At 64.8% G+C, this 453,364-nt stretch carries 413 protein-coding genes, 4 tRNA genes, 4 rRNA genes, 4 pseudogenes and 1 riboswitch (1 of these 426 cut by a window edge); of the genes and pseudogenes, 221 read left to right on the forward strand and 204 right to left on the reverse strand.

Annotated features, from left to right (window positions below; translation table 11 throughout):
- Positions 1–26 precede the first annotated feature (26 nt).
- Entirely contained in the window at positions 27–1,007 is a 981-nt protein-coding gene (locus tag SFA35_RS00805; protein ID WP_320574166.1) for a CobW-like GTP-binding protein, read from the forward strand.
- A gap of 13 nt (positions 1,008–1,020) precedes the next feature.
- Here SFA35_RS00805 and SFA35_RS00810 read toward each other — a convergent pair whose 3' ends face one another.
- Both SFA35_RS00810 and SFA35_RS00815 read right to left on the reverse strand, forming a co-directional pair.
- Positions 1,021–1,413: a DUF3301 domain-containing protein gene (locus tag SFA35_RS00810; RefSeq protein ID WP_320574168.1), complete on the reverse strand. Its 393-nt coding sequence runs from the start codon at positions 1,411–1,413 to the stop codon at positions 1,021–1,023.
- Between the two features lie 99 nt (positions 1,414–1,512).
- Positions 1,513–1,998 (reverse strand): acyl-CoA thioesterase, encoded by a 486-nt coding sequence (locus tag SFA35_RS00815; RefSeq protein WP_320574171.1) that lies wholly within the window; start codon positions 1,996–1,998, stop codon positions 1,513–1,515.
- Between the two features lie 231 nt (positions 1,999–2,229).
- On the opposite strand from SFA35_RS00815, the gene SFA35_RS00820 reads away from it, so the two are divergent.
- Positions 2,230–3,981, forward strand: coding sequence for a cation:proton antiporter (locus tag SFA35_RS00820; protein WP_320574172.1), 1,752 nt, complete (start codon positions 2,230–2,232; stop codon positions 3,979–3,981).
- Between the two features lie 10 nt (positions 3,982–3,991).
- On the opposite strand, the gene SFA35_RS00825 is transcribed toward SFA35_RS00820, so the two are convergent.
- From SFA35_RS00825 to uvrD, 3 genes are all read right to left on the reverse strand, one after another.
- Entirely contained in the window at positions 3,992–4,399 is a 408-nt protein-coding gene (locus SFA35_RS00825) for an SMI1/KNR4 family protein (RefSeq protein WP_296260677.1), read from the reverse strand.
- 107 nt (positions 4,400–4,506) lie between these two features.
- Positions 4,507–5,373, reverse strand: coding sequence for a Tim44 domain-containing protein (locus SFA35_RS00830; RefSeq protein ID WP_320574179.1), 867 nt, complete (start codon positions 5,371–5,373; stop codon positions 4,507–4,509).
- 196 nt (positions 5,374–5,569) lie between these two features.
- The gene (gene uvrD, locus SFA35_RS00835) at positions 5,570–7,750 is read right to left on the reverse strand and encodes a DNA helicase II (RefSeq protein WP_320574181.1); all 2,181 of its coding nucleotides are present in this window, start codon (positions 7,748–7,750) and stop codon (positions 5,570–5,572) included.
- A 236-nt stretch (positions 7,751–7,986) separates the two neighbouring features.
- Here uvrD and SFA35_RS00840 point away from each other — a divergent pair, with 236 nt between their 5' ends.
- The 3 genes from SFA35_RS00840 to SFA35_RS00850 all read left to right on the forward strand — a co-directional run bounded on the left by SFA35_RS00840 (position 7,987) and on the right by SFA35_RS00850 (position 12,129).
- Entirely contained in the window at positions 7,987–10,785 is a 2,799-nt protein-coding gene (locus SFA35_RS00840; RefSeq protein WP_320579236.1) for a putative bifunctional diguanylate cyclase/phosphodiesterase, read from the forward strand.
- Positions 10,786–10,924: 139 nt separating this feature from the next.
- Complete coding sequence (gene hexR, locus SFA35_RS00845) at positions 10,925–11,791, forward strand: transcriptional regulator HexR (protein WP_320574183.1); 867 nt, start codon at positions 10,925–10,927, stop codon at positions 11,789–11,791.
- Between the two features lie 128 nt (positions 11,792–11,919).
- Positions 11,920–12,129, forward strand: a complete 210-nt coding sequence (locus tag SFA35_RS00850; protein WP_320574185.1) for a PA3496 family putative envelope integrity protein — start codon at positions 11,920–11,922, stop codon at positions 12,127–12,129.
- On the opposite strand, the gene SFA35_RS00855 is transcribed toward SFA35_RS00850, so the two are convergent.
- Positions 12,071–13,033, reverse strand: coding sequence for a LysR family transcriptional regulator (locus tag SFA35_RS00855; protein ID WP_320574188.1), 963 nt, complete (start codon positions 13,031–13,033; stop codon positions 12,071–12,073). The genes SFA35_RS00850 and SFA35_RS00855 overlap by 59 nt on opposite strands.
- 171 nt (positions 13,034–13,204) lie before the next feature.
- Here SFA35_RS00855 and SFA35_RS00860 point away from each other — a divergent pair, with 171 nt between their 5' ends.
- Both SFA35_RS00860 and oadA read left to right on the forward strand, forming a co-directional pair.
- Positions 13,205–14,620 carry an acetyl-CoA carboxylase biotin carboxylase subunit gene (locus SFA35_RS00860; RefSeq protein ID WP_320574190.1) on the forward strand — a complete coding sequence of 472 codons (1,416 nt, stop codon included), beginning with the start codon at positions 13,205–13,207 and terminating at the stop codon, positions 14,618–14,620.
- Positions 14,621–14,631: 11 nt separating this feature from the next.
- Positions 14,632–16,440: a sodium-extruding oxaloacetate decarboxylase subunit alpha gene (gene oadA / locus SFA35_RS00865; RefSeq protein ID WP_320574192.1), complete on the forward strand. Its 1,809-nt coding sequence runs from the start codon at positions 14,632–14,634 to the stop codon at positions 16,438–16,440.
- Positions 16,441–16,516: 76 nt separating this feature from the next.
- On the opposite strand, the gene SFA35_RS00870 is transcribed toward oadA, so the two are convergent.
- From SFA35_RS00870 to SFA35_RS00885, 4 genes are read right to left on the reverse strand one after another with little or no spacing between them, the layout of a single operon-like run.
- The gene (locus tag SFA35_RS00870) at positions 16,517–19,480 is read right to left on the reverse strand and encodes an autotransporter domain-containing protein (protein WP_320574194.1); all 2,964 of its coding nucleotides are present in this window, start codon (positions 19,478–19,480) and stop codon (positions 16,517–16,519) included.
- A 58-nt stretch (positions 19,481–19,538) separates the two neighbouring features.
- Positions 19,539–20,216, reverse strand: a complete 678-nt coding sequence (locus SFA35_RS00875; RefSeq protein ID WP_320574196.1) for a GNAT family protein — start codon at positions 20,214–20,216, stop codon at positions 19,539–19,541.
- Complete coding sequence (locus tag SFA35_RS00880) at positions 20,216–20,677, reverse strand: GNAT family N-acetyltransferase (protein ID WP_320574198.1); 462 nt, start codon at positions 20,675–20,677, stop codon at positions 20,216–20,218. The genes SFA35_RS00875 and SFA35_RS00880 overlap by 1 nt, the downstream gene beginning before the upstream one ends.
- 13 nt (positions 20,678–20,690) lie before the next feature.
- The gene (locus SFA35_RS00885; protein ID WP_320574200.1) at positions 20,691–21,320 is read right to left on the reverse strand and encodes an FMN-binding negative transcriptional regulator; all 630 of its coding nucleotides are present in this window, start codon (positions 21,318–21,320) and stop codon (positions 20,691–20,693) included.
- A 92-nt stretch (positions 21,321–21,412) separates the two neighbouring features.
- Between SFA35_RS00885 and SFA35_RS00890 the strand changes: the two genes are divergently transcribed.
- Entirely contained in the window at positions 21,413–22,945 is a 1,533-nt protein-coding gene (locus SFA35_RS00890) for a PLP-dependent aminotransferase family protein (protein ID WP_320574202.1), read from the forward strand.
- 80 nt (positions 22,946–23,025) lie between these two features.
- On the forward strand, positions 23,026–23,937 hold the full coding sequence (locus tag SFA35_RS00895) for a bestrophin family protein (protein WP_320574204.1): 912 nt from the start codon (positions 23,026–23,028) through the stop codon (positions 23,935–23,937).
- Here SFA35_RS00895 and SFA35_RS00900 read toward each other — a convergent pair.
- The 5 genes from SFA35_RS00900 to aspA all read right to left on the reverse strand — a co-directional run bounded on the left by SFA35_RS00900 (position 23,921) and on the right by aspA (position 30,051).
- Complete coding sequence (locus tag SFA35_RS00900; protein ID WP_320574206.1) at positions 23,921–25,030, reverse strand: polyamine ABC transporter substrate-binding protein; 1,110 nt, start codon at positions 25,028–25,030, stop codon at positions 23,921–23,923. The genes SFA35_RS00895 and SFA35_RS00900 overlap by 17 nt on opposite strands.
- Complete coding sequence (locus SFA35_RS00905) at positions 25,027–26,073, reverse strand: histone deacetylase family protein (RefSeq protein ID WP_320574208.1); 1,047 nt, start codon at positions 26,071–26,073, stop codon at positions 25,027–25,029. The genes SFA35_RS00900 and SFA35_RS00905 overlap by 4 nt, the downstream gene beginning before the upstream one ends.
- Positions 26,074–26,438: 365 nt before the next feature.
- Positions 26,439–27,431 carry an AraC family transcriptional regulator gene (locus SFA35_RS00910; RefSeq protein ID WP_320574213.1) on the reverse strand — a complete coding sequence of 331 codons (993 nt, stop codon included), beginning with the start codon at positions 27,429–27,431 and terminating at the stop codon, positions 26,439–26,441.
- A 40-nt stretch (positions 27,432–27,471) separates the two neighbouring features.
- On the reverse strand, positions 27,472–28,446 hold the full coding sequence (locus SFA35_RS00915) for an asparaginase (RefSeq protein WP_320574215.1): 975 nt from the start codon (positions 28,444–28,446) through the stop codon (positions 27,472–27,474).
- A gap of 180 nt (positions 28,447–28,626) precedes the next feature.
- Positions 28,627–30,051 (reverse strand): aspartate ammonia-lyase, encoded by a 1,425-nt coding sequence (gene aspA, locus SFA35_RS00920; protein WP_320574217.1) that lies wholly within the window; start codon positions 30,049–30,051, stop codon positions 28,627–28,629.
- 177 nt (positions 30,052–30,228) lie between these two features.
- On the opposite strand from aspA, the gene SFA35_RS00925 reads away from it, so the two are divergent.
- The 5 genes from SFA35_RS00925 to SFA35_RS00945 all read left to right on the forward strand — a co-directional run bounded on the left by SFA35_RS00925 (position 30,229) and on the right by SFA35_RS00945 (position 33,883).
- On the forward strand, positions 30,229–31,137 hold the full coding sequence (locus SFA35_RS00925; protein ID WP_320574219.1) for a LysR substrate-binding domain-containing protein: 909 nt from the start codon (positions 30,229–30,231) through the stop codon (positions 31,135–31,137).
- A 202-nt stretch (positions 31,138–31,339) separates the two neighbouring features.
- Entirely contained in the window at positions 31,340–31,831 is a 492-nt protein-coding gene (purE, locus tag SFA35_RS00930; protein ID WP_213877996.1) for a 5-(carboxyamino)imidazole ribonucleotide mutase, read from the forward strand.
- A 9-nt stretch (positions 31,832–31,840) separates the two neighbouring features.
- Positions 31,841–32,923 carry a 5-(carboxyamino)imidazole ribonucleotide synthase gene (locus tag SFA35_RS00935; RefSeq protein WP_320574223.1) on the forward strand — a complete coding sequence of 361 codons (1,083 nt, stop codon included), beginning with the start codon at positions 31,841–31,843 and terminating at the stop codon, positions 32,921–32,923.
- Positions 32,924–33,020: 97 nt separating this feature from the next.
- The gene (locus tag SFA35_RS00940) at positions 33,021–33,272 is read left to right on the forward strand and encodes a GlsB/YeaQ/YmgE family stress response membrane protein (RefSeq protein ID WP_320574225.1); all 252 of its coding nucleotides are present in this window, start codon (positions 33,021–33,023) and stop codon (positions 33,270–33,272) included.
- Positions 33,273–33,349: 77 nt separating this feature from the next.
- The gene (locus tag SFA35_RS00945; RefSeq protein ID WP_320579239.1) at positions 33,350–33,883 is read left to right on the forward strand and encodes a DUF3299 domain-containing protein; all 534 of its coding nucleotides are present in this window, start codon (positions 33,350–33,352) and stop codon (positions 33,881–33,883) included.
- A gap of 64 nt (positions 33,884–33,947) precedes the next feature.
- On the opposite strand, the gene SFA35_RS00950 is transcribed toward SFA35_RS00945, so the two are convergent.
- Positions 33,948–34,859, reverse strand: a complete 912-nt coding sequence (locus tag SFA35_RS00950; RefSeq protein WP_320574227.1) for a D-hexose-6-phosphate mutarotase — start codon at positions 34,857–34,859, stop codon at positions 33,948–33,950.
- Positions 34,860–34,938: 79 nt separating this feature from the next.
- Complete coding sequence (locus tag SFA35_RS00955) at positions 34,939–35,340, reverse strand: acyl-CoA thioesterase (protein ID WP_320574229.1); 402 nt, start codon at positions 35,338–35,340, stop codon at positions 34,939–34,941.
- A 248-nt stretch (positions 35,341–35,588) separates the two neighbouring features.
- Here SFA35_RS00955 and SFA35_RS00960 point away from each other — a divergent pair, with 248 nt between their 5' ends.
- From SFA35_RS00960 to SFA35_RS00995, 8 genes are all read left to right on the forward strand, one after another.
- A complete protein-coding gene (locus SFA35_RS00960) occupies positions 35,589–36,878 on the forward strand; it encodes an MFS transporter (RefSeq protein WP_320574231.1) in 1,290 nt (429 codons plus the stop codon).
- Positions 36,879–36,973: 95 nt separating this feature from the next.
- Positions 36,974–37,948 (forward strand): phosphate ABC transporter substrate-binding protein PstS family protein, encoded by a 975-nt coding sequence (locus SFA35_RS00965; protein ID WP_320574233.1) that lies wholly within the window; start codon positions 36,974–36,976, stop codon positions 37,946–37,948.
- Between the two features lie 45 nt (positions 37,949–37,993).
- Positions 37,994–40,279, forward strand: a complete 2,286-nt coding sequence (locus SFA35_RS00970) for an ABC transporter permease subunit (protein WP_320574235.1) — start codon at positions 37,994–37,996, stop codon at positions 40,277–40,279.
- 14 nt (positions 40,280–40,293) lie between these two features.
- On the forward strand, positions 40,294–41,961 hold the full coding sequence (pstA, locus tag SFA35_RS00975; protein WP_320579240.1) for a phosphate ABC transporter permease PstA: 1,668 nt from the start codon (positions 40,294–40,296) through the stop codon (positions 41,959–41,961).
- A 42-nt stretch (positions 41,962–42,003) separates the two neighbouring features.
- Complete coding sequence (pstB, locus tag SFA35_RS00980; protein ID WP_320574237.1) at positions 42,004–42,834, forward strand: phosphate ABC transporter ATP-binding protein PstB; 831 nt, start codon at positions 42,004–42,006, stop codon at positions 42,832–42,834.
- A 137-nt stretch (positions 42,835–42,971) separates the two neighbouring features.
- Positions 42,972–43,730: a phosphate signaling complex protein PhoU gene (phoU, locus tag SFA35_RS00985; RefSeq protein WP_320574239.1), complete on the forward strand. Its 759-nt coding sequence runs from the start codon at positions 42,972–42,974 to the stop codon at positions 43,728–43,730.
- A 143-nt stretch (positions 43,731–43,873) separates the two neighbouring features.
- Positions 43,874–44,779: a response regulator gene (locus SFA35_RS00990; protein WP_320574241.1), complete on the forward strand. Its 906-nt coding sequence runs from the start codon at positions 43,874–43,876 to the stop codon at positions 44,777–44,779.
- A 52-nt stretch (positions 44,780–44,831) separates the two neighbouring features.
- Entirely contained in the window at positions 44,832–45,725 is an 894-nt protein-coding gene (locus SFA35_RS00995; RefSeq protein WP_320579242.1) for a M23 family metallopeptidase, read from the forward strand.
- Here SFA35_RS00995 and SFA35_RS01000 read toward each other — a convergent pair whose 3' ends face one another.
- The 3 genes from SFA35_RS01000 to phoB form a co-directional block, all read right to left on the reverse strand.
- Positions 45,726–47,066 (reverse strand): hemolysin family protein, encoded by a 1,341-nt coding sequence (locus tag SFA35_RS01000; RefSeq protein ID WP_320574244.1) that lies wholly within the window; start codon positions 47,064–47,066, stop codon positions 45,726–45,728.
- 100 nt (positions 47,067–47,166) lie between these two features.
- Positions 47,167–48,516, reverse strand: a complete 1,350-nt coding sequence (gene phoR, locus SFA35_RS01005; RefSeq protein WP_414058454.1) for a phosphate regulon sensor histidine kinase PhoR — start codon at positions 48,514–48,516, stop codon at positions 47,167–47,169.
- A 48-nt stretch (positions 48,517–48,564) separates the two neighbouring features.
- Positions 48,565–49,254, reverse strand: a complete 690-nt coding sequence (gene phoB, locus SFA35_RS01010; RefSeq protein ID WP_320574249.1) for a phosphate regulon transcriptional regulator PhoB — start codon at positions 49,252–49,254, stop codon at positions 48,565–48,567.
- Between the two features lie 159 nt (positions 49,255–49,413).
- Here phoB and SFA35_RS01015 point away from each other — a divergent pair, with 159 nt between their 5' ends.
- Entirely contained in the window at positions 49,414–49,788 is a 375-nt protein-coding gene (locus SFA35_RS01015) for a hypothetical protein (protein ID WP_320574252.1), read from the forward strand.
- A 42-nt stretch (positions 49,789–49,830) separates the two neighbouring features.
- On the opposite strand, the gene ubiA is transcribed toward SFA35_RS01015, so the two are convergent.
- Complete coding sequence (gene ubiA, locus SFA35_RS01020) at positions 49,831–50,721, reverse strand: 4-hydroxybenzoate octaprenyltransferase (RefSeq protein ID WP_320574254.1); 891 nt, start codon at positions 50,719–50,721, stop codon at positions 49,831–49,833.
- Positions 50,721–51,278 (reverse strand): chorismate--pyruvate lyase family protein, encoded by a 558-nt coding sequence (locus tag SFA35_RS01025; protein ID WP_414058456.1) that lies wholly within the window; start codon positions 51,276–51,278, stop codon positions 50,721–50,723. The genes ubiA and SFA35_RS01025 overlap by 1 nt, the downstream gene beginning before the upstream one ends.
- Before the next feature lie 194 nt (positions 51,279–51,472).
- On the opposite strand from SFA35_RS01025, the gene SFA35_RS01030 reads away from it, so the two are divergent.
- The 4 genes from SFA35_RS01030 to SFA35_RS01045 all read left to right on the forward strand — a co-directional run bounded on the left by SFA35_RS01030 (position 51,473) and on the right by SFA35_RS01045 (position 53,781).
- Positions 51,473–51,640, forward strand: a complete 168-nt coding sequence (locus SFA35_RS01030) for a rubredoxin (protein WP_002555879.1) — start codon at positions 51,473–51,475, stop codon at positions 51,638–51,640.
- Positions 51,641–51,677: 37 nt separating this feature from the next.
- On the forward strand, positions 51,678–52,832 hold the full coding sequence (locus SFA35_RS01035; protein WP_320574256.1) for an NAD(P)/FAD-dependent oxidoreductase: 1,155 nt from the start codon (positions 51,678–51,680) through the stop codon (positions 52,830–52,832).
- Positions 52,833–53,035: 203 nt separating this feature from the next.
- Positions 53,036–53,308, forward strand: a complete 273-nt coding sequence (locus SFA35_RS01040) for an HU family DNA-binding protein (RefSeq protein ID WP_213877959.1) — start codon at positions 53,036–53,038, stop codon at positions 53,306–53,308.
- A gap of 92 nt (positions 53,309–53,400) precedes the next feature.
- The gene (locus tag SFA35_RS01045) at positions 53,401–53,781 is read left to right on the forward strand and encodes a helicase (protein ID WP_320574258.1); all 381 of its coding nucleotides are present in this window, start codon (positions 53,401–53,403) and stop codon (positions 53,779–53,781) included.
- On the opposite strand, the gene SFA35_RS01050 is transcribed toward SFA35_RS01045, so the two are convergent.
- The 10 genes from SFA35_RS01050 to SFA35_RS01095 all read right to left on the reverse strand — a co-directional run bounded on the left by SFA35_RS01050 (position 53,778) and on the right by SFA35_RS01095 (position 63,623).
- Positions 53,778–55,739 carry a DUF4105 domain-containing protein gene (locus SFA35_RS01050; protein ID WP_320574260.1) on the reverse strand — a complete coding sequence of 654 codons (1,962 nt, stop codon included), beginning with the start codon at positions 55,737–55,739 and terminating at the stop codon, positions 53,778–53,780. The two genes, SFA35_RS01045 and SFA35_RS01050, sit on opposite strands and share 4 nt — an antisense overlap.
- A complete protein-coding gene (locus SFA35_RS01055; RefSeq protein ID WP_320574262.1) occupies positions 55,736–56,056 on the reverse strand; it encodes a DUF2388 domain-containing protein in 321 nt (106 codons plus the stop codon). The genes SFA35_RS01050 and SFA35_RS01055 overlap by 4 nt, the downstream gene beginning before the upstream one ends.
- Positions 56,057–56,099: 43 nt before the next feature.
- Positions 56,100–56,390, reverse strand: a complete 291-nt coding sequence (locus SFA35_RS01060) for a DUF2388 domain-containing protein (protein ID WP_320574264.1) — start codon at positions 56,388–56,390, stop codon at positions 56,100–56,102.
- 111 nt (positions 56,391–56,501) lie between these two features.
- Complete coding sequence (locus tag SFA35_RS01065) at positions 56,502–56,819, reverse strand: DUF2388 domain-containing protein (protein WP_320574266.1); 318 nt, start codon at positions 56,817–56,819, stop codon at positions 56,502–56,504.
- Between the two features lie 310 nt (positions 56,820–57,129).
- Complete coding sequence (locus SFA35_RS01070; RefSeq protein WP_320574268.1) at positions 57,130–57,345, reverse strand: DUF1127 domain-containing protein; 216 nt, start codon at positions 57,343–57,345, stop codon at positions 57,130–57,132.
- Between the two features lie 332 nt (positions 57,346–57,677).
- Positions 57,678–59,171, reverse strand: a complete 1,494-nt coding sequence (locus SFA35_RS01075) for an acetyl-CoA hydrolase/transferase family protein (RefSeq protein WP_320574270.1) — start codon at positions 59,169–59,171, stop codon at positions 57,678–57,680.
- Positions 59,172–59,396: 225 nt separating this feature from the next.
- Positions 59,397–60,845 (reverse strand): NAD(P)(+) transhydrogenase (Re/Si-specific) subunit beta, encoded by a 1,449-nt coding sequence (locus SFA35_RS01080; protein WP_320574272.1) that lies wholly within the window; start codon positions 60,843–60,845, stop codon positions 59,397–59,399.
- Positions 60,842–61,168 (reverse strand): NAD(P) transhydrogenase subunit alpha, encoded by a 327-nt coding sequence (locus tag SFA35_RS01085; RefSeq protein ID WP_320574275.1) that lies wholly within the window; start codon positions 61,166–61,168, stop codon positions 60,842–60,844. Before SFA35_RS01085 ends, SFA35_RS01080 begins: the two co-directional genes overlap by 4 nt.
- Positions 61,169–61,179: 11 nt before the next feature.
- Positions 61,180–62,301, reverse strand: coding sequence for a Re/Si-specific NAD(P)(+) transhydrogenase subunit alpha (locus SFA35_RS01090; RefSeq protein ID WP_320574277.1), 1,122 nt, complete (start codon positions 62,299–62,301; stop codon positions 61,180–61,182).
- Positions 62,302–62,696: 395 nt separating this feature from the next.
- On the reverse strand, positions 62,697–63,623 hold the full coding sequence (locus tag SFA35_RS01095) for a LysR family transcriptional regulator (protein WP_320574278.1): 927 nt from the start codon (positions 63,621–63,623) through the stop codon (positions 62,697–62,699).
- 155 nt (positions 63,624–63,778) lie between these two features.
- Between SFA35_RS01095 and SFA35_RS01100 the strand changes: the two genes are divergently transcribed.
- The 8 genes from SFA35_RS01100 (at position 63,779) to rrf (SFA35_RS01135) (ending at position 72,242) form a co-directional block, all read left to right on the forward strand.
- Complete coding sequence (locus SFA35_RS01100; RefSeq protein WP_320574281.1) at positions 63,779–64,960, forward strand: acyl-CoA dehydrogenase; 1,182 nt, start codon at positions 63,779–63,781, stop codon at positions 64,958–64,960.
- Between the two features lie 31 nt (positions 64,961–64,991).
- Positions 64,992–66,212: a CaiB/BaiF CoA-transferase family protein gene (locus tag SFA35_RS01105; protein WP_320574283.1), complete on the forward strand. Its 1,221-nt coding sequence runs from the start codon at positions 64,992–64,994 to the stop codon at positions 66,210–66,212.
- A gap of 564 nt (positions 66,213–66,776) precedes the next feature.
- Positions 66,777–68,313, forward strand: a 16S ribosomal RNA gene (locus SFA35_RS01110).
- Positions 68,314–68,435: 122 nt separating this feature from the next.
- Positions 68,436–68,512: transfer RNA gene (locus SFA35_RS01115), tRNA-Ile, on the forward strand.
- Positions 68,513–68,542: 30 nt separating this feature from the next.
- Positions 68,543–68,618: transfer RNA gene (locus SFA35_RS01120), tRNA-Ala, on the forward strand.
- Between the two features lie 252 nt (positions 68,619–68,870).
- Positions 68,871–71,761 (forward strand): 23S ribosomal RNA (locus SFA35_RS01125).
- A gap of 140 nt (positions 71,762–71,901) precedes the next feature.
- Positions 71,902–72,017 (forward strand): 5S ribosomal RNA (rrf, locus tag SFA35_RS01130).
- 109 nt (positions 72,018–72,126) lie between these two features.
- Positions 72,127–72,242, forward strand: a 5S ribosomal RNA gene (gene rrf, locus SFA35_RS01135).
- Together the 16S, 23S and 5S rRNA genes with 2 tRNA genes alongside form the textbook arrangement of a ribosomal RNA operon.
- 47 nt (positions 72,243–72,289) lie before the next feature.
- Here rrf (SFA35_RS01135) and SFA35_RS01140 read toward each other — a convergent pair.
- The 4 genes from SFA35_RS01140 to SFA35_RS01155 form a co-directional block, all read right to left on the reverse strand.
- Positions 72,290–76,210, reverse strand: a complete 3,921-nt coding sequence (locus tag SFA35_RS01140) for an amino acid adenylation domain-containing protein (protein WP_320574285.1) — start codon at positions 76,208–76,210, stop codon at positions 72,290–72,292.
- Positions 76,207–77,154, reverse strand: coding sequence for a diiron oxygenase (locus SFA35_RS01145; RefSeq protein ID WP_320574287.1), 948 nt, complete (start codon positions 77,152–77,154; stop codon positions 76,207–76,209). The genes SFA35_RS01140 and SFA35_RS01145 overlap by 4 nt, the downstream gene beginning before the upstream one ends.
- Positions 77,151–77,954, reverse strand: a complete 804-nt coding sequence (locus SFA35_RS01150) for a DUF3050 domain-containing protein (protein ID WP_320574289.1) — start codon at positions 77,952–77,954, stop codon at positions 77,151–77,153. Before SFA35_RS01150 ends, SFA35_RS01145 begins: the two co-directional genes overlap by 4 nt.
- Positions 77,955–78,543: 589 nt before the next feature.
- Positions 78,544–79,236, reverse strand: a complete 693-nt coding sequence (locus SFA35_RS01155) for a GntR family transcriptional regulator (protein ID WP_320574291.1) — start codon at positions 79,234–79,236, stop codon at positions 78,544–78,546.
- Positions 79,237–79,556: 320 nt separating this feature from the next.
- On the opposite strand from SFA35_RS01155, the gene lapG reads away from it, so the two are divergent.
- On the forward strand, positions 79,557–80,195 hold the full coding sequence (gene lapG, locus SFA35_RS01160) for a cysteine protease LapG (protein WP_320578785.1): 639 nt from the start codon (positions 79,557–79,559) through the stop codon (positions 80,193–80,195).
- Between the two features lie 13 nt (positions 80,196–80,208).
- Positions 80,209–82,155, forward strand: coding sequence for a cyclic di-GMP receptor LapD (gene lapD / locus SFA35_RS01165; protein ID WP_320574293.1), 1,947 nt, complete (start codon positions 80,209–80,211; stop codon positions 82,153–82,155).
- Between the two features lie 130 nt (positions 82,156–82,285).
- On the opposite strand, the gene SFA35_RS01170 is transcribed toward lapD, so the two are convergent.
- Both SFA35_RS01170 and SFA35_RS01175 read right to left on the reverse strand, forming a co-directional pair.
- Positions 82,286–82,624 (reverse strand): tryptophan synthase subunit beta, encoded by a 339-nt coding sequence (locus SFA35_RS01170; protein ID WP_320574296.1) that lies wholly within the window; start codon positions 82,622–82,624, stop codon positions 82,286–82,288.
- A gap of 75 nt (positions 82,625–82,699) precedes the next feature.
- Positions 82,700–89,626: a retention module-containing protein gene (locus tag SFA35_RS01175; RefSeq protein ID WP_320574298.1), complete on the reverse strand. Its 6,927-nt coding sequence runs from the start codon at positions 89,624–89,626 to the stop codon at positions 82,700–82,702.
- 885 nt (positions 89,627–90,511) lie between these two features.
- On the opposite strand from SFA35_RS01175, the gene SFA35_RS01180 reads away from it, so the two are divergent.
- From SFA35_RS01180 to SFA35_RS01225, 10 genes are all read left to right on the forward strand, one after another.
- A complete protein-coding gene (locus SFA35_RS01180; RefSeq protein ID WP_320574300.1) occupies positions 90,512–92,665 on the forward strand; it encodes a type I secretion system permease/ATPase in 2,154 nt (717 codons plus the stop codon).
- The gene (locus tag SFA35_RS01185; RefSeq protein ID WP_320574302.1) at positions 92,655–94,007 is read left to right on the forward strand and encodes an HlyD family type I secretion periplasmic adaptor subunit; all 1,353 of its coding nucleotides are present in this window, start codon (positions 92,655–92,657) and stop codon (positions 94,005–94,007) included. Before SFA35_RS01180 ends, SFA35_RS01185 begins: the two co-directional genes overlap by 11 nt.
- Positions 94,008–94,178: 171 nt before the next feature.
- The gene (locus tag SFA35_RS01190) at positions 94,179–94,430 is read left to right on the forward strand and encodes a helix-turn-helix domain-containing protein (RefSeq protein ID WP_320574304.1); all 252 of its coding nucleotides are present in this window, start codon (positions 94,179–94,181) and stop codon (positions 94,428–94,430) included.
- A 5-nt stretch (positions 94,431–94,435) separates the two neighbouring features.
- A complete protein-coding gene (locus SFA35_RS01195) occupies positions 94,436–95,632 on the forward strand; it encodes a type II toxin-antitoxin system HipA family toxin (protein ID WP_320574306.1) in 1,197 nt (398 codons plus the stop codon).
- 154 nt (positions 95,633–95,786) lie between these two features.
- Positions 95,787–96,797 (forward strand): Gfo/Idh/MocA family oxidoreductase, encoded by a 1,011-nt coding sequence (locus SFA35_RS01200; RefSeq protein ID WP_320574308.1) that lies wholly within the window; start codon positions 95,787–95,789, stop codon positions 96,795–96,797.
- A 98-nt stretch (positions 96,798–96,895) separates the two neighbouring features.
- Entirely contained in the window at positions 96,896–97,351 is a 456-nt protein-coding gene (locus SFA35_RS01205) for a MarR family winged helix-turn-helix transcriptional regulator (RefSeq protein WP_320578787.1), read from the forward strand.
- The gene (locus SFA35_RS01210; RefSeq protein ID WP_320574310.1) at positions 97,344–99,446 is read left to right on the forward strand and encodes an FUSC family protein; all 2,103 of its coding nucleotides are present in this window, start codon (positions 97,344–97,346) and stop codon (positions 99,444–99,446) included. Before SFA35_RS01205 ends, SFA35_RS01210 begins: the two co-directional genes overlap by 8 nt.
- Complete coding sequence (locus SFA35_RS01215) at positions 99,443–99,652, forward strand: DUF1656 domain-containing protein (RefSeq protein ID WP_320574312.1); 210 nt, start codon at positions 99,443–99,445, stop codon at positions 99,650–99,652. The genes SFA35_RS01210 and SFA35_RS01215 overlap by 4 nt, the downstream gene beginning before the upstream one ends.
- Positions 99,649–100,575, forward strand: coding sequence for an HlyD family secretion protein (locus SFA35_RS01220; protein WP_320574314.1), 927 nt, complete (start codon positions 99,649–99,651; stop codon positions 100,573–100,575). The genes SFA35_RS01215 and SFA35_RS01220 overlap by 4 nt, the downstream gene beginning before the upstream one ends.
- On the forward strand, positions 100,572–101,999 hold the full coding sequence (locus SFA35_RS01225; RefSeq protein ID WP_320574316.1) for an efflux transporter outer membrane subunit: 1,428 nt from the start codon (positions 100,572–100,574) through the stop codon (positions 101,997–101,999). Before SFA35_RS01220 ends, SFA35_RS01225 begins: the two co-directional genes overlap by 4 nt.
- Before the next feature lie 151 nt (positions 102,000–102,150).
- On the opposite strand, the gene SFA35_RS01230 is transcribed toward SFA35_RS01225, so the two are convergent.
- The 7 genes from SFA35_RS01230 to SFA35_RS01260 form a co-directional block, all read right to left on the reverse strand.
- Positions 102,151–104,244 carry a flagellar biosynthesis protein FlhA gene (locus SFA35_RS01230; protein ID WP_320574318.1) on the reverse strand — a complete coding sequence of 698 codons (2,094 nt, stop codon included), beginning with the start codon at positions 104,242–104,244 and terminating at the stop codon, positions 102,151–102,153.
- Positions 104,241–105,377, reverse strand: coding sequence for a flagellar type III secretion system protein FlhB (locus tag SFA35_RS01235; protein WP_320574320.1), 1,137 nt, complete (start codon positions 105,375–105,377; stop codon positions 104,241–104,243). Before SFA35_RS01235 ends, SFA35_RS01230 begins: the two co-directional genes overlap by 4 nt.
- Entirely contained in the window at positions 105,370–106,170 is an 801-nt protein-coding gene (gene fliR / locus SFA35_RS01240; RefSeq protein ID WP_320574322.1) for a flagellar biosynthetic protein FliR, read from the reverse strand. Before fliR ends, SFA35_RS01235 begins: the two co-directional genes overlap by 8 nt.
- Before the next feature lie 3 nt (positions 106,171–106,173).
- On the reverse strand, positions 106,174–106,446 hold the full coding sequence (locus tag SFA35_RS01245; RefSeq protein WP_320574324.1) for a flagellar biosynthetic protein FliQ: 273 nt from the start codon (positions 106,444–106,446) through the stop codon (positions 106,174–106,176).
- An 8-nt stretch (positions 106,447–106,454) separates the two neighbouring features.
- On the reverse strand, positions 106,455–107,201 hold the full coding sequence (gene fliP, locus SFA35_RS01250; protein ID WP_320574326.1) for a flagellar type III secretion system pore protein FliP: 747 nt from the start codon (positions 107,199–107,201) through the stop codon (positions 106,455–106,457).
- On the reverse strand, positions 107,198–107,527 hold the full coding sequence (fliN, locus tag SFA35_RS01255; RefSeq protein ID WP_320578789.1) for a flagellar motor switch protein FliN: 330 nt from the start codon (positions 107,525–107,527) through the stop codon (positions 107,198–107,200). The genes fliP and fliN overlap by 4 nt, the downstream gene beginning before the upstream one ends.
- Positions 107,528–107,592: 65 nt before the next feature.
- Complete coding sequence (locus SFA35_RS01260) at positions 107,593–108,435, reverse strand: FliM/FliN family flagellar motor switch protein (RefSeq protein WP_320574329.1); 843 nt, start codon at positions 108,433–108,435, stop codon at positions 107,593–107,595.
- 232 nt (positions 108,436–108,667) lie between these two features.
- Between SFA35_RS01260 and SFA35_RS01265 the strand changes: the two genes are divergently transcribed.
- The 9 genes from SFA35_RS01265 to flgN all read left to right on the forward strand — a co-directional run bounded on the left by SFA35_RS01265 (position 108,668) and on the right by flgN (position 116,320).
- Positions 108,668–110,056, forward strand: a complete 1,389-nt coding sequence (locus tag SFA35_RS01265) for a sigma-54 dependent transcriptional regulator (protein ID WP_320574331.1) — start codon at positions 108,668–108,670, stop codon at positions 110,054–110,056.
- Positions 110,053–110,376 carry a flagellar hook-basal body complex protein FliE gene (locus SFA35_RS01270; protein ID WP_320574333.1) on the forward strand — a complete coding sequence of 108 codons (324 nt, stop codon included), beginning with the start codon at positions 110,053–110,055 and terminating at the stop codon, positions 110,374–110,376. The genes SFA35_RS01265 and SFA35_RS01270 overlap by 4 nt, the downstream gene beginning before the upstream one ends.
- A 32-nt stretch (positions 110,377–110,408) precedes the next feature.
- Positions 110,409–112,013, forward strand: coding sequence for a flagellar basal-body MS-ring/collar protein FliF (fliF, locus tag SFA35_RS01275; protein WP_320574335.1), 1,605 nt, complete (start codon positions 110,409–110,411; stop codon positions 112,011–112,013).
- A 73-nt stretch (positions 112,014–112,086) separates the two neighbouring features.
- On the forward strand, positions 112,087–113,040 hold the full coding sequence (locus SFA35_RS01280) for a FliG C-terminal domain-containing protein (protein ID WP_320578791.1): 954 nt from the start codon (positions 112,087–112,089) through the stop codon (positions 113,038–113,040).
- Complete coding sequence (gene fliH / locus SFA35_RS01285; protein ID WP_320574337.1) at positions 113,037–113,750, forward strand: flagellar assembly protein FliH; 714 nt, start codon at positions 113,037–113,039, stop codon at positions 113,748–113,750. Before SFA35_RS01280 ends, fliH begins: the two co-directional genes overlap by 4 nt.
- Before the next feature lie 3 nt (positions 113,751–113,753).
- Complete coding sequence (gene fliI / locus SFA35_RS01290; RefSeq protein WP_320574339.1) at positions 113,754–115,082, forward strand: flagellar protein export ATPase FliI; 1,329 nt, start codon at positions 113,754–113,756, stop codon at positions 115,080–115,082.
- Positions 115,079–115,510, forward strand: a complete 432-nt coding sequence (locus tag SFA35_RS01295; protein WP_320574342.1) for a flagellar export protein FliJ — start codon at positions 115,079–115,081, stop codon at positions 115,508–115,510. Before fliI ends, SFA35_RS01295 begins: the two co-directional genes overlap by 4 nt.
- 91 nt (positions 115,511–115,601) lie before the next feature.
- Positions 115,602–115,886 (forward strand): flagellar biosynthesis anti-sigma factor FlgM, encoded by a 285-nt coding sequence (locus SFA35_RS01300; protein WP_320574343.1) that lies wholly within the window; start codon positions 115,602–115,604, stop codon positions 115,884–115,886.
- Complete coding sequence (gene flgN / locus SFA35_RS01305) at positions 115,883–116,320, forward strand: flagellar export chaperone FlgN (RefSeq protein ID WP_320574345.1); 438 nt, start codon at positions 115,883–115,885, stop codon at positions 116,318–116,320. The genes SFA35_RS01300 and flgN overlap by 4 nt, the downstream gene beginning before the upstream one ends.
- A gap of 30 nt (positions 116,321–116,350) precedes the next feature.
- Here the strand turns inward: flgN and SFA35_RS01310 are convergent, their stop codons facing one another.
- Entirely contained in the window at positions 116,351–116,551 is a 201-nt protein-coding gene (locus SFA35_RS01310; RefSeq protein ID WP_320574347.1) for a hypothetical protein, read from the reverse strand.
- Here SFA35_RS01310 and fliD point away from each other — a divergent pair.
- The 8 genes from fliD to SFA35_RS01350 are packed head-to-tail and all read left to right on the forward strand — an operon-like array spanning position 116,529 to position 122,583.
- Entirely contained in the window at positions 116,529–117,824 is a 1,296-nt protein-coding gene (gene fliD, locus SFA35_RS01315) for a flagellar filament capping protein FliD (protein ID WP_320574349.1), read from the forward strand. The two genes, SFA35_RS01310 and fliD, sit on opposite strands and share 23 nt — an antisense overlap.
- Before the next feature lie 27 nt (positions 117,825–117,851).
- Positions 117,852–118,229 (forward strand): flagellar export chaperone FliS, encoded by a 378-nt coding sequence (fliS, locus tag SFA35_RS01320; protein WP_320574351.1) that lies wholly within the window; start codon positions 117,852–117,854, stop codon positions 118,227–118,229.
- Positions 118,216–118,527, forward strand: coding sequence for a hypothetical protein (locus SFA35_RS01325; RefSeq protein WP_320574353.1), 312 nt, complete (start codon positions 118,216–118,218; stop codon positions 118,525–118,527). The genes fliS and SFA35_RS01325 overlap by 14 nt, the downstream gene beginning before the upstream one ends.
- Before the next feature lie 3 nt (positions 118,528–118,530).
- Positions 118,531–119,571, forward strand: coding sequence for a flagellar hook-length control protein FliK (locus SFA35_RS01330; protein ID WP_320574355.1), 1,041 nt, complete (start codon positions 118,531–118,533; stop codon positions 119,569–119,571).
- A 40-nt stretch (positions 119,572–119,611) separates the two neighbouring features.
- A complete protein-coding gene (gene fliL, locus SFA35_RS01335) occupies positions 119,612–120,070 on the forward strand; it encodes a flagellar basal body-associated FliL family protein (protein WP_320574358.1) in 459 nt (152 codons plus the stop codon).
- Positions 120,071–120,076: 6 nt separating this feature from the next.
- Positions 120,077–120,802 (forward strand): FliA/WhiG family RNA polymerase sigma factor, encoded by a 726-nt coding sequence (locus SFA35_RS01340; RefSeq protein ID WP_320574360.1) that lies wholly within the window; start codon positions 120,077–120,079, stop codon positions 120,800–120,802.
- A 21-nt stretch (positions 120,803–120,823) separates the two neighbouring features.
- Entirely contained in the window at positions 120,824–121,696 is an 873-nt protein-coding gene (gene motA, locus SFA35_RS01345; protein WP_320574362.1) for a flagellar motor stator protein MotA, read from the forward strand.
- Positions 121,693–122,583: an OmpA family protein gene (locus tag SFA35_RS01350; RefSeq protein WP_320574364.1), complete on the forward strand. Its 891-nt coding sequence runs from the start codon at positions 121,693–121,695 to the stop codon at positions 122,581–122,583. The genes motA and SFA35_RS01350 overlap by 4 nt, the downstream gene beginning before the upstream one ends.
- Before the next feature lie 12 nt (positions 122,584–122,595).
- Here SFA35_RS01350 and SFA35_RS01355 read toward each other — a convergent pair whose 3' ends face one another.
- Positions 122,596–123,030 carry a winged helix-turn-helix domain-containing protein gene (locus SFA35_RS01355; protein WP_414058459.1) on the reverse strand — a complete coding sequence of 145 codons (435 nt, stop codon included), beginning with the start codon at positions 123,028–123,030 and terminating at the stop codon, positions 122,596–122,598.
- Between the two features lie 177 nt (positions 123,031–123,207).
- Positions 123,208–124,086 carry a flagellin gene (locus SFA35_RS01360; RefSeq protein ID WP_320574366.1) on the reverse strand — a complete coding sequence of 293 codons (879 nt, stop codon included), beginning with the start codon at positions 124,084–124,086 and terminating at the stop codon, positions 123,208–123,210.
- 307 nt (positions 124,087–124,393) lie between these two features.
- On the opposite strand from SFA35_RS01360, the gene SFA35_RS01365 reads away from it, so the two are divergent.
- From SFA35_RS01365 to SFA35_RS01390, 6 genes are read left to right on the forward strand one after another with little or no spacing between them, the layout of a single operon-like run.
- A complete protein-coding gene (locus SFA35_RS01365) occupies positions 124,394–125,569 on the forward strand; it encodes a DegT/DnrJ/EryC1/StrS family aminotransferase (protein WP_320574367.1) in 1,176 nt (391 codons plus the stop codon).
- 6 nt (positions 125,570–125,575) lie between these two features.
- Positions 125,576–125,797, forward strand: a complete 222-nt coding sequence (locus SFA35_RS01370) for an acyl carrier protein (protein WP_320574369.1) — start codon at positions 125,576–125,578, stop codon at positions 125,795–125,797.
- Positions 125,798–125,799: 2 nt separating this feature from the next.
- Positions 125,800–126,822 carry a ketoacyl-ACP synthase III gene (locus tag SFA35_RS01375; protein WP_320574372.1) on the forward strand — a complete coding sequence of 341 codons (1,023 nt, stop codon included), beginning with the start codon at positions 125,800–125,802 and terminating at the stop codon, positions 126,820–126,822.
- Complete coding sequence (locus tag SFA35_RS01380; RefSeq protein WP_320574374.1) at positions 126,819–127,589, forward strand: SDR family oxidoreductase; 771 nt, start codon at positions 126,819–126,821, stop codon at positions 127,587–127,589. The genes SFA35_RS01375 and SFA35_RS01380 overlap by 4 nt, the downstream gene beginning before the upstream one ends.
- 13 nt (positions 127,590–127,602) lie before the next feature.
- Positions 127,603–128,259 carry an acetyltransferase gene (locus SFA35_RS01385; RefSeq protein ID WP_320574376.1) on the forward strand — a complete coding sequence of 219 codons (657 nt, stop codon included), beginning with the start codon at positions 127,603–127,605 and terminating at the stop codon, positions 128,257–128,259.
- A complete protein-coding gene (locus SFA35_RS01390; RefSeq protein ID WP_320574378.1) occupies positions 128,256–131,723 on the forward strand; it encodes a glycosyltransferase in 3,468 nt (1,155 codons plus the stop codon). Before SFA35_RS01385 ends, SFA35_RS01390 begins: the two co-directional genes overlap by 4 nt.
- A gap of 3 nt (positions 131,724–131,726) precedes the next feature.
- Here the strand turns inward: SFA35_RS01390 and flgA are convergent, their stop codons facing one another.
- Positions 131,727–132,251 (reverse strand): flagellar basal body P-ring formation chaperone FlgA, encoded by a 525-nt coding sequence (gene flgA / locus SFA35_RS01395; protein ID WP_320574380.1) that lies wholly within the window; start codon positions 132,249–132,251, stop codon positions 131,727–131,729.
- A 103-nt stretch (positions 132,252–132,354) separates the two neighbouring features.
- On the opposite strand from flgA, the gene flgB reads away from it, so the two are divergent.
- From flgB to SFA35_RS01460, 13 genes are all read left to right on the forward strand, one after another.
- Positions 132,355–132,693, forward strand: coding sequence for a flagellar basal body rod protein FlgB (gene flgB, locus SFA35_RS01400; RefSeq protein WP_320574382.1), 339 nt, complete (start codon positions 132,355–132,357; stop codon positions 132,691–132,693).
- Positions 132,694–132,697: 4 nt separating this feature from the next.
- On the forward strand, positions 132,698–133,126 hold the full coding sequence (gene flgC, locus SFA35_RS01405; RefSeq protein ID WP_320574385.1) for a flagellar basal body rod protein FlgC: 429 nt from the start codon (positions 132,698–132,700) through the stop codon (positions 133,124–133,126).
- The gene (locus SFA35_RS01410; protein ID WP_320574387.1) at positions 133,126–133,851 is read left to right on the forward strand and encodes a flagellar hook capping FlgD N-terminal domain-containing protein; all 726 of its coding nucleotides are present in this window, start codon (positions 133,126–133,128) and stop codon (positions 133,849–133,851) included. The genes flgC and SFA35_RS01410 overlap by 1 nt, the downstream gene beginning before the upstream one ends.
- Positions 133,848–135,035 carry a flagellar hook protein FlgE gene (flgE, locus tag SFA35_RS01415; RefSeq protein WP_320574389.1) on the forward strand — a complete coding sequence of 396 codons (1,188 nt, stop codon included), beginning with the start codon at positions 133,848–133,850 and terminating at the stop codon, positions 135,033–135,035. Before SFA35_RS01410 ends, flgE begins: the two co-directional genes overlap by 4 nt.
- A 10-nt stretch (positions 135,036–135,045) precedes the next feature.
- Positions 135,046–135,774 (forward strand): flagellar basal body rod protein FlgF, encoded by a 729-nt coding sequence (locus SFA35_RS01420; RefSeq protein ID WP_320574391.1) that lies wholly within the window; start codon positions 135,046–135,048, stop codon positions 135,772–135,774.
- A 22-nt stretch (positions 135,775–135,796) separates the two neighbouring features.
- Complete coding sequence (gene flgG, locus SFA35_RS01425) at positions 135,797–136,582, forward strand: flagellar basal-body rod protein FlgG (RefSeq protein WP_320574394.1); 786 nt, start codon at positions 135,797–135,799, stop codon at positions 136,580–136,582.
- An 8-nt stretch (positions 136,583–136,590) separates the two neighbouring features.
- Complete coding sequence (flgH, locus tag SFA35_RS01430) at positions 136,591–137,253, forward strand: flagellar basal body L-ring protein FlgH (RefSeq protein WP_320574397.1); 663 nt, start codon at positions 136,591–136,593, stop codon at positions 137,251–137,253.
- A gap of 36 nt (positions 137,254–137,289) precedes the next feature.
- The gene (locus SFA35_RS01435) at positions 137,290–138,387 is read left to right on the forward strand and encodes a flagellar basal body P-ring protein FlgI (RefSeq protein ID WP_320574404.1); all 1,098 of its coding nucleotides are present in this window, start codon (positions 137,290–137,292) and stop codon (positions 138,385–138,387) included.
- A gap of 2 nt (positions 138,388–138,389) precedes the next feature.
- Positions 138,390–139,304 (forward strand): lytic transglycosylase domain-containing protein, encoded by a 915-nt coding sequence (locus SFA35_RS01440; RefSeq protein ID WP_320574406.1) that lies wholly within the window; start codon positions 138,390–138,392, stop codon positions 139,302–139,304.
- Positions 139,301–140,659, forward strand: a complete 1,359-nt coding sequence (gene flgK / locus SFA35_RS01445; protein ID WP_320574408.1) for a flagellar hook-associated protein FlgK — start codon at positions 139,301–139,303, stop codon at positions 140,657–140,659. Before SFA35_RS01440 ends, flgK begins: the two co-directional genes overlap by 4 nt.
- Positions 140,660–140,678: 19 nt before the next feature.
- Entirely contained in the window at positions 140,679–141,593 is a 915-nt protein-coding gene (gene flgL, locus SFA35_RS01450; protein ID WP_320574410.1) for a flagellar hook-associated protein FlgL, read from the forward strand.
- Positions 141,594–141,600: 7 nt separating this feature from the next.
- The gene (locus SFA35_RS01455; protein ID WP_320574412.1) at positions 141,601–142,626 is read left to right on the forward strand and encodes a hypothetical protein; all 1,026 of its coding nucleotides are present in this window, start codon (positions 141,601–141,603) and stop codon (positions 142,624–142,626) included.
- A gap of 109 nt (positions 142,627–142,735) precedes the next feature.
- The gene (locus tag SFA35_RS01460; protein WP_320574414.1) at positions 142,736–143,281 is read left to right on the forward strand and encodes an NADH:ubiquinone oxidoreductase subunit N; all 546 of its coding nucleotides are present in this window, start codon (positions 142,736–142,738) and stop codon (positions 143,279–143,281) included.
- Between the two features lie 48 nt (positions 143,282–143,329).
- On the opposite strand, the gene nfsB is transcribed toward SFA35_RS01460, so the two are convergent.
- Positions 143,330–143,986, reverse strand: a complete 657-nt coding sequence (nfsB, locus tag SFA35_RS01465) for an oxygen-insensitive NAD(P)H nitroreductase (RefSeq protein ID WP_320574417.1) — start codon at positions 143,984–143,986, stop codon at positions 143,330–143,332.
- Between the two features lie 28 nt (positions 143,987–144,014).
- Positions 144,015–145,019, reverse strand: a complete 1,005-nt coding sequence (locus SFA35_RS01470; protein WP_320574419.1) for a zinc-binding alcohol dehydrogenase family protein — start codon at positions 145,017–145,019, stop codon at positions 144,015–144,017.
- Positions 145,020–145,124: 105 nt separating this feature from the next.
- Between SFA35_RS01470 and SFA35_RS01475 the strand changes: the two genes are divergently transcribed.
- Positions 145,125–146,033: a LysR family transcriptional regulator gene (locus tag SFA35_RS01475; RefSeq protein ID WP_320574422.1), complete on the forward strand. Its 909-nt coding sequence runs from the start codon at positions 145,125–145,127 to the stop codon at positions 146,031–146,033.
- Here SFA35_RS01475 and SFA35_RS01480 read toward each other — a convergent pair.
- Together SFA35_RS01480 and SFA35_RS01485 are read right to left on the reverse strand one after the other, a co-directional pair.
- Complete coding sequence (locus SFA35_RS01480) at positions 146,020–147,513, reverse strand: GTPase family protein (protein ID WP_320574423.1); 1,494 nt, start codon at positions 147,511–147,513, stop codon at positions 146,020–146,022. The genes SFA35_RS01475 and SFA35_RS01480 overlap by 14 nt on opposite strands.
- On the reverse strand, positions 147,497–148,600 hold the full coding sequence (locus SFA35_RS01485) for a YcjF family protein (RefSeq protein ID WP_320574424.1): 1,104 nt from the start codon (positions 148,598–148,600) through the stop codon (positions 147,497–147,499). The genes SFA35_RS01480 and SFA35_RS01485 overlap by 17 nt, the downstream gene beginning before the upstream one ends.
- Positions 148,601–149,374: 774 nt before the next feature.
- Between SFA35_RS01485 and argC the strand changes: the two genes are divergently transcribed.
- A complete protein-coding gene (argC, locus tag SFA35_RS01490; RefSeq protein ID WP_320574426.1) occupies positions 149,375–150,316 on the forward strand; it encodes an N-acetyl-gamma-glutamyl-phosphate reductase in 942 nt (313 codons plus the stop codon).
- Between the two features lie 80 nt (positions 150,317–150,396).
- On the forward strand, positions 150,397–150,741 hold the full coding sequence (locus SFA35_RS01495) for a helix-turn-helix domain-containing protein (RefSeq protein ID WP_320574428.1): 345 nt from the start codon (positions 150,397–150,399) through the stop codon (positions 150,739–150,741).
- A 362-nt stretch (positions 150,742–151,103) separates the two neighbouring features.
- Here the strand turns inward: SFA35_RS01495 and SFA35_RS01500 are convergent, their stop codons facing one another.
- The 7 genes from SFA35_RS01500 to SFA35_RS01530 all read right to left on the reverse strand — a co-directional run bounded on the left by SFA35_RS01500 (position 151,104) and on the right by SFA35_RS01530 (position 157,911).
- Complete coding sequence (locus tag SFA35_RS01500; protein WP_320574431.1) at positions 151,104–151,412, reverse strand: putative quinol monooxygenase; 309 nt, start codon at positions 151,410–151,412, stop codon at positions 151,104–151,106.
- A 70-nt stretch (positions 151,413–151,482) separates the two neighbouring features.
- On the reverse strand, positions 151,483–153,240 hold the full coding sequence (locus SFA35_RS01505) for an ABC transporter permease subunit (protein ID WP_320574433.1): 1,758 nt from the start codon (positions 153,238–153,240) through the stop codon (positions 151,483–151,485).
- Positions 153,241–153,259: 19 nt separating this feature from the next.
- Complete coding sequence (locus SFA35_RS01510; protein WP_320574435.1) at positions 153,260–154,594, reverse strand: LLM class flavin-dependent oxidoreductase; 1,335 nt, start codon at positions 154,592–154,594, stop codon at positions 153,260–153,262.
- A 48-nt stretch (positions 154,595–154,642) separates the two neighbouring features.
- Positions 154,643–155,713, reverse strand: a complete 1,071-nt coding sequence (locus SFA35_RS01515) for an ABC transporter substrate-binding protein (protein WP_320574437.1) — start codon at positions 155,711–155,713, stop codon at positions 154,643–154,645.
- 40 nt (positions 155,714–155,753) lie between these two features.
- Complete coding sequence (locus SFA35_RS01520; RefSeq protein WP_320574439.1) at positions 155,754–156,863, reverse strand: ABC transporter ATP-binding protein; 1,110 nt, start codon at positions 156,861–156,863, stop codon at positions 155,754–155,756.
- A gap of 319 nt (positions 156,864–157,182) precedes the next feature.
- Complete coding sequence (locus SFA35_RS01525; RefSeq protein WP_320574440.1) at positions 157,183–157,554, reverse strand: hypothetical protein; 372 nt, start codon at positions 157,552–157,554, stop codon at positions 157,183–157,185.
- Positions 157,555–157,834: 280 nt separating this feature from the next.
- A tRNA-Arg gene (locus SFA35_RS01530) sits at positions 157,835–157,911 on the reverse strand.
- A gap of 259 nt (positions 157,912–158,170) precedes the next feature.
- On the opposite strand from SFA35_RS01530, the gene gabD reads away from it, so the two are divergent.
- The 3 genes from gabD (at position 158,171) to SFA35_RS01545 (ending at position 162,355) form a co-directional block, all read left to right on the forward strand.
- Positions 158,171–159,613, forward strand: a complete 1,443-nt coding sequence (gene gabD, locus SFA35_RS01535; protein ID WP_320574442.1) for an NADP-dependent succinate-semialdehyde dehydrogenase — start codon at positions 158,171–158,173, stop codon at positions 159,611–159,613.
- 125 nt (positions 159,614–159,738) lie between these two features.
- Complete coding sequence (gene gabT / locus SFA35_RS01540) at positions 159,739–161,022, forward strand: 4-aminobutyrate--2-oxoglutarate transaminase (RefSeq protein WP_320574445.1); 1,284 nt, start codon at positions 159,739–159,741, stop codon at positions 161,020–161,022.
- A gap of 118 nt (positions 161,023–161,140) precedes the next feature.
- A complete protein-coding gene (locus SFA35_RS01545; RefSeq protein ID WP_320574447.1) occupies positions 161,141–162,355 on the forward strand; it encodes an HDOD domain-containing protein in 1,215 nt (404 codons plus the stop codon).
- Positions 162,356–162,369: 14 nt separating this feature from the next.
- On the opposite strand, the gene SFA35_RS01550 is transcribed toward SFA35_RS01545, so the two are convergent.
- Complete coding sequence (locus SFA35_RS01550; protein ID WP_320578792.1) at positions 162,370–163,353, reverse strand: sensor domain-containing diguanylate cyclase; 984 nt, start codon at positions 163,351–163,353, stop codon at positions 162,370–162,372.
- A gap of 161 nt (positions 163,354–163,514) precedes the next feature.
- Positions 163,515–164,696, reverse strand: a complete 1,182-nt coding sequence (gene desA / locus SFA35_RS01555) for a delta-9 fatty acid desaturase DesA (RefSeq protein WP_320574450.1) — start codon at positions 164,694–164,696, stop codon at positions 163,515–163,517.
- A 529-nt stretch (positions 164,697–165,225) separates the two neighbouring features.
- On the opposite strand from desA, the gene oscA reads away from it, so the two are divergent.
- The 5 genes from oscA (at position 165,226) to SFA35_RS01580 (ending at position 169,237) form a co-directional block, all read left to right on the forward strand.
- A complete protein-coding gene (oscA, locus tag SFA35_RS01560) occupies positions 165,226–165,408 on the forward strand; it encodes a sulfur starvation response protein OscA (protein ID WP_007941032.1) in 183 nt (60 codons plus the stop codon).
- A gap of 55 nt (positions 165,409–165,463) precedes the next feature.
- Positions 165,464–166,477, forward strand: coding sequence for a sulfate ABC transporter substrate-binding protein (locus SFA35_RS01565; RefSeq protein WP_320574480.1), 1,014 nt, complete (start codon positions 165,464–165,466; stop codon positions 166,475–166,477).
- A 79-nt stretch (positions 166,478–166,556) separates the two neighbouring features.
- Positions 166,557–167,375: a sulfate ABC transporter permease subunit CysT gene (gene cysT / locus SFA35_RS01570; protein WP_320574482.1), complete on the forward strand. Its 819-nt coding sequence runs from the start codon at positions 166,557–166,559 to the stop codon at positions 167,373–167,375.
- Between the two features lie 14 nt (positions 167,376–167,389).
- Positions 167,390–168,262, forward strand: a complete 873-nt coding sequence (cysW, locus tag SFA35_RS01575; RefSeq protein WP_320574484.1) for a sulfate ABC transporter permease subunit CysW — start codon at positions 167,390–167,392, stop codon at positions 168,260–168,262.
- Positions 168,263–168,265: 3 nt separating this feature from the next.
- Positions 168,266–169,237, forward strand: coding sequence for a sulfate ABC transporter ATP-binding protein (locus tag SFA35_RS01580; protein ID WP_320574486.1), 972 nt, complete (start codon positions 168,266–168,268; stop codon positions 169,235–169,237).
- Here the strand turns inward: SFA35_RS01580 and SFA35_RS01585 are convergent.
- Complete coding sequence (locus tag SFA35_RS01585) at positions 169,234–169,731, reverse strand: DUF962 domain-containing protein (protein WP_320574488.1); 498 nt, start codon at positions 169,729–169,731, stop codon at positions 169,234–169,236. The two genes, SFA35_RS01580 and SFA35_RS01585, sit on opposite strands and share 4 nt — an antisense overlap.
- A 185-nt stretch (positions 169,732–169,916) precedes the next feature.
- Here SFA35_RS01585 and SFA35_RS01590 point away from each other — a divergent pair, with 185 nt between their 5' ends.
- On the forward strand, positions 169,917–170,597 hold the full coding sequence (locus tag SFA35_RS01590) for a response regulator (RefSeq protein WP_320574491.1): 681 nt from the start codon (positions 169,917–169,919) through the stop codon (positions 170,595–170,597).
- Here the strand turns inward: SFA35_RS01590 and SFA35_RS01595 are convergent.
- Positions 170,575–171,582, reverse strand: coding sequence for an AraC family transcriptional regulator (locus SFA35_RS01595; RefSeq protein WP_320574493.1), 1,008 nt, complete (start codon positions 171,580–171,582; stop codon positions 170,575–170,577). The two genes, SFA35_RS01590 and SFA35_RS01595, sit on opposite strands and share 23 nt — an antisense overlap.
- A 244-nt stretch (positions 171,583–171,826) precedes the next feature.
- Between SFA35_RS01595 and SFA35_RS01600 the strand changes: the two genes are divergently transcribed.
- The 3 genes from SFA35_RS01600 to SFA35_RS01610 all read left to right on the forward strand — a co-directional run bounded on the left by SFA35_RS01600 (position 171,827) and on the right by SFA35_RS01610 (position 174,329).
- The gene (locus SFA35_RS01600) at positions 171,827–172,408 is read left to right on the forward strand and encodes an alpha/beta hydrolase (protein ID WP_320574495.1); all 582 of its coding nucleotides are present in this window, start codon (positions 171,827–171,829) and stop codon (positions 172,406–172,408) included.
- A gap of 77 nt (positions 172,409–172,485) precedes the next feature.
- Entirely contained in the window at positions 172,486–173,430 is a 945-nt protein-coding gene (locus tag SFA35_RS01605; RefSeq protein ID WP_320574497.1) for a sigma 54-interacting transcriptional regulator, read from the forward strand.
- Between the two features lie 116 nt (positions 173,431–173,546).
- Positions 173,547–174,329, forward strand: coding sequence for a MetQ/NlpA family ABC transporter substrate-binding protein (locus tag SFA35_RS01610; protein ID WP_320574499.1), 783 nt, complete (start codon positions 173,547–173,549; stop codon positions 174,327–174,329).
- Between the two features lie 93 nt (positions 174,330–174,422).
- Here the strand turns inward: SFA35_RS01610 and SFA35_RS01615 are convergent, their stop codons facing one another.
- Positions 174,423–174,593 carry a hypothetical protein gene (locus SFA35_RS01615; protein WP_320574501.1) on the reverse strand — a complete coding sequence of 57 codons (171 nt, stop codon included), beginning with the start codon at positions 174,591–174,593 and terminating at the stop codon, positions 174,423–174,425.
- Between the two features lie 11 nt (positions 174,594–174,604).
- On the reverse strand, positions 174,605–174,802 hold the full coding sequence (locus tag SFA35_RS01620) for a hypothetical protein (protein ID WP_320574502.1): 198 nt from the start codon (positions 174,800–174,802) through the stop codon (positions 174,605–174,607).
- Between the two features lie 145 nt (positions 174,803–174,947).
- On the opposite strand from SFA35_RS01620, the gene SFA35_RS01625 reads away from it, so the two are divergent.
- The 4 genes from SFA35_RS01625 (at position 174,948) to SFA35_RS01640 (ending at position 182,485) form a co-directional block, all read left to right on the forward strand.
- Positions 174,948–176,033 carry an efflux RND transporter periplasmic adaptor subunit gene (locus SFA35_RS01625; RefSeq protein ID WP_320574503.1) on the forward strand — a complete coding sequence of 362 codons (1,086 nt, stop codon included), beginning with the start codon at positions 174,948–174,950 and terminating at the stop codon, positions 176,031–176,033.
- Complete coding sequence (locus SFA35_RS01630) at positions 176,030–177,091, forward strand: efflux RND transporter periplasmic adaptor subunit (protein ID WP_320574505.1); 1,062 nt, start codon at positions 176,030–176,032, stop codon at positions 177,089–177,091. The genes SFA35_RS01625 and SFA35_RS01630 overlap by 4 nt, the downstream gene beginning before the upstream one ends.
- On the forward strand, positions 177,091–180,141 hold the full coding sequence (locus SFA35_RS01635) for an efflux RND transporter permease subunit (protein WP_320574507.1): 3,051 nt from the start codon (positions 177,091–177,093) through the stop codon (positions 180,139–180,141). The genes SFA35_RS01630 and SFA35_RS01635 overlap by 1 nt, the downstream gene beginning before the upstream one ends.
- Positions 180,142–180,235: 94 nt before the next feature.
- Positions 180,236–182,485 (forward strand): glycoside hydrolase, encoded by a 2,250-nt coding sequence (locus SFA35_RS01640; protein ID WP_320574509.1) that lies wholly within the window; start codon positions 180,236–180,238, stop codon positions 182,483–182,485.
- Here the strand turns inward: SFA35_RS01640 and SFA35_RS01645 are convergent.
- The 11 genes from SFA35_RS01645 to SFA35_RS01695 form a co-directional block, all read right to left on the reverse strand.
- On the reverse strand, positions 182,459–183,085 hold the full coding sequence (locus SFA35_RS01645) for a class I SAM-dependent methyltransferase (protein ID WP_320574512.1): 627 nt from the start codon (positions 183,083–183,085) through the stop codon (positions 182,459–182,461). The genes SFA35_RS01640 and SFA35_RS01645 overlap by 27 nt on opposite strands.
- An 80-nt stretch (positions 183,086–183,165) precedes the next feature.
- A complete protein-coding gene (locus SFA35_RS01650; protein WP_320574514.1) occupies positions 183,166–183,810 on the reverse strand; it encodes a methionine ABC transporter permease in 645 nt (214 codons plus the stop codon).
- Positions 183,800–184,933, reverse strand: a complete 1,134-nt coding sequence (locus tag SFA35_RS01655) for a methionine ABC transporter ATP-binding protein (protein ID WP_320574517.1) — start codon at positions 184,931–184,933, stop codon at positions 183,800–183,802. The genes SFA35_RS01650 and SFA35_RS01655 overlap by 11 nt, the downstream gene beginning before the upstream one ends.
- Before the next feature lie 4 nt (positions 184,934–184,937).
- Positions 184,938–185,732: a MetQ/NlpA family ABC transporter substrate-binding protein gene (locus SFA35_RS01660; RefSeq protein WP_320574519.1), complete on the reverse strand. Its 795-nt coding sequence runs from the start codon at positions 185,730–185,732 to the stop codon at positions 184,938–184,940.
- Positions 185,729–187,093: an LLM class flavin-dependent oxidoreductase gene (locus SFA35_RS01665; RefSeq protein WP_320574520.1), complete on the reverse strand. Its 1,365-nt coding sequence runs from the start codon at positions 187,091–187,093 to the stop codon at positions 185,729–185,731. Before SFA35_RS01665 ends, SFA35_RS01660 begins: the two co-directional genes overlap by 4 nt.
- Complete coding sequence (locus tag SFA35_RS01670; RefSeq protein ID WP_320574522.1) at positions 187,093–188,298, reverse strand: SfnB family sulfur acquisition oxidoreductase; 1,206 nt, start codon at positions 188,296–188,298, stop codon at positions 187,093–187,095. The genes SFA35_RS01665 and SFA35_RS01670 overlap by 1 nt, the downstream gene beginning before the upstream one ends.
- Positions 188,299–188,309: 11 nt before the next feature.
- The gene (locus tag SFA35_RS01675; RefSeq protein ID WP_320574525.1) at positions 188,310–189,578 is read right to left on the reverse strand and encodes an SfnB family sulfur acquisition oxidoreductase; all 1,269 of its coding nucleotides are present in this window, start codon (positions 189,576–189,578) and stop codon (positions 188,310–188,312) included.
- A gap of 232 nt (positions 189,579–189,810) precedes the next feature.
- Positions 189,811–190,560 (reverse strand): L-cystine ABC transporter ATP-binding protein TcyN, encoded by a 750-nt coding sequence (tcyN, locus tag SFA35_RS01680; protein WP_320574526.1) that lies wholly within the window; start codon positions 190,558–190,560, stop codon positions 189,811–189,813.
- Between the two features lie 6 nt (positions 190,561–190,566).
- Positions 190,567–191,232 carry a cystine ABC transporter permease gene (tcyL, locus tag SFA35_RS01685; protein ID WP_320574528.1) on the reverse strand — a complete coding sequence of 222 codons (666 nt, stop codon included), beginning with the start codon at positions 191,230–191,232 and terminating at the stop codon, positions 190,567–190,569.
- The gene (tcyJ, locus tag SFA35_RS01690; RefSeq protein ID WP_320574530.1) at positions 191,229–192,026 is read right to left on the reverse strand and encodes a cystine ABC transporter substrate-binding protein; all 798 of its coding nucleotides are present in this window, start codon (positions 192,024–192,026) and stop codon (positions 191,229–191,231) included. The genes tcyL and tcyJ overlap by 4 nt, the downstream gene beginning before the upstream one ends.
- Before the next feature lie 103 nt (positions 192,027–192,129).
- Positions 192,130–193,146, reverse strand: a complete 1,017-nt coding sequence (locus tag SFA35_RS01695; protein WP_320574532.1) for a D-cysteine desulfhydrase — start codon at positions 193,144–193,146, stop codon at positions 192,130–192,132.
- Between the two features lie 211 nt (positions 193,147–193,357).
- Between SFA35_RS01695 and epsC the strand changes: the two genes are divergently transcribed.
- The 3 genes from epsC (at position 193,358) to mgrA (ending at position 197,510) form a co-directional block, all read left to right on the forward strand.
- Positions 193,358–194,281, forward strand: a complete 924-nt coding sequence (gene epsC, locus SFA35_RS01700; protein ID WP_414058518.1) for a serine O-acetyltransferase EpsC — start codon at positions 193,358–193,360, stop codon at positions 194,279–194,281.
- Positions 194,282–194,420: 139 nt separating this feature from the next.
- Positions 194,421–196,382, forward strand: coding sequence for a choline transporter BetT (betT, locus tag SFA35_RS01705; protein ID WP_320578795.1), 1,962 nt, complete (start codon positions 194,421–194,423; stop codon positions 196,380–196,382).
- A 90-nt stretch (positions 196,383–196,472) separates the two neighbouring features.
- The gene (gene mgrA / locus SFA35_RS01710; protein WP_320574537.1) at positions 196,473–197,510 is read left to right on the forward strand and encodes an L-glyceraldehyde 3-phosphate reductase; all 1,038 of its coding nucleotides are present in this window, start codon (positions 196,473–196,475) and stop codon (positions 197,508–197,510) included.
- A gap of 127 nt (positions 197,511–197,637) precedes the next feature.
- On the opposite strand, the gene tauD is transcribed toward mgrA, so the two are convergent.
- The 4 genes from tauD to tauA are packed head-to-tail and all read right to left on the reverse strand — an operon-like array spanning position 197,638 to position 201,175.
- Positions 197,638–198,471 (reverse strand): taurine dioxygenase, encoded by an 834-nt coding sequence (gene tauD, locus SFA35_RS01715; RefSeq protein ID WP_320574538.1) that lies wholly within the window; start codon positions 198,469–198,471, stop codon positions 197,638–197,640.
- Positions 198,472–198,531: 60 nt separating this feature from the next.
- Positions 198,532–199,365 carry a taurine ABC transporter permease TauC gene (gene tauC, locus SFA35_RS01720; protein ID WP_320574541.1) on the reverse strand — a complete coding sequence of 278 codons (834 nt, stop codon included), beginning with the start codon at positions 199,363–199,365 and terminating at the stop codon, positions 198,532–198,534.
- Positions 199,362–200,153, reverse strand: a complete 792-nt coding sequence (gene tauB / locus SFA35_RS01725; RefSeq protein ID WP_320574543.1) for a taurine ABC transporter ATP-binding subunit — start codon at positions 200,151–200,153, stop codon at positions 199,362–199,364. Before tauB ends, tauC begins: the two co-directional genes overlap by 4 nt.
- A 5-nt stretch (positions 200,154–200,158) precedes the next feature.
- Complete coding sequence (tauA, locus tag SFA35_RS01730; RefSeq protein ID WP_320574545.1) at positions 200,159–201,175, reverse strand: taurine ABC transporter substrate-binding protein; 1,017 nt, start codon at positions 201,173–201,175, stop codon at positions 200,159–200,161.
- A 396-nt stretch (positions 201,176–201,571) separates the two neighbouring features.
- Here tauA and SFA35_RS01735 point away from each other — a divergent pair, with 396 nt between their 5' ends.
- From SFA35_RS01735 to SFA35_RS01765, 7 genes are all read left to right on the forward strand, one after another.
- Positions 201,572–202,978: an OprD family porin gene (locus SFA35_RS01735; RefSeq protein ID WP_320574547.1), complete on the forward strand. Its 1,407-nt coding sequence runs from the start codon at positions 201,572–201,574 to the stop codon at positions 202,976–202,978.
- 157 nt (positions 202,979–203,135) lie between these two features.
- Entirely contained in the window at positions 203,136–203,774 is a 639-nt protein-coding gene (locus tag SFA35_RS01740) for a peroxiredoxin (RefSeq protein WP_320574549.1), read from the forward strand.
- A gap of 42 nt (positions 203,775–203,816) precedes the next feature.
- Positions 203,817–204,785 (forward strand): sulfonate ABC transporter substrate-binding protein, encoded by a 969-nt coding sequence (locus tag SFA35_RS01745; protein ID WP_320574551.1) that lies wholly within the window; start codon positions 203,817–203,819, stop codon positions 204,783–204,785.
- Positions 204,786–204,850: 65 nt separating this feature from the next.
- Positions 204,851–205,999: an FMNH2-dependent alkanesulfonate monooxygenase gene (gene ssuD / locus SFA35_RS01750; protein WP_320574554.1), complete on the forward strand. Its 1,149-nt coding sequence runs from the start codon at positions 204,851–204,853 to the stop codon at positions 205,997–205,999.
- A 10-nt stretch (positions 206,000–206,009) separates the two neighbouring features.
- Positions 206,010–206,834: an aliphatic sulfonate ABC transporter permease SsuC gene (gene ssuC, locus SFA35_RS01755; protein WP_320574556.1), complete on the forward strand. Its 825-nt coding sequence runs from the start codon at positions 206,010–206,012 to the stop codon at positions 206,832–206,834.
- Complete coding sequence (gene ssuB / locus SFA35_RS01760; protein ID WP_320574558.1) at positions 206,831–207,643, forward strand: aliphatic sulfonates ABC transporter ATP-binding protein; 813 nt, start codon at positions 206,831–206,833, stop codon at positions 207,641–207,643. Before ssuC ends, ssuB begins: the two co-directional genes overlap by 4 nt.
- A gap of 23 nt (positions 207,644–207,666) precedes the next feature.
- Positions 207,667–207,882 (forward strand): TOBE domain-containing protein, encoded by a 216-nt coding sequence (locus tag SFA35_RS01765; protein WP_213878386.1) that lies wholly within the window; start codon positions 207,667–207,669, stop codon positions 207,880–207,882.
- Between the two features lie 40 nt (positions 207,883–207,922).
- Here SFA35_RS01765 and SFA35_RS01770 read toward each other — a convergent pair whose 3' ends face one another.
- Positions 207,923–208,558: a TetR/AcrR family transcriptional regulator gene (locus SFA35_RS01770; RefSeq protein ID WP_320574563.1), complete on the reverse strand. Its 636-nt coding sequence runs from the start codon at positions 208,556–208,558 to the stop codon at positions 207,923–207,925.
- Positions 208,559–208,639: 81 nt separating this feature from the next.
- Positions 208,640–210,016 carry a glutamine synthetase family protein gene (locus SFA35_RS01775; protein ID WP_320574565.1) on the reverse strand — a complete coding sequence of 459 codons (1,377 nt, stop codon included), beginning with the start codon at positions 210,014–210,016 and terminating at the stop codon, positions 208,640–208,642.
- A 746-nt stretch (positions 210,017–210,762) separates the two neighbouring features.
- On the opposite strand from SFA35_RS01775, the gene SFA35_RS01780 reads away from it, so the two are divergent.
- The 7 genes from SFA35_RS01780 to SFA35_RS01810 all read left to right on the forward strand — a co-directional run bounded on the left by SFA35_RS01780 (position 210,763) and on the right by SFA35_RS01810 (position 218,991).
- Positions 210,763–212,121: a glutamine synthetase family protein gene (locus SFA35_RS01780; protein ID WP_320574567.1), complete on the forward strand. Its 1,359-nt coding sequence runs from the start codon at positions 210,763–210,765 to the stop codon at positions 212,119–212,121.
- A 49-nt stretch (positions 212,122–212,170) separates the two neighbouring features.
- A complete protein-coding gene (locus tag SFA35_RS01785) occupies positions 212,171–213,535 on the forward strand; it encodes an aspartate aminotransferase family protein (RefSeq protein ID WP_320574570.1) in 1,365 nt (454 codons plus the stop codon).
- A 103-nt stretch (positions 213,536–213,638) separates the two neighbouring features.
- Positions 213,639–214,736: an extracellular solute-binding protein gene (locus SFA35_RS01790; protein ID WP_320574572.1), complete on the forward strand. Its 1,098-nt coding sequence runs from the start codon at positions 213,639–213,641 to the stop codon at positions 214,734–214,736.
- Positions 214,737–214,895: 159 nt separating this feature from the next.
- Positions 214,896–215,990 carry a polyamine ABC transporter substrate-binding protein gene (locus SFA35_RS01795; protein ID WP_320574574.1) on the forward strand — a complete coding sequence of 365 codons (1,095 nt, stop codon included), beginning with the start codon at positions 214,896–214,898 and terminating at the stop codon, positions 215,988–215,990.
- 63 nt (positions 215,991–216,053) lie between these two features.
- Positions 216,054–217,196 (forward strand): polyamine ABC transporter ATP-binding protein, encoded by a 1,143-nt coding sequence (gene potA / locus SFA35_RS01800; protein ID WP_320574576.1) that lies wholly within the window; start codon positions 216,054–216,056, stop codon positions 217,194–217,196.
- 26 nt (positions 217,197–217,222) lie between these two features.
- Positions 217,223–218,104 (forward strand): ABC transporter permease subunit, encoded by an 882-nt coding sequence (locus tag SFA35_RS01805; protein ID WP_320578797.1) that lies wholly within the window; start codon positions 217,223–217,225, stop codon positions 218,102–218,104.
- Entirely contained in the window at positions 218,101–218,991 is an 891-nt protein-coding gene (locus SFA35_RS01810) for an ABC transporter permease subunit (protein WP_320574578.1), read from the forward strand. Before SFA35_RS01805 ends, SFA35_RS01810 begins: the two co-directional genes overlap by 4 nt.
- A gap of 98 nt (positions 218,992–219,089) precedes the next feature.
- Here the strand turns inward: SFA35_RS01810 and SFA35_RS01815 are convergent, their stop codons facing one another.
- Positions 219,090–219,671 (reverse strand): DUF6436 domain-containing protein, encoded by a 582-nt coding sequence (locus SFA35_RS01815; RefSeq protein WP_320574580.1) that lies wholly within the window; start codon positions 219,669–219,671, stop codon positions 219,090–219,092.
- Positions 219,672–219,778: 107 nt separating this feature from the next.
- Here SFA35_RS01815 and SFA35_RS01820 point away from each other — a divergent pair, with 107 nt between their 5' ends.
- A complete protein-coding gene (locus SFA35_RS01820) occupies positions 219,779–220,708 on the forward strand; it encodes an alpha/beta hydrolase (protein ID WP_320574582.1) in 930 nt (309 codons plus the stop codon).
- 60 nt (positions 220,709–220,768) lie between these two features.
- Here the strand turns inward: SFA35_RS01820 and SFA35_RS01825 are convergent, their stop codons facing one another.
- Positions 220,769–221,512, reverse strand: coding sequence for a hypothetical protein (locus SFA35_RS01825; protein ID WP_320574584.1), 744 nt, complete (start codon positions 221,510–221,512; stop codon positions 220,769–220,771).
- Positions 221,513–221,622: 110 nt separating this feature from the next.
- Here SFA35_RS01825 and SFA35_RS01830 point away from each other — a divergent pair, with 110 nt between their 5' ends.
- The gene (locus SFA35_RS01830; RefSeq protein ID WP_320574587.1) at positions 221,623–222,258 is read left to right on the forward strand and encodes a 2OG-Fe(II) oxygenase; all 636 of its coding nucleotides are present in this window, start codon (positions 221,623–221,625) and stop codon (positions 222,256–222,258) included.
- A gap of 77 nt (positions 222,259–222,335) precedes the next feature.
- On the opposite strand, the gene serA is transcribed toward SFA35_RS01830, so the two are convergent.
- On the reverse strand, positions 222,336–223,565 hold the full coding sequence (serA, locus tag SFA35_RS01835; RefSeq protein WP_320574589.1) for a phosphoglycerate dehydrogenase: 1,230 nt from the start codon (positions 223,563–223,565) through the stop codon (positions 222,336–222,338).
- Positions 223,566–223,736: 171 nt separating this feature from the next.
- Here serA and SFA35_RS01840 point away from each other — a divergent pair, with 171 nt between their 5' ends.
- The gene (locus tag SFA35_RS01840) at positions 223,737–225,131 is read left to right on the forward strand and encodes an FAD-binding oxidoreductase (RefSeq protein ID WP_320574591.1); all 1,395 of its coding nucleotides are present in this window, start codon (positions 223,737–223,739) and stop codon (positions 225,129–225,131) included.
- A 29-nt stretch (positions 225,132–225,160) separates the two neighbouring features.
- Positions 225,161–225,826 carry a fumarylacetoacetate hydrolase family protein gene (locus tag SFA35_RS01845; RefSeq protein ID WP_320574593.1) on the forward strand — a complete coding sequence of 222 codons (666 nt, stop codon included), beginning with the start codon at positions 225,161–225,163 and terminating at the stop codon, positions 225,824–225,826.
- Positions 225,827–225,884: 58 nt separating this feature from the next.
- Here the strand turns inward: SFA35_RS01845 and rpiA are convergent, their stop codons facing one another.
- A complete protein-coding gene (rpiA, locus tag SFA35_RS01850) occupies positions 225,885–226,556 on the reverse strand; it encodes a ribose-5-phosphate isomerase RpiA (RefSeq protein WP_320574595.1) in 672 nt (223 codons plus the stop codon).
- A 127-nt stretch (positions 226,557–226,683) separates the two neighbouring features.
- Here rpiA and ilvA point away from each other — a divergent pair, with 127 nt between their 5' ends.
- Together ilvA and SFA35_RS01860 are read left to right on the forward strand one after the other, a co-directional pair.
- Positions 226,684–228,198, forward strand: coding sequence for a threonine ammonia-lyase, biosynthetic (gene ilvA / locus SFA35_RS01855; protein ID WP_320578799.1), 1,515 nt, complete (start codon positions 226,684–226,686; stop codon positions 228,196–228,198).
- 36 nt (positions 228,199–228,234) lie between these two features.
- Positions 228,235–228,672, forward strand: a complete 438-nt coding sequence (locus SFA35_RS01860) for a DUF2269 family protein (protein ID WP_320574597.1) — start codon at positions 228,235–228,237, stop codon at positions 228,670–228,672.
- A 67-nt stretch (positions 228,673–228,739) separates the two neighbouring features.
- On the opposite strand, the gene SFA35_RS01865 is transcribed toward SFA35_RS01860, so the two are convergent.
- Positions 228,740–229,393, reverse strand: coding sequence for an HAD family hydrolase (locus SFA35_RS01865; RefSeq protein WP_320574599.1), 654 nt, complete (start codon positions 229,391–229,393; stop codon positions 228,740–228,742).
- A 140-nt stretch (positions 229,394–229,533) separates the two neighbouring features.
- Between SFA35_RS01865 and SFA35_RS01870 the strand changes: the two genes are divergently transcribed.
- On the forward strand, positions 229,534–230,013 hold the full coding sequence (locus SFA35_RS01870; RefSeq protein ID WP_320574601.1) for an RNA pyrophosphohydrolase: 480 nt from the start codon (positions 229,534–229,536) through the stop codon (positions 230,011–230,013).
- Positions 230,014–230,035: 22 nt separating this feature from the next.
- Positions 230,036–232,315, forward strand: a complete 2,280-nt coding sequence (ptsP, locus tag SFA35_RS01875; RefSeq protein WP_320574603.1) for a phosphoenolpyruvate--protein phosphotransferase — start codon at positions 230,036–230,038, stop codon at positions 232,313–232,315.
- A gap of 72 nt (positions 232,316–232,387) precedes the next feature.
- Here ptsP and SFA35_RS01880 read toward each other — a convergent pair whose 3' ends face one another.
- Positions 232,388–233,140, reverse strand: a complete 753-nt coding sequence (locus SFA35_RS01880) for an NRDE family protein (protein WP_320574606.1) — start codon at positions 233,138–233,140, stop codon at positions 232,388–232,390.
- A gap of 134 nt (positions 233,141–233,274) precedes the next feature.
- Here SFA35_RS01880 and lgt point away from each other — a divergent pair, with 134 nt between their 5' ends.
- Entirely contained in the window at positions 233,275–234,084 is an 810-nt protein-coding gene (gene lgt, locus SFA35_RS01885; RefSeq protein WP_320574607.1) for a prolipoprotein diacylglyceryl transferase, read from the forward strand.
- Positions 234,085–234,101: 17 nt separating this feature from the next.
- The gene (locus tag SFA35_RS01890; protein ID WP_320574610.1) at positions 234,102–235,073 is read left to right on the forward strand and encodes a thymidylate synthase; all 972 of its coding nucleotides are present in this window, start codon (positions 234,102–234,104) and stop codon (positions 235,071–235,073) included.
- 3 nt (positions 235,074–235,076) lie between these two features.
- On the opposite strand, the gene SFA35_RS01895 is transcribed toward SFA35_RS01890, so the two are convergent.
- The 3 genes from SFA35_RS01895 to cadR form a co-directional block, all read right to left on the reverse strand.
- A complete protein-coding gene (locus SFA35_RS01895) occupies positions 235,077–235,325 on the reverse strand; it encodes a hypothetical protein (RefSeq protein WP_320574612.1) in 249 nt (82 codons plus the stop codon).
- On the reverse strand, positions 235,322–235,615 hold the full coding sequence (locus SFA35_RS01900) for a helix-turn-helix transcriptional regulator (protein ID WP_320574614.1): 294 nt from the start codon (positions 235,613–235,615) through the stop codon (positions 235,322–235,324). Before SFA35_RS01900 ends, SFA35_RS01895 begins: the two co-directional genes overlap by 4 nt.
- 69 nt (positions 235,616–235,684) lie before the next feature.
- Positions 235,685–236,134: a Cd(II)/Pb(II)-responsive transcriptional regulator gene (cadR, locus tag SFA35_RS01905; RefSeq protein WP_320574616.1), complete on the reverse strand. Its 450-nt coding sequence runs from the start codon at positions 236,132–236,134 to the stop codon at positions 235,685–235,687.
- 103 nt (positions 236,135–236,237) lie between these two features.
- On the opposite strand from cadR, the gene SFA35_RS01910 reads away from it, so the two are divergent.
- The 7 genes from SFA35_RS01910 to SFA35_RS01940 all read left to right on the forward strand — a co-directional run bounded on the left by SFA35_RS01910 (position 236,238) and on the right by SFA35_RS01940 (position 244,984).
- On the forward strand, positions 236,238–238,445 hold the full coding sequence (locus SFA35_RS01910; protein ID WP_320574618.1) for a heavy metal translocating P-type ATPase: 2,208 nt from the start codon (positions 236,238–236,240) through the stop codon (positions 238,443–238,445).
- 9 nt (positions 238,446–238,454) lie between these two features.
- Complete coding sequence (locus SFA35_RS01915) at positions 238,455–239,321, forward strand: LysR family transcriptional regulator (protein WP_320574620.1); 867 nt, start codon at positions 238,455–238,457, stop codon at positions 239,319–239,321.
- Between the two features lie 107 nt (positions 239,322–239,428).
- A complete protein-coding gene (locus SFA35_RS01920) occupies positions 239,429–240,505 on the forward strand; it encodes a putative 2-aminoethylphosphonate ABC transporter ATP-binding protein (RefSeq protein ID WP_320574622.1) in 1,077 nt (358 codons plus the stop codon).
- A gap of 1 nt (position 240,506) precedes the next feature.
- The gene (locus tag SFA35_RS01925; protein ID WP_320574628.1) at positions 240,507–242,234 is read left to right on the forward strand and encodes a putative 2-aminoethylphosphonate ABC transporter permease subunit; all 1,728 of its coding nucleotides are present in this window, start codon (positions 240,507–240,509) and stop codon (positions 242,232–242,234) included.
- Between the two features lie 36 nt (positions 242,235–242,270).
- Positions 242,271–243,293, forward strand: coding sequence for a putative 2-aminoethylphosphonate ABC transporter substrate-binding protein (locus SFA35_RS01930; protein ID WP_320574630.1), 1,023 nt, complete (start codon positions 242,271–242,273; stop codon positions 243,291–243,293).
- Between the two features lie 15 nt (positions 243,294–243,308).
- Complete coding sequence (locus SFA35_RS01935) at positions 243,309–244,439, forward strand: TIGR03364 family FAD-dependent oxidoreductase (protein WP_320574632.1); 1,131 nt, start codon at positions 243,309–243,311, stop codon at positions 244,437–244,439.
- Entirely contained in the window at positions 244,436–244,984 is a 549-nt protein-coding gene (locus tag SFA35_RS01940) for a phosphonate degradation HD-domain oxygenase (RefSeq protein WP_320574634.1), read from the forward strand. Before SFA35_RS01935 ends, SFA35_RS01940 begins: the two co-directional genes overlap by 4 nt.
- A 51-nt stretch (positions 244,985–245,035) precedes the next feature.
- Here SFA35_RS01940 and SFA35_RS01945 read toward each other — a convergent pair whose 3' ends face one another.
- Positions 245,036–246,394, reverse strand: coding sequence for a GTPase/DUF3482 domain-containing protein (locus SFA35_RS01945; protein WP_320574636.1), 1,359 nt, complete (start codon positions 246,392–246,394; stop codon positions 245,036–245,038).
- Positions 246,387–247,754 carry a DUF2868 domain-containing protein gene (locus SFA35_RS01950; RefSeq protein WP_320574639.1) on the reverse strand — a complete coding sequence of 456 codons (1,368 nt, stop codon included), beginning with the start codon at positions 247,752–247,754 and terminating at the stop codon, positions 246,387–246,389. The genes SFA35_RS01945 and SFA35_RS01950 overlap by 8 nt, the downstream gene beginning before the upstream one ends.
- Positions 247,755–247,831: 77 nt before the next feature.
- Here SFA35_RS01950 and SFA35_RS01955 point away from each other — a divergent pair, with 77 nt between their 5' ends.
- Positions 247,832–248,350, forward strand: a complete 519-nt coding sequence (locus tag SFA35_RS01955; protein ID WP_320574641.1) for a dihydrofolate reductase — start codon at positions 247,832–247,834, stop codon at positions 248,348–248,350.
- 83 nt (positions 248,351–248,433) lie between these two features.
- Positions 248,434–249,492 carry a haloacid dehalogenase-like hydrolase gene (locus SFA35_RS01960; protein WP_320574643.1) on the forward strand — a complete coding sequence of 353 codons (1,059 nt, stop codon included), beginning with the start codon at positions 248,434–248,436 and terminating at the stop codon, positions 249,490–249,492.
- A 320-nt stretch (positions 249,493–249,812) separates the two neighbouring features.
- Here SFA35_RS01960 and ilvD read toward each other — a convergent pair whose 3' ends face one another.
- On the reverse strand, positions 249,813–251,654 hold the full coding sequence (gene ilvD / locus SFA35_RS01965) for a dihydroxy-acid dehydratase (protein ID WP_320574645.1): 1,842 nt from the start codon (positions 251,652–251,654) through the stop codon (positions 249,813–249,815).
- A gap of 524 nt (positions 251,655–252,178) precedes the next feature.
- Here ilvD and SFA35_RS01970 point away from each other — a divergent pair.
- On the forward strand, positions 252,179–252,976 hold the full coding sequence (locus SFA35_RS01970; RefSeq protein ID WP_320574647.1) for a magnesium transporter: 798 nt from the start codon (positions 252,179–252,181) through the stop codon (positions 252,974–252,976).
- Positions 252,977–253,001: 25 nt separating this feature from the next.
- Here SFA35_RS01970 and SFA35_RS01975 read toward each other — a convergent pair whose 3' ends face one another.
- A complete protein-coding gene (locus SFA35_RS01975) occupies positions 253,002–254,198 on the reverse strand; it encodes a class I SAM-dependent rRNA methyltransferase (protein WP_320574649.1) in 1,197 nt (398 codons plus the stop codon).
- A 289-nt stretch (positions 254,199–254,487) separates the two neighbouring features.
- Here SFA35_RS01975 and SFA35_RS01980 point away from each other — a divergent pair, with 289 nt between their 5' ends.
- The 3 genes from SFA35_RS01980 to SFA35_RS01990 all read left to right on the forward strand — a co-directional run bounded on the left by SFA35_RS01980 (position 254,488) and on the right by SFA35_RS01990 (position 256,607).
- Entirely contained in the window at positions 254,488–255,300 is an 813-nt protein-coding gene (locus SFA35_RS01980; RefSeq protein ID WP_320578801.1) for an HDOD domain-containing protein, read from the forward strand.
- Positions 255,301–255,331: 31 nt separating this feature from the next.
- Entirely contained in the window at positions 255,332–256,144 is an 813-nt protein-coding gene (gene mutM / locus SFA35_RS01985) for a bifunctional DNA-formamidopyrimidine glycosylase/DNA-(apurinic or apyrimidinic site) lyase (protein WP_320574651.1), read from the forward strand.
- Positions 256,145–256,253: 109 nt separating this feature from the next.
- Positions 256,254–256,607: a multidrug transporter gene (locus SFA35_RS01990; RefSeq protein WP_320574653.1), complete on the forward strand. Its 354-nt coding sequence runs from the start codon at positions 256,254–256,256 to the stop codon at positions 256,605–256,607.
- A gap of 9 nt (positions 256,608–256,616) precedes the next feature.
- On the opposite strand, the gene SFA35_RS01995 is transcribed toward SFA35_RS01990, so the two are convergent.
- A complete protein-coding gene (locus SFA35_RS01995; protein ID WP_320574655.1) occupies positions 256,617–256,868 on the reverse strand; it encodes a YfhL family 4Fe-4S dicluster ferredoxin in 252 nt (83 codons plus the stop codon).
- Between the two features lie 131 nt (positions 256,869–256,999).
- Positions 257,000–257,479, reverse strand: a complete 480-nt coding sequence (gene coaD, locus SFA35_RS02000) for a pantetheine-phosphate adenylyltransferase (RefSeq protein ID WP_320574658.1) — start codon at positions 257,477–257,479, stop codon at positions 257,000–257,002.
- Positions 257,480–257,758: 279 nt separating this feature from the next.
- On the opposite strand from coaD, the gene SFA35_RS02005 reads away from it, so the two are divergent.
- Together SFA35_RS02005 and SFA35_RS02010 are read left to right on the forward strand one after the other, a co-directional pair.
- Entirely contained in the window at positions 257,759–258,430 is a 672-nt protein-coding gene (locus SFA35_RS02005) for a TetR/AcrR family transcriptional regulator (protein WP_320574660.1), read from the forward strand.
- A 35-nt stretch (positions 258,431–258,465) separates the two neighbouring features.
- On the forward strand, positions 258,466–259,320 hold the full coding sequence (locus SFA35_RS02010; RefSeq protein WP_320574662.1) for a sulfurtransferase: 855 nt from the start codon (positions 258,466–258,468) through the stop codon (positions 259,318–259,320).
- Positions 259,321–259,377: 57 nt separating this feature from the next.
- Here the strand turns inward: SFA35_RS02010 and SFA35_RS02015 are convergent, their stop codons facing one another.
- Genes SFA35_RS02015 through SFA35_RS02030 form a run of 4 tightly spaced genes read right to left on the reverse strand, consistent with a single transcriptional unit; the run spans position 259,378 to position 263,791 of the window.
- On the reverse strand, positions 259,378–260,367 hold the full coding sequence (locus SFA35_RS02015) for a hydrolase (protein WP_414058519.1): 990 nt from the start codon (positions 260,365–260,367) through the stop codon (positions 259,378–259,380).
- A 7-nt stretch (positions 260,368–260,374) separates the two neighbouring features.
- Positions 260,375–260,968, reverse strand: coding sequence for a 16S rRNA (guanine(966)-N(2))-methyltransferase RsmD (rsmD, locus tag SFA35_RS02020; protein ID WP_320574666.1), 594 nt, complete (start codon positions 260,966–260,968; stop codon positions 260,375–260,377).
- Entirely contained in the window at positions 260,968–262,431 is a 1,464-nt protein-coding gene (locus SFA35_RS02025) for a M16 family metallopeptidase (protein ID WP_414058520.1), read from the reverse strand. The genes rsmD and SFA35_RS02025 overlap by 1 nt, the downstream gene beginning before the upstream one ends.
- Positions 262,432–262,435: 4 nt before the next feature.
- Positions 262,436–263,791, reverse strand: coding sequence for a pitrilysin family protein (locus tag SFA35_RS02030; protein ID WP_320574669.1), 1,356 nt, complete (start codon positions 263,789–263,791; stop codon positions 262,436–262,438).
- Here SFA35_RS02030 and SFA35_RS02035 point away from each other — a divergent pair.
- The 5 genes from SFA35_RS02035 to rpoH all read left to right on the forward strand — a co-directional run bounded on the left by SFA35_RS02035 (position 263,790) and on the right by rpoH (position 268,047).
- Complete coding sequence (locus SFA35_RS02035; protein WP_320574670.1) at positions 263,790–264,077, forward strand: hypothetical protein; 288 nt, start codon at positions 263,790–263,792, stop codon at positions 264,075–264,077. The two genes, SFA35_RS02030 and SFA35_RS02035, sit on opposite strands and share 2 nt — an antisense overlap.
- On the forward strand, positions 264,031–265,371 hold the full coding sequence (gene ftsY / locus SFA35_RS02040) for a signal recognition particle-docking protein FtsY (RefSeq protein WP_320574672.1): 1,341 nt from the start codon (positions 264,031–264,033) through the stop codon (positions 265,369–265,371). The genes SFA35_RS02035 and ftsY overlap by 47 nt, the downstream gene beginning before the upstream one ends.
- Positions 265,368–266,039 (forward strand): cell division ATP-binding protein FtsE, encoded by a 672-nt coding sequence (ftsE, locus tag SFA35_RS02045; RefSeq protein WP_320574674.1) that lies wholly within the window; start codon positions 265,368–265,370, stop codon positions 266,037–266,039. The genes ftsY and ftsE overlap by 4 nt, the downstream gene beginning before the upstream one ends.
- Complete coding sequence (gene ftsX, locus SFA35_RS02050; RefSeq protein ID WP_320574677.1) at positions 266,036–267,061, forward strand: permease-like cell division protein FtsX; 1,026 nt, start codon at positions 266,036–266,038, stop codon at positions 267,059–267,061. Before ftsE ends, ftsX begins: the two co-directional genes overlap by 4 nt.
- Before the next feature lie 131 nt (positions 267,062–267,192).
- Positions 267,193–268,047, forward strand: coding sequence for an RNA polymerase sigma factor RpoH (gene rpoH / locus SFA35_RS02055; RefSeq protein WP_320574679.1), 855 nt, complete (start codon positions 267,193–267,195; stop codon positions 268,045–268,047).
- A gap of 61 nt (positions 268,048–268,108) precedes the next feature.
- Here rpoH and mtgA read toward each other — a convergent pair whose 3' ends face one another.
- Positions 268,109–268,864 carry a monofunctional biosynthetic peptidoglycan transglycosylase gene (mtgA, locus tag SFA35_RS02060; protein ID WP_320574682.1) on the reverse strand — a complete coding sequence of 252 codons (756 nt, stop codon included), beginning with the start codon at positions 268,862–268,864 and terminating at the stop codon, positions 268,109–268,111.
- A 39-nt stretch (positions 268,865–268,903) separates the two neighbouring features.
- Here mtgA and SFA35_RS02065 point away from each other — a divergent pair, with 39 nt between their 5' ends.
- From SFA35_RS02065 to trmB, 4 genes are all read left to right on the forward strand, one after another.
- The gene (locus SFA35_RS02065; RefSeq protein ID WP_320574684.1) at positions 268,904–269,278 is read left to right on the forward strand and encodes a DUF423 domain-containing protein; all 375 of its coding nucleotides are present in this window, start codon (positions 268,904–268,906) and stop codon (positions 269,276–269,278) included.
- 91 nt (positions 269,279–269,369) lie between these two features.
- Complete coding sequence (thiS, locus tag SFA35_RS02070; protein WP_320574687.1) at positions 269,370–269,570, forward strand: sulfur carrier protein ThiS; 201 nt, start codon at positions 269,370–269,372, stop codon at positions 269,568–269,570.
- A gap of 67 nt (positions 269,571–269,637) precedes the next feature.
- The gene (locus SFA35_RS02075) at positions 269,638–270,432 is read left to right on the forward strand and encodes a thiazole synthase (RefSeq protein WP_320574689.1); all 795 of its coding nucleotides are present in this window, start codon (positions 269,638–269,640) and stop codon (positions 270,430–270,432) included.
- A 9-nt stretch (positions 270,433–270,441) separates the two neighbouring features.
- Positions 270,442–271,167: a tRNA (guanosine(46)-N7)-methyltransferase TrmB gene (trmB, locus tag SFA35_RS02080; RefSeq protein WP_320574691.1), complete on the forward strand. Its 726-nt coding sequence runs from the start codon at positions 270,442–270,444 to the stop codon at positions 271,165–271,167.
- Between the two features lie 20 nt (positions 271,168–271,187).
- Here trmB and SFA35_RS02085 read toward each other — a convergent pair whose 3' ends face one another.
- From SFA35_RS02085 to SFA35_RS02120, 8 genes are all read right to left on the reverse strand, one after another.
- Entirely contained in the window at positions 271,188–271,511 is a 324-nt protein-coding gene (locus SFA35_RS02085; protein ID WP_320574693.1) for a DUF3392 family protein, read from the reverse strand.
- Between the two features lie 23 nt (positions 271,512–271,534).
- Positions 271,535–272,737, reverse strand: a complete 1,203-nt coding sequence (hemW, locus tag SFA35_RS02090) for a radical SAM family heme chaperone HemW (protein WP_320574695.1) — start codon at positions 272,735–272,737, stop codon at positions 271,535–271,537.
- Positions 272,734–273,327, reverse strand: coding sequence for an RdgB/HAM1 family non-canonical purine NTP pyrophosphatase (rdgB, locus tag SFA35_RS02095; protein ID WP_320574697.1), 594 nt, complete (start codon positions 273,325–273,327; stop codon positions 272,734–272,736). The genes hemW and rdgB overlap by 4 nt, the downstream gene beginning before the upstream one ends.
- Before the next feature lie 18 nt (positions 273,328–273,345).
- A complete protein-coding gene (gene metW / locus SFA35_RS02100) occupies positions 273,346–273,966 on the reverse strand; it encodes a methionine biosynthesis protein MetW (RefSeq protein ID WP_320574699.1) in 621 nt (206 codons plus the stop codon).
- A 7-nt stretch (positions 273,967–273,973) separates the two neighbouring features.
- Positions 273,974–275,113, reverse strand: a complete 1,140-nt coding sequence (gene metX, locus SFA35_RS02105; protein WP_320574701.1) for a homoserine O-succinyltransferase MetX — start codon at positions 275,111–275,113, stop codon at positions 273,974–273,976.
- Between the two features lie 121 nt (positions 275,114–275,234).
- Positions 275,235–275,825 (reverse strand): YggT family protein, encoded by a 591-nt coding sequence (locus SFA35_RS02110; RefSeq protein ID WP_320574703.1) that lies wholly within the window; start codon positions 275,823–275,825, stop codon positions 275,235–275,237.
- 10 nt (positions 275,826–275,835) lie between these two features.
- The gene (gene proC / locus SFA35_RS02115; protein ID WP_320574705.1) at positions 275,836–276,654 is read right to left on the reverse strand and encodes a pyrroline-5-carboxylate reductase; all 819 of its coding nucleotides are present in this window, start codon (positions 276,652–276,654) and stop codon (positions 275,836–275,838) included.
- Positions 276,655–276,709: 55 nt separating this feature from the next.
- Positions 276,710–277,396 carry a YggS family pyridoxal phosphate-dependent enzyme gene (locus SFA35_RS02120; protein ID WP_320574707.1) on the reverse strand — a complete coding sequence of 229 codons (687 nt, stop codon included), beginning with the start codon at positions 277,394–277,396 and terminating at the stop codon, positions 276,710–276,712.
- A gap of 65 nt (positions 277,397–277,461) precedes the next feature.
- Between SFA35_RS02120 and SFA35_RS02125 the strand changes: the two genes are divergently transcribed.
- Positions 277,462–278,496: a type IV pilus twitching motility protein PilT gene (locus SFA35_RS02125; protein ID WP_320574709.1), complete on the forward strand. Its 1,035-nt coding sequence runs from the start codon at positions 277,462–277,464 to the stop codon at positions 278,494–278,496.
- A gap of 50 nt (positions 278,497–278,546) precedes the next feature.
- Here the strand turns inward: SFA35_RS02125 and SFA35_RS02130 are convergent, their stop codons facing one another.
- Positions 278,547–279,278 (reverse strand): C40 family peptidase, encoded by a 732-nt coding sequence (locus SFA35_RS02130; RefSeq protein ID WP_320574712.1) that lies wholly within the window; start codon positions 279,276–279,278, stop codon positions 278,547–278,549.
- Positions 279,279–279,526: 248 nt separating this feature from the next.
- Between SFA35_RS02130 and SFA35_RS02135 the strand changes: the two genes are divergently transcribed.
- Complete coding sequence (locus SFA35_RS02135) at positions 279,527–279,943, forward strand: TM2 domain-containing protein (RefSeq protein ID WP_320574714.1); 417 nt, start codon at positions 279,527–279,529, stop codon at positions 279,941–279,943.
- An 87-nt stretch (positions 279,944–280,030) separates the two neighbouring features.
- Here SFA35_RS02135 and SFA35_RS02140 read toward each other — a convergent pair whose 3' ends face one another.
- From SFA35_RS02140 to gshB, 7 genes are all read right to left on the reverse strand, one after another.
- Positions 280,031–281,302 carry a dihydroorotase gene (locus SFA35_RS02140; RefSeq protein ID WP_320574716.1) on the reverse strand — a complete coding sequence of 424 codons (1,272 nt, stop codon included), beginning with the start codon at positions 281,300–281,302 and terminating at the stop codon, positions 280,031–280,033.
- On the reverse strand, positions 281,299–282,303 hold the full coding sequence (locus tag SFA35_RS02145) for an aspartate carbamoyltransferase catalytic subunit (RefSeq protein WP_320574719.1): 1,005 nt from the start codon (positions 282,301–282,303) through the stop codon (positions 281,299–281,301). The genes SFA35_RS02140 and SFA35_RS02145 overlap by 4 nt, the downstream gene beginning before the upstream one ends.
- Positions 282,304–282,335: 32 nt before the next feature.
- Positions 282,336–282,869: a bifunctional pyr operon transcriptional regulator/uracil phosphoribosyltransferase PyrR gene (pyrR, locus tag SFA35_RS02150; RefSeq protein ID WP_320574721.1), complete on the reverse strand. Its 534-nt coding sequence runs from the start codon at positions 282,867–282,869 to the stop codon at positions 282,336–282,338.
- A 103-nt stretch (positions 282,870–282,972) separates the two neighbouring features.
- On the reverse strand, positions 282,973–283,410 hold the full coding sequence (gene ruvX, locus SFA35_RS02155) for a Holliday junction resolvase RuvX (protein WP_320574722.1): 438 nt from the start codon (positions 283,408–283,410) through the stop codon (positions 282,973–282,975).
- Positions 283,410–283,979, reverse strand: coding sequence for a YqgE/AlgH family protein (locus tag SFA35_RS02160; RefSeq protein ID WP_320574728.1), 570 nt, complete (start codon positions 283,977–283,979; stop codon positions 283,410–283,412). The genes ruvX and SFA35_RS02160 overlap by 1 nt, the downstream gene beginning before the upstream one ends.
- Positions 283,980–284,061: 82 nt before the next feature.
- Positions 284,062–284,967, reverse strand: a complete 906-nt coding sequence (locus tag SFA35_RS02165; RefSeq protein WP_320574730.1) for an energy transducer TonB — start codon at positions 284,965–284,967, stop codon at positions 284,062–284,064.
- Positions 284,968–284,981: 14 nt separating this feature from the next.
- Positions 284,982–285,932 (reverse strand): glutathione synthase, encoded by a 951-nt coding sequence (gene gshB, locus SFA35_RS02170; protein ID WP_320574732.1) that lies wholly within the window; start codon positions 285,930–285,932, stop codon positions 284,982–284,984.
- Between the two features lie 234 nt (positions 285,933–286,166).
- On the opposite strand from gshB, the gene pilG reads away from it, so the two are divergent.
- The 7 genes from pilG to trhA all read left to right on the forward strand — a co-directional run bounded on the left by pilG (position 286,167) and on the right by trhA (position 296,058).
- Positions 286,167–286,571 carry a twitching motility response regulator PilG gene (gene pilG / locus SFA35_RS02175; RefSeq protein ID WP_320574734.1) on the forward strand — a complete coding sequence of 135 codons (405 nt, stop codon included), beginning with the start codon at positions 286,167–286,169 and terminating at the stop codon, positions 286,569–286,571.
- Positions 286,572–286,650: 79 nt separating this feature from the next.
- The gene (gene pilH, locus SFA35_RS02180; RefSeq protein ID WP_320574736.1) at positions 286,651–287,016 is read left to right on the forward strand and encodes a twitching motility response regulator PilH; all 366 of its coding nucleotides are present in this window, start codon (positions 286,651–286,653) and stop codon (positions 287,014–287,016) included.
- 14 nt (positions 287,017–287,030) lie between these two features.
- Positions 287,031–287,582 carry a chemotaxis protein CheW gene (locus SFA35_RS02185; protein ID WP_320574739.1) on the forward strand — a complete coding sequence of 184 codons (552 nt, stop codon included), beginning with the start codon at positions 287,031–287,033 and terminating at the stop codon, positions 287,580–287,582.
- Positions 287,583–287,600: 18 nt separating this feature from the next.
- Positions 287,601–289,649, forward strand: a complete 2,049-nt coding sequence (locus SFA35_RS02190) for a methyl-accepting chemotaxis protein (protein WP_320574741.1) — start codon at positions 287,601–287,603, stop codon at positions 289,647–289,649.
- Positions 289,650–289,691: 42 nt separating this feature from the next.
- Positions 289,692–294,623: an Hpt domain-containing protein gene (locus tag SFA35_RS02195; RefSeq protein WP_320578803.1), complete on the forward strand. Its 4,932-nt coding sequence runs from the start codon at positions 289,692–289,694 to the stop codon at positions 294,621–294,623.
- A 1-nt stretch (position 294,624) separates the two neighbouring features.
- Complete coding sequence (locus tag SFA35_RS02200) at positions 294,625–295,059, forward strand: chemotaxis protein CheW (RefSeq protein ID WP_320578805.1); 435 nt, start codon at positions 294,625–294,627, stop codon at positions 295,057–295,059.
- Between the two features lie 381 nt (positions 295,060–295,440).
- Positions 295,441–296,058: a PAQR family membrane homeostasis protein TrhA gene (trhA, locus tag SFA35_RS02205; RefSeq protein ID WP_320574743.1), complete on the forward strand. Its 618-nt coding sequence runs from the start codon at positions 295,441–295,443 to the stop codon at positions 296,056–296,058.
- Positions 296,059–296,220: 162 nt separating this feature from the next.
- Here the strand turns inward: trhA and SFA35_RS02210 are convergent, their stop codons facing one another.
- The gene (locus SFA35_RS02210; protein WP_320574745.1) at positions 296,221–296,940 is read right to left on the reverse strand and encodes a 16S rRNA (uracil(1498)-N(3))-methyltransferase; all 720 of its coding nucleotides are present in this window, start codon (positions 296,938–296,940) and stop codon (positions 296,221–296,223) included.
- Between the two features lie 10 nt (positions 296,941–296,950).
- A complete protein-coding gene (locus SFA35_RS02215) occupies positions 296,951–298,357 on the reverse strand; it encodes an adenosylmethionine--8-amino-7-oxononanoate transaminase (RefSeq protein ID WP_320574748.1) in 1,407 nt (468 codons plus the stop codon).
- 205 nt (positions 298,358–298,562) lie between these two features.
- On the opposite strand from SFA35_RS02215, the gene SFA35_RS02220 reads away from it, so the two are divergent.
- Positions 298,563–300,317 carry a flavin monoamine oxidase family protein gene (locus tag SFA35_RS02220; RefSeq protein WP_320574751.1) on the forward strand — a complete coding sequence of 585 codons (1,755 nt, stop codon included), beginning with the start codon at positions 298,563–298,565 and terminating at the stop codon, positions 300,315–300,317.
- 57 nt (positions 300,318–300,374) lie between these two features.
- On the opposite strand, the gene SFA35_RS02225 is transcribed toward SFA35_RS02220, so the two are convergent.
- The 3 genes from SFA35_RS02225 to SFA35_RS02235 form a co-directional block, all read right to left on the reverse strand.
- A complete protein-coding gene (locus SFA35_RS02225) occupies positions 300,375–300,758 on the reverse strand; it encodes a hypothetical protein (protein ID WP_320574753.1) in 384 nt (127 codons plus the stop codon).
- A gap of 227 nt (positions 300,759–300,985) precedes the next feature.
- Entirely contained in the window at positions 300,986–301,366 is a 381-nt protein-coding gene (locus tag SFA35_RS02230; protein ID WP_320574755.1) for a hypothetical protein, read from the reverse strand.
- On the reverse strand, positions 301,363–302,766 hold the full coding sequence (locus SFA35_RS02235) for a PAAR domain-containing protein (protein WP_320574757.1): 1,404 nt from the start codon (positions 302,764–302,766) through the stop codon (positions 301,363–301,365). Before SFA35_RS02235 ends, SFA35_RS02230 begins: the two co-directional genes overlap by 4 nt.
- A gap of 354 nt (positions 302,767–303,120) precedes the next feature.
- On the opposite strand from SFA35_RS02235, the gene SFA35_RS02240 reads away from it, so the two are divergent.
- Both SFA35_RS02240 and SFA35_RS02245 read left to right on the forward strand, forming a co-directional pair.
- Positions 303,121–303,672, forward strand: coding sequence for a cytochrome b (locus SFA35_RS02240; protein WP_320574760.1), 552 nt, complete (start codon positions 303,121–303,123; stop codon positions 303,670–303,672).
- A gap of 29 nt (positions 303,673–303,701) precedes the next feature.
- A complete protein-coding gene (locus tag SFA35_RS02245; RefSeq protein ID WP_320574762.1) occupies positions 303,702–304,298 on the forward strand; it encodes a YceI family protein in 597 nt (198 codons plus the stop codon).
- 73 nt (positions 304,299–304,371) lie between these two features.
- Here the strand turns inward: SFA35_RS02245 and SFA35_RS02250 are convergent, their stop codons facing one another.
- The 5 genes from SFA35_RS02250 to ahcY form a co-directional block, all read right to left on the reverse strand.
- Complete coding sequence (locus tag SFA35_RS02250) at positions 304,372–306,291, reverse strand: DEAD/DEAH box helicase (RefSeq protein ID WP_320574767.1); 1,920 nt, start codon at positions 306,289–306,291, stop codon at positions 304,372–304,374.
- Between the two features lie 198 nt (positions 306,292–306,489).
- Positions 306,490–307,305: a substrate-binding periplasmic protein gene (locus SFA35_RS02255; RefSeq protein WP_320574769.1), complete on the reverse strand. Its 816-nt coding sequence runs from the start codon at positions 307,303–307,305 to the stop codon at positions 306,490–306,492.
- 54 nt (positions 307,306–307,359) lie between these two features.
- Positions 307,360–308,448, reverse strand: coding sequence for a hypothetical protein (locus SFA35_RS02260; RefSeq protein WP_320574771.1), 1,089 nt, complete (start codon positions 308,446–308,448; stop codon positions 307,360–307,362).
- Between the two features lie 86 nt (positions 308,449–308,534).
- Positions 308,535–309,380, reverse strand: coding sequence for a methylenetetrahydrofolate reductase [NAD(P)H] (gene metF / locus SFA35_RS02265; protein ID WP_320574773.1), 846 nt, complete (start codon positions 309,378–309,380; stop codon positions 308,535–308,537).
- Positions 309,381–309,510: 130 nt separating this feature from the next.
- Positions 309,511–310,920 (reverse strand): adenosylhomocysteinase, encoded by a 1,410-nt coding sequence (gene ahcY, locus SFA35_RS02270; protein ID WP_320574775.1) that lies wholly within the window; start codon positions 310,918–310,920, stop codon positions 309,511–309,513.
- Between the two features lie 22 nt (positions 310,921–310,942).
- Positions 310,943–311,049: riboswitch (S-adenosyl-L-homocysteine riboswitch) on the reverse strand.
- Positions 311,050–311,234: 185 nt separating this feature from the next.
- On the opposite strand from ahcY, the gene SFA35_RS02275 reads away from it, so the two are divergent.
- From SFA35_RS02275 to SFA35_RS02285, 3 genes are all read left to right on the forward strand, one after another.
- Positions 311,235–311,633 (forward strand): acyl-CoA thioesterase, encoded by a 399-nt coding sequence (locus SFA35_RS02275; protein WP_320574777.1) that lies wholly within the window; start codon positions 311,235–311,237, stop codon positions 311,631–311,633.
- Between the two features lie 234 nt (positions 311,634–311,867).
- The gene (locus SFA35_RS02280) at positions 311,868–312,098 is read left to right on the forward strand and encodes a PAAR domain-containing protein (RefSeq protein WP_320574780.1); all 231 of its coding nucleotides are present in this window, start codon (positions 311,868–311,870) and stop codon (positions 312,096–312,098) included.
- Positions 312,099–312,103: 5 nt separating this feature from the next.
- Positions 312,104–312,475, forward strand: coding sequence for a hypothetical protein (locus SFA35_RS02285; protein ID WP_320574782.1), 372 nt, complete (start codon positions 312,104–312,106; stop codon positions 312,473–312,475).
- 48 nt (positions 312,476–312,523) lie between these two features.
- On the opposite strand, the gene otnI is transcribed toward SFA35_RS02285, so the two are convergent.
- The 7 genes from otnI to SFA35_RS02320 all read right to left on the reverse strand — a co-directional run bounded on the left by otnI (position 312,524) and on the right by SFA35_RS02320 (position 319,946).
- On the reverse strand, positions 312,524–313,297 hold the full coding sequence (otnI, locus tag SFA35_RS02290; RefSeq protein WP_320574784.1) for a 2-oxo-tetronate isomerase: 774 nt from the start codon (positions 313,295–313,297) through the stop codon (positions 312,524–312,526).
- Positions 313,298–313,331: 34 nt separating this feature from the next.
- Positions 313,332–314,789, reverse strand: a complete 1,458-nt coding sequence (locus SFA35_RS02295) for an SLC13 family permease (protein WP_320574786.1) — start codon at positions 314,787–314,789, stop codon at positions 313,332–313,334.
- 63 nt (positions 314,790–314,852) lie between these two features.
- The gene (locus SFA35_RS02300) at positions 314,853–315,491 is read right to left on the reverse strand and encodes an aldolase (RefSeq protein ID WP_320574788.1); all 639 of its coding nucleotides are present in this window, start codon (positions 315,489–315,491) and stop codon (positions 314,853–314,855) included.
- Complete coding sequence (otnK, locus tag SFA35_RS02305; RefSeq protein ID WP_320574789.1) at positions 315,491–316,774, reverse strand: 3-oxo-tetronate kinase; 1,284 nt, start codon at positions 316,772–316,774, stop codon at positions 315,491–315,493. Before otnK ends, SFA35_RS02300 begins: the two co-directional genes overlap by 1 nt.
- 10 nt (positions 316,775–316,784) lie before the next feature.
- Positions 316,785–317,687: an L-threonate dehydrogenase gene (ltnD, locus tag SFA35_RS02310; protein ID WP_320574790.1), complete on the reverse strand. Its 903-nt coding sequence runs from the start codon at positions 317,685–317,687 to the stop codon at positions 316,785–316,787.
- A gap of 149 nt (positions 317,688–317,836) precedes the next feature.
- Complete coding sequence (locus SFA35_RS02315) at positions 317,837–318,649, reverse strand: DeoR/GlpR family DNA-binding transcription regulator (protein ID WP_320574792.1); 813 nt, start codon at positions 318,647–318,649, stop codon at positions 317,837–317,839.
- Positions 318,650–318,782: 133 nt separating this feature from the next.
- Positions 318,783–319,946 carry an MFS transporter gene (locus SFA35_RS02320; RefSeq protein WP_320574794.1) on the reverse strand — a complete coding sequence of 388 codons (1,164 nt, stop codon included), beginning with the start codon at positions 319,944–319,946 and terminating at the stop codon, positions 318,783–318,785.
- Positions 319,947–320,189: 243 nt separating this feature from the next.
- Here SFA35_RS02320 and SFA35_RS02325 point away from each other — a divergent pair, with 243 nt between their 5' ends.
- The gene (locus tag SFA35_RS02325) at positions 320,190–320,576 is read left to right on the forward strand and encodes an MAPEG family protein (protein ID WP_320574796.1); all 387 of its coding nucleotides are present in this window, start codon (positions 320,190–320,192) and stop codon (positions 320,574–320,576) included.
- On the opposite strand, the gene SFA35_RS02330 is transcribed toward SFA35_RS02325, so the two are convergent.
- Entirely contained in the window at positions 320,573–320,968 is a 396-nt protein-coding gene (locus SFA35_RS02330; protein WP_320574798.1) for a DUF1090 domain-containing protein, read from the reverse strand. The two genes, SFA35_RS02325 and SFA35_RS02330, sit on opposite strands and share 4 nt — an antisense overlap.
- A 54-nt stretch (positions 320,969–321,022) precedes the next feature.
- Positions 321,023–322,711 carry an NAD-dependent DNA ligase LigB gene (gene ligB / locus SFA35_RS02335; RefSeq protein ID WP_320574800.1) on the reverse strand — a complete coding sequence of 563 codons (1,689 nt, stop codon included), beginning with the start codon at positions 322,709–322,711 and terminating at the stop codon, positions 321,023–321,025.
- A gap of 154 nt (positions 322,712–322,865) precedes the next feature.
- Here ligB and SFA35_RS02340 point away from each other — a divergent pair, with 154 nt between their 5' ends.
- Entirely contained in the window at positions 322,866–323,666 is an 801-nt protein-coding gene (locus SFA35_RS02340; RefSeq protein ID WP_320574803.1) for a phosphate/phosphite/phosphonate ABC transporter substrate-binding protein, read from the forward strand.
- 20 nt (positions 323,667–323,686) lie between these two features.
- Complete coding sequence (locus SFA35_RS02345) at positions 323,687–324,700, forward strand: ABC transporter substrate-binding protein (protein ID WP_320574805.1); 1,014 nt, start codon at positions 323,687–323,689, stop codon at positions 324,698–324,700.
- Positions 324,701–324,749: 49 nt separating this feature from the next.
- Here SFA35_RS02345 and metK read toward each other — a convergent pair whose 3' ends face one another.
- Together metK and SFA35_RS02355 are read right to left on the reverse strand one after the other, a co-directional pair.
- Entirely contained in the window at positions 324,750–325,940 is a 1,191-nt protein-coding gene (metK, locus tag SFA35_RS02350) for a methionine adenosyltransferase (RefSeq protein WP_320574809.1), read from the reverse strand.
- 18 nt (positions 325,941–325,958) lie between these two features.
- Entirely contained in the window at positions 325,959–326,954 is a 996-nt protein-coding gene (locus tag SFA35_RS02355; RefSeq protein ID WP_320574811.1) for a metalloregulator ArsR/SmtB family transcription factor, read from the reverse strand.
- 187 nt (positions 326,955–327,141) lie between these two features.
- On the opposite strand from SFA35_RS02355, the gene tkt reads away from it, so the two are divergent.
- From tkt to fba, 7 genes are all read left to right on the forward strand, one after another.
- Complete coding sequence (tkt, locus tag SFA35_RS02360; RefSeq protein ID WP_320574813.1) at positions 327,142–329,139, forward strand: transketolase; 1,998 nt, start codon at positions 327,142–327,144, stop codon at positions 329,137–329,139.
- A 94-nt stretch (positions 329,140–329,233) separates the two neighbouring features.
- A complete protein-coding gene (gene epd, locus SFA35_RS02365; RefSeq protein WP_320574815.1) occupies positions 329,234–330,295 on the forward strand; it encodes an erythrose-4-phosphate dehydrogenase in 1,062 nt (353 codons plus the stop codon).
- Positions 330,296–330,308: 13 nt separating this feature from the next.
- Positions 330,309–331,472, forward strand: a complete 1,164-nt coding sequence (locus tag SFA35_RS02370) for a phosphoglycerate kinase (protein ID WP_320574818.1) — start codon at positions 330,309–330,311, stop codon at positions 331,470–331,472.
- 5 nt (positions 331,473–331,477) lie between these two features.
- Positions 331,478–331,708: a hypothetical protein gene (locus SFA35_RS02375; protein ID WP_320574821.1), complete on the forward strand. Its 231-nt coding sequence runs from the start codon at positions 331,478–331,480 to the stop codon at positions 331,706–331,708.
- Between the two features lie 86 nt (positions 331,709–331,794).
- A complete protein-coding gene (locus SFA35_RS02380; protein WP_320574822.1) occupies positions 331,795–332,001 on the forward strand; it encodes a hypothetical protein in 207 nt (68 codons plus the stop codon).
- A 50-nt stretch (positions 332,002–332,051) separates the two neighbouring features.
- Positions 332,052–332,411, forward strand: a complete 360-nt coding sequence (locus SFA35_RS02385) for an MliC family protein (protein WP_320574824.1) — start codon at positions 332,052–332,054, stop codon at positions 332,409–332,411.
- A 101-nt stretch (positions 332,412–332,512) separates the two neighbouring features.
- Complete coding sequence (gene fba / locus SFA35_RS02390; protein ID WP_320574826.1) at positions 332,513–333,577, forward strand: class II fructose-bisphosphate aldolase; 1,065 nt, start codon at positions 332,513–332,515, stop codon at positions 333,575–333,577.
- A 62-nt stretch (positions 333,578–333,639) separates the two neighbouring features.
- Here fba and SFA35_RS02395 read toward each other — a convergent pair whose 3' ends face one another.
- Positions 333,640–334,308 (reverse strand): polysaccharide lyase family 7 protein, encoded by a 669-nt coding sequence (locus SFA35_RS02395; RefSeq protein WP_320574828.1) that lies wholly within the window; start codon positions 334,306–334,308, stop codon positions 333,640–333,642.
- Between the two features lie 287 nt (positions 334,309–334,595).
- Here SFA35_RS02395 and SFA35_RS02400 point away from each other — a divergent pair, with 287 nt between their 5' ends.
- The 4 genes from SFA35_RS02400 to SFA35_RS02415 all read left to right on the forward strand — a co-directional run bounded on the left by SFA35_RS02400 (position 334,596) and on the right by SFA35_RS02415 (position 338,398).
- On the forward strand, positions 334,596–336,716 hold the full coding sequence (locus SFA35_RS02400; RefSeq protein ID WP_320574830.1) for a putative bifunctional diguanylate cyclase/phosphodiesterase: 2,121 nt from the start codon (positions 334,596–334,598) through the stop codon (positions 336,714–336,716).
- Between the two features lie 49 nt (positions 336,717–336,765).
- A complete protein-coding gene (locus tag SFA35_RS02405; RefSeq protein WP_320578806.1) occupies positions 336,766–337,260 on the forward strand; it encodes a M48 family metallopeptidase in 495 nt (164 codons plus the stop codon).
- Positions 337,261–337,273: 13 nt separating this feature from the next.
- Entirely contained in the window at positions 337,274–337,570 is a 297-nt protein-coding gene (locus SFA35_RS02410) for a winged helix-turn-helix domain-containing protein (protein ID WP_320574832.1), read from the forward strand.
- Positions 337,571–337,657: 87 nt separating this feature from the next.
- Positions 337,658–338,398 carry a substrate-binding periplasmic protein gene (locus SFA35_RS02415; RefSeq protein ID WP_320574834.1) on the forward strand — a complete coding sequence of 247 codons (741 nt, stop codon included), beginning with the start codon at positions 337,658–337,660 and terminating at the stop codon, positions 338,396–338,398.
- A 2-nt stretch (positions 338,399–338,400) separates the two neighbouring features.
- Here SFA35_RS02415 and yccS read toward each other — a convergent pair whose 3' ends face one another.
- From yccS to SFA35_RS02475, 13 genes and pseudogenes are all read right to left on the reverse strand, one after another.
- Entirely contained in the window at positions 338,401–340,596 is a 2,196-nt protein-coding gene (gene yccS, locus SFA35_RS02420) for a YccS family putative transporter (protein ID WP_320574836.1), read from the reverse strand.
- A gap of 150 nt (positions 340,597–340,746) precedes the next feature.
- Positions 340,747–341,925 (reverse strand): NAD(P)/FAD-dependent oxidoreductase, encoded by a 1,179-nt coding sequence (locus SFA35_RS02425; protein ID WP_320574838.1) that lies wholly within the window; start codon positions 341,923–341,925, stop codon positions 340,747–340,749.
- A gap of 11 nt (positions 341,926–341,936) precedes the next feature.
- Positions 341,937–343,274, reverse strand: coding sequence for an ATP-dependent RNA helicase DbpA (gene dbpA / locus SFA35_RS02430; RefSeq protein WP_320578809.1), 1,338 nt, complete (start codon positions 343,272–343,274; stop codon positions 341,937–341,939).
- 104 nt (positions 343,275–343,378) lie between these two features.
- Positions 343,379–344,806 carry a multidrug transporter subunit MdtD gene (gene mdtD / locus SFA35_RS02435; RefSeq protein WP_320574840.1) on the reverse strand — a complete coding sequence of 476 codons (1,428 nt, stop codon included), beginning with the start codon at positions 344,804–344,806 and terminating at the stop codon, positions 343,379–343,381.
- 131 nt (positions 344,807–344,937) lie between these two features.
- Positions 344,938–346,257 carry a TldD/PmbA family protein gene (locus SFA35_RS02440; protein ID WP_320574842.1) on the reverse strand — a complete coding sequence of 440 codons (1,320 nt, stop codon included), beginning with the start codon at positions 346,255–346,257 and terminating at the stop codon, positions 344,938–344,940.
- A complete protein-coding gene (locus tag SFA35_RS02445) occupies positions 346,257–347,699 on the reverse strand; it encodes a TldD/PmbA family protein (RefSeq protein ID WP_320574844.1) in 1,443 nt (480 codons plus the stop codon). Before SFA35_RS02445 ends, SFA35_RS02440 begins: the two co-directional genes overlap by 1 nt.
- Before the next feature lie 206 nt (positions 347,700–347,905).
- Positions 347,906–348,034 (reverse strand): annotated as a pseudogene (locus SFA35_RS26595) (hypothetical protein); the annotation flags it as partial.
- A gap of 106 nt (positions 348,035–348,140) precedes the next feature.
- Positions 348,141–349,841 carry a choline dehydrogenase gene (gene betA / locus SFA35_RS02450; RefSeq protein WP_320574846.1) on the reverse strand — a complete coding sequence of 567 codons (1,701 nt, stop codon included), beginning with the start codon at positions 349,839–349,841 and terminating at the stop codon, positions 348,141–348,143.
- 87 nt (positions 349,842–349,928) lie between these two features.
- The gene (gene betB, locus SFA35_RS02455; RefSeq protein ID WP_320574848.1) at positions 349,929–351,398 is read right to left on the reverse strand and encodes a betaine-aldehyde dehydrogenase; all 1,470 of its coding nucleotides are present in this window, start codon (positions 351,396–351,398) and stop codon (positions 349,929–349,931) included.
- A 49-nt stretch (positions 351,399–351,447) separates the two neighbouring features.
- A complete protein-coding gene (gene betI, locus SFA35_RS02460; RefSeq protein WP_320574850.1) occupies positions 351,448–352,041 on the reverse strand; it encodes a transcriptional regulator BetI in 594 nt (197 codons plus the stop codon).
- 224 nt (positions 352,042–352,265) lie between these two features.
- Complete coding sequence (gene choV, locus SFA35_RS02465; protein WP_320574852.1) at positions 352,266–353,444, reverse strand: choline ABC transporter ATP-binding protein; 1,179 nt, start codon at positions 353,442–353,444, stop codon at positions 352,266–352,268.
- Positions 353,441–354,286 carry a choline ABC transporter permease subunit gene (gene choW / locus SFA35_RS02470; protein WP_320574854.1) on the reverse strand — a complete coding sequence of 282 codons (846 nt, stop codon included), beginning with the start codon at positions 354,284–354,286 and terminating at the stop codon, positions 353,441–353,443. Before choW ends, choV begins: the two co-directional genes overlap by 4 nt.
- A gap of 66 nt (positions 354,287–354,352) precedes the next feature.
- The gene (locus tag SFA35_RS02475) at positions 354,353–355,300 is read right to left on the reverse strand and encodes a choline ABC transporter substrate-binding protein (protein WP_320574856.1); all 948 of its coding nucleotides are present in this window, start codon (positions 355,298–355,300) and stop codon (positions 354,353–354,355) included.
- A 389-nt stretch (positions 355,301–355,689) separates the two neighbouring features.
- Here SFA35_RS02475 and SFA35_RS02480 point away from each other — a divergent pair, with 389 nt between their 5' ends.
- Together SFA35_RS02480 and SFA35_RS02485 are read left to right on the forward strand one after the other, a co-directional pair.
- On the forward strand, positions 355,690–357,066 hold the full coding sequence (locus SFA35_RS02480; RefSeq protein WP_320574857.1) for an L-serine ammonia-lyase: 1,377 nt from the start codon (positions 355,690–355,692) through the stop codon (positions 357,064–357,066).
- 404 nt (positions 357,067–357,470) lie between these two features.
- Entirely contained in the window at positions 357,471–358,574 is a 1,104-nt protein-coding gene (locus tag SFA35_RS02485) for a GlxA family transcriptional regulator (RefSeq protein WP_320574858.1), read from the forward strand.
- A gap of 208 nt (positions 358,575–358,782) precedes the next feature.
- Here SFA35_RS02485 and SFA35_RS02490 read toward each other — a convergent pair whose 3' ends face one another.
- The 4 genes from SFA35_RS02490 to SFA35_RS02505 all read right to left on the reverse strand — a co-directional run bounded on the left by SFA35_RS02490 (position 358,783) and on the right by SFA35_RS02505 (position 361,500).
- The gene (locus SFA35_RS02490) at positions 358,783–359,043 is read right to left on the reverse strand and encodes a hypothetical protein (protein ID WP_320574860.1); all 261 of its coding nucleotides are present in this window, start codon (positions 359,041–359,043) and stop codon (positions 358,783–358,785) included.
- Positions 359,044–359,172: 129 nt separating this feature from the next.
- Entirely contained in the window at positions 359,173–359,634 is a 462-nt protein-coding gene (locus SFA35_RS02495) for a thioesterase family protein (RefSeq protein WP_320574862.1), read from the reverse strand.
- On the reverse strand, positions 359,631–360,596 hold the full coding sequence (locus SFA35_RS02500; RefSeq protein ID WP_320574864.1) for an L-carnitine dehydrogenase: 966 nt from the start codon (positions 360,594–360,596) through the stop codon (positions 359,631–359,633). Before SFA35_RS02500 ends, SFA35_RS02495 begins: the two co-directional genes overlap by 4 nt.
- A gap of 19 nt (positions 360,597–360,615) precedes the next feature.
- A complete protein-coding gene (locus SFA35_RS02505; protein ID WP_320574866.1) occupies positions 360,616–361,500 on the reverse strand; it encodes a 3-keto-5-aminohexanoate cleavage protein in 885 nt (294 codons plus the stop codon).
- A 165-nt stretch (positions 361,501–361,665) separates the two neighbouring features.
- Between SFA35_RS02505 and SFA35_RS02510 the strand changes: the two genes are divergently transcribed.
- Positions 361,666–362,637: a GlxA family transcriptional regulator gene (locus tag SFA35_RS02510; RefSeq protein ID WP_320574868.1), complete on the forward strand. Its 972-nt coding sequence runs from the start codon at positions 361,666–361,668 to the stop codon at positions 362,635–362,637.
- Here SFA35_RS02510 and SFA35_RS02515 read toward each other — a convergent pair.
- From SFA35_RS02515 to SFA35_RS02525, 3 genes are all read right to left on the reverse strand, one after another.
- The gene (locus SFA35_RS02515) at positions 362,627–363,043 is read right to left on the reverse strand and encodes a DUF3010 family protein (protein WP_320578811.1); all 417 of its coding nucleotides are present in this window, start codon (positions 363,041–363,043) and stop codon (positions 362,627–362,629) included. The genes SFA35_RS02510 and SFA35_RS02515 overlap by 11 nt on opposite strands.
- A 17-nt stretch (positions 363,044–363,060) precedes the next feature.
- A complete protein-coding gene (locus tag SFA35_RS02520; protein ID WP_320574875.1) occupies positions 363,061–363,486 on the reverse strand; it encodes a lysozyme inhibitor LprI family protein in 426 nt (141 codons plus the stop codon).
- A gap of 97 nt (positions 363,487–363,583) precedes the next feature.
- A complete protein-coding gene (locus tag SFA35_RS02525) occupies positions 363,584–364,435 on the reverse strand; it encodes an ETX/MTX2 family pore-forming toxin (RefSeq protein WP_320574877.1) in 852 nt (283 codons plus the stop codon).
- Positions 364,436–364,683: 248 nt separating this feature from the next.
- Between SFA35_RS02525 and SFA35_RS02530 the strand changes: the two genes are divergently transcribed.
- The 6 genes from SFA35_RS02530 to SFA35_RS02555 all read left to right on the forward strand — a co-directional run bounded on the left by SFA35_RS02530 (position 364,684) and on the right by SFA35_RS02555 (position 372,429).
- On the forward strand, positions 364,684–365,661 hold the full coding sequence (locus SFA35_RS02530) for a dipeptidase (protein ID WP_320574879.1): 978 nt from the start codon (positions 364,684–364,686) through the stop codon (positions 365,659–365,661).
- Positions 365,662–365,734: 73 nt separating this feature from the next.
- Positions 365,735–366,265 (forward strand): DUF5943 domain-containing protein, encoded by a 531-nt coding sequence (locus SFA35_RS02535; protein ID WP_320574881.1) that lies wholly within the window; start codon positions 365,735–365,737, stop codon positions 366,263–366,265.
- 15 nt (positions 366,266–366,280) lie between these two features.
- Positions 366,281–368,341 (forward strand): dimethylglycine demethylation protein DgcA, encoded by a 2,061-nt coding sequence (dgcA, locus tag SFA35_RS02540; protein ID WP_320574884.1) that lies wholly within the window; start codon positions 366,281–366,283, stop codon positions 368,339–368,341.
- A gap of 142 nt (positions 368,342–368,483) precedes the next feature.
- Positions 368,484–370,430 (forward strand): dimethylglycine demethylation protein DgcB, encoded by a 1,947-nt coding sequence (dgcB, locus tag SFA35_RS02545; RefSeq protein WP_320574886.1) that lies wholly within the window; start codon positions 368,484–368,486, stop codon positions 370,428–370,430.
- Positions 370,430–371,650: an electron transfer flavoprotein subunit alpha/FixB family protein gene (locus SFA35_RS02550; protein WP_320574888.1), complete on the forward strand. Its 1,221-nt coding sequence runs from the start codon at positions 370,430–370,432 to the stop codon at positions 371,648–371,650. Before dgcB ends, SFA35_RS02550 begins: the two co-directional genes overlap by 1 nt.
- Positions 371,651–371,658: 8 nt before the next feature.
- Positions 371,659–372,429: an electron transfer flavoprotein subunit beta gene (locus SFA35_RS02555; RefSeq protein ID WP_320574890.1), complete on the forward strand. Its 771-nt coding sequence runs from the start codon at positions 371,659–371,661 to the stop codon at positions 372,427–372,429.
- A 496-nt stretch (positions 372,430–372,925) separates the two neighbouring features.
- Here SFA35_RS02555 and gbcA read toward each other — a convergent pair whose 3' ends face one another.
- Complete coding sequence (gene gbcA / locus SFA35_RS02560; protein ID WP_320574892.1) at positions 372,926–374,221, reverse strand: glycine-betaine demethylase subunit GbcA; 1,296 nt, start codon at positions 374,219–374,221, stop codon at positions 372,926–372,928.
- Between the two features lie 283 nt (positions 374,222–374,504).
- Here gbcA and gbcB point away from each other — a divergent pair, with 283 nt between their 5' ends.
- Positions 374,505–375,605 (forward strand): glycine-betaine demethylase subunit GbcB, encoded by a 1,101-nt coding sequence (gene gbcB / locus SFA35_RS02565; protein WP_320574894.1) that lies wholly within the window; start codon positions 374,505–374,507, stop codon positions 375,603–375,605.
- 64 nt (positions 375,606–375,669) lie between these two features.
- On the opposite strand, the gene SFA35_RS26600 is transcribed toward gbcB, so the two are convergent.
- The gene (locus SFA35_RS26600) at positions 375,670–376,542 is read right to left on the reverse strand and encodes a methyl-accepting chemotaxis protein (protein ID WP_414058521.1); all 873 of its coding nucleotides are present in this window, start codon (positions 376,540–376,542) and stop codon (positions 375,670–375,672) included.
- 30 nt (positions 376,543–376,572) lie between these two features.
- A pseudogene (locus SFA35_RS26605) lies at positions 376,573–377,295 on the reverse strand (MCP four helix bundle domain-containing protein); the annotation flags it as partial.
- Between the two features lie 229 nt (positions 377,296–377,524).
- On the opposite strand from SFA35_RS26605, the gene SFA35_RS02575 reads away from it, so the two are divergent.
- The 4 genes and pseudogenes from SFA35_RS02575 to SFA35_RS26615 all read left to right on the forward strand — a co-directional run bounded on the left by SFA35_RS02575 (position 377,525) and on the right by SFA35_RS26615 (position 380,153).
- Entirely contained in the window at positions 377,525–377,749 is a 225-nt protein-coding gene (locus SFA35_RS02575) for a hypothetical protein (protein WP_320574914.1), read from the forward strand.
- The gene (locus SFA35_RS02580) at positions 377,746–378,042 is read left to right on the forward strand and encodes a cell division protein ZapA (RefSeq protein WP_320574917.1); all 297 of its coding nucleotides are present in this window, start codon (positions 377,746–377,748) and stop codon (positions 378,040–378,042) included. Before SFA35_RS02575 ends, SFA35_RS02580 begins: the two co-directional genes overlap by 4 nt.
- A gap of 272 nt (positions 378,043–378,314) precedes the next feature.
- Positions 378,315–379,241: pseudogene (locus SFA35_RS26610) on the forward strand (cache domain-containing protein); the annotation flags it as partial.
- A gap of 207 nt (positions 379,242–379,448) precedes the next feature.
- Positions 379,449–380,153 (forward strand): methyl-accepting chemotaxis protein, encoded by a 705-nt coding sequence (locus tag SFA35_RS26615; protein ID WP_414058522.1) that lies wholly within the window; start codon positions 379,449–379,451, stop codon positions 380,151–380,153.
- A gap of 94 nt (positions 380,154–380,247) precedes the next feature.
- Here the strand turns inward: SFA35_RS26615 and SFA35_RS02590 are convergent, their stop codons facing one another.
- A complete protein-coding gene (locus tag SFA35_RS02590) occupies positions 380,248–381,288 on the reverse strand; it encodes a low specificity L-threonine aldolase (protein ID WP_320574922.1) in 1,041 nt (346 codons plus the stop codon).
- A 70-nt stretch (positions 381,289–381,358) separates the two neighbouring features.
- Between SFA35_RS02590 and SFA35_RS02595 the strand changes: the two genes are divergently transcribed.
- The 9 genes from SFA35_RS02595 to SFA35_RS02635 all read left to right on the forward strand — a co-directional run bounded on the left by SFA35_RS02595 (position 381,359) and on the right by SFA35_RS02635 (position 393,735).
- A complete protein-coding gene (locus SFA35_RS02595; protein ID WP_320574923.1) occupies positions 381,359–382,093 on the forward strand; it encodes a TraX family protein in 735 nt (244 codons plus the stop codon).
- A 191-nt stretch (positions 382,094–382,284) separates the two neighbouring features.
- Positions 382,285–383,538, forward strand: a complete 1,254-nt coding sequence (glyA, locus tag SFA35_RS02600) for a serine hydroxymethyltransferase (protein WP_320574926.1) — start codon at positions 382,285–382,287, stop codon at positions 383,536–383,538.
- A 16-nt stretch (positions 383,539–383,554) separates the two neighbouring features.
- Entirely contained in the window at positions 383,555–384,805 is a 1,251-nt protein-coding gene (locus SFA35_RS02605) for a sarcosine oxidase subunit beta family protein (protein WP_320574928.1), read from the forward strand.
- 23 nt (positions 384,806–384,828) lie between these two features.
- Positions 384,829–385,131 carry a sarcosine oxidase subunit delta gene (locus tag SFA35_RS02610; RefSeq protein WP_320574930.1) on the forward strand — a complete coding sequence of 101 codons (303 nt, stop codon included), beginning with the start codon at positions 384,829–384,831 and terminating at the stop codon, positions 385,129–385,131.
- Positions 385,128–388,145 carry a sarcosine oxidase subunit alpha gene (locus SFA35_RS02615; RefSeq protein ID WP_320574932.1) on the forward strand — a complete coding sequence of 1,006 codons (3,018 nt, stop codon included), beginning with the start codon at positions 385,128–385,130 and terminating at the stop codon, positions 388,143–388,145. The genes SFA35_RS02610 and SFA35_RS02615 overlap by 4 nt, the downstream gene beginning before the upstream one ends.
- Before the next feature lie 53 nt (positions 388,146–388,198).
- Positions 388,199–388,831 (forward strand): sarcosine oxidase subunit gamma, encoded by a 633-nt coding sequence (locus SFA35_RS02620; protein ID WP_320574934.1) that lies wholly within the window; start codon positions 388,199–388,201, stop codon positions 388,829–388,831.
- On the forward strand, positions 388,828–389,685 hold the full coding sequence (purU, locus tag SFA35_RS02625; RefSeq protein WP_320574936.1) for a formyltetrahydrofolate deformylase: 858 nt from the start codon (positions 388,828–388,830) through the stop codon (positions 389,683–389,685). Before SFA35_RS02620 ends, purU begins: the two co-directional genes overlap by 4 nt.
- Before the next feature lie 84 nt (positions 389,686–389,769).
- Positions 389,770–390,969: a formaldehyde dehydrogenase, glutathione-independent gene (fdhA, locus tag SFA35_RS02630; protein ID WP_320574938.1), complete on the forward strand. Its 1,200-nt coding sequence runs from the start codon at positions 389,770–389,772 to the stop codon at positions 390,967–390,969.
- A 345-nt stretch (positions 390,970–391,314) separates the two neighbouring features.
- The gene (locus tag SFA35_RS02635; RefSeq protein WP_320574940.1) at positions 391,315–393,735 is read left to right on the forward strand and encodes a glucose/quinate/shikimate family membrane-bound PQQ-dependent dehydrogenase; all 2,421 of its coding nucleotides are present in this window, start codon (positions 391,315–391,317) and stop codon (positions 393,733–393,735) included.
- Positions 393,736–393,814: 79 nt separating this feature from the next.
- Here the strand turns inward: SFA35_RS02635 and SFA35_RS02640 are convergent, their stop codons facing one another.
- The 3 genes from SFA35_RS02640 to SFA35_RS02650 are packed head-to-tail and all read right to left on the reverse strand — an operon-like array spanning position 393,815 to position 395,638.
- Positions 393,815–394,486 (reverse strand): anti-sigma factor domain-containing protein, encoded by a 672-nt coding sequence (locus tag SFA35_RS02640; RefSeq protein WP_320574942.1) that lies wholly within the window; start codon positions 394,484–394,486, stop codon positions 393,815–393,817.
- Entirely contained in the window at positions 394,483–395,034 is a 552-nt protein-coding gene (locus SFA35_RS02645) for a sigma-70 family RNA polymerase sigma factor (RefSeq protein ID WP_320574944.1), read from the reverse strand. The genes SFA35_RS02640 and SFA35_RS02645 overlap by 4 nt, the downstream gene beginning before the upstream one ends.
- A gap of 10 nt (positions 395,035–395,044) precedes the next feature.
- A complete protein-coding gene (locus tag SFA35_RS02650) occupies positions 395,045–395,638 on the reverse strand; it encodes a fasciclin domain-containing protein (protein ID WP_320574946.1) in 594 nt (197 codons plus the stop codon).
- 186 nt (positions 395,639–395,824) lie between these two features.
- Here SFA35_RS02650 and SFA35_RS02655 point away from each other — a divergent pair, with 186 nt between their 5' ends.
- The gene (locus tag SFA35_RS02655; RefSeq protein ID WP_320574948.1) at positions 395,825–396,388 is read left to right on the forward strand and encodes a DUF2780 domain-containing protein; all 564 of its coding nucleotides are present in this window, start codon (positions 395,825–395,827) and stop codon (positions 396,386–396,388) included.
- Between the two features lie 36 nt (positions 396,389–396,424).
- Here the strand turns inward: SFA35_RS02655 and SFA35_RS02660 are convergent, their stop codons facing one another.
- The 7 genes from SFA35_RS02660 to SFA35_RS02690 form a co-directional block, all read right to left on the reverse strand.
- On the reverse strand, positions 396,425–397,336 hold the full coding sequence (locus SFA35_RS02660; RefSeq protein WP_320574950.1) for an acyltransferase: 912 nt from the start codon (positions 397,334–397,336) through the stop codon (positions 396,425–396,427).
- 128 nt (positions 397,337–397,464) lie between these two features.
- On the reverse strand, positions 397,465–398,094 hold the full coding sequence (locus SFA35_RS02665) for a glutathione S-transferase (protein WP_320574952.1): 630 nt from the start codon (positions 398,092–398,094) through the stop codon (positions 397,465–397,467).
- Between the two features lie 44 nt (positions 398,095–398,138).
- Positions 398,139–400,574: a TonB-dependent siderophore receptor gene (locus SFA35_RS02670; protein ID WP_320574954.1), complete on the reverse strand. Its 2,436-nt coding sequence runs from the start codon at positions 400,572–400,574 to the stop codon at positions 398,139–398,141.
- Positions 400,575–400,723: 149 nt separating this feature from the next.
- On the reverse strand, positions 400,724–401,683 hold the full coding sequence (locus SFA35_RS02675) for a FecR domain-containing protein (protein ID WP_320574957.1): 960 nt from the start codon (positions 401,681–401,683) through the stop codon (positions 400,724–400,726).
- The gene (locus SFA35_RS02680) at positions 401,680–402,213 is read right to left on the reverse strand and encodes an RNA polymerase sigma factor (protein WP_320578813.1); all 534 of its coding nucleotides are present in this window, start codon (positions 402,211–402,213) and stop codon (positions 401,680–401,682) included. The genes SFA35_RS02675 and SFA35_RS02680 overlap by 4 nt, the downstream gene beginning before the upstream one ends.
- 118 nt (positions 402,214–402,331) lie before the next feature.
- Complete coding sequence (locus tag SFA35_RS02685; RefSeq protein ID WP_320574960.1) at positions 402,332–403,039, reverse strand: 3'-5' exonuclease; 708 nt, start codon at positions 403,037–403,039, stop codon at positions 402,332–402,334.
- Entirely contained in the window at positions 403,036–404,973 is a 1,938-nt protein-coding gene (locus tag SFA35_RS02690) for a DUF294 nucleotidyltransferase-like domain-containing protein (RefSeq protein ID WP_320574962.1), read from the reverse strand. Before SFA35_RS02690 ends, SFA35_RS02685 begins: the two co-directional genes overlap by 4 nt.
- A gap of 196 nt (positions 404,974–405,169) precedes the next feature.
- Here SFA35_RS02690 and SFA35_RS02695 point away from each other — a divergent pair, with 196 nt between their 5' ends.
- Positions 405,170–405,613, forward strand: coding sequence for a response regulator (locus SFA35_RS02695; RefSeq protein WP_320574964.1), 444 nt, complete (start codon positions 405,170–405,172; stop codon positions 405,611–405,613).
- Positions 405,614–405,703: 90 nt separating this feature from the next.
- On the opposite strand, the gene SFA35_RS02700 is transcribed toward SFA35_RS02695, so the two are convergent.
- Complete coding sequence (locus tag SFA35_RS02700; RefSeq protein ID WP_320574967.1) at positions 405,704–407,881, reverse strand: malate synthase G; 2,178 nt, start codon at positions 407,879–407,881, stop codon at positions 405,704–405,706.
- 274 nt (positions 407,882–408,155) lie between these two features.
- On the opposite strand from SFA35_RS02700, the gene SFA35_RS02705 reads away from it, so the two are divergent.
- Positions 408,156–408,674: a glycine cleavage system protein R gene (locus SFA35_RS02705; protein ID WP_320574969.1), complete on the forward strand. Its 519-nt coding sequence runs from the start codon at positions 408,156–408,158 to the stop codon at positions 408,672–408,674.
- A 360-nt stretch (positions 408,675–409,034) separates the two neighbouring features.
- On the opposite strand, the gene rarD is transcribed toward SFA35_RS02705, so the two are convergent.
- The 4 genes from rarD to SFA35_RS02725 form a co-directional block, all read right to left on the reverse strand.
- The gene (gene rarD / locus SFA35_RS02710) at positions 409,035–409,925 is read right to left on the reverse strand and encodes an EamA family transporter RarD (RefSeq protein ID WP_320574971.1); all 891 of its coding nucleotides are present in this window, start codon (positions 409,923–409,925) and stop codon (positions 409,035–409,037) included.
- A 33-nt stretch (positions 409,926–409,958) separates the two neighbouring features.
- Positions 409,959–410,933 (reverse strand): serine/threonine protein kinase, encoded by a 975-nt coding sequence (locus tag SFA35_RS02715; RefSeq protein WP_320574973.1) that lies wholly within the window; start codon positions 410,931–410,933, stop codon positions 409,959–409,961.
- Positions 410,934–411,018: 85 nt separating this feature from the next.
- Positions 411,019–411,783 carry a TOBE domain-containing protein gene (locus SFA35_RS02720; RefSeq protein WP_320574976.1) on the reverse strand — a complete coding sequence of 255 codons (765 nt, stop codon included), beginning with the start codon at positions 411,781–411,783 and terminating at the stop codon, positions 411,019–411,021.
- 57 nt (positions 411,784–411,840) lie between these two features.
- Complete coding sequence (locus SFA35_RS02725) at positions 411,841–412,578, reverse strand: ComF family protein (RefSeq protein WP_320574978.1); 738 nt, start codon at positions 412,576–412,578, stop codon at positions 411,841–411,843.
- 90 nt (positions 412,579–412,668) lie between these two features.
- Between SFA35_RS02725 and bioB the strand changes: the two genes are divergently transcribed.
- The 10 genes from bioB (at position 412,669) to SFA35_RS02775 (ending at position 423,447) form a co-directional block, all read left to right on the forward strand.
- Complete coding sequence (bioB, locus tag SFA35_RS02730) at positions 412,669–413,727, forward strand: biotin synthase BioB (protein WP_320574980.1); 1,059 nt, start codon at positions 412,669–412,671, stop codon at positions 413,725–413,727.
- Between the two features lie 6 nt (positions 413,728–413,733).
- Positions 413,734–414,906 carry an 8-amino-7-oxononanoate synthase gene (gene bioF / locus SFA35_RS02735; protein ID WP_320574982.1) on the forward strand — a complete coding sequence of 391 codons (1,173 nt, stop codon included), beginning with the start codon at positions 413,734–413,736 and terminating at the stop codon, positions 414,904–414,906.
- On the forward strand, positions 414,899–415,624 hold the full coding sequence (locus SFA35_RS02740; RefSeq protein ID WP_320574984.1) for an alpha/beta fold hydrolase: 726 nt from the start codon (positions 414,899–414,901) through the stop codon (positions 415,622–415,624). Before bioF ends, SFA35_RS02740 begins: the two co-directional genes overlap by 8 nt.
- The gene (bioC, locus tag SFA35_RS02745; RefSeq protein ID WP_320574986.1) at positions 415,617–416,444 is read left to right on the forward strand and encodes a malonyl-ACP O-methyltransferase BioC; all 828 of its coding nucleotides are present in this window, start codon (positions 415,617–415,619) and stop codon (positions 416,442–416,444) included. The genes SFA35_RS02740 and bioC overlap by 8 nt, the downstream gene beginning before the upstream one ends.
- Positions 416,445–417,125 carry a dethiobiotin synthase gene (gene bioD, locus SFA35_RS02750; RefSeq protein WP_320574988.1) on the forward strand — a complete coding sequence of 227 codons (681 nt, stop codon included), beginning with the start codon at positions 416,445–416,447 and terminating at the stop codon, positions 417,123–417,125. It abuts the gene before it with no gap.
- Between the two features lie 90 nt (positions 417,126–417,215).
- Entirely contained in the window at positions 417,216–417,491 is a 276-nt protein-coding gene (locus tag SFA35_RS02755) for a pyrroloquinoline quinone biosynthesis protein PqqE (RefSeq protein WP_320574991.1), read from the forward strand.
- Between the two features lie 326 nt (positions 417,492–417,817).
- A complete protein-coding gene (locus SFA35_RS02760; protein WP_320574993.1) occupies positions 417,818–419,623 on the forward strand; it encodes a phenylacyl-CoA dehydrogenase in 1,806 nt (601 codons plus the stop codon).
- Between the two features lie 178 nt (positions 419,624–419,801).
- Positions 419,802–421,088 carry a GGDEF domain-containing protein gene (locus SFA35_RS02765; protein WP_320574995.1) on the forward strand — a complete coding sequence of 429 codons (1,287 nt, stop codon included), beginning with the start codon at positions 419,802–419,804 and terminating at the stop codon, positions 421,086–421,088.
- 99 nt (positions 421,089–421,187) lie between these two features.
- A complete protein-coding gene (locus SFA35_RS02770) occupies positions 421,188–422,966 on the forward strand; it encodes an acyl-CoA dehydrogenase C-terminal domain-containing protein (protein ID WP_320574997.1) in 1,779 nt (592 codons plus the stop codon).
- A 322-nt stretch (positions 422,967–423,288) separates the two neighbouring features.
- Positions 423,289–423,447: a YqaE/Pmp3 family membrane protein gene (locus SFA35_RS02775; RefSeq protein ID WP_320574999.1), complete on the forward strand. Its 159-nt coding sequence runs from the start codon at positions 423,289–423,291 to the stop codon at positions 423,445–423,447.
- Between the two features lie 61 nt (positions 423,448–423,508).
- On the opposite strand, the gene SFA35_RS02780 is transcribed toward SFA35_RS02775, so the two are convergent.
- The 15 genes from SFA35_RS02780 to SFA35_RS02850 all read right to left on the reverse strand — a co-directional run bounded on the left by SFA35_RS02780 (position 423,509) and on the right by SFA35_RS02850 (position 440,246).
- Entirely contained in the window at positions 423,509–425,335 is a 1,827-nt protein-coding gene (locus SFA35_RS02780) for a S9 family peptidase (RefSeq protein WP_320575001.1), read from the reverse strand.
- Positions 425,301–426,476 carry a pyrroloquinoline quinone biosynthesis protein PqqE gene (gene pqqE / locus SFA35_RS02785; RefSeq protein ID WP_414058470.1) on the reverse strand — a complete coding sequence of 392 codons (1,176 nt, stop codon included), beginning with the start codon at positions 426,474–426,476 and terminating at the stop codon, positions 425,301–425,303. The genes SFA35_RS02780 and pqqE overlap by 35 nt, the downstream gene beginning before the upstream one ends.
- On the reverse strand, positions 426,448–426,735 hold the full coding sequence (gene pqqD, locus SFA35_RS02790; protein WP_320575003.1) for a pyrroloquinoline quinone biosynthesis peptide chaperone PqqD: 288 nt from the start codon (positions 426,733–426,735) through the stop codon (positions 426,448–426,450). Before pqqD ends, pqqE begins: the two co-directional genes overlap by 29 nt.
- The gene (gene pqqC, locus SFA35_RS02795; protein WP_320575005.1) at positions 426,732–427,481 is read right to left on the reverse strand and encodes a pyrroloquinoline-quinone synthase PqqC; all 750 of its coding nucleotides are present in this window, start codon (positions 427,479–427,481) and stop codon (positions 426,732–426,734) included. Before pqqC ends, pqqD begins: the two co-directional genes overlap by 4 nt.
- A gap of 8 nt (positions 427,482–427,489) precedes the next feature.
- Positions 427,490–428,401 carry a pyrroloquinoline quinone biosynthesis protein PqqB gene (gene pqqB / locus SFA35_RS02800; protein WP_320575007.1) on the reverse strand — a complete coding sequence of 304 codons (912 nt, stop codon included), beginning with the start codon at positions 428,399–428,401 and terminating at the stop codon, positions 427,490–427,492.
- An 85-nt stretch (positions 428,402–428,486) separates the two neighbouring features.
- Positions 428,487–428,558 (reverse strand): pyrroloquinoline quinone precursor peptide PqqA, encoded by a 72-nt coding sequence (pqqA, locus tag SFA35_RS02805; RefSeq protein WP_008365141.1) that lies wholly within the window; start codon positions 428,556–428,558, stop codon positions 428,487–428,489.
- A gap of 171 nt (positions 428,559–428,729) precedes the next feature.
- Positions 428,730–431,129, reverse strand: coding sequence for a pyrroloquinoline quinone biosynthesis protein PqqF (gene pqqF / locus SFA35_RS02810; RefSeq protein ID WP_320575009.1), 2,400 nt, complete (start codon positions 431,127–431,129; stop codon positions 428,730–428,732).
- A gap of 107 nt (positions 431,130–431,236) precedes the next feature.
- Positions 431,237–432,646: an undecaprenyl-phosphate glucose phosphotransferase gene (locus tag SFA35_RS02815; protein WP_320575011.1), complete on the reverse strand. Its 1,410-nt coding sequence runs from the start codon at positions 432,644–432,646 to the stop codon at positions 431,237–431,239.
- A gap of 247 nt (positions 432,647–432,893) precedes the next feature.
- Positions 432,894–433,412: a transcription/translation regulatory transformer protein RfaH gene (rfaH, locus tag SFA35_RS02820; protein WP_320575013.1), complete on the reverse strand. Its 519-nt coding sequence runs from the start codon at positions 433,410–433,412 to the stop codon at positions 432,894–432,896.
- A 156-nt stretch (positions 433,413–433,568) separates the two neighbouring features.
- Positions 433,569–435,248 carry a Wzz/FepE/Etk N-terminal domain-containing protein gene (locus SFA35_RS02825; protein ID WP_320575015.1) on the reverse strand — a complete coding sequence of 560 codons (1,680 nt, stop codon included), beginning with the start codon at positions 435,246–435,248 and terminating at the stop codon, positions 433,569–433,571.
- Positions 435,245–435,712 carry a low molecular weight protein-tyrosine-phosphatase gene (locus SFA35_RS02830; protein ID WP_320575018.1) on the reverse strand — a complete coding sequence of 156 codons (468 nt, stop codon included), beginning with the start codon at positions 435,710–435,712 and terminating at the stop codon, positions 435,245–435,247. The genes SFA35_RS02825 and SFA35_RS02830 overlap by 4 nt, the downstream gene beginning before the upstream one ends.
- A 777-nt stretch (positions 435,713–436,489) precedes the next feature.
- Positions 436,490–437,272, reverse strand: a complete 783-nt coding sequence (locus tag SFA35_RS02835) for a carbon-nitrogen hydrolase family protein (RefSeq protein WP_320575020.1) — start codon at positions 437,270–437,272, stop codon at positions 436,490–436,492.
- A 20-nt stretch (positions 437,273–437,292) separates the two neighbouring features.
- Entirely contained in the window at positions 437,293–438,975 is a 1,683-nt protein-coding gene (locus SFA35_RS02840; protein ID WP_320575022.1) for a flavin monoamine oxidase family protein, read from the reverse strand.
- Positions 438,976–439,114: 139 nt separating this feature from the next.
- Complete coding sequence (locus SFA35_RS02845) at positions 439,115–439,576, reverse strand: Lrp/AsnC family transcriptional regulator (RefSeq protein WP_320575024.1); 462 nt, start codon at positions 439,574–439,576, stop codon at positions 439,115–439,117.
- A 394-nt stretch (positions 439,577–439,970) separates the two neighbouring features.
- Positions 439,971–440,246 carry a DUF3077 domain-containing protein gene (locus SFA35_RS02850; protein WP_320575026.1) on the reverse strand — a complete coding sequence of 92 codons (276 nt, stop codon included), beginning with the start codon at positions 440,244–440,246 and terminating at the stop codon, positions 439,971–439,973.
- Positions 440,247–440,518: 272 nt separating this feature from the next.
- On the opposite strand from SFA35_RS02850, the gene SFA35_RS02855 reads away from it, so the two are divergent.
- The gene (locus tag SFA35_RS02855; protein ID WP_320575028.1) at positions 440,519–440,791 is read left to right on the forward strand and encodes a DUF2442 domain-containing protein; all 273 of its coding nucleotides are present in this window, start codon (positions 440,519–440,521) and stop codon (positions 440,789–440,791) included.
- On the opposite strand, the gene SFA35_RS02860 is transcribed toward SFA35_RS02855, so the two are convergent.
- From SFA35_RS02860 to rpsU, 8 genes and pseudogenes are all read right to left on the reverse strand, one after another.
- Entirely contained in the window at positions 440,788–441,624 is an 837-nt protein-coding gene (locus SFA35_RS02860) for an SDR family NAD(P)-dependent oxidoreductase (RefSeq protein ID WP_320575030.1), read from the reverse strand. The two genes, SFA35_RS02855 and SFA35_RS02860, sit on opposite strands and share 4 nt — an antisense overlap.
- A 114-nt stretch (positions 441,625–441,738) precedes the next feature.
- On the reverse strand, positions 441,739–443,004 hold the full coding sequence (locus tag SFA35_RS02865; protein ID WP_320575032.1) for a type II toxin-antitoxin system HipA family toxin: 1,266 nt from the start codon (positions 443,002–443,004) through the stop codon (positions 441,739–441,741).
- The gene (locus SFA35_RS02870; RefSeq protein WP_320578819.1) at positions 442,997–443,311 is read right to left on the reverse strand and encodes a helix-turn-helix transcriptional regulator; all 315 of its coding nucleotides are present in this window, start codon (positions 443,309–443,311) and stop codon (positions 442,997–442,999) included. Before SFA35_RS02870 ends, SFA35_RS02865 begins: the two co-directional genes overlap by 8 nt.
- A gap of 280 nt (positions 443,312–443,591) precedes the next feature.
- Positions 443,592–443,668 (reverse strand) — tRNA-Ile (locus tag SFA35_RS02875).
- A 14-nt stretch (positions 443,669–443,682) separates the two neighbouring features.
- Positions 443,683–446,634 (reverse strand): annotated as a pseudogene (locus SFA35_RS02880) (EAL domain-containing protein); the annotation flags it as partial.
- Positions 446,635–446,858: 224 nt separating this feature from the next.
- Positions 446,859–448,709 carry an RNA polymerase sigma factor RpoD gene (gene rpoD, locus SFA35_RS02885; RefSeq protein ID WP_320575034.1) on the reverse strand — a complete coding sequence of 617 codons (1,851 nt, stop codon included), beginning with the start codon at positions 448,707–448,709 and terminating at the stop codon, positions 446,859–446,861.
- Between the two features lie 67 nt (positions 448,710–448,776).
- Positions 448,777–450,750: a DNA primase gene (dnaG, locus tag SFA35_RS02890; protein WP_320575036.1), complete on the reverse strand. Its 1,974-nt coding sequence runs from the start codon at positions 450,748–450,750 to the stop codon at positions 448,777–448,779.
- A gap of 270 nt (positions 450,751–451,020) precedes the next feature.
- A complete protein-coding gene (gene rpsU, locus SFA35_RS02895; protein WP_002551877.1) occupies positions 451,021–451,236 on the reverse strand; it encodes a 30S ribosomal protein S21 in 216 nt (71 codons plus the stop codon).
- Between the two features lie 200 nt (positions 451,237–451,436).
- Between rpsU and tsaD the strand changes: the two genes are divergently transcribed.
- Positions 451,437–452,462 (forward strand): tRNA (adenosine(37)-N6)-threonylcarbamoyltransferase complex transferase subunit TsaD, encoded by a 1,026-nt coding sequence (gene tsaD, locus SFA35_RS02900; protein WP_320575039.1) that lies wholly within the window; start codon positions 451,437–451,439, stop codon positions 452,460–452,462.
- A 16-nt stretch (positions 452,463–452,478) separates the two neighbouring features.
- Here the strand turns inward: tsaD and plsY are convergent, their stop codons facing one another.
- Positions 452,479–453,048, reverse strand: coding sequence for a glycerol-3-phosphate 1-O-acyltransferase PlsY (gene plsY / locus SFA35_RS02905; RefSeq protein ID WP_320575041.1), 570 nt, complete (start codon positions 453,046–453,048; stop codon positions 452,479–452,481).
- 73 nt (positions 453,049–453,121) lie between these two features.
- On the opposite strand from plsY, the gene folB reads away from it, so the two are divergent.
- A protein-coding gene (folB, locus tag SFA35_RS02910) for a dihydroneopterin aldolase (protein WP_320575043.1) crosses the window boundary here: on the forward strand, positions 453,122–453,364 show its 5' portion. It continues 111 nt past the right edge of the window; 243 of the gene's 354 nt are visible here — the first part of the coding sequence; it begins with the start codon at positions 453,122–453,124; the stop codon falls past the right edge of the window.

Below are 453,364 nucleotides of genomic sequence, written 5' to 3' on the forward strand. Positions count from 1 at the left end.
AACCTACTCCTGACGACTTTCAGACCATGCTGCAAAATATTTTGACTCATGTGATCGCAGGCCCCTTGGGCGCTGGCAAGACCACGTTGATCCGGCACCTGTTGGGGCAACGGCCGCCCACCGAGCGCTGGGCGGTGCTGATCAACGAGTTCGGCCCGATAGGCCTGGACGCTGCTTTGCTGGCAAGCGACGACGATGGTATCGCACTCGGCGAGGTCGCTGGTGGTTGCCTGTGCTGCGTCAACGGCGCGCCTTTTCAGGTGGGGCTGGCGCGGCTGCTGCGCAAGGCGCGGCCTGATCGATTGTTCATCGAGCCCTCAGGGCTGGGTCATCCCGTACAGTTGTTGCAGCAACTCGGTGAGCCGCCCTGGCAAGGCGTGCTCGATGTGCAGCCGCTGGTGATGGTGCTGGATGCTGCAAGCATGGCTAAAGGCTATCACTTGCCAGATAGCCAGCAGGCTGCGCTGGAACAGGCCGGGTTATTGGTGATGAACAAGAGTGCTCAGCTCGAAGATTCATGCCGCTTGGCGCTGGCAGCGGACCTGGCCGATTCGCCAACCCTGGACTGGCGTGATGCCGACCAGCTGGCGCTGGCCGACCTGCCGCAGACTGCAACGATTGGCCAGGCATCGGGCCGCCTGACCTTGGATGAGCGCCGACACCCTTCGACAGCGCCGGCACTGTCCACCCTATGGCGCAGTGCCGACGAGCCAGTGTGTCAGATCAATGCCCAGGCCGAAGGCTGGAGTATCGGCTGGCGCTGGCATGCGAGCGTGCAGTTCGAGCGCGCGGCGCTTGAGGCGTGGTTGCGGCAGCTGGCGTTTCGACGGGCCAAGCTGGTGGTGCGCAGTCCAGACGGCTGGCATTCGCTGAACGCCGTGGATAACACCCTCTTGCAGTGGCGCAGCAGCGAGTGGAGACGGGATTCGCGTCTGGAGTTGATCTTCGCCACGCCGCAGGATCAAGCCGCGCTGCACACCGCGTTGAGCTGCCTGAGAGTCGCATGAGCAGCGGCACAGATCATGGCCGCCAGCGCTTGTGCTCCTGGCGCCATTGGCTCATCTCGATAATTTCTGCCGAAGGCGGGGCTGTCTTTATTTCGAACGGGTAAGGCGCCAGTTCGATGATGGCGGCGTGGGCGCCAAACTGCGTGATGGTGCCCGGGTGACGCTGCTCGCCGGTGACGGTGAACTCGAAGTCGTAGACCCGCGCCAGGCGCTTGCGGCCCTGAGCGTCACGGGCCAGGCGCAGCCGCTTGAACGCCACATTTTCGTCGAGCAGTTCCAGGTCAAGCTTGGCGCAGTGCTGCTTGACCTTGTCCAGCGCCTTTTCGCGCAAGCCATGGTTGTGCCAAAGCCACGCGCAAATCGTGGCCAGTACCATCAGCACGAACATATTTCCGAGGGTCAACATCGAGGGGCGCTCCGGCAGAATGCGCTCAGCTTAACCGCCCGCACGGGCTGCCGTACAGGTGACTTTGCGACCGTTGCAGTATGGCCTGGGACGGGCGGATCAGGGCGCTTCGTTGCGCATTTCCTGATACCGTTTTTCCAGCTCCTGACGAATCTGCCGGCGTTGCTGAGCCTGGATGAAGCGGCGCTTGTCTTCACTGGTTTCGGGCTGCAAGGGCGGCACCTGGGCCGGTTTGCGCTGGTCGTCGACCGCCACCATGGTGAAGAAGCAGCTGTTGGTGTGGCGCACCGAGCGCTGCTGGATATTTTCCGTGACCACCTTGATGCCTACCTCCATCGAGGTGTTGCCGGTGTAGTTGACCGAGGCCAGGAAGGTGACCAACTCGCCGACGTGAATCGGCTCGCGAAAGATCACCTGGTCCACCGACAAGGTCACCACGTAGCGGCCGGCATAGCGGCTGGCGCAGGCATAGGCCACTTCATCGAGGTACTTGAGCAGGGTGCCACCATGCACATTGCCGGAGAAGTTGGCCATGTCGGGCGTCATCAGGACGGTCATCGATAACTGGGCGTTTCCGGGTTCCATATCAGGCTCACGATCGGTTTGCGTGGAATTAAGCCGCGCCGAATGCTGGCGCTTTGGCATATTTACAGGACTCGGTAGAGCGGACGAGCGGCAGCGCCGCCAGGTCACTCGTGATCCTCCAGCCTGCAGGCTGAACTGTTTCCATATATTGCACCGACCCTTGCCGCGCTGTCTCGGGTGCTAACCTCGCAGATTCCAGGGGAAGACATTTCCGGTGACAGGGAGCCTGCCATGCATGCCATAGCTTTCATTCAGGATCTGGCAGTAATCATGCTGATCGCAGGCGTCGTCACCGTAGTATTCCACCGTCTCAAGCAACCGGTGGTGCTGGGCTACATCGTTGCGGGACTGATCATAGGTCCGCATACGCCGCCCTTCAGCCTGATTCACGACGAAGACACCATCCGTACCCTGGCCGAACTGGGGGTCATCTTCCTGATGTTCTGTCTGGGGCTGGAGTTCAGCCTCGGCAAGCTGTTCAAGGTGGGCGCCACGGCGTTCATTGCGGCGTTTCTGGAAATAGGCCTGATGATCTGGCTGGGCTACGCGATCGGCCAATGGTTTGGTTGGAGCAACATGGATGCGATGTTCCTTGGCGCCATCCTGGCCATCTCGTCGACCACCATCATCGTCAAGGCGCTCACCGACCTGAAAATGAAAGACCAACGCTTCGCGCAGCTGATCTTTGGCGTGCTGATCGTCGAAGACATCCTGGGAATCGGCATCATCGCGCTGCTGTCCGGGCTGGCGGTCAGCGGGTCGGTCAGCTCCGGTGAAGTGGCGTCGACCCTGGGCAAGCTCTCGCTGTTCATGGTCGTGGCGCTGGTGGTGGGTATCGTTCTGGTGCCCAAGGTGCTGGCCTACGTGGCACGCTTCCAGAGTGACGAGGTGCTGCTGGTGACGGTGCTGGGGCTGTGCTTCGGCTTTTGCCTGCTGGTGGTCAAACTGGAGTACAGCATGGTGCTGGGCGCCTTCCTGATCGGCGCAATCATGGCCGAGGCTCGCCAGCTGCAGCAGATAGAGCGCCTGGTGGCACCGCTGCGCGACATGTTCAGCGCAATATTCTTCGTTGCCATCGGCCTGTTGATCGACCCCCAGGTGCTCGTTGAATACGCCTGGCCCATTGCGGTGATCTCGGCGGCGGTCATTGTTGGCAAGATCGTCTCCTGCGGGCTGGGCGCATTCCTGGCGGGCAACGATGGACGTACTTCGCTGCGCGTCGGGATGGGCTTGTCCCAGATCGGCGAATTCTCGTTCATCATCGCCGCACTGGGCATCAGCCTGCAGGTGACCAGCCATTTCCTTTACCCGGTGGCGGTGGCCGTGTCGGTCCTGACGACCCTGACCACGCCGTACCTGATTCGCGCCGCCGACCCGTTCGCGCTGATGCTCTCCCGGGCCATGCCGCGCCGAGTCGCGCGGGTACTGCGCATGTACGGTGAGTGGCTGCGCAGCATTCAGCCGCAGGGTCAGAGTGCGGCGCTGGCAACAATGATCCGGCGCATCGTGCTGCAGGTCGGGGTCAACCTGGCGCTGGTCGTGGCGATCTTTGTCAGCGGGGCGTATTTCGTCGAGAGCCTGGGCGCCTGGTTGTACGACTGGGTGGGGGTGGAAAGCCGGCAGAAGGCGCTGGTGTGGGGCGGCGCGCTGTTGCTATCGCTGCCGTTCCTTATCGCGGCCTATTGCAAGCTCAAGGCGCTTTCTCTGTTGCTGGCAGAGCTGGGGGTCAAGGCAGAGATGGCTGGGCGCCATACCCAGCGGGTACGGCGCGTGGTGGCCGAGGTGATTCCCTTGCTGTCGTTGCTGCTGATTTTCCTGCTGCTGGCGGCGCTGTCGGCGAGCATCCTGCCGACGCTGGAATTGCTGGTAATCATCGGCGCGCTGGCTGCCGGGGTGGCAGCCCTGTTGTGGCGATGGTTCATCCGGGTTCATACGCGCATGCAGCTGGCGCTGTTGGAAACCCTGGAGCGGCCCGACCACTGACCGCTGGCGATCAGCTTTCCAGCCAGACGTCCCGCGCCCAGTGCCACACCGACTCCCAGCTGTCTTCGGTGACCAGCTCTTCTTCGCCGGACCACAGCACCACGGTGCCGTCTTCCTCGACGCAGTAGTAGTCCTCGCCGTCCTGGCAGATAGGAATCAACTCGCGAGGCACACCAATGTCCCAGGCGGTAGCGGCGACCTCCGGCAAGTAGGTATGCGACTGCGGGTCAGTCACGGTGACCGGTTCCAGGCTGCCGTAGACCACGTCGCTGACGGTGAGCAGAAACTCCTTGAAGACGAAAGGGATGTTGATGAACAGCTGTTCTTCAATTTCCACCAACTGGTCTTCGTCCGGTAATTCCAGGGGCACGGGCACCGGCTCGTTGGCTTCTCGGAGTTGCTCGATGACTTCTTCCACGATTGTTTCCTCTGACAAGATTACGCGTAGCGCTTTATACCTTAGCTGCAAAGGCAGGAATGCAAAACCCCGGAGCAAGTCCGGGGTTTTTGTGCAACGCGTCAGGCTCAGCCGTTCTGGCGGATACCGGCGACCAGCCAAGGCTGGTTCTCGCCTTGTGGACGTTCCATGTTCCAGCTTTCGCTGAAGGCCTCGCCCTTGTCGAACCGCGAGGTCTTGGAGACGCCGCTGAAGGTCAGGGTGGCGATGGTCTTGTCGGCCCGATCATCGACGCCGTCGAGCACCACCGACAGGTCGTCGATGTAGGTCGACTGGAAGCCGTCACCCAGGTCAGCACGTTCCTGCTTGAGGAACTGCAGCATTTGCGGGGTGACGAACTCGGCGATCTTGTCCATCTCGTTGGCGTCCCAATGCTGCTGCAGCGACTGGAAATGGTTGCGCGCAGCGGCCAGGAAGCTCTGTTCGTTGAACCACGCCGGAGCGTTGAGCGCCGGACGAGCGGAAGCCAGTGGCGCAGCCGAGCCACCGAAGATCGAAGCCTGTTGTGCCTGCGGATTGATTTCACGCTGATACGGCGCGCCGGCACCGGCGGCAGCGGTAGAGGCGAATTCCGGCGACTTGCGGCGACGGGCGGCAATGAAGCGGAAGATCATGAAGGCAATGATGCCGAGGATGATGATGTCGAGGAAACCGCCCCCGGAGAAGCCACCGCCCATGAACATCGAAGCCAGCAGACCACCGGCGGCGATGCCGGCCAATGGGCCCAGCCAGCGCGATGCGCCACCAGCGGCCGCCGGAGCAGCGGCGCCTGCGGCCGCAGGGCCGGCGCTTGGCGAGGTAGGGGCAGCCTGGCGGGTCTGGTGAGTCGGCGCCGCGCCGAAGCTCTTGCCGCCGCCGAAGCGCTTGGCCTGGGCGTCGAGGCTCATCGTCAGACCGATGATCAGCGCCAGGGCGATGCTGAGAAAACGTTGCATAAGGAAGTCCTTGGTGATTGCACGCAGGCCATGTTGCACAGGAGTACCGTGCATGACCAGCGACAGAGTGTTTCTAGCCGTTACATGGACTACAGAAATATCAGAAATTTCCTACAAATTAGCGGTGAGGCGTCCAAGCGCCCGGCTTGGTCGCGCCACTCGAGAGGCGATCACAGCCTCAAGACAGGCCAAACCCCTACAACGCCTCCAGCTTGGCATACCCCAGCATCAACCACTTGCTGCCCTCGGCGAAGTTGACCTGCACCCTGGCCTGGGCGCCGGAGCCTTCGAAGTTGAGGATCACGCCCTCGCCGAACACCGAATGCTGTACGCGCTGGCCGAGGCTGAAGGCGGTCTGCGGGATGGCGGCGCCACCGAACAGGCTGGAGGTCTGCTGCTGCGGGCTGCTGAAAGGACGGCTGACGCTGTTGGACAGCCGCACTTCCTGGACCAGCCCGGGAGGAATTTCACGGACAAAGCGCGACACCTTGTTGTAGGTCTCGCTGCCGTACAGTCGCCGCGTTTCAGCGTAGGACATCACCAATTGCTGCATGGCCCGGGTGATGCCGACATAGGCCAGGCGTCGTTCCTCTTCCAGTCGGCCAGGCTCTTCCAGGCTCATCTTGTGCGGGAACAGCCCTTCTTCCATACCCACCAGGAACACATAAGGGAATTCCAGGCCCTTGGCGCTGTGCAGTGTCATCAGCTGGATGCTGTCTTCATGCTCATCGGCCTGGGCGTCCCCGGCTTCCAGCGAGGCGTGGCCAAGGAAGGCGGCCAGCGGCGTCAGCTCGTCGTCCTCCGGAGCGGTCTCGAAGTTGCGCGCGGCGCTGACCAGTTCCTCGAGGTTTTCCACCCGAGCCTGGCCTTTCTCGCCTTTTTCTTCCTGGTGATAGGTGATCAACCCGGAATGTTCGATGACCAGCTGGGTCATGCTGTGCAGCGGCAGCTCGGCGGTGCGCGTGGCGAGGTCTTCAATCAGCGCGGTGAAGGCGCCGATGGCGTTGCCGGCGCGGCCGGTCAGGCCCTTGTTGGTCACCAGCTGCTGCATGGCTTCCCACATCGACAACCTGGCGTGGCGGGCGTGCTCGCGGATAGCCTCGACGGTTTTTTCGCCGATGCCGCGCGGTGGCACATTGATTACCCGCTCGAGCGCGGCATCGTTGCCGCGGCCATCGAGCAGGCGCAGGTAGGCCATGGCGTTCTTGATTTCCGCGCGCTCGAAGAAGCGCTGGCCACCGTAGATGCGGTACGGGATGCGTTCACGCAGCAAGGCTTCTTCCAGCACCCGCGACTGGGCGTTGGAGCGGTAGAGGATGGCGATGTCGCTGCGTGCCAGGCCGGTCTTGAGCGCGCTTTCGATGGTTTCCACCACGTACCGCGCTTCGTCGTGTTCGTTGAATGCGGCGTACAGGCTCAGCGGTTCACCGTCGCCGTCTTCGGTCCAGAGTTCCTTGCCCAGGCGCCCGCTGTTGTTGGCGATCAAGGCGTTGGCTGCTTTCAGGATGCCGGCGGTGGAGCGGTAGTTCTGCTCCAGGCGGATCATCTGCGAATCGGGGAAATCGGCAGAGTACTGGTGAATGTTTTCGATTTTCGCCCCACGCCAACCGTAGATCGACTGATCGTCGTCGCCCACCACCATGAGGCTGTCGCCGCCCTTGGCGAGCAGCCGCAGCCACGCGTACTGCACGGCGTTGGTGTCCTGGAATTCGTCCACCAGCACGTGGCGGAAACGCCGCTGGTAGTGCTCCAGCAGACCCTGGTTGTTGCGCCACAGGTCCAGCGCGCGCAGCAGCAGCTCGGAAAAGTCGATGACCCCGGCGCGGTCGCAGGCCGCCTCGTAGGCTTCGTAGATCGAACGCATGGTCGCCAGGAACAGATCGCCACCGGGCTGGATATTCTGCGGGCGCAGGCCCTCGTCCTTCTGCCCGTTGATGAACCACTGGGCCTGGCGTACGGGCCAGCGCTGCTCGTCGAGACCCAGCTCGCGCATCACCCGCTTGACCAGGCGCTGCTGGTCGTCGCTGTCCAGGATCTGGAAATTCTGCTTGAGCCCGGCCTCCTGCCAGTGCGCCCGCAGCAAGCGATGCGCCAGGCCGTGGAAGGTGCCCACCCACATGCCGGCCGGGTTGATGCCCATCAGCTGCTCGATACGCTGGCGCATCTCGGCGGCCGCCTTGTTGGTGAAGGTCACCGACAGCACCGAGTGTGGCGAGGCGTTTTCGACCTGGATCAGCCAGGCAATCCGGTGCACCAGCACCCGGGTCTTGCCCGAGCCGGCACCGGCCAGCACCAGTTGGCGCCCGAGCGGGGCCGCTACGGCCTGCCGTTGGGCATCGTTGAGGGAGTTCAGCAGAAGGGAGAGGTCATCGCGCATTCCGGCATTTTAGGGTGCGCAATGACTTGGGAGCAAACGCCGCATTCAATCGGTCAATAATAAATGGCCACTTTGGTCCCATGCCCTGCTTGTGTATGCTCCTTGCAAGGCTTAGCAGCAGACAATACAGACTACCGCCAATGATTCGCCAAACCCGCGTGCCAGACACATCTGAACCATTCGCCGGTGCGAGCGGCAGCGCCTTTATCGGGCAATTGGCGCTCGAACGCACGCGCATGCTCTATCAAGGGTCACTGCTGCCGACGCTGTTCATGCTGGTCAATGGCCTGCTCTGCGCCTGGTTGCTGGCCGCCCCTCGGCATTATCTGGTGGTCAGCGCCTGGCTGGTCTGGTTGATGGCCTTGACCGCGCTGCGAGTCATCCAGGTGGCAGCGTTCGATTCGGCGCAGCCTGAACGCCAGGCCAACCCGCTGTGGTTGCGCACCTTCATGCTGGGCTCGGCCACCAGCGGCCTGACCCTGGGCTGTGCGGCCATCGCCCTGGTGCCGGCAGACAATTTCGCCCAACAGGCCTGGGTCTTCGGCCTGTTGGGCGCGGCAACCCTCTCGGCCAGCGTGGCTTACGCGGTCAGCCTGCCGGGTTTTCTCAGTTTCGCACTGCCGTGCCTGGTCCCGCCGATCGTCTACTCCTTCATTTATATCGACGACCCCAGCCAGCATGGCTGGGGCTGGCTTGGGCTGATCCTGCTGGTGGCATTGTTCGTGGTCGCCTGGCAGGTACACCGGCTGATCGAGCGCAGCCTGCTGCGACGGTTCCACAACCAGGAGCTGATCACCCACCTGCAGGCGGCGCAGAGCCGCAGTGAGCTGTTGAATCAGGAGCTGGCCGAGGAGATCGATCAACGCCGCTTGGTGGAAGCGGCCTTGCGCGAGGCACAGGTCAGCCTGGAGCGGCGGGTGGCCGAGCGCAGCGCTGACCTCGACGCCGCCAACCAGGCGCTGGGCAAGAGCGAGGAGCGGCTGGCCATGGCGCTGGACGCCAGTGCCCTTGGCCTGTGGGACTGGAACCTGGTGAGCGATGAGGTGCACCACAGCCACCTCAAGGAGCTGCTGGGGGTCGAGCCGGAGCACCCGGCAACCATGCTCGAACACCTGTTGCCGCTGCTGCACCCCGAGGACCTGCCGGTGCTCAAGCAGGCCCTGCGCGGCCACTTGCGCGGGCGTACCGAGGATTATCGGGTGCAGTACCGCATTCGCCATCGCGACGGCCACTGGGTCTGGCTGGAAGACCGCGGTCGCGCGGTCGAGCATGCGCCCTCCGGGCGGGTCACGCGCATGGCCGGCACGCGCCGCGACATCAGTGCCAGCAAGGTCCTCGAGGAGCAGCAGCGGCTGGCCGCCACGGTGTTCGATGCAGCCAGCGAGGGCATCGCCGTGCTCGATGGCAGCTACCGGATGCTGGCGGTGAACCAGGCCTTTACCCGGGTCACCGGGTTTCCCGCCGAGGACGTCATCGGCAAATATGTAGCAGAACTACCCAGCAGCCACGACGCCCGCCGCCACCTCACGCAAATCCAGAAGGCCCTGGCCCAGCAGGGCACCTGGCAGGGCGAACTGATGGAAACCCGCAAGGACGGCCAGCTCTACCCGCAGTGGCTGCAGCTCAATACCGTGCGCGACAACCAGGGCAAGACCATCAATATCGTGGCCTATTTCGCCGACCTGTCCGAGCGCCGCGAATCCGAGGAGCGCATGCGCTACCTCAGCCACTTCGACGAGCTGACGGGGCTGGCCAACCGCACGCTGTTCCGCGAGCGTCTGCGCGAGGCCCACCAACGGGTACGCCAGGGCGGCCGCAGCCTGGCCCTGCTGCACATTGACCTGGACCGTTTCAAGATCATCAACGCCAGCTTCGGCCACGAGAGTGCCGACCAGGTGCTGCGTGAGGTGGCCCGGCGCATCGGCAGCGCCTTGCCCGAGGCAGTGGCCATTGCGCGGCTGTCCGGTGACGAGTTCGGTGTGCTGTTCGACGCCTACGCCAGCCTGTCGAGTCTGGCCCGGGTTACCGATCGCCTGCTGGGCAAACTGCGGGCGCCGCACTGGATCGATGACGAAGAGGTGGTGGTCAGCGCATCGGTAGGCATCAGCCTGCTGCCGGAGAATGCCCGCGAGGTGCCGGAACTGCTCAGCCAGGCCAACATGGCCATGCGCCAGGCCAAACACCTGGGCGGCAATATCTTCGAATTCTTCACCGAGAGCCTGCGCGCCACCAATGTCGAGCGGCTGCAGCTGGAAAACCAGCTGCGCAAGGCTATCGAGGAGGACCAGCTGGAGGTTTTCTACCAGCCCAAGCTCAACCTGCGCCTGCAACGTCTGGACGCCGCCGAGGCGCTGGTACGCTGGCGCCATCCGGTGCGCGGGCTGATCGGCCCCGGCGAGTTCATTGCCCTGGCCGAGGAGACCGGGCTGATCAATCAGATCGGCGAAAAGGTCTTGCGCCAGGCCTGCTGGCAGGTGCGCGAGTGGCAACGCATCGGTCTGCCCGACGTGCGCGTGTCGGTCAACCTGTCGGTGTATCAGCTACGCCAGGGCAAGCTGCTCAGCATGGTCCGCCAGGTGCTCGAAGACACCGGGCTGCCTGGCCCGCTGCTGGAGCTGGAGCTGACCGAGACGCGGCTGTTCGACAGCGTCGAACACGTCATCTCGATCTTCCGCCAGTTGCAGACACTGGGCGTGAAAATGACCATCGACGATTTCGGCACCGGCTATTCTTCCCTGAGCTACCTCAAGCGCTTCCCGGTGGATTACGTGAAGATCGACCAGGCGTTCATTCGCGGCCTGGAGGAAGGCGAGCAGGACGCGGCGATCATTCAGGCGATCATTTCCATGGCCCACCAGCTCAAGCTGCAAGTAGTTGCCGAGGGCGTGGAGACCCAGGCCCAATTGAGCTTCCTGCGCGAGCACGGTTGCGACGAAGTGCAGGGCTACCTGATCAGTGAGCCGCTGTCGGCGCAGGCACTGGCGGCGATGCTGGTCAGCGAGCAGCAAGGGGAGCCGCTGGGGGCCTGGCAGTGAAAGTGACGGGAGTCCGGCATTTTGTCCGGTCTGCGTCAGCACTTTGACTGTGCGAAAACAAGGTCATGTAGTATAACTACAAGAATGTTTCCCCCGGTCCGCTGCTGCCGGTCCGTCAAATAATAACTGAGTCCTGCCCTTGAACCTCTTGCAACACATTGCCCAGTCGCGCCATCTCTTGCGCAAGTCGGAACTCAAGGTCGCAGACCACGTGCTGCTCGACCCGGCGGCGGTCATGCACAGCTCCATGGCGGACCTGGCGCATCATGTCGGCATCAGTGAGCCGACCATCGTGCGCTTCTGCCGGGCGATTGGTTGCACCGGTTTTCAGGACCTCAAGCTCAAGCTGGCGCAGAGCCTGGCAGCCGGCGCGAGCTTCGGTCAGTTCGCCATCCACGAAGACGACTCGGTGGCTGACTACAGCCTGAAGATCTTCGACACCACCTTGCACACCCTGATCGAAGTGCGCGAGAAGCTCGACCCCGAAGCCCTGCAGCGCGCGGTGACCGCCATGGCGGCAGCGCAGCGCGTGGAGTTCTACGGTTTCGGTGCCTCGGGCGCGGTGGCGGCCGATGCCCAGCACAAGTTCTTCCGCCTGCTGCTGACTGCGGCTGCCTATTCCGACCCGCACATGCAGGCGATGTCGGCGGTGACCCTCAAGCCTACCGACGTGGCGATCTGCATTTCCCAATCCGGGCGCTCCAAGGACCTGCTGATTACCGCCAACCTGGTGCGTGAGAGCGGCGCCTCGCTGATCACTCTGTGCCCGAGCCAGACGCCCCTGGCCGAGCTGTCCACCGTCAACCTGGCGATCGACGTGCACGAGGACACCGAAATCTACACGCCGTTGACCTCGCGCATCGCTCACCTGGTGGTGATCGACGTGCTGGCCATGGGCGTGGCCATGGCCCGTGGGCCGACCCTGGTCAATCACCTCAAGAGCGTCAAACGCAGCCTGCGCAGCCTGCGGCTGTCGCCCAAGTCGCACAAGGCGCTGGACGACTAGATTCGAGGTCGCTTGGAGCCCTCGTACACCAGAGCCTGCCAGCACCACAAAACTTCACCAAGCTGCCCTCAAACCGTCATCCGCGACCGCCACTCTAGGCTCTCCGAACTCGAACTGGGAGACAGGGCATGGCTCGTAATCACGAAGACGCGCAGCAACCGTCCAGCAGCAAGACCCGGCGTCAACAGGAAGACCAGCGTCGCATGGAATTTCGCCGGGCCATCGAAAGCCACAGCGAGCAGCGCCGCCTGCTCAGCGAAATCGCCGACTATCCCGACCTCAACTACTGGCAGGAAGCCCCTTCGGCAGACCATCAAAACGCCCAGCAAGCACGCTGATCTGCGCCCGTTCGGCGCGGATGAAGGCCTGGAAGGCCAGCGCCACCGGTGACTGGCGCCGGGCCTTGGCCTGCACCACGCACCAGCTGCGATACAACGGCAGTTCTTCAACGGCCAGCTCCTTGAGCGCTCCGGTGGCCAACTCCAGGTTGACCGCATGCCGGGTCAGCAGGGCCACCCCCAGGCCGGCGATCACGCACTCGCGCTGGGCGTCGGCCGACGCCACTTCCAGCGTCTGGCTGAAGTGCACGCGTTTCTCCTTGAAGTACTCCTCGCACGCCATGCGCGTTCCCGAGCCCTGTTCGCGCACCAGCAAGGTCCAGGGTTCCAGGTCCTGCAGGCGCAGCTGGGCCAATTGGCTGAGGGGATGCTCGGGGGTGGCCACGGCGACGATGGGGTTGTTGAGAAACGGCATGAAGTCCAGGCCCATGTCCTGGGGCACCATTGACATCACCGTCAGGTCATCGCGGTTGTCGGCCAGGCGGCGGATTGCCTGAGCGCGGTTGACCACGCTCAGCTGCAGGTTGACCTCCGGGTGCTGGCGCTTGAAGGCTGCGAACAGGTGCGGCACGAAATACTTGGCGCTGGACTCCACTGCCAGCTTCAGCTGGCCTTGCAGCGAGCCCTGCAGGTCCGCCAGCTGCATGTCGAGGTTTTCCAGGCGCCCGAAGATGTCCCGGCTGGCGCGCTGCAATGCCTGGGCCGCCTCCGTGAGGTAGAGCTTCTTGCCGACATAATCGAACAACGGCTGGCCCACCAGCTCTTCCAACTGGCGAATCTGCAGGCTCACCGCTGGCTGAGTCAGGGACATTTCCTCGGCTGCCCGGCTGTAGGAACGCAGATCGCAGACTTCGTTGAAGACCTGCAACTGGCGCAGAGTCATTCGCATGAGAGACTTTCGCACGCTGTCACACCCCCGGGTTCGCCGCATGATCGCGGCACGTTCGTGCAACTATAAGCTTTAGCTTATGGCACCCCCAACAAATATTGATTTTTGTTAATCACTGGGCACGACTATGGTGACAAGGCAACCGGCTCAGCCCGGTTCGATTGATTCGGTCGAGGAACGTCCAAAGTGATAAAAAAGATCCTGATCGCCAACCGTGGCGAGATCGCCGTAAGAATCGTGCGAGCCTGCGCGGAAATGGGCATCCGGTCGGTGGCTATCTACTCCGAAGCCGACCGCCACGCCTTGCACGTCAAACGTGCCGACGAAGCTCACAGCATTGGTGCCGAGCCCTTGGCCGGCTACCTGAACCCGCGCAAACTGGTCAATCTGGCCGTGGAGACCGGCTGTGATGCGTTGCATCCAGGCTACGGCTTTCTGTCGGAAAATGCCGAGCTGGCGGAGATCTGCGCGCAACGCGGGGTGAAATTCATCGGCCCCTCGGCTGATGTCATCCGCCGCATGGGCGACAAGACCGAGGCCCGGCGCAGCATGATCCAGGCCGGCGTGCCAGTCACCCCCGGCACCGAAGGCAATGTCGCCGACATTCACGAGGCGCTGGTCGAGGGTGATCGCATCGGCTACCCGGTGATGCTCAAGGCCACCTCCGGCGGTGGCGGCCGCGGCATCCGCCGCTGCAACAGCCGCGAGGAGCTGGAACAAGCCTTTCCCCGGGTCATCTCCGAAGCGACCAAGGCCTTCGGCTCGGCCGAGGTGTTCCTCGAGAAGTGCATCGTCAACCCCAAGCACATCGAGGCCCAGGTGCTGGGTGACAGTTTCGGCAACGTGGTGCACCTGTTCGAGCGCGACTGCTCGATCCAGCGGCGCAACCAGAAGCTTATCGAGATCGCCCCCAGCCCACAGCTGACCCCCGAACAGCGCGCCTACATCGGCGACCTGTCGGTGCGCGCGGCCAGGGCGGTGGGCTACGAGAATGCCGGCACCGTGGAGTTCCTGCTTGCCGAGGGCGAGGTGTACTTCATGGAGATGAACACCCGGGTGCAGGTCGAGCACACCATCACCGAAGAAATCACCGGTATCGATATCGTCCGCGAGCAGATCCGCATCGCCTCGGGCCTGCCGCTGTCGGTCAAGCAGGAAGACATCGTCCACCGCGGCTTTGCCCTGCAGTTTCGCATCAATGCCGAAGACCCGAAGAACAACTTCCTGCCCAGCTTCGGCAAAATCACCCGTTATTACGCGCCCGGCGGTCCAGGCGTGCGCACCGACACGGCGATCTACACCGGCTACACCATCCCGCCGTACTACGACTCCATGTGCCTCAAGCTGGTGGTCTGGGCGTTGACCTGGGAAGAAGCCATGGACCGCGGCCTGCGCGCCCTCGACGACATGCGCCTGCAAGGGGTCAAGACCACGGCCGCGTACTACCAGGAAATCCTGCGCAATCCGGAATTTCGCAGCGGCCAGTTCAATACCAGCTTCGTCGAGAGCCATCCGCAGCTGACCAACTACTCGATCAAGCGCAAACCCGAAGAGCTGGCCCTGGCCATTGCCGCCGCTATTGCCGCCCACGCCGGCTTGTAAGGAATACGACCATGAAGAAGATTTTTGTAACCGACACAATCCTGCGCGACGCCCACCAGTCCCTGCTGGCCACCCGCATGCGCACCGAGGACATGCTGCCGATCTGCGACAAGCTCGACAAGGTCGGCTACTGGTCGCTGGAAGTCTGGGGCGGCGCAACCTTCGACGCCTGCGTGCGCTTTCTCAAGGAAGACCCCTGGGAGCGCCTGCGCCAGCTGCGCGCAGCACTGCCCAACACACGCCTGCAGATGCTCCTGCGCGGGCAGAACCTGCTCGGCTACCGGCACTACAGCGATGACGTGGTCCGTGCCTTCGTGGCCAAGGCGGCGAGCAACGGCATCGACGTGTTCCGCATCTTCGATGCGATGAACGACGTGCGTAACCTGCGCGTAGCCATCGAGGCGGTGAAAGCGGCCGGCAAGCACGCCCAGGGCACCATCGCCTACACCACCAGCCCGGTGCACACCATCGAGGCCTTCGTGGAGCAGGCCCGGCAGATGGAGGCCATGGGTTGCGACTCGGTGGCCATCAAGGACATGGCCGGCCTGCTCACGCCGTTCGCCACGGGCGAGCTGGTCAAGGCGCTCAAGGCCGAACAGTCGCTGCCGGTGTTCATCCACTCCCACGACACCGCCGGCCTGGCCGCCATGTGCCAGCTCAAGGCCGTGGAAAACGGCGTCGACCACATCGACACGGCCATCTCCAGCTTCGCCTGGGGCACTAGCCACCCGGGCACCGAGTCGATGGTCGCGGCGCTCAAGGGCAGCCCCTACGACACCGGCCTGAGCCTGGAACTGCTGCAGGAGATCGGCCTGTACTTCTATGCCGTGCGCAAGAAGTACCACCAGTTCGAAAGCGAATTCACCTCGGTGGACACCCGCGTGCAGGTCAACCAGGTGCCTGGTGGGATGATTTCCAACCTGGCCAATCAGCTCAAGGAGCAGGGCGCCCTGAGCCGCATGGGCGAGGTGCTGGCGGAGATCCCGCGGGTGCGTGAAGACCTCGGCTTCCCGCCGCTGGTCACGCCGACCTCGCAGATCGTCGGCACCCAGGCTTTCTTCAACGTGCTGGCCGGCGAGCGCTACAAGACCATCACCAACGAGGTGAAGCTGTACCTGCAAGGCGGCTACGGCCAGGCCCCGGGAGCGGTCAACGAGCAGCTGCGCCGCCAGGCCATCGGCAGCGAAGAGGTGATCGACGTACGTCCGGCCGACCTCCTCAAGCCGGAGATGGTCAAGCTGCGCGCGGAGATCGGCACGCTGGCGAAGACCGAGGAGGACGTGCTGACCTACGCCATGTTCCCGGACATCGGACGCAAGTTCCTGGAAGAGCGCGCGGCGGGCACCCTGGCCCCTGAAGTGCTGCTGCCGATTCCACAGCCGGGCGCGGCGGCCAAGGCGGGCGGCGAGGGCGTGCCGACCGAGTTCATCATCGATGTGCATGGCGAGAGTTACCGAGTGGACATCACCGGGGTCGGGGTCAAGGCCGAGGGCAAGCGCCACTTCTATCTGTCCATCGACGGCATGCCGGAAGAGGTGGTGTTCGAACCGCTCAACGAGTTCGTCGCCGCCAGTGGCGGCAACAAACGCAACCAGGCCAGCGCGCCGGGTCATGTCAGCACGACAATGCCGGGCAATATCGTCGACGTGCTGGTCAAGGAAGGCGATGTGATCAAGGCCGGGCAGGCGGTGTTGATCACCGAAGCCATGAAGATGGAGACCGAGGTGCAGGCAGCCATCGCCGGCAAGGTGGTCGCGATCCATGTGGCCAAGGGCGACCGGGTCAACCCCGGGGAGATTCTGGTGGAGATCGAAGGCTGATCGGCTTTGCCCCGCAACGCATGACCTCGGGAGGCTTTGGCCTCCCTTTTTTTGCGCATCAGGTCCTGCAGGCTTATCAGAAACGCAACCGATACTCCCCGACCACGGCATGGTTGCGGCTGTTGCTGCCGATCTCGCCGTCATACCCCAGGCCCAGGCTTTGCCGCGCGGTCAGGCCCAGGTCCAGCCCGGCCTCGATCATCAGGCTGTCGCGATCGAGCGCCGAGCCTTGCACATTGAACGCACTGCCGCCCTCGATGAAAGCCTGGCGCGTGCGGGTGTCGACATCACCGTAGGCGTGCCGCCAGCCGAGGCTGGCGCGCGGGGTCAGGCTCATGCCGTTGGCCAATTGCCGCAGCTGCGCCAGGCGCAGGCCGAAGGTGCTGGTGAAGTTGTCCTGGGTCTGGCTGTCGACGTCCAGCGCGGCGGCGCCGCCTTTTTCGCGATAGCCGTCGCGCTGGTTGCGCTGGTAGCCAAGGTTGGCGAACGGCTCGGCGCTCAGGCGCCCGCTGCCCATGGCGTAGCCCAGCTCGGCGAAGGCCTGCTGGCTGTTGCCGTGGTAGTCGCCTCGCGGGGTGTCGCTGAAACCGTTGAAGGCCACGCTGCGTTTGCTGCTGCCGTCGTTGCCGCTGTAGGCGGCGCCCAGGCGCAGGGCCAGCGGGCCGGCCTGATGCAGGGCGTAGGCGCCCAGGTGCCAGCTGTCGACCTGGCCGCTCATGCCGCTGGCGTCCAGCTCGGTGCGCGAATATCCCCCCAGCACGCCCAGGCGCCAGTCCGGGGTCAACGCCCAGTCCAGGCCCAACACACTGCCGCGGGTGCGTTGTTGCAACGAGCTGCCGCCGTTTTCGCCGTCCAGCTTGCCGTAGCTGCCCAGGCCTTGCAGCCACAGGCGGCCCAGAGCGTTGGGGTCGTTGAGGTTGCGCGCCGCAGCCGGTACGCCGGTGGCGGCCAGTTGCGGGGTGTCCTGGTCGGCCATGCCCACCAGCATGCCGGCACCGCTGCCCAGCTGGCGCATGGCCGCGAGCATGCTGCTGCCGACTTGAGCGGTGCCGGCCTGGGTCGCGGAGCCGAGGCTGGCGTTGCTGCTGGCCGCCAGCTGTTGCAAAGCGCCCCCGGCGCTGGCCGTGCTGGTATTGAGCAGTGCGTTGTACAGCGTACTGCCGCTGCCCAGGCGGGTCAGGCTGCGGGCGGCACTGGCCGCGCTGGTGCTGGTGGCGAGGTCGGCGAAGGCGACGTCGTTGCGCTTGTAGTCCAGGTTGACCTGGGTGGCGCTGTAGCTCAGGGAAGGGGTGAGGAAGGCGTAGTCACTGGTGACCTGGCCAAAGGTGCCGCTCACCGCCCCGGCCTGTAACACCGTGTAGCGGTTCTGCCAGGGGTACTGGCCGGGGCTGGGCTGGACCTCCAGGGTCGCACCGTTCAACGCTGCGGTGCCGCCCACCACCACCGGCGCACTGCTGCCATCGGCATTGACGCCATACGCCAGGGTCGCGCCGCTGCCCAGGGTCAGGTTGCCCGTGACCTTTGCAGTGCCCAGGGTGCTGTTGGTCAGCATCGTGCCGTTGACCACCAGGTTGCCGACTGTGCCACCGCCTGCGTACACCCCGCCGTTGTCCACCGTGAGGGTACCGGCGATGCCGCCAAGGTTGTTCAGCCGTGCGCCGCCCAGCACTTCGCCACCGCTGCCGAAATCCCCCGCGCCGGTCAGGGTCCAGCTGCCACTGGCGACTTTCAGCCATTCGAAATTCTGGCTGGCGCCGAAGCTGCCCCCGGCAGCATCGTCGAGAATCAACTGGTCATAGCCGCTGCCGCCGTCCACCAGACCGACGAAGCGGCTGGCGCTGCGCAGCGTCAGGCTGTCGTCGCCGCCGCCCAGGTCCAGTGCCAGGCCATTGCTGCCGCTGATCAGGCCGCCGTTGATGACGCTGTCGGCGAAGTCGCCCTTGAGTTGCACGCCGAAGCCGTTGCGGCCCTCGATGGTGCCGTAGTTCTCCAGGTGGGTGGCCGCCACGCCACCGCCGGAGCTGCCATCGTCGACCAGCATGGCATTGTCGGCGCCGCTGACCAGCGCGCCGGCGGCGTTGTACACATAGCCACCGCCGATGGCGATGCCCTCGCTGTGGTTGGTGAAGCCGTTCTTGTCGACGCCGCCGGCCCCGGTGCCGCGGATGGTGCCGTAGTTCTCGATGTGGGCAACCAGGTCGATGTCCACGCCGTCGCCATCGCCGTTGGCCTTGAGGCCGCTGTAGTCGCCGCTGATGAGCCCGTGGTTGACCACGCTGCCGTTGCCGTCGGAACCGAAGCCCGAGCCGTTGCGGCCGATGACAGTGCCGTCGTTGTACAGGGTGGCGTCGTTGTCGGCGGTGATGCCATGGCGGCCGCCGCTGATCAGGCCATGGTTGTAGATCGTCACATTGCTCGCCGAGTCGACGTCGACACCGTCGAACTTGTCGCTGTCGGTGTGCGAGTCACCTGTGGATATCTCGCCCCAGTTGTACAGGGCGGCGTTGGCGCCGGTCTTGATGCCGTCGCTGGCGTCGCCGTGGATCAGCCCGCCCAGGCGGTTGTAGACCGTGGTCGTGGTGCCGCCGCGCAGGGCGTCGAGGTCCAGGCCCTGGCCGGTGGCCGAGTGGATAGTGCCACTGTTGTCGATGACCACGCTGCCGCTGGGCAGCAGGCTGTTGATGCGCAGGGCATCGTCATAGCCTTCGATCAAGGCGCCGCTGCGGTTGCTGATCAGGTAGTTGCGGCCTTGTGTGACCGAGCCGTTGCTGTCGATGGCACGGCCACCGCTGGAGCGGATCTGCCCGCTGTTGTCGATCACCACGCCGACGCCGCTGGTGGCGTCCTTCAAGGTGACGGCCTTGCCGGCGTTGCTCAGGGTGCCGCTGGCGGTGACGGTCAGCGAGTCGCTGCCGGTGAGGTTCAACGCGGTGCCGCTGGCGCCGCTGATGATCACCGCCTGAGCGACGGCGCTCGGCAGGTAGCCGGCGGCCGTGATCAGTGCGACGACGAAGGCGAGACGATGACGAGCGAATGGCATTAGGACAGCCCTGTCTAAGTGGGCCATCCTGTATAGCGTCTACTTCTTACAGAATTATTTAATGCTTGATACGAAATTGCTCGAGGCTCTTCACCTGGCCGTTCGCGGCCTGGTTTTTCGGGTCCAGCCAGGCTTCGAAGGCCAGGGCGATGGCCGGCCACTCGCTGTCCAGGATGGAGAACCAGGCGGTGTCGCGGTTATGCCCCTTGACCACCATGTGCTGGCGGAAAACCCCCTCGGGGCTGAAGCCGAAACGCACTGCCGCGCGCTTGGAGCGTTCGTTGGCGTCGTTGCACTTCCACTCCACGCGCCGGTAACCCTGGGCGAAGGCCATTTTCGCCAGCAGGTAGATCGCTTCGGTGCCTTTGGGCGTGCGCTGCATCACTGCGCCAAAGGCGACGTGGCCGATTTCGATACGCCCGTGCTGGGCGACGATGGACATCAGGCTGAGGATGCCCTGGGCCTGCCCGGTGGCCAGGTCGATCACGCAGAAACCCAGCGGGTCGGCGCTGGTGGCGTAGCCGTCGAGCCAGATGTCGAACTTCTCGCGGTCGGTAAACGGACCGTAGGGCAGGTAGTCCCACAGGCTGTGGTCGGCGTCGGGGCCTTGCAGCACTTCCCAGAGGTCTTCGCTGTGGCGCGCGGGCTCGAGTTTCTCCAGGCGCATATAGCGGCCGGTGAGGGTGTCACGGGCCGGTGGGTTAGCGGTGTGCCAATCTACGACTTCGGTACTCATTAGAGCTCCTGCAGGGTCTGGCGAAATTGAATGAAGCCGGGGCGCTCGGCTATGCGTTGGTACAGCTCGATGGCCGTGGCGTTGGTTTCATGGGTCAGCCAGTGCACCTTGGCGCAGCCGGCCTGACGCGCGGTGGCGTACACGTGTTCGATCAACCGTCGACCGAGACCTTGCCCGCGCTGCCCTTCGGCTACCAGCAGATCCTGCAGGTAGCACGAGTTCTCCACCGTCCAACACGAACGATGATAGATGTAATGGACCATGCCTACTGCCTCGCCGTTCCGCCAGGCCAACGCCGCGTTGATCGGTTCAGCAGGCTCCAGCATACGCTGCCAGGTCACCGCGCTGACAGCATCGGCTATTTCGGTCTTGTAGAACGCTTGATACGCCTTCCACAGGGGCAGCCAGGCAGCGTGATCGGCGGCGCTGACCGGACGGATTTCAATGACGGTCGAATTCATGGCGGTGTGTCCTTCAAAGGTCGTTCATGAGGGTGGCGAGGGCCTGGTCGCGCGGGTCGGCACTTTGCGCCAGGCCCCCGCGCACGCCGTTGATGTCCGCCTGGGCGCGGTTTTGGCTGAGCTTGCGCTTGCCCTCCAGGCGCTCGATAGGCAGGCGCAGGCCGACGATGGCCTTGAGCATGCCGGCGATGTAGTCGGCGGGCGCATCGCTCACGGCCCAAGGTTGGGCGCGACCGCTCTCGTGGTGTTCGGTGAGGGCGCTGACTACTGCCAGCAGGCGCTCGGGGTCGTCGAATATCTCGGCCTGACCGTGGGCGTGCACCGCCACGTAGTTCCAGGTCGGCACCACCTTGCCGTGTTCGGCCTTGGCCGGGTAGAACGCAGGGCTGACGTAGGCATCGGCACCGGGGAAGATCACCAGCGCTGGCGCACCGGCAGCCAGGTCGTGCCATTGCGCATTGGCCCGGGCCAGGTGGCCGACCAGGGTGCCGCAGGGGCCGGCGTCGGGCTCGAGCAGCAGGGGCAGGTGGCTGGCGTTGAGGCCACTGGCACCCTGGCTGACCAGAATGGCCAGGCGAGTCTGCTGGATGACCTGGTGTAGGCGGGGCAGGTCGTCATCGATGAAAGCGCGTGGGTTGTACATGGGCATGGGTCCTCGGGCGATGCGGCCATGCTAGGCTGTGGATTGGTCCGTTGTAAGATCCACTTTTACCTGTTTACTGAGGTCCAATCGCCGTGCCGACCCCATCAAACCTGGGCTTCGACCCCTCCGGCATCCTGCTGGACCGCCGCCTGGGGTTGAGCCAGCAGCTGTATCAGCAACTGCGCACGCGGATGCTTGCCGGCCAGATCGGCCGCGGCACCCGCCTGCCGGCCAGCCGCGACCTGGCGCAAGTACTGGGCATCTCGCGCAATAGCGTGGTGCGCGCCTACGAACAGCTGTACGCCGAAGGATTTATCCACAGCCGGGTGGGCGCCGGGACATTCGTCGATCTGCCAGAAAATCTATCCACAAAACTGTCCACAGGGTTTGCCACCCCCTTATCAACAAGGTTATCCACAAATCGCGCCGAAACAACTGGTGATACAGTCAGTCCTGTATGGACGAACAGCGCCCTTGATCGGCTAAAAAACAACCATTTGCCGCTGCCTCGAAGCGGTCCGCCGAAAGCGTTTCGGGTAGGCATTCATGCTTTCGATCTGTTCCCTTTCGACATCTGGAGCAAGCTGCAGGCGGCGTTCTGGCGCAAGCCCGACCTGGGGCAGCTGGGTTATGGCGAGGCCGAAGGGGACCCGCGCCTGCGCGAGCTGATCGCCGCCTACCTGCGCAGTTCACGAGGCTTGTCCTGCAGCGCTGAACAAATAGTGATCACCACCGGCGCGCAGCAGGCGATTGGCCTTTGTGCACAGCTGCTGCTGGAGCCCGGCGACAGCGTGGCAGTGGAAAACCCTGGCTACCGCGCCGCCGGCCATGCCTTCGCCAACGCCGGTGCGCGGCTGCGTGGGGTGGCTGTGGATAACGACGGCCTGGTGTGCAGCGAACTCGAACAGATCACCGATTGCCGGATAGCCTACGTCACCCCGGCGCATCAATACCCTACCGGGGTGACCATGAGCCTGGCGCGCCGGCTGCAGCTGCTGGCCTGGGCGCAGCGCTGCCAGGGCTGGGTCATCGAGGACGACTACGACGGCGAATATCGCTACAACGGTGCGCCGCTGGCGCCCTTGGCCGCGCTCGACCGGCAAGGCCGGGTGATCTACGTCGGCACCTTCGGCAAGGTGGCCTTTCCGGCGTTGCGCCTGGGCTACCTCGTGTTGCCGCAGCCGCTGGTGGAGCCGTTTCGCCGTCGCCGGGCGGTGGCGGTACGCAGCTCGGAGGTCGGCACCCAGGCGGTGATGGCCGAGTTCATCGCCCAGGGGCATTTCCAGCGGCACATCCGGCGCATGCGCCGCGCCGCCTTGAGCCGTCGCGATGCCTTGCTGGAGCACTGGCCGATGGACATCCCTGGCTGCGCGGCGATGCCCCGGGTTGACGCCGGCCTGCATGTGAAAATCGATGTCGACAGCCATGTGCGGGAGGCGCAGCTGGTGCAGTTGGCAGCGGAGGTGGACGTCGAGCTCAACCCGCTGAGCGACTATTGGCTGGCCGCGACGCCCTCTGCGCCAGCGCCCGGCAGCGGACTGGTACTGGGTTTCGCCGCCGTCGATGAGCGCGCGATCGAACAAGCGGCCAAACGTCTGCAACGGGCCTGGCAGAGCGGTCTTTGAGGCATTCTGAAACATATTCATGGGCGAACCAATGTTGCGAAGTGTATTCGAACCCAGGTGTCCTCCCCAGAGTGAGCCCTATGCAGAATGCAATCCTTCGCAAGTATCGGTTCCTGCTCAAGACGGTGACCTACGTTGGCTGGTCGCTGTTCTGGCTGTTGATCTGGGACATTATCGTCACCGTCGACTTCATGCTGTTTCTCGAGCGCAAGCTGACCCTGCCGTCGATGCCGCTGACGCTGCTGGGCTCGGCGCTGGTGGTGCTGACCAGCTTTCGCAACTCCAGCGCCTACAACCGCTGGTGGGAGGCCCGGACCTTGTGGGGTGCTCTGGTCAACAACTCACGCAGCTTCGCTCGCCAGGTGCTGACCCTGGTGCAGGACGGCGACACCTTGAACCCGGCCAAGGCGGTGCTGCTGAGGCGCCACGTGGCGTTCGTCAAATGCCTCTCGGCACACCTGAAGAAGGAGGATTGCGCCCCCGGCGTGGTCGAGCTGATCGGCGAGGAGGCCTTTGCCCGGCGCCATGACACCAACAACTTTCCCAACGACCTGCTCAACGGTTCGGCCGCATTGCTCAGCCGCGAGTATCAGGCCGGGCGACTGGACAGCATCCGTCTCGCCCGCCTGGAGTCGACCCTGGTGGAAATCTCCAACTGCCAGGGCGGCATGGAGCGGATCGCCAACACACCGTTGCCCTATCCCTATGTGTCGTTTCCGCGACTGTTCATCACCTTGTTCTGCATCATCGTGCCCATCGGCCTGGTCGAGGACCTGGGCTGGTTCACGCCACTGGCCTCCACCGTGGTCGGCTTCATGCTGCTGGCCATCGAAAAAATCGGCACCGACCTGCAGAGCCCGTTCCTGGCCAGCGAGCACGAGATCCAGATGGTGGCCCTGTGCGAGAACATCGAGAAGAACCTGGATTCGATGTTGCGCGATGCCGAGGTGACTTCAAGGGAGATGGCGCCTTGCCTCAAGTCCCCGACTTGATTTTGGTCCACGCCCGGGTCCGTGCCCGTTCGCCATCGCGATCGAGCGGCTTCAACGTATAGAGGTGGGCCATGGCCTCTTCGGTCGGGTACAGGTTGGGGTTGTTGCGGATCGCCGGGTCGACCTTGTCGGTGGCGTCCTTGTTCGGGTTGGGGTAGCCGACGAAGTCGCTGATTGGTGCGATCACTTCAGGCTGCAGCAGATAGTTGATGAAGGCATGGGCGTCTGCGGTATTGGCCGCGCCTTTGGGGATGGCCAGCATATCGAACCAGATCGGCGCGCCTTCCTTGGGCAGGCGCATGTCCACCACCACGCCGTTCCTGGCTTCCTTGGCGCGGTTCGCGGCCTGCGAGAAGCTGCCCGAATAGCCGACGGCTACGCAGATGTCGCCATTGGCGATGTCGGCCATGTATTTCGAGGAGTGGAAATAGGTGATGTAGGGGCGAATCTTGAGAAGCAGGGCCTCGGCCTTGCGATAGTCCTCGGCCTTGTTGCTGTTGGGCGACAGGCCGAGGTATTGCAGGGCCAGCGGCAGAATCTCCGACGGTGAGTCGAGCAGCGCCACGCCGCAACCCTTGAGCTTGCTGATGTTCTCGGGTTTGAAGATCAGGTCCCAGCTGTCCACTGGCGCGTTGTCACCCAGCGCGGCCTTGACCTTGTCCGGGTTGAAGCCGATCAGGATGGTGCCGTACATGTAGGGCACGGCGTATTGGTTGCCTGGGTCGTTGGCCTCCAGCAGCTTCATCAGCTTGGGGTCCAGGTGGCTGTAGTTGGGCAGCTTGCTGCGGTCCAGCGGCTGGAACACCCCGGCTTCGATCTGCTTGGCGAGGAACACGTTGGAAGGCACCACCACGTCATAGCCGGAGTTGCCGGTCAGCAGCTTGGCTTCGAGCGCCTCGTTGGTATCGAAGATGTCGTAGATCAGCTTGACGTTATCGGCCTTCTGGAAATCCACCAGGGTCTGCGGGGTGATGTAGTCGAACCAGTTGTAGACCCGCAGGGTGCGCTGCTCGTCCGCCTGCACGGCGCTGGCGAACAGGCTGGCGCAGAGTGCAGCGCAAGATAACGAAGACAACAGTCGCTTGATGTTCATGGATGAAGCTCCTTGAGTGCGCGTTCGAAACCTTCGAGTACGTTCACCGCGTTGACGCCGATTTCTTCCACGGCATAGCCGCCTTCCATCACGAACAGCGTCGGCAAGCCCAGCGCGGCGATGCGTGCGCCCATTTTCAGGTAGTCGGGGCTGTCGAGCTTGAACTGCGAGATGGGGTCGAGCATGAAGGTGTCGACGCCCAGCGAGATCACCAGCACTTGCGCGTCACTGGCCGTGATGCGCTGGCAGGCTTGCTCCAGGGCCTGGCTCCAGACCTCCCAGGCGCTGCCGGCAGCCAGCGGGTAGTTGTAATTGAAGCCCTCTCCAGCGCCTTCGCCGGTTTCGTCGGCGTAGCCGAGGAAGAACGGAAACTCGAACTCCGGATGACCGTGGATCGAGGCGAACAGCACGTCGCTGCGCGAATAGAAGATCGCCTGGGTCCCGTTGCCGTGGTGGTAGTCGACGTCGAGGATGGCCACCCGCGAGCGACCCTGGTCGAGAAAAGCTTGAGCGGCGATCGCGGCATTGTTGAGGTAGCAATAGCCGCCCATGACATCGCTGGCGGCGTGATGCCCAGGCGGCCGGCAGAGGGCGAAGGCGCTGTGGGCGCCGGCCTCGATTGCAGCCTGGGCGCTGAGGGCGACCTGCGCGGCACTGTAGGCCGCTTGCCAGGTACCGGCGGTGATCGGTGCACCACCATCGAAACTGTAATAGCCGAGTTCGCCGAGCAGGTGGGTCGGCTTGATCGCGCGCAGGCTCCGTGCCGGCCAGGTGAAGGGCAGGATATCGCCCTCGCCCCCGCTGGCCTGCCAGCGGGCCCAGGCGCCCTGGAAGAAGTCGAGGTATTCAGTGCTGTGCACCCGCTCGATGGGCTGGCGGCCGTGGTCCTGCGGTTCACGAACCTCGCCCAGGGCGCGACTGCGCACCCGTTGCACCACGTGGTCGGCGCGCGATGGCATCTCGAAACAGGGCATCAGGCGCCCATCGATCAGCTCGCAACGGCCGTGGTGCAGGTGATGATCGTCGGAATAGAAGGTCAGCATGTTGTTGTTCTCCGCAGGCTCTCTGTCCGTCCATTCTTGGCGGGCGGGGTCATTTGGAAAACGATGGGCATGGCCAAAAGGGGATCTATGTGGCCATTGCATGTGACCGTATTTTGCCTCCTGGTGGTGCAGGAGACGGATGGCATTGCGCGATCCTGGTGTGGAAGGGGCAAGGCCGGTGTGATCTTTCGGGCGCCTGGCGGGATGTCCAATATGGCCACCACCGGCCGCCCGCGCGGCCTATCGCGGGCTTCGCACGCTCCTAAGTCTGTTTCGATTTGATGCGGCTGGCCCGAAAAAACGTAGGAGCGCGCGAAGCCCGCGATAGGCCGCTATGCCGAAGCGAATAGAACCCGGGGCTGCGCTCAACTGCGAAAATGACTCGGCGCCACGCCGCTCCAGCGGATGAAGGCGTGGCGCAAGCTGGCGGTTTCGCTGAAGCCCAGCTGCTCGGCGATCTGGTAGATCGGTAGGCGATCCTCGGCCAGCAGCTGCTTGGCGCGCTCGAAGCGCAGCTCGTCGAGCAGCTCCTGATAGCTGCTGCCGACATCGTGCAGGTGGCGGCGCAGGGTGCGGGCCGAGCATTTCATCTGCCGGGCCAGGCCTTCGAGCCCCGGCGGCTGCGACAACTGCCGGGCGAGCGCCTGGCGGATGCGCGCCAGCCAGGCCTGGCGACCGGTGAACTCGGTGTTCTGCCGCCGGCAGCGTTCGGCCATGGCGCGGTGGGTCACGCCGTCGGCCAGCGGCAGCGGGCGTTCCAGCCAGTGTCGCTCGAAGGCAAAGCCGTGGTGGTCGCCGCCGAACTGCACCGGGCAGGCGAACGTGGCCTGGTAGTGGCTGCGGTAGCCCGGCTCGGCGTGGGCGAAGCGCGCCGCGTGCAACGGCAAAGGCTGCCCGAGCAGGTCGTCGCAGATGACCTTGAGCGAGGCCATGCACAGTTCGGCGTTGAATATCGCCAATGCCGAGCGGTCGCGATAGTTGCTGGCGGTCAGCCAGACGTGCTCGTGGTCCTGTTCCAGGCGCAGATCGAAAAGTGTTCCCAGCAGTGCCGGGTAGCGCAGGGCCAGCGCCAGGGCGTCACCGAAGGTGGCACTGGAGAGCAGGGCGTAGCCGAGCATGCCATAGGCCGAAACATGCATGCGCCGGCCCAGTTCCAGGCCGATCTCGCGGCGCAGGGCCAGCGCATTGGCGCACACCTGCATCTCCTGGCTGGTGGTGATGCGCGGGTCTGCGCGGCTCAAGTCCGCGGCGTTGATGCCACTGCCGGCGAGCAGGGCCTCACTGGACAGACCTTCGGCGGCGAAGGTATTGAGGACCAGGGAGACCGCGTTCAATGTGGTCAGATGTGAATGCAGCATGCTCGAATTCCACTGGGCTATGGGAGCATGCGAGCAAGCCTCAGGCCAATTCGCCACACAGGTCGAGTTCCACCAGGCGGCGCACCTCGGTATGGCTCAAGCCGGCGCCGAGCAGGGCATGCAACTTGCCGAACGCAGCTTCGCGGGTCATTCCGCCGCCAGACAGCACGCCGACGGTGCGCAGGCGGCTGCCAGCTTCATAGATATCCAGCTCGACGCCGCCTTCGTGGCATTGGGTAACGGCGACCACGACGATGTCGCGGGCCTGGGCCGATTGCAGCGCGGCGAGGAATGTCGGGTCGTCACAGGGGCCGGTGCCGCTGCCGAAACACTCCAGCACCAGGCCCTGCACACCGCTGTCGAGCATGGCCTGCAGCGGCCGAGCGCCGAAGCCTGGCACCAGCGGCAGCACGGCGACGCAGGCCGGCTGCAGGGCGCGCCGATAATGCAGTTCGGCTGGGGCTTCGACGCTGGGCTGGCCGTTGCCGTTGCGCCGCAGGCGGGCGAAGGGGTGGCGGCCGAAGCTGCGCACCTTGGCGCAGCGGGTCGGCGCCAGCAGCTCGCCGTGGAAGTACAGCTGCACGCCCGCCTGCAGCCCGCCGGCCAGCGCCCGCAGCGCTCCGTCGAGGTTTTCCCAGGCGTCGCTGTTGGCCACCCCGGCCGGCAGCATGGAGCCGGTAAACAGCACCGGGACGTTGACCCCCAGCAGTTGGAAGGCCATGGCGGCGGCGCTGTAGGCCAGGGTGTCGGTGCCGTGCAGCACCAGCACGCCGCTGCAGCCTTCGTCGTCCACCGCCTCGACGATGGCCGCGCGCAAGCGCTGCCAGTAGGCCGGGGTCATGTTGGCGCTGTCGATCAAAGGCGCCATCTCGCGCAGGCTCCACGCAAGCCCGGCATAGGTCGGCAGCTGCTCGCGCATGCGCGCCTCGAAACCCGCCGCCGGGGCCAGGCCATTGGCGCTGGCCTGCATGCCGATGGTGCCGCCGGTGTAGAGCACCTTGATGTGCGAACTCATGTGAATCTCCTGCAATCGGCCGGCGATGTCCGGGCGAACGTGGCCTGAATGAAAACGAGACTATACAAAAAACCGCGAGATAAAAAAAAAGGGCTCGGAAAGTGACTTCCGAGCCCTCAAAAGGTGAGAGGTGTCTAGTCCCTCGACCTGGTGAGCGTGTTGCCGGCGGTGCCTCGAAGGTCAGGCCTTGAGCGGCACCAGACGCGGCGCAATCATGTTTTCCGGACGCAGGATGTCATCGAGCATGGCGTCGTCGAGCAGGCGTTCCTCGCGCACCAATTCCAGTACGCCACGCCCGGTTTGCAGGGCGACGCGGGCAATCCGGGTGGCATTTTCATAGCCGATGTAGGGGTTCAGCGCAGTGACCAGGCCGATGGAGTGCTCCACCAGCTCGCGGCAGCGCTGCTCGTTGGCGGTGATGCCGACGATGCAGTGCTCGCGCAGCATGTCCATGGCCCGTTGCAGCAGGCGGATCGAGTCGAAGATTTTGTAGGCGATCAGCGGCTCCATGACGTTGAGCTGCAGCTGCCCGCCTTCGGCGGCGATGGTCAGCGCCAGGTCGTTGCCGATGATTTCAAAGGCGACCATGTTGACCGCCTCCGGAATCACCGGGTTGACCTTGCCGGGCATGATCGAGCTGCCGGGCTGGCGGGCCGGCAGGTTGATCTCGTTGATGCCGGTGCGCGGGCCGCTGGACAGCAGGCGCAGGTCGTTGCAGATCTTCGACAGCTTGACCGCGGTACGCTTGAGCATGCCGGAGAACAGCACGAAGGCGCCCATGTCCGAGGTCGCCTCGATCAGGTCAGCGGCGGGTACCAGCGGCTGGCCGCTGATGGTGGCCAGGCGCTCGACGGCCAGGTGCTGGTAGCGCGGGTCGGCGTTGATACCGGTACCGATCGCGGTGCCGCCCAGGTTGACCTCGGTCAGCAGCTCCGGCGCCAAGCTGCGCAGGCGGTTGAGATCTTCGGTCAGGGTGGTGGCGAAGGCGCGGAACTCCTGGCCCAGGGTCATGGGCACGGCGTCCTGCAGCTGGGTGCGGCCCATCTTCAGGACGTGGCTGAACTCCTCGCCCTTGGCGGCGAAGGCCTGGATCAGGCTGTCGAGGCTGGCCAGCAGCGCGTCGTGGCCCAGCAGCAGGCCGAGGCGAATGGCGGTAGGGTAGGCGTCGTTGGTCGACTGCGCCATGTTCACGTCGTTGTTCGGGTGCAGGTACTGGTATTCACCTTTCTGATGACCCATGGCTTCGAGGGCGATGTTGGCGATCACCTCGTTGGCATTCATGTTGGTCGAGGTGCCAGCACCGCCCTGGATCATGTCCACCACGAATTCGTCGTGGAAGTCGCCGCGAATCAATCGTGCACAGGCTTCGCTGATGGCCGCATGCTTGGCAGCGCCGAGGTGGCCCAGCTCGCGGTTGGCATCGGCGGCGGCCTGCTTGACCATGGCCAGGGCCACGACCAGTTTGGGGTAGTGCGAAATCGGTACGCCGGAGAGGTGGAAGTTGTTCACCGCTCGCAGGGTTTGGATGCCGTAGTAGGCGTGGGCGGGGACTTCGAGTACGCCAAGCAGGTCTTTTTCGATGCGTGATGATGCAGCGGAGGACATGATAAGGGGCTTCTCATGGTGGGCCCGGCATGCGCCGGAATGCCGCAGATAGTAGGGCTTCACGCCGATGGACGGCCAATGCTGTTGCTTGCTGGGGTATGCAGAATCGGCATAATGACGGCTGTGACCTGTTTGCTGGATCGGGCGTGTCCTACCCAGCCCCCAAAGGCTTCAACCATGAATCTTGAAAGCAAATGGCTGGAGGACTTCAGTGCCCTGGCCGCCACCCGCAGTTTCTCCCAGGCGGCCGAGCGCCGCTTCGTCACCCAGCCGGCCTTCAGCCGGCGCATCCGCAGCCTGGAAGCGGCGCTGGGGCTGACCCTGGTCAACCGCTCGCGCACGCCCATCGAGCTGACCGAAGCGGGCCAGCTGTTCCTGGTCACCGCACGCACGGTGGTCGATCAGCTGGGTGAGGTGCTGCGCCATCTGCACCATCTGGAAGGCGGGCAGGGCGAGGTCATGCAGGTGGCCGCCGCCCACTCGCTGGCGCTGGGCTTCTTCCCCGGCTGGATCGCTCAGCTGCGCAACGACGGCCTGCCCATCGCCACGCGGCTGGTGGCGACCAACGTTGGCGAGGCGGTACACGCCCTGCGCGAAGGCGGCTGCGACCTGATGCTGGCGTTCTACGATCCGGATTCGGCGATGCAGATGGACGCCGAGATCTTTCCATCCTTGCACCTGGGGCATACCGAGATGCTCCCGGTGTGCGCCGCGCACCCCGACGGCACGCCGCTGTTCGACCTCGACGCCGAAAGCAGCGTGCCGCTGCTGGCCTACAGCGCCGGGGCCTTTCTCGGTCGTTCGGTCAGCCAGCTGCTGCGCCAGCGCAGCCTGCGCTATACCACGGTGTATGAAACCGCCATGGCCGATAGCCTCAAGAGCATGGCCCTGGAGGGGCTGGGCATCGCCTGGGTGCCGCGGCTCAGCGCCAAGGCCGAGCTGGCCCGTGGCGAGCTGGTGATCTGCGGCGGCCCGCAGTGGTTCGTGCCACTGGAAATCCGCGTGTACCGCTGTGCGTTGGTGCGCAAGGCCAACGTGCGCCTGCTGTGGCGCAAGTTGACCGGAGCCCCGAGCCCGTCGGCCTGACCTGGAAGTCAATAAATCCGGGGCTTGCGCGGATTTGTCCGAAGCTTATCGGCGGTGCATTGCGCGCCGCGCTTTGCGTTATACTGCGCGGCCTTTGGCCAGTCTTGTCCGGCCTTAATTCGCATAACGAGCCATGCCGCCTGCGCGCCTGGCTCGTTATTTTTTGACGCGCCTGCGGGCGCCCGAGAGAAGAGGCACGACGATGAGTGCATTGGTTGGCGTGATCATGGGCTCCAAGTCCGATTGGTCCACCCTTAGCCACACCGCCGACACCCTGGAAAAGCTTGGTATCCCGTACGAAGTGAAAGTGGTTTCCGCTCACCGTACCCCCGACCTGCTGTTCCAGTATGCCGAGGAAGCCGAAGCGCGCGGCCTCGAAGTGATCATCGCCGGTGCCGGCGGCGCGGCGCACCTGCCTGGCATGTGCGCGGCCAAGACGCACCTGCCGGTGCTCGGAGTGCCGGTGCAGTCGTCGATGCTCTCGGGGGTCGACTCGCTGCTGTCGATCGTGCAGATGCCGGCGGGTATCCCGGTGGCCACGCTGGCCATCGGCAAGGCTGGGGCGATCAACGCCGCCTTGCTTTCGGCGAGCATCCTGGGGGCCAAGCACCCGCAGTTCCATGCCGTGCTCAAGCAGTTCCGCGCCGACCAGACAGACAGCGTGCTGGACAATCCAGACCCGCGCCAGGCCTGAGGAGCTTTCATGAAAATCGGTGTCATCGGTGGCGGCCAACTGGGCCGCATGCTGGCCTTGGCGGGAACTCCGCTGGGCATGAACTTCGCTTTCCTCGACCCGGCGCCGGACGCCTGCGCGGCCGCCCTGGGCGAGCACCTGCGGGCCGACTACGGCGATCAGGCGCACCTGCGTCAGTTGGCTGAAGAAGTCGACCTGGTAACCTTCGAGTTCGAAAGCGTACCCGCCGAGACGGTGGCCTTTCTTTCGCAGTTCGTGCCGGTATACCCCAGCGCCGAGGCGCTGCGCATCGCTCGCGACCGCTGGTTCGAAAAGAGCATGTTCAAGGACCTCGGCGTGCCCACGCCCACCTTCGCCGACATCCAGTCCCAGGCGGACCTGGACGCGGCGGTGGCCAGCATCGGCCTGCCGGCGGTGCTGAAAACCCGCACCCTGGGTTACGACGGCAAGGGCCAGAAGGTGCTGCGCAGCGCTGCCGATGTGGCCGGCACCTTTGCCGAGCTGGGCAGCGTGCCCTGCCTGCTGGAGGGCTTCGTGCCCTTCACCGGGGAAGTGTCGCTGATCGCCGTGCGTGCCCGAGACGGGGAAACCCGCTTCTACCCGCTGGTGCACAACACCCACGACAGCGGCATCCTGCGCCTGTCGATCGCCAGCACCGCGCACCCGCTGCAGGCGCTGGCCGAAGACTACGCCTCGCGCGTGCTCAAGCAGCTTGACTATGTCGGCGTGCTGGCTTTCGAATTCTTCGAAGTGGACGGTGGCCTCAAGGCCAACGAGATCGCCCCGCGCGTGCACAACTCCGGGCACTGGACCATCGAGGGTGCCGAGTGCAGCCAGTTCGAGAACCACCTGCGCGCGGTAGCGGGCCTGCCGCTGGGGTCGACTGCCAAGGTCGGCGAGAGCGCCATGCTCAACTTCATCGGCGAGGTGCCGGCGGTGGCCGATGTGATCGCGGTGGATGACTGCCATCTGCACCACTACGGCAAGGCCTTCAAGGTCGGGCGCAAGGTCGGCCACGCCACCGTGCGCAGCGCCGACATGGCCAGCCTCGAGCGCCAGGTGGCCAAGGTCCAGGCGCTGATCAAGGCCTGATGGAACCAATGACGGCCGTCGAACCTCTGAATGCTGTGTGCCAGAGCACTCCCGATGGGTGTGCTAAGGTTTGGGAACTTATCAGAGGGAATTCGGCATGGGCATCATTGGAACCATTTTCATCGGCTTGATCGTCGGCTTGCTGGCTCGTTTCCTCAAGCCGGGTGACGACAGCATGGGCTGGATCATGACCATCGTGCTCGGCATCGCCGGCTCCATCGCTGCCACCTATGGTGGCCAGGCGCTGGGCATTTACCAGGCGGGCGAGGGTGCTGGCTTCCTCGGTGCGCTGGTAGGCGCGATCGTGCTGCTGGTGATCTACAGCCTGATCACCAAGCGCTCGTCCTGATCGCTTGAAAGCGGCCCTGCACGTTGCGCACGTGCAGGGCTACAATGCTCGACTTCCTTGCTGTCGAGCCGCTCACGATGCGTTGCGCGTTACTGCTTACCCTCCTTCTTTGCAGCAGCCTGGCACAAGCCCAGTTGCCCGAGACCGACTGGCTCGAGCTGATGCCCACGTCCGACCAGAAAGCCCTGGAGGACATGCCGGAAATCGATCACAACTCCCCCGAAGCCAAAGGCACCTTTACAAACAAGGGTGGGCTCAAGCAGGCCAAGGGTTTGCCGGCGGTGATGTACTCGACCAAGACCGTACCGGCCATGAACGGCCGCGATGTGCGCCTGGGCGGTTACCCGGTGCCGTTGGAAACTGACGCCAAGGGCCGCAGCACGCTGTTCTTCCTGGTGCCATACCCCGGCGCATGCATCCACGTGCCGCCCCCGCCGCCCAACCAGATGGTGCTGGTGCGGTATCCCAAAGGCCTGAAGCTGGGCGATATCTACAACCCGCTGTGGGTCACCGGGCATCTGAAGATCGAAAAGGTCAGCAATGACCTGGCCGATGCGGCATATGCGCTGGATGCGGCGAGTGTGCGAGAGGTAAAGGAAGAGGATCTGTAAGACAGGTCGAAAGGCTCGGGGCTCAGCTCCCGAGCTTTTCACGTCCCGAGCTTCTCAAGTGGTGTTACAGCGCTTCGCTGTCGATGGTCACTGACATCGTGTGGCGCTCACCCGGCGCCAGGGTCACTACGTCGTCCAGCACGTTGGCTGTCTCGATGCACAGCATGCGCTGCCAGCCGTCGTCGGCCATGTCGGCCAGGGCCGCTGCACGCTCGGTCCAGGGATTCCAGACGATGGTGTTGTTCGAGCCGCTGCTGACCAGGCGAATGCGCCGCTTCCAGTTCTGGTCGACGATGCTCAGCTCGCTCGGCGTATTCAGGTAGATGCGATCGGTTTCGCGCTCGAACTTGATGTCGCCGCTCTGGTTCAACTGGTCCCAGTCTGGCGTGGTGGTGTCGTGGTAGCTCAGGCCGGCGAAGCCCTGGGCGCTGACCTGGTGGATATCGCTCACGGCGAAGTAACTGTGCAGCGCCTGGGACAGGCTGACTGGGTGATCGTCGAGGTTCTGGCTGGTCAGGCTGATATGCAGTTGCTGGTCCAGCACGATGGTCATGGTCACCGAGACCTTGTGCGGCCAGCCGGGCAGGGTGCCCTCTTCGGCTTGCGGCACGTCGAACGACAGGCTCACCCGACCTTCGCTCTGATCTTCAATGCCCAGCAACCGCCAGTTGATCGCACGGACCAGGCCGTGGGGGCCGGCCTCGTCGCGGTTGCCAGTGCGCATAGCCTGCACCGGCTCCGGGTTGCGCTTGAACACGCCGAACCACGGCCAGCACACCGGAACGCCTGCGCGTGCCGCCTTGCCGGTAATGAAGTTGGCGTGTTCGTTGAGCCAGATCAGCGGGGTTTCGCTATCGCGCTGGTAGCTGAGCACCTGGGCGCCTTGCTGGGTCACCAGCAGCTCATCCTTGCCGACGGTGACGCGCCAGCAGTTCAGCTCACCCAGTTTGACCGATTCGACTTGAGAGTTGGACATGCGCTGCTCGCTTCTGAACGTTGATCATGGTGGGAAGTTGACCGCGCGCCCGCCGCACAGTTTCTGCACCCGCCGGCTTTCAGCGGCGCGGCGGCACCGAGCGGGTGCGCCCGCTGCCGTCGATGGCAACGAAGACGAAGGCGGCCTCGGTGACTTTACGCCATTCGCTGGACAGCGGGTCGTCGCTCCACACCTCGACCATCATCTGGATCGAGCTGCGGCCGATCTCCAGGGTCTGGGTATAGAACGACAGTTGCGCGCCGACCGGCACCGGCACCAGAAAAGCCATGCGGTCGATGGCCACGGTGGCCACGCGTCCGCCGGCGACCTTGCTGGCCATGGCGGTGCCGGCAAGGTCCATCTGCGCCACCAGCCAGCCGCCGAAAATATCGCCGAAGCCGTTGGTTTCGCGGGGCAATGCAGTGATCTGCAGGGCCAGGTCGCCCTGTGGGATAGGGTCTTCTTGCTCGAGTTCAATCATGCCGGGGGTGCCTCTGGCCCGTGACGCCAGGTCGGTGGGCGCACTGTCGGAAATGTCCTTGGATTCCCGAGTATATAGAGGGCAATCGTTGCATACGACCATTGAGTCGCGAAAATGACCCCCGATCGGCGCGAACACTGTGCTTTTTCGAGCAATTTGCTATCTTGCCGGACCTGCCAAGCCGCACGCAGCGGTATTGCGCCCTTCCCGGGGCCGCTCGCTGCCGATTCATGTGAGAGAAACGTGCAATGACCTCTGTGCATTCGGGTGCCGCGCCCTCGTCGCGTCCGCTGACCCGCAACGATTACAAGACCTTGTCGCTGTCGGCTTTGGGCGGCGCGCTGGAGTTCTACGACTTCGTCATCTTCGTATTCTTCGCTGCCGTGGTCGGCAAGCTGTTCTTCCCGGCCGACATGCCTGAATGGCTGCGCCTGATGCAGACCTTCGGCATCTTCGCCGCCGGCTACCTGGCGCGGCCGCTGGGCGGCATCGTCATCGCCCACTTCGGCGACATGCTGGGACGCAAGAAAATGTTCACCCTGAGCATTTTCATGATGGCCGTGCCGACGCTGATCATGGGCCTGCTGCCGACCTACGCGCAGATCGGCCTGTGGGCCCCGCTGCTGCTGTTGCTGATGCGGGTCATCCAGGGCGCCGCCATCGGTGGTGAAGTGCCTGGCGCCTGGGTGTTCGTCTCCGAGCACGTGCCCGAGCGGCACATCGGCTATGCCTGCGGGACGCTGACCTGCGGCCTGACCACCGGCATTCTGTTCGGCTCGCTGATGGCCACGCTGATCAACAGCATCTATACCCCGGCCGAGGTCGCCGACTTCGCCTGGCGCATCCCCTTCCTCATGGGCGGGGTGTTCGGCCTGGCCTCGGTGTACCTGCGCCGCTGGCTGCACGAAACGCCGATCTTCGCCGAACTGCAGCAGCGCAAGGCACTGGCAGCGGAAATTCCCCTGCGCACCATCCTGCGCGAGCACCGCGGCGCCATCGTGCTGTCGATGCTGCTGACCTGGATGCTCTCGGCAGGCGTGGTGGTGGTGATCCTGATGACCCCGACCCTGCTGCAGACCCTCTACGGTTTCAGCCCGGCCACCGCGCTGCAGGCCAACAGCCTGGCCATCGTCTTCCTGAGCCTGGGCTGCATCGGCGCCGGTTCGCTGGCCGACCGCTTCGGCGCCGGGTGGGTGTTCAGCCTCGGCAGCGTGGCCCTGCTGGTCAGCTCGTGGGCCCTGTACCACAGCCTGCATGAACACCCCGAGTGGCTGTTCCCTTTATATGGCCTGACCGGCCTGTGCGTCGGCGTGATCGGTGCGGTGCCCTATGTGATGGTCAAGGCCTTCCCGCCCCGAGTGCGCTTCACCGGGCTGTCGTTCTCCTACAACCTGGCCTATGCGATCTTTGGCGGCCTGACGCCGATGGCGGTCACCGCCCTGCTCAAGAACAATCCGATGGGGGCTTCGTGGTACGTGGCGGGCATCTGTCTGATGGGCCTGGCGTTGGGCTTGTACCTGCGGGTGCGTCGGCGCTGAACCGTCACATGGCTGTCATATTCCTTACATAGAGTGTTCATCCGAATTGTGCCTTCTGGCCGCAATAGACTCGACACCCGATGCCAGGAGCATGCATGAAGTTCAAGCGTTTGATCGCAGCCATGTCCCTGCTGCTGGCCGGGGCGGGCGTTGGCCCGGCAATGGCCGCCGTCGACCCGGCGATGGTCGCCTACAGCAAGACTACTGGCGTGTCGGGCAACCTGTCCAGTGTCGGCTCCGACACCCTGGCCAACCTGATGACGCTCTGGGCCGAGGCTTTCAAGCGCCAGTACCCCAACGTCAACATCCAGATCCAGGCGGCCGGCTCGGCCACCGCCCCGCCGGCCCTGACCGAAGGCACCTCCAACCTGGGGCCGATGAGCCGCAGGATGAAGGACACCGAACTGTCGACATTCGAGCAGCGCTACGGCTACAAGCCCACCGCCATCCCGGTGGCCGTGGACGCCCTGGCGGTGTTCGTGCACAAGGACAACCCCATCGAGCACCTGTCCATCGAGCAGCTTGACGCAATCTTCTCCGTCACCCGCCTGTGCGGCGCGCGCAACGACGTCAAGACCTGGGGCGACCTGGGTGTCGAAGGCGACCTGGCCAGTCAGCCGGTCCAGCTGTTCGGGCGCAACTCGGTGTCGGGCACCTACGGCTATTTCAAGGAAGAAGCACTGTGCAAGGGCGACTACAAGCCCAACGTCAACGAGCAGCCCGGCTCGGCCTCGGTGGTGCAGTCGATCAGCAATTCGCTCAATGGCATCGGCTATTCGGGCATCGGCTACAAGACCGCCAGCGTCAAGACCGTGCCGTTGGCGAAGAAGGGCGGCAGCGGTGAATACATCGAGGACACCGAGCATAACGCCCTGAGCGGCAAGTACCCGCTGGCCCGCTACCTGTACATCTACGTGAACAAGGCGCCCAATACCCCGCTGGCGCCACTGGAGGCCGAGTTCGTCAAGCTGGTACTGTCTCGCGAAGGTCAGGAAGTGGTGACCAAGGACAATTACATCCCGCTGCCGGCAGAGGTGGTGGGCAAGGTCAGGGCTGATCTGGGCCTGTAAAGGTGCAGTCTTTTTTCTGTCATACGGGATCGCTAGTTTGTGCGCATGAACGACCTCTCACAGCTGCCTGAGTCAAGCCATCCGGCGCCGCGGCGGATCGACTTCAACACGCCGTACCTGCAACGCAAGCGGCGGCTGCGCGCACTCAAGGACCGTCTGACCCGCTGGACCGTGCTGGTGGGCGGCTTCGCCGTGCTGGCGGCGATCACCCTGATCTTCTTCTTTCTCGGCTATGTAGTGCTGCCGCTCTTCAAGGGCGCCAGCCTCAGCGCCGAACCTGCCCTGCAGCCGGCGTGGCTGCAACAGGCGGGCCAGCCGCTGCTGCTGGCGATCGAGGAGCAGAACCAGGTCGGCCTGCGCCTCTCCGACCAGGGCCAGGCGACCTTCTTCAGCCTCGACGACGGGGCTGCCCTGTTGCAGGTCAAGCTGCCGTTGCCGGCAGGCGTCAGCGTAGCCTCGGTGGGGCGCGACCAGCCGGCCAGCGCGCTGTTTATCGTCGGCCTGTCCAATGGCCAGGCCCTGGTGCTGCGCCACAGCTACAAGATCAGCTACCCGGCAGGGCACAAGACCATCACCCCACAGCTCGACTACCCCTACGGCCGCGAGCCGCTGCTGCTGGACCCCCAAGGCCGCCCGCTGGAGCATGTCAGCCTGGGTGCGGCGGACGAGCAGCTGATCGTCGCCGGTTCTACCGGGCCGCAGTTGCACGTCCTGGCCCTGGGCCACGCCGCCGACCCGCTCGGCAACGACAGCCGCCTGACCCAGACCCGCATCGCATTGCCGCAGATGACCGAGCGGGTCAAGGCGATCTTCATCGACCCGCGCCAGCAGTGGCTGTACGTGGTCAACGGCCGCGCCCAGGCCGACGTCTTCAGCCTGCGCGACCGCAGCCTCAACGGCCGCTACCGGCTGAGCGAGGACGCCAGCACCGAGATCACCGCCAGCGCCCAGCTGGTGGGTGGCATTTCGCTGATCTTCGGCGACTCCAAGGGCGGCCTGACACAATGGTTCATGGCCCGCGACGGCGACGGCGAGCTGCGCCTCAAGCCGATCCGCAGTTTCCGCCTGGGCCAGGCGGCAATCACCGAGATTACCGCCGAGCAGCGCCGCAAGGGCTTTCTGGCGCTGGACGCCGACGGTTGGCTGGGGGTGTTCCACAGCACCGCGCATCGCACCCTGCTGGTCGAGCCGGTGGCCCATGGCCCGGCGCTGTTCGGCCTGTCGCCACGGGCCAACCGCGTGCTGGTGGAGGCGGGCGGCCAGTTGCGGCCGATGGCCCTGGACAACCCGCACCCGGAGGTGTCCTGGAGCGCGCTGTGGCAGAAAACCTGGTACGAGAGCTACGACGCGCCCGGCTATGTCTGGCAGTCGACGGCCGCCAATTCCGATTTCGAACCCAAGCTGAGCCTCGCGCCGCTGACCTTCGGCACGCTCAAGGCGGCGTTCTACGCCATGCTGCTGGCCGCGCCGCTGGCGGTCGCCGCTGCCATCTACACCGCTTATTTCATGGCCCCGGGCATGCGCCGCAAGGTCAAGCCGGTGATCGAGCTGATGGAGGCCATGCCCACGGTGATCCTCGGCTTCTTCGCCGGCCTGCTCCTGGCGCCTTACGTGGAAGGCCACTTGCCGGGCATTTTCAGCCTGCTGCTGCTCATCCCGCTGGGCATCCTGACGGCGGGCTTCGGCTGGAGCCGCCTGCCGGAACGCTGGCGCCTGCGCGTGCCCGACGGCGCCGAGGCGGCGATCCTGCTGCCGGTGATCCTGCTGGTCGGGGCCTTGGCCCTGGCCGTCAGCCCGTACCTGGAAAGCTGGTGGTTCGGCGGCGACATGCGCCTGTGGCTCAGCCATGACCTGGGCATCGGCTACGACCAGCGCAACGCCCTGGTGGTGGGCCTGGCCATGGGTTTCGCAGTGATCCCGAACATCTTCTCGATTGCCGAGGACGCCGTGTTCAGCGTGCCGCGCAGCCTGACCCTGGGCTCCCTGGCGCTGGGCGCCACGGCCTGGCAGACCCTGACCCGGGTGGTGATCCTGACCGCCAGCCCGGGCATCTTCTCGGCGCTGATGATCGGCCTCGGGCGGGCGGTGGGTGAGACCATGATCGTGTTGATGGCCACCGGCAACACGCCGATCATGGACATGAACCTGTTCGAAGGCCTGCGCACCCTGGCGGCCAACGTGGCGGTGGAGATGCCGGAGTCGGAAGTCGGCGGCAGCCACTATCGCGTGCTGTTCCTCTCGGCGCTGGTGCTGCTGTTGTTCACTTTCGTCATGAACACCGCCGCCGAGCTGATCCGCCAGCGCCTGCGCAACCGGTATTCATCGCTGTGAGTGCGGCCCCGGTGGTGAGGCGCAATGCCCTGACCCGCTGGTGTCGTAGCGGCGCGCCTGGTATCTGGCTGAGCGCCGGCGCGGTGGCGATCGCAGTCATCATGACCATCGGCCTGCTGGCGGTGATCGCCGTGCGCGGCCTGGGGCATTTCTGGCCGGCGGACCTGGTCCAGGGGGTCTACACCGTGCCCGGCCAGCCTGGCCAGGCGCTGATCGGCGAGGTGGTCGAACAGGAACAGGTGCCGCGCGAGCGCCTCAAGAGCCTCGGCCTGCCGGTGGCGGCGGGGGGCGGCGAGTTCATGACCCGCGAGCTGATCAAGGTCGGCAACCGCGAGCTCAACGGCAACGATTTCGTATGGATCGTCGGCGAATGGTTCAAGCCCCAGGCCGCCCCGACCCTGCTCACGGTACAGCGCCGGGAGTGGGGCAACTTCTACGGCACCCTGGTCGACCTCAAGGAGGGCGGGCAGGTGATCGCCAGCGGGCAGCAGGCCTGGCCGCTGCTGCAGGCGCGTATCGACCGCGTGCAGGGGCTGGCGGCGCAGTTGCAGGAGCTGGAGAAAAAGGACATCGGCCGTATCAACGCCGGCCTCGAGCGCCTGCGCCTGCAGGGGCGCAAGCTGCAACTGGCCGGTCGTCTGGACGCCACCGCCCAGGCCGACCTCGACGCCAGGGCCGGTGAGCTCAAGGGCCAATACCAGGCCATCGAGGCGCAATTGGCCGACCTCCACGCCCAGATCGACCGCGACAGCCTGACCGTGCGGGATGCCAGCGGCCGCGACAGCGAGATCGCCCTGGGCAAGGTGGTGCATGCCTACCCGCCCAACGCCATGGGCGTGTGGACCAAGCTGGTGCGCTATTTCCAGAACATCTGGGAGTTCCTCAGCGAGGACCCCCGCGAAGCCAATACCGAAGGCGGCATCTTCCCGGCCATTTTCGGCACGGTAATGATGACCCTGATCATGGCCATGATCGTCACCCCGTTCGGCGTGCTGGCGGCGGTCTACCTGCGTGAATACGCGCGCCAGGGGCTGGTCACGCGGCTGATCCGCATCGCCGTGAACAACCTCGCCGGGGTGCCGTCGATCGTCTACGGCGTGTTCGGCCTGGGCTTCTTCGTCTACGTGCTGGGCGGCTCGCTCGACCGGCTGTTCTTCGCCGAGTCGCTGCCGGCTCCGACCTTCGGCACCCCGGGGCTGCTCTGGGCTTCATTGACCTTGGCGCTGCTTGCCGTGCCGGTGGTGATCGTCGCCACCGAGGAAGGCCTGGCGCGCATTCCGCTGTCGCTGCGCGAAGGCTCCCTGGCCCTCGGCGCGACCCAGGCCGAGACGCTGTGGAAGATCGTCCTGCCGATGGCCAGCCCGGCCATGCTCACCGGCATGATCCTGGCCGTGGCCCGCGCCGCTGGCGAGGTCGCACCGCTGATGCTGGTGGGCGTGGTGAAGATGGCGCCGTCGCTGCCGGTGGACGGCAACTATCCTTACCTGCACCTGGACCAGAAGATCATGCACCTGGGCTTTCACATCTACGATGTCGGCTTCCAGAGCCCCAACGTCGAGGCCGCGCGGCCGCTGGTGTATGCCACCGCCTTGTTGCTGGTGCTGGTGATCGCCCTGCTCAACCTGTCGGCGGTGGCCTTGCGCAATCACCTGCGCGAAAAGTACCAGACCCTGGAGATTTGATGTCCATTGCCCTGACCTGCATTCGCTCCCAAGGAGGCCGCCATGCCCTATGACACCCGCTCGCGCGGCAGCCTCTTCGGGCTTGGCCGCCACAAGCCCGGGCGCCGCGTGGACGAGGAATCCGTGGCCATCGAAGTGCCCGGCCTGAACCTGTTCTACGGCGACAAGCAGGCCCTGTTCGACGTCGCGCTGAACATTCCCAAGCAGCGCGTGACGGCTTTCATCGGGCCGTCGGGCTGCGGCAAGTCGACCCTGCTGCGTACCCTCAACCGCATGAACGACCTGGTCGACGGTTGCCGCGTCGAGGGTGCCATCAACCTGTACGGGCGCAACATCTACGCCCGCGGCGAGGACGTGGCCGAGCTGCGGCGCCGGGTCGGCATGGTGTTCCAGAAGCCCAACCCGTTCCCCAAGACCGTCTACGAGAACGTGGTGTACGGGCTGCGCATCCAGGGCATCAACAAGAAGCGCGTGCTCGACGAGGCGGTGGAGTGGGCGCTGCGTGGCGCGGCCCTGTGGGACGAGGTCAAGGACCGCCTGCACGAGTCGGCGCTGGGCCTCTCCGGCGGCCAGCAGCAGCGCCTGGTGATCGCCCGCACCATCGCCGTGGAGCCCGAAGTGCTGCTGCTCGACGAGCCGTGCTCGGCGCTGGACCCGATTTCCACGCTGAAGGTGGAGGAGCTGATCTACGAACTGAAATCCAGATACACCATTGTGATCGTCACGCACAACATGCAGCAGGCGGCGCGGGTCTCCGATTACACGGCGTTCCTGCATCTGGGCAAGCTGGTGGAGTACGGCAATACCGACACCTTGTTCACCAACCCGACGCTCAAGCAGACCGAGGACTACATCACCGGGCGCTACGGCTAGGTCGGCAGCTGTCAGCTACAAGCTTCACGCTGCAAGCCAGGGGGTTTGCGGTGAGTTTGGGGATCAACACACATCAACTTGCAGCTTGTCGCTCGAAGCTAGTAGCTCGAACCTCAAAGCTGTCGCGGAGCGACCAAATGATTGATAAAGACAGCCTGACCCATCACATTTCCCAGCAATTCAACGCCGAGCTGGAGGAGGTGCGCAGCCACCTGCTGGCCATGGGCGGCCTGGTCGAGAAGCAGGTCAACGACGCGGTGACCGCGCTGATCGAGGCCGACTCGGGCCTGGCCCAGCAAGTGCGCGACGTCGATGACGAGATCAACCAGATGGAGCGCAACATCGACGAGGAGTGCCTGCGCATCCTCGCCCGCCGCCAGCCTGCCGCCTCGGACCTGCGCCTGATCATCAGCATCTCCAAATCGGTGATCGACCTGGAGCGCATCGGCGACGAGTCGACCAAGATCGCGCGCCGCGCCATCCAGCTGTGCGAAGAGGGTGAGTCGCCGCGCGGCTACGTCGAGGTGCGCCACATCGGCGACCAGGTGCGCAGCATGGTCCGCGACGCGCTGGACGCCTTTGCCCGCTTTGACGCCGACCTGGCGCTGTCGGTGGCGCAGTACGACAAGACCATCGACCGCGAGTACAAGACCGCCCTGCGCGAACTGGTCACCTACATGATGGAAGACCCGCGTTCCATCTCCCGCGTGCTCAACGTTATCTGGGTGCTGCGTTCGCTGGAGCGCATCGGCGACCACGCGCGCAACATTTCCGAACTGGTGATTTACCTGGTGCGCGGCACCGACGTCCGTCACCTGGGCCTCAAACGCATGAAAGAAGAAGTGCAGGGCATCGCCAATAGCGCTAATGTTCTGTCGCAGGCGGACGATAAATAAGACTGCCCCGAGAAAGAATGCCCGGCTCAGGCCGGGCATTTGCGTTTTTACGGGGGCACGAATCGTGATACCCGCGCCTGATACGCAGCTGCGAGGGGTAACAGTCCCGGCGTGAGTGTGGTCGGGAATCTCAGGAGTGGTCGATGAGCAAGATCAGTGTACTGGTGGTGGATGATGCGCCCTTCATTCGCGACCTGGTGAAAAAAGGGCTGCGCAACGGCTTCGCGGGCATGCAGATCGAAGATGCGGTCAACGGTCGCAAGGCCCAGGCGCTGATGATGCGCGAGACCTTCGACCTGATCCTGTGCGACTGGGAAATGCCGGAGATGTCCGGTATCGAGCTGTTGAGCTGGACGCGCCAGCAGGAAAGCATGAAGCACCTGCCGTTCATCATGGTCACCAGCCGCGGTGACAAGGAGAACGTGGTGCAGGCGATCCAGGCCGGGGTCTCGGATTTCATCGGCAAGCCGTTCACCAATGAACAGCTGCTGACCAAGGTCAAGAAGGCGCTGCACAAGGTCGGCAAGCTGGAAGCGGCGCTGGCCGGTGCTCCGGTGCGCGCGCAGACGGGCCTGGCCAACGAGTCGCTGAGTGCGCTGACCGGCGGCAAGCCGCAGACGGCCTCGGCCGGCCCGGCAGCCTCGGCCCCGGCGCCAGTGCGTGCCGCCGCGCCGGCGCCCAGCGCGCCGAGCAGCGCCAGTGCCGCCCCAGGTGGCCGTGGCCAGGGCCAGCTGCGCCTGTCCAGCGGCTCGCAGGCCTGCGTGATCAAGGCGCTGAGCCTCAAGGAAGCGCTTCTGGTGGTCAAGCGGGGCGAAGTGCTGCCGCAGATCCTGGAAGGCGCCGTGCTCGACCTGGAGCAGGGCGAGAACGCCGAAACGGCCCGCCTCAACGGTTACCTGCACGCCATCGCTGCCTTCGAAGCCAAGCCCGATAGCGACTGGTTGCAGCTGACGTTCAAGTTTGTCGACCAGGACGCGCAGAAGCTCGACTACATCTCCCGCCTGATCGCGCGTGGCACGGTGCAGAAGCATTTTGTGCCGGGTGCCTGAATCTCTGAACCGGCCCGCAGCCTCTCGGGGGCCAAGCCGGTTTCCGCTCACCCTGACCCTGCTGCTGGCGGCGCTGCCAGCGGTGTCCCAGGCCTCCACCATCTACAAGTTCACCGACGCCAACGGCGTGGTCAACTACACCGACCGCCAGACCCCGGGCGCGCAGGTGCTGGTGTTCCGTGATCGTATGGTCGAGCACCTGGAGCAGCAGGTGCACCTGGACATCAACCGCACCCCGGCCAGCACCACTTTCACTGCGCGCAACGAGCTGTATGCCCCAGTGGAGATCGAGCTCAAGCTGGGCGGGTTGGGCAATGTCCAGGGGCAGCCGGCGGCCACGGTGCACAGCGTGGTACCGCCGCGCGCCAGCGTCACCCTGGCCTTGCTGGCAGCGCGGCAGCCTGGCCAGCCGATCCGCTTCACCCAGCAGTTCCGTTATGCCTTGGGCGACCCCAGCCGCCAGCCCAGCGCCTACGCCTACCCGTTGCCCTGGCTGGGCGGGCCGTTTCGCGTGAGCCAGGGGCCCAATGGCAAGTACAGCCACACCGGCGCCAAGTCGCGTTACGCCATCGACATCGCCATGCCGCGCGGCACACCGATCGTCGCGGCGCGCAGCGGCATCGTGGTCAAGGTGGAGAATGGCCAGCCCGAGGGCGGCGCCGAGGCGTCCGGCAATTTCGTGCGGGTGCTGCACGACGACGGCACCATGGGCGTCTACCTGCACCTCACCCAGGGCAGCGTGAGCGTCCGGGAGGGGCAATCCGTGACGGTGGGCACGCCATTGGCGCGTTCGGGCAACACCGGCAACAGCAACGGCCCGCATCTGCACTTCGTGGTGCAGCGCAACGTCGGGCTGGCATTGGAGTCGATTCCCTACGGGTTCGACCAGCCGCTGGCCGGGCTGCCTGCCCCCATGCTGGGGCAGAGCGGCCCGGCCAGACCCTGATCAGTCGATCTTGAGGACCTTGGTCAGGACGATCTTGGGGCCCTTCATTTTCTTGATGATGATGCGCAGGCCTTCGACTTCCAGCACTTCTTCCTCTTCCGGCACGCGCTTGAGGGTGTCGTACACCAGCCCGGCCAGGGTCTCGGCCTCGACGTGGTCAAGGTCCACGCCCAGCAGGCGCTCGACCTTGAACAACGGCGTGTCGCCGCGCACCAGCAGCTTGCCCGGCTGGTAGGCGAGGATGCCGCGCTCGGCCTTGCGGTGTTCGTCCTGGATATCGCCCACCAGCACTTCGAGCACGTCTTCCATGGTCAGGTAGCCGATGATCTTGCCGTCGGCTTCCTCGACCAGGGCAAAGTGCGCGCCGCCCTTGCGAAACTGCTCCAGCAGGCGCGACAGCGGCATGTGCCGCGACACACGCTCCAGCGGGCGCGTCAGCTCGGCGAGGTTGAACGACTCGGGCAGGTGGTCGAGGTCGGCCAGTTCCAGCAGCAGGTCCTTGATGTGCAGCAGGCCGACGAACTCACCGCGCTCGGCGTCGTACACCGGGTAGCGGCTGAATTTGTGGCGGCGAAACTTGGCCAGGATTTCCTTGAGCGGCGCGTTGAAGTCCAGGGTCACCAGGTCTTCGCGCGAGTTGGCCCAGTCGACCACTTCCAGTTCGCCCATTTCCACCGCCGAAGCCAGCACGCGCATGCCTTGATCGCTCGGGTCCTGGCCACGGCTGGAGTGCAGGATCAGCTTGAGCTCGTCGCGGCTGTAGTGGTGCTCGTGGTGCGGGCCGGGCTCGCCCTGGCCGGCGATGCGCAGGATGGCGTTGGCGCTGCCGTTGAGCAGCCAGATGGCCGGGTACATGGACCAGTAGAACAGGTACAGCGGCACCGCCGTCCACAGCGACAGCAGTTCCGGCTTGCGGATGGCCCACGACTTGGGCGCCAGCTCGCCGACCACGATGTGCAGGTACGAGATGACGAAAAAGGCGCTGAAGAACGACACGCCCTTGATCACCTCTGGCGATTTGACTCCCAGGGTTTCCAGCAGCGGCGCCAGCAGGTGGGCGAAGGCCGGTTCACCGACCCAGCCCAGGCCCAGCGAGGCCAGGGTGATACCCAGCTGGCAGGCCGACAGGTAGGCGTCCAGCTCGCTGTGCACGGTGCGCAGGATGCGGCCGCTCCAGCCGCTTTTCTTGGCGATTGCTTCGACCCGCGTCGAGCGCAGCTTGACCATGGCGAACTCGGCAGCAACGAAGAAGCCGTTGAGCAGGACCAGGATCAGAGCAAACAGAATCATGCCGAAGTCGGCGAAGAACGACGCGAGGGTATAGCCAGGGGAAGGGTCCATGATGGAGTTTTACGGGTTCCAATGTAGAAGGGTGAGGAGGACAAGGTTGCCTGAACGTCAGGCATGAACCCTGCAATGTAGCGATTGTGTAGAGACTTGCCTAGTGTCCGCTGTGATCTTGACCGGCTGATGACGCCATTGCGGCCGACCGGGGCGTCGCCAGTTGAGCCGGGGCGAAGTGGCAGGTGAAGGTGCTGCCGTGGCCGGGCACGCTGCTGATCTCCAGGCGCCCGCGGTGGCGCATCAGCACATGCTTGGTGATGGCCAGGCCCAGGCCGGTGCCGCCGGTGTTGGAGGCGCGGCTGGAGTCGACGCGGTAGAAACGCTCGGTCAGGCGCGGCAGATGCTTGGGGTCGATGCCGGGGCCGGAGTCCTGCACGCTCATGTGTGCACCCTCGCTGTCAGTCCACCAGCGCACCTGGATCCGGCCCTCGGCCTGAGTGTATTTGACGGCATTGAACACCAGGTTGGAGAACGCGCTGCGCAGTTCCGACTCGCTGCCCTTGAGGCGTACGCCAGGCTGGGCGTCGAGGCTGATGCGGTGCTGCTGGCCGGCCGAAAGGGCCTGGGCGTCGCTGACGATGGTGGTCAAAAGCCGATCCACCGCCACTGGCTGGTTGTCCGAGGGATAGTCGGTGGCTTCCAGCTTGGCCAGCAGCAGCAGGTCGTTGAGCAGGGTCTGCATGCGGCTGCCCTGCTGCGACATCTGGGTCAGCGCCCGCACCCAGCGCGGGTTCACTTCCTCGACGTTGTCCAGCAGGGTCTCCAGGTAGCCGGTGATCACCGTCAGTGGCGTGCGCAGCTCATGGGAAACGTTGGCGACGAAGTCCTTGCGCATCTGTTCGAGCTGGTGGATGCGCGTGACGTCGCGCACCAGCATCAGGTGTTCGTTGTTGCCATAGCGGGTGATGTGCAGCTGCAGGCGCACCCGGTCATTGGTCGGCGAGGGGATTTCCAGCGGTTCGAGGTAATGCTCCTGCTCGAAGTACTCCTTGAACTTGGGGTGGCGCACCAGGTTGGTCACCGGCTGGCCGCCGTCCTGGGGCGACTTGAGACCCATCAGGGTTTCTGCGGCGCGGTTCCACCACTCCAGGTTGCCATCGGCGTCGAGCATGATCACCGCGTCCTTGAGGGCGGCGGTGGACTCCTGGATACGGTCGATGACCGCCTGCATGCGGCCACGACGGCGCTGGTCGCGGCGTTGCAGGTGGTAGATGCTGTCGAACACTTCGCCCCACAGGCCACGGCCGTCGGGCGGCGGTTCGTCGAGCTTGTGGTCGCGCAGCCAGTCGTGCAGGTTAAGCAGTTGCTTGAGGGTCCAGGCCAGGTACAGCCCCAGGCCGATGGCCAGGCAGGCACCGTAGCTGCCGCTGATCAGCCCCGCCAGCAGGCAGGCAGCTACCAACAGCAGCAGATGGCGTATCAGGATGCCACGCCAGTTTCGGTTCAATTGCAACGCGTCCTTTCGAAATCAAGCGGCCCGGGTGGCAGCACCGTTTCAGCTCTTGGTCGAGAAGCGGTAACCGGTGCCGCGTACGGTTTGCACCAGGTTCTCGTAGGCATCGCCCAGCGCCTTGCGCAGGCGGCGGATGTGCACGTCGACGGTGCGCTCCTCGACGTAGACATTGCCACCCCAGACCTGATCGAGCAACTGGCCACGGGTGTAGGCGCGTTCCTGGTGGGTCATGAAGAATTGCAGCAGGCGGTATTCGGTGGGGCCCATCTCGGCGGGGCGGCCGTCGATGGTGACGCGGTGGCTGATGGGGTCGAGCAGCAGGCCACCGACTTCGATCGGCGCCTCGCCATCGCTTGGCCCGGCGCGGCGCAGCACGGCCTTGAGCCGCGCCACCAGTTCGCGCGGCGAGAACGGCTTGGTGATGTAGTCGTCGGCGCCCACCTCCAGACCCTGGATCTTGTTGTCTTCCTCGCCCTTGGCGGTGAGCATGATGATCGGAATGTCGCCGGTCAGCTCGTCGCGCTTGAGGCGCCGTGCCAGCTCGATGCCCGAGGTGCCGGGCAGCATCCAGTCGAGCAGGATCAGGTCCGGCTTGCGGTCGACGATGATGGCATGGGCCTGCTGCGAGTTTTCCGCCTCCAGGCAGTCATAGCCGGCCATTTCCAACGCGACGGCGATCATCTCGCGAATAGGCGCTTCGTCGTCCACGATCAGAATGTTCCTGCCCACCATGCTCCGCTCCTGAGAATCGAGTGTGTTGCCGAGATTCGAGTGTCTGCGCCGCATTAGATAACGGAAATATTGCAGTCGTGTGACAACCGGCCTGCAGCCTACCAAGATCCAGGCCCTGAGCTAAGCTTTTGCCTTCACCCATAACAACAGGAATATCCAATGACTCGCCACACGCTGACCTGGATGACCCTCGCTGCTGCCTTCGCATTACCCAGCCTGGCGCTTGCCGACGGCCCTGCGACGACGAAAGATGGAGTCATGGTGGATCACAAGGGCATGGCCCTCTATACCTTCGACAAGGACCCCAACGGCAAGTCGAACTGCAACACCAGCTGCGCCGACAATTGGCCGCCGCTGATGGCCATGTCCAGCGACAAGGCCAGCGGCATGTGGACCATCATCAAGCGCGACGACGGCATGATGCAGTGGGCCTATATGGACAAGCCCGTGTACACCTTTGCCAAGGACACCGCGCCCGGGGACAAGAAGGGTGACGGGATGAAGGATGTCTGGCACGTGCTCAAGCCGATGTAACGGCGCCACGGCTCGGGGCGTCGGCCCCGGGCTTTTCCAGAATCAGCGCAGTCCGTAGTCCAGGACAATGCCGGCAAAGATCAGCAGCCCCGCCCAATGGTTATGCAGGAATGCCCGGAAGCAGGCCATGCGCTCGCGCTGGCGGGTGTGCCAGGACTCCCACACGAAACAGCCCGCCGCACCCAGCAGGCCCAGGTGGAACCAGCCGCCCAGGCCGAATCGCTCGCCTGCCAGCAGCAGGCACACCAGCGCCAGACCTTGCAGGATGCCGATGATCAGGCGGTCGTTGCGGCCGAACAGCACTGCGGTGGATTTGACCCCGATGCGCAGATCGTCGTCACGGTCGACCATGGCGTAGTAGGTGTCGTAACCCACTGTCCACAGCAGGTTGGCCAGGTACAGCAGCCAGGCGGCGGCAGGCACGTGGCCGATTTCGGCGGTGAACGCCATCGGCATGCCCCAGGAGAACGCCGCACCCAGCACCACCTGCGGCAGATGGGTGTAGCGCTTCATGAACGGGTAGCTGGCCGCCAGCACCAGGCCGCCCAGCGACAGCCCGATGGTGGCGGCGTTGGTGCACAGTACCAGGGCGAAGCTGGCCGCCAGCAGCACGGCGAAGAACACCAGTGCTTCGCGGGTGCTGATCCGCCCGCTGACCAGGGGGCGTTGCTCGGTGCGCTTGACGTGGCCGTCGACCTTGCGGTCGGCGATGTCGTTGATCACGCAACCGGCGGCGCGCATCAGGATCACCCCCAGCACGAAGATCGCTACATTGGCCAGGCTCGGTCGCCCGCTGCCGGCGATCCACAGCGCCCACAAGGTCGGCCAGAGCAGCAGATAGACGCCGATGGGCTTGTCCATGCGCGACAACTGCACGAAATCCCAGGCCCTGGGGTGCAGGCGGTTGAGGGATTTGAGCGCGTGTTGCAGCATCAGGGCTTGGCCGGCGGGAACATCAGGGCACCCCAGAACCCGGTAAGGAACACTTCGGCCACCAGCACGTGGGTGTCGTCGCGGTCAAAGCGCGAGCGGCGCGCCCACAGGCCCTCGGTTTGCTGGCCTTCCGGCAGCCATTGTGCCGGGTATTGGCAGATCTCGATGGGACGGCGCACGAAGGCCTCGTCGTCGAACAGCAGGTCGCCAAGCGAGCGTCGGCCGAGGCTCTGCAACGCCAGGCCGGCGTTTTCGACGACATGCCGGGCGGTGACGGTGCGGGCGAACACCCAGGGAGTGCCAGCGCCACACAGCATTACTTCGCGGACCCAGCCAGTGGCGCCGGCGTCCAGCTGCAGGACCTCGCATTCGTCTGGGCGAAGTATCTCGAAACCTTCTTCGAGAACATCGATGCTGAACTGGCCACCCGCCAATTCGGTCAACCGGCGTGTCAGCGAACCCTCGTCGAATAACCAGTCACGGGCGCCGCGGTGCACTGTGGTGTCGTTCTGTTCGAGCCACAAGGGCGTAGACGTTTCGAAGAATTCTGCTGGCACGATATCAAGAAGCCAAGTGGCCAAAGGAGTGCAGAGCTTAACATGGTTGTTCGGGGGTTTTGAGCGCTTGCCTGCTAGCGCAGAGACAAAGCGGCTTGCATCCTGCCCGCACGATCAGTACAAAACGCCCTGAGTCGGTCGACGCGCCTGTATCCATGAGCGGCCGCCAGCCTGATATGTCGAGGAGATGAGTAATGAAGAAGTGGCAATGCATCGTCTGCGGTCTGATCTACAACGAAGCCGATGGCTGGCCGGATGACGGTATCGCCCCGGGCACGCTGTGGCAGGACGTGCCGGAAGACTGGCTGTGCCCTGACTGCGGCGTCGGCAAGATGGATTTCGAAATGATCGAAATCGGTTGATCGGCCCGTTTGTGTCCGCCCCTGACTGGAAATACCCATGACTCTACCTGTCGTCATCATTGGTACCGGCCTCGCCGGGTATAACCTGGCCCGCGAATTTCGCAAGCTCGACAGCGCGACGCCGCTGCTGCTGATCACGGCGGATGACGGCCGCTCCTATTCCAAGCCGATGCTGTCCACCGGATTTGCCCGAAGCAAGGACGCCGACGGCCTGAGCATGGCCGAGCCGGGGGCGATGGCCGAGCAGCTGGACGCGGAGATCCGCACCCACACGCGCATCAGCGGCATTGATCCTGGCCATCGGCGGCTGTGGATCGGCGAGGAGGCGGTACCCTACCGCGACCTGATCCTGGCCTGGGGCGCCGAAACACTCCAGGTGCCGGTCGAGGGCCTGGCGGCTGATGCTCTGTTTCCGGTCAATGACCTGCAGGACTACGCGCGTTTTCGCGCAGCCGCCCATGGCAAGCGCCGGGTGCTGGTGCTGGGTGCCGGGCTGATCGGCTGCGAATTGGCCAATGACCTGCTGCTGGGCGGCTATGAGGTGGACCTGGTGGCCCCCTGCGAACAGGTGATGCCGACGCTGCTGCCGGCTCCGGCGGCGGCGGCCGTGCAGGCTGGCCTGGAGGGCCTGGGCGCCTGCTTTCACCTGGGCCCGGTGGTCACCCGTATGGAGCGCAGCGCCGAGCAGTGGCTGGCGCATCTGTCCGACGGCACCCACCTGACGTGCGACCTGGTAGTGTCGGCAATCGGCCTGCGCCCACGCACGGCGCTGGCGTCGGCGGCAGGCCTGGAGGTCAACCGCGGGGTGGTGGTCGATCGCCAGCTGCGCACCTCCCACAGCCACATCTACGCCCTGGGCGACTGCGCCGAGGTCGATGGCCTCAACCTGTTGTACGTGATGCCGCTGATGACCTGTGCCCGCGCGCTGGCGCAGACGTTGGCCGGCCAGCCGACCGCAGTCAGCTATGGTGCGATGCCGATCACTGTGAAGACCCCGGTGTGCCCCCTGGTGGTGTCGCCCCCGCCCCACGGGCGCTATGGTCAGTGGTCATTCGAAGGCGCTGGTGCCGATATCAAGGCTCTGTGCCATGACGCCGAAGGCCACCTCCTGGGCTACGCCCTGACCGGCAGCGCAGTGAGCGAGAAATTGGCGCTGAACCGCCAGCTGCCGGGCCTGTTGGCGCCCTTATAAGGCGGGGGTTGGCACGATCGGCGGGCCTTCTGTCGCAATCCCCCTTGCCCGCAGCCAACAAAGGCCTCGTCGCCACTGGCGCGGCCTCGGCGGGCGTGCCATTCTCACGCTGTCTGCCGCGGGTTAGAGCCTGCGCAGCTGTTAGCGCTGCTGGGAAAAGCAGCCCGGACATAAAAACAATAAACCGTCAAAGAGGTTCTCATATGCGTAAACCAGAACTCGCAGCCGCTATCGCCGAGAAAGCGGATCTGACCAAGGACCAGGCCAATCGCGTGCTCAACGCCGTTCTCGAAGAGATCACCGGCGCGCTGCACCGCAAGGACAGCGTCACCCTGGTAGGCTTCGGCACCTTTCTGCAGCGCCACCGCGGCGCCCGTACCGGTAAAAACCCGCAGACCGGCGAGCCGGTAAAAATCAAGGCGAGCAACACCGTGGCATTCAAGCCTGGGAAGTTTCTCAAGGACAGTGTGAACTGATCGACTTGCACCACCTGTATTGCCGAAAGGGGCGCGCCGGAGCTGGCAGCGCCCTTTTCTTTTTGTCCGTTCCATCCACTCGAGGCGTTTGAATGAAGTTTCGCTTATTGCTGTGGGCCCTGGGCTGGCTGATGGCTCGAGCCAGCCGCAACAACCCGGCGTTTCAGCAGCAACTGGTCGACCGCGACCTGACATTCCAGCTGCAGACCCTGGACGGCAAGGTCGCTCGCCATTTCATCGTCAAGGATCAGCGTGTGCGCAGCCGCAGCGGCACGGTGGCCCAGCCGGCGTTCGCGATTGCCTTCAGGGATGCGGCATTCGGCTTTGCCACCTTGCAGGCGAAAAACAAGCAACTGGCCTTCATGCAGGGCATCCAGGACAAGACCGTGCAGATCAAGGGCAACCCGGCCCTGGTCATCTGGTTTCAAGGCCTGATGAAGTATCTGCAACCGCGCAAGCCGAAGAAACCCTAAGGCAGCACCAGGCCGCCGGCCGCCTTGTGCAATTCGCGCAGGTGGTCGCCGAGCTGCTTGATGTTTTCCTCGTTGGCGGCGATTTCTCGGGCTCGGTCCGGGGTCAGCAAGGCACGGACCTCCTTGTCCAGTTCGGCGCTGAGCTTGAGCAGGGTCTCCTGGCGCTGGCTGCTTTGCGACTCCAGGCGTTGCCACTCGTTGGCCTGGGGCAGGCCGTAGCCGCTGCCGTCGAGCAGTTCGGCGGGCCGGCTGAGGAAGCCGCTGTTGGCCAGCATGGCCTGCAGGGTCTTGTTGGCATTGGCCATGCCGCTGCCGTCCTGATCACGGCCGCCCAGGTACTTCTGCTTGACCTCTTCCTGAGCCAGCAGCAACTGCCGGCGGTAGCTGGCCTGTTCGAGCAGCAGCAAGGCGGCGCTGGCCCGCAGGTCGGCCGCGGCGAACCAGGGCCGGCGGCTCTCGGAGGCTTGCTCGAGCCAGTCCTCCACGGTCTTCTGCTTGACGGGCAGGCGCTTCTTGACGATCTCGAACATCGCCTGGTAGCGATCACGGTAGGAGTCGAAGTGATAGCCGCGGCGCAGCGCCTCGCGCGGGTCGTCGAGCACGCTGCCATCAGCCAGCCCGCGGGCTTCGAGCACCTGCAGCAGGCCATTGGGAACGATGCTGTCGAGGCCTTCCAGGCGCGGGTCATGGGTGCCGGCGCGCAGCAGCTTGAGGGTCTCGACCGCGCAATTGTTGGACACGAAGTAGTAGTTGCCGTCGTAGCTCCAGTGCATCTCGGCGGCATGGATTACCAGTGACTCGATCTGCTCGCGGGTCAGCTTCAGCGGCACCGAGGCCAGGCTGCGCATCTCGGTCTTGGTGTATTCGTCGATCACCTGGCCCAGCGGCAGCACGAACAGCCGCGAAGGGTAGGCGCCATTGAGGCCGCCCCAGGTCGACAGCTGCACGTCGTTGACGAAGGCCCGGTAGGACAGCACCAGGCTCTGGTCCAGGTCCAGCCGGCAGTCGGGGCCGCGCGGGCGTCCGGGGGCGCAGATGACCAGGCGCAACATCGAGTGGCCCCAGCGGCTGACCCAGTTCTGATTGGCTTCGGCCAGCAGGTAGTCGACTTCGTAGACCCGCTCGGGGTCGATCTTGCCCAGCGGGGTGCGCCCGAAGTCGTTGCCGGCGTTGACGAAGGGCAGCTCGTGCGGGCACTGCTGCGGGTTGGGCGGCGCCCAGCCGAAGTGCGCCTTGTAGTAGGCGTAGAGTTCGGGCCGGCGGCACGGGTAGGCCGGGTCGAGCAGGAAATACTCCATGTTCACCGCGACGAATTCCAGCGGGCTGCTGACCTCGTAGATATCCGGGCTGCGCACCACCTGGCGGTTCTGCGTCTCGCGCTCGCCGCGCTGGCCGACGCGCTGCGGCCAGCCGGCGAGATCGAGCAGGCGCGGGTCGTCGCTCAGGGTGAACTGCCGTCCGGCCTGGCCTCGGCAGCGTTCGGGCAGCCCGACCGGGCCGGTGTTGCCGGCCTGGCGGGTGCAGCGGTTGATCAGCCGACGGTCCTCTTCGGGCCACAGGCGCGCGCGGTCATAGATATGGGTGAGCTCATGCAGCACCGTGGCCAGCATCTCCTCGCGCACCGTGCCGTGGGGGCGCTGGGTCTGGGTGGTGGCGGCGCTGCCGTCGGTGAGGCTGTCGAGCAATTTGCGGTTGAGCTCCAGGCTCGACACCGGGGCCGCTTCGCCATAGGCGTTGTCGGGCATCTTCGTCGACCAGCTGACATCGATCTGCCGGTCAAGGCGCTGGACGAAGCTGGGCGGCAGGCGCGTCATGGCTTCGTCCAGCAGGGTCTGGCTGGCCTGGCGCTGCGCAGGGCTCAGGCCCTCGTCCTGCAGGTGCAGGCGCAGGTCGGCCAGGGCCGGGCTGGCGATCACTACCAGGGCAAGGGTCGCCAGCCAGGCGCGCAGCGGCTTCACAGCGCGAGAATGGCTTCGGCGAGGTCCTGGTCGCTGGCGTTGCGGGCTTCGGGCAGGCGTGCGCGCAAGGTATTGAAGGCAGCGTCGAGTTGCGCACCGTGGATGTCGCCGTTGCTGGCGACATAGCTGGCAGCGTCGTCGCGCGCCTGGCGTACGACCTTGGAGTCGCGCACCGAGGTGGTGGTGTCGGAGGTGAAGTCGATCGAACGGCCGAACGCGCGCACGATGATGTTACTGGTCTGCACCAGGGTGTGCGCCTGGGCCACGTCGGTCAGCACGAGCAGGCCGAGGGCGGCGGCGATCAGCGGGGTACGCATTGCTTGTCTCCAGAAAATACTTGATACGATGTTGAGCGGGGAATTATTGGACGAGAATTGCCTGTGCCAGTTCAAGGTCGCTGGCCGCCAGGCCGGGTTGCGCGCTGCGCAGATGGACCAGCGCCGACTCCAGGCGAGCGCCACGCAGTCTACCGTCACTGGCGACGAAAGCGGCAGCATCGTCCTGCGCGGCAAGCAGCAGCTTGCGATCGAATGGCGCGGTGGTCACCTTGCTGGTCACGTAGCCGCTGGCGACGAGGCCCTGGGTGGTGGTGTCGAAGGCCAGCGCGGGGCCGGCCCAGGCAATCACTAACAGCAATGACAGATAACGCATGCGACTCCTGAGCGTTGAAACCTGCGGCCAACTTAGCGGATGCCGCCGACTCGGACCATAGCCCGTCGCCAGATGTAACAACTTTAATCTGCCACCACCCTGGGCCAGACCTCAAATGGCCAGGATGGCCTCGGCCAATTCGCCATCGGTGGCCTTGCTTTGCGGCATCTGCGCACGCAGGTAGGCCAGCGCGCTTTCCAGTTTGACGCCGCGGATGTCGCCGTTGCTGGCGACGAAGCTGGCCGCGTCATCCTTGGCCTGCAGCACGATCTTGTTGTCGTGCAGAGAGGAGGAGACACGCGAAGTGGCTCGGCTGGAGGCGTCCACAGCATCGACGATAGCGTTGGTGGTGACGACGAAGCTCGAAGCATGGGCATTCGAGGCCAGGGCAAGCAGCAGCGCGGTGCCAAACAGGCGGGATCGGCGCATGGTAACTCCGGAGGCAAAAGGGAGGAGGCGATGGTACAGCGCGCACGGCGCGCTTGTCCGTACAGGGCAGCCGACTTCAGACAATGTCATCTCGGGAAGTTTCCCGGCAGCGCGACTGTACTGCGACATAAATTAAAAATGAAAACTGTACAGGTCTACTCAGGCGGCGGCGTAAAGGTGTGGCATTGCCTGCGGCTCTCGAAAGATCGACAACAAAAAACCCGTCAGCGTTGCCGCGACGGGTTTTTTGGGTCTGGAGCGCAAGGTGCTGGCATTACGGCCATTCAGCCTGGGAGCCAGCAGGCCTCCATCAACGCCAGAACGGCTTGCTCAGCTCTTCGAAACGCTGGGATTCGCTGATACCGGCATCGGCCAGCAGACGAGCATCCAGACGGGCCAGCTGATGGCGGCTGGACAGGCGGCGCTGCCAAAGCATCAGGTTGGCCAGCATGCGCAGTGGCAGCGAGGCTTTCGAGGAAGAGGAGCTATCTTGAAACAGCGAGTCGGAACTGAGGGTACGTTCCATGGTGTACGTCCTTCCGCTTGTGGCGGGAATAGTGAGTTGCAAGTGAGAAAAGTGTTTTGTCTGGTGCTAATGATCCGCTCCTGACGGGCTTTTCCCTATACACAGTTCACTTGTATTGCGCTGCTCCAGTTAAGTATTTTGCAGTACTGTTTGACCTCATATTGAGCAAACTGTACGGGTCTGCACGTTTATGGTGCATTTTTGCTTTTTTGCGCCAGTGTGTGATGGGGAATGGCGGCTTTTAAACCAGTACAGCAGTACAGTTTTTTCACTTTGGCGGTTTTGACGCGCGTCGCCCCGCCAACTGTATTGCAGGGTTCTGTAAAAATGCCTTAGCCGGCCAGCATCCGCCCGGTGTCTTCCAGGTTGCTGTGCCACTGCAATGCATCGCGCAGCACGTGGGGGGTGTGGCCACCCTTGGCGCACGCTGCGTCGAGGTAAGCCTGCAGCGCTGCGCGATAGTCCGGGTGGACGCAGTGGGCGATGATCGTACGGGCCCGCTCACGGGGTGCGAGGCCGCGCAGATCGGCCAGGCCCTGCTCGGTGACGAGGATATCGACGTCATGCTCGGTGTGGTCGACATGGCTGACCATCGGCACCACGCTGGAGATCGCGCCGCCTTTGGCGATCGACTTGCTGACGAAGATGGCAAGGTGGGCGTTGCGGGCGAAGTCGCCAGAGCCGCCGATGCCATTCATCATCCGCGTACCGCACACATGGGTGGAGTTGACGTTGCCGTAGATGTCGAACTCCAGCGCCGTATTGATGGCGATGATCCCCAGCCGGCGAATGACCTCGGGGTGGTTGGAAATCTCTTGGGGGCGCAACACCAGCCGCGATTTGTAGCGGCTGAAGTCGTTGAACACGTTGCCGTATTTTTGTGCCGAGAGGGTGATGGAGCTTGCAGAGGCGAAGCTTAGCTTGCCGCTGTCGAACAGGTCGAAGGTCGAGTCCTGCAACACCTCCGAGTACATGGTCAGGTCGTCGAACGGCGAGTCGAGCAGGCCATGCATCACCGCGTTGGCGATGCTGCCGATACCCGCCTGCAACGGCATCAGGTTGTTCTGCAGGCGGCCGGCGGTGACCTCGCCCTTGAAGAAATCCACCAGATGGCGGGCTATGGCCTGGGTGTCGCCGTCCGGTGGCAGTACAGTTGAAGGTGAGTCGGGCTGGTCGCTGATGACGATGCCGACTATTTTGGCCGGGTCGATCTGCACGGCGCTGTTGCCGATGCGGGTATCGGCCTTGAGCACTGGTATCGGCAGGCGGGTGGGGCGATAGCTGGGGATGTACACATCGTGCAGGCCCTCTAGCTCGAGGGGTTGGGCAAGGTTGATCTCGACGATGACCTGGCTGGCGAGGATGGCGAAGCTGGCCGAGTTGCCCACCGAACTGCTCAGCACCAGGTGGCCCTGCTCGGTGATGGCCACGCACTCGATCACGGCCAGGTCGACGGCCTTGATCTGGCGGTTGAGCGGTTGCTCGACCGTGTCGGAGAGGTGCTGGTCGATGAACATCACCTGACCGTCGTTGATCGCCCGGCGCAGGGTGCTGTCGACCTGAAAGGGCATGCGCCGGGCCAGCACGCCGGCTTCGGTCAGTTGCTTGTCCAGGTCGTTGCCCAGACTGGCGCCGGTCATCAGGCTGATCTGCAAGGGGGTGATGCGCGCGCGGGCGGCCAGCGCCTGAGGCACCGCCTTGGCTTCGCCGGCGCGGGTGAAGCCGCTCATGCCAACGGTCATGCCGTCTTCGATCAACGCTGCGGCTTCGGCCGCGCTCATGATCTTGCTGTGCAGGGAGGCCAGGCGGATACGGTCGTGGTACATGGTGTTTTCTCGGTCATGGTGAGCCAGCAGGGGAGTCTAGAGACTCCGCACGGGGCCCGGCCCAAGACCAAGGTCGAATCGGCGGGGGGTGTGGGGTAAAACTGTTTTGCAGGATGGGCAAAAGTGAGGGGTTGAAAGTACGAAGGGGTGCAGCCCCGATCTTGATCCTGAAATCAATAGATCGGGGGCTACGCCCCCTCACACATTCTGCCCTGGCGGCGGGGCTTACTCGACGGCCTTGACCATGTCCTCGATGACCTTCTTCGCGTCACCGAAGACCATCATGGTCTTGTCCAGGTAGAACAGTTCGTTGTCCAGCCCGGCATAGCCGCTGGCCATGGAGCGCTTGTTGACGATGATGGTCTTGGCCTTGAAGGCTTCCAGGATCGGCATGCCGGCAATCGGCGACTTGGGATCGTTCTTCGCGGCCGGGTTGACCACGTCGTTGGCGCCCAGCACCAGCACCACGTCGGCCTGGCCGAACTCGGAGTTGATGTCGTCCATTTCGAACACCTGGTCGTACGGCACTTCGGCCTCGGCCAGCAATACGTTCATGTGCCCCGGCATGCGCCCGGCCACCGGGTGGATCGCGTACTTCACGGTCACGCCGGCGTGGGTCAGCTTCTCGGTCAGCTCCTTCAGGGCATGCTGGGCACGCGCCACCGCCAGGCCATAGCCGGGGACGATGATCACGGTGTCGGCGTTGGTCAGCAGGAAGGTCGCGTCGTCGGCCGACCCGGATTTCACCGGGCGAGCCTCCTTGGCGCCCGCCGGGCCGGCGTCAGCTACGGCGCCGAAGCCGCCGCCGATGACGTTGAAGAACGAGCGGTTCATCGCCTTGCACATGATGTACGAGAGGATCGCGCCCGAGGAGCCTACCAGCGAGCCGGCAATGATCAGCATCGAGTTGTTCAGCGAGAAACCGATACCGGCCGCTGCCCAGCCGGAGTAGCTGTTGAGCATCGACACCACCACCGGCATGTCGGCGCCACCGATCGGGATGATCAGCAACACGCCGAGCACGAAGGCCAGGGCCAGCATGATGCCGAAGGCTTCGTAGCTGCCGGTGAACATGAACACCAGGCCGCAGGCCAGCGCGCCGAGGCCGATCAACAGGTTCAGCTTGTGCTGGCCGGTGAACTGTACCGGCGCACCTTGGAACAGGCGGAACTTGTACTTGCCCGACAGCTTGCCGAAAGCGATCACCGAACCGGAGAAGGTGATGGCACCGATCGCCGCACCGAGGAACAACTCCAGGCGGTTGCCGGTGGGGATGGCGTCGCCCAGTTGCGCGACGATACCCAATGATTGCGGCTCGACCACGGCGGCAATGGCAATGAACACCGCCGCCAGGCCGATCATGCTGTGCATGAACGCCACCAGTTCGGGCATCTTGGTCATCTCGACGCGCTTGGCCATGATCGAGCCCACGGTGCCACCGACCAGCAGGCCGACGATCACGTAGCCGATCCCGGCGGTTGCACCGCCAGCGCCCAGCGACAATGCCGCCAGTTTGTAGATCAGGCCGATGGTGGTGAGCACGGCCAGGGTCATGCCGACCATGCCGAACAGGTTGCCGCGCCGCGACGTGGTCGGATGCGACAGGCCCTTGAGCGCCTGGATGAAACACACCGAGGCGATCAGGTAGAGCAGGGTTACCAGGTTCATGCTCATTGTTTGGCAGCCTCGTCCTTCGCTTTCGGAGCTTTTTTCTTGAACATTTCCAGCATGCGCCGGGTGACCAGGAAGCCACCGAACACATTGACGGCGGCCAGGGCCACGGCCAGGGTGCCCATGACCTTGCCCAGCGGCGTCACGGTCAGGGCGGCGGCCAGCATGGCACCGACGATGACGATGGCGGAAATGGCGTTGGTCACGGCCATCAGCGGGGTGTGCAGGGCCGGGGTGACGTTCCACACCACGTGGTAGCCAACGTAGATGGCCAGCACGAAGATGATCAGGTTGTAGATGCCGTGAGAGATCAGCATGTCTTCCATTGTTGTTATCCTCAGCCGTTCTTGCGCACGACCTGGTGGTCGCGGCACATCAGGCAGGCAGCGACGATGTCGTCTTCAAGGTTGATCTGGAACTGGCCGTCCTTGTCGAACACCAGCTTCATGAAGTCCAGCAGGTTGCGTGCATACAGCGCCGAGGCGTCGGCACCCACCTGGGCCGGCAGGTTGGTCGGGCCGACGATGGTCACGCCATTGCTGACGACGACCTGGTCAGCCACGGTCAGCGGGCAATTGCCGCCCTGCAGCGCTGCCAGGTCGATGACCACCGAGCCGGGCTTCATCTGCGCAACCGTGTCGGCGCTGAGCAGCGTCGGCGCCTTGCGGCCGGGAATCAGCGCGGTGGTGATGACGATGTCGGCCTGCCTGGCACGTTCATGTACCGCCTGGGCCTGGCGCTGCATCCAGCTGGCCGGCATGGGGCGCGCGTAGCCGCCGACCCCGACTGCGCATTCGCGCTCTTCGTCAGTCTCGTAGGGCACGTCGATGAACTTGGCGCCGAGCGACTCGATCTGCTCCTTCACCGCCGGGCGTACGTCCGAGGCCTCGATCACCGCGCCCAGGCGCTTGGCCGTGGCGATGGCCTGCAGCCCGGCCACGCCGGCACCCAGGATCAGCACGCGTGCAGCCTTCACGGTACCTGCGGCGGTCATCAGCATGGGCATGAAGCGCGGATAGTGGTGGGCCGCCAGCAACACCGCCTTGTAGCCGGCGATGTTGGCCTGCGACGACAGCACGTCCAGGCTTTGGGCCCTTGAGGTGCGCGGCGCGGCTTCGAGGGCGAATGCAGTGATGCCGCACTCGGCCATGCGAGCGATGACTTCATTGTTGAAGGGGTTGAGCATGCCGACCAGCACCGTGCCGGGTTTGATCAAGCTCAGCTCGTTGTCATAGGGTGCGTTGACCTTCAGAACCAGCTCGGCCCCGAATGCATCGCTGGCGCTCCCGATGGTTGCGCCCGCCGCTTCATAGGCACTGTCGGTAACGCTGGCAAGAACGCCGGCGCCACTCTGGACCGTAACCTTGTGCCCCTGGCCGATCAATTTCTTGATGGTTTCCGGGGTGGCGGCAACCCGTGTCTCGCCCGTTTGTGTTTCGAGAGGAACACCAATGTGCACGTCAATTCTCCTGCGTGATCTTGTTGAATTAACCAGCGAGCTGCGGATGGTTCGCTGGGGCGCCGATCAGCACGACACCGCCTGAATGCAGGCGGGGCGCGGCATTTTGCAGGCCTTTTGCCGAGGGGTTCAAGAAGATATGATGCGTGACGGATAATTAACTACAAGTCACCCTGTGACCGTTTGCCGCACAGGACGCCGCGAAAGCCTTGTGGATAAAGGCTTTGCGCCAGGTTTCGAGGCTTTTTACTCTGTCGCAAATATTATTCTGCACATGAGCTTGAAATGGCCTGTAGCGCCCGGCCACAGGGGCCTGTAGCGAATTTTGCACAGTCGCCGTACAGTTTATCGATATGCGCCATTTAGTTATATCTGTAGGCAAATTGATTTCCTGACTACGAAGTCAGGACTGTTTGGGCGGCTTGATCCTGAGCGTTGTAGTCGGCCGCTTGGGCCAACAGCCAATGACGAAAAGCCGACAATGAGGCCGATTCGAGCTTGCGCTCGGGCAGCATCAGGTAATACGCCTTGTCGCTCGGCAACGCATGGCCGTTGGCGATCACCAAGCGACCTTGGGCCAGCGGATCGCTGATCAGGAAAGGCGGAATCAGCGCCACGCCCATATCGTGCATCGCAGCTTGGGCCAGCATGGAGAATAGCTCCAGGCGCGGCCCTGTCATGTCCCGTGGCACATTCAGGCCCAGCGAGCCGAACCATTGCCGCCAGGCATAGGGGCGCGTGCTCTGCTGCAGCAGCGGCAACATGGCCAGCGCTGTTGCGTCGAGCCTGTCGTGGCCGGCCAGCAGTGCCGGGCTGCAAACCGGTACCGGGCGCTCTTCCATCAGGCGAAAGGCCTGAGTGCCGGACCAGTCGGCGTCGCCGAAGTAGATGGCGGCATCGAAGGTGGTGTCGGCGAACAGGAACGGCCGGGTACGGTTGGTCAGGTTGACCGTGACCTCGGGATGCTCGGTCTGGAAGTGCTTGAGCCTGGGCAGCAGCCATTGGGTGCCGAAGGTGGGTACCACCGCCAGTTCCAGAGTGTTGGTGCCTTGCTGGCCCATCACCGAAAGCGTGTCGCGCTCGACCGCATCCAGCTGCGCGGCGACCCGGCGGCTGTAGGACAGGCCAGCTTCGGTGAGCTTTACCCCGCGCCGGGAGCGGCGAAACAGCTCGACATTGAGAAATTCTTCAAGGCTGGCGATTTGCCGACACACTGCACCCTGGGTCAGCGACAGCTCAAGCGCCGCCTTGGTAAAGCTCTCGTGGCGGGCCGCCGCTTCGAAGCAGACCAGCCCGGTGGTACTGGGTATCTTGCGGCGCATGTACAAACCCCTCACTCGTGGTTGGCTACAGGCGGCGTGATGCCTGTTACGGAGTGAGAAACTAGCACAACAGCGTGCGAAATCCTCGTTTGTCGGTTCACCCTCGGGCGCCTAGGATGAAGTCATTGTCCTGTCATGACTCGAGGAATTGCCCCATGGGTGCCAAAGCCAGCTTCAACTGGATCGACCCGCTCCTGCTCGACCAGCAGCTCACTGAAGAGGAGCGCATGGTGCGTGACAGCGCTCAGCAGTTCGCCGACGACAAGCTGGCACCGCGGGTGCTCGAAGCCTTTCGTCATGAGCGCACCGACCCAGCCATCTTCCGCGAGATGGGCGAAGTTGGCCTGCTCGGCGCGACCATTCCCGAGCAATACGGCGGCAGTGGCCTCAACTACGTTTGCTATGGCCTGATCGCCCGCGAGGTGGAGCGCGTCGACTCCGGCTACCGCTCGATGATGAGCGTGCAGTCTTCCCTGGTCATGGTGCCGATCAACGAATTCGGCAGCGAGGCGCAGAAGCAGAAGTACCTGCCGAAGCTGGCCAGCGGCGAATGGATCGGCTGCTTCGGCTTGACCGAGCCGAACCATGGCTCCGACCCCGGCAACATGATCACCCGAGCGCGCAAGGTCGACGGCGGCTATCGCCTTAGCGGCAGCAAGATGTGGATCACCAACAGCCCGATCGCCGACGTCTTCGTGGTGTGGGGCAAGGACGACGCCGGCGACATCCGCGGCTTCGTGCTCGAGAAAGGTTGGCAGGGCCTCAGTGCACCGGCTATCCATGGCAAGGTCGGTCTGCGCGCGTCAATTACCGGCGAAATCGTCATGGACAACGTGTTCGTTCCCGAGGAGAACATCTTTCCTCAAGTGCGCGGGCTCAAGGGGCCGTTCACCTGCCTGAATTCGGCACGCTATGGCATCTCCTGGGGCGCCTTGGGTGCTGCCGAGTTCTGCTGGCACACGGCGCGCCAGTACACCCTCGACCGTCAGCAGTTCGGCCGGCCTCTGGCCGCCAACCAGCTGATTCAGAAAAAACTCGCCGACATGCAGACCGAAATCACCTTGGCCTTGCAGGGGTGTCTGCGCTTGGGGCGAATGAAGGACGAAGGCACGGCGGCGGTGGAGATCACTTCCATCATGAAGCGCAACTCGTGCGGCAAGTCGCTGGACATCGCGCGCATGGCCCGGGACATGCTCGGCGGCAATGGTATCTCCGACGAGTTCGGCATTGCCCGGCACCTGGTCAATCTCGAGGTGGTGAACACCTATGAGGGCACCCATGACGTGCACGCGCTGATCCTTGGTCGCGCGCAGACCGGTATCCAGGCGTTCTATTGAGCAGTCCCTCTATATAGAGAAGGAGTGAGGCATGGGGGCGTTGTCGCATCTACGGGTGCTGGACCTCTCGCGGGTGTTGGCCGGGCCATGGGCGGGACAGATGCTCGCCGACCTTGGGGCCGACGTGATAAAGGTCGAGCGGCCGGGCAAGGGCGATGATACCCGCGCCTGGGGGCCACCTTTCCTGCGTGGTGCCGACGGGCGCGATACCAGCGAGGCGGCCTATTACCTGTCGGCCAACCGCAACAAGCGTTCAGTGACCATTGACTTTACCCAGCCGCGCGGGCAGCAACTGGTTCGCGAGCTGGCCGCGCAGTCGGACATCCTCCTGGAAAACTTCAAGGTAGGTGGGCTGGCGGCCTATGGGCTGGACTATGGGGCGCTCAAGGAAAGCAACCCGCGGCTGATCTACTGCTCGATCACTGGCTTCGGCCAGACGGGTCCCTATGCCAAGCGGGCGGGTTACGACTTCATGATCCAGGGTCTGGGTGGCTTGATGAGCCTGACCGGGCGCGCGGACTGCGAAGAGGGCGCCGGGCCGGTCAAGGTGGGTGTGGCCTTGACCGACATCCTCACCGGGCTGCACGCCAGCGTGGCGATCCTTGCGGCAGTCACGGATCGCGAGCGCAGCGGCCTGGGCCAGCACATTGATATGGCGCTGCTGGATGTACAGGTCGCCTGCCTGGCCAACCAGGCAATGAATTATCTGACCACGGGCGTCGCGCCCCAGCGCCTGGGCAACGCTCACCCCAATATCGTGCCGTATCAGGACTTTCCCACGGCCGACGGCGACTTCATTCTCACCGTGGGCAACGACACCCAGTTCCGCCGCTTCGCTGAAGTAGCGGGGCAGCCGCAATGGGCGGACGACCCGCGCTTTTGCAGCAACAGTTTGCGCGTGGCGAATCGGCAGGCGCTGATTCCACTGATTCGCCAGGCCACCGTGTTCAAGACCACCGCTCAATGGGTCACGCAACTGGAAGCGGTTGGAGTGCCCTGTGGGCCGATCAATGATCTGGCCCAGGTGTTCGCCGATCCGCAGGTGCAGGCGCGGCAGCTGGCGGTGCAGCTGCCACATGCCCTTGCCGGCAGCGTGGCGCAGGTGGCTAGCCCCCTGCGCCTCTCGCGAACGCCAGTGGAGTATCGCCTGGCGCCGCCTTTGCTCGGTGAGCACACCGGGGATGTGCTGCGCCAGGTGCTGGGGTTGACGGACGTGCAGGTGCTGGAGCTGCAAACGGCTGGGGTGCTGTAAGGCTTCGCTGCGTCTCTCTATATAGAGGGGAGTGGGCTGAGTAGAGTTATTTTGGGATTTCTTGAAAATAGCGGTTGACGCCACCTGAGATCTCTCTATAATTCGCCCCACTTCCGGCGCAGACGAAACGGAAAACTCCTTGAGATTCAATGAGTTAACCGAAGTAAGCAGCGAGGTGGTGCTTCGATGCGGGCTTGGGTCTGGCGATCGAAAGCGGTGAAAAAAGGTGGTTGACAGCGGTTTGAAACGCTGTAGAATTCGCCTCCCGCTGACGAGAGATCGAAGCGAGTCAAGTGTTTGGTTCTTAACGAGATTGTCGTTAAAAACTTCAAAATAAACGCTTGACAGACTCTGAGGAAAGCGTAGAATGCGCGCCTCGGTTGAGACGAAAGAATCAACCAACCGCTCTTTAACAACTGAATCAAGCAATTCGTGTGGGTGCTTGTGAGATAAGACTGATCGTCACTAGATTATCAGCATCACAAGTTACTCCGCGAGAAATCAAAGATGTAACCAACGATTGCTGAGCCAAGTTTAGGGTTTTCTCAAAACCCATGCAGTATTGAACTGAAGAGTTTGATCATGGCTCAGATTGAACGCTGGCGGCAGGCCTAACACATGCAAGTCGAGCGGATGAGAAGAGCTTGCTCTTCGATTCAGCGGCGGACGGGTGAGTAATGCCTAGGAATCTGCCTGGTAGTGGGGGACAACGTTTCGAAAGGAACGCTAATACCGCATACGTCCTACGGGAGAAAGCAGGGGACCTTCGGGCCTTGCGCTATCAGATGAGCCTAGGTCGGATTAGCTAGTTGGTGGGGTAATGGCTCACCAAGGCGACGATCCGTAACTGGTCTGAGAGGATGATCAGTCACACTGGAACTGAGACACGGTCCAGACTCCTACGGGAGGCAGCAGTGGGGAATATTGGACAATGGGCGAAAGCCTGATCCAGCCATGCCGCGTGTGTGAAGAAGGTCTTCGGATTGTAAAGCACTTTAAGTTGGGAGGAAGGGTTGTTTCCTAATACGAAGCAATTTTGACGTTACCGACAGAATAAGCACCGGCTAACTCTGTGCCAGCAGCCGCGGTAATACAGAGGGTGCAAGCGTTAATCGGAATTACTGGGCGTAAAGCGCGCGTAGGTGGTTTGTTAAGTTGAATGTGAAATCCCCGGGCTCAACCTGGGAACTGCATCCAAAACTGGCAAGCTAGAGTAGGGTAGAGGGTGGTGGAATTTCCTGTGTAGCGGTGAAATGCGTAGATATAGGAAGGAACACCAGTGGCGAAGGCGACCACCTGGACTCATACTGACACTGAGGTGCGAAAGCGTGGGGAGCAAACAGGATTAGATACCCTGGTAGTCCACGCCGTAAACGATGTCAACTAGCCGTTGGGAGTCTTGAACTCTTAGTGGCGCAGCTAACGCATTAAGTTGACCGCCTGGGGAGTACGGCCGCAAGGTTAAAACTCAAATGAATTGACGGGGGCCCGCACAAGCGGTGGAGCATGTGGTTTAATTCGAAGCAACGCGAAGAACCTTACCAGGCCTTGACATCCAATGAACTTTCCAGAGATGGATTGGTGCCTTCGGGAACATTGAGACAGGTGCTGCATGGCTGTCGTCAGCTCGTGTCGTGAGATGTTGGGTTAAGTCCCGTAACGAGCGCAACCCTTGTCCTTAGTTACCAGCACGTTATGGTGGGCACTCTAAGGAGACTGCCGGTGACAAACCGGAGGAAGGTGGGGATGACGTCAAGTCATCATGGCCCTTACGGCCTGGGCTACACACGTGCTACAATGGTCGGTACAGAGGGTCGCCAAGCCGCGAGGTGGAGCTAATCTCACAAAACCGATCGTAGTCCGGATCGCAGTCTGCAACTCGACTGCGTGAAGTCGGAATCGCTAGTAATCGCGAATCAGAATGTCGCGGTGAATACGTTCCCGGGCCTTGTACACACCGCCCGTCACACCATGGGAGTGGGTTGCACCAGAAGTAGCTAGTCTAACCTTCGGGAGGACGGTTACCACGGTGTGATTCATGACTGGGGTGAAGTCGTAACAAGGTAGCCGTAGGGGAACCTGCGGCTGGATCACCTCCTTAATCGACGACATCATCTGTTTCATGAGCACCCACACGAATTGCTTGATTCATTGAAGAAGACGATAGAAGCAGCTTTATGCTCCAAGCTGATAGCTCACGCTAACGGCTACAAGCTCGAAATTGGGTCTGTAGCTCAGTTGGTTAGAGCGCACCCCTGATAAGGGTGAGGTCGGCAGTTCGAATCTGCCCAGACCCACCAATTTTGTGTGGGAAACGCCTGTAGAGATACGGGGCCATAGCTCAGCTGGGAGAGCGCCTGCCTTGCACGCAGGAGGTCAACGGTTCGATCCCGTTTGGCTCCACCATTACTGCTTCTGCCTTAAAGCTTAGAAATGAGCATTCCATCAGATGATTGATGAGTGAATGTTGATTTCTAGTCTTTGACTAGATCGTTCTTTAAAAATTTAGGTATGTGATAGAAGTATAGACTGGATGACACTTTCACTGGTGTTGTTCAGGCTAAGGTAAAATTTGTGAGTTACTCTCAATTGACTTGAGAAAGCAAATTTTCGGCGAATGTCGTCTTCACAGTATAACCAGATTGCTTGGGGTTATATGGTCAAGTGAAGAAGCGCATACGGTGGATGCCTTGGCAGTCAGAGGCGATGAAAGACGTGGTAGCCTGCGAAAAGCTTCGGGGAGTCGGCAAACAGACTGTGATCCGGAGATGTCTGAATGGGGGAACCCAGCTGTCATAAGACAGTTATCTTGTACTGAATACATAGGTGCAAGAGGCGAACCAGGGGAACTGAAACATCTAAGTACCCTGAGGAAAAGAAATCAACCGAGATTCCCTTAGTAGTGGCGAGCGAACGGGGACCAGCCCTTAAGTGGTTTGGAGATTAGCGGAACGCTCTGGAAAGTGCGGCCATAGTGGGTGATAGCCCTGTACGCGAAAATCTCCTTGTCATGAAATCGAGTAGGACGGAGCACGAGAAACTTTGTCTGAATATGGGGGGACCATCCTCCAAGGCTAAATACTACTGACTGACCGATAGTGAACTAGTACCGTGAGGGAAAGGCGAAAAGAACCCCGGAGAGGGGAGTGAAATAGATCCTGAAACCGTATGCGTACAAGCAGTGGGAGCAGACTTTGTTCTGTGACTGCGTACCTTTTGTATAATGGGTCAGCGACTTATTTTCAGTGGCGAGCTTAACCGAATAGGGGAGGCGTAGCGAAAGCGAGTCTTAATAGGGCGTCTAGTCGCTGGGAATAGACCCGAAACCGGGCGATCTATCCATGGGCAGGTTGAAGGTTAGGTAACACTGACTGGAGGACCGAACCGACTACCGTTGAAAAGTTAGCGGATGACCTGTGGATCGGAGTGAAAGGCTAATCAAGCTCGGAGATAGCTGGTTCTCCTCGAAAGCTATTTAGGTAGCGCCTCATGTATCACTGTAGGGGGTAGAGCACTGTTTCGGCTAGGGGGTCATCCCGACTTACCAAACCGATGCAAACTCCGAATACCTACAAGTGCCGAGCATGGGAGACACACGGCGGGTGCTAACGTCCGTCGTGAAAAGGGAAACAACCCAGACCGTCAGCTAAGGTCCCAAAGTTATGGTTAAGTGGGAAACGATGTGGGAAGGCTTAGACAGCTAGGAGGTTGGCTTAGAAGCAGCCACCCTTTAAAGAAAGCGTAATAGCTCACTAGTCGAGTCGGCCTGCGCGGAAGATGTAACGGGGCTCAAACCATACACCGAAGCTACGGGTATCACGCAAGTGATGCGGTAGAGGAGCGTTCTGTAAGCCTGTGAAGGTGAGTTGAGAAGCTTGCTGGAGGTATCAGAAGTGCGAATGCTGACATGAGTAACGACAATGGGTGTGAAAAACACCCACGCCGAAAGACCAAGGTTTCCTGCGCAACGTTAATCGACGCAGGGTTAGTCGGTCCCTAAGGCGAGGCTGAAAAGCGTAGTCGATGGAAAACAGGTTAATATTCCTGTACTTCTGGTTACTGCGATGGAGGGACGGAGAAGGCTAGGCCAGCTTGGCGTTGGTTGTCCAAGTTTAAGGTGGTAGGCTGAGATCTTAGGTAAATCCGGGATCTTAAGGCCGAGAGCTGATGACGAGTGTCCTTTAGGACGCGAAGTGGTTGATGCCATGCTTCCAAGAAAAGCTTCTAAGCTTCAGGTAACCAGGAACCGTACCCCAAACCGACACAGGTGGTTGGGTAGAGAATACCAAGGCGCTTGAGAGAACTCGGGTGAAGGAACTAGGCAAAATGGCACCGTAACTTCGGGAGAAGGTGCGCCGGTGAGGGTGAAGGACTTGCTCCGTAAGCTCATGCCGGTCGAAGATACCAGGCCGCTGCGACTGTTTATTAAAAACACAGCACTCTGCAAACACGAAAGTGGACGTATAGGGTGTGACGCCTGCCCGGTGCCGGAAGGTTAATTGATGGGGTTAGCGCAAGCGAAGCTCTTGATCGAAGCCCCGGTAAACGGCGGCCGTAACTATAACGGTCCTAAGGTAGCGAAATTCCTTGTCGGGTAAGTTCCGACCTGCACGAATGGCGTAACGATGGCGGCGCTGTCTCCACCCGAGACTCAGTGAAATTGAAATCGCTGTGAAGATGCAGTGTATCCGCGGCTAGACGGAAAGACCCCGTGAACCTTTACTATAGCTTTGCACTGGACTTTGAATTTGCTTGTGTAGGATAGGTGGGAGGCTTTGAAGCGTGGACGCCAGTCTGCGTGGAGCCAACCTTGAAATACCACCCTGGCAACTTTGAGGTTCTAACTCAGGTCCGTTATCCGGATCGAGGACAGTGTATGGTGGGTAGTTTGACTGGGGCGGTCTCCTCCTAAAGAGTAACGGAGGAGTACGAAGGTGCGCTCAGACCGGTCGGAAATCGGTCGTAGAGTATAAAGGCAAAAGCGCGCTTGACTGCGAGACAGACACGTCGAGCAGGTACGAAAGTAGGTCTTAGTGATCCGGTGGTTCTGTATGGAAGGGCCATCGCTCAACGGATAAAAGGTACTCCGGGGATAACAGGCTGATACCGCCCAAGAGTTCATATCGACGGCGGTGTTTGGCACCTCGATGTCGGCTCATCACATCCTGGGGCTGAAGCCGGTCCCAAGGGTATGGCTGTTCGCCATTTAAAGTGGTACGCGAGCTGGGTTTAGAACGTCGTGAGACAGTTCGGTCCCTATCTGCCGTGGACGTTTGAGATTTGAGAGGGGCTGCTCCTAGTACGAGAGGACCGGAGTGGACGAACCTCTGGTGTTCCGGTTGTCACGCCAGTGGCATTGCCGGGTAGCTATGTTCGGGAAAGATAACCGCTGAAAGCATCTAAGCGGGAAACTTGCCTCAAGATGAGATCTCACTGGAACCTTGAGTTCCCTGAAGGGCCGTCGAAGACTACGACGTTGATAGGTGGGGTGTGTAAGCGCTGTGAGGCGTTGAGCTAACCCATACTAATTGCCCGTGAGGCTTGACCATATAACACCCAAGCAATTTGCGTCGAATGACCAGATTGCGGTGTTGTGAAGACGACAACAGCACGAAAATTTGCGACTCACAATCATCACATACCTGATTTGCCGAGCTGTCCCTGAAAAGACGTCTCAGCACCCGAATTTCTTGACGACCATAGAGCATTGGAACCACCTGATCCCATCCCGAACTCAGCAGTGAAACGATGCATCGCCGATGGTAGTGTGGGGTTTCCCCATGTGAGAGTAGGTCATCGTCAAGATTAAATTCCAGAACCCCATCTGCTCACGCAGATGGGGTTTTGTTTTAAGTAGAGACATTCGATTTTTGTCGATGCGTTGCCCAGGCGACGAAGCGACGACACAGAATTTCTTGACGACCATAGAGCATTGGAACCACCTGATCCCATCCCGAACTCAGTAGTGAAACGATGCATCGCCGATGGTAGTGTGGGGTTTCCCCATGTGAGAGTAGGTCATCGTCAAGATTGAATTCCGAAACCCCAGTTGCTTACGCAACTGGGGTTTTGTTTTTTCAGGCGAACAGGTTCTTCACGTTGCCCATCGCATGGTCGGCAAACCCTTGGAGAAACGCTTCGAAGGCCGGCAGGTCATGGGCATTGGCCGCCACGGGCTCAGCGATGATGGTCCACACCGCCTTGCACTGACCCTCGCCGAGTGTCTCGACATGCATTGACGCCCACAGGTTGCCGACCGGCAACGTGGTGTGGATCAGGCTCCAGGTCATGTAGCGCTGCACATCATCGCGGCTGTTCAACTGCTCGATCACCACGTTGCCATCCTTGAACAACTTCTTGCGTACCGAGCCTGCGCCGCTGCCGGTCATTTCAGTATGAGACAGTGCCGGGATGAAGCTGGCGAACCCGGCGAAGTTGCCTACCGTGTTCCATACCGTCTGGCTGTCGGCAGGTATCTCCACCGCGCTGATGACCCGGCGGCCTTCGGGGTTGTGAACCAGGGTGTCAGGTTTGAGTGAGTTCATGGTCTTGCTCCTTGCTGGTGTGAGGAAGTTGATGTCATGCAGGTAGTTGCAACCCGTGCGCAGCAGCGCCGGGGTCTTGCCGGGGTACTGCAGGCCCATGCGCCGCACTCCTGCTGCGGCGTTGGCGTGCTGGATGGCGGAAATGTCGCCGATGTCTTCTTCGAAACCGTCGAGGTAGAAGCCCAGCACGCCGAACAGCGCATTGCTGCTGTCGACCAGCTTGAGTTGCCCTTGCCACTGCTCCACGCTGGCCCAGCGGAAGTCATGCCCCGCTTCACGAAAGGCAGCCAGATAAGCCACCCAGCTCAACGGCTCGGGGTTGTGCAGGTTGAATACCGCCGCCTGCGCCTGATACCGACTGCTATGGAAGGCGATGAAACGCGCGAGGAAGTCCACCGGCATCAGGTCGAAGTTGAGCTCCAGGGCGGGGACCACACCCAGCTGCAATGAGCCCTTGAGCATCAGCATGAGGCGGTTGCGCTGCGGTTGGCTGACCCCGGTGCGACTGTTGAAGGCGATGTTGCCAGGGCGGTAGATGTTGACTTGCACGCCCTGTAGTCGAGCACGCTCGAGCAGGCGCTCGGCGACCCACTTGGACAGGTTGTAGCCATTGCGGATATAGATAGGCGGGGTCGACGCGGCCGGCGCTTCGAGCACATTGCCTTGCTCGTCGATGGCACTGCAGGCCGACAGGGTCGACACGTAGTTGAAGACCTTCTTGCGCCGCCCTTCGCAGAGCTTCAGGCATTCGTGCAGCGGGTCGACGTTGTCGGCCACCAGCGAGGCATAGTCGAGTACGTGGTTGACGTTCGCCGCGTTGTGTATGAGGGCGCCGTACTGACTATCCAGATACTGGTAATCCTGCGCACTGAGACCCAGACGTGGCCGGGTCATGTCGGCGGCGTAGACGCGCACCCGGGCGAGATCCATTTGCCCCAAGCGGTTGTCCTGCAACGCGCTGACCAGGCGCTGGCGCGCCGTGGCGTCGTCGGGAGCGCGTACCAGGCAGGCCACCTCGCTAGCGCCCCACTCCAGCAACGCCTGAACCAGATGGACCCCGAGAAAGCCGTTGGCACCGGTGACGATGACCTTGTGCACATCGCCCATCTGGTTCAGCGCCAGTACATTGAGCGGCAACGCCCGTTCGGCATCGTCGAAGGCCTGCTGGCTGACACTGGAAGCCACCGCGCCGGTGCCGCCGACCAGTTGCGCCAGATTGCACAGGGTCGGTTGCTCGATGAACCGGTTGATCGAGATGCCACAGCCGAAGTGCTCGCGAATCAGCACCAGCAGCCTGGACAACATGATCGAATGTCCACCCAGGTTGAAGAAGCTCTCGTCGGTGCTGATCTGCTCCTCGGGCAGTTCGAGCAGTTCGCTCCACAGGCCGAGCAGCCGCCGCTCGTCCTCGCTGGCGGGCAAGCGGTGCTGCTCGCGCTCCGGGAAGCTCAAGGGCAGAGCCAACAGCGCCTGGCGATCAACCTTGCCATTGCTCGCCGCCGGCAGTTGCGCCAGCTCGGTGAACAGTGTGGGCTGCATGTAGTCCGGCAGGTGCGCCAGGGCATGCGCCTTGAGCCGCGCAGAGGCATCGTCGCCGCGCGGTTCGGCCACGAAGGCGAGAATCCGCCGCTGCCCGTCGATCACTACCGCCACCTGGGCGTACAGCTGGCTGTCGCGCAGGCAGCGCTCGATCTCTTCGGGCTCGACGCGAAAGCCGCGGATCTTCACCTGGTTGTCGAGCCGACCGCTCAGTTCGATGCCGTCCTCGGCCCAGCGGCCGATATCCCCGGTCCGGTAGGCCCGTATGGGCTCGGCCCCCGGTGGCTGCAGCCACAGGTAGCGCTGTTCGGTCAGTTCGCGGTTGCCGATGTAGCCCAGGCCGACCCCGGCGCCGAAGATATGGATCTCGCCTGCTTCGCCGTCCGCCACGGGACGGCGCTGCTCGTCGAGAATCAGCACCCCGGCGTTGGCCACCGGCAACCCTAGATTGCGGTTGGAATCCCCCGCCTGCATGCGTCGGGCCGTGACCAGCACGGTGGCCTCGGTCGGCCCGTACAGATTATGCAGCTGGCACTGGCCCGCCAGGCGTTCGATGACCCAAGGCTCGCAGACGTCGCCTCCAGTCATTACCTGCTGCAAGCCGAGCGCACGGTCGCTGGGCAGAATGCTCAGCAATGCCGGTGGCAGGAAGCCGTGGGTCAGGCGCTGGCGCTCGATCAACTCCACCAGCTGCAAGGGGTCACGCCGCTGATCATCGCTGGGGACGACCAGGCAGGCACCACTGAGCAGCGTCGGGAAGATGTCGATCACCGACGAGTCGAAGCTGGGCGTAGAGAACTGCAACACGCGGCTGCCGACATGCAAGCCGGCGTAGTCGGCATACCAGGCGGTGAAATGGCTGAGGTTGTGCTGGCTGATCAGCACGCCCTTGGGCTGGCCCGTGGTGCCGGAGGTGTACAGAGCCATGCAAGGGGCGTCGCTGGCCGCATCGGCGCCGACCAGCGTTGCACCCGGGGCGCCGGCGAGGGCTGCCAAGGCCAGGCCGGGCACGCTGCCGTCCGCCACCAGTGGGTGGCCACCGTCGTGCAGCAGCAGGGCGGCACCGGCGTTTTGCAGGATGAAACGCTGGCGGTGCAACGGCTGCGCCGGGTCCAGTGGCAGGTACACCGCGCCGCTGGCCAGCACGGCAAGAATCGCGGCGTACAAGGCCGGTGAGCGCGGCAGGCAGACACCGATCACCGGCTGCGCAGCGCCTTGTTCAGCGAGCTGCCCGCGCATCCCGGCCTGGATGGTTGCGGCGTGCTGCTGCAACTGGGCGTAGCTGATGGCGCGCTCCCCGCTCGGCTGCTCTAACAGCAGCGCGGTGCGTTGCCCATGGCCCTGCACGCTGCGCAGCAAGCGCAGGCTGAGGGACTGCCGGGCAATCTCGAGCAGGTCGGGGCGGGCGGTGCGATTGCAGCGGTGCCGGTAGGCCAGGGCATCGAGGCTCAGCAGGCTCTCGGTCTCGACAGGGTCGAGCTCAGCCAGCTCGGGCATGTCGCGCAGTCGTTCGGGGTCGCGACCGAACCCGGCGATCAACGGCGTGATCGCCTCCAACAGGGCCTGGCTCGCCGATTGGCGCAAGGCCTGGCCATTGCCGCTGGCTGCCACCGGGGCTGCCAGGCGCAGCAGCAGCCGCTGTTGTGCACCCAGGCGATGCCAGCACAGCAGTTGCACCGCCGGCAGGCCGCTCGGGTCATCGGCCCCCAGGTTGACCGCCAGGTGCAGCTGTTGCAGGTCGGCGGGCAGGACGGGTGGCGTCAGGCTGCCGTCTGCAACCAGCAGGTCGCCGGCGATGGCCAGGATCGGCGCTTGGCGCCAGTGCTGTACGGCGTGGCCATGGTCGCGCAACTCGTCACCGAGGCCGGCGAGCGCTTCGCTCTGCCCGTACAGGACAATCGTCAGCTTTCTCATGCTGCCCTCCCGGCGCTGCCCAGATAGCCCGCCAACGCCGCCTGCACACAGCTGCTGTCGAGCATGCCGCTGTTACGAAAGAAGCGCATGATGTTGGCCACCATGGGGTGCTGGTGGTTGACCGGAAAGCTCACCCCCAGTACTTCATCGGTCAGCGCGCGACGCACTGCGGCGCTGACCGGCAGGCTGGCGATCAGCCGCCGATCGAAGTCCTGCTGGATGTCATTGGTCAGGTATTGGCCGATGAACACCGGCAGGATCTGCGCCAGCACCTGGCGGTCGGCGGTCGCCGCCGACTGCCAGTAGATGCTTACCAGGCGTGCCCAGAACCCGGAATGACGGCCTTCGTCGAGCAGATGGTCGGCCATCAGGCCCTTGACCGACGCCTTGACCGTGTCGTCGCGGGCAAACGCCGCCACGTCGTTGGTCACCGTGCTTTCGGCGATCGCCACGCAGATCAGCTCCATGGCGTCGCGCAGCGGCGCCGGGGCCAGGTTCACCGCAGCGGGAATGGCCCGGCTCAGTTCGATCTCGGCGGGCAGGGTGATCGGTTCGATGCCGGTCAAGGCCTGGGCCTGCTGCATGAAGTCCATGGCCACCAGGGCGTGATAGTCCTCATCCACCACCACGGTCATGGCGTCGTAGCGGCAGGCGAACGGGAAGGGCACGCCGAAGCGATTCTTGGCGATGCTGCGCGCCGTCTTGTCGACGATCTCGGTTTCGAAGATCACCACGTCGTTGATGAATTTGTACAGGCTCTGCACCAGCACGAAATCGCGCAGGTGCGCGCATTCGGCGACGAAGGTGGCGGCCAGCGCCAGGGGTTGCCGGCTGAGCGGGTAGATCAGCCGCTGATCGTCCTCGAGCATGCGCCGCGGGCGGGTGCGGATGGTGGCGCGGTCTTCCCAGGCCTGGGCGAAGGATTGATAGTCGGCGGCGTTCACAAAAGCACCTCGCTGCCGTGCGCTGCGCGCAGGCCCTGGCGCAGGCCATCCCACAGCGCCATGCGGCTGGCCACGGCGGCCAGCGCGGCGCTGTAGACCTCACGCTCGCGTTGCGGGTCGCCGTCGATCAGACGCGCCAGCAGTTGCTCGGCGGCCGGGCCGTGGTCTTCGCTGTCGACTTCGATATGGCGCTGCAGGTAGTAGCGAAAGATCGGCGCCTGCTGCGCGCCGACCTCGCAGTCGTCCAGCAGGCGCTGGAACATCGGCGGAATCACACTCTCGCGGCCATGCAGGAAGGCCGCAGCCACGCAGTGCCCGGGGGCATGCAGGGCGGTGTCGAGGGTGTCGCAGACGAACGCCACGGCGGCGGGGTCGGCCTGCACGCTGTGCAGGGCGGTGAGGTGGTGCATGCCCGTGCGCTGCAGGGCGATGAAGCGCTCGATCTTGTCGGTGCTGGCGCCGATTTCGCGCATGGCATCCAGATACAGTTCGAAATGGCTGTAATGGCCGTGCTGCAGGTGGTCGTCGGTTTCTTCGCCGAGCACGATCTCGTTAATCAGCCGCGCTGCGCCCGGATCACGTGGCGGCAGCCAGGGCAGCTGCACGCAGGTCAGCTCCTGCTGCAGGCGCTTGGTCAGCGACATGAAGTCCCATACCGCGAACACATGCACTTCCATGAATTGCCTGAGGCGCGGGAGGGTGTCGATATCAGCAAATATCGGATGGTTGGAGAGTAAATTCTTTTTCGCCAGAAGTTGCTCTGAAAGTGCAGTTTCGGGATGTGCTTGAACGGTCGGCATAATCAAACTTCCTTGGTTGAGTGGCGATCCACTAGTTGCTCTGTGCAGATCGTCAGGGCGAACGCTGACGCGTCTCTTGATCGAGGCGTGCGTTGTTCTATAGGGGCTCCCTTAGGGTGCTCAAACCACAGGATCCAATCTGGTCCGTGGTGCGAAGAACTTAGTTCACATCGAAAGTTGTTGCCAAGTTATTTTTTGTAAAATTTTAGCTTGCTATTTATCGGGCGCGAGCGAGTCCGTTAAAACAAGGGTTAGTTGTTTTCTTCAGGCGAGCGGATCCCTTTTAATAGATTAACTATTAAAATTTCATAATAACGAACGAAGTCGTCTTACTGGATAGCCAGCGTTGGGCGAGGTGATCGGGAGTCGGTTAGAGGGCGCTGAGCCAATGCGGGTGTAGTGCTGGTTCAGCCTGGTGGGGCGAGCCTCCTTTTTCTGCCGGTGGTCGAGCGGGCAAACCCGCACGCCGCCATCCTAGGCCGGAGTGCGGGTTAATGGCAGAGCAAGTGAGAAGCGGCGCTCGCCATCGCCGGCCGTTGCGGCCAGCAGGACAGGATGGAAAGCGAGAAGCGGATGGAAAGCAGCGGCCTCAGGCCGGGGTGCCCTGGCTCAGGTAGCGGGTGATGGCATCGATGCCGCGCTGTAAATGCAGGCTGAGCAGTTGCACCGCCAGGGAGGTGTCGCGTTGCTGCACGGCTTCGAGCAATTCGTGATGGTCGGCTTGCGACAGTTTGCCCAGGCCCATGGCCGACAGGTTGAAGCGCAGGAAGCGCTCTTCTTCGCTGAGGCCGCTCTCGACCAGGCGCAGCAAGCGCCTGTTCGGTGCCTTGGCGTACAGCGACATATGGAACAGGCGATTGAGTCGGCCCATTTCCTTGAAGTCGGTTTCCGCCTCGAGTTGCTCGATGATCGCCCGGGAGGCGGTGAAGTCTTCTTCCTGCAGGCGCGGAATCGACAGCCGCAAGGCTTCGCTCTCGAGCAGGATGCGCAGTGAATAGGTTTCAGCGGCGTCGCCGGTGATCAGCGGGGCCACCACCGCGCCCTTGTGATGGACCACATTCAGCAGGCCCTGGGCCTCGAGCTGACGCAAGGCCTCGCGCACGGGCATGCGGCTGACGCCGAACAGCGTGGCCAGCTCTTGCTGGCGCAGGGCCATGCCACAGGGCAGGCGACCGTCGAGGATAGCGTTACGCAAGCGCTCTTCGATGACCGTGCGGGCCAGATGCGCGGGAACCTGCTCGATCTCGAGAATACTGCTCAAACGACTGGATTTTTCTGCCACGCGAATGCTTCCTCCCGGCCTGCTTTACCGGACTGCGGAGCAGCCAGGCGTCAGTGTTTATGGATCACAGTTTTACACAGCCACGAGCAGCTTGCCTAACCCTTCTCAGGTGGTTTGTAAGGCTTTTCCACGCTTTCGGATAGTTGGCGGAAATGCATATGATTCAGGGGATGAAAGGCCACTATGGCGCCATTGTCTTTTCCCCGGACTGAGCTCACCATGACCTGCCTCCCTCTTGGTAGTACGGACGCTTCCTGGTGCCCAGTTCATCCCTCACCGCTTCGCTGCGCCGCACCGGGCATTGCCTGGGTCTGCTGCTCATGCTGCTGGCGGTGCTGCCGCTGGCGTTATCGGCCGACTGGGACTTCTCCGCCATCAGCCGCAAAGCCACCGCCTTGTACGGCCCTCTCGGCGCCGGGCAGCAGCGCATCGATGCCTGGCAGAACCTGCTGGCCACGCAGAAGCAGGCCACCGAGGTCGAGAAGCTCAAGGTGGTCAACCTGTTCTTCAACCACCAGATGGTCTACACCGAAGACATCGACCTGTGGGGCGAGGTCGACTACTGGGAAACGCCCATCGAAGCGTTGTGGAAAGGGGCCGGCGATTGCGAAGACTACGCCATCGCCAAATACTTCAGCCTGCGACACCTGGGCATCGCCGCCGATAAATTGCGCATCACCTACGTCAAGGCGCTGCGCCAGAACCGCGCGCACATGGTCTTGACCTATTATTCGACACCCAACGCTGTGCCGCTGGTACTCGACAGCCTGATGGACCCGATCAAGCTGGCCAGTGACCGCAGCGACCTGTTGCCGGTCTACTCCTTCAATGGTGAAGGCTTGTGGCTGACCGGAGCGGCGGGTAACAAGAAGGTCGGCGACAGCAAACGGCTGTCGCGCTGGCAGGATGTGCTGCGCAAGATGGCCGCCGAAGGCTTTCCGGTCGAGACGGATAATTAACTCAGGAGCACCGATGTCTCTGTTCAAACAGTTGTTGCTCGCGATCTGCCTGTTTCTGGTGGTGGCCTTCACCGGCAGCTTCATGGTCAGCCTGGAGAGCTCGCGTGCGCAGTACGTCAACCAGCTGCGCTCGCATGCCCAGGACGCGGCCACCTCGCTGGCGCTGTCGCTGACGCCCAATATCGACGACCCGGCCATGGTCGAGATCATGGTCACTTCGATCTTCGACAGTGGCTATTACGCGAGCATTCGCGTGATCAACCTGGCCGACAACAAGGTCATGGTCGAGCGCCACGCCGACCCGGGCGACAATAACGTACCTGGCTGGTTCGTCAGCCTGATCGGCCTCGACCCCGCCGGTGGCGACGCCATCGTCAGCCGCGGCTGGCAGCAGGCCGCGCGGGTCGAGGTGATCAGTCACCCGATGTTCGCCCTGGCCAAGCTTTGGGACAGCGCCCTGGGCAGCCTTGGCTGGCTGCTGCTGTGCGGTGCGCTCAGCGCGGTGGCCGGGGCGCTATTGCTGCGGCGTCAGTTGCGCCCGCTGGACTACCTCGAGGCGCAGTCCCACGCCATTGCCCGGCGCGAGTTTCTGAGCCTGCCGGACCTGCCCACCACACCGGAGATCCGCCGGGTGGTGCAGGCCATGAACCAGATGGTGGAGAAACTCAAGGCGCTGTTCCACGAACAGACCGAGCGCAGTGAAAAACTGCGGGTGGAGTCCTACCAGGACAGCCTGACCGGGTTGGCCAACCGGCGCTATTTCGACATGCAGCTGCAGGCCCGGGTCAGCCACCCGGAGGAGGCCAGCGCCGGTTACCTGCTGATCCTGCGGGTCAAGGACCTGGCCGGTCTCAACCAGCGCCTCGGCGGCCAACCCACCGACCAGCTGCTGCAAGCCGTCGGCCAGCAATTGCAGCGCACCTGCGCGCGCTACCCGGAGACCCACAACCTGATCACCCGCAGCCGTGGCGGAGAATTCGCCGTGCTGGCGCCGGGCATGGTCCGCGCCGAGGCCATGCAATTGGCCCAGGAACTGGAAACCACCCTGCACAGCCTCTACGAAACCGGCGCCACCGACCAGCTGCCGGTCGCGCATATCGGCCTGGCGCCCTACATGCCTGGCGACGACCCCCAAGCGCTGCTCAAGCAGGCCGACCAGGCGCTGGCCCAGGCCGAAGGCAGCGGCGAGCAGAGCTGGGTATGCCTGGACCACAGCACGTTGCAGGTGGCGGGCGACGATCATCACGCCTGGCGCCAATTGCTCGACCGCGCCTTGAGCATGGGCCACGTGCAACTGTTCTTCCAGCCGGTGGTACAGAGCCAGCACAGTGCTGCGCTGCTGCATTACAAGGTGCTTTCACGGCTGCTCGACGACCAGGGCCAGGCCATCGTCGCCGGGCGCTTTCTGCCCTGGCTGGAGCGGTTCGGCTGGCTGCCGCGGCTGGACGCGATGATGCTCGAGAGGGTGCTCAAGCACCTGGCCACCCATCAGGATGCGCTGGCCTTGAACCTCTCGGCCGCGACCCTCAACGATGCCGCGACCATGGAACGGATATTCGCCCTGCTGGCGGCGCATCCGGATCTGGGCCCGCGCCTGACCCTGGAGATCGCCGAGGAGCAGCTCCCGGAACAGGCCGTGCTGGAAACCCTCACCCGGCGCCTGCGCAGCCTGGGCTTCGCCCTGAGCCTGCAGCGCTTCGGCGGACGTTTCAGCATGATCGGCAACCTCGCCCACCTGGGGCTGGCCTACCTGAAGATCGACGGCAGCTACATCCGCGCCATCGACCAGGAGAGCCACAAGCGTCTGTTCATCGAGGCTATCCAACGTGCCGCGCACAGCATCGACCTGCCGTTGATTGCCGAGCGCGTGGAAACCGAAGGGGAATTGCAGGTGATTCGCGAGATGGGTGTGCAAGGCGTACAAGGCAGCCTGATCGGCGACCCGGCACCCTGGCGGTAGTGTCTGGAGAGGCCGAGCCCCTCGCCAGCTTCGCCGGCTCCTACGCCTACCGTGTGAGGAAGGCAGTGGCTACGCCGAATTCGATCGAGCCTAGGCCGGCGTAGGAGCCGGCGAAGCTGGCGACCTGCCGTCAGATCAACCCGGTCTCGTCATCATTGATCAGATGATTCAACCCACCCAGCGCCTCGCGGGCGTGGCTGCGGTCCATCAATTTGGCCTGGGCAGCGGCTGGCAGGTCGGTGACGCGGATCACGCCCTTGCTGGTCAGCACCTGGATCAGGTCATCGAGTACCCGGATCATGTCCAGGTCGCTCTGCTTGAGCTGCTTGAGGCTGTTTTGTACCACGTCGTTGGCAAACCAGGCCTGCACTTCATGGTGGTCGGCCGGCAGGGTTTCGCTGGCTTCGGCATAGGCCGCCGCCTCCACGCGAATCAACTGCCCCTGGGCATCGCGTTGCACGTAGAACATTTCCACTCTCCGCTCGAATAGAACTCTGCGGGCCAGGCCCGCAGAGAGTAACCACTATAGGTCAGCCAACGACCATCAGTGATGGTCGACCTTGACGGTCGGATCGGCACCGGCCACCAGCGCGTTGATGGTGGTGTGCGACCAGTTGTTGCCGTCCAGCTTGATACTCACATCGGCGGTGCCACCGCCTTGCGCTGTGAATGCACCGGTGCTGCTGACCAGCAGGGTCGAGGTGCCATTGGAGTCGGTGCTGATCTTCAGGTAGTTGCTCAGGTTGTTGTCGTTCTCGCCCTGCAGCAGGTCGTGCAGGTCGAGGCGGTCGCCTTCGCTGGCCTTGAAGTCAGTGATCTCGTTGCTGCCGGTGTTGCCCTTGGCGAAGACGAAGGTGTCGGCGCCGCTGCCGCCGGTCAGGGTGTTGTTGCCCGAACCGCCGATCAGGATGTCGTTGCCGCTGCCGCCGTCCAGCGTGTCATTGCCACCTTGACCGAACAGGATGTCGTTGCCGGCGCCGCCCTTGAGAATGTCGTTGCCCTCGGCGACCCCATGGCTGTTGGAGTTGTTGCTCAGGGCGATGGTTTCGGCCAGGTGGTCGGTGATGTACTGATGCAGCGCGGCATCGGTGCTCACCCCGGCGAAGGCCTTGAGCGCCGCCGTGCCTTCCAGCGTGGTGCCGGCCGTGTTGGTGTAGGTGATGGTGTCGCCGAACAGGATGTCGTTGCCGTCGCCGCCCAGCAGGGTGTCGTTGCCGTCATTGGTGTAGTGGCCAAGGATGGCGTTGTCGAGGTTGCTGACGTCGATGTTGGTCTGCGAGTGGCCGGTGGTGTCGTAGGTGTCGAGCACCGTGGACTGGATCTGGCTGCCGATGCCGATGGCATGCACGGTCATGTCCAGCGACGGGTCGGTCAGCGCGGCGTAGGCCGCCTTGGCGTGGCTGTCGACCGTGGTCTGGCCGGCCGTGGTGTTCGGCGTGGAGGTCTTGACCACGTCGTAGTTGCCATGGCCGTCGGCCTCGACGTAGCCGATGATCTTGTCCGAGCCGCTGGCCCAGCTGTGCACCTGGCCGCTGCTGTCGACCACTGTGCGGCTGACACCATCGACCACGGCGGTCAGGGCGGTGGTCTGGCCCAGGGTGTAATTGCTGCTGTTGACCAGCGAATCGAAGGTCTCGCCCGACAACTTGCCGATGTTGGTGGTGACCTGGGCGCCGTAGGTGTTCGGCACACCGTCGGTGATGAAGTAAGTGACGTTGGTTGCGCCGGCGGTCACGCTGCTGCTGTTGAACCAATTGGCCGCAGCCTTCAGCGCGTCCTCGTAGTTGGTCACGTCGTAGGAGTGCGAAACCATGTTGTTGATCACGGCCTGCAACTGCGCCAGCGCGGCGTTGCCGTCGGCGAGGTTGACCGAGACCTGCGACTCGACCTTGGTGTCGAAGTCCACCAGCAACACCTTGACCACGCCGGAGCCGGCTTTCAGCGCGTCGGCGCTCATGGTCTGGTAGAGGCTGGTCAGCTGCGACTTGATGGTGTCCATCGCGCTGCTGCCGATGCTGCCGGAGGTGTCGACGACGAAGGCGATGTTGTAGCTCTGGCCCTGGGCGATCGGCGCCGAGACGTCGGCCACCATCACGGTGTTGGTGCCGTCGGCTGCCGTCAGGGTGTCATCGCCGCTGCTGCCGTCAGTGCTGACGTAGGTCGCTGGGGCGATGTCCACGGTCATGGTCGCGGCGGCGCCAATGGTCAAGCCGTCGGTCGGCGCGTACTGGAAGGTGGTGTAGTCGGCCTGGTGGTTGCCCACGCCGCTGCCGCCGAACGAGCTGTTGCCCGACTCGTAGGCATCCGGCACGAAGCGCAGCTGGCCGGCGTCGATGGTGGCCTTGCTGATCCAGTTGCCGGCGGTGACGTCGGCCTGGGTCAGGGTGGTCCAGCTGCCGTCGCTGTTCTGCAACTGCAGCACGCCATCGGCCGGCAGTTTGGTGATGGCGATGCCCAGGGCGCTCGGGCTGCTGTCACTGTCGGTGATGTGCAGGTCGGCCCACTGCACGGTCAGCGGGGTGTTCTCGCTGCCGCTGATCAGGCTGTCGGTGGCCACCGGCGCCTGGTTCACCGCGTCCACGGTGACGTGGATGACGGTGGAGCTCGACGCCGTGCTGCTGGTGTTGGCGGTTTCGGTGGCCGTGGCGGTGACGGTCAGGTCGAAGTTGCCGACGAAGTTGCTCGGTGGGGTGACGCTGAGCTTGCTCAGGTCCCAACCGGTGACATCGACGGTGCCGGAAGCGTTCGACGAATGAGTGCCGTCGCTCAACGAAGCGCCAGCGGGCACGCCGCTGATGGCCACGGTGTGGGCTTCCGAGCCGTCGTTGTCGGTGAAGGTGGCGGTCACGCTGCTGAGCTTGATCGCGGTGTTCTCGGCGCCTTCGTTCAGCTGGTAGCCGGCGTAGTGGCCCTCGCCATTGCTGTCGACGTGGGCGACCACGGTGACGCCCTGGCTGGTCAGGTCGCTGATGCTGGTGTAGGTCGGCGCGGTCGAGCTGCCCAGTTCCACGGCAGTGCCGCCGTCCACCGAGAGCTTGACGTCGTAGTTGCCCGGACCGTTCTGGTTGTAGTGGTAGATGTCCAGCGTGTAGTAGCCGGTCTCCAGCGGGGTGTAGGTGCTGCTGGTGATGGCGCCGCTGTGGTTGGCCCAGGTGGCTTGCGCCACGGTGGTGCCGCCCACGGTCACGGCCAGGCTGTCGTCGGCGGTGCCGGCGAAGCTGTAGGTGTGGCCGGCTTCGAGGTAGATCAGGCCGCTGGTTTTCGAGGCTACGCCCTGGGTCACGCTCGTGGCATGGGCATCGGTAGCGTGCGCGGTGCTGCTGGCCGCCACGGCGGTGCCGCCGATCTTGCTGATTAGCGTTGCGGCATCGGCGCCACCACCACCGCTGCCGAGGCCGGCGATGGTGCCGACCCAGGTCTGCTTGGTCAGGCCGGTGGCAACCAGGCTGTCGCTGCCCTGGGTGACAGTCGGCGCGTCGGCAATCGGCGTGACCTGAATGTTCAGGGTCGCAGCGCTGCCGGTGACGGTGCCGTCGGTGGGCGCGTACTGCAGTTGCGCGTAGACCTGGTCCAGGTTGCCGACGCCGCTCTGGGTGCCGCTCGATTCATTGCTGCCTGGCACGAAGCGCAGGTCGCCGGCGTCGATGCTGGCTTTGCTGAAATAATTGCCGTTAGCCACGTCGGCCTGGGTCAGGGTCACCCAGGTACCGTTCTGCTGGTACTGGATCACGCCGTTGGCCGGCAGCTGGGTGATGGCGATGCCCAGCGCGCTGCTCGCGGTGTCGACGTCGCTGATGTGCAGGTCGGCCCACTGGATGGCGATCGGCTGATCTTCGTTGCCGGTCACGGTGCCGCCGGCCGCTACCGGGGCGTCGTCGACCGCAACCACGGTGATGGCCAGGTTCTGGGTGGACTGCACTGGGGTGGCGACGCCGTCGTTATCGATGGCGGTCACCACGGCGTTGACCGTGCCGTTGAAATCCTTCGGACCGGTGAACAGCAGGTTGCTGGTGTTCCAGCCATCGATTTCCACCGACTGGCTGGCGCTGGTGATGGTCACGGTATGCGCGGCGGTACCGTCGGTGATCACCGAGCCTTCCGGCAGCCCGGAGAGGAACAGCTTGATGGTTTCCGAGCCATCGGTGTCGGCGCTGGTGGCAGTGATGCTCGACAGCAGGATCTGGTGATCTTCCAGGCCGGTATTGCGCACCTCGCTGACCGCGATGTTGTCCATCAGGCCGCCGTAGGAATTGCTGTCGGCGGCCTGGAAGGTCAGGGTGGCATTGCCCGTGGTGTCCACTGGCACCTGGAAGGTGTAGTGGGTCATGGTGGTGCTGGCACTGTCGAGGGTGCCGACCAGCGTGGTGCCCCAGTAAACGTTGATCACCGAGTCGCCGGTGTGGCCTTCGCGCGCCGCGTAGTCGACGTCGATCTGGTAGGTCGCGCCCGCGCGGGTGGCGATGGTGGTGTAGAGGTCGGCGGCGTCGCCCTTGTTCTGCTCCAGCTCGATGACCTGGCTGTTGCTGTTGGTCACGCCGTACAGGTCCTGCGCCTTGCCGATCTCGACGGTGCCTTCGCTGTTGTGGGTGTTCCACACGCCCTGGCCGCCAATGCTGGCGACCGAGAGGAAGCCCAGCGGGTTGACCGCGACGTTCTCGAAGTTGGCGAAGAGGAACTGGCCACCGCCGCTCAGGTCGATCACCGGCACGTCGGAGACCGGGTGGATGTCGACGTTCAGGGTGGTGGCATTGCCGACGGCGTCGCCTGCCACCGGCTTGAAGCCGATCTGCGCGTAGTCGTGCTGCATGTTGCCGACGCCATTGCCGGCGTAGCTGCTGTCGCCCGACTCGTTGGCGGCCGGCACGAATTGCAGCTTGCCGGCGTCGATGTCGGCCTTGCTGAAGACGGTGCCATTGGTCACATCGGCCTGGGTGACGTCCGTCCACACGCCGGCTGCGTTCTGATATTGCAGCACGCCATTGGCCGGCAGGCTGGTGATGATCACGCCTTCGCTGGCGCCCAGGCTGCTGCTGACATTGTTGGCGACGCCGAAGTCGCTCCAGGTGATGGCCAGCGGCGTGTCTTCAAAACCCACCGCGCCAGGGCTCTGGGCCAGGGGCAGGTCGTTGTCGACGATGGTCGTGGTGACGCTGCTGGCATTGCCGTTGGGCACCAGGTTTTCGTAGTTGCCGCCGGTGGGGTTGACCACGCTGATGGTGAAGCTGCGGGCGCCGTCGACCAGGCTGTTGTCGAGGGTGGAAACCGCGAAGTTCACCGAGCTCTGACCATTGGGGATGGTCACCGAGGTCACGCCGGTGAAGTCGGTGCCGTTGGCGGCCACGCCACTGTAGGTCAGCTGCACGACCACGTCGCCTTGCGGCGGGTTGCTCAGGGTCAGGGTGTAGCCTGCGTCCTGGCCTTCGACCACTTGGCTCGCGCCGGTCAGGCTGACCGTGGTGGTGTCGATCGAGTCGGTGACCTGGGTGGTGGCGGGCGTGGTGCTCGGCACCAGGCTTTCGAAGTTGCCGCCGGTGGCGCCGGTGATGGTCACGTTGACCGGATGCGCGTCGATGTACACGTCGTTCGGCGCAGTGGCCACGTCCACGGTGCCGACGGTGTTGCCGGCGGCGATGGTGATGGTCTGGTTATTCGACAGGGTGACGGTGACGTCGGTCTGTGCGGCGTTGGCCAGGGTCGCGGTGTAGGTGATCGCGCCGCCTTCGACCACGCTCGGGGTGGCGGTCAGGCTGAGGTTGGTGACGTCGATCGAATCGTTGATCTGCGTGGTGGCCGGCGTGGTGCTCGGTACCAGGTTCTCGAAGTTGCCACCGGTAGCGGCGGTGATGGTAGTGCTGACGGTGCTGGCGTTGTTGTAGACGTCATTGGCAGGCGTCTGGAAGTCCACGGTGCCGGTGGTCTTGCCGGCGTCGATGGTGATGGTCTGGCCGTTGGACAGGGTCAGGCTCACCGCAGTCTGCGCGGCGCTGGTCAGGGTCGCGGTGTAGGTGATGACGCCGCCTTCGGTGATGCTCGGCGTTGCCGCCAGGCTGACCGTGGTGGTGTCGATCGAGTCGGTGACCTGGGTGGTGGCGGGCGTGGTGCTCGGCACCAGGCTTTCGAAGTTGCCACCGGTGGCGCCGGTGATGGTCACGTTGACCGGATGCGCGTCGATGTACACGTCGTTCGGCGCAGTGGCCACATCCACGGTGCCGACGGTGTTGCCGGCGGCGATGGTGATGGTCTGGTTATTCGACAGGGTGACGGTGACGTCGGTCTGTGCGGCGTTGGTCAGGGTCGCGGTGTAGGTGATCGCGCCGCCTTCGACCACGCTCGGGGTAGCGGTCAGGCTGAGGTTGGTGACGTCGATCGAATCGCTGATCTGCGTGGTGGCCGGCGTGGTGCTCGGTACCAGGTTCTCGAAGTTGCCACCGGTAGCGGCGGTGATGGTAGTGCTGACGGTGCTGGCGTTGTTGTAGACGTCGTTGGCCGGCGTCTGGAAGTCCACGGTGCCGGTGGTCTTGCCGGCGTCGATGGTGATGGTCTGGCCGTTGGACAGGGTCAGGCTCACCGCAGTCTGCGCGGCGCTGGTCAGGGTCGCGGTGTAAGTGATGACGCCGCCTTCGGTGACGCTCGGCGTGGCTGTCAGGCTGGCCGTGGTGGTGTCGATCGAATCGGTGACCTGGGTGGTGGCCGGCGTGGTGCTCGGGGTCAGGGTATCGAAGCCGCCGCCGCTGGCACCGGTGATGCCGACGTTGACCGTGTGTGCGTCGACGTACACGTCGTTCGCGGCGGTCTGGAAGTCGACGCTGCCGGTGGTGTTGCCGGCGGCGATGGTGATGGTCTGGCCGTTGGACAGGTTTACGGTCACCGCGCTGGAAGCGGCGCTGCTCAAGGTCGCGGTGTAGGTGATGACGCCGCCTTCGACGACACTGGCCGCGGCGCCCAGGGTCAGGGTCGCGGTCTGCGGGGTGGCGGCGGCGGTGGTGTTGTCATTGACCACCGGGTTGACCTGCAGGGTGTCGAGGACCACCCCGTTGGGGTTGTAGTCGGTGGGGAAACCGATGGTCGGGTCCACCGAGCCGCCGACGGCGGTCAGCATCACGAAGCTGTGGCTGCCACCGCCTTCGCCACCCGTGTCGGCGGCGCCGGCTGCGGTAGCGTCGAGTTGGGTGGTCGGGTCGGCACCGGCGGCGATCGCCTGTTGCAGTTCGGCCACGGAGGGCGCCTGCTGCGCGGCGATGTCGGTGATCTGCGCGGTATCGGGAGCGGCGGCGCTCCACTGGCTGTCACGGCCCAGGTCGATGGTCCGACCGTCCTGCAGTTCCAGGGTCACTGCACCTGCGGCGCCGGTCTGGATCTGTTCACCGGCCAGCAACCGGTCTCCCTCGATGAGCACACGTTGAACCCCTTCCGGGGATACGGCGATGACTTGGCCAACAATACTTTTAACGATGGCAACAGCAGTGCTCATTGGGAAACTCTCCGGTTTTGCCGTTCAGTTGGTATCCATAGGACCGACCGGCCTTCTATTGCCTTTTCAGGCAGAGGACTTGATTAGGGGTTGAAGCATTTTTGTAGTTTTGAATCGACAAATGTCTGATCGCCAATACATTGGCATTTGCCGACTGGGGTCGGGATTATGCCAAAGTATTGACCTTGCCACATGACCCAGCGGGCGACGTCGCAATAGCACTCTGATACTACACCCGCGTACGGGTTATCGGCCGCGATTGGACGACCGTTACAAATATTCCGACATGCGGCTCAGAGGCAACATCGCGAGAGCCGCTGTCCCAGACCCTGGCCGCTATCGGCAAAGGGCTAGCATGCTAACCCCGCAATCAATCCAGCCGGGGCTTTGAGCGATGAAATCGTCAACCGTTCATCGCATAAGCACAAATCCTGCCATTGCCCGTCTGTGCCCTTCTGCGAGCGCTCCGGAGCTCGCGCAAGCGCTTGAACCCTCGCGCAAGCGCTTGAACCATATAGACTCCCGCCCGATGCACGAGCCGTAGCGGCAGTTATGCAGCGCCATTGGATCGACAGGCTTGGCGCCGGAATTTGTCAAAAGTGACAAAAAACGGCGTGCCGATGGGCAGAACCCGTCACTGCGCCGATCTTTATCGGCGCTGCGAGCCCATTAAGCAGGGAATGTGACCACGGTGCCCAGGGCCGTGCCCTGCAGTTTCGACCTGCCTGGCCGATAAACCAGCAACGACCTTGCGCAGCCTCTGCCCGCGCGGGTTTGCCGGGGCTTGGCACTGCTTGTGCAATGCGCCCTGCGTGAGGCGTCAAGAGGCCGGCATGGCGGTTCAGGCCAGGCGGATGGATTAATGCACAGAGTGAGAGTGTCAGCGTGGAATCAGAAGTAACTCAGGCCGAATACAGCCATGACCCGCGAAACCAGCACGACGATCCGTTGCTCGACGGCTTGCTGGCTCTCTGCGCGCTGCATCAGAAGCCCGCCAGCCGCGCCATGCTGACCACCGGCCTGCCACTGCCGGCGCAACGCCTGAGCCCCGAATTGCTCAGCCGCGCCGCCGCTCGCGCTGGCCTGCAAGGCCGCCTGCTGCGGCGCAAGCTCGAGGCGATCCCGGCCATCGCCCTGCCGGCCATGCTGCTCCTCAAGGACAACCGCGCAGCCATCCTGCTCGGCTGGGAAGGCGAGCAGGCGCGCCTGCTGCTCAGCGAGAGCGATGGCGGCGAGGTGCGGGTGAGCCGCGAACTGCTGCTGGATGACTACAGCGGCCGGGTATTCTTCGCCCAGCCGCAGCACAAATTCGATACCAACACCGGCACCTTGATTCCGCGGGCCCGCTCCTGGTTTCGAGACACCCTCAAGCGCTCGCGCTGGCTGTATGCCGACGCCATCGCCGCCAGCCTGGTAATCAACCTGATCGCCCTGGCGGCGCCGCTGTTCGTGATGAACGTGTACGACCGTGTGGTGCCCAACCAGGCCACCGCGACCTTGTGGATCCTCGCGGCCGGCATCACCGGCGCCTACCTGTTCGACCTGCTGCTCAAGGGCCTGCGCGGCTTGTGCCTTGACCTGGCCGGGAAGAAGACCGACCTGATCATCTCTGCCACGCTGTTCGAGCGCATCGTCGGCATGTCGATGAAATTCCGCCCGGCGCGGGTCGGCAGCTTTGCGCAGAACATTCATGAATTCCAGGGCATGCGCGACTTTCTCACCTCGTTGACCCTGGCCAGCCTGATCGATTTGCCGTTCACCGTGATCATCCTTGCGGTCATCGCCCTGCTGGGCGGCAATCTGGTGTGGATTCCGATCATCGCCTTCCCCCTGGCCCTGGGCATCGGCCACCTCCTGCAAAAACCGCTGACCGCCACCATGGAACGCACCATGGCACTGGGCTCCGAGCGGCAGTCGAGCCTGATCGAAACCCTCGCCGGGCTGGACGCGGTCAAGGTCAACAACGCCGAAAGCGAGCGCCAGTACCAGTGGGAACAGACCATCGGCACCCTCAGCCGCCTGGAGCTGCGGGTCAAGGTGCTGTCGAGCCTGGCCATGAACATCACCCTGCTGATCCAGCAAATGGCCGGCGTGGCGATGATCGCCTGCGGCGTGTACCAGATCATCGACGGCAACCTGAGCATGGGCGGCCTGGTGGCCTGCTACATGCTCAGCGGCCGCGCCCTCGGCCCTCTGGCACAACTCTCGGGTCTGCTGACCCGTTACCAGCAAGCCAAGGTGACCATGGTTTCGGTCGACCAGATGATGGAGTTGCCGCAAGAGCGCAGCTTCGAAGAGCGCCCCATGAGCCGTGCCGTGCTGCAGGGCGCCATCGAGCTGCGCAACCTCAATTTCACCTACCCCGGCCAGCAGAATCTGGCCCTGGCCAACGTCAACCTGAGTGTGCGCCCGGGCGAGAAGATCGGCATCATCGGCCGCAGCGGCTCGGGCAAGAGCTCGCTGGCCAAGCTGCTGGTAGGCCTTTACCAGGCAGATAGCGGCCAATTGCTGGTGGACGGCGTGGACATCAACCAGATCGACGTCAGCGAGTTGCGCCACAACATCGGCTACGTGCCCCAGGACATCCAGCTCTTGGCCGGTACCCTGCGCGACAACCTGGTGTCCGGTGCCCGGTACGTGGAAGACGAGCTGGTGTTGCAGGCCGCTGAGCTGGCCGGCGTGCACGAGTTTGCCCGCCTGCACCCGCAGGGTTACGAACTGCAGGTCGGCGAGCGTGGCCAGAACCTCTCCGGTGGGCAGCGGCAGAACGTTGCCCTGGGCCGCGCGCTGCTGCTCAATCCGCCGATACTGCTGCTGGACGAACCCACCAGCGCCATGGACAACACCGGCGAAGAGCGGCTCAAGCAGCGCCTGCAGTCGGTGGTGGAAAACAAGACCGTCATCCTCGTCACTCACCGTGCCTCGCTGCTGTCGCTGGTCGACCGCCTGCTGGTGATCGACCGTGGCCAGATCCTCGCCGATGGCCCGAAAGCCGCCGTGATGGAAGCGTTGAAGAAGGGGCAGATCAGTGTTGCTTAAATCCGCAGTGGGCTATTTCAAGGGGGGCGCCTCGCTGGATGGCCAGCCGCTGCCCGAGGTCAAGAAAGCGCTGATCGACGACGCACCGCGTATCGTCCGGCTGACCATCTGGGGCGTGATCGCGTTCTTCGCGTTTCTCGTCGGCTGGGCGCATTTCGCGGTGATCGACGAGGTCACCAAGGGCGAAGGCAAGGCCATCCCGTCGTCCAAGGTACAGAAGATCCAGAACCTGGAGGGCGGTATCGTCGCCGAGATCTACGTCAAGGAAGGGCAGATCGTCGAAGCCGGCGCGCCGTTGCTGCGCCTGGACGACACCCGTTTCGCCTCCAACGTCGGCGAGACCGAAGCTGACCGCGTGGCCATGGAACTGCGTGTCGAGCGTCTCAGTGCCGAAGTCGACGACCGCCCGCTGAAGATCACCGACGACGCTCGCAAGTCGGTGCCCAACCAGGCCGCCAACGAAGAGTCGCTGTACCAGAGCCGCAAGCAGCAGCTCAATGACGAGGTCGGTGGCCTGCAACAGCAATTGCTGCAGAAGCAGCAGGAACTGCGCGAGTTCACCGCCAAGCAGGGCCAGTACAGCAGCAGCCTGGCGCTGCTGCGCCAGGAGATCAATATGTCCGAGCCGCTGGTCAAGGCCGGCGCGGTGTCGCCGGTGGAGATGCTGCGGCTCAAACGCTCGGAAGTCGAACTGCGCGGGCAGATGGACGGCACCACCCTGGCCATTCCGCGGGCCCAGGCGGCCATCGAGGAAGTGCGCCGCAAGATCGACGAGACTCGCGGCAAATTCCGCAGCGACGCCCTGACCCAACTCAACGAAGCGCGCACCGACCTGAGCAAGGCCCAGGCCACCGGCAAGGCGCTGGACGATCGGGTCAAGCGCACCATGGTCACCTCGCCGGTGCGTGGCATCGTCAAGCAGCTGCTGGTCAACACCGTGGGCGGCATCGTCCAGCCGGGCAGCGACCTGCTGGAAATCGTGCCGCTGGATGACACCTTGCTGATCGAGGCGCGCATCCGTCCGCAGGACATCGCCTTCCTTCACCCCGGCCAGGAAGCCATGATCAAGTTCACCGCCTATGACTACACCATCTATGGCGGCCTGAAGGGCAAGCTGGAGCAGATCGGCGCCGACACCGTGCAGGACGAAGAAAAGAAAAACACCTTCTACGTGATCAAGCTGCGCACCGACCGCAGCCACCTGGGCAGCGACGACAAGCCGCTGCTGATCATCCCCGGCATGGTTGCTTCGGTGGACATCATCACCGGCAAGAAGAGCGTGCTGAGCTACCTGCTCAAGCCGATCATCAAGGCCCGCGCCGAGTCGTTGCACGAGCGCTAGGCTGCGACAGGTCCAAGGCCCGCGCGCAGCGGGCTCCGATGTGCATCTTATCCTCTGGATGTTATGTCTGCATAACGTTCTGCCTGAAAAGTTATGCTGGCATAACAATAGACGAACAGGGTAATGTAACGTATACATGACCTAACACCTCCGGAGTTACGCAGGCATAACATGGACCCGCAACTCATCGTCGAGCGTCTTGGTCGACAGATCACCCAGATGCGCAAACATCGTGGCATGACCATCATGCAGCTCGCCGAACTGGCTGGGGTCACCCGGCAAAAGCTCGCGGAAATCGAGAAAGGCCGGCTCACGGTCTCCATGCACTCGTACGCCAAGGTCATCGCCGCGATGAGTTCCGAACTGGCGATCCAGCCCGCACGGCGGCCGACTCTGGACGAACTGCGCGAGATATTTCAGTGAAACCGATGGATCGTGCACTCATCCTTACGCCGGCTGGTCTGAGTGGCGAGTTGTCCTACAGCCCCGCTGAGGATTACCGGTTTCGCTACGGCATTGGCGCAACCCAAGACCTGCAGATAAGCCTGACCATGCCGATCCGCGATTCGAGCTATACCTCTCGCGCCTTGCATCCCGTCTTCCAAATGAATCTGCCAGAGGGCTATGTCCTCGAACAGTTGCGCAACCGCCTGGCCAAAAGCACCCCGATCAATCCGATGTTGCTCATGGCGCTCGCCGGTAGCGGTTCGCCCATTGGCAGAGTCAGGGTTGAGGCGCCTTCGCTGGACGAATGGCTTCAGCGCGCGCCGCAGCCGTCCGGGGAGAGGCTCGACGAGCTGCTGGCCTGGGATGGTGCGCAGGATCTGTTCGCCAGCTTGCTCGACAAGTACATCCTGCGCTCCGGTATTTCCGGGGTTCAGCCCAAGTTGATCGTTCCTGAACAGGTCAGCCCCGACAGCAAGGTCAAGGTGCTGACGCCGGAACTGATCGTCAAGACGGGCAGGGATGATTTTCCTGGCCTGGCGATCAACGAGTTCGTGTGCATGGACGCCGCGCGCCGGGCCGGGATCGCCGTGCCCGAGTTCTTTCTTTCCGACAATCGCCGGCTGTTCGTGATGCGGCGCTTTGATCGTGCGGCCGACCAGCGTCCTTTGGGGTTCGAGGACATGGCAGTGCTGACCGGGCTGGGTACCGAAGACAAATACAACTCCAGCTACGAGAAAATCGCCAGGGTATTGCGGCTGTTCTGCGCGCCGACGTTGCTCAAGGGCAGCCTGGAGCAGCTGTTCGATATGGTCGCGCTGAGCTGCATGGTCGGCAATGGCGATGGCCATTTGAAAAACTTCGGCCTGCTGTACGAAGACCCACTGGGCGCTGATGCGCGACTGGCTCCGGCTTACGACATCGTAAATACCACCGCCTACCTCCCGGAGGATTCGCTGGCCCTGAGCCTGGCCGGTTCCAAGAGCCTGTTTCGGTCACGCCTGGGCATCCTCGACTTTGCCCAGAGCTGCGAGATTCGTGATGCCAAGGCAAGGCTTCGACGGTTGATAGAAGCGGTCGAGGAGTCGTTGGCGGTCAATCGCCCTTTAGCGCCATCCGCGCCCCACGTGTTCGAGGCCATCGCCCATGCCCAAGGTCTCTTCGCCCAGACATTCCGCTGATCCCGAATATTTCAAAATAAAAATTCCAAAAATAAAATAGATAGAATCTCAATTGATTTTCCCGAGTCGCCGTTCTAGCCTCTGATCACCCCCCCGGGTGCGCGCTCGCGTGCCGGTGTGCTGCAGGCCCACAAGAACAACTCAGGAGCCATCAATGACAGTCAATCTTGGCGTTATCGGTACCGGTGCGATCGGTACCGACCACATTCGTCGCTGCCACCTCGCCCTTAGCGGCGCGCGGGTCGTAGCGGTCAACGACATCAATGCGGAGCAGGCGCGCAAGGCCGTCGCCGGGCTGGGGATCGACGCCGAGGTCTATGCCAACGCACAAGACCTGATCGACGCCGAAAACGTCCACGCCATCCTGGTCACCTCATGGGGCCCCAGCCACGAAGAGCTGGTGCTGGCCGCCATCGCCGCCGGCAAGCCGGTGTTCTGCGAAAAGCCCCTGGCGGTCACGGCTGCCGGCTGCCTGCGCATCGTCGAAGCCGAACAGGCCCACGGCAAGCGCCTGGTGCAGGTGGGCTACATGCGTGAATACGACCAGGGCTACCTGGCGCTCAAGGCGGTGATCGACAGCGGGCAGATCGGCGAGCCGCTGATGCTGCACTGCGCCCACCGCAACCCTACTGTGCCGCAGGCCTATGGCACCAGCATGGCCATCACTGACACGCTGATTCACGAGCTGGACGTGTTGCGCTGGCTGCTGGATGACGACTTCGTCTCGGCCCAGGTGATCTTCCCGCGCACCACCCGCCACACCCACAGCCAGCTGCGCGACCCGCAGATCGTCCTGCTGGAAACCGTCAAGGGCGTGCGCATCGACGTCGAGGTGTTCGTCAACTGCCGCTATGGCTACGACATCCAGTGCCAGGTGGTGGGCGAGGAGGGCATCGCCAGCCTGCCGGAACCCAGCAGCGTACAGCTGCGCAGCGGCGCCAAGCTGTCCACCGAGATCCTCATGGACTGGAAAGATCGCTTCATCCAGGCCTACGACGTCGAATTGCAGGCGTTCATCGGCAGCGTCAGCAGCGGCCAGATCGGCGGCCCGTCGGCGTGGAACGGTTATGCCGCGGCAGTGGCAGCCGATGCCTGCATGCAGGCGCAGGAAAGCGGCGAGATTGTGCCGATCAAGATGCCGGAGCGGCCGGCTTTCTATGCCTGAGTGACCCTGGGAGCCATCCGCCGAACGGCCTTGACGAAACATTCGGTCATAATAGATAGTTAGCAAACTATGATTATCGGATGAATCCGGGCCCGTTCGTGAACCTCGACAAGCTCCAACTCAACATCAGCAGCGGCATGGTCGTAGGCGCGCGGCACTGGCGGCGGATCTGCCAGAGCGCGCTGTCCAACTACGGCATTTCCGAAGCCTGCGCCGTGCCTTTGTTGATGATAGTGCGCCTTGGCGACGGCGTGCGGCAGGTTGCCGTGGCGCATGCCTCGGGGCTGGAAGGCCCGTCGCTGGTGCGTTTGCTCGACCAATTGTGCAGTGCCGGCTTCGTGGTCAGAACGGCCGACAGCACCGACCGCCGGGCCAAGGCGCTGAGCCTGACCGACAGCGGCCGCACCTTGGCCGAATCCATCGAGGCGGAGCTGGTGCGCCTGCGCCGCGAGCTGTTCGAGGGCGTCGAGCGCAGTGACCTGGAAGCCGCGTTGCGGGTCATTCGCCTGTTCGAAGAGGCCGGTCCCGGCCTGCCGGTCAACCACCATGAGTGAGTGGTGGAAATCCTTCACCCGCGACATCCCGCCAGCCGCCGACTGGTTCTATGGGGTGCGCACCTTCGCCGCGTCGATGATCGCCTTGTACATCGCCATGAAGCTGGAAATGCCGCGCCCGTATTGGGCGATGGCCACGGTGTACATCGTCTCCAGCCCCTTCGTCGGCCCGACCAGTTCCAAGGCCCTGTATCGGGCCGCCGGGACCTTCGCCGGGGCGGCGGCGGCCGTGCTTTTCGTGCCGATGTTCGTGCAGACCCCGCTGTTGCTGGCCACCGTGGTCGCCCTGTGGACCGGCACCCTGCTGTTCCTCTCGCTGCACCTGCGCACCGCCAACAGCTATGCCTTCATGCTGGCCGGCTACACCATGCCGCTGATCGCCCTGCCGGTGGTGGACAACCCCACCGCCGTGTTCGATATCGCCTCCTCGCGCTTCCAGGAAATCTGCCTGGGCATCGTCTGTGCGGCGGTGGTCGGCGCGATGTTCTGGCCCAAGCGGCTGGCGCCGGTGGTGATCGGCGCCACCGGCAAGTGGTTTGCCGAAGCCACCACCTACAGCGACCGCTTCCTGGCGCGCGAGGTCAAGGCCGAAGAAATCGGCGCGCTGCGTTCTTCCATGGTGGTGACCTTCAACTCGCTGGAATTGATGATCGGCCAGCTGCCCCACGAGGGCACCCGGCCGCAGACCGTGCGCAACGCCAAGGAGCTGCGCGGCCGGGTCATCCACCTGTTGCCGGTGGTGGACGCGCTGGACGATGCCCTGGTGGCCCTCGAACGCCGTACCCCCGAGCTGGTGGCGCGCATCGCGCCGCTGCTGGCACAGAGTCGCGAATGGCTGCAGCAGTCGACGTACGATCCTTCCACGGCGACCTGGGCGGCACTGCGCCAGGCCATCGAGCAGCAACAGCCGACGCCGGAGCAGCTGGCCGATCGCCGCCAGCTATTGTTCGCCAACGCCCTGTATCGCCTGAGCGAGTGGGTCGACCTGTGGCAGGACTGCCGCAGCCTGCAACTGGCCATCCAGACCGACAGCCGCGCGCCGTGGCGGGCGGTGTACCGGCACTGGCGCCTGGGCCGGCTGACGCCGTTCCTCGACAAGGGCCTGATGCTCTACTCGGTCAGCTCGGCCGTGCTGGCGATTATCGTCTCCTCGGTGCTGTGGATTCTGATGGGCTGGAACGACGGCGGCAGCGCCGTGATTCTCGCGGCCGTGTCGTGCAGCTTCTTCGCCTCCATGGACGACCCGGCGCCACAGATCTACCGCTTCTTTTTCTGGACCGTGGTGGCGGTGATCCTCTCCAGCCTCTACCTGTTTCTGATTCTGCCCAACCTGCACGACTTCGCCATGCTGGTGCTGGCCTTTGCCGTGCCCTTCATCGTGGTCGGCACCCTGACCCTGCAGCCGCGGTTCTACCTGGGCACGCTGCTGACCATCGTCAACACCTCGACCTTCATCAGCATCCAGACCACCTACGACGCCGACTTCTTCAACTTCATCAACGCCAACATCGCCGGCCCGGTCGGCCTGCTCTTCGCCTTCATCTGGACCCTGGTGGTGCGCCCGTTCGGCGTCGAGGTCGCGGCCCGGCGCCTGACCCGCTTCAGCTGGCGCGACATCGTCGCCATCACCGAGCCGGCCAGCCTGGCCGTGCATCGGCGCCGCGGCGTGAAGATGCTCGACCGGCTGATGCAGCACCTGCCGCGCCTGACCCAGACCGGCCAGGACACCGGCGCGGCGCTGCGCGACCTGCGCGTGGCGCTCAACCTGCTCGACCTGCAGGCCTACCTGCGGCGGGTGCCGATCGGCCCGCAAGTGCTGCTCGACCAGGTCACACGGGAAGTGGGCGGCTATTTCGCCGCCTGCCTCAAGGCCCGCGAGCGCCAGGCCGCGCCGATGACGCTGCTGATGACCATGGACCGCGCGCGCCGTGCGCTCAATGTGGCGCCAGGTGGTGCCGGCGAAGACGCCCGCGCGCATCTGCTGCTGGCCCTCAGCGGCCTGCGCCTGGCGCTGTTGCCCGGCGTGCCGGTGCTGATCGATCCGGAGCCGGCCGAAGAACAACCCCCCTACGGTATCGACGGAGCGCCGCTATGATCGGTGAGCTGGACATCAGCGGGATTTTCCTGCCGACCTTGCTGGTGATCATGGTCATCACCTACCTGCTGTTCCTCGTGGTCCATGGCGTACTCAACCGCCTGCATTTCTATCGCCTGGTCTGGCACCGGGCTCTATTCAACGTTGCTCTCTACACCGTGCTACTCGGCGTGGTGGACGCTCTCGGTCGAAGCCTGATGCTATGAAGAAACCCTTGATGACTTTGGGCCGCCTGGTCCTGACACTGCTGGTCGTTGGCCTTGCCTGCGTCGTGATCTGGCGCATGGTGATGTATTACATGTACGCCCCCTGGACCCGCGACGGGCACATCCGCGCCGACGTGGTGCAGATCGCCCCCGACGTCTCCGGCCTGATCGAGGACGTTCAGGTGCAGGACAACCAGTGGGTCAAGCGCGGCCAGGTGCTGTTCAGCATCGACCCGGACCGCTTCCGCCTGGCCCTGCGCCAGGCCCAGTCGAGCGTGGCCGAGCGCAAGGAAACCTATGCCCAGGCGCAACGCGAGAGCAGGCGCAACAAGGGCCTGGGCAACCTGGTGGCACGCGAGGTGCTCGAAGAGAGCCAGTCGCGCGAAGCCCGCGCCCTCGCGGCGCTGAATGAGGCCCAGGTGGCGGTCGACGCCGCGCAGCTGAACCTGGACCGCTCGGTGATCAGAAGCCCGGTCGACGGCTATCTCAACGACCGCGCGCCGCGTCAGCAGGAATTCGCCAGCGCCGGCCACGCCGCGCTGTCCATCGTCGACAGCGCGTCCTTTCACATCGATGGCTACTTCGAGGAAACCAAGCTGCCGTTGATCCACGTCGGCCAGGCGGTGGACATCCGCGTGATGGGCGACACCCTGCGCCTGCGCGGGCACGTGCAGAGTATCGTCGCCGGGATCGAGGACCGTGACCGCAGCAGCGGCAGCAACCTGCTGCCCAACGTCAACCCGGCATTCAGCTGGGTGCGCCTGGCGCAGCGGATTCCGGTGCGCATCGCCTTCGACGAGGTGCCTGCCGACTTTCGCATGATCGCCGGGCGCACGGCCACGGTGTCGATCATCGACGACGTCCAGGACGTGCGACAGAACGATCGGCAGAACCCTCCCCGAGCGGCGGGAGCCACGCAATGAACCGCCTGCTGCAGGTGCTGCTGGCCGTCGGTGGCGGGTTGGCGCTGTCGGCCTGCCAGATGGTCGGGCCCAACTATCAGACGCCGAAGACGGCGGCGGTCAACCGTCCCGATCTGCAGAATGAGCTGGACCTGGGCAACAGCAATGTCGTCTCGCAGCCGGTGCCGCCCAATTGGTGGCGGCTGTATCAGGACCCGCGCCTGAACAGCCTGGTGGAGCAGGCGTTGGCCGGCAGCACCGACCTGCGCGTGGCCGCGGCCAACCTGCAGCGCGCCCGCAGCCAGGTGCAGGAAGCGCAGTCGGCTGGCGGCTTCGGCGCCAGTGCCGAGGCCGGCGTGCAGCGTATTCAGGAGTCCGGCGAGGCCTATCTGCAGTCGGTCAAGCTGCCTGTGGAAAACTTCGGCGACGCCGCGATCAACCTGTCCTATCAGTTCGACCTGTGGGGCACCCTCAAGCGCGGCATCGAAGCCGCCCAGGCCAATGCCGACGCCACCCAGGCGGCGGCGGATACCGCGCGCATCACCCTGGTGGCCGACGTGGTCAAGGCCTACACGCAGATCTGCGCGGCCAACGAAGAGTACGCGATTGCTCGCCGCTCGCTGGACCTGCAGGAAGAAGGCGTGACCCTGGCCCAGCGCCTGCGCGACGCCGGGCGCGGCGACGAGACCCAGGTGACCCGCACGCAGACCCAGTTCAAGTCGCTGCGCGCCGAGTTGCCGCGCTACGAGGCGATCCGCCAGGCCGGGCTGTTCCAGCTGTCGATGCTGCTGGCCAAGCCGGTCGGCCAGCTGCCGGCCGGCACCGGCCAATGCGCCGAGCTGCCGCACATCGCCCAGGTGATCCCGGTGGGTGACGGCGCCGAACTGCTCAAGCGTCGGCCGGACATCCGCCAGGCCGAGCGCCTGCTGGCGGCGTCCACCGCGCGTATCGGCGTGGCCACCGGCCAGCTGTATCCGGACATCAGCCTTGGCGCCACCGTTGGCACCGTCGGCATCCTCGACGACGTTGGCCACCCGGCCACCAACCGCTGGGCCTTCGGCCCGCTGATCAGCTGGACCTTGCCCACCAACGGCGCGCGTGCGCGCATCAGCCAGGCCGAGGCGGCGACCCAGGCGTCGCTGGCGCACTTCGACGGCGTGGTGCTCAACGCCATCCGCGAGACCCAGACCGCGCTGGTGCAATACACCGCGCTGCTGGAGCGCCGCGATGCTCTGGCCGATGCCGAGCAGTCCGCGCAACGCGCTGCCGAGCAGACGCACCGCTTCTACCAGGCCGGGCGCGAGTCGTTCCTTGCCGACCTGCAGGCCACCCGCACCTACACCGAGGTCCGCGGGCAATTGGCGGCGGCCAATACCCAGGTGGCGATGCAGCAGATCACCTTGTTCCTGGCCCTGGGCGGCGGATGGGAACAGGCTGCCAGGTAGGGCCTGGCTCATGGGCTGACCGGGCTGACCGGGCTGACCGGGCTCACCAGGCTCATGTGGGAGGGGCGAAGCCCCGAGCTGTTGGTCTGGATCAGGATCAAGATCAAAAGATCGGGGGCTTTGCCCCCTCCCACGGCCCCCCTCCACGTGCCTAGCCCAAAGTTCCCACCACCTTCACCCCCAGTTTCTCCGGGATCTCGTTCTGCGACAGCACATGCAGCCCCGGCGCGAACACCCGTGCATAGCGCGCCAGCAGGGGACGCAACTGCGGCATCACGGTGAGGATCGGCGGCAGGCCGTCCTTGCGCAGCTTCTCCTTGATCACCGGCATGGCATTCTGCAGCTGGGTCAGCAGGTTCGGCTCGACCGGCACATTGTCCAGGCTCACCGGGCCGGCCTGACGGGCCAGGCTAAGCGCCGCCAGCAAGGTGTTTTCCAAGGCATTGTCGAGCACGAACACTGATACTTCACTGCGCTCGCCGGCAATCGCGCCGACGATCGAGCGGCGCAGGGCATAGCGTACGTCGGCGGCGAGCAATACCGGGTCCTTGCTGCTTTCGCTGCCTTCGACCAGCGCTGTGGCCAGCGCGATGACATCCTTGAGCGGCACGTTCTCCAGCAGCAGCTGGCGGTACACGCGGTGTTGCTGGGTGTAGGTGAGCTGTGCCTTGAGGCTCTCGGCCAACTTGGGTGCCAGGCCGGTGAGGCGCTGCATCAGGTGCTCGACGTCGTCGTGGGTGAACAGCTCCGGCAGTTGCTCGCGCACCACCTTGTTCAGGTGCGTGGCGATGACACTGGCACAGTCGATCACCTGGTAACCCAGGCTCAGGGCCCGGGCCTTGTGTTCCGGGGTAATCCACACCACCGGCATGCGGTACGCCGGGTCGAGGTCGAGGATGCCGTCGACCTCGCCGTAGGTCTCGGCCGAGGGCAGGGCCATCAGGTGCTCGGGGTACAGCTCGGCGCCTTCGATACGCTCGCCGTTGACATGAATGCTGTAGTGCGCCGCCTTCATGCGCAGGCTTTCGCGGATCTGCACCGGGGGCAGCAGAAAGCCCAGGCTTTCGCTGAGGCTCTGGCGCACGCCACGCACCCGTTGCGGCAAGGGCGCGCCGGCGGCCTCGTTGACCAGCCCCACCAGCTTGTAGCCCAGCGAAATGGACAGGCGCTCGACCACCGGGATGTCTTCCCAGCCCAGGGTCCCAGCCTGTTCGGCCTGCATGTGCTGGCTCAGCTCGGCGACGTCTTCCAGATCAGGCACGGCGCCCACCGGGTTGCGCGCGATGACCCAGCCCAACGCCGCCGCGATACCGGCAAAACCGATGAACGCCAGGTGCGGCATGCCAGGCACCAGGCCCAGCACCAGCAGAATGCCCGCCACGGTGTACAGCAGGGCCGGCGAGGCCATCAGCTGACGGCGCACCTGGGTGGTGATCTCTGCCGCTTCGTTGATGCGCGTGACGATCAGCGCCGCCGCCGTGGACAACAGCAGTGCCGGTATCTGCGCCACCAGGCCGTCGCCGATGGTCAGCAGGGCGTATTGGCGAAACGCCTCGCCGGCGCCCAGGTCATGGACCCACACGCCGATGGCGAAACCGCCGAACAGGTTGATCAGCAGAATCAGAATGCCGGCCACCGCATCGCCGCGCACGAACTTCGAGGCGCCGTCCATGGCCCCGTAGAAGTCCGCCTCGCGAGCCACCTCCTGACGCCGCGCCTTGGCCTGCTCCTGGCTCACCAGACCGGCGTTGAGGTCGGCGTCGATCGCCATCTGCTTGCCGGGCAGGGCATCCAGGGTGAAGCGCGCGGTGACTTCGGAGATGCGCTCGCCGCCCTTGGTTACCACCATGAAGTTGATGATCATGAGGATCACGAACACGATCAGGCCGACGATGAAATTGCCGCCGATCACCACTTCGCCGAACGCCTCGATAACCTTGCCCGCCGCGCCGTTGCCGCTGTGACCCTCGAGCAAAACGATGCGCGTGGAGGCCACGTTGAGGGTCAGGCGCAGCAGCGTGGTGATCAGGATCACCGTGGGCAGCAGGGAAAAGTCCAGCGGGCTGCGCGACGACACGCTGACCATCAGCACCAGTACCGCCATGGCAATGTTGAAGGTCAGCAGGATGTCCAGCAGCAAGGGTGGCAGTGGCAGGATGATCATCGCCAGAATCGACAGGATGATCACCGGAATGCCGATGCGGCCGCTGCGCAAGGTCGGCAGGAAACGATGCAGTAGGTTCATGGTGGGCTCTGGTTCGCCAGTGAGTCGGGGACGGGCAGGTGGTCGGGTGGGGCAGGGCGCGGGCGCAGGCCATTGCGGAACGCGCGCAGTTGCACCAGGTAGGTCAGCACGTGGGCGACCGCGGCGTACAACGGTGCGGGGATCTGCTGGTTGATCTGCGTGCTGTGGTACAGCGCCCGGGCCAGCGGCGGCGCCTGGATCACTTCCAGTCCATGGGCGGTGGCCATGCGGCGGATGTACAGCGCGGTGTCGTCGACACCCTTGGCCAGCACATAGGGCGCCTTGGCCTTTGACGGGTCGTACTTGAGGGCCACCGCGTAGTGCTGGGGGTTGACGATCACCGCATCGGCCAGGGGCATGACCCGGTTGATCTGGCGCTGCGCCATCTGCCGCTGCACCTGGCGGATCCGCGACTTGGTCTCCGGGCGGCCCTCGCGATTCTTGTGCTCGTCCTTGAGCTCCTGTTTGCTCATGCGCAGTTTCTTCAGGAAGAAGAAGCGCTGCAAAGGGATGTCGATCACGGCGAACAGCACGAACACCGCCAGCAGCAGGGCAATCACCTGCACCACCCGTGTCAGGCCCAGCGCCACGGCCTTGGCGACATGGGTCTGCTGCAGCGCCATCAGTTCGGCAAAGGTGGCCGGGATCAGCATGCCCGCCACCCCCATCAGCACCGAGGCCTTGAGCAGCGATTTGAGAAACTCGCTGGCGTTCTGCGCCGAGACGATGCGCGCCAGGCCGGTGATGGGGTTGAGCTTGCTGGCCTTGAAGTGGAAGTTCTTGCTGGCCAATACCCAGCCACCGGGGATCAGCGAGCCCAGCAACACCAGCAATGGCGCCAGCAGCAGCGGCGCCAGCAGCTTGATGAAGCCGATCAGGTTGTGGGTCAGCAGCAGCCGCAGGTCGTCCAGACTCAGCTCGCTGTGCTGCAGGTTCGGCCAGGACAGGCGAAAGGCCTGTTCCAGGCCCTCCAGGAACCATCCGGCGCAGAGCCACAAGGCCGCCAGGCTGGCGACCAGCGAGAGGCAGGTGGCCAGGTCCCTGGAGCGGGTGACCTGGCCATCCTCACGGCTCTTGCGCAGTTTCTCGGCGCTGGCCTTCTCGGTCTTTTCCTGGCTGCCCTGCTCAGCCATGGCCGTCGTCCTGAAGCAGCACGGCGAGGTCGCCGAGCACTTCGCGGGTCATGCGCAGGTAGGCTTCGGGCATGTTCGGCAGGGTCAGCCAGATGCACAGCAGGCCGACCACGATGGTCACCGGGAAACCCAGGGAAAACAGGTTCATCGACGGCGAGATGCGGTTGAGCAGGCCGAAACAGAACTGCACCATGAACATGCAACCCACCATCGGCAGCCCCAGCAACAGGGCGGCGCCGAACAGCCAGCCGGCGGCGCGCAGCAGGCTGGCGAAACTGCCGTAGTCCAGGCCGCCGCCGACCGGCCACTGGGCGAAGCTGCCCAGTACCACGCTGACCACCAGCAGGTGACCGTCCAGAGCCAGAAACATCAGCGCCAGCATCACGTAGTAAAGCTGGTACACCAGCGATGTCGAGGATACGCCGTTCACCGGGTCGTTGTAGCGCGCCATGCTCATGCCCATCTGCGTGGAGATCAGCTCGCCCACCAGGCTGAACACCATGAACACCAGCTGCAGCATCAGCCCCAGCACCAGCCCGAAAGCGATTTGCTCCAGGCTCAGCAATACCCCGTGCAGCGACAGCACGTCCACCGCCGGCACGGCCGGCAGCGCGCCACCCAGGGCCAGCGCCAGGCTGGCCGCGAGCAGCAGCCGAACCCTGGCCGGCAGGGCCTTGTGGTTGAACAGCGGCGCCAGCAACAGCACCGCCGCGAGCCGACAGAACAGCCACCAGTAGCCCTGCAGCGCCTGCAGCTGACTGGTGGCGGCCAATAGCGCCTCGAGCGGCAGCATGCCTCAGCCGACCAGCCTGGCGGCCTGGGCGAAGGTCTCGACGAACAGGTCCGAGAGCTTGCCGATAATCCAGTGCCCGGCGAACAGCAGCATGGCCAGGGTGATCAGCAGACGCGGCAGAAAGCTCAGCATCTGTTCGTTGATCTGCGTGGCGGCCTGGAAAATGCTCACCAGCAGGCCGCCGAGCAGGCTCGGCAGCACCAGTACGCAGACGATCAAGGCGGTGACGAAGACCGCATCGGCAACCAGTTGAGCGGCGTATTCAGGGCTGAGCACAGGGCACCTCAGAACGGCTGGACGCTGCTGGCGAGCGTGCCCACCAGCAGGGTCCAGCCGTCGACCAGAACGAAGATCATCAGTTTGAACGGCAGTGAAATCATCATCGGCGACAGCATCATCATGCCCATCGCCATCAGCACACTGGCGACGATCAGGTCGATCACCAGGAACGGCAGGAAAATCATGAAGCCGAGCTGGAAGGCGGTCTTGATCTCGCTGAGCACGAACGCCGGCAGCAACAGGGTAAAGTCGATCGTGCTCGGGTCTTCGGGGACTGTTTCGCCGGCCAGTGCCACCATGGTCTGCAGCGAGGCCTGGCTGGTCTGCGCGAGCATGAAACCGGCCACGCGGTCGCGGGCAATCGCCAGGCCCTGCTCCATGCCGATTTCTTCGGCCTGAAAGGGCAGGTAGGCCTGCTGGTGGATGTCCTGCCACACCGGGCGCATGACCAGCAGGGTCAGGCACAGGGCGACGCCGACCAGGATCTGGTTGGGCGGGCTCTGCTGCAGGCCCATGGCCTGGCGCAGGATGGCCAGCACGATGATGAAGCGCGTGAAGCAGGTCATCATCAGCAGCATGGCCGGCAACAGCCCGAGCACGGTCATCAGCAGCACGATCTGCAGCTTGATGCTCAGCTGCTGGCCGTGTTCGCTGTCGCTCAGTTCAAGCAGGGTGAAATCACCCGGGGCGCCCAGCGCCGTCGGCGCACCGAGCAGCAGCATCGCGACCGCCAGCCAGGGCAGGGCGCTCATGGCAGCGGGCTGGCGGCCTGGCCGTCACCCTGTGCTTCGGCGCACAACTCGACGATGCGCAGACCGTAGTTGCCGTTGAGCACCACCACTTCGGCACGGGCGAACAGGGCACCGTTGACCTTGACGTCCAGCGGTTCGCCGGCGAGCTTGTCGAGGGCAATGACGCTGGCTTCGTCCAGTTCCATCAACTGCTGCAGGGTCACCTGGGTCGAGGCCACCTCCAGGGTGACTTCCACGCTGATGCCGCCAAAGAACTTCAGGTCCTTGTGCGGTGCTGGCGTTGGCGCCAGGGCGGCTGTCGGCGCGGCGGCTTCGTGGTCGCCCATGGCCTGGAGCAGCTGCTCCTCGTTGAGCAGGGTGTCGAATTCGGCTTCGGGGTTGGGCTTGACGGTCATGGGCGGTTCACACTGTCGAATGAAGTGAGCACCAGCGCACCGGCGTGTTGCGCCAGGCTGGCAGTGAAGAGGTTCAGCGAGTTGATGCACACTGCGTGGCGCTCCGGCAGGCGCACCAGCAGGACGTCGTCGGGCTTGAGCGCCAGCACCTGGGCCAGCGGCATCGGCAGGCGTAACAGCACGCACTGCAGGCGCACCGGCAGGGCCTCGATGGCCACCGGTGCCGGCGGGCTTACCACGCCGGCTGAGCGCCGCGGCGCGTGGCGGATGATCGCGTCGACCATGGGCTCGTCCAGGTACAGCCACAACGAGGCGCGCAACCCGCTGACCGGGTTGACGACTTCCAGCTGCACGGTGAACTCCCAGTTGCCTTCGTCCTTGCCGGGGTAGCGCTCCAGGCGCTGCATCGCCGGTTCGCCCAGCAGCAGGCGGCCGCACAGGCCCAGTAGCTGTTCGCCCAGGCGGTCGCGCAGGCGCTGCTCCGAAGCGCTGGCCTTGGCCTCCTCTGGCGCCGCGGTCGGCAGCGGTGCGCCGCCGTAGTAGCGCTCCAGCAGTTCGCCAAGCAGCGCGCGGTCGGCGGCAAAGCCCAGCCGCGTGTCGCGCCAGCGGTACTGGCAGGCGGCGGGTTGTGGCGCCTGCTCGTGCAGGGTGATGCCTTGCCATTGCAGCGGCGTGCGGTAATGCCGGGCGAAGTGGTCGGCGAGCAGGTCGGGCTGCTTGCCGAAGGCCTCGCGGATCCGCTGCCCGGCCTGGTGGTAATGGCGCCCCAGCTTGTCCGGGCGCAGCAGGGTCAGGTCCTCTCGGGCCAGGCGATGCTGAACTTTCGGTTGGGCAATCATGTAAGCGTCCTGTCTGCGGCCTGTCGCGAAACCTGATGTCGGGCCTCGCTCGATGGGGCCGAGTCTAGGAACGCCCGGCGTGGGGCGGCCAATCAAAAGTTCTCAAAAATGCCGGTTTGAGAGCGGCTGATCTGCCTGAGAACTCTTGACGCAGCTTGATTTTTCGCGCGGTGGCGAGTCGCGCTAGGGTGCCTGCAAATGACCCATGCAGGTATGAATGCGGAGGTGAGCGATGGATCAAGACAGACCCGCCGAGCCCGGCCCGGCACGGCTACGCGCCTTGCTGATCGGCGCGCTCGACAGCGCGGAGCATGAAGCCCTGGCTGACAGCCTGCACCAGCGCCAGGTGCGCGTGCGCAGCCTGGCCAGTTGCGCCGACGCCAGTGCCGAGCTGCTCGGCGAAGCCGGGCTGGTGTTCGTCTTCGTCGGTGCACGGGCGGGCGGCCAGGCCCAGGCCGATGTCCTGCCCTTGCTGCGCCTGGCTGGCGAGCTGGACGTCGTACCCATCGTTGCCTACGCCGAGCAGGCCTGTGCGGCCGCCCTGCTGGAAGCCGGCTGCGTGGACTACCTGTTGACCCCGTTCAGCGTCGCCCAGCTCGACGCTCTGCTGCACCGCCAGCGCGCGGCCAGGGCCGCGCAGCACACCCAGGTCTATCGCTCGCCCGCCAGCCGGCGCCTGCTGGCCATGGCGCAAAGGGTGGCGGCCACCCAGGCGCCGGTGCTGATCACCGGCGAGACCGGCACTGGCAAGGAGCTGCTGGCCCGCTACATCCATAGGGTCGGCAGTGGCGAACAGGCCCCGTTCGTGGCAGTCAACTGCGCGGCAATTCCCGAGCAGATGCTCGAGTCGCTGCTGTTTGGCCATGAGCGCGGTGCCTTTACCGGTGCCGTGAATGCCCAGCCCGGCAAATTCGAATTGGCCAACGGTGGCACCCTGCTGCTCGACGAAGTCGGCGAGCTGCCCCTGGGCCTGCAGGCCAAGCTGCTGCGGGTGTTGCAGGAGCAGCGGGTGGAACGCCTGGGTGCCCAGCGCGACATTCGCCTGAACGTGCGGGTGATCGCCGCCACCCACCGCGACCTGCGGGCCGAGGCCGAAGCCGGACGGTTTCGCGCCGACCTCATGTTTCGACTCGACGTGCTGGCGTTGCACATCGCGCCGCTGCGCCAACGCAGCGAAGACATCCTCCTGCTGGCCCACCGTTTCATCGAACGCAATGCCCCGGGCGAAAACCCCGAGCAGTTGCTGACCAGCGCCAGCCGCCAGGCCCTGCTGGCCCACGACTGGCCCGGCAACGTGCGTGAGCTGGAAAACTGCCTGCAGCGCGCCTTGATCCTGCGCAACGGCCTGTTCATCCAGCCGCGCGACCTGGGCCTGGACGATTCGCTGCTGGCGCCCCCCGAACCTTCGGCGGACGCCGGGCATGCCGCGCTCAAGGCCAGTGGCAAATGGGCCGAGTACCAGCATGTCATCGACACCCTGCGCCGCTTCGGCGGCCACAAGACCAAGACCGCCCATAGCCTGGGCATGACCCCGCGCGCGCTGCGCTATCGCCTGAGCGCCATGCGCGCCGAGGGCGTGGCGATCCAGTTGGCGCCGTCGCATTCCGGAGGATTTGCATGACCCCCATCGACCAGGTACGGCAGGATCTGCTGGCCCGCATGGCGCAGTTCCAGCAGATGGCCAGCCAGCCCGTCAGCCCCGCTCAGGGCACCGCGCCAGCCGGCGGCTTCGTCGCCGTGCTGCAACAGGCAGTGCGCGCGGTGGACCGCCAGCAACACCACGCTACGCGCCTGACCACGGCGGTGGACAGCGGACAGAGCGACGACCTGCTCGGCGCGATGCTGGAAAGCCAGAAAGCCAGCATTCAGTTCTCGGCCCTGCTGCAGGTCCGCAACAAGCTCACCGGTGCCTTCGACGAAGTCATGAAAACCCCGTTGTGAATCCGGCCCAAGACCTGAGCGAGTAGCCAACCGTGTGGCAAGCAATCAGCAAGACATTCAATGCCGGCCCTGGCGGGCTGAAGATCGATCCGCGCCTGCCCCTGGTGGGCCTGGCTGGAGTGGCGGCCCTGGTGGCCCTGGCCGTGGTGGTCTGGCTCTGGCGTGACCAGGGTGCCCTGCGCCCGCTGTACGGGTCCGGCCAGGCATTCCCGGCCAGCCAGGTCATGGAGGTGCTGGACGGCGAGAACATCCCTTACCGCCTGCACCCGCAAAGCGGCCAGGTGCTGGTCCATGAACAGGACCTGAGCCGCGCGCGCCTGACCCTGGCGGCCCGGGGCGTGCAGGTGGCAGTACCGGCCGGCTATGACCTGTTCGACCGCGAGGAGCCGCTGGGCACCAGCCAATTCGTCCAGGACGTGCGCCTCAAGCGCAGCCTGGAAGGCGAGCTGGCGCGCACCATCATGGCCATCGACGGCGTGGAAGGTGCGCGGGTGCACCTGGCGCTGGGCAAGAGCACCTCGTTCGTGGTGGCGCCCGTGCAGCCCGCCAAGGCCTCGGTGATGGTGCAACTCAAGGCCGGCGCCAGCCTGAGCGCCGAGCAGACCGGCGCCATCGTCAACCTGGTGGCCGGCAGCGTGCCGGGCCTGGCGGCCGGCGACGTCAGCGTGGTCGATCAGTACGGCAGCCTGCTTACCCAGGGCCTGGACCCCGGCCAGGGCGGTGCCCCGGCCTGGCGGGTGGTGCAGGACTACCAGCGCCAGGCCGTCGGCAACGTCGAGGCGGTGCTGGGCCCGCTGTTCGGCCCCGGCAACGTGCGGGTCAGCGTGGCCGCCGACATGGACTTCAGCCAGCGCGAGGAGACCCACCAGCAATATGGCGAGGCGCCGCGCCTGCGCAGCGAACGCCTGCAGGATGAGAGTGTGCTCGACCAGCTGGCGCTGGGTGTGCCCGGCTCACTGTCCAATCGCCCGGCCGCCGCGCCTGCACCGGCCCAGGCGGGCGCCGAGAGCAGCGCCCAGGCGGCGACCTCGTTGCGCAAGGAATCGAACCGGCAGATGGACTACGACCAGAGCGTGACCCACGTCAAGCACGCGCCTTTCCAGCTGCGTCAGCAGAGCGTGGCGGTGCTGGTCAATGGCCAGCCCGACGCCGAAGCCTGGACCCCGGCGGCGCGCGAGCGCCTGCTGGCCTTGGTCAAGAGCGCCGTGGGTTTCAATGAGGCCCGAGGCGATGCACTGACCCTCGACCTGTTCCCCTTCATCGAGCTGGCCGAACCGGTCCAGAGCTCGGCCTGGTGGCAGGAGAGCTGGTTCTACGGCCTGATGCGGCTGGCGCTGATCGGCCTGATCAGCGTGCTGGTGCTGCTGTGGATGGTGCGCCCGGTGATCCGCAAGCTGGCCGAGCCGCGTGAGCCGGTCAGTGCCGCCGACCCCGTGGCGACCGCGCTCCAAGGTCCGACGTCGCTACCCGGCGGCCTTGCACAGGACGATCCGCTGGCCGAGATCAGCCTGCCGGCCCCCGGTTCGGGCGTCGAACTGCAGCTCGAACATCTGCAACTGCTTGCCGATCGTGACCCCGAGCGGGTCAGCGAAGTGCTCAAACAATGGATAGGCCGTCATGACTCACCCAACCCTTGAAAAAACGCCGGCCGCGCCTGCGCTGCTGACCGGGCGCAATGCAACCACACCGCTGGAGCAGGCGGCCATCCTCATGCTGAGCCTGGGCGACAGCCAGTCGGCCGGGGTGCTGCGGCATTTCTCTCGCGAGGAAGTGGTTGCCATCAGCCAGGCCATGGCGCGCCTGAGCAACGTCAAGCAGCCTATGGTGCTGGAGGCCATCAGCCGCTTCTTCAGCGACTACAAGCAGCAGAGCAGCATCCGGGGCGCCTCGCGCAGCTACCTCGAAGGCATGCTCGGCAAGGCGTTGGGCAGTGATATCACCCGCACCTTGCTCGACAGCATCTATGGCGAGGAAATCCGTGCGCGCATGGTGCGCATGGAGTGGATCGACCCCAAGCAGTTCGCCGCCTTGATCGCCAAGGAACACGCGCAGATGCAGGCAGTGTTTCTCGCCTTCCTGCCGCCGGCACTGGCCAGCGAAGTGCTGGAGCATATGCCCGGCTGGCGCCAGGACGAACTGCTGTTTCGCATCGCCAACCTCAGCGAGATCAACGGCGACGTCATCCACGAGCTCGACCAGTTGATCGAGCGCAGCCTGTCGGTGTTGTCCAGCCAGGGCTCGCAGGTGCGCGGGGTGAAGCAGGCGGCGGACATCATGAACCGCTTCAAGGGCGACCGGGCACAGATGTTCGAGCTGTTGCGCGGGCATGATGCGCAACTGGTCGAGCGCATCGAAAGCGAAATGTATGACTTCTTCATTCTCTCGCGGCAAGCGCCGGACACCTTGCAGGCGTTGCTCGAGGTGATCCCCCTGGCGGACTGGGTGGTGGCGCTCAAAGGCGCCGAACCGGAACTGGTCCGGGCGATCCAGGGCGCCTTGCCGCGGCGGCAGATGCAGCAGATGGACAGCCTCACCCGCCGTCAGGGGCCGGTGCCGCTGAGCCGGATCGAGCAGGTGCGCAAGGACATCATGGCCGTGGTGCGCGAGATGGCCGCCGACGGCACCTTGCAGATTCAGCTGTTTCAGGAGCAGACCGTCGAATGAGCCGCCTGATCGCACCCCCGGCCTCGGCAGCGGTGGCCGCCATCCCGTTGAGCGATCGCGACCCGCGCGAGTGGCGGCCCTGGCGCGTGGCGGCGCTGCCCGCGCATTCGCCGCCCGGCGGCGAGGACGCCGGCCGCAGCGCCGCCGAAGGTTACGAGCAAGGTCGCCAGGAGGGCTACCTGCAGGGGCTGCAGGAAGGCCGTGAAGCGGGCCACGCCGACGGCCTGCGCGGCGGTCACCAGGCAGGCCTGGCACAGGGACGCAGCGCTGGCGAGCAACTGTTCGAAGAGGCCGCCAGGCCCCTGCAGCAAGTGACCGAGCAATGGCAGGCGTGGCGCCAGACCTACGCCGAGCAGCGCCGCCAGGAACTGCTGACACTGGTCGGCAAGGTCGCGCAACAGGTCATTCGCTGCGAGCTGACGCTCAACCCTGCGCAGCTGCTGGCCTTGGCCGATGAAGCGCTGGCGGCCATGCCCCTGCCGCCGGACGAGGTGCGCGTGCTGCTCAACCCGCAGGAGCATGCCAGCATCCGCGACCTGGCGCCCGAACGTGCACAGGCCTGGCGGCTGCTGGCCGACGAGCGCCTGGCGCTGGGTGAGTGCCGCATTGTCACGCCCGAGGCGGAGTTCGACATCGGCTGCCAGCAACGTCTGGATGCCTGCCTGGCCACCCTCGCCGAACACCTGCCCGCTGCTGGCGAGGAGGGCTGAGCCGTGCCCGGGACTGTCCCGCCGTCACGCCTGGAGCACGCCCTGCGCTCGCTCGACGAGGTGCAGCTGGCCAAGGTCAGCGGGCGCCTGGTGCGGGTCTCCGGCATGCTTCTGGAAAGCCTCGGCTGCCAGCGCCAGACCGGCCAGCGTTGCCTGGTCGAACAGGCCGACGGCGGCCATCTGGAAGCGCAGGTGGTGGGCTTCAATCGCGAGATCACCTACCTGATGCCGTTCAAGAAGCCGGTCGGGCTGATGGCCGGCTCGCGGGTCTTCGCCGTGCACGAGCAGGCCCGCCTGCAGATCGGCCCGGGCTGGCTGGGCCGGGTCATCAACGGCCTCGGCGAGCCGCTGGACGACCTCGGCCGGCTGGGTGGTGCCGATCCACTGAGCATCGACCTGCCGCGGGTCAATCCCCTGCGCCGCCAGCCGGTCAGCCAGCCGCTGGATGTCGGCGTGCGAGCCATCAATGCCTTGCTGACCCTGGGCAAGGGCCAGCGGGTCGGCCTGTTCGCCGGCAGTGGGGTGGGCAAGAGCGTGCTGCTGGGCATGATGACCCGGCAGACGGCGGCCGATGTGGTGGTGGTCGGGCTGATTGGCGAGCGCGGTCGCGAGGTCCAGGAGTTTCTCCTGCACGCGCTGGGCAGCGACGGCCTGCGCAAGGCGGTGGTGGTGGTCGCTCCGGCCAACGAGTCGCCGCTGATGCGGCTCAAGGCGGCCGAACTGTGCCACAGCATCGCCGCGTATTTTCGCGACCAGGGCAAGGACGTGCTGCTGCTGGTCGACTCGCTGACCCGCTACGCCATGGCCCAGCGCGAAATCGCCCTGGCCCTCGGCGAGCCGCCGGCGACCAAGGGCTACCCGCCGTCGGTGTTCGCCCTGTTGCCCGAGCTGGTGGAGAGCGCCGGCAACGGCGAAGGGCGGCATGGCAGCCTGAGCGCCATCTACACGGTGCTGGCCGAGGGCGACGACCAGCAGGACCCGATCGTCGATTGCGCGCGGGCGATCCTCGACGGCCATATCGTGCTGTCGCGCAAGCTGGCCGACCTCGGCCATTACCCCGCCATCGACATCGCCGCTTCAGTCAGCCGCTGCATGAACCAGGTGCTTGAGCCACGGCATCTCGGCGCGGCTCGACAGTGCAAGGAGCTGTCCAGCCTGTACGAGCAGATCCGTGAATTGATTCCCATGGGCGGCTACACGGCCGGCATGGATGCCCGCACCGACCGCGCGGTGCAGCTGGCGCCGCGCATTGAACGCTTCCTGCGCCAGGAGACCGACCGCGCCAGCGACCTGGCGCAAAGCCTGGAACAACTGCACGAGGTGCTCAAATGAAATCGACTGTGGCGGCCTTCGGCCGGCTCGCCGAGCTGCGCGCTGCCCAGACGCGCCAGCTGCTGGCGCGGGTCCACTACCAGCAGCAACTGTGCCAGCGCTACCAGGCCAACATCGCGGCGCTTCGCCGACTGTGCGGGTTCCAGGGCTGCATCGACACCGTCGTGCAGCGGCACAACCATCAGCAGTACAAGGTGACGCTGCACAACATGATCGAGCTGCAGACCCGCGAGCTGGCCCTGGCCGAGCGCACCCTGGCCGGCCTGCGCGAGCAGATGCTGGGTGCCCTGCGCGGGGAGAAGGTCGCGGCGCAGGCGCTGGCCGGCAAGCTGGGCGAGTGGCGCGCCCTGCTGGCCCGCCAGGAACAGGCGCTGCAGGACGGCCTCGGCGCGCAGGTCTGGTGGCGAGCGCGTCTGTGCGCACCGTGAGCGCAACGGCCGCGTTTTTTGCCAAGCGCATTTAAGGTCGCTGTGCGGCCAGTCGCTCTGCTGTCGATCGAACCTTGCTCAGGATAACGCCATGGACATCTCAGTTCGTTTCAAATCGCTCGGCGCTGCGCCGGCCGAGACCGGCGCCATCGTGCCGCGCCAGCCTGCCACGGCAGCGCCCATAGCGCCCGTGGCGGCGCCTGACCCGGTGCAGGCGCAGTTGCAGCCCTTGCGCGAAGCCTTGCGCGCACTGCCCGAAGTGGACCTGGAAAAGGTCCAGGCGATGCGCACGGCCCTGGCCCGGGGCGAGCTGGCCGACGATCCGCTGGCCCTGGCACGGGCGATGCTGACGCGCACCGACGGCCGCGAGCGGTGATCCCGCGGGCGCGACTGCTGGCCCAACTGGCGGCCGACATCCAGCGCGATGCGGCCGCCTATCGCCAGTTGCGCCGCGACTTGCAAGCCTTGCATGCCTCGCTCCTGAGCTGCGCCGGCGCCGCCACTGCTGCGGCCTGCGCGGCGCTGGATGCGCAGCTGCCGGCCCTGGCGCAGCGCGCGCGCCGGCGCGGGCAGGTTCTGCAGGCGCTGGGCAGCGCTGGCGGCAGTGAGGCAGTGGTCAGGGTGCTCGGCGAGTTGCCTGCCGCTGTGGGTAGCCCGCTGCAGACCCTGTGGCAGGCGCTGGAGCGCGACGTCGACGATTGTCGCCGGCTCAACGAACGCAACGGCCTGCTGCTGCGCAGCCAGAGCGAGCGGGTGCAGGAGCTGCTCGGCGGCGCGGCCGGCCCCGGAATCTATGCCCCCGGCACTTAATTCGCGGCCCTGAGCGGTCGCTTTCAGCCTTCACCGGCGGGCGAATGCGCCGGGGGAAGCGCCATTGCCGCCGGCGCTCGCCGCCACGCAGGCAGGCGGCAGCAGCGCTTCCTGATTCGTATATAAAACCTCAATAAAATCAGTTACTTGGCTTTTGGTCTCGAACTTGCTGATGGCAGTTGGAGACGCGCCGTTGCAGGAGAATGTCATGGCTTTCGATTCAGAGTACATCAAGGGCACCGCGCAAAACCTCGCCGACTACGAGGTGCGTCGCGCCTTCCTCAGGGTCCAGCGCAACGAGACCCGGGTCAAGACTCAGCTCGATGGCCTGAACGCGCTGGACAAGGCCCTCAAGGCCCTGAGCAGTGCCGTCAAGGACATGAAAAAGGCCGACAAGGGCATGCTGGTCAACAGCGCGACCTTCAGCAAGCCCGACTTCGCCTCGGCCACGGTCGGGGCGTCGGCGGTGGCCGGCAGCTATGACTTCTTCGTCGAGCAACTGGCCAGCCGGCACCAGCTGGCGGTCAGCGGCCTGCGCCCCGAAGACCTCGGCAGCGGCACCCTGACCCTCAGCCAGGACGGCAAGAGCTTCGACATCGACATGACCGGCATCGACAGCCTCGAAGCACTGGCCGCACAGATCAACGGCGCCACCGACAACAGCGGCCTGAAGGCCACCCTGGTGCGTACCGGCGGCGAGGTGTCGCTGGTGCTGTCGAGCGACAAGACCGGCGCCGCGCAGGCCATCGGCGTCAGCCACAGCGGCACCTCGCCAGGCTTTGCCGGGGCCATGGACGGCGCCACCGAGCTGGCCGCCGCGCAGGACGCCAAGGTCCGCCTGGGCGGTGAGAACGGCCTGCTGCTGACCAGTACCAGCAACACCTTCGACCAGGTCATCGACGGCGTCAGCCTGACTTTCAGCAAGGCCCACGCGCCTGGCGATACCCCACTGACCGTGGAAATCGCCCAGGACAAGAGCGCGACCCGGGAAAAGGTGCAGGCGTTCGTCGACGCCATCAATGGCCTGCTGGGCGAGTTCGACAGCCTGACCGCCAGCGGCGGCAAGGGGGGCGAACGCGGCGCGCTGGCCGGCGACGCCAGCATCCGTTCGATGGAGAGCCTGCTCGGTGGCTTGCTGCGCGGGCAATACGACGGCGTCAGCCTGATGCAGTTCGGCATCGTCGCCGACGCCAAGGGCAAGCTGACCATCGACAGCAAGAACTTCGAAAAGGCGGTCGCCGCCGACCCCGAGGCCTTCGAGAAGCTGTTCAGCGGCGAAGGCAACCTGTTCGATGCCCTCGACAAGCAGTTGGCCACCTATAGCGCCAGCGGCGGCCTGATCAAGTCGCGCAAGGACAGCCTCGATGCGCAGATGCGTCGGGTCGATGCCGAGACCGAGCGGCTCGAAAAGCAGCACGAGATGTTCTACCAGCGTTACCTCAAGCAGTACTCGAACATGGCCCGCATCATCGCGTCGATGGAGGCCACCTATGGCATGTTCTGACCTGCCTGTCCCGGCCGGAGCCCGGTCATGAGCGGCTACGACGACTACCGCTGCGTCGACCTGGAGTCGCGCGCCACGACAGCGTCGCCCTACCAGCTGGTGCTGTTGCTGTACGACGGCCTGCTCGAAGAGCTGGAGCGTGTGCGCGGGCATATTCAGGGCCGGCGGTTCGAGCTCAAGGGCCGCTCGCTGGAAAAGTGTCTGGGCATTCTCGACGGGCTCGATGGCGCGCTCGACCACCAGGAGGGCGGCGAACTGGTGGCCAGTCTCGAACAGCTCTACGACTACTGCCGTCGCCGCCTGTGCGAAGTCAGCGTGACGCTGTCGCTCGACAGCCTGGACGAAGTGGTGCACCTGCTCGGCCAGTTGCGGCTGGGCTGGGAGGCTGTGCATGCCAGTCGTTGAAAACCTGTTGACGCAGTTCGATGCCCAGCTGCAGCGCGCCCTGGCCGACGCTGACTGGGCCGACATCGCGCGCCTTGATCAGGGCATCCGCAGCTGCCTGGAGCGCCTACCCGCCACGCACGAGCTGTCGGCACCCAGCCGCGCGGCGCGCCAGCGCCTCAAGCGCCGGCACGGCCTGGCGATGGCGGCGTGCGTCGCGGAACGCGAGCGTTTGCGCCGGTTGCTCGAGCGCCAGCGCGACCAGGCCGAAGCCCAGCTTGCCTATCGCTCAATCGATCTCTACCGCGACGAGGAATGATCCGTGGCTATCACCCCGGGCGCCATGGCGCCTACCCCCTTGCTGTCCGCTCTGCCCGAGCCGGTATCAGCTGCGCCACTGCCGACGCTGGACTGGGCGCCGTTTTTTTACCCGCCTGCGGAGGTCGCGCACACCGATGAGCAGGCGGCGCTCGTCGAGCCTCTGGAGCAGGCCGACCCGCTCGAAGCAGCGCTGCCCGGCCCGGTCGACCCGCAGCTGTGGCTGGCGACGGTGCAGGTCATGCGCGAGGCCAGTGTCGTCGCCCGCAGCGCGGGTCAGGCTCCGGCACCCTTGCCATTGCCGGTACCCACGTCGGTGACGGCCCCGGCCCCGAGGCAGGAGTCCCCGGCTGTGGCGGTCCCGGCCCTGGTTCCGGTTCCGGTCCCGGCAGCGCCTGCCCACCGTGCGCCACTGCCGGTTCAAGCCGAGCCCGCTACGACCCTGCCCAGGGTAGCCGTGGCCGCGCGGCCGCTGCCTGACGCTGCTGTCTCGCTGGCTGCGGTCACCACGCCTGCCGAGGCGCCACCCGTCGCACCGCCGCCGGGCGCAGCGCCGGTCTTGAGCGCTGCGGCGTTTGCCGGCGGGCTCGCGCCAGCCCCGACCGCCGCCAGCCCGTTGCCCGTCACCGCGCCGCTGCATCCCGAGGCGCGGTGGGGCGAGCAGATGATCCAGACCCTGGAAGGCCAGGTGCGGCTGCAGCTCGAGCAACGGGTGCAGCACGCCACTTTGCGCCTCGACCCGCCGCAGCTGGGCAGCCTGGAGATATCGGTCAGCCATCAGGACGGGCGCGTGCAGGTGCACATCAACGCCAGCCAGGGCGAAACCGGCAAGTGGCTGGCGCAGAGCGCCGAGCGCCTGCGCCAGGAATTGGCCGAGCACAGCTTCAGCCAGGCCCAGGTCACGGTCTCCAGCGACGGCCAGGGCCGCCAGCACTCGCCCCGGCAGCCGCGTTGGGCGCTGCCCGAGGCGATTACCGAGCAACCCGGGGTCGCCGCCGAGCATAGCGCTCGGGCAGTCGGCAGCGATGTGCTGATCACCGTCTAGCGCATCGCGCTTGTTCATCTTTCCGCCATCGAGGCCTTTCATGACTCTGCAACGCATCATCCTTGCCCTGCTCGGCGTCAACCTGGTGTTGACCGTGGGCAGCGGCCTGTTCAACTACCAGCAGATCAGTGCCGTGCGCGACGCTACCCAGGCGCCCCTCACGACTGCGGGGGGCGGTGCAGCGGGCGATTACGCCTTCCATACCGTCGACAAGATCATCTTCAACCTGCAGGACCGCGGCCGCGAACACTACTTTGTACTCGACCTGGCCTTGCAGACGCCGCCCGCGCAAAACCCGGCCAGGCTCAAGCAACTGGAGCCAATGGTGCGCAGCACGGTGGTCGCTCACCTGGCGCAGATGGACTTCGCGCAACTGCGCGCGCTGCCCATCGCCCAGTTGCAGGAACGCCTGCAGGCGGCGTTGGCCGAGGACTTCGCCGGCAAGCAACTGGACCTGCCGTTCAGTGCCGTGCTGGTCAGCAAACTGATAGTGCAGTGACCGGCCATGGCCACCTCCGATGCGCGGGCAGCGCGCACCTACCCCGACCCGTCAGGCATCTTTGCCCCCGGCGAGGAGCAGCGCTGGCTGTTGCGTTACCTGCCGCTGGTCAAGCGCATCGTCAACCAGCTGTCCTTGCAGGCGACCCAGGCGCTGGCCCGCGAGGACATGGAACAGATCGGCCTGCTCGGCCTGCTCGAAGCGTTGCGCCGATATGGCGTACCGGATGAACAATTTGGCCGTTTCGCGGCGCTGCGCGTGCGCGGCGCCATTCTCGACGAGTTGCGCCGCCAGGATTGGCGCCCGCGCCCGGTGCGCCAGTGCGCCCACCGTGTACGTGACGCTGAACGGGCGTTGCGCAAGTGCCTGGGGCGGGTACCGCGCGACGAGGAAATTCGCGTCAGTGCCGGCCTCGACGAGGCGCAATACCAGGACCACCTGCGCGCCGAGGCCGCCGAAGCCCTGCATAGCCTGGACGAGCTGCTGGCCAGCGATCCCGGTGCGCTGCCCGGGGTGTCGCAGGACTTCGCCGCCGGGCTGCTGGACGAGCGCCTGTTGAGCCAGGCGCTGGCGGTGCTCGATGAGCGCGAGCGACGGGTGCTGAGCTTGTACTACCAGCACGAGATGAGCCTGCGCGAAATCGGCCTGGTGCTGGAGGTGAGCGACGCCCGGGTATGCCAGCTGTGCAAACAGGCGATCAACAAGGCTGCGGCCTTTCTTTCCACTCAATGAGTCGTTGCAAGCGAGGTAGTCGTGCAAAAAGTTCTGGGCGCGGTTTTCATTCTGATCTGTGTGCTGGGCGGCTATGCCATGGCCGGCGGCGAATTGCATGTGCTCTGGCAACCGGCCGAGATGATCATCATCCTGGGGGCCGGCCTGGGCAGCCTGGTGGTGGGCAATCCCAAGGAGGTGCTGCTGGAGATGTGGCAGCAGATCCGTGGTGTGTTCAGTTTCAAGCGACGCGGCGAGGCCTTTCAGCGCGAGTTGCTGATGCTGCTCTACGAGCTGCTCGAAATGGTCCAGGCCGGGGGCCTGAAGACCCTTGACGAGCATATCGAGGAGCCGGAGAACAGCGCGCTGTTCGCCCGCTACCCGCTGATCGCCCAGGAGCGCAATCTCATGGCCTTCATCGCCGACAACTTCCGCCTGATGGCCATGGGCAAGATCAGCGCCCACGAGCTCGAAGGCTTTCTGGAGCAGGAACTGGGGGCCATGGAGGAAACCCTGCTGCTGCCCTCGCGCTCGCTGCACAAGCTGGGCGAAGCGATGCCCGGCTTCGGCATTCTTGCGGCGATCATGGGCATCATCATCACCATGGGCAGCATCGGTGGCTCGGTGGCGGAGATCGGCGAGCATGTGGCGGCCGCTCTGGTCGGCACCTTCCTCGGTATCTTCTTCTGCTATTGCCTGATGGACCCATTGAGCAATGCCATGGCCCAGCGCATCAAGACCGAGCTGTCGGCCCTGGAGTGCGTGCGCACCACGTTGGTGGCGCACGTGGCCGGCAAGCCGACGCTGCTGGCGGTGGACGCCGGGCGCAAGCTTATCGAACAGGACGTCAAGCCGGCCTTCCGGCAGCTGGAGACCTGGGTCAACCAATACGAGGAAACCAGGGGGAGCGCATGAAACGCAAAGCCGACGCCGGCCATGAGATCATCATCAAGCGCCAGGCCAGGAAAGGTCATCAAGCGGCGCACGGTGGGGCGTGGAAGGTCGCTTTCGCCGACTTCACCCTGGCCATGATGGCGCTGTTCATGGTGCTGTGGATCGTCCAGCCGCGGGTCGACGAGCAGAGCCGGCCAGAACGCGAATATGCCCATATCGCCCTGTTCAGCGAGGGTGCCGGGGTCTTTGATGGCGTGGTCAGGGTGCCGCTGGAGCTGGACGGGATTCCGGTGTCGCGGGTGCCGTCGTCGCTACCCGAGCCGGCCTCCCAGACCACCGCCGGCGCGCCGGACGTCCAGCACCGACCCTCGCCGCAGGAACAGGAACGCGCGGCCCTGGAGAGCCTGGCCGAGCTGCTGGCGCGGCTGGCGGAACAGCAGGACGCTGCGGTCAACCTGGAGGTGCAGGTCGTGCCGCAGGGCTTGCGCATCCTGATTCGCGACGACGCCCAGCGCGCCATGTTCGCCCGCGGCAGCGCGCGCCTGGAGCCACGCTTCGAAACGCTGCTGCAAGGGCTGGCCAGGCTGCTGGCGGGAATACCGAACAAACTGATCGTCAGCGGCCATACCGACTCGGCGGCGTATCGCCGTGCCAGCCGCTATGACAACTGGAACCTGTCCGGCGAGCGCGCCCTGCGCGCCCGTGACGTGCTGGTGGGGGCAGGGCTGGACACCGCCAGCCTGCTGCAGGTGTCGGCGCAGGCAGACGTCATGCCGCTGTTGCCCGACGACCCGCAGAGCGGCCGCAACCGCCGTATCGAACTGCTGGTGCTGACCCGCGACGCCGAGCGGCTGTACCGCCAGCTGTTTGGCAACGACAGCCCTCAGGCCGTCTACCCGCAGGCCTGAGCCCGGCCCTGCTCACTGCTGGGAGGCGCGCAGGCGCGTCCACAGGCGATTCAACAGCGAAGCCTGAGCATGGACGCTCTCGGCCGCCTGCTCGGTCGCTGCGTCACCTTGGGGCGCCGCCAGCGCGGCGGGGTTGAGCAGGTAGCCGCGACGCGGCAGCGTCTGGATGATGCGCCGCTGCTTTTCGTCACCGAGCAATTGGCGCAGGGTGTAGATCTGCTGGCTCAGGCTACCCTGGCTGACCACGCGGTCGGCCCAGGCGTAGCGCAGTAGTTCCATGCGCGAGATCACCTCGCCCGGCTGTTGCAGCAGGCGCTCGAGTACGCGGCTGCCGGCGTAGCCAAGGTCCACCCGGCGTAGGCCACCGGGGTTGCGCAGCTCCAGCTGGTACAGCTGTGAATCGAACTGGGCGAAGCCACCGGGGTAGCCGGTTTTGATTGTTAACAAACGATGCTGTAACGATCGGGCGTTCATTTGATGACTTCCTGTTTTTTGTCACTGTTCTTTGCTACTCCATTTTCCACTGTACCTCGGAAAAAGCCTCTACGAAGTCTCTGAAAAATGCGGATATAAAAAAACCCCCGATCGCTCGGGGGTCTTTTGTCACCGGGTGTACAAACGTTGTCAGCCCAGCAGCGACAGCACCAGCTGCGGCATCTGCGAGGTCTGCTTGAGCATGCTGATGCCCGACTGCACCAGCATGTTGTTCTTGGTCATGCCGACACTCTCCTTGGCCATGTCGGCGTCGAGGATGCGCCCCTTGGCCATCTCGGTGTTGTCCTGCATGTTGGCCTGGTTGTTGATGATATGGCCGAGGCGGTTGATGTTGGCGCCGAGCTCGCCGCGCAGGGCGCCGACGTTGTCGAGCTGGGTGCTGATCGTCGCGATCATGTCTGCCGCGCCGGAGCCGGTGATTTCAGAACCGCTGGCGCTAGGCGTACCGCTGACGAACTGGTTGGACACATCCGAGAGGCCATCGATCAGGCCGCTGACTGCGCTCGAGACGTTGACGGTCAGCTGCTCCTCCTTGGTGGCACCGACCTGGAAGTTCACCGCGTTCTTGAACTTGCCGGTCGTACCGTCGATGCTGAACAGCTTCTCGCCGCCGAAGGCGGTGTTGCTCATGACATTGGCCAGCTCCTTGCCCAGGGCATCGTATTCACGCTGCATGGAGGTGCGATCGGCGGTTGAGTTGGTGTCGTTGCCCGACTGGGTGGCCAGGTCCTTCATGCGCGACAGGATGTCGGTCATTTCATTGAACGCGCCTTCGGCGGTCTGCAGCAGCGAGGTGGCGTCGCCGGCGTTGCGCATGGCCACTTCCATGCCGCGCGACTGCGCGTTCAGACGCGTGGCGATCTGCAGGCCGGCAGCGTCGTCGGCGGCGCTGTTGACGCGAAAGCCGGTGCCCAGCCGCTGCTGGTTGGTGGCCAGCATGTTGCTGCTCTTGTTCAGCGAGGTCTGGGTCATCAACGACGAGTAGTTGGTGTGGATGGACAATGCCATGGGCGGTTTCCTTGTTCACAAGTTGAGGGTGTGAACCGGCGGCAAAAGCGCCGGTTGGACAACAGAGGCGACGGCGCAGCTGGCAGAGTTAAATGGCGGCGACTGCGCTTTGCAGCCCTTTGAGTGAAGGGGAAGCCGAGGTTCCGCTCCAGGCGTCGAGGCACCGGGTGATGGGGAAGCGGCGAGGTCCAAGACCTGCGCAGATGATGGAAAAAATAAAGCCAAATCAATGAGTTGTGATTGATTGGTGGATTGGCATGACGCCTGCTCGGTGCTCCCGGAGCCTTTTCCGGACGCGCCCGCATTCATGAAGCCCATCATCCCCGTCACCCGACCGCAGCTGCCTTCGCTGGCCAGCCTGATGCCCTTGCTCGAGCAGATCTGGGACAGCCGCCAGTTGACCAACGGCGGGCCATTGCACCAGCGCTTCGAGCAGGCCTTGGCGGATTACCTGGGAGTCGAGCACCTGTCGTTGTTCGCCAACGGCACGCTGGCGCTGATGGCCGCGTTGCGTGCCCATACCGACCGGGACACCCGTGGGCGTGACCAGGTCATCACCACCCCCTATTCGTTCGTGGCCACTGCCCACGCGGTGCGCTGGAACCAGCTGACGCCGGTGTTCGTCGACATCGACCCGGTCACCCTCAACCTCGACCCGAGCTGCGTCGAGGCCGCGATCACCGAGCGCACCACGGCGATCCTGGCGGTGCATTGCTACGGCCGACGCTGCGACACCGCAGCGCTGCAGGCCCTGGCCGATCACTATCAGCTGCGGCTGATCTATGACGCCGCCCATGCCTTCGCCATCCGCGACGCCGGCGGCAGCCTGCTGCGCCACGGCGACTGCAGCGTGTTGAGCCTGCATGCCACCAAGGTGTTCAACACCTTTGAAGGCGGCGCCATCGTCAGCACCAGCGCGGCGGCCAAGCAGCAGATCGACCGGCTGCGCAACTTTGGTTTCGTCGACGAAACCCGGGTGGCCAGTGTCGGCATCAACGCCAAGATGCCCGAGTTCAACGCCGCCATCGGCTTGCTGCAGTTGCCGGCCATCGACCAGGCGCTGGCCGCGCGGGCGAGGGTGGCTGCGGCCTATCGCCAGGCGCTGGCCACGTTCGACGGCCTCGAGCCGCTGCTGCCCCTGGCCGGCCAGAACGAAAACAACGGCTACTTCCCGATCCGCGTCGGCGCGGCCTTTCCTCTGAGCCGAGATGCGCTGTACGAGCACCTGCGGGCTCAGGGCATCCACGCGCGACGGTACTTCTACCCACTGATCTGCAACCTGGAGGCTTACCGCACCGGCGCAGGCAGCCGCCATCCGTTGCCCAACGCGAACCTGATCGCCGAGCAGGTGTTGTGCCTGCCGATCTACCCCGACCTGGCCGCAGACGATTTCGAGCGTGTCATCGCCGCGCTCGGCACTGCCCATGCCAGCCATAGAAACGCCAGGCCGTGCCTGATTCCCGATCCATCCGACGCGAGGTAAACCATCATGAGCGAAGCCCTTTTCATCGACCGCTTCATTCGCGCCACCGATTTCAGTGAGCCCGTACCGATCACCCTCGACAGCGTCCTGCGCGACCTGCCCGAGTGGGATTCACTGGCGGCGCTGGGGGTGATAGTGATGTTCGATATGGACTACGCCAAGGTCATCAGCGGCGACGATCTGCACCGCGCGGTCACCGTCGGTGACCTGCACCGGATGGTGATCTGAGCATGGCCATAGTCACCCTCAACCGAGTGCGCTATGCCGGGTTGGCCAGCTGCGTGCCGCGCCGCCAGCTCTCCAACCTGCTCGACTGCCCCCCTGAGCAGCGCGCCGAGCGCCAGCGCCTGGTGCGCAACATCGGCATCGAGCACCGGCGTATTGCCCCGGCCTGGCAATGTTTCTCCGACTTGGCCGTGGAAGCGGCACAGGCCCTGATCGGCCAGCTGCAATGGCGGCTCGAAGACATCGACGCGTTGATCGTGGTCACTCAATCGGGCGATTACATCGCCCCGGCCACTGCGGTGATCCTCCAGGATCGCCTCGGCTTGCCGCACTCCACGGTCGCCTTCGACGTCAACCTCGGCTGTTCGGCCTACCCCTTCGCCCTGCATGTGCTCGGCTCGATGATCAGCGCCGGCGGCATTCGCAAGGGGCTGCTGCTGATCGGTGATCGCTGCGCCACGCTCGACAACCCGATATTCGGCGATGCGGCCACGGCCACGGCGCTGGAGTTCGACAGCGCGGCGCCGCCCATGCACTTCGACCTCAACAGCGATGGCAGCGGTTTTCGCGCAATCATGCTGCCGGTGGGTGGTCACCGTGAACCTACGGCAATCCATCATCTGCTGGCCAAGGGCTCAGCTTGCGACCCGCGCGCACTGATTCTCGACGGCAACGCCGTGCTCGGTTTTGCCACCCAGCGAGTGCCGCCCGCAGTCGAGGCGATGCTGGCCCATGCCGGCCTGACGAGGGAGCAGGTGGACTACTTCGTCTTCCACCAGGCCAATCGCATGATCAACGAAACCCTGCGCTGCAAACTGCAACTGCCGGCAGACAAGGTCCCCAGCTCGCTGCGCGATTTCGGCAATACCAGCAGCGCCTCGGTGCCGCTGACCCTTACCCTGTGCCTGCGCGAGCGCCTGCAGACACCGGCGCGCCTGCTGCTGTGCGGCTTCGGCATCGGCCTGTCGTGGGGCACCTGCGTGGTGGATGTGGCGGATGCGGTGTTTCCCGAGCTGGTGCAGGCATGATGCCCGCCAGCGCTGCGCCACATCCCTTCGACCTGAGCGGCAGAACCCTGCTGGTCACCGGCGCCAGCTCCGGCATCGGCCAGGCCACGGCGCTGGCCTGCGCGCGCATGGGCGCCACAGTGGTTGCCAGCGGCCGCAATGTGCAGCGCCTGGGCGCGACCCTGGCCCAGCTCCAGGGCATCTCGGCCCAGCCGCATCAGGCTTGCCAGGCCGACCTGACCTGCGCCGACGCCTGTACCCGCTTGCTCGACAGCCTGGTGCGGCCGATCGATGGCCTGGTGCATGGCGCCGGGATCGCCTGCCTGCGGCCGGTGCGCCTGATCGACCGCGAGCATCTACGCCAGCTGTTGCAGATCAATTACGAAGCGCCGGTGCTGCTGACCCGCCATCTGCTCGACCGACGCCTGCTGGCGCCGGGCGCCTCGATCGTCTTCGTGGCCTCGATCGCCGCCCACGTCGGCGTTGCCGGCAACGGCGCCTATTCGGCGAGCAAGGCTGCCTTGGTGGGCATGGCGCGGTGCCTGGCACTGGAGGTCAGCCGCCACCGCATGCGGGTCAACTGCCTGGCACCGGGCCTGGTGGAAACGCCCTTGCTGGCGACGGCGCGCCGCGCCATTGGTTCTCTGGAGCAACAGCTGGGCGAATACCCATTGGGCTTCGGTGAGCCTGACGATGTCGCCAACGCCGCGATCTACCTGCTTTCCGACGCCAGCCGCTGGGTCACGGGGACCACTCTGGTGCTCGACGGCGGCTTGACCCTCTCTTGATGGAACTCTCCCTATGCATGACCTGATCATCATCGGCGCGGGCGGCTGCGGCCGTCAGGTGCTGTCCCAGCTGCGACTGGACCCGGCCCATGGCGTCGCCTGGCGGCTGGGAGGTTTTCTCGACGAACGCGGCCCCGAGGTTGTCGATCCGATCTTGGGGCTCCCTTGGTTGGGCGACCCCGCGAGCTTTCAACCTGCCGTCGGGCAAAGGCTGGTGGTAGCCGTCGGCGACACTCGCAGTCGCCAGCGCCAGGTCGCCGCGTTGCTGGCCAGAGGCGCGCAGTTCGAGCGCATCACCTCGCGCTGCTTCATCGGCGAGCGCAGCCAGGTCGGGCGCAGCTTCATCGGCCTGGACGTCAGCACCGGCAGCGATTGCCGTCTCGGCGATTTCGGCTTCATCGACATCGAGGCGCGCCTGGGGCATGACGTGGTGCTCGAAGACTTCGTGCAGATGGGGCCCCGCTGCCTGCTCGCCGGCCACGTGCATGTCGAACGCGGGGCCACCCTGCACTCGGCGGCCCTGGTGGCGCGCGGCGTGCGCATCGGTGCCGGGGCCACGGTCGGCCTGGGCGCCGTGGTACTCCAGGATGTGCCGGCCGGGGCGACCGTGGTCGGCAATCCGGCGCGGGTAGTGTTTCACCGCGACGTCAATGCGGGAGGCTGGCCATGAGCGCGCATCCTGCACCGCTGGTGAGCATCGTCATACCCGCCTACAAGGCCGTGTATTTCGAAATCGCATTGCAAAGTGCCTTGGCCCAGACCTGGCCGGCGCTGGAGATAGTGATTGGCGACGACAGCGCCGACCAGGCCATCGCCGATATCGTCCAGCGCTACCAGGACGGCCCTGTGCCGATCCGCTACCAGCGCAACCCCGAGCCGCTCGGGGAAGTGGGCAACCTGGCGCGCTGTATCGAACAGGCCCGCGGCACCTACATCAAGCCGTTGTACGACGACGACGTGCTGCAACCAGGCTGTGTGCCGGCGCTGGTGAGCGTGCTGCAGCAGCAGCCCGAGGTCGCCCTGGCCGCAGTGCGGCGCCGGCGCATCGGCCCCGACGGCGAAGTGCTGGAACCCATCGTGCACACGGTGCCAGTGTTCGGCGAAGACGTTGTACTCGAGGGGCCGCCACTGGTCGCCTGGCTGGCGGAGCAACGGCTCAATTTCATTGGCGAGCCCAGCTGCATCATGGCCCGGCGCAGCGACCTGCAGCCGCTCGGTGACGGCCTGATGAGCCTCGACGGCGTGCTGATCGAATGGCTCGGCGACCTGACGCTGTATTGCAACCTGCTGCAGCACGGATCGCTGGCGCTGCTCGATGCGCCCTTGTGCGACTTTCGCGTGTCGCCCCAGCAGTTCAGCCAGGCGGGGCGTGATCAGCCAGGCATCGGTGAACATAGCCACAGCCAGTTCAGCAGCGGTCTGCGGGCATTGGGCTGGTGCGACCCGGCGTATGACGGGCAGCACGTACAGGTGCGCTGTCTGGGCGACGGCGTGGTCGAGCAGGTGGACCTGCTGACGCGCCTGCGGCAGGTGTTCGCCAGCCTCAACGCCAGCGCCGAGGTCCAGGCCTGGCTGGCGCGGCGGGTACCCGACCACACTGAACAAGGCCTGATCGATGCCTACCTGCACGCCCGGGACGGCGGCCCCCGATTGGCGGTGTACCTGCTGAGCGATGGCTGCCAGCCCGGGGCGCTGGCCGCCACGCTGCGCAGCCTGGAGCAGGCTCGCGAGCATTATCCGGCGCTCGCCGTGCAGGTGATCGAGCATGCGGTGGGCGCGCAGCGGGTCGGCCTGCTCAACCAGGCGCTCGGGCAGTGCAGCAGTACCTGGTGCATGCTGGCGGCTGCCGGCGACGAGTTCACCCCGGCCGGGCTGATGATCGCCGGGCTGGAGCTGGCCGCCCAGCCGGCGTGCCACGCACTCTATGGCGACAGCGTGCGGCGCCTGGCGGACGGTCAGTTGCGTCACGCCATGCGCCCGGATTTCAGCCTCGACTACCTGCTGTCCTGCCCGCGCAGCATGCTTGGCCATTGGTTGTTCAAGCGCGAGGTGGTGCTGCAGGAGGGCGGTTTCGCGGCGCAATTCGACCGGGCGCTGGAGTGGGAGATGATCCTGCGTCTGATCGACCAGCGCGGCGCGGCCGGCATCGGCCATGTGTCCGAGGTCTGGGCCATTGTCGCCGATGTGCCAGCGGTGCATCAGCCGCAGCAGCAGCGGGCGTTGTTGCGTCACCTGCAGCGGCGCGGCTACGCCGACGCCCAGGTGCACAGCCCCGGCCCCGGGCTGTTCGCTATCGATTACTGGCATGCGGCGGCGGCCAGCGTCTCCATCCTGGTGGTGCCCGGTACCCAGCCGGCGGCGCTGGAGCGCTGCCTGTTGAGTGTGGTCGAGCATAGTCGTGGCAGCGATTTCGAGGTGCTGGTGGCCATCGAGCCGCGTCTGCCGGCGGCCAGCCGCCAGTGGCTGCTGGCCTGCGCGACATTGCCGGGGGCGCAACTGCGCTGCGTCGAATTGCCAGCGGGCTTGTCCCACAGTGCAGCGTGCAACCGGCTGGCCGCCCAGGCCCAGGGTGAGTACCTGCTGTTGCTGCGCAGCGAGGCTGCCGCCATGCACAGCGGCTGGCTCGAGGCGCTGCTCAATCATGCCCAGCGGCCCGAGGTCGGGGTGGTCGGCGCCCTGGCCCTGGATGCAGAGGGCCACGTGGTGCATGCAGGCACGCTGCTCGGCCTGCAGGGCGCCGCCGGCGGGGCGCTGCAGGGTTGGCCGCTGGCCCATGAAGGTTATGGTCAGCGCTTGCGCGTCGAGCACAACTACAGTGCCGTAGGCGGTGCCTGCCTGATGGTCCGCGCCTCGCTGTACGGCGAGTTGGCAGGTCTGGACGAGCAGTTCGCCGACGCCGGCAGCGACACCGACCTGTGCCTGCGGGCCGGCGAGCTTGGCTACCTGACGGTATGGACGCCACGCGCGCGGTTGCTCTACAGCGTGCCACCCGCCGAGTTGCCGTCTCTGGCGCAGCAGGCCTTGCGGCGGCGCTGGCTGGAGCGGTTGGCACGTGACCCGGCGCATAACCCGAACCTGTCGCTCAACCGTGCCGGGGGCTTCGAACTGGCCGACGCCAACCTGAGCTGGCGGCCGCTGGTCTGGCGCCCGTTGCCGGTGATATTGGCGCAGCCGGCCGATTTCGCCGGATGCGGCCAATACCGGGTGATCCAGCCGCTGCGCAGCCTGAAAAACGCCGGGTTGGCCGAAGGCGTGCTGGGCGGCGGCATGACGCTGCTGGACGTACAGCGCTATGCGCCAGACTCGATCATCCTGCAGCGGCCAATCAGCGCCTCGCGCCTGGAGGCACTGGGCCAATTGCACGAGTTCTCCCAGGCATTCAAGGTCTATGAGCTGGATGACTACCTGCCGAGAGTGCCGATCAAGAACGTGCACCGTGCGCAGATTCCCAAGGATGTGCTGCGCACGATCGCCCGTGGCCTGGCTTGGGTGGACCGTTTCGTGGTGTCGACCCAGCCACTGGCCGAGGCCTTCGGCCACCTGCACGGCGACATCCGGGTGGTGGAGAATCGCCTGGACCCTGCCTGGTGGGGCCAGCTGCCGGCGCCCGCCGTCAGGGCCGGCGGCAAGCCGCGAGTGGGCTGGGGCGGCGGGATCAGTCACAGCGGCGATCTGGACATGATCGGCGATGTGGTGCGGGCCCTGGCCGGGGAGGTTGACTGGGTGTTTTTCGGCATGTGCCCGCCGGCCCTGCGGCCTTTCCTCAAGGAGTACCACCCAGGGGTGCCGATTGCCAAGTATCCGGCGAAACTGGCCAGCCTGGGGCTGGACCTGGCGATCGCTCCTCTGGAAGAGAATCTGTTCAACACCTGCAAGAGCAACCTGCGCCTGCTGGAACTGGGCATCTGTGGTTATCCGGTGGTGTGCAGCGATGTGCCCAGTTTCGCCTGCAACCTGCCGGTGACCCGGGTGCGCAACCGCTTCAAGGACTGGGTGGCCGCCATTCGCGGGCAGCTTGCCGACCCGGCGGCCAACGCTCTGGCCGGCGTGCGCCTGCAGGCGGCCGTACGTGAGCACTGGATGCTCGACGCGGGCCACCGGCAGACCTGGCTCAAGGCCTGGCTGCCCGATTGAGCGTCACGGCGTGGTCGTACTGACCACGCCGCCCTCCACCACCCACGCCTGCACCCGTTTGCCGCTGCCCAGGTTGCGTACTTCGATGGCTGCGCCGCGGCCGCCGCTGCTCAATGCCTCGCCCTCGGTGCTGGCCCGCACCTGGCCGTGGCTGGCCTGGATCAGCACGCGCTCGCCGCGCCGGATCAGCAAGCTGGGCTCCAGCAGGCTGGGGCTCAGTACCTGCCCGGCGCGGATGCGCCGCCGCGCGCTCATCCCGTCCAGCTGCGCCGGGTCACTGATCAACCCGCGGGGGTGCTGGCTGGGGTGCACACGCCGCCATTGCAGGTCGGCCATGCGCACCGGCGCCTGGCGGGCAATCTCGCGGGTGCTGACCAGTGCCTGGACGAGCGGTGGCTCGGCGGCCGCAGTCATCGGCAGCAAGGCCAGCAGGCCATGGGAAGCGAGCTTTCCGCACCGCCGGAGCAAGCCTTCGCACAGCGGAACCAGGGCTGCCGAGAGTCGTCCGCGAATTTTAAAAAAATCCATTGAAATCAATAGCCTGAGTTGTTCGTAAGGTCAGGCATGGTTTCTGCACCAAGCCTGGCCAGAAGGTTTGCAAAAAACAGGCCCTGACTCACAAGGAGCGGCTATGAGCTTTGCCATTGATCGAACCCTGGGCGTACACGCCCAGGCCATCGGCCTGCACATTCGGCGCAGCGAGATTCTGGCCGCCAATCTGGCCAATGAAAGCACACCCGGCTTCAAGGCCCGCGACCTCGACTTCGCTGCCGAAATGCGCCGCTCGGCGCAGGTGTCCGACAGCCGCCTGATGTATCGCGTGCCGACCCAGCCGGCGCAGGACGGCAACACCGTGGAGGCCAGTGTCGAGCAGGCCGCCTTCGCCAAGGCCAGCCAGGACTACCAGGCCAGCCTGACCTTTCTCAACCAGAAATTGCGAGGCCTCAAGCAGGCCATAGAGGGGCGCTGAGCCAATGTCGTTCGATTCCATCTACCGCATCGCCGGCTCGGCCATGAATGCCCAGACCGTGCGCCTGAATACGGTGGCCAGCAACCTGGCCAACGCCGATTCTGCGGCTGCCAGCGCGGACAGTGCCTACCAGGCGCGCAAGCCGGTGTTCGCCGCTGTGTACGCCAACGACCTGCTGACCCGCGGCGTCGGCCTGGGCGGCGCCCATGTGCAGGTGCTCGACGTGGTCGGCTCCGGCCGCGCGCCGCAACGCCGGCATGAGCCCGACCATCCGCTGGCCGACGGCAGTGGCTATGTCTTCTATTCCGACGTCAACCCGATCGAGGAGATGACCGACATGATGTCCGCCAGCCGCAGTTTCGAAACCGGCGTCGAGGTGCTCAACCGGATCAAGGGCATGCAGCAGGGCCTGCTGAAGCTGGGAGAAGCCTGATGAGCACGATCACCCCGCGTGACCTCGAGCGCTCCGGCCTGCCCCGTGAGACCCCCGTCACCACCCCGCGTACCAGCGATTCGCAAGAGATCGAGAACCAGTTCCTGGCCCTGATGGTGGCGCAGATCCAGAACCAGGACCCGACCAAACCGGTGGACACCTCGGAGTTCATTCAGCAGTTCGCCGCCATGTCCCAGGTCAAGAGCCTGGAGAACATGAGCAAGCTGACCCAGAGCAACCTGATCCTGCTCGACAACCTGCAGACGCTGACCGCTGCCAGCCTGGTGGGCCAGCACGTCAAGGTGGCGGTGGACAGCATCCAGGTGGAAGGCGAGGTGATCCAGGGTTCGGTAGAGCTCGAGCATGCCGCCAACGACGTGGTCATCACCCTTACCGACAGCAATGGCCAGACCGTGGAAGTCAAGCTGGGCGCGGGCGAGGCCGGCCAGCTGGACTTCACCCTCGACCCCGAGGCGCTGGGCCTGGCGCCCGGCGAATACCAGATCGAAGTCAAGACCGGGGCGGGCGAGACGCCGCCGGTGGAGATCACCGGCCTGGTCACCGGCGTGCGCGTGACGCCCGACGGCACCCTGCTCGAGGTCAAGGGCGCCGGGCGCGTGCCGCTGCACAAGATCACCGAATTCAGCCAGGGCTCGATGGGAGCGTTGTTCCAGCCATCGGCCGCGGCCTTCATTCCATCTTCCGCAACAGGATTGCCAGCATGAGTTTCAATATCGCGACTTCCGGGCTCAACTCGGTCACCGAGCAGCTCAATGCCATCAGCCACAATATTGCCAACGTCGGCACCACCGGGTTCAAATCCTCGCGGGTGGAGTTCGGCAGCCTGTACGCGGATGGCCAGGCCATGGGCGTGGGGGTCATCAGCATGACCCAGAGCGTCGGCCAGAACGGCGCGCTGGTGAATACCGGGCGCGATCTGGACATGGGCATCTCCGGTGGCGGCTTCTTCATCACCCGTGGCACCAACGGCGACACCAGCTATACCCGCAATGGCGTGTTCGGCACCGACAAGGACAACTTCGTGGTCGATGCCAACGGCCAGAACCTCATGGGCTACCCGGTGGATGCCGCCGGCAACCTGTTGGTCGGAACCCTGCGCGAACTGCAGATCCTGTCGGGCAACATCCCGGCGCGGGCCACCGATACCCTGGACTTCACCCTCAACCTCAACGCCGGTGAGAAGGTGCCTACGGTCACCCCCTTCGACCCGGACAATGCCGACAGCTACAACTTCACCTACACCACCAAGGTGTTCGACTCCCAGGGCAAGGAGCACACCGTCACCCAGTACTTCGCCAAGACCGCCGACAACCGGTGGCAGGCGCATTACTACAACCAGGGCCAGTCGGTGGGCGGCCCGCAGCTGCTGGAGTTCTCGCCTGGCGGCGGCCTGACCGCGCCCACTGGCACGGTCGACATCAGTTTCACGCTGCCCGGTGTCAACCCCATGAACATCGCCATCGACTACACCGGCACCACTCAGTACGGCTCGGACTTCGTGGTCACGACCAACAAGGCCTCCGGCTACGCCGCCGGCGAGCAGACCGGCCTGGCGGTGGAGAAGGACGGCAAGGTCTACGCCAAATACAGCAATGGCGAACGTCTGCTGCAGGGCCAGGTGGTAATGGCCAGCTTCGCCAATGCCGGTGGCCTGAAGAACGAGAACGGCACGCGCTGGAGCGCCACCGGCGAGTCCGGTGCGCCGCTGCTGGGGACACCGGGCAGCGGGCCGCTGGGCAGCCTGAGCGCCGGCACCCTGGAGGCTTCCAACGTGGACCTGACCCAGCAGTTGGTCGGGCTGATGGAAGGCCAGCGCAACTACCAGGCCAACAGCAAGGTGCTGACCACCAGCAAGGAACTCACCCAGATCCTCTTCGGCTCGATTTGAGGGCTACCCCATGGACCGTCTCGGCTACACCGCCATGACCGCCGCCAGCCGCACCATGACCGCGTTGAGCGTGCGCGCCAACAACCTGGCCAATGCCAACACGCCAGGCTTTCGCGCCGACCTGGAACAGGCCAGCGCGGCCCCCGTGCCCGGTTACGGCTATGACAGCCGGCACCTGGCGCGCGTCCAGGACAACGGCGTGAGCCTGGCCGCCGGCAGCCTGATGGCCACCGGTCGCGACCTCGACTTCGCCATCCAGGGCTCCGGCCTGATCGCTGTGCAGGGCACCCAGGGCGAGGCGTACACCCGCCATGGCAGTTTGCAGGTGGACAGCGACATGCAGCTGGTGGCACACGGTCGCCCGGTGCTGGGCGAGGGTGGCCCGATCACGTTGCCCGCCCACGACCGGCTGCATATCGGTCGCGACGGCACGATTTCAGTGTTGCCCAGCGGCGAAACGCAGCTGGTCGAAGCCGGTCGCATCAAGCTGGTCGATGTGCCGGCGGCCGACCTGGCCAAGGACCCCACCGGGCTGTTGGTCCTGCGCGCCGGCGGCAGCGCCGAGCAGGACGAGGCCGTCTCCCTGGCCAGCGGCTATCTGGAAAGCAGCAACGTGTCCTCCATCGATCAATTGGTCGCCACCCTCAGCCTGAGCCGACTGTTCGAGACTCAGGTAAAAATGATGAAAGCCGCCGAAAACCTCGCCGACGCGGGCAACCGCATGATTCGCGGCAGTTGACGGCGCCCGACAGGAGAATGCAATGAGCTCGGCATTGTGGATCAGCAAGACCGGCCTGGCCGCCCAGGACAAGGCCATGGCCGCCGTGGCCAACAACCTGGCCAACGTCAACACCGTCGGCTTCAAGGCCGACCGGGTGGTGTTCGAGGATCTGTTCTACGCCATCGAACTGCAGCCCGGCGCCCAGGCCGACCAGGTCAACACTGTGCCCTCGGGTATCCAGCTGGGCAGCGGCGTGCGCGTGGTCGGCACGCAGAAGGTGTTTACCCAAGGCAGCATGCAGACCACCAACCAGCCCATGGACCTGGCCATCGTCGGCCGCGGCTTTTTTCAGGTCGAGTCGCCCTCCGGGGACGTGCACTACACCGAGAGCGGTCAGTTGCAGCTCAACGCCGAGGGCATGCTGGTCAACGCCCAGGGTCTGGCCCTGGTGCCGGCGATCGAGATGCCGGCCGGCAGTTCGCGTTTCACCGTGGGCAGCGACGGCATCGTCACCGCCTTGCTTCCCGGCGACACCGAGCCGGTGGAGCTGGGGCAGATCCTGCTGGCCAATTTCATCAACCCGGCGGGCCTCGAGGCCTTGGGCGGCAATCTGTACCGCGAGACGGTGGCCAGTGGCGAGCCGGTCGAGGGCGTGCCGGGCCAGGACGGCCTGGGTAGCATCAAGCAGGGCGTGCTGGAAGGCTCGAACGTGGAGGTGGTCGAAGCCATGGTCTCGATGATGGCCATCCAGCGAGCCTACGAGGCCAATGCCAAGGTGCTGGATGCCTCCTCGGGGATGCTGCAATTTCTCAATCAGACGGTTTGAGGCCGATCATGCGAATGGCGCTCGTGCTGGTGGGCCTGCTGCTGTGCGGCGGCTGCCAGAGCTTCAGGGAGATGCTCCCGGACGACGACGGCAGCGACTACCAGCCGCCGGCGCTGGTCTACGACCTCGCCGAAGGGCAGGCCGGAGGGCTGTACCGCAGCGGTTTCAGTGGCTCGCTGCTGCAGGACAAGCGCGCGCTGCGGGTCGGCGACATCCTCACCATCGTGCTGGACGAATCGACCCAGTCGAGCAAGAGCGCTGGCACCAGTTTCGGCAAGAGCAGCAAGGCCGGCATCGGCGTGCCGACCATTCTCGGCAAGCCCTACGCCAACCTCGAAAGCTCGGCCAATGCCTCGCGCGACTTCAACGGCGCCGCCAAGAGCTCGCAGCAGAACACCCTGCGTGGCTCGATCGCGGTGACCGTGCACCGGGTCCTGCCCAACGGCACCCTGCTGATCAAGGGCGAGAAAACCCTGCGGCTCAACCAGGGCGACGAGTACATCCGCCTGGCCGGGCTGGTGCGCACCGACGACATCAACCGCTTCAACCAGGTGTCGTCGCAGAGCGTTGCCAATGCGCGCATCTCCTATGCCGGGCGCGGTGTGCTCAACGACAGCAACTCGGCGGGCTGGTTGACGCGTTTCTTCAGCCACCCGCTTTTTCCTTTGTAGTGTTTCCTTTGTTGTGGTTCCAGCGAGGCCTTGATCATGCGTAACCTCTTCCTGCTGGCGGCTTGCCTGCTCTTCTGGCACCTGCCGGCGCGCGCCGTGCCGTTGATGGACCTGGTCGATATCGAAGGTGTGCGCGCCAACCAGCTGGTCGGCTACGGGCTGGTGGTGGGGCTCGATGGCACCGGCGACAAGAATCAGGTCAGGTTCACCAGCCAGTCGATCAGCAACCTGATCAAGCAGTTCGGCGTCAACCTGCCGCCCAATGTCGACCCCAAGCTCAAGAATGTGGCGGCGGTCACGGTCACGGCCGATATGCCGCCGTCCTATGGGCCCGGGCAGCGCCTGGACGTGACCGTGTCTTCGCTGGGCGATGCCAAGAGCCTGCGCGGCGGCCAGCTGCTGCTGACACCCTTGCTCGGCATCGACGGCGAGGTCTACGCCCTGGCCCAGGGTGGTGTGGTGGTCGGCGGGGTCAGTGCCGAAGGGCGCAGCGGTTCGCGGGTGGCGATCAACACCGTCAACAGTGGCCGCATCGCCAGCGGCGCGACCGTGGAGCGCGGCATCGCCAGCGATTTCGGCAGCCGTGAAGGGGTAGCGTTGAACCTGCGCCAACCCAGTTTCCAGACCGCCACGCGGGTGGTCGAGGCGATCGACCGGCGCTTCGGTGCCGGCACAGCCACGGCACTGGACGGCACGCGCGTGACCCTGCGCGCGCCGGCCGAGCGCAACCAGCGCACCGCCTTCGTCGCCCTGCTCGAGGCGCTGGAGGTGGACGAGGGGCGGCAGCGGCCCAAGGTCGTGTTCAACAGCCGCACCGGCACCGTGGTGGTCGGCGAGGGGGTGCGGGTCAAGGCGGCGGCGGTGGCTCATGGTTCGCTCTCGGTGGTGATCGGCGAGACACCGCAGGTCAGCCAGCCGGGTCCGCTCTCCGGCGGCCAGACCGCCGTGGTGCCGCGCTCGCAGGTCAGCGTCGAGCAAAGTGCGAGTGGCATGTTCAAGTGGCCGGAAGGCGCCAGCCTCGACAGCATCATCGCCACGGTGAACAGCCTGGGCGCCAGCCCCGATGACGTCATGAGCATCCTCCAGGCGCTGGAGCGCGCCGGGGCGCTGAATGCCGAGCTGCTGGTGATCTGAGCATGAGACCCTTGGATTTCCCCCTCACGGCCCTGCCGGCCGCGCCTGACACGCCCACGCCCACGCGGTTGGACGAGGCCGCCGAGCAGTTCGAAGCGATGTTCCTGCGCCAGCTGCTCAGGCAGATGCGCAAGGCCGGCGACGTGCTGGCAGCGGACAACCCGTTGCGCAGCGCGCAGACCGATACGCTGCGCGAGATGCACGATGACGCCCTGGCCGACAGCCTGGCGCGCCGGCGCCAGACCGGCATCGCCGAGCTGCTGGTGCGCCAGTTGGGCCGGCCGGCGCCGCCACCGCCTGGCGAGGCAACGCCCGGCCCGGCCCTGCCGGCCACAGCCGCGAGGACTGCGCTGGGGATGGAGGAGATCGCCAACCGGGTCTTCGGGCCGCTGGTCGAGGGCTGGGCCGGCAGGGTCACCCGCGGTGCCGGCATGCTGCTGCGGCTGGTGGAGCGGGTCATCGCCCATGAGTCGGCCGGGCAGGTCGCGGCCGTATCACCCAAGGGCGCGCTGGGCCTGATGCAGTTGATGCCTGACACCGCGCGGGAAATGGCCGCGCAGCTGGGGCTGGTTTATGACCACCGGCGCCTGACCCGCGACGGCGAGTACAACAAGCGGCTGGGCACGGCCTATCTGGCGCAACTGCTGCGCCGCTACGACGGCGAAACGGTGCTCGCTGTGGCGGCCTACAACGCTGGCCCAGGCCGCGTCGACCAGTGGCTGCAGCAGTACGGTGACCCGCGGCGCGGCGAGGTCAGCGCGCAGCGCTGGATCGAAACCATTCCTTTCGAGGAAACCCGCCAGTACACCCGGCGGATTTTCCAGGACTTGTATGGCCACAACGGATTTAAGCCAGCGCCGCCGTCCGCCGCCTTGAGCCAGCAACCCCGCAGCGAGTACAAGGAACCCTTGGCATGAGCATCATGAGTCAGATCGGCTTCAGTGGCGTCAATGCCGCGCAGATAGCCATGAACACCACCGCGCAGAACCTGGCCAACCTCAACACTCCGGGGTTCAGCCGGCTGACCACGGCGTTCACCTCGGTCGGCGGCCAGGGAGGGCGCATCGGCGGCGGCGTGGAGGTCAGCGGCATCCGCCGCATGACCAGTGATTTCAACAACCAGCAGCTCTGGCGAGCCGGCTCTCAGGCCAGCTACCACAACGGTGCCGGGCAATACCTGGGCGGCCTGGAAAAGCTGATGGCAGGGGAAGGCTCCAGCATCAGTGTCGGGCTGGACAAATTCTTTGCCGCCCTCAGCGAAGCCAGTACCACCCCCGAGAACATCGCCCTGCGCCAGCAGATCATCAGCGAGGCGCGCAACCTGACGCAGCGCTTCAATGGCCTGAACCGCAACATCTCCGACCAGCTTGGCGACCTGCGCCAGCAACGCAGCAGCATGACCAGCGAAGTCAACGGCGTGGCCGCCAATATCGCGGTGCTCAACCGCCGCATCGCCGATGCCCAGGCCACCGGCCAGGACAGCTCGGCATTGCGCGACCAGCGCGAAACGCTGGTCGCCGAGTTGGGCCAGTTCGCCGAACTGCGCGTGCGCGAAAATCCCAGCGGAGCGCTCGACATCAGCTTCGCCAACGGCCAGCCGCTGGTGGCCGGAAACACCGCAGCGACCTTGCAAGTCACCACCTTGGCCGACGGTGCGCAGCAGCTGTCGCTGAGTTTTGCCGGCACCGCTTTTCCCTTGCAGCAGGAACGCCTGGGCGGCAGCCTGGGTGCACTGCACCGCATGGAGACCGAGCAGCTGCTGCCGACCCGTGCCGCCTTGCGGGAAATGGCCGGCGAGATGGCCGCGGCGATCAACGCCACGCTGGCCACGGGCTTTGACCTGGACGGCAATCCCGGCCAGGCGTTGCTGAGCTTCAACCCGGCCAATGGCCAACTGGAGCTGACCGACCTGCGCCCCGAGCAATTGGCGTTTTCCTCGGTGGCAGGCGAGCACGGCAACAACGAGGTACTGCTGGCCCTGCTCGAGCTGAAAAACCGCGAGATCTCCATCGGCGGCCGGCCGGTCATGCTCAACGACGCTTATGCCGGGTTGCTCGGCAACGTAGCCAGCGCCAGCCGGCAGAACCTCGAAGACTTCAAGACCGCGATGGGTGTGCTCGAACACGCGCAGAACCAGCGTGACAGCCTCAGCGCGGTCAGCGAGAACGAAGAAGCGATCAACCTGATGACCTTTCAGCGCACCTACCAGGCCAACATGAAAGTCATCGAAACCGCCAACCAGTTGTTCGACAGCATGCTGGCGGCATTCTGACCGGCCGAGGAGTGAACCAATGCGCGTAACCACAGCCCAGACCCAGGCCATGATCAGTGGCAGCCTTAACCGCAACGGCAGCGCCATGGCCCATCTGCACGCGCAGATGGCCAGCGGCTTGCGCCTGCAGAAACCCTCCGATGACCCGGTCGCCAGCGTGCGTGTGCTGCGTCTGCAGCGCGAGGAGGCGGCACTGGACCAGTACGGGAAGAACATCGATAACCTCAGCCACCGCCTGGCGGCCCAGGAGACGGGGCTGAAGTCGGGCTCCGAGGCCTTGCTCAACCTCAACGACCTGCTGCTGTGGGCCAGCAATGGCGCCAATACCGCCGAGGACCTGCGCAGCATGGCCGGCCAGATGCAAAGTCTGGAGCAGAGCCTGGTGGCCTTGTTCAACGGGCGCGACGAAGACGGGCGCTATCGCTTCGCCGGTACCCGCACCGACACGCCGGCGCTGACCTTCGATCCGGCCAGCGGCCGCTACAGCCTCAGCGGCAACGATCAGCACCGCCAGGCGGCGGTGGCCAACGGGGTGCTGGTCAAGGAAAACGTCACGCTGCACGAAGTGCTGGGCGCCAATCCTGAGCTGCTCAACGACCTGCATGCTTTGGTGCAGACCCTTCAGGATCCGGCCCTGGACCCCGCCGACCCGGCCGTGCAGGCCCAGCTCAAGGGCATGCTCGGGCGGGTCGACGACAGCCATCGCGCCTTGCTCGGGATGATGACCGAACTGGGCAGCCGGCAGAATCATCTAAGCCTGCTGGCCGAAGGCAACGAGGACGCCTCGATCGTCCACCAGAACCTGCGTGAGCAGCTGACCGCGCTGGACTACCCCAAGGCGACCGTGGCGCTGGCTCAGCACGAGTTGGCCATGCAGGCGTCGCAGAAGACCTACCTGAAGATCGGCGCGCTGTCGCTGTTCAACCTGATGTGATGACCGCGTGAAGATCGATCAGCTCGCCACTCGGGCTTGCGCGCCCCCCGGACTGCATTGGCCGGCGCCGGCAGCCGCCGCTGCCGAGCCCGCTGCGCGGCAGGCCGGCGCGGCGCTGGCGCGTCAGCCCGGCCAGGCGGCCGAGCAGGCGCTGCAGTTCAACCGCGACGCTTCGTTGCAGCAGGTGGCCCTGGACTACCTGGGCCGGCTCGAAGAGCGCGCCGTCGGTGTGCTGCAAACGCTGGCGGCGCGGCGCTCGGCGTCTGCCGAAAGCGCGCTGCAAGGTGCCCGAGCCGGGCTCGAGCGGACGCTGGAGCAGCGCGCGGCGGGGCTGGGTGAGGTGCTTGACGGGCAGTTGCGCGCCGGGCCGGCAACCCGCGCGCGGGTGCAGTTCGAGGTGGCCGGCCTGGCATCGTTGCGCGCCGTGCAGGCGGCCGGCGCCGAGACCTTGTTGTTCAGCGTCGGCCCTCAGGCCGGCGGACCGCTGGCGGTGGTGCTGGACGAGCACCTGGGCCCTGCGCGCCTGTTGCGCCGCTTCAATGCCAGCCTCGGCCAGGCCGGTGTGCAGGTGCGGGTCGAGGCAGACAGCCGCTTGCTGTTCGAGATCGACGAAGCGGCCTGGCCGGCGTTGCGCGAACACCTGGCGATCCGCGGTGAGGGGCGCCTGTTTGCCGCCACTGGCTGGCAGGTGCCGCCGCTGCGCGAGCAGAGCCTGCAGGCCGAGTTGCGCCAGGCGCCCGCCGGCCCGGTGTTGCGCGCCTTGGGCGAGCAGGTGCTGGAGCGTATTCGAGCCGCCCGCGAGTACTTTCAACAGCAGCAGAGCCAGCTGCGCCAACAGCTGGGCGGGGAGACCCGGGCGGCAGCGGAAAAACGCCGCGTGGCACTGGACTTCGTCGAGCGTCTGAACGACGCCAAAACCACGGCCGCTGGCGCTCCCAGCCATTTTCAGTTGAACGCCCGGGCTGCCAGCGTCAACCGCGCCATCGCCCGTTCGGCGCTCACGCGCCGCTCTGTTCTGGGCCTGTTGGCTTGAGCGCCGTTGGTCTGCGCAGGCTTGCCGGGACGGCATTTGTCGTGCTGTCGTGTCATGAAATGAGCAGTCCCTGACACATTAGCTCACCTATAGCGCAAAAGGTTTCGCCATGCACGACCCTTCTGCAGCGGCCTTCTGGTGTTCGACCTCGGCCCTTGTCCTCTTGTTGACGGCAGTGATCCTGCTCGGCGTGATCGCCTGGAGCAGCGTGGCGACCTTGCTGTTGCGTCGACGAGAACTGGCCAACGGCCATACGCGGGTGTTGATCTGGGACGCCAAGGTGGCCCTGCGCCGGGTCGAAACCGTGTTCGAGCGGTTTTTCTGGGGCGGCTACTGGCAGCCGGCGCGCAGTTTCCAGGAGGTCATGGGCGACCTCGGCGGCACGCCACTGGACACCAGCCTGGCGGCGCTGAAGCTGCATTGCCGCGTGCTCGACGAGGAAATGGGCGAGGGCAATTGGCATTGGCTCAAGGACGCCCGCGAGCTGAGCAATGTCGCCACCTCACTGGCCCGCCAGCGTTTTCTCATGGAGTGCGCCGAACCGGCCCAGGCCGGCGAGATCAATGGCGAACTGGAGATGCTGGTGTACACCTGGACCACCCAGCTGCGCACTTTCGAGCACCATCTGGACAGTCTGGAAAATGAGTATTCCTAGGCGCAGACGCGGCCTGGCCACCCGAGAGGGCGCCAGGCCGGTTTGACCTCAAAGCCAGCTCACCACCGTTGCTTCGGGCAGGCGGGACTTGGGCAGCTTGGCATTGAAGTCGCTCTCGGCGCGGTAGCCCAGAGCCGCCACCACCACGCTGGTATAGCCCTTCTCGCGCAGGCCCAGGGCCTTGTCGAGGGCGCGGAAGTCGCAGCCTTCGATCGGTGTGGCGTCGACACCGCTGGCGGCGGCCGCCAGCAGCAGGGTGCCGAGGGCCAGGTAAGTCTGCTTTTCCATCCAGTGCTGCAGGTCTTTCTGGTCATAGCGGTGCAGGTTGACGTAGCTCAGGCGGCTGGCGGCGGTGCCGGCCTTGGCCTGTTCGGTGTCGAAGCGACCATCGGCGGTTTCCTGGGCCAGCACGGCGTCCAGGTGCTCGTCGGTCATGCTGGTGCGGGTGCAGAACACGATCACGTGGGAGGCGTTGAGCACCTTGCCCTCGTTGTAGGCATAGCCTTCGTGCATGCCGGCGGCGGCGATCTGCTGGCGCGCTTCGGGGGTGGCCGCGACGACGAAATGCCAGGGCTGCGAGTTGACCGACGACGGCGCGTGGCGCAGCAGGGTCAGCAGCTCCTGGAAGGTCTCGTCGGGGATGCGCTTGGCGGCGTCGTAGGCCTTGGTGGTGTAGCGGGTCTTGGACAGGCTGTGCAGGCTCATTTCGGTCTATTCCAGTAATGGATTCGGGTCAGAAACCTTCGAGGACGATCTTGCCTTGGGCACGGCCGCTTTCCAGCAGCTGGTGCGCACGGCGCAGGTTGGCGGCATTGATGGTGCCGTAGTGTTCGCCAAAGGTGGTTTTCAGCACACCCTGGTCGACCAGCTCGGCCACCCGCTCGAGCAGTTCATGCTGGCGAATCATGTCGGCGGTCTGGTACAGCGAGCGGGTGAACATCAACTCCCAGTGCAGCGACAGCGCCTTGCGCTTCATCGGCACCACATCGAGGCTGGCCGGGTCGTCGATCAGGGCCAGCTTGCCTTGCGGTTGCAGCGCTTCGATCAGCTGCTCGAAGTGGCTGTCGGTGTGGGTCAGGCTGGCCACATGGGTGACCTCGCCGACGCCAGCGGCCTGCAACTGGGCGAGCAGCGGTTGATGGTGGTCGATCACATGATGGGCGCCCAGATCGCTCACCCACTGGCGGGTTGCTTCGCGCGAGGCGGTGCCGATCACGGTCATCTGCGTGAGTTGCCGCGCCAGCTGCACGAGGATCGAACCGACTCCGCCGGCCGCGCCGACCACCAGCAGGCTTTGCCCGGCACCGCCGCCTTCGGCGACGCCAAGGCGGTCGAACAGCAGCTCCCAGGCAGTGATCGCGGTCAGCGGCAGGGCGGCGGCCTGGGCGTCGCCGAGGCTGCGGGGCTTGTGCCCGACCAGGCGCTCGTCGACCAGGTGCAGTTCGCTGTTGGTGCCCGGGCGGATCAGCGAGCCGGCGTAGAAGACTTCGTCGCCGGCCTTGAACAAGGTGACGTCATTGCCCACGGCCTTGACCACGCCGACAGCGTCCCAGCCGAGCACCCGCGGTTCAGTCACGGCGACGCCGGCGCGAATCTTGGTGTCGACCGGGTTCACCGACACGGCGCGGACCTGCACCAGCAGGTCGCGCGGGCCGGGCGTCGGTTCGGGCAGGTCGATGTCGATCAACGCATCGGCGACGTCGATGGGGCCGTTGCGGGTGTAGGCGATAGCTTTCATGGCGAAGCTCCTGAAGGGGGTGTCAGTACATGGGACCAGTCTGTGCTTCCGCTGACTCCGGAAAAAGAGGCAAAATCGGGTAGCACTTTCACTGGAGCCGTGAAAATGGTTCGTCTTGATGACCTCGGTCTGTTCGTGCGTTCGGCCGCGCTGGGCAGTTTTTCCAATGCCGCGCGTGAGGCCGGCCTGTTGCCGGGCCAGGTCAGCGCGGCGATCCAGCGCCTGGAGCGCGAGCTGGATGTGCGGTTGTTTGCCCGTTCCACCCGCAGCCTGCGCCTGACCGCCGAGGGCGAGCGCTATCTGGATCACGCCAGCGAGGCCCTGCATGCGCTGCAGGCCGGTCAGGAGCAGCTGCGTGGCGAGGACACGCAGTTGCAGGGTGTGTTGCAAGTGTCGGCGCCTTCGGACCTGGGCCGCAATGTGCTGCTGCCATGGCTGACCGAGTTTCGCCGCGAGCACTCGGCGCTGACCCTGCGCATGCATGTATCCGATCAGTTGGCCGATGTCTTTCGCGACCCGGTCGACGTCGCCATCCGCTATGGGCACATGCAGGACGCCAGCTATGTGGCCATGACGCTGCTGGCGGACAACTGCCGGGTGCTGGTGGCCGCGCCCGCCTATGTCGAGCGCCAAGGCGCGCCCCAGAGTCTCGAAGAGCTGAGTCGGCACGCCTGCCTGTGCTACACACTGGGCGGGCGAGTGCATGATCGTTGGCTGTTTCCGGCGCCGGGCAACCCGCGGCGCAGTGTAGTGGTCAGCGGCACCTTGATCAGCGACGACGCCGAGCTGGTGCGGCGCTGGGCGGTGGCGGGCGAAGGCATCGCCTACAAGTCCTGGCTGGATGTGTGCGACGACGTGCGCGCCGGGCGCTTGCAGGTGCTGCTGCCCGACGTGCCTGGCGAACCCTGCCCATTGCAGCTGGTGTGCCCGCACCGCCGCCAGTATTCGCCGGCAGTGCAGCAGCTTTATCAATGGCTGCGCCTGCGCTGCGAGCAGCGCGCTAGCGCTGGATGAGCGAGAACAGTGACGCGGCCGCATGCCTCACCCGCTTGATCTCGCGGCTGGCAGAGAACTCGCCGGCCTCCTGGCGACGGCGGTTGAGCTGCACGTTGAGGCCTTCCTCGTAGCGTTCCTGCAACAATGCCAGCAAGGCCGGCACGTTGAAATGCGGCTGCTCTTCGGGCACCGCCAGCGGCACGATGTGATCGAGGTCGAGCAGCTCGCGGTTGTAGTCCAGCGCCTGCTTGATGAGCTTCGCCTGGGCCGGGTCCTCAGGGTTCCAGGCGCCGGGCGGCACCAGCCGGTCGACCTGGTTCATCACGCCGACCAGTACCGGCGGCTTGCGGTCGTTGTTGGCGCTTTCCCAGGCCTCGATCAGGCCGCGAAAGTGCTGGTCCAGAGCACGGGCCGGCTGGTTGGCCTTGAGCACCCAGAGCACCAGGTCGCAGTCGATGACCTGCTCGAAGAGTTTCTTTTCCAGTTTGCCATCGCCATTGAGCCCAGGCAGGTCGACCAGGTTCATGGCCTCTTCGCCGTCTACCGAGCAGGCGTAGACCTGCACCTTGTCGGTGGCGGGCAGGGCACTGACCTCGGCGCGGATGCTCGCGGTCAGGACATTGACCAAAGTCGACTTGCCGGCGCCAACCTGGCCGATCAGGCACACGCGCAGGGCCTCGGGCGCGGCCGCCATGCGCTCACGGTCTTCGTCAGAGGCGTCGCTGCGCGGCAGGTCGGCATCGTCAAAGCGAAAGTGGCCGCCATACAGGTCGATGGCGACCTGCAAGACTTCCAGCAGCAGCAGGTGCTTGAGGCGCAGCTGGAACTCATCGCTGAGCCCGCCCAAAGCCTTGTCCGACAGATGCCCGCGCAGCTCGGCGAGCACCCCTTGCGGGGAAAACCAGCGGGCCTTGCGGTACAGGTTATAGGCGTTCATCAGCCATGGCCCGTAACGCTCGACCCGTTCGCCGAGGGTCATCAGCGAGGAGATCTTCATGCGCTCGATCATCGGCACGTTGGCCTTGAGCACCTCGCGGTAGCGGCGGCTGACCTGCTCGGCGATGGCCAGGAATTCGATGGGGGTGAAGGCCCAGGCGGCGGTGTCGGGATTGTCGCTGTAGCGTGCGGCAACCAGGCGCAGCACCTCCAGGCCGAGGTCCGGCAAGGCTGGCCACTCGGGCTGCACGGCGAGCATCTGCTGCACGTGGGGCAGCACGGCGGCGTGGGCCTGGCGGTCACGCTCGGTCCAGTAGCTCGGGGTTTCCAGCGATTGCTCGAGGGCGACGTCCAGTGCCGGCACCGCCTGGGTGCGCACGCGGCGCTTGAGCACCCACCACGGCAGCAGGCCCATCAGCAGCAGGACCACCAGCACCACCACGAACGGCAGCAAATAGCCGAAGTGGAACACTGCATACACTCCGAAGCCGGCCAGCGCCAGCAGCGGCGCCAGGGCGGCGATCAGCAGCAGTGGCAGCGTACGTTCAAGGAGTCTTGTCATCGTTGGCCACCGGCAGGATATGGTCGAAAGCCTGTTTGAACTTGGCCTTGAGGTCTTCGGAGGTCACGGCTTCGCCGCGCTGCTTCCTGTAGAAATACATGCAGGCGACCCGGCCCAGGGCGAAGGTGAAGCAGTAGCTGGCCACCGCCGCCGAGGCGCCGCCGATAGTCTGGCCGTACACCGGAATGAATTTGACCAACTGGCGCAGACCCAGCCGCGAGGCATACTGGATGCCGAACCCGGCGCCCATGGCGGCGCTGAATTCGCCGAGCAGGCGCTTGCTCCAGTCCAGCCCGTACTGGTTGGCCAGGCTGTGAAGCATCTTCGCCTGGATCGCCGGCACCGCCACCAGGCCGACCCCGGGCAGCGCATCGCTGGCCCCGGCGGCGCCGGCGTACCACATGATCTCGCGCTTGAGCTGCTGGAAGTTGAGCTCTTCGCTGTTGTCGTGGGCCTGGTCGTCGAACAGCTCGGCAAGGATCGGCAGCATCGCCTTGAGCCTGGCACTGAGCACTTCGAGGCCGACCGGCTGGCCGTCACGGCCATAGAAGTCGACGGCGATGCTGTCGATCGGGCCCCATACGCTTTCAACCTGCTCTTCGTTGTGGCGCAGGCAGCGGGCGCGATCCTCGTCGTCGAGCAGCTCGATGCCGGTCTGCACCAGCAGGGCCTGCTTGATGTGCCCGGCGCGCTTGATCTGCTTGAGTGCCTTGAGGATCTGCGATTGTTCCGGGTCTTCGGCGCGCATCACCAGGATCAGCGCATTGCTCGCCGCTTCCAGGTTGCGGATGTCTTCGGCCGGGTCGTAGTTGGCCTCGGCCAGCCCGCGGGTGTCCATGAATGCCAGCACCGGGGTGTCCTGCGGGTAAAGGTACTGCGAGGAGGTCATGGTGCAGGGCTTGAAGCCCTGGCCGACCTCGATCTTGTCCAGCCCGGTCAGCGCGCGAATCAACGACGACTTGCCGGCGCCGGTCTTGCCCAGCAGCCACAAGGTCGGCAGGTGGTTGGCGCTGTGCACGAAGGCCGACTGCAGATTGGGGTTCTTCTCCGGGTTCAGCTTGCGGTAGATATCGCCAAGCAGACTCATGGGGCGGTGACTCCTGATAGGCAGCTCGATATGTTAGGACAACCGCTTGGGCGGGGTTGTTGCTTCAAATATCACCCCGGCCTGGCTCGCCATCTGTGACCGTTCACACGGTAGGCGTAGGAGATTCTATGGTTGCAAACAACGGTTGACTGCTCTTGATGTTCGACGACAGCCCGCCATGCACCCAGGCGGTCATAGGTAATGCCACTGGAACGGCACGTTCGAAGCAAATGTATGCGCCGGCGAAGCTGGCGATAGGCCGCGCGGGCGGCCGGTGGTCGTGATTGAATTTCAGGACAGACGTGGGAGGGGCAAAGCCCCGAGAGGCCGCCAGGCCGGTTTGATCTTCGGGCGCCCGGCGAAATGTCCAATATGGCCACCACCGGCCGCCCGCGCGGCCTATCGCGGGCTTCGCGCGCTCCCACATCTGTTTCGATTTATATGCATTCAGTGGCATCACCGCGACTGCCTTCGCTGTTCGACGACAGACCGCCATGTACCAAGGCGGTCCTGTAGGAACCGACAAAGCTGGCGAGGACGGCGACGCATTTCCCCTGCCAAGCCATAAATCAAACCGGCCTGCGGCCTCTCGGGGGCTTTGCCCCCTCCCACGTCATCTGCGGTCGCCAAGGTGGGCGCAGGAGCCGGCGAAGCTGGCGAGGGCCGCGACGCATCTTACCGACCATCGGACAATCGAACCCCCAACCGCCACAAATATTCAGTAAGCTGTGCATCTTTCCATCTCCACCCTTCAACGCAGGGCACACAGCGGCTATGAAAGCAAAGGTCTTCATCGACGGCGAACACGGCACCACAGGCCTCCAGATCCGTACCCGGCTGGCCGGGCGCGACGACATCGAGGTGCTTTCGATTCCCGAGGCCGAGCGCCGCAACAAGGACCTGCGTGCCGACTACCTGCGCGCCGCCGACGTGGCCATCTTGTGCCTGCCCGATGATGCCTCCCGTGAAGCGGTTGCCCTGCTCGAAGGCCACGACAGCACGCGCATCATCGACACCTCCACCGCCTTTCGCGTGCACCCGGACTGGGCCTACGGTTTCGCCGAGCTGGAAAAAGACCAGGGCGCACGCATCGCCGCGGCCCGTGGCGTGGCCAACCCCGGCTGCTACCCCACCGGCGCCATCGCCCTGGTGCGGCCGTTGCGCGACGCCGGCTTGCTGGCGGCCGACCACGGCATCACGGTCAATGCGGTGTCCGGTTACACCGGCGGCGGCAAGCAGATGATTGCCCAGTTCGAAGACCCGGCCAACCCCGATCCCATCAGCTCCAGCCAGTTCGTGTATGGCCTGGGCCTGACCCACAAGCACGTCGCCGAGCTGGCCAAGCATGGCCGTCTGGAGCGTCGCCCGCTGTTCAGCCCCAGCGTCGCGCGGTTCCCCCAGGGCATGATCGTGCAGGTGCCGCTGTTCCTCGCCGACCTCAAGGGCAAACCGTCGCTGGCCGACGTTCACGCGGCACTGGCCGCGCACTACCAGCATCAGTCCATCGTCGAGGTGGTGTCGCTGGAGCAGAGCGCCGCGCTGACCCGCGTCGAGGCCGAAGAACTGGCGGGCCAGGACACCATGAAACTGTTCGTCTTCGGCACCCCGGGGCAGGAGCATGTGAACCTGGTGGCCCTGCTCGACAACCTCGGCAAAGGTGCCTCGGGCGCGGCGGTGCAGAACCTTGACCTGATGTTGAAAGGGGTGGCGGTTTAACCGACCGGGACCAATTCGGTCCGATATAAAGCGTGCTATGGTGAATCTTATTCTATTTAAAGTTCACCTCGGTGCGCCTTATGTCTGCTTTTTTTCCCGTATCCTGCCGTGATGCGCTCAGTCGCGCAGGCCTGCTAGTCAAGGCCCGACGCTTGGCGTTGGGCCTGCGCCAGAGCGACCTCAAGCAATCGCTAAGAGTGTCCGAACATACCCTGCGCAAGATCGAGTCCGGCTCGGAAAATGTCGACCTGCGGGCATTCATGCTGGTCTTGTGGCGGCTAGGGATTGATCGCACGGTGTTCAATGCGCTCGAAGGCATAGAGGGCAGTTCGTTGATGACGGGCTATCACCCGGTCGATACGTCCGCCACCGAGCTGACAGCCAAGCGCGTCAGGCTCAAGAAGCCCAAGGCGGAGGACTTCTGATGTCCCGGGCCCGACGGTTGGGGTGAGCGTCTTCTGCATCGGGTCTATGGTGAAGAACTGGCTCCTATCGACTTCCTGCTCAAGTCGCCGAATCGGCAAGGCGACAACGCCAGCGCCGGGCCTTGGCTCGGAGCCGGTACCCACGCTCAGGGGTCTGGCGAAGTTCGTGCAAGCTTGCGACGCGGTGTACGACCGCGATATGGCGGCTGATTCAGCGGCCCTGCTGAATATGCGCGAGCAGCGCTCAGCCTTGGGCGGCGCCCGGCCAAAGCGGACGCTGCGAGACGAGGGCATGCTGATTCTGGCCAAGCCCCGCGACCGTTTCGATCGTGATGCAACACCCAAATTTGATTGGCACGGCGTTACAGCGTACTCCCCGGCAGCTGATTCAACCGGATCTGCTGCATCGGCTCGGCCAGGATCTTCTCCAGCACCGGCATGGCATTGGTCAGGGTCGGCGCTTTCATGTGCGCTTGCAGCGCCGCCTCGTCGTCCCAGGTTTCGTAGGACACGAAGCGCGTCGGGTCTTCCAGGTCGACCAGCAGGGCGTAGGCCTGGCAGCCGGGTTCCTGCTGGAAGTGTGGCAGGGCGGCTTGCAGCAGCGTGTGCAGTTGCGCTTCCTTGCCGGGGGTGGCTTTCATGATGGCGACGAGGTTGAGGGGAGTGCTCATGGCGGCTGCGTCCTGGGGCGGTGCCGAAGTGGCGCCGTACAAGGGTGGGACCGGCGCTGCGGCGATTCGATCAATCGCGCTCGGCCGGGCGCAGCCATTCCATCAGGCCGAACAGGGCGCAGACGATCAGCAGCACCACCACCGAGGCGGCGGCCAGGGTCGGCGAGACCTGCAACAGGATGTCGTCCCACATCTGCTTGGGCAGCGTGGTCTTCAGGCCGCCACCGATGAACATGGCCACGGTCAGCTCCTCGAACGATTGCAGGAAGGCGGTCACCGCGCCGGCGCACAGGCCGCCCTTGATCAGCGGCAAGGTCACCTTGCAGAACACCCGCCATGGCGCCGCACCGAGGGTCGCGGCGGCCTGGTCGAGACGCCAGTCGTAGTGCTTGAACGTTGCCAACACCACCACGAAGGCCATCGGCAGGGCGATTACCGTGTGGCCGATGATGATGCCCAGGTTGGTCGCCACCAATGACAGGTGGGCGAACAAGTAGAACAGTGACACCGAGATGACGATGGGCGGGATGATCATCGGCAGCATGAAGATCAGGAAGGCCACGCCGCCCAGGCGGGTGCGGCTGCGCGCCAGGCCGAACGCGGCGAGGGTGGCCATGGGCAGGGTAATCATGGCGCTGGCGATACCGATACCGAACGAGCGCAGGGTGGCGCCCATCCACACCGGCGACTGCAGGTACTGGGCGAACCAGTGCAGGCTGAAGCGGGTGGGCGGGAACGAGAGGAAGGTCGACGCGGTGAAGGCCATGGGGATGAACGCGAGGATCGGCACCACCAGCACAGCAAGGGTCAGCCAGGCATAGCTGGACAGCAGCCAGCCGGCGCGGCGCGTGCCGAGCGGCCGGGCGAGGGCGTCGCAGAGGTCACCCATGATTCGCCCGATACCCATGCCCAGGCCGCGCACCAGGCCGCTGCCGGCGCGTCGGCCAGCGGTGTCTCTGGACAGCGTGGAAAGGCCGAAGGTACGGTCATAGACGAAGCAGCTGGCCAGCGCGGCCGCCACTAGCATCACGGCGATGGCGGCACCCATCTGCCAGTTCTGCAGCTGGTTGATCTGCACGATGATCAACTGGCTGAGCTGGGTGTCCCGGGTGCCGCCGAGCAGGGTGGGCACGATGAAAAAACCCAGCGATGCAATGAAGGTCAGCAGGCCTGCGGCAGCCGCACCGGGCATCGACAGCGGCAGGTAGATGCGCCAGAAGCGTTGCGGCGCGCTGGCACCGAGGGTGTCGGCGGCTTGGCCGAGGCGCTGGTCGATCTGATTCATGATCGGCAGCATCACGACTACGGCCAATGGCAGCATGGTGTGGACCATGGCGAAGATCACTGTGGCGTGCTGGAACAGCAGCTCGGCGGGCGCAAAGCCTGCGGCCACCAGCAGGTCGTTGACCACACCGTTGCGGCCGAGGAACACCAACCAGGCGAAGTTCTTCACCAGCGCGCTGGTCCAGAACGGCAGCAGCACGAACAAGGCGGTCAGGCGCTGGCGGCGCGGGCTCAGGCGCGCCAGCCAATAGGCCAGCGGGTAGCCGAGCAGCAGGCACAGCAGGGTGGTCTGCAGGGCCGCGTTGAAGGTCGAGAACAGCGTGCGGGTGTACACGCCGCCGGAGAACACCTTGTGGAAGGCGGCCAGGGTCCAGGCGCCCGAGCGCGGGTCCTTGAGGCTCACCGCCAGCAGCTGCAAGGATGGATACAGCAGAAACACCGCGAGAAACAACACGCCAGGCAGCACCAGGCACAGCGGCGTCAGTCGCCACCGACGGCCCTTGGCGGCGGCGGGCGCAGCGGTGTCCAGGGTCAGCTCGGTCATGCCCGTTCCTCGTTGTGGGTCATTGCGCGTGGCGGTTGGCCGGGCGGCTCAGGCCCAGGTGGTCGCGCAGGGTCTTGCCGGTGTATTCGCGCTTCATCAGGTCACGCTCCTGAAGGATGGGCACCACCTGTTCGACGAAGTCCTGCATCCCACCGGGCATGGTGTGGAAGATCATCATGAAGCCGTCGGCGGCGCCGCCATCGAGCCATTCCTGCATATGGTCGGCGACCTGCACGGCGGTGCCGCGGAAGGTCACGTTGCCGCGCTCGTAGCGCATGCACATCTCGCGCAGGGTGAGCTTCTCGACGCGGATCATGTTGACGATGTAGTCGAAGTAGGCGCGGTGGAAGTTGGAGGTGGCGGGGATGCGCGCTTCGGGAATCGGCTCGTCCAGCGGCAGGTCCGACAGGTCGGTCTCCAGGTCCTGGGCCAGGCGCATGCGACCGACGTCCGGGTGGATCATGCTCTGCAGGTGCTGGTACTTGGCCTCGGCTTCTTCGGCGGTGGCGCCGATCACCACCGACAGGCCGGTGAGGATTTTCAACGAATCGGCCGGGCGACCGAATTTCACCACGCGGCTTTTCAGGTCGTCGTAGAAGACCTTGCCTTTTTCTACGGTAGGGTCGGAGGCGAACACCACTTCGGCAGTGCGCGCGGCGAAGTCCTTGCCGGTTTCCGAGGCGCCGGCCTGGATGATCACCGGCTTGCCCTGGGGCGAGCGGGCGATGTTCAGGGCGCCGTTGACGGTGAAGTATTCACCTTCATGGTGCACCGGGTGCTGCTTGGCGGCGATGAAGTTGAGGCCGTTTTCGCGGTCGTTGACGAAGGCGTCGTCCTCCCACGTGTCCCAGAGCTGCTCGACCACGTCGACGAACTCGCTGGCCTTGTCGTAACGCTTGGCGTGGGGTGGCAGCTTGTCCAGGCCGAAGTTGCGCGCGGCATAGTCGTTGGCACTGGTGACCACGTTCCAGGCGGCGCGGCCGTGGCTGAGATGGTCCAGCGAGGCGAACTGGCGCGCCAGGTTGTAGGGCTCCATGAAACTGGTCGAGGCAGTGGCGCCCAGGCCGATGTGGGTGGTGGCCACGGCCAGGGCAGAGAGCAGGGTGATCGGCTCGAAGACGTTCATGAACATCGGAAAGCGGCTCCACGCGTACAGATTGTCAGTGCGTGCAGCCGGTGTGTCGGCAATGAAGAAAATATCGAAGCAGCCGCGCTCGGCCAGCCGGGCCATGGCGATGAAATGCTCGATGCTGGTGGAGGCATCGTCGAGGGTACCGGTCTGCATCCACGACGCGGGATGTGCGCCGGTGCCCTGAACCAGAGTGGCGAGGGCCATATGGCGGGGGGTGGTCATGGTTGGCTCCTGGGGCGGTCAAACAGTTGGTTGAAGATGCCGAGGGGACTAGCCCAGCATCCACTCCTGGAATCTCTCGGTAACGGCGTCATAGTTCTTGCCCCACCACACCGCATCCATCTCGCTCAGGCCCTTGATGTTCTCCGGCGAGCTGGGCAGGACCTTGGCCCGTTCCGGGGTGATGATGTCGAAGGCCTTGCGGTTGCTTGGCCCATTGGCGACCAGGCTGGAATAGGCCGCCTGGTGCTCCGGGCGCATGCAGAACTCGACGAATTTGCGCGCCAGGTCCAGGCGCGGCGTGCCCAGCGGGATCGACCAGCCATCCACTGAGTACAGGCCTTGCCAGAGAATCTCCAGCGGCGCTCCAGCGGCGATCGCGGCGTAGCCGCGGGCTGACCAGGTGTCGGAGATATCCACTTCGCCGTTCTGCAGGGTCTGGGTGTTCTGTGCGCCGGCGGTCCACCACACGGCTACGTCGTTGCGGATGGCGTCGAGCTTCTTGAAAGCGCGGTCGACGTCCAGTGGATAGAGGTCAGCCGCCGCCACGCCATCGGCCAGCAGGGCCATTTCCAGCACGCCCCACGGGCTCTTGTACAGGCCGCGACGACCGGGAAATTTCTGCGGGTTCCAGTAATCGGCCCAGCTGGCTGGGGCATTGCCGCTGAATTTTTCCCGGTTGTAGGCCATGACGATGCCGAACACCGAGAAGCCCAGCCAGTTGTTGGTGGCCATGCCCGGGAGGATGTCCGGCACCTGGGCGGCCGGCAGGTTGAGCTCGGCCAGGTAGTTCTTGGGCTGGGTCAGGCGCGCGACATGGTCCTGGGTGACCATGCTGACGTCCCATATATAGGTGTTGGCGTCCACCAGCAGCTTGAACTGGGTCACCGGGTCGGAATCGTGGGCGACGCCGATCACCTTGATGCCGGTTTCCTTCTCGAACGGGTCGTAGAATGCGCTCTTGATGGCCGGGGCCACGGCGCCGCCGACGTCGGCCACGGTGATGGTGTCGGCACCGAAGGCGCGGTTGCCGGTCCATACGGTCGGCGCGGCGATGGCAGCAGCGGTGATGCCCGCGCCCTTGATCACACTGCGCCGCGAAAAATTCCTGCTGTCTGCCATCACCGCGTTCCCCGATCAGTTGAGTTTGGTTTGTCTGTTTTCAGGCCTTGAGCGCATGGGCCTGCTGCGCCGGCCACTGCACGCCGAGCAGCGTGCCCAGCGCCAGGGGCGAGGTGCCCCCAGCCCGCCGTGCAACGATCTGGTTGCCCGAAGGCAGGCGCAGCACCACGCGGGTCTCGACCCCGGCGTAGACCGACTCGACGACCTGGCCCTGAACCATCCCCGGTACGCCCGGCAGCAGGCTGACATGCTCGGGGCGGACGATCAGCGCAACCTGCTCGCCCGGCGTGTGGCCGTGGCCGGCAGGCAGCGGCAGCAGGCCATCGGCCGACTGCAGCCGATCGGCGCCGAGCACCGTGCCTTCGATGACATTGGAAATGCCGATGAAGCGCGCCACCGCCACGCTGCCAGGGCGTTCGTACATCACCTGCGGCGTGTCGATCTGCTCGATGCGTCCGCGATGCATCAGGCAAATGCGGTCGGACAAGGCGAGGGCTTCGTCCTGGTCATGGGTGACGAAAATGATCGTCGAGCCGGTCTCGCGATGCAGGCGCTTGATCTCCATCTGCATCGACTCGCGCAACTGCCGGTCCAGCGCCGACAGCGGCTCGTCCATCAGGATCAACGACGGCTTGTAGACAAAACAGCGCGCCAGCGCGACCCGCTGCTGCTGCCCGCCGGACAGCTCGCGCGGGAAGCGCCGGTGCATGTCCTGCAGCCCGACCATGGCCAGTGCATCGCCGACCCGCTGCCTGACATCGCTGCGCGACACGCCGCGCATGTCCAGCGCGAACGAAACGTTCTCGGCCACCGTCAGGTGCGGAAACAACGCGTAATTCTGAAACACCACGCCGATGCCGCGTTGGTGCGTGGGGGTGTGAGTCTGATCCTGCCCATCGATGACGATGCGCCCGCTGGAAGGCGGCACCAGGCCGCTGATGACCTGCAGCAACGTAGTCTTGCCCGAGCCCGAAGCGCCGAGCAGGGTCAGCAGTTCGCCGCTGCGCACCTCAAGGTCCAGCGCCTGCAGGGCAGGGATATTGCCATAGCGCTTTTCCAATCGCTCCACGCGCAACTTGATCGGCGCTGGCAGCTCGCAGGCGGTCGTTTGAGCGGTTGCAAAGCGGATGTTCGATGTGCGGACCTGCATGCTCGATTCGGCCTCCCCGGCGTGCGGCATGGCGCGGCTGGAGCAGACTCCAGTCCGGTATATACAGGGGTGGTTGCAAGGGAGATGCCAGCTTGCCGGGGTGTAAGTCAGGTAGATGCTTAACTGTATGATTAAAATCGAGTTAATCGATTGCGTTAAGTGGGCGGGTTGGTTGCAAGGTGCGGATCAGAGGGTTCGCGGGGAGGGGAAGTGCACGGTTTGGGGGCGAGATATAGGGAAGGTGCCGCGTGGGGTCATTCAAGGCCGCACTTCGGGTGAACCGCCGTCAGGGTGAAGCCTGGTTCGCCACTTCCTGCGCTCAGGGCGCCGTGCCACGGGAGCCGGTCGACAGGCCGTCCCGGGTGGTCGCTTGCACGCTGGCATTGCCCTTGGCCAGATCAACCCCGACGTCGACCGCCTTGTTGATCACGAACATGCCGATGCCAATCACCAGGGTCACCAGCAGGGTCGCCCCGTAGATCTGCTTCTCGATGACTGCCAGCTTGGTTCGCGTGCTGGCGTGGTCCGCCTTGATTTCACGCACCTCGCGACCCAGCGTGCCCATCCCGGTTTCAATGCGCGATACCGCCACTTTCAGCTCGACCAGCGTCTGCACCGCCCAGCCATCGGCGATGTTCGCGCTATTGCCGGAGGCTGCGGCAGCATGGGGGTCATTCCATTCGTTGCGCATCGTCTTGCCTCCTTGGGCTGTTCATCATCGCGATAGAGACGAGTCTGCGCCAGGAAGCGGCAGCTATCCAGCCTGGATCGGGGAGAATGTGCTTCAGAAAATGACAGGTGCAGAGTGAGTTCGGGGAGCCAGGTACTGTTGGGTTTTCGAAGCGCTGGCGGTCAGCATCAGGGTACAAAAAAGCCCCGGCAGGCGAACCTGTGCGGGGCTGTCTTTTTACCTGCCGCTGGGGCGGGCATCATTGCTGTCAGGCAGAGCAGGCTGTGAGCCTTGAATTCTATGGTGCACCAGGCGGGATTCGAACCCACGACCCCTGCCTTCGGAGGGCAGTACTCTATCCAGCTGAGCTACTGGTGCAACGCGGGCGCCATGATACCCATCTACCTGCCGTGCGTCTATTGCGACGAGAGGTGGGCTATATTCCATGGGTTTACCGGTCCAACCCGAGAGCTGTTCAGAAAACGTCCAACATGCGCTATAAACACGACCGTTCTTTTTTTCGAACAGCCTATTGTTCTTTGCCCCCATAGATCCTAGGATCTCGTTTGAGATTTCAAACGCTCTTCCACAATCAAATGGGCTCCGTCCGTGCACGGGGCTGTTAAAGGAAGCCGACATGCAGCTCAAAGATTCCACCCTGTTCCGCCAGCAAGCCTATGTCGATGGTGCGTGGCTGGACGCGGACGGCGGGCAGACCATCAAGGTCAACAACCCGGCCACCGACGAAATCCTCGGCAGCGTGCCGAAAATGGGCGCCGCCGAGACTCGCCGTGCCATCGAGGCCGCCGACAAGGCCCTGCCGGCCTGGCGTGCCCTGACCGCCAAGGAGCGCTCGAACAAGCTGCGCCGCTGGTTCGAACTGATGATCGAGAACCAGGACGACCTCGGTCGCCTGATGACCCTGGAGCAGGGCAAGCCGCTGGCCGAGGCCAAGGGTGAGATCGCCTACGCCGCTTCCTTTATCGAGTGGTTTGCCGAAGAAGCCAAGCGCGTCTACGGCGACACCATTCCCGGCCACCAGCCGGACAAGCGCCTGATCGTGATCAAGCAGCCGATCGGCGTCACCGCCGCTATCACCCCGTGGAACTTTCCGGCCGCGATGATCACCCGCAAGGCCGGCCCGGCCTTGGCCGCCGGTTGCACCATGGTGCTCAAGCCGGCTTCGCAGACGCCGTTCTCGGCGCTGGCGCTGGCCGAACTGGCCGAGCGTGCGGGCATCCCCAAGGGTGTGTTCAACGTGGTCACCGGCAGCGCCGGCGACATTGGCGGCGAGCTGACGAGCAACCCGATCATCCGCAAGCTGTCGTTCACCGGCTCGACCGAGATCGGCCGTCAACTGATGGCTGAGTGCGCTCACGACATCAAGAAGGTCTCGCTGGAGCTGGGCGGCAACGCGCCCTTCATCGTGTTCGACGATGCCGACCTGGACAAGGCGGTCGAAGGTGCGATCATCTCCAAATACCGCAACAATGGCCAGACTTGCGTCTGTGCCAACCGCCTGTACGTGCAGGATTCGGTCTACGACGCGTTCGCCGAGAAGCTCAAGGTCGCCGTGGCCAAGCTGAAGATCGGCAACGGCCTGGAAGAAGGCACCACCACTGGCCCGCTGATCGACGAAAAGGCTGTGGCCAAGGTCAAGGAGCATATTGCCGACGCCTTGAGCAAGGGCGCGACTGTGCTGACCGGCGGCAAGTCGCTGCAGGGCAATTTCTTCGAGCCGACCGTACTGGTCGACGTGGCCAAGGATTCCGCCGTGGCCAAGGAAGAGACCTTCGGCCCGTTGGCGCCGCTGTTCCGCTTCAAGGACGAGGCCGAAGTGATCGCCATGGCCAACGACACCGAGTTCGGCCTGGCCTCCTACTTCTATGCTCGCGACCTGAGCCGCGTGTTCCGTGTGGCCGAAGCCCTGGAGTACGGCATGGTCGGCATCAACACCGGCCTGATCTCCAACGAGGTGGCGCCGTTTGGTGGCATCAAGGCCTCGGGCCTGGGCCGCGAAGGCTCCAAGTACGGCATCGAGGACTACCTGGAAATCAAATACCTGTGCATTTCGGTCTGACGCCGAAAGCCAACCTGTAGCGGTGCGCAGCGTCAGCAGTCGATCATCGTATGCTGCTGGCGTTTTCCCGGGCCGTTTTATCCTTGAACCACGCCGACCGATGAGCGGCGCATGAGGAATCTGCAATGAGCAACAAGACCAACGAATCATTGATGCAACGCCGTACCGCCGCCGTGCCGCGCGGGGTTGGCCAGATTCACCCGATCTTCGCCGACTCGGCGAAGAACGCTAGCGTCACCGACGTCGAAGGCCGTGAGTTCATCGACTTCGCCGGCGGCATCGCCGTACTCAACACCGGCCACGTCCACCCGAAAGTGATCGCCGCCGTCGAGGCGCAACTGCACAAGCTGACCCACACCTGCTTCCAGGTGCTGGCCTACGAGCCGTACGTCGAAGTGTGCGAAAAAATCAACGCCAAGGTGCCGGGCGACTTCGCCAAGAAGACCCTGCTGGTAACCACCGGCTCCGAAGCGGTGGAAAACGCCGTGAAGATCGCCCGTGCTGCCACCGGCCGCGCCGGCGTGATCGCCTTCACCGGCGCCTATCATGGCCGCACCATGATGACCCTGGGCCTGACCGGCAAGGTCGTGCCGTACTCGGCCGGCATGGGCCTGATGCCAGGCGGCGTGTTCCGCGCGCTGTACCCCAACGAACTGCACGGCGTGAGCGTCGACGATTCGATCGCCAGCATCGAACGCATCTTCAAGAACGATGCCGAGCCGCGTGACATCGCTGCAATCATCATCGAGCCGGTGCAGGGCGAAGGCGGCTTCTACGTCGCACCCAAGGCCTTCATGGCCCGCCTGCGCGCCCTTTGCGACCAGCACGGCATCCTGCTGATCGCCGACGAAGTGCAGACCGGCGCCGGTCGTACCGGCACCTTCTTCGCCATGGAGCAGATGGGCGTTGCGCCTGACCTGACCACCTTCGCCAAGTCCATCGCCGGCGGCTTCCCGCTGGCCGGTGTGTGTGGCAAGGCCGAGTACATGGACGCCATTGCCCCAGGCGGCCTGGGTGGCACCTATGCCGGCAGCCCGATCGCCTGCGCCGCTGCACTGGCAGTGATGGAAGTGTTCGAGGAAGAGAACCTGCTGGACCGCAGCAAGGCGGTGGGCGAGCGCCTGGTGACCGGCCTGCGCAACATTCAGGCGAAGTACCCGGTGATCGGTGATGTGCGCGCCTTGGGCGCAATGATCGCAGTCGAGCTGTTCGAAGGCGGCGACACCCACAAGCCGAACGCCGCGGCCGTCGCCCAGGTGGTGGCCAAGGCGCGCGACAAGGGTCTGATCCTGTTGTCGTGCGGTACCTATGGCAACGTATTGCGCGTGCTGGTGCCGCTGACTGCTGAAGATTCGCTGCTGGACAAAGGCCTGGCAATCATCGAGGAATGCTTCGCCGAACTGGGCTGAAGCGTGACCTGATGCAAAAAAACCCGCTTCGGCGGGTTTTTTCTTGTGTCGAAAAAGCTCAGGCCCGCTATGGTCTATAGGTAAGCACGACTGGGACAAGGAACCGAGACCCGACTTTATGGCTGCCAACTCCGCCTCACATGTGACCCGCGTGCTGATTGCCGACGCGGACGCCGGCTTGCGCAACGACCTGTCGCAGATGCTGTTGAGCATGCGTGCCGACGCCCTGGTCGACGTCTGCGCCACCGGCACCGAGGCCATGGCGCAGCTGCTGCATCATCCCGACCTGGTCATCGCCGCCCGCGAACTCAGCGGCCTGAACGGCCTCGACCTGCTGCGCAGCGTGCGCCGTGACCGCAGCAAGCCGGCGTTGCCGTTCATCCTGCTCAGCGAGCGGGTCGACACCGCCAGCGTGCGCGAGGCCGTACCCTTCGCGCCCACGGCGTTCCTGACCAAACCCCTGAACATGGACTTGCTGCGCCAGCGCCTGCAAGCGCTGCTCGAAGCCATGGAGCAGCAGGTGCCCGAAGAAGTGCCGGTGATGATGCCGGGGCTGACCCTGTCGGCCTTTCTCGAGCAGCGCCGCACCGACACCGAAGGCGCGCCGCTGATGGCCGACGTGCAGACTGCGGTGATGCGCAGCCTCAACCCCAAGGGCCTGAACCTGCGCCTGCTGGAGGAAGAGATCCGCACCGACCCGCAGATCACCGCTGTGCTGCTGGCCGCCGCCAACAGCGCCTCGGTGCACCGCGAAGCCCCCGTGCAGACCCTGCTGCAGGCGCTCGCCAAGCTGGGCGCGCTGCAGAGCGTGAACCTGGTGATGGGCCTGACCCTCAAGCGCAGCGCGCGGCTCAGCGACCCGGAGCTGGCCGCCATCGCCGAATACTATTGGGGCCTGTCACTGCACACCGCCGAGTACGGCCGCACCTTGGGACGCATGTTCGCCGTCGACGAGGAACGCTGCTACTGCGCCGGTCTGCTGCATTGTCTGGGCGACCTGGCGCTGCTGCGCTGCCTGCAGGAGTGGAAGCTGGCCGGTGGCAAGCTGGAGGAGGGCGAGGCGGCCAAGGCGCTGAAGACCTTCGGCGCCGGCTATGGCTCGGAGTTGCGCCGGCGCTGGCGCCTGCCGCTGGAGCTGCGCGAGATGATCGCCTCGATCTACAGCCTGGGCCTGGGCAGCGGCGTGTACACCCGTGACGACCTGGTGATGAACATGGCGGCCAAGCTGGCGCGGCTCAAGCCCGGCGATGAGCTCGAGACACTGGCCAAGGACAAGACCGCGCGGTTGTTGAAGCTGGGGGTGGAGGAGCTGACGCGGCTGCGTCGCACCTGAGGCATATGGCCCCGTCAGGCTGGAACGATCTGGTTCTTGCCCTGGCGCTTGGCCTGATACATGGCGGCGTCGGCCCGCGAGAACAGGCTGTCGAGCAGCTCGTCGTCAGGCCGGTAGCTGGTCAGGCCCTGGCTCACGGTCACGCCGTAAACATGGCCGTTGTGGCTGAAGCTCAGGCGCTGGATCTCGCGTTGCAGGCGCTCGGCTATCTGCTGGGCCATCTCCGGCGAGCAGCCGGGAAACACCGCTGCAAACTCCTCTCCGCCAATACGCCCGAACAGGTCGCCGCGGCGCAGTATCGCCTTGCCGCTTTCGGCGATGCGTTGCAGGACGATGTCGCCTTCCTGGTGGCCGTAGGTGTCGTTGATCAGCTTGAAGTCGTCGATGTCCAGCAGCAGGAAGGCCATGGTGGTGCCTTGCAGCCGGGCCTGCTCGAACTCGCGATGGGCGCATTCGAAGAAGTGCCGGCGGTTGCTGCTTTGCGTCAGCACGTCGGTGGTGGCCAGGCGTTGCAGTTCGCCTTCCAGGTGCTTCTTCTCGGTGATGTCTTCGGCGATGCCGACCACGATCACCCGGTCGTCGCTCTGATGGCTGATGAAACACTTGTCGCTGAGCCAACGGATCTGCCCGTCGGCGCTGATGATGCGGTATTCGCGGTCTTCGATGGAGCCCTTGACCAGTACTTCGGCCAGGCTGCGCTCGGCGTAGTCGAGGTCGTCGGGGTAGATGCTGTCGCGCCATTCGTTGTAGTCGGCCAGCAGCAGGCCGGCGGAGCGACCAAAGATGCGCTCGTAGGCCGGGCTGACGTAGATCATCTGCTGGGTTTCCCAGTCGAAGGCCCAGAGCACCGCGTTGACGCTGACCAGCAGCGAACTGAAGAGTTTTTCCCGCTCGCTGAGCCGGGCCACTTCGCCTTGGGCGTGCATCAGCGCCATCAAGGTTTCAGCGGCCTCGGGCATCTGTTCGAAGGGTAGAGATTGAGGTTTTTTATTGACCATCATCACAGAATCTCTAGGGCGAATGGGCGACAGGGGTAAACGCTCGGGGCAGCGCAACCACAGCGCGGCCCGCCGAGATTCGCGACAGAGGGTGTGATCCAAAAAACGTGTCTAAGTTCCGACAGACGCTTCCTACAGTAAGGCTCTGGTGATAAACGGTGTCAAGTTGCAGGCCGCAGTGAATAGGTCTTCAGCTGCGCCGCGAACTCGTGCAGCGACTGGATCCCGCTGGCTTCCGCTTCGTGCACCCAGTCCTTGATCGCCGCCAGCATGTCATGGCCGTTGGAACTGGTGCGAGCCCAGATCTGCTGCAATGCGAGGCGCTTCTCATAAATCGTCTGCAGCGCCTGGCTGTGCTCGAACATGCCTTGGATGCGCAGGTGATGACGGTCGTTCAGCAGGCTGGTCTCGCGAGACAGCAAGCGCTTGGCGCGGCGGAATTTCTGCCGTACCGACTCGTCGACCCTGGACAGCTCCTGTTGCACCAGCGGCCCGATCACCAACTTGCGGTACTGCGCCATGATCTGAAAGCGGTTGTTGAGGATGGCCATGGCGGTGTCCATGTCCAGGCTGCCCTTGCCCTCGACGCGGTGGGCGATCGGCGCAGTGCGCTGGACCTTGGCCAGGCGCAGGGCGCTGAACAGCTTGATCCAGGCCCAGCCCATGTCGAACTCCCATTTCTTGACCGACAGCTTGGCCGAATTGGGGTAGGTGTGATGGTTGTTGTGCAGCTCTTCGCCGCCAACGATGATGCCCCACGGCACCAGGTTAGTGGCGGCGTCGCGGCATTCGAAATTGCGATAGCCGACCGCGTGGCCGAGGCCGTTGATCACCCCGGCAGCCCAGAATGGAATCCACATCATCTGGATCGCCCACACGGTGATACCGATGACCCCGAACAGCAGCAGGTCGATCACCGCCATGAGGGCCACGCCGCCCAGGGCATAGCGCGAGTAGAGGTTACGCTCGATCCAGTCTTCGGGGCAGTTCTTGCCATAGATGCGCAGGGTCTCGGCGTTCTCGGCCTCGGCCCTGTAGAGCTCGGCGCCGGTGCGCAGCACGGTGCCCAGGCCCTTGATGACCGGGCTGTGCGGATCATCCACGGTTTCGCATTTGGCGTGGTGCTTGCGATGGATGGCGGTCCACTCGCGGGTGTTCTGCGCCGTGGTCAGCCACAGCCAGAAACGGAAGAAATGCTTGAGCCCCGCGTTCAGTTCCAGAGCGCGGTGGGCGGAATAGCGATGCAGATAGATGGTGACCGCAACAATGGTCACGTGGGTCATCAACAGGGTGACGGCTACCAGCTGCCAGGCTGAGAGGTCGAGAAAACCGTTGTACCACATAGGCTGGGAGGCCCTCTTGAAGTGTAGAAACTTGTGCCAGTGTGTCGGACTTTTCCCACAGTCCTTGTAGGAGGTGTTGCATGAACACCGCGCATTATTACTGAGCGCATGTGAAAAACCAGTCGGCGTTCCGGTAACGCTCGGCTAAATCGTCGCAACATGTTTCGTCGAGGAGGCGCTTTCGCTCCGGCGTAGTCCGAGACTCAGCGGATTCCAACTGTTTGAGCGTCAATCCGGCGTCTTTTGCGGTCCCCGGCCATGACATCGAGCAAGTTATGGGCCAGAACCGCCGACGTTCCCGCCCACTCATCACGCTTCCATGCTCCCATGCTCCCATGCTCCCATTCGTAGTACCGAGCTTGCGCGGGAACGGCGCCGGCCCGATTCCCGATCCGGCCCGGTCCCGAGGAGGCCAATAAGCCTCCTTCTCTTTGAGTTATATGAACATTCTTAAATAGTATTTTCAGGAATATGTCTGCATCACTACTATTGCGCTCAGCCCCCCCTTATATGCCAAGGAGCACGACCCATGAGCGCATCTCTGCGTAGCGTTGACGGACAGGACGAAGCCACCATTCTGCGCGAAATCCAGAGTGCGCTGCGCGATCTGCGCTTCGGCGCTGTGGAAATCACCGTGCATAACGCCCAGGTGGTACAGATCGAACGCAAGGAGAAATTCCGTTTGCAGAACCCGGGCAACAAGCCCAGCTGACAGCGCACCTGCGCACCAGTCATAAGAAAAAATACGCCATCAGGAGCTTCAACCCATGTCCATCCGCCGTTATGCGCTGGCTGCCCTCGCCAGTGCGGTATTTGCCGGTTCCGCTGTTGCCAAGGACTACGAACTGCTCAACGTGTCCTATGACCCGACCCGTGAGCTGTATCAGGACTACAACGCCGAGTTCATCAACTTCTGGAAGACCAACCACCCTGGCGACACCGTCAAGGTGCAGCAGTCTCACGGCGGTTCGGGCAAGCAGGGCCGTGCGGTGATCGACGGCCTGCGCGCCGACGTGGTGACCCTGGCGCTGGCCGGCGACATCGATGAAATCGCCAAGCTCGGCAAGACTCTGCCGGAGAACTGGCAGACTCGCCTGCCGGACGCCAGCACACCCTACACCTCGACCATCGTCTTCCTGGTGCGCAAGGGCAACCCCAAGGGCATCAAGGACTGGGGCGACCTGATCAAGCCGGACGTTTCGGTGATCACCCCCAACCCGAAAACCTCCGGCGGCGCGCGCTGGAACTTCCTCGCGGCCTGGGCCTATGGCCTGAAACAAGGCGGCGGTGACGAAGCCAAGGCCAAGGAATACGTGCAGACGCTGTTCAAGCACGTGCCTGTGCTGGACACCGGTGCGCGCGGCTCGACCATCACCTTCGTCAACAACGGCCAAGGCGACGTGTTGCTGGCCTGGGAAAACGAAGCCTACCTGGCGCTCAAGGAAGACGGCGGCAAGGACAAGTTCGACATCGTCGTGCCTTCCGTGTCGATCCTCGCCGAGCCGCCGGTGGCGGTGGTGGACAAGAACGCCGAGAAGAAGGGCAACGAGGAAATCGCCAAGGCCTACCTGGAACATTTGTACAGCAAGCCGGGCCAGGTGATCGCGGCGAAAAACTTCTACCGCCCGCGTGACAAGGACGTGGCCGCCGAATACGCCAAGCAGTTCCAGGAAGTGAAAACCCTGACCACTATCGACAAGGACTTCGGCGGCTGGAAAACTGCCCAACCGAAATTCTTCAATGATGGCGGGGTGTTCGACCAGATCTACCAGGCGCAATAAGCATCGCACCCGCTCCAGGCCCGGAACCCGTTCCGGGCTTTTGCATGTCCAGACCATTTGTTGATCAACAGGGACTTCCATGTCACGTCGTATCTCCCCCGTCATACCCGGCTTCGGGCTGACGCTGGGCTACACAGTGGTGTACCTCAGCCTGATTGTGCTTATCCCGCTGGGGGCGATGTTCGTTCACGCCGCCCAGCTCACCTGGGAGCAATTCTGGGGCATCGTCACGGCGCCGCGGGTGTTGGCCGCGCTGAAACTGAGCTTCGGCACCGCGCTGATCGCCGCCATCGTCAATGGCATCATCGGCACCCTGCTGGCCTGGGTGCTGGTGCGCTACCGCTTCCCGGGGCGCAAGATCATCGATGCGATGATCGACCTGCCGTTTGCCTTGCCGACAGCCGTCGCAGGCATTGCCCTGACCGCGCTGTACACGCCGACCGGGCTGGTTGGACGCTTCGCCGCCGACCTCGGTTTCAAGATCGCCTACACCCCCCTGGGTATCACTCTGGCGCTGACCTTCGTGACCCTGCCGTTCGTGGTGCGCACCGTGCAACCGGTGCTGGCCGATATTCCGCGCGAGGTCGAGGAAGCCGCTGCCTGCCTCGGCGCGAAGCCCTTGCAGGTGTTCCGGCATATTCTTGCGCCGGCGCTGTTTCCAGCCTGGCTGACCGGTTTTGCCCTGGCCTTCGCTCGTGGTGTCGGCGAGTATGGCTCGGTGATCTTCATCGCCGGCAACATGCCGATGAAGACCGAGATCCTGCCGCTGCTGATCATGGTCAAGCTGGACCAATACGACTACACCGGCGCTACCGCCATCGGCGTGCTGATGCTGGTGGTTTCCTTCATTCTGCTGCTGCTGATCAACTTGTTGCAGCGGCGCATCGAAACCCCTTGAAGGAGGCGTCGAACATGTCTGGTCCTTCATCCAATGCAGCCCTCGCCGCCAACGCGGCGCGCCGTGGCAGTGTCGTTTCCCGACGCATCCTCATCGGCCTGGGCTGGCTGGTGTTCTTTCTGTTTCTGCTGTTGCCGCTGTTCATCGTGGTGTCCCAAGGCCTGAGCCAGGGCCTGGGGGCGTTCTTCAATGCCATCCTCGAGCCTGATGCGCTGTCGGCACTCAAGTTGACCGTGATCGCCGTGGTCATCTCGGTGCCGCTCAACGTGTTGTTCGGGGTGAGCGCCGCGTGGTGCGTGAGCAAGTACTCGTTTCGCGGCAAGAGCATCCTGGTCACCTTGATCGACCTGCCGTTCTCGGTGTCGCCGGTGATCGCCGGCCTGGTCTACGTGCTGATGTTCGGTGCCCAGGGGCTATTCGGCCCCTGGTTGCAGGACCACGACATCCAGATCGTCTTCGCCCTGCCAGGCATCGTGCTGGCGACCATCTTTGTCACCGTACCCTTCGTGGCGCGCGAGCTGATCCCGCTGATGCAGGAGCAGGGTACCCAGGAAGAGGAAGCGGCACGGCTGCTGGGCGCCAACGGCTGGCAGATGTTCTGGTACGTCACCCTGCCCAACATCAAGTGGGGGCTGATCTATGGGGTGGTGCTCTGCACGGCGCGGGCCATGGGCGAGTTCGGCGCCGTATCGGTGGTGTCCGGGCACATCCGTGGCGTGACCAACACGCTGCCGCTGCATGTCGAGATTCTCTACAACGAATATAACCACGTGGCGGCGTTTGCCGTGGCGAGTCTGTTGCTGATCCTGGCGCTCTTCATCCTGCTGCTCAAGCAGTGGAGCGAGAACCGTATTAACCGACTGCGCGCCGGCGCGGCGGAGGACTGATTCATGTCGATCGAAGTGCGTAACGTCAGCAAGAATTTCAATGCCTTCAAGGCGCTCAACAGCATCAATCTGGACATCCAGAGTGGCGAGTTGGTCGCACTGCTGGGGCCGTCCGGCTGTGGCAAGACCACCCTGCTGCGGATCATCGCCGGGCTGGAAACGCCGGACGCCGGCAATATCGTGTTTCATGGCGAGGACGTCTCCGGGCACGACGTGCGCCACCGCAACGTCGGTTTCGTGTTCCAGCACTACGCCCTGTTCCGCCACATGACGGTGTTCGACAACGTCGCCTTCGGCCTGCGCATGAAGCCCAAGGGCGAGCGTCCGAACGAGACGCGCATCGCCGAGAAGGTCCATGAGCTGCTGAACATGGTGCAGCTCGACTGGCTGGCCGACCGCTACCCCGAACAGCTGTCCGGTGGCCAGCGTCAGCGCATCGCCCTGGCCCGCGCGCTGGCTGTCGAGCCCAAGGTGCTGCTGCTGGACGAGCCGTTTGGCGCCCTCGATGCCAAGGTGCGCAAGGAGCTGCGGCGCTGGCTGGCGCGCCTGCACGAGGACATCAACCTGACCTCGGTGTTCGTCACCCACGACCAGGAGGAGGCCATGGAAGTGGCCGATCGGATCGTGGTGATGAACAAGGGCGTGATCGAGCAGATCGGCTCACCGGGCGAGGTGTACGAGAACCCGGCCAGCGACTTCGTCTATCATTTTCTGGGTGACTCGAACCGCCTGCACCTGGGCGAAGACCATCACGTGATGTTCCGTCCCCATGAGGTCTCGTTGTCGCGCTCGGAGTTCGAGGAGCACCATGCGGCAGTGGTGCGCGACATTCGTCCGCTGGGGGCGACCACGCGCATCACCCTCAAGGTCGAGGGCCAGAGCGAGCTGATCGAGGCCGAAGTGGTCAAGGATCACGACGGCCTGGTGGGGCTGGCCAAGGGCGATACCTTGTTCTTCAAGCCCAAGACCCGCTAGACGGCGCAGCGCTGATCGATCTGCTCGCGCAGGTCGCGGCGCCAGCCCAGCAGGAACCCCATCTCCGCCACCACGAACAGCGGCCCGATGATCAGGCCGCTGATGTCGTCGATGAACGCCGGTTTGCGCCCTTCGTAGTAATGGCCAATGAACTGGATCACCCAGCCCACCACGAATGCGCCGACCCCGGCGCCGAGCCACACGGCCGTGGATTGCCCGGCCAGCGCGGCGCCGGCCCACAGGCACAGCGCCAGCATCGCGCTCATCAATACGCCCAGGCGCATATCCAGGCGCAGGTAGAACGCTGCGGCGGCGGCCGCTACCAGCAGCGCCGGCGAGCACCACAAGCCTGCCAGCCATAGCCCGGGGCGGGACAGCAGCACGGCGACGGCCAGCACGATCAGCGGAATGCCGACGAAATGGGTGAGGATGTTGCGCGGGTCGCGGTGATAGGCCGCGTATTGCCCGAGGTGATCGACGAGGGTCTTTTTCATTGTCGTGCCTGCGGCGAAGGGTGTTGATGGAGATGTTGTACCGCCAAAAGCGCCGGTTTTTTACTTGAGAGTTCTTTGATGCTGGTGATTGGCAAGATTGGCGTCCATTACAAGCCGCCACCCCGGGCCTTGCCACAAGCCCCCACCCAAGCCTAGTCTGCGAGGCTATCAAGATGAGGTGTGCGATGCGTCTGCTGGTTGTCGAAGATGATGCCCCCACGGGCGACCTGCTGGCTGCAACGCTGAGGGCGGCCGGCCATGAGGTCGACCTGGCCGACAATGGCCTGGCCGGGCGGCATTTCATCGAGCAGCAGCAATACCAGCTGATCATCCTCGACGTGATGCTGCCGGGTCTCAATGGCTGGCAGTTGCTCAAGCTGATCCGACAGGGGGGCGATACGCCGGTGCTGTTCCTGACTGCCCGTGACTCGCTCGAAGACCGCCTGCGCGGCCTTGAACTGCAGGCCGACGATTACCTGATGAAACCCTTCACTCCAGCTGACCTGCTGGCTCGGGTGCAGACCCTGCTGCGCCGCACTGCGGCCGGCGGGGCCGAGATGCACCGCATCGCCGACCTGGAAATCGACGTGCCGCGCCGTCGGGTCAGCCGTGGAGGGCAGCGCATTGCGCTGGGCGACAGAGAGTTCGACCTGTTGGTGTTGCTGGCCGGTCGCCAGGGCCAGGTAGTGTCCAGCGCCACGATCGCCGCGCTGCTGTGGCAAACCGAAGACGTCGGCCCGATCGAGGTGGCCATCCACCGGCTTCGTGCCAAGGTCGACGAGCGCTACCCGCCCAGATTGATTCACGGCGCGGTGGGCCAGGGTTATTGCCTGCAAGACCCGGCTACAGGTTCGAGCCATTCCTGAACTGGGCGGGTGACAAGCCGGTCCACAGGCGAAACGCTCGGTTGAAGCTGCCGGCATCGGCGAAACCCAGGCGCCGGCCGATCTCGGCCAGGGGCGTGTCGGGTTCGCGCAGGTAGTTGAGCGCGAGGTTTTGGCGGCACTCATCGAGCAGGCTGTCGTAGCGGCAGCCCTCATCGGCCAGGTGCCGCTGCAGGCTGCGCAGGCCGACGTTGAAGCTCGCCGCGATGTCCTCGGCATCGGGTACGCCCAACGGTAGCCGGGCTTCGATGGCCGCACGCACGCGGCGCTCCCAGGTCAGCGGCTGCAACATCCCCAGGGTTTTCTCGACCACCGCCTCGGTGCCTTGCGCCAGCTCCGGGTTGGCTTCGTCCAGGTGGGCTTCGAAATCGTCAAGGGCGAACTCCAGGCAGTTTTCCACCGCGCCAAAGGCAATCGGTGAGCGGAACAGGTTATGCCAGGGCGAAGGGTCCAGGGGCGGCGGGCGCGTCAGGCTCACGGCCAACGGTGCGTAATGGCGCCCCAGGCGGCTGCGGCAGGTGCGCAGGCAGGTCGCGGCCAGTGCGTCGATGGCCTCGGCGGCAGGGGCGGCGCTTGCTTCCCGGGTGTTCAGGCAAAAGGTGTAGCGGTCTTCCAGGCGCTGCAGGCTGGGGGTGAGGGCATCGCCGACCACCTGGTGATGGCGCACGATTCGTTCGAAGACCTCGCGCAGATTGTCGCTGGCCACCAGGCCGTAGCCCAGGCCGTGGAAGGTGCTCGGGCTGACGAAGCGCGACACCCGCAGGCCGATCGCCGGATCGCCACTGGCCTGTACCGCCAGTTGCCACAAGCGTGTCGTCGCTGCCAGGGGATGGCAGGCATTGGTCTCGTCCAACAGCGGCTGCTCGATGCCCGCATTGGCGCACAGCGCCGCGCTGTCCAGCCCGAGCGCATCCAGTTGGCGGCGCAAGGCATGGGTCCAACTGGCCAGGGTCGTTACTTCACTCATGCTGCCCTCCTGGCATGGCTGCTCGTCTCATTGGCGCCCGATTCACTGTCACGCAAGCGACAAGCAAGAATGAGATCATGCGGGGTTGTTCTGCAAGTGCCGCCAGACTGAATGCAGGCTGATAATTGCTATATATTCATTTAAAGAATTACCAAATAGCTTCTTATTCCTTAACGGATATATACCTCGCCTTTATACTTTGCCCCTGAGCAGCGCCTGATCCAAACAGGCTGGAGGTGAAGCCATGGGCAACGAATCGATCCGCTATCTGATAGTGCCAGGCTGGCATGGCTCGCCGGCCGAGCACTGGCAAAGCCACTGGCAAGCCAGCTTGCCCAATGGCGCGCGTGTCGAACAGGCCGACTGGTCGACGCCTCTGCGCAGCGACTGGGTCGAGGCGCTGGAGCAGGCGGTGGCGGCGCAGGCGGGCCCGGTGATACTGATCGCCCACAGCCTGGGTTGCATCGCTGTGGCGCATTGGGCCGCCCAGGCGCCGGTGGCCTTGCTGCGCCGAGTGCGCGGGGCCTTGCTGGTGGCACCGGCGGATGTCGAGCGCCCGGCGTGCCCGCAGGCGCTGCGCAACTTTGCCCCGATCCCGCGCCAGTTGCTGCCGTTTCCCAGCCAAGTGGTCAGTTCCGACAACGACCCGGCTGTCAGCGCGCCGCGGGCGCTGGAGCTGGCCCGTGACTGGGGCGCCGAGGCCGGCATTCTCGCTGGCGCCGGACATATCAACGTCAAATCCGGGCATCAGCGCTGGGAGCAGGGCTTCGCCTACCTGTACCGCCTGCAACGCCAGCTGGAACACGGCGCCTTGCAGCGCGCCTGATGCCATGGTCGCGTCCGGGCCATGAATAACGAGCGAGTAGCGTCAACGCCGCACGGTGGCGTTGGCGGGAGTGTGTGATGAGTATCGACGAGTTTTTCAGCCAGCCGCTGCTGACCTTTCCCGACGCCGAGAAGAGCCCGCTGAGCATCCGCGCCAAGGCGCTGGTGTTCGTCGACCCGCGCTCGCGGCGGTTGCGCGAGCAGCTGGAAGATCTGGCGCCACGACGCCTGCCTATTCTGATTCGCGGCGAGACCGGCACCGGCAAGGAGCTGCTGGCCCGGCAGATTCACCGGGCCAGCGACCGCGGCGGGTTGTTCGTGTCGGTCAACTGCGGCGCCATCAGTCCGACCTATGCCGACGCCGAGCTGTTCGGCTACAGCGCCGGCGCCCATGCCGGGGCCGCGAGCAGTCGGGCCGGCTGGTTCGGTTCGGCGAATGGCGGCACCTTGTACCTGGACGAAATCGCCGACCTGCCGCTGAGCATCCAGGTCAAGCTGCTGGCGGCGCTGGAAAACCACGAAGTGTTTCGCGTCGGCGCGCCGCAGCCCAGCCCGGTGGACGTGCGGTTGGTGGCGGCGACCAGCATCGATCTGGGCCAGGCCGTTGCGGCAGGGCGTTTCGACGAGCGCTTGCTGCATTATCTGGATGAAGGTCAACTGGTGCTGCCGGCCTTGCGTGAACGCACCGGCGACATCCTCTCGCTGGCCGAGTACTTCATCGGCATTTACAGCCAGCGCCTGGGGCTGGCGGTACCACTGCTCAGCGAAGCGGCGCAGCAGGTGCTGGAAGCGCACTACTGGCCGGGCAATACCCGCGAGCTGGAAAACGTCATTCACTTCGCGCTGCTGGTCAGCACGGGCGAGCAGATTCTGCCGCAGCACCTGAACCTGCTACCGAGCATCGACCCACTGGAGGAGATCCAGCGCCAGATCAAACGCTTGGCGCTGCAGGGCGGCGATGTCGACTGGGGTGCCCTGCAGCAGCTGTTGGAGGGGGCTCGCGAGGGCTTGGCGGCAGAGTGAAAAAGATTATAAGCAGCGAAGTAAAAGATATTGTCTAGTAATAAATAAACTCGGTATCTTCCGCTTCACGCCGGCAGCTCTCCAAGACCGGCACCTATCTGGATCAAGGACTTAGCATGAAAAAGGCTCTGCTGTTCACTGCTCTCGCCGCAGCCCTCACTGCTGGTATCGCCAACGCCGCTGAAAAGCTGGTGGTGGCTGCCACGCCGATCCCCCACGCCGAAATTCTCGAGCTGATCAAGCCGACCCTGGCCAAGGAAGGCGTGGACCTGGAAATCAAGGTCTTCACCGACTACGTGCAACCCAACGTACAAGTGGCCGAGAAGCGTCTGGATGCCAACTACTTCCAGACCAAGCCATACCTGGACAATTTCAACAAGGGCAAAGGCACCAATCTGGTGACGGTGGTGGGCGTGCACGTCGAACCTTTCGGTGGCTACTCGAAGAAGTACAAGTCGCTGGCTGAGCTGCCGGACGGCGCCACCGTGGCCATTCCCAACGAAGGCAGCAACAGCGGCCGCGCCCTGCTGCTTCTGCAAAAGGCCGGCCTGCTGACCCTGAAGGATCCGAGCAACGCCCTGGCCACCCCGAAAGACATCGCCACCAACCCCAAGCACCTGAAGTTCAAGGAGCTTGAGTCGGCCATGTTGCCACGCGTGCTGGACCAGGTTGACCTGGACCTGATCAACACCAACTACGCGCTGGAAGCCAAGCTCAACCCGGCCAAGGATGCATTGGTGATCGAAGGTTCCGATTCGCCGTACGTCAACTTCCTGGTTGCCCGCCCGGACAACAAGGACAGCGACGCCATCAAGAAACTGGCTGCCGCGCTGACCAGCCCGGAAGTGAAGGCGTTCATCGCCAAGAAATATGAAGGCGCGGTGCTGCCGGCGTTCTGATTGATTTGTGTGCGTGAGGTGTTGACGCCGACGGCTTGAAAAAGCGTCGGCGTTTTTTTTGCGGGGAGTCATCGAGGGTGGCCGAGGCGCGGATCACTTCAAGAGCACCATGCCATAGAGCATCAACAGTGCGAAGCCGGCGGTGACCAGCAGCGGTATGACCACTGAGGTGCTCTGGGCATTCTCACGCTCGATGCATCGATCCACTTCATCTGCGTATTCCTGGACTTTTCTGTTCATTTCCTTGATGTATTCTCGGTCCATGTCGTGTTCCCTCAAAGGAAATCCATCAGCATTCTGATCACTGCGGTGATCGACGCGACCCAAACGGCTCCGATTCCATAGGGATACAGATTGAAGTCCCGTACGAGCTTTCGGCGCTCGGCGTAAATCTTGTGTCTCTCTGCGTTCAGCTTGTGAGCCTCAGCCCAGAGCTTTTTCAGTTCTGCCTCTTCACGATCCGGGTTGTTCACCTCTGCCTCCATGCCACTGGACTTTGTTACGCTGCCCTCCTGGCTGCGCAGACTTCGAAGTATACTCCCGGCCCACAAGGAACCCGTGTCTGCCCCGGCAGTCGCATTAACTCTAAATATTACAAGTGCGCGCAAAGGAGATTGCATGGCGGCGAGGCTATGGATGTGGGCAGGATTGTCGATCCTGCTGGCAGGTTGCGACAAGCCGGCGCCGTCGTCGCCCGAGCGTCCGCGTGTGCAGGTTCAGCAGGTGCAGGCCAGCCAGTTCGCCGCTGCAGTGAATCTGACAGGCGACATCCAGGCGCGGGTGCAGACCCAATTGTCGTTCCGCGTCGGCGGCAAGATCATCGAGCGCAAGGTCGATGTCGGCGACCGCATCAGTGCCCAGCAAGTGCTCGCACGGCTGGACCCCAAAGACCTGCAGACCAGCCTCGACTCGGCCAAGGCGGCGGTCATCGCCGAGCAAGCGCGCGTGACACAGACCAGCGCGGCCTTCGTCCGCCAGCAAAAACTGCTGCCCAAGGGCTACACCAGCCAGAGTGAATACGATTCGGCGCAGGCCGCCTTGCGTGGCGCGCAGAGTGCCCTGGCCGCTGCCCAGGCGCAGCAAGCCAATGCCCGCGAACAACTGAGCTATACCGCCCTGGTCGCCGAAGCGCCCGGGGTGATCACCGCGCGCCAGGCCGAAGTCGGCCAGGTGGTGCAAGCCACCGCGCCGGTGTTCGGCCTGGCCCGCGACGGCGATCGCGATGCGGTGTTCAACGTCTATGAATCGCTGTTCGTCAAACCGGTCGAAGACCAGCCTGTGACCGTCAGCCTGCTCGACGACCCGAGCATCAAGGTGGTCGGCAAGGTGCGCGAAGTCACCCCGGCGGTCTCGGCGCAGAGCGGCACCCTGCAGGTCAAGATCACCCTGGAGAAGCTGCCGCCGGGCATGCGCCTTGGCTCGGTGGTCAGCGCGTCGCTGGATGCACCCTCGAGTAGCAGCGTCGAGCTGCCCTGGGCGGCGCTGACCAAGGACCTGTCGAAAACCGGCGTACCGGCCGACAGCGCCGTATGGGTGCTGCAAGGCGATCGCACGCAGCTGCGCAAGGTCAAGGTGCTGCGCTACCTGACCGGCAAGGTCATCATCGGCGATGGCCTGCAGGCAGGCGATCAGGTGGTCGTCGCCGGCGGCCAGTTGCTGCATCCCGACATGCAGGTGGAAGTGGTCAAGGAGGCCGGCCAATGAAGCGCTGTTCGTTGCTGTTCATCGGGCTGCTGGCCGCCTGCTCGAAAGAAGCGCCGCCGCCCGAGCCGGTACGCCCTGTGCTGTCGGTCGCTGTCAAGGCCGAAGAGGTCGAACAGCTGGGCCGCTACGCTGGCAACATCGAGGCGCGCTACGAGAGCACCCTCGGTTTTCGCGTGTCCGGGCGCGTCGCGCGGCGCCTGCTGGACGTCGGCGACTCGGTGGGCAAGGACCAGCTGCTGGCTGTGCTCGACCCTACCGACCAGCAGAACCAGCTACGCGCCAGCCAGGGCGACCTGGCCCGGGTCGAGGCGCAGTGGATCAACGCCCAGGCCAATGCACGCCGCCAGCAGGAGTTGTTCGACCGCGGCGTCGGCGCCCAGGCCGGGCTGGATGTCGCCGTCACTGACCTGAAAACCGCTGCGGCCTCGCGCGACCAGGCTCGCGCCGCAGTCGACCAGGCCCGCGACCAGCTCAACTACGCCGAGCTGCGCGCCGACCACGCCGCCGTCATCACCCGCTGGCAGATCGAAGCCGGGCAGGTGGTCACCGCCGGCCAGCAGGTGGTGACCCTGGCTCGTCCGGACGTCAAGGAGGCGGTGATCGACCTGCCTGCCGCCGTCGCCGAGCACCTGCCGGCCGACGTCCAGTTCATGGTCGCCAGCCAGCTGGCGCCCGAGGTGCGCACTCCTGCCAGCGTGCGTGAGCTCGAGCCCCAGGCCGACAGCGCCACCCGCACTCGTCGGGCGCGCCTGACCCTGGCGCAGACGCCCGAGGCGTTTCGCCTGGGCACGGCCATCAGCGTCACCCTGACCTCGGCGATCGAGCCGCGCATCACCTTGCCGGCCACGGTGCTGCAGGAGGTCGACGGCAAGACGCGCATCTGGATCGTCGACAGCCAGGCGCAAACCGTGTCACCGCGTGACGTCAGCGTGCTGGCACGCAGCGACACCAGTGTGGTGCTGGCTGCCGGTGTGAAAGCCGGTGAGCGTGTCGTCAGCGCCGGCGTGAACAGCCTCAAGCCTGGCCAGAAAGTCAAAGTCGACGAGGAACAACGCTGATGAAAGGGAGTTTCAACCTGTCCGACTGGGCCCTCAAGCACCAGTCGTTCGTCTGGTACCTGATGTTCGTCGCCTTGCTGATGGGGGTGTTTTCCTACCTCAACCTGGGGCGCGAGGAAGACCCGAAATTCACCATCAAGACCATGGTCATCCAGACCCGCTGGCCCGGTGCGACCCAGGAGGAAACCCTCAAGCAGGTCACCGACCGCATCGAGAAGAAGCTCGAGGAACTCGACTCGCTGGACTACGTGAAAAGCTACACCCGCCCAGGCGAGTCCACGGTTTTCGTCTACCTGCGTGACACCACCAACGCCAAGGCCATCCCGCAGATCTGGTACCAGGTACGCAAAAAGATCGACGACATTCGCGGCCAGTTTCCCCAGGGCCTGCAAGGGCCGGCGTTCAACGACGAGTTCGGTGACGTGTTCGGCTCGATCTACGCCTTCACCGGTGACGGCCTGAGCATGCGCCAGCTGCGCGACTACGTCGAACAGGTGCGCGCCGAGATCCGGGCGGTGCCGGGGCTGGGCAAGGTGCAGATGATCGGCCAGCAGGACGAGGTGATCTACCTCAACTTCTCCACGCGCAAACTGGCGGCCCTGGGCCTGGACCAGCAGCAGGTGGTAGCCAGCCTGCAATCGCAGAACGCGGTGACTCCGGCCGGGGTCATCGAGGCCGGGCCCGAGCGCATCACCGTGCGCACCAGCGGTCAGTTCGCCTCCGAGCAGGACCTCAAGAACGTCAACCTGCGTCTCAACGATCGCTTCTACCGGCTGGCCGATATCGCCGACATCAGCCGCGGCTACACCGATCCACCGGCACCGATGTTCCGCTTCAACGGCCACGACGCCATCGGCCTGGCGATTGCCATGAAGGACGGTGGCAACATCCAGGACTTTGGCAAGGCGCTGCATGCGCGCATGGACGCGTTGACCGCCGACCTGCCGATCGGGGTTGGCGTGCACAGCGTCTCGGACCAGGCCGAAGTGGTGCAGAAGGCCGTAGGCGGCTTCACCAGCGCGCTGTTCGAGGCGGTGGTGATCGTGCTCATCGTCAGTTTCATCAGCCTCGGCATCCGCGCCGGGCTGGTGGTGGCCTGCTCCATTCCGCTGGTGCTGGCGCTGGTCTTCGTGTTCATGGAGTACAGCGGCATCACCATGCAGCGCATCTCGCTGGGCGCGTTGATCATCGCCCTGGGTCTGCTGGTGGACGATGCGATGATCACCGTGGAAATGATGGTGACCCGCCTGGAGCTGGGCGAAACCCGGCAGCAGGCGGCCACCTTCGCCTATCACTCCACCGCCTTCCCGATGCTCACCGGCACCCTGGTGACGGTGGCCGGGTTTACCCCCATCGGCCTCAATGCCAGCTCGGCGGGGGAGTACACCTTCACCCTGTTCGCGGTGATCGCCGTGGCCATGCTGGTGTCCTGGGTGGTGGCGGTGCTGTTCGCGCCGGTGCTGGGCGTGCACATCCTCAGCGAAAAGCTGAAGAAGAAGGACGACCACACACCGGGGCCTATGGAGCGCGCCGCCAACGGCGCCATGCTGTTCGCCATGCACCACCGCTGGCTGACCATCGGTGTGACCCTGCTGCTGTTCGGCCTCTCGGTGTTCGGCATGAAGTTCGTGCAGAACCAGTTCTTTCCGTCCTCCGACCGCCCGGAAATTCTGGTCGACCTCAACCTGCCGCAGAACGCCTCGATCTACGAGACGCGCAGGGCCGTCGACCGCCTCGAGGCGACCCTCAAGGACGACCCGGATATCGCACGCTGGAGCACCTACATCGGCGAGGGAGCGATCCGCTTCTATCTGCCTCTCGACCAGCAGCTGGAAAACCCGTACTACGCCCAGCTGGTGATCGTCAGCAAGAGCCTGGAACAGCGCGCTGCCCTCACCGAGCGCTTGCGCAAGCGCCTGCGCGACGATTTCGTCGGCCTGGGCACCTACGTCCAGCCGCTGGAAATGGGCCCGCCGGTAGGCCGACCGATCCAGTACCGGGTCAGCGGCAAGGACATCGATCAGGTGCGCAGGCACGCCATCGAGCTGGCCACCCTGCTCGACAGCAACGCGCACATCGGCGACATGATCTACGACTGGAACGAACCGGGCAAAGTGCTGCGCATCGACATCGCCCAGGACAAGGCACGCCAGCTGGGGCTGTCGTCCGAAGACGTGGCCAAGCTGATGAACAGCATCGTCAGTGGCGCCGCAGTGACCCAGGTCAACGACGACATCTATCTGGTCAACGTGGTCGGCCGTGCCGAAGATCTGGAGCGCAACTCGCCGGATACCCTGCAGAACCTGCAGATCGTCAACTCCAGCGGCGTGTCGATCCCGTTGCTGGCTTTCGCCACGGTGCGCTACGAGCTGGAGCAGCCACTGGTCTGGCGCCGTGACCGGCGGCCGACCATCACCTTGAAGGCGGCGGTGCGCGACGAGATCCAGCCCACCGACCTGGTCACCGAGCTCAAGCCGCAGATCGACAAGTTCGCCGCCGGCCTGCCCACTGGCTACAAGGTCGCCACCGGCGGTACCGTGGAGGAGAGCGGCAAGGCCCAAGGGCCAATCGCCAAGGTGGTGCCGCTGATGCTGTTTCTGATGGCGACGTTCCTGATGATCCAGCTGCACAGCGTGCAGAAGATGTTCCTGGTGGCCAGCGTCGCGCCGCTGGGCCTGATCGGCGTGGTCCTGGCGCTGGTGCCCACGGGGACGCCCATGGGCTTCGTGGCGATCCTGGGGATCCTCGCGCTGATCGGCATCATCATCCGCAACTCGGTGATTCTGGTGACCCAGATCGATATCTACGAGCGCGACGGTTACCTGCCATGGGATGCGGTCGTCGAGGCGACCCGGCACCGTCGCCGGCCGATCCTGCTGACCGCGGCCGCAGCCAGCCTGGGCATGATTCCGATCGCCCGCGAAGTATTCTGGGGACCGATGGCCTACGCAATGATCGGCGGGATCGTCATCGCCACCTTGCTGACCCTCTTGTTCCTGCCGGCGCTGTACGTGGCCTGGTATCGCATCAAGGAGCCAACACAAAGGTAGGAAATTTCCCACACGGATTAGGGACCGGTCCGGCATCCCCTGCCCTGGGGAAACAGTAGCCTTGGCGGCTTCTCAATATCAGGAGCGGGCCGCCATGCGCCTGTTTGCCGTCAGTCTGCTAGTCCTCTGCCTGCTCAGCCCCTGGGCAGGTGCCGCCGTCCTGCAAAACGGGCATTGGCGGGTCGATGTTCATCCTGCCACCTTGGCCATCAGTGTCACCCCTGCCGGCGAGGCACCGGTGCAGGCCTCGGCGGGTGTCGCCGCGCACCGCGTGTCGGTGCTGCTCGCCGAGCCTGCGCGCTTGTCCTGGCAGTGGGATGACGGTGCGTTCCACCTCGAAGCGCGCCTGCAGGAGCGCGAATTGCTGCTGTCGGTCCGCGCCCGCGAGGCGGGTGAGCTGGCCTTGCTCAAGCAGCCCGGCAGTGCCATGGGCAAAGGCCTGCTGTGGCCCCTGGCCGAGGGACACTATGTGCCGCGCGGCGACTCGATCTGGCGCGACTACCTGCTGGCCGAAGGCGAGCTGAACACCACCCAGGACCTCAGCCTGCCGCTGTGGGGCAGCGACCACGGGCGCTTCAGCCTGCACTGGTTGCTGACCACGCCGTGGAACAATCGCCTGCGCCTGGCTGCCGACGGCGACGCCCTGGCCATCGAGCTCAGTCACACCTATACGCGCATCCAGCCCGACGCGCCGATGACCTGGCGCCTGTACCTGGGTGATGCCAATCCCCTGGCCGGCGCCCAGCGCTACCGCGAGTGGCTGTTGGAGCAAGGGCAATACCAGACCCTGGAAGACAAATGGACCGCCGCCCCTGAAGGTCGCAAGCTGCTCGGCGCCACCCATGCGTACCTCTGGGGCACCGGCCTGCTCGGCAGCGCCGACGTGCGCGACTGGCAGCAGCTGCTGACGATACTGCGCAGCGAGCGAGCGCTGCCCCGGCGCTTGCGCGGGCGCCTGGACGGCTACAGCCTGGAGCTGCTGCAGGGCAGTGCGGCGGCGCCGCATGAGCGCCAGGCCTTGCTGCGGGGGCTGAATGCGGCGCTCAACAGCGTCGCACGGGACAGCTGGCAGGGCGCTCACGAGCCTGACATGCGAGTGCTGGCCCATGCCTATTCGGCCCTGCGCAAGGAGGTGGCCGGCGAGTTTGCCGCTGCCCTCTCGCCGCTCACCGAGCAGTGGGGCGATGGCTTGTCGCTGCGCACCCTGGAGCGGCTGGGCGCCAGTGGCCTGCAAGGCCTGTCGCTGGTCCTCGGCGACTCCTGGGAGGGCGGCCTGTGGCATCCGCACGTGGTGCGCGCGGCCGTGGCGGCCGGCTACCTGATCGGCCCGTACGACTCCTACGAAACTGCCCTGGCGCCCGGCGACAACCCGGACTGGACCAGCGCGCATTTCGGCCAGGCGGTGCATGAGCGCTGCGCGCTGATCAACGAAGACGGCCAGTCAAGGCCCGGCTTCATGCAGAACGGGCACTACACCGACCCCCACTGCATGCAGCCCCTGTTGCACAAGCGGGTGACGGCCATTCAGGCCCAGGCCGGCTTCAACGCCTGGTTCCTCGACGCCGCCGCAGCGGGCATGGTCTACGATAGCTATCGGCCGGGTGCCCTGCTGACCCAGGCGCAGAATGCCGAAGGGCACCAGCAGTTGGCCGACTGGTTGAGCGCGCAGGGCCTGGCGCTGGGGTCGGAGGACGGTAATGCGGTAACCTCGCGCAGCATCCAGTATGCCCACGGCATGCAGACCCCGGTGCTCGGCTGGGGCGATCAGGACCTGATGAAGAATCGCAGCTCGCCGTTCTTCCTCGGGGCCTGGTATCCACCGGAGGAGCCGGCGATCTTTTTCAGGCAGGTGGCGCTGAAGGAGCCGTATCGCACCCTGCACTTCGCCCCGCAGACCCGCTTGCCGCTGTACCAGGCGGTGTATCACGGCTCGATCATCACCAGCCACCACTGGAATTTCGACAACCTCAAGCTGAGCAACGTGCGCGCCGAAAACGAGCTGACGCAGCTGCTCTACAACGTGGCACCGCTGTATCACCTCAACAGTGCCACCCTGAGCCGGCGCCTGCCGATCATGGCCCGGCACGCGCAGTTCTTCCGGCCCTTGCACCAGGCCCTGGCGACCCAACCGCTGCTGGCATTCGACTGGCTGTCCGAAGATCGCCTGGTGCAGCAGACCACCTTTGCCGATGGTTCGCGGCTGCTGGCCAACTTTGCTCGCGAACCGCGCAGCATTCAGGGTCACGCCCTGGCAGGGCAGAGCCTGTTGGCGCTGCTGGCCGATGGCAGCATTCGGACCTACCGCGCCGAGGCCGCGTCAGGCACGGCGCCAGACGCTGGCTAGCCAGGGCTGCTGTTCGCGCGGCAGGCCGGCGGGGCGGTAGTAGTGTTCCAGCTCGACGAAGCCGGCGGCCGTGAGCAGCACTCGCCAGTTTTCCAGGTCGTGCCAGGCGCCATAGCGCGCGCCTTTCCAGCCTTCGCGGTTGTCGCCGCGCGGGTTGGAGCTGAACAGCACGCCACCCGGTTTCAGGGTGGCATGCAACTGACCCAGGACCCGTGGCAGTTCCTGGCGCGGGATATGGAACAGCACCGCGTTGGCGAACACGCCGTCGAAGCGTTGGGCGGGCAGGTCGAGGGCGAGGAAGTTCTGCTGCCAGACCTCGCAGCCACTGTCGGCGCGGGCCATTTCGGCAAAGCGTTCGGCGCCGTCCAGGCCCACGGCGACGTGGCCCAGCCGCGTGAAGGTCTGCAGGTCGCGGCCCGGGCCGCAGCCGAAATCAAGAATGGCAAAGGGTGCCGGCACCTGGATATGGCGCAGCAAGGCCTCGATGTTCTGGCTGACATCGTGGTCGCGGGTGCCTTCGCGAAAGCGTTCGGCGGTTTCGTTGTAGTCGGCCAGGGTAGTGGCACTGATCTGTTGCAGGTCTTCGGGCTTGAGTGACATGGCGGGATTTACTTGGTGAGTGACCTGGTGGGTGTTACCGGGTGAGTGACCCGGTGAGCGACCCCGCCAGTCTACAGGGCTCAACGATGGTCGAGCACCTTGGCCAGGCGGTCGCCGCCCAACTGGATCACCGCCACCAGTGCCACCAGCAATACGATCACGGTCAGCATCACCTGGGTATCGAAGCGCTGGTAGCCGTAGCGGTAGGCGATGTCGCCCAGCCCGCCCGCACCGATCGCCCCGGCCATGGCCGACGAGTTGATCATGGTCACCAGGGTGATGGTGAAGCCGCCGACGATTCCCGGGCGCGCTTCAGGCAACAGCACGTGCCAGACGATGTGCCAGCGCCGGCAGCCCATGGCCTGGGCCGCTTCGATGAGGCCATGGTCGACCTCGCGCAGGCTGACCTCGGCGATGCGCGCAAAGAACGGCGTGGCCGCCAGGGTCAGCGGCACCACGGCGGCCCACACCCCATAGGTGGTGCCGACAATCAGCCGGGTGAAGGGGATCAGCGCGACCATGAGGATCAGGAACGGCACCGAGCGGAACAGATTGACGAAGGCGCCCAATGCGCGATTCAGCGCCGGCGCTTCGTAGATGCCGCCCTTGCCGCTGGTGACCAGAATCACCGCCAGCGGGATACCCACCAGCAAGGCGATCAGCGACGACACACCGACCATCAGCAAGGTGTCCAGGGTCCCTTGCCACAAGCGTTCAAGCCACATAACCCAGTTCCTCCACCTGTTGCGCCCATTGTGCGGCGCGTTCCAGCAATTGTTCGCGAGTATGCGGCGAGTTGCGCACGGCGACGATCAGTTGGCCGATGGCATGGTCCTGGATGCGTTCGATGCCGCCGTGCAGCAGGCTGACCCGGCCACCGAGCAGGTTGAACAGCGACGACAGGTCAGGCTCCTGGCCGTTTTTGCCGGTGATGCGCAACGCCAGCACCAGCGCCGCCTCGGGCACGGGCGGCGCCGAGTGCAGGCGCGCCTGCAGCTCGGCGGGCAGGTTGTGTTGCAGCGGCGCGAGCAGGGTGCGGCTGACCTCGTGCTGCGGGTTGCCGAACACTTCCCAGACTGGACCCTGCTCGACGATGCGGCCGCCCTCGAGCACCACCACGCGGTCGCAGATGTCGCGGATCACCGCCATCTCGTGGGTGATCAGGATCACCGTCAGGCCAAGGCGCTGGTTGATGTCGCGCAGCAACTGCAGGATGGCGCCGGTGGTTTCCGGATCCAGCGCCGAAGTGGCTTCGTCGCACAGCAGGATCTGCGGGTCGTGCACCAGCGCGCGGGCAATGCCGACCCGCTGCTTCTGGCCGCCGGACAACTGCGCCGGGTAGGCGTCGCGCTTGTCGGCCAGGCCGACCAGTTCGAGCAATTCGCTGACCTTGCGCCAGCGCTCCGCCTGACCGACCCCGGCCACCTTGAGCGGTAGTTCGACGTTCTGCCACACGGTCTTGGCCGACATCAGGTTGAAGTGCTGGAAGATCATGCCGATGCTGCGGCGCAGCTGCACCAGGCGGTCCTCGTCGAAGTCGCCGATGTCGACCTGATCGATCAGTACGCGGCCGACGCTGGGATTCTCCAGGCGGTTGATGGCGCGCAGCAGCGACGACTTGCCCGCGCCGCTGCGGCCAATGATGCCGAAGATCTCGCCACGCTGGATGGTCAGGTCGATGCCCTGCAGGGCCTGTACGGCGCCCTGCTGACCCTGGTATGTCTTGCCCACGCCGATCAGCCTGACGTGCGCCTGGGCGAGTTCCGGGCGCAATTGCAGGTGCTCGGCCGGTCGCTGCGGGGCGCCCGCGAGGCTGTCCAGATGGCGTTGCGGATTGGCTAGGGTCATGGCGTCATTCCTTCCAGCCGACCTGGTAGAGCTTGCCGTTGACCTGATCCAGCGAGGCGCGCACCACGGGCGAGTGCTGGTAGATATCGATGAATCTGGCCAGGCGCGGATCGTCCTTCTTCGACGGCTGAATCACGAACTGAATGACGTACTCGGGGTGGTCGAGGCCGTCGAAGAGAATTGCCGAGCCGGCGTCGAAGGTCTTGGCCAGGCGAATGTAGGCCGGGTAGCCCTGCACCAGGTCGGCATCGTCGTAGGCGCGCACCAGTTGCACGGCCTCGACCTGAAGGATCTTCAGCTGCTTGGGGTTGGCGGTGATGTCGTCTTCGGTGGCCTTGTAGCCGACCCCCGGCTTGAGCGTGATCAGCCCGGCCTTGGCCAGCAGTTGCAGGCCGCGACCGCTGTTGATCGGGTCGTTGGCGATGGCCACGGTGGCGCCCTTGGGCAGCTCGTCGAAGCTTTTGTACTTCTTCGAATACAGCCCGACGTTATTGATGATCCCTGGCGCGTAAGGCACCAGGTCGAAGCCGGCGGCGGCCTTGGCGTTCTCCAGGAACGGAATGTGCTGGAAATAGTTCACGTCGATGTCACCCGCCGCCAGGCTGACGTTGGGTGCGATCCAGTCGGTGAACTCCACCAGCTGCACCTTCAGGCCCTGTTTGTCGGCTTCGGCGACTGCCGCTTCCAGCGGGATGGCGAAAGCGGCGGTGGTGCCGACCTTCAAAGGCGCATCGGCGGCCTGGGCGCCGGTGATCAGGCCGAGGCCGAGCAGGGCGGCAAGTACGAGGTGCTTGGTCATGAGGCGGATCCTTGGCGGTAATGGGCGCCGGTATGTTCGGCGGGCAGGCGTGGGCCTTGTTGGAACAGCTTTTCGCGCAGGGTGCCGGGGGCGTACGCGGTCTTGTACGAGCCGCGGGCCTGGAGCACCGGGATCACCAGGTCGATGAAGTCGGCGTAGCTTTCCGGGGTTACGGTTCGGGCGAGGTTGAAGCCATCCAGGCCAGTCTCGGCGATCCAGCTTTCCAGTTCGTCGGCGACCTGTTCCGGGTTGCCGATCAGGGTGATGTAGCGACCGCCCAGGGCGTGCTGGGCGAGTAGCTTGCGGCGGGTGAAGTCGTTGTTCTGCAGCACCCGGGTGGCCGATTCGATGGCGTTGCTCTTGACGTGCTGGATCGGCTCGTCGAGCCCGTAGGTGGAGAAGTCGATGGCGGTGGAGGCCGAGTAGTGCGCCACGCCGGCCTCTGCACTGGCATAACCGAGGTATTCGGCATGCTTGGCGCGCGCCGCCTGTTCGGTCTCGGCAACGATCACCGTCAGGCCCATGAACACCTTGACCGCCTGCGGGTCGCGCCCGGCGGCCACGGCGCTGGCGCGGACCTTGTCGACCTGGGCCTTGGTCGCAGCCTTGTCCTGGCCGCTGATGAACACGCATTCGGCATGATTGCCGGCGAACTGCAGGCCGCGTGGCGAGCTGCCTGCCTGAAACAGCACCGGCGTGCGCTGCGGCGAAGGCTCGCAGAGGTGGTAGCCCTCGACCTGATAGAACTCGCCCTGATGCTGGACCTTGTGCACTTTCTCAGGGTGAGCGTAAACCCGCGCAAGCTTGTCGTCGGCCACCGCGTCGTCTTCCCAGCTGCCCTCCCAGAGCTTGTACAGCACTTGCAGGTATTCGTCGGCCTGGTCATAGCGGCGGTCGTGGGCAACCTGCTCGCGCAGGCCCATGGCGCGGGCGGCGCTGTCCAGGTAGCCGGTGACGATGTTCCAGCCGACCCGGCCGCGGCTCAGGTGGTCGAGGGTCGACATGCGCCGGGCGAACAGGTAGGGCGTCTCGTAGCTGAGGTTGGCGGTCAGGCCGAAGCCCAGGTGGCGAGTCACCGCGGCCATGGCCGAGACCAGCAGCAGCGGGTCGTTGACCGGCAGCTGGATGGACTCGCGCAAAGTCACGTCGACGTTGCCCTCGTACACGTCGTAGACGCCGACGATGTCGGCGATGAACAGGCCGTCGAACAGGCCGCGCTCCAGCAGCCGGGCCAGCTCGGTCCAGTATTCCAGGGTCTTGTACTGGCTGGAGGTGTCGCGTGGGTGGGTCCACAGGCCATGGTTGATATGGCCGACGCAGTTCATGTTGAAGGCATTGAGGAGAATCTGCTTCTTGCTCATCAGATCGTGCCTCGCAACGGCGGGTTCTGTTGGTTGAGGTAGTAGTTACCGATGGCGTGGTACTTCCAGCGCACCGGGTCGTGCAGGGTGTGCACCCGGGCGTTGCGCCAGTGGCGGTCGAGGCCGTGCTCGGCCAGGGTGGCCTGGGCGCCCGCCAGCTCGAACAGGGCGCTGCCGGCGGCCAGGGATATCTCGGTGCTGATCGCCCGAGCCTCGGCCACGGCAATCGATGCGGCGGCTACTCGCGCGGCGCTGCTGTCGGCCTGGGCGGCGTCGAGCACCTCGCCGGCACGCTCCAGCAGCGCTTCGGCGGCGTGCAGGCGGATACTCAACCGGCCCAAGGTGTTGAGCGTCAGTGGGTCGTCGACCGCGCGTTCATGGCCGGAGTCGATCCACGGTCGGGTGCGCGTGCGCACGAATTGCAGGGTGTCTTCCAGGGCGGCGCGGGCGATGCCGGTGTCGATGGCGGCGTGGAGAATCTGCGCCAGCGGGCCCACCGTGGTCGGCCGTTCGAAGGCGCTCTGGAAAGGGATGACGTCTTGCGCCGCGACCCAGGCGTTGGCGAAGACCACCGAACCACTGCCGGTGGTGCGCTGGCCGAAGCCGCTCCAGTCGTCGATGACCTGCACGCCGGGGCTGTCGGCGCGCACGAAGGCCAGCTGCTGGCGACCCTCGGCGTCCACCACCGAGGTGGGGATGCGCTGGGCGTAGAGCGCGCCGGTGGAGTAGAACTTGCGCCCGTCGATGCGAAAGCCGTCGCCGTCGGCGGTCAGCCGTGTGGTGCGATCGTGGGCGGTGCGGGTGCCGCGCTCGGCCAGGGCGTTGCCCAGGCGCTGGCCGGCCAGCACTTCGGCATACAGCCGCTGTTGCTGGGCCTGGCTGCCGTTCACCCGCAGCACTTCGAGGGCGTAGTAGTGGTTCTGCGGAATCTGCCCCAGCGAAGCGTCGGCGCTGGCGATGCGCCGAACCACCTCGGCCAGGGTCACATTGGACACCCCGGCGCCGCCGAACGCCTTGGGCACCGTGATGCCCCACAGGCCCGAAGCGCTGAAGGCCGCCAGCTCGGCGAACGGCAGGCGCCGCTCGCGGTCGCGCAGGGCGCTGTCGGTGCGCAGCCGCTCGGCCAGTTCGGCGGCGGCCTGCAAGGCGTGGGAATCATTGCGGATCAGCGCGACAGGGCCCTGATCGATGGAATTGTCTGTCATGACCTCTGCCTCTAGATCCAGGAGTGCCGGGCGGGCCGTTGACCGTTGAGGTACCAGGCACCGACCGCGTGATATTTCCAGCGCACCGGGTCGTGCAAGGTGTGCACGCGGGCGTTGCGCCAGTGCCGGTCGAGGTTCAGCTCGGCGAGGGTGGCGCTGCTGCCGGCCAGCTCGAAGAGCTTTTCGCTGGCTTGCAGGCTGATCTCGGTGGTCAGCACCTTGGCTTCGGCCACGGCGATCGAGGCACGCGCCGCAGCGTCGGCATCGATGGGCTGGCGGCGGATCTCGTCGAGCACGCGCGCCGCTTTGCGCAGCAGGGCCTGGGCGGCATGCAGTTCGAGCTTGAGGCGGCCGATGTCGGCGATCACATAGAGGTCGTCGCTGGCGCGCTCGACGTGGGCGTCGATCCAGGGGCGCGCGCGGCTGCGGACGAACTCGAGGGTGTCGTCGATGGCGGCTTCGGCAATGCCGGCGTCGATGGCGGCCTGGATCAGCTGCGAGATCGCGCCCTGGATGTTGGGCACCTCGGCCAGCCGCCAGATCTCCACCACCTGCCCAGCCGGCACCGCGACGTCCTCCAGCAGCACGGTGCCGCTGGCGGTGGTGCGCTGGCCAAAACCTGACCAATCGTCGACGATGCGCAAGCCCGGGCTGCCTCGGCGAATGAACGCCATCACCACGCGGCCCTCGTCGTTCACCGCCTTGACCGCCACCCAATGGGCGAACAGCGCGCCAGTGGAGTAGAACTTCTGGCCGCTGACGCGATACCCGTCTGCGTCGGCGACCAGGCGGGCCTTGAGTTCCAGGGTGTTCTTGTTGCCGCGTTCCGGGCCGCCGTTGCCGATGCGCGCGCCCTCGAGCACGCTTTGAAACAGCAGGCGCTGTTGCGCCGGAGTGGCGGCGGCGGCCAGCATGGAGAGGATCGCGAAATGATTCTGCGGGATCTGGCCCAGCGCCGGGTCGGCGGCGCTGATGATGCGAAAGACCTCCGCCACGGTTTGCAGGCTGACCTGGGGGCCGCCGAACTCGCGGTCGATGAGGATGCTGCCCAGGCCGCTGGTGCTGAACCGTTGGATTTCGGCCCAAGGCAACTCGCGCTCGCGGTCGCGATGCGCCGCCCCTGGACGGGCATGGTCGGCCAGCTCGCGCGCGGCGGCCAGGGCCTGTTCATCGTTGGCCAGGACCTTGGCCGGCAACAGCGGCGGCGCAATGTCCTGAATGGTTTGTGCAGCGCCATCCAGCGCAGCCCTGGCGTTAGGCACCGGGGTGATAGTGACCATACCGTCCTCACATGATTGCCCGCGCCACGTGTGTCGCGGCGGTTGTCTTCAAGGGGGTCCGGTGGTCCGGTGCATATACCTTAAGTGCGTATAAAAATTAAAACTAGTAACGTTTGGGTATATGGATAGAAGGGATGTGGAGAACCGCATGGCTTGCCTGGATGTTCAATATGACCACCATCTGCCGCCCGCGCGGCCGGTGGCGGCCATCGCGCTATCTCCAGACTCAGACCTACCGATGCGCCAGGAACTTGCTCAGAAACTGCCGGGTCCGCTCCTGCTGCGGGTTTTCGAACAATGTCTTGGCTTCGCCCTGTTCGACGATCACCCCCTGGTCGAAGAACACCACGCGGTTGGCCACATCCCGGGCGAACTGCATCTCGTGGGTGACGATGACCATGGTGCGGCGTTCTTCGGCCAGGCCGCGGATGGTGGCCAGTACTTCGCCAACCAGCTCCGGGTCCAGTGCCGAAGTCGGCTCGTCGAACAGAATCACCTGCGGCTCCATGGCCAGCGCGCGGGCGATCGCCACCCGCTGTTGCTGGCCGCCGGACAGGCGTCGCGGGTAGGCGTCTTCCTTGCCCGCCAGGCCGACCTTGGCCAGCAGTTTGCGGCCCAGGCCCAGAGCCTGCTCGCGGGGCATCTTCTTGACCACGATCGGCCCTTCGACCACGTTCTCCAACGCCGTGCGATGGGGGAACAGGTTGAAGTTCTGGAACACGAAGCCGACCTGCTGGCGCAGCTTGCGAATCAGCCCTTGCTGCTGGCTCAGATTGCGACCGGCATCGATCTGAATGTCGCCGATCCTGATCCGGCCGCTGCTCGGCTCTTCAAGCAGGTTGAGGCAGCGCAGGAAGGTGGTCTTGCCCGAGCCGCTGGGGCCAATGATGGCCACCACTTCACCTGCGGCAATGGTCAGGTCGATGCCCTTGAGCACGGTGTTGCCGTTGAATTGCTTGGTCAGCTTTTCCACCACGATCATGCCGCGTTACTCCTGGTCGTGGCGGTTGACCCGCACTTCGAGACGGTGTTGCACATGCGCCAGCAGGCTTGCCAGTATCCAGTACAGCAGCGCAGCGGCCAGGTACATGGTGAATACTTCGAAGGTGCGCGCAGTAATCAGCTGCGCCTGGCGAAATAGCTCAGGTACCTGGATAGTGGCCGCCAGCGCCGTGTCCTTGACCAGCGAGATGAAGCTGTTGCCCAAGGGCGGCAGGGCCGTGCGCGCCGCCTGCGGCAGGATAGCCCGGCGCAGGGTCTGCGCGCGGGTCATGCCGATGCTGGCGGCGGCTTCCCACTGGCCGCGTTCGATGGAGCTGATCGCCGCACGGAGGATTTCACAGGCGTAGGCGGCCATGTTCAGCGAGAAGCCGATCAGCGCCGCCGACAGAGGCTCCAGCTCGATGCCCAGCTCCGGCAGGCCGTAGTAGATCACGAACAACTGCACCAGCAGCGGCGTGCCGCGAAAGAACGACACGTAGATGCGCGCGACCCAGCCGATCACCGGCAAGGTCGACAGGCGCATCAGCGCCAGGGCAAAACCCAGCAGCAGGCCGAAGAACATGCCCCCCAGGCTGAGGATCACGGTGTAGTAGGCGCCCTTGAGCAGAAAGGGCGCCGAATCCAGCATCAGCTGCAGGCTGTTCTCGATCATTGCGTGACGTCAGCGCCGAAGTACTTGTTGGAAAGCGCCTGCAGGGTACCGTCGGCGCGCAGCTGGTCGATGGCGGTGTTGATCGCTGCCACCAGCTCCGGCTCGCCTTTGCGCAGGGTCACACCGGCTTCCTGACGGGAGAAGACCGGGCCGGCGACGGCCAGGGTGTCGTTGGTTTTCTTGATCAGTTCCAGCGCGGCCAGGCGGTCGACGAGGATCGCGTCGATACGGCCGATGCGCAGGTCCTGATACTTGGTCGGATCATCGTCGTAGGTCTTGATGATTGCCTGTGGAACGTTGTCCTTGAGCCACTGCTCATAGTTGGTGCCCAGCCCCAGGCCGACTTTCTTGCCCGCCAGGTCCTCGGGCTTGGTGATGGAAGCCGCCTTGTCTTTCTTGGTCAGCGCCTGGATGCCGGACACGGTGTAGGGTTCGGAGAAGTCGTACTTCTTCTTGCGCTCCTCGGAGATGGTCACCTGGTTGATCACCACGTCCAGGCGCTTGGACTCCAGGGCTGCGAGGATGCCATCCCACTTGCTTGGCTGGAACTTGACCTTGACCCCCAGTTTCTTGGCCAGATCGTTGGCGAATTCCACTTCGAAACCGGCCAGCTTGCCGTTCTCGTCCTGGAAGCTGAACGGTGGGTAGGTGCCTTCCAGGCCAACGGTGATCTCGCCTTTTTCCTTGATCTTTTGCAGTTGGTCGCCGGCCATCGCCTGGCCGACCATCGCCGAACCCAGCGCCAGGCCAAGGCCAGCCATCAGAAAGTGTTTGCGCAGTGCGGAAAAAGTCATGTGCAGCCCCTGTGTTGTTGTAGGAATGACGTTCAGATCTGATGTTGCGGGCGCCACTATAAAGCGGCCGTTTTAGCGTTGAAAATAATAAAAAACAATTTTCTTATGCGTTTATTTCCGAATGCTCGTTCCAGACGTCGGGATAGGCGAACAACGCCGGCGCGCCGCCGGTGTGCAGGAAGATCACCGGCCCTTCGGCGAAGCGCCCGCGAGCCACGCCGTCGAGTAGCCCGGCCATGGCCTTGCCGGTGTAGACCGGGTCCAGCAGCAGGCCTTCCTGGGCCGCCAGCAACTTGACTGCCGCCAGGGTGCCGGCGTTCGGTTCACCGTAGCGCGGGCCGTAGTATTCATCCCACAAGGTCACCGCGAAGCTCGCTGGCAGCGCCATGTCGAGACATTGCGCGGTGGCCTGGGCGAGCTGTTCCACCTTGGGCCGCTGGGTCGCCTGCGGGCGCGACACGGTAACGCCGATCACTGGCAGGTCCGGGTATTGCTCGCCGAGGCCCAGGGCCAGCCCGGCATGGGTGCCGGCGCTGCCCGACGCCAGCAGCACGGCGGCGAAGTCCAGGCCCGTGGCCTCGATCTGCTGCGCCAGCTCCAGGCCCGCGCGCACGTAACCCAGAGCGCCCAACGGGTTGGAGCCACCGATGGGCACGATGTAGGGGCGTTTGCCGGCTGCGCTCAGGCGCTCAGCCAGTGCTTGCAGCTGGGCGTCGGCGTGGTCGAGACTGTCGACCCGCTCGACCTGGGCGCCGAACAGATCCAGCAGCAGCCGGTTGCCGTTGCCCAGATAGCTGACCTGGTCCGTGGCGATGGGGTTCTCCAGCAGCGCCACGCAGCCCAGGCCCAGTTGCGCGGCGAGGGCGGCGGTCTGGCGCACGTGGTTGGACTGGATCGCGCCAGCGGTGACCAGGGTGTCGGCACCTTGCGCCTGGGCATCGGCGGCCAGGTACTCAAGCTTGCGCAGCTTGTTGCCGCCCATGGCCAGCGGCGTGGTGTCGTCGCGCTTGACGTAGATGTCGCGCCCCAGCCGCTGCGACAAGCGCGGCAGCTTGTGCAAGGCCGTCGGCGCGGTGAGCAGGTCCAGGCGGGGGAAGCGGGCAAGGCGTTGGCTGAGCATGGGGGCGTTCCAGGGTTCTGTGTGCGCGGTGGACTATAGCAAGTGCGCCCGGCAACACGGAACGGCGCGTGCGGGCTTATGCTCTGATACGTACCGTCTTGCACAAAGTGTTCTTTTTGCCACCCCGGCTTTTACCGTATCGTGGGCGCCGCCAGGCGCTTCGCCACCCGTTGAGCCGCCCGTTGAACCGCAGGAGTTGACCGTGAACGACATTTCTCAACCGCGCAAAGGCCATTGGCAGCTGCAGGCCATCGTCGGCCAGCTGCGCTCGGCCCGTGACGACTGGCGTCGGCAGAACGGACGCAGCTGTGGCCAACAGGGCGGCCGCGAGCTGCCCTCCCGCGAGGCGATCAAGACCATCCTCGAGCAGCTCTGCGGCGCGCTGTTTCCCATGCGCCTGGGCCCGGTGGACCTGCGTGAGGAGAGCGAAGACTTCTATGTCGGCCATACCCTGGATGCCGCCCTCAACGCGCTGCTGATCCAGGCTCGCCTGGAACTGCGCTACGCCGCCCGGCACGGCAACTGCGACTACGTCGAGGTGGATGCCCACGCCGTGCGCCTGACCCAGGAGTTCGCCGCAGCGCTGCCGCAACTGCGCCGGGTGCTGGACACCGACGTGCTGGCCGCCTACCGCGGCGACCCGGCGGCGCGCAGCGTCGACGAAGTGCTGCTGTGCTACCCCGGCGTGCTGGCGGTCATCCACCATCGCCTGGCTCATCACCTGTACCGCGCCGGCCTGCCCTTGCTGGCGCGCATCAGCTCGGAGCTGGCCCACTCGGCCACCGGCATCGACATCCATCCCGGCGCGCAGATCGGCCCAAGCTTCTTCATCGACCACGGGACGGGCGTGGTGATCGGCGAAACGGCGATCATCGGCGAGCGCGTGCGCATCTATCAGGCGGTCACCCTGGGCGCCAAACGCTTCCCGGCCGACGAGGCGGGCAACCTGCAGAAGGGCCACCCACGCCACCCCATCGTCGAAGACGACGTGGTCATCTACGCCGGGGCAACCATCCTTGGCCGAGTCACCATCGGCCAGGGCTCGACCATCGGCGGCAATGTCTGGCTGACCCGCAGCGTACCGGCCGGCAGCAACGTGACCCAGGCCAATGCCCAGCATGACGGCACTGTCTGACCGGGCCCGACAGGCTGCGCCGAGGGCGCACTCATCGCACGGATTAGGCCTGAGCGGCTATCCGTGTTTAAATTGAACGCTTGTTCAATAAAAGCAGAGCAGGCTTCTGATGAGTGCACCTCCCAGCGGCGCAGTCCGCATGAACGCGCCGGTATTCTACTTTGCGGCGAGCTTTATCCTGATCTTCGGCCTGGTGGTGATCGCCATGCCGCAGCAGGCCCAGCAGTGGCTGCTGGCCGCCCAGGAGTGGGCCGCCAACACCGTCGGCTGGTACTACATGCTGGCCATGACCCTGTACTTGGTGTTTGTAGTGGCCACCGCCTTGTCCGGCTACGGCAAGATCAAGCTTGGCGCCGACCATGACGAGCCCGAGTTCAGCTACCTGTCCTGGGCCGGCATGCTGTTCGCCGCCGGCATCAGCATCACGCTGTTCTTCTTCTGCGTCTCCGAACCCCTGACCCACATGCTGCACCCGCCCCAGGGCGTCGGCGGCACCGAGGCGTCGGCGCGCCAGGCGATGCAGCTGCTGTTTTTGCACTGGGGCCTGCATGGCTGGGGCGTGTTCGCGTTCGTCGGCATGGCCCTGGCGTATTTCGCCTACCGACACAACCTGCCATTGGCCCTGCGCTCGGCGCTGTACCCATTGATCGGCAAGCGCATCAACGGGCCGATCGGCTACGCGGTCGACGGCTTCGGCATCATCGCCACGGTGTTCGGCCTGGGCGCCGACATGGGTTTTGGCGTGTTGCACCTCAACGCCGGGCTCGACTACCTGTTCGGCGTGCCCCATACCCAGTGGGTGCAGATGGGCCTGATCGTGCTGATGATGGGCGCGGCCATCGCCGTGGCCGTGGCCGGGGTTGACAAGGGCGTGCGGGTAATGTCCGACATCAACATGCTGCTGGCCTGTGCGCTGCTGCTGTTCGTGCTGTTCGCCGGGCCGACCCAGCACCTGCTCAACACCTTGATCCAGAACATCGGCGACTACCTCGGCGCCTTGCCGAGCAAGAGTTTCGACGTCTATGCCTACAACGCCAAGAGCGATTGGCTGGGCAACTGGACCATCTTCTACTGGGCCTGGTGGATTGCCTGGGCGCCTTTCGTGGGTCTCTTCATCGCGCGCATTTCGCGCGGGCGTACGATCCGCGAGTTTGTTTTCGGCGTGCTGCTGATCCCGCTGGGTTTCACCCTGGCGTGGATGTCGATTTTTGGTAACAGCGCCATCGAACTGGTACTGGGCCACGGCATGACTGCCCTGGGGCAGTCGGCGATCGTCGACCCGGCCAAGACCCTCTACCTGCTGTTGCAAACCTACCCGTGGAGCAAGACGGTGATCGCCGTCACGGTGTTCATCAGCTTCGTGTTCTTCGTCACCTCGGCAGACTCCGGCACCGTGGTGCTGTCCACGCTCTCGGCGCGAGGCGGCAGCCCGGACGAAGACGGGCCGAAATGGCTGCGGGTGTTCTGGGGCGCGATGACCGCCTTGATCACCGGCGGCCTGCTGTTCGCCGGCAGCATCGATTCGCTGAAGTCCGCTGTGGTGCTGACCTCGCTGCCGTTCTCGCTGATTCTGCTGGCCATGATGTGGGGCTTGCACAAGGCCTTCCACCTGGAGTCGCAACGCAAGATTGCCCAGCTCTACTCCCTGGCCCCCGCTGCCAGCGCCCGCCCGGGCCGCGGCGGCTGGCGCCAGCGCCTGGCCCAGGCGGTCAGCTTCCCGTCGCGTGACGAGGTCTACCGCATCATGGACGCCGTGGTGCGCCCGGCCATTGCCGAAGTCACTGCGGTTTTCGCCGAGAAAGGCCTCACCGCTGTCACCCAGGAAGACTCCGGCCACGACAACGTCACCCTGGAAATCGGCCACGGCGAGGAGCGCCCGTTCATCTATCAGGTGCAGATGCGCGGCTACTTCACGCCATCCTTCGCCCGCGGCGGCATGGGCAACCAGGAGCTGAAGAACCGCCGCTACTACCGCGCTGAAGTGCACCTGGCCGAAGGCAGTCAGGACTACGACCTGGTGGGGTATAACAAGGAGCAGGTGATCAACGATATTCTCGATCAGTACGAGCGGCATATGCAGTTCCTGCATATGGTGCGTTAAGCATTTGCAGTTGCTTGAACCCTGGAAAGCGGCCAGCCTCCATGAGTCTGTCCGCTGATTTTTCAGTCCTCGATAACAACAGGAATGACAATGACCTACATCGCCGCCAAAAATCGCTACGAATCCGTCCCCTACCGCCGAGTGGGCCGCAGTGGCCTGGTGCTGCCTGCCCTGTCACTGGGCCTCTGGCACAACTTCGGCGATGCCACGCCGATCGATACCCAGCGCGCAATGCTGCGCACGGCGTTCGACCTGGGGATCAACCACTTCGATCTGGCCAACAACTACGGCCCGCCCTACGGCAGCGCCGAGGTCAATTTCGGGCGGTTGTTGCGCGAGGACTTCAAGCATTATCGCGACGAGCTGATCATCTCCAGCAAGGCTGGCTGGGACATGTGGCCGGGGCCGTACGGGCAGGGTGGCGGTTCGCGCAAGTATGTACTGGCCAGCCTCGACCAGAGCCTGCAGCGTATGGGCCTCGAGTATGTGGATATCTTCTATTCGCACCGCTTCGACCCGGACACGCCGCTGGAAGAGACCGCCAGCGCGCTGGCCACTGCCGTGCAGCAGGGCAAGGCGTTGTATATCGGCATTTCGTCCTACTCGGGCACCAAGACTCGCGAGATGGCCAGGTTGCTGCAAGAGTGGAAGGTGCCGCTTTTGATTCATCAGCCGGCGTACAACCTGCTCAACCGTTGGGTCGAGAAGGACCTGCTGGACGTGACCGAGGAAGTCGGGGCCGGGGTGATTGTGTTCACTGCGCTGGCCCAGGGGCTGCTCAGCGACAAGTACCTCAATGGCGTGCCGGAAGACTCGCGAGTCAATCGCCCGGGTGGTGGCTCCTTGCAGAAGTCGCATCTGTCCGAGACCAATCTGGCGCACATCCGCGCGCTCAACGCGATCGCCCAGAAGCGCGGTCAGAGCCTGGCGCAGATGGCCCTGGCCTGGACCCTGCGCGATCCACGGGTGACCTCGGCGCTGATCGGCGCCAGCCGGCCCGAGCAGATCGTCGAGAACGTCAAGGCTCTGGACAACCTGAAGTTCAGTGCCGAGGAATTGGCCGAGATCGATCGGTTCGCGGTGGAGGGCGGCATCAATCTGTGGGAGAAGCCATCACTGGCGCAGTGATGGGCGCATTGTCTGGCCATGCGCGGTTTTTGCAACCTCGCCAGCTTCGCCGGCTCCTACGCCACCTGTGGGGGCCCCGGGGTTGGCGTAGGAGCCGGCGGAGCTGGCGAGGGCATCACCTCGCCCTTCAAACCGGCACATCCCCCAACACCGTCGCCCGGTGCATCACCCGCCGCTGCGGGCGGTAGTCGTCCACGGCGTAATGTTGCGTGCAGCGGTTGTCCCAGAACGCCACGTCGCCCGCCTGCCATTGCCAGCGCACGGTGAACTCCGGGCGGGTGCTGTGGGCGAACAGCAGGTTGAGGATGGCCTGGCTTTCGGCCGGTTCCAGTTCGTTGATGCGGGTGGTGAAGCCTTCGCTGACGAACAGGCCTTTGCGCCCGCTGACCGGGTGGGTGCGGATCACTGGGTGCGACAACGGCGGATGCTGGCGGCGCGTTGCTTCGTAGCGGGCGAGGTCTTCGGCGGTGCTGCCGAAGCGCTCCAGCGGGAAGGACTTGGTGAAGTCATGGGTCGCGGTGAGGCCGTCCAGCAGTCGCTTGAGCGGCGCCGACAGTGCTTCGTAGGCGGCAGCGCCACTGGCCCAGAGTGTGTCGCCGCCCCAGGCCGGCACCTGTTTGGCGCTGAGCACTGCGCCCATGGCCGGGGTGGGCAGGAAGGTCACGTCGGTGTGCCAGATGGCGTTGTCGCGTACGTCGGTCACTGCCGTGTCGAGGATCAGCACTTCGGGCTGCTCCGGCACGTTGGGGTAGATCGGGTGGATGTGCAGGTCGCCGAAGCGCCGCGCGAAGTCCGCCTGCTGGCGCGGGGTCAGCGGCTGGTTGCGAAAGAACAGCACCTGGTGTTGCAACAGGGCGCGTTCGATGGCGTCACGCTCGGCTTCAGCCAGTGGCAGGCTCAAGTCCACACCCTCGACGCGGGCGCCAAGGGCAGGGCTCAGGGGAAACAGTTGCAGGTTCATCTCGATACTCGTCCATCAGCGCCGAACTGTCGGCGTGGTCAGTTGTAAACGCTTGCAGCTTCAATGGCTCTGGCCATGCCAGGGCACCAGCCGACGTTGCAGCGCGCGCAGGCCCATTTCCAGGCCGAAGGCGATCAGAGCGATCAGCAGGATGCCCAGCACCACCACGTCGGTGACCAGGAACTGCGCGGCCGACTGCACCATGAAGCCCAGCCCGCTGGTGGCGGCGATCAGCTCGGCGGCGACCAGGGTCGACCAGCCGACCCCCAGCCCGATGCGCACGCCGGTGAGGATATCCGGCAGGGCACTCGGCAGGATCACATGGCGGATCAGTTGTGCGCGTGTTGCCCCGAGCGACTGCGCAGCGCGCAGCCGCGCCGGGTCGACATTGCGCACACCGGTGGCAGTGGCGATGGCGATCGGGGCGAAGATCGCGAGGTAGATCAGCAGTACCTTGGACAGCTCGCCGATGCCGCACCAGATCACGATCAGCGGCAGATACGCCAGGGGCGGAATCGGCCGGTAGAACTCGATCAGCGGGTCCAGGATGCCTTGGGCGATGCGGTTGGTGCCGATGGCGATGCCCACCGGAATGGCGAACAGTACGGCGAACACCAGGGCGATGCCGATGCGTTGCAGGCTGGCGCCCAGGTGCTGCCAGAGCGTGACGTCCATGTAGCCCTTGGTCGCCAGCAGCCAGCCTTTTTCCACCACCGCGCTGGGGGGCGGCAGGAACAAGGGTTCGATCAGGCCGCCGGCGGTCACCGCCCACCACAGCAACAGCACGGCCGCGAGGGTCAGGGTGCTGATCCAGCGGGTGCCGATGCGCCATTTGCCGCGCGCTGCGGCAGGCGCCTGGGCGGCTTTGCTGACAGGGATCTGGTAGCTGCTCATGCCGGCTCCTGGCGCAAGGCTGCGCGTTGGGAAAACACCCGCGAGAGCACGTGTTCGCGGGTTTCGATGAAACGCGGGTCGGATTTGATCGAGCGCGCCGATTCGCCGGCGCCGTAGCGCAGGCCGAAATCCAGCGCCAGGCGCTCCTCGATATGGCCGGGGTTGGGCGCCAGCAGGATCAGGTCGGTGGCGAGGAATACCGCCTCCTCGATGTCATGGGTGATCAGGAACACTGGCTTGGCCGTGCGTTGCCAGACCTGCAGCAACAGCTCCTGCATCTGCTCGCGGGTGAAGGCGTCAAGGGCGCCGAACGGCTCGTCCATCAGCAGCACGCGCGGGTCGGCGGCCAAGGCGCGCGCCAGGCCCACCCGTTGCTTCTGGCCCCCGGACAGCTGCCAGACATGGCGCTCGCCGAAGTCGGCAAGGTCGACCAGGGCGAGCATCTCGCGGGCGCGCTGGTCACGTTGCTGACGCGGCACGCCGGCCAGCGCCAGGCCGAAGCCGACGTTGGCCAGCACGTTCTGCCAGGGCAGCAGGGCGTCGTCCTGGAACACCACCCCGCGCTCGGCCCCCGGCCCCTGCACCGGTACGCCGTCGAGGGTGATGCGCCCGGCGCTGGGCCGCACGAAGCCGGCGATCAGGTTCAACAGTGAGGTCTTGCCGCTGCCCGAGGGCCCCAGCGCCACCAACAACTGCTGTGGCCCGAGGGTCAGGGAGATGTCGGCGAGCACCGGCGCGGCCGCGCCGGGGTAGTGGGCGCTGATGCGTTCGAGCTGCAGCTGGGCCATGCCGGTTACTCCGCGAACTTGGCGCTGACGTAGGGCGAGTAGTCCGGCAGCACGCTTTCCACCTTGCCCTGCTCCTTGAGGAAATCGGCGGTCTGGGCGATGGCTTTGGCGGTACCACCCTGCAGCAAGGCTGGGGTTTGCTGCGCCTTGGCGTCGGGGAAGGCCGAGCCGGCGAGCAGTTCAGGCACGTCGGCGGCATTGGCGCCGGTCAGCTTGGCGATCTTCTGCACCGGCGCCGAGTCGGCGGTCCAGGCGTCCTTGTGGGCGGCGTAGTCGGCGAACGAATCGAGGGTGACCTTGGCGAATTTGGCGACCACGTCCGGGTGCTTGTCGGCGTAGTCCTTGCGCGCTACCCACACCTCGAACGTCGGCGCGCCCCATTGGGCGACCTGTGCGGCATCGGTAAGGGTCTTGCCGGTCTTGCGGATTTCCCCCAGGGCCGGCGACCAGACGAATGCGCCGTCGATGTCGCCGCGCTTCCAGGCGGCGGCGATCTCCGCCGGTTGCAGGTTGACCACCTTGACCTTGCCTTCCAGGCCCCAGTGTTTCAGGGCGCCCAGCAGGCTGTAGTGCGAGGTGGACACGAACGGTGTGGCAATGGTCTTGCCCACCAGCTGCTGCGGGTTGTCGATGCCGCTGCCGTTGCGCACCACCAGGGCTTCAGCCGAATTGATCTGTGCCGAGACAATGAACGCCACGATCGGCAGTTTGCGCGAGGCCGCTGCGGCCAGCGGGCTGGAGCCCAGGTTGCCGATCTGCAGGTCGCCCGAGGCCAGGGCCGTGACCACTTCCGGGCCACTGTTGAAGCGGCGCCAGTCGATCTTCTCGCCAATCGCTTTTTCGTAGGTGCCGTCGGCCTGGGGCACTTTGCTCGGGTCGATACCGGTCTGGTAACCCACGTGCAAGGTTTCGTCGGCCTGTGCGGGAATGGCCGCGGCCAACGCGATAGCGACACCCAAGGTCAGCGTGGAAAGAATCTTGAAGGTGAAATTTGAGTTAGGAAGGGAGCGGCCGATAGCCATAGTACACCTCGGGTGTAGCAATTCTGTAATAAAGGGTCGGGAGAATGAGCGGCCGGTCGTCCGGTCTGCTGAAGCTAAACGATCTAAAAAAGCCGCAGTAAATACTTTTTAGTGCTTAGCTTATGAGGTTTGCCGCTTTAAAGAACTTTTAAGAGTGTTGGGTAGGTTTGTTATTCCAAATTCGTATCAACGGTGTTGAAACAATTCTTTTGGCGCCTATGAAATGTTCTTTAAGCTGCACGCCCCGAACGTGGGTGGAAAAGTTCAATGGCGACTGACCGATGGTTGTTGACCGGTCGGTCAGTTTTGGACTTAATCACGCTCGCTGGCGCAAAGGAACGACAGATTCCCAGCCATGGCACACAAAAATTAGAAAATATTGAGAGGAGCTGTTCAATGTATAAATCCACCCTGGCGCTGGCTGTTGCCGCGGGCGTTCTGGTCAGCCAGGCTCACGCCGATGGCTTTCTGGATGACAGTAAAGCGACCCTGAAGCTGCGCAACTTCTACATCAACACTGACAACCGTGATTCGGACACCAACACCGCTGCCAACAAGCGCAATGGTGTACAGAGCCTCAACTCCGAGTGGGGTCAGGCCTTCCAGGCCGAGTTCATCTCTGGTTATACCAAAGGCACCGTAGGCTTCGGTCTGGACGCTATCGGCGTGTACGCCCTGCGCCTGGATTCCGGCCGTGGTTCCAACGGCCAGAACGCGACCAGCTCCCTCGATGGCGGCACTGTGTTCCCGAGCCAGCGCAATGGCGATGCCGTTGACGACTTCGCGACCATGGGCCTGACGGCCAAGGCCAAAGTCTCCAAGACTGAACTGAAGCTGGGCACTCTGCAGCCCAAGCTGCCGGTCATCATGTCTAACGACGGTCGCCTGGTGCCACAGTGGTGGACCGGTGGCCAGGTGACGTCCAACGACATCAAGGATGTGACCTTGATCGCGGGCAAGATCACCGAAGCCAAGGGCCGTAACTCCAGCAACACCGAAGATCTGTCGATCAGCGGCGCCAACGGTGGTGGTAACAGCAACCTAGCAACGGGTCGTCGCAGCAACGATTTCCGCTACGCCGGTGCTGATTACAAAGTCACCAAAGACCTGCTGCTGCAGTACTATTTCGGCAACCTGGAAGACTTCTACAACCAGAGCTTCGTCGGCCTGGTACACAACTGGTCGATCGGCCCGGGTGTCTTGAAGTCTGATCTGCGTTACTTCCACAGCAGCAGCGACGGCAAAGACGGCAACAACACCCTGTACTACTCGACCGGCGCCTATCAGAACTCCCCAAGTGGTCGTGGCGAAGTCGACAACAACCTGGCCAGCGGTCTGTTCCTCTACACCGTGGCCGGTCACACCTTTGGTGGCGGTTATCAGGTCAGCAACGGCAGCAGCGACTTCCCGTGGCTGAACCAGGGTGACGGTTCGTCGAACTACACCATCACTGACATGCAGATCCAGAAGTTCGGCCGTGCCGGTGAGAAAACCTGGCAGGCTCGCTACTCGTATGACTTCGCCAAACTGGGTGTGCCTGGTGCAACCTTTGGTATTGTCTATCTGCGTGGCGACAACATCGACCTGTACTCCAACGCGGCCCGTCCCGTACAGACTGCTGATGGTGCCAACGAGTGGGAACGCGACATCACCATCGCTTACGTAGTGCCCGAAGGCCCGCTGAAGAACTTCGGCGTGATGTGGAAGAACGCTTCGTGGCGCAACAACTTCTCGAGCGCTGCTAACCAGCGTGAACAAGACGAGAACCGCGTCATCCTGAGCTATCAGTTCCCGCTGAAGTAAGGTTGTCGCAATCGAAAAAACCCGGCCCCGGCCGGGTTTTTTTCATTCTATATTCGTTATTCTTTTCAAGAATATCCAAATCGTTATTTATTCTTTTTTATCTTTCCTGACTCAGTGCACAGTAGCGCTCCAAGCAACACAGCCCAGGAGCAGCAGCATGACCATCAGACTCGGCGACATAGCCCCCGATTTTGTTCAGGATTCCAGCGCCGGCACCATTCATTTCCATGAGTGGCTGGGTAACAGCTGGGGCGTGCTGTTCTCCCACCCCGCCGACTTCACGCCGGTGTGCACCACTGAACTGGGCTTCACCGCCAAGCTCAAGGACGAGTTCGCCCAGCGCGGGGTCAAGGCCATCGCCCTGTCGGTGGACCCGGTCGACTCTCACCACCGCTGGATCGACGACATCAACGAGACCCAGGCGACCACGGTGAACTTCCCCATCCTCGCCGACGCCGACCGCAAGGTGTCCGACCTCTACGACCTGATCCACCCCAACGCCAACGACACCCTGACCGTGCGTTCGCTGTTCGTCATCGACCCGAACAAGAAGGTCCGCCTGACCATCACCTACCCGGCCAGCACCGGGCGCAACTTCCACGAGATCCTGCGGGTGATCGACTCTCTGCAGCTGACCGACAGTCACAAGGTGGCCACCCCGGCCAACTGGCAGGACGGCGACGACGTGGTGATCGTGCCCTCGCTCAAGGACGAAGACGAGATCAAGCAGCGCTTTCCCAAAGGCTACAAGGCCGTCAAGCCGTACCTGCGCCTGACCCCGCAGCCCAACCGCTAAGCCGCACCCACTTTCCTTATCCCGCAGCCCCGGAGAGCGTCAATGCGCACCCAGATTTTGCGCCGCAGTCTTTTCGCCTTGTTCAGCGCCGCCGTTGCGTTCGGCGCGTTGAGCCAGGCCCAGGCCGACACCCTGCGTATCGGTTACCAGAAATACGGCACCCTGGTGCTGCTCAAGGCGCGCGGTTCGCTGGAAAAACGCCTCGCCGAACAAGGCGTGCAGGTGCAATGGACCGAGTTTCCGGGTGGGCCGCAGCTGCTAGAGGGCTTGAACGTCGGCTCGATCGATTTCGGCGTCACCGGCGAAACCCCTCCGGTGTTTGCCCAGGCGGCCGGTGCCGATCTGGTGTATGTCGCCTATGAGCCGCCAGCGCCTGCCAGCGAGGCGATCCTGGTGCCCAAGGATTCGCCGATCAAATCGGTTGCCGAGCTCAAGGGCAAGAAGGTGGTGCTCAACAAAGGCTCCAACGTGCACTACCTGCTGGTGCGTGCGCTGGAGGATGCCGGCCTCAAGTACAGCGACATCCAGACCGTGTTCCTGGCGCCGGCCGACGCTCGCGCGGCTTTCGAGCGCGGCGCGGTGGACGCCTGGGTGATCTGGGACCCGTACCAGGCCGCCGCCGAAAACCAGCTAAAGGCGCGCACCCTGCGTGACGCCAGCGGCCTGGCCGACAACCACCAGTTCTACCTGGCGACCCGGCCTTTCGCCGCCGAGCATCCACAGGTGATCGCCACCCTGATCGACGAAGTGCGCTCGGTGGGCGAGTGGTCCAAGGCCCACCCGGATGAAGTCACCGCACAAGTCGCGCCGCTGCTCGGCCTGCCGGCCGACATCACCCTGACCTCGGTCAAGCGCCAGGGCTACGGGGCCGGTTTCATGACCCCCGAGGTGATCGCGGCGCAGCAGAAAATCGCCGACAGCTTTTACCAGCTCAAACTGATTCCCAAACCCTTGTCCGTGAAAGACGTGATCTGGACGCCGCCCGGCAAGAAAGTCGCCAGCGCCCAGTAAGCCGCGCCGGGCCTGCCGCCGCCCTGCACGGCTGGCCCCGCCTCACCCCCTTAGGAGACAACTCCATGAGCCTCAATATTTTCTGGTTCCTGCCCACCCACGGTGATGGCCATTACCTTGGCACCTCCGAAGGTGCACGGGCGGTCGATCACGGCTACCTGCAACAGATCGCCCAGGCCGCCGACCGCCTGGGCTTCGGTGGCGTGCTGATTCCGACCGGGCGCTCCTGCGAAGATTCCTGGCTGGTGGCGGCCTCGCTGATCCCGGTGACCCAGCGCTTGAAGTTCCTCGTTGCGCTGCGTCCGGGCATCATTTCTCCCACCGTTGCCGCGCGGCAGGCGGCGACCCTCGACCGCCTTTCCGGCGGCCGTGCGCTGTTCAACCTGGTAACCGGCGGCGATCCGGACGAACTGGCGGGTGACGGCCTGTTCCTCAGCCATGAAGAGCGTTACGAAGCTTCGGTGGAATTCACCCGCATCTGGCGCCGCGTGCTGGAAGGCGAGACGGTCGACTACGACGGCAAGCACCTGACCGTCAAAGGCGCCAAGCTGCTCTATCCACCGGTGCAGCAGCCGCGGCCGCCGTTGTATTTCGGTGGCTCCTCGGATGCCGCGCAGGACCTCGCTGCCGAACAGGTCGAGCTGTACCTGACCTGGGGCGAGCCGCCGGAAGCGGTCGCCGAGAAGATCGCCGCCGTGCGCGAGAAGGCCGCCAAGCTGGGCCGCAGCGTACGCTTCGGCATCCGCCTGCACGTGATCGTGCGCGAGACCAACGCTGAAGCGTGGGCAGCCGCCGACCGCCTCATCTCCCACGTCGACGACGAGACCATCAAGCGTGCGCAGGCGTCCCTGGCGCGCTTCGATTCGGTCGGCCAGCAACGCATGGCGGCCCTGCACGGTGGCAGCAAGGAAAAGCTCGAAGTCAGCCCCAACCTGTGGGCCGGGGTCGGCCTGGTGCGCGGCGGTGCCGGCACGGCGCTGGTCGGCGATGGCCCGACCGTGGCCGCGCGGGTCAAGGAGTACGCGGCGCTGGGCATCGACACCTTCATCTTTTCCGGCTATCCGCACCTGGAAGAGTCGTATCGAGTGGCCGAACTGCTGTTCCCGCACCTGGACGTCGAGCGTCCGGGCCTGCCCGAGGGCGCGAGCTACGTGAGCCCGTTCGGCGAGATGGTGGCCAACGACATCCTGCCCAAAGCCGCAGCACAAAGCTGAGGACAGGCCAATGAACAATCCATGGTTACACCGGCTGGCGCCCTGGGCGCTGCCGGTCCTGTTGCTGCTGGCCTGGCAGCTGTCGGTGTCGGCCGGCTGGCTGTCCACGCGGATCCTGCCATCCCCTGCTGCGGTCATCGAAGCCGGCGTGAGCCTGGTGCGCAGCGGCGAGATCTGGACCCACCTGGGCATCAGCACCTGGCGCGCCGCGGTGGGCTTTGTCATCGGCGGGAGCATCGGCCTGATCCTGGGCTTCATCACCGGGCTGTCGGCCTGGGGTGAACGGTTGCTCGACAGCTCGATCCAGATGATCCGCAACGTGCCGCACCTGGCGCTGATTCCGCTGGTGATCCTGTGGTTCGGCATCGACGAGACCGCGAAGATTTTCCTGGTGGCGCTGGGCACCCTGTTCCCGATCTACCTGAATACCTACCACGGCATTCGCAACGTCGACCCGGCGTTGGTGGAGATGTCGCGCAGTTATGGGCTGTCGGGTTTCGGGCTGTTTCGCCAGGTGATCCTGCCGGGTGCGTTGCCGTCGATCCTGGTGGGTGTGCGCTTCGCCCTGGGCTTCATGTGGCTGACCCTGATCGTGGCGGAAACCATTTCGGCCAGTTCCGGTATCGGTTACCTGGCGATGAACGCTCGCGAATTCCTGCAGACCGACGTGGTGGTTCTGGCCATCGTCCTTTATGCGGTTCTCGGCAAGCTCGCCGACCTTGCCGCCCGTGGCCTGGAGCGCGTCTGGCTGCGCTGGCATCCGGCGTACCAGGTGGTGAAGAAGACCCCGGCCACTGCTGCCGGCAGCCCCTCGGTAAAAAGGAGCGCCGCATGACCGTGCTCAGAGAACAACCGCCGCATCTGTTGCGCGGCATACCCCTGGCCGCGCGCAAGCTGCGCAAGGCGTTCGGCGAGCGCGAAGTGCTGCGCGAGATCGATCTGCACATCCCGGCCGGGCAATTCGTCGCCATCGTCGGCCGAAGCGGCTGCGGCAAGAGTACCTTGCTGCGCCTGCTGGCCGGTCTCGACCAACCCAGCAGCGGGCAATTGCTGGCCGGCACCGCCGCGCTCAGCGAGGCGCGCGAAGACACCCGGCTGATGTTCCAGGAGGCGCGTCTGCTGCCCTGGAAAAAGGTCATCGACAACGTCGGCCTGGGCCTCAAGGGCGACTGGCGCCCCCAGGCGCTGCAAGCCCTGGAAGCCGTGGGGCTGGCGGAACGGGCCCATGAATGGCCGACCGCGCTGTCCGGCGGCCAGAAGCAACGGGTGGCCCTGGCTCGCGCCCTGATCCACAAGCCGCGGCTGCTGTTGCTGGACGAGCCGCTGGGCGCACTGGACGCCTTGACCCGGATCGAGATGCAGCAGTTGATCGAACGCCTGTGGCAACAGCATGGCTTCACGGTGTTGCTGGTGACCCACGACGTCAGCGAAGCGGTGGCGGTCGCCGATCGGGTGATCCTGATCGAGGAGGGCGAAGTGGGCCTCGACCTGTTGGTCGACCTGCCGCGCCCCCGCGCCCGCGGTTCGCATCGCCTGGCCTCGCTGGAAGCGCAGGTGCTGCACCGGGTGCTGGCCCTGCCGGGCAACCCACCCGACCCGGAGCCGACCTCACCCTTGCCCACCCAACTGCGCTGGGCGCTTTAATTCATTACCTGGAGGACTACCCCATGAGCATCAAAGCGATCAACGTACGCAACCAGTTCAAAGGCACCGTCAAGGAAATCATCGAGGGGCCGGTGCTGTCGGAAATCGACGTGCAGACGGCCTCGGGCATCGTCACCTCGGTGATCACCACCCGCTCGGTCAAGGAGCTGGAGTTGGTGGTGGGCAGTGAGGTGATTGCCTTCGTCAAGTCGACGGAAGTGTCGATCGCCAAGCTTTGACCGCTCGCGGTCAAGCCCGCTCCCACGATTGTCCTGGTCGTCAGGCGGTCGCGCGGCGAGCCAGAAAAGGTGGCAGATACAACCCCAGATACGCATCGAACACGCGCATGCCTTCCTCGGCCATGCGCGGGGTGATGTGCCCGTGCAGCTGCATGGACCGCGCATACACGCGGTCCCCCAGTTCCATGGCCAGCGCGAACACGTCGACTTCGTCCGGCAGGCGCGGCAGTTCGAAGTGGCGGTCGAACAGCTGGTGCATCAGCTTGCCCAGCTCCAGGTCGTGCTGGCGGTCGGCCTGGGTCACTTCACTGAGCCCATGCTGCGCCAGGATCAACTGGCGCGCGGCCGCATCCTCTTCGTAGATATCCAGCATGCGTTGCTCGACCAGGCGTGAAAGATCACGCCAATCGCGCATGCGGGCGATATCGATGGGGGCCTGCAGGCAGGCACGAAACGCCGCGTGCACGTCGGCGGTGAGCGCCTCGAGCAGGGCCTGGACGCTGGCGAAGAAATGGTAGACGGAGGAGGGCGGGATGCCGGCCCGGTCGGCAACGCTGTAGATCGACAGGCTGCCGACCCCTTCGCTGGCCAGCAGCACCCGTGCGGCATCGAGGATGGTGTCGATGCGCGCCTGACTGCGCGCTCGGGGTTTGCGGGGCGTGACGGTGCGCGTCATGGCGATCTCCTGGCAGGGCCGCGAAGATTATACATATCGCATTGATGGCCCGGGGGCTGTGACGCCCCCGGGCAGCACGCACTAGACGGTGTGCAGATACCAGTTGTACTCAAGGTCGGAGATGGAGTGTTCGAACTCCTCCAGCTCGCTTTCCTTGCAGGCGACAAAAATGTCGATGTACTTGGGATCGATATACCGAGCGAGGATTTCGCTGTCGTCCAACTCGCGCAGGGCATCGCGCAGGTTGTTTGGCAGGCTCTGCTCGTTCTGCTCGTAGGAGTTGCCTTCCACCGGCTCGTTCGGCTCGACCTTGTTGGTCAAACCGTGGTGCACGCCGGCCAGGACCGCCGCCATCAGCAGGTAGGGGTTGGCATCCGCCCCGGCTACGCGGTGCTCCAGGCGCACGGCGTCCGGTGTGCCGGTCGGTACGCGCAGGGCCACGGTGCGGTTGTCCAGGCCCCAGCAGGGCGAGTTCGGCACATAGAACTGCGCGCCGAAACGGCGGTACGAGTTGACGTTGGGGCAGAGGAAGGCCATCGACGCGGGCAGGGTCTCGAGCACACCGCCGATTGCGTGACGCAATGCGGCGTTCTGCTCGGGATCCTCGCTGGTAAAGATGTTGCGACCGTCTTTATCCAGCACCGAGATATGCACATGCAGGCCATTGCCAGCCTGGCCGGGGTACGGCTTGGCCATGAAGGTGGTGTCCATCTCATGGTCGTAGGCGATGTTCTTGATCAGGCGCTTGAGCAGTACCGCGTAATCGCAGGCCTTCATCGGGTCGGCGACGTGATGCAGGTTGACCTCGAACTGCGCCGGGGCGCTTTCCTTGACGATCGCGTCGGCCGGGATGCCCTGCTCCTTGGCCCCTTCGAGGATGTCCTGCAGGCAGTCGACGTATTCGTCGAGGTCGTCGATCAGGTAGACCTGAGTCGAGTGCGGACGCTTGCCGGAAATCGGCGAGCGTGGCGGCTGCGGCCGGCCGTTCACGTTCTCCTGGTCGATCAGATAGAACTCCAGCTCGAATGCGGCGCAGATGGTCAGGCCCAGCTCGTCGAACTTGCTCACCACCTGGCGCAGCACTTCACGCGGGTCGGCGAAGAACGGCTCGCCTTCGAGCTCGTGCATGGTCATCAGCAGCTGCGCGGTCGGGCGCTTCTGCCAAGGCTCATTGGAGAGGGTGTCAGGGATGGGATAGCAGATGCGGTCGGCGTCGCCGATGTCCAGACCCAGGCCGGTGCTTTCCACCGTGGAGCCGTTGATGTCCAGGGCGAACAGCGAGGCCGGCAGGTTGATGCCTTTCTCGTAAACCTTGTGGAGGCTGGTGCGTTCGATTCGTTTGCCACGAACGACACCGTTCATATCTGCAATCAGAAGGTCGACGTACAGAACCTCAGGATGTTCCTTAAGGAATGCGTTCGCTTCGTTAAGCTGAACGGCACGCGGGGGTACCGACATGATGCAACACCTTTGTTGTTAAAAATATCAATCATTGGGCTTGAGCTGGTTCAGTCAATCCGAAAGCCATACTGAAGTCAAGCAAGCCCAGTTTTGCCCTGAAAGGGCGCTCAAAAGCCATTTTTGCATCAACTTGGGGCATTCAGGCGGCTGCCACGCGGGTCGCAGTTCGCCTGTAAATCAGCCCGTGTTGTATTTTTTACGGGGGTGTTGTGAAAAAAAATGAACAAGGCTAAGCTCGATCGCAACCCATAACAGCAATAATACCGGGGGTTCACATGTATCGCCTGGCTTCACTCGGCGCTCGCCGATGCCCTCGGTGGTTTTCGCTGGCACCTGCCCGCAACCGTCCGGACTCCCCTCGGTCAACCGACCTTCAAGCCAGTGTTGCCCGCCATGGTCGAACTGCAAGCGCCTTGCCGCTCATCCTGACGCCTTCCCCGAACACTCGCCAGCCGGCCGATATAATTGACGCCCTGCCAGCCCGCAGCTCCAGGCCGCAGCCTCAACCCTACCACGATACTAGCTCTGCGTCGGGCCTTGCGCACTGCGCGCGGCAAGCCTTTTGCACCTTCGCCGCCAGGCCCGGAGGTGTCGCGGGCGCTTGAGGCCGGGCTTCACGCCTTTGCCTTGGCATCCTGCTACCTTACAAGCAGCAACAATAAACGACGCACTCGCGTCTCAGCGCCTGGCTACTTGCCGAGCCGGCAGATGGGCTATATAGACAGCTACCTCCTGAGGTCTTTATGAGTAACAACCTCGACCAGCTCACCGATTGGTTGAAAGAACACAAGATCACCGAAGTCGAATGCCTGATCGCCGACCTCACCGGGATCACCCGCGGCAAGATCTCCCCCACCAACAAATTCATTGCCGAAAAGGGCATGCGCCTGCCCGAGAGCGTGCTGCTGCAGACGGTGACCGGCGACTACGTGGAGGACGACATCTACTACGAGCTGCTCGACCCCGCCGACATCGACATGATCTGCCGCCCCGACGAGAACGCGGTGTTTCTCGTGCCCTGGGCCATCGAGCCCACCGCGCAGGTGATCCACGACACCTACGACAAGCAGGGCAACCCCATCGAGCTGTCGCCACGCAACGTGCTCAAGAAGGTCCTCAAGCTGTATGCCGACCGTGGCTGGCAGCCGATCGTGGCGCCGGAGATGGAGTTCTACCTGACCAAGCGCCACGAAGACCCGGACTTTCCGCTGGAACCGCCGATTGGCCGCTCCGGGCGCCCGGAGACGGGCCGGCAGTCGTTCTCCATCGAGGCCGCCAACGAATTCGACCCGCTGTTCGAGGACGTCTACGACTGGTGCGAAGCACAGCACCTGGACCTCGATACGCTGATCCATGAAGACGGCACCGCGCAGATGGAGATCAACTTCCGGCACGGCAACGCCCTGCACCTGGCCGATCAGATCTTGGTGTTCAAACGCACCATGCGCGAGGCTGCGCTCAAGCACAACGTGGCCGCCACCTTCATGGCCAAGCCCATGACCGGCGAGCCGGGCAGCGCCATGCACCTGCACCAGAGCATCATCGACCTGCACACCGGCAAAAACATCTTCTCCAACGAAGAAGGCGGCATGAGCCAGCTGTTCCTGCACCACATCGGCGGCCTGCAGCGCTTCATCCCGGAACTGCTGCCGCTGTTCGCGCCCAACGTCAACTCGTTCCGCCGCTTCCTGCCCGACACCTCGGCGCCGGTCAACGTCGAGTGGGGCGAAGAGAACCGCACCGTAGGCCTGCGCGTACCGGATGCCGGCCCGCAGAACCGCCGGGTCGAAAACCGCCTGCCGGGCGCCGACGCCAACCCCTACCTGGCCATCGCCGCCAGCCTGCTGTGCGGCTACATCGGCATGGTCGAGGGCATCAACCCCAGCGCGCCGGTGCAGGGCCGCGGCTACGAGCGGCGCAACCTGCGCCTGCCGCTGACCATCGAGGATGCGCTGGAACGTATGGAAAACAGCAAGACGATCGAGAAATACCTGGGCAAGAAATTCATCGTCGGCTATGTCGCGGTCAAGCGTGCCGAGCATGAAAACTTCAAGCGCGTGATCAGCTCGTGGGAACGCGAGTTCCTGCTGTTCGCGGTGTGATGCGCGCCGTCTCAAACAAAACGCGCCGTCTCAAACAAGGAGTCGAAAAATGACCACCCGCAACCCGCAAACCCTCGCCTGGCAAGCCCTCAGCGGCGAGCATCACCTGGCGCCCTTCAGCGACTATAAACAGCTGAAGGAAAAGGGCCCGCGGATCATCACCAAGGCGCAGGGCGTGCACCTCTGGGACAGCGAGGGCAACAAGATCCTCGATGGCATGGCCGGCCTCTGGTGCGTCGCCATCGGCTATGGCCGCGAAGAGCTGGCCGATGCGGCCAGCAAGCAGATGCGCGAGCTGCCGTACTACAACCTGTTCTTCCAGACGGCCCACCCGCCGGCACTGGAGCTGGCCAAGGCGGTCGCCGACGTGGCGCCGGCCGGCATGAACCATGTGTTCTTCACCGGCTCCGGCTCCGAAGGCAACGACACCGTGCTGCGTCTGGTTCGCCACTACTGGGCGCTCAAGGGCCAGCCGCAGAAGAAGGTCATCATCAGCCGCATCAACGGTTACCACGGCTCCACCGTGGCCGGCGCCAGCCTGGGCGGCATGAGCGGCATGCACGAGCAGGGCGACCTGCCGATCCCTGGCATCGTCCACATTGCCCAGCCCTACTGGTTCGGCGAGGGTGGCGAGATGAGCGCCGAGGCCTTCGGCATCTGGGCCGCCGACGAGCTCGAGAAGAAGATTCTCGAAGTGGGCGAGGACAACGTCGCGGCCTTTATCGCCGAGCCGATCCAGGGCGCCGGCGGGGTGATCATTCCACCGGACAGCTACTGGCCGCGGATCAAGGAAATCCTTGCCCGCTACGACATCCTGTTCGTCGCCGACGAGGTCATCTGCGGCTTCGGTCGCACGGGCGAATGGTTCGGCTCGGACTATTACGACCTCAAGCCGGACCTGATGACCATCGCCAAGGGCCTCACCAGCGGCTACATCCCCATGGGCGGGGTGATCGTGCGCGACGAGGTGGTCAAGGTGATCAACGAGGGCGGCGATTTCAACCACGGCTTCACCTATTCCGGGCACCCGGTGGCGGCGGCCGTGGGCCTGGAAAACATCCGCATCCTGCGCGACGAAAAAATAATCGAGCGGGTGAAAAGCGAAACGGCACCGTATTTGCAGAAACGACTGCGCGAACTCGCCGATCACCCGCTGGTGGGTGAGGTGCGTGGGCTGGGCATGCTCGGAGCGATCGAGCTGGTGGCGGACAAGGCGACCCGCCAGCGTCACGAAGGCCGGGGCGCGGGGATGATCTGCCGGCAGTTCTGCTTCGACAACGGCCTGATCATGCGCGCCGTGGGTGACACCATGATCATTGCGCCACCTTTGGTGATCAGTTTTGCCGAGATCGACGAGTTGCTGACCAAGGCACGCTTGTGCCTGGACCTGACGCTCGAAGCGATCAACGGCTAGATGCTAGGCTTGGCCTGGCACAAGCCCTGGCCACCTGGAGGCGGCCAGGGCAGATGAGTTGGCTTGTGCAGACCGCGATCAAAAAATAATTGGAGCATTACGCATGAAGATATTTGGCAAGACCCTCCTCGCCATGTCCCTTATGGGTGCGATGGCTGGCGCAGTCCACGCGGATGACAAGGTCCTGCACGTGTACAACTGGTCCGACTACATCGCGCCGGACACAGTCGAGAAGTTCGAGAAGGAGTCGGGAATCAAGGTTGTCTACGATGTGTACGACAGCAACGAAACCCTGGAAGCCAAATTGCTCGCCGGCAAGTCGGGCTATGACGTGGTGGTCCCGTCCAACAACTTCCTCGCCAAGCAGGTCAAGGCTGGCGTGTACCTGGAGCTGGACAAGTCCAAGCTGCCGAACTGGAAGAACCTGAACACTGCATTGCTCAAGGCCGTGTCGGTCAGCGACCCGGGCAACAAGCACGCCTTCCCGTACCTGTGGGGCACCATCGGCATCGGCTACAACGCCGACAAGGTCAAGGCTGCACTGGGCCCTGATGCCCCGACCAACTCCTGGGACCTGCTGTTCAAGCCCGGCAACCTCGAGAAGCTCAAGGGCTGCGGCGTGACCATGCTCGATTCGCCGACCGAGATGCTGCCGGTGGCGCTGCACTACCTGGGCCTGCCGACCGACACCCAGAAGAAGGAAGACATCGACAAGGCTCAGGCACTGTTGCTCAAGATTCGCCCGAACATCACTTACTTCCACTCGTCCAAGTACATCTCGGACCTGGCCAACGGCAACATCTGCGTGGCCGTTGGCTACTCAGGTGATATCTCCCAGGCCAAGACCCGCGCCGCCGAAGCCAAGAACAACGTGAATGTCGCCTACAGCATTCCCAAGGAAGGCGCCGGGAGCTTCTACGACATGCTGGCGATCCCGAAAGATGCCGAAAACGTCGAGGGCGCCTACAAGTTCATGAACTTCATCATGGACCCGCACAACATGGCCGACATCTCCAATGCCGTGAGCTACCCGAACGGCAACAGCGCCGCGACCGAGTTCGTCAACAAGGACATCACCAGCGACCCAGGTATCTACCCACCTGCCGACGTGATGGCCAAGTTGTACGCGATCGCCGATTTGCCCGCTGCCACCCAGCGGATCATGACCCGCGCCTGGACCACGGTTAAGTCGGGCAAGTAACTGCCCTGTCGGCGGCCGCCTGGGACGAGTGACGGACCAGGCGGCTGCGCCGAACACAATCTTTTTGCCGCAAGAGAAAAACGCAGGTAAGTTGCGCGCCGGTGGAGTTTTCCGGCAGGCCGGCTGCCGCCCACCCGAGCACTTTCGAGAGGACCTCACTTGGCTATTTCACCCCTTCGCAAGACCCTGCTGATCGCGGCAGGCCTGACCTTTGCGGTCGGTGTACAAGCGGCCTCGACCGTGCGCATCTACAATTGGTCCGACTACATCGGCGAGACCACCCTGGCCGACTTTCAGAAGGCCACGAGTATCGTCCCGGTGTACGACGTGTTCGACTCCAACGAAACCCTTGAAGGCAAGTTGCTGGCCGGGCACACCGGCTATGACGTGGTGGTGCCGTCCAACCACTTCCTTGGCAAGCAGATCAAGGCCGGCGCCTTCCAGAAACTGGACAAGGCGCAGTTGCCCAACTATTCCAACCTTGACCCGGCCTTGCTCAAGCGCCTGGAAAAAAATGACCCGGGTAACCAGTACGCCGTGCCCTATCTGTGGGGTACCAACGGCATCGGTTACAACGTGCAAAAGATCAAGGAGGTGCTGGGCGTCGACAAGATCGATTCCTGGGCCATGCTGTTCGAACCCGAGAACATCAAGAAGCTGTCCAAGTGTGGCGTGGCCTTCCTCGACTCAGCCGATGAAATGCTGCCCGCCGTGCTCAACTACATGGGCCTGAGCCCCAATTCGCAGAACCCCGAGGACTACAAGAAGGCCGAGGCCAAGCTGATGGCCGTGCGGCCCTACGTGACCTACTTCAATTCGTCGAAATACATCACCGATCTCGCCAATGGCGACATCTGCGTCGCCGCCGGCTTCTCCGGCGACGTGTTCCAGGCACGAGCCCGCGCCAAGGAGGCTGGCAAGGGTGTGAACGTCGCTTATGCGATACCCCAGGAGGGTGGCAACCTGTGGTTCGACATGCTGGCGATCCCGGCTGACGCCAAGAATGTGAAGGAGGCCCATGCCTTCATCGATTACTTGCTCAAGCCTGAGGTGATCGCCCAGGTCAGCGACTCCGTCGGCTATGCCAACCCGAACCCCAAGGCTGGGGAGCTCATGGACCAGAAAGTCCACGACGACCCGGCGGTCTACCCTCCACAGGAGGTGCTGGACAAGCTCTACGTCAACGCCGAGCTGCCACCCAATGTGCAGCGGCTGATGACGCGCAGCTGGACCCGGATCAAGTCGGGCAAGTAATCAGATGGTTTCAGGCTGGCCCATCCAGGGCCGGCTGAATGAATTTTTGTCGGGAGTTTCGCAATGGCAGTTGCCTCCAGTGCCTACAAGAAAGCCCTCGAAGGCGGCCAGCAACCCAAGCAGGTGCTGGTCAAGATCGAGCGGGTGACCAAGAAGTTCGACGAGACGGTGGCCGTGGACGACGTGTCCCTGGAAATCGGCAAGGGCGAAATCTTCGCCCTGCTCGGTGGCTCGGGGTCGGGCAAGTCCACGCTGCTGCGCATGCTGGCCGGTTTCGAGCGGCCCACCGAAGGGCGCATCTTTCTCGACGGCGTGGACATCACCGAGATGCCGCCCTACGAGCGGCCGATCAACATGATGTTCCAGTCCTATGCGCTGTTTCCGCACATGACCGTGGCCCAGAACATTGCCTTCGGCCTCAAGCAGGACAAGATTCCCGCCGCCGAAATCGACGCCCGCGTGGCCGAGATGCTCAAGCTGGTGCAGATGAGCCAGTACGCCAGGCGCAAGCCGCACCAACTGTCCGGCGGCCAGCGGCAACGCGTGGCCCTGGCCCGTTCGCTGGCCAAGCGCCCGAAATTGCTGCTGCTCGACGAACCCATGGGTGCGCTGGATAAAAAACTGCGTTCGCAGATGCAGCTGGAGCTGGTGGAAATCATCGAGCGGGTCGGCGTGACCTGCGTAATGGTGACCCACGACCAGGAAGAGGCCATGACCATGGCCCAGCGTATCGCCATCATGCACCTGGGCTGGATCGCCCAGATCGGCAGCCCCATCGACATCTATGAAACGCCCACCAGCCGCCTGGTCTGCGAGTTCATCGGCAACGTCAACCTGTTCGACGGCGAAGTGATCGAGGACATGGAAGGCCATGCGGTGATCGCCAGCCCGGAGCTCGAGCGCAACATCTACGTCGGCCACGGCGTCACTACCGCCGCCCAGGACAAGGCCGTGACCTACGCTATCCGCCCGGAGAAACTGCTGGTCACCACCGAGCAGCCGGAGGGTGACTACAACTGGTCGCGCGGCAAGGTCCACGACATCGCCTACCTGGGCGGCCATTCGGTGTTCCACGTCGAGTTGAGCTCGGGCAAGATCGTCCAGTCGTTCGTCGCCAACGCCGAGCGGCGTGGCGCACGGCCGACCTGGGATGACCAGGTGTTCGTCTGGTGGGAGAACGACAGCGGCGTGGTACTGCGCTCATGAACCTCAAACGATCCTTGAGCCGTTACCTGCCCAACGGTCGCCAGGCGGTCATCGGTGTGCCGTTCCTGTGGCTGTTCCTGTTTTTCATGCTGCCGTTCTTCATCGTGCTGAAGATCAGCTTCGCCGAAGCCGACGTCGCCATTCCGCCGTACACCGAGATCTACCAGTACGCCGAAGAGAAGATCCAGCTGGTGCTCAACCTGGCCAACTACACCATGCTGGCCGGCGACGACCTGTACATCTCGGCCTACCTCGGCTCGCTGAAAATGGCGTTGATCAGCACCATTCTCTGCCTGATCATCGGCTTTCCCATGGCCTACGCCATCTCGGTGGCGCGCAAGGAGGTGCAGACCGTCCTGTTGCTGCTGATCATGATGCCGACCTGGACGGCAATCCTGATCCGCGTCTACGCCTGGATGGGCATCCTCAGCACCAACGGGCTGCTGAACGAGTTTCTGATGTGGCTGGGCCTGATCGACCAGCCGCTGCAGATTCTCAACACCAACCTGGCGGTTTACATCGGCGTGGTCTACGCCTACCTGCCGTTCATGATCCTGCCGCTGTTCGCCAACCTGGTGAAGCATGACCAGAGCCTGCTGGAGGCCGCTGCAGACCTGGGCTCGAGCCGCTTCAACAGCTTCTGGAAGATCACCGTGCCGCTGTCGCGCAACGGCATCATCGCCGGCTGCATGCTGGTGTTCATCCCGGTGGTGGGCGAATTCGTCATCCCCGAGCTGCTGGGTGGCCCGGAAACCCTGATGATCGGCCGCGTGCTGTGGCAGGAGTTCTTCAATAACCGCGACTGGCCGGTGGCCTCGGCCCTGGCGGTGGTGATGCTGGCGATTCTGATTGTGCCGATCGTGCTGTTCAACCGCAGCCAGGCCAAGGAACTGGAGGGCAAGATATGAGAAGTTTCCGTTTCTCCAACCTGATGCTGGTGCTGGGCCTGCTGTTCATCTATGCGCCGATGGTCATCCTGGTCATCTACTCGTTCAACGCCTCCAAACTGGTGACGGTGTGGGGCGGCTGGTCGGTGAAGTGGTACGTCGGCCTGGTCGACAACACCCAGCTGATGAGCTCGGTGGGCCGCTCGCTGGAAATCGCCTGCTACACCGCCGTGGCGGCGGTGGCGCTGGGCACCATGGCAGCCTTCGTGCTGACCCGGGTGGCGCGCTTCAAGGGCCGGACCCTGTTCGGCGGCCTGGTCACCGCGCCGCTGGTCATGCCCGAGGTGATCACCGGCCTGTCGCTGTTGCTGTTGTTCGTGGCCATGGCGCAGATGATCGGCTGGCCGCAGGAACGCGGCATCGTCACCATCTGGATTGCCCACACCACCTTCTGTGCCTCCTACGTGGCGGTGGTGGTCTCGGCGCGCCTGCGCGAGTTGGACCTGTCCATCGAAGAGGCGGCCATGGACCTCGGCGCGCGCCCCTGGAAGGTGTTCTTCCTGATCACCATCCCGATGATCGCGCCATCGCTGGCGGCCGGCGGCATGATGTCCTTCGCCCTGTCGCTGGACGACCTGGTGCTGGCCAGCTTCGTCTCGGGGCCGGGTTCGACCACCTTGCCGATGGAAGTGTTCTCGGCGGTACGCCTGGGCGTGAAACCCGAGATCAACGCCATTGCCAGCCTGATTCTGCTGGCGGTGTCGATTGCCACCTTCCTGGTGTGGTTCTTCACTCGTCGAGCCGAAAACCAGCGCCGCAAGGCGATTCAACTGGCGATCGAAGAAGCGGCGGCCGACGGCTGGAAGCAGCCCGACCCACGGCGCGCGCCAGCGCCTGTGGCGGTTTGATCGAGGAAACACTGCACGGTAGGACCGGGCTTGCTCGGGAAGGGAGGCCAAATCGCTTCCCGAGCAAGCTCGGTCCTACGAGAGGTAGACCGCGTACGTCACGGCTTGGCCGAAGCCTCCCAAAGGCAATAACAGCCCACCGCCATCGTATGCGTGGCATTTACCGCCCGGCGCTCGGTCAGCGCCTGCAGCACCGGTTCGATGAAGCTGTTCGCTGAATTGCACACCGCCCCCTCGCTGTACGGCCCGAAATAGGCCAGCTGGCCACGCTGGTCCCAGATGGCTACGGCCGGGCTGGCCGGGAGGCCATCGGCACCAGGTAGCGCCTCCAACGGCTGCAACGCCGCCAGATTGTCCGGCAGTCGCGAATGCTTGCGGCCCTTTTCCATTGCATAGAATTTCACGCCCAGCGGCTGGTAGTGGGCAACCAGCTCGGCCAGGTGTTGCTGGTTGCCGACATTGCATGGGCAGGCGGCGTCCCAGAAATGCACTACCCGAATCGCTCCCGGCCCGGCCAGAGCGGCGGGCAGGTGCAGGCTGTCGCCGGTGAACAGCGTGGCGTGCTCTTCGAAGGCGCGAACGTATCGGCTCTGGAACCAGTCATACGCCAACCACAGCGTGCCGCCGCAGAGCAATGCGATGAGGCAGCTGACCAGGGTATTGCGGCGCAGCACGGGCATAGGCGGCTTCCAGGGCGAAGCGGCCAGCTTGCCATGTCTGCGCCGACAGATGAATATCGCAACGACAAATCGATCCACACACGGCGCCAGCCCTCAACGGAAGCCCTATGTCAGCCACGTTTCACCCCGAAACCCTGCGCGGCGGCCTGTTGCCCCTGGTGGCTCGCCAGCCGCTGGGCGCGCATGCTCTGAACTACCGGCAGTTCTATCGGTTGCCTGGGCATGACGGGCTGCGCAGTTGGCTGGGGCGCTTCGAGGCAGGCGGCTTCGACGTAGTCGGCCAGGTGTGGCTGCCGGCCGAACCGAAGGCGACCCTGGTGCTGGTGCATGGCTTCTACGATCACATGGGCCTCTATCGGCACGTGATCGAGTGGGCACTGGCGCGCAGCTTCGCGGTGATCTCCTGCGACCTGCCGGGGCATGGCCTGTCCAGCGGCGAGCGCGCCAGCATCCACAGCTTCGCCGAGTATCAGGCGGTGCTCGATGCCCTGCTGGTCGAGGCGCAGGCGCTGGACCTGCCGCGGCCATGGCACCTGTGCGGGCAGAGCATGGGCGGCGCCATTGTCATCGATCATTTGCTGCATGGCGCCGCCCGGAGCCCGGCGCAGGGACGCCCGATCCTGCTGGCGCCCCTGGTGCGCCCGCGCTCCTGGACCTGGTCGCGGTTGAGCTACCAGCTGCTCAAACCCTTCGTTGGCGGCCTGGCGCGGCGCTTCAGCGAAAATACCAATGACCCTGAATTCATGCCCTTCCTGCAGGCCGACCCGCTGCAACCGGTGCGCCTGCCGACTGTCTGGGTCGGCGCGCTGGTGCCGTGGATCAAGCGCATCGAGGCTGCGCCGCCGAGTGCTTGCTCGCCGCTGATTGTGCAGGGTCAACAGGACATGACCGTGGACTGGCAGCACAACTTGAGGGTGCTGGCGGGCAAGTTCAACCAGCCGCAGGTGTTGATGCTGCCACCGGCGCGGCATCACTTGGCCAATGAGATACCGGAGATCCGCCAGGCTTATTTCAACTTTCTGGATGGATATCTCTAGGCGCTACACTGCCGTTTGAGTTTGGGCAGGCAAAGCCCCCGAGAGGCCGTCAGGCCCGCTTCAAGGCTGGTTCGCCTGCCCGACCGCCAGCCCCGCTCGCACCGCTGCCAGCGCGGCCTGGTAATACGTCTTGCCCTCGGGCGATTCGGCGAAGGTCACGAACTCCTCCAGTTCCGGATCAGACAGGTCGCGGTAGACGTACAGCAGGGTGTTGTCCAGGTCGCTGCCGATCTGCTCCATCAGCCGCTCGCGCTGGCCATCGAGCACGCCCTGGGCCTGGCCGTTGCCGAACAGCCCGGGGATCATCGAACTGAGACTGTCGGCGGCGACCCCGGCGATCGCCAGGCTGACTTCGGCGCCGGCCTCGCGGGCGGGCAGGGCCTGGGCCAAGTGGCGGATCAGCAGCGCTCGGGTGGCGCTGGCGTCCATGTGCGGCAGGCCACGGGCATTCTTCGCCAGCTGGTCGCTGCGGGTGGCCAGCAGTTCGGCGGCGACGATCTTGTGCCCCAGCGGTGCCTCGAAAAAGCTCAGCGCCGGCTGTGGGTCGCTTAGGGTCTGGCGCAGTCGCGCTTCGGCGCGCTGGTCCATGGCTTGCGCGGCGAAGCGCTGGTTGCTGTTGTTGACCAGCGCCTGGAACACGGCAGGCGGCAGGCTGGCCTGGTAACGCTGCTGTGCGGCCTTGAGTGCGTCGTTGAAATGCGCGCGTTGCTCGGGCCAACCGGCGACCTTGTACAACTGGTCATGGCTGTCTGCCCAGGCGGGCATCACGCAAAACATCAGCAAGGCAACACACAAACCACGCATTGAAGACTCCTGTCGCAAGGCCGCCATTGTCCGTGTCCCGGCAGGGCTTTGTCGAGCCATGACGCGCGCCGGGCGGATGGCTCTGTCGGTTTGTCGGGCGGATGGATACTATGCGCGCCATGCACCTATTCCCTGACGATTCATCATTGGCAACGCTTGTCGACGACCTGGCCGAACATGGCTGGGCGCAGCAACGTGCCTTTCTTCCAGAGGCTCTGACCCTGGAGTTGGCTGCCGAGTGCCATAAACGTGCGGCAACGGGCCAACTGGCGCCGGCGGCGGTGGGGCGCGGGCCGGCCCAGGAGGTACGCGAGGGCATTCGCGGCGATCATATCCAATGGCTGGAGCCGGGCCAGTCCGGCGCCTGCGACCACTACCTGGAAGTAATGGACGCCGTCCGCCAGGTGATGAACCAGGGTTTGTTCCTCGGTCTTGAAGACTATGAAAGTCATTTTGCCTTCTATCCGCCGGGGGCTTTCTACCGCAAGCATGTCGACCGCTTTCGCGACGACGATCGGCGCATGGTCTCAGCGGTGGTCTACCTCAACCAGGCGTGGGAGCCTGCGCATGGCGGCCAGTTACGGCTCTACCTGAAGGACGGGCGGGTGCACGACGTCGAGCCCGTGGCTGGCTCGCTGGTGGTGTTCCTGTCGGGCGAGATGCCCCATGAGGTGTTGCTGGCCAACCGCGAGCGGCTGTCGTTGACGGGGTGGTTCAGGCGCAGGGGTACGGATGTGTTTGGCTGACATGAAAAACTCGGGGGCTTTGCCCCCTCCCACATCCGGTGTGGGAGGGGCAAAGCCCCCGAGCGATTGCAGCCTGCTTAGAACAGGACGCGGCAGCGAATGGTGCCGGTGATCTTCTGCAGCTTCTCTTGCGCCAGGTCCGAAGACTCGGCGTCGACGTCGATCACCACGTAGCCGACCTTCTCGTTGGTCTGCAGGAACTGACCGGAGATATTGATGCCGTTCTCGGCGAAGACCTTGTTGATCTCGCTCATCACGCCCGGGATGTTCTCGTGGATGTGCAGCAGGCGGTGCTTGCCAGGGTGAGCCGGCAGGGCTACTTCCGGGAAGTTGACCGAGGACACCGAGGTGCCGTTGTCGCTGTACTTGACCAGCTTCTCGGCGACTTCCAGACCGATGTTGGCCTGCGCCTCGGCGGTGGAACCACCGATGTGCGGGGTCAGGATGACGTTGTCCAGGCCACGCAGCGGGCTTTCGAAGATGTCGTCGTTGGAGCGTGGCTCTACCGGGAAAACGTCGATGGCGGCGCCGATCAGGTGCTGGTCCTTGATCGCGTCGGCCAGGGCGTCGAGCTCGACCACGGTACCGCGGGCGGCGTTGATCAGGATGCCGCCTTTCTTGATGGCGCGGATTTCCTTCTCGCCGATCATCCACTGGGTGGCGGCGGTTTCCGGTACGTGCAGGGTGACGATGTCGGACATGCCGAGCAGCTCGTGCAGGTTGCCGACCTGGGTGGCGTTACCCAGCGGCAGCTTGGTCACGGTGTCGTAGAAGAACACCTGCATGCCCAGGCCTTCAGCCAGGACCGACAGCTGGGTACCGATCGAGCCATAGCCGACGATGCCGAGCTTCTTGCCACGGATCTCGAAAGAGTTGGCCGCGCTCTTGATCCAGCCACCACGGTGGCAGGAAGCGTTTTTCTCCGGGATGCCGCGCAGCAGCAGGATGGCCTCGGCCAGCACCAGCTCGGCCACCGAACGGGTGTTGGAGTAGGGCGCGTTGAACACTGCAATGCCGCGCTCGCGGGCTGCATTGAGGTCAACCTGGTTGGTGCCGATGCAGAAGCAGCCGACGGCGACCAGTTTCTTGGCGCTGTCGAAGATTTCTTCGGTCAGTTGCGTGCGCGAGCGAATACCGATGAAGTGAGCATCGGCGATCTTTTCCTTCAGCTCGGCTTCCGGCAGCGACTTGGTGTGGTATTCGATGCTGGTGTAGCCGGCGGCCTTGAGGACGTCCACGGCGGATTGGTGGACGCCTTCGAGAAGAAGGAACTTGATCTTGCTCTTATCGAGAGAAGTCTTGCTCATCTGCGTAAACCTGTGTCCCGGAGAAAATTGGCAGGAGGATAAAGCGTGCGCGGATCGGCCAGAAGCTCGATTAGCGGGGGGCGTATGCTAGCATATGCACCCCGCCAAGCGCCCATCCCTGGGTCATGAAGTGTGCTCAGGGTGACTATGAATTGTTCGAGAGTTCGTGCGATGACCCATCCTGCATTGATTGATGAGCTGAAGACCCTGGTTGAGCCGGGCAAGGTCCTGACCGACGCCGATTCCCTCGAGGCGTTCGGCAAGGACTGGACCAAGCATTTTGCCCCGGCGCCCAGCGCCATCGTCTTTCCCAAGACCATCGAGCAGGTGCAGGCCATCGTGCGCTGGGCCAACCAGCACCAGGTCGCCCTGACCCCCTCGGGCGGCCGTACCGGCCTCTCGGCCGCCGCCGTGGCGGCCAATGGCGAAGTCGTGGTGTCGTTCGACTACATGAACCAGGTGCTGGAGTTCAACGAGTTCGACCGCACCGTGGTCTGCCAACCCGGCGTGGTCACCGCCCAGTTGCAGAACTATGCCGAGGAGCGCGGGCTGTACTATCCGGTGGATTTCGCTTCGGCTGGCTCCAGCCAGATTGGCGGCAATATCGGCACCAATGCCGGCGGTATCAAGGTGATTCGCTACGGCATGACCCGCAACTGGGTGGCTGGGCTGAAAGTGGTCACCGGCAAGGGAGACCTGCTGGAGCTAAACAAAGACCTGATCAAGAACGCCACCGGCTACGACCTGCGTCAGCTGTTCATCGGCGCCGAAGGCACGCTGGGCTTCGTGGTCGAGGCCACCATGCGCCTGGATCGCGCGCCGAAGAACCTCACGGCCATGGTGCTCGGCACGGCCGACTTCGATTCGATCATGCCGGTGCTGCATGCCTTCCAGAGCAAGCTGGACCTCACCGCCTTCGAGTTCTTCTCCGACAAGGCACTGGCCAAGGTCATGGCGCGCGGCGACGTGCCGGCGCCGTTCGAATCCGACTGCCCGTTCTACGCGCTGCTGGAATTCGAGGCCACCAGCGAGGAGGTCTCGGAGGCGGCCCTGGCGATCTTCGAACACTGCGTGGAGCAGGGCTGGGTAGTCGACGGTGTCATGAGCCAGAGCGAGCAGCAGTTGCAGAACCTGTGGAAGCTGCGCGAGTACATCTCCGAGACCATCTCGCACTGGACCCCGTACAAGAACGACATTTCGGTCACCGTGTCGAAAGTACCAGCGTTCCTCAAGGAAATCGATGCGATCGTCGGCGAATACTATCCTGACTTCGAAATTGTCTGGTTCGGCCACATCGGTGACGGCAACCTGCACCTGAACATCCTCAAACCGGAAAACCTGAGCAAGGACGAGTTCTTCGCCAAATGCGCCACCGTCAACAAGTGGGTGTTCGAAACCGTGCAGAAGTACAACGGTTCGATCTCCGCCGAACACGGCGTGGGCATGACCAAGCGCGATTACTTGACCTACAGCCGTTCACCGGTAGAAATCGAATACATGAAGGCGATGAAGGCCGTGTTCGACCCCAACGGCATCATGAACCCCGGCAAGATCTTCGCTGTTTGACTTGAACGCACCCCCGCAGGAGTCGGTATATGAGCTATCAACACCAGTACGTCGACGGCACGCGCATCCACTACCCCCTGGGCAAGGTGGTGTGCATCGGTCGCAACTACGCCGAGCATGCCAAGGAACTGAACAACCCGGTGCCCACCGAGCCCTTGCTGTTCATCAAGCCGGGCAGCTGCGTGGTGCCGCTGGAGGGCGGTTTCAAGATTCCGACCGATCGCGGTTCGGTGCACTACGAGGCGGAAATCGCCGTGCTGCTAGGCAAGGCTTTGTCCAACAAGCCGAGCGAAGAGGAAGTGCTGGATGCCATATCCGGTTACGCCCCGGCGCTGGACCTGACCCTGCGTGAAGTGCAGAGCAGGCTCAAGGAGAAGGGCCTGCCCTGGGAGCTGGCCAAGTCGTTCGACGGCGCTTGCGTGCTGGCGCCTTTCGTCGCGGCCGGCACCTTCCCGGACGTGACCGATATCGGCATCCGCCTGACCATCAATGGCGAAGTCCGCCAGGACGGCAGCAGCGCCTCGATGCTCAACCCGATCATCCCGATGATCCAGTACATGGCCGCGCATTTCTCCATGCAGGCCGGGGATGTCATCCTCACCGGCACGCCGGCCGGCGTGGGTGCGCTGAATGTCGGTGATGAATTGGTGCTCGAACTGCCAGGCGCCAGCCAGTTCAGCGGCTCGGTGCTCTGAGCGCCGCTTGATGACAGCTCGGGGGCCGCTTGCCTGCGAGCTGTTCACTCAGGCTTGCTCAGGCCTTGAGGGTCTTCACCCCTTCAGCCGTCCCCAGCAGCAGCACGTCGGCCGGCCGCGCGGCAAACAGGCCGTTGGTCACCACCCCGACGATCCCGTTGATCTGCTGCTCCAGCTGCACCGGATCAGTGATCTGCATGTTGTGCACGTCAAGAATGATGTTGCCGTTGTCGGTCAGTACGCCTTCGCGGTACACCGGGTCGCCGCCCAGTTTGACCAGCTCGCGGGCCACATGGCTGCGGGCCATGGGGATGACTTCGACCGGCAGGGGAAAGCCGCCCAGCACCGGCACCAGCTTGCTGGCGTCGGCGATGCAGATGAAGGTGCGCGCCACGGCGGCGACGATTTTCTCGCGAGTCAGCGCTGCGCCGCCGCCCTTGATCAGGTTCAGCCGCTCGTCGCTTTCATCGGCACCGTCGACATAGAACTCCAGGTCGCTCACGGTATTGAGCTCGTACACCGGGATGCCATGGCCCTTGAGGCGTGCAGCCGTGGCTTCGGAGCTGGCAACGGCGCCGTCGAATGCGCCCTTGTGCCGCGCCAGGGCGTCGATGAAGCAGTTGGCAGTCGAGCCAGTGCCGACGCCGACGATGCTCTTGTCATCGAGCTTGGGCACAATGAAGTCGACCGCCGCCTGGGCGACGGCCTGTTTGAGTTGATCCTGGGTCATGCGGGCTCCGGGCAGGGGGCTTTTCAAAGGCCGGCATTATACCGTTTTGCGCCCGCAAAACCTTGGTTTCGACAGGGGCATTGGCTTAGACTCGACGACCTCCGCTTCCATGCCAGTGATGCCCGCGATGCTCGAAAACTACGTCAAGAAGATCCTCACCTCACGCGTCTACGACGTGGCGGTGGAAACGCCCTTGCAGGCGGCGGGGCAACTGTCGGCGCGGCTCGGCAACCAGGTACTGCTCAAGCGTGAAGACCTGCAGCCGGTGTTTTCCTTCAAGATTCGCGGCGCCTACAACAAGATGGCGCAGCTCACCGCCGAGGAGCAGGCGCGCGGCGTGGTCACCGCTTCGGCCGGCAACCATGCCCAAGGCGTGGCCCTGGCTGCGCGTGAACTGGGCATCCAGGCGACCATCGTGATGCCGCGCACCACCCCGGAGATCAAGGTCGAGGGCGTGCGCTCACGGGGTGGCATCGTCGTGCTGCACGGTGATTCGTTTCCCGAGGCGCTGGCCCACTCGCTCAAGCTGGTGGAGCAGCAGGGCATGGTCTACATCCATCCGTACGACGACCCGCTGACCATTGCCGGGCAGGGCACCGTGGCCATGGAAATCCTGCGCCAGCACCCGGGGCCGCTGGACGCCATCTTCGTGCCAGTGGGCGGTGGCGGGCTGATTTCCGGGATCGCCGCCTACGTGAAGTACCTGCGTCCGGAAATAAAGGTCATCGGCGTCGAGCCGGACGACTCCAACTGCCTGCAGGCGGCCATGGGCGCCGGCGAGCGCGTGGTGCTGCCAACGGTGGGCCTGTTCGCCGATGGCGTCGCCGTGGCGCAGATCGGCCAGCACACCTTCGACATCTGTCGCCACTACGTCGACGAAGTGATCACGGTCAGCACCGACGAGATCTGCGCGGCGATCAAGGACATCTACGACGACACCCGTTCGATCACCGAGCCAGCTGGCGCGCTGGGCGTGGCGGGCATCAAGAAGTACGTGGAGTCGCGCGGCGTGCAGGGTCAGGCGCTGGTGGCCATCGATTCCGGCGCCAACGTCAACTTCGACCGCCTGCGCCACGTCGCCGAGCGCGCCGAACTGGGCGAGGGCCGTGAAGCGATCATCGCCGTGACCATCCCCGAGCAGCCCGGCAGCTTCAAGGCCTTCTGCGAGGCCATCGGCAAGCGGCAGATCACCGAATTCAACTATCGTTACCATACCGGGCGCGAGGCGCACATCTTCGTCGGGGTGCAGACCCATCCGGAAAACGACCCGCGAGCCGCCTTGATCGCCAGCCTGACCGCCCAAGGTTTCCCGGTCCTGGACCTGACCGCCAACGAACTGGCCAAGCTGCATATCCGCCACATGGTCGGCGGCCATGCGGCCAAGGTCAGCGACGAAATGGTGCTGCGCTTCGAGTTTCCCGAGCGGCCGGGCGCGCTGTTCAACTTCCTCAGCAAGTTGGGCGGGCGCTGGAATATCTCGATGTTCCATTACCGCAACCACGGCGCGGCGGATGGCCGGGTGGTCGCCGGCCTGCAGGTGCCCGAGGACGAGCGCCATCTGGTGGCCGCGGCGCTGACCGACATCGGCTACCCCTTCTGGGACGAGACGGCCAACCCGGCGTATCAGCTGTTCCTGGGTTGATCAACACTGGATGTCCACTGCTGCAAGGGAGCGATCATGCAAAATCTCATGCTGTTGAAAGCACTGCACGGCTTGGCCACGGCGCTGCTGATTGGCGGGGCGCTGGCGGTGGTCTATCGCTGGGCTCGCGGTTGGCGGGCCGGTGACCCGGCGGCGCTGGGCCAGACCTTGCAGCGGCCATGGCTGTTCGCCTGGCTGGCGATGGGCCTGAGCCTGCTGGTGTTTCCGGTCAGTGGCTGGTGGATGGTGCATGACACCGGCTGGTCGTTGGGCCAGACCTGGCTGCTCAGCGGCTCGGTGCTCTACACCGTCGGCATCCTTTGCTGGCTGTTGCTGCTGTGGCGGGTCAACCGCCTGCGCCAGGCCGGGCAGGCGGTCAGCGCCGGGCAACGGCGCACGGTGCTGGGGCTGTCGATCGTCGGCGGGGTGATTCTGGTGGCGGCCTTGGGGGTGATGGTGCTCAAGCCGGTCTGATCGCCGGGCGCCCACCCATGCGGGAGGGGGCAGCGCCCCCGAGAGGCCGCCAGGCCGGCTTGCCGCTTCAACGCAAAGAGATCGCCTTCCACCCACGCCGCTGCGCTTCGGCCGCCAGCTTCGGATCGGCGTCCACCGCCACCGGGTGGGTCACCTGCTCAAGCAGCGGCAGGTCGTTCATCGAGTCGCTATAGAAGTAGCTGTCCTGCAGGCTGTAGCCGTTTTCCTCGATCCAGCGGTTCAAGCGAGTCACCTTGCCTTCGCGAAAGCACGGGACATCGGTGCTGCGTCCGGTGTAGCGGCCGTCGACCATCTCGCACTCGGTGGCCAGCAGCGTGTCAACGCCCAGCCGCTCGGCGATCGGGCCGGTGACGAAACGGTTGGTGGCGGTGATGATCACCAATTTGTCGCCAGCAGCGCGGTGCTCGGCCAACAGCGCCAGGCTCTTGGGCAGGATGATCGGCTCGATGCAGTCGCGCATGAATGCCTGATGCCACTGCGCCAACTGCGCCATGTCGGTACGGGCGAGGATTTCCAGGCTGAAATTCAGGTATTCCTGCAGGTCCAGGCGCCCCGCCAGGTAGTCTTCGTAGAAGCCGTCGTTGCGCGCCTTGTACTGCACCGGGTCAAGGATGCCGCGGGCGCAGAGGTAGTCGCCCCAGGCGTGGTCGCTGTCGCCACCGAGCAGGGTGTTGTCGAGGTCGAATAGAGCCAGGCGCATGAAATATCTCGCTAAAAGCTGAAAAATGGTCCCCAGAATACGGACTTTTCACATAGCTGCACATAAGCTGTGACGCCTCGTTGCTGCGCTCATGACCTTTGTGGAACAATGCGAAGACATGCGTTTGCGAGGTTGCTGCCGTGATCGACCCCGATGGTTTTCGTCCCAATGTCGGCATTATTCTCACCAATGATGCCGGGCAGGTGCTGTGGGCTCGGCGGATCAATCAGGATGCCTGGCAGTTTCCACAGGGTGGCATCAACCCCAACGAATCGCCGGAAGAGGCCCTGTATCGCGAGTTGAATGAAGAGGTCGGGCTGGAACGTCAGGATGTCGAAATTCTTGCCTGCACCCGCGGCTGGTTGCGTTATCGTCTACCCCAGCGGTTGGTGCGCACGCACAGTCAGCCGCTGTGTATCGGGCAGAAGCAGAAGTGGTTCCTGCTGCGCCTGATTTCCAACGAGCAGCGGGTCAGGATGGATTTGACCGGCAAGCCCGAGTTCGACGGGTGGAAATGGGTGAGTTACTGGTATCCCCTGGGCCAGGTGGTGACATTCAAGCGCGAGGTTTACCGCCGCGCTCTCAAAGAGCTTGCCCCGCGCCTGTTGACGCGCGACTGACGACGGAGTTCGACCCCGAGCCATGCTCAATACGCTGCGCAAGATCGTCCAGGAAGTTAACTCCGCCAAGGATCTCAAGACGGCGTTGGGGATTATTGTGCTGCGCGTCAAGGAAGCCATGGGCAGCCAGGTCTGCTCGGTCTACCTGCTCGACCCGGAAAGCAACCGTTTCGTGCTCATGGCCACCGAAGGCCTCAACAAGCGCTCCATCGGCAAGGTCAGCATGGCCCCGAATGAAGGCCTGGTAGGCCTGGTGGGCACCCGCGAAGAGCCGCTGAACCTGGAGAACGCCGCCGACCACCCGCGCTATCGCTACTTCGCCGAAACCGGCGAGGAGCGCTTCGCTTCGTTTCTTGGCGCGCCGATCATCCATCACCGCCGCGTGGTCGGCGTATTGGTCATCCAGCAGAAGGAACGCCGCCAGTTCGACGAAGGCGAAGAGGCCTTCCTGGTGACCATGAGCGCTCAACTGGCCGGGGTGATTGCCCACGCCGAGGCCACCGGTTCCATCCGCGGTCTGGGGCGTCAGGGCAAGGGCATCCAGGAAGCCAAGTTCGTCGGCGTGCCAGGCTCGCCGGGCGCTGCGGTGGGTACCGCCGTGGTCATGTTGCCGCCGGCTGACCTGGATGTGGTGCCGGACAAGTCCGTGGCCGATATCGCCGCCGAACTGGCGTTGTTCCAGACAGCGCTGGAAGGCGTGCGCAACGACATGCGCACCCTGTCGGCCAAGCTGGCCACCCAGCTGCGCCCCGAAGAACGCGCGCTGTTCGACGTCTACCTGATGATGCTCGACGACGCTTCGCTGGGCAGCGAGGTGACCAACGTCATCAAGACCGGCCAGTGGGCCCAGGGTGCCCTGCGCCAGGTGGTCACCGAGCACGTCAACCGCTTCGAATTGATGGACGACGCCTACCTCAGGGAGCGTGCCTCCGACGTCAAGGACCTCGGCCGCCGCCTGCTGGCCTATTTGCAGCAGGCCCGCCAGCAGACCCTGGTGTACCCCGACAACACCATCCTCATCAGCGAAGAGCTGTCCCCGGCCATGCTCGGTGAAGTGCCCGAAGGCAAGCTGGTAGGCCTGGTATCGGTATTGGGTTCGGGCAACTCCCACGTGGCCATCCTGGCCCGGGCCATGGGCATTCCGACGGTGATGGGCCTGGTCGACCTGCCGTATTCCAAGGTCGACGGCATCAAGATGATCGTCGACGGCTACCACGGCGAGGTCTACACCAACCCCAGCGACATACTCACCAAGCAATACGGCGACGTGGTCGAGGAAGAGCGTCAGCTGGCGCTGGGCCTCGATGCCCTGCGCGAGCTGCCTTGCGTAACTCTCGACGGCCATCGCATGCCGCTGTGGGTCAACACCGGCCTGCTCGCCGACATCGCTCGCGCTCAGCAGCGCGGCGCCGAAGGGGTAGGGCTGTACCGCACCGAAGTGCCGTTCATGATCAATCAGCGCTTTCCCAGCGAGAAAGAGCAGCTGGCGATCTACCGTGAACAGCTGGCCGCGTTCCACCCGCTGCCGGTGACCATGCGCAGCCTCGACATCGGCGGCGACAAGTCGCTGTCGTACTTCCCGATCAAGGAAGACAACCCTTTTCTGGGCTGGCGCGGCATCCGCGTCACCCTCGACCACCCGGAAATCTTCCTGGTGCAGACCCGCGCCATGCTCAAGGCCAGCGAGGGCCTGAACAACTTGCGCATCCTGCTGCCAATGATATCCGGCACCCACGAGCTGGAAGAGGCCCTGCACCTGATTCACCGAGCCTGGGGCGAGGTGCGCGACGAAGGCACCGACGTGCCGATGCCCCCGGTGGGCGTCATGATCGAGATACCGGCGGCGGTGTATCAGACCAAGGAGCTGGCGCGCCAGGTGGACTTCCTGTCGGTCGGCTCCAACGACCTGACCCAGTACCTGCTGGCGGTGGACCGCAACAACCCGCGGGTGGCCGACCTTTACGACTACCTGCACCCGGCGGTGTTGCAGGCCCTGCAGAACGTGGTGACCGACGCTCACGCCGAGGGCAAGCCGGTGAGCATCTGCGGCGAGATGGCCGGCGACCCGGCGGCGGCGGTGCTGTTGATGGCGATGGGCTACGACAGCCTGTCGATGAACGCCACCAACCTGCCGAAGGTCAAGGGCATGCTGCGCCAGATCAACCTGAGCAAGGCCAAGGAGCTCCTGGCGCAGTTGAACAAGATCGACAACCCGCAAGTCATTCACAGCACCTTGCAGCTGGCGTTGAAGAATCTCGGGCTGTCGCGGATGATCAACCCGGCCTCGCCGAAGAAGCTTTAAGGCCGTTGGCGGCAATGGGGGAGCGGGCAAGGCCGGCCTTGCGGCCTCTCGGGGGCTTGGCCCCCTCCCACCTCAACCTCGCCAGCTTGCCATGAACACTTCGCCCAACCTGCCGCCATAGGGCCCGAAACTGCGCTCGGTCAGCTGCGCACGTCCCTTGGCATCCATCACCAGCACCGTGCTCGCCCGCGTGCCGTAGTTGGGGCTGGCAATGAAAGCGCTCGATAGCAGCCGCTCGGTAGCCAAGCCAACGCCGGTGTCAGGCAGCTCGGCATCGGCCGCCGGCTGCGCATCGGCCAGGAGCTCCAGCAGCGACTGCACCGAATAATCCTGCAACTGCGCCGCCAGCCCGGCCCGCGCCTTGAGCAACTTTGGCCAGGGACTGTCCAGCCCGGCGTTGGACAAGCCATATACCCCCGCCGCAAGAGGCTGCGCCGCCACCGTCGAGCTTGCGTAGACCAGCCGCTGCCCATCGCCGAGCAACAGGTTGAACCCGGCATACTGCGCCGCTCGCTCGGCCACGCCGGCCAGGTACTCATCGATCGATTGTGCGCCGCAGAGAAACCCTGCCACCAGTTCCCCACGCGAACGCAGCCCCGCCGCCTGGCCAGGCTGGCGGATGTTGGTCAGGGCGGCGAAACGCCCGGCGCCACCGAGCCCCAGCCAGGTGCCCCCGGCCTCCAGATCGCGCCCGGCGCAGACCTGCGGGTAATCGTCCCAGGGCGCCAACGGCTGGGTGGGGCGAGCGTAGAACTCGTCGCGGTTGGCCGCGACGATCAACGGCTGGGCATGGCCCGGCCGCCAGGCGAACACTATCAGGCACATGGCGATTCCTGGGCCGTGGTCGGCTCGGTGTGGTCAGATACTTTAACCATTCATTCATCGTCTCGGGTAGGGCTGCCGGCCCGCTTGAGTTAACATGCTGCGCACATTTTGTTGGTGCTCGTTAAGGAGTCGCAATGCTGCCTTACCCGCAGATTGACCCGGTGGCCGTTGCCATCGGCCCCCTGCAAATCCATTGGTACGGCTTGATGTACCTGATCGGGATCGGCAGCGCCTGGCTGCTGGCCTCGCGTCGCCTGAACGACTTCGACCCCACCTGGACCAAGGAGAAGCTCTCCGACCTGGTGTTCTGGTGCGCCATGGGTGTGATCATCGGCGGGCGCTTGGGCTACGTGCTGTTCTACGACCTGCCGGCGTACATCGCCAACCCGTTCCTGATTTTCGAAGTCTGGAAGGGCGGCATGGCTTTCCATGGTGGCTTCCTCGGGGTGATGATCGCCACCTGGTGGTTTGGTCGACGCAACGGCAAGTCGTTGTTCCAACTGCTCGATTTCATCGCGCCGCTGGTGCCGATCGGCCTGGGCGCCGGGCGCATCGGCAACTTCATCAATGCCGAGCTGTGGGGCAAGCCCACTGACCTGCCATGGGCCATGGTCTTCCCGCCGTTCAGCGACCCGGCGCAACTGCCGCGCCATCCGTCGCAGCTGTACCAGTTCGCCCTGGAAGGCGTGGCCCTGTTCGTCATCCTCTGGCTGTTCTCGCGCAAGCCGCGCCCGACCATGGCTGTTTCCGGGATGTTCGCCCTGTTCTACGGGATCTTCCGCTTCGTGGTCGAATTCGTGCGGGTACCGGACGCGCAGCTGGGCTACCTCGCCTGGGGCTGGGTGACCATGGGCCAGATCCTCTCGCTGCCGATGATCGTGGTCGGTCTGACGTTGCTGTGGCTGGCGTATCACAAGAAGCAGCCTGCGGTACAACCCTCCTGACAGCTCGGAGCTGAACCATGAAGCAATACCTCGATCTGGTCGCCGACGTCATCAAGAACGGCAGCGTGCAAGCCAACCGTACCGGCGTGAAGACCATCAGCCTGCCCGGCGCCATGTTGCGCTTCGACTTGCAGAAGGGCTTTCCGGCCATTACCACGCGCAAGCTGGCGTTCAAGTCGGCGATCGGCGAACTGGTGGGCTTCCTGCGCGGCGTCAACAACGCCGCCGAGTTCCGCGCGCTGGGCTGCAAGGTCTGGGACCAGAATGCCAACGAAAACCAGCAGTGGCTGACCAACCCGTTCCGCCTGGGCACCGACGACCTCGGTGAAATCTACGGCGTGCAATGGCGTCAGTGGCCGGCGTACAAGCGCATCGCCGCGAGCAATGCCGCGGCCATCGAGCTCTGCCTGAGTCAGGGCTACGTGCAGCTGGCGGCCGGCGAAGAAGACGGCGAAGCGTTCGTGGTGCTGTACAAGGCCATCGACCAGATCCGCCAGTGCGTCGACACCATCGTCAATGACCCCGGCAGCCGGCGCATTCTGTTCCACGGCTGGAACTGCGCGCAGCTCGACGAGATGGCCCTGCCGCCATGTCACTTGCTGTATCAGTTCCACCCGAACCCGGAAACCCGGGAGATCTCGCTGACCCTGTACATCCGCTCCAACGACCTGGGCCTGGGCACGCCGTTCAACCTCACCGAAGGCGCCGCGCTGCTGTCGCTGATCGGCCGCCTGACCGGCTACACGCCACGCTGGTTCACCTACTTCATCGGCGACGCCCACGTCTACGAGAACCACCTGAGCATGCTCACCGAGCAACTCGACCGCGAACCCTTCCCGGCCCCCAGGCTGGTGATCTCCGCCCGCGTGCCGGAGTACGCCAAGACCGGCGTCTACCAGCCAGAGTGGCTGGAGCTGATCGAACCTGGCGATTTCTCGCTGGAAGGTTATGAACATCATCCGCCACTGACGGCGCCGATGGCGGTGTGATTCTCAACCGTCGATGCGAAAGTCCGTGCTCAAGCGCCGCCAGTGGTCCCTGAGCACGGCTTGTTGGGCGGGGGCATCGGGCTCGATGCTACGCAGATTGCCAAGTACCGGGTCTAGCCGTTGACGCGACGGGTCGGCGATATATTGTGGGGCAAGGGTAAATACATTCCTGCCATTGGAATGGCCAGCAACGTAGCCGACCAGTTGGTCGTGCAAGCGCAGTTCCAGCACAGATACTGTTTCGCCGCTCATAAAAGGTCTTCCCAAGGATCGTCGGGTTCATCCTCTCCAAAGCTTGGTGGCGAAGGATTGTGGCCTGCCAATAGCTGACGCACAGCGGCTAGCTGATCCTTCGGCACGAGCACGATGGCTGCATCCAATCCTTCGGCGATCTGGTCGAGGGTGTTCAGGCGAGGATTACCGTCGCGTTCTATCTTGGCGTACTGCTGGCGCGTCAGCCCTGCCCGCAGCGTCATGTCCTGAATTTTGAGCCCTAGCAGCAAGCGCCTTTGCCGGATTTCCAGAAGCAGTGAGGTTTTCATCCCGCAGACCACGCTTGAAAGTTAACTATATGGCTCATAGTAGACTCAACGAGCCATATAGTTAACTTTTTAGTGCCTGTGGCTCCTCCCCACATGCGAGTGCTCCACCTCCGGAGCTGTCACCGCCCCGCTTGTTTCCAGCTGCTGAATGATCCCGCACTGATCGTCCGAGCCGGCCACCCGGCATTTATCGCGTAGCTCCAGCAACTGCGTCTGCAAGGCCTGCAAGCCATCGATGCGCAGTTTCACGTGCTCGATATGCTCATCGATCAGCGCGTTGACGCTCTGGCACTGGTCGTCGGGCAGGTCACGCAATGCCAGCAGGCTGCGAATCTCTTCGAGCGTCATGTCCAGGGTGCGGCAATTGCGGATGAAGGTCAGGCGCTCCACGTGCGCCTGGGTGTAGAAGCGGTAGTTGCCATCGGTGCGGGCCGGGGCGGGCAGCAGTTGCTCACGCTCGTAGTAGCGGATGGTTTCGACCTGGCAGTCGGTGGCTTTCGCCAGTTCACCGATTTTCATGGAGGCCTTCCGATGATCAAGAACATGATTGAGGATTGGGGGCTTGACCCTATAGTGGCTACAGGGTGTTCACTTGGCAACAAGCACTTTCAGGACATTGCCCATGTACCGCTTGCACCGAGCCGAACCCGTATCGCCCAGCCCTGTTCATGCCCATAAAGGGCACGACCACTGCTGCAGCGGTCCTGCACCCGCCGCTGAAGTCGAGCTGGGGCCGGTCACTGCTGGCGCCCAGCTCAGTCGATTCCGTATCGAGGCGATGGACTGCCCCACCGAGCAGACCTTGATCCAGAACAAGCTGGCCAAGCTGGCGGGCATCGAGCAACTGGAGTTCAACCTGGTCAACCGCGTGCTCGGCGTGCGCCATGTGCTGCAGTCCACTGCGCCCATCGAGCAGGCGATCGGCAGCCTTGGCATGACCGCCGTGAGCCTGGATGGGGAACAATCGGCAACGGCCCAGCCCAAGGCCAAGTCACAATGGCCGTTGTGGCTGTCCGGCCTTGCTGCGTTCGCCGCCGAGGTCCTGCACTTCACCGGGTTGGCGCCCAACTGGGCGATTGCCGGGGTCGCGTTGCTGTCCATCGTTGCGGGCGGCCTGGGCACCTACAAGAAGGGCTGGATCGCCCTGAAGAACCGCAACCTGAACATCAATGCGCTGATGAGCATCGCAGTGACCGGGGCGCTGCTCATCGGCCAGTGGCCGGAAGCTGCGATGGTGATGTTCCTGTTCACCGTGGCCGAGCTGATCGAGGCGCGCTCGCTGAGCCGTGCACGCGACGCAATCGCAGGTTTGCTGCAATTGGCGCCCGAGCTCGCCACGGTGCGGAGTGCCGACGGGCAATGGCATGCCGTGGCAGTGAGCAGCATCGAAGTTGGCGCTCGAGTCAGGGTGCGTCCTGGTGAGCGCATCGCGGTGGACGGCGAAGTGGTGCAAGGGCGGTCGAGCATCGATCAGGCCGCGATCACCGGTGAAAGTCTGCCTGTGGATAAAGCCACGGGAGACCCGGTGTTCGCCGGCACGCTCAATCAAGCGGGTTCGCTGGAAGTGCTCGTCAGTGCGCCAGCCAGCCAGTCGACCTTGGCACGGATCATCCACGCGGTCGAGCAGGCGCAAGGCGCCAATGCGCCCACGCAACGCTTCGTCGACAACTTCGCGCGGGTCTACACGCCGCTGGTGTTCATCCTGGCGCTCGCCGTCGCGGTGCTGCCGCCCCTGCTCATGGCCGGCGCCTGGTTCGACTGGATCTACCGCGCGCTGGTGCTGCTGGTAGTGGCGTGCCCCTGTGCCCTGGTGATCTCGACTCCGGTGACCCTGGTCAGCGGCCTCGCCGCCGCTGCGCGCAAAGGTATCCTGATCAAGGGCGGGGCGTATCTGGAGAGCGGTCATCGGTTGCAGGTGATCGCCCTCGACAAGACCGGCACCCTGACCCACGGCAAGCCCCGGCAGACCGATTTCGAACGGTGGGTCGACGGGCCGTCGGATGTTGGGCAGATTGCCGCCAGCCTGGCCGCACGTTCCGATCACCCGGTGTCCATGGCGATCGCCGCCGCCAACCCGCAGGCGCGACTCGAGGTGCAAGACTTCGTAGCGCTGCCGGGCCGCGGCGTGCGCGGTGAAGTGAACGGCCAGCCCTATCATTTGGGCAATCCGCGCCTTGCCGAGGAGTTGGGCGCGACCGACGCACAGCTGACCGCCCGTCTGGAGCAACTCGAGCGCGAAGGCAAAAGCCTGGTGTTGCTGCTGGCGGGCAATCAGGCGCTGGCCCTGTTCGCCGTGGCCGATACGGTCAAGGACACCAGCAAGGAGGCCATCGCCGAGCTGCATGCCCTGGGTATCAAGACCTTGATGCTCACCGGCGACAATCAGCACACCGCCGAGGCGGTGGCCCGTCAGGTCGGCATCGATCAGGCGCGGGGCAACCTGCTGCCGGCCGACAAGCTGGCCGCCATCGAAGCACTCGATCACCAAGGCCACGCCACCGGCATGGTCGGTGACGGTATCAACGACGCGCCAGCCCTGGCGCGGGCCTCGATCGGTTTTGCCATGGGCGCTGCCGGCAGCCACACCGCCATCGAAACCGCCGACGTGGCATTGATGGACGACGACTTGCGCAAGCTCCCGGCTTTCGTCAGGCTCTCGCGGCAGACCCGGGCCATCCTGGCGCAGAACATCGGCCTGGCGCTGGTGGTCAAGGCGCTGTTCCTGGGCATGACTTTCGCCGGGCTGGCGACCATGTGGATGGCGGTGTTCGCCGACATGGGCGTCAGCCTGCTGGTGGTATTCAATGGTTTGCGCCTGCTGAGGAAATAGCGAGATGAGATGCTGACGGCCGAACTCAAGGCGTTCTACATGGTGGCCCGGCTGGGCAGCATCACCCTGGCGGCAAAGAAGCTCGGGCTCAGCCAGCCAACCGTGACCACGCAGATTCGTCATCTGGAAAGCCAGTACGACGTCGAACTATTCTACCGCGGCGGGCGACGCATGAGCCTCAGCGACGAGGGCGCGCGGTTGATGCCGATGGTCAAGGCGTTGCAGCAGCAGGAAGCCGACATCGAGTTCTTCCTGCGCAACAGCGGCCAGGTCAAGGGCGCGCTGCGCATCGCCGCCACGGCGCCTTACTACATCCTCGACCTGGTGAAGGTGTTTCGCGAACGCCTGCCCCAGGTCGAGGTGTCGGTTGAAATCGGCAACTCGCAACAGGTGCTGGAATGGCTGGAGGACTACAAGGTCGACCTGGCCGCCTCTTCGCAGTTGCTTGACGACCCGCGTCTGGTCCGCCGCGTGCTGGGCAGCGATCCGCTGGTGCTGGCGGTACACCGCAGTCATCCGCTGGCCGCGCGCGCGCACATCGAGCTGGGTGCGCTGGCCGGGCAGTGCCTGTTGCTGCGCGAGCAGGGCTCGACCACCCGCAGCCTGACCGAACAGATGCTCAAGCAGGCAGGGGTCGTGACCGGGCCGTTGCTGGAGATCGGCAGCCGCGAGTCGATCCGCGAGGGGGTGCTGCGCAACATCGGCGTCAGCCTGATCGCCCGCCACGAGGTGCCGCACAATCCCGAGCTCAAGGTGCTGACCGTCGAGCAGGCGCCCTCGATGCACGAGTACCTGTACTGCCTCAAGGAGCGCAAGCAGGCGCGGCTGCCGGCGGCGTTTCTTGGCCTGGCCCAGGAAGTCCGCCCCGCGCCCTGACTACGCAAATCTGCCTATACCACTATCGGCAGCTTTTGCCCCGTTGCCACGTCACCGTCTCATTGCGCGCCTAGCATGACCTGCATCAGCTCGATGAGGTCTCGGCCATGCACGGTCCCAGCAACCCGATTTGCAGAACAGCAGGCGCGCCATTGCGAGCGCGCAACATTCACAAGCGCTTTGGCGCCTTCAGTGCGCTGGACAGTGTTTGCCTGGATGTTGCCGCCGGCGAGCTGGTCTGCCTGCTCGGGCCTTCCGGCTGCGGCAAGACCACGCTGTTACGCTGCATCGCCGGCCTCGAGCGCCAGGACAGCGGCGAACTGTACATCGGCGACCGCGACATCTCGCACCTGGCGCCCCAGGCCCGTGACTACGGCATCCTGTTCCAGTCCTACGCGCTGTTCCCCAACCTCAGCGTGGCCGACAACATCGCCTACGGCCTGGCCGGCAGCGGCCGCCAGCAGGTACGCGAGCGGGTGGCGAAGATGCTCGAACTGGTCGGCCTGACCGGCAGCGAGAAGAAATACCCCGGGCAGCTGTCCGGAGGCCAGCAGCAGCGAGTGGCCCTGGCTCGCGCGCTGGCGCCGGCCCCTTCACTATTGCTGCTGGACGAGCCGATGTCGGCGCTCGACGCGCGGGTGCGTGAACACCTGTGCGGCGAGCTGCGCGAGCTGCAGCGTCGGCTGGGCATCACCACCCTGATGGTCACCCACAACCAGGACGAGGCCATGTTGATGGCCGACCGAATCGCCGTGATGAACAACGGCAAGGTCGAGCAGTACGCCACTGCGCAGGAGATTTACGACCGCCCGGCCACCCCCTTCGTCGCCGAGTTCGTCGGCCAGGGCAACTGGCTGCCGTTCCAGCGCCACGGCGAGCACCACGCGCGGGTCGGCGGGATGGATCTGCGCCTGCCATTGGACGCCAGCCGGGCCAGCAGCGGGCGGCTGTTCTGCCGCCCCGAGGCGATCAGCGTCAACCCCAGCGTGCACGAAGAGAACCTGTTCGCCGCGCGGGTGCGCGACATCACCTTTCTCGGCAACCGCTGGCGCATGAACTTTGAATTCGAGCAGCTGCCCGGCCATGCCTTGCAGGCCGAGGTGGCGCCCGAGGCCATGCCATCTCTGGGCAGCCCGGATATCTGGGTGGCCTTGCCGCCTGCCAGCCTTCAGGTGTTTGCCTGAGATGGCGGCGCCAGTCTCGCTGCCCGCGCCGCAGGTGCGCGGCGACAGGGCCAGCACGGCGTTGCCGCTGGCCGACCGGCTGTTCGTCATCGGCGGCAAATGGCTGCTGCTGGCCTTTTTGGTGCTCAGCGTGCTGCTGCCGTTGCTGGCGATCTTCTGGCGTGGCCTCAATGGCGATGCGGCCCAGGGCGGCGGCTTGATAGCCGCCGGTGCTTTGCTGCGCAGCGACAACTTTCACTGGCTGCTGGGCAACAGCCTCAAGGTCTCGTTCAGCGTGGCGCTGATCGTGGTGCCGTTGGCCTATCTGTTCGCCTACGCCCTGCAACGCACGCGTATTCCCGGCAAGACCTTGTGGCGCGGCATTTCGCTGCTGCCATTGCTGGCCCCGTCGATGCTGCCAGGCATCGGCCTGGTCTATCTGTTCGGCAACCAGGGTTGGCTGCGCGGCCTGCTCAGCGACAACATCTACGGCTTCTGGGGCGTGGTGCTGGGTGAGGTCATCTACACCTTACCCCATGCCCTGATGGTCCTGCTGTCGGCCCTGGCCCTGGCCGATGCGCGGCTGTTCGACGCCGCCTCCAGCATGGGCGCCAGCCCGGCCCGGGCCTTTTGCAGCATTACCTGGCCAGGTTCGCGCCAGGCGGTGTTCGCCGCGTTCTGCCTGGTGTTCACCCTGGCCATCACCGACTTCGGCGTGCCGGTGGTGGTGGGCGGCGACTATCAGGTGCTGGCGCTGGAGGCCTACAAGGCGGTGGTCGGCCAGCAGCAATTCGGGCGCGGCGCGTTGATCGGCATGGTGCTGCTGGTCCCGGCCCTGTTCAGCTTTGCCGTCGACGCCTGGCTGCGCCGGCGCCACGGCCAGGGCATGAGCGGCCGCGCGCAGGTCTACCAGCCTGGCCCCGGCAAGCTGCGCGACGCCTGCTACCTGGCCATCGTGCTGGTGCTGTGCAGCGGGCTGCTGGCCGTGGTGGGCATGGCGGCTTACTCCTCGCTGGTGAAGTTCTGGCCGTACAACCTGTCGCTGTCGCTCGATCATTACCAGTTCAACGACACCGCCGGCGGCGGCTGGCTGGCCTATCGCAACAGCCTCAAGCTGGCCTGTGGCACGGCCCTGATCGGCACCGCGCTGATTTTCACCGGCGCCTACCTGATGGAGAAGACCCAGGGCTTGCGCAGCCTCAACCTGACCCTGCGTTTTCTATGCTTCATTCCCATGGCCGTGCCCGGGTTGGTGCTGGGTTTGGGCTATGTGTTCTTTTTCAACCTGGCGGGCAACCCGCTGCATGTGTTCTACGGCAGCATGACCCTGCTGGTGGCGTGCACCATCGCCCACTACCTGACCACGGCGCAGATGACCGCCACCACTGCCCTGCGCCAGCTGGACGCCGAGTTCGAAGCCGCCGCCCTGTCGCTCAACGCGCCGCTGTACCGCCATTACTGGCGGGTGACCGTGCCGATCTGTCTGCCGGCGCTGCTGGATATCCTGCGCTACCTGTTCGTCTCGGCGATGACCACCGTGTCGGCGGCGATCTTCCTCTACAGCCCGGACACCCTGCTGGCTGCGGTCGCCGTGCTGAACATGGACGATTCCGGCAACGTCGGCGGCGCCGCGGCCATGTCGACCCTGATCCTGATCACGTCCGGCGCCGTCTCGCTGCTGCTGGCCTGGACCTGCGGCGGCCTGCTGCGCCGCTCCCAGGCCTGGCGGCGAAGCGCGCCAGGCCATTGATCCTCACCCCTCATTCACCCTCAAAGGATGCACACCATGTTCAAGCGACTGGCCCTTGCCGCTGCCGTACTGACCGCCTTCACCCTGCATGCCCAGGCTGCCACCGAGCTGACCGTCTACACCGCCCTGGAGCCAGAGCAGCTTGAGGCTTACAAGAGCGCGTTCGAGAAGGCCAATCCGGACGTCGAGATCAAGTGGGTGCGTGATTCCACCGGCATCGTCACTGCCAAGCTGCTGGCCGAGAAGGACCGGCCGCAGGCCGATGCCGTGTGGGGCCTGGCCGCCTCCAGCCTGGCCATCCTCGACCAGCAGGGCATGCTGGAAAGCTACGCCCCGGCCGACCTCGGCAAGATCGGCGTGCACTACCGCGACGCCGCCAACCCGCCGGCCTGGGTGGGCATGGACGTGTGGGCCGCGACCATCTGCTACAACACGGTCGAGGGCGCCAAGCAGGGCCTGACCCGGCCCACCAGCTGGCAGGACCTGACGAAGCCCGAATACAAGGGCAAGATCGTCATGCCCAACCCGGCCTCGTCCGGCACCGGCTTTCTCGACGTCAGTGCCTGGCTGCAGACCTTTGGCGACAAGCAGGGCTGGGCCTACATGGACGCGCTGCACGAGAACATCGGCCAGTACGTCCACTCTGGTTCCAAGCCGTGCAAGCTGGCGGCCTCCGGGGAATTCCCGATCGGCATCTCGTTCGAGTATCCGGCCGTGCAGCTCAAGCGCCAGGGCGCACCGCTGGACATCGTGCTGCCCAAGGAAGGTCTGGGCTGGGAAATCGAAGCCACCGGCATCATCAAGGGTACGCCCCATGCAGCGGCGGCGAAGAAACTCGCCGACTTCTCCGCCAGCCCGGCGGCCATGCAGTTGTACAAGGAAAATTTCGCGGTACTGGCGCAACCGGGCATCGCCCAGCCGCAGGCAGAACTGCCGGCCGATTACGAACAGCACCTGATCAAGAACGACTTCGCCTGGGCCTCGAAGAACCGCGACAGCATCCTTGCCGAGTGGCGCAAGCGCTACGACGGCAAATCGGAAAAAGTTGCGCAGAAGTAAGGCCGGGGAGGCTTGATGAAATATGACCTGATCGTGGTCGGGGCCGGTATCCTCGGCCTTTCCCACGCCTACGCCGCTGCGCGGCGTGGGCTCAAGGTGGCGGTGTTCGAGCGCAGTGCCACGCCGCTCGGGGCTTCGGTGCGCAACTTCGGCCAGGCCCTGGTGACGGGCCAGCCGCCCGGGCCGATGCTGCAGCTGGCCAAGGCCAGTCGCGAGATATGGGCCCACTGGGCCGAGCGCGCCGGCTTTGGCCTGCAGCGTGAAGGCCTGCTGGTGTTCGCCCGTACCGAGGCCGAGGAGCAGCTGCTTGAGGCCTTTGTGCAGCGGCGGGCGGCCGAGCACGGCTACCAGGTCGCCCTGCTGCGCGGCACGGCATTGGCCGATCTGTACAGCGGCCAGTTCGCCCATCACCGCGCCGCGTTGCACGGTTTCGAAGACCAGCAGCTGTACTCGCGCGAGGCGCTACCGGCGCTGGTCGACTACCTGCGCCGCGAACTGGGGGTGGATTTCCAGTTCAGCACCCTGGTGCGCGACGTGCAGCCGGGCACCGTACTGAGTACGGCGGGTCGTTTCGAGGCCGGGCAGATCGTGGTCTGCGCCGGGCATGACTACCAGACCTTGTTGGCCGAGCCATTGGCGGCCCTGCAACCCTCGGTGTGCCGCCTGCAGATGCTGCGGGTGCGCCCTCGGCGCGACCTCAAGTTGCGCCACGCACTGCTTACCGGGCTGAGCGGGGTGCACTACGGCGCCTTCGCCGATCTGCCGGAAGCGGCGGCGGTGCAGGCGCAGATCCTCGAGCAGAGCCCCTGGCTGCACGAACACGGCATTCACCTGCTGATCAGCCCGACGCCTTATGGTGAGCTGATCGTTGGCGATTCCCACGAATATGGCAGGGACGCTTCGCCCTTCAACAGTGAGCAGGTGGACAACTGGATGCTCGAGCTGGCCACCGACACGCTCGCCTGCCAACTCGACGTGGTCGAGCGCTGGCAAGGCGTGTATGGCGCGCGCGGCAGGACACCGTTCACCTTCCTGGAGGTGGCGCCCGGCTTGAGCGCCGCCTTGATGCAGGCCGGTGTCGGCATGAGCGTCGGGCCGGGTATGGGTGAGGCGAACATCGCCCGGCTGCTGGGGGAGGATGCATGAGCGGGCTTGACGGGTTGTTCTCGTTGTACGCGCAACATGGCGCCGCCGACTATATCGGCGAGCCGGTCTCGCAGATCGAGCACATGTCTCAAGCGGCGCAGTGCGCCATGGCCGAAGGGTACGACGAGGAGGTGGTGCTGGCGGCGTTCTTCCATGACATCGGCCATCTGTGTGGCACGGGCGCGGCACAGATGGACGGCTACGGTGTGGCCAGCCACGAACGCCTGGGCGCCGATTACCTGCGCCGCCTGGGTTTCGGCGAGCGCCTGGCGCGGCTGGTGGAGAATCATGTGCAGGCCAAGCGCTATCTGACCTATGCCGACCCTGGATATCACGCTCGGTTGAGCGAAGCCAGCCGGCGTACCCTGGCGTTTCAGGGTGGGGTGATGAGCGCAGCCGAAGCAGCGGCGTTCGCCGAGGATCCGCTGTTCGAGGCCAGCGTGCGGCTGCGCCATTGGGATGAGCAGGCCAAGCGCGAAGGCGTGCCGGTGCTGGACATGGCGCTGGTGAGGGCGATGGCCGAGCGGATGTTGCGCCAGGGCTGAGGAAAGGGTGGGAGCGGGCACAGCCCCGAGGGGCCGGCAGGCCGGTTCGATCTACAACTCCCCCGCCAACTGGTCTATCTGCTCTTGCCGCTCGGCCTGGCCCAGGCGCCTGTGGCCATTCAGGGACGACCACTGCGGATAGGCGCGTGCCCGGGTCAAGGCCGCCGGCAGCTTGCCTTCGCGCCAGCTCCTTTCCTGGGCTGCATCCACCTGGATGCTGTCCATGGCCGCATGCCCGCGCCGCTCCAGCGCCAGCAGCAACTGACGTTGGCGCAGCGCCAGCAGGCGCAGCACATTATCGTCCACGCTCAACTCGCGCTGGCCCTTGAGCTTGCCCAGCAGCCGGCCGCCATAGCCGCGGGCGGTCTGCAAGGCGCCGCCGGCGATGGCCCCGGCCAGGGCGGCAAGGCCCAGGGTGACACCCCCGACCAGCAGATCGACACCCGCCCCAGCGGCCGCCCCGGCGGCAATCCCGCCACCGACCTTGACCCCCAGTTGCTTGAGGGTCTCAGGGTTGAACAGGTCGTCCCCCCAGCGCCCGTCGCTGAGCGGCAAGTCAGCGGTGCTGGCATCCTCGCGGCGAAAGCCATATTGCTTGAGCAGCGCCTGCACGCAGGCCTGTTCGCGTTGGCGCACCGCCTGGCGCAGATCTTCCACCGCCGCCTGGGCGGCTTCACTGGCAACGCTGCGTCGGCCCGCGGCACAGTCGATCAACAGTTCGGCGATCAAGCGGCGTGCGCCCTGACGGCGCAGCTCGCGCTGCAGCTGCTGGTCATCGATCAGCCGCTGCAAGGCAGGGCGTGCATGCTCCAGCAACAGCGCCAGGCTTTCATAGAGCCGGCGCTCGCCGTCTTCGGGTGGCGCCACGCTGTCGAACCGTACCAGTGCGTGCAGGCCCAGACGGGCCAGGGCTTCACGCCATTCACTTTCGCGGTGCTCGCTGGCGCTGACGAAGTTGAGCACCGGCAGCAACGGCCGGCCACAACTGTTGAGGAGTTCCAGCTCGTCGCGGTATTTGGCCAGCACGGGTTCGCGGGCGTCGATCACGTACAGGCCGGCGTCACTGGCCAGCAGCTGACGCAGCACCTTGGCCTCCTGCTCGAAGCGCTGACGAGCCTCGTTGCCTTCAAGAAAACGCGCCACTCGCGCCGGCCCGTCGAGGCGTTCGCCGGGGCGGTCCAGGTGCTCGAAGAAATCCAGCAGGGCGATGGCGTCTTCCATGCCCGGCGTGTCGTACAGCTCCAGCAAGGCCTGGCCGTCGACCGACAGGCGCGCGCCTTCGACGTGGCGAGTGGTACTGGGGCGATGGGAGACTTCGCCAAAACCCACATCGCGGGTCAGGGTGCGCAGCAGGGAGGTCTTGCCGACATTGGTGTGGCCTACCACCGCCAGCTTCAGAGCCTCAGTCATGGCCGGTCTCCAACCAGTTCAGCGGCGCCGGGTCGCTGACGACAAAGGGCGCCAGGGCTTCATGCCAGGCCGCCAGGCGCCGGGCGTCGACGATTTGCCCGGGAGGTGCCGGCAGCAGCCAGACCCGAGTGCTGGCGGCGCAGCGCGACAGCTCGGCGATCAATGCCAGGCTGCCACGGTCGGGCGAGCGTAGCGGGTCGCAGGCGATCAGCAGGCGCGCGGCGGGAAAGCGGGTCAGTTGCTCGAGCAGGCGTTGCCGCGAAAGGCGGTCATCCAAGTGCCCGGCGTCGCTGACGCCGACGGGCAAGGTCGGCGGCCAGGCGCGCTGATCGTCCAGTTCGAGCCCCACCAGCAAGGCGCCGCTACTGGCCCCGGCAGTCGTCGTCGCAAGGCTGCTGGCCAGGGGCGGCGGCGCGGCGTCACTGACGCCCAGGCGTTCGCTGCTGGGCATCAGTTGCCCGCGCAGCGGCTCATGATCCGCCAGTTGCAGATCCAGCTGCGTTCGCCCGCCGTGCCAGCGCAGCAGGCAAAACGCGGCCAACAACAGCCGCGGGGCGATGCCGTACAGCACCAGCACCCCGATCAGCCAGCCGGCCCAGGCCTGGCGCGCGGCGTCGGCGTCCAGCGGCACGCCACCGCTGGCGGCGATCATCGCGGCGTCCGGCACGTTGAAGCCGAGCCAGGCGGGCAGGGCGCCGAGGGACTCGGTCAGGCCGACGAAACTGTCGGCGCCCAGTAGCGTGGTTTCCCAGACGAAGCCGTAACGTCGCGTGGCCAGCAGCAACAAGGCGACCACCAGCGCGGCCAGCAGTGCCACCAGCCACAAACCATGCACCAGCGCGCCGAGCACCCAGCGGTTGAGCCGCCGGCGCTGCAGCAGCACCACCAGCGCTGGCGCCAGGTGCGCCGCCTTGGCGTCGCGCGCGAGCTTCTCGCTGAGCCACCACCACAGGCGCCCAAGGCTGGCGCCGTGGCCGCCGGCAAACAGCAGGCCACCCAGCCAGCCCAGGAGCATCAGCAGATCAAGCCCGAGCAGGCTGCCCAGGGCCCAGAACACGTTGACCGGGCGGGCGCCGTTGCCCAAAGCGGCGAAAGCCAGGCCGGCGCCGCTGAACAGCGCCAGCACCGCCAGCACCAGCACGGCCAGGCGGGCGCCCTGTTGCCAGTGCTTGAGCGCCGCCAGCAAACCGTCTCGTTGCGCCAGCCATAGTGCGCGGTTGATCACTCGCGCGCCCAGGTCGCCGCCCTGCTGGCGCGCGACGCGATTGGCCTCGCTATCGTCCAGGGCGCCGGCATGGCTTTCGCGCAGGCGTATGGCTTCGGTCAACCAGAGTTTTTCCAGGGTGCTGAGGGCTGTCACGCGGGCTTCCGTTGCTGGAGTCTGCGCTGAGCATAACCCATGGCGGCTCTGCTATTCTGCCCGCCATGAAGACATCATTGCCTACCTCATTGCCCCTTAGCCTGATCGCGGCGCTTGGCGACAACCGCGTGATCGGCATCGACAACCGCATGCCCTGGCACCTGCCCGGGGATTTCCGCTATTTCAAGGCGACCACTCTGGGCAAGCCGATCATCATGGGCCGCAAGACCTGGGACTCACTCGGCCGGCCGCTGCCCGGGCGGCTCAACCTGGTGGTCAGCCGCCAGCCGGGGCTGCGGCTCGAGGGCGCCGAGGTGTTCGCCTCGCTGCCCGAGGCCGTCACCCGCGCCGAGGCCTGGGCGGCTGAACAGGGCGTTGCCGAGGTGATGTTGATCGGCGGCGCGCAGCTTTACGAACTGGGCCTGGCGCAGGCGGATCGCCTTTATCTGACCCGCGTCGAGCTGAGCCCCGAGGGTGATGCCTGGTTCCCCGAGATCGATCCGGCCGAGTGGACATTGCGCTCCAGCCAGCCCAACCCGGCAGTCGACGACAAACCCGCTTACCATTTCGAAGTCTGGGAACGCACTCAGCCGTAATCAGAACCTTTGCGGTCGCTCGCAGACGCGATCTGTCATAACTTTTTGCTAGCTTCATGGATCAACTCTGGGGAGATCCGTCCATGAAGCTAGTGCCACACCTGCTTGCCACCGCCCTCATCAGCTGCGCCTTGAGCGCCCCGGCTTTCGCCACCGAGCTCAAGCACTGGCCAGAACCCGCCGCCAAGCAGTTGGACGCCATGATTCAGGCGAACGCCAACAAGGGCAACTTCGCGGTGTTCGACATGGACAACACCAGCTACCGCTACGATGTCGAAGAGTCGCTGCTGCCCTACCTGGAAAACAAGGGGCTGCTGACCCGCGACAAGCTCGACCCCTCGCTCAAGCTGATCCCGTTCAAGGACACCGCCGAGCACAAGGAAAGCCTGTTCAGCTACTACTACCGCCTGTGCGAAATCGACGACATGGTCTGCTACCCCTGGGTTGCCCAGGTCTTCTCCGGCTTCAGCCTGACCGAGCTCAAGGGCTACGTCGACGAGATGATGGCATCGGGCAAGGCGATCCCCACCAGCTATTTCGAAGGCGATGTGGTCAAGTCCCTCGATGTCTCGCCGCCCAAGGTGTTCACCGGCCAGACCGAGCTGTACAACAAGCTGATGGAGAACGGCATCGAGGTGTACGTGGTCACCGCCGCCTCCGAAGAGCTGGTGCGGATGATCGCGGCCGATCCGAAATACGGCTACAACGTCAAGCCGCAGAACGTGATCGGCGTCAGCACCCTGCTGAAGAACCCCGCCACGGGCGAGCTGACCACTGCGCGCAAGCAGATTGCCGCCGGCCACTATGACCCCAAGGCCAACATGGGCCTGGTGGTGACGCCATACCTGTGGACCCCGGCCACCTGGATGGCCGGCAAGCAGGCCGCGATCCTGACCTACATCGACCAATGGAAGAAACCGGTGCTGGTGGCCGGCGACACGCCGAGCAGCGATGGCTACATGCTGTTTCACAGCGTCGACGTGAACAAGGGCGGCGTGCACGTGTGGGTCAACCGCAAGGCCAAGTACATGGACCAGCTCAACGCAATGATCGAGCACAATGCCGCCGCCCAGGCCAAGGAAGGCTTGCCGGTGACGGCGGACAAGAATTGGGTGATCGTCAAGCCCGAGGATATTCAATAGGCCCGAAACGGCTCGGGGGCCGGGGTTGATCTGTGGCCTTGCAGGTGAAGATGCGTCGCGGCCCTCGCCAGCTGCGCCGGCTCCTACGCCAACCTTGGCGACCGCAGATGACGTGGGAGGGGGCAAAGCCCGCGATAGGCCGCGCGGGCGGCCGGTGGCGGCCATATTGGACATTTCGCCGGGCGCCCGAAGATCAAACCGGCCTGGCGGCCTCTCGGGGCTTTGCCCCTCCCACGTTTGTGCCGGCTACGTCGAATCAGTGTGCAACTCGATTCGGCGTAGGAGCCGGCTAAGCTGGCGAGCACAATCTGCGCGGGGGCTTACAGCCCGTCGAGCATCGCCTTGTTGCGCACCGCGCCCTTGTCGGCGCTGGTCGCCAGCAGGGCATAGGCCTTCAGTGCCGTGGTCACCTTGCGTGGCCGCACTTCCACCGGCTTCCAGCCTTTCTTGTCCTGCTCGGCGCGGCGAGCAGCCAGCTCGTCGTCGCCGACCAGCAGGTTGATCGAGCGGTTGGGGATGTCGATCAACACCTTGTCGCCATCGCGCACCAGGCCGATCGCGCCACCGGCAGCGGCTTCCGGTGAGGCGTGGCCGATGGACAGGCCCGAGGTGCCGCCGGAGAAGCGGCCGTCGGTGAGCAGGGCGCAGGCCTTGCCCAGGCCTTTGGACTTCAGGTACGAGGTGGGGTAGAGCATTTCCTGCATGCCCGGGCCGCCTTTCGGGCCTTCGTAGCGGATGATCACGATGTCGCCGGCCTTGACCTCGTCGGCGAGGATGCCGCGTACGGCGCTGTCCTGGCTTTCGAAGATCTTTGCGTTGCCTTCGAACACATGGATCGACTCGTCGACGCCGGCGGTTTTCACCACGCAGCCGTCCATCGCGATGTTGCCGTACAGCACGGCCAGGCCGCCTTCCTTCGAGTAGGCGTGTTCGAAGCTGCGGATGCAGCCGTTCTCACGGTCGTCGTCCAGGGTCTCCCAGCGGGTCGACTGGCTGAAGGCGGTCTGCGTGGGGATGCCGGCCGGGCCGGCCTTGAAGAAGTGGTGCACGGCTTCATCGCCGGTCTGGGTGATGTCCCACTTGGCGATGGCTTCTTCCATGCTGCGGCTGTGCACGGTCGGCAGGTCGGTGTGCAGCAGGCCGCCACGGGCCAGCGAGCCGAGGATGCTGAAGATGCCGCCAGCGCGGTGGACGTCTTCCATGTGGTACTTCTGGATGTTCGGCGCGACCTTGCACAGCTGCGGGACGCTGCGCGAAAGGCGATCGATGTCGCGCAGGTCGAAGTCGATCTCGGCCTCCTGGGCGGCGGCCAGCAGGTGCAGGATGGTGTTGGTCGAGCCGCCCATGGCGATGTCGAGCATCATGGCGTTCTCGAACGCCTTGAAGTTGGCGATGTTGCGTGGCAGTACCGACTCGTCGTTGTCACCGTAGTAGCGCTGGCAGAGTTCGACGATGGTCCGTCCGGCCTGCAGGAACAGCTGCTCGCGGTCACTGTGGGTGGCCAGGGTCGAACCATTGCCGGGCAGGGCCAGGCCCAGCGCCTCGGTCAGGCAGTTCATGGAGTTGGCGGTGAACATGCCGGAGCACGAACCGCAGGTCGGGCAGGCGCTGCGCTCGTACTCGGCGACCTTCTCGTCGGAGGCGCTGGAGTCGGCGGCGATGACCATGGCGTCGACCAGGTCGAGGCCGTGGCTGGCCAGCTTGGTCTTGCCGGCTTCCATCGGGCCGCCGGAAACGAAGATCACCGGGATGTTCAGGCGCAGGGCGGCCATCAGCATGCCGGGGGTGATCTTGTCGCAGTTGGAGATGCAGACGATGGCGTCGGCGCAGTGGGCGTTGACCATGTACTCGACCGAGTCGGCGATGATTTCGCGGCTGGGCAGCGAGTACAACATGCCGTCATGGCCCATGGCGATGCCGTCGTCCACGGCGATGGTGTTGAATTCCTTGGCCACGCCGCCGGCACGTTCGATCTCGCGGGCGACCAGTTGGCCGAGGTCCTTGAGGTGCACATGGCCCGGCACGAATTGGGTGAAGGAGTTGGCGATCGCGATGATCGGCTTCTTGAAGTCGGCATCCTTCATGCCCGTGGCGCGCCAGAGTGCGCGGGCACCGGCCATGTTGCGGCCGTGGGTGGATGTTTTCGAACGATAGTCAGGCATGGAGCACTCCGGGCGGCTAATCAGGTTTCAGGTTGGGAGTGAGCTTCTCTTGTCTGGCTCAGGTAGCAGATGGCTGCCTGGTACGGATGTGGCCGACAACACTGCGGGATCACCGCTGGCTCGGCCTGAGCTCATAAACCCGCCGGGGGATGATGGCGATGAATGAATCGATTCTACACCGCTGGCGCCAGGAAGGAACGGCAGCGGGCGAATGGCTGCCTGGCGCGGCAGGGTGTTTCATCGACTTTTCCCATATATTGGACTTTTTTGTAGGAAAAATTACCGCGATTTGTAGGGCATTTCTGAAAATGCACCCAGGGGGTGCGATGCGCTTGTCATGCCCCCCAGCCTCTGTACTATTCCGCCCGCCGCATGTGCGGCTTCAGAGATCCAAGGCGACATGGACCTTCCAGGTTTACGACCTTCAACTTTACCCTTACCGCTGCCGCGGTGGGCCTGCCTGTGAGCTGAATCGGCGCTAGCCGAGTTCTTGCGGGCACCTGCCGTGGTGCCCGGAGAATGCAATGACCAGCACGACTTTCGACTACACCCCTCGCCACCTCGGCGACGGCGCCCAGCCCCTGCCGCCCGCCGCGCAGGCCCAGCTGGACGAACTGCATCAGGAAATCACCCTGATGATCGGCCACTACAACTCGCTCAGCGACCTGGTCGCCCGTGATCCGGCGGCGGCGCAGAACATGGACCGGCCCGCCGTGGCGGTGGCGGTGGCCGAAGCCACCGAAGACTTCCACAAGGGCGCCTTGATCAGCACGCCGCTGGGCAACCTGAAGACCGCCACCGTCGGCCTGCTCTACCGCAAGCGCGTGCTGTGGCTGGTGTTGCTGGTGTTCGGCAACCTGTTCTCGGGTGCCGGCATCGCCGCCTTCGAAGACGTCATCGCCTCGCACATCGCTCTGGTGTTCTTCCTGCCCCTGCTGGTGGACAGCGGCGGCAACGCCGGCGCGCAGTCGGCCACACTGATGGTGCGGGCACTGGCCACCGGCGAGGTCATACTCAAGGATTGGCTCAAGCTGCTGGGTCGGGAATGTTTCGTGGCTCTGGGCCTGGGCTTGACCATGGCGGTGGCGGTGGCCTCGCTGGGCCTGCTGCGTGGCGGCGTCGACATCGCGCTGATCGTTTCCTGCAGCATGATGATCATCGTTCTGCTGGGCAGCCTGATCGGCATGAGCCTGCCGTTCCTGCTGAGCCGCATGAAGCTCGACCCGGCCACCGCCAGCGGCCCGTTGATCACCTCGATCGCCGATGCCGCCGGGGTGCTGGTGTACTTCGGCATCGCTTCGCAGGTGCTGGAACTGGCCTGAGCCCGAGCCATCACCTGCTGGCCGATCAGCTGTTGGGCAGCAGGCGGCAGGTGATGCTCTTGATGTAGCGAGTTTCGACGATGGCCGGGTGCACCGGATGGTCCGGGCCCTGGCCGCCGCGCTCGAGCAGCTGGATATTGCGGTCCAGGTGGCGGGCGCTGGTCAGCAGGATATTCTGCAGGTCGTCTTCGGGCAGGTGCATCGAGCAGGAGGCGCTGACCAGAATGCCGTCCTTGCTGAGCAGGCGCATGGCTTGCTCGTTGAGACGGCGGTAGGCGCCTTCACCGTTTTTCAGGTCTTTCTTGCGCTTGATGAAGGCAGGCGGGTCGGCGACGATCACGTCGAAGCGTTCCTCGGCCGCTTTCAGCTCCTTGAGCGCTTCGAACACATCGCCTTCCACGCAGGTCATTTTTTCACCAATGCCGTTCAACGCGGCGTTGCGTTCGACACCGTCGAGGGCAAAGCCCGAGGCGTCGACGCAAAACACTTCACTGGCGCCGAACGCGCCGGCCTGCACGCCCCAGCCGCCGATGTAGCTGAACAGGTCGAGCACACGCTTGCCCTTGACGTAGGGCGCCAGGCGCGCGCGGTTCATGCGGTGGTCGTAGAACCAGCCAGTCTTCTGGCCTTCCATCACCGGGGCTTCGAATTTGACGCCGTTCTCTTCCAGTGCGACCCACTCCGGCACCACGCCGAAGGCGGTCTCGACATAACGCTCCAGGCCTTCGGCGTCACGCGCCGCCGAATCGTTCTTGAACAGGATGCCGCTGGGCTTGATCACCTGGATCAGCGCCGCCATGACGTCGGCCTTGTGCTGCTCCATGGTCGCCGAGGCCAGCTGCACCACGAGGATATCGCCGAAGCGGTCGACCACCAGGCCGGGCATCAGGTCCGAATCACCGTACACCAGGCGATAGAACGGCTTGTCGAACAGGCGCTCGCGCAGCGACAGGGCCACGTTGAGGCGATGCACCAGCAGCGACTTGTCCAGCATCAGCTTGGCGTCACGGGACAACAGGCGTGCGCAGATGAGGTTGTTCGGGCTCATGGCCACGACGCCCAGCGGCTTGCCGCCCGCCGCCTCGAGAATGGCCTGGTCGCCGGCCTTGAAGCCATGCAGCGGGGTGGCGGCAACGTCGATCTCGTTGCTGTACACCCACAGGTGACCGTTGCGCAGGCGCCGGTCGGCATTGGGTTTCAGGCGAAGGCTGGGCAGGGACATGACGTCGCTCCGGAAAAAAGAGCGGGAGTATAACATTGATGCTCTCGGCCGATGTGGCAGGGGCACAGCCCCCCGAGCTTTTCACCCCCCTGGCCAACTACTGCTAGGGTGAAGCAAGGCAGCACCCTATCAAAGCTCACCCTGGCCCCGGCAGGCTTCATGACATTTGCCGGGCGGTTATCACTAAAGCTGACGAAACGGTTAAAATCGTCCCTCAGCCCAGAGTACGCGACCCATGTCCCAAGAGCTTTCCGCCGAGCAGATCCAAGAGGCCCTGCAAGGCATCAGTGTGCCTCCACAACCGCAGATCATGGTCGACCTGCAGATGGAACAGTACATGCCCGACCCCGACCTGGACGTCATCGCCCGCCTGATCGCCCAGGACCCGGGGCTCTCGGGGGCCCTGCTGAAACTGGTGAACTCCCCGCATTACGGCCTCAGCAACAAGATCGCCTCGATCCAGAAAGCCGTGAACCTGCTCGGCAGCCGCTCGGTGATCAACCTGATCAACGCGCAGTCCATTCGCGGCGAGATGAGCGACGAGACCATCGTTACCCTCAACCGCTTCTGGGACACCGCCCAGGATGTGGCCTTGACCTGCCTGACCCTGGCCAAGCGCATCGGTACCCAGGCCACCGACGAGGCCTACGCCCTGGGCCTGTTCCACGATTGCGGCGTGCCGCTGATGCTCAAGCGCTTCCCCGACTACATGAGCGTGCTCGAACAGGCCTACGCCCAGGCCGGCCCGGATTGCCGGGTGGTCGACACGGAAAACCGCGTGTTCAACACCAACCACGCGGTGGTGGGCTACTACACGGCCAAGTCCTGGCGCCTGCCCGAGCACCTGGGCAGCGCCATCGCCAACCACCACAACGCCCTGTCGATCTTCAGCGACGACAGCAACCGCAACAGCCAGCTGAAGAACCTGCTGTCGATCCTGAAGATGGCCGAGCACATCTGCGCGTCCTATCGGGTGCTTGGCAATCAGCAGGAAGACCATGAGTGGGACAGCATCGGCCACCTGATCCTCGATTACGTCGGCCTGTCGGACTACGACTTCGAAAACCTGCGCGAATCGATCCGCGAACTGGGTGTACGCTGACACCCGCCCTTGTTTACGAGCCTTGCTGTCCATGCCTGAACTGCCAGAAGTCGAAACCACCCGTCGCGGTATCGCCCCCCACCTTGAAGGCCAGCGGGTCAGTCGCGTGATCGTGCGCGATCGGCGGCTGCGCTGGCCGATCCCCGAAGACCTGGACGTCAGCTTGTCCGGCCAGCGCATCGTCGCGGTCGAGCGGCGCGCCAAGTACCTGCTGATCAACGCCGAGGTCGGCACCTTGATCAGTCACCTGGGTATGTCAGGCAACCTGCGGCTGGTGGAGGCGGGCCTGCCGGCGCTCAAGCATGAGCACGTCGACATCGAGCTGGAGTCCGGGCTGGCCCTGCGCTACACCGACCCGCGGCGTTTCGGCGCGATGCTCTGGAGCCATGACCCGCACAACCACGAACTGCTGCTGCGCCTGGGGCCGGAGCCGTTGACCGAGCTGTTCGACGGCGAGCGGCTGTTCCAGCTGTCGCGCGGGCGCAGCATGGCGGTCAAGCCGTTCATCATGGACAACGCGGTGGTGGTGGGCGTGGGCAACATCTACGCGACCGAGGCGTTGTTCGCCGCCGGCATCGACCCGCGACGCGAGGCGGGGGGCATTTCCCGGGCGCGTTATCTGAAGCTGGCCATCGAGATCAAGCGCATTCTGACCCACGCCATCGAGCGCGGCGGTACCACCTTGCGCGACTTTATCGGCGGTGATGGCCAGCCCGGCTACTTCCAGCAGGAGCTGTTCGCCTACGGCCGCGGCGCAGAGCCTTGCAAGGTATGTGGCACGTTGCTGCGCGAGGTCAAGCTGGGGCAGCGCGCCAGTGTGTTCTGCCCGCGCTGCCAGAAATAAACGCTGGAAACGATGGCGGGGCCGGGCCTGACAATGGCGTGGACACTGATATAGTAAACGCCATATCCCGTCCCCCGTTTCGCTGTCCATTGAGCAGAAGGATTGTGTCATGAACGTTTTCCGCGTCCTCTCGGTCGTGCTGGTTCTGAGCCTTGGCCTGCAGGCATTGCCTGCCGCCGCGATGCAGTCCGCGAGCCCCGCGCCGGACACCGCCAGTGGCGACCCGACCTACACCATCCAAAATCCGCCAGCCTACGCGATGATCGGCGACCTGGTGATCGCCCGGCCATTGCTGATCGCGGCGACGGCCATCGGCGCGGTGCTGTTCGTGGTGGCGCTGCCGTTCGCCGCGCTGGGCGGCAACGTCAAGGAGACGGGCAAGGCGCTGGTGGTCGACCCGGGGCGTGCGGCGTTCGTGCGCTGCCTTGGCTGCACCACCGAAGGCGATGCCAGCCAGCCCTGAGGGCTGGCGTCAGGCCTTGGCGGTGATGCGCCGGTATTTTTCCATCAGCTGCTCTTCGGTTTCCGGGTGGGCTTCATCCAGCGGGATGCAGTCCACCGGGCACACCTGCTGGCATTGCGGCTCGTCATAGTGGCCCACGCACTGGGTGCAGAGGTTGGGGTCGATGACGTAAATCTCTTCGCCTTGCGAGATGGCGGCGTTCGGGCACTCGGGTTCGCAGACGTCGCAGTTGATGCAATCGTCGGTGATGATAAGCGACATGATGACTCCGGCCGACTGCGTACAGGCTGCGCACAGGTGCGCGGGCTGACCAGATCAGGCGTTTGAAATGAAGATATGCGCGATATTGTGCCCCATTGGCGCCCGCAGTGCACGCGGGCGCCAACCGCCGGTCACTTTTTGAAGCGCTGGGTCAGGGCTTCGGCCACAGCGGGGTGAACAAACTTGCTGATATCGCCATCCAGTGCGGCGATTTCCCGCACCAGGGTCGAAGAAATGAATGAATAGTGCTCCGACGGCGTGAGAAACAGGCTTTCAACGTCCGGCGCCAACTGGCGGTTCATGTTGGCCAACTGGAATTCGTATTCGAAGTCCGACACCGCACGCAGGCCGCGCAGGAAGATATTGGCGTTCTGCTCCTTGGCGAACTGCGCCAGCAGGGTCGAAAAGCCGACCACTTCCACGTTCGGCAGGTGGCGAGTGACTTCGCGCGCCAGTTCCACCCGTTGTTCCAGGCTGAACAGCGGGTTCTTCTTCGGGCTGGCAGCCACTGCAATCACTACCTGGTCGAACAGCAGCGCAGCGCGCTCGACTAAATCGCCATGGCCCTTGGTTATCGGGTCGAAGGTACCTGGGTACAACACTCGGTTCATCGGGGCGTCCTGGCGGGATTGCGTTGGGGTTTTCGATGGTATCGCAGCATCTGCGGTGGGCCAAGCCACCCTTTTGCGGGGATGGCGCGGCGAACTGGGCTGAAAATGCCTGCGGCGAACTGTCGCGTCAAGCGTTTCACGGCGGTTGGAAGAACTGACTGTGCGGTCAGCGCCCGTCGTCGATCACTGCGCAGGCTCGCAGCTTCCAGGCAGCCAAAGTGCACGCCATGGTCGATACTTCGTAAGATGTACCATCCCGATCAGAGGTTGCCGCACCCCATGGTTCAACGACTCAAGACCCGCGAGCGCATCGTGCAGAACAGCCTGGAGCTGTTCAACCGGCAGGGCGAGCGCAGCGTCAGCACCAACCATATTGCGGCGCATATGGAGATGTCGCCGGGCAACCTCTATTACCATTTTGCCAACAAGCAGGAGATCGTCGCGGTCCTGTTCGAGCAATTTCAGGCCAAGGTCGAGGGCTTCCTGCAACTGCCCGAAGGTCGAGTACCGACCATCGACGACATGCGCGACTATCTGCTGGCACTGCTCGAAGTGATGTGGAGTTATCGTTTCTTCTACCGCGACCTCGAGCACCTGCTCGAAAGCGACCCGGCGCTGACCGCACGCTATCAGCAGTTCACCCGGCGTTGCCTGCATCAGGGCCAGGCGATCTATGCCGGATTTGTCGAGGCGGGCATCCTGCGCCTCGATGCAGTCGGGCTCGAGGCCTTGGCGCTGAACGCCTGGATCGTCCTGACTGCCTGGATCCGCCATCTCTGCACCTCGTCGGCACCCACTGCCCGGCTCGACGAGCAGGCGCTCAAGCGCGGGGTGTACCAGGTGCTGATGCTACAGAGCGGGTACATCACCGCGCCTTGGGGGCAAGCGGTGCAGGCGCTGGCCGAAGAATTTTACGTGCCGCTGAACCTGCTGCACCCCGCCGGGGCCTAATCGAACAACAAATCGTCCACCATTGAGAGGCCATCATGCCCATCGCGCAATTGACAAGCCCCCGCCAGCTGGCTGCCCGCATGGAGCGGCCGGGCCTGGTGATCCTGGACTGCCGCTCGTCCCTGGAAGACGGCGACTACGGCCAGCGCAGCTATGCCGAGGGGCATATCGAAGGCGCGCATTTCGCCGACCTGGCCCGCGACCTCAGCGCCGAAGTGACCCGTGGCGTCACCGGTCGCCACCCGCTGCCCCAGCCCGGCCGCTTGTTGGCGCGGTTGCAGGCCTGGGGGGTGAATGCCGACAGCGAGGTGGTGCTTTATGACGACGGCCCCGGCATGTACGCCGCCCGCGCCTGGTGGCTGCTGGCCTGGCTGGGCAAGCGCGAGGGCGTGTCCCTGCTCGACGGCGGGCTCAAGGCCTGGCACACCAGCGGCCTGCCATTGAGCCTGGACCCGCCGGCCAGCGAGCCAGGGCATTTTTCCGGCAAGCCCGATCCGCATATGGTGGTCAGCGCCCAGCAATTGCAGGAGCGCCTGGGCCAAGGCGATCTGACCTTGCTGGATGCCCGTGCAGTGGCACGCTTTCGCGGCGAGGTCGAGCCGATCGACCCGGTGGCGGGGCACATTCCCGGGGCGCAGTGCGCGGTGTTCACCGACAACCTGGACGCCGACGGCCGCTTCCTGGCGCCGGAAAAGTTGCGCGAGCGTTTCGCAGCACTGCTGGGCCAGCGGCCGATCAGTGAACTGGTGGCCTATTGCGGGTCGGGGGTGACGGCATGCCACAACCTCTTCGCCCTGTGCCTGGCGGGGTATCCGCTGGCGCAGCTGTACGCCGGGTCGTGGAGCGAGTGGATCACCGACGCGCAGCGGCCGCGGGCGACCGGTGAGTAGGCCGGCATCGCTGTGGAAGGGGGCTTGGCCCCCAAGAGGCTGCAGGCCGGCTTGAACCTACCGATGCTCGGCCAGCCACTGCGGAATCCTGCGCTCCAGGTAATACCCCAGTTTCCCCGGCCGCCCATCGACAAACCCCACATGCCCACCTTTCTCCTGCAGCTCGAAGGTGGTACTGGCCGACAGTTCATTGGCCGTCGGCAGGCTGTGAGGAAACACGAACGGGTCATCCGCCGCCTGGATGATCAAGGTGCGGGTCTGGATCTGCGGCAGGAAGTACCGGCTCGACGAGCGCCTATAGTAGTCATGGGCATCGGCGAAGCCGTTCAGCGGGGCGGTGACGGTGCCGTCGAAGTCCCAGAAATTGCGCAGGTTCTTCAGGGAGCCCAGGGCCGCCAGGCGCGCCAACCCTTCAGTGTGGCCTTCGAGTTCGAAGCGCTCCTGCTTGTCGCTGATGTAGGCCAGCATCGCGCGCATGAAGTGCGCCTGGTACACCTTGGAAAAGCCCTGAGCAATGCGGTCGGCGCACTGGTCCAGGCGAAAGGGCACCGACACCGCCACTGCGGCGCGCAACAGGCTGGCCGCGCCGGATTCGCCCAGATGCTTGAGCAGGATGTTGCCCCCCAGTGAGTAGCCCACCGCGTACAGCGGCGCTTCGGGGCGCAGACGACGGACATGGCCGATGACCTCGACGAGGTCTTCGGTTGCGCCCGAATGGTAGCTGCGTGGCAACAGGTTCGGCTCGCCGGAGCAACCGCGCCAGTTGACCGCAACGCTGCCCCAGTCCTGGGCCGCCAAGGCTCTTTGCAGGCCCGCCACATAAGGTGAATTGGACGAGCCGGTCAGCCCGTGCAGCACCAGCACCAACGGCGCCTCGGGCGCCTGGCTGGCATGCCAGTCGAGGTCGAGGAAGTCGCCGTCGGCCAGCCACAGACGCTCGCGCTGACGTTGCAAGTGCACGGTGCGGCGGCCCAGCGGCCCCCACAGGGTTTGCAGGTGCGGGTTGGCCAGGCCGGGTGCCGGGCGAAAAGAGGGTGGCGTGCGCAGCAAGGCTTCAGCCGCGCTGCCAGAGAGCGTAATACACCTGCCCGGCCTTCTTCTCCCGATGCAGGCGCCAGCCTGCCGGCAATTGCAGGCTGGAGGGCGGCGTCTCGCTCTCGGTGTAGATCCAGGCCGCAGGCGCCAGCCAGCCCTTGCTCTCGAGCAGGGCGCAGGTGGCCGGCAACAGATTCTGGTGAAACGGCGGGTCGAGGAACACCAGGTCGAAGGGCGTCGGCGTCTGGGTCTCGAGGTAGCGCGTGGCATCGCTCTGCAGCAGCTGGCCGACGGTGCAGCGCAGCAGGTCGAGGTTATGCCGCAGGCTGGCGATGGCTTCGGCGTTGGCATCCAGCGCCAGCGCCATGCTGGCGCCGCGCGACAGTGCCTCCAGGTAGAGGGCGCCACTGCCGGCGAACGGGTCGAGCACCTTGGCCCCGGCGACATAGGGGGTCAGCCAGTTGAACAGGGTTTCACGGACCCGGTCCGGTGTCGGTCGCAGCCCGGGTGCCTCGGGGAAGCCCAGTTTGCGACTGCGCCATTCGCCGCCAATGATGCGCAGCTGACCCTGGCCGCCATGGGCACGGGTTTTTACGGGGGAGGTACTGGCCATTAGTGCTCCGGAACTGCCATGGGTTGTTCCATGGGCTTGTCGGTGGGGGCCGGCAACGGTTGCTGGGCAACACTTGGGCCGGCGGTAACGATCACCAGTTTGTCAGCGTCCAGATGCTTGTTCAGCGCAGCCTTGACCTGATCGATGGTCAGGGCCTGGGATTGTTGCATGAAGTCTTCGAGCCAGGTGAGCGGCAAGTGATAGAAGCCAATCATACCCAATTGGCTAACGATGCCAGCATTGCTCGCGGTGCTCAGCGGAAAGCTGCCGGACAACTCGCGCTTGGCGGCATCCAGCTCCTGCTGGGTGGGGCCGCTCTGGAGGTAGTCGCGCAGCACGTCCTGGACCAGCTTGAGTGTAGCTTCGCCGAGCTCGGCGCGGGTCTGCAGGCTGATCAGGAACGGGCCGCGCACCTGCATCGGGGTAAAGCCCGAGTAGATACCGTACGTCAGCCCGCGTTTTTCGCGCACTTCGCTCATCAGCCGGGTACCAAAGCTGCCACCGCCAAGAATCTGGTTGCCCAGCGACAGCGCGGCGTAATCCGGGTCGTTGCGGTCGATGCCGAGCTCGGCCAGGAGGATCTGGGTCTGCTTGGACGGGAAGTCGATATGCGTGGCGCCGGGCTGGGGCGCGACGGGCTGTGCCACGGCGGGCAGTTCGGGCCCCTTGGGCAGCGCCGTGGATATCTGCTCGGCGACCGCCTGGGCCTGCTCGCGGGTCAGGTCGCCCACCAGGGCGACGACGGCATTGCCGGAGGCGTAGGCGCGGCGGTGGAAGTCCCGCAGCTGGGCCTGGGTCAGGCCGGCGATGCTCTTGGCATCGCCGTCGCTGGGATGGGCGTAGGGGTGCTGGCCATACAAGCGTTCATAGAGCGCATTGCCCGCCAGTTTGCCGGGGTTCTGCTTCTGGAACTCGAAGCTGGCCTGCAGCTGGTTCTTGATGCGTGCCAGCGACGAGGCCGGGAAGGTCGGTTGGCCGAGGACTTCGGCGAACAGCTTGAGCGCCGGGTCGCGTTTGTCTGGGTCACTGAGGCTGCGCAGCCCGACCACTGCCATGTCGCGGTAGGAGCCGTTGCTGAAGTCGGCGCCCAGACCCTCGAAGCGGCGGGTAATGGCCTCGACGTCCTGGCCGGCGACACCTTCGTTGAGCATGGCGTTGGTCATCAAGGCGATGCCCGGGTGCTGCCCGTCCTGGCTGCTGCCGGCGGCGAAGGTCAGGCGCAGGTCGAACATCGGCAATTCATGGGCTTCGACGAACAGCACGCGCGAGCCGGCGCGAGTGGTCCAGCTCTGGATGGCCAGTTGCCGGCGCACCGGCGCCTTGCCGTCGAGCTCGGCAAGGGTCTGCAGCTGCGGCTTGCCCTCGGCGGCAGGCGTGGCGTCGGCCCAGACGTGGCCGCTCAGGCACAGGCTGGCAATGCCGGCCACGGCAAGCGTGCGCGTCACGCGGTATTTCAGGCTCATGGGCTCACTCATGAGCGGTCTCCTCGGGCAGAACATGGGCGACGCTCAGGCGGTCGCGGGTGAAATAGGTGCGGGCGGCGCTGCGGATGTCGTCCGGGGTCACGCTCTTGAGCTCGTCGAGGTCGCTGTCGATCAACCGCCAGGACAACCCCACCGACTCCAGCTGGCCAATGGCGGTGGCCTGCTGGCTGATGGAGTCGCGCTCGAAGACCAGCCCGGCGATGACCTGGGCGCGCACGCGCTCCAGCTCTTCGGCCGACGGCGGGTTGTTCTTCAGGTCGTCGAGCTGCGCCCACAGGCCTTTCTCGACGTCTTCCAGGGTTTTCTTCTTCTGCGCATTGGGCGTGGCGCTGAGGGTGAACAGCGAGTCGCCGCGGGCATAGGCGTTGTAGCTGACCGAGGCGTTCGACACCAGCTCCTGGCCACGCTCCAGGCGCGTGGCCAGGCGTGCGCTGTCGCCGCCGTCGAGCAGCGCGCTGATCAGGCGCAGGGCCTGCAGGCCACGCGCATCCTTGGCCGTGGCCAGGCTCGGCACGTTGAAGCCGTAGATCAGGCTCGGCAACTGGGTGCGCACGTGCACGTCGATGCGCCGCTCGCCGGGGCCGCTCAGCTCCAGCGGAATCTTCGAAGGTGGCGTGGCTCGCCGGGCGATCGGGCCGAACCACTGCTCGGCGAGGCGCTTGACCTCGTCCAGGCTGACGTCGCCGACCACCACCAGGGTGGCGTTGTTGGGCACGTACCAGGCCTTGTACCAAGCGCGCAGGTCGTCGATCTGCATACGCTCAAGGTCGGCCATCCAGCCGATGGTCGGGGTGTGGTAACCGCTGGCCGGGTAGGCCATGGCCTTGAAGACTTCATAGGCCTTGGCGCCGGGCTTGTCGTCGGTGCGCATGCGCCGCTCTTCCTTGATCACCTCGATCTCGCGCTTGAACTCCTCGGCCGGCAACTGCAGGCTCGCCATGCGGTCGGCTTCGAGCTCCAGCGCCACGGGCAGGCGGTCGCGTGCCAGCACTTGGTAGTAGGCGGTGTAGTCGTCGCTGGTGAAGGCGTTCTCCTGGGCGCCAAGGTCGCGCAGGATGCGTGAGGCCTCGCCGGGGCCAGTCTTGCTGCTGCCTTTGAACATCATGTGCTCGAGGGCATGGGAAAGGCCGGTCTGGCCGGGGGTCTCGTAGCTGGAACCGACCTTGTACCAGACCTGCGACACCACCACCGGGGCGCGGTGGTCTTCGCGCACGATGACCTTGAGGCCGTTGTCCAGGGTGAACTCGTGGGTGGCCTGTGGCTCGGCGGCAAAGGCCATGATCGGCAGGCAAAGCGTGGCCAGGAGCAGGCCGGCAATGCGGCGGGCTGGAGCATTCATGGATTTTCGAACCTTGAGGGCGGCCCGCGTGGTCTTAGCGTCGGCGGGCGAGGAGGTGCTAGGATACTGGTCCGGTTCGCTGGCGACCATGCCTGGCGACCGAGAAAAACCGCAGGTGCTGGATCAAGATGTTGCAGCGCCGCTCGTGAACGAGCCGGGCGCAAAGCAGTCTGTTCTGCGTATCAGAATTTCCAGAGGCGCCGCATTGGCGCGTCGCTACCGTGAGATAGCCGTCTTCCATGTTTGGTTCCAACGACGACAAAAAGACCCCGGCCGCGGCTGGTGAAAAGAAAGGCCTGTTCGGCTGGCTGCGCAAAAAGCCGCAAACACCCGTGGACGAGCCATCGCCAGCCCCGCAGGCGCCCGAGCCTGCAGTCGAGGCCGTGCCGCCTGCCGCGCCGGTCGAGCCAGAGCCGGTCCCAGCGCCGGCGCCAGCCATCAGCCCCGTCCCTCAGCCGGACCCGGCGCCGCACTCCAACCTGGTGCTGCCGGTGCCTGAAGAACCAGTGGCCCTGGTGCTCGACAGCGAACCGCAGGTGCCACCACCGATCCCGCCGCAGCCACGGGCGGTCGAGCCGGTGCCGGCGCTGCAGCCGGCTGCACCCTTGCCGCCGGCCGTCGTGGCGCCTGCGCCCGGCAGCGAGACCAAGGCCGGCTTCTTCGCGCGCCTCAAGCAGGGCCTGTCGAAGACCAGCGCGAGTCTGGGCGAAGGCATGGCCAGCCTGTTCCTGGGCAAGAAAACCATCGACGACGATCTGCTCGACGAGATCGAGACGCGCCTGCTGACCGCCGACGTTGGGGTCGAGGCGACCACGCTGATCGTGCAGAACCTGACCCAGAAGGTCGCCCGCAAGCAACTGGCCGATGCCGACGCCCTGTACAAGTCGTTGCAGGACGAACTGGCGGCGTTGCTGCGCCCGGTCGAGCAGCCGCTGGTGGTGCAGTCGGCCAGCAAACCGTTCGTGATCCTCGTGGTCGGCGTCAACGGAGCCGGCAAGACCACCACCATCGGCAAGCTGGCCAAGAAGCTGCAGCTGGAGGGCAAGAAGGTCATGCTGGCCGCCGGCGACACCTTCCGCGCGGCTGCGGTGGAGCAACTGCAGGTGTGGGGCGAGCGCAACAAGATCCCGGTGATCGCCCAGCACACCGGCGCCGATTCGGCTTCGGTGATCTTCGACGCCGTGCAGGCCGCCAAGGCTCGCGGTATCGACGTGCTGATCGCCGACACGGCCGGCCGCCTGCACACCAAGGACAACCTCATGGAGGAGCTGAAAAAGGTCCGCCGGGTGATCGGCAAGCTCGACGCCGACGCGCCCCATGAGGTGCTGCTGGTGCTCGACGCCGGCACTGGCCAGAACGCCATCAACCAGGCCAAGCAATTCAACCAGACCGTGACCCTCACCGGCCTGGCCCTGACCAAGCTCGACGGCACCGCCAAGGGTGGCGTGATCTTCGCCCTGGCCAAGCAGTTCGGCCTGCCGATCCGCTACATCGGCGTAGGCGAGGGCATCGACGACCTGCGCACCTTCGAAGCCGAACCCTTCGTCCAGGCCCTATTTGCCGAGCGGGAGCGTCCATGATTCGATTCGAACAGGTTGCCAAGCGCTATCCCAATGGCCACGTCGGCCTGCACGAGCTGAGTTTCCGCGTGCGGCGCGGGGAGTTCCTGTTCGTCACCGGCCACTCCGGCGCCGGCAAAAGCACACTGCTGCGCCTGTTGCTGGCGATGGAGCGGCCCACCAGCGGCAAGCTGATGCTGGCCGGCCAGGACCTGGGACAAATCAGCAACGCACAGATCCCGTTCCTGCGCCGGCAGATCGGCGTGGTGTTCCAGAACCACCAGTTGCTGTTCGATCGCACCGTGTTCAACAACATCGCCCTGCCGCTGCAGATCCTCGGCCTGTCCAAGCCGGAGATCGCCAAGCGCGTGGATGCCGCCCTGGAGCGGGTGGCGCTCAACGACAAGGGCGAGCTGTACCCCGGCGACCTGTCCACCGGGCAGCAGCAGCGTGTAGGTATCGCCCGCGCCATCGTCCACCGGCCGGCCCTGCTGCTGGCCGACGAACCCACCGGCAACCTCGACCCGCGCCTGGCGGCGGAAATCATGGGGGTGTTCGAGGACATCAACCGGCTGGGCACCAGCGTGCTGATCGCCAGCCACGACCTGGCGCTGATCGCGCGCATGCGCCACCGCATGCTGACACTGCAACGCGGCCGATTGATCGGCGATGGAGAGGCCGGCCAATGAGTGCGACACGCAGCCCCAAGGTATCCGATCGAGTGGCGCCCAAGCCGGCCGATCCACAACCGAGCAAGAAGAAAAAAAACAACGACGACGACGGTCCGGACTTCGCCACGCTGTTCCATGCCTGGCTCGAAAGCCACCGGGCCAGCCTGGTCGACAGCCTGCGGCGCCTCGCCAAGCAACCGATCGGCAGCTTCTTCACCTGCATGGTGATGGCCGTGGCCCTGAGCCTGCCCATGGGCTTGTCACTGCTGCTCAAGAACGTCGAACGGCTGGGCGGCTCCTGGCAGCGCGCCGCGCAAATCTCCCTGTACCTGCAGATGGACGCCAGCGACAGCGAAGGCCAGGCCCTGGTCACCCGGGTCAAGGGCTTGTCCGGCGTCGCCGATGCCGAATTCGTCAACAAGACCCAGGCCCTCAGCGAGTTCCAGCAGCAGTCCGGGCTGGGCGAGGCGCTCAAGGAGTTGCCGGACAACCCGCTCCCAGGCGTGGTCATCGTCACCCCGCTGGAGGTCGACAAGGCCGCCCTGGAAACTTTGCGCCAACAGCTGGCCGAGTTGCCCAAGGTGCAGCAGGCGCAGTTGGACCTGGTCTGGGTCGAGCGCCTGGCCGCCATCCTCAAGCTCGGCGACCGCTTCGTCTTCGGCTTGACGGTGCTGCTGGTGTCCGCCTTGCTGCTGGTAATTGGTAACACGATACGTCTGCATATCGAGAACCGCCGTACCGAAATCGAGGTCATCAAACTGGTGGGGGGCACCGACGCCTACGTGCGCCGGCCGTTCCTGTACATGGGCGCGATCTACGGATTAGGCGCTGGCGTGTTTGCCTGGGGCGTGCTGGCCTTTGGTCTGAACTGGCTGAACCAGGCCGTGGTGGGGCTGTCTGGACTGTATGGCAGCGATTTCGCGCTGGCCGGAGTGCCATCATCCGACGGTCTGTCGCTCTTGCTTGGCGCCCTGTTGTTGGGGTATATCGGAGCGTGGATTGCGGTGGCGCGGCACTTGCGGGAATTGGCGCCACGCTAATGACGTTTTGTTTAAGATCACTTATTTTTTACATCCAGACCGTATAGTCATCCACAGGAACCCGATCATCGGTTCCCGGTCTAATGGGCTGTGCGGATAGCACGAGTCATGTAAGTCGGAGGTTTTTTCGTATGACCACTTCTTTGCAACCTGCGTATGCGCTAGTCCCGGGTGCGAACCTGGAAGCCTACGTGCACACGGTGAACAGCATTCCCTTGCTGACGCCCGAGCAGGAGCGTGAACTGGCCGAGAGTCTCTACTATGAGCAGGATCTTGGGGCGGCTCGGCAGATGGTGCTCGCCCACCTGCGTTTCGTCGTGCACATCGCACGCAGCTATTCGGGATACGGGCTGGCGCAAGCCGACCTGATCCAGGAAGGCAACGTCGGCCTGATGAAGGCCGTCAAGCGCTTCAACCCGGAAATGGGCGTGCGCCTGGTGTCGTTTGCCGTGCACTGGATCAAGGCAGAAATCCACGAGTTCATCCTGCGCAACTGGCGCATCGTCAAGGTGGCCACCACCAAGGCCCAGCGCAAGTTGTTCTTCAACCTGCGCAGCCAGAAGAAGCGCCTGGCCTGGTTGAACAACGAGGAAGTCCATCGTGTGGCGGAAAGCCTCGGTGTGGAACCCCGTGAAGTGCGCGAGATGGAAAGCCGCCTGACCGGCCAGGACATGGCCTTCGACCCGGCTGCCGAAGCCGACGACGACAGCGCCTTCCAGTCGCCGGCCAATTACCTGGAAGACCATCGCTACGACCCGGCGGTGCAGCTGGAAGACGCCGACTGGAGCGACAACTCCAACAACAACCTGCACGAAGCCCTGCAGGTACTGGACGAACGCAGCCGCGACATCCTCTACCAGCGCTGGCTGGCCGAGGAAAAAGCCACCCTGCACGAGCTGGCTGACAAGTACAACGTCTCGGCCGAGCGCATCCGGCAGTTGGAGAAGAGCGCCATGAACAAGCTGAAGATGTCCATCGCGGCTTGATACAGCCGCTCATGAAAAAGCCCCGACCTGGTCGGGGCTTTTTTGTTGGTAAACGATTGATTCAGTCAGCCCAGGGCGCCCGCCGCGAACCGTTCAGCCGGCTCAGGTAATCATCCCCGCCCAGCTGCGCCATCTGCTGGCGAATCCAGGCTGCGCGGCTGGCCACATAGGCGTTGGGCCGCCCGGCGCTCCAGTTGCGCGGGTTGGGCAGCACTGCGGCCAGCTGGCTGGCCTGCTGTCGCGACAGGTAGGCCGCGCCCACGCCGAAGTGATGACGCGCCGCAGCCTCGGCACCGAAGACGCCGTCGTCCCATTCGGCGCTGTTGAGGTACACCTCGAGGATGCGCTGCTTGGGCCACAGGGTCTCGATCAACACGGTGAACCAGGTTTCGAAACCCTTGCGCAACCAGCTGCGGCCGGACCAGAGAAACACGTTCTTGGCCACCTGCTGGCTCAAGGTGCTGGCGCCGCGAAGCGAACCACCGCGCTCGTTGTGCGCCAGCGCCGCTTGAATGGCAGCGAAGTCGAAACCCCAATGCTCGGCGAATCTCTGGTCTTCGCCGGCGATCACTGCCATTTTCAGGTCGTCGGAGATCTGTCCCCAGGGGCGCCAGCTGCGTTGCAGGTCGATGGGTTGGCCGTCGGTCCAGGACTCGACCTTGCGCTCGACCATCAGCATGGTGCCCGGCGGCGGCACGAAACGAAACACCAGCACCAGCAAGGCGCTGCCCGCAGCGAACCAGAGCGCGGCTTTGAAGAGGCGACGAAACAGAGTGCGCAGCATGGAAGGCTTGGCCTGACCGGATGAGCGGGCCATTATACAGGCCCTGTGCGGATGAACGGTTGGAGTGGCGCGATGTTGCGGAGTTTCCTGATGCTGGCGGCGTTTTTCGGCTTTACCGGGGTGGGCCTTGGCGCCTTCGCGGCCCACGGCCTGAAGAACCGCCTGAACGACGAGTACCTGGCGGTGTTTCATACCGGGGTGACCTACCAGCTGTTCCACACCATGGCGTTGCTGGCGGTGGCCCTGCTGGCAGTGCACCTGCCCGGGCGGCTGATGCTCTGGGCCGGCATCCTGTTCACCCTGGGCATCATCCTGTTCTCGGGCAGTCTCTATGCGCTGACCCTTAGTGGGGTAAGCAAACTGGGCATCATCACGCCATTTGGTGGGCTGTGCTTCCTGCTCGGCTGGCTGTGCCTGGGGCTGGCCGCCTGGCGGCTGGGCGAGTAAGGGCCGGCGAGACGAATGGCCGCCCGGTGCCTTGGTCATCCTGACCGTTCGGGCTAGAATGCGGGCCCCCTGACGAGATGGCTGCACCTGCATGCGCATTCAGTTGAATGGTGACTCCTTTGAACTGCCCGTCGGCGAAACCGTCGCCGGCCTGCTGACCCGTCTGGAGTTGACGGGCCGGCGTGTGGCAGTCGAACTCAACCTGGACATCGTGCCCCGTAGCCAGCACGACACGACGGTCCTCGCCGAAGGCGACCAGATCGAGGTGGTACACGCCATCGGCGGCGGTTAGCCCCGGCCCGAGTGTCTCGCCACCCTGGCCGCCGCCCGAGCGGTCCCTTATAAAAAGAGGATTTTCGATGAGCAATGTTCGCAGCGACAAGCCCTTCACCCTGGCCGGTCGTACTTTCCAGTCGCGCCTGTTGGTCGGCACCGGCAAGTACAGTGACCTTGAGCAGACTCGCCTGGCCATCGAAGCCTCGGGCGCCGAGATCGTCACGGTGGCGGTGCGCCGCACCAACCTGGGCCAGAACCCGGGCGAGCCGAACCTGCTCGACGTGCTGCCGCCGGATCGCTACACCATCCTGCCCAACACCGCCGGCTGCTATGACGCGGTCGAAGCCGTCCGCACCTGCCGCCTGGCTCGCGAACTGCTCGACGGCCACAACCTGGTCAAGCTCGAAGTGCTGGCCGACCAGAAAACCCTGTTCCCCAACGTGATCGAAACCCTCAAAGCCGCCGAAGTGCTGGTCAAGGACGGCTTCGACGTGATGGTCTACACCAGCGACGACCCGATCATCGCCCGCCAGCTGGCCGAGCTCGGCTGCATCGCGGTGATGCCGCTGGCCGGCCTGATCGGCACCGGGCTGGGCATCTGCAACCCTTACAACCTGCAGATCATCCTCGAAGAAGCCAAGGTGCCGGTCCTGGTCGACGCCGGCGTGGGCACCGCCTCCGACGCCACCATCGCCATGGAACTGGGCTGCGAGGCGGTGCTGATGAACTCGGCCATCGCCCACGCGCAGAACCCGATCATGATGGCGCAAGCCATGAAACACGCCATCGTCGCCGGCCGCCTGGCCTACCTCGCTGGCCGCATGCCGAAAAAACTCTATGCCAGCGCCTCCTCGCCGCTGGATGGTCTGATCAAGTAAGAGCCACCGATGACTGATTCGCAGCAGCAAACACCACCCGCCGACGACGGCGAGCCGCGTCAACACCGCGCCATCAAGAGTTTCGTGATGCGCGCCGGGCGCATGACCGAGGGCCAGCAGAAAGGCCTCGATCAAGGCAGCCCGCTGTTCGTCCTGCCGCTGGCGGACGCGCCGGTGGACTTCGACGCCGTGTTCGGGCGCAGTGCCCCGCGCACCCTGGAAATCGGCTTTGGCATGGGCCATTCCCTGCTGGAAATGGCCGCAGCTGCGCCCGAGCAGGATTTCATCGGCGTGGAGGTGCACCGCCCTGGTGTGGGCGCCTTGCTCAATGGCGTGCTGACCCAGGGCCTGAAAAACCTGCGGGTGTACGATTGCGACGCCATCGAGGTGCTCAAGCGCTGCATCGCCGACAGCAGCCTCGATCGCCTGCTGCTGTTCTTCCCCGACCCGTGGCACAAGAGCCGCCATCACAAGCGCCGCATCGTCCAGCCGGGCTTTGCCGAACTGGTGCGCAGCAAGCTCAAGCCAGGCGGCGTGCTGCACATGGCCACCGACTGGGAACCCTATGCCGAGTACATGCTGGAAGTGATGAATGTCGCGCCCGGCTACCGCAACCTGGCCGAGGACGGCCGCTGCGTACCGCGCCCGAGCGAACGCCCGGTGACCAAGTTCGAGCGCCGCGGCGAGCGGCTGGGGCACGGGGTGTGGGATCTGAAGTTCGAGAAGGTCGAGTGATTGCTTGAGGCCCCCGAGGCCTACTTGCGATCGGCAACCACGCCGATCAGCACCACCACCACCAGCAGCACCGGTGCCAGGCTGTAGTTGTTGAACTGCTCCAGCCCGCGCACCACCCAGTGCGGCACGTAGATCAGTGCGGCACCGCTGCCGACGATGCACAGCAAGGCCAGAGCCGGGATGCGCAATGCCCCGGCGAAGCTGCCGATACGCTGCTCCACCCAGCCCTTGAAGTCCGCCCCGAACAGCACCAGCAGGCAGCCCACCAGGGCCATGGCGATGTCGTGCAGGTTGCTGCGGCCCCATTGCGACATGTTTTCCAGCAGGTGCAGTACCGTGTCCATTGCCAGTCCTTAGATCAAAGCGTTCAAGTCAGAAAATATTGCAGCAGGTCATTGAGGAACAGCTGGCCCTGGGGCGTTGCTGCCAGCCGCGTCGGTTCGACTTGCAAAAGGCCTTTTTGTTCGGCCAGGCGCCTGGCTGTGGCCAGGCTGTCCAGGCTCAGCCCGGTGCGCCGGTGGTACAGGCTGGCGTCGACGCCGTCGGTGAGGCGCAGGGCATTCATCAGGAATTCGAATGGCAGCTCCTCCACGCTCAGGGCTTTCTCGCCGGCCTTGAACGCCTTGGCCGGATTCAGGTAGTCCTTGGGCAGGCGGGTCTTCCAGGTGCGCACGATACCGCCCTGCAGGTCGCTGAGCTTGCCATGGGCGCCGGCGCCGATGCCGATGAAATCGCCAAAGCTCCAGTAGTTGAGATTGTGCCGCGCCGCCCGCCCGGGCTGGGCGTAGGCCGACACCTCGTATTGCCGGTAGCCGTGCTCGGCCAGCAGCGCCTGCCCGGCTTCCTGGATGTCCCAGAGGATGTCGTCCTCGGGCAACAGCGGCGGCTGATTCCAGAACACCGTATTCGGCTCCAGGGTCAGCTGGTACCAGGACAGGTGGGTCGGCCCCAGCGCGATGGCTTGACGCAGGTCGCCCAGGGCATCGTCCAGCGACTGGTCGGGCAGGCCGTGCATCAGGTCCAGGTTGAAATTGTCGAAGCCGGCCTGGCGCGCCATGTCGGCCGCGCGCACGGCTTCGTCGCCGCTGTGGATGCGCCCCAGCGCCTCGAGCTTGGCCGGCTGGAAGCTCTGGATGCCGATCGACAGGCGGTTGATGCCCAGCCGGCGGTACGCGCTGAACTTGACCTGCTCGAAAGTGCCAGGGTTGGCTTCCAGGGTGATCTCGATGTCCGGCGCGAAGGGGATGCGCTGCTCCACGCCGGCCAGCAGGCGACCCAGCGCGGCGGCGCTGAACAGGCTCGGGGTGCCGCCGCCGAAGAAGATCGAGCTGATCGACCGGCCATGCACCGCTCCCCGTTCCTGGTCGAGATCGGCCAGCAGGGCGTCGACGTACTCCTCTTCCGGCAGCACGGCGCTGGCGGCGTGGGAGTTGAAATCGCAGTACGGGCATTTGCGCACGCACCACGGGATATGGATGTACAACGCCAGCGGCGGCAGCTCGGGAAGGGCCGGGGCGGGTGGCTGGGTGGAAAACCCGGCGCTGCCCGGATGCAGCGTCTGTTGGCTCATGCGAGGCCCAGGCGCTGCCGCAGCAAGGCCATGGCGCGGGCGCGGTGGCTGATCAGGTTCTTGTCGGCGGGGGCCAGCTCGGCGCTTGAGCAGCCTCGCTCCGGGACCCAGAACAGCGGATCGTAGCCAAAGCCGTGGGCGCCGCTGGCGGCACGCAGAATGCTGCCGTGCCAGAGGCCTTCGCAGAGAATCGGCAGCGGATCGTCGGCGTGGCGAACCAGCGCCAGCACACAGACGAACTGCGCGCCGCGCTGCTCGTCCGGGACGTCCTTGAGCGCGTCGAGCAGCTTGGCGTTGTTGGCTGCATCACCCTGGCCGTCGGCATAGCGTGCCGAATAGATGCCCGGCGCGCCGCCGAGAAAGTCCACCGCCAGGCCCGAGTCGTCGGCCAGTGCCGGCAGGCCGGACAGGCGAGCGGCGTTGCGCGCCTTGAGGATGGCATTTTCGACGAAGGACAGGCCGGTTTCCTCCGGTTCGACCTGGCTGAACTCGCCGACCGAACGCAGCTGCACGCTGGCGCCGAGCATGGCCTGGAGTTCCTTGAGCTTGCCGGCGTTGTGGCTGGCCAGCACCAGTTGAGTCAATTTCATGAGGGTCCTTGCAAGTGCCTAGACGGCGATTCGGTGGTCGGTCAGGGCCGGGCTGCTGACCCGATAGATGCCGATTTCGCCTAACAGATTAGGCCATAGCTTGCTGGCCCACCCGTGGCGATGCTGCTGGTCGACCGCCAGCCGGTCGAGCACCTTGGCCTGGCGCTCGCCGCACAGGCGCTCGAAGTCGTCGAAGGTGCAGAAGTGGATGTTCGGCGTGTTGTACCAGGTATACGGCAGGAATTCGGAGACCGGCATGCGACCCTTGCTGGCCAGGTACCAACGGCAGCGCCAGTGGCCGAAGTTGGGGAAGGTGATGATGCACTGGCGACCGACCCGCAGCATTTCGTCGAGGATGCGGTCAGGGTAGTCCACGGCCTGCAGCGCCTGGGTCATCACTACCACGTCGAAGCTGTTGCTGGCGAAGTTGCTCAGGCCCTTGTCGAGGTCCTGCTCGATGACGTTGATGCCCTTGTCGATGCACTGGGCAATGTTGGCGGCGTCGATCTCCAGGCCGTAGCCGGTGACCTGCTTGTGGTCACGCAGCCAGGCCAGCAGTTCGCCGTCACCGCAGCCCAGGTCGAGCACGCGGCTGCCGGCGGGAATCCAGTCCTGGATGATTTCTAGGTCGGCTCTCATGACAGTCTCAAAGGGCGATGCGCTTCATGTAGCCGCTGAAGGCCTGCAGGTAGCGCGGAATCGGGATCAGGAAGGCATCGTGGCCCTGCGGGGCGTCGATTTCCAGATAGCTGACGTTCTTGCGCGCGGCCATCAGGGCGTCCACCAGCTCGCGGGAGCGGGCCGGCGAGAAGCGCCAGTCGGTGGTGAACGACATCACGCAGAAGTCTGCCGTGGCGTTGGCGAAGGTCGCCGCCAGATCGTCGCCATGGGCCGCTGCCGGGTCGAAGTAATCCAGCGCCTTGGTCATCAGCAGGTAGGTGTTGGCGTCGAAACGCCCGGAAAACTCTTCACCTTGATAGCGCAGATAGCTTTCGACCTGAAACTCGACGCTGTGGAAATCATAGTTGAGCTTTTCGCTCTTGAGCCCGCGGCCGAATTTCTCGCCCATGGAGTCGTCGGACAGGTAGGTGATGTGCCCGACCATGCGCGCCAGCATCAACCCGCGCTTGGGGATCACACCCTGCTCCTGGAACGAGCCGCCGTGGAATTCAGGGTCGGTGAGGATGGCCTGGCGGGCCACCTCGTTGAAGGCGATGTTCTGCGCCGAAAGCTTGGGCGCCGAGGCGATGGCCAGGCAGTGGCGCACGCGTTCGGGGTAGCTGATGGTCCATTGCAGCGCCTGCATGCCGCCCAGGCTGCCACCGACCACAGCGGCCCACTGGGCGATGCCCAGCCGATCAGCCAGACGGGCCTGGCTGTTGACCCAGTCTTCGACGGTGAGCACCGGGAAATCGGCACCGAACGGCTTGCCGGTGTCCGGGTTGAGGCTGCTCGGCCCGGTAGAACCGTTGCAACCACCCAGGTTGTTCAGGCTGACCACGTAGAAACGGTTGGTGTCGATCGGCTTGCCCGGGCCGATGCAGCTGTCCCACCAGCCCGGCTTGCGGTCGTCGGCGCTGTGGTAGCCGGCGGCGTGGTGATGGCCGGACAGGGCGTGGCAGATCAGCACCGCGTTGCTGGCCTTGGCGTTGAGCTGGCCATAGGTTTCGTAGATCAGCTCGTAGGCGCCCAGCGAGCGCCCGCAGGCCAACGCCAGTGGCTCGGCGAAATGGGCGATTTGTGGGGTGACCAGGCCAACGGAATCGGAGGGAAAGGCAGTGGACATCGACCCTGCTCGCGGTTGAATGAGGCGTAAGTCTAAAGACCGCTAGAGGTGGGGGCAAGCGCAGGCTTCGCCGGCCAGACGCGCAAGGGCGGCTGGCCCTCGCGCACCGGCCGGCAATGACTCAGATCAACCGCCACAGCTCCTGCGGCATGCCCACGCGGGCGGCCAGCTCGGGCATCAGGAAGCTCTGCACCACCTGGATGGCGAGGAAGGCGAAGATCGGCGAAATGTCCATGCCGCCCAGGTTCGGAATGATCCGACGGAACGGCGCCAGCACCGGTTCGCTGATCTGGTAGGCCAGCTCGGCCGCCGGGTTGTGGGTGCCTGGCGCGATCCAGGAGACGATCACCATGATGATCATCGCCACCCAGAAGATTTTCAGGAACAGCGACAGGATGCCGATCAGCGACCACACCAGCAGGAAGGGCAGGCTGACGATGGTGCCGTAGGTGATCATCATCACCAGTGCCATCAGCAGGGCCTGAATCACGATGGCCAGCAGCAGCGAGGACATGTCCAGCCCCATCAGGCTGGGCACGATACGGCGGATCGGCTTGAGCAGCGGGTGGGTGGCGCGCACCGCGAACTGGCTCAACGGGTTGTAGAAGTTGGCCTTGACCAGCTGCAGCACGAAGCGCAGCAGGACGATGATCAGGTAGAAGCTGACCAGCGATTGGATAACGAACACGGCGGCGCCGGTAAGTGCGTTCATCTATGGCTCCTTATTTGCCCAGTTGTTCGGCGAGTTCGGCCGAGCGCTGCGCGGCAGCGGTGAGGGCGTTTTGCACCAGTGCGGCGAAGTCGCCGGCCTGGAAAGTCTTGATCGCGGCCTCGGTGGTGCCGCCTGGGGAGGTAACCCGACGGCGCAACTCGGCGGCATCGACGTCGCTGGCGATGACCATGCGCGCGGCACCCAGGGCGGTCTGTGCAGTCAGCTGCGCTGCCACCTCGCGGGACAGGCCGAGTTTCTCGCCGGCAGCGGTCATGGCCTCGATCAGCAGGAAGAAATACGCCGGGCCGCTGCCCGAAACGGCCGTCACCGCTTCCAGCTGCTTCTCGTCGTCCAGCCATACGGCCAGGCCCACGGCCGAGAGTAGATTCTGCGCCTGCTCGCGTTGCTCGGCAGTGACCTTGTCGGTGGCGTACAGGCCGCTCACGCCTTCGCGTAGCAGCGACGGGGTGTTTGGCATGCAGCGGACGGTCGGCTGCTCGCCCAGCCACTGGGCCATGCTTGCGCAAGTGATCCCAGCGGCGATGGAAATCACCAGCTGCTGCGGTTTGAGCACCGGGCGCAGTGCCTCGCAAAGGGCCTTGATGCCTTGGGGCTTGACCCCGAGCACCACCACGTCGGCGTCGGCGATGGCCTGGGCATTGTCTTCGAAGACTTCGATGCCGTGTTCGGCAGCGACCTTGCTGCGGGTTTCGGCACTCCGGGCGCTGGCGCGGATCAGCGACGCTTCCACACCCTGGGCGAGCAGGCCGCCGATCAGGCTGGAGGCCATGTTTCCGGCGCCGACAAAGGCAATACGCGTGTGACTCATGAAGGACCCTTATCTATAAGGCGGAAAATGGAAAAGGCGGAGCGGGCGCGGGCGATCAGCGGGCGCCATAGTCGCGGGCACCGAATAACGCGGTGCCGATCCGCACCCAGGTCGCGCCATGGGCGATGGCCGCCTCAAGGTCGTGGCTCATGCCCATGGACAGCGTGTCGAGCGGCAGATCGAGTTGTGCTTGCAGGCGCTGTACAGCGCCGAAGGCCGCGTCTTGCGCCGCGCGGTCCTCGGTGGGTTCGGGAATCGCCATCAACCCGCGCAGGCGCAGATTCGGCAGGGCCGCCACGGCGGCGGCCAGCGCCGGCAGCTCTGCGGGCGTGCAGCCGGACTTGCTGGCCTCGCCGCTGACGTTGACCTGCAGGCAGATGTTCAGCGGCGGCAGCTCGGCCGGACGTTGCTCGGAAAGCCGTTGAGCGATTTTCAGGCGGTCCACGGAATGTACCCAGTCGAAGTGCTCGGCGATGGCTCGAGTCTTGTTCGACTGAATGGGGCCGATGAAATGCCAAGTCAAGGGCAGGTCGCCGAGTTCGAGCTGTTTGCCCAAGGCTTCCTGCAGATAGTTCTCGCCAAAGTCCTTGAGCCCGGCGCCAAAGGCCTCGCGCACGGCGGCCGCGGGCTTGGTCTTGCTGACGGCCAGCAGGCCGACATCGGCCTCGTCGCGCTGGGCGGCGGCAGCGGCCTGGCGAATTCGGGCGCTCACCCGTAAAACGTTGTCTGCTATCGTGGACATTGATTTGTGCCGGCGGGTTTCGGGTCTGCGGCATTCTACCTGCTTGTCTGTATTTGGGGAGTCTCATGGACATCACAGAACTTCTGGCCTTCAGCGCCAAACAAGGCGCTTCCGACCTGCACCTCTCGGCCGGCCTGCCGCCGATGATCCGCGTGGATGGCGACGTACGGCGCATCAACCTGCCGGCCCTGGACCACAAACAGGTCCACGAGCTGATCTACGACATCATGAACGACAAGCAGCGCAAGGACTTCGAGGAATTCCTGGAGACCGACTTTTCCTTCGAAGTGCCAGGCGTGGCGCGCTTTCGGGTGAACGCCTTCAACCAGAATCGCGGTGCCGGTGCGGTGTTCCGGACCATCCCGTCGAAGGTGCTGAGCATGGAAGATCTCGGCATGGGAGATGTGTTTCGCAAGATTACAGACGTCCCGCGTGGGCTGGTGCTGGTCACCGGGCCGACCGGTTCAGGCAAGTCGACCACCCTGGCGGCGATGATCGACTACCTGAACAACAACAAGCATCACCACATCCTCACCATCGAGGACCCGATCGAGTTCGTCCACGAGTCGAAGAAGTGCCTGGTCAACCAGCGCGAGGTGCACCGCGACACGCTGGGCTTCTCCCACGCCCTGCGCTCGGCATTGCGCGAAGACCCGGACGTGATCCTGGTGGGCGAGTTGCGCGACCTGGAGACCATCCGCCTGGCGCTGACCGCCGCAGAAACCGGGCACCTGGTGTTCGGCACCCTGCACACCACCTCGGCAGCCAAGACCATCGACCGGGTGGTCGACGTGTTCCCGGCCGAGGAGAAGTCCATGGTCCGTTCGATGCTGTCCGAATCCCTGCAGGCGGTGATTTCCCAGACCCTGTTGAAGAAAGTCGGCGGTGGGCGGGTTGCGGCCCACGAAATCATGATCGGCACCCCGGCCATCCGCAACCTGATCCGCGAGGACAAGGTGGCACAGATGTACTCGTCGATTCAGACCGGCGGCGCGCTGGGCATGCAGACCTTGGACATGTGCCTCAAGGACCTGGTCACCCGCGGCATCATCGGCCGCGAAGCGGCCCGCGAAAAAGCAAAAACCCCGGACAATTTCTGACCGGGGTTCGTTGTGCAGGCATCAGTAGCGGCTCGCCAGGGAGGGCGTCCTTACAAGTTGCGCGCAGTGCTCGCCAGGCGCATGGCCGGCGCGTGTTTGGTGGTCTTGTCCTTGGGCAGCACGCGCTTGGCAACCACGTAGTGGCTCTGCCAGTACGGCTTGTTCAGGGTATCGATGGTCACCGACTTGCCGGTACGCGGCGCGTGGATGAAACGATCGTTGCCCAGGTAGATGGCCACGTGGTTGACTTGACGGCTCTCGGTGGAGAAAAACAGCAGGTCGCCTGGCTTCAAGTCCTTCTGCGCGATCTTCTCGCCATGACCTTTGGACATGGCATTGGAGGTACGTGGCAGGTCGGCAGCATGGACGTTGTTGAAGGCATACTTGACCAGCCCGCTGCAGTCGAAACCGCGCGTCGGGCTGCTGCCACCCCAGACGTAGGGCTTGCCGAGCGCCTTGACCGCACGGCTGAGCACCGCATCGCTCTGCTTGGTCGCGCCGTGAGCGTTGGCGACCGCGACAGCGGCGGCCGGTTCTGCACCTTTACGGCCCTTGTGGTGGCGCTTGGGTGCGGCCGGCAGGGCCGGGGTGGTCACAGTGGCGACGTCGTCGCTTGGCGCGGCAGCTTTGCTGGCTTTGGGGTCCTGCTTCTGTTCCTGTGCTCCGCCTTTGGCGGTGTGGCCGGTGAAGCCGGCGGGAAGTCGTTGCTCACGGTTGGTGGCGTGGGCGGCCAGGGGCAATAAAAGGCAAATAGTTAGCCATGTCTTGAAAAAAGGACGCATTCGGCAGGGCTCTGGTTGATAAGCGCGAAACTTTATAACAGCTTTTTGTTGAACTTTTAATCCATGACCGGCGGTCAAAAGGGACCGAAAAGTGACCAGCAAGCGGCTATTGGTTCGCAAGTAGCCGTGTAACTCAGCAATCACGGGCTTTTTTTGTTGCAAACGGTTGCGAAACCGCACGTCGGATGGACACAAAAAAGTCACACAAATCTTTAGAAAATTTATCTATCAGAGAGCTCGCGCACAGAATGAACAGCTATCACGACGGTGCCCCTTTCCATGACACCCACAGCAAGGTCGTCGGTTACCTGCTGTGGATTTTCGGTTTCACCGGCGCGCATCGCTTCTATTACGGCAAGCCGATAACCGGCACCTTGTGGTTTTTCACCCTCGGCCTGCTGGGCATCGGCTGGCTCATCGACTTCTTTCTCATCCCCGCCATGGACCGCGAGGCAGACGCGCGCTTCTACGCCGGACGTACCGACTACAACATCGCCTGGGCTCTGCTGACCTTTCTCGGGGTGTTTGGCGTGCATCGCTTGTACATGGGCAAATGGCTCACGGCGATCCTGTACTTCTTTACCGGCGGGTTCTTTCTGATCGGTGTGCTGTACGACTTCTGGACCCTGAACGACCAGGTGTCGTTGAAGAATGCCCGGGGGTGAGTGGCAAGACCGGCCTGGCGACCGCTCCCACGCTTGAGGTGGGAGGGGGCCAAGCGCCCGACAGGTCGCCAGGCCGGTTTACCGACCTCAACCCGTGAAGCTGATATGCCCATCCACCAGCGTATAACGCACCGCGCCCGGCAGGCTGTGCCCGAGGAACGGGCAGTTCTCGCCTTTCGATAGCCAGCGCTCGCCGGCCACCGTCGAGGTAGCAGGGTCGAACAGTACCAGGTCGGCCCAGCCGCCCACCTTCAATTCGCCCACCGGCAGGCTCATGGCACGGGCCGGGCCGTGGCTCAGGCGTGCCAGCAGGGTAGGCAGGTCGAGCAGGCCGTCCTCGACCAGGGTCAGGGCCAGCGGCAGCAGCAGCTCGACGCTGCTGATGCCAGGCTCGGTGGCCGCGAACGGAGCCAGCTTGGCGTCGCGCTCGTGGGGCTGGTGGTGGCTGGAGATCGCCTGCACCACCCCGGCCTTGACCGCCGCGCGCAAGCCGTCGCGGTCGGCGCGGGTGCGCAGCGGCGGTTGCACGTGGTAGAGGCTGGAGAAGTCCAGCAGCGCCTCGTCGGTGAGAATCAACTGGTACAGCGCCACGTCCGCCGTCACCGGCAGGCCGCGGGCCTGGGCCTGGGCGATCAGCTCGACGCCGCGGGCGCTGGTCAGCTGGCTGAAGTGCGCGCGCACGCCGCTTTGCTCGACCAGCAGCAGGTCGCGGGCCAGAGCCACGGTCTCGGCGGTTTCCGGAATGCCGGCCAGGCCCAGGAAGCTGGCGGTCGGGCCTTCGTGGGCCAGGCCACCCTGGGCCAGATCACGGTCCTGGGAGTGGAAGATCACCGTCAGGTCGAAGGTGGCCGCGTACTCCAGTGCCCGGCACAGGGTGCGGGTGTTGCGAAAGCTCTCCAGGCCATTGCCGAACGCCACGCAGCCGACGTCGCGCAGGGCGACCAGCTCGGCCAGTTGCTCGCCTTCCAGGCCCTTGCTCAGGGCGCCGATTGGATAGACCTTGCAGTGCCCGGCTTCGCGGGCGCGGTCCAGGATCAGCTCGGCCACCGCCGAGGTGTCCAGCACCGGACGCGTGCGCGGTGGGCAGCACAGGCTGGTGACGCCACCGGCAGCGGCTGCGCGGGTCTCGCTGGCGATGCTGCCCTTGCGGCTGTAGCCCGGCTCGCGCAGGGCGACGTTGAGGTCGACCAGGCCCGGAGCGGCGATCAGGCCCTGGGCGTCGATGCTCTGGCTGGGGCTGAAGCCGGCAGGGGCGGCGCCGATGGCGATGATGCGGCCTTCGCTGACGTGCAGGTCGCTGACCTGGTCCAGGCCGCTGGCCGGGTCGATGACGCGGGCGCCAAGAATACTGAGGCTCACTGGGCGCTCTCCTGCTCGAATTGTCGCTGGGCGGTTTGTCCACTCATGGCCATCGACAGCACGGCCATGCGCACGGCGATGCCGTAGGTCACCTGGTTGAGAATCACCGAATGGGCGCCGTCGGCCACCGCCGACTCGATTTCCACGCCGCGGTTGATCGGCCCCGGGTGCATGACGATCGCGTCCGGTTTAGCCCCGGCCAGGCGCGCGGTGGTCAAGCCGAACAGGCGGTAGAACTCGCCTTCGCTGGGCAGCAGGCCGCCCTGCATGCGTTCGCGCTGCAGGCGCAGCATGATCACCACGTCGACGTCCTTGAGGCCCTGCGCCAGGTCGGTGTACACGGTCACGCCGTACTGCTCGATGCCGACCGGCAGCAGGGTTTTCGGGCCGATCACACGGATGTCCGGGCACCCCAGGGCCTTGAGCGCGATCATGTTCGAGCGCGCCACCCGCGAGTGCAGGATGTCGCCGACGATGGCCACCGAGAGGTTCTCGAAGCTGCCCTTGTGACGGCGGATGGTCAGCATGTCGAGCATGCCCTGGGTCGGGTGCGCGTGGCGGCCGTCGCCACCGTTGATGATCGCCACCTGCGGGCAGACCTGCTCGGCGATGAAGTGTGCGGCGCCGGAATCACTGTGGCGCACCACGAACATGTCGGCGGCCATGGCTTCCAGGTTGCGCAGGGTGTCGAACAGCGTCTCGCCCTTGCTGGTCGAGGAAGTCGACACGTTCAGGGTGATCACGTCGGCAGACAGCCGCTGGGCCGCCAGCTCGAAGGTGGTGCGGGTGCGCGTGGAATTCTCGAAGAACACGTTGCACACGGTACGGCCACGCAGCAGCGGGACCTTCTTCACGGCGCGGGCACCGACTTCGAGGAAGGAGTCGGCGGTGTCGAGAATTTCCGTGAGCAGTTCGCGGGGCAAACCGTCGAGGGAAAGAAAATGGCGTAGCTGGCCCTGGTGGTTGAGCTGCAGCGGGCGCTTGGCGTCAATCGGCGTCATCGCGGGAAGGTCTCTTTACGGGGCGGCAGGGGTTATTGGCCCGCTGGGGAAGGGCTGCAAGGGTTGTCGAGATCCTGGCGCTCGAGGGCGAGCGGGGCGGGGCCGAGCAATTTTACCCGCTCATTGGCTTGCAGCGACAGGGTGGCGCCGACGATGTTCGGGCGGATCGGCAGTTCGCCGGCGTCCAGGTCGAGCAGGCAGACCAGCGTCACACTGGCCGGACGGCCGTAGTCGAACAGCTCGTTGAGGGCGGCGCGGATGGTACGGCCACTCATCAGCACGTCGTCCACCAGCACCAGGTGCTGGCCATCGATCTCGAACGGCAGCTCGGAAGGCCGCACCTGCGGGTGCAGGCCGTTCTGGCTGAAGTCGTCACGGTAGAAGGACACGTCGAGGGTGCCTAGCGGGGCGTCGCTGCCCAGTGCCTCGAGCAGGGCGCCGGCCACCCAGACGCCGCCGGTGCGGATGCCGATGAAACGCGGCTGGTCGATCTGCCGCCGCGCCAGATGCGCGGTCAGCTCGCTGGCCATGCGGGCGATCAGTTCGGCGGGGTTGGGTAAGGTCATCGAAGGTTCCTGTAAGAGCACCAATCACCGGTGCGGTCTGATTCCTGTGGCACCGAACTCGCTCGGTAACGGCGTGCCCCGTTTCCAGGCGCCTGGCCCCGAATCAATTCAGAAGGTGAACATTTTCTTCCAGCCAGCCCTGCAACAGCAACCGTGCGGCGATGGCATCCACTGGGTTCTTGCTGTAGCTGCCCTTCTGGCCGCCCCGGGCCATGCGCTCGCCCTTGGCTTCGAAGGTGGTCAGGCGCTCGTCGTGGGTGTGCACTGGCACATTGAAGCGACCGTTGAGGCGGCGGGCGAACTTCTCGGCACGCACGCACATGTCGCTTGGCGTGCCGTCCATGTTCAGCGGCAGGCCGACGACCATGGCGTCGGGCTTCCATTCGCGTACCAACGCCTCGATCTGCGACCAGTCGGGAATGCCGTTCTGCGCCTTGAGCGTGCACAGCTCGCGGGCCTGGGCGGTGATCACCTGGCCCACTGCCACGCCGATCTGTTTGGTGCCGTAGTCGAAGCCCAGCAGCAGCTTGATCCCCGCCATCAGGCGTGGCCCGCCTGGCTGGTCAGCAGGTTGAGATCCACACCCAGGCGCGCGGCGGCCGCGCCCAGGCGCTGCTCGCTGGTCATGGCGAAGAGGATGTCGGGGTCGAACGGGCAGGTGAGCCAGGCGTTGTCGGCCAGCTCGGCCTCCAGTTGCCCGGCTTCCCAGCCGGCGTAGCCGAGGGTGATCAGGCTCTTTTGCGGGCCCACGCCGTCGGCGATGGCGAACAGCACGTCCTGGGAGGTGGACAATGCCAAACCGCCGAGCTCCACGGTGGCCTGGAAGGTCGGGCCACTGGGGTGCAGGACGAAGCCACGGTCGGTCTGCACCGGGCCGCCGATGTAGATCGGCACGCCGTGGCAGGCCAGCGGCGGGTCGATGTCGGGGCGCAGCTGTTCGAGGATGTCGGCCAGGTTGAGCTCCTGCGGGCGGTTGACCACCAGGCCCATGGCGCCATGGGCGCTGTGCTCGACGATGTAGGTCAAGGTCTGGGCAAAGTTGGGGTCCGCCATGTGCGGCATGGCGATCAGAAACTGATGCTTGAGGTAAGTCGGTTCGACGTTTTTCATAACGTGACAGTGTGGCTTCGGCAGGTCGACCTGACAAGCCGAGGGGCGGCTTTTTCACACTGGGCCACGGATGTCGCGCCCGTCAGTTGCTCGACAGGTGGTCGCCCTTGTCGAACCGCCAGGTGCGGATGATTTCCAGCCGGTCGACATCCGACAGGTCCCCGGTGAAGGGTGCGAAGGGTGCGGCCAGGCGCACGATGCGCTGGGCGGCCTGGTCCAGCAGGGGTTGGCCCGAGGATTCCAGCACCAGAACCTCATACAGCGAGCCGTCGCTGTTGATCGACACCATCAGCCGCAGGCTGCCGTAGATCTGCTGGCGGCGCGCTTCCTCGGGGTAGTTGAGGTTGCCGATGCGCTCGACCTTCTTGCGCCAGTCGTCCTTGTACCAGGCCCCCTTGTCGTGCATGGTCGAGGCGGCGCTGAGGCGGTGGATGCGCGGGCGCTTGGCATACAGCTGCTGCTCCTTGGCCAGCTCGGCCTCCAGGCTGGAGATCTCGCTGGACACCTGGGAGCTGTCGAAGTCCGGGGTGTCGGCCTTGGGCGGCTGTTCGGTCTTGACCTCGGCGCGCTTGACCTCGACCTTCTGCGTCTTGGGCGCGATGGTGGTCACCGCTTTCTTCTCGGGCTCCGGGGTGCTCTCGACCTTCTGCCGGCTGGCCGGTGGCGGGGTGACCTTGTTGATGCGGTTGTCCTGGAAGGGCGCAATCTCGGTGGTCTTGGGCAAGGCTTTCTTGTCCAGCTCGCCGCTGCCTTCCTGGTTGTCCTGGGCCAGATAGTCGGCCTGCTTCGGCGCTTTGGCGCTCTTGAACGGCGCCAGGGTGATTTCCAGGGTCTGGCTGATTTGCTCGGGCTTGGCCACGCTGAAACCCACGCCGAGAATCACCACCACGTGCAACAGCGCCGCGATCACCAGGGTCAGACCCAGGCGGTCGGCGGGACGGTTGAACTGCGGGCGAAGCTGGGCGGGGATCTGAGCGGGTAGATTCATGCTGGGCGTCGTCGTCAGCGCTGCAACTTCGCGGCGATCACATCCATCAGCATGCCGCCGATGTCGGTGCCAAAGGCGTTGTCGATCTCGCGGATGCAGGTCGGGCTGGTCACGTTGATTTCGGTCAGGTGTTCGCCGATCACGTCGAGGCCGACGAACAGCAGGCCCTTTTCCCGCAGCACCGGGCCGACCTGGGCAGCGATCCAGCGGTCGCGCTCGGTCAGTGGCCGCGCCTCGCCACGCCCGCCGGCGGCCAGGTTGCCGCGGGTTTCACCGGCCGCCGGGATGCGCGCCAGGCAATAGGGCACCGGCTCGCCATCGACCATGAGGATGCGCTTGTCGCCATCCTTGATCGCCGGCAGGTAGGCCTGGGCCATGATCTGCTGGCTGCCCAGCGCGGTCAGGGTCTCGAGGATCACCGACAGGTTGGGGTCGCCCGGGCGGTGGCGGAAGATCGAGGTGCCGCCCATGCCGTCGAGCGGCTTGAGGATGACGTCGCCATGCTCGGCGGCGAACTCGCGGATGATGTCGGCGCGGCGGCTGACCAGGGTCGGCGGCGTGCACTGCGGGAACAGCGTGGCGAACAACTTCTCGTTGCAGTCGCGCAGGCTCTGCGGCCGGTTGACCACCAGCACGCCGGCGCGCTCGGCCTGTTCGAGCAGGTAGGTGGAGTAGACGAACTCCATGTCGAACGGCGGATCCTTGCGCATCAGGATCACGTCGAGGTCAGCCAGTGGCGCATCGAACTCCGACTCGAATTCGAACCAGTGCTCGGGGTCGGCGAACACCTTGAGCGGGCGCATGCGCGCACGGGCCTGGCCAGCGCCCTGGTAGAGGTCCTGGATTTCCATGTGGAACAGGGTCCAGCCGCGTGCCTGGGCCGCCAGCAGCATGGCCAACGAACTGTCCTTTTTATAGGAAATGTTGGCGATAGGGTCCATGACAATCCCGACGCGAACGCTCATGGGTCAATCCTCATAGTCGGCGGGCCGCCCGCAGCGGCCTCTGAAAAGTGGCGTCAGGGTGGCGCCGGCGAGGCTCGCGGTCAAGGAAAAACACTGAACGGTCGGGCCGATGGAACGCCTCTTTAGAGTATGTTAAAAAGAGACCCATAGTGTGCACGTTGCCAAGCCCCTGGCCGGTTCGCCGGGCCCTGCTCGATCCAGCCTGCGATGCCGTTACGGATTCAAGAGTGCCCCATGGATCTTCAGCCGCCAGCCCTGAAAGTAATGGTCATCGATGACTCTCGGACGATTCGTCGAACCGCCGAAATGCTGCTCAAGAACGCCGGTTGCGAGGTGATCACGGCAGTCGATGGTTTCGATGCGCTGGCCAAGATCGCCGACAACCATCCGCGAATCATCTTCGTCGACATCATGATGCCGCGCCTGGATGGCTACCAGACGTGCGCGCTGATCAAGAACCACAGCCTGTTCAAGGCGATTCCGGTGATCATGCTGTCCTCGCGGGACGGGCTGTTCGACAAGGCACGGGGGCGTACGGCCGGTTCCGACCAGTACCTGACCAAACCCTTCAGCCGCGAGGAGCTGCTGGGCGCCATCAAGGCGCACGTGCCGGGCTTCGCGACCGTCGAACATCTGTGACACTACAACGACAACGCAACAACAGATTTTCTGACGCCAGGCCCTACCGGCCGGCGTCTTTCAAGGAACGGGGAACAGCATGGCTCGAATTCTGATCGTCGACGATTCGCCGACCGAAATGTACAAACTCACCGGCATGCTCGAAAAACACGGGCATGAGGTGCTCAAGGCCGAAAACGGCGGCGACGGCGTGGCGCTGGCCCGCCAGGAGAAGCCCGACGCGGTGCTCATGGACATCGTCATGCCGGGCCTCAACGGCTTCCAGGCCACCCGTCAACTGACCAAGGACTCGGAGACCGCGCACATTCCGGTCATCATCATCACCACCAAGGATCAGGAAACCGACAAGGTTTGGGGTACCCGCCAAGGGGCGCGCGACTATCTGACCAAGCCGGTCGACGAAGAAACCCTGATCAAGACCCTCAACGCGGTACTCGGCGGCTGAGCCCGGCGACCGTCATGCCGGCCTCGCGTACCGCGTTCGAGCTGCTGCTGGGCATCGATCAGCGCTGCCGCCAGCGTGCCGCCAGCCTGCCGGCGCAGAGCACGCGCCTGCAGAGCTGGAGCGGCATCGGCTTTCGCCTGGGCCAGGCCTGGTACGTCGCGCCCATGGCCGAGGTCGCCGAGGTGCTGCACCCACCCCATGTGACCCGCCTGCCGGGCGTCAAACCCTGGGTGCTGGGCATGGTCAATCTGCGCGGGCAACTGCTGGCGCTGATGGACCTGGGCGCCTGCCTGGGCCTGGATGCCGAGCCCGAGCTGCTGGCGCCGCGCACGCAGCGCCGAGTGCTGGTGGTCGACCGCCAGGACGTCTACGCCGGCCTGCTGGTGGACGAAGTCAGTGGCCTGCAGCACTTCGACCTGCACGGCCTCGACCTGGCGCTGCCGGCCAGCGCCCACCCCGCCTTGGCGCCTTACCTTCAAGGATCTTTTCAGCGCGAGCGGAACTGGCAGGTGTTCAGCCCGTTCGCACTGGTCCAGGCCGCGGCGTTTCGCGACGTGGCACTGTGAGCGGCGACAGGACGGCCCATGATTAAGCTAATGGCAGGCAACTCAGTGGAAGGCTCGCGCAGCAGCGCCCAGATCGCCGGGCTGTTCGTCGCCCTGATCGTGTTCATCATGTTGCTGTTCGCCAACTTCGCCTACCTCAACACCCAGTCCACCTATGACAAGCAGTACATCGGCCATGCTGGCGAGCTGCGCGTGCTGTCCCAGCGCATCGCCAAGAACGCCACCGAGGCCGCTGCCGGCAAGGCGCCGGCGTTCAAGCTGCTGAGCGAGGCGCGCAACGAGTTCGAACGGCGCTGGGGCGTGCTGAAGAACGGCGATCGGCACACCGGTCTGCCACCGGCGCCGGCCGCCGTGCAGGCGCAGATGAAGCGCGTGCAGGCCGACTGGGACGGCCTGCGCAGCAACACCGACGCGATCCTGGCCAGCGAGCAGACCGTGCTGTCCCTGCACCAGGTCGCCGCGACGCTCGCCGAGACCGTGCCGCAGCTGCAGGTCGAATACGAGAAGGTGGTGGAAATCCTCCTGCAGCGTGGCGCTCCGGCCGCCCAGGTGGCGGTCGCGCAGCGTCAGTCGCTGCTTGCCGAGCGCATCCTGGGCTCGGTCAACACGGTGCTGTCGGGCGATGAAAGCGCCGGGCAGGCCGCCGAATCCTTTGGTCACGACGCCAACCGCTTCGGCCAGGTGCTGCGCGGCATGCTCGACGGCGACGCCAGCATCCAGATGAGCCAGGTGCAGGACAAGGACGCCCAAGCGCGCCTGCGCGAAATTGCCGAACTGTTCGAATTCGTCTCCGGCTCGGTGGACGAGATCCTCGAGACCTCGCCGGAACTGTTCAAGGTGCGCGAGGCCTCAGGCAACATCTTCAACCAGTCGCAGAGCCTGCTCGACGAGGCCTCGCACCTGGCCGCCGGTTTCGAGAACCTTGCCAGCGGCCGCTCGGTCGACACCATCGGCGGCTATGTGCTGGGCCTGGCCGCCCTGGCGTCGATCATCCTGATCGGCCTGGTGATGGTCCGCGAGACCAACCGCCGTCTGCGCGAAACCGCAGAAAAGAACGAACGCAACCAGACCGCGATCATGCGCCTGCTCAACGAGATCGAAGACCTCGCCGACGGCGACTTGACCGTCAGCGCCTCGGTGACCGAGGACTTCACCGGTACCATTGCCGACTCCATCAACTACTCCGTGGACCAGCTGCGCGACCTGGTGGGCACCATCAACCTGACGGCCGAGGAAGTCGCCGCAGCGGTGGTCGACACCCAGGCCACCGCCCGCCAGCTGGCCGTGGCCTCCGAGCAGCAGGCCCAGCAGATCAGCGATGCATCCATGGCCATCAGCGACATGGCGCAGTCCATCGACCAGGTGTCGGCCAACGCCGCCGAGTCGGCCAAGGTCGCCGAGCGCTCGGTGACCATTGCCAACAAGGGCAACGAGGTGGTGCACAACACCATCCGCGGCATGGACAACATCCGCGAACAGATTCAGGACACCGCCAAACGCATCAAGCGCCTGGGTGAATCGTCCCAGGAAATCGGTGACATCGTCAGCCTGATCGACGACATTGCCGACCAGACCAACATCCTTGCGCTCAACGCGGCGATCCAGGCGTCGATGGCTGGCGAGGCCGGGCGCGGCTTTGCCGTGGTGGCCGACGAAGTGCAGCGTCTGGCCGAGCGTTCTTCCTCGGCCACCCGGCAGATCGAGACACTGGTACGGGCGATCCAGGCCGACACCAACGAGGCGGTGATCTCCATGGAGCAGACCACCAGCGAGGTGGTGCGCGGGGCGCGGTTGGCGCAGGACGCCGGCATCGCCCTGGAGGAGATCGAAGGCGTGTCCGAGGACCTCGCGGCGCTGATCCACAGCATCTCCAACGCCGCGCAACAGCAGACCAGCTCGGCCGGGCAGATCTCCCACACCATGTCGGTGATCCAGCAGATCACCGAGCAAACCTCCTCGGGCTCCACCGCCACCGCTGAAAGCATCGGCAACCTGGCGCGCATGGCCAGCGACATGCGCCGCAGCGTCTCCGGTTTCACCTTGCCGCCCGCTCGGCAGGTCCCGTGAGGCGTACCATGATCACGTCGCCCCGGAGCCTGTATGGCTGAGTTGCCCGATTACGTCGCCCTGCGCTCGGTGGTCACAGCCATGCGTGAAGAGCTGGTGCGGGTCAAGGACCAGCTCGACCTGTTCGTGCTTGGCGATCGCCAGCAGGCCAGCGACCTGGACGCGCTGCTGCCCGCCTTGCGCCAGGTCGCCGACACCCTGGCGGTGCTCGGCTTCGGCCAGCCGCGCAAGGTCATCATCGACCAACTGGCGGTGCTGCAAAGCCTGGCGCAAGGCACGCGGCCGGCCGATGACGCCGTGCTGGTGGACGTCGCCGGCGCCTTGCTGTACGTCGAGGCCACCCTGGCCGGGCGCATCGGCTCGCTCGAGCCCAGCCAGGCCACTGCGCCCAACGCCGCCGTGACGGCGGCGCCGAGCATGGACTTGGCGCAGATCCATCGGCTGGTACTGGCCGAGGCGCGGACCTGCCTGCGCCAGGTCAAGGCGTGCATTCTCGATCACCAGGACGGTGCGCGGCCGCTGGTCGAGCATGAAGCCGCGCCGCTGACGCTGGCCGTCGAGCTGTTGACCCAGGTGCGCGGTGCGCTGAGCATGCTCGGCATCGACCGCGCCGCCGCATTGGTCAACGCCTGCCGCGAGTTCATCGGCGCCAGCCGCAGCCGTCGGCTGGCCGATGAAATCAGCGATGCGCTGAGCAGCATCGATTACTACCTCGACCAGCTTGGCAGCCAGCCCAACCTGCCCGACGAAGGCCTGCTGGACCTGGCGGAAGACGATCTGATGATGCTCGGCTACGAGCCGCGCGAGATCGCCCCTCCAGCCCAGCTTGGCCCGGCGCCGTCCGCGCTGCCCGCGCAGAGCGGGGCGCCCTCTGCGCCGCCGACGCTCAACCCCATGCCACAGTCGATACCGGCCAGCCTGCTGCCGCCGGACGCCGATGCCGCCCGGGTCGACGACGAACTGCTCGAAGTGTTCCTCGAAGAGGCCGCCGAGGTACTGGCCGCCCTGCGCGCCCACTGGCCGCAGTGGCAGCGCCAGCCTGCCGACCGCCAGGCCCTGCAGGAGCTGCGCCGGGCTTTCCACACGCTCAAGGGCAGCGGCCGGATGGTTGGCGCGTTGGTGCTGAGCGAACTGGCCTGGGCCCTCGAAAGCCTGCTCAATCGGCTGCTGGAGGGCAGTGTGCAGGCCAGCGCGCCACGCCTGGCGCTGGTGGAGCAGGCGATCCAGCGCTTGCCGGCGCTGATCGACGAATTCTCCGGTCAGCGCCAACGCCAACATGACGATGTCGACCGCCTGGCCGCCAGTGCCCATGCCTTGGCCAAGGGCGACCCGGCGCTGCCAGGCGCGGACGGCCAGCTGCTGGAGATCTTTCGCAGCGAGGTGCTGGCGCATCTGCACAGCGTGAGCGGCTTTTTGGCAGCCCATGACGAGCAGGACAGTGTCCCGGTGAGCGACGAGTTGGTGCGCGCCCTGCACACCCTCAAAGGCAGCGCCCATGTCGCCGGCGTGCCGGCGGTGGCGACGCTGGCCGACAGCCTCGACCTGCTGGCGCGCGAATACAAGGCCCATCAACTGGCCTTGCTGGCGCCCGACAGGGAGTTGCTGGGCGATGCCCTGGCGCTGTTGCAGGCCTGGCTGGCGCAGGCGCCGGACGACCCGGCGGCGGCCCTGGCCGGTGGCCCGGCGCTGGTGGCGCGCCTCGACGAGCAATTGCAGGCGCGGCTGCAGCGCTGGCAGGCGCAACCGGCCGACAGCCAGCGGGTGCGGCGCAACCCGCAACTGATCACCCGTTTCCTGGCCCAGGGCATGGACATCCTGCTCGACGCCGAATCGCTGTTGCAGCGCTGGCGCGAGCACCCGGGCCAGCGCCAGGAACTCACCGCGCTGCTCGACGAACTCACGACCCTCGGCCAGGGCGCGCACCTGGCCGACCTGAGCCAGGTCGATGAACTGTGCGAGGCGCTGCTGGACCTGTACGGCGCCGTGGAAGAAAGCAGCCTGGCCGTCAGCCCGCGATTCTTCGCCGAAGCCGAACAGGCCCATGCTGCCTTGATCGACATGCTCGACCAGATCGCCGCCGGCCAGGAGGTGCAGGCCCGACCCGAACGAGTGCAGGCGTTGCAAGCCTTGCTCGGCGAGGCGCTGGATCCCGGCGCGGTAGGTCATGTCGGCCAGGGCGGGCAAAGCGTCAGCGACCTGGCAGACCTCACCCGGCAGCTGGATCACGACAGCGCACCGGTCGCTGCGCCAGCCCCCGCCCCGGCTAGCCTGGCCGACGAGCTGGTGCAACTGTTTCTGGAAGAGGCCCTGGACCTGCTCGACAGCGCCGACCAGGCCCTGCTGCGCTGGCTCAAGCAGCCCGCCAGCGGCGCGCCGCTGCTCTCCCTGCAGCGTGACCTGCACACCCTCAAGGGCGGTGCGCGGCTGGCCGAAATCACCGCCGTGGCGGACCTGGCCCACGAACTCGAAGCGGTGTACGAAGACCTGGTGGACGGCAAGTACGGCCACAGCCAGGCGCTGCAGCGGGTCCTGCTCGACGCCCACGAACAGCTGGCGCAGATGCTCGATCAGCTTGAGCAGCAGCAATGGCCGAGCGCTGCCACCGGTGTCATCGACGCCGCCCGGCGCCTGCGTCACGACCCGGCCAGCGAGGTTGAGCAGCCCGCGCCCGCCGCCCCAGCCGAAGAAGACAGCGAGTTGCTCGAAGTCTTCCTCGAGGAGGGCTTCGACATTCTCGACAGCTCGGCCCAGGCGCTCCAGCGCTGGCACGACCAGCCGGGCAACCTGCTGCAGGTGGAGAACCTGCTGCGCGACCTGCATACCCTCAAGGGGGGCGCGCGCATGGTGGAGATCGCTGCGGTGGGCGACCTGGCCCATGAACTGGAATTTCTCCATGAGAAGGTGCTGGCCGGCACCTTGAGGGCCGATGACCGGCTGTTCGGGCTCTTGCAGCAGGCCCACGACCGCCTGAGCGAGATGCTCGAAGCGGTGCGGGCGCGCCAGCCGGTCGCTTCGGCCGAGGCGTTGATCGAACGACTGCGCAGCTTTGCCGACCCGAGTTTGTCACTGCCGCTGCCTGATATGCCGGCAGCGGCCGAAACGGTCGAACCCAGCGTGGCGCCGGCCGAGCGCGGCAGCGGCGATATGGTCAAGGTCACCGCCGAGTTTCTCGAAGAGCTGGGCAACCTGGCGGGCGAGACCTCGCTGTTGCATGGGCGCATCGAGCAGCAGGTGGATGACGCCCAGGCCGCGCTGCAGGAGATGGAAATCACCATCGAGCGCATGCGCGAACAACTGCGCCAGCTGGACACCGAGACCCAGGGCCAGATGCTCAGCCGCGACCAGGCAGCCGGCGCCGGCCAGCGCTACGACGAATTCGACCCGCTGGAAATGGACCGCCATTCGCAACTGCAGCAGCTGTCTCGCGCGCTGTTCGAATCGGCTTCGGACCTGGTCGACCTGAAAGACACCCTGACCGGGCGCAACCATCGCGCCCAGGCCTTGCTCGGCGTGCAGGCGAGGGTCAACACCGAATTGCAGGAAGGCCTGATGCGCACGCGCATGGTGCCGTTCGAACGCATGGTGCCGCGCCTGCAACGGGTGGTGCGCCAGGTCGCCAGCGAGTTGGGCAAGCAGGTCGAGCTGGAAATCGGCAGCGTCCAGGGTGAAATGGACCGCAGCGTCCTCGAGCGCATGCTGGCGCCGCTCGAACACATGCTGCGCAACGCCGTCGACCATGGCCTGGAGCGTGCCGAGGTGCGTCTGGCCGCCGGCAAGCCGGCGCGTGGCACCATCCATCTGGACGTGCGGCACGTGGGCGGCGAGATTGTCATCGTCCTCGCCGACGACGGCGCCGGCGTGCCACTGGAGGCCGTGCGGGCCAAGGCGATCAAGCGCGGCCTGCTCGCTCCCGGCAGCGCCATCAGCGACCACGACGTGCTGCAGTTCATCCTCCAGCCAGGCTTCAGCACGGCGGCCAAGATCACCCAGATCTCCGGACGCGGCCTGGGCATGGATGTCGTGCACGAGGAGGTCAAGCAACTCGGCGGCTCCATGACCCTGGACTCCAAGGCGGGGCAGGGTGCGCGCTTCGTCATCCGCCTGCCGTTTACCGTGTCGGTCAACCGCGCGCTGATGGTGCATTGTGCCGAAGAACAGTACGCCGTGGGCCTGAACACCCTGGAGGGCATCGTGCGCGTGATGCCGGGCGAACTGCTCACCTGTTACCAGCAGCAACCGCCACAGTACGAGTACGCCGGGCGTCGCTACGACCTGCGCTACCTGGGGCAGATGCTCGGTGGCCCGGGGCCGCGTCTGGTCGCCCAGACCCAGGCCTTGCCGGTGCTGCTGGTGCAGGCGCTCGACCAGCACGTGGCGGTGCAGGTCGACAGCGTGGCGGCCTCCCGCGAGATCGTGGTCAAGGGCCTGGGCCCGCTGTTCGCGGCAGTTCCGGGGCTGTCCGGGGCGACCATCCTTGGCGACGGCAATGTCGTGTTGATTCTCGACCTGCCGGCGCAGATCCGCGCCGCCCAGGCACGCCAGGTGCAGCTGGCGGCCCGGCTCGGTCGCGAACCGACGGCGCCGTTCAGCCAGCCGGCGCGGCCGCTGCTGGTGATGGTGGTGGACGATTCGATCACCGTGCGCAAGGTGACCGGACGCCTGCTGGAGCGCCATGGCATGCACGTGCTGACCGCCCGCGACGGCGTCGAAGCCATGGGCCTGCTGGAAGACCACCAGCCGGACATCCTGCTGCTGGACATCGAGATGCCGCGCATGGACGGTTTCGAAGTCGCCACCCGCGTGCGCCAGCACCCGCGCCTCAAGAGCCTGCCGATCATCATGATCACCTCGCGCACCGGGCAGAAACACCGCGACCGGGCGCTGGCCATCGGGGTCAACGAATACCTGGGCAAACCCTTCCAGGAAACCCGCCTGCTGGAAAGCATCGCGCAATGGAGCCAGCACCGTGACTGACCTGTCCCGCCAACGCCAGGACAGCCTGGTCGGCCTGCTGCTGCCTCTGGCCGACCGCTACCTGCTGCTGCCCAACGTCGCCGTCGCCGAACTGATCGACCATCAACCCGGCGTACGTCGCGCCGACGCCGAACCCTGGGACCTGGGCCTGATCACCTGGCGCAACCAGCCCGTGCCACTGCTCGGCTTCGAAGCCGCCTGCAATGCTCCCAGCCCGGTCGGCGAGCGCGCGCGCATCGTCGTGCTGCATGCCCTGGGCAACAGCGGCCGGCGCTTCATCGCCCTGCTCATCCAGGCCATCCCGCGCTCCTGCCGGCTGGATGCGCAACTGAGCTACGTCGACGTGCCCCTGGCGCCCCTGGAACTGGCTGCGGTACAGGTCGGCGACGTGGTAGCGCGGGTGCCGGACCTGGAGGGGTTGGAAGGGTTGTTGTAGGTGTGAACGGCTTTTCATGTAGTTTGGGGAAAGGTCCAATATGGCCACCACCGGCCGCCCGCGCGGCCTATCGCGGCCTATCGCGGGCTTCGCGCGCTCCTACGCTTATTTCGAGTTATATGCGTTCAGTAGCATCTCCGCGACCGCCTTTGCTGTTCGACGTCAGACCGCCAGGCACCAAGGCGGTCTTAGGCAACGGCCGCTGGATGCATGCGTTCGAAACAAACGTAGGAGCCCGCGATAGGCCGCGCGGGCGGCCGGTGGTGAGCGTGATTGAGTTTCGGACCGGCCTTGCGCCTATCTCGCACCTCCCGAATATAACCATCACATCATCTGCGTTAGCATGGCCCTCCTGTTCTGCAGTTCACGGAGGCAAAACGGATGTATCACGGTGAACGGCTCAATGCCTGGACGCACCTGGTGGGCGCCGCAGCGGCGTTCGTCGGGGCGGTGTGGTTGCTGGTGATGGCGAGCCTGCAGGGCGACCCCTGGAAGATTGTCGGGGTGGCCATCTATGGGGTGACGCTGGTGGTGCTGTACAGCGTGTCGACCGTGTATCACAGCGTGCGCGGGCGCAAGAAATCGATCATGCAGAAGGTCGACCACCTGTCGATCTACCTGCTTATCGCCGGCAGCTACACGCCGTTCTGCCTGGTGACGCTGCGTGGGCCCTGGGGCTGGAGCCTATTCGGTATCGTCTGGGGGCTCGCCGTGGTAGGCATGTTGCAGGAGATCAAGCCGCGCTCGGAGGCGCGCATCCTGTCCATTGTCATCTACGCGTTGATGGGCTGGATCGTGCTGGTCGCGGTCAAGCCGTTGCTGGCCGCACTGGGCACCGCCGGGTTCGCCTGGCTGGCGGGCGGCGGCATCCTCTATACGCTGGGCATCATTTTTTTCGCCCTCGACAAGCGCGTGCCGCACGGCCACGGCATCTGGCACCTGTTCGTGATCGCCGGCAGCCTGTTGCACTTCGTTGCGATCTGCTTCTTCGTCGTCTAGCTTTTAGGGTCTGTATGAAATGTATTCCAGCGAAGGCCAGGCAAGGCGAAAACGCGCGAGGAAGCGGAGTTGACTGATTGTCAATGAGCATTCCGACCGGGCTGGCGCACCAGCGTGCTTTCAACGCCGCATGGGCGAGCTGGGATGCATTTCATACAGAGCCTAGAAGTCGCCCCACAGCTGCTGCGCCACGGCCAACGCAACCACCGGAGCGGTCTCCGTGCGCAGCACCCGTGGGCCCAGGCGGGCGGCGTGGTAGCCGGCCTGTTGCGCTTGGGTGACCTCGGCGGCGGACAGGCCGCCCTCGGGGCCTATCAGGAAAGCCAGGCTGGCCGGCCGGGCATGGCTGATCATGGGCTCGGCGACCGGGTGCAGCACCAGCTTGAGCTCGGCTTGGGCATTTTTCAGCCAGTCGGCCAGCAGCTCGGGCGGATGAATGACCGGGACGCTGGAGCGGCCACATTGCTCGCAGGCGCTGATGGCCACCTGGCGCCAGTGGGCCAGGCGCTTGTCGGCGCGCTCGTCCTTGAGACGGACTTCGCAGCGCTCGCTGACGATCGGGGTGATTTCGCTGACGCCCAGCTCGGTTGCCTTCTGGATCGCCCAGTCCATGCGCTCGCCCCGCGACAGACCCTGGCCCAGATGAATGCGCAGCGGCGATTCGCTCTGGCCGGCGAGGCTTTCGTCAAGGCGCACGCTGACGCGCTTCTTGCCGACCTCCAGCAGTACGCCGAGGTATTCCGCGCCCGAGCCGTCGAACAGCTGCACGGCATCGCCTTCGGCCATGCGCAGCACGCGCCCGATGTAGTGGGCCTGGGCTTCAGGCAGCTCGTGTTCGCCGAGGCTGAGGGGGGCGTCGATGAAAAAACGGGACAGTCTCATTGCAGGTTCTCTAGCCCGGGTCGCGGAAGTCGGGGTGGAAGGTATTCGGCACGCTGACCTGGGTCGAGCTGCGCGTGGCGATGTCGATGCCTTCGCTGGCCACTTCGGCGAGGAAGTCGATCTGTTCGGGGGTGATCACGTAAGGCGGCAGGAAATACACCACGCTGCCCAGCGGGCGCAGCAGGGCCCCGCGCTCCAGCGCGTGCTGGAACACCTTGAGGCCGCGACGTTCCTGCCACGGGTAGGGAGCCTTGCTGGCCTTGTCCTGGACCATCTCGATGGCCAGCACCATGCCGGTCTGGCGCACTTCCGCCACGTGCGGGTGGTCGGCCAGGTGCGCCGTGGCGCTGGCCATGCGTGTGGCCAGGGCGCGGTTGTTCTCGACCACGTTGTCCTGCTCGAAGATGTCCAGCGTCGCCAGTGCTGCGGCGCAGGCCAGCGGGTTGCCGGTGTAGCTGTGCGAGTGAAGGAAGGCGCGCAGGGTCGGGTAGTCGTCGTAGAAGGCGCTGTACACGTCGTCGGTGGTCACGCACGCGGCCAGCGGCAGGTAGCCGCCGGTCAGGGCCTTGGACAGGCAGAGGAAGTCCGGACGGATGCCGGCCTGCTCGCAGGCGAACATCGTGCCGGTGCGGCCAAACCCCACGGCGATTTCATCGTGAATCAGGTGCACGCCGTAGCGGTCGCAGGCCTCGCGCAGCAGCTTGAGGTACACCGGGTGGTACATGCGCATGCCACCTGCGCCCTGGATCAGTGGCTCGACGATGACCGCCGCGACGCTGTCGTGATGCTCGGCAAGGGTCTGTTCCATCACCTGGAACATCTGCCGCGAGTGGTCTTCCCAGCTCACGCCCTCGGGGCGCAGGTAGCAATCGGGGCTGGGCACCTTGAGGGTGTCGAGCAGCAGCGCCTTGTAGGTCTCGGTGAACAGCGGCACGTCGCCGACCGACATCGCGGCGATGGTCTCGCCGTGGTAGCTGTTGGTCAGGGTGACGAAGCGCTTCTTGTTCGGCTGGCCGCGGTTGATCCAGTAGTGAAAGCTCATCTTCAGCGCAACTTCGATGCACGACGAGCCGTTGTCGGCGTAGAACACCCGGTTGAGGCCTTCGGGGGTGATCTTGACCAGGCGCTCGGACAGCTCGATCACCGGCTGGTGGCTGAAGCCGGCGAGGATCACGTGCTCCAGCTGGTCGACCTGGTCCTTGATACGCTGGTTGATGCGCGGGTTGGCGTGGCCGAACACGTTGACCCACCAGGAGCTGACGGCGTCCAGATAGCGCTTGCCCTCGAAGTCCTCAAGCCAGATGCCCTCGCCGCGCTTGATCGGGATCAGCGGCAGCTGTTCGTGGTCTTTCATCTGGGTGCAGGGGTGCCACAACACGGCCAAATCGCGCTGCATCCACTGTTGGTTCAGGCCCATGCGGGTGATCTCCGGCAAAAACAATCGCGCAAGCCTATGCAATGCGGGCTCGGGTCACAACCTTTGTCTGCCGACGGAGGCGGAGGGTCGGCGCATGGCAACCGACTTCGCTGGCAGGCCAATAGCCGGTCGCGTATCCTTCGCCGCACTTTGCCACGTAGGAAAATTCCTACTTTTCTGTGGTACTTCTGCCGGAGTTTGCTGAATGTCTGCTGGTTGGCTGCGCGTCTGTGCACTGGTAATGATTGGGCTGGGTGGCGCTTCGGCGTCGGCAGCGGATAAACCTCACACCGCCATCGTGGTCGGCGGCGGCCTGGCGGGCCTGACCGCCGCCTACGAGCTGCAGAGCAAGGGCTGGCAGGTGACCCTGCTCGAAGGTCGCGCCAACATCGGTGGCCGCGCGGGCCTGGCGGCCAGCGAGTGGATCGGCGACGCCAAGGCGCAACCGACCCTCAACCATTACCTGGACGCGTTCAAGGTGGCCACCGTGCCCGCGCCGGACTACGTGCGCGCGCCGGGCTACCTGATCGACGGCGAATACTTCTCCAGCAGCGACCTGGCGGCCAAACAGCCGGCCACCAGTGATGGCATCAAGCTGTACCACAAGGCTCTCGCCGACCTCGCCAACTCGGTCGACAACCCGGAAAACCCCGCCGCCAACAACACCCTGTTTGCCCTCGACCAGACCAACGTCTCCTCGTGGCTGGACAAGCTGGCGCTGTCGCCCACCGCGCGGCAGTTGGTCAACCAGCAGATTCGCACCCGTTATGACGAGCCTTCGCGCCTGTCATTGCTGTTTCTGGTGCAGCAGAGCCGGGTCTATCGCAACGTCGACGACCGCGACCTGCGCGCCTCGCGTCTGCCAGGCGGCAGCGTGGTGCTGGCCCAGGCCTTCCTCAAACAGCTGAAAGTGATCAAGACCCAGTCGCTGGTCTCGGCGATCACCCAGGACAAGGACGGCGTCACCGTCAAGGTCGGCGCGGTCGGTTACCAGGCCGACTATGCCGTGCTCGCCGTGCCGTTGCGTGCGCTGGCGAAGATCCAGATGACCCCGGCGCTGGATGACCAGCACCAGGCGGCCATCCGCAGCATCAACTACGGCTGGCACGACCAGCTGCTGCTCAAGTTCAAGACCCCGGTGTGGGACAGCAAGGCGCGCATGAGTGGCGAGATCTTCAGCAATGCCGGCCTGGGCATGCTCTATATCGAACCGGCGCTGAAGGGTGGCGCCAATCTGATCGTCAACCTCTCGGGGGACAATGCCCGGGTAATGCAAGCCTTTGGCGACAAGCAGATGGTCGACCAGGTGCTGATCCGCTTCAACACCTTCTACCCGCAGGCGCGCGGCGCCTTCGAAGGCTACGAAATTCGCCGCTTCAGCACCGACCCGGGCACCGGCGGTTCCTACCTGGCCTATGGCCCGGGCCAGATGACCAAGTTCTGGCGCCTGTGGGAACGCCCGGTGCAGCGCGTGGCATTTGCCGGCGAGCACACCGACACGCTGTACCCTGGCACCCTGGAAGGTGCCCTGCGCACGGGTCAGCGCGCCGCAGGGCAGGTGGTCGACCTGGCGGCAGGCAAGTCGTTCGAACCGGTGAAAGTCGTACCCGTGGCCGCCCCGGCCCCCGCTGTCGCACCGGCGCAGAAGTCGCAGGGCAATTTCTTCACACGCATCTTCGGTGGCAGTGAACCGGCCAAGCCGGTCGAGCCCGTACCCGCACAGGCTCCAGCGCCAGTACCGGCCCCTGCGCCCGCGCCTGAGCCGACTCCGGCCCCTGTCGTGCCTGTGGTAGCTCCTACCCCGGCGCCGACTCCTGCAAAACCGGCCGCGACCAAGAAAGCGCCGGTGCACAAGGCGACCGAGAAGAAAGCCACCGAGAAAAAACCGGCGGCGAAGAAGCCACCGGTCAAGAAGCCAGTGGTGAAGAAGGAAGAGCCGGCGGCTGCGCCGGCTCAGTAAAACCAGTTTGTGTCGAGGCCCATGCCATGGGCCTCGACTTGCTGGAATTCGGAGCGCTTAGTTGTCAAGCCAACCGAGTTTGATCATACATGCCCACATCGTCATATAAGAAAACAAAAAAACCTCTGTCCAGAAAAGGATTGTCAGCTTGCGTCTGAAAGGGGCGGGGACAGTGGCGAGCTGCTTTTCTGTGATCGCACCTTTTCGCAGGTATAGTTTATGAAATACCAGAACTCCAGTAAGGTGGGCGAGCATCAGTTTTTTGCTCGTTAATCCTCTGGGAAAATCTAATTTTTCTCCAGGGTTCAAAGCGTGCACCATGGCTTCCCAAACTTTTTCAAGTTGAGTGGAGGCGATGTGCCAATTCAATGCGATACAGACGAGCATGCTTAAAAACATAGGCACCGCTGTCCATAGGAATAGCAACTGCAAGATACTCATCTAATTACCTCGTAAGCAAGCTCACCGGCTTTCTTGCCTGAGTAGCTGCCTATGGCGCCACCTGCCAATGCTCGCGCCCCCCACCCCAACAACAGTCAAAATAGCTATTCCTGGGTCCATGGACGGCATGCCAATCACAAGGCAGAGCCAGTCAGCCAACATTGAAGGTGGAGATCCGGATGATACGGGACCTCCAAGCGCTGACGTGAGCGGACGGACAAAAAGGGTTAATCTATCCATCCGAATTTGAGAACGCCCACACTCAAAATCATCAAACTGAATAAGGTTATTTCCGTCCAGAACAAAATCTTGACCTTGCGCTTGAATGATTTTGGGATGCTCTGCAATTCTTCCAGTGTAGTGGCACCCTTTCTAAGATAGAAGTTCTGAAAGGCACAGATAGTTGCAACTTGCGTTAGCATGAGCACTTTTCCCCTTGAGCCATTGAATTTGTGTCTCAGATTTCCGGTCATTGAATCTTTGTTCATGCCATCCAGTACTTCGTCCAACTGTGTTGCGGCAATGTGCCATCTCGCTCCTATGCAAATGAGCATGCCCAAAAAAATTAGCAAAACGATGAGGGCTAATATTAGCTCGAAGTCGATCATCGAAATCGCTCATAAATAATTTCGGAGATGCGTTCACCTCCCATTGCTCCAAGAATTCCGCCCCCCAAGGCTACGGCGCCCACACCCGCAACGATGCAAACAGGTATCGCTGCCCCTGCCGTTGGAAGTCCCATGGCCACGCAAATCAATCCTGCTGCCGCCTGGCCGGCCATAGCGCCTACCTTGCTGCCTACGACTGATCCGGCGAAGGCCCCGGCTTCGGTAATTTTTACTCGATCACATGTTTCTTGCTCGCCAGTACGGCACACTTCCTTGATCTTCGTGATCGACGCCATGCCCCCCACACCGAGGCCAATCCAACCTCCGTACTTGACGTACGCCCCCATCTTGCTGACCTTATCAAGATGAGTGGCATACCCCGGAATTTGTCCAGGCGAACCCGCTTTGGTCCAGTGGTGTACCAAACTACGGGATGAAATCCCCAACGCCGCTTTGAGTTTTGGGTGGTCCGGTATCCCTGCGCCCACGCGAGTGATGCGGTTGAGCCTGGCGTCGAGTTTGGAGAGCAGTATTTTACGTTCGGCCATAAAATCCGCCGACTTGAGGTTGCCGTGCATCAAGAATGTTTCTATGTGAAGTTGTTCGACGCTCTTAAGCAATTTTTCGACTTCGCCTATATGGTGCCCGAGCATTGCAGCCGACGTTCCCGCTATCTGTGACCCATAGCTCAAAAAGCTTTCCAGCTGGGCATGATTCTGCGCCGTAAAATCCGCCACCTCCGGCGACACATCCCTGAGCTGGGCGTGCACCTGCGCCGCCACTTCCATCAGCAACGTCTCTTCATACGTGCAGTGCTTGTTGGCCGGATCGCCGAGCACCAATAATTCACCGGCCTTCACTGGCCCTCGTCGAGGATTGAGCGCCCTGAATTTGCGCAGGACTTCAGCTCGCGGGGAATCGAACAACCGTGCTTCCAGAGCTTCATAGGTTGTGCTTTCGGGTACCACGTAGAATCCTGGATCCTGCGGTAGTACTTGAGGCGTGGGCCCAGGCTCGGCAGCCTGCGCCTCACTCTGGGACGAGGCAGCCCGTGCCCAGGGAGACGCGGAGCGTGGCGCCAGCTCCATTGGTTGCATGTGATAGGTTGAGGCCGGCCCGCCGATATGCGTGTACATGGCATCGAAGGTCGAAGGAATCAGCTTGGCTTCACAAGGGCAGCTGCTGAGGCTGTCCAGGGTGCCCGCCGCCGGCCTGCCATCGACCATGGTGAAATGCACCCCGCCGAGGATCTCATAGACCTGACCGTTGCGGCCGCAGGTGACCTTGTCACCATCGCGGGCGATGGGCCGGCCGTTGATCAGCCAGTTGCCGCAGCCCTCGATGATTTCGCCGCCGCAGCTGGTCTCGTCACCGACGCGTAGATAAATGCCTGTGGCCATGTTCTTGTTCTGCCGATGCTCTGAAGGAGCTACCGATGCTAGGCAGATGAGCTAGCAAAATCTGTAGGATTTTTCCGGGCGTTCGGCGGGAAATTTCTGACATTTTGATAGGAGAGTCGCCGGGATGAGCTATCCGGTCAAACCGGCCTGCGGCCTCCTTGGCGCTGCCCACCCTCCCAGGTTCAATCACACACCCCAGCGGCATCTGCGCCCCGGTCCCGGCAGTTAACGTATCCTTAACGTCGCCCCTTCAGAATAACAATCGTATTCGTCGATACTTCAAAGCGAAATTTTCCGCTGTAATTCGATAGATAAAAAGCTAGTCTTTAGCGCAGATCACACAGGGTCAACTCGATGCAGCTACGCAATTCTACTTCTCGATACGGCTGGGTCAGCATCTTCCTGCATTGGGGGGTAGCGCTGGCAGTCTTCGGCATGTTCGCCCTGGGCTTGTGGATGGTCGGGCTGGGTTATTACGACCCCTGGCGCAAGGCCGGGCCGGACCTGCACAAGAGCATCGGCCTGGTGCTGTTCTTTTTCATGCTGTTGCGTGTGATCTGGCGCCTGGTCAGCCCGCCACCGCCGCCTACCCCCAACCAGGGGCGGTTGACGCGAACGGCGGCGACTTTGGGCCATCTGTTTCTGTACCTGGACTTGTTCCTGGTGATGTTCGCCGGCTACCTGATTTCCACCGCTGACGGTGTGGGAATCTCGGTATTCGGCTTGTTCGAGGTACCGGCGCTGATCAGTGGACTGCCCAACCAGGCGGACACGGCTGGCACCGTGCACCTCTACCTGGCCTGGGTGCTGGTGATCTTCGCCGTGCTGCATGGCCTGGCCGCTTTGAAACACCATTTCATCGACCGGGATGCGACGCTGGTTCGCATGCTGGGTCGCAAAGCCTGACGTTCAAACCACTCCAAGGAATACTGCACATGTTGAAAAAGACGCTCGCTGCACTGGCTCTCGGTACTGCCCTGCTGTCGGCCGGCCAGGCAATGGCCGCCGACTACAAGATCGACAAGGAAGGCCAGCACGCCTTCATCAACTTCAAGATCTCGCACCTGGGCTACAGCTTCATCTACGGTACCTTCCGTGACTGGGACGGCTCGTTCAGCTTCGATGCTGCCAAGCCTGAAGACAGCAAGATCGACATCAGCTTGAAGACCGCCAGCGTGTTCACCAACCAGGCCGAACGCGACAAGCACATCAGCAGCAAGGACTTCCTGGACGTCGCTACCTATCCTGACGCGACGTTCAAGTCGACCAGCGTCAAGACCACCGGCAAGAACGCCGATGGCAAGCTGACTGCCGACGTCACCGGCGACCTGACCTTCCACGGCGTGACCAAGCCGGTCGTGGTCAAGACCACCTTCCTGGGTGAAGGCAAGGATCCGTGGGGCGGCTACCGTGCTGGCTTCGAAGGCACCACCACCATCAAGCGCTCCGATTTCGGCAAGATGATGGACCTGGGCCCTCAGTCCGACACTCTCGAACTGGACATCGTATTCGAAGGTGTCAAAGCCAAGTAATTCTACCTGGCATAAAAAAACCGCTGCCCGTGAGGGCGGCGGTTTTTTTATGGCGGGGCAAAACCCGTGACGCTTAACCTTCGCGGTTGCGTGTCAGCAGCGCGGGCTTTTCACCGGTGCGGCGGCTCGGCAATTGCTCGAGTTGCTCCAGCTGCTCGGCCGTCGGGAAGCGATCGATCTTCGATTCCTTGTGGACGATTTTCGGCTGGCTCTGGCCGCTGCGCGGGTTGGCCACGGCGGGCTCCTCACGAGGTTGCTCGTCCCGGGCCGGGCGGCGGTTACGCGGGTTGTCGCGTCGCGGCTGGCCGTCACGGGCGGCGCCACCCGGGCGCGGGCCGCGCTTTTCCCCAGCAGCCGTGCCGGCCGGTTTCGGCGCGCCGCTGCGCGGGTTGGCCGGGCGGCCCTGGCGAGCGGCCGGAGCTGCAGTACCAGGGGCTGCCGGAGCGGCACCCGGACGGCGGCCACGGCCCTGGTTCTTGTTCTGGTACGGGCTGACGTAGTCGGCACGGTTGCCGAAGTTGTCCACTTCGTCATCCAGAAACTCGTCGGGCGCACGGTTGGCATCCTGCGCTACAGGCTTGGCGGCCTGTGGCTGGCGAGCGCCGGGCTCACGAGGCCCGCCTTGGCGCGGCTCGTTCGACCGAGGCTGGCGGGCGCCGGCTTCGCGTGGTTTCTGGTCACGGGGTTGGCGTTCAGAACGCGCCCCGGCGGGCTTTTCCTTGCCTTTGTCCTTCCCTTTGTCCTTGCGACCGGCACCGGCCGCGCCATCGGCGCGAGCGCCGCGGCCACGGGCATTGTTGGCCTGAGGGCGCTCGCGCACCTCGGGCTTCTCCGCCTCGACGGTGCTTGAATCGAAGCCCATCAGATCACCGTCCGGGATCTTCTGTTTGGTCATGCGCTCGATGCTTTTGAGCAACTTCTCTTCGTCCGGCGCCACCAGCGAGATCGCCTCGCCCTTGCGGCCCGCACGGCCAGTACGGCCGATGCGGTGAACGTAGTCTTCCTCGACGTTGGGCAACTCGAAGTTGACCACATGAGGCAACTGGTCGATGTCCAGGCCACGGGCGGCGATGTCGGTCGCAACCATGATGCGTACGGCACCGGCCTTGAAGTCGGCCAGCGCTTTGGTGCGGGCGTTCTGGCTCTTGTTGCCGTGGATGGCGACGGCGCTCAGGCCGTGTTTTTCCAGGTACTCGGCCAGGCGGTTGGCGCCGTGCTTGGTGCGGGTGAACACCAGTACCTGTTCCCAGGCACCCTGGGTGATGAGGTGCGCCAACAGCGAGCGCTTGTGGCTCGACGACAGGTGATAGACGCGCTGTTCGATACGCTCGACCGTGGTGTTGGGCGGCGTGACTTCGATGCGCTCTGGGTTGTGCAGCAGCTTGCCGGCGAGGTCGGTGATGTCTTTGGAGAACGTCGCCGAAAACAGCAGGTTCTGGCGCTTGGCCGGCAGGCGGGCAAGGACCTTCTTCACGTCATGGACGAAGCCCATGTCGAGCATGCGGTCGGCTTCGTCGAGCACGAGGATCTCGACGTGGGAGAGGTCGACGCTGCCTTGACCACACAGGTCGAGCAGGCGGCCCGGGCAGGCGACGAGAACGTCGACGCCGCGGGACATGGCCTGCACCTGTGGGTTCATGCCGACGCCGCCGAAGATGCAGGCGCTGACGAACTTCAGGTCACGGGCATAGACCTTGAAGCTCTCGTGGACCTGGGCCGCCAGTTCGCGGGTCGGAGTCAGGACCAGCACGCGCGGTTGGCGTGGGCCGTGACGCTGGGACTTGTCGGGGTGGCCGTTGGGGAACAGGCGTTCGAGAATCGGCAGGGCGAAGCCACCGGTTTTGCCTGTACCTGTTTGTGCAGCGACCATCAGGTCGCGACCTTGCAACACGGCGGGAATGGCCCGCTGTTGCACCGGGGTAGGCTGGGTGTAGCCCGCCGCCTCGATGGCACGGACTAGAGCCTCGGAGAGACCGAGGGAAGCAAAGGACATGAGTAATCCTGTTCTAAAGGGGGCTTTTGCCCAAGGGTAATCTTGCCTGGCGCGACGGGTGCGGCGTGCACTGTCGCGTCCGGTCCTGCGCGGCCTTCAATGCGCATCGCCTGGCTCGAGAGGTCGAGCGGGATGCCTTTTGCAAGGCCTGGCGTCCGGGCGTAAGCCTGGCGGGAACGCCCGAGTATAACAGAGCAATCACATTGCGCCGCTTTCCTGCTGCTCAACGGCGGCATCCAGCTTGCCGCCGGCATCTGGCGCCTTGCTCAGGTGCGCCTCGCTGTCGGCGTAGCGGTCGAGCAGCTGGCGATATTGCGGCTCCTGCTTGAAGCGCTTGAGTTCGGCGCCGAAGCGCTGGATGAGCAGGTCCATCCCGGCGTTGCGGCGCACTGCAAGGTACTGCTTTTCGTGGAAGATGACCACTGGCAACTGGCTGACCTGCTCCTGCAGGCCCATCTCACGCAATACGTGCTGGCCGACCCGGCGGTCGGTGATCACCAGGTCGACCCGGCCACGCACCAGCTTGCCGAAGTTGGCTTCGTGGGAGGGCGCGGTCTCCTGCCTGAATAGCTTGGAGTTCATGAACGACGGGCCGTAGAAGTAGCCCGGCGAGGTGCCGATGGTCAGCCCGGCGAGGTCGTCGAGGGTTTCGAACGGGTGAGGATAGGCATTGTTCTGGAACAGCATGTAGTCGACGTCCGACAACGGTTCGCCGGGGTACAGCAACTCGTTGTCCCGCGCCGTGGTATGCAGGATGTCCAGTATGCCGTCGGCCTGACCTTGCGCCAGCATGGCCAGGCAGCGCTTCCAGGGCAGGAACTGCCATTGCACATCGATGCCCAGGCGCTGGAACACCAGGGCGGTGATCTCGTAGTCGATGCCCTTGGCGATGCCGTTTTCCACATAGACGTAGGGCGCCCAGGGTTCGGTGACGATACGCAGTTTCTCCGCCGCGGCCGGCAGGCTCAGGGCGGTCAGAAACAACAGGGAAAACAGCAGGCGAATGAAAGGCATGTGGGCAGAGTACGACGAGCGGTCGCTTCATGCCAGAGCCTTCCCTGCCATGAATCACCTTTCGGGCACAGCCTGGGCCATCAGGTGCTCGAATACTTCATGCCGGCGCTGGCCCAGCAACAGGCGCACACCGGGGGTTTCCAGCCAGCCGCGCAGCTGAGGCGCGGTCAAGGGGCTGTGTGCGCGGCTTTCGAAGTTCTCCCTGGCCTTGTCCCACCAGGCCCTGGCGCAGGCCTGGTCGAACTCGTTGGCCGGGGTGCAGAAGCCGTTGAGCACTTCGCGCATGAACTGGCGCGGCAGCATCGGCAGGCCGGCGGTGGCCAGCTTGCCGGCCAGGCGCTGCAGCCGCGAGGGGCGCGGGATGTCCAGGCTGACCCGGCGCAGGTCCTGCAGGGCCCAGTCCGACAAGGGCTGCTGGCCGTGCTTGCGCAGCCAGGCGCGAACCTTGGCGCGAAACAGGGTCTTGCGGCTCCAGTAGTGGTGGATCAGGTCAGGGCAGTCGGCCAGCGCGAGCCGCGCCCGCGCGGCGATCGCCAGGCAGAACTCTTCCAGCACGTAGGCGCCTTCGCCGCGGGGGTAGAGTTCGTCCATCAGGGCGATGGAGTGATCGAGCACCGCGGCGTCGCTGCGGTGCAGGCCGATGACCCCGGAGTTGAGGGTGGCCATGGCGTCATCCGCCAGGCCGCGAGCCTCGAGGTCCTGATGCAGGTTGGTATACAGCGGCGAGTCACGGCATTCGCCGTAGGGTCGCGACACCACGTTGCACAGCAGGGTGCCGGGCTGGATGCGCTCGAACAGGCGCAGCGGCGATACCCGAAACAGCGTGTCGGTGTCGATCAGCAGGGCCAGCTCACGCTCTTCGAGGATCTGCCGCAGGGCAACGTGCTTGATGCGAAAGTGATAACCATGGGGCTCGCTCCAGGCCTCGCGGGTCGGTTGGTCGAGCAGGCGCACGTCTACCGGGAGTGAGCGGTAGGGGCTGGGGTTGTCGGTGAAGACGAGGATATCGGGCAGCGGCTCGGCGCATTCACGGGCGGCGGCGAAGGCGCTGGCGATGCTGAACACCGCCTCCTGATGGTAGGTGTCCTTGCCGAAGGCCAGGTAGACAAGCAGAGGGCGAGTAGCGGTAGTGCTGGCAAGCATCGAGCGAAAACATCCTGAAAGTACGCAGAACACGGATTTTACGACAAAAGCTTTTCAGGAGTGTTTTCGAATGATGTCCGGTTGTCTCAGCGTGGCAGATGCAGGTTGTTCCACACCGCCAGGCTCGGTTCGGCCTGGTTCAGGGTGTAGAAGTGCAACCCCGGGGCGCCGCCCTGCAGCAGTTGTTCGCACATCTGCGTGATGACCTGCTCGCCGAACGCCTGGATGCTGGCTACGTCGTCGCCGTAGGCCTCCAGCTGCTTGCGGATCCAGCGCGGGATTTCCGCGCCGCAGGCGTCGGAGAAGCGCGCCAGCTTGCTGTAGTTGGTGATCGGCATGATGCCCGGCACGATCGGCAGGTCCACACCGAGCTTGCGCACGCGTTCGACGAAGTAGAAGTAGCTGTCGGCGTTGAAGAAGTACTGCGTGATGGCGCTGTCGGCGCCGGCCTTGGCCTTGCGCACGAAGTTGGCGATATCCTGCTCGAAGTTGCGCGCCTGGGGGTGCATCTCCGGATACGCGGCCACTTCGATGTGGAAGTGATCCGCGCTTTCGGCGCGAATGAACTCGACCAGGTCGCTGGCGTAGCGCAGCTCGCCGCTGGCCATGCCCATGCCGGACGGCAGGTCGCCACGCAAGGCGACGATGCGTTCGATGCCGGCAGCCTTGTACTGCGCCAGCAGGTTGCGCAGGTCATCCTTGCTGTCGCCGACGCACGACAGGTGCGGGGCAGCGGCGACCTTCACTTCATTTTGCAGCTGTAGAACCGTGTTCATCGTGCGATCGCGCGTTGAACCGCCCGCACCATAGGTGCAGGAAAAGAAATCGGGGTTGTAGCCCGCCAGCTGGCGAGCGACGTTCAGCAGTTTGTCGTGCCCGGCATCGGTCTTGGTCGGGAAGAACTCGAAGCTGAAGCGGCGTTCCTGGGACATTTTGACACCCTGAAAGCGGAAGGCGGATGCGATACAAGCAGCTGCCTGCATGACCGGGCTTGCCCGGGAACAAGGTTGACCCAGTTCCCGAGTGAGCTCGGTCCTGCAGGGCGTGCGTCGTGGCTGCTGATCAGTAGCGGTAGGCGTGCGGCTTGAACGGACCTTCCACAGCGACGCCGATGTAGTCGGCCTGCTGTTTGGTCAGTTGAGTCACCACGCCGCCAAAGCCGCGGACCATTTCCAGGGCCACTTCTTCGTCGAGCTTCTTGGGCAGCACTTCAACGGTCAGACGCTCGGTTTTCTGGGCGGCTGGCAGGTCGGCGTACTTCTGGCCGAACAGGAAGATCTGCGCCAGTACCTGGTTGGCGAACGAGCCGTCCATGATCCGGCTAGGGTGGCCGGTGGCATTGCCCAGGTTGACCAAGCGGCCCTCGGCCAGCAGGATCAGGTAGTCGTCGTTCTGCGGGTCGAACTGGCCGGCGCCGGTGCGGTGAACCTTGTGCACCTGCGGCTTGACCTCTTCCCATGCCCAATTCTTGCGCATGAAAGCGGTGTCGATCTCGTTGTCGAAATGGCCGATGTTGCACACCACGGCGCGCTTCTTCAGGGCCTTGAGCATGTTGGCGTCGCAGACGTTGACGTTGCCGGTCGTCGTCACGATCAGGTCGATCTTGCCCAGCAGGGCCTTGTCGACGCTGGCTTCGGTGCCATCGTTCAGGCCGTCGACGAACGGCGAAACCAGTTCGAAACCGTCCATGCAGGCCTGCATGGCGCAGATCGGGTCGACTTCCGAGACCTTGACGATCATGCCTTCCTGACGCAGCGACTGGGCCGAACCCTTGCCCACATCACCGTAGCCGATCACCAGTGCCTGCTTGCCCGACAGCAGATGGTCGGTGCCACGCTTGATGGCGTCGTTGAGGCTGTGACGGCAGCCGTATTTGTTGTCGTTCTTGCTCTTGGTCACCGAGTCGTTGACGTTGATGGCCGGGATCTTCAGCTCGCCCTTGGCCAGCATGTCCAGCAGGCGGTGCACGCCGGTGGTGGTTTCTTCGGTCACGCCGTGGATGCGCTCGAGCATGGCCGGGTATTTCTTGTGCAGGATCTCGGTCAGGTCACCGCCGTCGTCGAGGATCATGTTGGCGTCCCACGGCTGGCCGTCCTTGAGGATGGTCTGCTCGATGCACCACTCGTACTCCTGCTCGGTTTCGCCTTTCCAGGCGAACACCGGGATACCGGCGGCAGCGATGGCGGCAGCGGCCTGGTCCTGGGTGGAGAAGATGTTGCACGACGACCAGCGCACTTCGGCGCCCAGCGCGACCAGGGTCTCGATCAGCACGGCGGTCTGGATGGTCATGTGGATGCAGCCGAGAATCTTCGCGCCCTTGAGCGGCTGCTCGGCGGCGTATTTGCGGCGCAGGCCCATCAGGGCAGGCATTTCCGATTCGGCGATGATGGTTTCGCGGCGACCCCAGGCAGCCAGGGAGATGTCGGCAACCTTGTAATCGGTAAAATCGGCAGGCGTCAGTACAGCGCTCATTGAAGAGTCTCCATTCGTTATGTGCGAATGGGCGCCGTTGTGCGTTAAAGGCCCGCGCCGCAAAGCGGTGCGAACAACGCCCCATCCGAGCCTGACAGGTCATAGCCTGCTGCAGCGCCCCTCGGACAGGTGGCGGGAACGACCGGGCAGAGCCGACCGTTTGAGTGAAGCTCGTCGATTATAGCTGTGCCGGCGTCCGTTCTGAAGTGTTTCCGTCGGGAGGTTTATCACCACGATAGAAGATGGGTAATGGAGAGAAGGGAAGGCCTCTGCCATGATGGCTCCATTATCAGGCCAGACGAGCAGGAGCGAGCATGAATTTCCACACGCGCAAATGGGTCAAACCCGAAGATCTCAATCCCAACGGCACCCTGTTCGGCGGCAGCCTGCTGCGCTGGATCGACGAAGAAGCGGCCATCTACGCCATCGTGCAACTGGGCAACCAGCGGGTGGTGACCAAGTACATTTCGGAGATCAACTTCGTCAGCGCTTCGCGCCAGGGCGACATCATCGAACTGGGCATCACCGCCACCGAATTCGGCCGCACCTCCATCACCCTGACCTGCGAAGTGCGCAACAAGATCACCCGCAAGAGCATCCTGACCGTCGACAAGATGGTCTTCGTCAACCTCGGCGAAGACGGCCTGCCGGCGCCGCACGGGCGAACCGAGATCAAGTACGTGAAGGATCAGTTTCAGGATGAGGTGGTTTAGCCCTGAGTATCGTTGCGCGTCCTGGCTGCTCATTGCGAGCAGTCTGTTGATCCACTCATCGACCACAGTGGGAGCGCCAGCCCGCAGGCCGGTTTGACCTGATAGCTCATCCCGGCAACTCTCCTATCAAAATGTCAGAAATTTCCCGCCGAACGCCCGGAAAAATCCTACAGATTTTGCTGGCTCATCTGCCTAGCATCGGTAGCTCCTTCAGAGCATCGGCAGAACAAGAACATGGCCACAGGCATTTATCTACGCGTCGGTGACGAGACCAGCTGCGGCGGCGAAATCATCGAGGGCTGCGGCAACTGGCTGATCAACGGCCGGCCCATCGCCCGCGATGGTGACAAGGTCACCTGCGGCCGCAACGGTCAGGTCTATGAGATCCTCGGCGGGGTGCATTTCACCATGGTCGATGGCAGGCCGGCGGCGGGCACCCTGGACAGCGTCAGCCAGATCCAATGATCTCCATGCACTCGGCGATAATCACGTGCGCAGGGATCATCTCCCTCGGACTGTTCCTCGGTAAGTGGATCATCGGCAAATTCATTGAATCTGAGCTGGATGGCCTGTTGGAGCGGATGAGCAAAGCCTCCAACAGGGCCCAAAAGATATCACCGCTACCGGAGTTTATCGGAAAGCTTGCATTGGTTGTGCAGATTTCGGCAGGCATCACTTTCCCGAAAAGAGCCATGAAATCCGGTGCGATGACCCTCGAGGAACTTCAATGCATACCCGCAATCATGAAGCGAAAGCTGAAAGCCATCTTTTGGGTATATACGACGTTATTCATCGGGCTAGTGATCACAGGGGCTGCAATCAAACTCACGGGACTTAGATAGAGTTTTGTCCGAGCCGGCCTTGAAGGCCAGCTGGGGCCCATGATGCAGTTACAACCCTTTCATCCAGCCCAGCCCCTGCGAGGTATCACCCTTGGGCCGATACTCGCAGCCGATCCAGCCGGTGTAGCCCAGCTCGTCGATCAGCTTGAACAGCTGCGGGTAGTTCAGCTCGCCCATGTCCGGCTCGTGGCGGTCCGGGACGCCGGCGATCTGGATATGGCCGATGCCGGCGAAGTCGCGGTGCAGCTTCACCGACAGATCGCCTTCGACGATCTGGCAGTGATAGCAGTCGAACTGCACCTTGAGGTTGGCCGCGCCGACTTCGGCGCAGATGGCGTGGGCCTGGTCCTGGCGATTGAGGAAGAAGCCCGGCATGTCGCGAGTGTTGATCGGCTCCAGCAGCACGGTGATGCCGGCCTTGGCCGCCTGGGCCGTGGCGTGGCGCAGGTTTTCCAGGTACACCGCGTGGTGCTTGCCACGCAGGCTTTCGTCCGGCAGCAGCCCGGCCATGACGTGGATGCGATCGTTGCCCAGCACCGCAGCGTATTCCAGGGCGCGCTCGAAGCCCTGACGGAACTCGCTCTCGCGGCCTGGCAACGAGGCGATGCCACGCTCGCCGGCGGCCCAGTCCCCTGGTGGCGCATTGAACAGCGCCTGCACCAGACCGTTGTCGGTCAGGCGCTGCTTGAGCTGCTCGGGGCTGTAGTCGTAGGGGAACAGATATTCCACAGCCTTGAAACCATCGGCGGCGGCCGCCGCGAAGCGGTCGAGAAAATCGTGCTGCGGGTAAAGCATGCTGAGGTTGGCAGCGAAACGGGGCATGGCGATCTCCAACAATTCTTAGAAGCGCGGCGGCTCAGACGAATGGCCACAACAGCAGGGTCATGATAAAGCCCAGGGTACCCAGGACCGTCACCAGCAGGGTCCAGGTGCGCAGGCCGTCACCGACATTGAGGCCGGCCAGCTTGGTGAACATCCAGTAGCCGGCGTCGTTGATGTGCGACATCGCCAGCCCGCCACCGCCCATGGCCAGGCACAGCAGCGCCATATGGTTGGCGCTGAGGTTGAGCGTGGCGATCAGCGGGCTGAGGATGCCGGCGGTGGTGACCAGCGCCACCGTGGTCGAACCTTGCACGGCGCGCAGCAGCAGGGTCAACAGAAAGCCCAGGGCCAGCACCGGCAGGCCGGTGTTGCGCAAGGCTTCGGAGACCACCGCGCCGATGCCGGTGTCCACCAGCACCTTGCCGAACACACCGCCGGCGCCGGCGATCAGGATCACCATGGCCACGCCCGGCAGTGCCGAGCCGATCACGTCGGAGACCTGGCTGCGGCTCCAGCCGCGGCGCGAGCCGAGCAGCCAGGCGCACAGCAGGGTGTCGATCAGCAGCGCGACCAGGGGCGCGCCCAGCACGGTCATGACCGCGCGCACGCCGGAATCGGCCGGCAGCAGGGTCGTCGCCAGGGTACCCAGCAGGATGAGGATGATCGGCAACAGGATCAACGCGATGATCAGCCCGAAACCGGGGGCTGGCGCGGGTGGCAGCTTGGACTTGATCGTGGTGGCGCTTTCTTCCAGGCCAAGGGTCTTGGCATGCGCCGCTTCGCTGGTGTGCGAATAGTCGTCGTTGGCCCAGGCTTGCAGGTCGGCGTTGCTGATGTGCGGGCCGTAGACTTCGGCGCGGATGTCGTCGGTCATCGGATAGGTGCGGCGGGTCATGCGCCCGGCGATCAGGTAGCCGATCACGCACAGGATGCCCACGATCGGCAGGCCGAACATCAGCACCCGGCCCAGGTCCGCGCCCAGTTGCCCGGCGGCGGCCACGGCCCCGGGGTGCGGCGGCAGGAAGGCGTGCACGCTGAGCAGCGCGGCGCACATCGGCAAGGCAAAGATCAGCAGCGGCTTGCGCGCGGCCCGGGCCACGCCGTAGGCCAGCGGCATGAGAATGATCACCCCCACTTCGAAGAACACCGGAATGCCGACCATGAAGCCAGCCACGGTCAACGCCAGCGGCGTGCGCTTGTTGCCGAAGCGGCTGATCAGGGTCTTGGCCAGTGCCTCGGCACCGCCGGACAGTTCGATAATGCGCCCGATCATCGCGCCCAGGGCAATGATGATCGCGATGTGGCCAAGGGTCTTGCCCATGCCGCCTTCGATGGTAGCCACCAGGTCGGCCGGTTTCACCCCGGCCACCAGCGCCACCAGGATGCTGACCAGCATCAGGGCCACAAAGGGTTGGAACTTGTACTTGAGTACCAGAAACAGCAACAGTGCGATGCCGGCGCCGGCAGTGCACATCAATAATAGTGGGCTCATGCTCTGTGTCCTGTTGTTATTTTTGCTTTTCTTAGGGATGCAACCTGTTGGCAGAAGCGGGTCTCACCACTGCGCGCCGAACGTCTCGCGCAGGTCCTGCAAGGCGCCCTCGTCCAGCGGCGCGGGTTTGGGGTTGCTCATCAGCCACAGTCGCGCGGTTTCTTCCAGCTCTTCGAGGGCGTAACAGGCCTTGGCCACCGAGGCTTCCCAGACCACCGGGCCGAGGCGCTCAAGCATCACGCCGCGCACTCTGTTGGCCAGTTGCGCCACCTGTTCGGCAACCTTCGGCGAACCGGGGCGCTGGTAGGAGATCAACGGAATGTGGCCGACTTTCATCACCTGGTAGGGCGTCAGGGGCGGCAGGATGTCGTCCTGCTGCCAGACGCCCGCCAGGGTCAGCGCCACCAGATGAGTGGAGTGGGTGTGCACCACGCCGCCGACGGCGGGGTTGCGGTCATACACCTCGCGGTGCAGGGCGAGGGTCTTGGATGGCTTGTCGCCCGAGACCCACTCGCCGGCCAGGTTGACCTTGGCGATGCGGGCTGGGTCGAGCCGGCCCAGGCAAGCGTCGGTGGGGGTGATCAGCCAGCCATCATCCAGGCGCGCGCTGATGTTGCCGGCGCTGCCGACGGTGTAGCCGCGACCGTACAGCAGGCGGCCGACGTCGCATATTTCCCGGCGCAAGGCCTGTTCGTCGATCATCACGCCGCTCCTGCAAGGTGCTTGAGGGCTTTGGCGAAGAAATCGCGGCCACCGAAGTTGCCGGATTTCAACGCCAGGGCCAGGGGTTCGGCCGAGCTGCTGACGGTCGCCGGCACGCCGGGATCGATCTGCGCGCCGATCTGCAGCAGTTGCACGCCCAGGGCCTGCACCACCGCACCGGAGGTCTCGCCGCCGGCGACCACGAAGCGGCGTACGCCGGCCTCGCGCAGGCCGCTGGCGATCTCGCCGAGGGCCTGTTCGACCAGGGCCCCGGCGCGTTCGACGCCAAGCTTGTGTTGCACCGCCTTGACCTCTTCCGGCGAGCTGGTGGCGTAGATGAGCACGGTTTGCCCGGCGTCCCTGGCAAAGGCCAGGGCCTGGGCCACCACCGCTTCACCGGCGGCCAGCGCCAGCGGGTCGATGCGCAGGGCCGGGCGGCCGGCTTCGAGCCAGGCGGCGACCTGGCCGTTGGTGGCGACGGATGCGCTACCGGCCAGTACCACTTCGCCGCCGCTGATGTCGGGTACGGCTGCCGCGTCCAGCTGGCGCAGCTTGCCGGCCCGGCGGAAATTCTCCGGCAGGCCCAGGGCCAGGCCCGAGCCGCCGGTCAGCAGCGGCAGCTCGGCGCAGGCTTCGCCCAGCACGTACAGGTCGGCATCGGACACGGCATCGGCGATGGCCATGCGCACACCGTCGGCGCGCAGTTGCGCGATGCGCTGCTTGACCGCCTCGACGCCCTTGCCGACGCTGTCGTAGCGCAGCAGGCCGACCGGCAGTTGGGTCTGTGCCTGCAGTACGCGCACCAGGTTGGCGTCGCTCATCGGCGTCAGCGGATGGTTCTGCATGCCCGATTCGCTGAGCAGTTGGTCCTGCACGAACAGGTGCCCGCGAAAGATCGTCCGGCCGTTTTCCGGAAACGCCGGGCAGGCCAGGGTGAAGTCGCTGTCCAGCGCCGCCAGCAGGGCTTCGCTGACCTGGCCGATGTTGCCGGCGGCAGTGGAGTCGAAGGTCGAGCAATACTTGAAAAAGATCTGCTCGCAGCCGCGTTCGCGCAGCCAGGCCAGGGCCTCGAGGGATTCGGCCACGGCGTCGCTGGCCGGCACGGTGCGCGACTTCAGGGCGATGACGATGGCGTCGGCATCGAGCCCGGCGGCAACGTCGCTGCTCGGGATGCCGATGCTCTGCACGGTGCGCATGCCGCCGCGCACCAGCATGTTGGCCAGGTCGGTGGCGCCGGTGAAGTCATCGGCGATGCAACCCAGCAGGGGGCGAGATGCTGTCATGGTCGGCCCCTTAAACGTCGGTCTTGGCCACGGGCAGCTCGATGCCCGGGAAGATCTTGATCACTGCCGAGTCGTCCTCGCGGCCGAAACCGGCGCTGGAGGCCTGCATGAACATCTGGTGCGCGGTGGCCGACAGCGGCAGCGGGAATTTACTGGCCCGGGCGGTATCCAGCACCAGGCCCAGGTCCTTGACGAAGATGTCCACCGCCGACAGCGGCGTGTAGTCGGCCTTGAGTATGTGCGGCACGCGGTTTTCGAACATCCACGAGTTGCCGGCGCTGTGGGTGATCACCTCGTACAGGGCATCGGCATCCACGCCTTCGCGCAGGCCCAGGGCCATGGCTTCGGCGGACGCGGCGATGTGCACGCCGGCCAGCAGCTGGTTGATGATCTTCACCTTCGAGCCCAGACCGTGCACGTCGCCCAGGCGGTAGACCTTGCCGGCCATCCCTTGCAGCACGGCTTCGGCCTTGGCGTAGGCGTCGGCGGGGCCGGAGGTCATCATGGTCATTTCGCCGGAGGCGGCCTTGGCCGCGCCACCGGAAATCGGTGCGTCGAGGTACAGCAGGTGCGCGTCGCCCAGGCGTTTGCCCAGTTCCACGGCAAAGGTCGGCGCGACGGTGGCGCAACCGATCACCAGGCAGCCCGGCCGCAGCGCGGCGACGGCGCCGTTGTCACCGTAGAGCACGGTTTCGGTCTGCTCGGCATTCACCACCACGGTGATGATCACGTCACAGGCAGCGGCCATGGCGGCCGGCGAGGCGCAGGCGACACCACCTTCGTTGGCGAATTGTTCGGTGACGGCGGAACGTACGTCGCAGGCATGCACGTTGAAGCCCGAACGCAGCAGGGAACGCGCGATGCCCAGGCCCATTGCGCCCAGACCGATCACGCCGACATTTTTGTTATTCATGGAATAGCTCCTCGAAGGGTTGAGTCGATAGTGGACCAATGATCGGATGTTGTGAAGTGTTTTTTCAATTTAACAAATATTAACATTGGCGGGATAGGCGAAAAAAAACCCTGGGCTTGGCCAGGGCTTGGGTGTGCAGGGTTTGCCGGTTATCCGGAGGGCGCCAGGAGCAGCTCGACGCCTTGCTTGCGAATACCGTCGGCGGCAGCGTCGGCCAGGGCATCGTCGGTGATGATCACGTCGAACTGCTCCAGCGCGGCGATCTTGTACATGCCGAAGGTGCCGTATTTGCTGCTGGTGGCCACCAGTACGGTTTGCGAGGCCGCCTGCATGGCCACTTGCTTGACCTCGACCTTCAGCGCCGAGGGCGTGGTGGTGCCGCGATGCAGGTCCCAGGAACTGGTGGACATGAACGCGATGTCGGTGGCGATCTGGCGCAAGGTGGCTGCGGCCAGGCCACCGACACAGGAGCGGTTGGGATGGTCGAGCAGGCCGCCGGTGTGAATCACGTCGACATGCTGGGCGTCGGCCAGGGCATGGACGATGCCGAAGTCGTTGGTGATCACGGTCATACCGCTCAGCGCGGTGATGTGCGGGACGATCTGCAGGGTACTGGTGCCAGCGTCCAGGTAGACCGTCATGTCGTCATGCAGCAGGCCGGCGGCCAGGCGCGCCATGCCTTGCTTGTGCAGTTGCTCGACCACCGCCTTGGACTGATGGCTGGGTTCGCTGTGCACCTGGCTGGCGATGCGCACGCCGCCCGTCACCGAATAGGCGCGGCCTTCCTGCTCCAGCAGGGCGATGTCGCGGCGCACGGTCATGTGCGAGCAATCGAACATTTCCATCAACTGATGAACGCTGAGCACCTGGTGCTTGCGCAGCTGGCGCAGGATCTGTTCGCGGCGCTGCGCGGGAATCATCGGCATGCCACTGGGGGTGGCGCGGTCCTCTTCGGTCGACATGCGGGGTCTCTGGGTTCTCGGGTTCCTGGACGGGCACTTTACTCCTGTAGGGCCGGGCTCGCTCGGGAACTGTAGCGGCCCGTTCCCGAGCAGGCTCGGTCTTGCAGGGGTGGTGTCATAGGGGTATGAGGAATCACAGCACCGCCTGCACCACCTGCCGGCGCTGGCGATAGATGAAATACAGCGCCGTGAGCAGGGTCAGCAGCCCGGTAATCGCGCCGGTCCAGGGCAGATCGGCCAGGTTGATGCCGCTGGCCACCACCAGCCCGCCGAGCCAGGCACCCGTGGCATTGCCCAGGTTGAACGCGCTCTGGTTCAGCGTCGAGCCGAGGTTCGGCGCCTCGTGGGCCTGGTCGATGATCAAAAGCTGCAGGATCGGGCACAGGGCGAAGGCGAACACGCCCCACAGCACCAGGGTAATGCCGGCCGGTATCAGCAGGCGGCTGGTGTGGCTGAACGCGGCCATGGTCAGCACCACGGCCAGGGCCATGGCCACCAGTGCCGGCAGCAGCCGAGTATCGGCCAGACGCCCGCCCAGCATGCTGCCGCCAGTGAGGCCGACGCCGAACAGCAGCAGCATCAGCGTCACTGCGTGTGGGCCGATGCCGGTGACGTCCTGCAGGATCGGCGCGATGTAGGTGAACACGCTGAACAGGCTGGTCGAGGCCATTACGCTCATCGCCAGCGCCAGCAGCACGTTGGGTTTGCGCAGCACGCGAAACTCGCGGGCCAGGTTGCTCTTCTCCATGGGAATGACCTTGGGCAACCAGACCATCTGCGCCGTCAGGGCAATCAGGCCGATCACCGCGACCGCCCAGAACGTCGAGCGCCAACCGGCGTATTGGCCCAGGGCGGTGCCCAGCGGCACCCCCAGCACGTTGGCCAGGGTCAGGCCGGTGAACATCATGGAGATCGCCTGGGCCCGCTTGTTCGGCGCCACCAGGCCGGCCGCCACCACCGAGCCGATGCCGAAGAAGGCGCCATGGCACAGGGCAGTGATCACTCGCGCCGCCATCAGCGAGAGGTAGTCCGGGGCCAGCGCACACAGGACGTTGCCCAGGATGAACATCAGGGTCATGCCCAGCAGCGTGGCCTTGCGCGGCATATTGGCGGTGGCCACCGCAAGGATCGGCGCGCCGAACACCACGCCCAATGCATAGCCGGTGATCAGCAGGCCGGCGCGCGGAATGCTCACGCTGAGATCGCGGGCGACGTCGGGCAGCAGGCCCATGATGACGAATTCGGTGGTGCCGATGCCGAAGGCGGCGACGGCGAGAGCGAGCAGGGCAAGTGGCATGCGACGTGACTCATGTTGACGAGTTGTTGACGTGAGTGGAGCGTGCGCGTGCTGGCTGCCTGGGGCAGAAAGCGGAAATTATTGGAATAGTGACGTGACGCAGCGGTTCGGTGCAGTTGGCTATCCGTTAGTATATCGAGGCACTGAAAGATTCCGAATCAATTTCACCTCGGAAAAGATTCAATCGGTGCTCGCCTGGCGGGCCCTGCGGCCCCTATTGAATGACTCGACAAAGGAATGACCATGACCGTCGCATTCTGGTGTGTGCTCGTCGCCATCTGCCTGCCATACGTCTGCACCAGCATCGCCAAGTTCTCCAGCGGCAGGTATGGGCCCAGGGCCAACCATGACCCGCGCGCCTTTCTCGACAGCCTCGAGGGCATGCCCAAGCGCGCACATTCGGCCCAGCTGAACAGTTTCGAGGCGCTGCCGGCCTTTGCCGCAGCGGTGATCATCGCCCACCTGGCCGGCCACGCCCAGCAAGTGACCCAAGACGTGTTGGCGGTGATCTACATCACCCTGCGGCTGCTCTACATCATCTGCTACCTGGCCGACTGGGCGAAGCTGCGCTCGCTGGTGTGGCTGGTCAGCCTGGCGATCATCATCGGCCTGTTCGGCGTATCGGCCTAACGTTCGAGATCATCGGTGGCTTGCTGCAGCTCCTTGCGGGCCTGGGCCAGTTTGTCCTTGCGGGTGTTGATCTTGTCGGCGTCACCTTTTTTCATGGCCTTGTCGAGGTCGGCCTGACGTTGCGCCACCTCCTGACGCGCCTTGAGCACCTTGTTCTCACGCTCCTTCTGCAGAGAGGCGGGGGTGCAATGGCGAGTGCTTTCACTGAGGGCCTTTTGCAGGCCGGCGACCTGATTGCTGTTGCCAGCGGCCTTGGCGTGATCGATCTGCTGGCGGATGTCCTGCTGCTTGGCGGCGCAGCCGGTGAGCGGCGGCGCGGCTTCGCTGGCCATGCTCGGTGCGGCCATGGCGCCGCAGAGAGCCAGTATCACCAGGGAGTGAGTTGGTTGCATGGGATGCTCCATTGAAAAGGGGAGTGATTAAATGGAGCAATTCCAGAAATGTCTTCAGGAACTGTCCGATACTGCAGCTGAAAACCCGGCGATGCCGGCCTGCGCCAGACGCTCGGCAATGGCCATCACCTCCGGGTGGCGATAGAAGGCTAGCAGTTGTGCAGCCCGTGTGGGGCCGATGCCCGGGCGAGCCTGCCACTGGCCGAGGTTGCGGTTGGCCAGGGTCGACCAGTCGGCACTCGCCGACTCGGCGGCTGGCGGCGCGCCGATGGCCTGCAGCCAGGTGCCGAAGGCCTGCTCGCGCGCCTGGCTGAAGCTGGCGTGCAATTGCTCGGCGCGTCGCTGGCCGATGCCGGGCACCTCGGCCAGGGTTGCCACGTCGAGGTCGAGCCAGCCCAGCAGGTGGTCCAGGTGCCCGGCGGCGAGCAGTTTTTGCCAGGTGCCAGCGCCGACCTGGCTGAGGTTCAAGCCATTCTTTCCGGACAGCCATTGCAGCCTGGCGGCGTATTGGCTCGCGCAGCCCGGCGAGTCTCGCCAACAACTCAGCCGATGGTACTGCTCGGCATCGGGCACCTGCAGCGGTGGGCGCAGGCTGGCTTGCCAGAGCACCTGGCCGAAGCGCGGGATGGTCAGCCCGGCGAGTTCGACGGTGATCTGGTCGCCGGGGCGGATGTCCAGGGCCTGCCAGCGCTTGAGCGACGCCAGGCTGACGCGGCGTACGGTACGGTCATCCAGCTGTACCGGATCGAGCTCCAGCACCGGGGTGATCCTGCCGGTGCGGCCGACGCCAAAACTGACGTCGCGCACCCGGGCCGAAGCGCTGGCGTGGGGGTATTTCCAGGCGGTGATCCAGTAGGGCGCACGCGCCTGCCAGCGCTGCGCCGGCGGGCGCTCTCCCATGCGCAGAATGATGCCGTCGGTAGCGAAGGGCAGGGGGCTGTTGTACCAGTGCTCGTACCAGCCCTGCGCTTGCGCGAAATCGGCCACGGGCTGGCTGAACGCCGCCGCTTCAGGGAAGCCCAGCTGGCCTAGGCGCGCGTTGCGTTCAGCTTGCCGGGCCGGGCCGTGGGGCCAGTCCCAGACGAACAGGTGGATGTTCGCGGCCTGCTCGCCCGGTGGCTGTCGGCGCGCCATCAGCCCGGCCACGCGGCTGCGCGCGTTGAGGCTGCCGGCGCTGGCTTGCACATGGCCTTCGAGGCGCCAGTACAGCTCGCCCTGCAGCTCGAGGTCGAGCGGCTCCGGCAAGCGCTGGGCGATGGCGGTGAGGCGTGCGTTGTCGGTCCAGTCGTGGCCATGACTGCCGTCGCCGCGGCTGATGACCTGGTGCAGCCGACCCTGGCGATAGATGACGCTGACCGCCACGCCGTCGATCTTCGGCTGGGCCCACAGCCCTTGGCGGCCCTGCATCCAGGCCCGAGCCTGGTCGGCGCTGGCCAGCTTGCCGACGCCGGTGTGCGCGACCGGATGTGACAGCGGCCCGCGGGCGCTGCGCAGCCCAGGCTCGGCGGGCGCGCCACCGGTGGGAAAACAGCCGCGCCAGGTTTGCAGCAGCGCCAGCGACTGATCGTAGCGCTCGTCATCGACCAGGCCCTGGCCGACGCGGTGGTAGCTGTCGTCCCAGCGGCTGATCTGCGCCTGCAGTCGGCCGATTTCCACCCGCGCCTGTGCCGGCGACCAGTCGGGGCAGGCGTGCGCCAGGGAGGAGAAAAGACTGAGTAGCAACCAGAGAATGAAATTCGGCATCGGAGCGTCCTTGCCCGGGTAGCGGAAAGCTCAGCCTAGGGAATGATTGACCCCGGCGCCTGGGCCAATTGTCACGAAATATGCCGATGCACGGGCGGTGTGGCGGTTTGGCCGGGCCCGGCTATGGTAAAAGTCATTCGCGAGAGGAGCCCCCATGACCCCAGGCTATGCAGAGTTACCCATGTATGTGGCCCCGTGGCGCGTGCAGCTGGCCAACGAGCGCTGGCTCGAGCTGATCCTGCGCAAGCTGAACCGGGAGCGCCAGGCTGCGGCCCATCTGCCCCTGCCCGTGCTGTGGGAAGCGCCCGAGTTGCTGCTGGCACAAACCTGTGGCTACCCGTTGGTGACTCGGCTCAAGGGCAGGGTCCGGCTTGTCGGCCGACCCCGCTATGAATTCCCCGACACTGCCGCCGGCCAGCACTGCAGCCTGCTGCTGGTGCGCGAGGACGACCCGCGCCAGGCCCTGGAGGCCTTCGCCGGCAGCCGCGGGGTGATCAACGGGCCCGACTCCAACAGCGGCATGAACCTGCTGCGCCACAGCGTTGCGCCTCTGCAGCGTGGTGGTCGTTTCTTCGGCTCGGTGCAGGTCAGTGGCGGCCATCGGGAAAGCCTGCGCTGGTTGCGCGAAGGCCGTGCCGACCTGGCGGCGATCGACAGCGTGACCTTCGCCTACCTGGCCCGTGACGCGGGCTATGAAGTCGCCGGCCTGCGCGTGCTGGCCCGTACAGCGCCGAGCCCGACGCTGCCGTACATTGCCAGCCTGACCCTCGGGGCCGAGCAGGCCGAAGCGCTGCGCGCAGTGATGAACCAAAGCCTGCGCGAGCTGCCAGAGGTGGCACAGGTGCTCGGCCTTGGCGAAGTGCTGGGCGCCAGCGAGGAGGACTACGAAGTGCTGCTGGACTACGAGCGTCAGGCGGCCACCTGGGGGCTGGCGCAGTTGCATCCCGTTCATTGACCTGTTGGCGAGAGAGACGCATGAAATCGATCAAGACACTGTTGGGGGGCTCGTTGCTGGCCTTGAGTCTGCTGGCGCAGCAGGCGCCGGCCGCCGACAAGGCGACGCCGATCCATTTTGGCGACATCACCTGGGAGTCCGGCAGCCTGATCACCGAGGTGCTGCGCCTGATCGTCGAGAAAGGCTATGGCTACCCCACCGATACCTTGCCGGGCAGCACCGTGAGCCTGGAAGCGGCGTTGGCGAAGAACGACATTCAGGTCATCGGCGAGGAATGGGCCGGCCGCAGCCCGGCCTGGGTCAAGGCGCAGGCCGAGGGCAAGGTGTTCGGCCTGGGCGACATCGTCAAGAACGCCACTGAAGGCTGGTGGGTGCCGGAGTACGTGGTCAAGGGCGACCCCGAACGCGGTATCAAGGCCATGGCGCCGGAGCTCAAGTCGGTGGACGATCTGCCAAAGTACAAGGACGTGTTTCGCGACCCTGAGCAACCTGACCACGGGCGCTTCCTCAACAGCCCGAGCGGCTGGACTTCCGAGATCGTCAACAGCCAGAAACTCAAGGCCTACAAGCTGACCGACAGCTACACCAACTTCCGTACCGGCTCGGGCGCCGCGCTGGACGCAGAGGTCACTTCGGCGGTGCGCCGTGGCCAGCCGGTGCTGTTCTACTACTGGTCGCCGACGCCCCTGCTGGGTCGCTTCAAGCTGATCAAGCTGGACGAACCACCCTTCGATGCCGAGGCCTGGAAAACCCTGGCCGACGCCAGCAACCCCAACCCGCGCCCGACCCGGTCGATGCCGGCGCAGCTGACCATCGGCGTGTCGCAGCCGTTCAAGGCGCAGTACCCGGACCTGGTCGGTTTCTTCGAGAAGGTCGACATCCCCATCGATCTGCTGAACAAGACCCTGGCAGGGATGAGCGAGAAGCATCTGGAGCCCAAGGCGGTGGCCGAGACGTTCCTGCGCGAGCAGCCACAGGTGTGGAAGCCCTGGGTGCCGGCCGAGGTGGCGGACAAGGTGAGCAAGGCGCTGTAGCCCATAAAAAAACCGGCCGCAAGGCCGGTTTGATCTACCGCTCGGTCGTTCAGACCCCGGCGGCGGCCCGCAGCGCGTCGGCGCGGTCGGTGCGTTCCCAGGTGAACGCGGTGAAGGTGTCTTCGCCCACGGTCATCTCCACCGGTGTGCGGCCGAAGTGGCCATAGGCTGCGGTGGCCTGGTACATCGGGTGCAGAAGGTCGAGCATGGTGGTGATCGCGTAGGGGCGCAGGTCGAAGTGCTCGCGGACCAGGTTGATGATCTTGCTATCGCTGATCTTGCCGGTGCCGAAGGTGTTGATCGAGATCGAGGTCGGTTGCGCCACGCCGATAGCGTACGACACCTGGATCTCGCAGCGCTCGGCCAGGCCGGCGGCAACGATATTCTTGGCCACGTAGCGGCCGGCATAGGCGGCCGAGCGGTCGACCTTGGATGGGTCCTTGCCCGAGAACGCGCCGCCACCGTGACGGGCCATGCCGCCATAGCTGTCGACGATGATCTTGCGCCCCGTCAGGCCGCAGTCGCCCACTGGGCCACCGATGATGAAGTTGCCGGTCGGGTTGATGTGGAACTGGGTGTCCTTGTGCAGCAGCTCGGCGGGCAGCACGTGCTTGACGATCAGTTCCATCACGCCTTCGCGCAGGTCCTTGTAGGACACGTCGGGGTTATGCTGGGTCGACAGCACGATGGCGTCGATGCCGACCACCTTGCCGGCTTCGTAGCGGCAGGTCACCTGGGATTTGGCATCCGGACGCAGCCAGGTCAGCAGGCCCGATTTGCGGGCTTCGGCCTGGCGCTGCACCAGCTGGTGGGAAAAGGTGATCGGTGCCGGCATCAGCACTTCGGTCTCGTTGCTGGCGTAGCCGAACATCAGGCCCTGGTCACCGGCGCCCTGATCTTCCGGCTTGCTGCGGTCCACGCCCTGGGCGATGTCCACCGACTGTTTGCCGATGATGTTCATTACCGCGCAGGTGGCGCCGTCGAAGCCGACGTCGGAGCTGGTGTAGCCGATGTCGATGATGACCTTGCGCACGATCTCCTCGAGGTCGACCCAGGCCGAGGTGGTGACTTCGCCGGCGATGATGGCCACGCCGGTCTTGACCAGGGTCTCGACGGCGACACGGGCGTATTTGTCCTGGGCGATGATGGCGTCGAGCACCGCATCGGAAATCTGGTCGGCGATCTTGTCCGGATGCCCTTCGGACACGGACTCAGAGGTGAAAAGTGAGTATTCGCTCATCTCGATGGTTTCCTGATATTACCGATGGTGAGTGTCGCCAGCCGGCCGCTGAAAATGGCGGACCTGAATCTGGAAACCATTACGTAAGCCTACGTAGAGGCTTTCCCCGGGGGTGAGTCCCGCAGCGCAGGCCCAGCGGGCCAGATCTTCCTGTTCAAACCCCAACCAGAGATCACCGCAAGCCTCCCTGGCCCAGCTCTGGTTGTGGCTGCATAACTCGGTGATCAACAGACTGCCGCCTGGCTTGAGGTGCTCGGCCAGGTGCTTGAGCGCCGCGGCTGGCTCGCTGAAATGGTGCAGGACCATGTTCAACACCACGCAGTCGGCCAGCAGCTCGAAGTCGCCGAGGGCGTCGACCAGCTGCAGATGGACGTTGCCCAGGCGTTCGCGGGCGCACACCTGGCCGGCGAGGTCGAGCATCGCCGGGCTGTTGTCCAGCGCCGTGACCTGGGCGAAGCGGTGGGCCAGCTCGGGCAGGAAGCCGCCGTCGCCCGGGCCGATTTCCAGGGCCGTGGCGCTCGCCGCGAAGCTGAGCTTGTCGAGCAGCGCCAGCAGGCTCTCGCGGTACTGCGGCAGGCCGGCGATAAGGTCCTGCTGGGCGCGAAACTTTTCTTCCATGCGCGAGAAGAAGTCCTCGCTGGCTGCGGCGCGCTGGCGTTGGACCAGGGCCATGCGCGCCTGCACCTCGCCGGGCAGGACCAGCCGCTCGACCTCGTCGAGCAGCGCGGCATGCAGCCGGCCGCCCGATTGCAGGGGTCGCGGCAGGGCGCGGCGGTAGAAGATGGCGTTGCCTTCGCGGCGGGTCGCCACCAGGTCGGCCAGGGCCAGCACCTTGAGGTGGTGGCTCATGCCGGACTGGCCGATGGCGAAAATCTGCGCCAGCTCCAGCACTCCGAACGAGTCGTTGGCCAGCGCGCGCAGCACGTTCAGGCGCAGCGGATCACCGCCGGCCTTGCACAGGGCGGCGAGGTTGTCGCTGGCGTCGAAGTCGAGGGTGGGCGCTGGGATGTTCATAAGGTCCGGAGTCTAGAGGCCGTTCCAGCCGCTCGCAAGGCCAATATCAAAAAGTTTTGATATTGGCCTTGCGTAATCTGTCGTTGCCCAGAGGCCCATGCCTAAGGGAAAATGCCTGCCTTTGTCGATTTCAAACCCAAGGCCGGGATTCAACCCCCAGGCCAGAGTCAGACCCAGGAGAAAAGCGATGCCCAGCCGTCGAGAGCGTGCCAATGCCATCCGTGCCCTGAGCATGGATGCCGTGCAGAAAGCCAACAGCGGCCATCCCGGCGCCCCTATGGGTATGGCGGATATCGCCGAAGTGCTGTGGCGCGATTTCCTCAAGCACAACCCGAGCAACCCTTCATTCGCCAACCGTGACCGCTTCATCATGTCCAACGGTCACGGCTCGATGCTGGTCTACTCGCTGCTGCACCTGACCGGCTACGACCTGTCCATCGACGACCTGAAAAACTTCCGGCAACTGCACAGCCGCACCCCGGGCCACCCGGAATACGGCTATACCCCGGGCGTCGAGACCACCACCGGCCCGCTCGGCCAGGGCCTGGCCAACGCCGTCGGTTTCGCCATCGCCGAAAAAGTGCTGGCGGCGCAGTTCAACCGCGACGGTCACGACATCGTCGACCACAACACCTATGTGTTCCTCGGCGACGGCTGCATGATGGAAGGCATCTCCCATGAAGTCAGTGCACTGGCCGGCACCCTGGGTCTGGGCAAGCTGATCGCCTTCTACGACGACAACGGCATCTCCATCGACGGCCACGTCGAGGGCTGGTTCACCGACGACACCCCCAAGCGCTTCGAAGCCTACAACTGGCAGGTCATCCGCAACGTCGACGGCCATGACGCCGACGAGATCAAGACCGCCATCGAGACCGCGCGCAAGAGCGACCGCCCGACCCTGATCTGCTGCAAGACCATCATCGGCTTCGGCTCGCCGAACAAGCAGGGCAAGGAAGAATCCCACGGCGCCGCCCTGGGTGCCGACGAGATCGCCCTGACTCGCGCCGCGCTGAAGTGGAACCACGCGCCGTTCGAAATCCCTGCCGACATCTATGCCGAGTGGGACGCCAAGGAAGCCGGCGCGGCCGTCGAAGCCGAGTGGAACCAGCGTTTCGCCGCCTACTCCGCCGAGCACCCGGCGCTGGCCAACGAGTTCATCCGGCGCATGAGCGGCGAACTGCCGGCCGACTTCTCCGAGAAGGCCGATGCCTACATCGCCGAAGTGGTGGCCAAGGGTGAAACCATCGCCAGCCGCAAGGCCAGTCAGAACACCCTGAACGCCTTCGGTCCGCTGCTGCCGGAATTCCTCGGCGGCTCGGCCGACCTCGCCGCGTCCAACCTGACCCTGTGGAAGGGCTGCAAGGGCGTCGAGGCCGCTGACGCGGCCGGCAACTACCTGTTCTACGGCGTGCGCGAGTTCGGCATGAGCGCCATCATGAACGGTATCGCCCTGCACGGCGGTTTCGTGCCCTACGGCGCGACCTTCCTGATCTTCATGGAGTACGCGCGCAACGCGGTGCGCATGTCGGCGCTGATGAAAAAGCGTGTGATCTACGTCTACACCCACGACTCCATCGGCCTGGGCGAAGACGGCCCGACTCACCAGCCGATCGAGCAGCTGGCCAGCCTGCGCTGCACGCCGAACCTGGACACCTGGCGTCCGGCCGATGCGGTCGAGTCGGCGGTGGCCTGGAAGTACGCCATCGAGCGCAACGACGGTCCGTCGGCGCTGATCTTCTCGCGCCAGAACCTGCAGCACCAACAGCGTGACGCCGCGCAACTGAGCGACATCAATCGCGGTGGCTACGTGCTCAAGGACAGCGTCGGCGAGCCGGAGCTGATCCTCATCGCCACCGGTTCGGAAGTCGGCCTGGCCGTGCAGGCCTACGAGCAGCTCACCGCCGAAGGGCGCAAGGTGCGCGTGGTGTCGATGCCTTGCACCAGCGTGTTCGATGCCCAGGACGCGAGCTACAAGCAGGCGGTGCTGCCGCTGCAGGTCGGCGCGCGGATCGCCATCGAAGCGGCCCACGCCGATTACTGGTACAAGTACGTGGGCCTGGAAGGCCGCGTGATCGGCATGACCAGCTTCGGCGAGTCGGGCCCGGCCAATGCGCTGTTCGAAGAGTTCGGCTTCACTCTGGAAAACCTGGTCGGCACCGCGCAGGAGCTGCTCGAAGACTGACAGCCGGTTTCGTCAGCGCCGCAGCCACGCGCGAGGCCCCAGCAGGGCCTCGCGCGTTGGCGCATCAAAGTCGTTCCATCACAGCGAGCGCCTCATGCCCCAAACGCGTCCCTACAGAGTCGCCCTCAACGGCTACGGCCGAATCGGCCGCTGCGTCCTGCGCGCGCTGATCGAGCGCGGCGCGGCTGCGCAGTTCGAAGTGGTCGCCATCAACGACCTAGCCGACCTTGCCAGCCTCGAATACCTCACTCGTTTCGACTCCACTCACGGCCGTTTTCCCGGCGACGTGCGGATCGACGGCGAGAACCTGCAAATCAACGGCAAGCGCATCACCGTGTTGCGCCAGGCTGCCCCGGAAGCCATCGACTGGGCGGCACTGGATATCGACCTGGTGCTCGAATGCTCCGGCGCCTGGCACACCCGCGCCGACGGCCAGCGCTTTCTCGATGCCGGCGCACCGGCCATGCTGTTCTCGCAGCCCATGGCCAGCGAGGCGGACGTCGATGCCACCGTGGTCTATGGCGTCAACCACGACTGCCTGAGCGGCCATGAGCGGCTGGTGTCCAACGCCTCCTGCACCACCAACTGCGGCGTGCCGCTGTTGCAGGTGCTCGATCGTACAGTGGGCATCGAGTTCGTCTCCATCACCACCATCCACTCGGCCATGAACGACCAGCCGGTGATCGACGCCTACCACGCCGAAGACCTGCGCCGTACCCGCTCGGCCTTCCAGTCGGTGATCCCGGTGGCCACCGGGCTGGCCCGTGGCATCGAGCGCCTGCTGCCGGAACTTGCCGGGCGAATTCAAGCCAAAGCAGTGCGCGTGCCGACCGTCAACGTGTCATGCCTGGACATTACCCTGCAAAGTTGCACCGACACCGATGCTGCCGAGATCAACCATATCCTGCGCAGCGCCGCGCTGGACGGGCCCTTGCAGGGGCTGCTGGCCTACACCGAACTGCCGCACGCCAGCTGTGATTTCAATCATGATCCCCATTCGGCCATCGTCGACGCCAGCCAGACCCGGGTGTCCGGCCCGCGGCTGGTGAACCTGCTCGCCTGGTTCGACAACGAATGGGGCTTTGCCAATCGCATGCTCGACGTCGCGGGGCATTTCCTCGATGTCAGGCACACCCAATCCAATACAGGCAAATAAGGACCAAGACAAAATGACCGTGTTGAAGATGAGCGACCTCGATCTGCAAGGCAAACGCGTACTGATTCGCGAAGACCTCAACGTGCCGATCAAGGATGGGGCGGTCGCCAGCGACGCGCGTATCCTGGCCTCCCTGCCGACCATCAAGTTGGCACTGCAAAAGGGCGCTTCGGTGATGGTGTGCTCGCATCTGGGCCGCCCTGTCGAGGGTGAGTACAGCGCCGAGAACAGCCTGCTGCCGGTTTCCGAGTATCTGAGCAAGGCCCTGGGCCGCGATGTGCCACTGGTCCAGGACTACATCGACGGCTTCGACATCCAGCCTGGCGAAGTGGTGTTGTTCGAAAACGTGCGCTTCAACACGGGCGAGAAAAAGAACAGCGACGAGCTGGCGCGCAAGTACGCCGCGCTGTGCGACGTGTTCGTGATGGACGCTTTCGGCACCGCGCACCGCGCCGAGGGTTCGACCCACGGCGTGGCCAAGTTTGCCAAGGTCGCGGCGGCTGGCCCGCTGTTGGCTGCCGAACTCGATGCGCTGGGCAAGGCGCTGGGCGCCCCGGCCAAGCCGATGGCGGCGATCGTCGCCGGCTCCAAGGTGTCGACCAAGCTCGACGTGCTCAACAGCCTGAGCCAGATCTGCGATCTGCTGATCGTCGGCGGCGGCATCGCCAACACCTTCCTCGCGGCTGCCGGGCACAAGGTCGGCAAATCGCTGTACGAGCCGGATCTGCTCGACACCGCCAAGGCCATCGCCGCCAAGGTCAATGTGCCGCTGCCGGTGGACGTGGTCTGCGCCAAGCAGTTCGCCGAAAGCGCCGAGGCCACGGTCAAGGACATCAGGGACGTGGCGGACGATGACATGATTCTGGATATCGGCCCGCAAACGGCGGCCAACTTCGCCGAGCTGCTGAAAAGCTCGAAAACCATCCTGTGGAATGGCCCGGTCGGCGTGTTTGAGTTCGACCAGTTCGGCAACGGCACCAAGGTGCTGGCGCAGGCCATCGCCGACAGCTCGGCGTTCTCCATCGCAGGCGGCGGCGACACCCTGGCGGCCATCGACAAGTACGACGTGGCCGAGAAAATCTCCTACATCTCCACCGGTGGCGGCGCCTTCCTCGAGTTCGTCGAAGGCAAGGTCCTGCCTGCCGTGCAGATTCTCGAGGAGCGGGCCAAGGCCTGAACCCTATGACTGCAGTTGTGCGTTATGCCGGCGCCGCGCTGCTGGCCGCCCTGTTGGCGGCCTGCGCGAGCAAGCCACCGCTCAAGCCGCCGCCGACCCAGGCGGCCCGGCCTGCGGCCGGCTGCGAGCAATCGGACTGGCAGGCGCAGACCGCCCCGGTGATCAACAAACGCCTGGGCCCGGATGTGCTGGAACAGTACGACGGCAAGGACTCGGACTCCAGCGGCTGCCATTGACGGCCTGGCAGGCAACCAACCAGCCGCCGCGGCGGTCTTTATAGTGTGAACAATTATTGCAATGGATTGATGCGAGGATTCCCACCATGAAGATCGTCTGTGTTGCAGTGTTGGCAGCCGCCATGCTCAGTGGCTGTTCGATGTTCGGCGGCTCCGACAGCGCCTGTGAAGTGTTCAGCCCGGCGGCGGTAGCGTTGCCGACCACGCAAAATGAACAGCAAGTGAGTACCAGTGCGACCGGTGACCCCACCAACAGTCACAACGTTCAGCAGAATTGCGGGTCCAAGGGCTGATTCGGGCTTGCTGCATCTGGCGGCGACATCTGGATAGATAGGGAAAGTGCATGAAACGCTGGATGCCGTTGTTGGCTGCAGGAGTCTTGTCGAGTGGTTGTGTCGGCATTGGTTTCAACATTGGTGGCAATAGTCAGGCGCCTGCAGACACGCCATGGACGCACTGGGTCTGCGACACCCAGGCCAGTGTGCTGTGGCGCTTCACCGATGCGGCGAAAAGCCGCGTCGACGTTCGCCTCGAGCCCAAGGAGCAGGTTTATCATCTGAAAGCCGAGCCGGGAGCCGACGGCCAGTTGTACAGTGACGGCGTGTTGGCCCTGCATGTGCAGGGCAATGATGGCCAGCCCGGCGGGCTGGTGTACTGGGTGGCCACCAACGATCTGATAGGCCGGGGCTGCAAGGCCCCGTGAACAGGCAGGGTTCGGCAGGCGCCGGATCAACCACTTGAAAGCCGGTCGCCACTTCGGCAGGCTGGCATAATAATTACCCTCGAGCGGGAGAGAGACACCTCATGGCATTGATTAGCATGCGCCAGATGCTGGACCACGCAGCCGAATTCGGCTACGGCGTACCGGCCTTCAACGTCAACAACCTGGAGCAGATGCGCGCCATCATGGAAGCGGCCGACAAGACCGACTCGCCCGTGATCGTGCAGGCCTCCGCCGGTGCCCGCAAATACGCCGGTGCGCCGTTCCTGCGCCACCTGATCCTCGCCGCCATCGAAGAATTCCCGCACATCCCGGTGTGCATGCACCAGGACCACGGCACCAGCCCGGACATCTGCCAGCGCTCGATCCAGCTGGGCTTCAGCTCGGTGATGATGGACGGCTCGCTGGGCGTCGACGGCAAGACCCCGACCGACTACGACTACAACGTGCGCGTCACCCAACAGACCGTGGCCATGGCCCACGCCTGCGGCGTGTCAGTGGAAGGCGAACTGGGCTGCCTGGGCTCGCTGGAAACCGGCCAGGCCGGTGAAGAAGACGGCGTGGGCGCTGAAGGCACCCTGGACCACAGCCAGATGCTGACCGACCCGGAAGAGGCTGCCGAATTCGTCAAGGCCACCCAGGTCGACGCCCTGGCCATCGCCATTGGCACCAGCCACGGCGCCTACAAGTTCACCAAGCCACCGACCGGCGACATCCTCGCCATCGACCGCATCAAGGCGATTCACGCGCGCATTCCCAACACCCACCTGGTGATGCACGGTTCGTCCTCGGTGCCCCAGGACTGGCTGGCGATCATCAACGAATACGGCGGTCAGATCAAAGAAACCTACGGCGTGCCGGTCGAAGAGATCGTCGAAGGCATCAAGCACGGCGTGCGCAAGGTCAACATCGACACCGACCTGCGCCTGGCCTCCACCGGTGCCATCCGTCGTTTCATGGCCCAGCATCCGAGCGAGTTCGACCCGCGCAAATACTTCGCGGAAACCGTGAAGGCCATGCGCGACGTGTGCATCGCCCGTTACGAAGCCTTCGGCACCGCCGGCAATGCCTCGAAGATCAAGCCGATCTCCCTGGAAGGCATGTTCCAGCGCTACGCCAAGGGTGAGTTGGCCGCCAAGGTCAACTGATACCCGCTGCGTCGCAAAAAACCCGCCTAGGCGGGTTTTTTTATTGCGTAGGAACGAACTCGCTATTTGGTATGGGTCACCGCCAGCGAATAGAACGTCACCATCCCGCCCTCGGTGGCGTAGCCGGTGTTGTCGGAGATGTACGCCCCGGCCTTGTAGTAGAACTGGCTGCTGGCCCACTTGCTGTCCAGGCGGGTGGTGTAGATCTTGTCGGCGACGTTGATCGCCAGCTCGCCGGCCTTGGTCAGATGCAGCGAATAGGCAAAGCGGGTGTTGAGCTTGACCCCGGTGGCGAGGGTGATAACGGTGCCGTCGGCGTCGCTGGGCAGCTGGCGCAGCTTGGCGACGATGTTGCCGTCAGCGGTCTTGTCCTTGTACTGGTACTCCAGCTTGAGCAGTGGTGCGCTGCCTTGGAACACGTGGATCTGACCGATCACCACCTTGCCCACCGAAGGCACCTGATTGACCATCAGGGTGGCTTTCATCAGGTTGTCCGCAGCGCTGTACTGCCAATTGCGCAGGGAGCCATCGGCGTTGGTTTCGCGCAGCTCGCTGCGCGGGTAGTCCGAGCCGGTGCTGGTGCTGCCGGTCACCGGCACCCAGAAGAACAGCGTGCCGGTGTCGGAATGGAAAAAGCTGTCCTTGAAGCCCTTCACCAGGGTCGGCGTGGCAATGGTCAGGGCGGGGGCGCCCTGGGGAATGGTCAGGTTCCAGGTAGAGAGGTCGATCATGGTGTCTTCCGCGTCAAAAGGGGGCAGAGGGCAGGCAATGCACTGCGAATGACTTTTTATCGGCCTGGGGCGGCAAGGTTGAATGACAAGCGACAAGTGGCTGACGCCAAGGCCATGGCGGCTGTATATAATTTTTCCACACACATCGACCACTAGTCGCCTGCTGCCATAATGAGGGCAGGAACGGGCAATGGATCTCTATTGCTTAGATGGATCCACGGCTAGAGTGGATCAGTCAGTGCCCATCTTGTTGGGTGGGCTTAGCCGTCTGAACTCAGGGAAGTAGCATGGAATGCGCACCAATTCAGCCAAGCGATAACAGTTCGGTCCTGCTGGTAGTCGACGACTATCCGGAGAACCTGGTCAGCATGCGCGCCCTGCTCGAGCGTCAGGACTGGCAGGTGGTGACCGCCGCCTCGGGCGTCGAAGCACTGGGCGCGCTGCTCGAGCACGAAGTCGACCTGGTCCTGCTTGACGTGCAGATGCCCGGCATGGACGGCTTCGAGGTGGCTCGCCTGATGCGCGGCAGCCAGCGCACGCGCCTTACCCCCATTATCTTCCTGACCGCCAACGAGCAATCCCAGGCCGCCGTGCTCAAAGGCTACGCCAACGGCGCAGTCGACTACTTGTTCAAGCCGTTCGACCCGCAGATCCTGCGGCCCAAGGTGCAGGCGCTGCTCGAACAGCAGCGTAATCGCAAGGACCTGCAGCGCCTGAGCAAGGACCTCGAATCGGCCCGCGCCTTCAACGCCTCGGTGCTGGAAAACGCCGCCGAGGGTATCCTCGTGGTGGACGAGAACGGCGCGGTGAGCTATGCCAACCCGGCCATCTCGCGCCTGCTCGGCGCCTCCATGCAGGAGCTGCGCGGCACCGCGCTGGTCGACTTCCTGCAAAAACCGGCCGTGGCCAGCTGGCGCGAGTCGGAGTTCTATCGGGCCTACAACAGCCGCGACACCGTGCGCATCCACGACGCCTTGCTGCGCACCTTCAACGGCCAGCAGCTGCCGGCGGCGTTGTCCTGCGCGCCGTTGCCTGGCGAGCAGCGCGCCATGGTGGTGACGGTGCTGGACATGTCGGTGGTGCGCAACCTGCATCAGCAACTCGAATACCAGGCGGTGACCGACGCGCTCACCGGCCTGCTCAACCGTCGCGGCTTCTACCAGACGGTGGAGAGCGCGCTGGTGCGCAACGAACGCTCGGAGCAGGTGCAGGCCTTGCTCTACCTGGACCTGGACGGCTTCAAGCACATCAACGACAGCCACGGCCATGATGCCGGTGACAAGGTGCTGCGCTGGGTCGCCGAGCAGCTCAAGGACTGCCTGCGCCCGCGCGATACCGTGGCGCGCATCGGCGGCGACGAGTTCACGGTGCTGCTCGACAACCTCGACTACCCGGAGCACGCGGCCAAGGTGGCCGAGAAGATCATCGACCGCATCGGCATGTGCCAGCACGTTGAAGGCCTGGAGGTCGCCCTCGGCGTCAGTATCGGCATCGCCATCTACCCGGAGTCCGGCGCCACCCTGGACAACCTGCTGCATTCGGCGGATATCGCCATGTACGCCGCCAAGCAGGCCGGCCGTCAGCAATACCGCTACTACGAGCAGGAAATGAACGGCCGTGCGCGCTCGCGGCTGATGATCGAAGGCAGCGTCGGCACCGCCATCGAGCACAAGGACTTCAAGTTGGTGTATCAGCCTCAAGTGTCGATGGTCGATGGCACCTTGCGTGGCTTCGAGGCGCTCTTGCGCTGGCAGCACCCCAGCGTCGGCGACGTGCCACCCGGGTTGTTCATCCCGCTGCTGGAGGAGGCGCGGTTGATCAGCCGCCTGACCAGCTGGATCTACCAAGAGGGCGCCGCGCAACGCCGGGCCTGGGCCCAGGACTTCAGCCCCGAGCTGGTGCTGAGCATCAGCCTGAGCAATGCGCAGTTCAGCATGCCCAACCTGGTGTCCGAACTGCAGCGGGCCCTCGCCGCCAACGAACTCAAGCCGCGCCAGCTGGAGGTCGAGGTCACCGAGACCTCGCTGGCGCACAACCTCGGCGAGTCGCTGCGCCAGCTTCAGCAGCTGCGCAACCTCGGCGTACGGGTGGCCCTGGACGATTTCGGCAGCGGCAACTGCTCGTTGAAGATCCTCCGTGACCTGCCGATCGACACGCTCAAGCTCGACCGTCACCTGGTGGCACGCCTGCCCGGCTCCCGGGGCGATGCGACCCTGGCGCGGGGCGTCATCGAGCTGTGCCGAGAGTTCGGTATCACGGTGATTGCCGAAGGCGTGGAAACCCGCGAGCAGTACCAATGGCTGCTGGCCAACGGCTGCGAGCTGGCCCAGGGGTTCATCGTCGCCAAGCCCCTGACCGCCGCCGCTGCCGGGCAGTTTCCGGCGCGTTTCGACTGGAGCAATCTGTAGCAGCCGGATGCTTTACACTGGCCGCCGTTTCCTGTCGCCCATGACCGCCATGACTCCGCTCAAGTACCTGCAAGCCTACCCCGTCGAACTGCAAGCCCAGGTCCGTCGGATGATGGACCAGGGGCGTCTGGGCGATTACCTGCAACAACGCTACCCCCAGCGCCACGACGTGCAGAGCGACAAAGCGCTGTACGGCTATGTGTTGCAGATCAAGCAGGAGCACCTGCGCAACGCGCCCGGCCTGGACAAGGTGCTGTTCGACAACCGCCTGGACCTGACCCACCGCGCACTGGGCCTGCACACCACCATCTCGCGGGTGCAGGGCGGCAAGCTTAAGGCCAAGAAGGAGATCCGCATCGCCTCGCTGTTCAAGGAGGCGGCGCCGCAGTTTCTCAAGATGATCGTGGTGCACGAGCTGGCGCACCTCAAGGAGTCGGACCACAACAAGGCGTTCTACCAGCTGTGCGAATACATGCAGCCCGGCTACCATCAGCTTGAATTCGACCTCAGGGTCTATCTTACCTGGCGCGATCTCGGCGCCTGACAGGACGTTGCCCATGGAAGTCAGCAAGACCCGCAGCAGTTTCTACCGACGCCTGTACGTCGCCTACCTGATCGACAGCCAGCAGGCCAGCAGCATTCCCGCGCTCACCGAGGTCACCGGCATGCCCCGGCGCACCGCGCAGGATACGGTACTGGCGTTGGCCGAGCTGGACATCGTCTGCGAGTTCGAACAGGCTCAGGGCGAGCGCAATCATGTCGGCCGCTACCGCATCCGCGACTGGGGGGCTATCGACCGCAGCTGGGTGGCGCGTAACTTGCCAGGCATAAAGGAGGTTCTCGGGTATCCCTGATGAGGCGTTTGAACCCGACACTGGTTTTCCGGCTATCTTCTTTGAACACTCCGTAAGCCTTGAGTCGCCCGCCATAGGATCCTGAGCATGTCGCACCTGCTTCGAGCCTGTTGTTTGCTGGGAATACTGTTGGGCGCAAGCCATGCAACGGCCGAAAACCTGCGGCTGGTGGCCGATGCCTGGCCACCCTTCACCGATGCCGGCATGGCCAACGGCGGCCTGGCCACGCAGATTGTCACCACGGCGCTGCAGCGCGCGGGCTACGGCGTGGATTTCGAGCAGGTGCCGTGGGCGCGAGCGCTGCTGGGGGTGGGTGAAGGTCGCTACGATATCCTGGTCAACGCCTGGTACAGCGACGAGCGCACCCGTATCGGCCAGTTCTCTGCCGGTTACCTGGTCAACCGCATCGTCTTCATCAAGCGCAGGGACACCGACGTCGCCTTCAACGGCGACTACACCAGCCTGCATCCCTACCCGATCGCCGTGGTGCGCGGCTATGCGTATTCCCAGGGCTTCGACAGCGACGAACAGATGCAGAAGGTGCCGGTGCACAACTTTCCCATGGCGGTGCGCATGCTGGCCGCCGGGCGGGTGCAACTGACCCTGGACGATGAGCTGGTGGCGCGCTATTACCTGTCCCGCGAGTCACCCAAGGTGCGCAATTCGGTGGAGTTCCTGCCCAGATCCCTGACCGAAAACCAGCTGCGCATCCTGGTCAGCCTGAAGAACCCCGACCATGATCGAATCGTTGCCGGGTTCGACAGGCAGATCACTGCCATGAAGGCCGACGGCACCTACGCACGCCTGCTCAAGGAATTCGGCATGTAGCCTCAGGCCACCTGTGCGGCGCTGTTCTTGTCCTTGATCAGATGGGCTGCCAGGGTGCGCAGCGGCCCCAGCTGGCGGCAAATCAGGGCCAGCTGGGTCTGCACCAGCCGCTGGTCCTCGTCGACTTCCTCGGGCATCTGCTCCAGCTCGCTGGCCAGCGCCTCCTCGGCGTCGCTGTGCACGGCCACGGCTTCGCGAGCGGCCAGGCCCGTGGCGACTTCTTCGATGCTATGCACCAGGCGCTCGCCGGCATCGCCGATCAACTGCCCGCGCAGCGGCTCGGGCAGTTCGGTGCCGCGGTGCGCGCCCAGCCCCGAGAGGTAGCTGAGCAGCGTGTGCGAGAGCACCAGAAAGCGAAAGCCGACGTCGGCTTCCTTGCGAAAATGCCCTGGCTCCATGAGCATGTTGGCCAGCGTGGTGGACAGCGCCGCATCGGCGTTGTGGGCGTTGCGCCGGGCCAGGCGATAGGCCAGGTCGTCGCGCTTGCCATGGGTGTACTGCTCGAGAATCTGCCGCAGGTAGATGGCGTTGCAGCTCAGGGTATTGGCCAGCACCTTGTTCAGGCGCCGCCCTTGCCAATCGGGCAGGAACAGGAACACCGCAAGGCCGGCGATCAGGCTGCCGATCAGGGTGTCGAACAGCCGTGGCAGGAACAGCCCGTAGCCGTCGCCCACCTGGTTGAAACAGAACAGGATCATCAGCGTGATCCCCGCCGTGGACACCGTGTAGCGCGTGGTGCGGTTCACGAAGAACACCAGCCCGGCGACGATGGCGAAGAACGACTGGATCAACGGGCTGGGGAACAGAGTGAACAGCGCCCAGCCAAACGTCAGGCCGATGGCCGTGCCGGCGATGCGCTGGCCGAGCTTGCGGCGGGTGGCGCCGTAGCTGGGCTGGCAGACGAACAGGGTGGTGAGCATGATCCAGTAGCCCTGCGACGGGTGGATCAGGTGCACCATGACAAAACACACCACCAGCGCCAGCGGCAGGCGCAGCGCGTGGCGAAACACCAGCGAGCTGGGCGTCAGGTTCTGGCGAATGCGCGCCCAGACGTCCTTGAGGTTGCGCGGCGAGCGGTCGAGCAGGCTGCTGTCGGTGGCGTCGGCCAGGCTGTCGGGGTTGCTCGCGTCGCTGAGCAGGCGGTCGAGGGTGCCGAGGTTGTGCGCCAGCGCCCGCAGTGAGCGCAGCAGGCCGCGCCAGGCCGGGTTGCTCTGGATGCGCAGGTGTTCGAGGGAGGCGTGCAGGTCGCCCAGCGCCTCGGCGAAGCTGTCGTCATAGACGAACGGCTGGCGCAGCTGGATCGACTCGGACAGGCGCTGGCAGGCCACCCCTTGCTGGCGCAGCAGGCGCTGGCAGCGAAACAGCACGTCGCTGTGGAAGAAGGCTTCGGCCAGGGCGTTGTAGGGGTAGTGCGAGCTGCTGGCGCGCTCGTGGATGTCCTGGGCGAGGAAGTACAGCTTGAGGTAGCGGCTGACCTTGGAGCCGGGCCGGCCACCGCCGACGCGGTGCAGGATGATTTCCTTGCTGGCGTTGAGCGCCGCCACCACCCGGCCGTTCTGTTTGGCCAGCTCCAGGCGCCGGGCCTCGACGTCCAGCTGGCGGATCGGCTCGAACAGGCTGGATTTGAGCTTCAGATAAATGCCCAGCTCGCGAAACACCCGGGCCAGGCCCTGCTGCACCGGCTGGTTGGAAAACAGCGCCTGCCACAGCACTGACAGCACGCCGTACCAGCCGGCGCCGGCCACCAGCAGCATGGGTTCGTGCCAGACGTTGGTGATCTCGCCGCCGCGCTGATCGACGCCGATGGTGGTGTACACCGACAGGATCAGCGTGGCGTAGGCGATGGCGTTGTAGCGCTCACCGAGGGCGCCGAGCATGGTCAGCACGAAGGCGGCCAGGGCCAGCGCGCTGACGAAGAGGATGGGGTAGGGGAACAGCACCTCCACCGAAAGCGCCGCGGCGCTGAAACACACCAGGGTCACCGCCAGCGCCTGCACCCGGCCCTGCCAGTTGTCGTCGGTCTCGGCCAGGGCGCAGGCGATGATGCCGAGGAACAGCGGGATCAGCAGGCGCATCTCGTTGAGGTAATAACAGGCCGCCATGCTGCCGGTCAGGGCAAAGAACACCCGCACGCTGTAGCTGAATTTATCCAGCGCCCACAAGCGGCGCATTGATTGGCGAAACGAGGTCGAGGCCATGGAGGGGGCGAACCTGTCGGGCAGATGGAAATAAGCTCAGCAATGGGGGGCATGGTACCGATTATCGGGGAGGACAGACATCCTTTGTGCCCCACGCCTTGCAGGAGCCGGCGATCTTTCTCGGGATCGACCGGCCTTGCGCTTCTTCGCTCAGGCAAACTGCGCGGCGGCGTAGCCCGAGGCCCAGGCCCACTGGAAGTTGAAGCCACCCAGGTGCCCGCTCACATCCAGCACCTCGCCGACAAAATACAGGCCTGGGCTTTTCAACGACTCCATGGTCTTGGACGACACTTCACGGGTATCCACGCCGCCCAGGGTCACCTCGGCGGTGCGGTAGCCTTCGGTGCCCGCCGGCACCAGCGTCCAGTTGCCGAGTTGCTCGGCAACGGCGGCCAGCTCGCCCGGGGTGTATTGCTTCATCGGCTTGGAAACGAACCACTGCTCGGCCAGCAGGTTGGCCATCTTCTTGGTGAAGACTTCACCCAGCAGGGTTTTCAGCTCGCTGTTGGGCCGCTCGCTCTGCTGCTGTTGCAACCAGCCCAAGGCATCGTGGTCGGGCAGCAGGTTGATCTCGACGCTGTCGCCCGGCTGCCAGAACGAGGAAATCTGCAGGATCGCCGGGCCGCTGAGGCCGCGGTGGGTGAACAGGATGTTCTCGCGAAAGCTGCTGTCGTTGCAGCTGACCAGGGCATCCACCGAAGTGCCGGACAACTCGCCGCACAGTTCCTTCAACTGGTCGGTGATGGTGAAAGGCACCAGGCCGGCGCGGGTCGGCAGCACGCTATGGCCGAACTGCCGGGCGATCTGGTAGCCGAAGCCGGTGGCGCCCAGGGTAGGAATCGACAGCCCGCCGGTGGCCACCACCAGTGAGGCGCACGCCAGCGTGCCCAGGCTGGTCTGCAGCTGATAGCCGCCTTCGGTCTTGTCGATCTGCTGCACCGAGGTGTCCATGCGCAGCTCGACGCCGGTCTGTTCGCACTCGCTCAGGAGCAGGCCGAGAATGTCGCTGGACTTGTTGTCGCAGAACAACTGGCCGAGCTTCTTCTCGTGGTAGGGCACGGCGTGCTTGCTCACCAGCTCGATGAAGTCCCACTGGGTGTAGCGCGCCAGCGCCGACTTGCAGAAGTGCGGGTTCTGCGAGAGAAAATTGCTCGGCTCGGTGTACAGGTTGGTGAAGTTGCAGCGACCGCCGCCGGACATGAGGATTTTCTTGCCCGGCTTGTTGGCGTGGTCGATCAGCAGCACCCGGCGGCCACGGGCGGCTGCCGTCATGGCGCACATCAGGCCGGCCGCGCCGGCGCCAATCACGATGATGTCGGTAGAGCGCACAGCGGTTCCTCTTACAGAATGCGCACGCGCAGCGAACGACCCTTGATCTTGCCGCTGTTCAGACGCGACAGCGCCTGCTTGGCGACGTTGCGGTCCACGGCGACATAGGCCTGGAAGTCGAAGATGGCGATCTTGCCGACCTGCGCGCCCGGGATGCCGGCGTCGCCGGTCAGGGCGCCGAGGATATCGCCGGGGCGTACCTTGTCCTTGCGCCCGGCGCCGATGCACAGGGTGCTCATGGCCGGCAGCAGCGGCTCGCCGCCCTTGGACTTGAGGCTGTCGAGCGGCTCCCAGGCCAGTGGCGCGCGCTGCAGCTGCTCGATGGCCTGGGCGCGGTGGGCCTCGGCGGGGGCGACGAAGCTGATCGCCAGGCCTTTCTCGCCGGCACGGCCGGTGCGGCCGACGCGGTGGATGTGAATCTCCGAGTCGCGGGCCAGCTCGACGTTGATGACCATGTCCAGCGCGTCGATGTCCAGGCCGCGGGCGGCGACATCGGTGGCCACCAGCACCGAGGTGCTGCGGTTGGCGAACATCGCCAGCACCTGGTCGCGGTCGCGTTGTTCGAGGTCACCGTGCAGGGCCACCGCGCTGATGCCTTTAGCGGTCAGGTGCTCGACCACCTCGGTGCACTGCTGCTTGGTGAAACAGAACGCCACGCAGGACTGCGGGCGGAAGTGCGCCAGCGCCTTGACCACGGCGTCCATGCGTTCTTCCGGGGAGATCTCGTAGAAGCGCTGCTCGATCTGGCTGTCGGCGTGCAGCGCCTCGGCCTTGACCTGCTGCGGGTTGCGCATGAACTTGGACGACAGGGCCTTGATGCCGACCGGGTAGGTGGCCGAGAACAGCAGGGTCTGGCGGCGTTCCGGGGTCTGCTCGATGATGTCGGCGATGGCGTCGTAGAAGCCCATGTCGAGCATGCGGTCGGCTTCGTCGAGCACCAGCGTGTTGAGGCCGTCGAGCACCAGCGAGCCCTTGCGCAGGTGCTGCTGGATGCGCCCCGGGGTGCCGACGATGATGTGCGCGCCGTGTTCCAGCGAGGCGATCTGCGGGCCGAAGGACACACCGCCGCACAGGGTCAGCACCTTGATGTTGTCCTCGCTGCGGGCCAGCCGGCGAATTTCCTTGGCCACCTGGTCGGCCAGCTCGCGGGTCGGGCACATCACCAGTGCCTGGCAGCCGAAGAAGCGCGGGTTGATCGGGTTGAGCAGGCCGATGCCGAAGGCGGCGGTCTTGCCACTGCCGGTCTTGGCCTGGGCGATCAGGTCCATGCCCTTGAGGATCACCGGCAGGCTCTGCGCCTGGATCGGCGTCATCTGCGCGTACCCGAGGGATTCGAGGTTGGCCAGCATGGCGGCGGACAGGGGCAGAGTGTTGAAAGCGGTGGCAATGGTGGTCACGGGACGGGCCTGCAAAACAAAATGTCGCGCAGTGTATCAGCCCGCAGCCAATCCCCCTATTCGTGTACCTCCGGTTCTGGACGAGCAACACGCCGACCGTCCTGATTGGACAGCTGCACGAAAATCCCCGCCGCCAGCATGGCCATGATGCCCACCGTGAGGAAGGTCAGCTGGAAGGCGCCAAGCACGCTCTCGATGGTGCCCTGGCCGATTTCTGCGGTGAAGCCGCCCAGCAATGCACCGGCGCAGGCCACGCCAAGGCTCAGCGACAACTGTGCGACCACCGACAGCAGGCTGTTGCCGCTGCTGGCGTTGTTGTCGTCGAGGTCGATCAGGGTCACGGTGTTCATCGCCGTGAACTGCATCGAGTTGATCGCGCCGAGGATCGCCAGCTGGGTCAGCAGCAGCCAGTACGGGGTGGCCGCCGAGACCAGGCCCATGCTCGCCAGCATCAGGCCGAGCATCAGCGTGTTGCCGGTCAACACGATGCGGTAGCCGAAGCGCTCGATCAGCCAGCGCGCCAACGACTTGGCAACCATGGCCGCTGCCGCCAGCGGAATCATGCTCATGCCGGCTTGGGCCGGCGAGTATCCCAGCGCCACTTGCAGTAGCAGCGGCACCAGGAACGGCAAGGCGCCGCTGCCCAGGCGCGCGAACAGGTTGCCAAGGATGCCCACGGCGAAGGTCCGGGTGCGAAACAGCTGCGGCTCGAACAGCGGGTGCTCGATATGCCCGGCGCGCAGCCAGTAGGCGGCCAGGCAGGCCATGCCGACGAACAGCAACAGCATCACGCGCATGTGCGGCAGTTGCAGCTCGCCAAGCCCTTCCATGGCAATGGTGATCAGCACCATGGAGGCGCCGAACAGTAGAAACCCGACGCCGTCGAAGCGGGTGCGCGAGGTGCCGCGCAGGTCCGGCACCATCAGCCAGATGGCGCGGCAGCCGAGCGCGCCGACCGGAATATTGATCAGGAAGATCCAGTGCCAGCTCAGGTACTCGACCATCCAGCCGCCCAGGGTCGGGCCCAGCAACGGGCCGAGCAGGCCGGGGATGGTGATGAAGCCCATGATGCGCACCAGCTCGCTGCGCGGGTAGGCGCGCAAGGCGATCAGCCGGCCCACCGGCACCATCAGCGCGCCGCCCAGCCCCTGCAGGATGCGCGACAGCACCAGCACGTTGAGTGACCACGACAGCGCGCAGAAAAGCGAGCCGACGCTGAACAGCAGCACGGCGCTGAAGAACACCCGCTTGGTGCCGAAGCGATCGGACAGCCAGCCCGAGGCGGGAATCAGCAGGGCCACAGTGAGCATGTAGGCGATGACCACCCCTTGCATGCGCAGCGGGTTTTCCGCCAGGTCGCGAGCCATCGCCGGCAGGGCGGTGTTGAGGATGGTGCCGTCGAGCGACTGCATGAAGAACGCAATCGCTACGACCCAGGGCAGCCAGCGAGCGGTTCGGGGGTCGAGGATGGGGCTGGTGGGCATAGGTTCTTCCACATCAAGAGCCGGTGAGGGGGTCTATGTGGGAGGGGGCGTAGCCCCCGGAAGGCCGCAGCCGGTCTGATCGGCGTCGAATGCAGATCAAAGGCTCGCGGGCTTTGCCCGCTCCCACATTTTTACAGGGTCAATGTCAACTTGCCGACCAGCGCTCCCGGCAAATGGCTCGACGAGGTCTGCCGCTCGCCGTAGGTGCTGGTCGAGAGAATCATCTCGCGTTCCGTGGTCAATGCTTCCAGCTCGCTACCCAGCAGGCTGTACACACTGTCGTCGAAGCGCATGGTATTGACCGGTGCCACAATCTGACCGTCCTCCACCCAGAAAGTGGCAAAGCGGGTCAGCCCGGTCATGCGCGCTGCCGGCATGTCCGAGTAGTTCAGGTACCACAGGTTGCTGATGTACAGGCCCGTGCCCAGTCGCCGCAGAATGTCCGCGTCGGCCAATGAACCGGCGGCCATGGCCAGGGCGCTGGGTGACTCGCCCCAACCGGCGCCATTGCTCGCCAGGCCGTATTCGGCGGCGCTGCGCGAGTCGACCAGGCGCTCGCCGGCGCGCCCGGCACTGACCAGTTCGAGGTCGCGGCGCGGATAGCCTTCCTCGGAAAACGCCGGGCTCAGCGAGCCGCTGACCTGTTCGGTGAAGTTGACCTGCGAGCTTAGCTGCGCCTCGCCGGCATACAAGCGTTGCAATGGGCTGCTCTTGCTGGCGATCGACTGCGCGGAAAAACCGCCCCAGCCGAGCATGCCGATGATCTCGTCGAGTGCCGCCGGTGCCAGGTACGCGCGGTACTGTCCGGGCGTCAGGACCTTGGCCGGGCGTTCCAGGTAGGCCAGCTGCTCACGCGCCCGGGCCAGGCGCAGGGCGAATTGGCCGGCCTGCCAGTGTTGCCCGGCATAGTTGGCCTTCACTGCCTGGCCGTTGCTGTGAAACAGGCTCCAGTCGAGGCTGAAGCTGTCGGCCTGGTGCCAGCCGAAAGCGCCATGGGAGCTGGCGAAGCCGCGGCTGATGCTGCCCGCCGCGTAGATGCCGACCAGGTCCAGGCCCTGGGCGCTCTCGGCGACCTGCGCCACCAGCGCTGGCGCGTCTGGCAGGCTGCCAGTGTTGACCGCTTCGCTGCGCCAGGCCTGTTGATTGACTTGCAGGTAAGGGTCGGCCTGCAGCAGTGGCAAGGTCTCGCGCAGGGCGCGCAGGCCGTCGGCCAGGCGTTGGCAATCCAGTTCGAGCTCGCCGCACAGGGTCAGGCGCAGGTCGGCCTGACGGCCTTGGTCGATCAGTTTGAGGTAGCCGGTGGCCTGCTCGACCTGGCCGGCCTGACGTACCTTGGCATGATTGAAACGGATGAAATCCGAGGTTTCGGCGTTGTAGGCGAAGGTGTAGTGCTCGGGCGCACTGACCGCCTCGGCCAGCCAGTTCACCAGGTTCTGAAAATGCGCGCTCATCAGGCGTCCCCTCCGAATACGTCGATCTGGCTGAACACGCAGGCCGGCGAGGCATGCCCCACGCGAATCACCTGGTTGGGCTCACCCTTGCCGCAGTTCGGCGTGCCGAGCACCTGGAAGGTACTGCGGTCGCCGACTGCGCTGAGGTTGCGCCAGAAGTTGGCGGAAATGCCCCGATAGTTAGGGTTCTTGACCACGCCCTTGAGCTCGCCGTGTTCGATCAGCTGGCCCCATTCGCAGCCGAACTGGAACTTGTTGCGCGCGTCGTCGATGGACCAGGAGCGGTTGGTGGCCATGAGAATGCCGTGCTCGATGCCACCGACCAGCTGCGCCAGACTATGCTCGCCCGGCTCGATGTTGAGGTTGGCCATGCGGTCGATCGGCGCGCGGTTCCAGTTGCTGGCGCGGCTGTTGGCGACGCCGTCCAGGCCCGTGCGGTATTGCGACAGTGCGCCGCCCAGCGGGCGCTCGAGCACCCCCTGGCGGATCAGGAACTGTTTGCTCGCCGCGCTGCCGTCATCGTCGTGGGCGTAGCTGGCCAGCTGCTCGGGGATGTCCGGGTCGAAGGTCACGTTGAGCAGCGCCGAGCCGTATTGCAGATGGCCGAAGTCGCTGGCTTTGACAAAGCTGGTGCCGGCGTAGTTGCGCTCATCGCCGAGGATGCGGTCCAGCTCCAGCGGGTGGCCGATGGATTCGTGGATCTGCAGGGCCATCTGGTCCGGCAGCAGCAACAGGTCGCGCGGGCCTTCAGGGGTGTTGGGGGCCAGCAGCAGCTGCAGGGCCTGGTCGGCGACGCGCTGCGCCGAGCCGTGCAGGCCGCAGCGTTCGAGCACTTCGACGCCGCCCTGCTGGCCGAAATTCTCGCGGCCCAGCGTGCGGGTCTGGCTGTCGTGGCCGTCGTAGGCGGTGACGCTGGTGCCGGGGAAGACGAAGCGCTGGCCCTGGCGCAGTTGCGCGCCGGCGTTGTTGAGGTAGATCTGCTCGACCGTGGTGACGCCCAGGCTGACCTGCCAGGAGGTGAAACGCGCGTCCTCGGGCACGCTGGCGGACTCGTCGTGGAGCAGGGCGAAGCACTCGCTGAGAGAGGCGAAGGGCTGTTCGAGGTTGGGCGAGAGATAGTCGGCGCGGCCTTCGGCCACCGGCTGCTGGCTGAGGTCGAGCAAGGCGTGCCTGGCAATCGCCTGGGCCTGGCGTTCGGCGCGATCCAGGGCCCGTTGCAGGCCGGCCTGGGACAGGTCCGGGGTCGCCGCGTAGGCTTCCACCCCGGCGATGCGCACGGTCAGCATGGCACCTTCGTCGCGGCTCAGGCTGGGCGGTTCGGCGATGTTCTTGCGCACCGAAAGGTGCTGGCTGGCTTGGCGCACGTAGCGCAGGGAGTAGAACGGCGCGCGGCTGCGCAGGGCAGCGAAACGTTGTTGCAGCGTGGCAGTGAAGTCGAACATGGCACCCTCGAGGCTGGGGTAGGGGGCCAGCTTAGCGCTTTGCGGCGCTGGACGAGAAGCCCAATGTGGCGCGGCCCTTGTCGCGGGCATCCGAACGATCAAACCGGCCTTGCGGCCTCTCGGGGGCTTTGCCCCCTCCCACGTCATGTATTGCGCCGACCTCATGTGGGAGGGGGCAGAGCCCCCGAGAGGCCGCAAGGCCGGTCTTAAGATTCAACCACGACCACCCGCATCGGCGTGCCACGCACCGGCGCATCCCCGGCGACATAGTAGGCGGCGTTCGAACGCGCTTCAGGCTGGCGGCCGCGGATGCGGTCGGCGATCTTCTCGGCGATAAACCGGCCTTGCGGCCTCTCGGGGGCTTTGCCCCCTCCCACGTCATGTATTGCGCCGACCTCATGTGGGAGGGGGCAGAGCCCCCGAGAGGCCGCAAGGCCGGTCTTAAGATTCAACCACGACCACCCGCATCGGCGTGCCACGCACCGGCGCATCCCCGGCGACATAGTAGGCGGCGTTCGAACGCGCTTCAGGCTGGCGGCCGCGGATGCGGTCGGCGATCTTCTCGGCGATCATGATGGTCGGCGCGTTGAGGTTGCCGGTGGTGATGATCGGCATGATCGAGGCGTCGACCACGCGCAGGCTCTGCAGGCCATGCACGCGGCCCTGGGCGTCGACCACGGCCATCTCGTCGGTGCCCATCTTGCACGAGCAGGACGGGTGGAACGCGGTTTCGGCGTGCTCGCGAACGAATTTGTCCAGCTGCTCGTCGGTCTGCACCTCGATGCCGGGGCTGATCTCTCGGCCGCGGTAAGGGTCCAGCGCCGGCTGCTGCATGATCTCGCGGGTCAGGCGGATGCCGTCGCGAAACTCCTGCCAGTCCTGCTCGGTGGCCATGTAGTTGAAGAGGATGCTTGGGTAGTCCCGCGGGTTCTTCGACTTGAGCTGCACACGGCCACGGCTGGGCGAGCGCATGGAGCCGACGTGAGCCTGGAAACCGTGCTCCTTGACCCCATTGCTGCCGTTGTAATTGATCGCCACCGGGAGGAAGTGGTACTGGATGTTCGGCCACTCGAATTCAGGCCGCGAGCGGATGAAGCCGCCGGCTTCGAACTGGTTGCTGGCGCCGATGCCGGTGCCCTTGAACATCCACTCGGCGCCGATTGCCGGCTGGTTCCACCACAGCAGCGAGGGGTACAGCGACACCGGCTGCTTGCAGGCGTATTGCAGGTACATCTCCAGGTGGTCCTGAAGGTTCTCGCCCACGCCAGGCAGGTCGTGGACCACCGGGATGCCGAGGCCTTCGAGCAGTTTGGCCGGGCCGACGCCAGAGCGCTGGAGAATCTGCGGCGAGCCGATGGCGCCGCTGCACAGCAGCACTTCCTTGCGCGCGCGGGCCTGTACCGGCTCGTTGCTGTCGCCGACCAGATAGCTGACGCCGATCGCGCGCTTGTCTTCGAAGAGGATGCGGTCGGTGAGGGCGTGGGTGACGATGGTCAGGGTGTCGCGCTTTTTCGCCTGGTCGAGGTAACCACGCGCGGTGCTGGCGCGCCGGCCGTTGGGGGTGACGGTGCGGTCCATCGGACCGAAGCCTTCCTGCTGGTAGCCGTTGAGGTCGTCGGTGCGCGGGTAGCCGGCCTGCACGCCGGCCTCGACCATGGCGTGGAACAACGGGTTGTTGCCGGCCTTGGGCGTGGTCACGCTGACCGGGCCATTGCCGCCGTGGTAGTCGTTGGGGCCGATGTCGCGGGTTTCCGCCTTGCGGAAATAGGGCAGGCAATCCAGATACGACCAGTCTTCCAGACCAGGCAGCTTGGCCCAGCCGTCGTAGTCCATGGCGTTGCCGCGGATGTAGCACATGCCGTTGATCAGCGACGAGCCGCCCAGGCCCTTGCCGCGCCCGCACTCCATGCGCCGGTTGTCCATGTGCGGCTCGGGGTCGGTCTCGTAGGCCCAGTTGTAGCGGCGGCCCTGCAGGGGGAAGGCGAGGGCGGCGGGCATCTGCGTGCGGAAGTCGGCGCGGTAATCCGGGCCGCCGGCCTCGAGCAGCAGGACGGTGACGCCGGCGTCTTCAGTAAGACGCGTGGCCAGGGTGTTACCGGCCGAGCCGGCACCGATGATGATGTAGTCGTAGTCCTGGGACATGTATCGCTCCCTTGATGAAATGAGGCGGGCCTGTGGGGCCGGGCTGTTCCGGCCCCACGGCGTCGCGAGGATCAGCGGGCGCCGGCGTCAGAACACCGAGGCGTAATCGCCGAGCTCGACCTGCACCGACTTGATCCGGGTGTACTGGGCCAGTGAGCTGATGCCGTTCTCGCGGCCGACGCCCGATTGCTTGTAGCCGCCGACCGGCATCTTCGCATCGGACTCGCCCCAGGCATTGATCCAGCAGATACCGGCTTCCAGTTGATGAATCACCCGGTGCGCGCGGTTCAGGTCGCGGGTGACGATACCGGCGGCCAGGCCGAACTCGGTGTCGTTGGCGCGGCGGATCACTTCTTCCTCGCTGTCGTAGCTGAGGATGCTCATCACCGGGCCGAAGATTTCCTCGCGCACGATGGTCATGTCGTCACTGCAGTCGCTGAACACGGTCGGTGCCACGTAGGCGCCGCCGGCCAGTTCGCCGCCCAGGCGCTCGCCGCCGCACAGCAGGCGTGCACCTTGCTCCTTGCCCTTGGCGATGTAGCCCAGCACGCTTTCCATGTGGGCGAAGCTCACCAGCGGGCCGAAGTTGGTGTTCTCGTCCTGCGGGTCGCCGATGCGGATGCGCTGCACGCGCTCGAGGATCTTCGCTTCGAAGGCGGCCTTCAACCCGCTTGGCACGAACACTCGGGTGCCGTTGGTGCAGACCTGGCCGGAGCTGTAGAAGTTGGCCATCATGGCGATGTCAGCGGCGCGGTCGAGGTCGGCGTCGTCGAAAATGATCAGCGGGCTCTTGCCGCCCAGCTCCATGGTCACTTCCTTGAGCGACGAGCTGGAGGCGCTGGCCATGACCTTCTTGCCGGTGTCGGTGCCGCCGGTGAAGGAGATCTTCTCGATACGCGGGTGTTCGGTCAGCCAGCCGCCGACTTCCCGGCCGCTGCCGGTGAGCACGTTGAACACGCCGTCGGGCAGGCCGGCCTCGGTGTAGATTTCGGCCAGCTTGAGGGTGGTCAGCGAGGTCACTTCGCTGGGCTTGAAGATCATCGCGTTGCCGGCAGCCAGGGCCGGGGCGGATTTCCACAGGGCGATCTGGATCGGGTAGTTCCAGGCGCCGATGCCCACGGTCACGCCCAGCGGCTCGCGGCGGGTGTAGACGAAAGAGCTGTCGCGCAGCGGGATCTGCTCGCCTTCGATGGCGGGCACCAGGCCGGCGTAGTATTCGAGCACGTCGGCGCCGGTGACGATGTCGACGTAGCGGGTCTCCGAATAGGCCTTGCCGGTGTCCAGGGTTTCCAGGGCGGCCAGTTCGTCGTTGCGCTCGCGCAGGATGTCGACGGCGCGGCGCAGGATGCGCGAGCGCTGCATGGCGGTCATCGCCGCCCAGACCTTCTGGCCTTTCTCGGCACTGGCCACGGCGCGCTCGACGTCGGCTTCGCCGGCGCGTTGCACCAGCGCCAGCACTTCACCGTTGGCCGGGTTGATGGCCTCGAAGGTGGTGCCGGTGCAGGCGTCGGTGTAGCCGCCGTCGATGTAGAGTTTTTGCAGTCCGAAACGGGCCATAGTGTCCTCGCTGATGCGTGTGATGTGCGGTGGCCAGCGGCTGGGCCGTTCAGCCCACCCGTTTTGCCAGCTGTAGATCCATGTATTCGTAGGCGATGCGTTGCGCCTGTGCGGTGTCGAAGGCGTCGCCCGAAAGCGCACCGCGCAACCACAAGCCGTCGATCAGCGCCGCCAGCCCGCGGGCCGCGCTGCGCGCCTGCTCCAGCGGCAGTTCGCGGCGGAACTGGCAGCACAGGTTGGAATACAGGCGGTGATCGTTGATCCGCTGCAACCGATGCAGTGATGGCTGGTGCATGCTGGCGGCCCAGAAGGCCAGCCAGGTTTTCATCGCCGGGCCATTGACCTGGCTGGCGTCGAAGTTGCCCGCGATGATCACTTGCAGATGCGCCCTGGGGCTGTCGTCGGCCAATGCCAGGCGCCGCGCCGCGACGTTTTCGATCAATGCATTCATCAGGTAGCGCATGGTCGCTGCAATCAGGCCGTTCTTGTCCTGAAAGTAGTGGCTGATGATGCCGTTCGAGACCCCGGCCAGGCGGGCGATCAAGGCAATGCTGGCCTCGGCCATGCCGACCTGGTCGACCGCGGTCAGCGTTGCCTCGATCAGTTGTTGGCGACGGATAGGTTGCATACCAACCTTGGGCATCTGCATATCTCCTTCGGCATTCGTGCAGGCGCTGACGCCGACCGACGAAAACCAGTCTATTTTATTTTGATTGAATGTTCAATCAATAATAGGAATGGCTGCCCGATGGGCTCCAGGCAGCCGTTTGAAAACGGCGCGCTTTATACCATTGGCGAGGAGGTTGGCAGGAGCAGGGCTGCGCGACGGCGGCATGCCGCGCGTCGCACAGCCGGGGGGGCGGGCGGTCAACCGAGGTTCTTGCCCAGCAGCGCGTGGTACAGCTCGGTGTCGCCAAGGATGCCGACCACGCGGTTGCCGTCCTGCAGCACCAGCTTGTTGCCGGTCTGATAGCGGATCTGCAGGGCATCGCGCATGCCGATGTCGGCATGCACTACGGTGGGGTAGCGACCCAGGCCTTCCACCGAGTCGCCTGGGGCCCAGGCCTGGGTGTCGAGGGGGTTGACGCCCAGGCGGGCGCTGGTCAGGGTGCCGCCCTCGCCAAGGTTGAGCCAGGAGTCGACGCCGGGGTCCAGGCACACGGAGCCGTTGATGCGCTTGCAGTTGTCCACGGTGCGCATCAGGCTGCGGCCGCACAGCACGTTGAGCGGGTTGGTGTGGGCGACGAAGGTGCGCACGTATTCGTCGGCGGGGTTGAGCACGATGTCTTCGGGCTTGCTGTACTGGACGATGCGCCCGTCCTTCATGATGGCGATGCGGCTGCCCAGCTTGAGCGCTTCGTCCAGGTCATGGCTGACGAAGACGATGGTCTTTTGCAATTTGCGTTGCAGCTCCAGCAGCTCGTCCTGCAGACCCTGGCGGATCAGCGGGTCGAGTGCCGAGAAGGGTTCGTCCATCAGCAGGATGTCGGCGTCCATGGCCAGCGCGCGGGCCAGGCCGACGCGCTGCTGCATGCCGCCGGAGAGTTCGTCGGGCTTCTTGTTGCGCCACTGGGTCAGGCCCACCAGCTCGAGCTTCTCGTCCACCAGCTTGGTCCGCTCCTTCTCCGGGCGGCCTTGCATCTCCAGGCCGAAGCTGATGTTTTCGCGCACCGTCAGCCAGGGCATCAGGGCGAACTTCTGGAACACCATGGCGATGCGCTTGGTGCGCATCAGCTTGAGCTCGGCCGGGGTGCAGGAGGCGATGTTGATCTGCGAGCCTTCGTGCTCGACGAACAGCGAGCCGCGGCTCACCGTGTTGAGGCCATTGATGCAGCGCAGCAGGCTCGACTTGCCCGAGCCGGAAAGGCCCATCAGCACGCAGATCTCGCCTTTTTCGATGGACAGGCTGGCCTTCTCGACGCCGACGATCTGCCCGGTCTTTTTCAGGATCTGCGCGCGGTCCAGGCCCTGGTCCAGCAGCTTGAGCGCCTCGCGTGGGTCGCGGGAGAAAATCACGTCGACGTTTTCGAAACGGATGATACTCATGCGTCACCTCCGATCTTGATGTCCGGCTGTTTGCAGATGCGGTCGAGCATGATCGCCAGCAGCACGATTGCCAGGCCCGCTTCGAAGCCCAGGGCAATGTCGGCGGTGTTCAGCGCGTTGACCACCGGCTTGCCGAGGCCGTCGGCACCGACCAGGGCGGCAATCACCACCATCGACAGCGACAGCATGATGCACTGGGTGATGCCGGCGGCGATGCTGGGCATGGCGTAGGGCAGTTCGATGCGTGCCAGCAGCTGGCGGCGCGAGCAGCCGAAAGCCTTGCCGGCGTCCATCAGTTCATGGGGCACGTCGCGGATGCCCAGGTAGGTCAGGCGGATCGGCGCGGCGATGGCGAACACCACCGTGGAAATCAGCCCGGGCACCACGCCCAGGCCGAACAGCGTCAGCGTTGGAATCAGGTAGACGAAGGTCGGTACCGTCTGCATCAGGTCGAGCACCGGCCGCATCATGGTGTAGAACATCGGCTTGTGCGCCGCGACGATTCCCAGGGGGACGCCGATGACCACGCACACGGCGGTGGCGAACAGCACCTGGGCGAGGGTCTCCATGGTCTCCTGCCAGTAGCCCAGGTTGAGAATCAGCAGGAAGGACAGCACCACGAAAACGGTCAGCCCCCACTTGCGCTGGATGAAGTGCGCGAGCGCGGCGATCAACGCGATCAGTACGAAAGGATTGAACCAGGTCAGGCCGAAGGTGAGGCCGTGGATCAGGCTTTCCAGTGTCGACGAGATCAGGTCGAAGGTGCTCGCGCCGTGGCGGGTGAGCCAGTCGACGAAAGCTGCGATGTATTCGCCCAGTGGGAGTTTATGGTCAGTCAGCATGGTAGTGAACGTCCGCATGCGGGGGGGAAGTCTGATGCCGGCGCGGCGCACCGTGCCGGCATCGCGTTACTGGGTGAGCTTGGCTTTGGCGGCCTCCAGGCCTGGTTTACCGTCAAGGGTGGTCACGCCGGCGAGCCAGGTGTCGAGCACTTGCGGGTTTTTCTTCAGCCAGGCCTTGGCGGCCACATCAGGCTTCATCTTGTCGTCGAGGATGTTGCCCATCAGCGAGCTTTCCATCGGCAGGGTGAATTGCAGGTTCTTCAGCAGTTGCCCGACGTTGGCGCATTCCTGGGTGTAGCCCTTGCGCACGTTGGTGTACACGGTAGCCTGGCCGAAGTTGGGGCCGAAGTAATCGTCGCCGCCGGTCAGGTACTGGATCTTGAAGCGGGTGTTCATCGGGTGCGGTTCCCAGCCCAGGAACACCACGTCGGTGTGGCGCTTGGTGGCGCGGTCGACCTGCGACAGCATGCCGGCCTCGCTCGACTCGACTACCTTGAAGCCGGCGTCTTTCAGGCCGAAGGCGTTCTTGTCGATCATGCTCTGGATCAGGCGGTTGCCGTCGTTGCCTGGCTCGATGCCGTAGATCTTGCCGTCCAGCTCCTTCTTGAATTTGGCGATGTCGGCGAAGTCGTGCAGGCCCTTGTCATACAGCTCCTGGGGCACGGCCAGGGTGTACTTGGCGTTTTCCAGGTTGGCGCGCACGGTTTCCACGGTGCCGGCGTCACGGTAAGCCTTGATGTCGTTTTCCATGGTCGGCATCCAGTTGCCCAGGAACACGTCCATGTTCTTGCCGTCGGCCAGCGACTTGAAGGTCACCGGTACCGAGATCATGGTGGTCTTGGCCTTGTAGCCGAGCGACTCCAGCACCGCGCTGGTGACCGCCGTGGTCACGGTGTTGTCGGTCCAGCCGACATCCGAGAAATTGACCGTGGCGCACTGCGCCGGGTCGGCGGCATGGGCCAGTACGGGGAGACTCAGCAAAGCGCCCAGCAACATCGAAGGTGAAGCTTTCATGAAGGAACTCCTGGAGTGTTTTCCTGACTGCGCGCCACCTGACGCGCAGCACTTTCGTGGGTGCTTGAAATGGCGGGAAACGCCCTGCCGTGCAACCGAGTCGGGAACGATCATGTACCAGCGAAAATCTGTCGCCTACAGGGGGGGTCGTAACCAGTACAGGCAGAGTCGTATCCAGTGTCGATGAGGTCGTTTACAGATTCGCGACCCGTTGGCGACTGTCACCAGCGGGCACCTACGCCGTAACGACAGTAGCCCAATACAGGGCGCAGACAAGCAAGACCAAGTCGGTTGCAGGCGTCAGACTTGTCGTTGATCGGCCCATGATGGTGGCAATCACGGGCGCTGCGGCGCCCGCCTGCACAGTGCATCCAGGAGGTTTTGCGGCAATGGCCATCAGCGTGTTCGACCTGTTCAAGATCGGCATCGGACCTTCCAGCTCACACACCGTAGGGCCCATGCGCGCTGCGGCGCTGTTCACCCAGGGCCTGCGCCAGCGCGACGAACTGAGCGCCGTGCAACGCATCGAAGTGCGCCTGTATGGCTCGCTGTCGGCCACCGGTGTCGGCCACGGCAGCGACAATGCGGTGGTCATGGGGCTGATGGGCGAATGGCCGGACGCGATCGACCCGTCGACCATCGGCCCGCGTATCGAGGCCTTGCGTGAAAGCGACACGCTGCTGCTCGGCGGCGAGCGCCCGGTGCATTTCGTCTGGGCCCGCGACATGCTGCTGCTCGACGAGAACCTGCCGTACCACCCCAACGCCATGACCCTGATCGCCCAGGGCGAGCGGGGCGAGTTGAGCCGCGACACCTACTACTCGGTGGGCGGCGGCTTCGTCGTCGACGCCGCCCAGGCCGCCAGCGGCGTACTGGATGCCGACAACACCGTGCTGCCTTACGACTTCAATTCGGCAGTGGAACTGCTGGAGTTGTGCGAGACCCACGGCCTGCGTGTGTCGCAACTGATGATGGCCAATGAAAAGGTCTGGCGCAGCGAGGCAGAGATCCGCGCGGGCCTCATGACCCTGTGGCAGGCGATGCAGGATTGCGTCGAGCAGGGCCTCAAGCACGAAGGCATCCTGCCTGGCGGCCTGTTCGTACGGCGTCGGGCGGCCAGGCTGCACCGCAGCCTGCTGGAGCTGAACAAGCCCAACGTGATCGGCTCGACCTTGAGCGCGATGGAGTGGGTCAACCTGTTTGCCCTGGCGGTCAACGAGGAAAATGCCGCCGGCGGCCGTATGGTCACCGCCCCCACCAACGGCGCGGCGGGCATCATCCCGGCGGTGCTGCACTACTACATGAAGTTCAGCGACGAAGTCAGCGAGGCCAACGTCGTCGACTACCTGCTGGCGGCGGCCGCCATCGGCATCCTGTGCAAGAAGAACGCCTCCATTTCCGGCGCCGAAGTCGGCTGCCAGGGTGAGGTCGGCTCGGCCTGTGCCATGGCAGCGGCCGGCTTGGCCGAGATTCTCGGGGCTACTCCGGCCCAGCTCGAGAACGCCGCCGAGATCGGCCTGGAGCACAACCTCGGGCTGACCTGCGACCCGGTCGGCGGGCTGGTCCAGGTGCCGTGCATCGAGCGCAATGCGATTGCCGCGGTGAAAGCGATCAACGCCGCGCAGATGGCCCTGCGCGGCGACGGCATTCACTTCATCTCGCTGGATAGGGTAATCCGCACCATGCGCGACACCGGCGCCGACATGCACGACAAGTACAAGGAAACCTCGCGCGGCGGCCTGGCGGTCAGCGCCATCGAGTGCTGACTGCGCGGTTTTTGCTCATTCAGTGATTCAACGCAACTTTTTGGCGCGTCGGTCGCGGCGTGCCTTTCTCCTTAGGGTTGGTATGGCTATTTGCCACGCGCTACCCGCTTCCTGTGGGCTCCGGTGACAGCGCCTGCTGTCGCGATTTGAATGGTCCGCGCCGAGTGCTACCGAACTGCTCAAGCGCGCGCAGCCCGCGGGCCGTGGCCCTGCGCGCAGGGTTGGCGACAGCCGCTCTGTGACGGCGCACAAGGTCGTTTTCAGGTTTTATTGAATGCGCATTCAAATTCGGGCATGGCATTTGCGTTGTCATTGCCACTGCTGGTCGAGCCCTCCCATGAGGAGGGCGATTAAAAGAGCCTCCGCCTGAGGCCATCCACCGCTATGAGTGAGGAGATACTGCGATGACGTCGTTCAACTCCGGGGCCCAACCCCAGAACCGTGCGCCTCAATCCATCGGCTTCCTGCTGCTGGATAACTTCACCCTGATCTCCCTGGCTTCGGCGGTGGAGCCGCTGCGCATGGCCAATCAGCTGTCGGGCCGTGAGCTGTATCGCTGGACCACGTTGAGCGTCGATGGCGGCCAGGTCTGGGCCAGCGACGGCCTGCAGATCACCCCGGATGCGGCCATGCACCAGGCCCCGGTGCTCGACACCGTGATCGTCTGCGGCGGCATCGGTATCCAGCGCACGGTGACCCGCGAACACGTGACCTGGCTGCAAAGCCAGGCCCGCCAGTCGCGCCGCCTCGGCGCGGTATGCACCGGCAGCTGGGCCCTGGCCTGCGCTGGCCTGCTCGACGGTTTCGACTGCAGCGTGCACTGGGAATGCCTGGCCTCGATGCAGGAAGCCTTCCCGCGGGTGGCCATGAGCACGCGCCTGTTCACCCTGGACCGCAACCGCTTCACCAGCTCCGGCGGCACCGCGCCGCTGGACATGATGCTGCACCTGATCAGCCGCGATCACGGGCGTGAACTGTCGGCGGCCATCTCCGAGATGTTCGTCTACGAGCGCATCCGCAACGAACAGGATCACCAGCGCGTGCCGCTCAAGCACATGCTCGGCACCAACCAGCCCAAGTTGCAGGAAATCGTCGCCTTGATGGAGGCCAACCTCGAGGAGCCCATCGACCTCGACGAGCTGGCGGTGTATGTGGCGGTGTCGCGTCGGCAGCTGGAGCGATTGTTCCAGAAATATCTACACTGCTCGCCGTCGCGCTACTACCTCAAGCTGCGCCTGATTCGCGCCCGCCAGTTGCTCAAGCAGACGCCGATGTCGATCATCGAGGTGGCCTCGGTGTGCGGCTTCGTTTCGACTCCGCATTTCTCCAAATGCTATCGCGAATACTTCGGCATCCCGCCCCGCGACGAGCGCGTCGGTTCCAACACCACCCAGCAGATCGCCATGCTGCCAATCCCGCCCGGCATGGTCCTGGCGCCGCTGTCCGGACCGATGTCGGCATTGAGCCAGGCCCGCAACGAGTCGACCTTTGCCAGCGTGAGGTTGTAGGGGGGGTGGGTTGGGGGGGATGTGGCCGATAGTGGCCATATTGGAAATTACGACAGGCGCCAGAAAGATCAAACCGGCCTGGCGGCCTCTCGGGGGCTTTGCCCCCTCCCACGACAGATCCAATGTGGGAGGGGGCGCAGACCCCGAGAGGCCGCCAGGCCGGTGGTGGCCACATTGAATCTCACGCCAGGCACATCCTGTCCATACACTACCCCCGCGCCCCATGAAACTGCGCCAGCGCCGGCAACAGCTGCTGGTCGATAGCCTGGCGCACCGCCGGCAGAATGGTCGCGCGGCCGGTGAGCATCTGCTCGACCATGCTGCGCAGCGCCTTGGCGCGCGACTCGCTGAGGCCGCGCACGGCGCATTGGCAAGCCTGTTCGGCGCTGGCCCCGGCCGGCATCTCGAAGCCCAGCGAGCGCAGCTGGCCCAGCAAATCTTCCTGATCGATCAAATCGGCATGCATCATGGCGCAGGTCCTCATGATTGGCTTGATGTTGTGTCGATTCTGGTAGCACCGCGATGCTCCCGGCAAGGGATGCCGGTCGCCATGGCAGGGATGCACATGAACAGGTCGTTTTCGGCTTCTCGCCAGGGCCTAACGCTGCGCCAGCGCAATCACCTTGCCCACGCACTGCGGCGCGGCCAGCTCGCCCTGGTCGGCGATGAAGGCTTCCAGCAACTGTAGCGACCCCGCGCTGAACGGCGCCGATCTGGGTCCCGCCAGATCCACATGCAGGAGCATCTGCTCGCTGGCCGCCAAGGCTTGGCCGGCGTCGATGTGCAGGCTGTGGAACAGGTGCAGGCGTTTGTGATCATGGCCGATTACCTGGGTCTGCACCTGTACCTGAGCGCCCAGCTTGACCTCATGCAGGTAGTTGATGTGCGCCTCCAGGGTGAAAAGCGAGGTGCCACTGTTGGCGCGGTCGTCGCAGGCCAGGCCGATACGGTCCATGAAGGCATCGGTGGCGTAGCTGAAGATCAACAGGTAGAAGGCGTCGCGCAGGTGCCCGTTGTAGTCCACCCATTCCGGCAGCACCGCCGTCTGATAGGTGATCATGCGTCGACGCTCATGCCGTGCTTGAGCTTGGTTGTTCGCACCGCTTCGAGTACCGCCAGCAGGCAGTCGTCGCGATAGCGTTCCAGGGCGGCGATGCTGTGCTGGCCGAGCTGGGCGCTGGTGCCGTCGACCACGTCGTCGATCAGCCGGTCGGTCAGTTCAGGTGCCGGCAGGTAGGTCCAGGGCAGCTGCAGCGCCGGTCCGAACTGCTGCATGAAGTGGCGCATGCCGGCGTCGCCGCCGGCCAGGGTGTAGGTCAGGAAGGTGCCCATGAACGACCAGCGCAGGCCGGCACCGAAGCGGATCGCGTCATCGATCTCCCCTGTGGTGGCGACGCCGTCGTTGACCAGGTGCAACGCCTCGCGCCACAGCGCTTCGAGCAGGCGGTCGGCGATGAAGCCGGGCACCTCTTTGCGCACGTGCAGCGGGCGCATGCCCAGCGAGCGGTACACGGTCATCGCCGCCTCGACGGCCTCGGCAGCGGTGTTGCGCCCGCCGACCACTTCCACCAGCGGCAGCAGGTACACCGGGTTGAACGGGTGGCCGACCACGCAGCGCTGCGGGTGGGTGGCGCTTTCGTAGAACTCGCTGGGCAGCAGGCCCGAGGTGCTGGAGCCGATCAGCGCATCGGGCCGGGCCGCCGCGCTGATCTGGCGGTGCAGGTCGAGCTTGAGTTCCAGCCGCTCGGGGGCGCTTTCCTGGATGAAGTCGGCTTCGCTCACGCACTCCTCGATGGTTGCCACAAAGCGCAGGCGCTCGGGCGAGGCGCCGGGCGCCAGGCCCTGTTTTTCCAGGGCCGGCCACGCCTTGGCCACGCGTTGGCGCAAGGCGGCTTCGGCGCCGGGCCCCGGGTCCCAGGCCACCACGTCGAGGCCGTGGGCCAGGGCCCGGGCGACCCAGCCGCTGCCGATCACGCCGCTGCCCAGGGCTGCGAATGTCTTGATGTCGGTGATGAATTTCATGGCGGTTTTTCCTGGGCGATCAGCGGCGGACGAGGTTCATTTTGGCCCGGCCTTCAGCCGGGGTGAGGATGCGTGCGCCCAGGCGGGTGAGGATTTCGCCGACCCGCTCGACCAGTTGGCCGTTGCTGGCCAGCACGCCTTTTTCCAGCCAGATGTTGTCTTCCAGGCCCACCCGCACGTTGCCGCCGAGCAGCACCGCCTGCGCCGCCATCGGCATCTGCATGCGGCCGATGCCGAAGCCCGCCCACACGGCGTCGCTGGGCAGGTTGTCGACCATGGCCTTCATGGTGGTGGTATCGGCCGGTGCGCCCCATGGGATACCCAGGCACAACTGGAACAGGGGGTCGTGCAGCAGGCCTTCCTTGATCATCTGCTTGGCGAACCACAGGTGGCCGGTGTCGAAGATCTCCAGTTCGGCTTTCACCCCCAGCTCGGTGATGCGCCGGGCGCCGGCGCGCAGCTGCGCCGGGGTGGACACGTAGATGGTGTCGCCGTCGCCGAAGTTGAGGGTGCCGCAGTCCAGCGTGCAGATTTCCGGCAGCAGCTCTTCGACATGCGCCAGGCGCGTCAGCGGCCCGACCAGGTCGGTGTTCGGGCCGAAGGCCAGGGGCTCTTCGCCCGCGCCAATTTCCAGATCGCCGCCCATGCCGGCGGTGAGGTTGACGATGATGTCGATGTCGGCCTCGCGGATGCGCTCCATGACCTCGCGATACAGCGCCACGTCGCGGCTGAACTTGCCGGTCTGCGGGTCGCGCACGTGGCAGTGGACCACGGTGGCGCCGGCCTTGGCGGCTTCCACCGCTGCGGCGGCGATCTGTTTGGGCGTGATCGGCACCAGGTGGCTTTTCGCGGTGGTGTCGCCGGCCCCGGTCAGGGCGCAGGTGATGATGACGTCGTGGTTCATGGCTGATCTCGTGCAGAGGGGCGCTTCGGGGCGCAACGTCCGCACAAATTAATGATCCAGAAGCGACATCATCGGCCCTGCGGCGACGGCCACTTGCACGGTGGCGACCTGCGCGTTATTAACGTCGGGTTGCCTGCGTTTCGCGGGCATCCAGCGAGCACGGTCATGTCCCAGGACTTCTACTTTTTGCTGTTGCCCGGCTTCTCGGCGATCGGTTTCATCTCCGCCATAGAGCCCTTGCGCGTGGCCAATCGCTTTCGCCCGGGCCTGTACCGCTGGCATGTGCTGAGCCTGGACGGCGGGCCGGTGCTGGCCAGCAGCGGCATGTCGGTGAACGCCGATGCGGCGCTGGAGCCCTTGCGCCGGGGCGCGACGCTGCTGATCGTGGCCGGTTTCGAACCGTTGCGCGCGTTCACTGCGGCGCTGCAGCACTGGCTGCGCCGCCTCGACCACGAGGGCGTGACCCTGGGCGGCATCGACACCGGCGCCTTCGTGCTGGCCGAAGCGGGCCTGCTCGCTGGCCACCGGGTAACCTTGCACTGGGAGGCGCTGGAGGCGTTCAAGGAGTCCTACCCGCAATTGCAGGCGACCCAGGAGCTGTTCGAGATCGACCGCCAGCGCATCACCTCCGCCGGCGGCACCGCGTCCATCGACCTGATGCTCGACCTGGTGGCTCAGGCCCACGGCAGCGAGTTAGCCATCGAGGTGTCGGAGCAATTCGTGCTGGGCCGCATTCGCCCGCGCAAGGATCACCAGCGCATGCAGATCGCCTCGCGCTATGGCATCCGCAACAAGAAGCTGGTGCATGTGATCGGCGAGATGGAGCGCCACAGCGAGCCGCCGCTGGGCACCCTGGCGCTGGCCGAGGCGGTGGGCATCACCCGCCGCCAGCTGGAGCGGCTGTTCCGCCTGCACCTGAACGACACACCGAGCAACTTCTACCTGCGCCTGCGCCTGGACAAGGCCCGCCAGCTGCTGCGCCAGACCGACATGAGCGTGCTGGAGGTGAGTATCGCCTGCGGTTTCGAGTCGCCGTCGTATTTCACCCGCAGCTACCGCGCGCGCTTTGTCTGCTGCCCGCGGGAGGACCGCCTCGGCGAGCGCAACAGCGAGCGGGCGCTGAGCGTCAACCCTTGAGCAGCACCGCGCAGGCCGCTTTCCAGGCTTCCCACTGATACTTGTTCAGCGAGTCGGGAATCGGCGCATCGTGCTTGCGTGAGCTGGCGCTGATGGTCTGCGGCGAGACCAGGGTGACCTGGCAATCATCGAGCAATTGCAGCACGCCCTCGATCTTGAAGGTCACCGGGCCACCGGCGAACTCGCCCTTCTTGCTGCGCTTCTTGACCACCAAATGGCCGATGCCCTGGGCCTTGACGAAGGCCTGCACCTGCTCGGCGAAGGCCTTGACCTGGCTGGCCTGTTCATCGTCGTCGAGGCCGATCTTGCGGGTCGCCAGCGGTACATGACGGATGGCGGCGCCGTCGCGTTCGGCGCAGGCGAAGATGGCTTCGCTGCCCTTGATCTCGACGCCGCAGATGTTCACGCCCTGATTGGCCGCGGTCACTCCATGCCGACCGATTGCAGGGTCTCGGAACGCTCGTCGCTCTTCTGCGCGATGCAGTCGTTGAGGGCGATCTGGTAGGCCTGGCTGTTCTTGTCGGTGTTGAAGGTGTCCACCGCGCAATCGGCGTCACGCAGCTGTTCCCACAGGCGCTGGGCGGCCTTGACCTTGCCCAGCAGGTCGTTGAGCTGGGTCGGGTGGTCGGCGAACTGCGAGTTGATGCGGTCGGTCAGGTCCTTGACCGACTCGCCCAGCTCGGTTTCGGCGGTCTTGCGGTTATAGGCCGAGCAATCGAAGCTCTGCTGCGCGGTTTCGACGTTGTCGCAGGGCGTCGGGCCATCGTTGCCCGGGGTCTGCGGTTCATCGTCGTCGGCAGCCTGTGCGCCAAAGGCGGCCAGCGCCAGTACCAAAACCCATGCTCTCATTTGCGCCATCCCAGAAAGAAGTTTCAACAAGTGTCACAGATTTTGGCTCAGGTTCGAGTGGATTAACAGCCCCGCGGGCCTTGCGGTGCAGCGACCTTCAATCCACGGTCAGGAATGCCGGTGCCATTTCCCGCTCGGGGCTGCCCTGATCGTCACTGACGATCACCCTGGTGTCGGCATAGAAGCCTACCTCGATGATCTCCGAGCACAGCACTTCGTTGAAGATAGCGCCTGCGGCCATGATGTCTTCGATTGGCTCGGCCCAATGGTGGTGACCCTCGAAAGGCGTGTGATAGTCGTAATACACATCACCCTCGAGATACGCACGGTAGATCACCTTGGCCTTGAGCGTGCCTTTGCTCGCCGAAAGGGTCGCCGTGGCGCGCGTGCCCGGCTCGACCACCAGCGTCACGGCATCGGCGGTGGTGATGGTCGAGGTCAGCGTCTTCGAGGCGCCCTGGCCATAGGAAGTCTCCAGGCCGATGCGGGTTTCGCCGGTGACGTTGTTGCTGGGCAGGCCGATCTTGTAGGTGAATTTCTGCTCCAGAGTCAGTTTGCTGCCGGCGGTCCAGTTGGTGGCGGCCGAGACCAGCGCCGCATAGCTCAGGGTCGCCGTGTGCGAGGACGGCAGGTTGTCGCGCAGGTTCTCGTAATGATGGGTGGCCAGCGCCACCGGCTCCAGGTCAATGGAAATTATCTCTGCACTGAGTACTTCCATGACCCGATGAGTCTTGGTCCAGCCGTACTGATCGAAAAGACGGTGATCGCGCAGGTGCACCTCATCGGGCGCTTCGCCGCGCATGTTTTCGATCGCTCGGGTGAGCGCGAAGTGGTCAACGCCGAAGGTTTCCCGTTCCTCGGCAGAGATCAGATCGCGAACTTTGCCGCTGGCGGTGATGGTGGAGGACTGGGCGTCGTTGCCAACCTTGATGTTGATTTCGAATGACATGGGCGTTTCCTCTGTCTGGATGTGAGGTTGTCAGCCTACCCAGCGCCGCGCCGCAGGCCAGCCGGAAGCCTTGCCTGCGCAGCCACGCTGCTCCGCACGTCGCAGCCAGGCATGCCCGGCTGCGCATTGACGCTTTCGGTGATTCCCCTGTCGTTTTTGAATCCGGCTGCGGTGGCTCGCAGGCTTATGCTGGCCCCAAAGCGCCGGCAGACGATTCGGCGCATGCCTTGCCTAAAGGGGACAGCCTGATGAGCCCAGCCGAATTGCACGCCGACAGCATCGTTATCGATGGCCTGATCATCGCCAAGTGGAACCGTGAGCTGTTCGAAGACATGCGCAAGGGCGGCCTGACCATGGCCAACTGCACCGTATCGGTGTGGGAAGGCTTCCAGGCCACCATCGACAGCATCTGCAAGAGCCAGAAGCTGATGCGCGAGAACAGCGACCTGGTGATGCCGGTGCGCACTACAGCCGACATCCGCAAGGCCAAGGAACTGGGCAAGACCGGCATCCTCTTCGGCTTCCAGAACGCCCATGCCTACGAAGACCAGATCGGCTACGTGGAGATCTTCAAGCAGCTGGGCGTGGGCATCGTGCAGATGTGCTACAACACCCAGAACCTGGTCGGCACCGGCTGCTACGAGCGCGACGGTGGCCTGTCGGGCTTCGGCCGCGAAATCGTCGCCGAGATGAACCGCGTCGGGGTGATGTGCGACCTGTCCCACGTTGGCTCCAAGACTTCCGAGGAAGTCATCCTCGAATCGAAGAAGCCGGTGTGCTACTCGCACTGCCTGCCGTCGGGGCTCAAGGAGCACCCGCGCAACAAATCCGATGAAGAACTGAAGTTCATTGCCGATCACGGCGGTTTCGTTGGCGTGACCATGTTCGCACCGTTCCTCGCCAAGGGCATCGAGTCGACCATCGACGACTACGCCGAAGCCATCGAATACGTGATGAACATCGTCGGCGAAGACGCCATTGGCATCGGCACCGACTTCACCCAGGGCCACGGCCAGGACTTCTTCGAATACCTCACCCACGACAAGGGCTACGCCCGCCGCCTGACCAGCTTCGGCAAGATCATCAACCCGCTGGGCATCCGCACCGTCGGCGAATTCCCCAACCTCACCGAGACCCTGCTCAAGCGCGGCCACAATGAGCGCGTGGTGCGCAAGATCATGGGCGAGAACTGGGTGAACGTGCTCGCCGATGTCTGGGGCGAATAAGCCCGACTTCTGATTCTTTCCCGCTGCCCTTCGCGCAGCGGGCACTACCGTATTTTTCTGGAGTTAACGTTCCATGGCCAAGATCGCCCCGCAATTGCCTATCGAAGTCGACAGCGAAACCGGCGTGTGGACCTCCGACGCCCTGCCGATGCTCTACGTGCCGCGGCATTTCTTCGTCAACAACCACATGGGCATCGAGGAAGTCCTGGGCGCCGACGCCTACGCCGAGATTCTCTACAAGGCCGGCTACAAGTCCGCCTGGCACTGGTGCGAAAAGGAAGCCGAATGCCACGGGCTGGAAGGCGTGGCGGTGTTCGAGCACTACATGAAGCGCCTGTCGCAACGCGGCTGGGGCCTGTTCAAGATCCAGGACATCGACCTCGACAAGGGCACCGCCAGCGTCAAGCTCGAGCACTCGGCGTTCGTCTACGTGTACGGCAAGGTCGGGCGCAAGGTCGACTACATGTTCACCGGCTGGTTCGCCGGCGCCATGGACCAGATCCTCGCCGCCCGCGGCAGCAGCGTGCGCACCGTAGCCGAACAAGTGTATGGCGGTTCCGAAGAAGGCCACGAAGATGGCCTGTTCACCGTCAAGCCGTTGTAAGTCGAGGACTGCCCCATGGCTTTCGAAGCGATGTTCCAGCCGATCCAGATCGGCAAACTGACGATCCGCAACCGCGTGCTGAGCACCGCTCACGCCGAGGTCTACGCCACCGATGGCGGCATGACCACCGATCGTTACGTCAAGTATTACGAAGAGAAAGCCAAGGGTGGCATCGGCCTGGCGATTTGCGGCGGCTCCTCCAGCGTCGCCATCGACAGCCCGCAGGGCTGGTGGAAGTCGGTCAACCTGGCCACCGACAAGATCATCCCGCACTTCCAGAACCTCGCCGACGCCATGCACAAGCATGGCGCCAAGATCATGATCCAGATTACCCACATGGGCCGCCGCTCGCGGTGGGACGGCGAACACTGGCCAACCCTGATGTCGCCTTCCGGCATCCGCGAGCCGGTGCACCGCGCCACCTGCAAGACCATCGAGCCGGAAGAGATCCGCCGGGTGATCGGCAACTACGCCAGCGCTGCGGCGCGGGCCAAGGCCGGCGGCCTGGACGGCGTCGAGCTGTCGGCGGTGCACCAGCACATGATCGACCAGTTCTGGAGCCCGCGGGTCAACAAGCGCACCGATGAATGGGGCGGCAGTTTCGAGAACCGCATGCGGTTCGGCCTGGAAGTGATCAAGGCCGTGCGCGCCGAAGTCGGCCCGGATTTCTGCGTCGGCCTGCGCATCTGCGGCGACGAATTCCACCCCGACGGCCTCAGCCACGAGGACATGAAGGAGATCGCCAAGTACTACGCCGACACCGGCATGATCGATTTCCTCGGCGTGGTCGGCTCCGGTTGCGACACCCACAACACCCTGGCCAACGTCATCCCCAACATGAGCTACCCGCCGGAGCCGTTCCTGCACCTGGCGGCCGGCATCAAGGAAGTGGTCAACGTACCGGTGCTGCACGCGCAGAACATCAAGGACCCGAACCAGGCCACGCGCATCCTCGAAGGCGGCTATGTCGACATGGTCGGCATGACCCGCGCGCACATCGCCGACCCGCACCTGATCGCCAAGATCAAGATGGGTCAGGTCGACCAGATCAAGCAGTGCGTCGGCGCCAACTACTGCATCGACCGCCAGTACCAGGGCCTCGACGTGCTGTGCATCCAGAACGCCGCCACCTCGCGCGAATACATGGGCGTACCGCACATCATCGAGAAGACCACCGGGGTCAAGCGCAAGGTGGTGATCGTCGGTGCCGGCCCGGCGGGCATGGAAGCGGCGCGGGTCTCGGCCGAGCGTGGCCACGACGTGACCCTGTTCGAGAAGAAGGAGTTCATCGGCGGGCAGATCACCACCGCCTCGAAAGCGCCACAACGCGACCAGATTGCCGGCATTACCCGCTGGTTCCAGCTGGAACTGGCGCGCCTGAAGGTCGACCTGCGCCTGGGCACCGCTGCCGACATCCCGACCATCATGGACCTGCGTCCGGACGTGATCGTGCTGGCGGTGGGCGGGCATCCGTTCCTTGAGCAGAACGAACATTGGGGCGCGGCCGAAGGCCTGGTGGTCAGCAGCTGGGATGTGCTCGACGGCAAGGTTGCGCCGGGCAAGAACGTGCTGGTGTACGACACCATCTGCGAATTCACCGGCATGTCGGTGGCCGATTTCCTCGCCGACAAGGGCAGCCAGGTCGAGATCGTCACCGACGACATCAAGCCGGGCGTGGCCATCGGCGGCACGTCGTTCCCGACCTACTACCGCAGCATGTACCCCAAGGAAGTGATCATGACCGGCGACCTGATGCTGGAAAAGGTCTATCGCGAGGGCGACAAGCTGGTGGCGGTGCTGGAGAACGAATACACCGGCGCCAAAGAGGAGCGGGTGGTCGACCAGGTGGTGGTGGAGAACGGCGTGCGCCCGGACGAGATGCTGTACTACGGCCTCAAGGAAGGTTCGCGCAACAAGGGCCAGATCGACATCGATGCGCTGTTCGCGATCCAGCCGCAGCCCTCGCTGAGCAGCACCGGCGACGGTTACCTGCTGTTCCGTATCGGCGACTGCGTGGCCCAGCGAAACACCCATGCGGCGATCTACGACGCGTTGCGTCTGTGCAAGGATTTCTGACGAACTGCCCACCGTAGCGTAGGAGCCGGGCTTGCCCGCGATGAGGCCATGACTGAAACACCGCGGTGGGTTCATCGCGACCAAGGTCGGCTCCTACGCCAAGCGGTGTTTTTTCCCTGAAGTACCGGTGGGAGTCCCCTCCATGCTTAACACCCTTCTCCCCATCCTGCTGTTCGCCGCCCTCGGCCTTGCCGTGCTGGGCGCGCTGCGGCGGGTGGCCATGTGGCGCCAGGGCCGGGCGGCGAAAGTCGACCTGCTGGGCGGCCTGCTGGCCATGCCCAGGCGCTACATGGTCGACCTGCACCATGTGGTTGCACGGGACAAATACATTGCCAACACCCACGTGGCCACGGCCGGTGGTGCGGTGGCGTCCATCGTGCTGGCCGTGCTGGTGCATGGTTTCGGCCTGCACAACCGCATCCTCGGCTACGCCTTGCTGCTGGCGACCGCGCTGATGTTCGTCGGCGCGCTGTTCGTCTACGCCCGCCGCCTGAACCCACCCAGCCGCCTGTCCAAGGGACCGTGGATGCGCCTGCCGAAAAGCCTGCTGATGTTCTCGGCAAGCTTCTTCGTTGCCACCTTGCCGGTGGCCGGCATTCTTCCGGAAAACTTCGGCGGCTGGGTACTGGCGGCGATCCTCTCGGTCGGCGTGCTCTGGGGCGTGTCCGAGCTGTTCTTCGGCATGACCTGGGGCGGGCCGATGAAGCACGCCTTCGCCGGCGCCCTGCACCTGGCCTGGCACCGGCGCGCCGAGCGCTTTGGCGGCGGCCGTTCGACTGGCCTCAAGCCGTTGAACCTGGACGATCCGCACGCCCCTTTGGGCGTCGAAAAACCCAAGGACTTCACCTGGAACCAACTGCTCGGCTTCGACGCCTGCGTGCAGTGCGGCAAGTGCGAGGCCGCCTGCCCAGCGTTCGCCGCCGGCCAGCCACTGAACCCGAAAAAGCTGATCCAGGACATGGTCGTCGGCCTGGCCGGGGGCACCGATGCCAGGTTCGCCGGCAGCCCCTACCCGGGCAAGGCCATTGGCGAGCACGGCGGCAACCCGCACCAGCCGATCGTCAACGGCCTGGTCGATGCCGATACCCTGTGGTCGTGCACCACCTGCCGCGCCTGCGTGGAAGAGTGCCCGATGATGATCGAGCACGTCGACGCCATCGTCGACATGCGCCGTCACCTGACCCTGGAGAAGGGCGCCACGCCAAACAAGGGCGCCGAAGTGCTGGACAACCTGATCGCCACCGACAACCCCGGTGGCTTCAACCCAGGCGGGCGGATGAACTGGGCCGCCGATCTCAACCTGTCGTTGCTGTCCGAGGTCAAGTCCGCTGACGTGCTGTTCTGGGTTGGCGACGGCGCCTTCGACATGCGCAACCAGCGCACCTTGCGCAGCTTCGTCAAAGTGCTGAAAGCGGCCAAGGTCGACTTCGCCGTGCTCGGCCTGGAGGAGCGCGACAGCGGCGACGTCGCCCGACGCCTGGGCGACGAGGCGACCTTCCAAGTGCTCGCCCGGCGCAACATCCAGACGTTGGACAAGTACCGCTTCAAGCGCATCGTCACCTGCGACCCACACAGTTTCCATGTGCTGAAAAACGAATACGGCGCTCTTGGCGGCAACTACGAAGTGTTGCACCACAGCACCTTCATGGCCGAACTGGTCGGCGCCGGCCAGCTTACCCTCGCGGCGCACAAGGGCGGCAGCGTGACCTACCACGACCCGTGCTACCTGGGCCGCTACAACGGTGAGTACCAGGCGCCGCGCGAAGTGCTCAAGGCGCTTGGCATCGAGGTCAAGGAAATGCAGCGCTCGGGCTTCCGCTCCCGTTGCTGCGGCGGCGGCGGCGGCGCGCCGATCACCGACATTCCCGGCAAGCAGCGGATACCCGACATGCGCATGGACGACATCCGCGAGACCCAGGCCGAAGTGGTCGCCGTGGGTTGCCCGCAGTGCACTGCGATGCTCGAAGGTGTGGTCGAGCCGCGGCCGCAGGTGCTCGACATCGCCGAGCTGGTGGCCAACGCGCTGGTCGAAGACGCGCCGGCGAGCAAGCCGGCGCCGGTCAAACGCGAACCTGCGGAGGTGCATTGATGAGCGACATTATTCGCCGGGACCCGCGCGCCGAGTGGATCGCCCGCAACCGCCTGCATCCGCTGCACGCCGCCATGCAGCCGCTGCAGAACAGCTGGATGGGCCCGCAGGGTCTGCTGCGCAAGAACCCCCACGCGGTCGGTTTCATCGGGCCCAACGGCATCAAGCGCATCGACCGCAGCGGCGCTCAGCAGGGCGGTACTGCCAAGCGTGGCACGGCCGTTGAAGCGCAGTTGCGGCTGCACGTGGTTGCGCAGCCCGCATTCTTCATCGCCGTGGTCCCTGACATGGTCGGCGGCCGCCTGAGCAGTCACGACCGCGACCTGCTGGGCCTGGCCCATCGCCTGGCCGGTAACGACGGTGCGGTGCTGGCCGTGGTGTTCGGCGAGCACAAGGAGACCGCGTTCGATACAGCCGGTGTGGACCGCTTGCTGGTGTTGCAAGGCGCTGAATTCGACGGCTACTCGCCAGAGCAACGGGTGCAAGGTCTGCGCGCTGTGGATAACCAATTCACGCCGCGCCACTGGCTGCTGCCAGATAGCCGCACCGGGGGCGGCGAGTTGGGCCGGCGCTTTGCCGCGGCACTCGGCGAGCGGCCGGCGACGCGGGTCTGGCAGGTCAAGGATGGCCAGTGCATCAGCCGAGCAGGGGCCGGCCAGCAGGACATCAGCCGGGACTTGCCACGCTTGATCCTCGCGGCCGCCGAGTGCGCCGAGCCTGTGGATGAAACCCGTCATCAAGCCCTGCCAGTGGAGTTATCCACAAGTGCGGCGCGCAGCCTGACGCGTATCGAAGACCTCGGCGCGGTGCCGGTGGACCCGTCGGTGATCCCGATGGCCGAAGCCGAGTTCATCCTCTCCGGCGGTAACGGGGTCAAGGATTGGGCCCTGTTCCATGAAGCGGCTCACGCCTTGGGCGCCACCGAGGGCGGTTCGCGAGTGGCGGTGGACGATGGCTTCATGAGCCGCGACCGCCAGGTGGGCGCCAGCGGCACCTGGGTTACGGCGCGGGTGTATGTAGCAGTCGGCATCTCCGGGGCCATTCAGCACCTGCAGGGCATCGGCGCCTGCGACAAGGTGGTGGCCGTCAACCAGGACCCGACCTGCGACATGATCAAGCGCGCCGACCTCTCGGTGATCGGCGACAGCGGGGCAATTCTCGCCGCGCTGATTGCGGCCATCGCCGCCTACCGCAACCAGGCGCAGCGTGACGCTGCCTGAGGAGCCCCATGAACAGCAAAGTGATCAGCCTGGTGTCCGTCGGCGCCCACCCCACCTCCGGCCGCACGCGGCGTGCCGAGCAGGACTCGCGCGCGGTAGAGCTGGGTTTGCAACTGGCCGGGCAGAACCTGCAGGTGCTGCACGCCGGCGATGTCGCCGAGCCGGCCCTGCGTGCCTACCTCGGCATGGGCCTTGCGCAGATGCACGTATTGGAACAGCCGCAAGGCGCCGACGCCTTGCCGGCCCTTGCCGATTACCTGCGCAGTGCCGGTGCCCAATTGGTGCTGACCGGCAGCCAGGCGGAAACCGGTGAAGGCTCGGGCATGCTGCCGTTTCTGCTGGCCGAACGGCTGGGTTGGCCGATCGTGGTCGGCCTGGCCGAGGTCGAATCGATCCACGACGGCGTCGCCCAGGTCCTGCAGGCCCTGCCCCGCGGCCAGCGGCGCCGTCTCAAGGTGCGCCTGCCGATGCTCGCCACTGTGGATAACGCCGCGGCGAAACCACGGCAAAGCGCCTTCGGCCCGGGCCGCCGGGGCGTCCTCGACGTCGAGCAGGTCGAAGTCATCAACGACGACTTATACACAGCCGCAGACTTGCAGCCGGCCAAGCCACGGCCCAAACGGCTGAAGGTAATCAAGGCAAAAAGCGGCGCCGACCGCATGAAAGCCGCCACAGCCAAGGCCAGCGGCGGCTCGGGCCAGGTGCTCAAGGGGGTGTCGGCGGAAGAGGGCGCGCAAGCGATCTTGAAGCTGTTGATCGAGGAAGGGGTGGTGCGTTGACACTTACCCACACATATTGCGGTGTTCGGTCCCTCAGCGCCATGTTTACCCACATTCCCTGTGCATCCGCCTGTGGATAACATGTTAGGGCATCGCTGAGGCCCGTATTTAGCGGGCCCTGGGCCATGTCGATCAAAAATTGACCATTCGGCGATAGTCTTTCAATTCAGTGGGTTGTGCTGTTGTCCACAGAGACTTCTTAGGCTCGTCAAAGTTTCGCACAATCTCTGTTGGCGGTTCTGTGGATAAGGTGTTCGCCTAGTGCTGCAAGCCACGTGATCCGTGGCTTTCAGTCTTGCGATCAAAAAATGATCAGTCGCTGGCGAATCCGCATCATTCTAATAAGTCACTCAATTTATTCGGTTTTTTTCAGTCATTCGCAGCGTTACCCACATTAACTGTGCACCCGCCTGTGGATAAGATGTTGGCGCAATGACAAAGGCCGCGCAGCTGTTGGGCTGCGCGGCCTTTGGTTGTTATTTGTACAGCTGGGCCGCTATTCGTGAACCGCAACGCCCTTGAGGTAGGCCGCCGGCTCGGCGCCCAGGTTGCTCAGCATGCGTTCGCTGTACCAGTCGATGAAGTTGACCACGCCAAACTCGTAGGTCTTGGAGTAGGGGCCCGGCTGGTAGGCGGTGGAATTGATGCCTTTCTGGTTTTCCTCGGCCAGGCGGCGGTCCTGGTCGTTGGTGGCGTCCCACACCTGGCGCATGCGCTGCACGTCGTAGTCGACGCCCTCGACCGCGTCCTTGTGCACCAGCCACTTGGTGGTGACCATGGTTTCCTGGGCGCTGATCGGCCATACGGTGAAGACGATCACGTGGTCGCCCATGCAGTGGTTCCAGGAGTGCGGCAGGTGCAGGATGCGCATCGAGCCCAGGTCCGGGTTCTTGATGCGGCCCATCAGCTTCTTGCAGCCGACCTGGCCGTCCAGGGTCATCGACACGGTGCCCTTGAGCAGCGGCATGCGTACGATGCGATTGCGCAGGCCGAAGCTGGCGTGGGCGTAAGGGATCTTCTCCGCTTCCCAGGCGGCGGCGGAGGCGGCGACGTGGTCCTTGAAGGCCTGGTCGGCGCGCGGGTCGGTGACGTCGTCCCACTCCAGCAGGGTTTTCAACAGCTCGGGGTGTGAACCGCCGCAGTGGTAGCACTCGCGGTTGTTTTCCAGCACCAGCTTCCAGTTGGCCTTTTCCATCAAGGTGGTCTGCACCGCCACCTTGGTGTTCTCCATGTCGTAGGGTTCCATGTAGTGGTTCAGGGTCGCCAGGAAGTTGTCGATGGCGGGCGGGTTGTCCGCCAGGCAGATGAAGATGTAGCCCCCGGAAACCTTGACGTTGACCTTCTTCAGGCCGTACTGCTTCATGTCGAAATCGGCGCCCATCTCGGTGCCGGCGAACAGCAGCCGGCCGTCCAGCTCGTAGGTCCACTGGTGGTAGCCGCAGACCAGCTTGGCCACCTTGCCCTTCTCGGCGGTGCACAGGCGCGAGCCACGATGGCGGCAGACGTTGTGGAAGGCATGCACGATGCCTTCGGCGCCGCGCACCACGATGATCGGGTTCTTGCCCACCTGCAGGGTCAGGAAGTTGCCTTTGGCCGGGATCTCGGCGGTCATGCCGGCAATCAACCATTCCTTGTGGAAGATCTCCTGCATGTCGATCTCGTGCAGGCGCTCGTCGCTGTAGAAGGGTTGTGGCAGCGAGAAGGTGCGCTCGCGGCTCTGCAGCATCTCGGCCGTGGCCTTGCGTGCGGGTTCCAGCGGGTCGCCCAGGCTCAGAGTGGTGGTGCTGTCCATCGTGTGTGTCCTCATGGCCATGCAGTGTGGCCGACGAAAAGTGGCTGATACGGTTGCGACGCAAAGCGCTTGATTGCAGGAACTGATAGGTGCGAGTGTGCGTGCGGATCGGCGCAGAACCTTATCCATGGGCGACATGCCCCAATCCATTCCCGACGCGCCAGCCCTTGTCCGATGGGCTGGTCGCCACAAGCATGCGAATGTCGCAGATAGGTAAATGGCACTGGTCGCCCTTGCGCAGAATCGCAGCCATTAGGGCCGACAGTCGGCCGCGGAGAACAGCATGTCCGAAAGTTACCTGATGCCGGTGAACACCCAGACCTGGGCCAACGGTCGGCACATTGTGCGCTGCGTCAAGGTCATCCAGGAAACCTGGGATGTGCGCACCTTCTGTTTCATGGCCGACCAGCCGATCCTGTTCTTCTTCAAGCCCGGGCAGTTCGTCACGCTGGAGCTGGAAATCGACGGCCAGCCGGTGATGCGCTCCTACACCATTTCCAGCTCGCCGTCGGTGCCCTACAGTTTCTCCATCACCATCAAGCGGGTGCCGGGCGGGCGGGTCTCCAACTGGCTGCACGACACCTTGCACGAGGGCCAGGAGCTGGCGGTGCACGGCCCGGTCGGGCTGTTCAACGCCATCGACGCGCCGAGCTCCAAGGTGCTGTACCTCAGCGGCGGTGTCGGCGTCACCCCGGTGATGTCCATGGCGCGCTGGTTCTATGACACCAACGCCAACGTCGACATGGTCTTCGTGCACAGCGCGCGCTCGCCCAAGGACATCATCTACCACCGCGAGCTGGAGCACATGGCGTCGCGGATCGACAACTTCAGCCTGCACATCATTTGCGAGAAGCACGGCCTGGGCGAGCCCTGGGCCGGCTACCGTGGCTACCTGAACCAGAAGCTGCTGGAAATCATCGCCCCGGATTTCATGGAGCGTGAAGTGTTCTGCTGTGGCCCGACGCCGTACATGACTGCGGTCAAGCGCCTGCTCGAAGCCAACGGTTTCGACATGAGCCACTACCACGAAGAGTCGTTCGGCGCGACCCCGCCCGAAGCCCGGGCCGACGCGGTGGAGCAGGCCGAGCAGGCCGCCGACGCGCCGGAAGTGGACGCCAGCGAGCTGCATCAGGTGGAGTTCATCAACGCCGGCAAGAGCATCCGCGTGGCCCCGGGGGAAACCGTGCATGCGGCGGCCGCCAAGCTCGGCCTGATGATTCCCAAGGCTTGCGGCATGGGCATCTGCGGCACCTGCAAGGTGCTCAAGGTGGCCGGCGTAGTGGAGATGGAGCACAACGGCGGCATCACCGAGGACGATGAAGCCGAGGGCTACATCCTGTCCTGCTGCAGCGTGCCGAAAGGAGATGTGCGGATCGAGTATTGATCGGCAGCGCGCCCCTCCCAGCGCCGCGGGAGGGGGCAACGCCCCCGAACTCTTGATCTGACCTTCACACCCTGAACTTGGCCACCATGCCGTTGAGATCCACGGCCAGGCGCGACAGCTCGCTGCTGGCGGCGCTGGTCTGGTGGGCGCCGGCGGCGGTCTGGGTCGATAGGTCGCGGATGTTGACCAGGTTGCGGTCCACTTCCCGCGCCACCTGGGCCTGCTCTTCGGCGGCGCTGGCGATCACCAGGTTGCGCTCGTTGATCTGCACGATGGCGCCGTTGATGGTGTCCAGCGCAAGACCGGCGCCCTTGGCGATGTTCAGCGTCGACTCGGCACGGTCGGTGCTGTTGCGCATCGAGTCGACGGCCTTTTCCGTGCCGCCCTGAATGCTGCCGATCATCCGCTCGATTTCGCTGGTGGACTGCTGGGTGCGGTGGGCGAGGGCGCGGACTTCGTCTGCAACCACGGCGAAACCTCGGCCTGCCTCACCGGCACGGGCCGCCTCGATGGCGGCGTTGAGCGCCAGCAGGTTGGTCTGGTCGGCCAGGCCGCGGATCACGTCGAGCACCTTGCCGATGTCGCGCGACTGCTCGGCCAGGTTGCCGATCAGCTGCGCAGTGCCCTGCACGTCGACGCTCATGCGCTCGATGGCGGCCACGGTCTCCTGCACCAGGTCGCGACCGTCGCTGGCTGACCCTGTGGCATCGCGCGACGCTTCGGAGGTGCTTACGGCGTTGCGCGCCACCTCTTCCACGGCGCTGGTCATCTCGTTGACCGCCGTGGCGGCCTGTTCGATCTCGTTGTCCTGCTGCACCAGGCCGCGGGCGCTTTCCTCGGTGACCGCATTGAGCTCTTCAGCGGCCGAGGCCAGCTGCGTGGCGGAGCCGGAGATGTGCTGAAGGGTGTCGCGCAGGTTGCCCTGCATGCGCTGCATGGCCGACAGCAGCTGCGTCGCTTCGTCCTTGCCGTCCACTTCGATGCGCTGGGTCAGGTCGTTGTCGGCGATGCTCTGCGCGGCGCGCACGGCAACGCCCAGCGGCAGGGTGATGCTACGGGTCAGCAGCAGGGCGCACAGGCAAGTCAGCACGGTGGCGATCACCAGCAGGGCGACCACCATTTCAAAGGCCAGCTTGTAGTTGCCGGCCGCCTCGGTGGTGGACACCACGGTCTGGTCGCTGTTGATCTTCACCAGCTTGGCCAGGGCTTCGTTGAGCTGCTCGGAATTGGTCAGCAGCTCGCCATTGACCAGGCGGTTCATGCCCTCCACATCGTTGGCCGCCGACAGTGCCTTGAGTCGCGTCTCCAGCTGGTCGTACTGCGCCAGCAGGCGCTTGAAGTCCTCGTAGCCGGCGTGTTCTTCGGCGCTGTCGATATAGGGTTCGTACTCGGCCTGGGCCTTGCTGATCTGCTGGCGGCGCTGGCCGAACTGGTCATTGGTCAGGCTCAGCGCGGCCGGGCTGCGGTCGGCCATGATGCGGTACTGCAGCACGCGCATGCGCACGGCCAGCACCTCCAGCTGGTCGATGCTCTTGATGCTCGGCACGCTGTTCTGCTCGATGTCTTCGCCGCTGGCGCGGATGTCGCCCATCTGCACCAGGGAAAACACCCCGAGAATGATCATGAGCACGCCGATGGAAGCAAAGCCCAGCAGCGCCCGGGGCGCGATTTTCATGCTGCGAAGGGACATGGGTGAGATACCGGAAAAGGGCACGCAGGCCCGGGAAAGGTTAAAGGTTACTCAGGCTATCGGGTGACCTTGCGCAGACTTGAATGCAGCGAATCGCGCGGACCGACCAAGGGCAGGAACCGAATGGCGATATCAGGGTCCATGGGGGCCCGATAAGCCTGGCTTGCAAGCGCGCTTTTCATTATCGTGTGCGCCCCTTTTTTGCCCTGTAAACAGTAGAGAAATCAAAATGTTGCAAGAATCCATGAACAAGCTCGAAGCCCTCGTCGGCGAACTGCTGGAACGCAATCGGCAGCTGGCAGAGAGCAACCAGCAACTCAACGGCGAGCTGAACCGTGCCCGGGAAGAAAATGACACCCTGCAGCTGAGCCTGATGGAACAGGAAGAACTGCACGGCAGCACCGCCGCTCGCATCCAGGCTCTGGTCGAACGCGCCAGCGCCGTCGGCGCATGAGTGAGGCAGGGGTCGAGATCGTCTCGATTCTCGGCACGCCCTATTCGATCAAGGCGCCGGCCGGCCAGGAGCAACGTCTGCGCGACGCCAGCGCGCTGCTCAAAGCCAGCCTGAGCGAGACCAAGCGCCAATTTCCCAGCCTGATTGGCGACAAACTGCTGGTCCTGGCTGCACTCAATTTGTGCTCTCGGCAGCTTGATCTGCAGCAGACGCACCAGCAACAGCTCGACCGTTACCAAGAGCAGGTCAACGCCACGGTCGCGCGCATCGCCCAGACGATCGCCGATAGCTGAAACCCCCACAAAAACTGATCGACGGCCCTCGTCCTTTCGACGAGGCCGCCGATAGGCATGTCATGACGCCCGGACTGTGACTTTTGCCAGTCAGGTTGTGTCGAATATTCCAATACTTTGTATACAATCGGCACGACTGTTGCAGGTCTTCAGCCTCAACACTTTGGGAGTTCACCATGCAGTTCTGGCGGCGCAGTATCCAGTGGCAATTGATCTTGAGCATGGGCACCGCCCTGCTGGTCAGCATTTTGATCGTGGTCGGCATCTACACCATGGTGGTCAACCGCCTGGCGCAGAGCTATCTGCTGGAAACGGCATTGCCGGCCAGTATCGAGGCCACACGCAATGACATCGAGCGGATTCTGGTGCAGCCGCTGACGGCGGCACGCAGCATCTCCAGCAACAGCATGGTCAACCAGTGGCTGGTGGACGGCGAGAACAGCGCGCAGACCCCACAATTCGTTACTTATCTGGACGGCGTGCAGCGCGACCAGAAAGCCTTCAGTGCCTTCATCATTTCTGCGGGCACCAATCACTACTACAGCCAGAAGGGCCTGGAGCGCACCCTGTCGCGGGGCGAACCCAAGGACGGCTGGTTCTATTCCTTCCTGGACAGCGGCAAGCAGCGCATCCTGGCCATCGACAACGACCTGACCACCGGTGACCTGACCCTGTTCATCGACATGCGCCTGGAGCAGAACGGCAAGCCTCTGGGCATCGCCGGCATGGGCCTGAGCATGACCGAGCTGTCGCAGCTGATTCACAACTACAGCTTCGGCGAGCACGGCAAGGTCTACCTGGTGCGCAACGACGGCCTGATCCAGGTCCACCAGGACCCGGCCCTGAGCGGCAAGCAGCAGCTGGCCGACGAGGTCGGCACCCAGGCCAGCCAGGCCATTCTCAACCAGAGCAAGCTGGCCACCGCGCACTTCCAGCGCAAGGGCGAGGACTACCTGGCGCTGAGCCTGCCGCTGCGTGACCTGGGCTGGACCCTGGTGGCCGAGGTGCCGGAGTCGCAGATCTACGCCGAAGCCGACAAGGCCATGTGGATGAGCAGCCTGATCGGCCTGGCCGTGGCGCTGGTGGCGTTGTTCCTGGTGGTGCTGCTGGCCCGTGGGCTGGTGCGGCCGATCCGCCAGGTGACCACCGCGTTGGTGGCCATCGGCAGCGGCGGCGGCGACCTGACCCATCGCTTGAAGGATGATCGTGCCGATGAACTGGGCGACCTGGCCCGCGGCTTCAACAACTTCCTGGGCAGCCAGCGTGACATGATCGCCGAGGTGCTGAGCACCAGCGAACGCCTGCGCACCTCGGTGGCGCAGGTGGCCAAGGTGGTCGACAACACCGCCGACCGCGCCGTGCGCCAGCAGGAGATGACCGACATGGTCGCCACTGCCGTGCACGAGATGGGTCTTACCGTGCAGGAGATCGCGCAGAACGCCGGCAACGCCGCCGTCGCTTCGCAGACCGCCAAGGACGAGGCCGCCGATGCGCGCAAGGTGGTCACCCAGTCCATCGCCCACATCGAAGGCATGTCCACAGAGATCGGCAATGCGGCCGGCGCCGTCGGCGAGCTGGCGACCCAGGTCGGTTCCATCGACCAGGTGCTGGCGGTGATCCGCGGCATCTCCGAGCAGACCAACCTGCTGGCTTTGAACGCCGCCATCGAAGCGGCCCGTGCCGGTGAGATGGGCCGCGGCTTCGCCGTGGTGGCCGACGAGGTGCGCACCCTGGCGCGCCGCACGCAGACCTCCACCGACGAAATCCAGGCGATGATCTTCAGCCTCAAGTCCGGGGCGCAGAACGCCGTGTCGTCCATGCACACCGGCCAGGCCGCCACGGGCACCGGCGTGCAGGCCAGCCAGCGCACCGGCGCATCGTTGCAGGCGATTACCGAGCAGGTGGAACGCATCAGCGACATGAACCACCAGGTGGCCACCGCCACCGAAGAGCAGTCGGCGGTGACCGAAGAGATCAACCGCAACGTGCAGGGCATCTCCGACCTGGCGCGTGACACCTCTGCGGAAACCCGTATCTGCCGCGAGGATTGCCACACGCTGAGTGGCCTGGCCGACGACCTGGCGCGGCAGATGGGCGGGTTCAAGCTGTAATGTAGAAGCTCGGGGGCTTTGCCCCCTCCCACGTGCGCATTTCCACGTGGGAGGGGGCAGATCCCGCGAGAGGCCGGTTTGATCCGGGTTCAGCTCAAGCGGCCATCACCGCGCGTATATCCGCCGCCAGTTCCTGCACCCGCGCCTCCTCGGTGTCCCACGAGCACATGAACCGTGCGCCGCCGCTGCCGATGAAGGTGTAGAACCGCCAGCCCTTGTTGCGCAACGCATCCAGCGCCGGTTCCGACATCTGCAGGAACACCCCATTGGCCTGCACCGGGAACATCAATTGCACCCCTGGGATGTCCGCCACCAGCTGGCTGAGCAACTGCGCGCAGTGGTTGGCGTGGTGGGCGTGGCGCAGCCAGGCGCCGTCTTCGAGCAGGCCGACCCAGGGCGCCGAGAGAAAGCGCATCTTCGAGGCCAGCTGCCCGGCCTGCTTGCAGCGGTAGTCGAAGTCTTCGGCCAGCTTTGTGTTGAAGAACAGAATCGCCTCGCCCACCGCCATGCCGTTCTTGGTACCGCCAAAGCACAGCACGTCGACGCCGGCCTTCCAGGTCAGTTCTGCCGGGGTGCAGCCCAGAAACGCACAGGCGTTGGCGAAGCGCGCGCCGTCCATGTGCAGGTGCAGGCCCAGCTCCTTGCAGGTGGCGCTGATGGCCTTGAGCTCGTCCGGGCGGTAGACGCTGCCCACTTCCGTGGCCTGGGTCAGGGTCACCACGCGCGGCTTGGGGTAGTGGATGTCCTGGCGCTTGAGCGCGACTTCGCGGATGGTCTCGGGGGTCAACTTGCCGTTCTCGCTGCGCGCGGTCAGCAGCTTGGAGCCGTTGGAGAAGAATTCCGGCGCGCCACATTCGTCGGTTTCGACGTGGGCGGTTTCCGAGCAGATCACGCTGTGGTAACTCTGGCACAGCGACGACAGCGCCAGCGAGTTGGCTGCGGTGCCGTTGAAGGCGAAGAACACCTCGCAGTCGGTTTCGAACAGCTGGCGGAAATGATCGGCCGCGCGTGCGGTCCATTGATCGTCGCCGTAGGCGCGCTCGTGGCCCTGGTTGGCCTGGGCCATGGCCGCCCAGGCCTCGGGGCAGATACCGGAATAGTTGTCGCTGGCGAACTGTTGGCTCTGATCAGTCATGGCCGTTTCCCTGTGAACGATGGTGGCGCACTGTAACCAAGATTCGATGGCGCGCGCCAAAGGTACAAGTATGCAAGCTGTAACCTCATCCAACCAACACCGCCAGCAGGGCCGCGATCACGCGCTGGACCTGCTCAAGTGGCTGGCAATCCTCAGCATGGTGCTCGACCACCTGCGCTATGTCGGCTGGTCGCTGGAGTTTCTATACGTGCCCGGCCGGCTGGCGTTTCCCTGGTTCTGCCTGGCCATCGCAGCCAACGTCGCGCGCCGGCCCGGGGCCGAGATACGCCTGGGCTACCTGGGCTGGATGCTGCTGTTCGCCGTGCTGGCCGAGGTGCCGTACCGCTGGTTCGTCCGCCCGGACGATCCGCTCAACGTCATGCCGACCCTGGCCCTGGGCCTGCTCATCGCCAACGCCTGCCACAGCCGGCAGCTGCGCAGTGGCTTGCTGGCCGGGGTGGCGCTGCTGCTTGGGGTGATCTTTCGTGACCAGCTGATGTTCGGCCTGCCCGGCGTGCTGTTGCCGACCGCCTGCCTGCTGGTGCTGCACCGACCTTTGTGGTGGGCGGTGCTGCCGGGCCTGCTGTGCCTGGCGGGCAACGAGTGGTGGGTGATAGTGCCGGCGGCGCGCCAGCACAATCTGGTGGCGGCGGGGGGCGTAGTCACGTGTCTGGCCGCGCCGTGGCTGGGCATGTCGCTTTTGCGCACGTGCGGGCGCCTGAATGTGCCGCCGGTGAGGCGTTGGGCCTACGCCATCTACCCGATTCATTTCCTCTTGTTGCTGGGCCTGCGCGCAGTCATCTAGCGGCCCGTAGCGGTTTTGCCAGCTGCTGTTCCAGGCGCGACATGGGGGCATGTCGTAAACGCACCTTTGTAAGGCGCCCATAGGCATCTGAACAACGCGCCCCAGCCCTACCATCGCGTTCAAAGGAGCACCGTGCCCACGGCCGCTCCCACCAGACAGGCAGGCGCCGCGCCGCCGCAGGGAGAACCGCGATGTTCAGCAGACAAGATCAGATCCAGGGTTACGACGATGCACTGATGGCCGCCATCAACGCCGAGGAGCAACGTCAGGAAGACCACATCGAGCTGATCGCCTCGGAGAACTACACCAGCCAGCGCGTGATGCAGGCCCAGGGCACCGGCCTGACCAACAAGTACGCCGAGGGCTACCCGGGCAAGCGCTACTACGGCGGCTGCGAGCACGTCGACAAGGTCGAGGCGCTGGCCATCGAGCGCGCCAAGCAACTGTTCGGCGCCGACTACGCCAACGTCCAGCCGCACTCGGGCAGCCAGGCCAATGCCGCGGTGTACCTGGCGCTGCTGGCGGCCGGCGACACCGTGCTGGGCATGAGCCTGGCCCACGGCGGCCACCTGACCCACGGCGCCAAGGTGAGCTTCTCCGGCAAGCTGTACAACGCCGTGCAGTACGGCATCGACAACGACACCGGGCTGATCGACTACGACGAAGTCGAGCGCCTGGCCGTCGAGCATCAGCCGAAAATGATCATCGCCGGCTTCTCGGCCTACTCCAAGACCCTGGATTTTCCGCGCTTTCGCGAGATTGCCGACAAGGTCGGGGCTTACCTCTTCGTCGACATGGCCCACGTTGCCGGCCTGGTCGCCGCCGGCCTGTACCCCAACCCTCTGCCGTATGCCGACGTGGTCACCACCACCACCCACAAGACCCTGCGCGGCCCGCGCGGTGGCCTGATCCTGGCCAAGGCCAACGAAGCGCTGGAGAAGAAGCTCAATGCCGCGGTGTTCCCCGGTGGCCAGGGCGGGCCGCTGATGCACGTGATCGCGGCCAAGGCAGTGTGCTTCAAGGAAGCGCTGGAGCCGGGCTTCAAGACTTACCAGCAGCAGGTGATCGACAACGCCCAGGCCATGGCTGGCGTGTTCATCAAGCGCGGCTACGATGTCGTGTCCGGCGGCACCGACAACCACCTGTTCCTGGTCAGCATGATCCGCCAGGGCATCACCGGCAAGGACGCCGACGCCGCCCTCGGCCGGGCCCACATCACCGTCAACAAGAACGCCGTGCCCAACGACCCGCAGTCGCCCTTCGTGACCTCGGGCCTGCGCATCGGCACGCCGGCAGTGACCACTCGCGGCTTCAAGGTGGCGCAGTGCGAAACCCTGGCCGGGTGGATCTGCGACATCCTCGATCACCTGGGCGATGCCGACGTGGAAGCGAAAGTTGCAACCGATGTGGCTGCCCTGTGCGCCGATTTTCCGGTTTACCGCTGAGAGTGGAGTAACGACTATGCAACGCTATTCAGGCTTCGGCCTCTTCAAGCACTCGCTCAGCCATCATGAAAACTGGCAGCGCATGTGGCGCACCCCAACGCCGAAAAAGGTCTACGACGTGGTCATCGTCGGCGGTGGCGGGCACGGCCTGGCCACCGCCTACTACCTGGCCAAGGAGCACGGCATCACCAATGTCGCGGTGGTCGAGAAGGGCTGGCTGGGCGGTGGCAATACCGCGCGCAACACCACCATCGTGCGTTCCAACTACCTGTGGGACGAGTCCGCGCACCTCTACGAGCACGCCATGAAGCTGTGGGAAGGCCTGTCCCAGGACCTCAACTACAACGTCATGTTCTCCCAGCGCGGCGTCTACAACCTGTGCCACACCCTGCAGGACATGCGCGACTCCGAGCGCCGGGTCAGCGCCAACCGCCTCAACGGCGTGGACGGCGAGTTGCTCAACGGCCAGCAGGTCGCCGACGAAATCCCCTACCTCGATTGCAGCAAGAACACCCGCTACCCGATCATCGGCGCCACCGTGCAGCGGCGCGGCGGCGTGGCCCGCCATGATGCCGTGGCCTGGGGCTTCGCCCGCGCTGCCGACGCACTGGGCGTGGACCTGATCCAGCAGACCGAAGTGATAGGTTTTCGCAAAGAAAACGGCGTGTGCATCGGTGTCGAGACCAACAAGGGCTTCATCGGCGCCAAGCGCGTCGGCGTGGTGACTGCCGGCAACTCCGGGCACATGGCCAAGCTGGCCGGCTTTCGCCTGCCGGTGGAGTCGCACCCGTTGCAGGCACTGGTGTCCGAGCCGATCAAACCCATCATCGACAGCGTGATCATGTCCAACGCCGTGCACGGCTACATCAGCCAGTCCGACAAGGGCGACCTGGTCATCGGTGCCGGTATCGACAGCTGGGTCGGCTACGGCCAGCGCGGTTCGTACCCGGTGATCGAGCACACCATCCAGGCCATCGTCGAGATGTTCCCGGTCCTCTCGCGGGTGCGCATGAACCGTCAGTGGGGCGGCATCGTCGACACCACCCCGGACGCCTGCCCGATCATTTCCAAGACGCCGGTGGCGAACATGTTCTTCAACTGCGGCTGGGGCACCGGTGGCTTCAAGGCCACCCCGGGTTCTGGCAACGTCTTCGCCGCCAGCCTGGCCAAGGGCGAGATGCACCCACTGGCCAAGCCGTTTTCCATCGACCGTTTCCACAACGGCGCCCTGATCGACGAACACGGCGCCGCCGCTGTCGCCCACTGAGTTACCCACAGGAGAAATTTCCCATGTTGCATATCTTCTGTCCCCATTGCGGCGAATTGCGCTCCGAGGAAGAGTTTCACCCGGCCGGCCAGGCGCACATCCCGCGCCCGCTGGACCCCAATGCCTGCACTGACGAACAGTGGGGCGACTACATGTTCTTTCGCGACAACCCGCGCGGTATCCACCACGAGCTGTGGCACCACGGCGCCGGTTGCCGCCAGTATTTCAACATGACCCGCGACACGGTCACCTACGAAATCCTGGAAACCTATCCGATTGGCAGCAAGCCGCAAGTGACCGCCAAACCCGCGGGAGAAAACGCATGAGCCAGGTCAATCGCCTGTCCAACGGTGGTCGCATCGACCGCAGCCAGGTCCTCACCTTCACCTTCAACGGCCAGACCTACAAAGGCTACCAAGGCGACAGCCTGGCCTCGGCGCTGCTGGCCAACGGCGTCGACATCGTCGGGCGCAGCTTCAAGTACTCGCGCCCGCGCGGCATCTTCGCCGCCGGCAGCGAAGAGCCCAACGCGGTGCTGCAGATCGGCGCCACCGAAGCCACGCAGATACCCAACGTGCGCGCCACGCAACAGGCGCTGTACAAGGGCCTGGTCGCCACCAGCACCAATGGCTGGCCGAGCGTCAACACCGACATGATGGGCATCCTCGGCAAGGTTGGCGGCAAGCTGATGCCGCCGGGCTTCTACTACAAGACTTTCATGTACCCGCAGTCCTTCTGGATGACCTACGAGAAGTACATCCGCAAGGCCGCGGGCCTGGGCCGTTCGCCGACAGAAGTCGACCCCGACACCTACGACAACATGAACCACCACTGCGACGTGCTGGTGGTGGGTGCCGGCCCGGCGGGCCTGGCGGCTGCCCTGGCCGCGGCACGCAGCGGTGCGCGGCTGATCGTGGCCGATGAACAGGAAGAGTTCGGCGGCAGCCTGCTCGACACCCGCGAAAGCCTCGACGGCAAGCCGGCCACCGAATGGGTCGCCGCCGTGGTGGCCGAACTGCAAAGCCTGCCCAACGTGCTGCTGTTGCCGCGCGCCACGGTCAACGGCTACCACGACCACAATTTCCTGACCATTCACGAGCGCCTCACCGACCACCTCGGCGACCGCGCGCCGATCGGCCAGGTGCGTCAGCGCCTGCACCGTATCCGCGCCAAGCGTGTGGTGCTGGCCACCGGTACCCACGAGCGGCCGCTGGTGTACGGCAACAATGACGTGCCGGGCAACATGCTCGCCGGCGCCGTGTCCACCTATGTGCGCCGCTATGGCGTGGCACCGGGCAAGAAGCTGGTGCTGTCGACCAACAACGACTACGCCTACCGCGTGGCGCTGGACTGGCTCGACGCCAGCCTGCAGGTAGTGGCCATCGCCGATGCGCGGCACAACCCGCGCGGGGCGCTGGTGGAGGAAGCGCGCGCCAAGGGCATCCGCATCCTTACCGGCAGCGCGGTGATCGAGACCCGGGGCAGCAAGCACGTGAGCGCTGCCCGCGTCGCCGCCATCGACCTGGCGGCGCACAAGGTCAGCAGCCCCGGCGAGTGGCTGGACTGCGACCTGGTGGCCAGTTCCGGCGGCTACAGCCCGATCGTCCACCTGGCGTCGCACCTGGGCGGCAAGCCGATCTGGCGTGAAGACATCCTTGGCTTCGTGCCCGGCGAAGCGCCGCAGAAACGCGTCTGCGTAGGCGGCATCAACGGCGTCTATGCGCTGGCCGACGCGCTGGCCGACGGCTTCGAGGGCGGCGTGCGCGCCGCCTCCGAGGCGGGCTTCAAGCCGGTCGAAGGCGTACTGCCCAAGGCCCTGGTGCGCCAGGAAGAAGCCACCGTCGCGCTGTTCCAGGTGCCCCACGACAAGACCACGGCACGCGCGCCCAAGCAGTTCGTCGACCTGCAGAACGACGTCACCGCCGCGGCCATCGAACTGGCCACGCGCGAAGGCTTCGAGTCGGTCGAGCACGTCAAGCGCTACACCGCCCTGGGCTTCGGTACCGACCAGGGCAAGCTGGGCAACATCAACGGCCTGGCCATCGCGGCGCGCAGCCGGGGCATCTCGATCACCGAGATGGGCACCACCATGTTCCGTCCCAACTACACGCCGATCACCTTCGGCGCCATCGTCGGCCGCCATGCCGGGCATCTGTTCGAGCCGGTGCGCTTTACGGCGCTGCACGCCTGGCACATCAGGAACGGCGCCGAGTTCGAGGACGTCGGCCAGTGGAAGCGCCCCTGGTACTTCCCCAAGCGCGGCGAAGACCTGCACGCGGCGGTCGCCCGCGAGTGCAAGGCGGTGCGTGACAGCGTCGGCCTGCTCGATGCCTCCACCCTCGGCAAGATCGACATTCAGGGCCCGGATGCGCGCGAGTTCCTCAACCGCGTGTACACCAACGCCTGGACCAAGCTGGACGTGGGCAAGGCCCGCTATGGCCTGATGTGCAAGGAAGACGGCATGGTCTTCGACGACGGCGTGACCGCCTGCCTGGCCGACAACCACTTCCTCATGACCACCACCACCGGCGGCGCCGCGCGCGTGCTGCAGTGGCTGGAAATCTACCAGCAGACCGAATGGCCGGAGCTCAAGGTGTACTTCACCTCGGTCACCGACCACTGGGCCACGCTGACCCTGTCCGGCCCCAACAGCCGCCAGCTGCTGGCCGAGCTCACCGACATCGACCTGGACCGCGAGGCGTTCCCGTTCATGAGCTGGAAGGAAGGCCTGGTCGGCGGCGTGCCGGCGCGGGTGTTCCGCATCTCGTTCACCGGCGAGCTGTCCTACGAGGTCAACGTGCAGGCCAACTACGCCATGGGCGTGCTGGAGCAGATTGCCGAGGCCGGCAAGAAATACAACCTGACCCCGTATGGCACCGAGACCATGCACGTGCTGCGTGCCGAGAAGGGTTTCATCATCGTCGGCCAGGACACCGACGGTTCGATGACCCCCGACGACCTCAACATGGGCTGGTGCGTGGGGCGCAACAAGCCGTTCTCGTGGATCGGCTGGCGCGGCATGAACCGTGAAGACTGCGTGCGCGACCAGCGCAAGCAGCTGGTGGGCCTCAAGCCGGTCAACCCCAACCAGTGGCTGCCGGAAGGCGCGCAACTGGTGTTCGACCCGAAACAGTCGATCCCGATGACTATGGTCGGCCACGTCACCTCGAGCTACGCCAGCAACTCGCTGGGTTATTCGTTCGCCATGGGCGTGGTCAAGGGCGGCCTCAAGCGCATGGGCGAACGGGTGTTCTCGCCACAGGCCGACGGCAGCGTGATCGAGGCCGAGATCGTCTCCTCGGTGTTCTTCGACCCGAAAGGCGAGCGGCAGAATATTTGAAGGGCGGGCATACGCTCACTGGCCTTCTCCAGCATTCATGACAGGTTTCCAACATGACCACAGTCAACCAATACCAGCAACGCCCCGGCGCCGACGCCAAGGCTGAAGCCCCGCTGCACCACGCCGACCTGGCCAGCCTGATCGGCAAGGGCCGGCAGAACGCCGGGGTCATCCTGCGCGATCGCAAGCTGCTCGGCCACCTGACCATCCGTGGCCACGCCAGCGACCCGGCGTTCGCCAGCGCTGTCAGCCAGGCCACCGGCCTGGAGCTGCCCGAGGCCCTGACCCTGGTCAGCAACGGCGACACCTCCCTGCAATGGCTCGGCCCGGACGAGTGGTTGCTGATCGTGCCCGGCGGCGAGGAATTCGCCGCCGAACAACGCCTGCGCGAGGCCTTTGGCGACCAGCATGTCGCCGTGGTCAACGTCAGCGGTGGCCAGTCGATCCTCGAACTGAGCGGGCCGAAGGTGCGCGAAGTACTGATGAAGTCCACCAGCTATGACGTGCACCCCGCCAACTTCCCCGTGGGCAAGGCGGTGGGCACGGTGTTCGCCAAGTCGCAGCTGGTGATCCGCCGCACCGGCGAAGAGACCTGGGAGCTGCTGGTGCGCCGCAGCTTCTCCGACTACTGGTGGCTGTGGCTGCAGGACGCCAGCGCCGAATTCGGCCTGGAAATCCGCCCATGAGCCGCGCGCCGGATACCTGGATCCTCACCGCCGATTGCCCCAGCGTGCTCGGCACGGTGGACGCGGTGACCCGCTACCTGTTCGAACAGGGCTGCTACGTCACCGAGCACCACTCGTTCGACGATCAGTTGTCGGCGCGCTTTTTCATCCGGGTGGAGTTCCGCCAGCCGGACGGTTTCGACGAGCAAGCCTTCCGCCAGGGCCTGCAGGCGCGGGGCGAGGCCTTCGGCATGGTTTTCGAGCTGACTGCGCCGCAGTACCGGCCCAAGGTGGTGATCATGGTCAGCAAGGCCGACCACTGCCTCAACGACCTGCTCTACCGCCAGCGCATCGGTCAATTGGCCATGGACGTGGTGGCGGTGATCTCCAACCATCCGGACCTCGAGCCGCTGGCGCGCTGGCACGAGATTCCCTACTACCATTTCGCCCTCGACCCCAAGGACAAGCCGGCGCAGGAGCGCAAGGTGCTCAAGGTGATCGAGAAGACCGGCGCCGAGCTGGTGATCCTCGCCCGCTACATGCAGGTGCTCTCGCCCGAGTTGTGCCGCCAGCTGGACGGCCGCGCGATCAACATCCACCACTCGCTGCTGCCCGGCTTCAAGGGCGCCAAGCCGTATCACCAGGCCTACGACAAGGGCGTGAAGCTGGTGGGCGCCACTGCGCACTACATCAACAACGACCTGGACGAGGGCCCGATCATTACCCAGGGCGTCGAGGTGGTGGACCACAGTCATTACCCCGAAGACCTGATCGCCAAGGGCCGCGACATCGAATGCCAGACCCTGGCGCGAGCAGTGGGGTATCACCTGGAACGGCGGGTGTTCCTCAACTCGAGCCGCACCGTGGTCCTTTGAAGCAGCCTTGAGCTGCCAGCCAGTAGTTGAAAGCTAACCGTGCATTAACCAGAGCTCATAAAAACAATCAGCGAGGTGAAAGCAATGTCAGGTAATCGTGGAGTCGTCTATCTCGGCGCCGGCAAGGTCGAAGTACAGAACATCGAATTCCCCAGGATGCAGGACCCACGGGGAAAACGTATCGAACACGGGGTCATCCTGCGGGTGGTCTCGACCAATATCTGCGGTTCGGACCAGCACATGGTGCGCGGCCGTACCACCGCCCAGGTCGGCCTGGTGCTGGGTCATGAAATCACCGGGGAGGTCATCGAGGTCGGTCGCGACGTCGAGAATCTGCGCGTCGGCGACCTGGTTTCAGTGCCGTTCAACGTGGCTTGCGGGCGCTGCCGTTCCTGCAAGGAGCAACACACCGGGGTCTGCCTGACCGTCAACCCGGCCCGCGCCGGCGGCGCCTATGGCTACGTCGACATGGGCGACTGGGTCGGCGGCCAGGCCGAATACGTGCTGGTGCCGTATGCCGACTTCAACCTGCTCAAGCTGCCGGATCGCGATCGCGCCATGGAGAAGATCCGCGACCTGACCTGCCTCTCGGACATCCTGCCGACCGGGTATCACGGCGCGGTGACTGCCGGCGTTGGCCCAGGCAGCAGCGTCTATGTGGCCGGGGCCGGCCCGGTCGGCCTGGCCGCTGCCGCTTCGGCGCGCCTGCTGGGCGCCGCCGTGGTGATCGTCGGCGACGTCAACCCGGCACGCCTGGCCCACGCCAAGGCGCAGGGTTTCGAGATTGCCGACCTGTCCACCGACACCCCGCTGCATGAACAGATCGCTGCGCTGCTCGGCGAGCCGGAGGTCGACAGTGCCGTCGATGCGGTCGGTTTCGAAGCCCGCGGCCACGGCCATGCCGGCGCCCAGAGCGAGGCACCGGCGACGGTGCTCAACTCCTTGATGGGCGTGGTGCGGGTGGCGGGCAAGATCGGCATTCCCGGCCTCTACGTGACCGATGACCCAGGCGCAGTGGACGCCGCCGCCAAGGTCGGTGCCCTGAGCATCCGCTTCGGCCTCGGCTGGGCCAAGTCGCACAGCTTCCACACCGGGCAGACGCCGGTGATGAAGTACAACCGCCAGCTGATGCAGGCGATCATGTGGGACCGCATCAACATCGCCGAAGTGGTAGGGGTGCAGGTCATCAGCCTGGACCAGGCGCCGGCCGGCTATGGCGAGTTCGATGCCGGGGTGCCGAAGAAATTCGTCATCGATCCGCACAAGCTGTTCAGCGCGGCTTGAGGTAATCATCACCAGCCATCCTCTGCACCTGTAGGACCGAGCTCGCTCGGGAGCGGACCTCTGCGGTTTTTTCCCAGAAAACGCATTCGCCGCTTCCCGAACGAGCTCGGTCCTACAGGTCAGAGAACGAGCAAGGCGGCATTATTACCGTTCCTGAGATAGTCTTTTTCCGCCCCCGCCCCTGACAAGATGTCGCAGCCCCTGCGGTATTTTGCTAACCTTCGCAAAACTAACTAACTGGTTAATCCCAAATTTCCAGCGTGCCTCGGCACGGCAATCTCGTTTGCCTGCACTACGCTGAAATCTTCCCACTCCGTTCAATGCGTCATCAGGATCATGCCCATCATGAGTAAATCTTCGTCTTCGGCCGCCCCGTGCCGCTGGCCCGTCTGGGTCGCGGCGCTGGGTGCGCTGGTATTTGGATTGTTCTTCGCCGTCGGCGGCGGCTACCTCGTTTCGCTGCACGGCAGTTGGTATTTCCTGCTGGCGGGCCTTGGCCTGCTGGCCTCGGCCGTGCTGCTGTTCAAGCAGCGCCTGGCCGGCGCCTGGCTGTTCGCTGCGGTGATGGTGCTGAGCATCGTCTGGGCCCTGGCCGACGCCGGGCTGAATTTCTGGCCGCTGATTTCGCGCCTGTTCGCCCTCGGCGTGCTGAGCCTGGTGGTGGCGTTGGTCTATCCCACCCTGCGCCGTAACAATGGCCTGGCCGGCCAGGGCGGCTACGCCCTGAGCGCCGTGCTGGCCGTGGCCCTGGTGGCTGGCGGTTGGGGCATGTTCGTGCCCCACGATCCGGTCTCGCCGACCGGCACCGGCCCGGGCCTGACCAAGGTCGACCCGGCCAAGGCGCAGAAGAACTGGGCCCATTACGGCAATGACGAAGGTGGCAGCCGCTTCGCCGCGCTGGACCAGATCAACCGTGACAACGTCGCCAAGCTGGTGCCGCTGTGGACCGCGCACACCGGCGACATCGCCATCAGCGACGGCAACGGCGCCGAAGACCAGAACACCCCGTTGCAGATCGGCGACAAGGTCTTCGTCTGCACCCCGCACAACAACATCCTCGCGCTGGATGCCGACACCGGCAAGCAGCTGTGGAAGGCCGACATCAACGCCAAGAGCAAGGTCTGGCAGCGTTGCCGCGGCCTGGCCTATTTCGACGCCAGCGCCGCCGTCGCCCAGCCGGTCGACGGCAGCACCCCGGCGGCCCCTGTGGCCGTGCCGGCCGGTGCCGCCTGCCAGCGTCGCCTGCTGACCAACACCATCGATGCGCGCCTGATCGCGGTCGATGCCGACACCGGCGCGCTGTGCCAGGGCTTCGGCAACAACGGCCAGGTTGACCTCAAAGCCGGCCTCGGTGACGTTCCGGACTCCTACTACCAGCTGTCGTCGCCACCCCTCATGGCCGGCACCACCGTGGTGGTGGGCGGCCGCGTCGCCGACAACGTGCAGACCGACATGCCCGGTGGCGTGATCCGCGGTTTCGACGTGGTCACCGGCGCCATGCGCTGGGCCTTCGACCCGGGCAACCCGCAGGACAAGCAGGCCCCTGCCGGCGGCGCCACCTATGTGCGCAGCACGCCGAACAGCTGGGCGCCGATGTCCTACGACCCGGCGATGAACACCGTGTTCCTGCCGATGGGCAGCTCGTCCACCGACATCTACGGTGTCGAACGTACCGACCTGAACCACAAATACGGCGCCTCGATCCTCGCCCTGAACGCCACCACCGGCGCCGAGAAGTGGGTCTACCAGACCGTGCACAACGACCTGTGGGACTTCGACCTGCCGATGCAGCCGACCCTCAGCGACTTCACCAAGGCCGATGGCAGCAAGGTGCCGGCCGTAGTGATCGGCACCAAGGCCGGGCAGATCTACGTGCTCGACCGCGCCACCGGCAAACCGCTGACCGAAGTCAAGGAAGTCCCGGTCAAGGCCGCCGACATCCCCAACGAGCCATACTCGCCGACTCAGCCAATGTCGGTGGGCATGCCGCAGATCGGCGTGCCGCACTTCACCGAATCGGACATGTGGGGCGCGACCCCGTTCGATCAGCTGCTGTGCCGCATCGCCTTCAAGAAGATGCGCTATGACGGCCTGTATACCGCGCCGGGTACCGACGTCTCGCTGAGCTTTCCAGGTTCCCTGGGTGGCATGAACTGGGGCGGCATCTCCACCGACCCGGTGCATGGCTTCATCTTCGTCAACGACATGCGTCTGGGGCTGTGGAGCCAGATGGTGCCGCAGCAGAAAGACGCCAAGACCTCGGCGGGTGGCGAAGCGCTGAACACCGGCATGGGTGCGGTACCGCTCAAGGGCACGCCTTACGCCGTGAACAAGAACCGCTTCCTGTCGGTGGCCGGTATTCCGTGCCAGGCGCCGCCGTTCGGCACCCTGACCGCGATCGACATGAAAACCCAGAAGGTCGCCTGGCAGGTACCGGTCGGTACCGTACAGGACACCGGCCCTATGGGGATCAAGATGCACCTGCCGCTGCCGATCGGCATGCCGACCCTCGGCGGTACGCTGTCGACCCAGGGTGGCCTGGTGTTCATCGCCGGTACTCAGGACTACTACCTGCGCGCCTTCAACTCGGCCACCGGCGAGGAAGCCTGGAAAGGCCGCCTGCCTGTCGGCAGCCAGGGCGGCCCGATGACCTACGTGTCGCCGAAAACCGGCAAGCAGTACATCATCATCACCGCCAGCGGCGCCCGCCAGTCGCCTGATCGCAGCGACCTGGTGATTGCCTACGGGTTGCCGGACAGCCAATAAATGGCTGCTGGCCGCTGAAGGTTGCAACGAACAGGTGGGAGGGGCTTTGCCCCCTCCCACCTGTTCGGCATCTAGCCAGTTACAAAGCCGCCAACACCCCTTTGTACAAGATAGCCCCGGTCGGCTTGCCACTTGGCGAGCCGCCCTTGGCCTCCAGCGTGACCGCAATGGTCACTGACTTGCCCAGCACCGCTTGCTGCTGCGCACTCAGTTGCATTTCCCCCTTGCCCAGCACCGGCACCAGGCCCAGCGACACCGGCACGCCGTCCGCCGGGATCGCCCATAGCTCCAGGCTGCGGTCGTTGCCCATGGCCGCCAGGTGCAGCGCTTCGATCTGCAGGTGATCGCGGTAGGCCTGCAGCCGCAGCGCCGGTTGCGCGCCGGTGTCGCTCAACGTGGCGCTGTATTGCGCCGGTGCCGGGCGCAGCAGCAAGCCGATGCCCAGCGCCAGCACCAGACCCGCAGCCAGTGCTGGCAGGCGCCAGCCTCTGCGTCTCGGCAAGGCGGGCGGGTGCAACCGCGGCGGCTCGATGCGCGCGACGATGGCGCGCCAGACGTGGCTGGGCAAGGGTTCTTCGGGCAAGTCGCGGGTCAGGCGGGCGAGGGTGTCCTGCCACTGCGCGACCTCCATGCGCAACGCCAGGTCATCGGCCAGCAGCCTTTCGAAACGGCGCCGGGCCGCCGGCGCCATCAGGCCGATGGCGTAGTCGCTCGCCAAGGCGCGGCGTAATTCGGGACGGAGGTAATTCATGATTCCAGGCACCTGCGCAAACGCTCCATGCCGCGGCGTATCCATGACTTGATCGAGCCCAGGGGCGCAGCCAGGTGCTCGGCCAACTCGGCATTGGACAGCCCGTGAAAGTAGGCGGTCAGGATCGACTGGCGCTGCATGCCCTCCAGCGTCTCGAGGCAGCGGTTCAGGGCCGCAGTGTCGCGGTCGCCGTTCAACTGGTCGAAAGCCGAGGGTGCATCGTCCATCAGCGTTTCGAGCTGCTGCTCAGCCAGCGGTTCTTCCTGGCGCTTGCGCAGCAGGTCGATGGCCAGGTGGCGGGTGATATTGATCATCCAGGTCAGCGGCGCGCTGAGCGTCTCGTCGTAGCGTGCAGCGTTGTGCCAGATGCGCACGAAACTTTCCTGCACCACTTCTTCGGCCAACGCGCGGCGCGTGACACAGCGCAACGCCACGCCATGCAGGCGCGGGCCGACGCTGTGGTACAGGCGTTCGAAGGCTCGGCGGTCACCCTGAGCGCAGGCGCCGAGCAACTGCCGATGTTCGTCGTTTTCAGCCGGTGAAATCATCTACGCCTATTCAGCTCTTGGGCATCAGCACTTTATCGATGACGTGGATCACGCCATTGGATTGCATCACATCATAGGTGCTGATGTCGGCGGTCATGCCTTTTTCGTCCATGATCACGATGTTATGCGGGCCGTTCATCTTCACCCACAGCTTGCCACCGGCCACGGTGGTCAACTCGGCCTTGCCGCCCCCGGCCTTGATGCGTTTTTCCAGCTCCATCATGTCCAGTTTGCCGGCCACCACGTGGTAGGTGAGGATGTGCGTGAGAGTGGCCTTGTTCTCCGGTTTGAGCAGGGTGTCGACGGTGCCGGCCGGCAGCGCGGCGAACGCGGCGTTGACCGGCGCGAACACGGTGAACGGGCCCTTGCCCTTGAGGGTATCGACCAGCCCGGCGGCCTTCACGGCAGCGACCAGGGTGGTGTGGTCGGCGGAGTTCACCGCGTTATCGACGATGTCCTTCTGCGGCATCATCGCCTGGCCGCCCACCATCACCGAATTCATGCTCATGTCCGCTGCCTGCGCCGGTACCGCCTGCATGCCGGCGCAGAGGGCCAGGGCCAGGAGGCTGCCGAGCATTGGAGCCTTGATCGAAGTACGCTTCATGGGAGTAATCCTTTTCTTGGAGGCGGACCGATAGTTGTCCGTCACCGGTATACGGGCGGTGCCCGCAAGTGGATGCAGCCAGTCGGAAAATATTTTTTCGGGAACATCGCCGGGCAAACCCGATCAAAACGACGATTTTGTCGCGCGCCCACTGGCGCTGCGGCCTCACGTTACAGAGGGAAGGCAATGAAGATTTTTCGTGGTGCAGCGCTGGTATCGCTCATGGCCGTAGCGGCCAGCCCGGTATGGGCGTTCAACCTCAACGACGCGGTCAACGCGGCGTCCACCCTCAATGGCAACAAGAGCAACGGCGCCGCCGTGAGCGCGGCGCCCGACGCAGCGGGCCTGCTCAATACCCTCGGCACCCAGCTGAAGGTCACCCCGCAGCAGGCGGTGGGCGGCACCGGCGCGATGCTTGGGCTGGCCAAGAACAAGCTCGACCCTTCGCAGTACACCGCGTTGACCAAGCAAGTGCCGGGGCTCGACTCGTTGAGCGGCAGCAACGCCCTGGGCGGCGCCAATGGCCTCGGCGGCCTGCTGGGCAACAGCGGCGGTAATCAATCGGCGCTGAACAATGCCCTGGGCAACGTCAAGAGCACCAGCGACCTGAACAGCGCCTTCAGCGCACTGGGCATGAACAGCGGCATGGTCGGCCAGTTCGCTCCGGTGATCCTGCAGTACCTGGGCGGCCAGGGTGTGGCCGGCAGCACCTTGAGCAGCCTGGGCAGCATCTGGGGTGTGAAGCAATAGCAGAAGCTCGGGGGGTGTGGCGGCGAGCGCTTGGGATCAGCCGCCCGCCTTCAACTGGGCAATGCGTCGATCCTTCTCCCGCCACATGTCGTTGACCCAACCCTGCACCTGCAGGCGAAATACCGGGTCGTTCTCGTAGTCACCCTGCCACAGCGCCGGGTCGATCCCCCGTGACTGAATGTCGATGATGACCTTCGGCACGCGGCCGCAGCACAGGTCCCAGAACCCCGGAATGCGCTCGCCCGGTCCGTCGGGCGAGAGGCCATTGCAGGGGTAGACCACGGTGACGTCGAGCAGGCGATCCAGCTGTTCGCCCATGGCCGCCAGCACGAAGGCCACGCCGCCGGCCTTGGGCACCAGCAGGTGGTCGAACGGCGAGGCCTGGGCCTCGCGCTTGGCGGCGCTCATGCGCGTCCCTTCCAGGTAGTTGACCACGGTCACCGGCTGGCGCTTGAACAGTTCGCAGGCCTCCCGGGTGATTTCCAGATCATGGCCCCTGAGTTCGGGGTGGCGTTGCAGGAAGGCCTTGCTGTAGCGCTTCATGAATGGGTAGTCCAGCGCCCACCAGGCCAGGCCGAGCAAGGGCACCCAGATCAGCTCTTTCTTGAGGAAGAACTTGAAGAACGGCGCACGCCGGTTGAGCGCCTGGATCAGCGCCGGGATATCGACCCACGACTGGTGGTTGCAGACCACCAGGTACGAGGTGTCGGTGCGCAGCCCCTCGGCCCCGCGAATGTCCCACTGGGTAGGAATGCAGAGGGCGAAGATCGCCTTGTCGATTTGCGCCCAGGTTTCGGCGATCCACATCACCCCGGCCGAGAAGTAGTCGCGCATATAGCCGGAGAACACCAGCTTGAGCAGGGCGAACACCAGCAACGGGCCGATCAGCACCAGGGTATTGAGAATAAGCAGCAGGGCGACCAGACAACCCGTGAACAGGCGACGCATAGACCACTCATCGAAACGCAAAAAGGGCGGCAATGATAAGCAGGTCCGGGCCTGTCGCCAAATTTTGCCGACCGGTGCGGCCCGCTGCGGGAGGGGCAGTTTTTGCCCCTTCCACAGCGGGTCGCGGATCACGCCAGCGGCTGGGTGCCTTGCATCGATGGTCGCTGGCTCACCTCGGCAAACCAGGCGGCCAGCTGCGGATAGCGCTCGCGCCAGGCCAGTTGCGGCTGGCGAAAGTCCAGGTAGCCCAGCGCGCAGGCCACGCCGATGCCGGCGATGTCGAAGTGACCGCCGAGCTCGGCGAGCGCCGACTGCTCGAGGTAGGCAAGGCCGCGCTCGATTTTCAGGGCCTGGTTGCCCAGCCACTGATCCCAGTGCTTTGGCTCGGGCCGCAGCGCCGTTTCGTAGCGGATCAACAACGCCGCATCGAGCACGCCGTCTGCCAGCGAGGCCAGGGTCAGGCGCCGCCAGCGTGAAGCCCCCGAGGTCGGCAACAGCGGCAGGCCGCCGTGCTGGCTGTCGAGGTACTCGCAGATCACCCGGCTGTCGTACAGCACTTCACCGTCGGCCAGCACCAGCGCAGGCAGTTTGCCCAACGGGTTCTCGCCGACCAGCGCCGGGTCCGGATTGACCGGTGTCGGTTGCGTCAGCTTGAGCTCGACGCGCGCCAGCTGGCCGGTTTCGGCCAGTAGCACACGCACCTTGCGGGCGAATGGCGACGCCGGGTTGGAGTACAGGGTCATGCTCGGTGCGGACATTGCCGGAACCTCGTCGGAATGGAGCTGCTAGTTATAGCACCGCCTCACCACTTGTAGTTGACGCTGGCCATCACGTTGCGGCGGTCGCCGTAGTAGCAGTAGAAACCGTCACAGGTAGAGATGTACTCCTTGTCGAACACGTTGTTGGCGTTGATCGCCACGCTGGCGCCCTTGAAGGTGCTGCCCAGTACGCCGAGGTCGTAGTGCACGGCCGCGTCGTACAAGGTGTAGTCCGGAGTATGGCCGTCGGACTTGGCGCGCACGTAGGCCAGGCTGCCGATCGCCACGTTGTCGGTGGCACCGACGTAGCGCACGCCGAAGCCCATGCCGAAACCGTCGAGCCAGCCATTGTGCCAGGTGTAGTCGGCCCAGGCCGAGGCTTGATTTTCCGGGGTCAACGGCAGCGGACGGTTCTTGTCCAGGCTGTTGGTGGTCTTGGTCATCTTGCTGTTGGCGTAGGTGTAGGCGGCGGTCAGCTTGAGGTTCTCGTTGACGCTGCCGGTGGCCTCCAGTTCGAAGCCGCGCACCTTGACCTCACCCACTGGGGCGCTGATGCCGTTGTTGCTGGTGACCACGATATTTTCGCGGGTCAGGTCGTAGGCGGCGGCCGTGAACAGCAGGTCGCTGCCCGGCGGCTGGTACTTGATGCCGGCTTCGTACTGCTTGCCGGTGCTTGGCTTGTAGGCCGCGCCGGCGGTGCCGCCGGCTTCGGGCTGGAACGACTCGGCGTAGGAGATGTAAGGGGTGATGCCATTGTCGAAGACGTAGCTGAGCGCGGCATTGCCGGTGAAGGCATGGTCGCGGCGGGTGTCCCGGGCGTCGTTGTCGTTGTAGAAGATCGAGTCGACCTTGGAGTAGTCCTCGCGGCCACCCAAGGTCAGGCGCCATTGGTCGAGGGCCAGCTGGTCCTGGGCATAGAGACCGACGTCGTCGGTCTTCTGGTTGTAGTTGTTGTAGGCGGTGTAGCTGACGTTGCCGAAGTCCTGGCCATAGATCGGGTTGATGATGTTGCTGGTCGGCGCGCTGCCGTACAACCACTTGTAGTTGTGGTTGATGTGCTGGTAGTCCAGGCCCAGCAATAACGTGTGGTCGATGGCGCCGGTGCTGAAGTTGGCCTGCAGGTTGTTATCGACGGCGAACTGGCTGATGTCTTCGTTGACCACGTTGGCGCCGCGGGCGACGGTGCCGTCGTCGGCCACCGAGCCGTAGTAACCGCCGGCGGTGATGGCCTGGAACGATAGATCGCTCTTGGTGTAGCGCAGGTTCTGGCGGAACTGCCAGACGTCGTTGAAGCGATGCTCGAAGGCATAGCCCAGCGCGTAATAGGTCTTGTCGTAGAACTCCCAGTTCGGGTCGCCAAGGTTCTCGTGGTACTTCACGGTGCCGGCCGGCGTTGCCAGCTTGGTGCCTTGCAGCGGCAGGAACTGGCTGGTGATGCCGGTATCGTCGCGGGTGAACTGGCTGAGGAAGGTCAGGCGGGTGTCGGTATCGATGTTCCAGGTCAGGCTGGGGGCGATGTTGTAGCGCTTGTCATCGACGTGGTCGACCGAGGTGTTGGCGTCGCGCACGACGCCGCTGACCCGGTACAGGAACTTGCCTTCGTCGTCGATCGGGCCGGTGCTGTCGAAGCTGATCTGCTTGCGCTGGTAGCTGCCGATCTGCATCTGCACTTCGTGGCTGGCGGTGTCTTCTGGGCGCCGGCTGACCATGTCGAGCAGGCCGCCGGGCGGCGTCTGGCCGTAGATCGACGAGGCCGGGCCGCGCAGCAGGGCGATGCGCTCCAGGTCCCAGGTTTCTTCCTTGGGCATCACGTAGGCGCCCTTGGGCAGCGGAAGGCCGTCGAGGAACTGGGTGGGCTCGAAGCCGCGCACCTTAAGCCAGTCGGCACGCGAGTCGCTGCCATAGCTGCTGGCGATCACGCCTGGCATGTAGCGCAGGGCGTCGTCGAGGTTCTGCACGGCGCGGTCGGTCATCTGCGCGCGGGTGATCACCGACACCGAGCGCGGGATTTCCGCCAGGGCAGTGTCGGTCTTGGTGCCAGCGGCAGTACGCGTGGCCCGGTAGCCGGAGACGGCGCCCCAGGCGCTTTCACTGTCGGCGCTGGAATTGATCTGGGTCTCCGGTAGCGCCAGCGTCCCTTGTGGAATCGCTACCAAGGTAAAAGTCCCGCTGGCGCCTTGCTGCAGCTGCAGGCCGCTGCCGTTGAGCGCGGCGCTCAGTGCGCCGATGCCGTTGTACTGGCCGTGCACGGGTGCCGAGGTCTTGCCGGCGGCCAGCGACGGGTTCAGCGCCAGGGTCAGGCCGGCCTGGCTGGCGATCTGGTTCAGGGTGCTGGCCAGGGGGCCGGCGGGCAGATCGTAGGCCCGCGAAGCACTGGCCTGGTCGACGGCGTAGGCCACGGTGGCCACCGACGGCAGGGCCAGGGCAATGGCGGCGGCCATCAGGCTGGGGCGAAGCAGGGCGTGCAACGAGCGGGACATGGAACGGCTCCGGTAACAGGAATAAGACGTATTGCCTCAGTGCCGGACGAGATCCAGAAAGTGATAGGGCTGGTTGAAAATAATTTCGATTAAGAATTGGGGCGTGAGGTGTGGCCCTGACCGAATCGAAAGACCTACTCCGCTCGCAACTACCGCGCGCCCACCGTCGTCCACCAGCGGGTGTGCTGGTCGATCCTGACCGGCAGGGTCGGCAGCAGCGCCTGCAGCGCCAGGTCGGTGTCTTTGAGCGGGAAGCTGCCCGTGATGCGCAGGTCGGCGACTTCCGGCCTGGCCGCCAGGTAGCCGCTGCGGTAGCGGGCCAGTTCGTCAAGCAGGTCGGCCAGGCGCGCGTTGTCGACCACCAGCATGCCGCGGGTCCAGGCATCGCTGCCGGGGGGCAGGGCGCTGACGGCGTCCAGTTGATCGTCGTGCATCAGCAATTGCTGGCCCTGCTGCACTACCTGCTCGCTGCCGATGTTGCGCGGCTTGGCTGCCACAGCCGATTGCAGCACGCCGAGCAGGGTGCCGCGGGCTTCACGGCGCACCAGAAAGCGCGTGCCCATTGGCCGCAGCGAGCCATTGACGGTCTCGACGATCAAGGGCCGCGCTTCGCCGTCGCGGTGGCCGGTCTGCACGAGGATTTCGCCGGCGCGCAGCACGATCAGGCGGCGTTGGGCATCGAAGCGGATGTCGACGGCGCTGTGGGTATTGAGCTCGATGCGCGTGCCGTCTTCCAGTTGCAGCAGGCGCTGTTCGCCGGTGGCGGTGCGCTGGTCGGCCAGCCAGTAGTCGATCGGCAGCACGCGTGCGCCGAAGAAAAGCGCCAGACCCGCCGCGAGCAGCACCGCCAGGCTGCTGCCCCCAAGCTTGCGCAGCTGCCGGCGCAGGCCGTCGCGCGGTGCCAGCAGGGCCTTGCGGGCCGGCCCCGCAGCGGCATTGAAGCGCACGTCGATCAGGTTCAGCTGATGCCAGGCGCGGGCGTGCTCCTCGTCGGCCGCATGCCAGCGCTCGAACTCGGCGCGCGCCTGTCCGGCACGCGGCTCGTCGTCCAGGGTCAGCTGCCAGGCGATGGCGGCGTCGAGCACCCGGGACGACACCGGGCGACTCATGTCGGCTCACCGTACAACGCCACGTAGCATTGGCGCATGCCCTGGGCCAGGTATTGGCGCACCCGCGGCACCGAAACGCCCAGGCGCTCGGCGATCTCGGCATGGCCGAGGCCGTCCACCCGGCTGTGCAGAAACGCCGCGCGGGCCTTGCTCGACAGCTGCCCGAGCAAACGGTCGATGGCCTGCAGGTCTTCGAGAATCAGATGCTGTTCTTGCGGGGACGGCTGTTGTTCTTCGGGCAGGCTCGCCAGTTCGGCGAGGTAGGTCTGCTCCAGCGCAGCACGGCGAAAATGGTCGAACAGCAGCCCTTTGGCCACGGCCAGCAGGAAGGCTCGAGGTTCACGCGGGCAGTTCAGCTGCTCGCGCCCGAGCAGGCGCACGAAGGTGTCCTGGCTCAGGTCCTCGGCGCGCTGCGCACAGGCGATATTGCGCCGCAGCCAGGTCAGCAGCCAGCTGCGATGATCGCGGTAGAGGCTGGCGATCAGGTCGCTGCGCTCGAGCGGGCTGCTCTCGAAGGCCGTGCGTGGCAACTCGCTGTGAGGGCTCTGGGCGCGTGACAAGGCATTCACCGGAAGGGATAACGAGAACTATTCCGGATTGTTGCAGAGCCGCAGGGGCGGCGCAATCGACACTCGTCGCTATTTGCCATTAAAGGCCTGGTGCCAGCTGTCGTCGCCGCCACTGGCCCAGGCGCTCCAGCAAATGCTGCGGGCTGTCCAGGCCCTGACGGCGCGCATGGCTGAGCAGGATCAGCATCAGCTCGGCGGTGACCAGGGCGTCGGCCGCGGCATGATGGCGCTCCCCGGCCTGCAGGCCGAAGCGCTCGGCCCATTGGTCGAGCCCGGCGCCGCGCAGGCCGATGTCCGGCAGCAGCAGCGGCGCCAGCTCGGCCACATCGATCAGGCTGGCTTCCCAGCGGTGGCCCAGGTGCTGCTTGAAGGCGCGCGCCAGCATGCGTTGGTCGAACGGCGCGTGGAACGCCAGCAGCGGGCTGTCGCCGACGAATTCGAGAAACTCCACCAGCACCTCGGCCGGCTCGCGCCCGGCGGCCAGCGCGCTGGGGCCCAGGCCGTGAAACAACACGCTGGGCCCGGCGCAGGGCTTGGTGTGCAGGAACGTCTGTTCGAACTGTTGGGAGAAGTCGATGGCGCCGTCCTCGATGACCACCGCGCCGATCGCCAGCACCTCGTCACGCTGCAGGTCCAGGCCGGTGGTTTCCACGTCCACCACCACCCAGCGCTGCCCGCGCAGGTTGCAGGCTGCGGGCGGGGCAGGCGGCGGCAGGGCGGCCAGGCGCTGCTGCAGCGATTCGTCGAGCGGCACGGCCGGCTTGCGCCACCAGTCCAGCAGGCTCACAGCTGGTACCTCAGGCTCAGGCTGGCTTGCAGGCGCTGGGCCTGGCGCAGGGATTCGCGCAGGATGCGCCGGTCCAGGTGGTTGAGGCTGTCGGGGTCCAGGCGGTTGGACAACGGCAGGTTCTGCCGGCTCTGCAGCTGGTGCTGCTGCATGCGCGTCTGCTGGATGAAATGGTAGGCCTCCTCGTAGGCGGCGCCGTCCTGGGCGTCGATGACCTCGCGCAGCACCAGTTCGCGCAGGCGTTGCAAGGTGTTGGTGGCTTCGACGCCGTGGGCCAGGGCCAGCAGCCGGGCACCGTCGACGAAGGGCATCAGGCCCTGGGCCTTGAGGTCGAGGGTGGCGGTGCGCTCGCTGGCCTTTCTGCTCAGCACGAAATCGCGAAAGCGGCCCACTGGGGGCTTCTGGCGCAGGGCGTTGTCGGCCAGCAGGCGCTGGAACAGCCGGTTGTCGGCGACCTGGGCGAGGATTTCGCGGCGCAGCTGGGCGCACCCCTGCTCGGCGCCCCAGACCACCCGCAGGTCGAAATAGATGCTCGAGCCGAGCAGGTTCTCCGGCGTGGCCTCGCGGATGAAACCTGCGAAGCGCCGCGACCACTCGGCCTGGGACAGGCACAACTGCGGGTTGCCGGCCATGATGTTGCCCTGGCACAGGCTGAAGCCGCAGCGCGCCAGGCTGGCGTTGATCTGCTGCGCCAGGGGCAGCAGCCGCCCGCGCAGTTCGGCGGCGTGCACCGCATCGCGCGCCTCGAAGAAGATGCCGTTGTCCTGATCGGTCAGCAGGGTCTGCTCGCCGCGTCCTTCGCTGCCAAAGCACAGCCAGCTGAACGGTACGCCGGGGTCGCCGTGTTCGGCCAGGGTCAGCTCGATCACCCGGCTCACCGTCTGGTCGTTGAGCAGGGTGATGATGCGAGTGATCTGGGTGGAAGAGGCACCATGGGCGAGCATGCGCTCCACCAGCTGCCCGATGTCGCCGCGCACCGCCTCCAGCAGGTCGAGCCCGGGAGCGTTGCGGATGGTGCGGGCCAGGTGGACCAGGTCGACCCGTTGCAGCGAGAACAGGTCACGCTCGGAGATCACCCCGCACAGGCGTTCGTCACGCACCAGGCAGACATGGGCGATGGTCCGTTCGGTCATCGCCACGGCGGCATCGAAGGCGCTGGCGTCGGGGCTGAGGGCAAAGGGTTTCTGGGTCATGCAGCGGGCGATCGGCTGGTCGAAGTCGCTGTGGCCGTCGGCGACCACCTGGCGCAGGTCGCGCAGGGTGAAGATACCCAGCGGCCGCTTGTGCGGGTCGACGATCACGATGCTGCCGACCTGTTGCCGATGCATGGCCGCCACCGCCTGGCGCAGTGGGGTGTCGCCGCTGCAGGTGACCGGCTGGCGCAGGGCCAGTTCGCCCAGGCGAGTATTCAGCGAATACTGATTGCCGAGGGTTTCCACGGCTTGGCGCTGCACCTCGCGGTTGACCTGGTCGAGCAGGCTGCTGACCCCGCGCAGGGCAAAGTTGCGAAACGGCCCGGAGAGGGTCATCAGGCGGGCGAAGGCGGCTCTGGGCAGTTGCAGGCAGAAGGTGTCGAGGCCGGCCAGGTGTTCGGTACGGGTCGCCCGCTCACCGAGCAGGGCTGCCAGCGGGAAGCACTCGCCGCTGGCGATCTCGAACGTGGTCTCGCTGCCGCGTCGGGCGCTGTGCGGTCGTTCGCCGACCACGCTGCCCTGCTTGACGATGTAGAAGTGCGCGACCGGACCGTCGGTCGGCTTGATGATGCTCTCGCCGGCCGCATAGAAACGCAGCTGGCACTGCTCCACCAGGAAGGCCAGATGTGCGGCCTCCATCTGGTTGAACGGCGCGAAACGTTGCAGAAAAACCAGCGTTGCATGGATATTCTGCAGCACCGCGGTCTTGCCCGCCTGGGCGAAGGCGTCCGTCTTGCGCATGGCTGAGCCACCGTTTTAATTGTTGTGCAGCCATGGTCGACCTCAAGGGCGCGGGTGCCCATTGGACGTAAGTCTAAAAAAATACTTCAAGAACCGTGCAATCATCCGCATCATGCAGGGTCTAGAGCATCGATCCGATGAAGTGCGACGAGGCGGTTCTCGATGCTTCGGGTCAGAATCAGGTGATGAAAGGCGCATGTCCGATCACAATATCTTGAGCGAAGCGGAGCTGCAGGCACTGAATGCCGCGATGAATGCGGGCGATCAGCCGCCGTTGGGTGCGCTGGTGGTCGACGACCATCCGCAGACCCGCGAGACCCTCGCCGAAATACTTTTCCTGCACGGCATCTCCTGCACCACCGCAGCGAGCGCTGTGGAGGCGCTCGAGCGTCTGCGCCTGGACAAAAGCATCGGCCTGCTCATCACCGACCTGCGCATGGCCCCCGACAGCGGGCTGGACCTGATCCGCGAGATTCGCGAGTCGGACCGCGCGGCCCTGCCGATCATCATCATGTCGGGCGACGCCGGGGTGAAGGACGCCATCGCGGCGATGCACCTGAGCGTGGTGGATTTCCTGCTCAAGCCCATCGATGCCAACCTGCTGGTGACGTTGGCGAAGCGGGAGTTGGGCGTGGTCTGACTGGCGCGGCCAAACATCTCGGGGGCTCTGCTCCCTCCGCCCATGGGCTGCCATCAGCCGTGGAGGGAGGGGGCAGCGCCCCCGAGTTTGTTACAGCGCGTTTTTAGCCTTGAACTCCCGGCGCCGACGGTGCAGCACCGGCTCGGTGTAGCCATTGGGCTGCCGGGCGCCTTCGATCACCAGTTCGACGGCCGCCTGAAAGGCGATGTTGCTGTCGAAGTCCGGCGCCAGTGGGCGGTATAGCGGGTCATTTGCGTTCTGCCGGTCCACTACCGGCGCCATGCGCTTGAGGCTTTGCAAGATCTGCTCCTCGCTGGCGATGCCATGCCGCAGCCAGTTGGCCAGCAGCTGGCTGGAGATGCGCAGGGTGGCGCGGTCTTCCATCAGCCCGACGTCGTGGATGTCCGGCACCTTCGAACAACCTACGCCCTGGTCGATCCAGCGCACCACATAGCCGAGGATGCCCTGGGCATTGTTGTCCAGTTCGCTCTGGATCTCCTCAGGGGTCCAGTTCGGGTCCACCGCCAGCGGCAGGGTCAGGATGTCGTCCACCGACGCCGGCGCGCGCCCGGCCAGCTCGGCCTGACGCGCGAACACGTCGACCTTGTGATAATGCAGCGCGTGCAGCGCAGCGGCCGTCGGCGAAGGCACCCAGGCGGTGTTGGCACCGGCCAGCGGGTGAGCGATCTTCTGTTCGAGCATGGCCGCCATCAGGTCGGGCATGGCCCACATGCCTTTGCCGATCTGCGCGCGGCCCTGCAGGCCGCTGGCCAGGCCCACGTCGACGTTGTTGTTCTCGTAGGCGCCGATCCATTTCTCGGCCTTCATGGCGCCTTTGCGCACCACCGGGCCGGCTTCCATGGAGGTGTGGATTTCATCGCCGGTACGGTCGAGAAAACCGGTGTTGATGAACACCACGCGCTCGCGTGCCGCGCGGATGGCAGCCTTGAGGTTGACCGTGGTGCGCCGCTCCTCGTCCATGATGCCGACCTTGAGGGTGTTGCGGGTCAGGCCCAGCAGGTCTTCGATACGGCCGAACAGGGTGTTGGTGAAGGCCACTTCATCCGGGCCATGCATCTTCGGCTTGACGATGTACACCGAGCCTTTGCGGCTGTTCTTGTGCTTGCTCTTGCCGTTGAGGCTGTGGATTGCGGCCAGGCAGGTGACCAGGCCGTCGAGGATGCCTTCCGGCACTTCCAGGCCCTGAGCGTCGAGGATGGCGTCGCTGGTCATCAGGTGCCCGACGTTGCGTACGAACAGCATGGAACGCCCGTGCAAGGACACCTTGCCGCCGTTCGGCACGTTGTATTCGCGGTCGGGGTTGAGGGTGCGGGTGAAGGTCTTCCCGCCCTTGCTGACTTCTTCGGCAAGGTCGCCCTTCATCAGGCCCAGCCAATTGCGGTAGATGAGTACCTTGTCGTCGGCGTCGACGGCGGCGACCGAGTCCTCGCAGTCCATGATGGTGGTCAGCGCGGCTTCCATCAGCAGGTCCTTGACTCCGGCGGCGTCGGTCTGGCCGACGGGCGTGCTGGAGTCGATCTGGATTTCGAAGTGCAGGCCGTTGTGCTTGAGCAGGATGGCGTGGGGCGCGGCAGCGTCACCCTGGTAGCCAATCAGTTGCGCGTCGTCGCGCAGGCCGCTGTTGGAACCGCCCTTGAGCGCCACCACGAGCTTGCCGTCGTGCAGGGAATAGCGCGTGGCATCGACGTGGGAACCGGCCGCCAGCGGGGCGGCTTCGTCGAGGAAGGCACGGGCGAAGGCAATCACCTTGTCGCCGCGCACCTTGTTGTAGCCCTGGCCACGCTCGGCACCGCCTTCTTCGCTGATGGCGTCGGTGCCGTAGAGTGCATCGTAGAGCGAACCCCAGCGGGCGTTGCAGGCATTGAGGGCGAAGCGCGCGTTCATCACCGGCACTACCAGCTGCGGGCCGGCCATGCTGGCGATTTCTTCGTCGACGTTTTCGGTGCTGGCCTTGAAGTCGTCGCCCGGTGGCAGCAGGTAGCCGATTTCCCGCAGGAAGGCTTTGTAGGCCACCGGGTCGTGGGCCTGGCCCTGGCGAGCACGGTGCCAGCCATCGATCTGCCCTTGCAGGGTGTCGCGCTTGCCCAGCAGGGCACGGTTTTTTGCAGCGAGGTCGTTAATGATGTCTTCTGCCCCGGCCCAGAACCGATCGGCTTTGATGCCGGTACCGGGGATGGCTTCGTCATTGACGAAATCCAGCAGGACTTTGGCGACCTTAAGGCCACCGACTTGAACGTGTTCAGTCATTGCTTGCCTCACTCTGCTCAGCTATTCAGCTTATCTATACATCGTTTCCAACGTTATGTAGTGCGCGCAAGCGGATACTACATGATGCGTCGCGGTTGTGAAAATAAGACTAAATAAGTCCTTCTGCGACCGGAATGGCTTCGACGGTCACAGTAGATAAAATGATGTTCTCAAGAAGTTGCTTAATTGTTCCATAAATAGATAGAAAGCGTACACAGCTTTCTGGCCGCCAGCTTTGCCTATACTGGGCCATGCCTAACATAAGGGGTTTGCCGTGAACGATTTAGTCTTGACTGTCATTGCAGCTGACAAAGCCGGTTTGGTCGAGCGCATCGCCCAGACCATTGCCGACCACCACGGCAACTGGCTGGAAAGCCGCATGTCGCGCATGGCCGGGCAGTTTGCCGGGATCTTGCGGGTGGCGGTGCCGAGCGAATACGCCGTCGAGCTGGTGCATGCCCTGCAGGGTTTGTCGGAGGAGGGGATCCGGGTGGTGGTGGCCGACAGCGGCGAGGCCCTGTCTGCAGCCTGGAAGCCGATCGCGATGGACCTGGTCGGCAACGACCGTCCTGGCATCGTCCGCGACATCACGCGGCTGCTGGCGGCCGAGGGGGTCAATGTCGAGCGCCTCACCACCGATGTGCGCCCGGCACCCATGACCAGCGAGACGCTGTTCCATGCCGAGGCAACGCTGGCGGTGCCGTTGAGCCTGTCGCTGGAGACTTTGCAGGCGCGGCTTGAGACCCTGGCCGATGACCTGATGGTTGAGCTGACGCTGCGCACCGAGCTGTGAAGCCTTAGGCGGCTGTCCGGCCCACCGGTCAAACCGTGGTAGGGGGCGCCCCGTCTACGCCGTTGGACTGTGTCGGGATAGGGTTGGAGTGTGTGGGGGCCATGGCTGTCCACTGGTTTGGTGTTGCCTCACTCGCCAGCTGCGCCGGCTCCTACGCCACCCCGGGGGTTGCACATCTCGGCGTAGGAGCCGCTGGGGAGCGGTGCAACCTTGACCAATGCCGGTCGCGGTCCGCCAGCGCCGATCGGTTTGCTGCCCTCGGGGGTTGCACATCTCGGCGTAGGAGCCGGCGCAGCTGGCGATGGCATCACCTCCGAAGCTGGGATATGAATTGGCATTGGCTAAGCCCCCGAGTCTTTCTCAAGGCCGGCGCCGAAACTGCCGCCAGATGTCCACGCTGTACACCAGCAACCCCGCCCAGATGCACAGGAACGCGGTCAGCGTCGCCGGCGCCAGGGTTTCGCCAAACACCGTCACCGCCAATATCAGTACCAGGGTCGGGGCGATGTACTGCAAAAAGCCCAGGGTGGTGTAGGGCAGGTGTCGCGCCGCCGCGTTGAAGCACAGCAGCGGCACCAGGGTAATCGGTCCCGCAGCCGCCAGCCAGAGCATCTGGCTGCTGCCCAGAAAGGCCGGCTGCAAGGTGCCGGCCTGCGGGTGCAGCAGCAACCAGCCCAGCGCCAGCGGCACCAGCAGCCAGGTTTCGATGACCAGCCCGGGCAGCGCCGCTACAGGGGCGCGCTTGCGAATCAGCCCGTAGAAGCCGAAGGTCAGCGCCAACACCAGCGACACCCACGGCAGGCTGCCCACCTGCCAGACCTGCTGCGCCACGCCGATCGCCGCCAGGGCCACAGCCAGCCATTGCAGACGGCGCAGGCGTTCACCGAGCAGCAGCAGGCCCAGTAGCACATTGACCAGTGGGTTGATGTAGTAGCCCAGGCTGGCTTCAAGCATGCGCCCGTTGTTGACCGCCCAGACGTAGACCAGCCAGTTGCAGGCAATCAGGCTGCCGCTGATGGCCAGCACGCCGAGGCGGCGGGGGTTGTCGCGCAGCTCGCGCCACCAGCCGGGGTGCTTCCACACCAGCAGCAATAGCGAGCCGAGCAGGGCGGCCCAAAGCACCCGGTGGATGATGATCTCGACCGGCGAAACACTCTGCATCGCCTTGAAGAACAGCGGGAGAAACCCCCACATGAAATAGGCGCTCAGGCCCAGGACATAGCCCTTGCGGGGGTTGACGGCGGCTTGCATCACATATCCTTTGCGGTCTTGTTATAAATGAAGTCAGAACAGCTTGAGCGGCTCCTCGTTGAGCGCCGAGAGTTGTTCACGCAGGGCCAGCACCTGGTCGCCCCAATAGCGTTCGGTGCCGAACCAGGGAAAGCTGCGCGGGAACGCCGGGTCGTCCCAGCGACGCGCCAGCCAGGCGCTGTAGTGCATCAGGCGCAGAGCGCGCAGCGGCTCGATCAGGGCCAGTTCGCGCGGGTCGAAATCGTGGAACTCGTTATAGCCGTCCATCAGCTCGGCCAGCTGCGACAGGCACTCCTGGCGGTCGCCTGCCAGCATCATCCAGATGTCCTGCACGGCGGGGCCCATGCGGCAGTCATCGAGGTCGACGATATGAAACATCTCGTCGCGGCACATCATGTTGCCGGGGTGGCAGTCGCCGTGCATGCGGATGTTCTTGTGCGGGGTCTCGCGGTACACCTGTTCGACCCGCTTGAGCAGATCGCGGGCCACCGACTCGTAGGCCGGCAGCAGGCTGCGCGGCACGTGGTTACCTTCAAGCAGCGTGTTCAGCGAATCATGGCCGAAGTTCTGCACGCCCAGCGCCTCGCGATGCTCGAAAGGGCGCGTGGCACCCACGGCGTGCAGGCGGCCAAGCAACTGGCCGAGGCGGTACAGCTGGTCGAGATTGCCGGGTTCGGGCGCGCGGCCGCCTCGGCGGGGGAACAGGGTGAAACGAAAGCCGGCGTGCTCGAACAGGGTGGCCCCGTTGTGCTGCATGGGCGCCACCACCGGGACCTCGCAGTCGGCCAGCTCGGCAGTAAAGCTGTGCTCTTCGAGAATGGCCGCATTGCTCCAGCGGTCCGGTCGATAGAACTTGGCGATCAGCGGCACGGAGTCTTCGATGCCCACCTGGTACACGCGGTTTTCGTAGCTGTTGAGCGCCATGACCCGAGCGTCGCTGAGAAAGCCGATGCTTTCGACGGCGTCGAGCACCAGGTCGGGAGTCAATGTTTCAAAGGGATGGGACATGCGGTCTCCTGCGCACGGCAGGTTGCCGCGTCGGCGCGCCATGGTAACTCAATGCGCTCAGGCTGAGCACACGACCGCCGCAACCTCAAACCGGCGTGGCGATCAACACATAGGAAGGTGCAAACGCCACCACTACCTCGCCGTCGACCTGCACCCCCTGCTGGCGCAGCTCCAGCGGCTCGACCAGGGCGCACAAGGTCTGCCCGTTGCTCAGCCGTACTCGCACCTCGGCCGGCCCGTCGTCCTCGTCGAGCACCTGCTCGACGCGTCCAGTGAAGACGTTGTAGCCAGGCGTTGCCTGTTCGGCGCTGGCCAGCAGCTCGATCCACCCGGCCTTGATCAGCGCGAACACTTCGCTGCCAGGCGTCAGCTCCAGGGCCAGGGTGCTCTCATGGGTGATCTGCGCCTGCAGCCCGAGGCCGGCGCCGAGGTCCAGGTGGATCAGGTCGTTGCGGCCCTTGGCCAGCACCTCATCGATGCGCCCGCGCAGCTGGTTGCGCGCGCTGGTGCGCAGCATCATGCGCCCGAGCAGGTCGAGGTCGCTGGCCTGTTCGGCGACTTCCAGCACCTGGGCCTGCAAGGCCTGCAGCTTCTGGTACAGGCGCAGCACGCGCAGGCCTTCCTCGGACAGGTGCGCGCCGCCGCCGCCCTTGCCGCCCACGGCGCGCTCCACCAGGGGCTGGTCGGCCAGGTTGTTGAGCTCGTCGATGGCATCCCAGGCCGACTTGTAGCTCATGCCGGCACTCTTCGCCGCCCGGGTGATCGAGCCCTGCTCGGCGATGTGTTGCAGCAGCGCGATACGCTGCGGGCGACGGGCGATGTGCTGGGTGAGCAGGCTGGGCAGTGGCATGGGCTGGCTTTATAAGTGCTGGAAGGTCTTGGAAGTTGCCCCCAGTGCTGGCGCAAGTCAATAGCGGCGCGGTTTGGCGGTGCGCGCGAGGCAGTACACATCGACCTGTCGGGCCCCGGCGTCGAGCAGACAGCGTGCAGCGGCCTGGGCGGTGGCGCCGGTAGTCAGTACGTCGTCGATCAGGGCGATATGCCGACCGTTGACGGCAGCGTCGGCTGCGACCCGAAAGGCCTGGCGCAGATTATGGCGCCGCGCCCGCGCTGGCAGGTCCTGCTGGGCGGTGGTTTCGCGGGGCCGCAGCAGGGTGCCCTCGGCGCAGGGGATGGCGAGCACGGCGCCCAGCCAGCGCGCCAGCAGCGCGGCCTGGTTGAAGCCGCGCTGGCGCAGGCGCCGCGGCGCCAGGGGCACTGGCATCAGGCAATCGGGGCGGACCAGGTCTTCGCTGAACCGGTGTTGCAGCCATTGCCCAAGCAGCTCGCCCAGCAAGCGGCCGATTGGCCAGCGCGCCTGATGTTTGAAGCGAGTGACCAGGCCGTCGACCGGATAGGCATACAGCAAGGGCACCTCGACCCGGCGAAACGCCGGCCGGCGCCGGCTGCACTGGCCGCACAGCAGACCATCGATGGCCATGGGCAGGGCGCAACGCCGACAGCGCTCGCGCAGCCACGGCAGCTCCAGGGTGCAGGGCGCGCACAGCGCCAGGGCCGCTTCGGCGCGGTCACCGCACAATAGGCAGGATTGATTATTAAATAACCAGTTGTAAACCAGTCTCAAGTCAGGAGGTTGACAGTGCATGGCGCTTCCTTAAAGATGCCGGCTATTGAATAGCCGTGTCGCGTTTGTGGGTATCCGTCCCCGCACGCCAGCATAAAGAAGGAATCGCCGATGAGCGCCAGCAAAACTGCAACCTTGCGTCACGACTGGACCCTGGCCGAGGTCAGGGCCCTGTTCGTACAGCCGTTCAACGACCTGTTGTTCCAGGCGCAGACCGTGCACCGCGCGCACTTCGACGCCAACCGCGTGCAGGTTTCGACCCTGCTGTCGATCAAGACCGGCGCCTGCCCGGAAGACTGCAAGTACTGCCCGCAGTCCGGCCACTACAACACCGGGCTGGAAAAAGAAAAGCTCATGGAAGTGCAGAAGGTGCTGGAGGAAGCCGCGCGGGCCAAGGCCATCGGTTCGACCCGCTTCTGCATGGGTGCGGCGTGGAAGCACCCGTCGGCCAAGGACATGCCCTATGTGTTGCAGATGGTTGCCGGGGTCAAGGCCATGGGCCTGGAAACCTGCATGACCCTGGGCAAGCTCGACCAGGAGCAGACCGCCGCGCTGGCCGAGGCGGGCCTTGACTACTACAACCACAACCTCGACACCTCGCCGGAGTTCTACGGCAGCATCATCACCACGCGCACTTACAGCGAGCGCCTGCAGACCCTGGCCTATGTGCGCGACGCCGGCATGAAGATCTGCTCGGGCGGCATCCTGGGTATGGGTGAGTCGCTGGACGACCGCGCCGGCCTGCTGATCCAGCTGGCCAACCTGCCGGAGCACCCGGAGTCGGTGCCGATCAACATGCTGGTCAAGGTGGCGGGGACGCCGCTGGCCAACGCCGAAGACGTCGACCCGTTCGACTTCATCCGCATGCTGGCGGTGGCGCGCATTCTCATGCCGCAATCGCACGTGCGCCTGTCCGCCGGCCGTGAGGCCATGAACGACCAGATGCAGGCCCTGGCCTTCTTCGCCGGCGCCAACTCGATCTTCTACGGCGACAAGCTGCTGACCACCGCCAACCCGCAGGCGGACAAGGACATGCTGCTGTTCTCGCGCCTGGGCATCCAGCCCGAAGCCGGCTATGAACACGCCGACGAGGTGCACCAGGCCGCCATCGAGCAGGCCTTGGTGGAACAGAAGAGCAGCGAGCTGTTCTACGACGCCGCCAGCGCCTGACCGGCCATGGCTTTCGACCTCAGTGCGCGGCTGGCCGAGCGCCACGCCGCCGACCTGTACCGCCAACGGCCGCTGCTGGAAACCGCCCAGGGGCCATTGGTGCGGGTGGACGGCCAGCCGCTGCTGGCGTTCTGCAACAACGACTACCTGGGCCTGGCCAATCACCCCGAAGTGATCAAGGCCTGGCGCGACGGCGCCGAGCGCTGGGGAGTCGGCGGCGGCGCCTCGCATCTGGTGGTCGGGCACAGCACCCCGCACCACGCGCTGGAAGAGGCTCTGGCCGAATTCACCGGGCGGCCGCGGGCGCTGTTGTTTTCCACCGGCTACATGGCCAACCTCGGCGCGGTCACAGCCCTGGTCGGGCAGGGCGACACGGTGCTGCAAGACCGCCTCAACCATGCCTCTCTGCTCGATGCCGGCTTGCTCAGCGGCGCGCGCTTCAATCGCTACCTGCACAACGACCCGGCCAGCCTGGCCCAGCGCCTGGACAAGGCCGCAGGCGACACCCTGGTGGTGACCGACGGCGTGTTCAGCATGGATGGCGATATCGCCGATCTGCCAGCGCTGGCGGCCACCGCGCGGGCACGAGGGGCCTGGCTGCTGGTCGATGACGCCCACGGCTTCGGCACGCTGGGTGCCAACGGCGGCGGTATCGTCGAGCATTTCGGCCTGGGCCTGCAGGAAGTCCCAGTGCTGGTCGGCACCCTGGGCAAGGCCTTCGGCACGGCCGGTGCGTTCGTTGCCGGCAGCGAAGAACTGATCGAGACCCTGGTGCAGTTCGCCCGCCCGTACATCTACACCACCAGCCAGCCGCCCGCTTTGGCTTGCGCCACCCTGCGCAGCCTGCAGTTGCTGCGCAGCGAGCATTGGCGGCGCGAACATCTGCAAGCCCTGATCGCGCAGTTCCGTCGGGGCGCCGAACAGCTCGGCCTGCAGTTGATGGACAGCTTCACCCCCATTCAGCCGATTCTGGTCGGCAGCAGCGAGCGGGCCCTGCGCCTGTCGCAGCTGCTGCGCGAGCGCGGCCTGCTGGTGACCGCCATTCGCCCACCGACCGTGCCGGCGGGCAGCGCGCGGTTGCGGGTGACGCTGTCGGCGGCGCACAGCGAGGCTCAGGTCGGGCTACTGTTACAGGCATTGGCCGAGTGCTATCCGCTGCTGGAGCCTGTCGATGCGTGACCGCCTGATTCTGTTGCCGGGCTGGGGCCTGGGGGTTTCGCCCCTGGAGCCATTGGCCGCCGCCCTGCAAGGGCTCGACGAACACCTGCGGGTGCAGGTCGAGCCGCTGCCGTCGCTGGACAGCGGCGATCCTGCGCAATGGCTCGACGAGCTGGATGCCAGCCTGCCGGACAACGCCTGGCTCGGCGGCTGGTCGCTGGGCGGCATGCTCGCCGCAGCGCTCGCCGAGCGCCGTGGCGAGCGCTGCTGCGGGCTGCTGACCCTGGCCAGCAATCCCTGTTTTGTCGCCCGCAGCGACTGGCCTGCGGGCATGGCCGCAGAAACCTTCGGCGCCTTCCTCGCCGGTTGCCGCAAAGACCCGGCCTTGACGTTGAAGCGCTTCAGCGTGCTGTGCAGCCAGGGCGCCGCCGACCCGCGTGGCCTGGCCCGCCTGCTGGCCTCGGCGGCGCCGTTGCCCCACGACCTGGCCAGTGGCCTGGAGGTGCTGGCCGCGCTCGATACCCGCGCCGCGTTGCAGCGCTACAACGGCCCGCAGCTGCACCTGTTCGCCGGCCAGGACGCTCTGGTACCGGCCGAGGTCGCGGGCGAGCTGCTGGCGCTGCTGCCGGATATCGAAGTCGGCCTGATCGAGCAGGCCAGCCACGCCCTGGTGCTGGAAGACCCGCACAGCCTGGCTGGGGCGATTTACGACTTTCTACATGAGCAAGACGATGACTGATCTGTCGCAAGCGCGACTGGCGACGCTACCGGCCAAGCGCCAGGTTGCCGCCTCGTTTTCCCGCGCCGCCGCCACCTATGACAGCGTTGCCGAGTTGCAGCGCGCGGTGGGCGGCCAACTGCTGGCCCGCCTGCCGGCCGACCTGCAACCCGAGCGCTGGCTCGACCTGGGCAGCGGCACCGGTTATTTCAGCCGCACCCTCGGCCAGCGCTTTGCTGGCGGCCAGGGGGTGGCACTGGACATTGCCGAAGGCATGCTGCGCCATGCCCGTGGCCAGGCCCGCGCCGGCACCGCCGTGGCCTATATCGCCGGGGATGCCGAGAGCCTGCCGTTGCAGGGCGCCAGCTGCGGCTTGATCTTCTCCAGCCTCGCCGTGCAATGGTGCGAGGATTTTGCCGCCGTGCTGAGTGAAGCCTGGCGGGTGCTGCCGCCGGGCGGCGTGCTTGCCTTCGCCAGCCTGTGCGCGGGGACCCTGCACGAACTGCGTGACAGCTGGGCGGCGGTGGATGGCCAGGTACACGTCAATCGCTTCCGGGCATTGGGCGATTATCAGCGGCTGTGTGCCGACAGCGGGCTGCAGGTGCTGAGCCTTGAGGCGTTGCCGCACGTGCTGCACTATCCGGACGTGCGCAGCCTGACCCACGAGCTCAAGGCCCTCGGCGCGCACAACCTCAACCCCGGGCGCCCCGGCGGCCTGACCGGCCGCGCACGGCTGCTGGGCATGCTCCAGGCATACGAGTCTTTCCGCCAACCGGCCGGCCTGCCGGCCACCTATCAGGTGGTTTACGCGGTGCTGCGCAAACCCCGGAGCGTTCAGTAAATGGCCTGTTACTTCATTGCCGGCACCGACACCGATGTCGGCAAGACCACCATCGCCGCCGGCCTGCTGCACGCCGCCAGACGCGCCGGCATGAGTACCCTGGCTGGCAAACCGGTCGCCTCCGGTTGCGAGATGAGCGCCCATGGCTTGCGCAACGCCGATGCACTGGCGCTGATGGCCGAGAGTTCGATCCAGTTGCCCTATGCGCAGATCAACCCGCTGGCTTTCGCCCCGGCCATCGCCCCGCACCTGGCGGCCCGCGAGGTCGGCGTCGAATTGAGCGTGCCGGGCCTGCTGACGCCGATGCAGGCCTTGCTGGCACAGGGCGCCGATTTCACCCTGGTGGAGGGCGCCGGAGGCTGGCGGGTGCCGCTGTCGAGCACGGCGTATCTCTCCGACCTGGCGGTGGCCCTCGGGCTGCCGGTCATCCTGGTGGTCGGCGTGCGCCTGGGCTGCATCAACCACGCGGTGCTCAGCGCCGAGGCCATCGCGCGCGACGGCCTGCGCCTGGCGGGTTGGGTGGCCAATGTGATCGACGAGCACACCTCGCGGCTGGAGGAGAATCTGGCCACGCTTCAAGCGTGCCTGCCGGCGCCCTGCCTCGGTCGGGTGCCGCGCCTGCCCCTGGCAAACGCTGCGGCGGTGGCCGCGCACCTGCACCTCGATCGGCTGGGCGGGTGACGTCTGTCGGCTGGATCATTTATTGACGAGCTTTTTTTGACGGGCTTTGCTTAAATGATGGCACAGGGCCAACTACTCTCGGAGCCTATCGTGCAAATCACTTCCAACGCCGCGTACTACTCGGGCCTCAGCGCCATCCAGGCCGGCTTGAACCTGGTCGACAAGGCGGCTTCCTCGGTCGCCTCGCAGCAGGTCAGCGAATCGGTCACCAATCAGTCCACCGACCAGCAGGCCCAGCGCCTGTATTCGGTCGACAAGAGCCAGCAGCAAGACCTGGCCACCGGTGTGGTGCAGATGGTCCAGGGCAAGTTGCAAGCCGATGCCGGCAGCGCGGTGCTGGGCAGCCTGGTGAATACTTTCGCCTGATTCTCTTCCAACGGTTTTATGTGGGCAGCCCTTCGTGGGCTGCCTTTTTTTTGCCTGATGGAAATGGCGGGAGATCAGGGAGCGCTTGGCTGGATGTCCAATATGGCTGGCGTCGGCCGCCCGCGCGGCCTATCGCGGGCTTCGCGCGCTCCCACGTTTGTTTCGGCCAATGCTGGCTTCAGATTGGGTTGACCTTCTCGGCGGTGCTTGACAGGGGGAGTGCTGTAAACGTATGTTTCAAACACCTGTTTGACCCAAGTCCGCCCATACTCCATGTGCGCCGTGGTCGATGTCACTCCCCGTATTGTTCAGCAGAGGTTATCGCTATGCCTGACTACAAGGCCCCCTTGCGTGATATTCGCTTCGTTCGTGACGAACTGCTCGGCTACGAAGCGCACTATCAGAGCCTGCCGGCTTGCCAGGACGCTACTCCGGACATGGTCGATGCCATTCTGGAAGAAGGCGCCAAGTTCTGTGAGCAGGTGCTGTCGCCGCTGAATCGCGTGGGTGATCTCGAAGGCTGCACCTGGAGCGAATCGGGCGTGAAGACCCCGACCGGCTTCAAGGAAGCCTACAAGCAGTTCGTCGAAGGCGGCTGGCCAAGCCTGGCGCATGATGTCGCCCACGGTGGCCAGGGTCTGCCGGAGTCGTTGGGCCTGGCGGTCAGCGAAATGGTCGGCGGCTCCAACTGGTCCTGGGGCATGTACCCAGGCCTGTCCCACGGCGCCATGAACACCATTTCCGAGCACGGCACTGCCGAGCAGCAGGACGCCTACCTGACCAAACTGGTGTCCGGCGAGTGGACCGGCACCATGTGCCTGACCGAACCGCACTGCGGTACCGACCTGGGCATGCTGCGCACCAAGGCCGAGCCTCAGGCCGACGGTTCCTACAAGGTCAGCGGCACCAAGATCTTCATCTCGGCTGGCGAACACGACATGGCCGACAACATCGTGCACATCGTGCTGGCCCGCCTGCCCGATGCCCCGGCCGGTACCAAGGGCATCTCGCTGTTCATCGTGCCCAAGTTCCTGCCGACCGCCGACGGCAACGTCGGCGAGCGCAACGCGGTCAGCTGCGGTTCGCTGGAACACAAGATGGGCATTCACGGCAACGCCACCTGCGTGATGAACTTCGACGGCGCTACCGGCTACCTGATCGGCCCGCCGAACAAGGGCCTGAACTGCATGTTCACCTTCATGAACACCGCTCGCCTGGGGACTGCGCTGCAGGGCCTGGCCCACGCCGAAGTGGCCTTCCAGGGTGGCTTGAAATACGCCCGCGAGCGTCTGCAGATGCGTTCGCTGACCGGGCCCAAGGCGCCGGACAAGGCCGCCGACCCGATCATCGTGCACCCTGACGTGCGGCGCATGCTGCTGACCATGAAGGCCTTCGCCGAAGGCACCCGCGCCATGGTCTACTTCACCGCCAAGCAGGTCGACATCGTCAAGTACGGCGAAGACGAAGCCGCGCGCAAGCAGGCCGATGCTCTGCTGGCATTCATGACCCCGATCGCCAAGGCGTTCATGACCGAAGTCGGCTTCGAAGCGGCCAACCACGGCGTGCAGATCTACGGCGGCCACGGCTTCATCGCCGAGTGGGGCATGGAGCAGAACGTGCGCGACAGCCGCATTTCCATGCTGTACGAAGGCACCACCGGCATCCAGGCCCTCGACCTGCTCGGGCGCAAGGTGCTGATGACTCAGGGCGAAGCACTCAAAGGCTTCACCAAGATCGTCCACAAGTTCTGCCAGGCCAACGAAGGCAACGCGGCGGTCAACGAATTCGTCACCCCGCTGGCGCAGTTGAACAAGGAGTGGGGCGAGCTGACCCTGAAGGTCGGCATGGCCGCCATGAAGGACCGCGAAGAAGTCGGCGCAGCTTCGGTGGACTACCTGATGTACTCGGGCTATGCCTGCCTGGCCTACTTCTGGGCTGACATGGCGCGCCTGGCCGCAGAGAAACTCGCTGCCGGTACCACCGAGGAGGCGTTCTACACCGCCAAGCTGCAGACCGCGCGCTTCTACTTCCAGCGCATCCTGCCGCGCACCCGCACCCACGTTGCCACCATGCTTTCGGGCGCCGGTAACCTGATGGACATGAAGGAAGAGGATTTCGGCCTGGCTTACTGATCCCTCGAACCGGTCGCTGGCGCCTGCTCCCATGCTCAGTGGAAGCAGGCGCCAGCGACCGGTTTTTTTTCACCTGCGCAAAATTAAATCTGCCGCCACCCTAATCCTTTGAGCATCACAGCCGATACAATGGAGGCACGTTGCCATCACCCGTCCGGATCGGGTTGGAGCCCTCTACTTGTCTCGACTATCGGCCATACGCCCGAGTCATTTCCTGCCGTCTCTGCTGCTGTTGCTGGCAGGCCTGGCGGCGGCCTACGTGCGCGACCTCAATGTGTTCTTCACCTCGCTGTTCAACGTGCTGCCCACCCTGGTGCTGCTGTTGGGCGGTGCCTATTGCGCAGTGTATCGGCGCCAGCGTGAACTGTTCCTGATGGTCACGGTGTACATCGCCTACTACCTGCTCGACACCCAGACCGATTTCTACCGCGATACCGGCAAGGTCCGTGACGACGCCGCCGTGGTCTTTCATCTGTGTTGCCTGCTGCTGCCAATGCTCTACGGCCTGTATGGCGTCTGGGAAGAGCGCACGCACCTTTTCCAGGACCTGGTGGCGCGCTTCGCCGTGCTGCTGGCGGTCGGCAGCGTGGCACTGGCGCTGGAGCAGAGCTTCCCCAAGGCGCTGCTCGAGTCACTGGCAGAGATTCGCTGGCCCATGCTGCACGGGCAGTGGATGAGCTTGATCCAGTTGGCCTACCCGATGTTCTTCGTGGCTTTCGTCGCGCTGATCGCCCAGTACGTGCGCCGCCCGCGGCCCTTGCACGGTGCGCAACTGGTGGGTCTGCTCGGCCTGTTCTGGGCGCTGCCCAAGACCTTCATCCTGCCGTTCACCCTGAACATCATGTGCAGCCAGGTGATGCTGATGATCGCTGCGGCGGTCGCCCACGAGGCCTATCAGATGGCCTTCAGGGACGAACTCACCGGCCTGCCGGGGCGCCGCGCGTTGAACGAGCGCATGCAGCGGCTGGGGCGCAACTATGTGCTGGCGATGACCGACGTTGACCACTTCAAGAAATTCAACGACACCCACGGCCACGATGTCGGCGACCAGGTGTTGCGCCTGGTGGCCAGCAAGCTGTCCAAGGTCACCGGCGGTGGCCGCGCCTACCGTTACGGCGGCGAGGAGTTCGCCGTGGTGTTCGCCGGCAAGACCCTGGACGAATGCCAGCCGCATCTGGAGATGATTCGCGAGATCATCGCCACCTACAAGATCCAGCTGCGCGACCCCGACCGGCCCCGCGACGACCAGCAGGGCCGCATGCGCCGGGCCGGTGCTGGCGCCTCGCATGTCTCGGTGACCATCAGCATCGGCGTCGCCGAACGGCTGGTCGAACACCGCACCGCCGAAGAGGTGCTGAAGTCGGCGGACCAGGCGCTGTACAACGCCAAGGGCGCCGGCCGCAACTGCGTGGTGCCCTACGCCCCGAACCGCCGTGGCGCGATACGTAACAAGTCTCCAGCGTGACCCTTCAGAACCATAGGGTCACAACTCGACCCTATGTGTCCCATTTGTTGGTGGGCTACACTGGCGCATCTGAATGAATTGTTCACCTGCGAGGTAGCCATGGCTGACTATAAAGCGCCCCTGCGCGATATGCGCTTTGTCCTCAACGAAGTCTTCGACGTTGCCAGCCTGTGGGCGCAACTGCCCGGGCTGGCCGACAGCGTCGATGCCGAAACCGTGGATGCCATCCTCGAGGAGGCCGGCAAGGTCACCGGCAAGAGCATCGCGCCGCTCAACCGTGCCTCCGACGAAGAGGGCTGCCACTGGCAGGACGGCGTGGTCACTACCCCCAAAGGCTTCATCGAGGCCTACCGGCAGTACGCCGAGGGTGGCTGGGTGGGTGTGGGCGGCGACCCGCTGCACGGCGGCATGGGCATGCCCAAGGTGGTCTCGGCGCAGGTCGAGGAGATGGTCAACTCGTCGAGCCTGGCCTTCGGCCTTTATCCGATGCTGACGTCCGGCGCCTGCCTGTCGATCAATGCCCATGCCAGCGAAGCACTCAAGGCCGCCTACCTGCCGAACATGTACGCCGGCATCTGGGCCGGGTCCATGTGCCTGACCGAACCCCATGCCGGCACCGACCTGGGCATCATTCGCACCCGCGCCGAACCCCAGGCCGACGGCTCCTACAAGGTCAGTGGCACGAAGATCTTCATCACCGGTGGCGAGCACGACCTGACCGAAAACATCATCCACCTGGTACTGGCCAAGCTGCCGGACGCCCCGGCGGGCCCCAAAGGTATCTCGCTGTTCCTGGTGCCCAAGTTCCTGGTCAACCCCGACGGCAGCCTGGGCGCGCGCAACACCCTGGGTTGCGGCTCGATCGAACACAAGATGGGCATCCAGGCTTCGGCCACCTGCGTGATGAACTTCGACGCCGCCCAGGGCTATATCGTCGGCGAGCCGAACAAGGGCCTGGCGGCGATGTTCACCATGATGAACTATGAGCGGCTTGGCGTCGGCATCCAGGGCCTGGCTTCGGCCGAGCGCTCCTACCAGAACGCCATCGAATACGCGCGCGATCGCCTGCAAAGCCGCTCGCCTACCGGGCCCAAGTCCAAGGACAAGGTGGCCGACCCAATCATCGTGCACCCGGACGTGCGCCGCATGCTGCTGACCATGAAGGCCAGCAACGAGGGCGGCCGGGCCTTCTCCAGCTACGTGGCGATGCAACTGGACACCGCCAAGTTCAGCGAAGACGCCACCACCCGCAAGCGCGCTGAAGACCTGGTTGCCTTGCTGACCCCGGTGGCCAAGGCCTTCCTCACCGATCTAGGCCTGGAAACGACGGTACACGGCCAGCAGGTGTTCGGCGGTCACGGCTATATCCGCGAGTGGGGCCAGGAGCAGCTGGTGCGCGACGTGCGCATCACGCAGATCTACGAGGGTACCAACGGCATTCAGGCGCTGGATCTGGTGGGGCGCAAGGTGGTCGGCAGCGGCGGGGCGTTCTACCAGCTGTTCAGCGACGAGATCCGCCATTTCATCGGCACCGCCGGCGCCGAGCTGGGCGAGTTCATCCAACCCCTGGCCGCCGCCCTGGACAACCTCGACGGCCTCACCAACTGGCTGCTGGACCGCGCCAAGTCCGACCCCAACGAGATCGGCGCCGCGTCGGTGGAGTACCTGCATGTGTTTGGCTACACCGCCTATGCCTACATGTGGGCATTGATGGCCAAGGCCGCGTTTGGCAAGCAGGGGCAGGACAGCTTCTACGCCAGCAAACTGGCCACCGCGCGCTTCTACTTCGCCCGTCTGCTGCCACGCATCCATTCGCTGACGGCTTCGGTCAAGGCCGGCAGTGAGACACTGTTCCTGATGGATGCCGAGCAGTTTTGACCGGCGCAAACGTGATGTAAGCTTTTGCTTACATCACGTGATGTCTTTCGGCTATATGCGCCCCTTGGGTCCCGCAGTAATCTACTCGCCAAGGGACGTTGCGCAGGAAGCGCCTAGCAGAACACGGACACGCAAGGATCCTCGCCAGGACGGTGAGTTGAAAGGGATATCACGGGAAACAGTATGCAAAACCCCGCTTCGGCGGGGTTTTCTTTTGCCCGCGTTTTACCTGCCTGGTCCAGGGCATAGCCAATTGATATCGGTGCACTGAACCCCTGCCGAGGCGGCGGGTCAACCAAGCATCATTCAAAGGAGCCGGACCATGGACCTCATTCGCATCATTTTCGCCATCCTTCTGCCGCCCTTGGGCGTGTTTCTGCAGGTCGGCTTCGCCGGCGCCTTCTGGCTGAACATCCTGCTGACCCTGCTGGGCTATATCCCCGGGATCATCCATGCGGTGTATATCATCGCCAAGAAGTAGAGCGCGATTGCCATAAGCTCGGGGGCTTTGCCCCCCCAGGGGGAGCCAGGCTGGTTTGATATCAGCTTTGCACCGAGGCCATTTCCATCACCCGCCGATAAAACAACCACTCCTGTTCCAAAGCATGCGCCAGGTTCGCTGCCTGGCGAAAGCCATGGCGTTCCTGCGGGTAGAAATGGCCTTCAGCTGGGATGCCGTTGCTCTTCAGGGCTTCGAGCATCGAGCGGGTCTGTTCGGGCACGACCACGGCGTCCAGCTCGCCATGGAAGAATATGACCGGCACCTTGATCTCTGCCGCGTGCAACAGCGGCGTACGTTGCCGGTAGCGTTCGGCATCGTCGATCGGGTCACCGATCAACCAGTCCAGATAGTCGCCTTCGAACTTGTGCGTGGCCTTGCCCAGGGCAATCGGGTCGCTGACGCCATACAGACTGGCGCCGGCGCGGAATACGTCGGCGAAGGCCAAGGCGCATAGGGTGGTGTAGCCGCCGGCGCTACCGCCGCGAATGAAGGCGCGTTGGCGGTCGATCAGGCCGCGCTCGGCCAGGTGGGCGACCACGGCGCAGGCGTCCTCGACATCGGCCACGCCCCATTGCAGATGCAAGGCCTGGCGGTAGGTTCGACCATAGCCGGTGCTGCCGCGATAGTTGAGGTCGGCCACGGCGAAGCCGCGCTGGGTCCAGTACTGGATGCGTGGGTCGAATACCGGGTAGCAGGCCGAAGTCGGGCCGCCGTGGATGAACACCACCAGCGGTGCGGGTGCGCCTGGCTTATCCGCATCTTCGGCAGCTGGGTAGAAGAAACCATGGGCTTGACCGTCGCCGCTGGGGTAGCGCAACGCTTGCGGCAGGCTGATGCGTTCGGCGGGCAACGGTGAGTGGCCGCCGGCCAGGACCTGGACCTTGCGGGTGCCCCGGTCGATCGCCACCACCGCGCTCGGTTGGCTGGGCGAGGCGACGATGGCGTAGAAATGCTGCGCGTCGATGGCCAATGAGCGAAATCGGCTGAAAGCGCCGCTGTACTCTTCGAGGGCGCCGTCCGGCGCGACCATGGCCAGGCGCGAGAAGCCTTCTTCGAACCAGCTTGCCAGGTAGCCGCTGTCCAGCGGCAACCAGCTGCTGGCGCCCAGCTGCCAGGGTGCAGCGGCATGATCCCCGGCGGCGGCCGGCAGCGGTGCCCAGCCGCCTGCCGCCTCGCCCCAGGGCTGCCAGAAGCCGGCCTCGTCACTCAGGCAGAACAGCCGCCCCTGGCGGTCGAAGCACGGCTGTTGCAGGCTTGCCCCCTCGGCGATACAGCGCGCCGGGGCGTTGCCGTCGCGGCACATCAGGCGGGTCAGGGTCCAGGGTTGATGCGGGCGAGCCCATTCGATCCAGGCCAGGCGCTGGCCATCGCTGCTGGTGACCGGCGAGGCGTAGAAATCCGCCCCTTCGGCCAATACCTGCAGTTGCCCGTCACTCAGGGCCACGCTGACCAGGCGATGGTTGCTGCCGTCTTCCTGCACTGCCAGCACCTGCCCTGCCGAATACTCCAGCCCGCCATAGCGGCACTCGCCCTCGGTCAGGGCCAGCGGGGCGCTGCCATCGAGCGCCTGGCGGTACAGCTGCTGGTCGCTTTCGTTGACGAACACCAGCTCGTCGCCGGCAATGCAGAAGGCGCCGCCACCGTATTCATACACCCGGCTGCGGGCGCTGAAGCCGTCCGGGGTCAGGCGCAGCGCCTGGCCATCGCGCCACTGCCACAGGCGGCAGGCGCCATCCGCTGGGCGAAATTCATTCCAGAACACGCCCAGCGGGCCGGCCTTGAGCTCGGCGAAGTCGGTGCCGGCGGCAACAGCCTCGGCGGCGGAAAACAAGTCAGCTGCGGGCGATGATTCGTGAGTTTCGTTCATTGCGAAAGGCCAGTTGTTCGATGGTCTGGGTGGCATGCTCGGCTTCTTCGCGAGCTTGCAGAATGACCCCATGATGCACCGATTTGCTGCACACCGGGTCGGCATTTGCCGCATCACCGGTGAGCATGAACGCCTGGCAGCGGCAGCCGCCGAAGTCCTTTTCCTTTTCATCGCAGGAGCGGCAGGGTTCGGGCATCCACTCGTAGCCGCGAAAGCGGTTGAAGCCGAACGAGTCATACCAGATGTGCTGCATGCTGTGCTCGCGCACATTGGGAAACTGCACCGGCATCTGCCGCGCGCCGTGGCAGGGCAGGGCTGTGCCGTCTGGGGTGACGGTGAGGAAGATGCTGCCCCAGCCATTCATGCAGGCCTTGGGCCGCTCTTCGTAATAGTCGGGGGTGACGAAGATCAGCTTGCAGGGGTTGCCGGCGGCTACCAGCTTCTCGCGGTACTCGTTGGTGATGCGCTCGGCGCGCACCAGCTGCTCGCGGGTCGGCAGCAGGCCGGCGCGGTTGAGTTCGGCCCAGCCGTAGAACTGGCAGGTGGCGAGTTCCACGAAGTCGGCTTCCAGCGCCACGCACAGCTCGATGATGCGGTCGATGCGGTCGATGTTGTGCCGGTGGGTGACGAAGTTCAGCACCATCGGGTAGCCGTGGGCCTTGACCGCGCGGGCCATTTCCAGCTTTTGCGCGAAGGCCTTCTTCGAGCCGGCCAGGAGGTTGTTGACCTGCTCGTCGCTGGCCTGGAAGCTGATCTGGATGTGGTCGAGCCCGGCTTGCTTGAAGTCGGCGATCTTCTGCTCGGTCAGGCCGATGCCCGAGGTGATCAGGTTGGTGTAGTACCCCAGCCGCCGCGCCTCGGCAATCAGCAAGGCCAGGTCCTGGCGCACCAGCGGCTCGCCGCCGGAGAAGCCGATCTGCGCGGCGCCCATCTCGCGGGCCTCGCCCATGACCTTGAACCACTCTTCGGTGGTCAGCTCCTTGCCCTGGGCGGCGAAGTCCAGCGGGTTGGAGCAATACGGGCACTGCAACGGGCAGCGATAGGTCAACTCGGCCAGCAGCCACAGCGGCAGGCCGATCGCAGGCGTCGGCGGAATGTACGGTCCGCCGGGCTCAGGCAAGTTCGATCCAGTGCTCTGCACGGGCCACCTCCATGAACTGCACGATGTCGTCGGCCAGCTCCGGCACACCGGGGAATTGGCGGTCCAGTTCGGCAATGATCGCGGCGACGTTGCGCTGGCCATCGATCAGGCCGCCGATGGCGCTGGCACTGTCGTTGAGTTTGATCATGCCCTCAGGATAGAGCAGCACGTGGCCTTTTTGCGCCGGCTCGTACTGGAAGCGGTAGCCCTGGCGCCATTTGGGCACCAGGCTTGTGTCGAACGCTTGAGCAAGGCTCACAGGGCAATCCCCTTATGCCAGACGCGCTGGTCGGTAACGCTGTGGTAGGGCGGGCGGTTCAGTTCGTAGGCCATGCTCATGGCGTCGAGCATGCTCCAGAGGATGTCCAGCTTGAACTGGAGGATTTCCAGCATGCGCTGCTGGCCCTCGGCCGTGGTGTAGTGCTGCAGGGTGATCGCCAGGCCGTGCTCGACGTCACGCCGGGCCTGGCCCAGGCGGGTACGGAAGTACTCGTAGCCGGCCGGGTCGATCCAGGGGTAGTGCTGCGGCCAGCTGTCCAGGCGCGACTGGTGGATCTGCGGCGCGAACAGTTCGGTCAGCGAGCTGCTGGCGGCCTCCTGCCAGCTGGCCCGGCGGGCGAAGTTGACGTAGGCATCGACGGCGAAGCGCACCCCGGGCAGCACCAGCTCCTGGGAGCGCAGCTGGTCCGGATCCAGCCCCACCGCCTGGCCCAGGCGCAGCCAGGCTTCGATACCGCCGTCCTCGCCGGGCGCGCCATCGTGGTCGAGCAGGCGCTGAATCCACTCGCGGCGCACTTCGCGGTCCGGGCAGTTGGCGAGGATGGCCGCGTCCTTCATCGGGATGTTGACCTGATAATAGAAGCGGTTGGCGACCCAGCCCTGGATCTGCTCGCGCGTGGCACGGCCTTCGTACATCGCTACGTGGTAGGGATGATAGATGTGGTAATAGGCGCCCTTGGCGCGCAAGGCCTGTTCGAATTCGGCGGGGGAAAGCGGCTCGCTCATGTTCACTCCTACAGCTCGATGCTCATGCCGTCATAGGCGACTTCGACATTGCGGCGCGCCAGTTCGGCGCGTTCGGCGGAGTCTTCATCGAGAATCGGGTTGGTGTTGTTGATGTGGATCAGCACCTTGCGCTGCTCGGGCAATTGCTCCAGTACCTCCAGCATGCCGCCTGGGCCACTCTGCGCCAGGTGACCCATCTCGCGGCCGGTGCGGGTGCCGACGCCACGGCGCTGCATTTCGTCGTCCTGCCACAAGGTGCCGTCGACCAGCAGCACGTCTGCTGCAGCCATGTGCGCCATCACCGCCTCGTCGACCTGGCCCAGGCCTGGGGCGTAGAACAACCGCCCGCCGCTGCGCAGGTCTTCGACGATCAGGCCAAGGTTATCGCCCGGGTGCGGGTCGAAACGGTGTGGTGAGTAGGGCGGCGCAGCGCTGCGCAGCGGGAACGGGGTGAAGCGCAGGTTCGGGCAGGCGGGGATGACGAAACTGCCCTCAAGCTCGATGCGGTTCCACTGCAGGCCGCCGTTCCAGTGGCTCAACATGTTGAACAGCGGGAAACCGCTGGTCAGGTCCTGATGGACCATATCGGTGCACCAGACCTGGTGCGGGCAGCCTTCGCGCAGCATCAACAGGCCGGTGGTGTGGTCGATCTGGCTGTCCAGCAGGACAATGGCCTGGATGCCGGTGTCGCGCAGGGCGCGGCCCGGTTGCAGGGGGGCGAAGCTTTGCAGCTGGGCGCGGATGTCCGGCGAGGCGTTGCACAGGACCCAGTTGACGCCGTCATCGGACAGCGCGATGGACGACTGGCTACGGGCCTGGGCGCGCAGGCTGCCGTCGCGAAAACCCGCGCAGTTGGCGCAGTTGCAGTTCCACTGGGGGAAGCCGCCGCCAGCGGCGGAGCCAAGAATCTGGACGTACATGACGATCCTGTAGGGCAGAGGATGGAGACATCAGGCAAAAACAAAAACGCCCCGGCGGACCAGGGCGTTGCACAGCCATTACAAATCAGCGGCTTGCGAAGTACATGGTGACTTCAAAGCCGATACGCAGGTCGGTGTAGGCAGGTTTGGTCCACATGGGCATATTCCTTCAGGTTGCTGGATGGCCGCCGGGGCGGGGTGACGACTACTACACATTTAGTCCATCTCGGCCAGAAGATGTTCAGATGCTTTGGGCGCTATGTTACTAAATTTCTTTGTACCAAATGGTTAAATCTCCATGAAAGGCCTTTGCAGAATCGGTAACGATTCAGCCTTGCGACAGCCAGCGCGGGGCGTCTACCCGGGCGTTGGCCAGCAGCAGTCGCCCCTCGTTGCCATCGATCAGTTGACGACCGGCGGCCTGCAGGCTGGCGCCGTTCTGTGCCTGCAAGGCCGCCTGCAGCGCCGCCGGATAATCTCCGCCTCGGCCCGCCAGATGGGCTTGCCACAGCCACTCGGTGGCGCGTTCCAATTCCATGTCATGCAGGTTGAAGCGGCCCGCCATGTCTTCGGCCTGGGTTTTGATCAAGATGTCGGGCAATTCGGCGAGCAGCGCCGGTAGCTCGGCGATGAAGGTTTCGATATGTTCCAGCAGCGCGGCAACCGGGGTGCCAGGCGACTGCACGCCGAACAGCAGGCCGCCGCGCCCGGCCAGCTGCCGCCAGCCGCTGAACACCGCATAGCCCAGCTGCAATTGCACCCGCAGGCGCTGGTAGAACGGCGCCTGGAGCAGCTGGGCCAGCAGGCGCCAGGCGGCCTCGTCGGCCAGATCGGCCGCAGGTGCCGGGCAGAACAGCAGCAGGGCATGCTCGCTGGAAGGGGTTGGTACCTGCACCTGGCGCCATTGCGCCCAAGACGCCAGTGCCCGGGTCGCACTGGCGTCTGCGCGGCCCGGCAGTGCCTGCAAGGCGGCGGCCAGCGCGGGTCGCTCGGCCTCGGCCAGGCCCAGCACCAGGCCGTCCCAGCGAGCGCCGGCCCAGGCGCTCGCCAGTGCTGCGGGTCCGTCCTCGGACCGGCTGGCGCGGGCGCCGGAATCGACGTGCTCGGCGAGCAGCGCCAGCAATTGGCGAATGGGCACCAACACCGGCGGCGTACTGCCGGCCTGCCAGGCGCTGGCCGGCGGTTGCCGCAGGGTGGTCACCGCGCTGGCGACCACGCTGGGCAGGGCCGCAGCTGCACCGCCGCACTCCAGGGTCCAGTCGCGGCCATGGCAGTGCAGCCGCAGCTTCACCCCGGCCTGTTCGGCTTCGGCCTGCACACCGGCGAGGGCGCGTTGCAAGGTCGCGGTCACCTCCTCGGGGGCGCGGGCCGCCAGACGCCAGCGCAGGCGCAGGCCGGCCAGCGGCCCCGGCGGACCGGCCTGCCAGGCCAGCGCCGACGGCCACGGCGGCACATGCCCGGGGCTGCGTGTGCCGCGCAGAAAACGGTTGCGCGGTGGCAGGCGCCAGCTGCTGTTTAGCGGCTGGTCGGGCGCGGCGGCGACGGGATGCAGCAGGGCTTCCGGGCGCAGTTGCGCGAGCAGTTCGCGCAAGGCCGGCAGGCCGTCGGCAGGGCCATCGTGCGCGTCGGGTTCGATCAGGCCGCGAGCCAGCTCCAGGGCTCCGGCCACCTGCCGGCGCCGCTCGCGCAGCAGCGCAGACTCTTCTCGCAGCGTCGGCCAGTCGTCGTGGGCGGCGAAGGCTTGCAGCCAGTCGAAGACGCGCGCGGCGATCGCGCCTTCATCCTCGGCGCGGGTACCGCCCAGGGCGATGCTGAGCAGCAGCTGATCGGCGAAACGGTAGTGGGTCTTGAGTTGCAGCGACTGCGCCCAGCCGCGCTGACGCAGCTCGGCCAGCAGCCCGCCGTCGTGGCCGCTGGCGACCCAAGTGGCGAGAAACTCCAGTGCCCAGCCCATGCCTCGCGGCGATGCCTGGCAGGCGAACAGCAGATCCAGGCGGCTGGCGTCGGGGCGCGGCGCCCCGGCTTGGCGCAGCTCGCCGCGCAGGGGTGGCGCCGGCGCCTGCACTTGGCCGGGGCCTGGCGGCAGGGCCGTGGTGGCCCGTTCGGCCAGGGCCTGCAAGTGCGCCAGCGGCTGCGGCCCGACCAGGCACAGGCTCATCTGCCCGGTCTGGTAGTGGCCCTGGTAGAACTCGCGCAGGGCCTGCTGGAACGCCGCGCTCGGCACCCGCAGGCTGTAGCGGTTGCCGGCGTGGAAGGCGCGCAACGGGTGGGCCGGATTCAGCGGCTGGATCAGCCAGAGGTCGTGGCGCGCCTGGGCGTCGCGGCTCCAGGCGATGAACTCGGCGTGCAGCACCTCACGTTCGCGCAGCTGCTCGGCGGCGCCCAGGCGCGGGTGCGCGAGCATGTCGCAGAGCCGCTCAAGGCCGGCGGCGAAGGAGGCCGGGGGCAGCTCGAAGAAGAAGTCGGTGCAGCGCTCGCGGGTGCTGGCGTTGAGCTGGCCGCCGTTGCGCTGAACGAACGGCATCAGTGCTTCGTCGCCCGAGAATCGTTGCCCGCCGAGGAAAAAAAGGTGCTCGAGAAAGTGCGCCAGACCCGGCCAGGCGGCGGGTACATCGTGGCTGCCGGCATGCACCCGGAGAAAGGCGGCGGCTTGCTTGAGATGGGGGACGTGGTGCAGTTGCACCGGGAGGCCGTTGGCGAGAGTCAGCGAATGTTGCTGAGGGGGCATGAGCTTGCGTCGCCAGTGAGAAGTGTCGAAACCGGCCTGCGGCCTGTCGGGGCGTTGTCCCTCCCACATTGGACGTGGGAGGGGCAAGCGGTTTCGACGATTCTAGATCAGTACGCGTTCTTGTTCACAAAGCCTTTGAACAGGGTCAGGAAAATGATCTTGATGTCCATCCACACCGACCAGTGCTCGATGTACTCGAGGTCGAACTCGATGCGTTTCTGCATCTTGTCCAGGGTGTCGGTTTCGCCGCGCCAGCCGTTGACCTGAGCCCAGCCGGTGATGCCTGGCTTGACCTTGTGGCGCAGCATGTAACCGTTCACCTGGGTGCGATACTGCTCGTTGTGAGCCACCGCGTGCGGGCGCGGGCCGACGATGGACATGTCGCCCTTGAGCACGTTGAAGAACTGCGGCAGCTCGTCCAGCGAGGTCTTGCGCAGGATCGCGCCCAGCGGGGTGATGCGCGAGTCGCCGCGGCTGGCCTGGGTCACGGTGGCGCCGTTTTCCTGCACGCTCATGCTGCGGAATTTCCACACCATGATCGGCCGGCCGTCGAGGCCATAGCGCGTCTGGCGGAACAGCACCGGGCCCTTGGAGGTGAACTTGATCGCTGCGGCGATGACCAGCAGCGGGATGGCGATGATGGCCAGGATCATGCTCGACACCACGATGTCTTCCAGGCGCTTGATCAACGCGCTGGAGCCGTCCATGGGGCTGTCGACCAGGCTGATGCTGGTCAGGCCGTTGATGGTTTCGGCGCGAGCGTGCAGCAGGTCGAACATGAACACGTCAGGAATCAGGTACACCGACACCGTGGTGTCGCTCAGGCCGCGAACCAGTTCGAGAATGGCCGGCTCATGGCTCATCGACAGGGTGATGTAGACCTTGTCCAGGCGCCCGGCACGGGCATCGACCACCAGGCGGGCGAGACCGCCGATCACCGGCACGCGCGACTCGAGGTCCGACTGGTCCATCGGCTGTGGGTGATCGTCGTAGAAGCCCATCAGGTGCAGGCCCATCCACGGGGCTTCGGAAATCGACTGCGCCAGGCGCTCGCCGACTTGACCGGTGCCGACGATGGCCACGTTGCGGGTGTTGAAGCCGCGCCGACGCATGGTCTGCAGCACGCTGCGAAACACCACGCGGTACAGGCACAGCACCACCAGCACGGAGACGAACCAGGTGAGTTTCTCCTGGTTGGGCGGGGTGTTGGGGTGCAGCAGCAGGTAATCGACCAGCATCACCACGACGAAGGTCACGGCCCAGTAGTTGAACACCCGCAGCAGTTCGCGCTGTACGCGCTCGCCCCGCCAGGAGTGATACATCTTGTTGTACTCGGCCAGCCAGTGAAAGATCACCACGGCCAGCACCACCAGGGTGGCGGTGTCGCTGCCCAGGGTGCCGCCCAGCCAGTTGGCCCACCAGCTGCAAAGGACGATGACGGCCATGTCGAGCAGGCGGTGCGCGACCGCCAGCACGGAATGGTGGGCGTTTAAAATACCCTTTGGTTTTGTGGACATGGCATCTCCCTGCGGCCTGAGGCTCAGCGAAAAAGTGAGAAAGTACGAAAATCCTTTACGATTTGTTGCGGATCGCGCGTTCGGCTGACGCTAGGACCACAGAAACCCCTGGAACGATCCCTAGGAGTGGCAGAAAGCTATTAAATATCTCTAGATATTTCTACGCCATGTGTATTTCACTGAGGTTGCCCTGAAGACGTTATCGCCCGACGAACAACCGGCTTGAGCGGTTGTTCGGGCTGCGGCCTCAGAATGCGGCGAGTTGCGGCAGGCGCGACAAGGCGCTGCGCGGCATGACCACCCGCTGCTCGCGCTGCAACAGGTTGAGCAGGATGACGGCACGCTCTTCACCGTCCTCGCAGAGGAAGATCGCCTGCACTTCGCTGTCGCCGGTGCGCACCAGCACGTGCTCGCCCTGGACGAACCGCAGGTCGGGAGGCGCCGGTTGCGCCAGGCGCTGGCGGATCTGTTCGATCAGGGCGTCCTGCACCGGGCATGGCTGGCCGCCGAATGCCACGACACGGCACACGCCGCGGGTCGAGCGGATCGGGTACCAGCTGTGTTCCTCGTCCATGCGAATGAACAGGTAGCCGGGAAACAACTCCTCCTCGTGCAGCCGTCGGTTCCTGCCTGCATCCAGGGGCGCCGAGCGCAACGGGCGGAAGCATTCGAACTGCTGGCGCTCGAGATGCTCCTGCGCGCGGGCTTCCTGGCGCGGCTTGGTCTGGATCAAATACCAATTGGCGTTACTGGCGAAGTCGTTCATGGGCAAGTCTCGACGTGAGTAGTTGGCACGCTGATCAACGGCACGGCGCTGTCAGGCGCGCTTGCGCGGCCTGACGGGGTGGAGCGGTAAAACCGCATCGATGCGGATCTGACGATCATGGCTGTGGTCCTTCAAGCCTCTTTCATGGCCGGTACTTCACTTGCGTTGCGGTGTGGCCGAATAACCGTAGGTGTCGGCGACGTGGGCGGTGCGCGCAACCTGCTGCAGCACTTCGCCGTTGAACACCGCGCCACGTACCGGCACGCCTTCATGGGCCAGGCGCTGGCGACAGGCGTCGATTTCGCTCAACGAATACTTGTTCATGCGCGCCACCAGCAGCACGCTGCCGACCTGACGCCCGAGCAGCCTGGCGTCCGGGCCGACGCTCAGTGCCGGGGCATCGATGAGGATCACGTCATAGTGAGGCGCCCAGCTGTGCAGCAGGCCCTCGATGGAGCCGGCCGAGAACAGCGCGGCGGAGTTGGCGGTCTTGCGGCCGCGGGCGACCAGGTCCAGGCCGGCGATGCCGGTGTAGTGCACCAGGTCGCGGGCGTCGGCGCGGGCGGCCAGCACGTCGGACAGGCCGCAGGTCGGCTTGACCATCAGCTCTTCGTGCAGGCGCCCGCTGCGCAGGTTGGCGTCGACCAGCAGCACGCGCTGGCCGCCCTGGGCCAGCACCACCGCCAAGTTGCTGGTGATGAACGAGGTACCCGCGTCCGGGGTCATGCCGCACAGCAGCACGGCCTTGTCGGGGGCGCCCAGCAGGGTCATGTACAGGCTGGTGCGCAGGCTGCGCAGGGCTTCGACGGCGAGGTCGTCCCGCGCCACCTGGCACAGCAGCGGGCTGCGCGCACCCAGGCGTTTCTGGCGCTGCGACCAGGGCAGCGAGGCCAGCACCGGCAGGCCGATGCCTTCGATGGCATCCGGACCCTTCGCGCTGACCGCAAGGACCTTGTAGCGGATGACCACCGCCAGACTCAGCAACAGGCCGAACAGCGCGCACAGGCCGATGATCAGATCGCTGCGCGGGTAGGCGGGGTGATAGGTGTCGGTGGTGGCGCTGTCGATGACCTTGGCGCCGCCGGCGTCCAGGCGGCTGATGCCGTCGAGCACGCGGGTGGCCACGTCTGGCCGGGTGTCCTGCAGCGCTACATAGATCAGCCCGGAACCCGGTGGCCCCTTGCTCACCTGCATGCGCTCGATGTATTCCAGTGCGTAGCTTTGCGGACGTTTGCGCGCGGTGTACAGCAGCGTGCCCGGGCGCGCCACCAGTTTGCGGATCAGAATGGTGACGTCATTGGCCTGGGCGATCTGGCCGACCTGACCGGCCAGCAGCAGCACTCGCTGCGGGGCATAGAGGGTGTAATGGCCGTTGTCGCCGGCCACCAGGGTCAGGGTTTGCCCCATCAGGCCGATCGGCACGTCCAGCTGCTGGATGTCCAGCACCTCACCGCCCCAGCCATAGGTGGCCATGCCCAGCAGCGGCGCGGCCAGGGGCTGCGCCGGGGTTGGTTGGAAATGGCGGGCGAAGAAGTTGCCGATCAGCGTCAGGTGCGCCACGGTGTAGTCGACGTCAAGGTTCTGCGCCTGCAGCACCTTGCCCACGGCATCGGGCGATTGCATCAGGGCGATCTGCGCGGCGACCTGGCCGGCGAGGCTGTTGCCGGGGGTCTGCGTAACCTGCACCAGTGCACGGGCTTCATAGATGGGTTGCGCCAGCTGCGTGTAACCCCAGCCCAACGCGGCGAACACGCCCGTGCCGAGGATCACCAGAAACTTGTTCGCCAGTACCACGCGCACGCCGTGCATCAGCTGGGCCAGAGTCGGGCGGTTCATGCGTGGGCACTCCGCTGGCTGGCGAGGGCGCCCAAGTGCGGCAGCCAGTCTTCGACGCAGCGCGAGAGGCTGTTGTAGGTGTCGACGAAGGCGCCTTTGGGGCGGCGGAAGGGGTCGCCGATTTCCATGTCGTCGCGCCAGTGGCCGATCAAGGCTACCTTGCCGCGGATTTCCGGGGCCAGCTTGATCACGCTGCGCAGATGGTTGTGTTCCATGACCAGCACCAGGTCTGCCCAGTGCAGTTGTTGCAGGGTCACCTGGCTGGCGCGATGCTCGTAACCGGTGACCTGGAAATCGTCCAGCACTTCCTGGGCGGTCGGCTCGATGCCATAGCCCACGCAGGCCTGCAGGCCGCAGGAATCGATATGTACACCTGGCGCCGTGCAGCGCTCGCGCAGCATGGCGACGGCCATCGGGCTGCGGCAGATGTTGCCGACGCAGACGATCAAGACTCGGCTGAACATATCAGCGACGCCCTCGCGCTCGGGCGAACAGGGGCGTCAAGTAGCAATCGAACAACTGTGACATGGCAACAAATCCTGGTATCTAAGGGAACTGCTAGCACTGGCGCGCTGAGTGGCTGTCCTGGCCATGACCGATTCACAAACTGTTGGGCAAAGCTACCGCCGGTTCCGCTAGGGTGTGCACACAAGTCAGTGCCAACCGTTCGCGGCAGATGGATCATCGCATCACTCCATGACAGCACTGCGCGTTTTGGCCCAGACCTTTGTCCGGAGAAACGCCAATGAGTTCAGCCAACACACAGCCAAACGCGTCTTGCGCAGGCAAAACGGCAGGCGGGTGATTGGCAGGTCGCGTTATTGGTCTTTTTATGAGTGCGCGGCAGGGCACGCAGGAGGCACCACTGCACCGATATTCAAGCCGGAATGGAGATATATCGGCTCTCACGCTAACGCTGTCAAATACTTTCGACAGAATAAATCAAATTATGCCAACTGAGTAGTGAATACGCAGTTAACCTATTGATTTGGCTGATAGATGAAAACTTGGCGGATAAATACGGCTGTTTTTTTGACGCGCAGGAGCGGGCATTGTCCGTCCGGGACATGGCCGGCCCCGAATTCGTTGGGCGGTTCCGCTGTTCGGGAAAGTTCCGGCCGGCTGATAATAAATTTTCAGCGAGTTCGAGTTGGAAAGTTGTCGTCAAAAAACCGGAGGATTAACCGGTCGTCAAGTTTAGTTAGCAAGCTTTCATTTAATGTCTACTTCCGCGGCCAGGTTCAATAGAGCTCCTGGCGGCGATCCAGCAAGTAGTCATTGAAGCGCCTGGCCATGCCCAGCGCGCGCGAGTCGAGTGTGGCGATCAACAATTGCTCGGCGTCACCCGCCAAGCCCGGCAGGTCACCCAACGGGCCGGCCACGCTGCTCAAGCCGCAGTACTCGATGCCATCTTCCTGGCCGCAATAGTTGGCATAGGCCACATAGCAGTGGTTTTCAAAGGCGCGGCTGCGCACCGTGACCTCGGCGACGAAGCCGAACGGCAGCATGTTGGCAGTGGGCACGATAATCGCCTGGGCCCCGGTCAGGGCCAGGCGGCGGCAGTTTTCGGGGAACTCCAGGTCGTAGCAGATCAACACGCCGAGTTTCCAGCCATCGAGTTCAACTACAGGAAAGTCGTCGCCACCGGCGCTGAACAAGCCGCGGTCCAGTTCGCCGAACAGGTGGGTCTTGCGGTAGTTGAGCCGCGCCTGGCCGTCACGGTCGAGCAGCTGCGCCGAGTTGTATACCCGGCCATCGGCACCGCGTTCCGGGTAGCCATACAACAAGGCGATGCCATGCTCGCGGGCAATCGCGGCGGCCTGCTGCATGGATGGGCCATCGGCGGCCTCCGCCAGCTCGGTCACCGCCGCCGCGCCGATGTTGTAGCCGGTCAGAAACATCTCCGGGCACACCAGCAGCCCGGCGCCGGCGGCGCTGGCCAGGGCGGCCTGTTGCTGCAGCCGGCGCAGGTTGGCAGGCTTGTCCAGCGGCAGGGGTGGGCATTGGTACAGGGCGATCTGCATGGCAGCCTCCGTGGGTGGTTTCAGTCCGACAGGGCGATCGGGCCGATTTCGTCGAACACGTCCCCGGGTCCGGGGTTGTCCGGGTGGGTGTGGCCCCCGAAGTGGGTCATGATGCCCCATACCGCGTTGAGCGAGGTCTGCACGGCGCCTTCGACCCAGGCGGGGGTCCAGGACACGTCGTCACCGGCGATGAAGATGCCGCGTTGCTCGGCGGGCATGTCGGCCTGCATGAAGTGCGCGTACATGCGCTGGTTGTAACGGTAATGGCCGGGCAGGGCGCCCTTGAAGGCGCCGAGGAAGTGCGGGTCGGCCTCCCAGGAAACCGTGATCGGGTCGCCGATGATGTGGCCGGCGATGTCGACCCGGGGGTAGATCTTCTTCAGCGCGTCGAGGGCCAGCTTGACACGTTTTTCGACCGGGTGCGGGAGCATCTTCAGGGCGTCGCTCATCCACGAGTAGGACAGGCAGATCACCCCCGGCTGGTCATCGCCGTGGTCGAACAGATAGGTGCCCCGGGTCAGGCGGTCGGTGAGGGTCATGCTCATCAGGTCGCGGCCGGTCTCGGGGTCCTTGTCTTTCCAGAACGGCCGGTCGACCATCACGAAGGTCTTGGAAGCCTGCATGTAGCGGGTGCGGTCCAGGGCCATCCACAGCTTTTGCGAGAACAGCGATTCCTCGCACTCGATCTGCGTGGTCAGCAGCCAGCTCTGGCAAGTGGTCAGCACCGCCGCGTAGTGGCGGGTGTCGCCCCAATTGTCGGTGACCGCCAGGCGGCCGTCCGCCGCCCGGGCGATGGCCTTGACCCCGGAGCGCGGGGCGCCATGGTGCAACGAGCTCAGGCTGGTGCCCTGCGGCCAGTGCGCGCATCGCTGCGGCACGTGTCGCCAGATACCTTGCGGCACCTGCTCGACGCCCCCGACGATGAGGTGCTGGTGGTCGTCGCAGTTGGTCATCACCACGCGAAAGATTTCCAGCATCGAGTTGGGGAAATCCGAGTCCCAGCCGCCGGTGCCGAAGCCGACCTGGCCAAACACCTCGCGGTGCTGGAACGACAGGCTGGCGAAGGCCTTGGACGTGGCGACGAAGTCATAGAAGGTACGGTCGTCCCACAGCGGCACCAGGGTGTTCCACAGCTCCTTGAGCCGCGGCACGTCGCGGTCGCGGATGGCCTGCTGGATCTCGCCGAAGCGCGAGCCGGTCTCCAGGGCGTCTGCCCAGGCATCGGCGACTTCCTGAAACAGCTTTGGCAGGTCACTCAGCCGCTCGGCATAGTGGGTGTCGCCCTCCAGGTCGATCACCGTGCTGCCCGATGCCGCCGTCAGTGGGTTGGGAAACGGGCGGGTCTCCAGGCCGAGCTTGTCGACGTAGTGGTAGAACGCCGTCGACGACACTGGAAAGCGCATGCCGCCCAGCTCGGCGACGATGCCGTTGGTGCCTTCGAAGGTCTGTGAGCGCAAACGCCCGCCCATCTTCGAGGCTTCATAGAGCACCGGCTTGAGGCCCAGCTTCATCAGTTCATAGGCCGCCACCAGCCCGGCGATGCCGGCCCCGACGATCGCCACCTCCTCGCCATGGCGCTCACTGGGAATGCTGCCCAGGCCGGCCGGGTGCTCGATCCACTGGTCGAAAGCGAACGGAAAGTCCGGGCCGAACACGGTCACAGGGGCTTTGCCGTCGGCGGGGTGGCGGTTGGGACTGGTCATGATGGGCCCTTGCTGATCCTGGAGGTCGATGCGCTGGGCATCAGTATAGGAAATCAGTGTAAGGGGCCTGATGGCCGTTAATAAGACGCAGACTGTCGTCTATCTGGCGCCTGGCTGGTCGTTTTGACCATGGCGGCGATCAGATTGGCTCGCCGCGGTCGATCTTGCTGCTCAGAATGATCGAGGTGGTGGTCTTCTCCACGCCGTCGACGCTGCCGATCTGGTCGAGCAGCTGGTCGAGCCGTTCCGGCGATTCGCAGCGCAGCCAGGCGACATAATCGAACTCGCCACTCACCGCGCACAGCTGCTGCACCTGCGCCATCGCCGCCAGGCGGCGCACCACCTCCTTGCCCGAGCGCGGCTGCACCGTGATGCCGACGTAGGCCTGCAGCCCACCGTCCACCACGCGCTGGCTCAAGCGCACGCCGTAGCCGGTGATGATCCGCGCCTTCTCCAGCCGCGCCAGCCGCGCCGTGACCGTAGTCCGCGCAATGCCCAGCTGCCGAGCCAGCATGGCCACGCTTTCCCGCGCATTGAGCTGCAGGGCGCCGATCAGCTGACGGTCGATGGCATCGAGGGATTCGGGGCGGATCTCGGGCATGGGGCCTCCGGCAGATGGACGAAGCCGCAATGATACCGGTAACGGCGGCATGCAGCTCGGCGGCCTGTGGGTGCGTGGCGGCCGCGAGCTTTTCTCGGGCAACAAAAAACCCGCCGAAGCGGGTTCTTTGTGTGCCATCCAACGTCCTGTCGGCAGCGTCCTTGCAATGGCCAGTCATCCCTGACTCTGACGCGATCCGTCGCTTCAGCTGATGGGGCTAGATTACTGCTGGGGCGTGAATGGCAATAGAGGAGATTGCAGGCACGGCGTGTAAGACATTCGCTATGGTTGAGACCAACGTGTCTTGCGGCCTCCACGTTCGTTCCGCAGCTACGCCGCAACCCCTGTAGGAGCGGGCAAAGCCCGCGAATTTTCCGGATAACCTCAATCCCGCCTAAGGTGCCGAGGCGACGCCTGACGCCAACAGGTCATCCAGAATCGCCTTGCCCATCTCGCCAACATGAAGCGCCGACCAGCGCATGAGCGGGTGCGCCTCGCCGTCTGCCATTTCCAGTAGCAGATGATTCATGCAGTCCTGCAATAAAGCCGCATGTTCGAGTGCCGCCAGGGCGGGAATGCCAGGTCGTATCTGGAACAGAGGTTGGTTGTCCGGGCCGCAAAGGCCGAAGGTGATGGTGCCGCAGGTGTGCAGGGTTTGGGGGGTGGTCATGGTGAAGATCCTCAAGGGGGATTCATCACACCGCCGATCATTAGTGAAGGCGGCGCGGTTGCGCCGTATCTTTCAGGCCGCCAAGCCTGGGTCACTGAATTTGCAGCGACGGGCGGAGGTTAGCGTGAATCCCGACTCATCTCAATCCATAGGCCCAAGCAGTCGAATAGGGATGAGCGGAGCTGTTGTGGCATCGCCAAATTGACGATAGCTTCAGAGACGTCTACCCCGCTCGGCTTTGGGATAAAGGCAGAGCTGCCGAGGAAATGGAAATGGCATCGATGCAACGCCCTCGCCTGCAGGCTGTGCAAGTACTCCCAGGCGCCACTCTTGCGCTGACCTTCATCGACGGTCAGAAATTGAAGCTGGACATGAGCCAAGCGCTGCGTCTCTACCCTGGGCTTCAACCCCTGCGCCAGCCCCACGCTTTTGCAGGGGCTGTTCTAGGAGACGCAGGCTGGACCGTTGACTGGCCTGCGTTTGATATCCAGATAGGTGCAGACACTCTATTGATCGATGCGCTGCACCAGACCGCAATCGACTAGAAATCCCCATCCGTACCCATCGACAAAGGCGCATTGGCCCGCACCACTTCCAGCCGCTGCTCCAGGGTCGTGGTCAGGTACTCCACCGCGTCCGACCCCGCCCCGAACTGCGCCGGCTGCCGGGCCATCGATGCCAGCTTGACCACCACCGCCCCCAGCTTCACCGGGTCGCCGGCCTGATTGCGGTGATACTGACCAAACGCCTGGGCCACCGAGGTCGAGTTCTCGAGATAGTCTTTGATCACCTTGCCGCCATAGCGCACTGAAGTGCTGTCGAGAAAGTCTGTGCGGAAAAACCCCGGCTCGATCACGCTCACTTGTATGCCGAAACGCTCAACTTCCAGTGCCAGCGAAGCGCTGAATCCCTCCACGGCAAACTTGGTCGCGCAATACACCGAGCCGCCGGCAAAACCCACGACACCGCCGATGGAAGAAAGATTGAAGATCCGCCCGCTGCGCTGTTGCCGCATGATCGGCAGCACCTGGCGGGTGACGTTCATCAAACCGTAGACGTTGGTAGCGAACTGAAGCTCGATATCCTCAGGCGCGATTTCCTCGAAGTTGCCCAATTGGCCATAGCCGGCGTTATTGACCAGCACATCGATGCGGCCGAACGCCGTGACCGCCTCAGCCACTGCCGCCTCGATCTGCTCGGCGCGGGAGACGTCCAGTGCGACGCAGCGCGCCTGTTCGCCATAGGCCTCGAAGTGTTGAGCAAACTGCCTGACATCGCGCCCGCTGGCGACCACCGAGTCGCCGGCCTCCAACGCGGCCTTGGCGATTTCCAGACCGATACCCCGGCTTGCGCCGGTGATGAACCATACCTTGCTCATAGCGCTCTCCTAAATTGGTGCGACCTCAGGCGGTCGCGTTGGAAGAGCTTATGGGGGTGGGGCAGGAGGGCGGTTGATCAATGCTCCTTGGGGCTTGCCTGATTCGGTTCTTCTTTACGAGTTGAGACGAGCCACGTTCTCACTTATTTGGCGCGCGATGTCGCCAAGCGTGTGTGCCGAGATTTGTTCGGGGAGCATGTCACGGGCCAGCGCGGAAAACCCTGCGGACACTTCGCAGATTCTGTCGATCACTTGCGCAACTTGCTGTGAAGACAGTTCTGTCTCTTGTTCCCCAAGGCGGCACAGATCCTTGCGCGTCACTTCCAATGCTTCGCCCATGATGTCCATTTGGTGATAGCCGCCTGGCCCGTCGCAATAGGTAACGTCGTAGGCCGGTGCCAGGGTCCACGCACCCGCTTTGTTCATGACGTAGGCGAAATTCTTTGGGTGATCGTCTCTATTGTTGAAGACGATATTGAATACCGCTCGCTCAAAGGCCACAGCCTGCTGGCGAACATCATTGGTGCATAACCGGGTCGCGCGCAGGAAATTGGAGTAGTCCAATGATCCAGGATTCTGGAAGTCTGCGCCGGTAAATGCCGCGAGGCTCTGCATAGGCACCCGCAAGCCGTCTTTGCGGTCGAAGCGTTTCGTCGCGAACGCTGCCTGTCCGTCCGCCAGTCTGAAGTATTGGCAGTCGGGAGTCTGGATGCCGCACCTTCGAAGGCATTCTGCATAGACTGTTTCAATCGCGCAGACCTCGGGGTGTTCTTGCCTGGCAGGAAACTTGACCAACCATGCGTCCAGGTCTGGGCGAGCCTGAGTGCTGAACACTCCAGTGCTGGCATCGCCATAGAGCAAGGCCTTGGGCCTGGCCCCTTGCGGCGAGCCGCCGACCTGCAGGAGTCGCTGCAGAAAGGGCCCGCCCTCGCCATTGAGTACTTCGCGAACATCGCTGGCGAGTTGCTGCAGCGCAATGTCATCGTTCGAAATCAATGGATCTTCCGCTACCGGTTCGAACGACATTGCGCCCATCGCGTTGTTTCCGATATAGGCAAGGCGCTCAAGTGGTCCAATGCGAGCCGGATTCAGGCCGCGTCGCTTGAACAGGCGGTCCATCAACAGCATGCCCCAGCCGTCCGGAAGCGAGTCGTACACGGGGCCCGGTAGCGCAAGTTGGTGAGCGGGAAAATCCCTGCGCAGGCTTGGCCCTTGGAGCGGCAACGTGTAAGAGCAAAGCTCCAAGCCTTGAGCTTTGGCTTCGTCGCTGTACTCGAAAGCTATCAACGGCCGCCCATTCAATGCGGTAGTGGTGACCAGTGATCCCCATCGCCAATGCTCACCCCAACCATCGTAGTAAACGTCGACTTGTCTAGGCATCATTGCGCTTCCTGATCCGTAGACGTTGCGAGCTGCCTTCATAGCGCAGGATGTCGTCGAGGCTTTCCAGTCTGGGCTGGAACAATTGTTCCAGATCCTGATGGCGGCCAAGCACCATAGCTACCCTGACCACGCTCTCGAAGGCCACATTGCGACCGGCCTCCAGATTGGAAACCGTGTTCACGCCCACGCCAGCCCGGGCGGCGACGTCTGCTTGAGTCCTGTGCTGGGCCAGGCGCTCCTTGCGAAGACGCTCGCATACCAGCTTGACTATTTCATCGGGACGGCTGAGGTTTAATTCCATGATAATGGGGCTTATCCAAGAATTTTCCAGATAAGCCACATTATAGCTTATTTATGGGTCAGATCGGCTCGGCTCGGCTCGTCAGGTGCTTGGCTTCAATGCCATGAGCCGTCGCAATCTGAGCTACAGCGGTGCGCGCGCTCCTTGCCATGCGTTGATATGCATATGCACACCTCAAAGCTGAGCAGATGGGATTTACGAGGAGGAGGAACACGGCGGGAGGGAGCACTCGGAACGGCCACAAAAAAGCCCAACCATGGGGTGGGCTCTTGCGCGGTATTCATGGTGGGCCCAGCAGGACTCGAACCTGCGACCAAGGGATTATGAGTCCCCTGCTCTAACCAACTGAGCTATAGGCCCCCAGTGGGCGCGGATTATAACGACGGTTTGCGCAACGTGCCATCCGAAAGATCCGAAAGGGTCAGTCGCAGGAAGGTTGCGGCGAATTCGTCCGGGGGCAAGGGGGTGCTGATGATGTAGCCCTGCATGTGTTCGCAGCCCTCGGCGGCGAGGAAATCCTGTTGCGCCTGGGTTTCCACGCCTTCGGCGATGACGGTGAGTTGCATGCTGCGGCCCAGGGCGATGATGGCGCGGACGATGGCGGCGTCGTGGGGGTCGTCGGGCAGGCCGCGGACGAACGACTGGTCGATCTTGAGGATGTCCAGCGGCAGGCGCTTGAGGTAGCTGAGCGAGGAGTAGCCGGTGCCGAAGTCGTCGATGGCCAGCTGCACGCCCAGGTGCTTGAGCTGGTGCAGCACTTCAAGGGCTTCTTCGGTCTGGCTCATGATGAAGTTTTCGGTGATTTCCAGTTGCAGGCAGCCGGGCTCCAGGTCGTATTGGTACAGCAGGGCGCCGATGCGCTTGAGCAGGTTGGGCTGGCGCAGCTGGGCGCCGGCGAGGTTGATCGACAGCGGGCCAAAGGGTCGGTACAGGCGCAGCCAGGTGCGCATTTGCAGGCAGGCCTGTTCCAGCACCCAGTCGCCGATCTGCAGGATGGTGCCGTTTTCTTCGGCCAGGGCGATGAAGTGCTCGGGCGCCACTTCGCCGAGGGTCGGGTGGTTCCAGCGGATCAGCGCTTCGGCGCCGACCAGGCCCTGGTTGCTCAGGCTGAATTTGGGCTGGTAGCTGAGGGTCAGTTCGTTGCGTTCAATGGCCCGGCGCAGTTCGTGCTCCAGCGCCACGCGCCGACTGGCCTGGGCAGTGAGGTCGTGGGTGTAGCTTTCCACCCGGTTGCGGCCCTTCGCCTTGGAGCGGTACATGGCGGCGTCGGCGTTTTTCACCAGGGTGGCGACGTCGGCGCCGTCCTGAGGGTACAGGCTGGTGCCGATGCTGGCGCTGGTGAAGAACTCGTGTTCGCCAGCCTGGAAGGGCGCGCTGAAGCAGGTCAGCAGCTTGTTGGCGATGTGTTCGGCATCGCTGGCGTGTTGCAGGCCGGGCAGCAGGATGATGAATTCGTCGCCGCCCAGGCGCGCCACGGTGTCGACATCGCGCACCTGTTCCTTGAGGCGTTGGGCGATGCCCTTCAGCAGCAGGTCGCCGACCGGGTGGCCGAGGCTGTCGTTGATGTGCTTGAACCGGTCCAGGTCGAGAAACAGCACGGCGCCCTGGTTGCTGCCTGGTCCCGGGTCGTTGAGCGCGGCCTGCAGCCGGCTCTCGAACAGCGTGCGGTTGGGCAGGCCGGTCAGCGGGTCGTGGTGGGCCTGGTAGTCGAGGCGCGCCTGGGCGTGCTTGAGGCTGGAGATGTCGGCGAACACGGCGACGAAGTGGTTGATGACCTGGTCGCGGTCGCGCACCGCGTTGATGGTCAGCCAGCAGGCGTAGACTTCGCCATCCTTGCGCCGGTTGTAGATCTCGCCTTGCCAGTGCCCGACGGCGGCCAGTTGGTGCCACATGGCGATGAAGAAGGCGCTGTCGTGCTGGCCCGAGGCGAGCAGCCGCGGGGTCTCGCCGAGGGCTTCGTGTTCGGCGTAGCCGGTGATTTCGCTGAAGGCGCGATTGACCGCGCTGATGCGCTGGTGAGTATCGGTGATCAGCACGCCTTCGGCGGTGCTTTCGAAGACGGTGGCGGCCAGTTGCAGCTTTTCCTGCATGAGATGGCGTTCGGTAATGTCGCGCGCGACGGTCAGCATGCAGGCTTCGCCGGCAATCGGCAGCGGCCGCGAGGACACTTCGCACAGGCGGATCTGGCCATCGCGGCGGCGGATCAGGCAGCCGAAGTCGCGCACGAAACCTTCCTGCTGCAGGCGTTCGAGTAGATGCAGGCGCTGTTTGACGTCGACCCAGATGCCCAGCTCCAGCGTGGTGCGGTTGAGCAGCGCTTCGCTGGAATAGCCGCTGATGCGGTTGAAGCCTTCGTTGACCTCCAGCAGCATGCCATCGCTCTGGCGGGTCAGCAGCAGGCCGTCCGGGGAGGAGTGGAAGGCCTTGGCGAACTTCTCCTCGGAGATCTGCAGGCGCTGTTCGGTCTGCTTGAGCTCGCTGATGTCGCGCACCACCACTACCAGCGCAGGCAGGGTGTCGAGGTCGAAGGGCTCGGCGGAGATCAGCCCGGTAAAGACCTCGCCATCGCTGCGCCGCAAATGCATCTCCAGGTTGCGCACCCGGCTCTGCTGGATCAAGCGCAGCAGCTCGGGGCCGCTGCTCGGGTTGCCCCAGATGCCCAGTTCGCTCGGGGTGCGGCCGATCACTTGGGCGGCGCCCAGGCCGATCTGCTGCTCGAAGGCTTCGTTGACCTCCAGCAGGCAGCCATCACTCATGCGGGCCAGCACCAGCATGTCGGGGCATTGGCGAAACACCGAGGCAAACTTCTGCTCCGACTGGCGCAGGGCGTGTTCGGTCTTCTTGGTTTCGCTGATGTCGATCATCAGGCCGCGCATGATCGGGCGCTGGCCGTGCTTGATCAGGCTGACGATGTCGCGTACCCAGACGCTGCGCCCGTCGGCGCTCATCACCCGGTAGTCGAGGCTGTGGTTGCGCAGCGCAGCGGTTTCGCTGGCGCAGTAGGCCTGGGCCCACAGGCTGTCGTCGGGGTGCAGGATGCTCTGCCAGAAGCCTGGTTGCAGCCACTGCGCGATGGGGTAACCCAGCAGGTTCTCGGCATGGGGCGACACGTAGCTATAGGTGTAGTCGGCGGTATGCGCCTCCCAGGCGATGGCCGAGAGGCTCTCGACCAGGCCGCGGTAGTGATACTCGCTGCTGCGCAGCTCCTGCTCGAGGGACACCCGGCGGCCGTTTTCCGATGTCAGCCGACGGTTGGTGCGAAAGACGATGGCCAGCAGAACGCTCATCGCGAGAAACCCCGGCAGCCCGTAGACGAGCGCGTCCGTGCCGACCTCGGGCGAGCCTGCGGGCGCGTCCGCATGGGCGATTGCGGGCAGCAAGGCAAGGAGCATGATCGCACGCGCAATACCCATGGTGGCCTCGCAGCTGCGGCGCAAAAGAAACGAGTGTAGTCGGGCTGGGGCGACGGCGGGAAGGCACCGGTGGCTTTTTGCAACTGAAATGCAAAGCCCCGGCAGGGCCGGGGCTTTGGGGTACTGCCGAAGCGGGTTTACTCGTCGAGGAACGAGCGCAGGTGCTCGCTTCGCGTCGGGTGCCGCAGCTTGCGCAGCGCCTTGGCTTCTATTTGACGGATGCGCTCACGGGTCACATCGAACTGCTTGCCGACTTCCTCGAGGGTGTGGTCGGTATTCATGTCGATGCCGAAACGCATGCGCAACACCTTGGCTTCACGGGCGGTGAGGCCCGACAGCACTTCGCGCGTCGCTTCCTTGAGGCTTTCCACCGTGGCGACATCGATAGGCGACTGCATGGTCGAGTCTTCGATGAAGTCGCCCAGATGGGAGTCTTCGTCGTCACCGATCGGCGTTTCCATGGAGATCGGCTCTTTGGCGATCTTCAGTACCTTGCGGATCTTGTCCTCAGGCATTTCCATGCGCTCACCCAGCTCTTCCGGGGTCGGTTCGCGACCCATTTCCTGCAGCATCTGCCGGGAAATACGGTTGAGCTTGTTGATCGTTTCGATCATGTGCACCGGGATACGGATGGTGCGCGCCTGGTCGGCGATCGAACGGGTGATGGCCTGACGAATCCACCAGGTGGCGTACGTCGAGAACTTGTAACCGCGACGGTATTCGAACTTGTCCACCGCCTTCATCAGGCCGATGTTGCCTTCCTGGATCAGATCGAGGAATTGCAGGCCACGGTTGGTGTACTTCTTGGCGATCGAGATCACCAGACGCAGGTTGGCCTCGACCATTTCCTTCTTGGCGCGACGAGCCTTGGCTTCACCGATCGACATGCGACGGTTGACGTCCTTGATCTCGGCGATGGTCAAGCCGGTTTCGGCTTCCAGGGCGACCAGCTTCTGCTGGCAGCGCTGGATGTCGGCCTGCAGGCGGCCGATGGCTTCGGCGTACTTGCTCTTGCCCTTGGCCAGCGATTCGCTCCAGCCGGTGTCGATCTCGTTGCCCGGGAACTGGCGCAGGAAGTCGGCACGTGGCATGCGGGCATCACGCACGCACAGTTGCATGATGGCGCGTTCCTGCTGACGCAGACGGTCGAGGGCGCCGCGGACACGCTCCACCAGGCCTTCGAACTGCTTGGGCACCAGCTTGATCGGCATGAACAGCTCGGCCAGGATGACCAGCTCGGCAATGCCTTGCTTGCTGTCGCGGCCGTGCTTTTTCAGCGCCTTGGTGGTGATCTCCAGTTGGTCCGACACCGCGCCGAAGCGCTGGGCGGCAACCACCGGATCCGGACCGCTCTCGGCTTCTTCCTCGTCGTCGCTGGATTCGGCGTTTTCGTCGTCGTCATCGTCGGCCGGGGCGGCTGCCGCGGCTTTCGGGTCGATCGGCGGCGGCACCTCGGCTGGCGGCGCAATGCCGTCATCCGGGTCGATGTAACCGCTGAGCACGTCGGACAGACGGCCGCCTTCGCTGGTGACGCGGGTGTATTCGCTGAGGATGTGCTCGACCGTGCCAGGGAAGTGCGCGATAGCGCTCATCACTTCACGGATGCCTTCCTCGATGCGCTTGGCGATTTCGATTTCGCCCTCGCGCGTCAGCAGCTCGACGGTGCCCATTTCGCGCATGTACATGCGCACCGGGTCCGTCGTGCGGCCGATGTCGGTCTCCACGGCCGCCAACGCTGCGGCGGCTTCTTCAGCGGCGGCTTCGTCGGTGTCGGCTTCGGCCAACAAAAGGGCATCCGCATCCGGAGCACTCTCGAATACGTTGATCCCCATGTCGTTGATCATGCGGATGATGTCTTCCACCTGCTCCGGATCTGAAATATCCTCGGGCAGGTGGTCGTTGACCTCGGCGTAAGTCAGGTAACCCTGCTCACGACCACGGGTGATCAACTCTTTGATGCGAGACTGCTGTTGCGCTTTTCCGGACATAACACCCTATCCACTGAAGGTCTTGGCGGGCAAAAAACAAGCCGGGGATTATACCCGAGCCAGGACCTCACGCGCCAGTTGAGGTCGGGGTTTGTGCAAGAACATTGCGGCTTAGTAGGTCACGCAGCTGGTTTTTCTCTTCTGCGCTCAATTCGCTTTGACGGGCTTTCCTCAGCAGATGTTCGAGACTGCGCTCGCGTTGGCGAGCGGACAAGCTAGTTATAGTGTCGAAAAACTGTTGTTCAAGGTTATCGGCATCTATCAACCATTCTTTCTCGGCCAAAGCGCGCAAAAGGCGCCCTTGGTCGGTTCCATGCCAGCGCGCGATCAATTGCAGCGAGCGCAGCTTGGGGTTCTTCTGCAGTGCTTCGAGCAACGCCACCAGCAATTGCGCATACACATGTTGTTCATCGGCAAAATGGCTGGCGTCTTCAACTTTTTCTGCCAGTTGCGGATGGTGCAGCAGGGTGCGCAGCGCGCTCAGGGTGGGCGGCTCCACGGTAGCAGGCGTGCGCGGTGGCGGGCGCGGTTCGAAATCACGCTTGCCTTTCTTGTCCCACGGCTTGCCTTCCCATTTCTTTTTCTGACCGCCGGCCTGGTTCGGCTGCCAGGCCGGCTGTTGCGGTTGCCACTCCTGCTGGGGTTGCCAGTCGTGCGCGGCGTAGTCCGGGCTGTAGTCGGGCACGGCGTCGTAGTCGACCAGCGGGTCGTACGCCGGCGGTGCCTCGCTGGGGGCGTTGTGCACCAGGGTGCTCATGGCCTCGCCACTGAGCCCGGTGATTTCGCTCAAGCGGCGACGCATTAGCGCCTTGAGGTTGGCCCCCGGGACCTTTTCGATCAACGGCGCGGCCAGCGTGGCCATGTGCGCCTTGCCTTCGAGCGAGCGCGGGTCGGCTTCATCGCTCAACTGCTGAAAAAAGTATTCCGCCAGCGGCTGTGCGTGCTGGTTGATGCGGGCGCGGAACGCGTCGGTGCCTTCGCTGCGCACCAGGGTGTCCGGGTCCTCGCCTTCCGGCAGGAACAGAAACCGTGCCTTGCGCCCGTCCTGCAGGTTCGGCAGCGCCGCCTCCAGGGCGCGCCAGGCGGCCTTGCGGCCAGCCTGGTCGCCGTCGAAGCAGAACAGCACGCTGGGCACCACGCGAAACAGCCGCTTGAGGTGCTCTTCGCTGGTGGCGGTGCCCAGGGTGGCCACGGCATTGCGCAGGCCCTGCTGAGCCAGCGCAATGACGTCCATGTAGCCTTCGACCACGATGATCTCGTCGAGGTTGCGGTTGTGCTTGCGCGCCTCGAACAGCCCGTACAGCTCCTGGCCCTTGTGGAAAACCGGCGTTTCCGGGGAGTTCAGGTACTTGGGCTTGTCGTCGCCCAGGACCCGCCCGCCGAAGGCGATGACCCGGCCGCGGCTGTCGCGGATGGGGAACATCACCCGGTCGCGGAAGCGGTCGTAGCGCTTGCCGCTCTCGGCGTTCTCGATCAGCAGGCCGGCGTCAATCATGGCCTTTTGTTGCAGAGTATCGCTGCTCAGGTGCTTGAAAAGATTGTCCCAGCCGGGCGGCGCGAACCCCAGGCCGAAATCCCGGGCGATCTCGCCGGACAGGCCGCGGCCCTTGAGGTAGTCCACCGCAGCCTTGCGGGTAGGGTGGCTCTTGAGCGCCTGGCGGTAGTACTCGGCAGCGGCGGTGAGCAGCGGGTACAGCGGCGAATCGGTCGGCTGGCGCGGTTTGTGGCCGCCCCGGCTTTCTTCGCGCGGCACTTCCATGCCGGCGGCCTTGGCCAGTTCCTCGACCGCCTGGGGGAAATCCAGGTTGTCGTGGTCCATGATGAAGCCCAGCGCATTGCCCCCGGCGCCGCAGCCAAAGCAGTAGTAGAACTGTTTGTCCGGGCTGACGCTGAACGACGGCGTCTTTTCCTTGTGGAACGGGCAGCAGGCGGTGTAATTCTTGCCGGCCTTTTTCATCGACAGACGCGAAGTCACCACGTCGACAATGTCGGTGCGGTTGAGCAGGTCGTCGATAAAGCCTTGGGGGATCAGGCCGGCCATGGCGGTCTCTTCTCAAGCATGAGCTGGGCAGAGTGTATCGGAAACGGCGTTACGCTCGATCAACCGAAGCGGTATCGAAGCGAGATCAAGGCCTGGAAAATGGGTGTGCTCGTCGGCAGCCGGTAAAGGCTCGTCAGGATAACGTGCACAATCTGGCGATGGAGCCAGCTCTGACGTGTAAGGCGATGCTGCTTGAAGCATGTTGCAATAACTGCCGACAGCCCGGTTTGTGGCCGGGCGAGGCAATCACGAGCGACGGTCGGCTGTAGATTAGTACAGACGGACGGCGCGGCGCTGTTCGCGCTGTACTTTCTTGGCGTGACGTTTGACAGCAGCTGCTGCCTTGCGCTTACGCTCGGAAGTCGGTTTTTCGTAAAATTCGCGGCTACGAACTTCAGCCAGTACACCGGCTTTTTCGCAGGAGCGCTTGAAACGACGCAGAGCTACGTCGAAGGGTTCGTTCTCTTTAACTTTGACGGCTGGCATCCAGAGCTACCTTCATTCATTACCGGGGTCAACGTACCTGGGGGCAAAAACATGCGCTCAAGGACGTCGGTTTTTAAGGGTTGCGGATGTTAACCCTTAGCTGCGCGGAATGCAAAGCCTCTGATCGAAAAGGGCTAGGCGGTACCCGCAGCGGCGACTATGATGCGCGCCTTCGAACAGCCCCTACAAGGCCAGAGCCCATGCTAGTACTGGGATTGGAAACATCCTGCGACGAAACAGGTGTCGCATTATATGACAGCGAGCGCGGCCTGCTGGCCGACGCCCTGTTCAGCCAGATCGACCTGCACCGGGCCTACGGTGGTGTGGTCCCCGAGCTGGCTTCGCGCGACCACGTCAAGCGCATGCTGCCGCTGATCCGCCAGGTACTGGCCGAGGCTGACTGCGTGCCCACCGAGATCGACGCCATCGCCTACACCGCCGGGCCCGGCCTGGTCGGCGCGTTGCTGGTAGGGGCGTCGTGCGCCCAGGCGCTGGCGTTTGCCTGGGGCATTCCGGCGCTGGGGGTGCATCACATGGAAGGCCACCTGCTGGCGCCGATGCTCGAAGCGCAGCCCCCCGAGTTTCCGTTCGTCGCCCTGCTGGTTTCCGGCGGCCACACCCAGCTGGTGCGGGTCGATGGCATCGGCCGCTACGAGTTGCTCGGCGAGACCCTGGACGATGCGGCAGGCGAGGCGTTCGACAAGACCGCGAAAATGATGGGCCTCAACTATCCAGGCGGGCCGGAGATCGCCCGGCTGGCGGCTCAGGGCGTGGCGGGGCGCTTCACCTTCCCGCGGCCGATGACCGACCGACCTGGCCTGGAATTCAGCTTCAGCGGCTTGAAGACCTCGGCGCTCAACACCTGGCAGCACTGCCGCAATGCTGGGGACGACGGCGAACAGACCCGCAGCGACATTGCTCTGGCCTTCCAACAGGCGGTGGTAGAGACTCTGACCATCAAGTGCAAGCGTGCCCTCAAGCAGGCTGAGCTCAAGCGCCTGGTGATCGCTGGTGGGGTAAGTGCCAACAAGGCCCTGCGCGAGTCCCTGGAAGACATGCTCGGTGGGCTGGGCGGAGAAGTGTTCTACGCGCGGCCGCAGTTCTGCACCGACAACGGCGCGATGATCGCTTATGCCGGTTGCCAGCGTCTGCAGGCAGGCCAGCATGAAAGTCTGGCGATTTCGGTGCAGGCGCGCTGGCCGATGGAGCAGTTGGCGGCGATCTGACTGCGCTTCAGGACGCCTAGAAATGCCGCTCGCGGCCGGCCAACAGGTCACGCAGGTTGCCGCGATGGCGCCAGACGATCAGGCCGGTGAGCACGCAGATCGGCAGCAAGGCCTCGGGTTCACGCCAGGCCAGCAGGGGCAGGGTCAGCGGCGTGGCAATCAACGCCGCGAGGGAGCTGGTGCGGGTCAGGTAGAAGGTCAGCCCCCAGGCCAGCGCTGCCAGCAGGGCGGCGGGCGGGTAAAGGGCCAGCAGCATGCCAGCCGCGGTCGCCACGCCTTTGCCACCTTTGAACCGGAAGTACAGCGGGTAGAGGTGGCCGATCACCGCACACAGGCCCACCCAGGCCTGATCCTGCAGGCCGAGGTCCAGCCAGCGGGCGATCAGCACCGGCAGCAGGCCCTTGCACAGATCGCCGAGCAAGGTGAGGATGGCAAGCTTTTTACCGGCCAGGCGCAGCATATTGGTCGCGCCGGCGTTGCCCGAGCCGCTCAGGCGTGGGTCGGGGAGGCCGGTCAGGCGGCTCAGGACGATGGCGAAGGACACCGAGCCGAGCAGGTAGGCGAGTAACGCCAGCAACCAAAACATGCGTACTATTCCGGGCAGGGACGCCCGATTCTAACGGCGCGGGGCGCCCTTGTCGTGCAGCGGAGTGAAGTGTTTGGATACCGTCTTTATTGAAGGCCTGCAGGTCGATACCGTGATCGGCGCCTATGACTGGGAGCGGGGCATCGTTCAGTGCCTGCGCCTGGACCTGCATTTCGCCTGGGACAACCGCCCGGCTGCGGCCGGCGACGACCTCGCGTTGGCGCTTGACTACGCCAAAGTGTCGGCACGCGTCGAGGCGTTCGCCCGGGCTTCGAAATTCGAACTGGTGGAAACCTTCGCCGAGCGTCTGGCTGCG

It is taken from the genome of Pseudomonas sp. HR96 (assembly GCF_034059295.1).
Classification (GTDB): Bacteria; Pseudomonadota; Gammaproteobacteria; order Pseudomonadales; family Pseudomonadaceae; genus Aquipseudomonas.

Excerpts from the sequence above, each read along its gene's own strand:
- SFA35_RS01095 (WP_320574278.1), bottom strand. The coding sequence starts at position 63,623 with ATGCGCCGCAAGATACCCAGTACCACCGGGCTGGTCTGCTTCGAAGCG.
- fliR (WP_320574322.1), bottom strand. The coding sequence starts at position 106,170 with ATGCTGCCGCTCGAGGCGCTATTGGCCGCCACCAGTCAGCTGCAGGCG.
- SFA35_RS02770 (WP_320574997.1), top strand. The coding sequence starts at position 421,188 with ATGGCTGACTATAAAGCGCCCCTGCGCGATATGCGCTTTGTCCTCAAC.
- SFA35_RS02255 (WP_320574769.1), bottom strand. The coding sequence starts at position 307,305 with ATGCCTTTCATTCGCCTGCTGTTTTCCCTGTTGTTTCTGACCGCCCTG.
- SFA35_RS02605 (WP_320574928.1), top strand. The coding sequence starts at position 383,555 with ATGCAACGCTATTCAGGCTTCGGCCTCTTCAAGCACTCGCTCAGCCAT.
- SFA35_RS01265 (WP_320574331.1), top strand. The coding sequence starts at position 108,668 with ATGGATCAAGACAGACCCGCCGAGCCCGGCCCGGCACGGCTACGCGCC.
- pilH (WP_320574736.1), top strand. The coding sequence starts at position 286,651 with ATGGCTCGAATTCTGATCGTCGACGATTCGCCGACCGAAATGTACAAA.
- SFA35_RS01380 (WP_320574374.1), top strand. The coding sequence starts at position 126,819 with ATGATGCCCGCCAGCGCTGCGCCACATCCCTTCGACCTGAGCGGCAGA.
- SFA35_RS01170 (WP_320574296.1), bottom strand. The coding sequence starts at position 82,624 with ATGTTCTACGTGCAACGCGATGCCCAGGGGCAGTTGATTCGCGTGGAG.
- SFA35_RS02135 (WP_320574714.1), top strand. The coding sequence starts at position 279,527 with ATGAACAGCTATCACGACGGTGCCCCTTTCCATGACACCCACAGCAAG.
- SFA35_RS01080 (WP_320574272.1), bottom strand. The coding sequence starts at position 60,845 with ATGAGCATGAACCTGGTAACCCTGCTCTACCTGATCGCCTCGGTGTGT.
- SFA35_RS02120 (WP_320574707.1), bottom strand. The coding sequence starts at position 277,396 with ATGTCCACGATAGCAGACAACGTTTTACGGGTGAGCGCCCGAATTCGC.
- SFA35_RS01440 (WP_320574406.1), top strand. The coding sequence starts at position 138,390 with ATGAGACCCTTGGATTTCCCCCTCACGGCCCTGCCGGCCGCGCCTGAC.
- SFA35_RS01585 (WP_320574488.1), bottom strand. The coding sequence starts at position 169,731 with ATGAAAAAGACCCTCGTCGATCACCTCGGGCAATACGCGGCCTATCAC.
- rpiA (WP_320574595.1), bottom strand. The coding sequence starts at position 226,556 with ATGACCCAGGATCAACTCAAACAGGCCGTCGCCCAGGCGGCGGTCGAC.
- flgK (WP_320574408.1), top strand. The coding sequence starts at position 139,301 with ATGAGCATCATGAGTCAGATCGGCTTCAGTGGCGTCAATGCCGCGCAG.
- SFA35_RS01830 (WP_320574587.1), top strand. The coding sequence starts at position 221,623 with ATGCGCGCCATGCACCTATTCCCTGACGATTCATCATTGGCAACGCTT.
- pqqC (WP_320575005.1), bottom strand. The coding sequence starts at position 427,481 with ATGAGCGAGCCGCTTTCCCCCGCCGAATTCGAACAGGCCTTGCGCGCC.
- SFA35_RS02075 (WP_320574689.1), top strand. The coding sequence starts at position 269,638 with ATGAGCAATGTTCGCAGCGACAAGCCCTTCACCCTGGCCGGTCGTACT.
- SFA35_RS02620 (WP_320574934.1), top strand. The coding sequence starts at position 388,199 with ATGACCACAGTCAACCAATACCAGCAACGCCCCGGCGCCGACGCCAAG.
- rarD (WP_320574971.1), bottom strand. The coding sequence starts at position 409,925 with ATGCAAGCCGCCGTCAACCCCCGCAAGGGCTATGTCCTGGGCCTGAGC.
- SFA35_RS01770 (WP_320574563.1), bottom strand. The coding sequence starts at position 208,558 with ATGACGCGCACCGTCACGCCCCGCAAACCCCGAGCGCGCAGTCAGGCG.
- SFA35_RS02395 (WP_320574828.1), bottom strand. The coding sequence starts at position 334,308 with ATGATCGACCTCTCTACCTGGAACCTGACCATTCCCCAGGGCGCCCCC.
- ftsX (WP_320574677.1), top strand. The coding sequence starts at position 266,036 with ATGAGTGCGACACGCAGCCCCAAGGTATCCGATCGAGTGGCGCCCAAG.
- fdhA (WP_320574938.1), top strand. The coding sequence starts at position 389,770 with ATGTCAGGTAATCGTGGAGTCGTCTATCTCGGCGCCGGCAAGGTCGAA.
- SFA35_RS01030 (WP_002555879.1), top strand. The coding sequence starts at position 51,473 with ATGAAGAAGTGGCAATGCATCGTCTGCGGTCTGATCTACAACGAAGCC.
- SFA35_RS02210 (WP_320574745.1), bottom strand. The coding sequence starts at position 296,940 with ATGAGACTGTCCCGTTTTTTCATCGACGCCCCCCTCAGCCTCGGCGAA.
- SFA35_RS01270 (WP_320574333.1), top strand. The coding sequence starts at position 110,053 with ATGACCCCCATCGACCAGGTACGGCAGGATCTGCTGGCCCGCATGGCG.
- SFA35_RS01820 (WP_320574582.1), top strand. The coding sequence starts at position 219,779 with ATGTCAGCCACGTTTCACCCCGAAACCCTGCGCGGCGGCCTGTTGCCC.
- ssuD (WP_320574554.1), top strand. The coding sequence starts at position 204,851 with ATGAGCCTCAATATTTTCTGGTTCCTGCCCACCCACGGTGATGGCCAT.
- SFA35_RS02720 (WP_320574976.1), bottom strand. The coding sequence starts at position 411,783 with ATGCCACTGCCCAGCCTGCTCACCCAGCACATCGCCCGTCGCCCGCAG.
- SFA35_RS01370 (WP_320574369.1), top strand. The coding sequence starts at position 125,576 with ATGAGCGAAGCCCTTTTCATCGACCGCTTCATTCGCGCCACCGATTTC.
- dgcA (WP_320574884.1), top strand. The coding sequence starts at position 366,281 with ATGGCTTTCGAAGCGATGTTCCAGCCGATCCAGATCGGCAAACTGACG.
- SFA35_RS01085 (WP_320574275.1), bottom strand. The coding sequence starts at position 61,168 with ATGGAAGACATGCTGATCTCTCACGGCATCTACAACCTGATCATCTTC.
- SFA35_RS02160 (WP_320574728.1), bottom strand. The coding sequence starts at position 283,979 with ATGAAAAACGTCGAACCGACTTACCTCAAGCATCAGTTTCTGATCGCC.
- SFA35_RS02340 (WP_320574803.1), top strand. The coding sequence starts at position 322,866 with ATGACCCCAGGCTATGCAGAGTTACCCATGTATGTGGCCCCGTGGCGC.
- SFA35_RS02230 (WP_320574755.1), bottom strand. The coding sequence starts at position 301,366 with ATGATCGACTTCGAGCTAATATTAGCCCTCATCGTTTTGCTAATTTTT.
- SFA35_RS02315 (WP_320574792.1), bottom strand. The coding sequence starts at position 318,649 with ATGTCGACCGAAGAGGACCGCGCCACCCCCAGTGGCATGCCGATGATT.
- SFA35_RS01475 (WP_320574422.1), top strand. The coding sequence starts at position 145,125 with ATGGTTCGTCTTGATGACCTCGGTCTGTTCGTGCGTTCGGCCGCGCTG.
- SFA35_RS02485 (WP_320574858.1), top strand. The coding sequence starts at position 357,471 with ATGACGTCGTTCAACTCCGGGGCCCAACCCCAGAACCGTGCGCCTCAA.
- SFA35_RS02330 (WP_320574798.1), bottom strand. The coding sequence starts at position 320,968 with ATGCAACCAACTCACTCCCTGGTGATACTGGCTCTCTGCGGCGCCATG.
- tsaD (WP_320575039.1), top strand. The coding sequence starts at position 451,437 with ATGCTAGTACTGGGATTGGAAACATCCTGCGACGAAACAGGTGTCGCA.
- SFA35_RS01735 (WP_320574547.1), top strand. The coding sequence starts at position 201,572 with ATGTATAAATCCACCCTGGCGCTGGCTGTTGCCGCGGGCGTTCTGGTC.
- SFA35_RS01990 (WP_320574653.1), top strand. The coding sequence starts at position 256,254 with ATGAACGTTTTCCGCGTCCTCTCGGTCGTGCTGGTTCTGAGCCTTGGC.
- betA (WP_320574846.1), bottom strand. The coding sequence starts at position 349,841 with ATGTCCCAGGACTACGACTACATCATCATCGGTGCCGGCTCGGCCGGT.
- SFA35_RS02415 (WP_320574834.1), top strand. The coding sequence starts at position 337,658 with ATGTCGCACCTGCTTCGAGCCTGTTGTTTGCTGGGAATACTGTTGGGC.
- SFA35_RS01460 (WP_320574414.1), top strand. The coding sequence starts at position 142,736 with ATGCACGACCCTTCTGCAGCGGCCTTCTGGTGTTCGACCTCGGCCCTT.
- fliD (WP_320574349.1), top strand. The coding sequence starts at position 116,529 with ATGGCTTTCGATTCAGAGTACATCAAGGGCACCGCGCAAAACCTCGCC.
- SFA35_RS01220 (WP_320574314.1), top strand. The coding sequence starts at position 99,649 with ATGAAGAAACCCTTGATGACTTTGGGCCGCCTGGTCCTGACACTGCTG.
- SFA35_RS02650 (WP_320574946.1), bottom strand. The coding sequence starts at position 395,638 with ATGAAGCGTACTTCGATCAAGGCTCCAATGCTCGGCAGCCTCCTGGCC.
- gabD (WP_320574442.1), top strand. The coding sequence starts at position 158,171 with ATGCAGCTCAAAGATTCCACCCTGTTCCGCCAGCAAGCCTATGTCGAT.
- metF (WP_320574773.1), bottom strand. The coding sequence starts at position 309,380 with ATGTCCCAGGAACGCCGCTTCAGCTTCGAGTTCTTCCCGACCAAGACC.
- SFA35_RS01435 (WP_320574404.1), top strand. The coding sequence starts at position 137,290 with ATGCGTAACCTCTTCCTGCTGGCGGCTTGCCTGCTCTTCTGGCACCTG.
- SFA35_RS02715 (WP_320574973.1), bottom strand. The coding sequence starts at position 410,933 with ATGTCCCATCCCTTTGAAACATTGACTCCCGACCTGGTGCTCGACGCC.
- SFA35_RS01295 (WP_320574342.1), top strand. The coding sequence starts at position 115,079 with ATGAAATCGACTGTGGCGGCCTTCGGCCGGCTCGCCGAGCTGCGCGCT.
- SFA35_RS02005 (WP_320574660.1), top strand. The coding sequence starts at position 257,759 with ATGGTTCAACGACTCAAGACCCGCGAGCGCATCGTGCAGAACAGCCTG.
- lgt (WP_320574607.1), top strand. The coding sequence starts at position 233,275 with ATGCTGCCTTACCCGCAGATTGACCCGGTGGCCGTTGCCATCGGCCCC.
- SFA35_RS01105 (WP_320574283.1), top strand. The coding sequence starts at position 64,992 with ATGGGGGCGTTGTCGCATCTACGGGTGCTGGACCTCTCGCGGGTGTTG.
- SFA35_RS02500 (WP_320574864.1), bottom strand. The coding sequence starts at position 360,596 with ATGAAATTCATCACCGACATCAAGACATTCGCAGCCCTGGGCAGCGGC.
- SFA35_RS02850 (WP_320575026.1), bottom strand. The coding sequence starts at position 440,246 with ATGACCACCCCCCAAACCCTGCACACCTGCGGCACCATCACCTTCGGC.
- SFA35_RS01390 (WP_320574378.1), top strand. The coding sequence starts at position 128,256 with ATGAGCGCGCATCCTGCACCGCTGGTGAGCATCGTCATACCCGCCTAC.
- SFA35_RS00940 (WP_320574225.1), top strand. The coding sequence starts at position 33,021 with ATGGGCATCATTGGAACCATTTTCATCGGCTTGATCGTCGGCTTGCTG.
- ssuC (WP_320574556.1), top strand. The coding sequence starts at position 206,010 with ATGAACAATCCATGGTTACACCGGCTGGCGCCCTGGGCGCTGCCGGTC.
- SFA35_RS01640 (WP_320574509.1), top strand. The coding sequence starts at position 180,236 with ATGCGCCTGTTTGCCGTCAGTCTGCTAGTCCTCTGCCTGCTCAGCCCC.
- SFA35_RS02825 (WP_320575015.1), bottom strand. The coding sequence starts at position 435,248 with ATGAACCGCCCGACTCTGGCCCAGCTGATGCACGGCGTGCGCGTGGTA.
- tcyL (WP_320574528.1), bottom strand. The coding sequence starts at position 191,232 with ATGATCGAGAACAGCCTGCAGCTGATGCTGGATTCGGCGCCCTTTCTG.
- SFA35_RS02165 (WP_320574730.1), bottom strand. The coding sequence starts at position 284,967 with ATGAATCTACCCGCTCAGATCCCCGCCCAGCTTCGCCCGCAGTTCAAC.
- SFA35_RS01420 (WP_320574391.1), top strand. The coding sequence starts at position 135,046 with ATGGACCGTCTCGGCTACACCGCCATGACCGCCGCCAGCCGCACCATG.
- SFA35_RS01480 (WP_320574423.1), bottom strand. The coding sequence starts at position 147,513 with ATGACAAGACTCCTTGAACGTACGCTGCCACTGCTGCTGATCGCCGCC.
- pqqB (WP_320575007.1), bottom strand. The coding sequence starts at position 428,401 with ATGTACGTCCAGATTCTTGGCTCCGCCGCTGGCGGCGGCTTCCCCCAG.
- SFA35_RS00820 (WP_320574172.1), top strand. The coding sequence starts at position 2,230 with ATGCATGCCATAGCTTTCATTCAGGATCTGGCAGTAATCATGCTGATC.
- SFA35_RS01860 (WP_320574597.1), top strand. The coding sequence starts at position 228,235 with ATGCAAAATCTCATGCTGTTGAAAGCACTGCACGGCTTGGCCACGGCG.
- SFA35_RS02400 (WP_320574830.1), top strand. The coding sequence starts at position 334,596 with ATGGAATGCGCACCAATTCAGCCAAGCGATAACAGTTCGGTCCTGCTG.
- SFA35_RS01225 (WP_320574316.1), top strand. The coding sequence starts at position 100,572 with ATGAACCGCCTGCTGCAGGTGCTGCTGGCCGTCGGTGGCGGGTTGGCG.
- mtgA (WP_320574682.1), bottom strand. The coding sequence starts at position 268,864 with ATGGCCCGCTCATCCGGTCAGGCCAAGCCTTCCATGCTGCGCACTCTG.
- SFA35_RS01410 (WP_320574387.1), top strand. The coding sequence starts at position 133,126 with ATGAGCACGATCACCCCGCGTGACCTCGAGCGCTCCGGCCTGCCCCGT.
- metX (WP_320574701.1), bottom strand. The coding sequence starts at position 275,113 with ATGTCCACTGCCTTTCCCTCCGATTCCGTTGGCCTGGTCACCCCACAA.
- gshB (WP_320574732.1), bottom strand. The coding sequence starts at position 285,932 with ATGAGCGTTCGCGTCGGGATTGTCATGGACCCTATCGCCAACATTTCC.
- pyrR (WP_320574721.1), bottom strand. The coding sequence starts at position 282,869 with ATGACCTTACCCAACCCCGCCGAACTGATCGCCCGCATGGCCAGCGAG.
- SFA35_RS01230 (WP_320574318.1), bottom strand. The coding sequence starts at position 104,244 with ATGAACCTACTGCATCGTTTCCTGCCGACCTTGCGCAGCGGCCGCATC.
- SFA35_RS01890 (WP_320574610.1), top strand. The coding sequence starts at position 234,102 with ATGAAGCAATACCTCGATCTGGTCGCCGACGTCATCAAGAACGGCAGC.
- ltnD (WP_320574790.1), bottom strand. The coding sequence starts at position 317,687 with ATGAATAACAAAAATGTCGGCGTGATCGGTCTGGGCGCAATGGGCCTG.
- mgrA (WP_320574537.1), top strand. The coding sequence starts at position 196,473 with ATGACCTACATCGCCGCCAAAAATCGCTACGAATCCGTCCCCTACCGC.
- SFA35_RS01660 (WP_320574519.1), bottom strand. The coding sequence starts at position 185,732 with ATGACCAAGCACCTCGTACTTGCCGCCCTGCTCGGCCTCGGCCTGATC.
- gabT (WP_320574445.1), top strand. The coding sequence starts at position 159,739 with ATGAGCAACAAGACCAACGAATCATTGATGCAACGCCGTACCGCCGCC.
- SFA35_RS01060 (WP_320574264.1), bottom strand. The coding sequence starts at position 56,390 with ATGCGTTATCTGTCATTGCTGTTAGTGATTGCCTGGGCCGGCCCCGCG.
- SFA35_RS01325 (WP_320574353.1), top strand. The coding sequence starts at position 118,216 with ATGCCAGTCGTTGAAAACCTGTTGACGCAGTTCGATGCCCAGCTGCAG.
- SFA35_RS02235 (WP_320574757.1), bottom strand. The coding sequence starts at position 302,766 with ATGGCCACAGGCATTTATCTACGCGTCGGTGACGAGACCAGCTGCGGC.
- SFA35_RS02530 (WP_320574879.1), top strand. The coding sequence starts at position 364,684 with ATGAGCCCAGCCGAATTGCACGCCGACAGCATCGTTATCGATGGCCTG.
- SFA35_RS02410 (WP_320574832.1), top strand. The coding sequence starts at position 337,274 with ATGGAAGTCAGCAAGACCCGCAGCAGTTTCTACCGACGCCTGTACGTC.
- pstB (WP_320574237.1), top strand. The coding sequence starts at position 42,004 with ATGCCCTATGACACCCGCTCGCGCGGCAGCCTCTTCGGGCTTGGCCGC.
- SFA35_RS01975 (WP_320574649.1), bottom strand. The coding sequence starts at position 254,198 with ATGTCCCTGCCCAGCCTTCGCCTGAAACCCAATGCCGACCGGCGCCTG.
- SFA35_RS02285 (WP_320574782.1), top strand. The coding sequence starts at position 312,104 with ATGCACTCGGCGATAATCACGTGCGCAGGGATCATCTCCCTCGGACTG.
- hemW (WP_320574695.1), bottom strand. The coding sequence starts at position 272,737 with ATGAGCCAACAGACGCTGCATCCGGGCAGCGCCGGGTTTTCCACCCAG.
- SFA35_RS01360 (WP_320574366.1), bottom strand. The coding sequence starts at position 124,086 with ATGGCATTGTCCATCCACACCAACTACTCGTCGTTGATGACCCAGACC.
- dnaG (WP_320575036.1), bottom strand. The coding sequence starts at position 450,750 with ATGGCCGGCCTGATCCCCCAAGGCTTTATCGACGACCTGCTCAACCGC.
- SFA35_RS01745 (WP_320574551.1), top strand. The coding sequence starts at position 203,817 with ATGCGCACCCAGATTTTGCGCCGCAGTCTTTTCGCCTTGTTCAGCGCC.
- SFA35_RS02295 (WP_320574786.1), bottom strand. The coding sequence starts at position 314,789 with ATGAGCCCACTATTATTGATGTGCACTGCCGGCGCCGGCATCGCACTG.
- SFA35_RS01865 (WP_320574599.1), bottom strand. The coding sequence starts at position 229,393 with ATGCGCCTGGCTCTATTCGACCTCGACAACACCCTGCTCGGTGGCGAC.
- SFA35_RS02535 (WP_320574881.1), top strand. The coding sequence starts at position 365,735 with ATGGCCAAGATCGCCCCGCAATTGCCTATCGAAGTCGACAGCGAAACC.
- SFA35_RS01495 (WP_320574428.1), top strand. The coding sequence starts at position 150,397 with ATGTCTGCTTTTTTTCCCGTATCCTGCCGTGATGCGCTCAGTCGCGCA.
- SFA35_RS01895 (WP_320574612.1), bottom strand. The coding sequence starts at position 235,325 with ATGAGCGGCGAAACAGTATCTGTGCTGGAACTGCGCTTGCACGACCAA.
- SFA35_RS00965 (WP_320574233.1), top strand. The coding sequence starts at position 36,974 with ATGAAGTTCAAGCGTTTGATCGCAGCCATGTCCCTGCTGCTGGCCGGG.
- SFA35_RS00925 (WP_320574219.1), top strand. The coding sequence starts at position 30,229 with ATGAATCTTGAAAGCAAATGGCTGGAGGACTTCAGTGCCCTGGCCGCC.
- SFA35_RS01790 (WP_320574572.1), top strand. The coding sequence starts at position 213,639 with ATGAAGATATTTGGCAAGACCCTCCTCGCCATGTCCCTTATGGGTGCG.
- argC (WP_320574426.1), top strand. The coding sequence starts at position 149,375 with ATGAAAGCAAAGGTCTTCATCGACGGCGAACACGGCACCACAGGCCTC.
- SFA35_RS02510 (WP_320574868.1), top strand. The coding sequence starts at position 361,666 with ATGTCCCAGGACTTCTACTTTTTGCTGTTGCCCGGCTTCTCGGCGATC.
- bioF (WP_320574982.1), top strand. The coding sequence starts at position 413,734 with ATGGCTTTCGACCTCAGTGCGCGGCTGGCCGAGCGCCACGCCGCCGAC.
- uvrD (WP_320574181.1), bottom strand. The coding sequence starts at position 7,750 with ATGCGCGATGACCTCTCCCTTCTGCTGAACTCCCTCAACGATGCCCAA.
- SFA35_RS01505 (WP_320574433.1), bottom strand. The coding sequence starts at position 153,240 with ATGACCGAGCTGACCCTGGACACCGCTGCGCCCGCCGCCGCCAAGGGC.
- SFA35_RS02665 (WP_320574952.1), bottom strand. The coding sequence starts at position 398,094 with ATGTCCGCACCGAGCATGACCCTGTACTCCAACCCGGCGTCGCCATTC.
- tauD (WP_320574538.1), bottom strand. The coding sequence starts at position 198,471 with ATGAACCTGCAACTGTTTCCCCTGAGCCCTGCCCTTGGCGCCCGCGTC.
- SFA35_RS02645 (WP_320574944.1), bottom strand. The coding sequence starts at position 395,034 with ATGATTTCACCGGCTGAAAACGACGAACATCGGCAGTTGCTCGGCGCC.
- SFA35_RS01655 (WP_320574517.1), bottom strand. The coding sequence starts at position 184,933 with ATGACCCTAGCCAATCCGCAACGCCATCTGGACAGCCTCGCGGGCGCC.
- SFA35_RS02865 (WP_320575032.1), bottom strand. The coding sequence starts at position 443,004 with ATGCCTAGACAAGTCGACGTTTACTACGATGGTTGGGGTGAGCATTGG.
- SFA35_RS01940 (WP_320574634.1), top strand. The coding sequence starts at position 244,436 with ATGAGCGGGCTTGACGGGTTGTTCTCGTTGTACGCGCAACATGGCGCC.
- rpoH (WP_320574679.1), top strand. The coding sequence starts at position 267,193 with ATGACCACTTCTTTGCAACCTGCGTATGCGCTAGTCCCGGGTGCGAAC.
- ligB (WP_320574800.1), bottom strand. The coding sequence starts at position 322,711 with ATGCCGAATTTCATTCTCTGGTTGCTACTCAGTCTTTTCTCCTCCCTG.
- SFA35_RS01910 (WP_320574618.1), top strand. The coding sequence starts at position 236,238 with ATGTACCGCTTGCACCGAGCCGAACCCGTATCGCCCAGCCCTGTTCAT.
- SFA35_RS00905 (WP_320574208.1), bottom strand. The coding sequence starts at position 26,073 with ATGCTGACCTTCTATTCCGACGATCATCACCTGCACCACGGCCGTTGC.
- SFA35_RS02695 (WP_320574964.1), top strand. The coding sequence starts at position 405,170 with ATGTCCGATCACAATATCTTGAGCGAAGCGGAGCTGCAGGCACTGAAT.
- SFA35_RS02595 (WP_320574923.1), top strand. The coding sequence starts at position 381,359 with ATGCAAGCTGTAACCTCATCCAACCAACACCGCCAGCAGGGCCGCGAT.
- SFA35_RS26615 (WP_414058522.1), top strand. The coding sequence starts at position 379,449 with ATGGGTCTTACCGTGCAGGAGATCGCGCAGAACGCCGGCAACGCCGCC.
- SFA35_RS02220 (WP_320574751.1), top strand. The coding sequence starts at position 298,563 with ATGTCTGCTGGTTGGCTGCGCGTCTGTGCACTGGTAATGATTGGGCTG.
- SFA35_RS02550 (WP_320574888.1), top strand. The coding sequence starts at position 370,430 with ATGAGCGACATTATTCGCCGGGACCCGCGCGCCGAGTGGATCGCCCGC.
- SFA35_RS01650 (WP_320574514.1), bottom strand. The coding sequence starts at position 183,810 with ATGTGGCTTGAACGCTTGTGGCAAGGGACCCTGGACACCTTGCTGATG.
- SFA35_RS02275 (WP_320574777.1), top strand. The coding sequence starts at position 311,235 with ATGAATTTCCACACGCGCAAATGGGTCAAACCCGAAGATCTCAATCCC.
- SFA35_RS02670 (WP_320574954.1), bottom strand. The coding sequence starts at position 400,574 with ATGTCCCGCTCGTTGCACGCCCTGCTTCGCCCCAGCCTGATGGCCGCC.
- SFA35_RS01040 (WP_213877959.1), top strand. The coding sequence starts at position 53,036 with ATGCGTAAACCAGAACTCGCAGCCGCTATCGCCGAGAAAGCGGATCTG.
- SFA35_RS01300 (WP_320574343.1), top strand. The coding sequence starts at position 115,602 with ATGGACATCTCAGTTCGTTTCAAATCGCTCGGCGCTGCGCCGGCCGAG.
- phoU (WP_320574239.1), top strand. The coding sequence starts at position 42,972 with ATGATTGATAAAGACAGCCTGACCCATCACATTTCCCAGCAATTCAAC.
- SFA35_RS00810 (WP_320574168.1), bottom strand. The coding sequence starts at position 1,413 with ATGTTGACCCTCGGAAATATGTTCGTGCTGATGGTACTGGCCACGATT.
- SFA35_RS02325 (WP_320574796.1), top strand. The coding sequence starts at position 320,190 with ATGACCGTCGCATTCTGGTGTGTGCTCGTCGCCATCTGCCTGCCATAC.
- fliL (WP_320574358.1), top strand. The coding sequence starts at position 119,612 with ATGACTCTGCAACGCATCATCCTTGCCCTGCTCGGCGTCAACCTGGTG.
- tauB (WP_320574543.1), bottom strand. The coding sequence starts at position 200,153 with ATGGCCCAGCTGCAGCTCGAACGCATCAGCGCCCACTACCCCGGCGCG.
- dbpA (WP_320578809.1), bottom strand. The coding sequence starts at position 343,274 with ATGCTGGCCAACCTCGAATCCCTCGGGTACGCGCAGATGACGCCGATC.
- SFA35_RS01565 (WP_320574480.1), top strand. The coding sequence starts at position 165,464 with ATGTCCATCCGCCGTTATGCGCTGGCTGCCCTCGCCAGTGCGGTATTT.
- SFA35_RS02010 (WP_320574662.1), top strand. The coding sequence starts at position 258,466 with ATGCCCATCGCGCAATTGACAAGCCCCCGCCAGCTGGCTGCCCGCATG.
- SFA35_RS02110 (WP_320574703.1), bottom strand. The coding sequence starts at position 275,825 with ATGAACGCACTTACCGGCGCCGCCGTGTTCGTTATCCAATCGCTGGTC.
- otnK (WP_320574789.1), bottom strand. The coding sequence starts at position 316,774 with ATGACAGCATCTCGCCCCCTGCTGGGTTGCATCGCCGATGACTTCACC.
- SFA35_RS02215 (WP_320574748.1), bottom strand. The coding sequence starts at position 298,357 with ATGGGCCTGAACCAACAGTGGATGCAGCGCGATTTGGCCGTGTTGTGG.
- SFA35_RS01635 (WP_320574507.1), top strand. The coding sequence starts at position 177,091 with ATGAAAGGGAGTTTCAACCTGTCCGACTGGGCCCTCAAGCACCAGTCG.
- betB (WP_320574848.1), bottom strand. The coding sequence starts at position 351,398 with ATGGCCCGTTTCGGACTGCAAAAACTCTACATCGACGGCGGCTACACC.
- SFA35_RS02740 (WP_320574984.1), top strand. The coding sequence starts at position 414,899 with ATGCGTGACCGCCTGATTCTGTTGCCGGGCTGGGGCCTGGGGGTTTCG.
- SFA35_RS00935 (WP_320574223.1), top strand. The coding sequence starts at position 31,841 with ATGAAAATCGGTGTCATCGGTGGCGGCCAACTGGGCCGCATGCTGGCC.
- SFA35_RS01385 (WP_320574376.1), top strand. The coding sequence starts at position 127,603 with ATGCATGACCTGATCATCATCGGCGCGGGCGGCTGCGGCCGTCAGGTG.
- fliN (WP_320578789.1), bottom strand. The coding sequence starts at position 107,527 with ATGGGCGACCACGAAGCCGCCGCGCCGACAGCCGCCCTGGCGCCAACG.
- SFA35_RS01035 (WP_320574256.1), top strand. The coding sequence starts at position 51,678 with ATGACTCTACCTGTCGTCATCATTGGTACCGGCCTCGCCGGGTATAAC.
- SFA35_RS01340 (WP_320574360.1), top strand. The coding sequence starts at position 120,077 with ATGGCCACCTCCGATGCGCGGGCAGCGCGCACCTACCCCGACCCGTCA.
- SFA35_RS01200 (WP_320574308.1), top strand. The coding sequence starts at position 95,787 with ATGACAGTCAATCTTGGCGTTATCGGTACCGGTGCGATCGGTACCGAC.
- SFA35_RS01815 (WP_320574580.1), bottom strand. The coding sequence starts at position 219,671 with ATGCCCGTGCTGCGCCGCAATACCCTGGTCAGCTGCCTCATCGCATTG.
- SFA35_RS02590 (WP_320574922.1), bottom strand. The coding sequence starts at position 381,288 with ATGACTGATCAGAGCCAACAGTTCGCCAGCGACAACTATTCCGGTATC.
- ilvA (WP_320578799.1), top strand. The coding sequence starts at position 226,684 with ATGCTCGAAAACTACGTCAAGAAGATCCTCACCTCACGCGTCTACGAC.
- ahcY (WP_320574775.1), bottom strand. The coding sequence starts at position 310,920 with ATGAGCGCTGTACTGACGCCTGCCGATTTTACCGATTACAAGGTTGCC.
- rpoD (WP_320575034.1), bottom strand. The coding sequence starts at position 448,709 with ATGTCCGGAAAAGCGCAACAGCAGTCTCGCATCAAAGAGTTGATCACC.
- SFA35_RS01915 (WP_320574620.1), top strand. The coding sequence starts at position 238,455 with ATGCTGACGGCCGAACTCAAGGCGTTCTACATGGTGGCCCGGCTGGGC.
- glyA (WP_320574926.1), top strand. The coding sequence starts at position 382,285 with ATGTTCAGCAGACAAGATCAGATCCAGGGTTACGACGATGCACTGATG.
- SFA35_RS01605 (WP_320574497.1), top strand. The coding sequence starts at position 172,486 with ATGAGTATCGACGAGTTTTTCAGCCAGCCGCTGCTGACCTTTCCCGAC.
- SFA35_RS02725 (WP_320574978.1), bottom strand. The coding sequence starts at position 412,578 with ATGCACTGTCAACCTCCTGACTTGAGACTGGTTTACAACTGGTTATTT.
- lapD (WP_320574293.1), top strand. The coding sequence starts at position 80,209 with ATGTCTCTGTTCAAACAGTTGTTGCTCGCGATCTGCCTGTTTCTGGTG.
- fliP (WP_320574326.1), bottom strand. The coding sequence starts at position 107,201 with ATGAGCGCCCTGCCCTGGCTGGCGGTCGCGATGCTGCTGCTCGGTGCG.
- SFA35_RS02190 (WP_320574741.1), top strand. The coding sequence starts at position 287,601 with ATGATTAAGCTAATGGCAGGCAACTCAGTGGAAGGCTCGCGCAGCAGC.
- SFA35_RS01075 (WP_320574270.1), bottom strand. The coding sequence starts at position 59,171 with ATGTACCACGACCGTATCCGCCTGGCCTCCCTGCACAGCAAGATCATG.
- SFA35_RS01500 (WP_320574431.1), bottom strand. The coding sequence starts at position 151,412 with ATGAGCACTCCCCTCAACCTCGTCGCCATCATGAAAGCCACCCCCGGC.
- gbcA (WP_320574892.1), bottom strand. The coding sequence starts at position 374,221 with ATGGACAGCACCACCACTCTGAGCCTGGGCGACCCGCTGGAACCCGCA.
- SFA35_RS02370 (WP_320574818.1), top strand. The coding sequence starts at position 330,309 with ATGACCGTGTTGAAGATGAGCGACCTCGATCTGCAAGGCAAACGCGTA.
- SFA35_RS02610 (WP_320574930.1), top strand. The coding sequence starts at position 384,829 with ATGTTGCATATCTTCTGTCCCCATTGCGGCGAATTGCGCTCCGAGGAA.
- SFA35_RS02520 (WP_320574875.1), bottom strand. The coding sequence starts at position 363,486 with ATGAGAGCATGGGTTTTGGTACTGGCGCTGGCCGCCTTTGGCGCACAG.
- betI (WP_320574850.1), bottom strand. The coding sequence starts at position 352,041 with ATGCCCAAGGTTGGTATGCAACCTATCCGTCGCCAACAACTGATCGAG.
- SFA35_RS02690 (WP_320574962.1), bottom strand. The coding sequence starts at position 404,973 with ATGCGCAAGACGGACGCCTTCGCCCAGGCGGGCAAGACCGCGGTGCTG.
- SFA35_RS01350 (WP_320574364.1), top strand. The coding sequence starts at position 121,693 with ATGAAACGCAAAGCCGACGCCGGCCATGAGATCATCATCAAGCGCCAG.
- fliS (WP_320574351.1), top strand. The coding sequence starts at position 117,852 with ATGAGCGGCTACGACGACTACCGCTGCGTCGACCTGGAGTCGCGCGCC.
- pilG (WP_320574734.1), top strand. The coding sequence starts at position 286,167 with ATGGATCTTCAGCCGCCAGCCCTGAAAGTAATGGTCATCGATGACTCT.
- SFA35_RS01625 (WP_320574503.1), top strand. The coding sequence starts at position 174,948 with ATGGCGGCGAGGCTATGGATGTGGGCAGGATTGTCGATCCTGCTGGCA.
- SFA35_RS02760 (WP_320574993.1), top strand. The coding sequence starts at position 417,818 with ATGCCTGACTACAAGGCCCCCTTGCGTGATATTCGCTTCGTTCGTGAC.
- SFA35_RS01215 (WP_320574312.1), top strand. The coding sequence starts at position 99,443 with ATGATCGGTGAGCTGGACATCAGCGGGATTTTCCTGCCGACCTTGCTG.
- SFA35_RS01740 (WP_320574549.1), top strand. The coding sequence starts at position 203,136 with ATGACCATCAGACTCGGCGACATAGCCCCCGATTTTGTTCAGGATTCC.
- ilvD (WP_320574645.1), bottom strand. The coding sequence starts at position 251,654 with ATGCCTGACTATCGTTCGAAAACATCCACCCACGGCCGCAACATGGCC.
- SFA35_RS01600 (WP_320574495.1), top strand. The coding sequence starts at position 171,827 with ATGGGCAACGAATCGATCCGCTATCTGATAGTGCCAGGCTGGCATGGC.
- SFA35_RS01775 (WP_320574565.1), bottom strand. The coding sequence starts at position 210,016 with ATGTCGGTACCCCCGCGTGCCGTTCAGCTTAACGAAGCGAACGCATTC.
- flgC (WP_320574385.1), top strand. The coding sequence starts at position 132,698 with ATGTCGTTCGATTCCATCTACCGCATCGCCGGCTCGGCCATGAATGCC.
- SFA35_RS02655 (WP_320574948.1), top strand. The coding sequence starts at position 395,825 with ATGAAGATTTTTCGTGGTGCAGCGCTGGTATCGCTCATGGCCGTAGCG.
- SFA35_RS00955 (WP_320574229.1), bottom strand. The coding sequence starts at position 35,340 with ATGATTGAACTCGAGCAAGAAGACCCTATCCCACAGGGCGACCTGGCC.
- ftsY (WP_320574672.1), top strand. The coding sequence starts at position 264,031 with ATGTTTGGTTCCAACGACGACAAAAAGACCCCGGCCGCGGCTGGTGAA.
- SFA35_RS01920 (WP_320574622.1), top strand. The coding sequence starts at position 239,429 with ATGCACGGTCCCAGCAACCCGATTTGCAGAACAGCAGGCGCGCCATTG.
- SFA35_RS01260 (WP_320574329.1), bottom strand. The coding sequence starts at position 108,435 with ATGATTGCCCAACCGAAAGTTCAGCATCGCCTGGCCCGAGAGGACCTG.
- SFA35_RS02125 (WP_320574709.1), top strand. The coding sequence starts at position 277,462 with ATGGACATCACAGAACTTCTGGCCTTCAGCGCCAAACAAGGCGCTTCC.
- fliH (WP_320574337.1), top strand. The coding sequence starts at position 113,037 with ATGAGCCGCCTGATCGCACCCCCGGCCTCGGCAGCGGTGGCCGCCATC.
- SFA35_RS01235 (WP_320574320.1), bottom strand. The coding sequence starts at position 105,377 with ATGGCTGAGCAGGGCAGCCAGGAAAAGACCGAGAAGGCCAGCGCCGAG.
- SFA35_RS01485 (WP_320574424.1), bottom strand. The coding sequence starts at position 148,600 with ATGAGTCTGCTTGGCGATATCTACCGCAAGCTGAACCCGGAGAAGAAC.
- cysT (WP_320574482.1), top strand. The coding sequence starts at position 166,557 with ATGTCACGTCGTATCTCCCCCGTCATACCCGGCTTCGGGCTGACGCTG.
- SFA35_RS01945 (WP_320574636.1), bottom strand. The coding sequence starts at position 246,394 with ATGACTGAGGCTCTGAAGCTGGCGGTGGTAGGCCACACCAATGTCGGC.
- SFA35_RS02280 (WP_320574780.1), top strand. The coding sequence starts at position 311,868 with ATGGCCACAGGCATTTATCTACGCGTCGGTGACGAGACCAGCTGCGGC.
- flgG (WP_320574394.1), top strand. The coding sequence starts at position 135,797 with ATGAGCTCGGCATTGTGGATCAGCAAGACCGGCCTGGCCGCCCAGGAC.
- SFA35_RS00870 (WP_320574194.1), bottom strand. The coding sequence starts at position 19,480 with ATGCCATTCGCTCGTCATCGTCTCGCCTTCGTCGTCGCACTGATCACG.
- rpsU (WP_002551877.1), bottom strand. The coding sequence starts at position 451,236 with ATGCCAGCCGTCAAAGTTAAAGAGAACGAACCCTTCGACGTAGCTCTG.
- cysW (WP_320574484.1), top strand. The coding sequence starts at position 167,390 with ATGTCTGGTCCTTCATCCAATGCAGCCCTCGCCGCCAACGCGGCGCGC.
- SFA35_RS01840 (WP_320574591.1), top strand. The coding sequence starts at position 223,737 with ATGACCCATCCTGCATTGATTGATGAGCTGAAGACCCTGGTTGAGCCG.
- SFA35_RS01000 (WP_320574244.1), bottom strand. The coding sequence starts at position 47,066 with ATGGACCCTTCCCCTGGCTATACCCTCGCGTCGTTCTTCGCCGACTTC.
- SFA35_RS02385 (WP_320574824.1), top strand. The coding sequence starts at position 332,052 with ATGAAACGCTGGATGCCGTTGTTGGCTGCAGGAGTCTTGTCGAGTGGT.
- SFA35_RS02300 (WP_320574788.1), bottom strand. The coding sequence starts at position 315,491 with ATGATCGACGAACAGGCCTTGCGCCGGGAAATATGCGACGTCGGCCGC.
- SFA35_RS01845 (WP_320574593.1), top strand. The coding sequence starts at position 225,161 with ATGAGCTATCAACACCAGTACGTCGACGGCACGCGCATCCACTACCCC.
- ssuB (WP_320574558.1), top strand. The coding sequence starts at position 206,831 with ATGACCGTGCTCAGAGAACAACCGCCGCATCTGTTGCGCGGCATACCC.
- SFA35_RS00990 (WP_320574241.1), top strand. The coding sequence starts at position 43,874 with ATGAGCAAGATCAGTGTACTGGTGGTGGATGATGCGCCCTTCATTCGC.
- SFA35_RS01580 (WP_320574486.1), top strand. The coding sequence starts at position 168,266 with ATGTCGATCGAAGTGCGTAACGTCAGCAAGAATTTCAATGCCTTCAAG.
- SFA35_RS02835 (WP_320575020.1), bottom strand. The coding sequence starts at position 437,272 with ATGCAGATCGCCCTGTACCAATGCCCACCCCTGCCGCTGGACAAGCCT.
- SFA35_RS01960 (WP_320574643.1), top strand. The coding sequence starts at position 248,434 with ATGAAGCTAGTGCCACACCTGCTTGCCACCGCCCTCATCAGCTGCGCC.
- SFA35_RS01550 (WP_320578792.1), bottom strand. The coding sequence starts at position 163,353 with ATGGTCAATAAAAAACCTCAATCTCTACCCTTCGAACAGATGCCCGAG.
- SFA35_RS00850 (WP_320574185.1), top strand. The coding sequence starts at position 11,920 with ATGGCTCGTAATCACGAAGACGCGCAGCAACCGTCCAGCAGCAAGACC.
- SFA35_RS00970 (WP_320574235.1), top strand. The coding sequence starts at position 37,994 with ATGAACGACCTCTCACAGCTGCCTGAGTCAAGCCATCCGGCGCCGCGG.
- SFA35_RS01520 (WP_320574439.1), bottom strand. The coding sequence starts at position 156,863 with ATGCAGGTCCGCACATCGAACATCCGCTTTGCAACCGCTCAAACGACC.
- oscA (WP_007941032.1), top strand. The coding sequence starts at position 165,226 with ATGAGCGCATCTCTGCGTAGCGTTGACGGACAGGACGAAGCCACCATT.
- SFA35_RS01695 (WP_320574532.1), bottom strand. The coding sequence starts at position 193,146 with ATGCTCAGCCAACGCCTTGCCCGCTTCCCCCGCCTGGACCTGCTCACC.
- SFA35_RS01175 (WP_320574298.1), bottom strand. The coding sequence starts at position 89,626 with ATGAGCACTGCTGTTGCCATCGTTAAAAGTATTGTTGGCCAAGTCATC.
- SFA35_RS01900 (WP_320574614.1), bottom strand. The coding sequence starts at position 235,615 with ATGAAAACCTCACTGCTTCTGGAAATCCGGCAAAGGCGCTTGCTGCTA.
- SFA35_RS02440 (WP_320574842.1), bottom strand. The coding sequence starts at position 346,257 with ATGAGCGCGCATTTTCAGAACCTGGTGAACTGGCTGGCCGAGGCGGTC.
- SFA35_RS02145 (WP_320574719.1), bottom strand. The coding sequence starts at position 282,303 with ATGACGCCGATTGACGCCAAGCGCCCGCTGCAGCTCAACCACCAGGGC.
- SFA35_RS01785 (WP_320574570.1), top strand. The coding sequence starts at position 212,171 with ATGACCACCCGCAACCCGCAAACCCTCGCCTGGCAAGCCCTCAGCGGC.
- SFA35_RS00880 (WP_320574198.1), bottom strand. The coding sequence starts at position 20,677 with ATGAATTCGACCGTCATTGAAATCCGTCCGGTCAGCGCCGCCGATCAC.
- dgcB (WP_320574886.1), top strand. The coding sequence starts at position 368,484 with ATGCTTAACACCCTTCTCCCCATCCTGCTGTTCGCCGCCCTCGGCCTT.
- tcyN (WP_320574526.1), bottom strand. The coding sequence starts at position 190,560 with ATGATCGTGGTGGAAAAGCTGACCAAGCAATTCAACGGCAACACCGTG.
- thiS (WP_320574687.1), top strand. The coding sequence starts at position 269,370 with ATGCGCATTCAGTTGAATGGTGACTCCTTTGAACTGCCCGTCGGCGAA.
- SFA35_RS02640 (WP_320574942.1), bottom strand. The coding sequence starts at position 394,486 with ATGAATTACCTCCGTCCCGAATTACGCCGCGCCTTGGCGAGCGACTAC.
- plsY (WP_320575041.1), bottom strand. The coding sequence starts at position 453,048 with ATGTTTTGGTTGCTGGCGTTACTCGCCTACCTGCTCGGCTCGGTGTCC.
- SFA35_RS01280 (WP_320578791.1), top strand. The coding sequence starts at position 112,087 with ATGCTGAGCCTGGGCGACAGCCAGTCGGCCGGGGTGCTGCGGCATTTC.
- SFA35_RS01070 (WP_320574268.1), bottom strand. The coding sequence starts at position 57,345 with ATGGAACGTACCCTCAGTTCCGACTCGCTGTTTCAAGATAGCTCCTCT.
- SFA35_RS02660 (WP_320574950.1), bottom strand. The coding sequence starts at position 397,336 with ATGCGTCGCCTGTTCACGGGTTGTCTGGTCGCCCTGCTGCTTATTCTC.
- SFA35_RS02185 (WP_320574739.1), top strand. The coding sequence starts at position 287,031 with ATGCCGGCCTCGCGTACCGCGTTCGAGCTGCTGCTGGGCATCGATCAG.
- SFA35_RS01375 (WP_320574372.1), top strand. The coding sequence starts at position 125,800 with ATGGCCATAGTCACCCTCAACCGAGTGCGCTATGCCGGGTTGGCCAGC.
- SFA35_RS02345 (WP_320574805.1), top strand. The coding sequence starts at position 323,687 with ATGAAATCGATCAAGACACTGTTGGGGGGCTCGTTGCTGGCCTTGAGT.
- SFA35_RS02635 (WP_320574940.1), top strand. The coding sequence starts at position 391,315 with ATGAGTAAATCTTCGTCTTCGGCCGCCCCGTGCCGCTGGCCCGTCTGG.
- purU (WP_320574936.1), top strand. The coding sequence starts at position 388,828 with ATGAGCCGCGCGCCGGATACCTGGATCCTCACCGCCGATTGCCCCAGC.
- SFA35_RS02320 (WP_320574794.1), bottom strand. The coding sequence starts at position 319,946 with ATGCCACTTGCCCTGCTCGCTCTCGCCGTCGCCGCCTTCGGCATCGGC.
- SFA35_RS00910 (WP_320574213.1), bottom strand. The coding sequence starts at position 27,431 with ATGCTGCATTCACATCTGACCACATTGAACGCGGTCTCCCTGGTCCTC.
- SFA35_RS01645 (WP_320574512.1), bottom strand. The coding sequence starts at position 183,085 with ATGTCACTCAAGCCCGAAGACCTGCAACAGATCAGTGCCACTACCCTG.
- SFA35_RS02240 (WP_320574760.1), top strand. The coding sequence starts at position 303,121 with ATGCAGCTACGCAATTCTACTTCTCGATACGGCTGGGTCAGCATCTTC.
- SFA35_RS00815 (WP_320574171.1), bottom strand. The coding sequence starts at position 1,998 with ATGGAACCCGGAAACGCCCAGTTATCGATGACCGTCCTGATGACGCCC.
- SFA35_RS02405 (WP_320578806.1), top strand. The coding sequence starts at position 336,766 with ATGACTCCGCTCAAGTACCTGCAAGCCTACCCCGTCGAACTGCAAGCC.
- SFA35_RS01210 (WP_320574310.1), top strand. The coding sequence starts at position 97,344 with ATGAGTGAGTGGTGGAAATCCTTCACCCGCGACATCCCGCCAGCCGCC.
- SFA35_RS02260 (WP_320574771.1), bottom strand. The coding sequence starts at position 308,448 with ATGCTTGCCAGCACTACCGCTACTCGCCCTCTGCTTGTCTACCTGGCC.
- SFA35_RS02855 (WP_320575028.1), top strand. The coding sequence starts at position 440,519 with ATGGCATCGATGCAACGCCCTCGCCTGCAGGCTGTGCAAGTACTCCCA.
- SFA35_RS01545 (WP_320574447.1), top strand. The coding sequence starts at position 161,141 with ATGGCTGCCAACTCCGCCTCACATGTGACCCGCGTGCTGATTGCCGAC.
- cadR (WP_320574616.1), bottom strand. The coding sequence starts at position 236,134 with ATGAAAATCGGTGAACTGGCGAAAGCCACCGACTGCCAGGTCGAAACC.
- SFA35_RS00805 (WP_320574166.1), top strand. The coding sequence starts at position 27 with ATGCTGCAAAATATTTTGACTCATGTGATCGCAGGCCCCTTGGGCGCT.
- SFA35_RS00915 (WP_320574215.1), bottom strand. The coding sequence starts at position 28,446 with ATGAGTTCGCACATCAAGGTGCTCTACACCGGCGGCACCATCGGCATG.
- SFA35_RS01810 (WP_320574578.1), top strand. The coding sequence starts at position 218,101 with ATGAGAAGTTTCCGTTTCTCCAACCTGATGCTGGTGCTGGGCCTGCTG.
- SFA35_RS02475 (WP_320574856.1), bottom strand. The coding sequence starts at position 355,300 with ATGAAAGCTTCACCTTCGATGTTGCTGGGCGCTTTGCTGAGTCTCCCC.
- SFA35_RS01590 (WP_320574491.1), top strand. The coding sequence starts at position 169,917 with ATGCGTCTGCTGGTTGTCGAAGATGATGCCCCCACGGGCGACCTGCTG.
- SFA35_RS02675 (WP_320574957.1), bottom strand. The coding sequence starts at position 401,683 with ATGAGTCGCCCGGTGTCGTCCCGGGTGCTCGACGCCGCCATCGCCTGG.
- desA (WP_320574450.1), bottom strand. The coding sequence starts at position 164,696 with ATGTGGTACAACGGTTTTCTCGACCTCTCAGCCTGGCAGCTGGTAGCC.
- SFA35_RS02030 (WP_320574669.1), bottom strand. The coding sequence starts at position 263,791 with ATGAATGCTCCAGCCCGCCGCATTGCCGGCCTGCTCCTGGCCACGCTT.
- SFA35_RS00830 (WP_320574179.1), bottom strand. The coding sequence starts at position 5,373 with ATGCAACGTTTTCTCAGCATCGCCCTGGCGCTGATCATCGGTCTGACG.
- SFA35_RS02480 (WP_320574857.1), top strand. The coding sequence starts at position 355,690 with ATGGCCATCAGCGTGTTCGACCTGTTCAAGATCGGCATCGGACCTTCC.
- SFA35_RS01510 (WP_320574435.1), bottom strand. The coding sequence starts at position 154,594 with ATGACCACCCCCCGCCATATGGCCCTCGCCACTCTGGTTCAGGGCACC.
- SFA35_RS00900 (WP_320574206.1), bottom strand. The coding sequence starts at position 25,030 with ATGAACATCAAGCGACTGTTGTCTTCGTTATCTTGCGCTGCACTCTGC.
- SFA35_RS00945 (WP_320579239.1), top strand. The coding sequence starts at position 33,350 with ATGCGTTGCGCGTTACTGCTTACCCTCCTTCTTTGCAGCAGCCTGGCA.
- rfaH (WP_320575013.1), bottom strand. The coding sequence starts at position 433,412 with ATGAACGACTTCGCCAGTAACGCCAATTGGTATTTGATCCAGACCAAG.
- SFA35_RS01065 (WP_320574266.1), bottom strand. The coding sequence starts at position 56,819 with ATGCGCCGATCCCGCCTGTTTGGCACCGCGCTGCTGCTTGCCCTGGCC.
- flgA (WP_320574380.1), bottom strand. The coding sequence starts at position 132,251 with ATGGATTTTTTTAAAATTCGCGGACGACTCTCGGCAGCCCTGGTTCCG.
- SFA35_RS01825 (WP_320574584.1), bottom strand. The coding sequence starts at position 221,512 with ATGCGTGGTTTGTGTGTTGCCTTGCTGATGTTTTGCGTGATGCCCGCC.
- SFA35_RS01935 (WP_320574632.1), top strand. The coding sequence starts at position 243,309 with ATGAAATATGACCTGATCGTGGTCGGGGCCGGTATCCTCGGCCTTTCC.
- SFA35_RS01615 (WP_320574501.1), bottom strand. The coding sequence starts at position 174,593 with ATGGACCGAGAATACATCAAGGAAATGAACAGAAAAGTCCAGGAATAC.
- SFA35_RS02495 (WP_320574862.1), bottom strand. The coding sequence starts at position 359,634 with ATGATCACCTATCAGACGGCGGTGCTGCCGGAATGGGTGGACTACAAC.
- trhA (WP_320574743.1), top strand. The coding sequence starts at position 295,441 with ATGTATCACGGTGAACGGCTCAATGCCTGGACGCACCTGGTGGGCGCC.
- SFA35_RS01100 (WP_320574281.1), top strand. The coding sequence starts at position 63,779 with ATGGGTGCCAAAGCCAGCTTCAACTGGATCGACCCGCTCCTGCTCGAC.
- aspA (WP_320574217.1), bottom strand. The coding sequence starts at position 30,051 with ATGTCCTCCGCTGCATCATCACGCATCGAAAAAGACCTGCTTGGCGTA.
- rdgB (WP_320574697.1), bottom strand. The coding sequence starts at position 273,327 with ATGAAATTGACTCAACTGGTGCTGGCCAGCCACAACGCCGGCAAGCTC.
- SFA35_RS01310 (WP_320574347.1), bottom strand. The coding sequence starts at position 116,551 with ATGTACTCTGAATCGAAAGCCATGACATTCTCCTGCAACGGCGCGTCT.
- SFA35_RS01190 (WP_320574304.1), top strand. The coding sequence starts at position 94,179 with ATGGACCCGCAACTCATCGTCGAGCGTCTTGGTCGACAGATCACCCAG.
- SFA35_RS26600 (WP_414058521.1), bottom strand. The coding sequence starts at position 376,542 with ATGCAGCGCATGCAGGGCAACCTGCGCGACACCCTTCAGCACATCTCC.
- SFA35_RS02830 (WP_320575018.1), bottom strand. The coding sequence starts at position 435,712 with ATGTTCAGCCGAGTCTTGATCGTCTGCGTCGGCAACATCTGCCGCAGC.
- SFA35_RS01470 (WP_320574419.1), bottom strand. The coding sequence starts at position 145,019 with ATGAAAGCTATCGCCTACACCCGCAACGGCCCCATCGACGTCGCCGAT.
- purE (WP_213877996.1), top strand. The coding sequence starts at position 31,340 with ATGAGTGCATTGGTTGGCGTGATCATGGGCTCCAAGTCCGATTGGTCC.
- SFA35_RS01365 (WP_320574367.1), top strand. The coding sequence starts at position 124,394 with ATGAAGCCCATCATCCCCGTCACCCGACCGCAGCTGCCTTCGCTGGCC.
- SFA35_RS02065 (WP_320574684.1), top strand. The coding sequence starts at position 268,904 with ATGTTGCGGAGTTTCCTGATGCTGGCGGCGTTTTTCGGCTTTACCGGG.
- SFA35_RS02780 (WP_320575001.1), bottom strand. The coding sequence starts at position 425,335 with ATGAACGAAACTCACGAATCATCGCCCGCAGCTGACTTGTTTTCCGCC.
- SFA35_RS02615 (WP_320574932.1), top strand. The coding sequence starts at position 385,128 with ATGAGCCAGGTCAATCGCCTGTCCAACGGTGGTCGCATCGACCGCAGC.
- SFA35_RS02860 (WP_320575030.1), bottom strand. The coding sequence starts at position 441,624 with ATGAGCAAGGTATGGTTCATCACCGGCGCAAGCCGGGGTATCGGTCTG.
- nfsB (WP_320574417.1), bottom strand. The coding sequence starts at position 143,986 with ATGAGCCTGCACAGCCTGTCCAAGACCCGCTACACCACCAAGGCCTAC.
- pqqF (WP_320575009.1), bottom strand. The coding sequence starts at position 431,129 with ATGCCCCCTCAGCAACATTCGCTGACTCTCGCCAACGGCCTCCCGGTG.
- SFA35_RS01970 (WP_320574647.1), top strand. The coding sequence starts at position 252,179 with ATGACCAGCACGACTTTCGACTACACCCCTCGCCACCTCGGCGACGGC.
- tauA (WP_320574545.1), bottom strand. The coding sequence starts at position 201,175 with ATGGCTATCGGCCGCTCCCTTCCTAACTCAAATTTCACCTTCAAGATT.
- ftsE (WP_320574674.1), top strand. The coding sequence starts at position 265,368 with ATGATTCGATTCGAACAGGTTGCCAAGCGCTATCCCAATGGCCACGTC.
- proC (WP_320574705.1), bottom strand. The coding sequence starts at position 276,654 with ATGAGTCACACGCGTATTGCCTTTGTCGGCGCCGGAAACATGGCCTCC.
- tkt (WP_320574813.1), top strand. The coding sequence starts at position 327,142 with ATGCCCAGCCGTCGAGAGCGTGCCAATGCCATCCGTGCCCTGAGCATG.
- SFA35_RS02580 (WP_320574917.1), top strand. The coding sequence starts at position 377,746 with ATGAGTGAGGCAGGGGTCGAGATCGTCTCGATTCTCGGCACGCCCTAT.
- coaD (WP_320574658.1), bottom strand. The coding sequence starts at position 257,479 with ATGAACCGAGTGTTGTACCCAGGTACCTTCGACCCGATAACCAAGGGC.
- epd (WP_320574815.1), top strand. The coding sequence starts at position 329,234 with ATGCCCCAAACGCGTCCCTACAGAGTCGCCCTCAACGGCTACGGCCGA.
- gbcB (WP_320574894.1), top strand. The coding sequence starts at position 374,505 with ATGTCCGAAAGTTACCTGATGCCGGTGAACACCCAGACCTGGGCCAAC.
- SFA35_RS02840 (WP_320575022.1), bottom strand. The coding sequence starts at position 438,975 with ATGACCAGTCCCAACCGCCACCCCGCCGACGGCAAAGCCCCTGTGACC.
- SFA35_RS01610 (WP_320574499.1), top strand. The coding sequence starts at position 173,547 with ATGAAAAAGGCTCTGCTGTTCACTGCTCTCGCCGCAGCCCTCACTGCT.
- SFA35_RS01150 (WP_320574289.1), bottom strand. The coding sequence starts at position 77,954 with ATGCCGACCGTTCAAGCACATCCCGAAACTGCACTTTCAGAGCAACTT.
- SFA35_RS02375 (WP_320574821.1), top strand. The coding sequence starts at position 331,478 with ATGACTGCAGTTGTGCGTTATGCCGGCGCCGCGCTGCTGGCCGCCCTG.
- SFA35_RS01780 (WP_320574567.1), top strand. The coding sequence starts at position 210,763 with ATGAGTAACAACCTCGACCAGCTCACCGATTGGTTGAAAGAACACAAG.
- flgH (WP_320574397.1), top strand. The coding sequence starts at position 136,591 with ATGCGAATGGCGCTCGTGCTGGTGGGCCTGCTGCTGTGCGGCGGCTGC.
- choV (WP_320574852.1), bottom strand. The coding sequence starts at position 353,444 with ATGAGTATCATCCGTTTCGAAAACGTCGACGTGATTTTCTCCCGCGAC.
- SFA35_RS01015 (WP_320574252.1), top strand. The coding sequence starts at position 49,414 with ATGACTCGCCACACGCTGACCTGGATGACCCTCGCTGCTGCCTTCGCA.
- SFA35_RS02815 (WP_320575011.1), bottom strand. The coding sequence starts at position 432,646 with ATGTCCACAAAACCAAAGGGTATTTTAAACGCCCACCATTCCGTGCTG.
- SFA35_RS01665 (WP_320574520.1), bottom strand. The coding sequence starts at position 187,093 with ATGAGCAAGAAGCAGATTCTCCTCAATGCCTTCAACATGAACTGCGTC.
- choW (WP_320574854.1), bottom strand. The coding sequence starts at position 354,286 with ATGCTGACTGACCATAAACTCCCACTGGGCGAATACATCGCAGCTTTC.
- fba (WP_320574826.1), top strand. The coding sequence starts at position 332,513 with ATGGCATTGATTAGCATGCGCCAGATGCTGGACCACGCAGCCGAATTC.
- mdtD (WP_320574840.1), bottom strand. The coding sequence starts at position 344,806 with ATGCCCACCAGCCCCATCCTCGACCCCCGAACCGCTCGCTGGCTGCCC.
- SFA35_RS01765 (WP_213878386.1), top strand. The coding sequence starts at position 207,667 with ATGAGCATCAAAGCGATCAACGTACGCAACCAGTTCAAAGGCACCGTC.
- oadA (WP_320574192.1), top strand. The coding sequence starts at position 14,632 with ATGAAGAAGATTTTTGTAACCGACACAATCCTGCGCGACGCCCACCAG.
- yccS (WP_320574836.1), bottom strand. The coding sequence starts at position 340,596 with ATGGCCTCGACCTCGTTTCGCCAATCAATGCGCCGCTTGTGGGCGCTG.
- SFA35_RS02575 (WP_320574914.1), top strand. The coding sequence starts at position 377,525 with ATGTTGCAAGAATCCATGAACAAGCTCGAAGCCCTCGTCGGCGAACTG.
- tauC (WP_320574541.1), bottom strand. The coding sequence starts at position 199,365 with ATGAGCAGCTACCAGATCCCTGTCAGCAAAGCCGCCCAGGCGCCTGCC.
- SFA35_RS02525 (WP_320574877.1), bottom strand. The coding sequence starts at position 364,435 with ATGTCATTCGAAATCAACATCAAGGTTGGCAACGACGCCCAGTCCTCC.
- SFA35_RS02445 (WP_320574844.1), bottom strand. The coding sequence starts at position 347,699 with ATGTTCGACTTCACTGCCACGCTGCAACAACGTTTCGCTGCCCTGCGC.
- SFA35_RS01675 (WP_320574525.1), bottom strand. The coding sequence starts at position 189,578 with ATGGTCACTATCACCCCGGTGCCTAACGCCAGGGCTGCGCTGGATGGC.
- SFA35_RS02380 (WP_320574822.1), top strand. The coding sequence starts at position 331,795 with ATGAAGATCGTCTGTGTTGCAGTGTTGGCAGCCGCCATGCTCAGTGGC.
- ubiA (WP_320574254.1), bottom strand. The coding sequence starts at position 50,721 with ATGCTGCAACACGCGCTCAAATCCCTCAACCGCCTGCACCCCAGGGCC.
- SFA35_RS01525 (WP_320574440.1), bottom strand. The coding sequence starts at position 157,554 with ATGCGCAACGAATGGAATGACCCCCATGCTGCCGCAGCCTCCGGCAAT.
- flgB (WP_320574382.1), top strand. The coding sequence starts at position 132,355 with ATGAGCTTTGCCATTGATCGAACCCTGGGCGTACACGCCCAGGCCATC.
- mutM (WP_320574651.1), top strand. The coding sequence starts at position 255,332 with ATGCCTGAACTGCCAGAAGTCGAAACCACCCGTCGCGGTATCGCCCCC.
- SFA35_RS02505 (WP_320574866.1), bottom strand. The coding sequence starts at position 361,500 with ATGAACCACGACGTCATCATCACCTGCGCCCTGACCGGGGCCGGCGAC.
- SFA35_RS00875 (WP_320574196.1), bottom strand. The coding sequence starts at position 20,216 with ATGAGTACCGAAGTCGTAGATTGGCACACCGCTAACCCACCGGCCCGT.
- SFA35_RS00950 (WP_320574227.1), bottom strand. The coding sequence starts at position 34,859 with ATGTCCAACTCTCAAGTCGAATCGGTCAAACTGGGTGAGCTGAACTGC.
- SFA35_RS02355 (WP_320574811.1), bottom strand. The coding sequence starts at position 326,954 with ATGAACATCCCAGCGCCCACCCTCGACTTCGACGCCAGCGACAACCTC.
- SFA35_RS01880 (WP_320574606.1), bottom strand. The coding sequence starts at position 233,140 with ATGTGCCTGATAGTGTTCGCCTGGCGGCCGGGCCATGCCCAGCCGTTG.
- SFA35_RS01925 (WP_320574628.1), top strand. The coding sequence starts at position 240,507 with ATGGCGGCGCCAGTCTCGCTGCCCGCGCCGCAGGTGCGCGGCGACAGG.
- SFA35_RS01995 (WP_320574655.1), bottom strand. The coding sequence starts at position 256,868 with ATGTCGCTTATCATCACCGACGATTGCATCAACTGCGACGTCTGCGAA.
- SFA35_RS01670 (WP_320574522.1), bottom strand. The coding sequence starts at position 188,298 with ATGACAGACAATTCCATCGATCAGGGCCCTGTCGCGCTGATCCGCAAT.
- SFA35_RS02700 (WP_320574967.1), bottom strand. The coding sequence starts at position 407,881 with ATGACTGAACACGTTCAAGTCGGTGGCCTTAAGGTCGCCAAAGTCCTG.
- SFA35_RS02250 (WP_320574767.1), bottom strand. The coding sequence starts at position 306,291 with ATGTCCTTTGCTTCCCTCGGTCTCTCCGAGGCTCTAGTCCGTGCCATC.
- SFA35_RS00960 (WP_320574231.1), top strand. The coding sequence starts at position 35,589 with ATGACCTCTGTGCATTCGGGTGCCGCGCCCTCGTCGCGTCCGCTGACC.
- otnI (WP_320574784.1), bottom strand. The coding sequence starts at position 313,297 with ATGCCCCGTTTCGCTGCCAACCTCAGCATGCTTTACCCGCAGCACGAT.
- metK (WP_320574809.1), bottom strand. The coding sequence starts at position 325,940 with ATGAGCGAATACTCACTTTTCACCTCTGAGTCCGTGTCCGAAGGGCAT.
- SFA35_RS02035 (WP_320574670.1), top strand. The coding sequence starts at position 263,790 with ATGGATTTTCGAACCTTGAGGGCGGCCCGCGTGGTCTTAGCGTCGGCG.
- SFA35_RS01045 (WP_320574258.1), top strand. The coding sequence starts at position 53,401 with ATGAAGTTTCGCTTATTGCTGTGGGCCCTGGGCTGGCTGATGGCTCGA.
- serA (WP_320574589.1), bottom strand. The coding sequence starts at position 223,565 with ATGAGCAAGACTTCTCTCGATAAGAGCAAGATCAAGTTCCTTCTTCTC.
- rsmD (WP_320574666.1), bottom strand. The coding sequence starts at position 260,968 with ATGGCCAGTACCTCCCCCGTAAAAACCCGTGCCCATGGCGGCCAGGGT.
- SFA35_RS02490 (WP_320574860.1), bottom strand. The coding sequence starts at position 359,043 with ATGATGCATGCCGATTTGATCGATCAGGAAGATTTGCTGGGCCAGCTG.
- tcyJ (WP_320574530.1), bottom strand. The coding sequence starts at position 192,026 with ATGACTTTTTCCGCACTGCGCAAACACTTTCTGATGGCTGGCCTTGGC.
- lapG (WP_320578785.1), top strand. The coding sequence starts at position 79,557 with ATGCTGCTGGCGGTGCTGCCGCTGGCGTTATCGGCCGACTGGGACTTC.
- SFA35_RS01630 (WP_320574505.1), top strand. The coding sequence starts at position 176,030 with ATGAAGCGCTGTTCGTTGCTGTTCATCGGGCTGCTGGCCGCCTGCTCG.
- betT (WP_320578795.1), top strand. The coding sequence starts at position 194,421 with ATGAACGCGCCGGTATTCTACTTTGCGGCGAGCTTTATCCTGATCTTC.
- SFA35_RS02845 (WP_320575024.1), bottom strand. The coding sequence starts at position 439,576 with ATGCCCGAGATCCGCCCCGAATCCCTCGATGCCATCGACCGTCAGCTG.
- SFA35_RS01195 (WP_320574306.1), top strand. The coding sequence starts at position 94,436 with ATGGATCGTGCACTCATCCTTACGCCGGCTGGTCTGAGTGGCGAGTTG.
- SFA35_RS01595 (WP_320574493.1), bottom strand. The coding sequence starts at position 171,582 with ATGAGTGAAGTAACGACCCTGGCCAGTTGGACCCATGCCTTGCGCCGC.
- SFA35_RS01515 (WP_320574437.1), bottom strand. The coding sequence starts at position 155,713 with ATGGCAGACAGCAGGAATTTTTCGCGGCGCAGTGTGATCAAGGGCGCG.
- SFA35_RS02130 (WP_320574712.1), bottom strand. The coding sequence starts at position 279,278 with ATGCGTCCTTTTTTCAAGACATGGCTAACTATTTGCCTTTTATTGCCC.
- SFA35_RS01930 (WP_320574630.1), top strand. The coding sequence starts at position 242,271 with ATGTTCAAGCGACTGGCCCTTGCCGCTGCCGTACTGACCGCCTTCACC.
- ptsP (WP_320574603.1), top strand. The coding sequence starts at position 230,036 with ATGCTCAATACGCTGCGCAAGATCGTCCAGGAAGTTAACTCCGCCAAG.
- SFA35_RS02025 (WP_414058520.1), bottom strand. The coding sequence starts at position 262,431 with ATGAGCCTGAAATACCGCGTGACGCGCACGCTTGCCGTGGCCGGCATT.
- SFA35_RS02245 (WP_320574762.1), top strand. The coding sequence starts at position 303,702 with ATGTTGAAAAAGACGCTCGCTGCACTGGCTCTCGGTACTGCCCTGCTG.
- flgL (WP_320574410.1), top strand. The coding sequence starts at position 140,679 with ATGCGCGTAACCACAGCCCAGACCCAGGCCATGATCAGTGGCAGCCTT.
- bioD (WP_320574988.1), top strand. The coding sequence starts at position 416,445 with ATGGCCTGTTACTTCATTGCCGGCACCGACACCGATGTCGGCAAGACC.
- SFA35_RS00840 (WP_320579236.1), top strand. The coding sequence starts at position 7,987 with ATGCTCTATCAAGGGTCACTGCTGCCGACGCTGTTCATGCTGGTCAAT.
- SFA35_RS02555 (WP_320574890.1), top strand. The coding sequence starts at position 371,659 with ATGAACAGCAAAGTGATCAGCCTGGTGTCCGTCGGCGCCCACCCCACC.
- trmB (WP_320574691.1), top strand. The coding sequence starts at position 270,442 with ATGACTGATTCGCAGCAGCAAACACCACCCGCCGACGACGGCGAGCCG.
- SFA35_RS02775 (WP_320574999.1), top strand. The coding sequence starts at position 423,289 with ATGGACCTCATTCGCATCATTTTCGCCATCCTTCTGCCGCCCTTGGGC.
- bioC (WP_320574986.1), top strand. The coding sequence starts at position 415,617 with ATGACTGATCTGTCGCAAGCGCGACTGGCGACGCTACCGGCCAAGCGC.
- metW (WP_320574699.1), bottom strand. The coding sequence starts at position 273,966 with ATGAGAGCCGACCTAGAAATCATCCAGGACTGGATTCCCGCCGGCAGC.
- SFA35_RS01055 (WP_320574262.1), bottom strand. The coding sequence starts at position 56,056 with ATGCGTACCCCGCTGATCGCCGCCGCCCTCGGCCTGCTCGTGCTGACC.
- SFA35_RS00885 (WP_320574200.1), bottom strand. The coding sequence starts at position 21,320 with ATGTACAACCCACGCGCTTTCATCGATGACGACCTGCCCCGCCTACAC.
- SFA35_RS02225 (WP_320574753.1), bottom strand. The coding sequence starts at position 300,758 with ATGAGTATCTTGCAGTTGCTATTCCTATGGACAGCGGTGCCTATGTTT.
- SFA35_RS00895 (WP_320574204.1), top strand. The coding sequence starts at position 23,026 with ATGCAGAATGCAATCCTTCGCAAGTATCGGTTCCTGCTCAAGACGGTG.
- phoB (WP_320574249.1), bottom strand. The coding sequence starts at position 49,254 with ATGGTGGGCAGGAACATTCTGATCGTGGACGACGAAGCGCCTATTCGC.
- SFA35_RS01140 (WP_320574285.1), bottom strand. The coding sequence starts at position 76,210 with ATGAGAAAGCTGACGATTGTCCTGTACGGGCAGAGCGAAGCGCTCGCC.
- ruvX (WP_320574722.1), bottom strand. The coding sequence starts at position 283,410 with ATGGCGGGGATCAAGCTGCTGCTGGGCTTCGACTACGGCACCAAACAG.
- flgE (WP_320574389.1), top strand. The coding sequence starts at position 133,848 with ATGAGTTTCAATATCGCGACTTCCGGGCTCAACTCGGTCACCGAGCAG.
- potA (WP_320574576.1), top strand. The coding sequence starts at position 216,054 with ATGGCAGTTGCCTCCAGTGCCTACAAGAAAGCCCTCGAAGGCGGCCAG.
- bioB (WP_320574980.1), top strand. The coding sequence starts at position 412,669 with ATGAGCGCCAGCAAAACTGCAACCTTGCGTCACGACTGGACCCTGGCC.
- SFA35_RS02085 (WP_320574693.1), bottom strand. The coding sequence starts at position 271,511 with ATGGACACGGTACTGCACCTGCTGGAAAACATGTCGCAATGGGGCCGC.